This window comes from Microbacterium sp., assembly GCF_017305435.1.
In the GTDB taxonomy this organism is placed as follows: domain Bacteria; phylum Actinomycetota; class Actinomycetes; order Actinomycetales; family Microbacteriaceae; genus Microbacterium.
This window is the reverse complement of sequence record NZ_JAFKIP010000002.1, coordinates 56,502-501,446: the sequence shown is the minus strand read 5'-3', so window position 1 is coordinate 501,446 and position 444,945 is coordinate 56,502. Positions and strand designations below refer to the sequence as shown.

The window sequence follows — 444,945 nt, the reverse complement described above, 5'->3', positions numbered from 1 at the left end:
TGGCGGTCGGTGTGGGGCAAGTCGACATCGGTCTCAGTACCGGCCGCACCAGCTCAACGCTTCCACGGATCGACTTCTTCGCAACCACGAGAGGACGAATCCCGGCGCTAGACTCGGCCGTTGTCGTCACGAGTCTTCGAGTCCAGACGGTGTCTGAGTGCTACGTAGAAGCTACGCCTGGTGCAGAACAGGCGGTCGCGCTATACGCCACATCCATGCTCACTTCATCGGCGGCAACTCAGGCGATCCCGCTCCGCACCGGACCCACCTCTGGAATAGAAGCACAAGCTGAGATCGACGCGAGTCCACACCTGATCCTCGTAGTGATCGCCTCGGCACTGGTTGTACTCATTGGATGCGGATCAGCTTGGAGCAGACGGCACGAGCAGGCGGTCTATCAGCAACTTGGAATCACCACGCTCGAGGTAATGACGATGAGCATCGTGGACTGGGTGCTAGTTGTCATTACGCCCACCGCAATCGGCGCCACGACCGCGCTCGCACTCATCGGTTCCTCGACGTCTGCTCAAGCCTTCTGCTACTCCCTTCTTTGCCTCGGGATGTTCGTCGCTGGCACCCTATTGATGCCGATAGCCCAGACGGCGCTGAGCTTCTCACTCGGACGTGCGAACGCCGGGAAGCTATGAACTCGATCAGCCCCGATCTGCGTCCGACAGCGGACTTGGAATAGCGAGTCGGACGCGTGGAGAGTCAACACCGCCGCCGCCGCCGTCAGCACCCTCGCTCTCGCCGCCGCCATCTTTCCCGCCCTCGCCGCCAGCCGCCGAGAACCCATCCGCGAACTACGGGTGCCGAAAGCGGTTGTCCGCCGCCGTCGCGTCGACGGTGGACGCTGCGCACGTGCTCGCGAAAGAACTCGTCGAGGCTGGCCTCGCGTGCGATCACTTCTAATGCCGTCACTGCCGGAGAGTCTTCCCGCCGCACCGAACCGTGAGCCAGATCTCGATGACGACTTCAGCTCCGGGCTGGACCCGCAGCGATGGGTCGCGAGCTATCTGCCGCAGTGGACGACCCCGGAGCGGGCCGGCGCGCACGATAAGGTCTCTCCCGCCGGCATCGAGTTGCGGATCGATGCCAATCAGCCCGATTGGCGCCCCGAAGACGCTCCGCTGCGCGTCCCTAACCTGCAAACCGGCGTCTAGTCAGGACGTGTCGACTCCGCTCTCGGGACCCATCGCCATCGCGACGATCTCTACGTCCGCACCGAGACACCCCAGAAGCTCCTCTTCGCACCCTCACGCGGACGACTCGAGATCACGATCTCCGCGAGCTGAGACGCCAACTGCATGGTCGCCGCCTGGCTCGTCGGAACCGAACACAGATCCCCCACGGAGTCCGGAGAGATCTGCATCTTCGAAATCGACGCGGACGCCATCGGGGAGACCAGCGTGGCCCGCACCGGAATCGAAGCACACCACGATCCGTACCTCACCACCGACATGACGGAGGTGACGACCGCCGTGAACGCATCCACTCCGCACACCTGGACCGTAATCTGGAATGACGGTGAGACCGTGATCGGATGCGAGAGCCGCGTGCTCCGGCGTATTGCACAGGCTCCCGACTATCCCCTATTCCTCATGATCGACCTCTTCGAGATCGGACCGCGCGGAGGCGCCTACCCGAAGTCAGCCACCATCCACCACGTCCGCGGATGGCAATTCAGAAGAGCAGGCTGGAAAGACGCCCGCGCGCGCGGATGACGCGTGCGTCGGCATCGCCGACGAGTCCGAACAGCTCGAGCAGGCGCTCTCGCACGGGCGCGCGGTCGGCGTCGGGCAGCGCGGCGAACAGGTCGAGCAGGCGCCCGAAGGCGTCGTCCACGTGTCCCCCGGCGAGATCGAGGTCGGCGACGGCGAACTGCGCATCCGCGTCGAGCGGTGCTGCGGCCGCGGCATCCCGCGCCGCCTGCAGATCGAGACCCTGCACCCGGTCGAGGAGGCGCACCTGTCCGAGGCCGGCGCGGGCCTCGTCGTCGCGGGGGTTCTCCGCCAGGGCGGCTTCGTACGCGGTGACCGCGCGGGCGTAGTCACCCGCCTCGATCGCGTCGTAGGCCTCCTGGTGATGCGGTGGCAGCGGGGGCTCGGCCTCTTCGACGGCCTCGGCATCCACGCCGTCCACGGGGACGACGCCCGTCACGCCCTGCTGCGCCGCGAGCTGCAGGAGCTGAGCGAAGACCTCGCGCACCTGCTGCTCGGGGACGGCACCGGTGAACAACGGCACCGGCTGACCGGCGACGAGAGCCACGACCATCGGGATCGACTGCGCGCGGAAGGCCTGCGTGAGCTGGGGGTTCGCGTCGACGTCGACCTTCGCGAGGACGAGGCGCCCGCCGGCCTCCAGCACGACTTTCTCGAGGATCGGGCTCAGCTGGGTGCACGGCCCGCACCACTCGGCCCACAGGTCGATGACGACCGGAACGGTGCGCGAGAGCTCGAGCACCTGGGGGAACGTCGCATCGGTGACGTCGAAGACGAGGGACGGTGCCGAGCCGGGCGTCGGCGCATCGGGCGCCGCAGGCGCCGCGGAGCGTGCACGCAGGGACGACAGATCGACGGCGCCGCGCAGGACGGCACCGCTGTTGCTCAGACGGGGGTCGCTCATCAGCCGGCCACCTTCGCGCTCAGGATGTTGGAGGAGTATCCCAGCAGCTGGATGCGCTCCTTGGAGCTCTGGCTGGGGACGAAGAAGAAGAGCTGATTCCCGTAGGTCGTGACGAACCCGGTCGAGGACTGGTCGACGCCGGCGAGAGTCTTGAGCATCGGACTCTGGTCGACCTTGATGACGGCGTCCGCGTTGGTCGGGGCGACGGTATCCAGGTCGTCGACCGTCACGGCGACGATCGCGCCCGAGTCGAGCGTCGCGAGTGCCACCGGCGCCGTCGTACCCGCCTGCGCCGAGAACGTCATGGTCCCCGTCTGCGCCCCCGTCGCATTGAACGCGGCCAGTCGGTCGGCGCGGCTCTTGTCGACCTGAGTGCGGAAGGCGTCGTCGGCGCTGTCGAAGAGGGCGGAGAACTCGCTGCCGTCTCCCTTCGTGAGAACGTCCGCGTAGGCGCTCGCAAGATTCTCCGGCGCGATCGCGAGGAACGGCGAGTCCTCGGGGATGGCGATGGCGCCGACGTACGCCGGGGCGAGATTCAGGTCGGCGTCGGAAGTGAGTCCTGCGAGATACGTGAGCTTGTAGGGCGACCAGGCATCCTGCTGGGTGATGCTCATGACGGTCGAGGCGCCGTCGCTCCCGGTCGGCGCGGCGACCGCGAAGAAGGTGCGGGGCCACTCGTCGTTGGCCTCGGGCAAGATCACCTGCAGCGTCCCGCTGGGGATGGCGGGGAGCGCCTGCTGCTCGGGAATGGCCGCGCGCAGCGTGTAGTTCGTCTCCCGAGCGGCCAGGGCCGTCCCGTCCAGGCGCTGCGCCGCCGCCGTGGCATCGCGCGCCTCATCGGCCTTGGCGACCTCGTCGGCGATGCGGCCGATGATGCGCTCCGCCTGCGCCTCGGTGACGACCGGGCTCTCCTGATCCTTCGGTGCGACGACGGTCGCGGAAGGGCTCGGCGTCGCGCTCGGAGCGAGCTGCGGCCAGGCATCCGCCGTGCAGCCGGTGAACAGCAGCGCGGAGACGGCGACGGCCGGCACGGCGACGAAGGCGCGCTTGCCGCCCGTCAGCCGGCGCCGCGTCGGCGTCGTACTGATGACGCCCTTCTCCGCGCTCGCGACGTCGATGGGCTCGGTGACGGGCAGGGGCAGGCCTTTGCGGCGCGGCCCGCGTGAGCGGCGGACGTGGCGCACGGCGAGGAGGTACAGCACGAGGCCCGCGACCAGCAGCACGCAGCCGAGCAGGATCAGCGGACCGGCCCACGGTGTGGAGTTCTGGATCGGCCACGTCACGGTGACGGTCGACGGCGCGGCGGCGACGCCATCCGACGCGACGAGCAGGCTCATGCCGGCCGGCAGCTGGAGCGTCTCGTCGAGGGTGCCGCTGCCGTCGAACTCGTCGAGCCAGAGATCCGAGCCCTGCGGGGTGAGCGCCGCCGCGGTGGCCGGGGACCCCGACGAGGGTGCGTCCGCGGACGCGGCGACGACGCTCGACGTCACGGCACCGTCCGCGATCGAGACGTCCACGTATTCGCTGCGTGCGAGCCAGGCGACGACGTCGGAGGTGCGGCCGTAGGCGGCGAACACCGGACCGGTGCCCTCGATGTGCACGGTCTGGGCGCCGGGGTGGATGCCGAGGACGTCGCCCTCGACCAGGAGGTACGGCGCATCGCCTTCGACATCGATCGCCTGACTCACCGTCGTCGGACCCTCGAAGACGGTGCGCTGGGCGATGCCGGCGCCGATCAGGAGGGCGGCCAGCACGAAAGCGGCCACAGCCCAGACGAAACGCACGAAACAACCTCCTCCGCCCGGAGTTCTCCCCCGGTGCGCATACGACGTTCCAGCGTAGCGAAAACGACCTGGGTGTCGCCCGGGAGGCGTGTCAACCCCCGGCGCTCAGAACATTCTCGCAGTAGCCTGCATCTCGTGAAGCTTCACCACCCGTTCCGCACCGCCCTCATCGCCACGCTCGGCGTCGGCGTCGGCATCCTTCTGATCTCCAGCGTCCAGTCGCTCTCCACGGTGCTGCTCTACGTCGGCACGGCCCTCTTCCTCGCGCTCGGCCTCGACCCGGCCGTCTCGTGGCTGGAGCGCAAGGGACTCCCCCGCTGGGCGGCGCTGCTCATCACCTTCGCAGTCGTCCTCGCCGTCTTCGCCGGGATCATCCTCATCGTGATCCCGGTCCTGGTCGGTCAGATCGCCCAGCTGGTCGCGCAGGTGCAGACGCTCATCTCCCGGATCGTCGACGGGTCGTGGGACCCGGCCGCCGAGCTGGGCGCGTGGCTGCAGTCGACCTTCCCGACGCTGAAGGTGGATGAGGTCTTCTCGGCCATCAGCTCCTGGCTCAGCTCTCTCAACTACGGACAGATCGGCGGCGCCGCGACCGGCGTGATCCTCGGCATCGGCGCCGGCGTCATCAGCGGGTTCACGGGCGCGATCATCGTGCTGATCCTGACGATCTACTTCACGGCATCCACGCCGAACCTCAAGGCGGCGGTGTACCAGCTCGTGCCGGCGTCCAAGCGCGGGCGGTTCATCGACCTGTCCGAGCAGATCACCGCCTCCGTCGGCTTCTACGTGATGGGACAGGTCACGCTCGGCGTCATCAACGGCGTGCTCAGCGCGATCTTCCTCACGATCATCGGCGCCCCGTTCCCCGCCGTCCTCGCGGTGATCGCGTTCTTCTTCTCGCTGATCCCGCTCGTCGGAACACTCACGGGTTCGGCGATCATCGTGCTCACGTGCCTCATCCCGGGGCTCGGATCACCGCTGACGGCCCTCGTCGCGCTCATCTGGTACGCGATCTACATGCAGGTGGAGGCGTACGTGCTGTCGCCGCGCATCATGAACCGCGCCGTCTCCGTGCCCGGCGCCGTGGTCGTCATCGCCGCACTCGCGGGCGGCTCGCTGCTGGGCCTTCTCGGGGCGCTCATCGCGATCCCCGTCGCCGCGAGCATACTCATCATCTACCGGCAGGTCATCATTCCGCGGCAGAACGAGAAATGACACCCTCCGCTACGCGGTCTCGCCGTCCCATTCGGTCGGCAGCGGCAGCGCGTCGGGGTTGACGGCGGCCACGATCTCGGTGAGCACGCGTCGCGTCTGCGACTCGCCCACCCAGAGGTGCTTGCCTCCCTCGACGGCGATGAGCGACGCCTCCGGCACGCCGGCGAACCGCTCGCGCGCCTCCGCCGGACGCAGGTAATCGTCCAGCTCGGGAACGAGGACGACCATCCGTCGACCGGTCCCCGCCCACGCGGCGACCTCGGCGTCGGTCGCGCGGTGCAGAGGCGGCGAGAGCAGGATGACGCCCTCGATGTCGTGATCCCGCCCGTATTTCAGCGCGAGCTCCGTCCCGAAGGACCACCCGACGAGCCACGGCCGCGGGAGCTGACGTTCGCGGACGAACTCCATCGCGGCGGCGAGGTCGAACGCCTCGGCTCGGCCGCCGTCGAAGGCGCCCTGGCTCGTACCGCGCGGGGAGGTGGTGCCACGCGTGTTGAACCGCAGCACGGCGAGGTCGGCGAGAGCCGGCAGGCGCGCCGCCGCCTTTCGCAGGATGTGCGAGTCCATGAAGCCCCCGGCGGTGGGCAGCGGGTGCAGTGTCACGAGCGTCGCGACGGCCTCCCGCTCGGCGGGCTCGGCGAGCTCGCCGACGAGGGTCAGCTCGTCGAGCGTCCGCAGTTCGATGTCGGTGCGCCGCGCCGGCAGCAGCACCGGTCCCCGGATCTCCATGTCAGCCGATCCTCCAGCAGTTCGTGTGCCAATGCCTCCGTGCGGCGAGGTCCGCGGCATCCCCCAGCACGCCGTCCGCCCGCCAGGCGACGACGTGTGCCGTGCCCGGCGTCACTTCCCGCCCGCACCCGGGGCACGTGTAGGACTTCTGCGCGGATGCCGCGCTCACCGGCTGGACCGTCCACGTGATGCCGCGGCGCACCTCGGTGCGCTTCCACCCGCTCAGCAGGCGATCGAGGGAGTCGTCGCCCGGATCGGGCCGGCGACGATTGGCGCGCGGCATGGCGTCAATACCAACCGGTGGACTGCGAGTGGTCCCATGCGCCGCACGGTGAACTGTAGCGCCCGCCGATGTATCCGAGCCCCCACGCGATCTGCGTCGCCGGGTTGGTCTCCCAATCGGAACCGGCCGAGGCCATCTTGCTGCCGGGGAGCGACTGCGGGATGCCGTACGCACCGCTGCCCGCGTTGTACGCGTTCACGCGCCAGCCCGACTCCTTGTTCCACAGCGCGACGAGGCAGGCGAACTCACCGTCGCCCCAGCCGCGCTCCTGCACCATCGCGTACGCGATCGCCTGAGCCGTTCCGGGGTCGGGGGACACGAACGGCGGCGTCCACCCGCTCGATCCGGACTCCGTCGCCCCGCCCGACGCGGACGGCGTCGGGGTCGGCGTGGGCTTCGGCGTCACATAGACCGAGTACGTGATGGCGTCGCGCCCGAGTCCGTCGCCGGAACGCGAGGCCGCCAGCAGGGACTGCGCGTCCGAGATCGTGGTGGCGTAGAGAGAGACCGGGTCGAGCTCCGTCGCGTCAGCTCGCGTGACCGTCGCGCTCAGCGGCCCGATGTAGGCCGCCGCGAGACCCGCCGCGGCCAGTGCGGCGAAGACCCCCACGACACCCCGACGGCGGGACCACCGCGGTGTCGGAGCCGAGACCGTGGAGCGCAACGCCGTACGAGTCGCCGCGGGGGCACCGCCGACCGCGCGCGGCGAGAGCTCGCGCGCCGAGGTGGGGGTCGATTCGGCGTCGGACGTCACAGTTCTCCGAGTCTACCGGGCTGCACGGGGACGGTCCACGGTCGTGTCGCGACGGATGCCGTGTCTCAGACGACGGCGAGCATCACCTCGACGACGGCGTCGAGGACGGCGTCGACCTGCGCCTCGCTATAGCCCCGCCGCTGCATGCGGAACGCGACCGTACGCACCTGATCGACGGTCACGGGCTCACCCGACTCGAGGAAGGCCGCGATCTTGTCCGCCACGATGTCGACCTCGTCGATGCGATACCCGTATCGGAGCAGGCCCGCGCGACGGAACCGCCGCTTCCGCGGACGGCTCAACCGGTCGAGGATCTCCTGCGCGAGGCGACGCGACTGCCCGACCCAGGCGCGCGCGCCCGCGCGGCCGAGCGCATTCTCGCGCTCGCGCGCGGCGAACGCATCCTCGATGCGCCCGAGCGCGGCATCCACGGCGCCGACCTGATAGCCCCGCTTGACGAGCGGGAAGGCGACCGTGCGCACGACGCCCGCGTCGACGTCCGCGGCGGACGGGTCCTCGAAGGCCGCGCGCGCACGCGCGAGGAAGTCGTCGACATCCTGCGGCCGGTAGCCCTTCGTGCGGCCCGACACGTGCGGGAACAGGGCGGATTCGGTCGTCATCTGATCGGTCATACGCTCACCAGGGGGAAGAACAGGAAGTACATCGCGAGTGCCGCCGCGGCCGACGGCAGGATGGAGTCGAGACGGTCGAGGACGCCCCCGTGACCGGGAAGCCACGAGCTCATGTCCTTGATGCCGAGGTCGCGTTTGATCATCGACTCGCCGAGGTCCCCCACCGTCGCGCAGCCGAGCATCACGATGCCGAACACGGCGCCGGCCCACCACGGGACGTGCAGGACGAAGATGCCGTAGACGATCGCGACCGCGACGGTCGTGAGGGCCCCGCCGGCGAAGCCCTCCCAGGTCTTCTTGGGACTGATGCGCGGCGCCATCGGGTGCGACCCGAACGCGAGACCGCTCGCATAGGCACCCGTATCGGCGGCGACGACGGCGATGACCATCCCGAGAAGCCAGTACTCCCCCTGATCCTGACGGAGCAGGACGAGCGTGAGCGACGCGAGGAAGGCCACGTAGATCGGAACGAACCCGGCGACGAGCACGTCGTCGAGGACGTCGCTGTAGCGGCGACCGTCGCGCGCGACCATCTGCGCCATCAGACGCCAGATGATCAGCGCTGCGACGCAGGCGAACGTCAGCACGATGTGCGTCCAGTGCCCGAAGAAGAAGCCCGCGAGCATGATGACGCCACCCGCGACCACCTGCGGCACGACGTCGACCCGCCGCCCCGCGGTCTGCAGGGCGCGGGAGAACTCGAACACGCCGAGCAGGCACACGGGGATGGCGAACAGCAGGAACAGCCACTTGATGAACAGGAGCGACGCGAGGACGGCCCCGCCGACGACGACCCCGATGAGGATCGCCATGAGCAGGTTGCGGCCCGTGCGCTCGTTGATGCGGTCCTGCACGTGCTCGAAGTCGGCGCGCGCCTTGTCGAAGTCCGCGCGGGCGCGATCGATCTGATGCTCGAACTCGCTGCGAGCCGCGCGCACGTGGTCCTGGAAGGCCGTCTGGTTGTCCGCGCCGCCCCGGCGGGCATCGGCGCGCGTGAGCGGCGTCAGCGGGGCATCCGAGCCTTCGGCGGGCTCACCGGAAGGATCGGTCATCGCGTCAGACCTCGAGGAGCTCGGCCTCTTTGCGCTTGAGCGCCTCGTCGATCTCGTCGACGTGCGCACGGGTCACGGCGTCGAGCTCCTTCTCCGCGCGCACGAGGTCGTCTTCACCGACCTCGCTCTTGAGCGCGTCCAGCTCGTCCTTGGCCTTGCGGCGGATGCCGCGCAGATGCACCTTGGCATCCTCGCCCTTCGTACGGACGAGCTTGACGTACTCCTTGCGACGTTCCGCCGTCAGCTCGGGCATCGTGACGCGGACGAGGTTGCCGTCGTTGGTCGGGTTCACACCGAGGTTCGGAACGTCCCGGATCGCCTGCTCGATGGCCTTGAGCGCCGACTTGTCGTACGGGGTGACGACGAGCGTGCGCGCCTCCGGAGCGTTCAGCGACGCGAGCTGGGCGAGGGGTGTGGGCGAGCCGTAGTAGTCGACCATCACCTTCTGGAACAGCGCGGGGTTCGCGCGCCCCGTGCGGACGGTCGAGAAGTCGTCCTTCGCGGCGTCGACAGCGCGGTCCATGCGCCCGGACGTGTCAGCCAGGATGTCGGCGATCACGGTCACTCCATTCGTTGTTGCGTCAGGTGACGAGTCTAGCGGGGGCGTCCGGTCACGCCGTGACGAGCGTGCCGATCCGTTCACCCAGGAGAGCCCGGGTCACGTTGCCGGCCGGCTCCATGCCGAAGACGCGCATGTCCATGCTGTTGTCCATGCAGAGGCTGAACGCGGTCGAGTCGACGACCTTGAGACCCCGCTGCAGGGCATCCTGGTAGGTGATCTCGTCGATCTTCGTGGCCGTGGCATCCTTCTTCGGGTCTGCCGTGTAGACGCCGTCGACGCCGTTCTTCGCGACGAGCACTTCGTGCGCGCCGATCTCGAGCGCGCGCTGCGCCGCGACGGTGTCGGTCGAGAAGTAGGGCAGGCCGGCGCCGGCACCGAAGATCACGACGCGGCCCTTCTCCATGTGCCGCTCCGCACGACGCGGGATGTACGGCTCGGCGACCTGCGTCATCGAGATCGCGGACTGCACGCGCGTCGCGGCGCCCGCCTGCTCGAGGAAGTCCTGCAGCGCGAGGGCGTTCATGACCGTGCCGAGCATGCCCATGTAGTCGGCACGCCCGCGGTCCATGCCGCGCTGGCTGAGTTCGGCGCCGCGGAAGAAGTTGCCGCCGCCGACGACGATGGCGATCTCGACCTGCTCCACCGCGGCCGCGATCTCCTGGGCGATCTGGCTGACGACATCCGGATTGACTCCCAGCTGCCCTCCCCCGAACGCCTCGCCGGACAGCTTCAACAGGACGCGCCGGCGTCCGGTGTTCTCATCGATCACAGGGGGGTTCCTCTCGTCACGTTGCAGAGTATCGCAGCGCCGTCCGTACGCGTGCGGGCATGGAAAAGGGGCCCGCATCCGTGAAGAATGCGGACCCCCGTCCAGACGTTACGCGCCGACCTTGAAGCGGGCGAAGTCGGTGATGGTCAGGCCGGCGTCGCCGGCGACCTTCGCGACGGACAGCTTGTTGTCCTTCGCGTAGTCCTGGTCGAGCAGGGCGACCTGCTTGAAGAACGCACCGACGCGACCCTCGACGATCTTCGGCAGCGCAGCCTCGGGCTTGCCCTCGTTGCGGGAGATCTCCGTGACGATCTGGCGCTCCTTCTCGACCTCGTCCTCGGGGACGTCCTCACGGGAGAGGTAGGTCGGGTTCGCGAAGGAGATGTGCTGCGCGATCGAGCGCGCCGTCTCGGCGTCTTCGCCCGTGTAGGCCAGCACCACGCCGACCTGCGGGGGCAGGTCCTTGCTGGTCTTGTGCAGGTAGATCTCGAACTTGTCGCCCGAGAGCGTACGCACGCGACGCAGCTCCACCTTCTCGCCGATGATCGCGGCCTCGTCCGAGATGAGCTCGGCGACCGTCTGCGATCCGGCGGGCGCGGCGAGAGCCGCCTCGACGGAGTCGGCGTCGACCGCGGCGGCCGCCTCGAGCACCTTGTCGGCGAGGGCGATGAAGCGCTCGTTCTTCGCGACGAAGTCGGTCTCGGTGTTGAGCTCGAGGATCGTCACCTTGTCGCCGTGCTGCGCGGCGGCGACGAGGCCTTCGCTCGTCGAGCGGTCGGCGCGCTTGGCGTTGCCCTTCGCGCCCTTCAGGCGCAGGATCTCGACGGCCTTCTCGAGGTCGCCGTCGGCCTCCTCGAGCGCCTTCTTGGTGTCGACCATGCCGGTGCCGAGCTGCTCACGCAGCGTCTTGATGTCGGCGATCGTGAAGTTTGCCATGGGTGGTGGCTCCTAAATCGGTGAAACTGGGGTGAGTTCGATGGATGCCGCAGCGGGACCGCCGCCGGGTCGGCGACGGCCCCGCGCAGCGGGTGTTGTCTTACTCGGCAGTCGCCGCGGCGTCGCCTTCGGCCTTGGCCTCGGCGCCGGCCTCATCGGCGGCGGACTCGGTCGCGATGGTCTCGACCTCGGCCACGTCGGTGACGATCTCGGCGGCGGGAGCCTCGAGGAGCTCACGCTCCCAGTCGGCGAGCGGCTCGGCCTCGGCGGCCTCGTCGGTCGGGTTGTGGCGCTGGATGAGACCCTCGGCGGCGGCGTCGGCGATGATGCGGGTGAGCAGGCCCACCGAGCGGATCGCGTCGTCGTTGCCCGGGATCGGGAACTGGAACTCGTCGGGGTCGGCGTTCGTGTCGAGGATGCCGATCACGGGGATGCCGAGCTTCTTGGCCTCGTCGATCGCGAGGTGCTCGCGCTTCGCGTCCACGACCCAGATCGCCGACGGCGTCTTCTGGAGGTTGCGGATGCCGCCGAGCGACTTGTGCAGCTTGTCCAGCTCGCGCTTCTTGAGCAGGAGCTCCTTCTTGGTGAAGCCCGAGTCGGCGGGGTTGTCGAAGTCGAGCTCCTCGAGCTCCTTCATGCGCGCGAGGCGCTTGGAGACCGTCTGGAAGTTGGTCAGGAGACCGCCGAGCCAGCGCTGGTTGACGTAGGGCTGGCCGACGCGCGTCGCCTGCTCGGCGATGACTTCCTGCGCCTGCTTCTTGGTGCCGACGAACAGGACCGTGCCGCCGTGGGCGACCGTCTCGCGGACGTACTCGTACGCCTTGTCGATGTACCCGAGCGACTGCTGCAGGTCGATGATGTGGATGCCGCTGCGCTCCGTGAGGATGAAGCGCTTGACCTTCGGGTTCCACCGGCGGGTCTGGTGTCCGAAGTGGACGCCGCTGTCGAGCAGCTGGCGAATGGTGACGACGGCCATGGCCGTTCTCCTTTGTTCTGGGTTTCTCGCTCGGCCGGTCGGCCGATGCACCTGGTGCCCGGCGCACGCCCGCTCGCCGCTGTCGCGGTGAGACCTCTGGGTGTGGATGCCGCGCCACCGGACGAATCCGATCGGCGCTCTGGGCACGCGTAGTCACCCCGACATGCGGGGTGCTCGTCCAGTGTATCAGCCAGGCCGGACGTCCGCCGTCATCCCCTCCTCCCCAACCGCGGATTCCGCCGCTCCGTCCACAGATTCCCCCTCGCCGTCCCGCACCGCTCGGAGCAACGCCACAGTGGGGGGCATGTCGGCACACTTCGCTCGCCTCGCGCGCCTCGGCATCCTGCTCGCCGTCGTCGTCTCCACCGGGGTCGCACCGCCCGGGCCGGGAGCAGCGGCCGGTGCCGCCGCCGCCTCGGCGATCGCATCCGGCGCGGAAGACGCGCTGGCGGGCTGGCTGTGGCCCGTGACGCCGCCGCGTATCGCGGCCCCCTTCGTCGCCCCCGCTCACGAGTACGGACCGGGACACCGGGGGATCGATCTCATCGCCCCGGTCGACACGCCCGTCCGCAGCCCCGCCGCCGGCGTCATCGCGTTCGCCGGTTCGGTCGCGGGCAGAGGGGTCGTCACGATCGACCACGGTGCGGGACTCGTCACGACCCTCGAGCCCGTCACCGCACAGGTCGCGATCGGAAACGCCGTCGCCGCGGGCGAGGCCGTGGGCATCGCCGATGCGGGCGGTCACGCGGCGCAGGGAACCATCCACTTCGGTGTCCGTCGCGACGGACGGTACATCAACCCGATGCTGCTGCTCGGCGCCGTTCCCCGAGCCGTGCTGCTGCCGTGCTGCGACGGATGAGTCAGGGCGCCGTGTTGCCCTCGCCGCTGACGGACTTCGAGCCGACGCCGGGGGCTGCGACCGCATTGCTCGCCCCCGTGATCTCGAGCGCGCCGATCGTGCTCGCGACGTCGACCGTGTTGCTGTTGCCGCGCACCGTCACTGTGCCGGATGCCTTGGTCTGAACGGCGTTTCCCTGGCCCTCCACCGTGAGAGCCGAGACCTCCCCCGCGACGACGACGTTGTTCTGCCCCTGCACGGCAAGGTCGCCGACCGCGGCCGCCGTCACGCGAAGCGTCACGCCGTTTCCCCCGAGGATGACGCGTGTGCAATCGTCCGACACGAGGAAGGACCCTCCGTCCGCGTTGACCGCCGCGACGCCGCCGGCGCAGCCGATGACGACCTCATCTGCGCCGGGCGCGCCGCCCTCGGGCGCACTCGTCGGCGTCCTCGTCGGCGTCGGCGTCATGGAAGGCGCGGCAGAGGTCTGCGCGGGGGACGCGGTGGCCGGCGCCGTCGGCACGACCGTGAGGCGCGCGCCGGGCTCGGCCGCGCAGGCCCCGAGCGCGAGGATGGCTGCCGCGACGACGGGCAGAAACGCGAGCGAGCGTCTTCTCATGCTGACAGGCTAAGCGAGGCGCGCTTCTCGCGCCCGAGAAACGGCCGTGCACGGGATCGCGAGGCGAGGGTCACGCGCGCGGATGAGCGAGTCGGTAGGCCGCCGTGAGCTTCTCCGCCGACACATGGGTGTAGATCTGCGTGGTCCCGAGGCTCGCATGACCGAGCATTTCCTGCACGGTGCGCAGATCCGCCCCGCCGTCGAGCAGATGAGTCGCGGCGGAGTGTCGCAGGGCATGCGGCCCCACCGTCTCGAGGCCGATCGCAGGCGCGAGAGCCCGCGCGACGATGTCGTACGCGGAACGCGGGCCGAGACGCCCCCCACGCGCGCCGACGAAGAGCGCGCGTGTCCCCGTCCCCCGCTCGACGAGCGCGCGACGACCACGCACGAGGTACGCCTCGAGGGCCGAGGCCGCCGGCCCCCCGTAGGGGACAACGCGCTCCTTCGCCCCCTTCCCGACCACACGGATGGTGTGACGCTCGTGATCGAGATCATCGACCTCCGCCGCGCACGCCTCCGCGACGCGGAGGGCGGAGGCATAGAGGAGTTCGAGGAGCGCGGCGTCCCGCAGTGCCTCGGCATCCCCACCGGCAGCACGCTGATGGGCACGCGCGAGGACATCGTCGAGCGCGTCGACGGTCGCGACTTTCGGCAACGACCGGCCCCGCTTGGGAGCGACGAGCCGCAGACTCGGGTCCGCGCGCGCGATGCCCTCCTCACACGCCCACGCGAAGAATCCGCGCACCGACGCGGTGCGCCGAGCAAGGGTTGCGCGCGACGCCCCGCCCTCAGTCAGGCGCCAGAGCCAGTCCCGCAGCGCCTCCAGGTCGATGTCGGCGACGTCGCTGTCACCCGCGGCGCCCTCGAGCGAACGCAGATCGGCGCGGTACGCGCGCACGGTCGCCGGAGACAGCCGACGCACCCGCGCGAGGTGCGCGCCGTAGCTTTCGGATGCCTCGGAGAGCCTCATCCCCTCAGCATGTCGCGTCGATCCCCCGATCGCGTCCAGCTGAGCAGAGTGTCACCAGAGTGTCGACGGCTGCGCGCCCGTCGCCTGGATCCATCCGTCGCCCCGTCGACGAGCCGCGCCGTCGAGTTCGAGCATGCCGAGGAGCGCGGCGGCCTCATCGAATCCGAAGCCCGCACGCCGCGCGACGTCGGCGACGGCACGGGGCGAGCGGGCACTCAGGGCGTCGAGGATGCGCGTGCGCTCACCCGTGTACCCCTCGTCAACCGGCGTTGCGCCGTCCGACCCGACCTCGCCCGCAACCCCGGCCTCCCCGATGAGGTCGCGGATGTCGGCGAAGGACGTGACGCACGTCACTTCGCTCTCCCGCAGCAGGCGATGGCATCCCATCGATGCCGCGCTCGTGATGGCGCCGGGAACGACGCCGACCGGTCGCCCGATCGTGAGCGCATGATGCACCGTGTTCTGGGCGCCGCTGCGCCAGCCTGCTTCCACGACGACGGTCGCATCGCTGAAGGCCGCGATGAGTCGATTGCGCGCCAGGAAGCGGTGCTTCGTCGGGGTCGTCCCGCACGGCACCTCCGCGACCACGAGGCCGTCGCGGGCGATGCGGTCGATGAGATCGCGGTGACCCGCCGGGTAGGCCCGGCCCACTCCCCCGGCCATGATCGCGACGGTCGCCCCGCCCGCGGACAGGGCAGCGCGGTGCGCGGCGCCGTCGATTCCGTACGCGGCGCCCGAGACGACGGTCACCCCGGCGCCCGCGCTCTCGGCGGCGAACTCGGCCGCGACGAACTCCCCGTACGACGTGGACGCGCGGGCACCCACCAGAGCCAGGGCGGGAGCGGAGCCCCGCAGGAGCCGTGTGTCGCCGCGCGTCCACAGGCACAGCGGTGCATGCGGTCCGAGGTCGGCGCAGCGGCCGGGCCAATCGGGGTCGTTCGGTGTGAGAAGGCCGACGCCCGACCGCCGCGCGCGCTCGAGAGCTTCCGCGACCTCGCCGCGCCGTGGCCGCCATCGGGCACGCCCGTCGGCGACCTGTCGCGCCGTGAGCTCCGCCGCCACCGGCGGCGTCCGGTCGGAGAACGCGACCTCGAGCGCCGCCTCGGCGCCGAGCGCGGCGACGAGCGCGCCCGCGACGCCGTCGCCCGGTTCGATGAGGGTCGACCAGGTCGCGCGAGCGTACGCATCGCGCGCCTCGTCGCCGGTGGACGCCGCGCACACCCCGGAGAGCTCGCGGGCGATCGCATCCAGGTCGGGCAGGAACTCGCTCATCCCTGCGCTCCCTTCTTGAGGTACAGGGCCCGACCGATGTCGGCGACGGCCAGCCGATCGCGTCCGGCGAGATCGGCGCTCGTCCACGCGACCCGGAGGACCCGGTCGTAACCGCGCAGCGTGAGGGCCCCGCGCTGCAATGCGGCATCCAGAGGCCTGCGGATCACCGGCTCGGGAGCGAGCGGCCCGTCACGCAGCCATGTGCCGGGCACCTCCGCGTTGGAGCGCCAGGGCGTTCCGGCGAGCCGCTGCGCAGCCCGCGCCCGCGCCTCCGCCACCTGAGCGCGGGCCTGCGCGGTCGAAATCCGCGTGTCGTCGCCCGCGCGCAACCGTGCCACGGCGACCCGCTGCATCGACAACTCGATGTCGATGCGGTCCAGGAGCGGCCCGGAGAGCTTCGACAGATATCTCCGGATCGCCAGTGACGGGCACCGGCACTCCGCTCGCGGCACGCCGTAGTTCCCGCACGGGCAGGGGTTCGTGGCGAGTACGAGTTGGAAGTGCGCGGGGAAGATCGCACGGAAACCCGCGCGATGGATCTCGATGCTGCCGGTCTCGAGCGGCTGACGCAGGGCATCGAGAGCATGCGCGCCGAACTCGCCCGCCTCATCCAGGAACAGCACACCGCCGCTCGCGCGCGCGATCGCTCCGGGACGCGCCGTCCGCGAGCCGCCGCCGACCAGCGCGCCCACGCTCGCCGAGTGGTGCGGTGCCTCGAACGGCGGCGTGCGGCTGAGGTCTACGACCGGGAGCCCGGCGAGCGAACGCAGACTCGCCGCCTGGATCGCCGCGTCGTCGTCGAGGGCGGGGAGGATGCCGGGGAGCCGACGAGCGAGCATCGTCTTGCCCGCTCCGGGCGGACCGCTCATCAGCAGGTGATGGCCTCCTGCCGCCGCGACGATGAGCGCCTCCACCGCGCCCTGCTGCCCGATCACCTCGTCGAGATCGGGGACGTCGGTGGCGCTCTCGTCGACGGATGCCGACAAGGCGACGGGTGCTGCGTCGAGATCGACCGCGTCGAGCTCGAGTCCGTGCCGACGCGCGACGTCGCGCAGCGAGACGGCCCCGAACACCTCGACTCCCGCGACGAGTTCGGCTTCCGCCCGGTTGGCGTGCGGGACGACGACGCGACGGATGCCGACGCGCGCCGCCGCAGCGACGGCGGGCAGCACCCCGGGAACGGGCCGCAAGCGACCGTCGAGACCGAGCTCGCCGATGTGTGCGGTCGTGCGCAGCGACGCGGCATCCATGTCCGCCTCCGTCGCCAGCGCGGCGATGGCGATCGCGACGTCGAGACCCGTCCCGTGCTTGGGGAGATTCGCCGGAGACAGGTTGACGGTCAGCTTCCGCCGCGGCAGCGGCAGCCCCGCGTTCGCGCACGCGTTGTGCACGCGCTGATGCGCCTCGCCGATCGCCTTGTCGACGAGACCGATGATCGTGAAGTTCGGCGTCTGGTTGGACAGGTCGGCCTCGACCTCGACGAGATCACCCTGCAGCCCCGTCAGGACGACGCCCCACGTCCGCCCGACGGTCATCGCAGGTCCACGAGATGCTCGACGAGGCCGGTGGCAGGGTCCTCGCCCGTGATGCCGATGACATCGACGCGCACACGGCGTCGGCGCGCATCGGCGGGGTGCGCCGCCGCCCAGGCGCAGGAGAGTCGCCAGAGCCGGTCGCGCTTCGCCGCGTCGATGGCGTCGAACGGGTGCCCGTATCCCTCGGTGCGCCGCGTCTTCACCTCGACGATGACGAGGTCGGCCCCGTGTGCCGCGACGATGTCGAGCTCACCCGCCGCGCAGCGCCAGTTGCGATCGAGGATCTCGTAGCCCTGAGCGCTCAGATGCCGCGCCGCACGGTCCTCGCCCTGTCGTCCGCGGATGTCTTTCGATGCCATACCCGGCATCGTGACGCGCAGGCACACGTCGTGGGCCGTGGCCAGAGCAATCTGTGGACGGATCCGGGAACCGGCCGTCTGTGGAGGAGTCGATGACCCTCGTCAGTTGTCGAGCGACAGTTCCTCGGGCAGCTGGAAGTCGCGGCGCTGCAGCTCCTCGACGTTGACGTCCTTGAACGTCAGGACGCGCACCGACTTCACGAACCGGTCCGCGCGATAGATGTCCCAGACCCACACATCGGTCATCGAGATCTCGAAGTAGAAATCGTGCTCGGTGTCGCGACGGACGACGTTCACGTCGTTGGCGAGGTAGAAGCGCCGCTCGGTCTCGATGACGTACTGGAACTGCGACACGACATCGCGATACTCCTTGTACAGAGCAAGTTCGAGCTCGCGGTCGTAATCCTCGAAGACTTCGTCATCCATGGTGCCTCCAGTCTAGGCGGGCGTCAGAACAGCGTCGGCGCGTCGGCGATCGCCCATGACGCGCGGTGGAGCGGGCTGAGGCCGTGCGAACGGATCGCGGCGCGGTGCTCGGCGCTCGCGTAGCCCTTGTTGCGCACCCACTGATAGGCCGGATGCTCGTCATGGAGCCGCACCATGAGGTCGTCCCGCGCCACTTTCGCGACGACGGATGCCGCCGCCGCCGACGCGCAGTCCCGGTCAGCCTTCACGATCGGGCGGACCGTCAGGCCCTCGCCGCCGGCGGGGGTGATGTAGTCGTGATTGCCGTCCAGGATGACGATCGCGTCCTCGGGGACGAGCCCCGGCGCGCGGAGGTCGGCGATCGCGCGCAGCGCCGCCAGACCGAGGGCTCGGATGATGCCTACTTCGTCGATCTCGGCGGGAGAGGACCAGCCGACCGCCGACGCGCACACCCACGCCGCCGCGCGCGCGGCGACCTCCGGGCGGCGGTGCTCGGCGACGAGCTTGGAGTCGCGCAGGCCCTCGGGGATGCGGCGACGGGCGCGCGCGGCATCCACCACGACCGCCCCGACGGCGACCGGACCCGCGAGCGCGCCGCGGCCGACCTCGTCGCACGCGATGACGAGCGCGTGGTCGCGTAGGAGCGCCCGCTCTACGGCGAGTCGCGGCGTCGCGACCGTCATCCGCCCGCGCTCGCAGGGACCCCCGCGAACACGCCGTGGTGGAAGTCGATCGTGCCGAAGCGCGAGAACGGCCACGTGATGAGGAAGGCACGGCCGACAACGTTGTCGAGCGGCACGAAGCCGTGCGAGGGCTGGTCGACGTTGTAGCGCGAGTCCTTCGAATGATCGCGGTTGTCGCCGAGCACCCACAGCGAGCCCTCGGGCACCGTGACGTCGTACGGGACGACCTGCGGCGCGCTCTGTCCGTCGGCGAGGTCGAGGTAGGGCGTCTCGTCGATCGGGGTGCCGTTGACCGTGACCTGCCCGAGGGCATTGCAGCAGACGACGTGATCGCCGCCGACGCCGATGATGCGCTTGATGAGGTGGTCCTCGCTGTCGGGGGCGGAGATGCCCACGATCGACAGGAGCCAGTCGAACGCCGCCACGAGCGGCGGCTGCTCCGGGGCGACCGTGACCGGCAGCCAGCCGCCCGGATCGCGGAACACCACGACGTCCCCACGCTGATACCCGCCGAAGCGGGGCGTGAACTCGTCGACGAGGATGCGGTCCTTCACGAGGAGCGTCTGCTCCATCGACCCGGACGGAATGTAGAACGAGCGCACGAAGAACGTCTTGATCACGAAGGAGACGAGCACGGCGACGACCACGATGACGAGGATGTCCCGCAAGAGCACCCAAAAGCCCCGCCGACGACGTGGCCGCAGCAGGCCGGTCTCAGAGGCGCCGGGCGCGGCCACGTTGTCGCTGGTCATGCACGTCCTTCTCGCCGGCGCACCGCGAGTCGGCGCGTGCCTCCACAAGCGTCGCACATCCCGACGCCCTCCTGTGCCGCGCCACGGCGGAATGCGACGAGCCCCGGGCGGCAGGATGCCGGCCCGGGGCTCGTCGGAGGACGGAGCGCGTCAGTTGTCGCGCTTCTCCTTGATCTTCGCCTTCTTGCCGCGCAGCTCGCGGAGGTAGTACAGCTTCGCGCGACGCACGTCACCGCGCGTGACGACCTCGATGTGGTCGATCACCGGGGAGTGCACCGGGAAGGTGCGCTCGACGCCCACCTGGAAGCTGATCTTGCGGACGGTGAAGGTCTCGCGCACACCGTCGCCGGAGCGACCGATGACGACGCCCTGGAACACCTGCACGCGCGAGCGCGAGCCTTCGGTGATGTTCACGTGCACCTTGACGGTGTCACCGGGCGAGAAGACGGGGATGTCGCTGCGGAGGGATGCCGCATCGACGGAGTCGAGGATCTGCATGATCGTCACTTCCTGCGACCGCCACAGGTCGACCGCGAGATGAATGGGAAAGGTGGTGTGCGCCCGCAGTGACGCTTCGCGTCACCGTGCTCCCCTGAGGCAGAGCCTTCGCCGGGCACAAACAACCATTCTGCCATGCCGCGCGGCGCCCGCCAAAACGCGACGGGTCAGGATGCCGGACCGGCGCCGTTCTCACGGATGACGATGACCTCGGCATCCGTTCGCGAAGCGCGCGGTTCCGCGGGGGCCGGCACGTAGCCGACTCCGTCGGGCGTCCGCAGGATCGCTCCGACCGGGCGCGCTTCCCGCCACAGCTGCGCCAAGACGCCCCAGAGCGCCGCCACGCCGACGACGACGGTGAGCGCGAACAGCGCCCACCACCACGGGTTCGAGAACACGCCGAGGGCGATGATGAGGACGTTCCATCCGCCGATCAGCGCGACATCGGTCCAGGAGACGGCGCGCTCTGCACGCGCGGTGCCCCTCGCCCGGATCAGAAGCGTCAAGATCAGTTGCCCGACCAGGACGATCGGCGCCGACAGCAGGACCCACAGGAGCGACAGCGGATTGGCACCGAAGACGATCCATCCGACGAACAGCCACGCGGGCAGCACGAACGCGGCCGGGATCAGCCATCGGTAGAAACCCCGACGCAGCCAGAACATCTCGCGCAGTGCCATGTGCTCGATGCTACGCCGGTCCAGCAGAATGGAAGCTGAGGAAAGGATCACGATGATCGAGCTGCGGACCCCATCTGAGATCGAGGCGATGCGACCGGCGGGCCGCTTCGTCGCGGAAGTCCTCGCGACGCTGCGCGACGACACGAAGGTCGGCACCAACCTGCTGGCCATCGACGCACGCGCCCACGAGATGATCCGGAAGGCCGGCGCCGAGTCCTGCTACATCGACTACCACCCGTCCTTCGGCGCGAGCCCGTTCGGCAAGGTCATCTGCACATCGATCAACGACGCCGTGCTCCACGGGCTGCCGCACGATTACGCGCTGCGCGACGGCGACCTCGTCTCGCTGGACTTCGCCGTGTCCGTCGACGGCTGGGTCGCCGACTCGGCGGTCTCTTTCGTCGTGGGCACGCCGCGCGACGAGGACCTCGCGCTCATCGACACGACGGAGCGCGCGCTGGATGCCGCGATCGGCGCGGCCACGGCCGGCGCACGCATCGGCGACATCTCGTACGCGATCGCCCAGGTCGCCCACGCCGACGGGTACTCGATCAACACCGATTTCGGCGGTCACGGCGTGGGTCGCGTCATGCACGGCGACCCGCACGTCCCGAACGACGGCAAGCCGAACCGCGGCTACCCGCTGCGCCCCGGGCTCGTGGTCGCCCTCGAGCCGTGGTTCCTGCAGACGACCGATGAGCTCGTGACCGACCCCGACGGGTGGACGCTCCGGAGCGTGGACGGGTCGCGCGGGGCACACGCCGAGCACACCGTCGCGATTACCGCGGACGGGCCGATCGTCCTCACCGACCGGTCGTTCCTCGGCGTCGACTGACCTCGGCGACCTCAGGGCGTGCTGCCCGCGCGGCGCCCACCACGGTCAATCGGGCAGGAGGTCGGGCCGTCGCTCGCGCGTGCGCTCCACCTGCTGATCGTGCCGCCACTGATCGATGCGTCCGTGGTTGCCGCTGAGGAGCACCTCCGGGACGTCGTAGCCCCGCCACGAGGCGGGCTTCGTGTAGGAGGGATACTCGAGCAGGCCGTCCTCGTGGGACTCCTCCACGAGGCTCTCCGGGTTGCCGACGACACCGGGAACGAGGCGTCCGATCGCCTCGATCATCGCCATCGCGGCGACCTCTCCCCCGTTCAGGACGTAGTCGCCGAGACTCACGAGGCGCACGCGGCCACGCGTCGCCGCGTAGCCGAAGACACGGTCGTCGATGCCCTCGTACCGTCCGCAGCCGAAGACGAGGTGTTCCTCCAGCGCCAGCTCGCGGGCGGTCGCCTGAGTGAACCGCTCGCCCGCAGGCGACGGGAAGATGAAGACGGGCGCAGTGTCCGCGGCATCCGCGATGCCGTCGAGCGCCTGCCCCCACGGCTCCGGCTTCATGACCATGCCCGCGCCGCCGCCGTACGGCGTGTCGTCGACGGTCCGGTGCCGATCGGTCGTCGCGTCGCGCAGGTCGTGGACGCGCACGTCGAGGAGGCCCTTCTCGCGGGCCTTTCCGAGCAGAGAGACTTCGAGCACGTCGAAGAACGTCGGGAAGATCGTGACGACGTCGATGCGCACGTCAGTCCTCGTCGGTGTCGGACCCGGATGCCGTCCCGTCGGCCGGAAGCCCGTCGGCCGGGACCTCATCGGGCTCGTCGTCCGGCAGAGCTTCGAAGAGTCCCGCCGGCGGCGTGACCTCCACGCGCCCGGCGGCGATGTCGACGACCGGGACGATCGCGGAGACGAAGGGAACGAGGATCTCGTCCTCGCCCTGCAGCGGACGCACGACGAGCAGATCCTGCGCGGGGAAGTGATCCACCCGCACGACGCGGCCGACGATCTCACCGTCGCGCACGACGTCGAGTCCCGTGAGCTGGTGGTCGTACCAGGCGTCGTCTTCTACGACGGCGCTCTGGTCCTGATCGATCCACAGGATCGCACGCACGAGCGACTCGGCGGCGGAGCGGTCATCGACGCCGTCGAAGAACACGACGGGGTGGGAGTTCATCCAGCGGAACTCGCGCACGGTGAGCGATGCGCCGTGCCAGGGCGAGGCCTCGGGCACCTGGAGCGTGAAGACCGCTCCGGGCACGAAGCGCCCGTCCGGGTCGTCCGTGTACAGCTCCAGTTTGAGGGCGCCCTTCAGCCCGTGGGCTTTGACGAGGCGCCCGACGCGCAGCTGCGTGCGCGCGGGTTCGGCGGCGGTCATCTCAGTCGTCCGCGACGTCGACGCGCACACGGGCGCCGTCGGCGAGGGCGGAGACGAGCGTGCGCAACGCCCTCGCGGTGCGGCCGCCGCGCCCGATCACCCGACCTCGATCGTCGGGGTGCACGCGCACCTCGAGGACGTCGCCGCGGGGCGACGTGGAGGAACGGATGACGACATCGTCCGGGTGATCGACGATCCCCTTGACGATGTGCTCGAGCGCGGCGGACAGCAACGCGATTACTCGGCGTCGTCGGCCGCGGGGGCCTCGGCGTCAGCGTCGGGAGCCTCGGCGACGGGCTCCTCGACCTTCTTCTCGACCTTGGGCTTGATGACGGACTTCTTCGCCGTGTCGGCGACGAACTCCTCCTTCTCGCCGGCGACCTTCACGGTCGAGACCGCGTTCTTGTCGCCCTTGAACTTGCCCCAGTCACCGGTCAGCTTCAGCAGCGCGGTGACCTGCTCGGTCGGCTGGGCGCCGACCGACAGCCAGTACTGCGCACGCTCGGAGTCGACCTTGATGATCGAAGGCTCCTCGGTGGGGTGGTACTGACCGATCTCCTCGATGACGCGGCCGTCGCGCTTGGTGCGCGAGTCGGCGACGACGATGCGGTAGTAGGGCGCGCGGATCTTGCCGAGGCGCTTGAGACGGATCTTGACAGCCACAATTCTCCTGAATGGTGTTGGAAGTGATGAACGTCGCCTGGAGCGTGGGGTGCACACCCGGCGGAAGCTCTGCGGTGGACCTCCCCGCTGGATAGAGGGTCGAGCAGGCGGTCCAACCGTCCATTTTGCCAGATTGTGACGCGTCCCGCGAACCACGACGCCCGCGCGCCGCGCGGCGTGCCAGACTGACGCCATGACGGTGCCCTTCGCGACATCCGCCCGCTCCTCCGTGGGCGTGGAGTGGGAGCTCATGCTGGCGGACGGCCGCACGGGTGATCTCGTCCCGCGGGCACCCGACGTCCTCGCCGCGATCGGCGCCGGAGCGGACCACGAGCGGCACACGATCACGGGCGAGCTGCTGACGAACACGATCGAAGTCACGAGCGGGATCGGCGACACCGTCGCCGCCGTCATCGACGACATCGCCGACGCGATCGCGCAGATCCGCACCGTCACCGACCCGCTCGGCATCGAACTCCTCTGCGCCGGCAGCCACCCCTTCGCACAGTGGTACGACCAGGAGGTCACCGACAAGACGCGGTACCACAAGCTCATCGAGCGCACCCAATGGTGGGGGCGCAACATGATGATCTGGGGCATCCACGTGCACATCGGCGTCGAGGACGTGACGAAGGTGTTCCCCATCATCGGCGCGCTCGCGACATACCTTCCGCACTTGCAGGCGCTCTCGGCATCCAGTCCCTTCTGGGCGGGCGAGCGGACCGGCTACGCATCGAATCGCGCCCTCGTCTTCCAGCAGCTGCCGACCGCCGGCCTCCCCTGGCCCCTCACGGAGTGGTCGGAGTTCGAGGCGTACCTCGACGACATGGCGCGCACGGGCGTCATGGAGGATGCCACGGAGGTGCGCTGGGACATCCGGCCGGCGCCTCGCTGGGGCACGATCGAGGTCCGCGCGTGCGATGGCATGTCGACCCTGCCGGAGCTCGCCGCGGTCGCGGCTCTCGTCCAGGTGCTCGTCGAGCACTTCTCCCGCGAGCTGGACGCCGGACGCGAGCTGCCCGTCCTGCAGCCGTGGTTCGTCCGCGAGAACAAGTGGCGCGCCGCACGGTACGGGACCGATGCCCGCGTCATCGTCGACGCGCAGGGCACGCAGCGCCCCGTCGATGAGCACTTGCGGGAGACGCTCACGCGCCTCGCCCCCATCGCAGAAGAACTGCACTGCGCGCGCGAGTTCGCCTTCGTCGAGCGCATCCTCGACCAGGGCGGCAGCTCAGCTCGGCAACTGCTCGTCGCGGATGCCGCAGACGGCGACCTGCGCGAGGTCGTGGCGCACCTGATCCGCGAGTTCCGCGCGGGACCGCGGCGTCACGACGAGCTCGCCGGACTCTGACGGCGAGCAGATCGCCCTCAAAGAAATCGCACGGGCGCACCCCGTAGGGTGACACCGTGTCGACGCGAGCCGTTCCCGTCGCGACCGCGATCCTCGCCGTCGCCGCCGTTCTGCTCACCGCATGCGGCTCGGCCGGCTCTCCGCGTGAGGTTCCGGCCGCGCAGCCGGCGCCGCCCGCGCCCGCCTCGGGCGTGACCGCCGGGGCGAGCACGGCGACCGGCACCGAGCGCCCGGGGCTCGTCGTCACGATCGGCGACTCGATCATGGCCGGGCTCGGACTCGACCAGGATGACGCCTGGCCGGCGCTCCTGGCATCCTCGACCGGCGCCGACATCGTGAACCTCGGGTGCAGCGGCGCCGGATTCCTCGCCGTCGGAGACTGCGGCACCGACTTCGACGGTCTCGTCGACGACGCCATCGCACTGTCGCCCGACCTCGTCATCGTGCAGTCCTCGGACAACGACCTGGATGCCGACGAAGGCGAGATCACCGACGCCACGGCATCCGCGATCGACCGGCTGCACGCGGCGCTGCCGAGCGCGCAGATCGTCGGCATCGGCACCCTGTGGCATCTCGACGAGGTCGAGCCGGAGGAGGTCGGCTGGTCCTCCGTCGCCCTTCAGGACGCGGTCGAGGCCGACGGCGGGGTCTTCGTCTCGATCGGACAGCCCCTTCGCGACCGCCCCGAACTGCTCCAGTGGGACGGGGAGCACCCCAATGCCGAGGGCCAGCAGGTCCTCAGCGAGGCCGTCGCGGCGGCCCTCGGGAGCGCCGGCGTCATTCTCTGACGCGCGCCGCACTCGCGACGCTCAGCCCTTGCCGAAGAGCTTCTGGATCTCGGCGAGGTCGGCCTCGCTCGGCTGCGCGCCGCTACCGCCGAGGCCGAATCCCGATCCGGTCGGCGCCGCGGGCGCTGCGGCGATGCCCGCGTTCTCTGCGGCGCGCTTGGCGGGGTTGCCCGACCGGGAACCCGACTTGGCCTTCTGCTTGTTGCCGCGCTTGGCGGACGCGCCGGGCTTGCCGCCGAGCGAACCCATGCCCGGGATCGAGGGCACACCGCCGCGGGCGACGGTCTTCATCATCTTCGCCGCCTGCTCGAAGCGCTGCACGAGCTGGTTGACGTCGGTGACCGTCATCCCCGATCCGCGGGCGATACGGAGGCGGCGCGAGCCGTTGAGGACCTTGGGGTTCCGGCGCTCCCCCGGCGTCATCGAGCGGATGATGGCTTCGGTGCGGTCGATCTCGCGGTCGTCGAACTGATCGAGCTGCTGCTTCATCTGGCCCATGCCCGGGAGCATCCCGAGCATCTTCTTCATCGAGCCCATCTTCTTCATCTGCTGCAGCTGGTCGAGGAAGTCCTCGAGCGTGAAGGACTCGGTCGCGAGCTTCTCCGCGACCTTGCGGGCCTCCTCCTCGTCGAAGGCCTGCTGGGCCTGCTCGATGAGGGTGAGGATGTCGCCGAGGTCGAGGATGCGGCTCGCCATGCGGTCGGGATGGAACGCTTCGAGGTCGTCGAGACCTTCACCCGTCGACGCGAAGATGATGGGGCGGCCCGTGACGGATGCCACGGACAGCGCCGCACCGCCGCGGGCGTCGCCGTCGAGTTTGGAGAGCACGACGCCGGTGAAGTCGACGCCGTCCTGGAATGCCTTCGCGGTGTTGACGGCATCCTGACCGATCATCGCGTCGATGACGAAGAGCACCTCGTCGGGGTCCGTGGCCTTGCGGATGTCGGCGGCCTGCTTCATGAGTTCGGCGTCGACGCCGAGGCGGCCGGCGGTGTCAATGATGACGACGTCGTGCTGCTGGCGGCGTGCGGTCTCGACGCCGTCCTTCGCGACTTTCACGGGGTCGCCGACGCCGTTTCCGGGCTCGGGCGCGTAGACGGCGGCGCCCGCCTGCTGCGCGACGACCTGGAGCTGGTTCACGGCATTGGGGCGCTGGAGGTCGGCGGCGACGAGCAGCGGCGTGTGGCCGTCCTTCTCGAGCTGCTTGGCGAGCTTGCCGGCGAACGTGGTCTTTCCGGATCCCTGGAGGCCCGCGAGCATGATCACCGTCGGCGCGGTCTTGGCGAACTGCAGCCGGCGCTGCTCGCCGCCGAGGATCGCGACGAGCTCCTCGTTGACGATCTGGACGACCTGCTGGGCGGGATTGAGGGCGCGATTGACCTCGTCGCCGAGGGCGCGCTCGCGCACCTTGGCGGTGAACTCCTTGACGACGACGAGCGCGACGTCGGCATCCAGGAGCGCCCGACGGATCTCGCGGACCGTGCCGTCGACGTCCGCGGGCGTCAGCTTGCCCTTCGTCCGGAGGTTGCGGAAGGTCTCAGTGAGCCGGTCGGAGAGAGTGCCGAAAGTCGCCATGATGGCTCGATTCTACCGGCGCACCTTCCCTGCCCGGCACACCGCGAAGCGCTGCAGGAAGGTGGCGCCGTCGCTCGGCCTGGCCACGTCAGGCGACGGATGCCGCGGCGAGGGCCTCGTCGAGGACCTCGCAAAGGTCGCGGCGGCCAGGTCCGGACGCCCAGGACCACACCGCGGCGAGCACGGCGGAGGCCGCGGCGCCGGCGCGGACATCGGCCTCCAGACGCAGAGCCCCCTCAGCGAGGAGCCGATCCGAGGCGGCCCGGGCGAGCCGGCCGGTGCGGAGCGCGCGCTCGTCGTCGAGATCGCCCGCGATCCCCATCGCCTCGGCGTTCGTAATCGCGAGTGCGAGGCTGTCCGGCGCGAAACCCGCCACGAGGCCCTGCAGGGCGGTTCGCACCGGCGCAGCCGCGCCGAGTGCAGCGACCGCGGCATCCAGCCGCTCGTCGAACCCGCCCCACAGCACGTCGGCCTTGGAGCCGAAGTAGTTGAAGAAGCTGGAGCGACTCACTCCCGCGCGCCGGGTGATCTCCGCGACCGTCGTGTCGACGTAGCCGCGTTCGAGGAACAGCTCGCACGCGGCCTCGGCGATCGTCTCGCGAGACGTCGCGCGTGGGCGGCCGGTGCTCATCCCGTCAGCGTAGCCCGGTGTGTGAAAAGCAGGCCCGCTCGGACGCGACGTGGGCGTATCTCCCCGCGATTGACGTTTCGCCCTGCTTTTCGAGCGACTCGAGCCGCGGAGACGACGCGCCCGAGGGAAGCTATTGTTGGACGCGGTACACAAACCGATGAGAAGGAGCGTCATGCTCGACGTCCAGACCGTGGGACTCGCCCCCGCCTTCATCCCTTACCCCGATGCGTGGGCACGACAGCGTGAGATCCACGCGGACGTCGTCGCGGGCACCCGGCCCGACACGCTGCTGCTGCTCGAGCACGAGCCCGTGTTCACCGCCGGCGCACGCACGGCTCGGCACGAGCGGCCGACCGACGGCACTCCGGTGATCGACGTCGACCGCGGCGGGAAGATCACCTGGCACGGCCCCGGTCAGCTCGTCGGCTACCCGATCGTGCGCCTGCACGAGCCGGTCGACGTCGTGGCGCACGTGCGCCGGCTCGAGGGCATCCTCATCGACGTGCTCAGAGGATTCGGCATCGAGGGATACCGCGTCGACGGCAGGAGCGGCGTCTGGGTGCGCCGCCCGCTGTCGGAGGACAAGATCGCCGCGATCGGGGTGCGCGTCCAGCGCGGCGTCACGATGCACGGCTTCGCGCTCAACTGCGACAACTCGCTCCTGCCGTTCTCGCAGATCATCCCGTGCGGGATCTCCGACGCGGGCGTCACGACGATGAGCGAGGTCCTCGGCCGCGACGTGCGCCCCGCAGACATCATGGATGCCGTGGTCGCCGCCTTCCAGATGTCGTTCTCCTCCACGGAGGTGGCCGCATGAGCGCGTGCGGCACGGGCGCGGCATCCGCACCCTCGGTCGAGACCGGTGGACGCAAGCTCCTGCGTCTGGAGGTCCGCAACGCGCAGACGCCGATCGAGCGCAAGCCCGAATGGATCCGGACGAAGGCGAAGATGGGGCCGGAGTACCAAGCCCTGCAGGCGCTCGTGAAGGGCGAGCAGCTGCACACGGTCTGCCAGGAAGCGGGCTGCCCCAACATCTACGAATGCTGGGAGGACCGGGAGGCGACCTTCCTCATCGGCGGATCGCAGTGCACGCGGCGCTGCGACTTCTGCCAGATCGACACCGGAAAGCCCGCCGACTACGACACCGACGAGCCCCGCCGCGTCGCCGACAGCGTCCGGCGCATGCAGCTGCGCTACGCGACCGTGACATGCGTCGCGCGCGACGATCTCCCCGACGGCGGCGCGTGGCTCAACGCTGAGACGATCCGCCAGATCCACACCGTCAACCCCGGCACGGGCGTCGAGCTCCTCGCGACGGACTTCAACGGCGAGCCGCACCTGCTGAACGAGGTGTTCGACGCGCGCCCCGAGGTCTTCGCACACAACGTCGAGACGGTCCCGCGGATCTTCAAGCGCATCCGCCCGGCCTTCCGATACGAGCGGTCGCTCGACGTCCTCACCCAGGCGCGCGCGGCGGGACTCATCACGAAGTCGAACCTCATCCTCGGAATGGGCGAGGAGCCGGAGGAGGTCGTCCAGGCCCTGCGCGACCTGCACGACGCCGGCACCGACATCATCACGATCACGCAGTATCTGCGCCCCTCCCCACGGCATCTGCCCGTCGCGCGCTGGGTCAAGCCGCAGGAGTTCGTGGAGTTCAAGGACGAGGCCGAGCGCATCGGATTCCTCGGTGTGCTCGCCGGTCCGCTCGTCCGCTCGTCGTACCGGGCCGGGCGACTCTGGGCGCAGTCGATGGTGTCGAAGGGGCGCCCGATCCCCGCGCACCTGTCGCACCTCGCCCGCGACGCCGAGTTCGCGCAGGCCGTGTGATCTCGATGCACCGCGCCTCCGGCGCGGCACTCGATCACCGGAAAGGGAGCGTCAGTCGGCGCTGGTGACGGACTGCACCGTACCGTCGCTCGTCAGATGCACGAGGAGGACGTCGTCGGTCGCATCGGCGTCGAGCGCGTACTCCAGCACGGCGAAGGGATCCGTCCCCCCGTGCTCGTCGGCGAGGATCGTCATGCTGACCAGCTGCAGGGAGCGGATGATGTCGATCTGCACGTCCCCGGAGATGTCGACGAGGACATCCTCGAGGTTCTCACCGAACGCCTCCTGCTGCTGCAGCAGGTACTCGGTGACCTCACTCGTGCGATCGTCCAGTTCGGAGATCATGGCGTTCCGCGCGGCGATGTCGATGTCCTCGAGCGAGGAGATCATCGCGGCGGCGACATCGAGCGCGTCCTGCGAGACGTCGTCCTGATCCGGTGCGGTCAGATCCACCGTGACGCGCTGATCCGCGAAGTCGACGGTCTCGGACCAGAAGATCGACCCGTCGGGACCGGACTCCAACAGTCCGAAGTAGTCGTGCTCGATCGCCATGTCCCTATGCAACCACCGTCAGGGCGCTCAGTCCACCTGCGCCGCGTGTATCAGTCCACCAGCGCAGCGGCGAAGACGTGCGGCGTGAACCCGGTGAGGTCACCGATGCCTTCCCCCTGGCCGAGGAGCTTCACCGGGATGCCGGTGCGTTCCTGCACCGCGAGGACGAAGCCGCCCTTCGCGGATCCGTCGAGCTTCGTGAGGACGAGTCCCGTGACGCCGGCGTGCTCGAGGAACGCCTCGGCCTGCATGACGCCGTTCTGGCCGGTCGTGGCATCCAGCACCAGCAGCACCTCGCTGATGGGCGCCTGCTTCTCGATGACGCGGCGGATCTTGGTGAGCTCGTCCATGAGGCCGCCCTTGGTGTGCAGGCGCCCCGCCGTGTCGACGAGAACGATCTCGGTGCCGTTGGCCTTCGCGTAGTCGATCGTCTGATACGCGACGGATGCCGGGTCCTGACCCTCGTGCTGCGGGCGCACGATCGTCGCTCCACCGCGCTCGGCCCACGTCGCGAGCTGGTCGACGGCGGCCGCGCGGAACGTGTCAGCGGCCCCGACGACCACGGAGCGGCCGTAGCGCTGCAGGAACTTCGCGAACTTGCCGATGGTCGTCGTCTTGCCGACCCCGTTGACGCCGACCACCAGGACGACGGCGGGGCGCTCGGTCAGACGCAGCGTCGTGTCGAACTTCGCGAAGTGCTCCTCCAGCGTCTCCTTGAGCATGCGCTGCAGGTCGCGCGGATCGGTCGTGCGGTAGCGGTCGACCTTCTCGCGCAGCTCGTCGACGATGCGCTCGGTGATGTCGGGGCCGAAGTCCGCCGTCAGCAGGGCCGTCTCGAGATCGTCCCACGTCGTCTCGTCGATCGTGGGTTTGACGAACATGCCGCGCAGCGCGCGACCGAGCGACCAGGAGTTCTCCGCCATGCCTCTAGCCTAGGGTCCCTGCGGACGGGGCTCGGCGTCAGCCGGCCGCGGGCGTGATGTAGACGGAGAAGTCGTTCCGGACCTCGTCGAAGACGTCGACGGCATCCTGCCCGGTCGGGCAGTCGAGACTGAAGTAGAGTGCGGCGCTGAGCGTCGAGAAGCCGCGCGCGAGGACGACGTAGGTCGTCCCCTGTTCGTTCTGACCCGTCACGGCACGCATCTGGACGACCGACCCACTCGTGATCGCGATGTCGACATCGCCCGCGGCGGCGGAGATCTTGGCCGTCTCCTCCTGGAAATCGTGCGCGAGGACCTGGTCGGAGAGGCTCTGATCACCGCCGGTCAGGTCGTAGTCGGCGAGTGTGCCCTGCCAGAAGCTCGCGACGCACCCCGTCGCGATGTGCGTGTGGGACCAGTGCCCGTTCCCGTCGTCGGGGCTGTCGACCTCGTACGCATCGGACATCGCCATACCGTCGGCCCATTCGATGTACGTCGCGGGGTCGAGATCCGAGCCCGCGGCGTAAGTGAGGTCTCCCCCGACCCAGCCGGGCCCTTCGCTCGGCACGGGCACGGGCGACGACGTGGCGGTGGGCGGCGGCGCGCTCGTCGGGATCTGCGCGGCGAGGCATCCCGTCGTAGCCATCGCGCACAGCAGAATCAACCCCGCGCCCATCGCCCGCACCATCGCTTGCGTCATGCTCGCCACGGTACCGCGTCGCGTCAGCTCGCGGCGGCTTCCCGCACGCGCTGGCCGACGACCGCCGACACGCCGTCCTGACGCATCGAGACGCCGTAGAGCGCGTCGGCGATCTCCATCGTCCGCTTCTGGTGCGTGATGACGATGAGCTGACTCGACGCGCGCAGCTGCTCGAACACCCCCAGCAGGCGGCCGAGATTCGCGTCGTCGAGTGCCGCCTCGACCTCGTCGAGGATGTAGAACGGGCTGGGCCTCGCCTTGAAGATCGCGGTCAGCAGCGCGACCGCCGCGAGCGAGCGCTCGCCGCCGGACAGCAGCGAGAGCCGCTCGATCTTCTTGCCGACCGGCCTCACCGCGACCTCGATACCGGTCGTGAGCGGGTTGTCGGGGTCGGTGAGCGAGATGCTTCCCGACCCGCCCGGGAAGAGGATGGGGAACACCTCGCCGAACGCGATCCGCGTGTCTTCGAAAGCGGCGAGGAAGATCGTCTGCATCCGCTCATCGAGTTCGCCGATGATCGTCTCCAGGTCCTTGCGCGTCTGGACGAGGTCGGCGAGCTGCTCCGTGAGGAACGCGTGCCGCTGTTCCAGCGCCGCGTACTCCTCGAGCGCGAGCGGGTTGACGCGCCCGAGCTGACCGAGCTTGCGCTCCGCCTCCTGGAGACGGCGACGCTGCGTGGCCGCTTCGAACGGCAGCGGCTCGTCCTCCTCGCGCCCGCCGGGAACGAGCTGGTCGGGACCGTATTCCGAAATGAGAATATTCTCGTCGAGCGCGAGCTCGGATGCCACGCGCTCGAGCAGGCTCGTGACGTGAAGGCGCTTCTCGTGCATCTGGAGTTCGAGACCGTGCACGCTCTCGGTGAGGCGTGCGAGCCGTTCTCGCACCTCGGCATCCTGCGCGCGCAACGCCGTCAACTCCGTCGTGAGCTCCGTCCGCTCCCGCTCGGCGAGCTGCAGCTCGACGCGCGCCTGCGTCACCGATCGATCGACCGAGTCGAGGAGCGGCGGGAGAGTGTCCGTCACCTCGGCGGCGATCTCGCGCTGCGCACGGCGGATCACGGCGCGCCGGGCGGCTTCCTCCGCGGCGGCGCGCTCTCGCTCGCGTTGGCGAGACAGCTGGTCGACGCGGGCCTCGCCCGCACGGACGCGCTCCTTGAGCGTCTCGACATCGAGTCGTGCCCGCATCTCTGCGTCGCGTGTGGCGTCGAGCGCGGCGAGAAGTCCTTCGCGCGCCGACGCATCGAGGATCGGCCGCGGCGCCTCTTGCGCCACTGTCAGCGCCTCACTCGCCGCGCGAGCCGCCTTCTCGGCATCAGCCACCGTCGCCTGCACCTGCGCGAGCCCGGTCGCGAGGCGTTCGCACTCGGCGACCGCCGCCTCGTGGCGGACGGTCGCCCGGTTCAGCTGCTCGGTGTGCGCCGCGAGGGCGGCGTCGTGATCGCGCAGGCGCTGCAGCGACTCCCGCGTATGGCGTCGGGAATCCTCCCAGGCCTGCTGCGCCTCGGCCAGGGCTTCGCGCAACGAATCGGCGACGACGCGGATCTCGGTGAGCCGCGCCATCGCGGCGTCGCGCTCGGCGCTGAGTTCGAGGCGCGACCGGCCGCCTCCCGAGCCGGCTCGGATCGTGTACTCGGTCACGATCTCGCCCGCGCGCGTCACGATCGTCACGGCGCCGCCGCCGTCGCCTCCGGCGAGGCGCGCCGCCGCGGCGTGAGCGGCATCGAGGTCGTCCACGATCAGGGTTCTCGCGAGGATGCCGCGCACACCCTCCGGTGCGGTGATCACATCCTGCGCGGGAGTGACGCCCTCGAGTGCCGGGACGATCGCGATCGAGGAATGTGCGTCGGCGATCGCGATGTCCACCCGCCCGAGGTCGTCCTCCGTCGCGATGCGCGCCAAGGCGAGGGCGGCCTCGACATCGTCGACCAGCACGCCCTCTGCGAGCACGCCGAGAGCGGCGGAGATCGCGGCCTCGTATCCCGGGGTCACCTTGACGGCGTCGCCGACGAGACCGCGCACCCCGCGCCCGCCCCGTTCGATGAGGGCGGCGGCGGCGTTGCGCACGTCGAGCGCGCGCCCGAGCGCGGCCGATTGCGCGGTCAGCGACTCGAGCTCACGTTCCGCGGCGTGCAGGCGGTCGCGCAGCCCGGTGACCTCCGCCTCGGCGGCGGCCGCGGTGCGCTGGGCGCGCTCGTACTCGGCTGCGTGCTCGCCGGCGGATCCCTCGGGAGCCAGGTCCGGATCGACGCCGGCGAGAGCCTCCTCCGTCTCGGCACGACGAGCGAGTGCGGCATCCAGCGCCTTCTCGGCACGGTCGACCGCCGCGCGCACCGCGTCCAGGCGTGACCCGGCAGCGTCCGCTGCGCCGCGCAGCTTCGTGATGCGCATGTCGTGCTCGGAGACGAGCGCGCTCTGCGCGGCGATGTCGGCGTCGAGCGCATCGAGTTCGGCGCGTGCGCGGATGACATCGCGACCGGCTGCGGCGGCGGCATCCTGCGCGTCTCCGAGTCCCGCCGCGATCTCGTCGATCTCGGCCCGCGCCTCGTCGATCGTCGCCTGACTCACCGTCGCGACCTCGAGCGCGAGCGTGCCGTCGTCCTCGAGGAGCGCCAAGCGCTGCCCCGCGAGCGAGTAGAGACTCCGAAGTCGCTCCTGCACTCTCTCGAGCGCGAACGCGACGCCCCGCGCGGCATCGACGGCTTCGGAGCGCTGCTGCGCCTCGACGGCGTCGATCCGCAGCTTCACCTGATCCGCCTGGTCCTGCAGGACGAGACGCTCGGCGTGACGCTCCTGCTCACCGCGCGCGTGATCGGCGAGTTGCGTCCGCAGACTCACGAGGTCGGCCGCGTAGAGCCGCGCCTTCGCATCGCGGACGACTGCCGCGATCGTCGCCGCTTCGCGTGCGATCTCCGCCTGCTTGCCGAGCGGCTTCAGCTGACGGCGCAGCTCGCCGGCGAGGTCGCTCAACCGGGTGAGGTTCGCCTGCATCGCGTCGAGCTTGCGGAGCGTCTTCTCCTTGCGGCGACGATGCTTGAGGATGCCGGCAGCCTCCTCGATGAATCCGCGTCGGTCTTCCGGCGAGGCCTGCAGAACGCTGTCGAGCCGTCCCTGACCCACGATGACGTGCATCTCACGGCCGAGGCCGGAGTCGCTGAGGAGCTCCTGGACGTCCAGGAGCCGGCAGCTCGCCCCGTTGATCGCGTACTCGCTCGTGCCGTTGCGGAAGAGGGTCCGGCTGATCGTGACCTCGCTGTACGCGATCGGCAACGCGCCGTCGCCGTTGTCGATCGTCAGCTGCACCTCCGCGCGGCCGAGGGGGCCCCGGGTGGAGGTCCCGGCGAAGATGACGTCCTCCATCTTGCCGCCGCGGAGGGTCTTCGCGCCCTGCTCGCCCATGACCCAGGCGAGCGCGTCGACCACGTTGGACTTGCCCGATCCATTCGGCCCGACGATGCAGGTGACGCCCGGCTCGAGGGCGAACGTCGTCGGCTGCGCGAACGACTTGAACCCTTTGAGCGTCAGGCTCTTCAGGTGCATCTGGGTTCCTCCGCGGCTCGTGTGCGCACCACGCTATCGGACGGCGCGCGCATCCCCCGCTTGACGCGGCGGGCGAATCGGGTCTAGCGTGGCAGACCGCGTCAGAAGTCGAGAAAGGAGGTCCCGGACATGAAGATGCAGATCGACACCACCGGAGCGTTCGCTCCCACGGTCGCGTACGCCGGGGCCCGCTCCTTCGGCGCCGCGATCATCCTCGCGACTCCCACGGCCGTCTGACCGGTTCTCGGGAGGGCTCCGTCCGCTCTCGGACGTGAGATCCACGCGCCTGTCCCCGGCGACACGTCGCCCATGCGCCTCCGTGCGCCGAAGCCGCAGCCCGGCACCTCTCCTCGCGCGCTCCCTCGACAGGGAGGTCCGCGCCACCACCACCATTCAAAGGCATCCACTCATGCATACGTTCTCCGCGTCCCACTTCGACGCTTCCGCACACGACCAGCGCCGCATCCGCATCGCCCAGCGCGAGCGACTGCAGCGCGAACAGGACTGGCAGCGGCTGCTGCAGCTGCGCCCCTTCCTGTGATCCCCGCGCGGGCCTCGAGGTGTGGTCGGCGTGCACACGCCCGACCACACCTCGACTCCCCCGCATCCCGCACACGACCGACCGACCGACCGAGGACCCTCTCATGACAGACATCGCCGGAGCGCAGCTCCCGCAGTTCCGCCCCCTCACCGTTCCGGCGTCGATGGATGCCGCAGACGCCGCCGAGTTCGCCGAATACACCCGCGTCCGCAACGAGATCGCCCGCGAACTCACCGGTCGCGATGACGACACTCTGGCCGCGGCGGAGCTGCTGCCGCACTATCAGCCGAACTCCGAGCAGATCCGCCACGCGTGGGCGGTCTATCGAGACGATCGCCAGATCGGTCGCATCACGGTGGACATCCCCCTCGAAGACGGCTCCCGCGGTGCCTTCTGGCTCATCGAGCTGCTGCGGCAGCACTGGGGTCAGGGCATCGGGTCGGCAGCGTACGCCCTCGTCGAGCAGACCGCGCGCGAACACGGCCGCACCGTGCTGCAGTCCTGGGGCGCGCATCCCGATGAGACGGACGGCGGCGCACGGGTCTCCGCGCCGACGGGCTACGGCTCGATCCCGGAGGATCACATCGCCCGCTTCTACCTGCGACACGGCTACACGCTCGAACAGGTCGAGCGCGAGAGCGCGCTCGACCTCGCCGCATCCGTCGACACCGTCGCGCGCCTGCGCGCCGAGGCGGAGCGCGCCGCCGCCGGATATCGCATCGTGCAGTGGACAGCGCCCACCCCGCCGGAGTACGTCGCCGGCTACGCCTGGATGAAGTCCCGCATGTCGACCGACACGCCGATGGGCGCGCTCGAGTTCGATGAGGAGGCGTGGGATGCCGAGCGCGTGGCCCTGCACGACGCGCGCGTCGTCGACGGCGCGCGCACGATGCTCGTGACGGCCGCGCAGCACGTCGCGACCGGCGACCTCGTCGCGTTCAACGAGCTCGTCATCGGGCCCGATCCGCATCGCGCGAGTCAGCAGGAGGACACTCTCGTGCTGAAGGAGCACCGCGGGCATCGCCTCGGCCAGCTCGTCAAATGCGCGGGCCTCGAGACGTGGCGTACCCGGGTCGCTCCCGACTCGCCGCGCGTCATCACCTACAACGCGGAGGAGAACCGTCCCATGCTCGACATCAACGAGAGGATCGGATTCGTCCCGGTCGCCTACAACGGCGCGTGGCAGAAGACGCTGGAATCCTGAGCCGGGGCTTCAGCGCACACGCTGACATCGCGCGCAGAAGTGGCTCGAGCGATTCATGAACGACATCCGGAGGAGGGGGCGGCCGCACCGCGGACACGGCTGTCCCTCGCGGCCGTAGGCGTTGAGCGAGTGCGCGAAGTACCCGGCCTGCCCGTTCACGTTGACGTACTGCGCGTCGAAGCTCGTCCCACCTTCGGCGAGGGCCTTCTCGAGGACCACGCGGATCTCGGCGAGGAGCGTCGTCACCGCGCGGGCGGAGAGCGCGGTGCCCGCCGTCTCCGGGTGGATGCGGGCGGCCCAGAGAGCCTCGTCGGCGTAGATGTTCCCGACGCCGCTGATGACGGTCTGATCCAACAGGATTCGCTTGACACCGGAACGCTTGGCGCGCACCGTCGCCGCGAAGCGGCTGTCCGAAAACGCGGGATCGAGCGGATCGCGGGCGATGTGGGCGACCTGGGTGGGCACGGTGGCGGCATCCGTGCCCCGGCCGCCCGCGGCACCGTCGGGCGTCGGGACGAGATCGTCTATAGCCAACGATCCGAAGGTGCGCTGATCGCAGAAGACCACGGCGAGCTCTCCGTGCTCCGGGTGGCTGATGTCGAGACGGATCCGCTCGTGCCGCTCGGGCGCTGCGCCGGGCGCGCGCAGCAGCAGTTGTCCGCTCATGCCCAGATGGCCGACGATGGCCTGGGAGCGCTCCGATCCGGCATCCTCGAGCGGCAGCCAGAGGAACTTGCCGCGGCGGGCGGCAGCGGAGACCGTTCGCCCCGTCAGCACGCGTTCGAACGCCGCTCCGTCGCCGGCGTGCCGAGTGAGGGCCCGTTCATCGAGCACCGTCACCGCGTCGATGCGTGCGCCGACGATCGCCGGCGCGAGACCCGCACGCACGACTTCGACTTCGGGGAGCTCAGGCACGCGCGTTCAGTCGCGGTCGCTCAGCGCGTGCCACACGGCGAGGGCGCCGGCCATCTCGGCGTGCTTCTTGCTCGTGCCCGTGCCGGTCCGGGCGGCGTCACCGACGGTGACCGTGGCGGTGAAGACGCGGTTGTGGTCGGGTCCGTCCGCCTCGACGACGTAGCGCGGCGGCTCGAGGCCGAGCCGTGCGGCGAGCTCCTGCAGGCTCGTCTTGGGATCCATCGCGGCGCCGTAGCGCTCGGGGTCCGCCATGAGCGGAGCGACGAGACGCAGGACGAGAGCCGTGGATGCCTCGGGGCCCGCCGACAGGAAGGTGGCGCCGATGACGGCCTCCATCGTGTCGGCGAGGATCGAATCCTTGTCGCGACCGCCGGTCTGGGCCTCGCCCCGTCCCAAGCGGACGTGCGCGCCGAGCCCGATCGACCGAGCGACCTCGGCGAGGGCGACCGTCGAGACGACACTCGCGCGCCGCTTCGCGAGCGCGCCCTCTTCCAGGTCGGGGTGCGTCGTGTACAGGTGCACCGTCACCGCCTGGCCGAGGATCGAGTCGCCGAGGAACTCGAGGCGCTCGTTGTGGGGCACTCCGCCGTTCTCGTAGGCGAACGAGCGATGCGTCAGGGCAAGCGACAGAAGCTCGGGGTCGATATCGACCCCGAGCTTGTCGGTGAGCAGAGTCTGCTCGATCTGCGCGTCCATCAGGGCGCGACGATCAGACGTCGGCGACCTTGCGGCCCTTGTACTCGAGGAACAGCTCCGTGCCCTGCGAGTCGGTGACGACCTTCGCCTGGTGCGGACGGCTGTAGACGACCTTGCCGTTCTCGACCGTCTTGACGAGAGTGGGCGCCTCGGCCTTCCACTGCGCACGACGCGAACGCGTGTTGGAGCGGGAGACCTTCCGCTTCGGGGGGTTACCTGCCATGGCTAGCTCTTCTCTGTGTGGGAGACGTCGTCGCGCGCTGCGTCGCCGTCGTGGTCTGTGGTGTCGGCCTTCAGCGCGGCCAGCGCGATCCATCGATCGTCGATCGGGGTTTCCGGCACGGTGCCTTCCGCCAGCTTCTCGCCCGTAGCCGGATCAAGACCGGGGCAATCCGGCTGGCACACCGGTTGGAACGGAAGCGACAGGACGATCGAATCCCGGACCGGAGTTTCAAGATCCACGTGGTCGTCTTGAACCTCGAAGTCGTTCGCTTCATCTCCAGAATACCCGAAGAGCTCCTGAAACTCGACTTCGACGGGCTCGGCCACGTCGGTGAGGCACCGTCCGCAGACACCGGTGTACCGGGAGCGGATGTCCGCAGTGACGAGGATCCCCTCGTGCACCGCCTCCAGGCGGACGTCGACCGTGACCGGTTCGCCCTGCGCGACCCACACGAGTCCCTCGCCCCACTTCTCGGGGGCGGGCACTTCGATCTCGAACTCGCGCATCTCTCCCGAGCGATGCAGGATGTCGCGCACCGGGAAGACGAACCGGCCGTTCACATGCTTTCTGACCACCTGTCAATGCTACCGGCGCAGCAGCCGGACGCGGTCGTTCAGCGCTCGCGCGCGCCGGTGTCGAGGAAGCGGGCGACGGGACCCGGGACGAACGGCGACACGTCACCGCCGAGCGCCGCCACCTGACGCACGAGCGAGCTCGACACGAGCGCGTGGGCCGGGTCGGGCAGGAGGAACACCGTCTCGATCTCGGCGAGGTGACGATTCACGATCGCCATGGGCGTCTCGTAGGCGACATCGACCTGGGAGCGGATGCCCTTGACGAGGACCCCGGCATCCACGTCCTGCGCGTAGTCGACGAGAAGACCCATGCTCCACGCGGCGACGACGATGTTCCCGGGGATCTCCTGCTCGCTGATCGACTGGTCGAGGAGCGTCAGACGCTGCGCGATCGGCAGCATCGCCTCTTTGCCGGGGTTGTGCACGACGAGCACGTGCACTTCGTCGTAGAGCCCGGCGGCACGGCGGATGACGTCGAGGTGACCGAGAGTCGGCGGGTCGAACGAACCCGGGACGACCGCGATGCGGTTGTTCATGGTTCTCAGCCTATCCGTCAGTTCTTGGCGAGCGCCGCGCGCTCCTCACGCCCGAGGCGCCGGCGCAGGGCGTCGGCGAGACCCGGATGGGCGAGGAGCGCGGGGTCGTCCGCGAGCACGCGCTCCGCCGCCTCTCGGGCGATCGCGATCACGTCCGCGTCGGCCACGACGCGCAGGAGACGGAGCGAGGAACGAGCCCCCGACTGCGCGTCGCCGAGGACGTCGCCTTCGCCGCGCAGTTCGAGGTCGACCTCGGCCAGCGCGAAACCGTCGGTCGTCGCGGCGACCGCCTCGACGCGCGAGCGGGCGGGCGTGCCGTCGGGCGCCTCCGTCACGAGGAGGCAGAGGCCGGGGAGCTCGCCGCGGCCGACGCGTCCGCGCAGCTGGTGGAGCTGTGAGACGCCGAAGCGGTCGGCTTCCAGGATGATCATGGTGGAGGCGTTCGGCACGTCGACGCCGACCTCGACGACGGTCGTGGCGACGAGGACGTCGATCTCGCCGCGCGCGAAGGCCTGCATCACGGCATCCTTCTGCTCCCCCGGCATCCTGCCGTGCAGGATCTCGACGCGGATCGTGTCGTAGAGCGGGTGGGATGCCAGCAGCTCACGCACCTGCGCGACGCCCCAGCGGGTGCGCGGCTGCTCCCCCTCCAGGACGGGAGCGGGCTCCGGCTCCTCCTGCCCCTTGCCGCCTGCCTCGGCGTCGATCGCCGCGCACACCACGAACACCTGACGCCCCTGAGCCACCTCTTCGGCCGCACGCTCCCACACCCGGCCGAACCAGCCGGGCTTCTCCGCGAGGGGCGCGACGTGCGTCGAGATGCCCGCGCGCCCGGCGGGAAGCGTGCGGATCGTCGACACGTCGAGGTCACCGAACACGGTCATCGCCACCGTGCGCGGGATCGGCGTCGCAGTGAGGACGAGCACGTGCGGCGCCGTCCCCTTCGCCCGGAGGGTCTCGCGCTGCTCGACGCCGAAGCGGTGCTGCTCGTCGACGACCACGAGCCCGAGGTCGGCGAACGTCGTCGAGGCGCTCAGCAGCGCGTGCGTGCCGACGACGATCCGGGCCTGACCGGATGCCGCGCGGAGCGCCGCCTTCCGCCGCTCGGCGGCGGGCAGCTGACCGGTGAGGAGTGTCGGCATGAGCTCAGGCGCGAGCTCCGGCCCCAGCATGCGGGCGATCGAGCGGACGTGCTGCGCGGCGAGCACCTCGGTCGGCGCGATGAGCGCGGACTGCCCACCCGACTGCGCGACCTGCAGCATCGCGCGGAGGGCCACGAGGGTCTTTCCCGATCCGACCTCGCCCTGGACGAGGCGGTTCATCGGCCACTCCCCCTCGAGGTCGTGGGCGATGACGTCGCCGACGGCGACCTGATCGACGGTCCGTGCGAACGGCAGCCGTTCGTCGAAGCTCTCCAACAGTGCACCCGCCGGTCGCGCCGTCGCAGACAGCGCGCGGACGAACTGTCGCTGCTGGAGGAGCGCCGTCTGCAGGACGAACGCCTCGTGCATCCGCATCGTGGCCCGCGCAGGCTCGACGTCGTCGAAATCGATCGGGGCATGGAGTCGGCGGAGCGCCGTGTCGGCGTCCCACAGTCCCTGCGCCAGTCGGAACGGCTCCGGAAGCGGATCGGGCACCGGCGCGAGCCGGTCGAGGATGTCACCGACGGCCTTCTGCACCTGCCAACTCGCGATCGTGCTCGTCGCGGGATAGATCGGGATGGGAGTGTGCTGTTGGACCTCGGCGTTCAGTCGCGCGGCATCCTCATCGTCGAAGAGCTCGTAGTCGGGATGCGCGAGCTGCTGCTGCCCCTTGAACTGGCCGACCTTGCCGGAGAAGATGCCCTGCCGCCCGACGCGCAGCTGATCGGCGCGCCACTTCTGGTTGAAGAACGTCAGCGTCAGCGCACCGACGCCGTCGCTGATGACGACCTCGACGATCGAGCCCGAGCGCTGCTTCATGGATCGCGACGACACCGAGCGCACCTCTGCGACGATCGTCACCTGCTCACCGAGCGGCAGCGAGGCGATCGGCGTCAGCTCGCCGCGGCGGGCGTAGCGGCGCGGATAGTGGTTCAGGAGGTCGCCGACCGTGGCGTGACCGAAGGCGCGCTCGAAGACGCCCGCCGTCTTCGCACCCAGCGCGTCGACGAGCGACGAGTCGAGCGTGAGCGAGGTCATGCGAGAAGTCTAGGCAGGGGGACGGACGGCATACGCCCGGAGCGGAATATGCCACCACGTACAGTTCTCGGGTGATCCGCCGTCTTCTCGCGCGCGTGTACTGGCTCTGCAGCCGCTGGACGCTGCGCACCGAGCCCGCACCGACCAGGCCCACCGTCCTCATCGGCGCACCGCACACCTCGAACTGGGACTTCGTCCTCATGCTCGCGATCGCGTGGCGCCTCGGCATCCCGGTTCGGTGGCTGGGCAAGGCGAGCCTTTTCGCGGGATGGCGCGGCCCGATCATGCGCGCACTCGGCGGAATCCCGGTGCAGCGCGACGACGCCAGCAGGGTGGTCGACGAGGTCGTCCAGCGCGTCCATGCAGGCGAGGTCTTCGGGCTCGTCGTGACGCCCGACGGCACACGCGGCGGGAACACGCACTGGAAGAGCGGCTTCTACCGGATCGCCCGCGCGACCGGGATGCCGGTGACCCTCGGCTACGTCGACCGCACCACGATGACGACGGGTCTCGGACCCACGATCGAGCTCACCGGCGACGTCGCCCGCGACATGGACCTCATCCGCGCCTTCTACGCCGACAAGGCGGGCGTCCGGCCCGAGCGCCGCACCGAGCCGCGCCTGAAGGACGAGGCCGCCGGAACGGCGTGAGACGCCCTCGCTAGGCTGAGGGCGTGACGCGCATCATCGCCGGGGCGGCCGGCTCGCTGACTCTCACAGTGCCCGAGGCGGGCACCCGTCCGACCAGCGACCGCGTACGCGAATCGCTGTTCGGCGCGCTCGAATCGGCGGACCTCGTCCACGGCGCGGCCGTCCTCGACCTCTTCGCCGGCTCCGGTGCGCTCGGGCTCGAGGCGCTCAGCCGCGGCGCCGCATCCGCCGACCTCGTGGAAAAGGCGCCGCGCGCGGCATCCGTCGCCGAACGCAACGCCCGTGCCGTCGCGAAGGCGCTGTCGGCGCCGCCGGCACGTGTCCACCGTGCGGCGGCCGACGCGTTCCTGCGGAGCACGACCGCGGCGTTCGACCTCGTCTTCGTCGATCCGCCGTACGACCTCTGTGCCGACGACCTCGCGGACACCCTCGCTCTCCTCGCGCCGCGCCTGGGCACGGATGCCATCGTCATCGTCGAACGCGCGACACGATCCGGCGAGCCGGGGCTCCCCCCGGAGCTCACCGTGGACCGTTCGAAGCGCTACGGCGACACCACGGTGTGGTGGCTGCGCCGGGCGCAGGGATAAGGCGCCGTCAGCCGCGGCCCGCATCCCAGTCCTGGTGCGGATCCCAGCCGAGGTGCCCGGTCACCGGCGACCCCGCGATCGTCACCGGCGCTCCGGCACGCTCCTCCGCCCTGCCGATCGGGACGAAACCGGTCGGCAGCGCCGCGCCCCGCGGGAAGCAGGCGAGGAGAGCGTGATCCTCTCCGCCGCGGAGCGCCGCATCGTCGAGGTCCGGCCCGAGGTCGAGGTCGAGGTCGAGCGTCACCCCCGATGCCTCCGCGAGACGGGTGGCATCCAGCAGCAGTCCGTCGGAGACGTCCATCATCGCGGTCGCACCCGCGCGGGCAGCGACGATCCCGAGACCGATCGGCGGCGAGGGCCGCAGCTGTGCGGAGAGATCCGCACGCTCCGGCGCGGTGAGCGCCTCGACGTCAACGGCGATCGGCACGCCCGCGGCATCGCGGAACCGCTCGAAGAGCAGAGCGAGCCCGCGCGCCGCCGGGCCCAGCTCGCCCGCGACGGCGAGGACATCGCCGGGGCGCGCGCCCGACCGCAGCACCGCCGGGGTGCCCTGCGGCACGCCGATCGCCGTCACGGCGATCGTGAGGACATCGGATGCCGTGAGGTCGCCGCCCTCGACGGCGCACCCCGGCGCCAGGGCATCACAGGCATCCCTCAGCCCCCGGGCGAGATCCTCGACGAACGACACCGAGGTCGCGTCGGGGAGCGCGAGCGCGACGAACAGCGCCACGGGCGCCGCCCCCATCGCCGCGATGTCGGCGAGGTTCACCGCGGCGGCCTTCCAGCCGAGGTCGTAGCCGCTCGACCACGCGAGGCGGAAGTCCGGCCCGTGCACGAGCGTGTCGGTCGAGACCACGACGCGTCCGCCGGGCGCGGCGAGGACGGCCGCATCGTCGCCGGGGCCGACGACGGCCCGTGAGGAACCGCGCAGCGCGTCGAGAACGCGCGCCAGCACGGCCTTCTCCCCGAGGCGCCCCACGGTGTCGTCGAGCCCTGCCGCGTCCGCCATGTCCATGCCTCCACGGTAGCCTGGTGGAGTGTTCCGACTGCGCGTACCCGGTCTCGTTCTCGCGGGCGCAGCTGTCGCCTCGCTGCTCGCGGGGTGCTCGTCGACCGTCTCGATGACGCCCGCGAAGGCGGCGAACGACCCGTCATGCGCCGCCGTCACGGTGCGCCTGCCCGACAGCGTCGACGGCCAACAGCGACGCTGGACGGACGCGCAGGCGACCGGTGCGTGGGGGGATCCCACCACCGTCCTCGTGACCTGCGGCGTCGCGGAGCCCGGCCCCTCGACGCTGCCGTGCGACACACGTGCGGGCGTCGACTGGCTGATCGACGACTCCGACGCTCCGCACTATCGATTCACGACGTTCGGGCGCACCCCTGCCGTCGAGGTCTACCTGGACTACGACGAGGTGTCCGGCTCTCAGGTGCTGACCGATCTCGGGCCGGCGGTCGGGCAACTGCCCACGACCGGTGCGACGTGCACCGACCGCCCGGCATCCTGATCGAGCTCCAAGGCATTCTGATCGAGCTCAACGCCAAGGCATCCTGATCGAGCTCAACGCCAAGGCATCCTGATCGAGCTCAACGCCAGGGCATCCTGATCGAGCTCAACGCTCGAGGGCGAGCTCGACCAGCTCCGTGATGAGATCGGGGTAGCTGAGGCCCGACGCGATCCAGCAGGTCGGGAACATCGAGATCGGCGTGAACCCGGGCATCGTGTTGACCTCGTTGACGAAGAACTCGGTCCCCGTGAAGAAGAAGTCGACGCGCGAGAGGCCCTCCCCGCCGACCGCCTCGAAGGCGCGGGCGGCGATGCGCTGCATCTCGGCGAGCTCACCGGACGCGAGCTCAGCCGGGCAGACGAGATCGATGCCCGGCGCGCCGAGGTACTTCGCGTCGAAGTCGTAGAAGTCGCGACCCGTGATGACGATCTCACCGGCCACGCTCACCCGAGGCTGAGCGCCCCCGCGCCCTTGCAGCACGCCGCACTCGACCTCGCGGCCGGTCACGGCCTGCTCGACGAGCACGGCGCGGTCCTCCGCGAACGCGGTCTCCAACGCGGCATCCAGCTCTTCCCACGAGGACACCTTGGAGACGCCGACGCTCGAGCCGGCGCGAGCGGGCTTGACGAAGACGGGGAGGCCCAGCGCACGGATGCGACGCTCCGCGTACGCACGGTCCCGGGCGAGGTCGCCACGGGTGAGGGTGACCCACGGCACGACCGGGACGCCCGCGGCGCGCAGCACCTGCTTCGTCGTGTGCTTGTCCATCCCGATCGCCGACATCAGCAGACCTGCACCGACGTAGGGCAGGTCGAGGAGCTCGAGGAAACCCTGGATCGTGCCGTCCTCGCCGAATCGGCCGTGCAGGATCGGGAAGACCACGTCCACCTCGCCGAGCGAACGGATGCCGTCGGCATCCGACACCCGCAGCTCGCGCGACCGCGCGGAGTCGGGCCACAGGATGCGCGTGCCGTTGTCGACCACCTCGGGGAGGTGCCCCGGATCGAGCGCGAACTTGCCCGGATCGTCGTCCTCGAGGACGTAGGCGCCGTCCCGCGTGATGCCGATCGGGATGACATCGAACCGTTCGCGGTCAATCGCCCGCAGAACGCCCCCGGCTGTTGCGGAACTGATCGAGTGCTCGCTGGAGCGACCGCCGAAGAGCACCGCCACCACCGCTTTGTCCATTCTCGGTCCTCTCGCCCGTGGGCTTGTCGTCGTCGGTCGTCAGATGCGGAGCGATGTCGCGCGGGTTCATCGTGCCGTCGAGCACCATCTTGACCTGCTCGACGATGGGCATCTGCACCCCGGCGTCGCGCGCGAGCTGCAGGACGGGCGCGACGGATGCGAGCCCCTCCGCCGTCTGGTTCATCTGCTTCACGACGTCCTGGAAGCTGTACCCCTGGCCGAGCAGGCGCCCCGCCGTGTTGTTGCGGCTGAGGGGCGACTGGCAGGTCGCGATCAGGTCGCCGAGCCCTGCCAGGCCCTGGAGGGTCTCCGGCTCCGCGCCGTAGGCGACGGCGAAGTCGGTCATCTCCACGAGCCCGCGCGTGATGATGGACGCTTTCGTGTTCTCGCCGTAGCCGACCCCGTCGACGATCCCGATGGCGACGGCGATGAGGTTCTTCAGCACACCGCCGAACTCGGTGCCGATCACGTCGGTGTTCACGAACGTGCGGAAGTACCCGTTCCGCGCCCGCAAAGCCACCGCTTCGGCGGTCTCACGGCTCGTCGAGGAGATGACCGCCGCGGTCGGCTGCTCGCGTGCGATCTCGAGGGCGAGATTGGGGCCGGATGCCACGGCGATGCGCGCCGGGTCGCAGTGCAGCTCCTGCTCGATGACCTGGCTCATCCGGAGCCCTGACCGCTTCTCGACGCCCTTCATGAGCGAGACGACCGGTGCGTCTCCGTCTGCGATGAGCGGGCGGACCGCCTTGAGGTTCTGTCGCAGAGCCTGACTCGAGATCGCGAGGTAGACCTGCGAGGCGCCGTCGAGAGCCTCCGAGAGATGCGTCGTCGCCGACATGGCGCGCGGCAGGTTGATCCCGGGCAGGTACTCGCTGTTGCGGTGCCCCTCCTGGATCTCGTGGGCGAGTTCGGCGCGGCGTGCCCACATGACGACGTGGGCGCCGCCGTCGGCGAGGACCTTGCCGAAGGTGGTCCCCCAGCTCCCCGAACCGATGACCGCGACCCGCGGCATCCCGGAGTCGATCCGGCGCCCGTCAGCTCTCGGACTCAAGGCGCCCCGTCTCCTTCTGCCCGTGGACGGCTGGGTCCCACCGCTCGGCGGGGGCCGGCTCGTTCCGCAAGCCCGCCAGCAGATCGCCGATGTCCGCCATGACGGCATCCGTCGCGGCGACGAGATTGGTGTTCGTGCGCGGGCCGGTGCGGAACGCGTCGAGGTCGACGGCGGGACCGAGCACGACGCGCACGCGCTTGCGCGGCGGCCAGAGGCTCAGCTTGCCGTAGCGCGGGAGGATCCGCTGAACGCCCCACGTCGCCATCGGGATGACGGGAAGGTCGCCCGCAAGGGCGAGGCGCACGGCGCCGGTCTTGCCGCGCATGGGCCACAGCCCGGGATCGCGCGTCAGCGATCCTTCGGGGTACACGATGACACCGCGCCCGTCCTCGGCGAGCTGCTCGGCCTGCACGATCGTCTGCTTCGCCGCGGAGGCGGTCGCCGCGCGTGCGACCGGGATCATGCCCGTCGCGCGCAGGAGCGCGCCGAGGACCGGCACACGGAACAGGCTCTCCTTCGCCATGAACCGCGGCGCGCGCCCGAGTCGCCACGTGGCGACCGCGACGATGACCGGGTCGAACTCGCTGTAATGGTTCGGCGCGAGGACGTAGGCGCCGTACTCGGGCAGGTGCTCCGCCCCCGTGATCTCGATCTTGGCGATGAGGCCCGTGAGGGGGACGACGATGCACGCGGCCGCCCAGAACACGCTGGGGCGGCGCTTCTCGGGGGAGGCGCGACGACGCGGCGGCACCGGTGCGCCTCAGTCCACGACGTCGAAGTCGGCGCCGAGGGCGGTGAGCTTGTCGAAGAACTTCTCGTACCCGCGGCGGATGATCTCCACGCCGCGGACGTGCGAGGTGCCCTCGGCGGCGAGAGCCGCGATGACGTAGCTGTATCCGCCGCGCAGGTCCGGTACGACGACATCCGCGCCGTGGAGCGGAGTGGGACCCGTGATGACGGCGGCCTGCTCGAGCGCACGGCGGGCGACGCGACGCTCGGGGCTCGCGAAGCCCTCGGGATGCACGACGATGTCGGCGCCCATCTTGTTGAGGGCCTGAGTGAAGCCGAGGCGGTTCTCGTACACCGTCTCGTGGACCGTCGAGACGCCTTCGGCCTGCGTCAGAGCGACGATGAGCGGCTGCTGCCAGTCGGTCATGAAGCCGGGGTGCACATCGGTCTCGACGACGACGGGCTTGAGAGCGCCTCCGCGGCGGAAGCGGATGCCGTCCTCGGCGATGTCGAAGTCGCCGCCGGCCTTGCGGAAGACATTGAGGAACGTGAGCATCTCGGGCTGCTTCGCTCCCCCGACGAAGATGTCGCCGTCGGTCGCGAGCGCCGCGCACGCCCACGACGCGGCTTCGTTCCGGTCGAAGATCGCCCGGTGGTCGTAACCGCGCAGGCTGTCGACGCCCTCGATGAAGATCACGCGGTTGGGCTCGTAGGAGATGATCGCACCCATCTTCTGCAGCACCGCGATGAGATCCATGATCTCGGGCTCGATCGCCGCCCCGCGCAGCTCCGTCGTGCCCTTCGCACGCACCGCCGTCAGCAGCACCTGCTCGGTCGCCCCGACGCTCGGGTACGGGAGCGTGATGTCGGCGCCGTGGAGACCCTCCGCCGGGGCGGAGAGCCGGATGCCGCTGGGGAGCTTCTCGACCGTCGCTCCGAAGGCGCGGAGGGCATCGAGGTGGAAGTCGATCGGACGATCGCCGATGCGGCATCCACCGAGGTCCGGGATGAAGGCCTGACCGAGCAGATGCAGCAGCGGTCCGCAGAAGAGGATCGGGATGCGCGAGGCGCCGGCGTGCGCATCGATCTCCTCGAAGTGCGCCGACACCGCACCGGACGGGTCGAGGCGCAGCACGTCGTCGCCCTCGTCGGTCACCGTGACACCGTGCACCTCGAGCAGCGAGCGGACCACGTGGACGTCGCTGATGTCCGGTACATCGCGCAGCACGCTCTCGGTCTCGCCGAGGAGAGCCGCCACCATCGCCTTGGTCGCGAGGTTCTTCGCGCCCTTCACCTCGACACGCCCGGTGAGGGGCCGCCCACCGCGGATCACGAGCATCCGGCCCATCGGGTCGCTGTCGCCGCTGCTGTCGCTGGGCTGTGCCGCCGAGGCATCGCTGACGAGGGTGTTCATTCGATGGGACCTCACTTGTGGATCGAGGGCGGGCCGGCTGCTCTCCCGGGTGCGGGAGGACCGGGCTCGGCTAGCGGACGGGGAGCGTCCGCGGCCGCCACGCCTCTCGGCGGGCCTCGAACTGCGCGATCTTGTCTTCATTGCGCAGGGTGAGCCCGATGTCGTCGAGCCCTTCGAGAAGCCGCCACCTAGTGTAATCGTCGATGTCGAAGGAGACCCGGAGGTCACCCAGCTGCGCCGTCCGCGCGGTGAGGTCGACCGTCATCTGCACGCCCGGATCCGCGGCGATCGCCGCCCACAGCGCCTCGATGTCGGCCTCCGAGACGACGCCCGTGACGAGACCCTGCTTGCCCGCGTTCCCGCGGAAGATATCGGCGAACTTGGGGCTCAGCACCACCTGGAAGCCGTAGTCGCGCAGCGCCCAGACCGCGTGCTCGCGGCTCGAACCCGTGCCGAAGTCCGGGCCCGCGACGAGGATCGACGCGCTGGCGTAGGCGGGCTGGTTGAGGACGAACTCCGGGTCCTGCCGCCAGTTGGCGAACAGTGCGTCGTCGAAGCCCGTCTTGGTGACGCGCTTGAGGTAGACGGCGGGAATGATCTGGTCGGTGTCGACCGCGGAACGGGTGAGCGGGGCGGCGACACCGGTGTGCGTCGTGAACTTCTCCATGTCAGGCCTCCACTCGCGTCGGCAGATCCGCCGGGCTCGCGAGCCGCCCGAGGACGGCCGTCGCGGCGGCCACGAGCGGGGAGACGAGATGCGTGCGCCCGCCCTTGCCCTGCCGGCCTTCGAAGTTGCGGTTGCTCGTCGAGGCGCAGCGCTCCCCCGGTGCGAGCTGGTCGGGGTTCATCCCGAGGCACATCGAGCATCCGGCGAAGCGCCACTCGGCACCGAACTCCGTGAACACCTTGTCGAGGCCCTCGGCCTCCGCCTCTAGTCGCACCCGTGCGGACCCCGGGACGACCATCACACGGACGTTCTCCGCCTTCGTGCGTCCCTCGATGACCGACGCGAACGCGCGCAGGTCCTCGATGCGGCTGTTCGTGCAGGAGCCCATGAACACGGCATCCACCGTCACGTCCTTCATCGGCGTGCCGGCCTGCAGGTCCATGTAGTCGAGCGCACGCTCGGCGGCGGCCCGCTCGTTGGGATCGGCGAAGGATGCCGGGTCGGGCACCGCGTCGGAGAGCGAGACACCCTGGCCGGGGTTGGTCCCCCACGTGACGAACGGCTCGAGCTCCGCGGCGTCAAGGAACACTTCGGCGTCGTAGACGGCGCCCTCGTCGGAGGGGAGCGTCCGCCAGTAGGCGACGGCGTCCTCCCAGTCCTGACCCGTCGGGGCATGGGGGCGGCCCTTGACGTACGCGAACGTCGTCTCGTCCGGCGCGACCATTCCCGCGCGGGCGCCGGCTTCGATCGACATGTTGCACATCGTCATCCGACCCTCCATCGAGAGCGAGCGGATCGCGCTGCCGCGGAACTCCAGCACGTAGCCCTGGCCGCCGTTCGCCCCGATCTTGGCGATGATCGCGAGGATGATGTCCTTCGCCGTGACTCCCGGACGGAGGTCTCCCTCGACCGTGATGGCCATGGTCTTGAAGGGCTTGAGCGGCAGCGTCTGCGTCGCGAGCACGTGCTCGACCTCGCTCGTCCCGATCCCGAACGCCATCGATCCGAAGGCACCGTGCGTCGAGGTGTGCGAGTCGCCGCAGACGACCGTGATGCCGGGCATCGTGAGGCCGAGCTGCGGCCCGACGACGTGCACGATGCCCTGCTCCTTGTCGCCCAGCGAATGCAGGCGCACGCCGAACTCCTCGGCATTGCGGCGCAGCGTCTCGATCTGCGTGCGGCTCGTGAGATCCGCGATCGGCTTGTCGATCTGCAGCGTCGGCGTGTTGTGGTCCTCGGTGGCGATCGTGAGGTCGAGGCGTCGGACGGGACGGTCCTCGGCGCGCAGGCCGTCGAAGGCCTGCGGGCTCGTCACCTCGTGCACGAGGTGCAGATCGATGTAGATGAGGTCGGGTTCGCCGTTCTCGCCCTTGACGACGAGGTGGTCGTCCCAGACCTTCTCGGCCAGAGTGCGGGGGCGCTCGACGATGTCGGTGATCTCGGTGGTCATGTCAGTCTCGTTCTCCTGCTAGCGGATGAGGCCCAGCACGGACTCCGCGACGAGAGAGGGCTCAGAACGAGATCTCGTCGCGGCCGCTAAGGAGGAGGCGAGCGATCCGCACGGGGTCAGACTACCACCGCACGCGGCTCGCCTCGCCCGCCGCCTCCCATCCTCGATACGCGAAGGGGTCAGGGGCCGTCGACGGTCGGCGGGGTGCCCTTCTCCTCCGCGACGGCATCCGCGGCCTCCCGCGGCGTCTCCGGCGCGGTGCCGGCGGGCGCGGCGCGGCGCTCGCGCGCAGAGGCCGCGAGGCTCGCGACCGTCGCGACCACCATCGACAGGATGATGACGCCCAGCGACATCCACGTCGAGATCTCCGGGGCCCAGTCGATGTGATCGCCGCCGTTGATGAACGGCAACTCGTTGACGTGCATCGCGTGGAAGAAGAGCTTCACGCCGATGAAGGCGAGGATGAACGCGATGCCGTAGTGCAGGTACTTGAGCCGGTCGAGAAGGTCGCCGAGGAGGAAGTAGAGCTGGCGCAGGCCCATCAGAGCGAACAGGTTCGCGGTGAACACGATGAACGGATTCTGCGTGATGCCGAAGATCGCCGGGATGGAGTCGATCGCGAAGAGGAGGTCGGTCATGCCGATCGCGGCGAAGACGATGATCATCGGCGTGAAGATCTTCTTGCCGTTCACGACCGTCCGCACCTTGGCGCCGTCGTAGTCGTCGCTGATGTCGACCATGCGACGGAGGGTCCGCACGATGAACGACTCCTGCTTGACATCCTCGTCGTGGTCCCCGCCGGGGAAGGCCTGCCGCCACGCCGTCCAGATGAGGAAGGCGCCGAAGATGTAGAACACCCAGCTGAACTGCTCGATGATGGCGGCGCCCGCGAGGATGAACAGCCCGCGCAGGATGAGCGCGATGATGATGCCCACCATCAGCACTTCCTGCTGGTAGCGGCGCGGTACGGCGAACTGGCCCATGATCAGGACGAAGACGAAGAGGTTGTCGATCGAGAGGCTGTACTCGGTCAGCCATCCGGCGATGAACTGTCCCGCGAACTCGTGCCCGGCGAACAGCCAGAGCATTCCGGCGAAGATGAGGGCGAGCGTCACATAGAAGACGACCCAGAGCGTCGATTCGCGGGTCGACGGGATGTGCGGCCGCTTGAGGATCAGCAGCAGATCGGCGACGAGGATGAGGACGAGGACGACGAGAGAGCCGACTTCGAACCAGACGGGAAGCTCCATGCGGACCTTTCGGAGGGGACGATTGACGTCGAAAGTCTCTCCCCCGCTCCGGCCGATGTGCTCGACCCGGGGCGGCGCGCGCCCGGGGCTCCGACGACGGGGCCCGTATTGACGGGACGCGCGAGGCGGGATACTCCCTCTCGCTCGCACAAGGATACAGGGACCGCGCCGTGAGAAAGTCCCCCGACTCGATGCCGATCCGAGACGTGTGCGCCGCCGCCGACACTGCCAGGGTGGGAACAGACGAGGAGAACATGACCGAGCGAGAATCCCCGAGCGACGCGGAGTTGGTCGCTGCCGCAGCCCGCGGCAGCGACGAGGCCTTCCGGGCGCTGTATCGCGCCTATGCGCGGCCGGTGTATTGGCTCGCGCATTCCCTGGTGAGAACGACGGCGGATGCCGAGGACGTGCTGCAGGAGACGTTCCTCGCCGCATGGCGGAAGCTGCCCGGCCTGGATCTGGCCGGCGAATCTCTCCTTCCGTGGCTCGTGACGATCTGCCGCTTCCAGGCGGCCAACCGCATCCGACGCCTGCAGCGCGACCGCCTCCACACCTCGGCCGCACTCGACGAGGCCCTCCCCGCGACGGTCGATGTCGAGCAGCAGGTGGTGGATGCCGCCCTGGCGGAGCGGATCATCGCGGAGGTCGGGACGCTGTCGCCACTCGATCAGCAGATCTTCCGCCTGTGCGCCGAGGAGGGCTACGCCTACGGCGCCGCCGCCGAAGCGCTCGGGGTCTCGCACGGTGTCGTCCGAAATCGCCTCTCCCGCATCCGCACACGACTGCGCGGCACGATCGCCGCGGAGGGGACATGACGAGGGATATGAACGCCGCAGACATCACGCTGCCCGAACTCACCGACGCGCGACGCGACGAGATCGAGGCGACGCTGTTCGCCCGAATCTCCGACGAGCGGAGCACCGCGGCGATCACCGCCGCGCAGGAGGCGGAGCACGCCCGCGCGCGCGCCGTCCGACGCGGACGCGTCTGGATGGGTACGGCGGCAGCCGCCGCGTTCGTCGCGGTCGCCGCCGTCATCGCGCCGAGCCTCGCCGCGAGCTCCGGCTCCGGCTCCGTCGTCACGGCGGAGCAGCCCGCCACGATGGAGGGTTCCGGCGCGACCTCGTTCGACAGCAAGGCGCTGTCCGGCGGTGCGCCGGCGGGCGCCGCAGCGGACACCGCGCGCGAGGTGATCTCGACGGCGTCCGCGAGCGTGACGGCCGTGGACACCCGCGCCGCGATCGACGAGATCACCGCGGCGGCCAGCGCGGCGGGCGGATACGTCGAGTCGCTCAGCCTCGGCGGCAACCCCGTCGTCTACGACACGACCGGCGGGGTGGCTCCCGCCCTCCCGACCGACCCGATCCCGCAGGGCGCGTGGATCACCGTCCGCGTCCCCGCGGATGCCCTGAGCGACACGATCGCCGATCTCGCCCAGGTGGGCGAGGTCACCGCCACCCAGGTCGACCGTCGCGACGTGACGACCGAGACGGTGGATCTGCGTGCCCGAGTGACATCGCTCGAGGCATCCGTCACTCGACTGACGGAGCTGATGGGTCAGGCGACATCGACCTCCGACCTCATCGCCGCCGAGTCCGCGCTCGCCGAGCGGCAGGGCGAGCTCGATTCGCTCCGTCAGCAGCTGACATGGCTCGACGGTCAAGTCGCGATGTCGTCGCTGACGGTGACGGTCACGGGGCCTGCGCCCGCGACGTCGGCGAACCCCGCCGGATTCGGGGACGGCGTGAACGCGGGGTGGAACGGCCTCGTCGCGACGCTGAACGGCCTCGTCGTGGCGATCGGGTTCCTGCTGCCCTGGGTCGGCGTTGCGGCCGTGGTCGTTCTCGTCGTCTGGGTGGTGCGTCGGATCGTCCGTCGGCGCGCGCACGCGCGCGCCGACTCCCCTGACCCGGAGGCGTGAGCGAACGAAAGAAGCCCGGTCCGATCGGACCGGGCTTCTTTCACTGTGGTGACCCCAGCGGGATTCGAACCCGCGTTACCGCCGTGAGAGGGCGGCGTACTAGGCCGCTATACGATGGGGCCTCACCGGCGTTTCCCTCTCCTTCGCGGATCAGGCAACCGTTCGATTATGCCATGGTCGTGACGACCACGCCAAATCGAGCCCGACCTCGCACGGCCCCCGAGCGGGTTGCCTCCGCACCGTCACGGGCGTTGACTGTGGACATGCGCATCACGAAGCACGAGCATGCCTGCCTCCGTCTCGAGTCGGACGGGAAGCAGCTGATCATCGACCCGGGATCGTTCACATTGCCGCTCAGCGCCCTCCACGGGCTCGCGGCCGTGGTCATCACCCACGAGCACCCAGACCACTGGACGCCGGAGCATCTCGAACGGCTGCGACGCGACGCGCCGGGGGTTCCCGTCTACGGGACGGCCGGTGTCGCCGCCGCCGCGGCCGATGTGACCGTCGTCTCCCCCGGCGACACCGTGACGGCGGGCCCCTTCACGATGACGTTCCATGGCGGGCGGCACAGCGTCATCCACTCGTCGATCCCCGTCATCGACAACGTCGGCGTCCTCGTCAACGACGCGTTCTACTATCCGGGCGACTCGTACGCGGTGCCGAAGCACACCGAGATCGACATGCTCGCCGCCCCCATCGGCGCCCCGTGGCTGAAGATCGGCGACGCGATGGACTTCGTCCTCGCCGCGGGGCCGCGCCACGCGTTCGGCACGCACGACATGACGCTCTCGCGCTCGGGGCTGGAGATGCATCGCGCACGCCTCGCCTGGGCGACCGCACAGCACGGCGGCGAGTTCCTGACGCTCGAACCCGGCGATTCGTACGAGATGTGAAACGACGGATGCCGCGGCCTCCGCTCTCGATGAGCGGGCGGTCGCGGCATCCGTCGTCGTCGCGGAGGCTCAGCCCTCGGCGTCGTGATCCGTCTCGAGGAAGGTCACGAGGCTGTCGAGCGCTGCATCGGCGCCCTCACCCTCAGCCTTCAGCGTGACGACCGTGCCCTGAGTCGCGCCCAGGCCCATGAGGGTCAGGATGCTGCCGGCGTTGAGGTCAGGTCCGCCCTCGGTGGCGATCGTGACGGGGATGCCGGTCTGCTGCACGGCCTGCACGAAGAGCTTCGCGGGGCGGGCGTGCAGGCCTGAGCTGCTGGCGACGGTGGCCTGGCGTTCTGCCATGGGGTCCTCCTGGATGGTGGGTGGATCGTCTCTTCGAGACTAGGCGGTCACGGTCGCCGTGGGAACACTCTGCGCGCCGGACGAAACCGCCTCGACGGGCCGACGACGGGCGAACCGCTTGAGGGCGACCACGGCGAACGCGGCCACGACCGTGCCGACGGCGATCGACAGCAGCCACAGCCAGAAGTTGTCGATCGCGAAGAAGACGAACACGCCTCCGTGGGGCGCCTTGCTCGTCACGCCGAGCGCCATCGACAGGGCGCCGGTGACGGCGCCGCCGAGCATCATCGCGGGAATGACACGGAAGACATCGGCGGCGGCGAACGGGATCGCACCCTCGGAGATGAACGCCGCACCGAGCAGCCACGCCGCCTTGCCGTTCTCACGCTCGGGCTCGGTGAACAGCTTCCGGTCGAGGACGGTCGACGCGAGCGCCATCGCGAGGGGCGGCACCATGCCCGCGGCCATGACGGCCGCCATGATCTCGAGGTAACGGGTGTCGCCGGCGATGCCCGCCGCGAGGTTCGCGGTGGCGAAGCCGTACGCGACCTTATTGACCGGGCCGCCCAGGTCGAAGCACATCATGAGGCCGAGGATGATCCCGAGGACGATGACGCCCGCACCCGTGAGACCGGACAGCCAGTCGTTGAGGACCGTCGTCAGCCAGGCGATCGGCCCGCCGAGGACGAGGAGCATAAGTCCCGACGCGAAGATGGATGCCAGCAGCGGAATGATCACGACGGGCATGAGGCCGCGCAGCCAGCGGGGCACGTCGAGGCTGTTGAGCCACCACGCCGCGAGTCCGGCGAGCAGACCGCCGACGATGCCGCCGAGGAACCCGGCGCCCATGAAGGACGCGACGGCACCGGCGACGAAGCCGGGCGCGATACCCGGACGATCGGCGAGGCCGTAGGCGATGTACCCCGCGAGGGCGGGGACGAGGAAGCCGAACGACAGGGCACCGATCTTGAACAGCACCGCGCCGAGGTAGACGATCAGCGAGGTGTCGCCGAGGTTCCAGAGCGTCGATGCGCCGAGGATCTTGTCGGCGTCGAACGCGATCTCGTAGCCGCCGAGGAGGAATCCGAGGGCGATGAGGAGACCACCGCCCGCGACGAAGGGGATCATGTAGCTCACGCCCGTGAGGAGGGCCCGCTTGACGGACCCGCCGAGCGAGGTCGATCCCCCGGCCGCTCGTGCGGCCGCCGCCGTGTCGGCGTTCCCCGACACGCGCGGAGCGATCGGGTTGCCGACCGCGGAGACGGCTTCGTCGATGAGGACCTTCGGGTGCTCGATGCCCTTCTTGACCGGCACGCGCACGACCGGCTTGCCCGCGAAGCGCTGCTCGTCGCGCACATCCACGTCGACGGCGAAGATCACGGCATCCGCCTGATCGATCACCTGTTGCGGGAGGGCCTTGTAGCCCGAGGACCCCTGAGGCTCGACCACGAGGTCGATGCCGAGCTCCTTGCCCGCGGCGGTCAGCGCGTCGGCGGCCATGAACGTGTGGGCGATGCCCGTCGCGCAGGCCGTTACGGCCACGATCCGGGCGGGGCGACCATCCACGACGAGTTCCGTCGTCGTCGCCGTCGGCGCTGCGGCCGCCGCGGCCGGCGCCGGCGTGTCGGAGACCGCGTCCTGCACGAGGGCGACCACGTCGGAGGGCGTCGCCGCGGCGCGCAGGCCGGCCGTGAAGTCGGGGCGCATGAAGGCCCGCGCGAGCCGGGACAGCACCGCCAGGTGCTCCTCGGCGGCGGTGTCGGGCGCGGCGATGAGGAACACGAGGTCGGCGGGTCCGTCCTCGGCGCCGAAGTCGACGCCCGGCTTCAGCCGCGCGAAGGCGAGCGTCGCCTCGCGCACGGCAGGGCTCTTGGCGTGCGGGATGGCGATGCCGCCCGGCAGGCCGGTCTCGTCCGTCTGCTCGCGCTTCCACGCGTCCGCGGCGAGGGCGGCGGCATCGCTCGCGCGACCGGTCGCGGCCACACGCGCCGCGAGCGCGTCGATGACCGCCCGCTTGTCGGTGCCCAACGGCTCGTCGAGGCTGACGAGCGCCGGGGTGATGATCTCGGACACGATGACCTCCAGTGGTCTCTCGATGGGGTGTTTCAGGGGATGGGCCTCACCGGCACGTCGCCGGGGAGGAGGTCTGCGGGGGTGGGCGCCTGAGTGCCCGGAAGCGCCGCGGCTGCGGATCCGTAGCGGATGCCGCTGCGCAGACACTCCTGGGGGTCCGCTCCGCGCGACTCGGCGAGGAGGAACCCGGCGAGCGAGCTGTCGCCTGCGCCCACCGTGCTGCGCACGCGCGTCGGCGGGGGCGAGCCGTGCCAGACGCCGCCGGCCGTCACGAGGACGGCGCCCTCGCCGCCGAGCGTCACGAAGGCCGCCCGGACCCGGGTCGGGACGAGGGATGCCGCGACGGCGGCGACCGCGTCGGCGAGCGGCGCGGCCGGATCCAATGCGACTCCGGCGAGTTCGGCGAGCTCTTCGTCGTTCGGCTTGATGAGGTCGGCGACGCCGGCATCGACGACGGCGCGAAGCGCGGGACCGGAGGTGTCGACGGCGATGCGGGGAGGCGTCTCCGATGCGGCGCGAACGGCTCCGATCACCTCGACGTAGAAGGAGTCGGGCAGCCCTGGCGGGAGCGACCCGGCGAGCACGAGCCCGCGCGCGTCTCGCGACGCCGCCACCACGGCGTCGATCAGGGCCGCGCCATCGGCTGCGCTGCGCGCGACGCCGGGGAGGTTGATCTTGGTCGTCACGCCTGCGGGGTCCGCGATCGTGAGGTTCGCACGCGCGACGCCGTGCATGGCGACGGGGCTCGTCGGCACGCCGTCCGCGCGCAGGACGAGCGCGAAGGGATCCTCGGCATCCAGCGGCAGCACAGCGACGCTGTCGACGCCGGACCCGCAGAGAACACGGGTCACGTTGATGCCCTTTCCGCCCGCGTCTTCCCGCACGGACGCCGCCGTCTGCACCTCTCCGGCGCGCAGCGCCTCCCGGAGGGCCACGGTGCGGTCGAGCGACGGGTTCGCGGTCAGGGTCACGATCACGGCGTCCACACCTCCGCGTCGACGGCCTCGAGAGCGGCGGCCAGCTCTCCTTCGGGCGCCGCTTCGGAGACGAGGACGTCGACATCGCCGAGCGATGCGAAGGAGACGAGGAGCTCCGCGTCGAACTTCTCCGCGTCGGCGAGCACCACGCGGCGCCGCGCCGACGCGATGATCGCGCGCTTGACCGCGGCCTCGTCGGGGTCGGGCGTGCTGAGCCCGAAATCGGCCGAGATCCCGTTGGTGCCGACGAAGGCGATGTCGGGTCGCAATCGTGAGATCGCGTCGACGGTCTGCGCGCCCACCGCGGCGGCGGTGAGACCACGGACGCGGCCTCCGATCGCCGTGAGGCTGAGGCCCGGCACGCCCGCGAGCACGTGCGCGATCGTCATCGAATGGGTCACGACCTCGATGGGCGCGAGCCCTGCGGGCCGCTGAGCGAGGAGGGCCGCGACGGCGGCCGTCGTCGTCCCGGCGTCGAGATAGACGGACCCCTCGAAGTCGGCGGGAATGGCATCGAGGGCTCGCATCGCGATCGCCGCCTTCGCGTCGCTCGACCGCGTGGTGCGCTCCGCGAGCGACGGCTCTGCCGTGCTGCGCCGGGATCGCGAGACCGCTCCGCCGTGCACTCGGCGGACGAGCCCCGTCGTCTCGAGGTGATCGAGGTCACGGCGAACGGTCTCCGTGGTCACGCCGAATCGGCGTGCGAGATCGACGACCACGACGCGTCCCTCCGACGCGACGAGCGACTCGATGAGCTGTTGACGCTCCGCTGCGTACACGTGCCCTCCTTCAGACAGCCACAGATTACAACACAAACACAGATATACACAAGAGATCTCACATGCATGCTGATCGCACATCCCGGACCATGATCTTTGTAGACAACACACAAGGTACTGAGGGTCAACGTTGCTGGCACTTGGTCCCAAACGGCGAACCTCGCCGGGTTCGATGACGACCGGCATGCGCGCTGTTACCGTCGTGACGCTCTCCCGACGCACCGTATGGAGACACCCACCCACGCCCGCAACGAAGCGGGCGCGAGAAACCGGAGCCTCAATGTCGAGAACCGTCCTGCACACCCATCGCTGGGGCATGCGCATCACCGTCATCGTCCTCAGCCTTCTGCTGGCGACGATGACCGTCCTCTATCTCCTGACGGCCGCGAAGCTGGATGCCGGAGCGTCCCAGCTCTCCGACGGCGCGACTCTCGCCGCCGACGGCTCGCAGGAACTGGCCAGTGGAGCGACGACGCTCGCCTCCGGCGCCGGCGACCTCGTCGCCGGCGCAAAGAAGCTGGATGCCGGGGCCAGCTCCGCCGCTCAGGGAGCGACATCGCTGACGTCGGGCGCGCAGAACGCGGCCACCGGCGCACAGAGTCTCGCCGCCGGCGCGGTCAGCCTCGCCGACGGAGCGGCCTCCGCCGACGCCGGCGCCGCGAAGCTGCGCGACGGAGCCGCTTCGGCCGCGGCCGGAGCGCAGAGCCTCGCGGGTGGGGCGCATGACGCCGCCGTCGGCGCGGCGGCCCTCGCTGCGGGCGCGGGCACGCTCTCCCGGGGTGCCGTCGGCGCCGACACCTACGCCCGCGGTGTCCTCACGAAGGCGGAGGGATTCTCGTCGCTGCTCGCATCGAAGCTCACGCCCGAGGCACTGACCCTCGCCGGCAGCGGCACCGCCCTCACCGCCACGGTCGACGCCGCCACCACGAACGCGGCCGACCTCGCGGCGAAGACCGCCCTCCTCCTCGACGAGAACCCCGCGAACGATCCCACTCCGGCGCAGCTGGCGACGCTCGCGGGCACTCTGAACGCACAGGTCGGCGGTATCGCGACCCCCGCCAAGAAGGCGAGCGAGCTCGCTCAGGGCTTGCAGGCCGCGGCCGGCGGCGCCGCTCAGGTCGCGGGCGGAATCTCGAACATCATCAACGGCGATGCCGCGTACGAATGGCCCGGGACCGTGGCGCTCGCGCAGCCCGAGCGTGGTGCGCCGTATCTCGCGGAGAAGGCGGCCGAGCTCGCCGCGGGGCTCGCGAAGCTCGACGCGGGCGCGGGCTCCCTGGCGTCCGGCGCCCAGTCGCTCTCCGACGGGGCGCTCGCCCTGAACTCCGGAACGCAGAACCTCGCGACGGGTGCCGGGAACCTCTCGACCGGCGCGACATCGCTCGCCGAGGGCACCCAGAAGCTCTCGGCGGGAGCGGCGGGCCTCTCGACCGGCCTCGGCACTCTCTCGACCGGCGCGACGAAGCTCGCGGACGGAACGACGGCGCTGTCCGGCGGGTCGGCGAAGCTCGCCGCGGGCGCTGCGGCGCTCGCCGACGGCACCGGGCGCATCGCCGATGGCACGACAGAGCTCAAGGCAGGGACGTCCAGCCTGTCGCCGAACCTGCTCCCGTGGCTGTTCGGCGTGCTGATCGCGGGACTCGTCGCGGGCGCCGCGTGGGCCGCGCACCGCGTCAGCCATCGGAATCGGCAACGCGAGCTCAGCATCGCCTGACATCCGCACCGCGGAACGACCAGGTGCACAGACAGAAGTGGTCCCGGCCGATCGGCCGGGACCACTTCTCCACGTGAGTGAGGCTCAGGCCTCGCTCATCACGTTGACCTCCTGCTGGCCACGCGCGGCGAGAGCCGCGGCACGCGCCGCGATGCGGCGGGCCTGCTCGGCCTGCCCGGCATCCAACTCTTCCTGGTCGACGGGGAACGACTCCACCTTGTTCACGCCGTTGTACTTGGCGATGTAGGCGTCGAGCTCGGGGCCCGACTCCCACGACGTGATCAGACAGTAGCGCGGTTCGTCGCCGTGGTGCGTGGCGGCGTGCCACAGGCGCTGCGTGTCGATGACGAGCTGGGCGCCGGCGGGGAGGGCGATACGCGTCTCCTCGCTGGGGTCGGTGCGGTTCTCACGCAGGACGAAGTAGCTGTCCTTGTCGTCGGTGAGGTTGAAGAACGAGCGGACGACCCACCCGGTGCCGTCCGGGTTCAGGCGGTTGTTGTCGTCCTGGTGCAGGTTGTAGAGGCAGTCGGCGTAGGTGTTCGGCTGCAACTCGATGATGCGGCACCGGCCGACGTTCGACCCGGGCTCGAGCGCACGCTCGGTGAGGGTCGGCGCGATCGCCGTCTGGGAGTCGATCCAGACGCCGTCCTTGTCGGTGCGCGGCGGCTTGTGGTTCCAGAAGCCGTTGCACTCGATCTCTCCCTTCGCCGAGGCCAGGGGGGCGAAACGGGTGTCGCCGGAGCTCTTCCAGTCGACGTATTCGAGGTCCATCCACTCCTTGGGATCGATCTCCTTGCCGTACGGGTCGAGGACGACGTAGCCGGTCTCCTCGAGAGCGGCGCTCTTGATGTATGCCATGACGGATCATGCCCTTTCTGTCGGTCCAGCGAAGTTTTTACAGGCCCGACTTAGGCAAGCCTACAGAGCGGTCCTGTGGACGCGAATAGACTCGACGGAGGTTTCCGAGGAGCGTTTTCGAAGAGCATGAGCACTGTCACCCCCGTCATCGCCGCGAACGTCGAGGCCACTGCCGTGAGTACGATCGCGTGGCTCGCGGCATCCGACACGACGATCGTCGTCCCGGTGTACCAGCGCCAGTACCGGTGGGACATCGGCGGCTGCGAGCAGCTGCTGAACGACGTCCGCGCCGTCGCCGGGGCGCGGCCCGAGGACACGCACTTCATCGGATCGATCCTGTCGACGGCGGCCTCCTCGGCGGAGGACGGAGCGCACCTCGTGCTCATCGACGGCCAGCAGCGCCTCACGACGCTCATGCTGCTCGTCGCGGCTCTCCACCACACGCTGCAGGAGGACGATCCCACCCTCGCCGCGGACCTCCTGCGGGTGCTGGTGCGCGACGACGACCCGACGCGGACGAAGCTGCGCCCCCACCGCGCGTGGGCGGAGGTGTTCGAGAGCATCGTGCTGGGGCGCCCCTCGCTGGACGATGCCGGGCGGCAGTCCCGCTTCGACGACAACTACGCGTTCTTCCGCAGCCAGATCCGTCCGGGCGAGGCCGCCGACATCTGGCGGGGTCTCACGAAGCTCGAGCACGTGTCGATCAGCCTGGGACCGGCGGCGAACGCGCAGCAGACCTTCGAGAGCCTGAACTCGACCGGAGAGCCGCTGCGCGACCACGAACTCATCCACAACTACGTGCTGATGGGCCTCACCCATGCTCAGCAGAGCGAGATCGAGCACGAGTACTGGATGCCGATCGAGCACGCCACGGGCGAGCAGATCGGTACGTTCTGGCGGCATTACCTCGTGATGCTCACGGGGCGGGAGGTCACCGTCGCGGGCGAGCGCGGGGTGTACGACGCGTTCCGGCAGGAGTTCCCGCGCCTCGATCTCGCGACCCTCCGCACCCGTGCGGCGAATTGGCGCCGGTTCGCCGAGATCTACGGATTGCTCCTCGAGCCGCGCGGCATTCCGGATGCAGAGGTCTCACGCCAGGTCGCCTACCTCAACACGTTCGGGCGCGGCGTGTACCCGCTCGTGATGCGGCTGTACCGCGACTACGACGACGGGGTCCTCGGCGTCGACGAGCTGATCGTCTCGCTCGAGCATCTGCAGTCGCTGCTCCTGCGACGCAAGATCGCCGGTTTGTCGACCGACCGCCTCGTCGCGCGCCTGTGTCGCGCCGCGAGCGTCGGCCGGACCGAACTCCTGCACGCGATCGCGCGCATCACCCCCTCAGACGAACGAACCCGGGTCGGGTTGAAGTACGGAGACCTCCCCCACGCGCATTACGTATTGGGGCGGCTCGCCGGCACGGACGACACCAGTCTCGATCTGGAGCACGTCGCACCGCTCGCGGCATCCGACGACTGGTCGCCCGACGGCGAACGGCGCTGGGCCGACCTCACCGACGACGAGCAGAACAGTTTCCGTGCGCTGACGCAGACACTCGGGAACCTCACCCTCCTGGAGCAGCCCCTCGCCGAGCGCGCCTTCGACGCCTCCTTCCCGGCGAAGCGCGCCTTCTACGGCGCGAGCGACGTCGTCCTCAGCCGTGAGCTGGCGGATGCCGGTGCGTGGAGCACCGCCGCGATCGCGGCACGCACCGCGCACCTGACCGACATCTTCCTCGAGGTCTGGCGCCGCCCGGCGGTCGTCGGCATCGACGACGACAACCTCACCCCCATCCTGGATGCGCGCAAGCGTCGCGGCTGGCCGCGCGGCTGGCAGCGCGAGTTCGACTACGTCGAGTTCCGCGGCGAGCACTGGGAGGTGCCGGATGTGCGATATCTCTTCAACCGCATCTTCAAGCGCCTGTGGACCGAGTCGGACGCCTCCCGTCAGAGCGTGATCGACTTCAGCGCCCGCCGCGGCGGACCCGTCTACCCGGCGATGGCATGGAACGGCCAATGGGACGAGATCGCACCCGGGCAGTACCTCTACATGGGGTGGGATTCGAAATACATGCTCTCCGCCGTGCAAGGTGTGCTCGACGAGGCCGGCTGGGCGAGCGAGGTCTTCGTGAAGTACAGCTACATCGGCGACGCGATGGCGTGACCGGAATGACAGAAGCCCGGGCCGCTGAAATCTCAGCGTCTCCGGGCCTCTTCTTCGTGCTGGGGTACCTGGACTCGAACCAAGAACAACTGAACCAGAATCAGCCGTGTTGCCAATTACACCATACCCCAAGGGGTTCCGACCGAAGTCGTACCGAGGGTCTAGCTTAGCCCACGATCGGAGGCTCGCCAAAACCGGCCATTCCCCGCCTTGTCGCTGCATCCGCTCCTCCTCCACACTGTGCTCATGACCACGACGCGTCCTCTCTCGCTCACCCTGCTGGCTCTCGGTGCGCTCCTGTGCGCCGGCTGCGCCGGTGGCGGCACCGCACCGGCGGACACCGCGGCATCCGATCCGTCCACTGCCGTCGTGACACCATCTTCGGGCGACGACGGGGCCGCGGCGGGCGGTGCGTTCGGATGCACGGACGCGATGATCTCCTTCATGGACGCCAATGGTTACAGCGATCCCACCCCGCACGACCCGTCGGATTTCACGCTTCCCGAGGCATCCACGCCGTCGGTCCGCCCCGACTGCTACGTCGACGACGAGTTCGGCAGCGCACATCGGAAGGGCGCGATGTTCACGGGCGACACGGCGGCCGCCCTCGCCGCCGTGGGCGATGCGCTGACGGCAGCGGGCTACCAGCAGACCAGCGGCTACGGCACCTCGATCTGGTGGCTCGACGGCGAGGACCCGAGTTCGGCGCGCTACGCGGTCGGGGCGGGCGAGCAGACCGTCGACGGTCAGACCGTCGTGTGGATGACCTGGGCGGAGTGATCTCCCCCGTACGTTCTCTCAGCCGGCGCATACCCCGCGTGCGGCGCGCGCATCGCCGTCGACCCTAGCGTCGCGGCGTGACGACCGCTTTCGCCTCCCCCACCCACCCCGCATCGGGCACCGTCGCGCGCAGCACTGCCTTGCTGCCACGTCGTGTCTGGACCATCGGCGCCATCGTGCTGACGCTCGGTGCGCTCGCGCTGACGGCGTGGGGCGTCGGCGGGTCGATGTCCGACTACTACGCGTCCATCGCGCTCTCGATGAGCGAGAGCTGGTCGAACTTCTTCTTCGGCGCCCTCGACCCCGCCGGCACGGTGACGCTCGACAAGATCCCGGGATCGTTCTGGATCCCCGCACTCTTCGTGAAGGCGTTCGGCTTCTCGCCGTGGGCGGTGATCGTGCCGAACGCGCTGGCGGCCACGGCATCCGTCGTCATCACGGCGTTCACGGCGCGACGCTGGGCGGGACCGGTCGCCGGCCTCACCGCCGGCGGCATCGTCGCGACGACGCCGATCCTCGTGGCGGTCGCGCGCTCGAACCAGCCCGAGACCTTCTTCGTGCTGTGTCTCGCCCTCACGGCGTGGGCGGCGACGAAGGCTCTCGAGCGTCGGAGTCTCGGCTGGCTCGTGCTCGCCGGCGTGTTCATCGCGGCGGGGTTCCAGACGTACATGCTCGAAGCATGGGCGGTGTGGCCGGCGCTGGCCGCCGCATACCTCTGCACACGGCAGAGCTGGCGGAGGCGCCTCGGCCATCTCGCCGTCGCGGGCACCGTGAGCCTCGCGCTCTCGCTCACCTGGATCGTCGCGGTCTCGCTGATCCCGGCATCGGACCGCCCTTACGTCGGGAGCACACTCACCGACAGCCCCTGGGAGATGGTGTTCGGCTACAACGGCCTGGGGCGTTTCGGCACGTCGACGGCGGATGCCTCGGCGTACCGCTCGTTCACTCCCCCGTTCTCCGGCGAGCCGTCCGCCCTGCGACTTCTCAACGAGAACCTCGCCGCCCAGATCGGCTGGATGCTGCCGGTCGCCGTCGCCGCCGTCGTCATCCTGTTCGTACTCCGATTCCGCCGTGCCCTCACCGTCTTCGCCGCGGTCTGGTTCGCGACGTTCGCAGCGATGTTCTCGGTCGTCGCGGGGATGCATCAGTTCTACACCGCGGCCCTCGCCGTCCCGACGGCACTCCTGATCGGCACGGCCTTCGCCCAGGCACGCCGTCGACGGGCGCTGTGGGCGCAACTCGTCCTCGTCGGAACGGCGGCCGCGACCGCCGTCGGCATCGGACTCTTCGCGAACGGCGGCGCCGCCTTCGCCGTACCGACCGCGCTCGCGCAGCTCGTCCTCGCGCTCGTGGCCGGAGTGCTGCTCGCGTGGGAGTGGCGGCGCGCCGCGCGGATGCCGCTGGCGGCGGCGGTCGCCGCGGTGGCGCTCGTCCTCAGCCCGGCCGTCTGGTCAGCGGTGACCGTCACGACGCCCAACTCGACCAATCCGGTGGCGGCGGGAGTAGCGGCGATGAGTGGCGGAGGAGGCGGAGGCGGCTTCGCGGGAGCAGCGCCCGCGACGGGACGACGCGGCACGGGATCACCGGGGCACGGAGCCCAGACCGGCGTCGGCCCCGCCCCGGCAGGCGGAACCACGACTCCGGGACGCGGCGCGCCGAACGGCGTCGGACTCGCGCCGACGGGCGGAACGACGACGGCCGACACACAGACGGTCGCGTGGCTCGCGGCGCACGCCGACGGACGCACGTACCGCGCCGCTGTCTTCGGCGCTCAGGCGGCGGCACGTCTCATCATCGCGTCGGACGGCGGGTCCTTCCTGCCGATCGGCGGGTTCAACGGCGGCGACCCCGTCCCGACCCTCGACGCGTTCCAGCGGCTCGTCGCGAACGGCGACGTCGTGTACGTCATCGCCGCCGGAGGTGACGGGCGCGGCGTCGGCACGGCGTTCGGCGCCGGGAACGGCAACGGTGCGCGGACATCGACCGCGGCGGCCGCGGCGACGACCAGCGGCGAGATCCGATCGTGGGTGCTCGCGAACTGCAGCGCTGTGACGGATGCCCCGATCAGCGACCTGTACGACTGCGCCGGCTGAGTCAGCCGACCTTCTCGACGAGGGCCCCGAGTCGGCGGATCGACTCGACCTTACCGAGCAGCTCCATCGACTCGAAGAGGGGCGGCGACACGCGCCGACCGCTCACCGCGACGCGCAGCGGCCCGTACGCGACACGCGGCTTGAGCCCCAGCCCGTCGATGAGCGCGCCCGCGAGCGCCTCCTGCACGGCGGCGGCGGTGAAGCCCTGCTCGGGCACGAGTTCGAGGGCGCCGACGGACGCCACGAGCACCTCGCCCGCGTTGGCGGGCAGCCCCGCGAGCGCATCGTCGTCGTAGACGACATCGTCGCGGAAGAGGAAGCCGAGGAGGCCCGGCGCGTCACCGAGCAGCTGCATGCGCTCCTGCACGAGGGGCGCCGCGGCATCCAGCGTCGCCTGCTGCGCCGCGGTCGGCGGGTTCTCCACGAGCCCGGCCGTGTGCAGATACGGCACGAGTCGCGCAGCGAAGTCGTCCGGATCCAGTGCGCGGATGTGGTCGCCGTTGATGGACTCCGCCTTCTTCTGGTCGAAGCGCGCAGGGTTCGGGTTGACGTCGGCGATGTCGAAGGCGGCGACGAGCTCATCGCGGCTGAACACGTCGCGGTCGGCGGCGATCGACCAGCCGAGGAGCGACAGGTAGTTGAGGAGCCCCTCGTGGATGAAGCCCATCTCACGCAGAAGGAAGAGGTCCGCCTGCGGGTCGCGCTTGGACAGCTTCTTGGTACCGGTCTCCCCCAGCACGAGCGGCATGTGGCCGAAACGCGGGACGAAGTCGGTCACGCCCGCGTCATTCAGCGCCGCATAGAGCGCGAGCTGACGTGCGGTCGAGGGCATGAGGTCTTCGCCGCGGATGACGTGGGTGATGCCCATCAGCGCGTCGTCGACCGGGTTCGTGAAGGTGTACAGCGCCTGACCGCCGGCACGGACGATGACGAAGTCGGGAAACGACCCGACGGGGAAGGTCACTTCACCGCGGATGAGGTCGACGTAGGTGAGATCGTGGTCGGGCACGCGCAGCCGGTAGGCGGGCTCACGACCCTCGGCGCGGAAGGCGGCCTTCTGCTCCTCGGTGAGGTCGCGGTCGAAATTGTCGTAGCCGAGCTGCTTGGCGCGGCCGACAGCCTCGTTGCGAGCGTCGATCTCCTCGGCCGTCGAGTACGACTCGTACACGGCGCCGGAGTCGATGAGCGTATCGAGCACCTCGGCGTAGATCTCACCGCGCTGCGACTGGCGGTACGGTGCGTGCGGGCCGCCCTTCTCGACACCCTCGTCCCAGTCGATCTCGAGCCACGTGAGCGCGTCGACGAGCTGACGGTAGCTCTCCTCGCTGTCGCGTGCGGCGTCGGTGTCCTCGACGCGGAAGATCAGCTTGCCGCCCGTGTGGCGCGCGTACGCCCAGTTGTAGAGCGCGGTGCGGATCATGCCGACGTGCGGGAGACCGGTCGGCGAGGGGCAGAAACGGACGCGGACGTCGGTTCCGGTGGCGGTGGTGGTGCGGGGATCGATCGCGGCAGACATCCCGACCAGTCTAGGTGCCGCCGACGCGCGCTCCCACAGCGGGAAGGACGCCCGAGAGCGCCTCCAGCGCGGCGGCGAGCGAGGGGACCCGCTCTGCGCCCTGCGCGGTGACGACGTGGAGACGCCGCGCCTCGGCGATCGGCAGCGGAGCCGTCGTGATGCCCGGCAGCAGCGGGAAGGAGTCGAGTGCCATCCGCGGCAGCGTCGCGACGCCGATGCCCTGCGCGACGAGCCCCTCGACGGCGACGTAGTTGTCCGTCTCGAAGCCGATCCGCGGAGCAAAGCCCGCGCGCTCGCAGAGTTCGAGCAGATGACCGCGGCAGCGCGGGCACCCGGCGATCCAGGTCGCCTCGGCCAGATCCGCGACGCCACGGACGCGCGCGTGCCCCGCGGGCAGGACGAGCATGAGGTCGTCGCGACCGGCACTGCGCACCGAGAGCCCGCGCGCACTGTGCCGATGCGGGTCGTCGCGATCGCCCGGGTAGCTGAACGTGAGGGCGATGTCGGCTCGATCCTCCCGGATCGCCTCGACGGCCTCGGGGGGTTCGGCTTCGAGGTAGGTGACGGTGATGCCCGGGTGGGCGACCGCGAGCGAGGCGATGAGACGCGGGACGAGCACGGGCGACGCGGACGGGAACGCGACGAGCCGCACGACACCCGTGCGCAGCCCGCGCAGCTGTGCGAGTTCCTCCGCAGCCGCCTCGACCGCGAGAGCGACCGCGGGCGCGTGGCGCGCGAGCACGCGCCCGGCTTCGGTGAGCCGCACGCCGCGCCCCACCCGTTCCACGACGGCGATCTCCAGTCGCGATTCGAGCCGACGCACGTGCTGGCTGATCGCGGGCTGGCTGTACCCCAGCGCGGCGGCGGCGCCCGTGATCGACCCCGTATCGGCGATGGCGCGCACGATCCGGAGACTCTGGACGTCGAGGTCCGCCGTGGCATCCGTCATAAACACATCATCTCACGGCATGCATGTGATCCGAATGATGCCGTAGATGTATGTGATAGAACTCGCGAGGCTGTTCCCATGATCACCACGCGGACGACGCTCGACGACCTACGCGCGCAGTTCTCCGACGCGCACGGCTACCTGGCCGCGTGCACCGCGGGGCTCGCCGCGGCGGGCACCCGGGCGGCGATGACGGCGGAGTACGCACGGCGGCCGGATGTCGCCGAGTACTGCCGCGCCGTCGAGGCATCCCGCCGGCACTTCGCGTCGCTCGTGGGTGTCTCGGCCGACCGCGTCGCGATCGGATCGCAGACCTCCGTGCAGGTGTCGCTCCTCGCCGCCGCCGTTCCCGCAGGGGCCGAGGTACTGGTCCCGGAGGACGAATTCTCGTCGCTGGTCCTCCCGTTCGTGCACGCAGGACGTGGCATCCGCGTACGCACGGCGCCCCTCGCGCACCTGGCCGAAGCGATCTCGCCCGAGACTACCGTCGTGGCGTTCTCGCTCGTGCAATCGGCGTCGGGCGAGGTCGCCGATCTCGGTGCGATCATCGCCGCCGCGGCGCGCGTCGGCGCCCGCACGGTGTGCGACGCGACCCAGGCGGTCGGCTGGATGCCGGTCGACGCGACGCGTGTGGACGCCCTGCTCTGTCACGCGTACAAGTGGCTGTGCTGCCCGCGCGGCGTCTCGTTCCTGGCGCTGTCCGAAGACTACGCCCGGTCGCTGACGCCCGTTCACGCGGGCTGGTACGCCGGGGCCGACCCGTGGTCCTCCTGCTACGGAGGGGCAGCAGAGCTCGCCGGGTGCGCGCGCCGCTTCGACGTGTCCCCGGCCTGGCAGGCGTTCGTCGGCGCGGAGCCCGCGCTCGCGGCTTTCGCCGCGGCATCCATCGCCGACGTGTATGCGCGGGTGACCTCTCTCGCGGCGGACTTCCGCGCGCGGCTCGGTCTCCCGCAGCCGACGCAGCCGAGCGCCATCGTGACCTGGCCGGATGCCGGGGGCGACGCACTCGCAGCGCTCACCGCCGCGGGCATCGTCGCATCGGGGCGGGCGGGCAACGCGCGGGTCGCGTTCCACGTGTTCAACGACGAGGACGACGTCGAGCGTGCGGCCGCCGCGCTCGCGTGCTGAGGGACGCGCTTTCGGAGGCCGCCGGCACCGCTCGATAGACTCGGAACACCCGAATCGACAGGACCGACCGTGAGCGCACCGCGTCTGATCGTGCGCGGCGGCGACCTGGTCGACGGCACGGGAGGTCCGCCGCAGCGCGCCGACCTCGCGATCGAGCACGGTGTCGTCACCGAGATCGGGCACGCGCCCGCGGCTCCCGGCGACGACGTTCTCGACGCATCCGGGCGCATCGTCCTCCCCGGTCTCATCGACGCCCACTCCCACACCGACGGCGCGATCTTCCGCCCCGAGGTGCAGCACGCTCTCCTCCGGCAGGGCGTCACGACGGTGATCGCAGGGCAGGACGGCGTCTCCTACGCGCCGGGCGGCGGCGCCTGGGCGGCCCGCTATTTCGCCGCGATCAACGGCCCGCACCCGTACTTCTCCGGTGGCTCGGTCGCAGACCTCCTCGACACGTACGACGGCGCGACCGCGCTCGGGGTCGGATATCTCGTCCCGGCTGGTACCGTGCGGCATGAGGTGATGGGGATGGATGCCGGGGTGCCGACGCCCGCCCAGGTCACCCGGATGGTCGCCCTCGTCGAGCACGGCATGCGCGACGGCGCGCTCGGCCTGTCGACCGGGCTCGACTACGTCCCGGGCATCTTCGCCGAGGCGACGGAGATCGCCGCCCTCTGCGCGCCGGTCGCACGCGCCGGCGGCCTCTACGTCACCCACATGCGCGGCGGGTACGAGACGAACGCCGCCGCGGGACTCGCCGAGATCGCCGACATCTGCCGCCTGAGCGGTGTCCGCGCCCACGTGTCGCATTTCCACGTCGCCGCGGCGGACGGCATCCGACTCATCGACGACCTGTCGGCAGCCGGCGTCGACGTCAGCTTCGACATGTACCCCTACACCCGCGGGTGCACCCTCCTCGCGATGGCCGTGCTGCCGCCGGAGTACAGCGCGGTGGATGCCACGAACGCGGTCGCGGCGCTCCGCGACCCCGCCGAACGGGAGCGTCTGCGACGCGAGTGGTTCCCGCTCGTCGCCGACAAACCCAGCCTCGGACCCGCGTGGCCGACGATGATCACGATCGCCCACGCTCCGCGGACACCCGATGCCCCGGGCAGCACGCTCGCCGATCTCGCCCGGTCGCAGGCGACGGATGTCGTCGACGCGACCCTCGACCTGCTGATCGAGAACCGTCTCGAGGTGAGCGCCGTCATGGCCGTGCGCGACGAACGCCCCGTCGACGATCTTGCCCGCCTGTTCACGCATCCGGCGCACACCGGCGGGTCCGACGGGATCTTCATCGGCGCCGTCCCGCACCCCCGCGCGTGGGGCACGTTCGCCCGCTTCCTCGGCACGTTTACGCGAGACATCGGCGCCTACTCCTGGCCCGAGGCCGCGCGCCACCTCGCGGGCCGACCCGCACGCCGCTTCGGCCTGCACGACCGCGGCATCCTCGCCCCCGGCCGCCGCGCCGACCTCGCCCTCGTCGACCCCGCGATCGTCTCCGATACCGCGACGTACGAGCGACCGACGGACCTCGCCGTCGGCATCGACGACGTCCTCGTCGCGGGCGTGCGCGTCCTCGTCGACGGCGAGCTCACCGGAGCCGCCCCCGGCGCAGCCGCGCGACCCGCACGCCCCTGACCCCGATATCACCCCACGGAAGGAACCCTCATGCCCCGTATCGCCGTCACCATTCCGAACGCACCCGTCCCGGCCGGGCCGTACAGTCACGGCGTCGTCGCCGGCGGTTTCCTCTTCACGGCGGGCTTCGGTCCGCAGGACCCGACGACCGGTCAGGTCGTCCCCGGCGGGGTCTACGAGCAGACCCAGCAGGTGCTCCGGAACATCCAGAACGTTCTCGCGACGAGCGGGGCGACGATGGATGACGTCGTCAAGGTCACCGCGCACCTCGAACATCTCGACGAGGACTTCGCCGAGTACAACCGTGCGTATGCCGAGTTCTTCACCGCCCCGTACCCGGTCCGGACGACCGTCGGATCGCATCTTGCGAACATCCTCGTCGAGATCGACGTCGTCGCGTCGCTCCCCGAATCCGGTGCTCGGGCGTGAGCATGGAGTGGCAGCGCGTCCCGCCCGGCCGCATCCTCACGCCCGACGACAAGTCCCTGCCCGCGTGGGCGGCGGGCATGACGGCCGCGGATTTCGTCGCGCGCGGACCACATCTCTCGGAGCTCTGGACGCCCGCCCTCGTCCTCGATGAACGGGCCCTCCTCGGCAACGCCGCCTTCCTCGCGGAATGGATCACGGGTCGCGGCCTCGAGCTCATGCCCCACGGCAAGACCACGATGGCCCCGCAGCTGTGGAGGCTGCAGCTGGATGCCGGGGCCACCGGCCTCACGCTCGCGACGCCGTGGCAGGTGCGCGTCGCCCGCAGCACGGGCATCCGCGAGATCATGCTCGCGAACCAGCTCGTCGACCCGCATGCCCTCGACTGGCTCGGCGCGGACCTCGCCGCGCACGGCGGCCGCGTGTGGACGTGGATCGACGATGAGGCGGGACTCGACGCTCTGGCCGCGGCACCCGCCGCGCAGCCCTGGGACGTCCTCATCGAACTCGGCCGCCCCGGTGGACGCACCGGGGTGCGCACCGTCGACGCGGCCCGCGCCCTCGCCGATCGCGCCCGCGCGACGCCCGGCGTCCGGCTCGCCGGCGTCGCCGGCTACGAAGGCGCCGTCGCGCACGGGCGTTCCGACGATGCGCTCGCAGGTGCAGGAGCGTTCGTCCGCGATCTCGTCACCCTGCACGAGTTGCTCCTCCCGGACTACGACGACCCGTCCGATGCGATCGTGACGGCGGGCGGCAGTGCCTTCCCCGACATCGTCGCGGACATCCTCACGGACGCCGCCGCGCGACTGCCGGGACGGTTCGTGATCCGCTCGGGGGCGTCTCTCATCCACGATGAGGGCTACTACCGGTCCGTGTCGCCGTTCGACGGCGCCGGCCTCCGCCCCGCCGCCCGCGCCATCGCCCGCGTCGTGTCGGCTCCCGAGCCCGGGCTCGTGCTCCTCGACGCGGGGAAGCGCGACGTCGCGTACGACCTCGACCTGCCGGTGCCGATCGGGATCGCAGGCGAGATCACCGGTGTCAACGACCAGCACGCCTTCCTGCGCACGAGCGAGCACATCGCGGTCGGCGATCGGGTGCAGCTCGGGCTGTCGCACCCGTGCACGATGTTGGACAAGTGGCGTCTCATCCCGGTCGTCGACGATCTCACCACCCACGACCCCGTGATCGTCGGACTCGTCGAGACGAGGTTCTAGGCCGGCGCGGCCGCGCCGCGGCGCGCGTACGGAGACAGCACCGCGACCCCGGCGACGACGATGAGCGCGAGGAGAGCCAGTCCGCCGTAGCCGATCCCGCCGAGCACGACACCCGCAAGGATCGCCCCGATGCCGCCGACGAGGCTCATCGTGAGGTCGCTGCGACCCTGGCGCGCCGTGCGGAGCTGTTCGGACGACGATTCGACGAGCAGCGTGGAACCCGCAACCGTAGATGCGCTCCACCCGAGCCCGAGGAGCACCAGCCCGATCGTCACCGCGAGGGACGATTCCTGGCCGAGCGCAGCGACGAGGAGCGCGGCCGCCAGCAGCGCCTGGCCGATCAGGATCGTGGGCACGCGCCCGGCTCGGTCGGCGAGGATGCCGAACACCGGCGACAGCGCGTACATCCCGGCGATGTGCAGGGAGATCGTGAGACCGACGACCTCGAGCGAGGCGCCGTGATGCGTGAGGTGCACCGGCGTCATGGCCATCACGGCCACCATCACCGCGTGCGCACCCGCGATCGCCACGATCGCATAGGTCGCGGCGGCCGGGCGGTCGACGCGGGCGATCCGCGCGAATGCCCCGCCGGCGGGCGCTGCGGCGATCCGCTGCGCGAGCAGGAGCGGGTCGGGGCGGAGCGCGACGAGATAGAGGCCGATCGCGAGGACCTGGGCGACGACCGTGAACACGTACGGGCCCGTCAGCGCCGGCATCCCCAGGGCGTCGCCGAGCGCCTGCCCCGGCCCGACGAGGTTCGGGCCGAGCACGGCGCCGACGGTCGTCGCCCACACCACGATGGACAGGTCACGCCCCCGCGAGGCGTCCGTGGCGAGATCGGCCGCGGCGAACCGCGACTGCAGATTGGCCGCCTGGCCGGCGCCGATCAGCGCGAATCCGAGCAGCAGCAGGGGGAAGGCACGCAGCGAGACCGCGCCGATCACGACGCCGACCCCGAGAAGGGCGACACTCATTCCGGTGGCGAGGGCCAGCCGGCGGCCGCGGCGGTGCGCGAGCCGCGCGAGGGGAACGGCGATCGCGGCGGTCCCGAGCGTGACGAGCGCGGTGGCGAGGCCCGAGAAGGCGTCGTCACCGGAGATGTCCGCCGCGAGAATCGCGCCGAGCGAGATCGTCGCGCCGAACGCCACGCCGCCGAGCACCTGACCGAGGGACAGGACGCCGACGGTGCGGCGGCGGATCCGACGCAGCTCGTCGGCGTCGACCGGCGCCGACGCGGTCACGCGTCGCGGACCGGGTTGCGGAGCGTCCCGAGTCCCGTGATCTCCACCTCGACGACGTCACCTGCGACGAACGGGCCGACGCCGGCGGGCGTTCCGGCGAGGATCACATCTCCCGGCAGCAGCGTGAAGGCGTGCGACGCGTAGGAGATGAACTCTGCGACAGAGTGGACCATGTCACCCAGGGTCCCGTCCTGACGCGTCTCTCCGTTCACGCGCGTCGTGATGCGCACGTCCGGCGCGGGCGTGAACTCGGTCTCGATCGCCGGCCCGAGCGGGCAGAACGTGTCGAATCCCTTCGCGCGCGCCCACTGGCCGTCCGTCTTCTGCAGGTCGCGTGCGGTCACGTCGTTGCCGATGGTGTAGCCGAAGACGTAGTCCAGGGCATCCTCGACGGAGACGTTCTTCGCGACGCGGCCGATGATGGCGGCGAGCTCGCCCTCGTAGTCGGTGCGCTGCGACTGCGGGGGCCGCACGATCGCGTCTCCCGGGCCGATGACCGACGTGTTCGGCTTCAGGAACATCATCGGCTCTGCGGGTACCTCGTTGCCGAGCTCGGCGGCGTGATCGCGGTAGTTGCGCGCGATGCCGATGACCTTCGACCGCGGGATGACGGGCGCGAGGAGGGCGACGTCCGCAAGCGACACGCGCTCCCCCGTCGTGTCGAACCCCGCGAACAGGGGGTCACTGGAGAGCACCACGAGGTCGGTCCCGTCGACGATGCCGAAGCGGATGGCATCGTCATGACGGAAGCGGGCGATGCGCACGTCAGGCGTCCAGGCGCAGCAGCCAGCCGTGCGTGTCTTCGCGGCGACCGTACTGGATGTCGGTGAGCTCCTCGCGCAGTGACAGCGCGAGTTCCCCGAGAGGCTGCTCGTCGACGAAGTCCTTGCCCTTGAGCACACCGATCGGTGCGACGACGGCGGCGGTGCCGCACGCGAAGACCTCGACGATGTCGCCGGACGCGACGCCCTGGCGCCACTCGTCGATCGACACCGCCCGTCCCTCGACCTTGTGCCCCCGGTCGGCGGCGAGCTGCAGGATCGAGTCGCGCGTGATCCCCTCGAGGATCGAGTCGGACTGGGGAGTGACGATCGTGCCGTCCTTGTAGACGAACACGACGTTCATGCCGCCGAGCTCCTCGACGTTGCGGTCCTGATCGAGGAAGACGACCTGATCGCAGCCCTCCTCGTACGCCTCCGCCTGCGGCAGGAGGCTCGCGGCGTAGTTGCCGCCGGTCTTCGCGGCGCCCGTGCCACCCTTCCCGGCGCGCGCGTAGTCCTCGCTGAGCCAGATCGACACGGGCTTCGCGCCGCCCTTGAAGTAGGCGCCGACGGGTGAGGCGATCACGTAATAGCCGACCTTGTTCGCGGGGCGGACGCCCAGGAACGCCTCCTTGGCGATCATGAAGGGGCGCAGGTACAGGCTCTGGTCCGCGCCCGTCGGCACCCATGCGCCGTCGACCGCGATCAGCTCGCGCAGTGACTGGATGAAGTACGCGACCGGAAGCTCCGGCAGCGCGAGGCGACGCGCGCTGCGCTGCAGGCGCTTGCCGTTCTGGTCGGGTCGGAACGTGTGGATCGAGCCGTCCGCGTGGCGGTAGGCCTTGATGCCCTCGAAGATCTCCTGGCCGTAGTGCAGGACGGATGCCGCGGGGTCGAGCGACAGCGGTCCGTAGGGCTGCACGCGGGGGCGGTGCCACCCGCCGCGGACCGACCAGCACACGTCGATCATGTGATCGGTGAACGCGGTGCCGAACTGCGGATCGGCCAGCATCGCGGCGCGCTCGGCGTCGCTCTTGGCGTTGAGGTTCCTCGAGACGGAGAACTCGAGCGGGGCGAGTCCGGCGTCGGGGTCGTAGGTGAGGGTCATGATCATCCCTGTTTCGTGCGGTGGCGGGTCCAGGCTACGCCTGCAGAGCCGCGACGATGGCGTCGCCGACCTGAGCGGTCGAGCGGGGTGCGGCGCCCCGGTGAGCGATGTCGTCCGAAGCTGCGCGGGTGACGCGCTGCGCTTCACTCTCGAGCCCGAGGTGGTCGAGCAGGAGGGCGACGGACAGGATCGCGGCCGTGGGGTCGGCCTGCTGGGTCCCTGCGATGTCCGGCGCCGAGCCGTGCACGGGCTCGAACATCGAGGGGAACGCGCCGTCGGGGTTGATGTTCCCCGATGCGGCGAGGCCGATGCCTCCGGTGACGGCGCCGGCCAGGTCGGTGAGGATGTCTCCGAAGAGGTTGTCGGTGACGATCACGTCGAATCGGCCCGGGTTCGTGACCAGGAAGATGGTGGCCGCGTCGACGTGCAGATAGTCTACGGCGACGTCGGGATGCTCGGATGCCACGGCATCCACGATTCGCTTCCACATCCCGCCCGCGTGCACGAGGACGTTGGTCTTGTGCACGAGCGTCAGCTTCCGTCGGCGCTTCTCGGCCGCTGCGAACGCGTACCGCACGACCCGCTCGATGCCGTACGCCGTGTTGACGCTCGTCTCGTTGGCGACCTCGTGCGGCGTGCCGGTGCGGATCGACCCGCCATTGCCGACGTACGGGCCCTCCGTGCCCTCGCGCACGACGACGAAGTCGATCTCTCCGGGAGCGGCGAGCGGTCCCGGCGCTCCCGGGTACAGCTTCGACGGGCGCAGGTTGACGTAGTGGTCGAGGGCGAAGCGCAGCTTCAGCAGGAGGCCGCGCTCGATGTTCGCGTCCTTCAAGCGCTCATCGCCCGGCACGCCGCCGACGGCACCGAGGAGAATGGCGTCGTGGCTCGCGATCGCCGCGAGGTCCTCGTCGGTCAGCGTGTCGCCGGTCTCGAGGTAGCGCGCGGCGCCGAGGGAGAACCGCGTCTTCTCGAACGTGACGTCCGAGCCCGCGGTCACCGCATCGAGGACCTTCTCGGCCTCCGCGACGACTTCGGGCCCGATGCCGTCACCGGGGATCAGTGCCAATCTGACGACGCGCGACATCGCTCTCCTCGCTGGTGTGGGGTTCCGTACTCAGCGTAGTGGCCGCGATGACGGCCGCCGCCACGACGAGGCCCGCGCCCACCAGAGACGTCACGACGACACCCGAGTCGAACGCGTGCGCGGCGGCGAGGCGCAGCTGATCGCCGAGCGATCCCCCCACCCGGTCGGCCACGGCCATGGCGCCCGCGAGGGTCTCCCGCGCGGCATCCGCGGCTGCGCCGTCGATGCCCGCCGGCAGCGTCATCCCGTTCCGGAAGAGCGAGGTCAGGATGCCGCCGAGCACCGCCGTCCCGAGGACGGCACCGAGCTCGTAGGCGGTCTCGGAGACGGCGCTGGCAGCGCCCGCTTTCTGCGGCGGCGCGCTCGAGAGGATGAGGTCGTTCGAGACGGTCTCGGCCGCTCCGATGCCGAGACCGAGGAGGACGAAGGCGGCGACGAGGATGCCGAGGTCGGCATCGGTCGCCGAGAGCGCGACGAGGACGTAGCCCGTCACCGAGAACACGAGCGCCGCCGGCACGACGATGCGCGCATTCACACGCGACGCGATCGGCACGACGACGAGGCCGGAGATGATCATCGCCACCATGCCGGGGACCAGCGCGAACCCGGCCTGCATCGGTGACAGCCCCACGATCAGCTGCAGGTGCTGCGCGACGAAGAACAGGAAGCCGACGAGCGCGACGACGCTCAAGAGGTTCACGAGGAGTGCTCCCGTGAAGGTGCCCCGCGCGAAGAGGCGCATATCGAGCATCGGGACGTCCATCCGCAGCTGGCGGCGGACGAACAGCACGCCGAACCCGAGACCGACGACGACGAGCACCGGGATCATGAGGTCGAAGCCGTGCACCGCGGCCTCCTTGATCGCGAAGACGATCGGCACCAGCGTCGCCATCGAGAGCACGATCGAGATCGGGTCGATGCGCCCCGGGTGCGGGTCGCGGCTCTCCGGAACGAGAAGGGGCGCGAACACGAGCAGCGGCACGAGGACGGGCACCGCCATGAGGAAGACAGCGCCCCACTCGAAGTGCTCGAGCAGGATGCCTCCGACGATCGGACCCGCGGCAGAACCCGCCGAGAACATCGCCGCCCAGACGGCGATGGCGAATCGACGCTGCTCGCGGTCGGTGAAGATCGAGCGCAGGAGCGACAGCGTTGACGGCATGAGCATGGCGCCGAAGACACCCATGCCAGCCCGTGCGGCGATCAGCCAGCCGGCGGTGGGGGCGAAGGCGGCGAGGGCCGAGATCGCGGCGAATCCGATCGCACCGATGAGGAGCATGCGGCGGCGTCCGAAGCGGTCGCCGAGCGTGCCCATCGTCACGAGCAGGCCCGCCAGCACGAGGGGGTAGGCGTCGATGATCCACAGCTGCTGCGCGCTCGTCGGCCCGAGGTCTCGCGCGATGTCGGGCAGCGCGAAGCTCAGCACCGTGTTGTCGACCGAGACGAGCAGCACGGGCAGCATGAGCACCACGAGGGCCGCCCAGCCGCGCCAGCCCACCCTGCGACCCTGCGCGTCGGCGATCCGGAGTTCTTCTGTCAATGTCATTTCTACACCGTCCAGCCGGTATAGTAACAGACGACCGTGTTCCGACGCGAGAAGATGGAGCCCATGTCCCGCCCGCCACGTGCTCGTGAGAGCGTCCTCGATGCGTTCGAGGGGCTGCTGATCGCTGACGGGCCGAGGGCTGCGACGATGGATGCCGCAGCGCAGGCGGCGGGCGTCTCCAAAGGGGGGCTGCTCTACCACTTCGCGTCGAAGGACGCCCTGGAGACGGCGCTGCTCGAACGCATGGAGCAGCTCGCCCACGACGACCTCGTGGAGATGGAGTCCGAGCCGGAGGGCCTCGTGTCCGCCTTCCTGCGCTCGTCGGTGATGGACGACTCCCCCATCGATCGCGCCCTCATCGCGGGCTCTCGCCTCGCGCAGGGCGGAAGCGTCGCCGCCGTGGACGCGCTCCGGCGCGTCCGGGAGCTGTGGGAGGGCGCTCTGCGTCCACACACCCGAGACGAGACCGCACTGCAGCTCGTGCTTCTGGTCAGCGACGGCCTCTACTTCAACAACGCCCTCGCCGCCGGAGCGGTTCCGGGCCCGGTGCCCGAGGGTGCGGCCATGGACGCTCTGATCGCGCTCGTCGAGCGCTCAGCCCGCTGAGCGGCGCTGCTCCCCCGCCCGCGCAGACGCAGGCGCAACCTCGCAGAATGACACGAACTCCGCAGGAATCGGGCGACATCCTGCGGAGTTCGCGACGATCTGCGACGTTCGTGCGGGGCGTCAGGCCTCGGTGATCTCGATCTGACGGAAGAGGTCCGCGCCGACCGCCGCGCGCATGTTCTCGAGGATCTCGTCGGGCACCGGCTGGTCGACCGTCAGCACCGAGAGAGCGCGGCCGGAGGCATCCGGGTGTGCGACGAACAGCCCCGCGATGTTGATGCCCGCAGCGCCCAGCTCCTGACCGTAGATCGCGACGATGCCGGGGCGGTCGGCGTACCGCATCACGACGTGGTGCTGCTCGATCGGGACCTCGATCTCGTAGCCGTTGATGCCGACGATCTTCGGCACCATGCGGGTGCCGGCGAGCGTGCCCGCCACGGTCAGCACGGTGCCGTCGGAGAGCGTGCCCCGGAGGATCGTGATGTTGCGGTACAGCGGGCTGTCGGCCTCGATGATCATGCGCGTCTCGATGCCGCGCTGCTCGGCGAACAGCGGCGCGTTGACGTAGGAGACGTTCTCGCTGACGATCTTCGACAGGATGCCCTTGAGTGCGGCCAGGCGGTAGACGCTGACGTCGTACGCGGCGAGCTCACCCCGCACTTCGATGTCGAGGCTCGTCAGCGCGCTCGCGGCGAGGCCGGAGAACACCTGGCCGAGCTGCTCGACGAGGGCGATGCCGGGGCGCACGAACGGGTCGATGACGCCGCCCGCGACGTTGACGGCATCGGGCACGAGGTCACCTTCGAGCGCGAGCTTGACGGAGCGGGCGACCGAGATGCCCGCCTTCTCCTGCGCCTCGTCGGTCGAGGCGCCGAGGTGCGGCGTCACGATGACGTTGGGCAGCGACAGCAGCGGGAAGGCCGTGCCGTCCTCCTTCGGCGGCTCGGACGTGAACACGTCGAGGCCCGCGCCGGCGATCTCACCGGTCGTGAGCGCCGTGAAGAGCGCCTCCTCGTCGATGAGGCCGCCACGGGCGACGTTGACCACGTACGCGGTCGGCTTCATGAGGGCGAACTGCTCCGCACCGATCATGCCGGTCGTCTCGGGCGTCTTCGGCATGTGGATCGTGACGAAGTCGCTCTGCGCGAGCAGGTCGTCGAGAGGCAGCAGCGTCACGCCGAGCTGCTGGGCGCGGGCCGGCGTCACATACGGGTCGTAGGCGACGACCGTCACGCCGAAGCCCTGCAGGCGCGCCGCGATGAGCGCACCGATGCGGCCGAGTCCGATGATGCCGACGGTCTTCTCGAAGAGCTCCGTCCCGGTGAACGAGCTGCGCTTCCAGGCGCCGGCGGACAGCGACGCGTGCGCGGCCGGGATGTGCCGGGCAAGCGAGAGGATGTGGCCGACGGTGAGCTCGGCGGCGGAGATGATGTTCGAGGTCGGCGCGTTGACGACCATGACGCCCGCCGCGGTCGCGGCCTTGATGTCGACGTTGTCGAGACCGACGCCCGCGCGGGCGACGACCTTCAGACGGGATGCCGCGGCGATCGCCTCGGCGTCGACCTTGGTCGCCGAGCGGATGAGGATCGCGTCGGCTTCGGCGATCGCGGCGAGGAGCGCGGGGCGGTCGGTGCCGTCGACGCTGCGGACGTCGAAGCCCTCCCCGAGGGCGTCGATCGTGGCGGGAGAGAGTTCTTCGGCGATGAGGACGACGGGCTGGGACACGGCGGCAGACCTTTGCGAAGGAGGCAGAGCGCGGCTGAGGATTCAGCGCACGGGTGGAAGAGCTCCAGCCTACCGGCGGCGGCGAGGGGTCGATGACCGTGTGACGGCGCGGTTCATCCGAGCAGAGATGCCCCGAACATCACGCTGTAGGCGACGACGTTCAGCCAGAAGACGGCGACGAGCCCGAGCCCGACGAGGAGGGTCAGCGAGAACTCCCACCACACGCGCCGCCACCCGATCGCGAACGCCACGCCGAAGGCGATGAGCGGAAAGGCGACCGCGGCCAAGAGGAGGCTCCAGCCCGCCCCGTTGAGGCCGAGCGGCCCGGTCGCCTGTGACACCAGGAAGCCCACGGCGCTCCAGACGACATAGGCATAGAACAACCCGAAGAAGACCGAGACCGCCACGACCACCCAGGTCGGTCGTACGGGTCGCGACGAAGAGGCGGAGACGGTGTCTGCAGTCACGATGCCACCATCCCCACTGCGGCGACCATGAGGAACGGCCACGGGGCGAGGAGCGCGAGTCCGGCGAAGAGCCACGTGACGCGCACCCATGTCTTCGACGCACGCGTCAGCACGTAGACACCGACGAACCACAGCAGCGGCGCCGCGACGGCGGTCCACAGTGCCGCCTGGTAGCCGACGGGGCCGATGAGGACCTGCGAGGCGCCCTGCAGCCGGAGCCCACCGATGATCCAGCCGACCGTGAAGAGCACATAGGCACCGGCGAGGACGCCGAGGGTCAGCAGGACCGCGCTCGAGAGCTGTGCACGCTCCCCCGGCATCACGACGGCGCCGTCCGCTTCGATGTGGCCGACCTTCTCGCTGTCCTTGCCGACGGCGGTGAAGCCGTCCGGAAGCGCCAGCGGCTCGGACGGCGTGGACGGTGTCGCCGCGGGAGATGTCGGCTCGGGTGCTTTCGATGCCACCAGCGTGGGGTCGTCGTCGCCGTCCCAGCGGAGGGCGTCGTCGTCGCGTCCTGTGCTCACGCGGCTCAGCGTATCGCGGTCAGGAGCGTGCCGTGCTGCCGGCGACCGCGCGCATGGCGGCGACCGCCTCCGCGACGACGGCTGCGTCCGTGACGTCGTGGCCGGGGGCGCCCCCGCCCGGGCCCGCGGGGGCGTCGAGGCCCGCCTGCCCGCGGGCGGAGAGGTGCACGGCGCCGACACCGGCGGCGAGGATCGCGGGGATGTCCACCGGACGGACGCCGCCGCCGCCCGCCATGATCTCGACATCCCCGGCGGCCTCGACGAGCCGCGCGAGAGTCGGCACGCCGTCGATCGAGCGCGCCGCACCGCCGGACGTCAGGACCCGGTCGACACCGACGGCATACAGTTCCGCGAGCACGGCGACCGGGTCTCCGGTCGCGTCGATCGCGCGGTGGAAGACGAGTGCGGCGCCGCCCGCGGCATCCCGCCAGCGGGCGACGGCATCGAGATCCGCCTGCCCATCGGCGGTGAGCGCGCCGATCACGACACCGCCCGCGCCCGCACGAACCGCTGCCACGATGTCGGCCGCGACGAGCGCGACCTCCTCGTCGTCGTAGACGAAGCCGCCGCCGCGCGGCCGGACGAGGACGTTCACCCTGTCCCCGCCGACAGCCGCCGCGACCGCCTCGACGAGACCGATCGACGGGGTCAGCCCGCCGACACCGAGCGCCTGGCAGAGCTCCAGCCGATCGGCGCCCGCCGCGATCGCCGCACGCGCTCCGGCAGGGTCCTGGACGGCGATCTCGAGCACGGCGGTCATGGTCATCACGCTAGCAAACGGCGGAAGCCCGGCCCCGGGTGCGGGGTCGGGCTTCCTGGCCTGTGACAGCCTGACTCGGCGGGTGTGCCGAGAGTCTGCGGGGATCAGCGCGCGGCCGAGCCCTCCGTGTAGTCGCTGTCCTGCTGCTTCCACGCGAAGAGCGAGCGCAGCTCCTTGCCCGTCTTCTCGATCGGGTGCTGCGCCTCCTTCTCGCGGAGGGCGAGGAACTCGGGGGCACCGGCATCCTGGTCGTCGATGAAGCGCTTCGCGAACGCACCCGACTGGATGTCGGCGAGGACGGCCTTCATGTTCTCCTTGACCGACGGGTCGATGACGCGGGGTCCGGAGACGTAGTCGCCGTACTCGGCGGTGTCGGAGATCGACCAGCGCTGCTTCGCGATGCCGCCCTCCCACATGAGGTCCACGATGAGCTTCAGCTCGTGCAGCACCTCGAAGTAGGCGATCTCGGGCTGGTAGCCGGCCTCGGTCAGCGTCTCGAAGCCGTACTCGACGAGGTGGCTCATGCCACCGCAGAGCACCGACTGCTCACCGAACAGGTCGGTCTCGGTCTCCTCGGTGAAGGTCGTCTTGATGACACCGGCGCGCGTGCCGCCGATCGCCTTCGCGTACGACAGGGCGGTCGCCCACGCCGCGCCCGAGGCATCCTTCTCGACGGCGATGATGTCGGGGATGCCGCGACCCGCGACGAACTCGCGACGCACCGTGTGGCCCGGAGCCTTCGGCGCGACCAGGATGACGTCGACGCCCTCGGGCGTGTCGATGTAGCCGAAGCGGATGTTGAAGCCGTGCGCGAAGGCGAGCGTCTTGCCCTCCGCGAGGTTCGGCGCGATCGACTCGCTGTAGATGCCGCGCTGGTGCTGGTCGGGCGCGAGGATCATGATGAGGTCCGCCCACGCGGTCGCATCGGCGACGCTCTTGACCTCGAATCCGTCCTCCTGCGCCTTCGCGGTGCTCTTGGAGCCGTCCTTGAGCGCGATGACGACCTCGACGCCCGAATCGCGCAGGTTCTGCGCGTGCGCGTGACCCTGCGAGCCGTAGCCGACGATCGCGACCTTCTTGCCCTGGATGATGGACAGGTCGGCGTCGGAGTCGTAGAAGATCTCAGCCATGGTTGTTGTTTCTCCTTGATTGTGGATTGATCTCGATGCGCCCGCCACGCGGGCACTCGATCAGCGACGGGGCGCCCGCTGCGCGGGCACTCGACGGGCGGCTAGTTGCGGAGGACCCGCTCGGTGATGGACTTGCCGCCGCGGCCGATGGCGACCATGCCGGACTGGGCGAGCTCCTTGATCCCGAAGGGCTCCAGAGCGCGCAGGATCGCATCGACCTTGCCGCGGTCGCCGGTCACCTCGATGACGAGCGCATCCGTGGCGTAGTCGACGACCGAGGCGCGGAACAGGTTGACGACCTCGATCACGTTCGATCGGGTCTGGTTGTCGGCGCGCACCTTGATGAGCATGTGCTCGCGCTGGACGGATGCCGTCTGCTCGAGCTCGACGATCTTGATGACGTTCACGAGCTTGTTCAGCTGCTTGGTCACCTGCTCGAGCGGCAGACCCTCGACGTCGACGACGACCGTGATGCGGGACAGCCCCGGCACCTCGGTGACGCCCACGGCGAGCGACTCGATGTTGAAGCCGCGGCGGGCGAACAGACCCGCGACGCGGGTGAGGAGGCCGGGCTTGTCCTCGACGAGGAGGCTCAGAACGTGCTTGCTCATGCTCAGTCCTCCTCATCGAAGCTCGGCGCGTGGTCGCGCGCGTACTGGATGTAGCTGTTGCTGACCCCCTGCGGGACCATCGGCCACACCATCGCGTCGGCGGACACGACGAAATCGATCACGACGGGGCGGTCGTTCGTCTCGAGGGCGGTCCGGATCGCGGCATCCACGTCCTCCTCCTTCTCGACGCGGATCGCGAGGCAGCCGTACGCCTCCGCGAGCTTCACGAAGTCGGGGATGCGGACGGTGTCGTGGCCGGTGTTCAGGTCGGTGTTGGAGTACCGGCCGTTGTAGAACAGCGTCTGCCACTGACGGACCATGCCGAGCGACGAGTTGTTGATGATCGCGACCTTGATCGGGATGTTGTTGATGACACAGGTCGCGAGCTCCTGATTGGTCATCTGGAAGCAGCCGTCGCCGTCGATCGCCCAGACCGGGCGCTCGGGCTCGGCGACCTTCGCGCCCATCGCCGCCGGGACGGAGTAGCCCATCGTGCCGGCGCCGCCCGAATTCAGCCACGCATTCGGGCGCTCGTACTTGATGAACTGCGCGGCCCACATCTGGTGCTGGCCGACGCCCGCGGCGTACACGCCCTCGGGACCCGTGAGCTCACCGATGCGGGAGATGACGTACTGCGGCGACATGAGGCCGTCACTGGGCTGCGTGTAGCCGAGGGGGAACTCGTCGAGCAGCCCCTCGAGGTACGACCACCACTCGGCGGTATCGGGCTTCTCGGGGCCCGCCGCGCCCCGGAAGGCGGCGTCGAGGTCGATGAGCACCTCCCGCACATCGCCCACGATCGGCACATCGGCGGTGCGGATCTTGGAGATCTCGGCGGGGTCGATGTCGACGTGCACGACCTGCGCGTTCGGTGCGAACAGCGCCGCCTTGCCCGTCACACGGTCGTCGAACCGCGCGCCGAGCGCGATGATGAGGTCGGCCTCCTGCAGGGCGAGGACGGCCGGGACCGTGCCGTGCATGCCCGGCATACCGAGGTGCTGCGGGTGCGAGTCGGGGAAAGCCCCGCGCGCCATGAGCGTCGTGACGACGGGAGCCCCGGTCGTCTCGGCCAGCGTGAGAAGCTCCGCCGACGCTCCGGCGCGCACGACGCCGCCGCCCACGTAGAGCACGGGCTTCTTGGCGGTCTGCAGCAGGTGGGCGGCGGCCTGGATCTGCTTGCCGTGCGCCTTGGTGACCGGCCGGTAGCCGGGCAGGTCGTAGCGCGGCGGCCAGACGAACGGCGCCTCGGCCTGCTGCGCGTCCTTCGTGATGTCCACGAGCACAGGGCCGGGGCGGCCCGTCGAGGCGATCTCGTAGGCGGCGGCGATCGCGCCGGGGATCTCCGCGGCATCCTTCACGAGGAAGGAGTGCTTCGTGATCGGCATCGTGATGCCGACGATGTCCGCCTCCTGGAAGGCGTCCGTGCCCATGAGCGTCGAGAAGACCTGACCGGTGATCGCGAGAAGCGGCACCGAGTCCATGTACGCATCGGCGATCGCCGTCACGAGGTTGGTGGCGCCGGGGCCGCTGGTCGCGATCGCGACGCCGACCTTGCCGGATGCCGAGGCGTAGCCCTCGGCGGCGTGACCGGCGCCCTGCTCGTGCCGCACGAGGATGTGGCGGAGCTCGGTCGAGTCCATGAGCGGGTCGTAAACGGGGAGGATGGCGCCGCCGGGGAGGCCGAAGACGTCGGTGACCCCCAGGAGTTCCAGGGAGCGGACGACGGCGGCCGCGCCGGTGAGCACCAGTGCGGAGGCGCCGCGGGCGGGCGGCCGGGGAACGGCCGCAGTGGTGTCGAGTGACATGCGTGAGACCTCGATGAAATGAGTCGTGATCGGACGTGAGTGCGGGGCCTAGCCCGTGATCGCGCCCTCCGCAGCGGAGTGCACGAGCTTCGAGTATTTGGCCAGAACGCCACGGGTATAGCGCGGAGGAAGGGGCTCCCAGCCGTCCCGGCGGGAGCTCAGCTCTGCCTCGTCGACGAGTAGGTCGAGCGTGCGAGCCGCGATATCGACCCGTATCAGATCACCATCGCGCACGAAGGCGATGGGACCAGCGTCCACCGCTTCGGGTGCTATGTGGCCGATGCACAGGCCGGTTGTGCCGCCTGAGAATCGTCCGTCCGTCAAGAGTAGTACATCTTTTCCGAGCCCCGCGCCCTTGATGGCCGCCGTGATGGCGAGCATCTCGCGCATGCCCGGGCCGCCCTTGGGGCCCTCGTAGCGGATCACGACGACGCTGCCCGCCTCGATGTCGCCGGCGGCGAGGGCGTCGATCGCGGAGCGCTCGCGCTCGAACACGCGCGCCGGCCCCTCGAAGACCGCCGCATCGAACCCCGCGGTCTTCACGACCGCGCCCTCCGGTGCGAGCGAGCCGTGCAGGATCGTGAGGCCGCCGGTCTTGTGGATCGGGTTGTCGAACGTGTGGATGACGGTGCCGTCCACGGGGTCGGGGTTCAGGTCCTCGAGGTTCTCGGCGAGCGTCTTGCCCGTCACGGTGAGCGCGTCTCCGTGGAGGAGTCCCTCGTCGAGCATCGCCTTCATGATGACGGGGATGCCGCCGTGCCGGTCGACGTCGTTCATGACGTACTTGCCGAACGGCTTCATGTCGGCGACGTGGGGCACCTTGTCGCCGATGCGGTTGAAGTCCTTCAGAGTCAGCTCGACCTCGGCCTCGCGGGCGATCGCGAGCAGGTGCAGCACGACATTGGTCGAACCGCCGAGGGCCATCGCGAGCGCGATCGCGTTCTCGAAGGCATCCGGCGTCAGGATGTCGCGCGTCGTGATGCCTTGGCGGAGCAGATTCACGACCGCCTCGCCGGAGCGGTGGGCGAAGTAGTCGCGACGACGGTCGGCCGACGGCGGGGCCGCGGATCCGGGCAGGCTGAGACCGAGCGCCTCGGCGACGGACGCCATCGTGTTGGCGGTGTACATGCCGCCGCAGGCGCCCTCGCCCGGCGCGATCGCGCACTCGATGCGCTTCAAGTCGGCCTCGCTCATCTTGCCCGCGAGGCACGCGCCGACCGCCTCGAACGAGTCGATGATCGTGACGTCCTTCTCGGTGCCGTCGGAGAGCTTGACCCAGCCGGGAGCGATCGATCCGGCATAGAGGAAGACGCTCGACAGGTCGAGCCGGGCCGAGGCCATGAGCATGCCCGGGATCGACTTGTCGCAGCCGGCGAGCAGCACCGTGCCGTCGAGGCGCTCAGCCATGACGACCGTCTCGACGGAGTCGGCGATGACCTCGCGGCTCACGAGCGAGAAGTGCATGCCCTCGTGGCCCATCGAGATGCCGTCGGAGACGGAGATCGTGCCGAACTGCAGGGGGTATCCGCCGCCGGCGTGCACGCCCTCCTTCGCCCCCTGGGCGAGGCGATCGAGGCTCAGGTTGCAGGGGGTGATCTCGTTCCAGCTGGACGCGATGCCGATCTGGGGCTTATCCCAGTCCTCATCGCCCATGCCGACCGCGCGGAGCATGCCGCGGGAGGTCGTCGCCTCGATGCCGTCGGTGACGGCGCGAGAGCGGGGCTTGATGTCGACGGTGGCGCTGGTGTCGTCGGAGGAAGGCATTCTCGCAGTCTATTCCCGCCTGCGGGACCGCTCGTGCGCGAGGTGCACAAGCATCTCCGCGAGTTGTGGGATGCCGTCCACACGCACGGATGCCGCGGTGTCGCCCGCGCCGACCCGGACGCCGACATCGCCGGGCTCGAGCGTCGCGAGCGCATCCTCGTCGGTGACGTCGTCGCCCGCGAAGAGCACGGCCGTTGCCCCGGTCTCCCGCCGCAGCCACTGCACGGCGGCATCCTTCCCCACGTCGCGGAAGGCGTACTCGACGATGTGGTGCCCCGTGCGACGGCGCCACGCCGGAGCTTCCTCGGACATGAGGGCATCGACGCGGTCGTGCATGCCCTGACGGTCGGGCGCGGCGACGGTGCGCGAATGCACCGCGAATCCGAAGGCCTTCGGCTCGACCCGTGCGCCCGGGACATCGGCGACGAGCTGTCGTGCCTGCGTGGAGAGGCGGTCGCGTTCGGCACCCTCCTGCGCGGTCGCACCGCCCGGGAAGGACCGGGTGCGCGTCGGCGGTCGTAGGAGCGTCGGACTCCGGCGTCCAGTACTCGGCGCCGTGGGAGCCGGCGAGGCGCACCGTCGAGTCGTCGGTGTGCTCGGCGATCACGCGGAGGTCGGCGAGGCTCCGGCCCGAGACGAGCGCGACGACGGTGGCCGGCGCGGCCGTCAGAGCCTCGAGCGCCGCGCGCGCCTCGGGAAGCATCCGCGCAGCCATCGGTTCGTCGACGAGCGGCGAGAGCGTGCCGTCGAAGTCGAGCGCGACGAGGAGGTGTTCGGTCCCGGCGAGCGTCGCGACCGCGGCATCGGGCGTCATCGGGTGACGCTGTCGAGATCGCCCAGGAATGAGCGGGACCAGTCGGCGACGTCGTGGTCGCGCACCCGCCGCCGCAGTGCCCGCATACGTCTCCGCTGCTCGTCCTCGGGCATCTCGATCGCGGTCATGATCGCGTCCTTCAGACCCTCGATGTCGTGCGGGTTCACGCGGATCGCCTGGGTCAGTTCGTCCGCCGCTCCCGTGAACTCGCTGAGCACGAGAACGCCCCGTCCGTCGACGCGACTCGCGACGTACTCCTTCGCCACGAGGTTCATCCCGTCGCGCAGCGCCGTCACGAGCATGACGTCGGCGGCGAGATACAGCGCCACCATCTCCTCGCGCGGGTAGGAATGGTGGAGGTACCTGATCGCGGTGTGCCCGACGGTGTCGTGGTCGCCGTTGATGCGGCCGACCGTCAGCTCGATCTCGTCGCGCAGCTGCATGTACGCGGCGACGCGTTCACGGCTCGGGCTCGCGACCTGGACGAGGGTGACGTCCTCGACGTCGAGCCGGTCGTCGGCGAGGAGCTCGCCGTAGGCCTTGAGGCGGTGGCCGATGCCCTTCGTGTAGTCCAGCCGATCGACGCCGAAGAGGACGGTCGCGGGGTCGCCGAGGCTCGCGCGGATCTCCCGTGCGCGCGCCTGCACGTCGGGACGGCGGGCGAGCTCGTCGTACGCGGCCGCGTCGATCGAGATGGGATACGCCTTCGCAACGGCTGTGCGCACTCCCCCGTCCTCCGTCGGGACGCGGATGGCCCCCGCCTTCGTCTCGTAGCCGAGCTGGCGGCGGACGGCACGGGCGAAGTTGCCGGCGTCCGCGACGCGCTGGAAACCGATGACGTCGGCGCCGAGCAGCCCCGAGAGCACCTGGCGGCGCCACGGCAGCTGCGCGTAGATGCCGTATGCGGGGAACGGAATGTGGTGGAAGTAGCCGATCACCACATCGGGGCGCAGCTCGCGCAGGAGCTGCGGGACGAGCTGCAGTTGATAGTCCTGCACCCAGACCGTCGCATCCGGCGCGGCGACGGACGCCGCGGCGCGCGCGAACCGCTCGTTGACGCGGACGTAGGCGTCCCACCACTCGCGGTGAAATGCCGGCGGGGAGATGACGTCGTGATAGAGCGGCCAGACGGTGTCGTTGGAGAAGCCCTCGTAGTAGAGCTCGATGTCCTCCGCGGAGAGTGCGACCGGCACGAGCTCCATCCCGTCGAAGCGGAAGGGCGCGACCTCGGCATCCGGCTGCCCGGGCCAGCCCACCCACGCGCCGCCGGTCGATTGCAGCACCGGCTCCAGGGCCGCGACGAGGCCCCCGGGCGAGCGCCTCCACTCGTCTTCCGGATCGGATCGATCGACGGGAAGCCGGTTGGAGACGACGACGACATCAGCCTTCGCCCCTGCGCGGTCGGTGTGGGCGCTCATGACGCTCCTCTCGGCGGGGTTCTTTCCAGGCTAACGTGGACCCATGCGCAAGTACCTGTTCGGAACCGGGATCATCTCCGCCGTGACGAGCGGGATGGCGCTCCTGCGCGGCGTGCGCGGCGACGTGCCGTTCACGTGGCGTCAGGCCCTCGCGTGGATCAGCTGGGGCATCACGCTGGCGCTGTCGATCGGCACGATCATCGACACGTATCGCGCGACACGTGGTCGCCTGATCGCGACGGACTCCCCCGTCCACGGCAGCGAAGAGAAGCTCCTCAAGAAGCGCCTCGAGCGCTGACGATCAGCGCGGGCAGCTGCAGCGGTCGGCGGCCGCGACGCCCTCGAGCGCGGCATCGACGTGCTCGCCGCAGCCGGCCCAGGTGGTCTTGCCGCAGGTCTGGCAGGTCACGGGGTAGCACATGTCACAGCTCCATCTCGTAGTGCACGAAACCGGTGTCGGTCGCGAGGGAATCATAGAGGCGCCGCGCCGCCGCGTTGCCCGACTGGGTCAGCCAGTAGACCTTGTCCGCCCCGGTCGCCTCGGCGGCGCCACGGACGTGGCCGATGAGCGCGGATCCGACGCCGCCGCCGCGGACGTCGGGGGCGACGAAGAGGTCTTCGAGGTAGCAGTAGCCGGTCGTGGACCACGTGGAGGGGTGGAACAGCCAGTGCACGAACCCCACGGCGCGTCCCTCGTCGTCGCGCGCGAGGGCGCCGTACAGGCCGTCCTCGGCGGCGAGACGCGCGAAGACGTCGTCGGTCACCGCGTCGTCGAGCGTGCTCTCGTAGAACGTCAGGTACTGGGCCCAGAGCGGCGCCCACTCGGCGCGGTCGTCCGCGCGCAGCGGCGAGATCGTGGTCACCCGTCGAGCCTAGCCGCCGCGCCCGGAGATCGGCTCGAGGATCAACGCGTCACTCAGCGCGTCACGATGAGCGCTTCACCCTGACCGCCGCCGCCGCAGAGGCCGACCGCCGCCGTGCCCGACCCGCGCCGTACGAGTTCGTGCACCGCGTGGACGACCAGTCGCGCCCCGGACGCGCCAATCGGATGCCCGAGCGCGATGCCGCCGCCGTGCACGTTGACGACGTCCTCGCCGACACCGAGCTCGGCCTGCGAGTGGGCGACGACGGCCCCGAAGGCCTCGTTGATCTCGATGAGATCGAGATCGGATGCCGCGATCCCCTGCCGCCCGAGCGCCTGCGCGATCGCGCGCGCGGGCTGCGCGTGCAGAGAGTTGTCGGGGCCGGCGACCTGGCCCGCAGCGCCGACGACGGCGAGCACCGGCCATCCCGCCTCCGCCGCGTGCGCACGCGTCGTGAGGACGACGGCTGCCGCGCCGTCGGAGATCTGCGATGCATTGCCCGCCGTGATGGAGCCGTCCTTCGCGAACGCCGGGCGGAGCCCCGCGAGGGTCTCGTCCGTGGTCTCCGCCCGGATGCCCTCGTCGGCCCTGACCTGCACGGGCTCACCCCGCCGCTGCGGCACCTCGACGGTGACGATCTCGGCATCGAAGAGGCCGCCGTCGCGGGCCGCCGCCGCCCGCTGGTGCGACAGCGCGGCCACGTGATCCTGCCCCTCTCGCGTGACGTGGAAGGTCGGGTTGAGCCGCTCGGTGGAGGCGCCCATGGATTCCTTGTCGTAGGCATCCGTCAGTCCGTCGTACGCCATGTGGTCGAGCACCTCGACGGACCCGTAGGACCATCCGTCGCGCGACCCCATGAGCAGGTGCGGGGAACGGGTCATCGACTCCATGCCGCCCGCGACGACGACGGTGGCGTCACCCGAGGCGATCATGCGCTTCGCGTCGATGATCGCCGTGAGCCCCGACAGGCAGACCTTGTTGACGGACGACGCGGGGACGTCCCAGCCGATCCCGCCCGCGAGAGCGGCCTGACGAGCCGGATTCTGCCCGGAGCCCGCGGGCAGGACCTGCCCCATGATGACCGCGTCCACGGCATCCGCCGGGATGTCGGCCTTCGCGAGCGCCCCGGCGATCGCGAAGCCGCCGAGTTGCGGCGCCGTGAACGACGCCAGCTGGCCTTTGAGACGCCCCTGCGGTGTGCGGGCCGCCGCGACGATGACGATGTCGTCGGTGTGCGTGGTCATGCGATCTCCTTCAGCGATTCCGAGATGATGAGCGCGGGCTCGGTCGCCGCGACGACCTCGTCGACCGTGACGCCCGGCGCGGTCTCGACGAGCACGAGGCCTTCCTCGGTCACGTCGATGACGGCGAGGTCGGTGATGATGCGGTCGACGACGCCGCGCCCCGTCAGCGGGAGCGAGCACTCTTCGACGATCTTCGCCGAGCCGTCCCGCGCGGTGTGTTCCATGAGGACGATGACCTGACCCGCGCCGTGGACGAGGTCCATCGCACCGCCGGGCCCCTTGACCATCTTGCCGGGGATCATCCAGTTCGCGAGGTCCCCCGACGCCGAGACCTGCATCGCTCCGAGGATGGCTGCGTCGATCTTGCCGCCGCGGATCATCCCGAAGCTCGTCGCCGAGTCGAAGAAGGCCGAGCCCGGGAGGACGGTGACGGTCTCCTTCCCGGCGTTGATGAGGTCGGGGTCGACGTGCTCCTCCGTCGGATACGGGCCGACGCCGAGGATGCCGTTCTCCGACTGCAGCACGACCGTGACGCCGTCCGGGACGTAGTTCGGGACGAGCGTGGGCAGGCCGATGCCGAGGTTGACGTAGGAGCCGTCGGACAGCTCCGCGGCCGCGCGGGCGGCCATCTCGTTGCGGGTGAGTGCCATGTCAGGCTCCTTCCGGGACGGGGCGGCTGAGGGCATCGGCGACGGAGACGGTGCGGCGCTCGATGCGCTTCTCGATGTCGGGGCCGACCTCGACGATGCGGTGCACGTAGATGCCCGGCAGGTGGATGCTGTCGGGGTCGAGCTCCCCCGCCGGGACGAGCTCCTCGACCTGCGCGATGCAGACGGTGCCGGCCATCGCGGCGAGCGGGTTGAAGTTCCGCGCCGCCTTATTGAAGACGAGGTTGCCGTGCACGTCGCCCTTCGCCGCGTGCACGAGGGCGTAGTCGGTGACGATCGCCTCTTCGAGGACGTAATCGCGTTCGGTGCCGTCCGGGGCGAACACGCGGACGTCCTTCTGCGGGGATGCCACGGCGATGCCGCCCCGTCCGTCGTACTTGCGCGGCAGACCGCCCTCGGCGACCTGCGTGCCGACGCCCGTCTGGGTGTAGAACGCCGCGATGCCGGCGCCGCCGGCTCGGAGCTTCTCGGCGAGGGTGCCCTGCGGGGTGAGTTCGAGCTCGAGCTCACCGGAGAGGAACTGCCGCTCGAACTCCTTGTTCTCGCCGACGTACGAGGAGGTCATCTTGCGGATTCGCTTCGCGTTCAGCAGCACCCCGAGACCCCAGTCGTCGACGCCGCAGTTGTTGCTGACGATGCTGAGGTCGCTCGTCCCCTGCGCGAGCAGCGCCTCGATGAGGGCGATCGGGTTGCCCGACAGCCCGAAGCCGCCGACGGCGAGTGAGGCGCCGTCGGGGATGTCTGCGACGGCCTCTGCCGCCGAGGCATACGTCTTGTCGATCACGTGAACTCCTTCGTCATCCGTGTGGTTCCATCGTGCGCTCTCGATCACCACGCCGGCGCATCGCTGTTTGCGATGTGGGCGCTCGATCCCCTAATGTCCACATCATGGACACTGCGTCCGCTTCGAGCGTCCCCGGCGCGCAGGCGATCGCGCGCGCCGCCGCGCTCCTGCGTCTGGTCACCGGCGCCGGTGACACCGGCTCGACCGTGGCGGACCTCGCGCGACGCGCGGGCCTCACCCGGCCGACGACCCACCGCCTTCTGACGGCGCTCCACCACGAAGGCCTCGTCGACCAGGACGAGCGCACAGGTCGGTGGATGCCGGGGCCCGAGCTGTACCTCATGGGGACCGTCGCGGCATCTCGCTACGACATCACCGCGATCGCCCGCGACATCGTGCGCTCGCTCGCCGTGCGCACGGAGGAGAGCGCGTTCCTGTCGGTGAGGCGCGGCGACGAGACGGTGTGCCTCATGCGCGAGGACGGCGCGTTCCCGATCCGCTCGTTCGTGCTCTCCGAGGGCACGAGGTTCCCGCTCGGCGTCGCATCGGCGGGGCTCGCGATCCTCTCGTTCCTGCCTCCCCACGATGTGGACGCCTACTTCGAACGCCACCCGGAACTCCCCGAGCGCTTCGGCGGCGCCCATGCGGAGCCGCGCCTGCGTGCGCGACTGCGCGAGACGCACGCCCGCGGCTTCGCCTTGAACCCGGGTCTGATCGTCTCGGGCAGCTTCGGGCTCGGCGCGGCGGTGTTCACGGCGTCGGGCCACCCGCAGTGGGCGCTGAGCCTCACGGGGGTCGAGTTCCGGTTCACGCCGGAGCGCATCCCCGAGCTCGGGCGCACGCTCCTCGCGCACGCGCACCAGCTCTCGACCCGCGTCGCCGCCTCGGCGCGCTGAGCGTCACACGCCGGCGAGAGCGAGCTCGTGCGTGACGACGCGGGCGAGACGCGCAGCGCCGGCCGCGCTCAGCACGACGGTGTAGTGGTTGAAGCCGTCCCAGCGGTCGTGAGCGATCCGCGGATTCGCCGCAAGCAGGCGCGCGAGATGCTCCTCGGGGTAGAGCCCCGGCTCCTCGTCCTGCAGTCCGCGCGGCACCGTGATGAGCGTCGCCGGGCGATCGAGCACCACGAGGGCGTCCGTCACCGTGCTCGTCGTGTTCATGTCGATCGTGTCCTCGACCGTCGTGAGGTAGGCCGTCGCCGGGCGCAGCCCCTCCTCCCCCGCCGGAACGAGGTCGTAGGCGAGGTAGCGCTCCAGCTCCGGAGTCCAGTCGCGGACGAACGCCGGGTGCGCGCGCCAGAAGTCCAGGTACTCCGTGTCGCTCGCGAAGCGCAGGTTCAAACGCGCCGCCGTGGGCCCGAGGATCGCGTCGACGAGCTGCTCGGGCGCAAGACCGGCGGGCGCCCCGAGAGGCAGTCCCCCGTCGACGAGCACGAGTCGCGAGACGAGATCCGGATGCCGCGCCGCGAACGCGACCGCGACGAACGCGCCCATCGAGTGCGCGACCACGACGACCGGCCCGAGGCCCAGCGCGGCCGAGACGGCAGCCAGGTCCGCCGCGTGAGCGGCCATGCCGGCCGGGCCCACGAGATCGTTGCTGCGTCCGCGCCCGCGGAGGTCGGGGGCGACGATCCGCACACCCGGCAGCGCCTCGGCGAGGAATTCCCATGCGAGGTGCGACGACGTGACGCCGTGGATCGCGAGGATCGTCGGCGCGGCGGAGTCCTCGGCATCCCAGACGCCGACGGCGAGATCGCCCCCGGAGACCGGGACGTTCACTCGGTGGACCGCGCGGGTCATCGGGCGGTCCAGCCGCCGTCGATCGTATAGCTCGCGCCCGTGACCATGCCTGCCTTGTGCGACGCGAGCCACCCCGCGAGCGAGGCGACCTCGTCGGCCTCGACGAGGCGTTTGACGACCCCTTCCGTGAGCATGATCTCCGTGACGACGTCGCTCTCCGGGATGCCGTGCACCTTCGCCTGATCCGCGATCTGCTTCTCCACGAGGGGGGTGCGCACGTAGGCCGGGTTGATGCAGTTGCTCGTGACGCCGTGCGGACCGCCCTCGAGCGCCGTCACCTTCGACAGCCCCTCGAGCGCGTGCTTCGCCGACACGTAGGCGGATTTGAACGCGCTCGCCCGCAGTCCGTGGGCGCTCGAGATGTTGATGATCCGCCCCCAGCCGCGCTCGTACATGCCGGGGAGAACGGCGCGGATGAGGAGGAACGGCGACTCGACCATGAGCCGGTGCATGAAGCGCCACCGCTCCGGGTCGAACTCCTCGATCGGCGCGACGGTCTGGATGCCGGCGTTGTTGACGAGGATGTCGACGTCGAGCGAGAGATCCTCCTGCGCAGCGGTGTCGGAGAGGTCGACCACCCACGCCTGGCCGCCGAGTTCCGTGGCCACCGCATGCGCGGCATCCCTGTTGAAATCGGCGACGATCACATGCGCGCCGCGCGCGGCGAACTCGTGCGCGCAGGCGAGGCCGATCCCGCTCGCGCCGCCCGTCACGAGAGCGCGATGGCCTGCCAGGTCCTGCTCAGTCATGGGAACCTCCCGGGGTGCGGCGCGGTTCGAGCGCATTGCGGATGAATCTCGTCATGTGGTCGATGACCGCGTCGGGCATGGCATTCGGCGGGTTGTCGTGCTCGTCGCGCTCCCAGAGGAGGTAGCGCATGCCGATGAGCTCACCCGCACCCATGAGGGCCCACGCGGTGACTTCGGGATCGAGCGCCTCGTCGACATCCCCGTCTCGCTGCGCCGCGCGCAGGCCCGCCTCGTACCCGTCCACGATGCGCGTGTAGTGCAGGCGCAGCATCTCGGGCGAGACGAACTCCGCCTCACGGACGACGCGGTACAGCGCGGGGTGCGCGGCCGTGAAGCGGAAGAAGCCCTCGAAACCGGCACGCTCGGCCTCGATGCGGCCCGACGCACCCGCCATCGCCTCACTCATCGAGTGGCGCACCCGTCGGTTGAGGTCGACCACGAGCTCTTCGAAGATCTGCTGCTTGCTGTCGAAGTACAGGTAGAACGTTCCGAGGCCGATCCCCGCGCGCTCCGTGATCTTCACGATGGATGCCTCGTGGTACCCGAGGCTCGCGAAGACCTCCTCGGCGGCTTCGAGGAGCTTGCGCCTCGTCGCCTCGCCGCGCTTGGTGAGCGGCTTGCCGGTCGCCGACAGGGCCGGGGTCGGCTCGGCCGTATCCAGGGTCATGCGGGACACCGCGTCATTCATGGGATGTCTCCTTCATCAGTTCTGCCGCCGTCAGTTCTGCTGCTGCGGCGCGCAGGCGCGAGCGGGCGAGCTTCTCGATCGTCGACCGCGGAAGCGCGTCGACGAACGCGACACGCACGGGAACCTTGTAGCCCGCGAGCTCTGCGCGCGCGTGCGCCAGAACTTCGTCCTCGCCGAGCGCCGCGCCACCCGTGCGGACGACGAAGGCGACTCCGCGCTCGCCCCACACCGTGTCCGGCACTCCGACGACCGCGACCTCGGCGATCGCCGGGTGCAGCGCGAGCGCGCGTTCGACTTCGGCGGGCGCGACGTTCTCGCCGCCGGAGATGAAGATGTCCTTGAGCCGGTCGACGATGCGGAAGACGCCGTCGCGATCGCGGTGCACGATGTCGCCCGTCCGCAGCCACTCTCCCGCGAACGCCCGCGCCGTGGCCGCATCGTCGTGCAGGTACCCGGCGAAGACGCTCGGCCCCCGCACCCACAGCTCGCCGGTCGCCTCGCCCCCGAGGACGAGGCCCGTCTCGGGGTCGGCGACGCAGACGTCCACGTGCGGATACGGCCGCCCGACCGCGCCGGGGTGACGACCGAGATCGGATGCCGGCAGGCACAGCACGTTCGGCGCGGCCTCGGTGAGCCCGTACCCCTGTGTGAGGGGGACGCCCGCCGCCGCCCACTGCGCGGCAAGGTCGGTCGGCACCGTCGCCCCGCCCACGAGCGCCTGACGCAACGGCCCCGCCGCGATCTGAGCGAATGCCGGGTCGTCGGCGAGGAGGCGATACTGCGTGGGCACGCCCATCATCGCCGTGACGCCGCGCTCGGCGAGCAGCTGCAGGATGCGCTGCGGCTGGAACGAGCGTTCGAGCACGACCGTCGCGCCCACCCACCACGCCAGGAGCGGCTGGCAGTTCCACGCCGCGACATGGAACTGCGGGAGCATCGCGAGAACGACGTCGTCCCCGGTCAGCTGCTGCGCGCCCGCGAGGGCGAGATTGTTCCAGAAGCAGTTCGCGTGCGTCAGCACGACGCCTTTGGGCGCCGCTTCGCTGCCCGACGTGTAGATCACCAGGAGGGCGTCGTCATCGCGGACACCCCGCGGCGCCCCCGACCGCGAGGGGCCGCTGCGCGCCGGGACGGCGGCCTCGACGCCCGTCGTCCCGAGGGCCGCCACCGGATGGCGGCCCGCCACCCGGCGCAGCGCGTCAGCGGCGAGACCCTCGTACTCGTCCTCGACGAGCACGAGGGCGGGGGCGGACTGGGTCAGCACCTCGGCCAGTTCGCGCGGCGCGAGCCGCCACGACAGCGGGACGAAGGCGACGCCGCTCTTCGCGCACGCGAAGAACGCCACGACGTGGTCGATCGAGTTCCCCGACACCGTCGCGATGCGGTCGTCGGGACCGTAGCCCGCTCGCCGCAGCGCTGCGGCGAGCTCGCTCGCGCGGGTCTCCAGGTCCGCATAGCCGATCCGGACACCGCGATCGTCGATCGCGGTGTGGTCGGGAGCACTGGCGGCGCGGTCGGTCAGCCACCGCCCGATCGTGTGCGCGCCGTCGACGTATGCGGCATCCATCCCGGCATCCGTCACGGCGGTCATACGCGGGCCTCCACCGCGTCGCCCTGGGCCTCGTTCCGGGCGTCGGCGCCGTCGTCGAGTTGGCGCAGCTGCGTGCGCGTGCGCTCACCGCGCCGGCGGCGCACCCACGTGTCGATCGTCCCCGCGATGCCGCCGGGGAGGAACATCACGACGAGGATGAACAGCACGCCGAGGAGGAACAGGGGCTCCGACAACGGGATCTGCAGCCACCCCGGGAGAGCGTCGATCCACTCCGAGCGGGCGAGCACTTTCAGCCGCTGATCGAGGATCGTGTAGAGCACGCCTCCCACGATGGCACCCCAGCGGAAGCCGACGCCACCGAGGACGACCATGACGAGCACCGTGATCGTGAGATCCGCCCCGACGCTCGAGGGCTGCGTGCCCGACTGCAGGAGCATGTAGGCGATGCCGGCGAGCGAGGCGCACAGCGCCGCGACGACGAAGACGATCAGCTTCGCCGCGTACGGACGAAGACCCAGCACCTGCACACGCAGCTCGTTCTCACGCGTCGCCTGCGCGAGGTGGCCGAGGCGCGAACGGTCGACCCACAGCACGACGAGGTAGACGACGACGAGAGCGGCGAGGCACACCCAGTAGAGATTGCGGGTGTTGACGACGCCCACGAGCCAGTCGGGGACGAGCTCGACCGGCAGGCGCAGGCCCTCCTCGCCGCCCGTGACCTGCTGATTGCGGCGGACCAGCACCGAGCCGGCCTGCGCGAACGCGAGGGTGACCATCGCGAACGGGATGCCGGAGACCCGCATCGCGACCGAACCGGTGAATGCGGCGATCACGAGGCCGCCGAGGAGCGAGAGCGGGATGCCGACGGCGAGCGGCACCTGGAGGAGCTTCAGCACGAGCCCGAGCCCGTAGGCACCGGCCCCGAAGTACAGGGCGTGGCCGAACGACAGCATGCCCGAGGTGCCGAGCAGGAGGTTGTACGACAGCGCGAGCGCCGCGTAGACGAGGCACAGCGACAGCAGCGCGAGCGAGCCCGGCGTGTACGTCGCCCCGGGCAGGATGCCGGGGATCGAGATGTTCAGCAGCGGCAGCAGCGCCATCAGGACGACGAGCGCGGCGCCGACGACGAACGGCAGGTAGGCGCCCTTACGGCCCGGTAGGAGGGTGGGGACCCCGGTGGTGACGGTCATGCTTTCCTCCCCAGGAGGCCGGTGGGGCGCACCAGCAGGACGACGGCGAGGAGGGCGACGACGATGAAGTCGCCCGTGCCGCTCAGGTAGACGTTCGCGAACTGCTGCAGCACCGCCACGAGCACCGACGCGATCGCCGCGCCCGTGAGCGAGCCGAGGCCGCCGATGACGGTCACGATGAACGCGAAGATGAGGAGCGTCTGGCCGAGGTGCGCCGAGACGAAGGTCGTGTAGTGCATCGCGAGCACGCCCCCGATCCCGGCGGCCGCCCCGCCGATCGCGAAGACGAGCGTGAAGCTCTTGCGCACGTCGATGCCGAGGGCGGTGACCATCGAACGGTTCTCGACGCCCGCGCGGATGATCATGCCGTAGCGGGTCTTCTTCAGGAAGAGGACGAGCGCGACGAGCACGATGGCGGCGGCGAGCATGAGGATCCAGTACGTGTTCGGGATGCGTGCCCCGAGGACCTCGGTCGTGCCCTTGAGCCAGGGCGGACCGGCGATGTTCACGGCATCCGTTCCCCAGATCCCTTCGAAGAGCGCCACCGCGGCGAACGACAGACCGACGGTGACGAGCACCTGCTCGATGTGACGTTCGTAGAGGGGGCGGATGAGGACCAGCTCGGTCAGCGTTGCGAAGATCGCGCCGACGACGGCCCCGACGAGGATCGACGCGAGGAACGATCCCCACGAGGCGGTCCCGAGCGCCTGCGCGACCTGCCAGCCGATGAAGGCGCTCAGCGTGAGGAACGCGCCGTGCGCGAAGTTCAGCACGTGCATGAGGCCGTAGATCAGGCTGAGGCCCGAGGCGACGAGGAAGTAGAGGGCGCCGAGGCCGACCCCCGTCAGGAGGATGAGGACGATGCTGCTCATGCGTGCGCCTCCGCGCTGACGCCCAGCAGGCGCGTGGTGAGGGACTCGTCGTCGAGGATGTCGCGTGCCTTCCCGGTGTGGACGACGCGGCCGCCCGCGATGACGATGGCATCGTCGGCGAGGCGCCGTACGACGTCGAGGTTCTGCTCGACGAGAAGGATCGGCACGGTCTTCGACGCCTCCTGCAGCGCGTCGGCGACCTCCGTGACGATCTTGGGCGCGAGGCCCTTCGTCGGCTCGTCGACGAGGAGGATCCGATTGTCGTTGAGCAGAGCCCGCGCCACCGAGACCATCTGCTGCTGGCCGCCCGAGAGCGTCCCCGCGGCCTGGTTGCGGCGTGCGACGAGATCGGGGAAGAGCTCGGCGACGAACTCGCGGCGCGGGTTCTTGTCGCGCTCGGCGAGGGCGAGGTTCTCGGCGACGCTGAGGCCCGCGAACACCTCGCGGTCCTCCGGCACGTACCCGACGCCGCGCTGGACGATCTGGTGGGTCTTCAGTCCGTCGATCCGCTCGCCCGCGAGGGTGATCTCGCCCTGGCGATGGATGAGGCCGAGGATGCCGCGGATCGACGACGTCTTGCCGACGCCGTTACGGCCGAGGACGGCGGTGATGCCGGACGCGGGGACATCGAAGGTGACGCTCTCGACGACCTGCTGGCCGGCGATCGACGCGGACAGGTTCCGCACGGTGAGGATCGGCGCGCTCATGCGGCGGATCCTTTTGTCTGGTCGGAGGAGGCCGTACGGCCGAGATACGCGCTCTGCACGAGGGGGTTCTCCATGATCTTCTGCGGGACGTCGAACGCGATGATGGACCCGGAGTACATCACGGCGACCTGGTCGACGAGCCCCATCAGGACGTCGATGTGGTGCTCGACCATCAGCACGGTGCACTGTGTGTCGCGCTGCATCTCGCGGATGTTGTCGACGAGCCCGGGCACGTCACCCGACGCGACGCCCGCCATCGGCTCGTCGAGCAGCACGATGCGCGACTCGGTCGCGAGCAGCACTGCGATCTCGAGCTTGCGCTTGTCACCGTGCGAGATGTCGCCCGCGGCGGTGTCGAGCTTGTGGGTGAGACCGACCTTCACGAGCTGCCCCAGGGCGATGCGGGTCGCGGCATCCGTGCGGCGCGGGAAGCGGAGCAGGGAGTAGTTGCCGCCGAGACCGACCTGAGCGGCGATCCGGACGTTCTCGAGGACGCTGAGCCTCGGGAACAGGCTCGATGTCTGGAAGGTGCGCCCCAGTCCCGCCCGCGCCCGCTGGGGCACGGACGAACGAGTGATGTCCTCACCGTGCATCAGGATGCGGCCCGACGTGGGCTTCGCGACACCGGAGATCACGTTGAACAACGTGGTCTTGCCGGCACCATTGGGCCCGATGACGCCCACGAGACTTCCGGGCGCGATGTCGAGGTCGACATCCTTCAGGATGGTCGCGCCGCCGATCTGCAGGCCGAGGCCTTCGATCTTCAGCGCGGACGGGACTGGAGTGCTCATGTGTGCGACTTCTCCTCGGAGGGCAGGGTCACTGCTTCTCGGCGGGGGCGACGTCCTTCGCCGGGACCGTCGCGACCAGCTCGGGCGTGAACGCACCGCCGTTCGCGACGAGCTTCACCTGGTACATGTCCTGGATGAGCGCGTGGTCGCTCGCGCGGACCTCGAGCTTCCCCTTCGGGCCGTCGAAGGTGAATCCCTCGAGGGCCTTGACCATGGCATCCACGTCGCCCTTGCCCTCCTTGACCGCCTGCACGAGCATGATCGCCGCGTTGAAGCCGTCGGGAGTGAAGAGGTCCGGCGTGCCACCGGCGGCCTCGACGGCCTTGACCATCTCGTCGTTGACCTCGTTGTCGGGGGCGCCCGGGAAGTAGTGGTTGAGGAAGCTGATCTTGTCGGATGCCTCACCGTACGCACCGAACGTCGCCGAGTCACCGAGACCCGTGACGACGGGGACCTTGTCGAACACGCCCTGCTGGCTCATCGCCTGCCACATGGCGCCCGAGGTGGCGCCCGCCCACGCGACGAACACGAGGTCGGGGTTGCCGGCGAGCACCTGCTGGGCGAACGGGGTGAATTCAGTCACATCCTCCGCCACGAGGACGGGGGTGATCGTCGCGCCCTTCGCCCCGAGGATCGCCTCGACGGCGGCCGCGTTGCCCTGGCCGAACGCATTGTTCTGCGCGAAGACCGTGACGTTCTTGCCCTCGAGATCGCCGAGGAACGTACCCGCGGTGGCGACGTCCTGCGCCGACTGACGACCGGTGCGGAACGTGTAGCCGTTGATGCCCGTGATCGCGTCCGCGGCCGCGGGGCCGGAGAGGAAGAGCACCTTGTTCTGGCCGGCCTGCTCGGCGAGCGCCGCCGCGACGCCCGAGGAGGCGCTGCCGGCGAGGATGTTGGTGCCCGAGCCGATGAGCTCCTTGGCGATCGCGACGGCGGTGTCGGGAACGCCCGCGTCGTCGCGGTAGTCGATGTCGAGCTTGGTGCCGTTGACCTCACCCGTGCCGTCGGTGGCCCAATCCAGACCCGCCTTGAAGCCGTCGAGGTACTGCTTGCCGTAGCTGGCGAGGGGGCCGGTCTCGCTCGTGATGATGCCGACGGAGATCTCCGCGGGGCCGGCCTCTCCGCTGTCGCTTGCGGAGGGCGCCGCGGTCTGCGGCGCACAGGCCGCCAGGGCGAGAGCGGCGGTGGCGACCACAGCCCCCACCAGCGCTGCCTTCGGGAGCAACTTCTTCGTAACCCGCATGTGCGTGCCTTTCACCATTGGAAGGAATACCTGAAACATGATTCAGATACTGAGAGTCTGTTCAGGTGTGCCGCTCGTGTCAAATGCGGCACGCGTCGCCGTCGATCACGATTCGATAACCCAACCGATAGATACCTCGGGTATATACTTTGGGTATGCAACACGATCGAGACATCCTCCGGCTCGTCACCGGCGCACACGCCCTCACGCGCGTCGCGTCGCTCGAGACCCGGAACGAAGCGCCCGCCGCGCAGTGGCGGACGATCACCCTGCTGCGCGAGTACGGTCCGCAGCGCATCGGCGACCTCGCGGCGCTGAGCCGCGTCACCCAGCCCGGCATGACACGCCTCGTCGCGCAGATGACCGAGGCAGGCCTGCTCGAACGCGGCGCCGACGCGCAGGACTCGCGCGCGACGGTCGTCACGGTGACGGATGCCGGGCTCGCGGCCCTCGACGAGTGGATGCGCGTGCTGGGCGAGGCCCTCGCACCCCGCTTCGCGGACCTCGACGACGACGAGTGGGCCGCCATCCGCCGCGCCGCCGACATCGTCGAAGAGCGCACGCGCCTCGAGGCGCCGGCGCTCGAGGCGACCCGATGAGCGGGGCCGTGCACGCGTCCGCGTCCACATCGCCGTCAGGCGGGAAGGTCAGCGTGTGGCGTCAGCCGGCGCAGGTCTGGGCCGTCGCCTTCGCGTGTGTCATCGCGTTCATGGGCATCGGCCTCGTCGACCCCATCCTCCCCGCCATCGCGGAATCGCTCGAGGCGGCCCCCGTCGAAACCGAGCTCCTCTTCACGAGCTACCTCGTCGTCACCGGGCTTGCGATGCTCTTCACGAGCTGGATCTCGTCCCGCATCGGCACGAAGGCGACCCTCCTCACGGGCCTCGGCCTCATCGTCGTGTTCGCCCTGCTGTGCGCCGTCTCCGGCAGCGTCGACGCCGTCATCGGCTTCCGCGCGGGGTGGGGGCTCGGGAACGCCCTGTTCATCTCGACGGCGCTCGCGACGATCGTCGGAGCCGCGTCGGGCGGCTCCGCCGCCGCGATCATCCTCTACGAGGCCGCGCTCGGCCTCGGCATCGCGATCGGTCCGCTCCTCGGCGGCTTCCTCGGCGAGATCAGCTGGCGCGGACCGTTCTTCGGCGTCGTGGCCCTGATGGCGATCGGGTTCGTCGCGGTGTCCGTCCTCGTGCGTTCGAAGGGAGAGAAGCGTGAGCCGATCCCCCTCTCGGCGCCGTTCAAGGCCCTCGGCCGCCCTGCGCTCGCCGTGCTCGCGATCGCCGCACTGTTCTACAACATCGGCTTCTTCGTCCTGCTCGCGTTCTCGCCCTTCCCGCTCGGATTCGGCGCGATGGGCATCGGTCTGACGTTCTTCGGCTGGGGTGTGGCCCTCGCCGTGACGAGCGTCTGGGTCGCGCCGCTGCTCCTGCGCGGTCTGAAGCGCAGCACGGCGATGCTCCTCGTCCTGCCGCTGCTGGCGCTCGACCTCGTCGTCGCGGGCTTCGTCGTCGCCACCCCCGCGGCCCTCGTGACGTGCATCATCGTGGGCGGCCTCCTCCTCGGGCTCATGAACACGATCCTCACCGAATCGGTCATGGAGGCCACCGACCTGCCACGTTCGGTCGCCTCCTCGGCGTACTCCGCGGTGCGGTTCCTCGGCGGCGCCGCCGCTCCCCCGATCGCGGCGGCGCTGTGGCACGCCTTCAACGCGTCGGTGCCGTTCTGGTTCGCCGCGGCATCCGTCGTGATCTCGGCCGCGGTGATCCTCTTCGGTCGTCCCGCGCTGAAGCGCATCGACGATCACGAGGCGGACGCCGCGGAGGAGGCGGAAGCCGTCCTCATCGGTGATGCGGCCTGAGCCGACGCGCGACCAAAGAGAACGGCCCCGGAGTGATCCGGGGCCGTTCTCGTCGCGGTGCACCCCCTGGGACTCGAACCCAGAACCCACTGGTAAGGAGTTCGCCTGATGGTGAGTTGGGAGCGGGCGTGAATGGACGGGTTTCGCGCGGAATCACGCGCCTTCAAGTCGTGATCGGTCGGGGTGATTGGGGGCGATCTGTGGCTCAAAACGTCGAGTAAATCGCGGATCCGCGGGAACCAGCGGAGTCGGTCACCCCGACACGCCTGAGAGCTGCCGGAGGACCCTGTGCGCGGTGATGGCGTCGTGTGACTGCCCCTCCAGAGACGCGGCCGCACGGTGCAGGAGCACGCAGTACCGCGCCGGTGTCACACCGAGCTCAGTCCGGATGCGTTCCTCCACCGTCCCGCGAATGTTCGGGTGACGGGAGGCGAAGTCGAGGAGTTGGGGGACGGTGGGCATGTGGATGATCCTGCCGCGGGGTTCCGACGTTCCCGTACCCTGACGTGATGATCAGCGATGACGGCCTCGGCGATGCGGTGCAGCCCGTGTGCCCGACGTGCGGCACCGTCCTCAGATCGTTGCGGCGTGGGTTCGAATGCCGGGCGTGCGGGCACGTATTCATCGAGTCAATGCCGTCCCACATGTCCGACCCTCAGCCGTAGACTCGCCTCGGCCGGAGGAAGGAACAGCCGGCCATGGGGACCAGCAGACGGTACGAGGAGTACTACGCGCAACGCTCCGCGGAGAAACTCGCAGCGTCACCCGACCCACCCTGCACCCTCCCGCAGCAGGCGTACGGCCCGAACCCCATCGAATGGGTGCCGCAGGGTCAGACGCGACCGTCAGTGTGGGCGTGGATCACGTGGCCGCACGACGCCGCGGAGCGCGTCCCCGCGGTCGCGACCGGATGGAACGACCGCGTCGTGATCGTCGAATGGAACACGGACCGCGGCACCCGCAGCGTCGTCGTCTGGCGCAACGCCGTCACCCACCGGACGGGGACGGCTCCTCGGTGAAGCCGAAATAGGCGGCAAGCGCAGCGGCTCGGTCTTTTGCTTCCTGCGTCTGCGCGATCCTCAAGTAGGCGTTGACGGCGAGCAGATACTCTTCGTGGTTGCCCTTGAACTTCGGCTCGCGCATGGGCGGGCCGTAGGCGATGAGTATCTCGAGCAGTTCGTTGGAGATCCGGTCGTAGTACTTCGTGTCGCCGAGCGCGGCGAGCGCCTCAGCAACTTCCCTCGAGCGCTCACGTTTCGCCATGTCGAGATGATCCCACGCGTACGACGAAACCGCCCCCAGCGGAGCCGCGAGGCTCGCCATGGGCGGTTTCATGTGTCGGACTACAGCCGAGTCTCTACCGGGTCAGGACGCCGCTTCAGATCACGCGGGATGTACATCGGCAGCAAGGGGGACACGCTGGGCAGCGCCTGCCCGCCGCTGACTGTGTGTCGGGGCGCATCGCCACTTCGTACCCACCACGTTCCGCCATACTCGAGCTCATCCGGCGGCGAGTCGAGATGCTCGATGGTCGCGAGGGTGTGCGCGTGCTGACCTGCGAGGAAGACCTGGATCATGGCTGGCACTCTATCGACGGCCGCCCTTCACCCGTCGCGGGACGCGAACAGCGAAAACCCCCGGCCGCCTCAGGGTGAGGCAGCCGGGGGCTGTGTCGTGATGTTGAACTATCGGTGGAGTAGTGGTCAGGTGGGGTGATCGTGCGGATGCGGTCGAATGCGGAACTTCGTCTAGCCCTCCGGCTGGCGCTCGATATGTGCGTCGTGCGCCCTCCAGTTGGTCACACGGCCCAACTCTGGATTCCACCCTGCTGCATCTTCCGGAGGGACCATCGCCCATCCTTCGCAACCGGGTTCGCCATTATCCCCAGGCCAACCACAGAGGCACTGCACGATAACGCGCCGCCCAGAATCCAGCAGATACGCCCGGGTCGGAACTCCACGCTGTAAAGCCTCGAACTGATCCTTCGTGATCATGCTGGGCCTCCTTGATTGATCATCATGCTCGTTCGGTGACCAGGTCGACAAGGTTCGCATCCGCTGCGGGCGCGAGGTGGAGCAGTGGGTGTTTCCGCGCTCGGTAGGATCGTGCGCATGCGGAAGACGAGGCACCGACGATCGAGTTCACAACCGGGCGGGTTCTGGCGTCAGGAGTACGGCGGAGCACCGATGTGGCTCATCGTCTCCGCCGTGGTCGCCATCGTCGCTATGGTTGGCTTCGGGATATCGCAGATGCCTCGCACGACGGTCGCCTCAACGCACACGCCGCGTCCGAGTGCATCGTTCGACTTCTCGACCCCAACCCCAACCCCGACGCCCACTGCGGCCCCGCTCGTACTGCCGCCACCCGGGTCTACGGCCATGTTTGTCGGCGACTCCTGGACGTTCGGACAAAGCGTCGACGACACCGAAGGTTATGTCCCCATCGTGGCGGACGCATTCGGGTGGGTCGCCGCCAACTATGGAGAGCAGGGCACTGGGTACACGCAGAATCGGGGCGATGGCGGGACGCTTTACCCGGACCGGATACCACTTCTTCCCATTGAGCCGCCGAGCATCATCATCCTTCAGGGTGGTTTGAACGACGAAGGCTCTGGCTCCGTGGAGGTCAGGGAAGCAGCCAAACGAACGATCGATGGACTCAATGAAAAGTATCCCGGCGTTCCGATCGTCGTCATCGGTCCTTCAACGGCGGTGATTCCGGTTACGCCCTCCAATGCGAACGTGAGCTCGGGAATCCGGGCCGCCGCCCAAGCCAAGACGGACGTCTACTTCATCTCACCGCAAGACGAGTCGTGGTTCAACGCTCAGAACATCTCGACTGTGATCGGGGCAGATAACCACCCCTCCGCTGATGGCTATCGAGTATTCGCGGAACGCCTCATAACCGATCTGAACACGCTCGCCGGCTAACGACCGGTCCGCACATCACGCGGCCTCATAGGGGTATCCGCCGATGGCGAGTGAGGCTCGGTCAAGGTACAGAGTAGCGTCGGTGTCGGTCCCGGCCTGGTCGAGCCAGATACGGCGGCGGATCATGTTGGTGCCGTTCGGGAGGCGGAGCATTGCGGTGCGCCAGAACCACTGATCGAACTGACCCCACGCGGGCGACGTGTAACTGATCGACGTGCCCGTGCCATCGTCGCCTTGAAGCTCCGCGACGCCGACCGTGTTCCCCTGCCCTGACGGCACGTGGATGCGGAATCCTGCGGTGATCGTCTTGCCGCGCAGTGCGGCGTAGTTCAGGTATTGCTCGATCCGCGCCGGTTGAGCGGGGTCAGTTTTCACGAGCTTCAGGCACCTGTGCCCCGTCTCGCCGATGATGTCGGTCGTCTCCGTGACGGTGACATTCGTCCCGACCCATCCAGCGGGCAGCTTGGTCGTGTTGTCTCTGCTTTGCAACAGGTTGTTCAGACCGCTACCAGCCGGTGTCGTGGAGGACGGTGGAACCCAGGCAATGCCGGACAATCCGGGCAGTGTGATCGTGGGCGTGGCGGATGCGATGATCTGCGAAGCCGCCGAGCTGGATGCCGCGAGGGCACCAACTACTACGGCCAGCCATAGCTGATGCCCGTCCGCGTTCGGGTGGAGTCCATCGCCCAGCAGCAGCGCAGCCACCCCGCGAGGGTCCGCATTGAACGCAGCGGCGACGTCAAGGAATCCGTAGCCCCGGTCGGCACAGATCCGCTGATAGATCGCCGCCCACTGCTCTGGCGCTCCTGCATTGGTGGTGATCGCGTTCTGTGACATCACGAGCATCGGCGCGTTCCCGGCATACGCCCGGTACAACTCCAGGTGGAGTGCGGCTTTCGAGAACGCTCGGAGAGCAGTGATACCAAACCCCGACTCGGATGCCATGCCGGGGTTGTTCTCGTTGTGACCGAGCGCGACCCACACGCCGTCCATGGCGACCGGAAACGCGACTGAGCGGCGCGCATCATCCGCGAAATAGTCGAACGTCATGGACGAGCGGACGTACCCATAGATCATGAGTTTCTGCGACGTAGTGCCGTTGATGGTCTGCACGGACGTGTACGAGCCGGGCGCGGTTGCGTCATCCCAGATTCGGAGTTCGATCGTCAGCCATGGGAACAGCGCCGCCAGCGCGGTCGGGAGCCGTCGAAGCCACGACGACGGGGTGCTGTACCAGGATGTCGAATCCCCGATCACCATGAGCCGGTAGCCACGCTTACGCGCTCGGATGATCCCGAGCATCTGCACCAACATCCCGACTGGCGGGGCAAAGGTGGCGCGCAATTCAGTTCCGAGCGGCGAGTCCGGATCAGCGGCCTCCGCCCCCATCGTGCGGGATAGTTCAATCGAGAACGCGGACTCCGGGTTCTCGGCGACGGCCTTCATGATGCCGTCGTTCGTCGCGACAACATCCGCGACCTCGGCGGCCGCCGCCTCGGCATCCGTCTTCGCCAGGACCGCGGCGGCGCGTGCGGTCTCCGCTGCGGTGCCGGCGGCGATCGCGGCCTGCACGGTCTCCGGGTCGAGGCCCGCTTCGAACACGACACCGTACTTGGAGGTCAGGCGGGTGACGAAGCTCCCCGACCGGACGAGGACCTCACGGCGGGCGCCGGCGACCTGAAAGTCGGGCAGCACACCGACCGCGGACGAGCGGAGAGGGTTGATCGTCACACCGGTGGCCGGGTCGAACACCGCCAGCGGGGTGGAGAACGAGGAGTCGGCGACGTCGAACACCTGGAACTCCGCCGATGGCACGAGCGCCCCAGCACCGTCAGTGCCGCCAGCAGGGTTGTAGGCGATGGGGCCTTCGAACTTGTCCTGGACCGGCATCTCAGCCCTTCCCGTGCGTGGTGTCGTCCGCGGAGATCTCGGCGGGCGGGACGATGGTGATGACGACAGGCTGACCGGTCGCCCTACCGGCGTCGATGACACGGGTCGGGTCGGCGGGGAGCGTTGCGAGGATCAGACGCAGCAGCGACGTCAGGGCGGAGATGGCTGCAGCCTGCAGCACGACCGGCCACGGGACGTCGGTGATCAGCGTCGCGCCGACGAACCCGGCAGCGAGCGCCTGGCAGAACGTCTTCACGACGCGTTCGAGCGCGGCGAGCCACCACGGCAGGTCGACACCGGATGCTTCCGGAAGGCCCGCGAGGGACGTCGCGAGCGACGCGACGAACCCGAGCGCCGAGGCGAGCGCGAGGGTCAGCCACGGGACGTCGGTCAGCAGCGCGGCTCCGAGGTACGGGACGGCGATCGCGATCGCGGTGTACAGGGCGCGGGCGGCGGCGTCACGCCACCAGGTGCGGCTGAGCAGCAGGGTCTTCATGATGTCTCCTTCGGGGGGATGGTTGAGATCGGGGCGGTGGTGCGGCGTCGGCGGAGCCAGCGCAGCGGGATGGTGTCCTCGAGGATCGCGATGTCGTCGGGGTCGATGTCGGGCCCGCCGTCGCCCGTCCACTGCGCGGCGATCGCGTGGAAGACGCGCGCGACGGCGGCCTTCCACTGCGAGAACTTCGCCGTGAGACCGGCCATCTCCCCGCGGAGGTCGTCGAGCTCGCCGTTCAGGCGTTCGACCTCGGCGGCGAGCCGCTGATCGATCTGCTGGTCGATCTGCTGCTTCGTGACCGCCTGCTGCGCCTCGAGGTTCGCTTCGGCGAGCTGCCGATCGGCGCGCGCCTTGAGCCAGCCCGCGAGGGCGGCGAGCATGCCGCCGCCGAGCACGCCGACCAGTGAGAGCGCGGCGACGATGATCGCGGTCCAGTGCTCCGGTCGAAGCTCACTCACGCGACCACCATCCACACGACGCCGACGACGACCACCGCGAGCAGCGCGACGAGGACCGTCATCGGGAGCAGCAGCCCCCGGTAGGGGCCGCGGGCGGCGTGCCGCGGCCCCTGCACGTACCGGTTCACTTCTGACCCCCGAAGAACGCGCGCACGGCCGTCACGATCGCCTCGAAGAGTTGCTTCAGCCAGCCGACCGTGACCGGCTCGTCATCGGGGTTCGTGGGCGGCTCCGGCTCGGCCGGGGCGACCGGAGCCTTGCCGGTCGCGGGGTCGAGTGCGCCCGTGCGGAACTGGTCCGCGATCGACCGGACCCGGGTGACGTCGATGCCCGAGCACGACGTGTTCTGGAAGTCCTTGTGGAGCCGGATCGCCTCGCCCTGCAGGTGCGGGTTCAGCTTCTCCACGAGGTAGTGGACGAACCCGAGCGTCAGGTAGCCGGCATCCGTCAGTGCCGGGTCGTTTTCCGTCTTCCACCCGTAGGGGTTGCGTCGGCCGGTGGTGAAGGCGAGCTTGTTCAGCGGGACCATCAGCGTCACCCGCCCCGCGGACACGACGAAGTTCACCGACAGGTCCGCCGACTCGATGAAATGGCGCACGTTGGAGTCGTGGGTGCCCGCGTTGCCCGGCTCACCCCACCAGTGCGTGTGCGACTCGACGGGCGCGTACTCGGCCCCGTAGTACGCGGCAGCGTCCGTGTTCGTGCGTGGGGTGACGTCCGGGTCGATACGCTGCTCGTACCGAATCCACGACGGCCAGTCCGCGGCCGCCGGGGTCACCAGCAGCGGCGTGTGTGTCGCCTCGACCTCCGCATCCGACGGGCCCGTGGGCGTGGGGTTCGTCGGCGGGACCGTGGGGGGTGTGAAGACCACTGCGGCAAGGCCTGCGGTCGACTGCGACGTGAAGCACGCCGCGGAGAACCACTTCTCGGCGTAGCGGCCCTGATACCAGACGTCGGTCGTGACGCCGTTGAGGGTGATCGCTTCGCCGTGCGTCCAGGCCTTGAAGTCGAGCACGTCGCCGGCAGGGAACTCGCGGTCATCGCCGGTGCGCGCGTACTGCGTGCCGGGGCCGGTGCGCTCGTACACGCCGTCACCCGTGACCTTGCGCTGGTAGTCGGCAAGCTGCTCCTCACCGGGAATCTCCTTGCTCCCGTCGAGCCAGGGACCGGGGTCCACCCGGTTGTCCGCCCCGGGTCCGCCAACGCGGACCTCGAAGTGAAGGTGCGTCTCGCCGTTCGTCTTGCCGGTGGCGCCCATCTGGCCGAGGTGGGTCCCGGCCTCGACGCGCTGCCCGACGTCGACCTGCATCGTCCCTGTCGCGAGGTGGTTGTAGGTCGTGAAGATCCCGTGACCGTGGTCGATGACGTACTGGTTTCCCCAGCCGTCGTTGTACCCGCCGCCGACGGACTCGGAGATCACCGTGCCCGCCGCAGCCGCAACGACACGGCGGCTGCCGTCGACGTCGGCGTTGTACCAGCCGAAGTCGGTGCCACGGTGATCGCCAGGGATCCACCCGCGCACGAACCAGCCATTCGGGGCCGGGTTGATCATCTTCGTCATGACGATGCGCCTCCTCAGGCGTGGAACGAGAAAGCCCCCACCGAGCGGTGAGGGCGGAACGATTTGCGGTGGTGGAGGGAGCCACGCGGCGGGCAGAGTAGGAGCACACCACTCGCAGCAAGGGAGCACGAGAACATGACCACCATCGCCTTCGGAGGGCACGTCACCGTCGACCACCTCGCGGACGTCATGCAGCCCAACGTCTACCGCCTCCCGGCGCCCATCACAGGGCCGGCGTATCTCAAGCTGGAGACCAGCGATCCGGCCGCGTTGGCGGGTGCGGAGGTGAAGATCCACGTCGGGCGCCCGAACGACGACGTCGGCCCCGGTAGTGGCGACGGCGGACGCGCAGGTGTTGGTGTCAGTCTCGGCGAGCCGCGTGGAACGAAGGGCGGATGGGACAGCCCTTCGCAGGGCGCAGAAGAGTACGTCTTCCCTGACACCTATTTGGGGTTCACCGTTTCCCCGACGAAAGAGATTTCGCTCTACTCGCTGCAGTATCGTGCGGCGTGGCACCCCGGCGGGTGGCTCGACGCACCCCTCACGTTCCCCATCAATGCGGAGATCTCCGTCGATGGCAGCGTCGTCGCCTCGACGTCCGGTGTGGTGACCTACCTGCCCGCCTGATCCCGCGTCAGGCCGGGTCGACGTAGATGCCGTTCTTCGGCACCTTCACCGCTGCGGCAGGCACGTATCCGCCGTTCTTCGGGACCATAACCTGCGCCGCGGGCACATACCCGCCGTTCTCCGGGACCCACACGCGCGCCGCCGTGCGGGTCGCGAGCAGCGGGGACCGCTGCGAATAGCCAACAGCGTTGTGCGCGTACACCGCCCACCAGTACTGAGTGGCCGGGGTGAGGTCGGTGACGGTCCGCGAAGTCGCGTTGCCGGCATTCGGGTAGTCGACGTACGGGCCAGTGCCATCGGGGTTGGAGAATCGGCGGAGGAGCATCTGGTCGATCCCAGCGCCGCCGTTCGATGGGATCGACCAGGACAGCTTCATGCCCGTCGCGGTGGTCTCCGACACCGTCGGTGCGGCAGGGGTCGCGGGCACGGTCGCGAGACTTGGCGCCGCCTCCCACACGGTCACCGAGCCGGAGCCGACGTAGAAGTTGTCGCTGCTGACCGACAGGGTGATGCTCTGGCTGGGCGCGTACCCGTTGCCATCGTGCTGCACCCAGAACGACCCGCCGCCGAGGTACATGGTCGACCCGGGGTTGATGTAGAACGCGCCGCCGCCACCGCGAGAGGTCGACCAGTTGTTGCCGTCACCGTAGACGCTGCCCGAGGTGTTGATGCACTCCGCGGACCAGTTGAACAGCGACCGCTTGTTGGCGTTGTCGACGGTCCCGGAGAAGACGAGGTTGACGCGGATTTGTACCGGGCTCGTCGCACCGTTCGAACGGACCAGGGAGGCTGTGTTGCTCGCCATTCAGCGCCCTCCGACCTTCAGGGAACCTGCGACCACGGCACGTCCGCAGGCGCCGGCTGGACAGGCGAGAAGATGAACGAGTCCGTCACCCACTCCGGCAGGCCCGTCGCCCCGATCCGCAAGAAGTATGTCCGGTCGGTGATGTAGACGCGGGTGCCGATGCGGGTGAGGAAGTCGCGGACCATCCGGTTCTTCGCGAAGCATCCGCCGTCGCCGTGCCACACGCGAAGGTCGATGATGTCCTGCGCGGCGGTGTTCCCGGCAGAGAACCGGACCAGCGCGATCGGGTGATCGTCCTGCACTCCCGGTTCCGCGGCGCGTCCGGCGGGGATCTCCTGTGCTGCGGTCCCCTGGATGAGGACGGGGGTGGTGGCTTTCGCGCCCCAGTCGCGTCGCAGCACCACGAGATCCCACCGGTTCCCCGATGCGACGGGCGCGGCGGTCAGGTGCTCCACGGCATCCGAGGTGTCGAGGATTCCCTGCCCCGCTGCGCGGCCCGCCTGCACGTCCAGGACACGATCGCCGGTGCCCGCGCTCACCGCGAACGCGTCAGGCCCGAACACGGAGTACTGGGCGCCGGCGTGCTGCAGCAGCACACCGAGCTCGGCGTATGTGACCGCCCGCTCGAATCCGACAGATGTGATCGCCATCAGCGCCTCTTCTCGTCTCGCGCGCCTCTCGCGAGGAGCGCAACCTGTCGCCCGAGCTGCACGTCCGGGTCGTCGTCGGCGGTGCCGAGCTTCGGAGTAACGACGACTCCATCTGGGTTGTCGTCGATTCGCACCTGGGTGATCGCCTCGAGCTGATCCAGCGGGCCAACCTTGACCCGCACTCGGTCGCCGACGAGGAAGTGCTGGGCGAATCGGAAAGCGTCCGTCTCGATCAGGTCCATAGAGACGCCTGCGGTCGGCCCGCCCGCGGCGAGCGCCTCATCGGCGTCGGGCTCGAGGCTCGACCCTTCCTCCGTGTTACGTGCGTCGACGAACGACTCGATGATGTCGCCCCACTCAGATTCGAGATCGCCGTTGACCTTCTCGAAGAACTCGCGGTCTACGCCTTCGCCCCTACCGCCGACGATCACCCTCGTGGCCGTGGGGGCGTCACGGGTCCACGAGTATGCCTCGAGCTTTCCGGTGAGATCGGAGAGGACCCCGGCGACGAGCACGGCCTCGCGGACATCTACGATCACTGCATCATCGACATACGCGAGCTCGAGGATCAGGTCCGCGGCGTCGAGCAGCGGGACGATCTTGTCGGCGAGTGGATGGAAGCGGAACTCCATCCGGGCAGACGCGCCGCGGCCAAGGTCCGGCGCGACCGACCATGCGACGCCGAGGCGGGCGAAGTTCGCCGTCATCGCAGCTTTCGCGATCGTCTCCGTCGGCCCTGAGTACCGCGCGTACTCTTCGTCCTGCGCGGTGACGGCCGCGCTGGGGACCGGACGTCCATGCCAGTCCCAAAGCTTGCGGACGTCGCCCTCGACCCGGATCGTCGTCTCGCCCACCGGCCCATGCCCTGGTGTGGCGGCGACACGGCCCCGAAACCACTCGCGCCCGCGGAACCGGAATCCGCACCGAGCACCGGGAGCGGTCGCCTCGGGTAGGGCCGGATGATCCGCGTCTAGAAGGAACTCCGTGAAGCTCACCTCGTTGCGTAGCAGCGTCGTCGACGAGGACTTCGCGACGACGAGCCGTCGGAACGCGTCAACCTTGTCGTAGATCACGAAGGAGACAGCGTCGTCCATGGGCACACCTCCGGATGGTCTGGGCTACAGCGCCACGTAGTGAAGTGGGATCAGGGATGCCTGAACCGTCGCGGCATCCGCCGGCCCGATGATCGAGAGCGGCATATCGACGCCCGGAGGGATCGGTGCCCACTCGACGAGTCCCATCAGCGATGTCACGTCGTCGTTGTTCCGGAGGGCGGCGACGTTGCGGGGGTCGGTGTCGATGATCAAGGTGTCGCCCGCGACGAGCGGCACCTGAACCGTCGCAGTCACCCCGCCCAATCCCAGCGTGATCGACCCTGGCTCGACGGCATCGAGCGCGCGGACCGTCCAAGTTGGCCACGCCTCGACGGCCCCGGGGTTTCGCAGCGAGGCCGACGAGAACGTTGCTGTTGGGGCCGGGTGATAGTCGAGGTCCTCGGGATCGGCGGGGATGAAGTCCTCCGGCTCCTCACCACCGAACACCGCTGTGCGGATCACGTCGCCTTGCCAGAATGGGTTCTCCGCCTCGAGCGAGATTGGGATGATCGCCCATCCGCGCCGGTAGGGATCGACGGTGAATGTGTATTCCTCGTCGAACACGCCCGTGAGCTGAATGCGCCGGGTAACTCCGCCCGCGGTGATCTCCCACGTGCCCGGACGGTCCGGGGTGATTGTTGCGAAGAATCGCTCATAGACGTCCTTCCACGCTTCGCCTCCCCCGCCCCACACGTAGAGCGGCCAGAACACGTCACGTGACTCAGCCCGGTGCCCGCGTAGACGGAAACCCGGGACCGCGCGCGACACCGACTTCGACTTGCTGATCTTTGGGAAATGGAGACCCTTCACGCCATCACGAAGGAGGTGCAGTCCTTCCCGCCAGTTGTTCAGGTCCCACCGGGAGCCGTCCGGCCCGACCCACACAGATGTGATGCCGACCCACGAACTGACCGCTTCGGGCGGAACAGGCGGGGCGGCGAGCGCCATAGGCATACGTCACCCCACCTTCCGTGTCGCACCCGTTCGGTAGTTCGCCGCGCGCTTCTTCTTCTCGATGCGGTCCACGAGCTCGTCTACGTCCTGTGTGTGCACGTCCCCGTAGAACGCCACCGCGGGTTGTCCGCCGGAGACCGAACTCGACGTCTGGACTCCAGTGGTTGCCGAGATCGTGGTGAACGAGCTCGATGTGAACAACGCTCGTTCACCGTTCGAGAAGCCAGATGACCACTGCTCGAGAAGCGCGGCTCCCGACTTCGGCAGATCTGTCCACCCGCTCCCGGAGAAGATGCCTCGCTTCGCTGGCGAGTGCGGGAAGAACCCTGCCGCCCATGAGAGGACCTCGTTGACGGCGTCGCCTACCGCTCCGATGCTCGCCCGAATCCCGTCTACGAAGCCGCCGATCAAAGCCCGCCCGGATGAGACCAGCCAGTCGCCGGCGCCCGCGAACACGCTGAGAATCCGCGATGGCACGGACGCCACGACGCCCACCGTCTCATCGATCTTCGACCGCACGACTGTTGCGAGCACGTCGGCCGACGTTGAGACGGTGTTCAGCGCGCCGCCGAACGCTTCGCCCATGCTGTATGCGCCACGGAAGACGTCTCCCAGGGGTCCGACGAGGCCCGTAAGCGACGTCGTCACGGAGGCGATGCTCTCGTCGCCGGAGAGCAGCCCGAAGAACGCCGACCACAGCGCCGGCTGGCTCGACATGTTCTGCGAGACCAGCACCAGGATCGGCACGAGAGCCTCAACCAGCTGGATGACGCCGGGAAGTGCCTGCGCCACCGCCTGGAACAGCCCAGGCATCTGAGGGAGCACCTCGCGAGCCATCTCAGCGAAGGCGGGGAGGGCTTCCTTGAACGCTTCCGCGAGAGCGGGTCCCTGCTCCTCGGCGAGCTTCGCGATCTCTGGCAACAGGTCGTCGCCGATGATCGTCGCGAGCGACTGCGCAACCGGCAAGAAACCCTCGCCGATCTTCGCCCGGATGTCATCCCACGTGGCCGCGTTGATCCGGTTCTTGTTCGCGAGTTGGTCCGACGTGTTCGCGAAGTCGCCCTGCACCTTGGCGGTCTGCTCGAGCAGCGCACCGTACCGCGCCTGGACCTTCTGCGCCTCCGAGAGTTCGGACCCCGCCGCAGCGATGCCGTGCGAATAGGCGTACGCCTCGACGGTCGCCGCGGAGAGGTCGATGCCGTACTTCCGCAGCGGCTCCGATTCACCCGCGAGTCCAGACTGGAACGTGGCGAGCGCGTCCGCGACCTCGATGTTGAAGACGGACGCGAAGTCGGAACCCCGCCCGACGAGCTCGCTGAAGGTGGCGGCGATGTCGCCGCCTGGACCTGCGATGGTCTGGACGAACGACGAGAACTGCGTCGCGTAGGAGTTCAGTTCACGCTTGCTCAGCCCGAAGGCCTTCGCGCTCCCTGCGCCAAGCTCGAGCACCGCGCGGGCCGCGTCGCCGTAGGAGACCTGGACGGCATTGATCGACTCAGAAAGATCGGACGCGACCTCGATCGAGCCGACGATCAGTTCCCGGGCATTGCGGACCGCGGACTCGATGATCTGCCCGAGCCCGACCGCCGCGATCACGCCGACGACGGCCGCCTTCAGGCCTGAGAGTCCGCCGAGGAAGCCGCGCTTGAAGCCCTCAGTGCCGTGACTGCCGGCCTGCTGCAGCTGGTCGCCGGCGTTGTCAGCCGCCGACGCGAGACGGTTCTGAGCCGACCGCAGCTCGTCGGTGGACCGCTCCGTGACGTCCTGAGCGGCCTTCAGCTGGCGGGTGGACGACTCAAGCCGTTCCTGCGCGCGAATGACCTGGGACGAGTCCGACGCGTACTTCGCGCGCGCCTCCGCGAGCTGCGCTTCCGCGACGCGAACCTTGCCCGCAAGGTCCTGCTCTTTCAGGCGCGCCGTCGAGAGCGTGCGCGTCGCTTTCGTGACGTTCGCTTCGAGATCTCGCGTCGCCTTGTCGGAGAACCCGCTCGACTGCTGATCGAACGCAGCCTTGAAGCCGGCGCCGACCTGCTTCCCCGAATCCTGACCCGTGCGAGCGAACGCCCGCTTGAAACCGTCGCCGCCGGACTTCGCCGCCGCGTCGGTCTCCTTCGAGACCGCGGCGCGGAATCCGACGAACGTCGGGACGACGGCAACCGTCCCCTGTCCGACCTGAGGGCCACCACGAGACATGCGGTCCTCCGCTCATTCAGGGAAAGCGGAGACGGCGTTCAGTCGCGCTTCGTAATCGGCGCGCATCTCCGGGGTGAGGTCCTCGTTGTTGTCGTGACGCCGCCACGGAAGGGGAAGCTCCACGGGCTCGGGGAACGCCTTGCTATCGCGGCGCGAGTTGAGGGTCGATTCGGCGTGCAGGATCGTTGCGATTTCCGCGTGAGACCCCGCCCGCACGAACCCGGCCATCTCGGCGAACAGGTGGGAGCCGGTCTCCTTCGCGAGCTCGCCGATCCACGCCCGGGCTTCCCCGTACGTGAAGTCGCGGCCCACCCGCGACAGCCGGACGCCGAGATACCGCTTGAAGTCCCATGTGAGCGCGGAGCGGTGCTCCTCTACGAAGCCGAGGAGCTCAGGGATTCCCCCAGGGGAAGCATCGCCGCCTTCGAGAACTCGGTGAAGAACGTGCGCATGAAGCGAGCCTTCTCGAGGCCACCGAGCTTCGCGTAGGTGGCCTGCAGATCCTCACCGAGCCACTCCGCGATGACGTCGAACTGCTCGCTCTCGGTCTTGTCTCCTCCGAGGGCGGCGTCCATCACCTCGGCGGGGAAGTCCAGATCGATGATGAAGTGAGCGCCGGCTTTCGACGTGTAGCGGAACACGTCGTCGACGACGTCATAGTGGCCCTTCGCGGGCATCTTGGAAGTGGGCATGCCGAGCTCTCTTTCGTGGGTGAAGGGTGTGGGTGAAGTGGGTGCGAAGGCGGGGCGGCAGCGTCACCCACGAGCACTGCCGCCCCGCGGTCGTTACGCGACGGAAGCCGCGCCGCCGACGAGCGACGTGCCGTCGACGGCCAGGTGTACGGCAGTCGGGAACGCGATCGCGACCGGCCCGGAACCCGACGAGGTGACGCCGCTGATCCCGGTCACGCCAGACAGCGCGTTGATCGCGGAGGTGATCGCCGCCGCGTTCGCGTTGTACGCGAGCGGCGCCGTCGCTACACCGTTCACGATGAGCGTGAACGAGCCGCCGGTCGGTGCGCCAGTGATCGACAGATCCCACGCCGACTTCGCGCCGGAGGCGGGCGACATGATCACCCACTCGCGGAAGTGCCCGCCGATCCCGAGGTCGCGGTTGATCTTGAACGAGAGCGCGTTGCCCATCACGCCGCCGCGTTCGTTGCGGTCCTCGGTGGAAGAGCCGAGTTGGACGATCGGGGCCTGACGACGTCGCACGGCGCCGTTCTTGAAGATCTCCTCCGAATAGACGACCCATCGGGTGTTGTGGCCTCCGCCGTCGATCACGGTCATGCCGTTGGCGTCGGGGGCCATGCCGGAGACGATCTCGCGCACCTTGGCGCGCAGCGCTTCGGCGGCGGTGATCGCGAGGGTGACGTCGGCGAGACCGGAGGGGATCGAGTAGCCATCCTGCCAGAACTCGATCGGGTCGCCGGAAGCCGCCCACGCGAATTGCGGGCCGCCGTCCGTCTTCAGCAGACCCATGGGGGTGAACGCCCCCATGAGCGACGCGATGTCACCCTGGTTGCCCTGCGCGGGAGTGAGGAGAGGGGTTCCGAACGGCGCGAACGCGATCCGGCCGGAGACCGGAACACCGACCGCCGCGATGTCGTTCCCAGAACTGTCGACAGTCATGGGGTGTCCTTTCATGACGAACGCCCCTTGCGGGGCGTGATTGTGGAGGTCGGGCGGTTCGCCCTGTGGGTGAAGTCAGACGGCTCGCGCGACAACCGCGAGCGTTGCGGTCATGTAGACGCGCGCCCGAGCGGGCGCCTCGTCGACCATGTACGGGCCGTTCACAGAAAGCACCGCCGCGATCGGGTTCGACGGGTCGGGCGACGGCAGGAGCGGAATAAGCGCTCGTACGATGAGCGCGAGATCCTTCGCTACCTTCGGGCTCCGCTTCGTGCCGGCGAGAACCGTGAGTCCGATCGACGCTTGACCGACATGTAGCTCGTCGTCAGTGGTGCCGTCGTCGCGAACGACCAGCAGCTTCGCTGGCCAATCCTCGTACGGGCGATCCGGCTCGACGCGGTCCACCTCGACCTCACTGCAGACTGGTTCCGGCCTTGAGGCGAGCAGGGACCGAAAGCGCGCGGTCAGGTAGAGCTCGAGATCATCGTGGATGAGGATCGGGTCAGGCACGTCCACGTCCCGTCGCGTTGGCCCGGAGAGCACGCGCGAGCACGCCCCGCTTCGACTCGATGATCATCGACTTCGGGTCGGTTGCGATCACGAGCCCGACATACCGCCGCTGGAACTTCCCGGCGGTCGCGATCCCTGCCTTGTAGTCGCCGGTTGCTTCTGGCGCCGACGCACGGGCAGTCTCCGCGATCGCCTCGGTTGCGGCGTCGACGAGGTCGATCACGCCCTGAGAGCGCGAGAGGTCGTCGAAGAACTGGTTGTTGAACGTAACGGGCATCGCGCGCCTCCAATCCGTCGCGGGCGCGCGAGGGCGCCGCTACGGTCGCATGTTTCGTTCTCGGGTCATCGACGGAATGAGGAAGAGGTCGACGATCCACCAGACGACCACCGCGCCGATCATGAGGAACCCGACCATGACCACGGAGAGCGCCCAGCCGATCCACCACAGCAGCAGCATGGTGATCGCACTGGCGGTGTATCCCAGGTAGAAGCGGTGCGCTGCGAAGCCTCCGAGCAGGATCAGAAGCAGGTACGCGATGCCGGTGTCTTTCATGGGGCGCGTGTGGATGACGATCGGGGCAGCGGTTGGGGCCAAGGGTCCCCATGCGTACCCGTCCCACCACTGCATCACGCCTCGCTGATTCGGGTACCAGCCGGGAGGTGTCGCGCTCGGGCGGTCGATCGTCATGCGGCAGATCGTAGCGGGTCTCAGCCGACCGAACGGGTCAGCGGGATCTCTCGCGGCGGGGTCCACCCGGTGAACGGGTTCGCGTCCGCCGCCGGCGGGATGCCATTGATGTCGTACACGGGCGCACCATCGCCGCCCGCGCGGATCCGGTCACCCTTGCGAACGTCGACCGCGCCATCGCAAAACAGGGACTTCGACTCGGCAGCCTGCTCGCGCGTCGCAGTCGCGAGCAGCGACGTCGACGTCTGCGCGACGAACGCGCCCAGGATCGGGAGGACGTCGGGATCCGACCAGTCCTCATCGACCTGCTTGCCCGAGTACTGGTTCAGGATCGGCTTCGCGCGCAGCCGGTAGACGGTCACGCCGTGCGGGAAGTCCATCAGCAGTCCTCCGGCCACATGCGCTCGAGCGAGCGTGACGGCTTCGGGAACGAGCCGACGGGCTCTCCAGGTGCGGGCGTCACAGCCGCGCACAGGCCGCGGAGCGCGCTGCGGTCGTCGTCGGTGAACGCCGAGCCGACGTCGCGGTACACGACCGCGGCGGGGCCGATGCGCTGCGACGCAACCTGCCGTGATCCGCGCGCGACGACTTCCGCGCCGACGGCGGTGAGGATCGCGATCGCGGTCTTCTTCTCCTCGGACTCGTCCGGGAGGGAGTCGAGGCAGGGGGCGATGGTCCGCGCCACCGCGAGGACGCGTCGTGCGACGTCCTCACCGACCGCGAATGGGAAGTCTGCGGGTGTGAGCATGACCATCGCCCCCTCTCCTGATTACTCGCCCGGCGCGCCGACGAGGCCGACGGACTTGGCGTGCTCGACGCCCTCCGCGGTGAAGTCGTCGGTGATCGGCGTGCCGCGGTACACGTACCGCTCGCCGCCGGCCTTCAGCGGCAGCACCGCGACCGGGCCGATCACCTGCAGCGCGGATGCCGCCTTCTCAGCTTCAGCGACCCGGGCGGCCTCCGCATCGGCGGCATCCTGCGCGGCCTTCTCAGCTGCCGCCTTCTCGGCTGCCGCGGCTTCCGCCGCAGCCTTCTCCGCGTCGGCCTTCGCCTGCGCTTCGGTCGCGGCCTTCTCAGCTGCCGCCTTCTGCTCGGCGGTCTGCTGTGCGGCGGCCATCAGAGGCCCGTGCCCGTCAGCTGAACGCCCGCGAGGGGCTCGGTCACGACCGGGACCGTGACGCGGCGCGCGCGGACCTTGTAGCCCTCCGCGTCCTCGTCACGGATCGACTTCACCTCGACGCCGAAGTCGCCGGCCGACGCGTAGTTCGGGCCGCCGAGCTTCTCGTCGGCCATGCCGCCGAGGTTGTCGCGGTCGAGGAGCAGCGGGTTCGCGCCCTGGAAGTTCGGCGTGGTCGCCCACGTCAGCCCCAGGGCGTCGACGGGCAGGTTGCCCTTGATCGCCGTCTCGCCGGACTCGCGCGGCAGCGCCTTGTCGTCGATCAGCATGCCGATGACCTTCGCGTACTGCGCGGGACGCAGAACGATGGTGTCGAGCTCGAGACCGATCCCGAGGTTGGCGCGCTCCGCCTGGATGGTGAGCAGCGCCTCGACCGCGGCGCCCGCGCTGTCCCACGTGCCCGACGTGAACGTCGACGACACGCGCGACGCGATGACGGCCATCGCGACCTGATCGATGAAGCGGATCACCGTGTTCGTGACGCGCAGGATGCCGCGGTCGACGTAGAAGCGACCCTGACGCGCGATCTTCTCATCGGAGATCATCGTGTCGAGGCCCCACTTGTCGGTCTTCGCCGCGACGACCGTGCCGTCGTCGAGCACCACGAGCGGGTACTCGCCGAGCGGGCTGATCGCTTCGGGGTTGTCCGCCGCGAACACAGGCTCGCCGGTCTCGTAGAAGATGCCGCCGCCGGTCGCATCGAAGCGGCCCTGCAGAAGCCAGTCCGCGATGAACTTCATCTTGGACAGCTCGGCGACGCGCTTCGCGATGACCTTGTTGTTCTGCAGCAACAGGTGCAGCTGCGCCGTGGTGAGCGTCCCCGTGGGGTGCTTCACCGGGTAGGTGTATCCCATGTCGTGGGGTCCTCTCTCAGATGAACAGGACGTCGATGACGTCGTTGTCGGCGGCGGCGGCCTCGAGCGCGAGACCGATGGGGTTGACGGTCGAGCCGACCGTCTGGATCTTTCCGGTGGCGGCCGCAGAGACCTTCACGCCGGCGGCGATCGCGCCCGACGCGACGAGCTGCTGCACACCGCCCGCGCGGGTGAACACGGTGACCCGCTCCCCCGCGAGCGCGTCGAAGCCGGCGACGCCGACGACCGCGGCGGAGTCCGCGCCGGCGGGGCCGACGGTGCGGTTCCCGGTGATCGCGACGAGGCGACCGCCGGTAACGTCCGCGGATGCCGAGAACGTCACGGCCTGGCCGGGCTTGAACTTGGGCAGGTAGTCAGCCATCTCAGACCTCCTCGGTGGTGTCGTTGCCCCACGCCATCGCGTAGAGCTGGTCGTCCGAGGACGCCTCGGGCGGCTGGAAGCCGAGCTCCGCGACCGGGATGGCCGTGTTCTTCGGCATGGAGTTGAGCAGGGCGGTCGTGCCCTCCTCGTTGGACTCGAGCAGCGCCGCGAAGTGCGCGCGCGAGGCCGGTGCGATGCGACCGTCCTTGAGCGCGGCGTCGAGGATGCCGTCGCGTCGCGTCTGGGCCTGCTCGGCGCGCGCTGCGGCGCCCTGCGCGGCCTGCGTCTGCAGGTTCGCGAGGACCGCGGCGTCGATCGCGACGACGCCCTCGGGCAGCGCGGCGGTGGGGGTGGGGTCGGCCTGCTCCGCGAGCGCCTGGTCGAGAGCGGTCAGGACCGTCTCTTCCGAGGCTTCGGCATCGGTCACGCCGAGCCGATCGCGAACGCCAGCCAGGAAAGCGTCGCTCATCGCGAGCTCCTTTCGGTTGGGGTTACCCGGCTCGGTCGAGCTCGGGGTCTGGAGGGCCGGCGCCACGGCGGCGGCGACCCGGTCGGGGAAGCGGGAGATCGGGATGACCATCGCGGCGTCCTCGATGTCGTCTTCGTCGATCGGCTGGTCACCGACCGTCGCGGTCTCGCCGGCGTCGGGGATCGTCGCGACGCGATCGGCGAGCCCGAGGCCCACGGTCTCCGTCGCGGTCAGCCAGGTCTCCGCGGCGAGCAGCGCGGCCCAGTCCTTCGTTCCGGCCTTCGCCTGGTAGATCTCGATGCAGGAGCGCTCGACGCCGTCGAGCATGTCGGCGTTCTTGCGGAGGTCGACCGCGTTGCCCCAGGTGATCATCCACGGGGAGTGGATCATCATCTGGGTGCCGGGCGACATCACCGTCTCGTCGCAGCCGGCGGCGATGATCGACGCGGCGGATGCCGCGAGCCCGTCGACGACGGCGGTGACCTTCGCCTTGTGCGCGCGCAGAAGGTTCAGGATCGCGATGCCCTCGAAGACCTCGCCGCCGGGCGAGTTGATCCGCAGGTTGATCTGCGACACCGAGTCGGGCAGCGAGTCCAGCACACCGGAGACGTCCTTCGTGGAGATGCCCCAGTAGCCGCCCCACGAGTCGATCGGCCCGTACATGCGAATCGTGGCGATCGACCCGTCACCAGACGGCGCCGGCGTCGTGACGGCGTTGAAGAACTCCCGCTTAGTCTCCGGCGGCGGCACGCTCCCCCAGTAGCGGGTGGTGCGGCGGTTGTCCTCGGTCATGCATCCTCCTCGGGTGCGGCCGGCGCGGCGGCCGGGATGGTGGTCGGTGCGACCCGAGCGGTTTTCTCGTCCTTCGCGGGCAGCCGGTAGCGGGAGCGGGTCGCTTCCTCGAGCACGGCATCCGGGATCACAACGCCGGCGTCGATCAGCTGGCCGAGACCTTCGGGGGTGATGGCCTGGTCCTCACCGATCACGGCGGGCACGATGCGCGGCGCGGGTTCCGCCTCGCCCCAGTTCCAGTCGACGAGGTCCTCGACGACGTGCTGCTGCATGACGTCCGCAACCTGCAGCGACAGGGCGTTGAGCGATCCGGTGAAGAAGTCCTCGAACGTCGCGCCGAGCGCGTAGGAGCCCTTCGAGCTGTCGCCGCCGAGGTTGAGGAAGTTCGCGAGCATGCTGCGCGCGATCTGCTCGTCGTAGTACCGGATCGGCTTGTCGGTGTCGGGCAGCCGGCCGTCGACGCCCTTCAGCGTCAGGCTCGCCGAGTGCGGGATCGACGCTCCCGCACCGTCACCGGCGCGGAACTCCTTCGCGACCCTCAGGCCGGCGTCACGTTCTGATGTCTGCCAGCGGTCCCGCTCAGTCGGGCTCTTCGCGACTGCCTCGGGCATCTCCGCGCCCTCGTACACAGGCACACCGAGGCCGTTGCGTTCGAGGGTCAGCGCCTGCGTGCGGAGGCCGCGGTCCTTCAGCAGCCACATCTTGTAGGCGGTGCGCAGCAGCGACTGGCCCAGCCAGTTCGCACCCTCCCGGTCGTTCACGTACGCGACGAGCCGCGCGACGGGAATCCGGATGTCGGACCCGGAGAGCCCCTCCTGCTCGATCGCTTCGAGCCCGCCGTCACGGGCGACGACGATGCGGGAGATCGACCGCGGCGGACGCCACCCGAGCTTCCGCAGGTAGACCAGGCCGTCCTGCACGAAGAACACCTGCTCGAAGAACGAGTGACCGTACACGAGCTCGAGGAGCGCGTGCCGGAGGTGCTCCTCGAACGAGAACCGTCCCCGCGTGCGGAGAAGTCTCAGCGGTCCGCGGCCCTTGATCGGCAGACCGAGGTTGTTGGCGACGTGCTCGACGACGACGCCGCGCGCGCCGGCTGGGTCGATCATCCAGGGTGTGCGTCGGATAGGGGTCGTCACCGCACGGAGCACGGACCCGACCTGCGGGTCCTCTCGCCGCATCCGGTGGTACACCTCGAGGGATGCCGGCCACACGAGCTCCGCGTTCGTCTCGTGCGACTCATCCGAGAACATGCCCCACCCGGGGAGCTGCGCCGACTGGTAGCCGCGCTCGACGGTAGCCGGGCGCGAACCCGGGGCCACGGCGACGGGCTGGAAGAGACCCTGCTCGTTGAGCTGCAGCATGGGCGGTCCTCCTGTCAGAACGCGACGCGCGCGATGTTCATCTCGTCCGGCACGACGTCGTCGCGACGCACGGTCTCCGCCACGGGCGGCGGGGCCGGCGGCGATTCGGGGTCGGGCGGCACGAGGACCTCGAGCGCGTAGAGCGCCTCGGTCATGGCCACCAGGCCCGCGATGTCCACCGGCTGGGATCGGGTGCGCGACCAAGCGAGGTTCTCGGCGTAGTGCGTGACCACGCCGCCCTCGACGGCGAGGTCCACGTCGGGCTGTTCGATCACGACGAGCTGCCCGTCGCGAACCCGGTCGCGCATGCGGCCTGTGGCGATCGCGAACTGGCCGCCGTCGAGCTTGTGCACGGTGAAGCCGCGCTTCTCCAGCTCGTCGATGAACTCGACCGCCGGGCATCCCTTCGCCTGGACGGCGACTTCCCAGCATCCCGAGTCGATCGCGAGCTGCTCGAGGTAGTCAGGCACCCACATCATGCCGGCGCGCCGGTGACGCACCGTCGCGAACGGGCGGCCGGAGTCAGTGCGGACCGCGGCACCGACCCACGACATCGAACGATCGGCTGCGGTGTCGACGGCCCACACCGTGCGCGCGCCGCGGCGGATGCTGACCTCCGGGATCGGCGTGTGCCTGAGCCGCCAGTCCTTCGGGCTGATGAACGAGTTGACGGCCGACGTCACCCACTGGCAGAGCACCTCGGTGCGGTACGACGCCTCGAGCATGTCGCGGGCGTCCTGTAGGCACTGCTCGATCGTGATCTCGCCGTGCCCGATGCTCGGGTTCGCTTGAAGGATCGCATCGACGTCGTCGAGCGCACACCCGTCGGGCGCTGACCATTCGAACAGCGCCGACGTCGGCGCCTGCAGCTCGCCGTTCGCGTATGCCTCGAGCTCGTCGATCCCTCGCGCGAGCCACGCCTCGATGTCGGCGATGAGGTTCTCACGCATCTTGCGGAGCACGACGGAACGCACGTCGCCGGCGTTCGAGATACCCCACAGCTGCGAGTTGAAGATCGCCTTCGTGGTCTGCGCGACCGAGTCCCACGCATCCCATGTCTGCTGCTCGCGCATCTCGTCCATCAGGACCCGCGCCGCGGTCTTCCCTCGGCCGCCCTTGCGGGATGCGGCGCGGACCTCGTAGTGCGCGCCGTTGCGGAGGTAGATGCCGGGCTGGCCGTTCTTCCGCTGGATCTTCGCGACGGCGCGTGCGAGCGCCGGCACGCAGCCTTCCTCGTTCTCCTTGTCGCACCACCGGCCGGTGAGGTTCCACACGTCCTGCGCGGTGTCGAGGTTCTGCGCGGTGCCGAGCACCTTGAACCGGAACGGCGGGAGCCGCTCCTCGAACCGGTCGGAGTCGACGAACAGCCACCACGCTGCGAGCACCGCCGCGAGCAGACTCTTCCCGTTCTGGCGCGCCACGAGCACGATCACGCGACGGAACCGGAACGTGCCGTCAGGGTTCAGCTCGAGCGCATGGATCAGCAGCCACTTCTGCCACGGGTACAGGTCGATCCCGAGGAACAGCAGAGCGAACTCGATGACCTCGAAGCCGAGCGACGTCTCCGGCGTGAGCTCGCGCAGCGGGCGCGTCCACAGCCGCGGAGTCTCCGATCCGAACAGTCCCTCGAAGTCAGCTCGCTCCCCCGCGTCGGCGGTGCTTGAAGTCGTCGAGATCAACCGGACCGCCCTCCTTCGGCGCCGAGGCCGCCGCCGGGTCGGGTGCCGGCATGGACGCCTGCAGCGCCGCGCGCGCCGCCGGCGTCGCGCCGAGCTCCCGCAGCCCGTTCCACAGATGCGGGAGCAGGTACATCGCCTTCGTCGCCTCGAGCGAGGTCCCGTTCGCGACGGCGTGATCGATCTGCCGCGCCACCTGCCGCAGCGAGGCGATCAGCGCACCGTCCGCGGCTTGGGTCTTCAGCTCCTTGAGCGTCGCTTCGAGCGCATCGGTGATCGCATCCTTGACGCGGGTCGGCTCGCCGAGCATCCGCTGACGTGCCTCCTGGATGCGGAGCACCCGGTCGACCGCCGCGACATCGCCGCGGAGCGCCTTCGCCCAGACCGCGCGGTGAAGAGCGTCGAGCCGTTCGAGTTCCAGGATCCGCGCGGGGCTCTGGTCCATCGCTACCGGGGATGCCGCGATCGCCGCCTGAACCGCCGTCGTCGCCTCGTCGACAGTGCAGTCGAGCTGCTCGGCGATGACCTCGTACGTCGCCGCCGCGAGGAACAGCTTCAGCGCGCGCCGCGGGTCGACCTCAGACACACGCGACCTCCAGGAAGTCGACCTCGACGCCGTCGCGGACAGGGACGATGCCGGTGTGCTCCTGCCAGCGCCGGCAGATCACATCCGCGTAGCGCGGGCTGAGCTCGACGAGCACAGCGCGACGCCCGAGCCGGTGCGCGGCGATCAGCGTGGAGCCGGATCCCGCGAACCCGTCGAGGACCCACCCGCCGGGAGCACACGAGTTCACGAGCATCCGCTCGACGAGCTCGACAGGCTTCATCGTCGGATGCACCGCCGAGCGTGTCGGCCGCTTCACGTCGAAGACGGTCGACGAACGGTTGTCGCCGTGCCAGTGCGCGCCGCCCCGACCGAGACGTCCCTCACCGCCGGGCAGGAACCCGTAGGCGAGCGGCTCGAAGTCGCGGTCGACCTCGCCCTCAGCGATCGGCTCAGACTGGTAGTGGTAGTCCGCACGGGACAGCACGAACCGGTCCTTCACCCACATCAGCGTCTGCCGGTACCGGATGCCGAGACGCTCCATCGCCGCCTGCAGCGGGACGCGGAGCACGTCCGAGTGCGCGACGTAGACCGGCGCGCCGGGCCGGCACAGTTCGGCGGCGACCTCGAGGAACGCGACCGCCACGGCGACCGCCTCGTCAGCACCATCGTTCGCGATTGTCAGGCCCGTGCCGCCGACGTACGACACCCCGTACGGCGGGTCGGTCCACACGCACGCGATCTCCGCACCCGCGGCCGCGGCGCGCACGGCGTCGAGCTCTCCCGACGAACCGACGAGCAGCCGATTCGGGCCGAGCTGCCACACGTCACCGGCGCGCGAGATCACGTCTCGCTCGTCGGGCAGGTCAGGCACGTCGTCCGGGTCTGTCAGCGACACCGGCGTCGACAGCTGCGCGAGCAGCTCGTCCAGGTCCGAACTCGTGAAGCCGGTCCCCTCGAGGTCACCCGCCGCGACCATCGCGGCCGCGAGGTCCTCGTCGTCGTACACGCCGAGATCCGCGAGCCGATTATCCGCGAGCACGATCCGGTGAGCGGTCTCGTCGTCGACGTCGACCGTCGTCGCCTGCACCGACGCCCAGCCGAGCGCACACGCCGCCAAGAACGTGTGATTCCCCGCAAGGATCTCGTTCCGACGCCCCGTCAGCGACCCGACATTCACGACCAGCGGCCGATACTGCCCGTGACGCTCCAGCGACGCAGCGATCGCGCGCACATCGCCGCGACGAGGGTTCCGGTGAAACAGCACCAGGTCGTCAACAGCGAAATCCGCCACCACGAGCCGCCCAGACGCCGAATCGACCACCGTCAGCCTCCAATCAGGTGCCAGACGCGCACGAGCGCGCGAAGGGGGGCCGCCGTCAGCCCGGGGAGAGAGGAACCCAGCGCGCGGGAGGTGGTCCGCCTCGGGCCCCTCCGTGGATTTTCTGGGGGTCAGGCTCGGATGAGTTCGCCGGTGGGGCTGGTGGCGAGGCATGCCATGAGGGATGCGGCTTGGTCGATGGTGAGTTCGGGGTCGACGCCTTCGTCGAGGTAGATGGTGTCGGCGGTGATGCCGCGGTGTCCGTGTCCTCGGCGGGAGCGGATGATCACTCGCCCTGCGCCGTCGTAGGTGATGCGTTCGAGGCCGTTGGCTCGGCGGATGTGGGCGCCGTGTGGTTCGGCGTGCATGGCGATCTGTTCGAGCGCGTCTCGTGCGTCGGTCTGGGTGCGGGTGATGACGAGGACGCGGCGGCCGGTGAGGGCGTCGTGGTGGATGCCGTGCGCGGCGTAGCGGTTCATGGGCTCTCCCTCTGCGTCGTGGTGTCCGTGTACCCTCGGCGTCACACCGAACCGATGGGAGTGCAGCGTGGCAACTCGACGGATCTACAAGCGGGCTGATGGCAAGTGGGCGTGGCAGCTGAAGGCTGACAACGGGAATGTGATCGCGACGGACGGCGGTCAGGGGTACAACAACGAGGACGACTGCCGGGCGATGGCGGATGCCGTCGTGGGTGGGAAGTACGCGAACGCCAAGAAGACGATCAGCCGCGACTGATCACCACCAGGGCGGCATCTCCTCGCCGAGCCCGGCGGTGGGTGCTGCGGTGCCACGCTCCTGGTTGCAGGCCTTGTGTGCGTGTTCGAAGTTGTCGGGGTCTTCCTGCAGCTCGGGGTGCGTGCTGACCGGGAGCCGGTGGTCCAGGTGGTGGGAGTCGGGTGTGGTGCCGGCGCCCGCGGTGTAGTCGATGCGGCCCTTGCAAATCCAGCAGACCGACAGCTGCCGGGTGGCGGGGTCATCGTCGTAGCGGCGGCCGTCGTCGAAGAACTCGTCGCGGAGCCGGTGCATCCGGCGGGTGTTGGTGCGGGCGCCGGCCATGGTCAGAGTTTCGCGATGCGATCTGCTGCGGCGTGCAGGGCGGTGGCGACGTCGCCCCAGATCTTCGCGTCGTCGAGGGCGACGGTACCGCGGACGCTGCCGGACAGGCCGTCGCGGCTGATGGTGACGGACACGGGCACGAGGACCTCGGCGACCTGCTGGGGTTCGGAGTCGCCGATCTGCACGAGGACTCGTGCCGTGAGGTTCCCGGTAGCTGCCATGGCCGTCCCTTCGGTGGTGGTCTGGCATCCCGGCCGGGCGGAGCGGCACGCGACCCCGACAGGTCTGCGGTGCATGGTGGGCTCAACGCCCGGCCGGGATGGTTTCAGCTCAGCGGGATCTCGTCGCCGAGGTGGGTGACTGCGAGGCAGTCGGTCACGATGAGCACGATTGCGGAGCGGAGTTCGCCGTGGATGTCGTACTCGAGGATGTCGCCGACGCGGATGCCCGGGTCCCCGGGGTGGAGGGTGCGGGGCGAGGTGGCGTCGATGCTCGCGATCGCGGCCGTCGCTTCGGTGATCAGGTCGGCGGCGTCGTGCGCACGCCACCCGGTCGCGTCTTGCAGCGTGTCGATCAGCTGTTGGAGGCCGGCGCGGTCACGGTCGGCATGCAGCTGGTCAATGTTGCGGCGGTTGGTGGCGTAGAACGCTGGGTGTCGGGGCTCGTGGGTATCGTCCACTGCAGCCCTCCAATCGAGTCCGATCGATGGTGGGTTAGGCCCCGGCGAGCGTTGGCGCGCTCGTTCGGGGCCGTCTTGCGGGGGTCGAGGGTTGGAGGGGTCGCTGCCGGTCGACGTTCCTCGGGATGAGGGTGAGGGTCTTGTCGACCGGCTGGGCGAGTGGTGCTCGCCTCTCCGCGACACCTTGCCGACTCTGACGTTAGGGGCGGAAACCACTCACCGGTCAAGCACGTTGACATTCGGGCGTGTCGCGCCGTGTGCGGTCTCCTGCGCGGCGAACAGGGCGCGGAGCCGGTACTGGTGTGCGGGGTCGTTTTGGAGGCGTTGACGCCACCAGGAGAGGAGCACCTGTTCGTCGACGACGCGGACTCGTTGCCCTTCGCGTGTCTCCCATGTCATCGGCATGCCGGCCTGCCGCCAATACCGGATCGCGCGGCGTGACCGGCCGACGCGTTTCGCGGCTTCCCGGTAGGTCAGCTGGGTCATGGGTGGTTCGTGCTTTCCGCTACGGTGACGGGCTATGGATGATGCTTCGGGCGGTCGCGTGGATGGCGGCGGCGACAGGATCGACGGGAAGGCATTCCGGGATTCGATCTATTGGCTTGTGATGTTCGCAACCGCGTTGCTGCTCGCGTTCGTTGTGCTTGCTACCGCGTTCGTGTGGAACCTCAGTGGTCTCGCAGACCTGTTGCCCGCGCAGATCGCGGCGTTCGTCGCCCTGATTGGGGCGTGCGCAGCGATGGCGATCTCCGCGGCACCTGACGAGCCGCCGACATCGAGGTGGAGGTTAGGCAAGCGCAGCTGGCGCACCTGGTTCGGTCTGGTGAGCTCTCTCGTCGCCGTGATCGGGGCGAGTGCCGTCGTCATAGCTCTGATGCCGGCTTGATGCATCGGCAGCGGGTCATCAGGCTGTTTCTCCTTCGGTGTAGATCTGGCCGCAGACCGTGCAGGCCTTGGTGAGTACCGCGCCGCCGCCGACACCGTCGACCCAGTCGACGAGCACAGCCTCCTGCCCGCATGTGCGGCAGCGTTCCGGTCGTGCACGGCGGACGGTGCCCGTGTGGAGGCGGGCCCGCGCACGGCGGATCAGGCGGAACAGGGCCGCCTCCAGCTCGTCGAGATCCGGCCACGCGAGGATGTGCGGTACGACCGAGGCGAGCCACCCGTTCGCGGCGTACGCCCACTCCCGCGCCAGCTCGACGTCGTCAGGGAGCGTGCCCGGAAGCTGAGGTCCTTCGATGCCGAGGTGGCTGCTCGCTCGGGTGATGTACGCGCGGGTCGCGTCCCATACGGCGCGTCCGTTGCGAGCCTCGGGACCGTCGACGATGGGCATGTTGTCGATGTAGCCACCGCCGGACAGTCGCTCTCGGAGAGGCGCGGCGCGTATGCCGCGGGCGGCGACGACGATCGTGCCGGTGACCTCGACCACAGCGGGGAGCTGGTCGACGTGCCAGAGGAACCGTTCGACCCACTGCTGGTAGGCGGCATCGGGGTCGATCGCGTCGAGAGGGATCGTCATCGGTTCACCGCCTCAAGCGCGCCGATCGTCGGGCACGGCCACGGCTGCCAATTGCCGTCGTCGGCGCCGCACCCCGCGCACACGCGCATCCGTCGACCAGACGGGAGGTGGAGGGCGTCGACGGGGTCATGGATGCCGCGGATGACGGCGTCGGCGTCCCTACGGGTGACGAGCTCGCTGAGCAGATCGAGGATGTCACCGTTGGTGAGCGCGTAGCCGGCGTCGGGCTTCCCGGCGATCATGCCGCGGAAGTCGTCGACGGTGGCGCGGAGATCTTCGATGGTCATGCGATCTCCTCCTCGATGCGCGCGATCGTCGCGTCGTCGAGGCGGCGGAGGCCGAGCGCGCCCGTGTGCGGGAGGGGCTCGACGAGCGGGCGCGGGTTCGCGAGCACCAGGTGCTGCATCCATCCGCCGCGCGGCGCCGGCCCCTCTGCCCACGGCGAGCAATGATCGCGACAAGTGCCGTGCTCGGGGCAGTCATGGCGGAGGTAGCCGCACCCGCGGATGACACTGGCGCTGTGCATGTCAACGAGGTCGACCAGCCCGAGGACCGCGCCGCGCACGTCGAGGCGATCCCGCACCCATGCGGTCTCGCGTGAGACCGCTGCGCGGTACAGCGGGTGCTCCCAGAACGGGTGGTCTTCATCGAGGATCTCGCGGCCGGCCACGATCGCGACTGGACCGCGGTACGGGCCGAGGCTGCGGGTGCGGTTCTCGACATCCTTCCCGGCATAGATGATCGCCCACGCTGCGGGCTGTCGAACGGTCAGGGCTCTCATGCTGCTCCTCGCTGTCGGAGTTCGGTCTGGTCGAAAGCGGCGAGGCCCAGCTCGTCGCGGATGCGGCCAACGGTCTTCACGTCGCAGTGGATGGTCTCCGCGATCCGACCGTCGGACCATCGGGCGGCGTGAAGGCGGGTCACGCACTCGCGGCGCTCCGCCGGTGTCAGCCGGACACGCTCGCCGGCGATCGCGAGCTCGACGGCCATGTCGTCGAGGCCGCCCTCCTCGTCGTCGGGGACGGGCGGATCGACGTCGTTGTCGATGTCGTCCCACGCAAGGGGCGGCAGCCATCGGCGCTGCTTCGCGTACGCCACCGTGCGGGTGTAGGCGATCTTGTCGCGCCACTCCTCGTTCGGTGGCAGCTGATCCCACAGCTCCTCGAAGAGGCGCTCAGCGCGCCGGTGGAGGTCTGCGGTGACGTGCTCGCGGGTCATCATGACGCCGAAGTTGCTGCGCTCGACGCCGAGACGGTCAGTGAGCTTCGACTGCGACCATCCGCGTGCGACGAGCGCCTGCATCCGGCGGTGTGTTCCGCGGGCCGGGATCCTGGCGCCCCCTGCGAGCAGGGAGATGTCGGGCTTGACGGAGAGGATCGCTTCGGCGGTCTCACGCTTGATGCGCTTCTGCATCTCGCCCTTCCGCGGGCCGGGATCCTGGCGCCCCCAGATCACGTTCCGCACGGGCGTGATGCCGAGGCCGGCGATCGAGGCGACGCGCTTATAGCCGAGGCCGAACTCGCCGAGCATGATCAGGTGCTCACGCACGGGATCGGCGTCGACGAGGCCGGTGTCGTAGCGGCCGTACGCCTTCAGCTGCAGCCGGCGGTAGTTCCGCTTCGTCTGGGATGTCACGCAGTCGTCGCAGCGGCACTGGTGGTGGACGTAGCAGGTGCCGACTTCGCCGTGGCGGTGATCTGGTGGGCAGATCTTCGGGTTCTTCACGCGCGGCGGGAGCTTCGCGTGCTGGTCGAGGGTGCCGGCCTTCATGGCCGCCTGGTAGTGCTTCCGGCAAAGGCGGCGCGCGACGGTCGTGTCGGTGCATCCGTCGACTGTGCAGGTGCGGGGCTTCCCGGCCATCAGCGTTCTCCTCTCGTGCAGGTCTTCTCGGGTCCGTGGGCTCGGCGCATCTCGTCGACGGCGGCCTTCACGACCTGGGGGCGACTGCAGACGTCCTGTCCGCAGGTGCGGCACGTGGCTTGCCACTTCGTGACGCCGTCGACGAGGACGTGTCGGAGGGGTGGGAAGGAGAGCGGCATCAGCGCACCGCCTCGTCAGCTGCGCGCGCGGCCCGACAGTCGGCGCACGTGACCGCAACCCACGACGTCGCGCGCTTCGCTGAGCTGCGGCCGCAGTACGACCGTCCCGCGGTGCCGCCGGCGGACGTGCCTTGCGCGCAGATCCGGTCCTTCGCGGTCGTCGACACGCGGGGCGTCGCGTGCGCCTGGCGTTCCTGCGCGATCGGGCCGGCGCTCACAGCGGCACCGTCCAGAAGTCGACGACCGTGGCGTGGCAGAGTCCGCAGCGCGGGCTCATCGTGGCGAGGTAGCCCAGCGACGTCGCCACGTGCACCGTGCATCCGCAGCGCGACCACCGGCGGCACGGGCACACGATCACCAGTCGGTGGGTCGCGGGCTTATCGCAGCCCTTCGGCGCCTCGCAACGGGGAACCTCATCGAAGTGCTCATCCAGCCCAGCGATGACGTCCTCGTCGAAGATCGGCGAGTCGAGCGGCGTCAGCAACGGGACGCTCACGACGCGACCCCTTGCCGGACGCGCCACGCCTCGACGATGCGGTCGATCTCTGAGGGCACAAACCCCGGCACGGCGATGTCGCCGTACTCGGTGATCGGTGCGGATCGGTAGCCGATGCCGGCGAAGTGGGCGAGGTCTTTCGTGTTCTCCGGTGCAGTGAGGTCACGCTCCTCGAACGGAACCCCAGCGACGTCGAGGCGGTACTTCACCATGCGGCACTGCTGGCACGACGGTTTCGTCCACACGATGATCGCGGCGCTCACAGCAGCCCCTCTTCGCGCAGCTTCGCCTCAGCGAGCGACACCCGCTGGAACGTCGCCGCGTCACCGCCGGCGTCTGGATGCGTTTCCCGCTGCGCCCGCCGGAGCGCGCGAGCCGGTGCACCGACGATCGACTTCATCTCAGCGAGCCCGAGACCCGTGAACTTCCCGAGGAACGCGAGAGCGTCGTCTGCGGTCGCGAATCCCGCCGGAGCCGAGGTCGCCTCGATCGCCAAGAACCCGCGGTACTGCTCGCCCCGCTTCGTGACGCCGTAACGGTCGACCTTCCGCAGCGCCTCGAGGGCGAGGGCGATTGCGCGCAGGTTGTCCTGCCAGCGGTCGAAGGTGTCGCACGGGTACGACAAGGGGCCGTGCTTCGAGTCGAGCGAGAAGATCACGCCCGGGTGCTCAGCGACGGCGTGCGCGCGCGGCTTGCCGTCGAGGCGCCACAGGTCGCCGGCAGGGATCGCGATCAGCAACTCGGCAGACTCGCGCTGCGTGCGCGTGTCGGTGAGCTGCCAGATCTCCCGGTCGAGCACGTCGAGCGTGTCGCTCAGCCCCGCACGGAACGGCGACGACTTCCGCGAGCGGGTGAGCTCGCCCGGCCACTCCCGGATCGGGGCAACGTTCATCGTGTCGGGCCAGGCGCTCATGCTGCCACCGGCCCGTGCGCGCACCCGCATTGGGTGAGCTTGTCGACCGCGCCATCCCATGCCGTCCCGTCGCAGTTGCGGCACTTCCCCGCCACGCATTCCGGGCAGCGAGGCACGCCCTGATCGAACGCATGGACCACGCCCGACTGCTGCGCCCGGTCTTCCCAGAACGCCGACACGGCATCCGCGTTCGTCTTCAGCAGCTCGTCGACGAGGTCCTGCGTCTGCGACCACGACAGCGATACCGTCGCCACCGTGCCGCTCAGCGAGTCCCGCACGGTGAGCTCCACCTGATAGGCATCGCTGACCTCCGTGCTCGCGAGGGTGATGGTCTGCTGCTCCTCAATTGCCACGGGACGCCTCCTCGATGCCAAGGCCCACGCGGGCCGCCTTCCGCAGCGTGTTCCGTGTCACCGCGCGTTCCGCCGTCGACACTGTGGGCGACTGCTCACCCTTCGTGTCGTGGTCGAGCGCCGCCGCGCCCAACGTGAGCGCTGCGAGCGCGTTCGCTGTCCGCAGCTCCCCCACGAGGTCGTCGACCGCATCGATCAGACGACGCCCCTTGCTTCCCTGTGCCATATCCCTCATCCCTTCCTTCTCAGTAGCCAGCGAGCGGTTCCCACGGCCACGTCTGCCCGCGCACGAACTTCGCCGGGAACGGGCGCGCGTCTCGGTCTCCTCGCCACCTGACGAGCGAGTACTTCTGGAACCCGCCGTACGACGAGGTCTCCTTGTCCTTCTGCAGACCCAGCCCGAACTCCGGCCATCCGAGGAGCGCGGACGACCCGCGGGGCCGCAGATTGCGGATACCGCTGCGAGACGTCTCGTGACCGGCGTGCGCTTCGATGAGCATCGCGACACCCCGCTCCCGGATGGAGTCGAGCGCCTCAAGCACGGGTGCGGCGTCTTCCTCGTCCTTCATCGCCGGCGCCAGCCGGTACAGGGGCCCGACGACGACGAGGTCGGGTTGCACTTCGTCGATGCGGCGGTGGATGCCTCCGAGGATCTGCGCCTGCGTGATGTCCGACTTCGGGAGGAACTCGACAGCGACGTGATCACGGGGGTCGCGGCGGCCGCGCATCGCGGCCTCGTCGGCCATGCGGCGGATCGCACGCCGCCACTGCCGTTCACTGTTCTCCACGTCGACGACGAGCGCACGGATCGGTTCCACGATGCCGAACGTGAACGGGTGGATGCCAGCGGCGGGGAGCACCGCGAGCTGCCGGAGCATCACCGACTTCCCGACACCCTCACCAGCCGTCAGCATGAGCCGGTCGCGGCGTTCCACGACGTCGGGGATCACCCAGTCGTACGTGTCCTCCTCCTCCGGCACGGCGAGGATCTCCCGCAGGGTGCGCGCCGGCGTCGAGGTGTGCGTGTCGCGGTCGCGGATCTCGGTCAGTCGGGTGATCGCGTCCTGGAGGACCACGCCGGGCTCGGTCGCGTCCGTCAACGATCGGCCGACGGTGGCGAGTGATCGGGCGAGCGCGCGTTCACGGACCTGGCGGGCGTAGAACCCGACGTTCGCTGTCGTCGGGACTTCCTGCACCCACCGGGCCAGGTCGGTGATGTCGTACCCGGCGCCGCGGACGTCCCAGTCGCGGAGATGGTCGTAGACGGAGAGGTAGTCGACGCCCTCCCCCGCCGCGACCATCCCAATGATGCCCCGGTAGATCGCGGCGAGACGGAGATCCTCGAAGTCCGACGGAACCACCTCGGCCTGCACGTCCCGCAGCACCCTCGGATCCGACATGACAGCGCCGAGTACGAACCGCTCGTGCAGCGCACCCGTCGACACGGGCGCCGGAGCCGCGTCCGCGTAAGCGTCGTCGTTCTCGCTCATGACGCTGCCCCGCACATGCACGCACCGGACACCGAGATCTCCGTGAAGCACACCGTGCACACAGGCCGCTGAAGGTCGAGCTTCGACGGCGGGCACACCACGTGCGCCCACGCGCCGCGATCCGTGCGGGCGATCTCCTCACCCGTTCGGATCTTCTCGTCGCAGTCACCGCAGACCGACTCGAACAGCGCCCTCACGACGCCACCTCCGGGATCGTGAGCACGCCGTGCTCGCAGGACTCAGCAGTGATCCGAGTAGTGGCCTGACTGCCGCCGGTCATGATGGAGACGTGCTCTCCGGGCACGACCTCGGAGACGTACCCGGAGACGCTGCCAAGCGGGCTCTCGAACGAGATCGGATCGAACGGCCTGAGCTGCGCGATGTCCGCGAACGCGACCACGACGCTCATGCCGTCACCTCCCGAGGCACGCGGCCGAGCCGTTCAAGTGCGGCCACGGCGACGCGGTCGGGTTCCAGCCGGTTCCCCCACTCGTCCTCGCGTGGCAGAGCAGCTGCATGGATCCGCTCGACGCCCTGACGAATGTGGAACGGCATCAGTCGTGCAGCCGACTCGGACCGGTGCATCGTGATCGCTTCCATCGCAGCCGCGAAGTCGTCGACGCCGACGAGATCCGCCTCCCACTCGAGGACAACGGCCCGGTCGACCGGACGCTGGTCGATGATCTGCATCCGCATCAGCAGCGCGGTGATCTGCTCAACGTTCATGACGCCGCCCGTTCAGCGGCCATCTGACGACCCAGGTCGAGGACATCCCGAGCACGATCCATCGGCGCCGAGGCCCTCGAGGGGAGCTCATCATTCCACCCCTCGCGGTTCAGCCACGTCGCGGGGTACGGGATGAACTGCCTCTCAGGGCGGCCGGGGTTGTCGCGGTACGCGACAGCCGCATCGACGATCTGCGTCGCAGGCGTCTGCTTCACCGCCTTGGCCCACGCGCGCTGCGCATCCGGCTTGGCAACCTTCTTCGGCCACACCGCCCAGAAGTCATCGAACGACGGCCCCGAGACCACGATCGATGGGGCTTCGAAGAGAGCGAGATCGGCCTTCGAATCGCTGTCTTCTACGTCTCGTTCTTGTCTCTCTATAGAAGAGGAGCCATCTGGCGAATCCGCCAGTTCCATCTGGCGATTTCGCCGCTTCGATCTGGCGATCTCGCCATTTGGCGAATCCGCCAGATGGGCGTAGATCGGGGCGTAACTCTTCCGACGATCAAACCCGTGATGAGCGTCCTCGCGGAGGAAACCACGGACGACCAACTTCTCGATCGCGCGTCGCACCTGCTCCGCCGACAGGCCCGTCTCATCCGCGATCTCCCCATGCGTCGCGGCCCACCAGTGCGTGCCATCCTGCGTCTGATGAGCGACCTTCGCAGAGTCTGCCCGCCAGTCGATCCGCGTCCAGACGAGCGCCTCGTTCGCGCCGCCCAGGCGCCGCACGAGCGCCGCTCGGACCTGCATGAAGTCCTTCGCCGTCGCCTCCTCGATCGGCACGCCTTGCTCGCTCACTGCGGTATTCCTTCCTCTACCTCGACGGCGCGGCCGCTCTCCGTGAGCAGCCACCACGTCTTGTCCAGTCGGCGCACCCGCACAGCTGCGGGCGCGAAAGTCTCTGTGGTCGCGTTCGTGGGGATCAGGAGCCCCACCCGCAGCGCGATCTCGCGGTTCCGTTCAATCCGGCCGTGGCATCCCGTGGTGCCCGACCCGCACACGATCAGGAGGTTCGCGATCGACCCGATGCGCGGGTCCGACGTCCCGCCGGCGCCGCGCGGCTTCCGGTGGTGCGCGGACCACTCGACGCCGCGGCCTTCCCAGCGGAGCCCGCGCCGGCAGACGAAGCACGCCTCGCGTTCCCGATCGAAGAACGCCTTCCGGACGATCGCCGGGGTGAAGTCACCGGCGCCCATCAGCTCACCACCAGGAGGTTGAATACGCGCCGCGCGTGGGCGATCTGCTCCGGCGACGCCGTGGTGAGCACGTGGAACGGGCTGCTGGGCTCGTCCCACTCGACGAACCCGCCGAACGCATCAAGCTGATCAAGCGCGACGATCCACTGATCGACCCAGTGCGGGTCAGCGAGCTCTTCACCCTCGATCCATTTGCGGAATCGCACGAGGATCGGGTTCGGCTCATTGTGCTGGACGTGATCGAACTCGCGGCGGGGCGAGAACTCGTTGCCGGTGCCGTTGTTGAACGAGAACCGACCGCCGAAGTCATCGCACCACTCGTAACCGCACGCCGTGTGCGCCCACGGGTGGGCGTCGTGGTTGAGGTCGCGGGGCGTCTTGCTGGCGAACATCACAGCCCCCTCGCGGCGTCGCGGTACAAGATCTCCACCTGTCGGCTCATCGTCTGCACCGTCGACTTCCGCTCCGCGACGAGGTCCGCGATATGCCGCGCGTACTCCTCCGCGATCGCGGCCTCGTCGTACTCCGCCTGCTCGTCGACGACGTCGAGGTCGACCGCCGCGGTCTGCGCTGTGCCCTTCAGCTCGGCGTGACGGCCGCGCGCCGCGGCGCGCGCCCGCTTCAACGCCCGTGACCGCACCCGCCGCAGCGCACCGGCGTTCTTCACCACGACGACCATCTGCCCCGCCATGTGGGAGATCAGGTCGAGCTCACGGATCACCCAATCGGGGCCGCGGAGCTGCCCGTCATCGGCGATCTGCGCCGGCGTCACCGACGTGCGCGCATGCTCCGACCAGGCGTCGATCGACGAGACGGTCACAAGCTCACCGTTCGGCCAGACGATGTCGGTCTCCTGCTGGACGTCGAGGTCGCTCACTGGTCCCTCCACACCGACACGGTTTCGTCAGGGTCACGTTCTACGACGACGGGAGCGCCGCCCTCGCTCACGGTCGCGATGTAGATCTGCCGGTTCGCGCCCGACGTCACGGACGTCACCGTGCGCGCCGCGCCGACGCTGTCGATCCGGTCACCGGGTGCCACACGATCGGCTCGCGTCGCGACGAGGACGGCGGTCACGGCTGCGCCTCCTCGTTCTGCGCGGCGATCTCCGCTTCGACCTCTTCCTCGCACGTCGGGCAGATCCCGCCGGGTTCGATCTCCTCGTCCTGCCCGCACCGTGCGCAGGTGTTGAGCGTCACCACGTCGGGTTCTGCCTCGTCCGACCGTGTGGGCTCGCTGGACGCGTCCGCAGCCTCCTCGGGCGCGGCTGCCTCAGCGGCTGCCGCAGTGCGCGCACGGGACGCCACAGTGGACAGCACACGAGGCTGACGCGCCGGCGCCTGGCGCTCCTCGCCGTCGAGCGGGACCGACGATCCCATCTCGTCATCCGTGTAGAGCCCGGAGAGGTCCTGGGGGCACGCCTTCCGCAGGGCGAGCGCCTCAGCGCACTTCGCGAGCTGCCCCGGTCCGCGCTGCTTCCACATCGCGGTCAGCTCCCCGTTGCTCTTCGTCTGGACGTACTCGTCCCAGGTCGCGATTCCGACCGCGGGACGCTGCCAGTCATGCCGGTACACCGCGACGCGGGCAGCGAGTGGGTGATCGCCGTGCAGCGCCTTCACGAACACGTCGACCCACTCGCCGCTCGCCGTGAGCCACTCCGCCGGGTCCTGACCCGCGTACTGGCCCGAGCGCTCGGCGATCAGCCGGAAGCCATCGATCCCTGTCTGGATCGCCCATTCGACGCCATCACGTCCAGCGCGGCCGATGCAGTAGATCTGCTTCGCAAGCGGATCGAGTCCCGTGCGCTCGACGGTGTGGAAGAACTTCGCCACCACTGCGCGAGACGCGAGGACCTTCTGCCCCGAGTTCTGCCCGTACGTGTGCGTGAAGACCAGCCCGGCCGCCTCGACCACGGCACGCTCGTCGTCGGTCCACTGTGTCTGATCCGTCGACGTCGGGAGGGTTGCGAGCGCCCCGGTCACGCGGCGACCTCCTCGACCTGAGCCCGGTACCAGCCAGGCGCCTGCAGATCCGCGACGGGGCCGCCGTCGTCGTCGTCACCGGGCCACTCGCCCCGCTCCTGGCACCACGCGAAAAGGTCGATCGCGGCGCGCATCTTCGCCTCACCGCCGACCTGCCAGGCCGGGTCGCCCATGCGCACGACGCGCACCTCGTGAGGGAAGGTCTTCTCGACGAAGATGAAGTGCATCGGCGCCGGCTCGATCCCGAACACCAGGCGCAGCAGCTCCTCGTACGTGAACGACTGGATGTCGTACCCGAAGTCGACGATCGCGTTGATCAGCTTCCTGAGCTGCACGTCCGTCGTCGACTTCACATCAACCGGGGTCCACACGTCGTCGACGAGCGAGAGCCGGTCCAGCCGGCCGCGCAGGCTCACGCCGGTGTGCGGGTCGTCGGCGAACAGCGATGCCTCCGTGAACCCCGGAGCCTCGAGCAGCGGGCGCGCCTTCACGTTCATCAGCACGGCATCCGCCATCGTCCGCACCGCAGCGAACACCTGCGGCTTCAACGGGGTCTTCCCCTCCGCCTGCGCGTTCGCGACGAACTCCTTCGCCACCGTCGTCCGGATCCCACCGTCGACCGACAGCATCCGCGCCGGGATCTCAACGACAGGGGCGCCGACACCGAGGATCATCGCGTGCGCGGCGTGCCCGACCTCGAACTCCGGCTTCGCACGGTTCGCGGACCGCATCGCTCGGTAGTGACGAGCCGACCGCAACAGGTACTTCATGCCCGTCTGCGACAACGCCGGGTGCGCGTGGTACTCGTCCTCGTTCATCTCCTGCACGAACCGGCCGGACACGACCGGAGGCGGCTCGATGATGGTGTCCATCAGACGTGCTCCCCGTTCTCGTTGATGACGTTGCGGAACGTCGGCGGCCCGTACACCGGGACCGTGGACTTGCGGATCACGCCCTTGTCGTCAGGCTTCGCACCGCGCGGGACGACCACCCGCTCCCCGATCACCGGGCGGGACGCCATGAGCCGCTCGACATTCGCCGGGAACAGCTCCCGCGCCGACGGACGCAGACGCCCCTCGATGCGGAGCCGCTCGGCAACCACCGGCCGCGGCGCGGCGTAGTGACGCGCGCGCATCACGCCTCACCTCGCGAGTCGTCGTCGAAGTCGCCCAGATCGAGCGCGTTCTCGCCCGTTCGCGCCTTGTACGCAGCGGCGCGGAGCTTGTCGGCCGCGGCGGACGGCTTCGCTTCGAACAGCGGCTCGATGTGATCGATCTGCGCGACCGGGTACGTCTCGTCGGCGATCTCGTCGTGCATCACACGGGGGAACGAGTACTGCACGACAGCAAGCAGCGGCTTCCCCTCCTTCGCGAGCTCGATGAGCCGCTCCTCCGTACCGAACAGGCCGTTGCGTTCGGCCTTCGGCACGCCGTTCTTGAACGACGTGGGCTTGATCTCAGTCATGGGTTCCTCATCCCTTCCGGGCCGCCGACGCGGCGGCCGTCTCCGCGGGCCACGCGACCACCGCGTGCGCCCTGTACTGCTTCGCCGTGTAGGGCATCGGAAGCCCCAGGCGATGCGCTCCCGCAGCCGCAAGAGCGACCGCGTCAGCGACGTTGTGGTCCGGGACGTGCGCGTCCGGGACGAGCGAGCGCACCGACTCGAGCACAAGCGCTTTACGACGCGCCGGCGTCGTCGCCCGCGGGATCGGCTCACTGTGAGCGAGGACCTGCCGCGACGACGGCGACACGATCACGACCGGTCCGCGCGCCGCGATCTGATCGATGAGCATCCACCGCAGGCCCGATCGTTCGTCAGCGAGCGGCGTGTACTTCGCCCCCATCGCCGGGCCCTCGACCACTGCGAGATCGAACGACGAAGGCATGATCGACAGCACCTCGCGGAGCATGACGCGGATGCGGCGCCGGTTCGTCATCGGCGTCTCGACGTCGGGGCGACCGGCGCGGCCACGCCACGTCTCCCACCGCACAGCCTCGGTCTGCCCGTCCGCGCCGACACCAAGGTCGACGCGCGCGCAACCTGTGATGGTCAGGCTCGGATCGATCCCCACCACCACAGTCACGACTGCTCACCGCCCGTGATCTCCCCGCCGAGGATCGCCTGATACCGCTCGGCCTCCTCCCGCGTCTCGACACGCACCGCCGGCTCACCACGCCGCGAATGCACGATCAGCTCAGCCACAGGACCACCGCCCCCACCACAGCCAGCACGACCGCCAGGACGCCCGCTCCCGTCGCTGCGATGAACGCGGCACGCTCACGTACATCTGCGACCACCACAAGCCGCACAGGGCCGCCCACGGCACGCCGCGCGGGCACCGGACGAGACTCGCCCAGGTGAGGGGCGCGGACCTTCAGCCGGGAGGTCACGACTGCGCACCCTTCATCCGGGCAAGGTCCGCCTTCAGCCGCTTGATGATCCGCTCGAGCTCGACCACACGGGCCACGTTCGAGTCGGACAGCGACGACCGCTGCGCGCGCACGATCGAGGGGTGCATCGAACCGCCAACCGCTGCACGGTCAGTCACCACAGACTGGGTGCGGCGCGCGTACTCAGCCTCCGCTCGCTCGAGCTGCACACGCCACCCCGGCACCTTCGCGGCGTTCCGCGCCCGCCATGACGCGTCAGCACGCGCAGCGCGCTCACGATCCGCCTGCAGCGCCTTCGTCACCCGAGCGATCTCAGCGGCCTGATGCTTCGCGCAGCGCTTGATGCCGTCGGCGACGGGCTGACCGCAGATGTGGCCCTTCGTGTCCGACCCGACCCAGTCCCGGCAGACGACGGTCACGCCGCTCACGACGTCGCCACCTTCACACCGAGCTCGCCAAGCGCGTCGACGGTCCCCTCGAAACCCGGAACGTCGACGGCGGCGAAGTCGAGACCTCGCTCACGCCCGTCGAGATCGGCCTTCACGATCGCTCGCAGGAACTCCACACCCAGGCGACGCGCCGACAACAGCGCGTGCACCTCCTGGGGGAACTCGTTCCGCAGCTTCTCTCGATTCACCGCATCCCCTGCGTCGATCAGGCGCATGAGCTGGTTGAAGAAGAACCCGCCGTCGAGGCCGTAGTTCGGGTCTCCTAGGAAGCCGAGCGTGTGTCGCGCGACCTCCAACGAGATCGTGGGGCGGGCGATGCTGTCGGTCATCGGTCCATTCCTTCCTGGTCGAACCCGTCGAGGTCCTGGCCCTTCGTCTGGGTGTTCAGGACCCGGACCTCGACGGGGGTCTTCGGACGCCGCATGAACACGGCGAGCAGCGCGAACGGCGCGAGAATGCAGATCAGATCCGCGGAGTTCACACCGGGCTCCACCGCGGCAGGCGCCGATACAGCGGCGATCGCGACGATGACGATCGCAACGACGACACGGCGGACGGTCACGACGACACCCCGACTCGACCAGCGAGAACGATCTCGTCAACCTCTGAGCGCTCGTACCGCACGAGGCGGCCGATCCGATGGAACGGCAGCACCTTCACGGCATCCGTCCGCCGCCAGTCCCGCAGCGTCTCGACCGAGATCTTGAGGTACTCCGACACCTCGTCCTCCGTCATCCACTCCGGCCGACGATCCGAGGAAACCGGACGGATCGGTGTGACATTCGCTGCACTCACGACGCCACCTCACGGAACGAAACGAAGCCCTTGCCGTAGCCCTTCTCGAACGCCCTCGCGATGAGCGCCGCATCGTCTTCGTCAGCCGCAAGGGCGAGGACCGTCACTCCCGTCCCAGCGACGTGCTTCAGGACGACCTCGAAGCGCATCGCCAGACGAACATCGAACGCGCTCACGACGCCACCGCCTCGGGCACCTTGACCGCGTCGGCGGCACTGAGCAGCTCAGGAACCGAGACGCCGAAGGCCTCCGCGATCTCATCGAGATCGTTGGAATCGAAGCTCACCTCGCCTGACATCCGGCGCCCGATCCAGAACACGGATCGGTGCAGCTTGGTGGCAAGCCACGTCTGGGTCGTGTTTCGTGCCGCGAGGTGCAGCCGAATCGCCACCGTCGCCGCTTCCTGAGTGCTTCGCATATCCGAAGCTTTGCATACCCGAAGCGGTGGATGCAAGGCGATCTTCGCAATTGCAAAGCGGATAGCGCATATGCCAAGCTGTGAACATGGCTGCTGAGTTTCCACGGATGACTGACTTCGCCCTCGCGTTCGCGGCTGAGTACAAGGGCTTCATGAAGGCGCACTCCGTCTCGGGAGCACAGATCGCGGCGGTCCTTGATCGAGGCGAGGGGTACGTGTCCGAGCGCGTGAACGGAAAGCGGGCCCTCGACACGAACGATGTCGACGCGCTCGCGTCGCTCGTTCCTGAGTGGGATGGCCTCACGCTGATGCTCGAGCTCTCCCGCAGAGCAGAGTCCCGTCGCACCCCGCGCGGCGAGCTGATCGAGGGCAACTTCGGATCGAATGTCGGCGCCCCGGTTGAGGATGAGCCGACGATGAAGCAGCCGCCGAAGAAGCAGCGCACGGCAGCCCGCAAGGGTGAGACGAAGGCCGCGCAGGCGCCGCACGCCGAGTGAAACAACGAGAGGGGGTCTCGATGAAGGAGCTACTGCGGTTCGCCGCCGGACTGGGGATCACCGTGCATGCCGCTCGTCTCGAGCCGGGCGTCATGGGCGAGTGGTACGAGGATGAGCGCGAGGTCTACTTCGACCTGCGCATGTCCCCCGACGAGCAGGTGTTCACCGTCGCGCACGAACTTGGGCACGCTCACCACGGGCACCGCTGCGAAGACAATCAGGATGCTGAGGATCAGGCAGACGCCTACGCGGCGCAGCTGCTGATCAATCCGGAGCGCTACGCGGAACTCGAGCAGCAGGGCCTTCACCAGCACGACATCGCCGAAGAGCTCGGCGTCAGCGTGGACGCGCTCAACCTGTGGATGCAGGCATGTCTCGTGCGTCTCCGTGGTGTCACGTATGCGCGACCTCGCCTTGGCGCCGGCCAGTGGCTTCATCGGCAGGAGATCGCCGTATGACCGCGCAGCAGACCGCACACGTTCTGCTGCCGGCCGTTCCTGCTGCGGATGGGTCGTCGTGCACCTGCAGGATCACAACGCGCGAGAGCGGCGCACAGCGTCGGGCGGTCAACGGTGCCTAGACCGCCGCTGCTCATCGGGACGTGGGGCAAGATCCGACGCGCGACGATCGCCGGGCAGCCGACGGCGTTCGCGAACTACCGCGACTCCTCAGGACGCACCCGCACGATGCAGCGCAACGGTCGCACCGAGCCCGAAGCGGAACGCAACCTCATCGCCGCGCTGAAGAAGAAGCTCGACGACGAGTCCACCGACCTCCTCGCCGCCTCGTCGACGATCGCAGAGCTCGCCGACCAGTGGCTCGAAGAGCTCCGACTGAAGAAGACGCCGCAGGGAACGATCGTCACCTACCGGTCCGCGATTCAGGCGAACATCAAGCCCGGCATCGGCGCGCTCCGCCTATCGGAGGCGACCGTGCCTCGCGTCGACCGCTTCCTCAAGAACATGCTCGACCGACCCAGCGCCGCGCGAACAGCGCGCATCGTCCTCGCCGGCATGTTCAAACTCGCCGTCCGCCACGGCGCCGTCAGCCGCAACCCCGTCCCCGACACCATGCCGATCGCGACGCCCAAGAAGCCGGTGAAAGCGAAGACCCTCGACCACATCCACGGCATGCGGAAACTGTTCGCCGAGTACGACGCATCGCACACCTCCGAACTGTGGGAGACATCCGGCATGCTCATGGGCACCGGCTGCCGCATCGGCGAATGCCTCGCGCTCCGATGGGACCACGACACGAGACTCGACAGCGGGGTCGTCGAAATCAACGGCACCCTCATCGTCGGCGAGGACGGCAAGCTGCACTGGCAGGAGCACCCGAAGTCCGAAGCCGGTGAGCGTGCGCTGACCCTTCCCGCGACGATGCGGGGTCTGCTCGTCGCGCGTCGCGTGAGCGCGATGTACGAGCAGGTGTTCCCCTCGTCGACGGGCACTTGGCGGTGGCCGGCGAACGTGCGTAGGCAGTGGCGGCAAGCGCTCGAAGGGTCGGTCTACGCAGGCGCGACGCCGAAGGACTTCCGCCGCGCCGTCGCGACGCACCTCGATCGTGAGGTCGGCGTGAAGGCTGCCGCGCAGCAGCTCGGCCACGGCAACGAGGACATCACCATCGACTACTACATCGAGCGACAAAGGCAGATCGCGGACTTCGCAGAAGTCATCGAATCCCTATTTGAAAACGCCGGATAAACACCGGATCCTGACCTATCGCCGACTCCCCCGAAACGCAAAAAGGCCCGAGATCGTTGAGATCTCGGGCCTAAGCGGTGCACCCCCTGGGACTCGAACCCAGAACCCACTGATTAAGAGTCAGTTGCTCTGCCGATTGAGCTAGAGGTGCGTTCCGTGCCCGCCGCATCCTGATCGAAAACCAGGGGGGCGAACCGAGGGTCAACGTTACCATCCCGACACGGCACATCGCGAATCGAGCATCCGCTGCCCCGTATCCTGGAGGAGTGACCTCCCCCGCACACGCCCCCTCCTGGAGTGCGCCTTTCGATGGCGACCTCACCGCGGACCTGGACCTCGCGCTGCGCCTGGCCGACGCGGCCGACGCGGTCGCGATGTCGCGCTTCGACGCCGCCGACCTCGCCGTGCAGACGAAGCCGGATGCCTCGCCGGTCACCGAGGCGGACCTCGCGACGGAGCGCGCGATCCGTGGCATCCTCGCGGCGGAGCGCCCCGCGGACGGCGTCCTCGGCGAAGAGTTCGGCACGAGTGGCGAGGCCGCCCGGCAGTGGATCATCGACCCGATCGACGGCACCGCGAACTACCTCAAGGGCATCCCCATGTGGACGACGCTGATCGCCCTCGCAATCGACGGCGTGCCGCGCGTGGGCGTGGCGAGCCAGCCCGCCCTCGGGCGCCGCTGGTGGGGCGCGACGGGCCTCGGCGCCTGGACCGACGTTCCAGGCGGGGCGCCGAAGCGCCTGAGCGTGTCCGGGGTCGCCGCGGTCGCCGAGGCGAGCGTCAGCTTCCAGTCGATCGCGCAGTGGGACGAGGTCGGTCGCTCCGGCGACCTGCTCCGCCTCAGCCGCGCGGTGTGGCGCGACCGGGGCTACGGCGACACCTGGCCGTACATGCTCCTCGCCGAGGGGCGGCTCGAGTTCGTCGCCGAGTTCGGGGTCAAGGAATACGACATCGCGGCGCTTGTTCCGATCATCACCGAGGCCGGTGGGCGATTCACCGACATCGACGGCGCCGACAGCATCGCCACCCGCTCTTCACTCGCGACGAACGGGCTGCTCCACGACGACTTTCTCGCCCTGCTGAACACCGACACGGAGACCGATCGATGACCCCCCGCAGCTTCGCCTCCCTCGCCGCCGTCGGCATCGCCGCGCTCCTGCTCACGGGGTGTGGCGCCGGTTCGGCGGACCCCGCACCCACGGCCACCGTCGGCACCGACGCGCCCACGACCGCCCCGACGGACGCGCAGCCCGACCCGACACCCGGCCCCGACGCCTCGGGCATCGACGCGACGTGCGACTCAATCGTCGTCGCCGATGTGCACGAACAGCTCGTCTCGAAGGGCTGGAGCTTCAAGGAGACGCCCTTCGCCGCCGCCGGTGTCACCCTCGACGACGGCCTGCAGTGCACGTGGGCCGACTTCACGAAGCCCTCCGGCAATCTGCTCCTCTTCGGCTGGGCACCCCTGACGAGCGACCAGGCCACGAAGATCCAGAACACTCTCGAACAGCAGGGCTGGAAGCGGGAGAGCGAGGGCGACTACGTCTACCTGACGCAGGATGCCTCGCAGGCGCCCACCGTCGACGAGAACGGCTACGGCATGACCTACGAGTTCGGCGACGGATGGGTGACGCTGTCCGACACGAAGCAGAACCTGCTTCTCATCCAGCGCCCCCAGAGCTGACGCCGCCGCGCCGACGACGAGTCACCACGCGTTCGCGAGATGCACGGGATCGCCATCGACGATGGTCGCCACGACCGGCGCATCGGCGAACACGTCGAGATCCGTCGTGCGAGGGTCGTGAGCGAACACGGTGAGGTCTGCGGTGGTTCCCACGGCGATGCGCCCCGCATCGACATCAGCGACGGATGCCGCAGCTCGCACGGTGTAGCCGTCGATCGCGCTCTGCACAGACAGCGCCTGCGATCGCGCAAGTGCAGGTGCTGACGGGCGACCCGCTTGTCGGCGCAGGTGCGCGGCCGCGATGACGGCGCGCGGGTCGTAGGGCGCGATCGGCCAGTCGGAGCCGAGCACCACGGCAACCCCGGCGGCGTCGAGGTCGCCGAGCGGCCAGGCGCGAAGGGCACGCTCGCGACCGAGTCTTATCGACCAGTTGTCACTCCCGAGGGGGTCGACGTAGTCCGTCCCGTGCGTGGGCTGCATCCCGGCATACGCCCGTGAGCGCGCGAAGCGCGCCGTATCGGCGACCGATAGGTACTCGATGTGCTCGATGCGGTGGGGGGCACGGCGCGTGCGGTCGATGACGTCGAGTGCCTGGAGCACGGCGGCGTTCCCGATCGCATGCGTCGCTGTCGCGATGCCGCGCGCATCGAACCACGCCACCGCAGCGGCGTACGCACGTGAATCCGCCCAGATCGAGGCCGCCGAAGCTCCCCGCGTGTCCGGCTCCGAAAGCCAGGCGGTGCCGTCGTCGATCGTCCCGTCGAGGAAGAGCTTCGCACCGCCGACCCGCCACCGTCGACCCGCACGCGACTGCATCGCGGCGATCTCCGCCCAGCGGTCGGGCGTCGCGTCGGCTTCGCACCAGGGCATCGCACGCACTCGCACCGGCAAGGAGCCCTCGCTCTCGAGCGCCTCGTACAACGCCGCCGCCCCTTCGGGGAATTCGAGCGAGTGGACGGCCGTGAGCCCGGCACGGGCCATCCCCGCGAGGGCGGCGCGGAGGGCGCGTGCCCGCTCGGCGAAGGGCACTGCAGGAGAGGCCATCTCGACGACCGCTACCGCCGCCGGCTCCCGCAGGTAACCGGTCGGCGCGCCCTGCTCATCACACACGATCTGGGCCTCGCCCTCGAGAGCGACCGACGAGACGACGCCTGCGGCGCGCAGTGCGGCGCCGTTGGCCAACGCGGAGTGGCCGTCGAACGTGCGGATCAGGCACGGCCGGCCGCCGACGACGACGTCGATGACACGCCGGTGCGGCTCGGCACCGCCCAACGCATCGGGGCGAAGACCCCAGCCGTGCAGCCACACATCAGGCGGAAGAGTGCCGTGCGCAGCGCCGAGCGCGGCCTGAAGCTCGGCGACCGTCGTCACCTCGCCCAGGGCGACACCTCGCGTCAGGTCGGCGCCGAGGACGGGATGCGAATGACCGTCGATGAATCCCGGGAGCACACAGGCGTCGCCGACATCGATCGTGCGGGTACGTGCCGTTCGCCAGGCGCGCGCCTCGCGGCGGTCGCCGACGGCGACGATACGTCCGTCGCGGATGCCGAGCGCCTGGGCTCCCGACGGCCCCGCATCGATCCGGTCCGCCGTGATGATCACGTCCATGTCCCTCTTCCCGACCGCCCCGGAGGTCTCCGCGAGCGATCACCCTTCGTTTATGGATAGCGTGGAGGTCGCCCTGCCCTGAAAGGCCGTGATGCCCCTTGGTACGACCGCTGAAGCCCAAGCTCTCCCGGCCCGCGATCGCGTCGGCCGCCATCGCGGCGGTCGATGCCGACGGGGATTTCACGATCGAGCAGCTGGCCTCGAAGCTGGGCGTCGCGGCGTCGTCGCTCTACAACCACGTCTCTGGCCGTGCCGACATCGTCGAGCTGATGCGCGACGAGCTGTTCGCGGATACGACCAACGTGCCCGACCTGGGGAGCTGGGAGCTCACGCTGACGGCCTTCGTGGGACGGTACCGCGCGGCTCTCGGACGCCACCCACGGGTGATCCCGCTTCTGATCGGCAACACTCTGGCCGGACCCACCACCACCGCGTTCTATCAGGCCCTCGCCACGATCCTGCGCCACGCCGGTTTCGACGACGCGCAACTGCTCGATGCCGTGACGACCGTCGACGTCTTCGCGCTCGGCGCGGGCCTCGATCTCTCGACGCCGGAGGACATGTGGCGCCCGGAGAGGTTCCCTCCCGGGCCGATGCAGGATGCCCTGATGGCGGGCACGGCATCGCCCGGCCGGTCCGATCGCGCGTTCGACTTCGGTCTCGCCGTCATGGTGGCCGGCCTGCGGGAGACCCTGGCGGGGCGAGGTCCGCAGGCCGGCCGATGGGACGAAGTCGGGACGCGTCACCAGTAGAGCTGTGGGCTCGTCGAGAGCATCTCGTTGCCATGCTCCCCGACGATGAAGACGTCCTCCCACGTGGCCGATCCGACGCCGGGGGTGTTGAAGAACACCTCGACGGTCATGACCATGCCGGGCTGCAGCGGTTCGTGCGTGAACGCAGCCGCAGGAGCCTCGCCACCAGCCGGCACGATCGGCGCCTGGAAGAACGTGCCGAGGCCGTGTCCGTACACGTCCCACTGCGAGGCGTCGGCCACCGCGAACTCGCTCTCGGCGACGAGCCGGTCGCCGTACGCGCCGATCTGGGCTGCCGTCTCGCCTGGACGGAAGGCGGCGATGATCGCGTTGTGGATGCGCAGACTCTCCTCGACGAGCGTGCGCTGTGCCGCCGTGGGCTTGTTGCCACACACCGCCGTGCGCCCCGGATCGAGCCAGTAGCCGTGCAGGAGCGGACCGTAGATCCAGCCGCGCAGCAGATCGCCTCGCTCGGGTGCGACCGGTCGGTGCCCGTACATCGGGCTGCTCCACATGTAATGCTCGCTGTGGGCTCCGTGGTTGACGGCGACACGCTGGATGCCTCCGCCCGCGCGGTACACCTCCGCCGCGGCGCGCGCCGCGGCCTCCGACTCTGTGTGGCCGGCGATGAGAGAGGTCATCAGAGTATCCATCGATCGCGAGGCCACGACCCCCGCCTCACGGAACCGCTCGAGCTCGACGGCGGACTTGACCATCTGCACGCGCACGAGCAGATCGTCGACCGATACCCAGTCGATTCCCGGCGTCCCTGCGACGAGATTTCGATGAATCTGGACCGGCAGGAAGTTGTCTCCGACATAGCCGACCCGGCCCTCGACTCCGAGTGCAGTGAGATGCTCGGCGAGTCCCTCGCCCAGGTCGTAGTGCCCGAAGACCGCGCCGGTCGCGACCTGCGCGAGGTCGGTCGAGGATACCGAGTCCACGGTGTGCACTTCGGGCTCATGCCCCGGGCGCAGGAGCACCGCTGCGTGGGCGCGCCCACCGCCCACCCCCGGCAAAGGCGGCTCCTGTCCAGAGGCGATCGACGCGTAGTTCGTGAGCCAGTACACATCTCCGGCGCGATCGAAAGCGCCGCCGCTCTTCTGCCACACGACGAGCGCGGGCAGATCGGCCTCGGCCATGGCAGCCAGCGTCTGCTCCCAGCGCCGGTGGTACTCCGCCATCGGGAAGGGCAGGTCGGTGCCCGTCCGACGGTCGGTCGCTATCGAGTTCGTCATCGGTGATTCTCTTCCTTCGAAGTGGATGTGGGGACGGTGGCGGCAAGGGGATCGTCAGCGGGACGGACTCCGACGAGCGCGAGCTTCGCGGGCCGACGTATCCACGTGAGCGCCGCCCATGCCGCCGAGAGTCCGATCACGCCGCCGAGGATCGCCAGCAGTACGGCATTGACACCGGGACCGGCGCCGGTGAGCAGGTCGAACTGCGTGACCAGCACCGCGAGCACCGCGACCAAGAGCACGGCGGCGAGGGTCGGGGCGACGATCCGTCGCATGCGCGCGCTGGTCGTGCGTCGGAAGTGGACGACCACCGCGATCGACGTGACGACCTGCAGCACGATCATGAACACGGCCGCCATGCTCGTCAGCCACAGAGCGACATCGAGGTAGGGGTCCAGGCCCAGCAGCGCGGCGACCACGATCGCGATCACCGACACCGCGGTCTGGAGCAGGCCCGCCATCCACGGTGCTCCCGTGCGCGACGACGTGGCGGCGATCGATCGGTGAAGGACGCGATCGAGGGACAGCGAGTGCGCGTACCGGTTGGCGCCGTTGTGGAAGGCGAGCTGTGCGGCCAGCAGGCTCGTCAGGATGAGGATCTGCATGAGCGTCGAAGCCCACGGCCCGAGGTAGACGTCGGCGAGGACGAAGAACAGGTCGGCGCCGTGCTCGGAGACGGCCGCGGCGATCCCCTCGGTGCCGAATCCCTGGATGACCACCCACGTGACGAGGGCGTAGAACACGGCGATGATCACGACGGTCGCGACGCCGGCACGGGGAATGGTGCGATCGGGATCGCGCGCCTCGGCACGGTATAGCGCGATCGCCTCGATGCCGAGGAAGCCGACGAACGCGAGGGCGAGCACCGCGCCCATCCCCGGGGCGAAGACGGCGCTCGGCGCAAACGACGCCAGGCTCAGGCCTTCGGCGCCGCCCCGCACGATCACCGCCCCCGCCAAGAGCGCGACGAGTGCGAGCTCAGCGGTCAGCAGCACGGCGAGCACCTTCGCGCCGACCCCGATGCCCGCCGCCGCGAGCAGGAAGATCAGAAGCCCGACGGCGACCGCCGCGACCGGCCAGGGCACATCCATGCCGGTCAGCATCTGCACATCCTGCGCGACGTACACCGAGATGAGCCCGAGGGCGCCGATGAGCGCGATGTTGTAGGCGACAAGGGCCACGACCGCGCTGGCTGCACCGGCGGCGCGACCGAGTCCGGTCGAGATGTAGGCGTAGAACGCGCCTTGACTGCGCACCGCCGGCGTCATCGCGGTGAACCCGGCGAGGAACAGAAGGAGCACGAGACCCGAGCCCACGAAAGCCGCGGGGGCGCCTGCCCCACCGACGCCGATCATGAGGGGTGTGAATCCGCCGAGGTAGCCCAGTGGACCCGCGGCGGAGATCACCAGAAAGGCGATACCGGCCGCCCCCAGCGCGTTCGATCTGAGGGCGACACCGGCGGTGAGTGGAGAAACGGGGGACGAGGGCGGAGCAAGATCTGCGGTCACGGGAGATCCTTCGGGTCCGGTTCATAAACGAATACTTTTCGTTTAACGAATGATGACACCCGCGCCCGTTCTCCGCAACCCGCTCTCTCATCCACCCGCCGCTGCTCGCACGCCCCGCGCCCAAGAAACGACAAAACCCCCGCGAGCCCAGTGAAATACTGGGCTCGCGGGGGTTGTCCACGATGACAGCGGCTGGTGGAGCTGGGGGGAATCGAACCCCCGTCCAACGCTGAGATACTGCGTCTTCTCCGGGCGCAGTCTGTAAGAACGTTCTGCTCGGCTCCGACCTTTATCACAGACACCTAAGTCGACGAGCCCAGTCTCAGAAGAGTCCCGTACGACGTCGAGACCCCGTCGCACAGCAAGATCCCTAGATGACGCCAGAATCCGTAGCGGGATCGCCTACGGTCTGACGGACTTCAGGCTCGCTTAGGCAGCGAGGGCGAAGTCGTTGCGCTTTGCATCGGCAACTATTGGTTCGCAGAGGTCGTTTACGAGATAACCCTGCATCCTCGGCCCGCTTCCCGCAGCTTCACAGGCGCTGTCGAAACCGATCAGCCCCGGAAGCCCCCGACCCTTCGGTCGTGCGGCAGGGTGAGCCACTGTCACGCTGTGGAATTGTGCGGCGGATGCCGAGGCATCCGAGCGTTACAGTCTATCCCATGAGCGATGTCATCATCACCGTCCGCGGCGAGAGCCAAACGCGCGTCTCCCCCGAGCACGCCGTCGCGCACGTCAGCGCAACCGCCGAGGGGCCCGAACGCGGCGCCGTCGTGGAGCGCATCGCCGCCCTCGCCGAACCCATCCGCACCGACCTGGGCGCACGGAAGGCAGCCGGCGGCATCGCCGACTGGTCGAGCCAGCGGGTGTCGGTGTGGGCGGACCGGCCGTGGAACAGCGACGGGCGGCAGCTCGATCCCGTGCACCACGCCTCGGTCGAGCTCACCGCGACGTTCACGGATGTCCTCGCCCTCTCCGACTGGCTGAACACGATCGCAGCGACCGAGGGGCTGCAGGTCGGGGTCGTCGAGTGGCAGCTCACACCGGAGACGCGCGCGCGCGTCGAGCGCGAGGTCGCCACCGACGCCGTCGCCGCCGCCGTCGAACGCGCGACCGCGTACGCGAGCGCGATCGGGCTGTCGCGCGTCACGCCCGTGCAGATCGCGGATCTCGGGCTGCTGAACGGGGGCGCGCCAGAAGCACCTGCGCCGCGCATGTTCGCGCGCGCAGCGATGGCGATGGATGCCGCGCCGCCGGCCGCCGTCGAGTTCCGCCCCGACGACATCGTGATCACCGCCGCCGTGGAGGCGCGCTTCAGCGCCGGCTGATCTCCGTCACCCGGATCGACTGCGATGTCAGTCGCCGAGCCGGTTGCGGCTGCGCATCGCGCGCTCCGCCTCCCGCTTGTCTTCGCGCTCGCGGATGGTCTGTCGCTTCTCGTACTCGCGCTTGCCCTTCGCGACCGCGATCTCGACCTTCGCGCGCCCGTCGGAGAAGTACAGCTTCAGCGGGATGAGCGTGTACCCGCCCGCGCTGATCGCGTGCGAGAGCTTGATGATCTCCTGCTTGTGCAGCAGCAGCTTGCGCGTCCGCTTGGAGGAGTGGTTCGTCCAGTGCCCCTGCGAGTACTCGGGAATGTGCACGGCGTCGAGGTAGGCCTCTCCCCCGTCGATGTACGCGTATCCGTCACTCAGATTCGCGCGCCCTTCCCGGAGCGACTTCACTTCGGTCCCGGTGAGCACGAGGCCCGCCTCGTAGGTCTTCTCGATGGCGTACTCGTGGCGCGCGCGACGGTTGGTCGCAACGACCTTCTCCCCGCGTTCCCTGGGCATGGTGACTCCTCGTTCCGGATGCCGTGGACACGGCAGCCCGTCAGTCTATCCCAGGAAGCGCCGGGCTCGAGCGCGGGCGGGTCAGGCCCGCAGCCAGCGTCGGATAGCGAAGCCGGCGGAGAGCGCCGCCAGGACGAGACCGATCACGATGATGATCGGAATGACGACCGCGGCATCCCCCAGCCCGACCCAATCGGTGATGAAGGTGACCCGATCGCGCAGGTATCCCCCGACGCCGAACTGCACGCCGGCGAGGATCGCGCCGCCGGCCAGGAGCGATCCGATGAACGCCGCGAAGACGCCCTCGAGGATGAACGGGGTCTGGATGAACCGGTTCGACGCACCGACGAGGCGCATGATCCCGACCTCGCGCCGCCGCGCGTAGGCGGACAGCCGGATCGTCGTCGCGATGAGGAGGACGGCCGCGATGAGCATGAGCCCGGCGATGCCGACCGCGATGTAGGTCGCGACGGTGAGCGCGGAGAAGAGCGGTTCGAGATACTGCATCTGGTTGCGCACCCCCTCGACGCCCTGCGTCCCGGAGAACGCCTCGGTGATGACATCGGACTTGCCGGGGTCGACGAGGCCGACCCAGTACGTGTCGCCGAGCTGGGCCGGCGTGACGTAGTCCTTGTACTCGTCGCCGTAGAGATCGAGGAGGTTCTGGTAGGCCTCGTCGCCGGATTCGAAACGCACATCGCGCACGAGCGTCGCGAGCGCCGGGCTCTGCAGACGATCGGCCACGGCGGCGATCTGGTCCTCCGTCGCCGCTCCGTCGGCGCACGTCGTCGCGGTCGAGTCGTCGCGGCACATCACGACGGACACCTGTGCGCGCTCCGCCCAGTAGGACTGCATCTTCGCGATCTGCATCTGCATGAGCATCGCGGCGCCCACGAACGTCAGCGAGACGAATGTCACGAGCACGACGGAGATGACCATCGAGGCGTTGCGCCGCAGGCCCGTCAGGGCCTCGGCGAGGATCAGTCGCACCCTCACGAGGTCGGCCCCACTTCGTCGTCGTCGGATGCCAGGCCGAGGCGTTCGGCGACGGTCAGGTCGTCGAGTTCGAGCCCGTCGAGCTGCACGATCGGCGCGTCGATCTTGATCGGCCGGGTCGTCGGCTTCGCGTCGCCCGCGGGCACGGGTTCCGGATCGGTCGCGAGTTCGGGGGTGACCGCCACGGCGGCGGCGACCGCCGTCGCCGAGACGGCTTCCGCCGCGGCATCCTTCACCGCCGACGGGACGGGCTCGACGGGAGCGGCGGCGATCTCGCGCTGCAGCTCCAGGACGGCGGTGAGAGCCGCTGTCGCCGCGGCGCCCTTCTCCTCCTGCGGCGCAAGCCGCGGGATCGCCGACGTGTCGCCGTAGCCGCCGTGGCGGTCGTCGCGAACCATGACGCCGTCCTGCAGCTCGATGACGCGACGCTTCATCTGATCGACGAAGCCGGCTTCGTGGGTCGCCATGACGACCGTCGTCCCGCCTTCGTTGATGCGCGCGAGCAACTGCATGATGTCGACCGAGGTCGCGGGGTCGAGGTTTCCCGTCGGCTCGTCGGCGAGGAGGATCTGCGGACGGTTGACGATCGCGCGGGCGATCGCGACGCGCTGCTGCTCACCGCCGGAGAGCTCGTGCGGCAGTCGCTTCTGCTTGCCGTCGAGGCCGACGAGGGTGAGCACCTCGGGGACGGCCTGCTGGATGAACGCGCGCGATGCGCCGATCACCTGGAGCGTGAACGCGACGTTCTGGAAGACGGTCTTGTTCGGCAGCAGCCGGAAGTCCTGGAACACGGCTCCGATGTGCCGACGGAAGTAGGGCACTTTACGCGTGGAGAGAGCGTGCAGGTCGCGCCCGAGCACGACGACGCGGCCGTCGCTCGGAGTGTCCTCCCGCAGGATCAACCGGAGACAGGACGACTTCCCCGAGCCCGACGCGCCGACGAGGAAGACGAACTCGCCGCGCTGCACCTCGAAGTCGACGTCGTTCAGCGCGGGCTTCTTGGTCCCACGGTACTTCTTGGTGACGTGCTCGAACCGGATCATGACCCGACGAGCCTAAGCGCGCAGCCGATGGATGCCGGGCGCCGCGCCCGCGCGTCGCGGTTCCCGCCGCGGTGCGATCAGTCGTCGTCCTTGCGCTTGCGCCAGCGGATGCCGGCCGCGATGAGGCCGTCGAGATCGCCGTCGAAGACCACGGCGGGGTTGCCGACCTCGTAGCCGGTGCGGAGGTCCTTGACGAGCTGCTGGCCGTAGAGGAAGTAGGAGCGCATCTGGTCGCCCCAGCTCGCCGTGATCGTGCCGGCGAGCTCCTTCTTCTTCGCCGCCTCCTCCTCGCGCTTCAGCAGGAGCAGACGCGTCTGCAGCACCCGCATCGCGGCGGCGCGGTTCTGGATCTGGCTCTTCTCGTTCTGCATCGACACGACGAGCCCCGTCGGAAGGTGGGTGATGCGCACGGCGGAGTCGGTCGTGTTGACCGACTGGCCGCCGGGTCCCGAGGAGCGGAACACGTCGACGCGGATGTCGCCTTCGGGGACTTCGACCTCGACGGCCTCCTCGAGCGCGGGGATCACCTCGACGGCCGCGAAGGAGGTCTGGCGCTTGTCGGCGCCGCCGAACGGGCTGATGCGCGCGAGGCGATGGGTGCCGGCCTCGACCGAGAGCGTGCCGTAGGCATACGGGGCATCCACCTCGAAGGTCGCCGACTTGATGCCCGCCCCCTCCGCGTAGGAGGTGTCCATGACCTTGACGGAATACTTGTGGCGCTCGGCCCACCGCAGGTACATGCGCAGCAGCATCTCGGCGAAATCGGTGGCGTCGTCGCCGCCCGCTCCGGAGCGGATCGTGACGACTGCGGGGCGATCGTCGTACTCGCCGTCGAGGAGCGTCTGCACCTCGAGCTGACCGATCACACCCTGCAGGTCGGTGATCTCACGCCGTGCCTCGGTGGCGGTGTCCTCGTCATCCATCTCGCGCGCGAGCTCGACGAGCACGTCGAGGTCGTCGAGGCGCTGCTCGACGTCGGTGACGCGCTTGAGATCGGCCTGGCGGTGGCTCAGGGCGCTGGTGACCTTCTGCGCCTTCTCGACGTCGTCCCACAGATCAGGGGCACCGGCCTCCTCGGAGAGACGATCGATCTCCGCGCGCAGCGCATCGACGTCGACCACCGCCTGGATGTCGGAGAACGTGGAACGCAGGGACTGGATGTCCGCGGAAGGATCGAAATCAAGCATGACACTCCAGACTAACGTGGATGTCGTGACGGATGCCGACGCCCCCGCCCCGATGCGGAGCATGCTCTGGCGTCTCGCGCCCGTGATCTACGGGCCGACGGTCCTCTTCGCACTCGGCGAAGGCGCCGTCATCCCGCTGCTGCCGATCTTCGCGTCGCGCCTCGGCGCGGACGTCCCGACCGCCGCACTCGTTGCGTCTGCCCTCGTCGTCGGTCAGCTGTGCGGCAATATCCCCGCCGGCTGGGCCGTCGCCCGCATCGGCGAACGCGTGACGATGGCGTTCGGCGGCGGCATCGCGATGGCGGGCGTCGCGGGGCTCGCGCTGGCACCGAACCTCGCCGTCCTCACGGCATCCGTCTTCGTCATCGGCTTCTGCGCCGCGGTCTTCGGGCTCGCCCGGCACTCGTTCATGACGACGCGTGTGCCGGTGGCCTTCCGGGCGCGCGCGCTGTCGCTCCTCGGTGGGACGTTCCGGCTCGGCATGTTCGTGGGCCCGTTCATCGCGGCCGCCCTTCTCGCCGTCTTCGGCGACGAGCACGCGACCGTGTGGTTCTTCGGCGTGTGCCTGATCGCGACCGTGCTGCTGGTGCTGCTCGGCCCGGACCCCGAGGCCGATGTCGCCGGCCCCGCCGCCACCGCCGCGTCGCCCGCGGCGCGCGGCGACTCTCGCGTCGCGGAGGACACCGGCGAGCCGGTCACGGGCGCGATCCCGACGCAGGAGCGCGTGGGCGTCTTCCGCACGATGTGGCGGTTCCGGGGCGTGCTGTCGCGACTCGGACTCGCCGCCGCGTCGCTCTCGGCGGTGCGCTCGGCCCGGCAGGTCGTGCTGCCCCTGTGGGGTGTGTCGATCGGCCTCGACGCACAGACGATCGCCCTCGTCGTCGGGATCTCCGGCGCGATCGACTTCGCGCTGTTCTACGCGAGCGGCCAGGTCATGGATCGCTTCGGCCGGCTGTGGGCGGCCCTTCCCGCGATGATCCTCATGGGTGCGGGATTCCTCGCGCTCTCCGTCACGCACGACCTGCCGCAGTCCGCGATGTGGTTCGCGATGTTCGCTGCCGTCCTCGGCGTCGGGAACGGGCTGTCGAGCGGCATCCTGCTCACTCTCGGCGCCGACGTCGCGCCGCAGGAGGATCCCGCGCCTTTCCTGGGCTCGTGGCGGACGCTGACGGATGCCGGGGGCGCCGTCGCGCCGCTTCTCGTCTCGGCGCTCGCCGCCGCGTTCTCGCTCGCGCTCGCGACCGGGGCGATGGGTGTCATCGGGCTCGTGGGGGCCGCGGCGTTCGTGCGTTGGGTTCCGCGGTTCGTGCCGCGGGCGCGCTGACGGTTCGGCGACGCGTCACCCGATTCAGCGCAGCGCCGTGCGGCTCGTCGCCGTCGCCTGGATCGTCCACCCGTCGGGGACGAACAGCGTCAGGACGGGCGGGCGCCAGTCCAGCTCGACGCTGACGCGGGCCGACACCCCGTCCGGCGTCGAGGCCGCGACGAGCCGAGCGGTGCCGAGCGCGTCGAGAAGCTCCGCGGCCTGCCCGTGGACGCCCTCGTCGGTGAGTCTCGCGGTCGGCACCCCGCCCTCGATCGTCAGGGTGAAGCCGTCCGCGCCGGCGAGGGCCGCGGCATCGGCAGCGGCATCCGCTCTCTTCTGCGTCAGGTAGAGGCTCGTGGCGTCTACGCACACGAGGACGAGAACGAGGGCGAGCAGGGCGTAGCCGAGGGTCAGCAGGAGCACCGAGCCGTCGTCGTCCGAATCGCGGCCGGTCGGGGGGTATTTCGTGGCGTCGGCGGGCGTCACGGGGAACCTCCCCAGAAGCGGGAGACCTTCTGCGCCGACGCGGCTTCGACCGGGACGCGGGCGAGATCGTCGAGACCGAGGATCGCGGGGACGAGCGGCAGCGGCACCTCGGTGCGCACCGTCACGGTGAGGATCGCGCCCGGCTCCGGGCACGCAGCCCGCGAACACGAGATGTCGACGGCGACGGCAGCGGCGTCGAGTCCGTACTCGCGGACGATCGCGTCGCGCACGCGCTCGGCGCGCGCTTCTGCGGTCGCCGCGTCGGGTGCCGCCGCGATCGTGCGCGCGAGCTGGCGCGCGCCGGTCTCGACGCCGAGCGCCTGCCCTTGGATCGTGCCGAGGGCGATGACGAGATAGACGATGGGGACGAGCAGGACGAGACCGACGAGGATGAACTCCAGCGCCGCTGAGCCGGCCTCGTCGTCGCCTGCGCACGGGTCGTCAGTCGAAGCTTTCGCGAGGAGCATGCGCCGTCACCTCCAGCCCCGCGGGGATGCCGATGAGTCCGACGAGCGGCAGCGTCGCCGTCACGGTGATCGCCACCTCCGGCCCGGACGCACCCTCCTCCGCGGTGGCGGTGACCGTGGCATCCAGACCGCCGCCCGTCGCCGTGTCGATGAGCGCGCGCGTGCGCAGCGCACCGTCGGCGGGGTGGGTGTCGGCGAGCGCCCCGTGATAGGCCCCCTCGACGGCGGCGTCATGAACGACGTTGCGGACGTAGACGGCGAGCGCGAGTTGCACGACGGCGAGCGTCAGGAGCGTGAGGAGGGTGCCGACGAGGACGAACTCGACGGGCGCCGAGCCGGTGTCGTCATCGTGCAGCGCACACGCGCGCTCCCGGAGCCGCATCGGTCGCTCAGAACCCCGAGACGCGGCTGAGCGCCTGCTCGAAGAGATCCGCGAGCGCGGGGCCGGCGAGCGTCCAGATCGCGACGACCAGCCCGGCGGTCATCAGTGTCACGAGCACCCACCCCGGCACGTCGCCGCGCTCGTCCATGTCGGTCTCGCCGAGCACCTCGTCGCGCCAGGCCTGAGCCCGATTCCACAGCGTGCGGATCATGTCCGCCTCCTTCCGACCGTCACCGGTCATCCGATTCCGAGCTTGAGCATGACGATGCCGGGGAACACGGCGAACAGCACCGAGAGCGGCAGGATGAGGAAGACGAGGGGCAGGAGCATGAGGATCTCCTTGCGGCCCGCGGACTCGATGAGCACGCGCTTCGCGTCTTCGCGCGCGTCGACGGCCTGATCCTGCAGGACCTGCGCGAGCGGCGCGCCGCGGTCGATCGCGGCGACGAGGTGCTCGACGGCGCGGGAGAGCGCAGGGACGTCGCACGCCTTCGCGACGCCGAGGAGCGCGTCGGCGAGACTCGAACCGGTCCCGCTCGCGAGGACCGCCGCGCGGAGCTCGGCCGTGAGGACCCCCGAGCCCACATCGCCCACCCGACGCAGCGCATCGCGCAGTCCTTCGCCGGCCGCGAGGCACAGGGCGAGGAACTCCAGAACCGTCGGGAGCTCCTCCTCGATCCGCGCGACGCGCCGCCGCGCGAGGAAGGAGAGGCGCTGATCGGCGGCGACGATCGCGATCGCCGCCGCGAGCGGAGGCAGCACCACGGCGATCGGGCCTCCGCGGCCCGCGAGAGTCGCCGCGATCGCGAGCGCGCCCCCGGCGGCGAGACCCGCGAGCCCCCATCCGAGCTGGGCGGCGCGGAACCGCGCCACGTCACGCCCGCTTCCCGCCTGCCGCAGCCGCTGCGCGAGCATGTCACCGCCGCCGAGCCCCGACGCGAGCACGGTCGCAAGTCGATCGCGCGCCGCGCGCCACCCGACCCCCGCAGCGACCGGCTGGAGCGGAGTCATCCCCGCAGGGTCCGCGATGTCCCGCAGGTACGGCGCGATCCGGCGCGACAGCGTCGGCGCCGCCCACCGCGGTACCCGCTGCAGCGCGAGCAGGGTGCCGGCGGCGAACGTCGCACCGAGGACGAGGGCGCACACGAAGAGGCCGACGGCAGTCATCCGAACCACCTCTGCGGCTCGGCGAGCCGGCCCAACCGGATCGTGAGGCGGTAGGCGCACACCGAGACGATCGCCCCGACGAGCACGACGACCACCCCCGCTCCCGTCGCGTATGCGGCGACCCCCTCGGGCCGTAGCACGAGCAGGCCCAACACGATCCACGGCGCGACGACGCCCACGACGGCGGCGCCATGCACCCAGGACTGACGCGCCTCCACCTCGGCGCGGAGGGTCGCGTCGGCGCGGACCGACGCCGACAGAGCGCGCAGAACGCCGGTCAACTCAGTCCCGCCGACGTGCCTCGCCATCCGGAGCGTCTCGATGATCCGGTCCGCGACCGGGTCGGCGAGCGCGGCCTTCAGGCGCAGCGCGCTCGAATCGAAATGACCGGATGCCGCCATGTCCTCCGCGAACCGGGCGAAGGCGGGCCGCAGGGGCGCCGGTCCCGTGCTCGCGAGCGCGGACGCCGCGTCGGGCAGCGACAGCCCTGCGCGCACCGCCGAGACGAGCAGATCGCAGACGTCCGACCACAGCGCGCGGCGCGACCGGCGCAGGCGGCGTGCCCGCGCCCGCAGCCAGGAGAACGGCGCGGCGCCGCCCGCAACGGCGGCGACGAGGGCGACGGCGGGGAGCCCGGTCGCAAGCCAGGCGAGCGCGGCGCACACGGATGCCAGGACGGCGGCGATCACGGCGGGCCTCCCGGCCGGCGCATGCGCGAAACCGGCCCCCTGCAGCAGGCGCACCACGCGGCCGTCACCGCGATCCCGTTCGACCGCGCCCGCGCGAGACCCCGCCGGCCACAGCCACGGCGAGAGGATCAAGAGGATGCCGGCGGCGAGGGCCGCTCCCCACACAACCGTCATGACGCGACCCTCGCGCGCACGTCATCCCTGTCGAACCGGTGGACGGAGCGCGTCTGGACCCCGTCGCCCCGGAGACTCCCCGTGACTTCGACGACCTCCTCCACGAAGCGGCGCCCGTCGGCGCCCCGCCGGCAGTGCACGACGAGGTCGACGCTCGACGCGATCGCCGGCAGCACGAACCCCGCGTCGATGTTGCGTCCCGCGAGCAGCGGCAGCGCGGCGAGTCGACGCAGCGCGTCGTCGGCCGAGTTGGCGTGGATCGTCGCGGCCCCCGGGACGCCCGTGTTGAGCGCGAGCAGGAGGTCCAGCGCCTCGGCATCCCGCACCTCGCCGACGACGAGCCGATCGGGACGCATGCGCAGCGCCTCTTTGACGAGGCGACGCAGACTCACCGCCCCCGTGCCTTCGAGGCTCGGCTGGCGCCCCTGCAGCGCGACGATGTCGGGGGCCGTCACGGCGAGCTCGAACGTCTCCTCGACCGTGACGATCCGCTGCTCGGGCGGGCAGGCGGCGATGAGTGCCGCGAGCAGAGTCGTCTTGCCCGCGTGCGTCGCTCCCGAGACGAGGACGTTGCGGCCGTCCGCCATCGCAGCCGACAGCATCGCCGCGACGCGCGCCGGCATCGATCCGGCGGCGACCAGGTCCTCCAGACGCCGGCGCGTCGTCAGGAACTTGCGGATGTTGACGGCGTAGTGAGCACGCGTCACATCGGGGATCACGACGTGCAGCCGCGAGCCGTCCGGGAGCGATGCGTCGACGAACGGCTGGCTGAGATCCACGCGGCGACCGGTGGCGTGCAGCATCCGCTCGACGAGATCGCGTACCGCCTCGTCGGTGAGACGGATCGGCACGCGCTCACTGCGCCCGCCCCGCGCGACGTAGACCGTCGCGGGATCGTTGATCCAGACCTCCTCGATCTCGGGGTCGTCAAGGAGAGCCTGCAGCGGCCCGTAGCCGGACACCCGCGCGAGCACTTCGTGCACGCAGGCCGCCTCGTCGTCCACAAGCTCCCACCCGCGGGCGAGGGCGAAGTCGTTGTGCCGCCGCACTTCGGCCAGGGCGACCGCGGCGGCTCGGTCGGGATGCCGCAGTGGGTCGGCCTGCTCCTCCCGCAGGCGATCCCGCACGCGCTCCGCGACGGACTGCACGGCGGATGCCGGGAGATCGGATGCGGTCAGGGTCACTCCGGCATCCTCACAAGGACGTGGTCTCGCGTGTGCGAGTTATCCACAGCGCCGTCGATTCTCTGGTCCGGCCACGTGTGTCCGGGGTGCACGGCGCCGCATAATGACCTCATGGCGTCGATCGAGCACTACTGGGCGATGGATGCGGACGAGCTCGCCGCCGCGCTCTCGTCGACGCCCGGCGGGCTCACCGCCGAAACCGCCGCCGAGCGGCTGCCGCAGACGCGAGCCCGGGCGCTGCCCACCGACCGTCGCGTGGGGTCATGGCGGTTGCTCGCGCGCCAGTTCACGAGTCCCATCATCCTGATCCTCATCGGCGCGACCGTCATCGCGGCAGCGCTCGGAGACACCGTCGACGCCGTCATCATCCTGACGATCGTGGCGTTGTCGGGGCTGCTCGACTTCGCGCAGGAGCGGGGCGCGGCGAACGCCATGACCGCGCTGCTGTCGACCGTGCGACCCGACGCGCGGGTGGTGCGCGACGGCGCAGCGCTCGACATCCCCGCGGACGAGGTCGTGGCGGGCGACCTCGTGCAGGTCGCCGCTGGCGACATCGTGCCCGCCGACGCCGTGGTGCTCACGGCCGACGACCTGCAGCTGGACCAGTCGAGCCTCACCGGCGAGACGTTCCCGGCGGAGAAACGACCGGGACGGGTCGACGACGCCGCCCCGCTGGCGGAACGCGGAGATGTCATCTACCTGGGAACGCACGTGGCCAGCGGTTCCGGCTCCGCGCTGGTGGTGCGCACCGGTCGCGACACCGAGTTCGGGCACGTCGCCGAGTCGATGCACGAGCGGGCGCGGCGCACCGGCTTCGAGCAGGGGATGACGCGTTTCGGCCTGCTGCTGGCGCGGGTGATGGCGGTCATCGTGGTGGTGATCTTCATCGCCAACCTCGTGCTGCAACGGCCCCTCGTCGACTCCGCACTGTTCTCGCTCTCGCTCGCGGTCGGACTGACGCCGCAGCTGTTGCCGGCGATCATCGGGATCAGCCTCGCACGCGGCGCGCGCGAGATCGCCCGGCACCGCGTCATCGTCAAGCGGCTGAACGCGATCGAAGACTTCGGCTCGATGACGGTGCTCTGCACCGACAAGACCGGCACCCTCACCCAGGGCAGCATCCACCTCGACGCCGCCGTGCACGTCGACGACTCCCCCGCCCCCGCACTGCTGGAGATCGCGAGCTGGAACGCCCGGCTCCAGTCGGGACTCGCCAATCCCCTCGATGCGGCGATCGTCGTCGCGGCGGATGCCGCCGGCATCCGCTCGGTCGCGACCAAGGTCGACGAGGCGCCGTACGACTTCGACCGCAAGCGTCTGAGCGTGCTCGTCGACACCCCGGCCGGCGGGCGGATGCTGGTGACCAAGGGCGCGGTCGACCCCGTGCTCGCGGTGTGCACCACGGCCGTCGACGCCGCCGGACGCGACCGGCCGATCGCCGAGCTGCGCACGGCGGCGCTCGACACGGTGACCCGGCTTTCGGGTCAGGGGATGCGGGTGCTCGCCGTCGCCACCCGGCCGGCCACGGAGGCCGCCTGCACCGCCGCCGACGAGCACGACCTGCGACTGGTGGGGTTCCTCGCGTTCGCCGATCCGGTCAAGGCGGATGCGGCGGACACCGTCGCACAGTTCGCCACGTCGGGGGTGCGGGTGCGCATGATCACGGGCGACAGCCGACTGGCGGCGATGCACATCGCCGCCGAACTGGGGCTCGACGATAGTCAGGTGGTCGCCGGCTCGGAGATCGACGGACTCGACGACCAGGCGCTCGCCGACCGGGTGCGCACCGCGCAGGTGTTCTGTGAGACGGCGCCGGCGCACAAGGCCCGCATCGTCGCCGCCTACGCGCGCGCCGGGGAGACGGTGGGATACCTCGGCGACGGCATCAACGATGCGCCGGCACTCCGCGCCGCGGATGTCGGCGTGTCGGTGAAGGGGGCCGCCGACGTCGCGACCGAGGCCGCGGCGATCGTCATGCTCGAGAACGATCTGAAGGCGCTGCTCGGCGGCATGCACGAGGGTCGGCGCACATTTGCGAACACGACGAAGTACCTCTTCATGACCACGAGCGCGGGCTTCGGCAACATGATCAGCATGGCGATCGCCTCACTGGCGCTGCCGTTCCTGCCCCTGACGGCCGCGCAGATCCTGCTGATCAACCTGCTGAGCGATCTGCCGGCCACCGGCATCGCCACCGACAACGTCGACCCCAACCGGATGCGAGCACCGCAGCGGTGGAACCTGCGCCTGCTGCTGCGGTTCATGCTCGTGTTCGGCCCGGTCTCATCGATCTTCGACATCCTCACCTTCATCGTGATGATCGCCGTGTTCGGCGCCGACGAGACGATCTTCCAGTCGGCGTGGTTCGTGGGCTCGGTGCTCACCGCGGTCGCCGTGATCTTCGTGCTCCGCACCCGCGGCCCGTTCTTCCGCAGCCGGCCGAGCACCACGCTGGCCCTCCTCGCCGCTCTCGCGGCGACGATCGCAGTGGCGCTCCCCTACCTGCCGTTCGCCGGGCTCCTGCACCTGCAACCACTGAGCCTGCCGATGCTCGGCTTCCTCGCCCTGATCGTCGTGGGCTACGTCGCCACGGCGGAGGCGACCAAGGCCGTGTTCTGGCGGCGGTCGCGGCAGGCGGACGGCGGCGCGACCCGCGGAAGCATCCCGCACACCCCGGGCGCTTCAACCTCGGCATCCTGACGAGAATGTGCTCTCGCGCGTGCGCGTCATCCACGACATCGTTGACCCATGTGGTCAGACCACAATAGAATCGACACGTGCTCACGATCCCCGAGACCCTCGACGCGCAGGCATCCGCAGCGGTCCACAAATCCGACGGGCTGCGCTCCCCCGGACGCTTCCTCGTGTCCGGGATGCTCGCGGGGGCGTACATCGGGATCGGCGTCGTCCTCATGGTCTCGACCGCAGGGCCGCTCATCGCCGCCGGAGACGGGTTCGCGAAGCTCGTGAGCGGCCTCGTCTTCGGCGTCGCGCTGACCCTCGTCGTCTTCGCGGGGGCAGACCTCGTGACCTCCGCAATGATGGTGCTCCCTCAGGGTGCCCTCATGCGGGCGGTCGGGCCCTGGCCTGCGCTCGGCACGATCGCTGCGACGTTCGGCGCCAACCTCCTCGGCGCTCTCGCGTTCGCGGGCCTCATCGCTGCCTCTGGCGTGCTGCATGCCAACGCCGCCGCGGGGCAGATGCTCACGGAGATGCTCGCCGCGAAAGCCGGTGAGGGGCCCGTCGAGCTCTTCGTCCGGGGCATCCTCTGCAACGTCCTCGTGTGCCTCGCGATCTGGATGTGCGCGCGGGTGCGCTCCGACGTCGCGAAGATCCTCCTGATCTTCGCCGCGATCCTCGCCTTCATCTCGTCCGGCTTCGAGCACGTCGTCGCGAACATGACGACATACGGGATCGGGCTGTTCACGGGCGACCCGAACGCATCGTTCGTCCTCTTCGCCAACAACATGCTGTGGGTGGGCCTCGGCAACCTCGTCGGGGGCGCCCTCGTCGTCGGCGTCGGCTATTGGGTCATCGGCGGATCGCCGCAAGTGAAGGTGGCCGCGGGGACGCAGGAGCGTGCACTCGCGCCGATAGACTGACACTCCCCGCGGGAGTGGTGAAATCGGCAGACACGCAGGATTTAGGTTCCTGTGCCTTCGGGCGTGTGGGTTCAAGTCCCACCTTCCGCACAGGGTGGGCCAGGATACGCTCTATCCATCCGGCTCCGCCGAACTCCTCCCCCGCCCACCGACCGACGGGAACCCGCGTGCACTCTCTGGCCCTCATCCCCTGGCTGGACCCCGCTTCGATCATCGGCAACGCAGGGCCGTGGGCCCTGCTGGTCGTCTGCTTCATCGTCTTCGCCGAGACCGGTCTGCTCATCGGGTTCCTTCTGCCGGGCGACACGCTGCTGGTCATCTCCGGACTGCTCTCGCACTCCACGACGGATTTCCCCCACGGCGTGTTCGGCGTCAACATCTGGATCGTCGCGCTCCTGATCGGCTTGGCGGCGTTCGTCGGCGGTGAAGTCGGCTACTTCATCGGCCACAAGGGCGGGCCCGCGGTCTTCGAGCGCAAGGAATCAGGCCTGTTCAGCCGAAAGAACGTGGATCGCACGAATGCGTTCTTCGAGAAGTACGGCGGGCTGACGGTCATCCTCGCGCGCTTCGTTCCGATCGTGCGGACCTTCGCTCCGGTTGCCGCCGGGGTCGGTCACATGCCCTGGCGGAAGTACTCGCTGTACAACCTGATCGGTGCGCTCCTGTGGGGCTTCGGGCTCACGATGTTCGGTTACCTCATCGGATTCATCCCTCCCGTGGCGCATTTCGTGGAGTCCTACATCGATCTCATCCTGTTGGCCGCCGTCGGCGGTACGGCTCTCGTCACGCTCTGGCACTACTTCTCCGAGCGCCGCAAGGTGCGCAAGGAGCAGGCGGCGGGCGTTCCCGCCGAGAGCGTCGAGCCCCTCACCGACGATTCGGCCGCCTGATCAGGACGCCTTGCCCGACCGCGCCGCGCGGGCCTTCTCGACGCTCGCCTTGAGCGCCGCCATGAGGTCGATGACCTCGCCTCCGGCATCCGCCTCCGTACGCTCGCCGAAGGTCTCGACGGTGTCGAGCGCGTCACCCTGCGCGAGCTTCGCGTCGATGAGCGTCCGGAGCTCCTGCTGGTACTCATCGACGAACTGGTCCGGCTCGAAGTCGCTGGAGAACGATTCGACGAGGGATGCCGACAGCTCGAGCTCCTTCGCAGAGATCTTGACCGGCTCATCGAGGGCCGGGAACGATGCCGCACGCACCTCGTCGGCCCAGAGGAGCGTCTGCAGGACCAGGACGTCGCCGCGCACGCGGAGCGCCGCGAGCCGCGTCTTCTGGCGCAACGAGAAGCGCACGATCGCGGTCCGGTCGGTCTGCTCGAGCGTCTGACGCAGCAGGACGTACGCCTTCGGCGACGACGAGTCCGGCTCGAGGTAGTACGCCCGATCGAGCGTCAGGAGGTCGATCTGGTCGCTGGGGACGAACTCGACCACCTCGATCTCACGAGACCTCTCGGCCGGCAGCGACGCGATGTCCGCCGCCGTGAGCACGACCGTGCGCTCACCGTCGTCGTAGGCCTTGTCGATCTCGGCGTAGGGCACGACCTCGCCGTCGAGCTCGCAGATGCGCTGGTAACGGATGCGCCCGCCGTCGGCGGCGTGCACCTGGTGCAGCGGCACGTCGTGGTCCTCCGTCGCGGAGTACACCTTCACCGGCACGTTCACGAGCCCGAAGGTCAGCGCGCCCTTCCAGATCGCTCTCATCCTCCCAGTGAACACCGGTCACACCCGTGACGCTAGCCTTGCGCCATGGCCGCGCCCGCAACCGGACCTCGGGGGGATCTCGTCGACGTCGATGGGAAGCGTCTGCGGCTGACGAACCTCGACAAGGTCATGTACCCCGCGACGGGCACGACCAAGGGCGAGGTCATCGACTATTACTCGCGCATCGCCCCCGCGATGCTGCCGCACCTGCGGGGCCGTCCCGTGACGCGCATCCGCTGGCCGGACGGCACCGGCGGCGAGCGCTTCTTCGCGAAGGATCTGGAGGCGGGAGCCCCCGATTGGCTCCCCCGCCACGCCATCGACCATTCGTCGGGATCGAAGGACTACCCTCTCGTCGATGATCGCGCCGGGCTCGTCTACCTGGCCCAAGTGGCGAGCCTCGAGCTGCACACGCCGCAGTGGCGGTTCGACGGCGCAGGGAGGGGGCGCCCGGACCGGCTCGTCCTCGACCTCGACCCCGGTCCCGGCACGGGCCTCGCCGAATGCGCCGAGGTCGCGCGGTGGGCGCGCGAGATCCTCCGGGGAGTGGGGATGACGCCGGCGCCCGTGACGAGCGGGTCGAAGGGCATCCACCTCTACGCACCCCTCGACGGCTCACGGACGAGCGAGGAGATCTCCGCGTTCGCCCGCGAGCTCGCCCGTGCGCTCGAAGCCGACCACCCGGATCTCGTCGTGAGCGCCATGGCGAAGGCCGCACGCCCCGGACGCGTATTCGTGGACTGGAGTCAGAACAACGCCGCGAAGACGACGATCGCCCCGTACTCCCTGCGCGGGCGGGGCGAGCCGACCGTCGCCGCTCCCCGCACGTGGGCGGAGCTCGACGACCCCGACCTCCGCCATCTCCTGTTCGGCGAGGTGCTCGCGCGCGTCGCCGCGCAGGGCGATCTGCTGGCATCCGCCGTGCCGGATGCCTCGGCCCCCCTCGCCGCGTATGTCGCCAAGCGCACCCCGGGCGCGACACCCGAGCCCTTTCCCGACGCGTCCGCCTCCGTGCTCGACGCATCCGGCGCTCCCGGTAGCGAGACGCGCTTCGTCGTTCAGGAGCACCACGCCAGCCGCCTGCACTACGACCTCCGCCTCGAACGCGACGGCGTCCTCGTCAGCTGGGCCGTACCGAAGGGGCTGCCGCGCAGCGGCGAGCGGAACCACCTCGCCGTCATGATGGAACCGCATCCGCTGACCTACCTCGACTTCACGGGGACGATTCCGGCGGGCCAGTACGGCGCCGGGACGATGACGATCTGGGATGCCGGGACGTACCGCGCCGAGAAGTGGCGACCGGACGAGGTCATCTTCACGGCGTCGGGCCGGCCCGACGGGCCGCTCGGTACGGCGCGCTTCGCGCTGATCCGCACCGCGGGCGAGGGTGAGAAGTCGCAATGGCTGCTGCACCGGATGGCTCTGGAGGAAACACGCGCGGCCCGGGCGCCCCTGACGCCGCCTCGCCGCAGCGCGCCCGACGCCCACGACGCGCCGATGCTCGCGACGCCGTCGACGCCCGCTCTTGCGGCCGCGACGGCCGCGCGGTGGGACCGAGGGCGGGGCACGGCATGGGTCGAGTTCAAGTGGGACGGGGTCCGCGCGATCGCCACGTGGGACGGGGTGGGTCTGACCCTGCGCGCGCGCAGCGGCACCGACATCACCGCGCGCTACCCGGAGCTGACCGGAGCTGCCGCAGGGCTGGGCCCGGTCCCCGTGGTCCTCGACGGGGAGATCGTCGCGATGGATGCCGCCGGACGCCCCAGCTTCACGCGCCTGCAGGCCCGCATGCACCTCACGAAGCCGCGCGAGATCGAACGCGAGGCCACACGGACGCCCGTGCAGCTGCTGCTGTTCGACGTGCTGCGCGCGGACGGACGCGATCTGACCGCCCTGCCGTTGCAAGAACGCCGCGGCATCCTCGAGCGGGTGACGGCGGACGTCGCCCCTCCCTTCGTCGTGCCGCCCGTCGCCGACGACGTCGACGAGGCGCTCGCGACCGCAGCTCACCTGCACCTCGAGGGCGTCGTCGTGAAGGATCCGCGCTCGCCCTACCGTCGGGGTACGCGCTCCGAGGAGTGGCTCAAAGTCAAGATCACCGCGACGCAGGACGTCGTCGTCGGGGGGATCCGGCCGGGCAACGGTGCCCGCAGTGGCGCGATCGGGTCGCTCCTCCTCGGCGTCCCCGGGAGCGAGGGTCTGCGCTACGTCGGGCGGGTGGGCACCGGATTCAGCGAGCGCGAGCTCGCGCGCCTCGGAGCGCTGCTCGCGCCCCTGCGCACCGAGACGAACCCCTTCGTCGGCGTGCCGGCGGCGGATGCCTCGGATGCCCTGTGGCTGCGCCCCGAGATCGTCGCAGAGGTCGAGTTCGCCGAGTTCACCCCGTCGGGCACGCTCCGCCACGCCCGCTGGCGGGGCGTCCGCGACGACGTCACGCCGGCAGAGGTGTCGGCGTCGCCGGAGCGGCCATGAAGACGCCCACGACGTCGCCGTCGAGCACGAAGCTCAACGCCGTTCCGTCGGGGTAGCGCGCGCGGAGTTCGTCGGGCGACTGATCGTCGACGACGAATTGCGCAGAGGCGGGGAACGGACCGGCCCCGCATCCCTGATACGTGCGCCCGTCGTAACTGTAGCCGTTGCTACTGCTTTCGAAGTTGGTGATGGCGGCGACCATGACGCACGGTCCACCGTCCTCCCCGTACAGGCCGAACGGAGGAACGATGACGACCAGACCGAGATAGCCGAAGGCGACGACGTTCTCGCCGCCGCCGAAGAACTTGTCGATCCACTCGACCGTGTCCGCCGCGATCGGCTCGTCGAGCGTGGCGACCTGTACGGCGCCCGTCGCGGGCGACACCGGCCGGATGGAGGCCAGCGCGAACACGATCCCGCCGACCGCGACGGCGACGACGAGAACGGATGCCGCCCACGCGATGAGCCAGCCGCGTGGGATGAGCCGCGGAGCGGGACGCTTCGCGACCCCGGGCTCGAAGGCCTCGGCCGGTTCGACGGGGGCGGGCGCATCCGCCGCCGGCCGCTCCGCGGCATCCGTCGCCGACCCGCCGATCTCGTGTGGCGCCTCGACGGGTCGCGCATCGGCTTCGAGGGCGTGCAGCCGTGCGAGCGCGGCGGGATCCTCGTGGATATCGGCGTCCGGGCCGTACGCGCGCGCCCGCAGCGTGCGGAGCTCGAACGCCCGGGCTTCGTCAGGGGGGACCGTCAATGCGCCTCGTGCTCTCTGTGACCGGCGGGCTCGAACTGGAACGTCGAGTGCTCGACGTCGAAGTGCTCCGCGAGACACGACTGCAGACTCGACAGCAGGGCACCCGATCGTCCGCTCGTCAGGACGTCGGGTTCGACGACGACGTGCGCCGTGAAGACGGGGGCACCGCGCGTGAGCTGCCAGACGTGCACATCGTGGACGTCGGCGACGCCGCCCGCAGAGAGGATGTGCTCGCGGATCGTCGCGACGTCCGTGCCGTCGGGGGCGCGCTCCCCCAGCACGGCGAACACCTCGCGCAGCAGCGTGATCGCACGCGGCACGATCATGATCGCGATGAGGAGGGATGCCAGAGCGTCGGCGGGCATCCATCCCGTCGTCCAGATGACGATCGCCGCGACGATCACGACGGCCGAGCCGATGAGGTCGCCGAGGACCTCGAGGTATGCGCCGCGGACGTTGATCGACGTCCGCTGTGCGGCCGAGAGCAGCCACATAGAGATCGCGTTGGCCACGAGACCCGTCACGGCGACGGCGAGCATGAGCCCGCCCGCCACCTCCTGCTCGGACGGGTGCAGAAGCCGACCGATCGCCTCGACGGCGATCCAGACGCAGAGGGCGATGAGCAGTACCGCGTTGATGAGCGCACCGAACACCTCCGCGCGCTGATAGCCGTACGTGTTGCGCTCGTTCGCCGGGCGGGCGGCTACGAGGCTCGCGATGAGGGCGATGACGAGCGCCGAGGCATCCGCGAACATGTGCGCCGCATCGGCGAGGAGCGCCAGTGAGCCGGTCAGCGCCGCACCGACGACCTGGACGATCATGACGAGAGACGTCAGGGTCAGCGAGATCGCGAGGAGGCGGTGGTTCGCCTGCCCTCGCACTCCGGAGACGCTCTGCGCGTGATCGTGCATGTCTCGAGGCTATGCCCGACCGGCCTCCGCGTGCGCGAAAGAACTCCAGTCGGGAATGAGTGTGATTCTCAGTCGCCGGTGAGCGCGGCGAGGAGCGGCGCCAACGCCACGAAGGCGCGAGCGCGGTGGGATGCCGCGTTCTTCTCGGCGGTGCTGAACTCCCCAGCCGTCCGCTCGGCTCCCGCATCCTGGCCGTCCGGGATGAAGATCGGGTCGTATCCGAACCCACCGGCGCCCGCTGGCGCGATCGCGAGGCGGCCCGGCCAGATGCCCTCGACGACGTGCTCGGCGCCGCCGGGCTCGACGAGCGCGATCGTCGAGGTGAAGTGGGCGGTCCGCCGCGGATCGGCGATGTCGGAGAGCTGATCGAGCAGCAGTTCGAGGTTCGCGCGGTCGTCCTTGCGGTGACCGGCCCAATACGCGGAGAACGCGCCGGGCGCCCCTCCGAGAGCGTCGACGCAGATGCCCGAGTCGTCCGCGAGGGCGGGCAGTCCCGTGTGCGCGGCGGCAGCACGCGCCTTGATGAGCGCGTTCTCGGCGAACGTGACCCCGTCCTCGACGGGCTCGGGGCCGTCGTAGCCGACGACCTCGAGGTCGGGCCGGACCCGGGCGACGATCGCGCCGAACTCCTCCACCTTGTGCGGATTGTGCGTCGCGAGGACGATTCTGGTGCTCATCTGACTCCGTCTGAGTGGTGCGATCGCTCAGCCGGCCAGCGCCGCCGCCTGCGCCTCGCGGAGGTCGGCGCAGCCCGCGACACCCAGCTCGAGCAGCGCATCGAGCTCGCGCTTGTCGAACGGGGCGCCTTCGGCCGTCCCCTGCACCTCGACGAACAGACCGCGCCCCGTGACCACGACGTTCATGTCGGTCTCGGCCCGCACATCCTCGACGTAGGCGAGGTCGAGCATCGGCTCGCCGTCGATGATCCCCACCGAGACGGCGGCGACGGAGTCGATCAGCGGCTTCGCGTTCTTTGCGACGAGGCCCTTCGCACGGCCCCACTCGATCGCATCGGCGAGCGCGACGTACGCACCCGTGATCGCCGCGGTGCGGGTGCCGCCGTCGGCCTGGAGCACATCGCAGTCGATGACGATCGTGTTCTCGCCGAGTGCCTTCGTGTCGACGACGGCGCGCAGTGCCCGCCCGATGAGGCGCGAGATCTCGTGCGTGCGTCCGCCGATCCGCCCCTTCACCGACTCGCGGTCGTTCCGGGAGTTCGTCGCCCGCGGCAGCATGGCGTACTCGGCGGTGACCCAGCCCTTGCCCTTGCCGGTCAGCCATCGCGGCACCCCGCCGGTGAACGAGGCGGTGCAGAGCACCTTGGTGCCGCCGAACGAGATGAGCGCCGAGCCCTCGGCCTGCGCACTCCACCCCCGCTCGATCGTCACGGGGCGGAGCTGGTCGGTCGTGCGCCCGTCGGCGCGCGTGAGGTCGGTCACAGGATTCCCTTCGGAAGGTCGATGGCGCCGGTCTGCACGAGGCGCACGGCGGACACGCCGCGGCCCATGAGCCGATCGGCGAGGCGGAGGAAGTCGTCGGCGGAGTCGCCCGTGGCCTCGTAGGTGTGGGATGCCACGGCATCCGGCCCGGCCAGCAGGTCGCGCGAGACGAGCTGGCGGTACACGTCCTTGGCGGTCTCCGTGTCGCTGGAGACGAGCGATACGCCCTCGCCCATGACGTAGCTGATCGCCCCCTCGAGGAACGGATAGTGCGTGCAGCCCAGGACGAGCGTGTCGACGCCCGCGTGCCGCAGCGGCGCGAGATACTGCTCGGCCACGTCGAGGACCTCGGGCGAGTCGGTCACGCCCGCCTCGACGAACTCCACGAAGCGGGGGCAGGCCCGCGCGGTGACCGTGAGCTCGGCGTTGACGCCGAGCATGTCCTGATACACACCCGATCCGATCGTGCCGGCCGTGCCGATGACCCCGATCCGGCCGTTGCGGGTCGTCGAGATCGCGGTGCGGACGGCGGGACCGATCACCTCGACGACGGGGACGTCGTAGCGTTCGCGCGCGTCGCGCAGCATCGCGGCGGATGCCGTGTTGCACGCGATCACGAGCATCTTGACGCCCTCGTCGACGAGCGCGTCAAGGACATCGAGGCTGTACCGACGGACATCCGCGATGGGCTTCGGGCCGTAGGGCGAGTGCGCGGTGTCCCCGATGTAGAGCACCGATTCGCGCGGCAGGAGCTGCGACACCGCCCGCGCGACGGTGAGCCCACCGACCCCGGAGTCGAAGATCCCGATCGGCGCGTCATCCACGATCGTCCAGCCTACCCGCCGGTCGATAGAGTGACGGCATGTCCACGGCGCTGCTGACCGACCGGTACGAACTGACGATGATCGACGCAGCGCTGCGCGACGGGACGGCCCGCCGCCCGTGCGTGTTCGAGCTGTTCGGCAGACGGCTGCCCGGTGCGCGCCGTTTCGGCGTCGTCGCGGGGACGGGCCGGCTGCTCCAGGCCCTGCGCACCTTCCGGTTCGGCGACGACGAGCTGCGGTACCTACGCGATCATGACGTCGTCAGCGGCGAGACGCTCGCATTCCTCGAGGGCTATCGCTTCACCGGCTCGATCCGCGGGTACCGCGAGGGCGAGCTGTACTTCCCGGGTTCGCCGATCCTGACGGTCGAGGGGACGTTCGCCGAGGCCGTCGTCCTCGAGACCCTCGCCCTGTCGATCCTCAATCACGACTCGGCGATCGCGAACGCCGCCGCCCGCATGAGCATCGCCGCGGGCGACCGTCCCCTCGCCGAGATGGGCTCCCGTCGCGCCGCAGAGCACTCCGCCGTCGCCGCGGCGCGCGCGGCCTACATCGCGGGCTTCGGCGCGACGAGCAACCTCGAGGCGGGGCGCGCGTGGGGCATCCCCACGATGGGCACGGCGGCACATGCCTGGACGCTCCTGCACGCGACCGAGGAAGAGGCCTTCCGCAGCCAGATCGACGCGCTCGGCACGTCGACGACCCTGCTCATCGACACGTACGACATCCGGACGGGCGTCGAGACGGCGATCCGGGTCGCAGGGACGGGCCTCGGCGGCGTCCGCATCGATTCGGGAGACCTCCCCACGGTCGCGGCGGACGTCCGCGCCCAGCTCGATGCGCTCGGCGCGACGGGCACGAGAATCACCGTCACGAGCGACCTCGACGAGTTCGCGATCGCCGCACTCGCGGCATCCCCCGTCGACTCCTACGGCGTGGGCACCTCGGTCGTGACGGGATCGGGTGCGCCGACGGCGGGCATGGTCTACAAGCTCGTGGCGCGGCAGGATGCCGCGGGCGGCTGGGTGGCCGTCGCGAAGGCGTCGACCGACAAAGCCTCCAAGGGCGGGCGCAAAGCCGCGTTCCGCACCCTCGATCGCGGCACCGCGACGAGCGAGCTGATCGCCGTCTCGGACGGATTCGAGCGCATCGACACCCCGAGCGAGCACCCCGATGCGCGCCCGCTGCAGGTGACGCTCGTCGACCACGGCGATCCGGATGCCGCGTACGAGGGTCCGGTCGGCGTCGCGCAGGCCCGTGCGCATCACGCGCTCGTGCGCGAGGAGCTGCCCGTCACCGCTCTCGCCCTGAGCCGCTCCGACCCCGCACTGCCGACGGTCTACATCGACGCCGCGGACTGAGCGCGACCGATCAGCTGATCAGCGACTCGTAGATCTCCTTGCACGTCGGGCAGATCGGGAACTTCTCCGGGTCGCGCCCCGGGGTCCACTTCTTGCCGCACAGAGCCCGCACGGGCTTTCCGGTGATCGCCGACTCGAGGATCTTGTCCTTCTTGACGTAATGCGAGAACCGCTCGTGGTCGCCGGGCTCGATGTTCTCCTCGCGCAGGAGCTCCTCGAGCTCACGGTCGAGGGTCAGCGTGCCGCCCTGTTCGGGGCCTTCCACGGGGGTGCTCATGGCATCCGAGTCTACCCAGGACCTTCCCCGCCGGGGCGGGCGTCGGAACCCCGACGACGGGGAGCGGATCACGTCGACTCGACGAACTCCATGAGGTGGCCGCCGCGACGGGAGAAGTACGCGCCGCCGCCGGCGACGCCGGCCGCGAGGACGACGAGACCCGTCGCGATCCCCGCCCAGAGGGCTCCCCACGCGGCATCCTCATCACCGATCAGCGCAGTCCAGCCGAGCCACAGCGCGGGGGCGCTCAGCACGATCGCGCCGATGAGGACGACGCCCTGCGCGAGCCCTCCTCCGGTGCGCTGCGGCTGCTGGAACGGGCTGTCGCCGGGCCGCGACACCGGGTAGGGCGCGACGACCGACGACAGCGACGACAGCCCCATCCCGCAGAGGAAGAGGCTCACGCACACGCCCGCCATCGCCGGGAGGATCGCCCATCGTCCGTGCAGGGACACCAGGAGCGGTATCGATACGGCGAGCGCGGCCGTGCCGACAAGGAGGACCGGGACGAGGCGCCCGACGCGATCGGATGAGCCGCGGACAGCGGATGCCACGTGCATCCACAGGGCCGTCGAGTCGTACGCGAGGTCGTTGTGCGCGAGCCAGCCGAAGAAGAGGGCCATGAGCGGGGCCGGGACGAGGGCGACGTACTCGACGGGGACGCCGACGAGCAGGAGCGGCGCGACCACGACCCCCGCGGCGACCGGCACGATGACGAGGTTGACGACGTAGCGCGGGTCCCGCAGCCAGTAGAGGAGGCTCCGCGCGGCGATCCCGCCACCCGGCGTGCTGGGCGTCAACGCGAACCAGCCGAGCCCCGCCCGCTCGCGGCCCGACCCGGGGCGCTCCGTCGTGGTGAGGAGGAGCCGCACGAGCGCGAACCAGACCGCGCCGAGAGCGAGCACGGTGAGGACCGCGACGACGATCTCGGCGGCTGCGGAACCGGACAGCGCAGCCCCCGGGATCGCCCACGCAGCGCCGAGCGGCGTGAGCGCGAGGATGCGCACCGCCTCCGCGAGCGCCGACGGGACGGCGCCCCGCCATTCGAGGGAGACGAAGAACACCGCGACCGGCATCGCGACGACCACGATCGCCACGATGAACAGCCCGCTGAGCTCGCGTGACCGACGCTCGCGCAGCACGAGCGCGCCGACCGCGAGAGCCGTCTTCGCGGCGAGCATGCACGTGAGGACGGTCAGCACCATCGCGCATACGACGATCGCCGCCGGGGCGCCCTGCGCGCGCCAGATGCCACCCACCGCGACAGCGACGGCCACGAGGGCGAGGACCGGAAGGCTGATGATGCTCGCGACGAAGGTCGCGCCCGCCACACGCACCGGCGATGCGCCGAACACGGCGAAGCGACGCGGATCCAGTTGGTCGTCGAATCCGCCGACGAGGGGGCCGATGAAGAAACCGAGAGTCAGCGCGGAGCCCGCGACGACCGTCACCGCCTGAGCGACATCGGCATCGACGGCGTGCAGGCGCGCCGCGCCCAGGAAGACCCCGACGAGCACGGCGACGAGGACGCCGAGCCCGATGATGCGTCGGATCGTGTGCGCGGCATCACCACGCAGCGCACCGAGGAGCAGATCGAGCCTCAGTCGGAGAACGTGTGCAACCACTCCAGGCCTTCCACGTCGGTGAGACCGCCCGCGAGCTCCAGGAAGCGCTGCTCGAGTGTACGCTCCCCGCGCACCTCGTCGACCGTGCCCGACGCCAGCACCCGCCCGGCGACGATCACCGCGACGCCGTTGCACACGCGCTCGACGAGATCCATGCCGTGGCTGGAGAGGACGACGGTTCCGCCGTGAGCGACGTACGCGGAGAGGATGTCGAGGATGACCGCCGAGGACACCGGGTCCACGGACTCGAACGGCTCGTCGAGCACGAGCAGCCTCGGTGAGTGGATCATCGCGCCGGCCAGCATGAGCTTCTTCGTCATGCCGGTCGAGTAGTCCGACACCTTGCGGCCGAGGGCGTCGGTGAGGTCGAACGCGCGGGCGAGGTCGGCCGTGCGCGATTCGACGAGCGACGACGACAAGCCGCGCAGCACCCCGTAGTAGTGCAGGAGCTGACGACCAGTGAGCCGGTCGAAGGTCCGGAGTCGATCGGGCAGGATGCCCATCTGCCGCTTCGCGCGCGCCGGGTCCGCCGCGAGGTCGATGCCGGCGATCTCGACCGTGCCGTCGTCGGCACGCAGGAGTCCCGCGATCATCGAGAGCGTCGTCGTCTTCCCCGCGCCGTTGGGGCCGACGATGCCGTAGAAGGTGCCGGGCGGGATCGTGAGGTCGACGGCATCCACGGCGCGCGTCTGACCGAACGACTTGCGCAGTCCTCGCACGCGCAGCGCGGGCACCGCGGCATCGATGTCGAGGTCGAGCGCGATGTCGATGTCGACGTCGAGTGCGGCGTCGGATTCCGGCGCGCTCTCCGGCTCCGGGATCACTTCGGGCTCGGGCTCGGGCTCGGGCTCCGGGATCACTTCAGGTTCCGGCTCGGGCTCCGGCTCCGATTCGGGATCCACCACGACCTCGGGCTCGGGCTCCGGGGCCACCTCGGGCTCGGAATCCGGAACGACCTCGGGCTCCGGCAGCGGCTCCGGGACCACCTCGGGTTCTGACACCGGGATGACTGCGGACTCCGCCTCGGCGTCCACCGGGGCATGCGTCGCGCGCTCGGCGGCAGCGACGGCGGCAGGCACCGTGGGCGGCGGGGGCGTGACGGGGGCGGGCGGCGCATCGACCGCGGCGATGCGCGTCGCGGTCGCAGGCCGCTTACGCGGTTTGCGCGGAGCGCGCGGCGGCCGGGCAGTGGGCGGTGCGGGCGGTGCCGCCGCGGCATCCTCCGCGCTCTGCGTCGGCAGCGGAGGGACCGCGACGGCAGGCTCGCCCGGGTCGTTCTCAGGGAGCGGCAGAGAGGCGGTCACGCGTCCAACCTAGCAAGCGCGGCCCTCAGGCGCGGTGCCTTTCACACCGCTGCCGTGACGTAGCGTAAAGATCACGAAAAGGCAACGGACCGGCCTCTTCCTGCGGTCTTTCAGGCGCCTCCGATACCATGGCGGGCGGCACACAGGAGTGTCCACACGTCGAACAGATCGTGAACAGAACCTCCAGGAGCACCCCTTGACCCTTCAGACCGTCATCCTCGCCGCCGGCATGGGATCGCGTCTCGGCCGTAGCCTGCCCAAGCCCCTGACCGAACTCAGCGACGGGCGCAGCATCATGCGCCAGCAGCACGACAACATCCGCGCCGCGTTCGGTTCGCAGGCGCGCATCACGACCGTCGTCGGCTACCGCGCAGAGACGATCATCGACGCGTTCCCGCACGTCGAGTACGTCCACAACGATCGCTACGACCAGACCAACACCTCCAAGAGCCTGCTGCGTGCTCTCAAGGCGACGGGCAGGGGCGGCGTGCTCTGGATGAACGGCGATGTCGTCTTCGACCCGCGTGTCCTCGGCCGCGCGAGCATGCTCATCGAACGGGACCAGTCCTTCGTGACCGTCAACACGGCGCGAGTGAGCGACGAAGAGGTCAAGTACACCGTCACGGCGGAGGGCTACATCAAGGAGCTCTCGAAGACCGTCGTGGGGGGCATCGGCGAGGCCGTCGGCATCAACTACATCTCCTCCGCCCACAAACGCGCCCTCATCGCGCAGCTCGGGCGCGTGGACGACCAGGACTACTTCGAGCGCGGTCTGGAACTGGCCATCGCGGAGAACGGTCTGCTGCTCGAGCCGCTCGACATCTCCGACCTGTACGCCGTCGAGGTCGACTTCGCGGAAGACCTCGAGCGCGCCAACCAGTTCGTCTGACCCTCCTCCCCTGCGCCGGCGACGGCGCTTACGATCGAGGGTGACATGGCCAAGGTCCACCGCATCCACTCGATGCCCGACGACGCCCCCTGGGATGGCGGGCTGCCACCGCCCGGTTCAGCGGAGCACCCGCGCACGATCCGGGCGCTCGACGGCGTCCTGCGCGTGCAGCGCCCCGCCGTCGTCGCGCATCTGCGCAGCATCCGCCTCCGGCATCCGGATGCCACGACGGCGGAGATCGTGCGGATGTTGGAGCGTCGCTACCTCGCGGCGGTGACGACGGGTGGCGCCGCCGTCGGTGCGACCGCCGTCGTACCGGGCATCGGCACGGGAGTGACGTTGGCGCTCTCGGGCGTCGAGACGCTCGGCTTCCTGGATGCCACGGCACTGTTCGCACAATCACTCGCCGAGCTGCACGGCATCCCGGTGGACAATCCCGATCGGGCGCGCGCGCTCGTCCTCACCCTCATGCTCGGCAAGGAGGGCGTCGATCTCGTCGGCCAGCTCGGACAGCAGCTCGCCGGGAAGGGCGTGCCGCGCTCGGCATATTGGGGGGAGCTCATCACGAAGTCGCTCCCCCGGGCCGCCGTCGGGCCGCTGGTGGACCGGCTGAAGTCCGCGTTCGTGCGACAGTTCGCGGCGCGGGGCAGCGCATCCGTCCTCGGCAAGGCGCTGCCGTTCGGAATCGGCGCGGCGGTCGGCGGCACGGGCAATCACCTGCTGGGCCGCCGGGTCGTCGTCGGATCACGACGCGCGTTCGGCGTCCCGCCCCAACAGTACCCGCCCGAGCTCGAACCGCGCCCCGGCGCCGCGACGATGGAGGCGACCGCGTTCGGCGTCGTCCGTCGCGCGGGCGCGTCGATCGGAACCTCGATCGGCGCAGGGACGCGACGCGTCGCCGGTGCCGTGACGCGCGCTCCGCGGCCGCGCCGCGACCGCCACCCCGACGACCCCCGCCCCGACGGCGCAGAATAGGGTGCATGGGAATCTTCCAGAGCCGCCCCGAAGAGCCGTCGGAGTGGGCGGGTCTGCCCGCCGAGCCGTGGGAGGAGCGCACCCCCGGTGAAGTCCTCCCGCCTGCGTCCGAAGTCACGATCGACCCCTTCGGGCTCACCGGGGTCGGCAGCATCGAGATCCCGCTGGCTCCGCAGTCGGACGCGTAGGCTCGAGGGGTGATCGCGCTCCTTTCCGCCCTGCTCCTGGTCAACGCCGCGTACAACGTCGTCGTCTGGCCGCGGTTCTACGCGCGCGTCTCGCGCGACGCCCGCGCCCGCGACGAGCAGGGCCGCCCCACGCGCTTCCTCGTCGTGCACGCCGTGCTGATCGGCGTCGCGCTGCTCCTGGCCGCCGTGTCGGCGATCGTCGCGATCATCGCGCTCACCACGGGGGCGTGAGCGCGCCGAGGGACTACTCTCGACGCATGTCATCGGCGCACGCTCTGCTCGAGCTCCTGGAGGAGTGGCTTCCGCAGCAGCGCTGGTACTCCGCGGGCCCGGTGCCGCCGCGGCTGCGCCTCCTCGCCGACATCCCGCTCGCCGGGCAAGACGACGCGCGCGACGTGGATGTCGCCGATGCCGCGGATGTCGGGGATATCGCGGTGCACGTCTACGCCGTCGCCGACGACGCGCCATCGCGGGCGCTGGTGTACCAGGTCCCCGTCGTCGTCCGCGGCGGGCCGTCGACCGCGGACGCCGTCGTCATCGGGACGCTGCCCGACGGCCGCATCGTCACCGACGGCCCCTTCGACTCCGCCTACACCGGCGTGCTCGGACGCGCCGTGGGCATCGATGCGGAGGGAGTCCGCGCGGAGGTCCTCCGCGGAGAGCAGTCGAACACCTCGGTGATCTACTCGCGCCCGTCGGCGGCGCCCGTCATCTGCAAGGTCTACCGTCGCCTCGACGAGGGGACGAATCCGGACATCGAACTGCAGTGCACGCTCGCGGCGGCCGGATCGCCGCATGTGCCGGCGGCGGTCGGCTCGTGGGACGGCACCTGGACGAGCCCGGACGACGACGGACGCACGGCGTCCGGCCCCCTCGCCTTCGCGCAGGAGTTCCTCCCGGGTGTGGAGGACGCGTGGCGCGTCGCGCTGCGCGCCGCGGCTGCAGGCGAGAGCTTCCAGGATGAGGCCGACGCCCTGGGCCGCGCCACCGCCGACGTCCACCTCGACCTCGCGCGTCTGTTTCCCGCCCCGGACGCCGACCCCGACGCGCGCGCCGCCATCGCGGGTGCGTGGCACCGGCGGCTCGCGATCGCTCTCGACGAGGTTCCGGCGCTCCGCCCGCATCGTGATCGGATCGCCGCACGCTACGACGCCGCGGCATCCGCCCCGTGGCCTCCGCTGCAGCGCATCCACGGCGACTACCACCTGGGGCAGGTCCTGCACGCGCCCGGGCGCGGCTGGGTGCTGCTCGACTTCGAGGGCGAGCCGATGCGGCCGATGAGCGAGCGGCGGGCGCCCGACCTCGCGCTCCGCGACATCGCCGGCATGCTCCGATCGTTCGACTACGTCGCCGGCGCCCTCGTCCAGGAGCGCGCGGCCGCGGGAGGGGGTGCGGATTCCCGGGCGGTGAACGCGTGGGCCGCGCACGCGCGCGCGGCGTTCCTCGCGGGGTACGGGGCCACTGCGGGATCGGAGCCACTCGGCGCTCTCCTCGATGCGCTCGAGCTCGACAAGGCCGTCTACGAGGCCATCTACGAGGCGCGATATCGCCCCGCGTGGCTCGCCATACCGCTCCGCGCGATCGAGCGCCTCGTCGGCGAGTGAGCCTCAGTCGTCGTCGGCCTCGTCGTCATCCGGCTCGTCCGCCACGTCCTCGGTTGACGCGCCATGCCACGCATCCCATCGAGCCATGAGGGTGCCGATCGCCGCTTCGAAGCGGGCGGTCGCCGCTCCCGGCGCCGTGTCCCCGAAGTAGTGGTGCACCCAGCGCGCGAGCGCGCGCGACGCGTCGGGGTCGGAGAGCACCCGATCGGCCTCGTCGAGGAAGTGCTCGGATGCCGCGGCGCTCAGCCACTCGGCATCCGACAGGTACCCGTGTGTGTCGACGAGCGCCTCCGGATCGACCGGGCGGGTCACGAGGAGCGGGCGGTCCGCCGCGAGGCGGTCGTAGACCATCGCGGAGATGTCGACGACGGCGAGATCGGCTGCGGCGAGCTGCCAGCCGAGGTCGGGCCCGTCGTCGTAGACGTGAGACGCCGCGCCGTCGGCGGCGTTGGCGGCGGCGATCGCGGCGATGATGCGCTGATTCGCGGCGCCGTACTCGGGGTCCACGACCCCCGAACGCGGGTGCGGACGATAGAGGAGGCGGTGCGTCGGCGAAGCGAGCACGGCGGCGGCGAGCGCCTCCCCATGCGTGCGCACGGACCCGTAGTGGGCCGAGGGACGATCGCCTTCCCACGTCGGAGCGTAGAGCACGACGGTGCGCTCGTCGGGGGTGTACGGGAGCGTGCCCGAGTAGTAGTCGGCCTGCGGCCGGCCGACCTCGATCGTGCGCGCGTCGAGGTCGTAGTCCCACAGCACGCGGCGGAGGCGCTCGCGGGCGGCGTCCCCCGCGATCAGGGCATAGTCATACGCCTTGAACTGGTTCGTCGTCATGTACATCTTGTCGGACTCGCCGTGATTGATGAACACGTGCCAGCGTCGCCCGTAGCGGAACATCTGGAAGTTCCGGGTGTTCTGGTTGACGTACAGCACGACCCGGATGTCGTGCTCGGCGACGGCCTCTTCGAGGTCGCGCACGGTGGGTACGTACACGACGGGCAGCTCACCGTCGCGCAGCAGCATGCGCGCTCCGGTGGCGTTGCGCGCGAGGACGACGACGGGCCACGTGCGCGCAAGATGCGCGAGCGGCTTGTACCACTGGCGCATCTGGTACATGTTGACCTCGCCGTCGGCGAAGTACACCGCGACCGGGAATCGCCCGGGGTCGACGGGCCCCTGCCGGAGGAGCGCAGCGCGCACGTCTCGGACGGCGGTGCGAGCACGGAGAGCCCGCCGGGCGAGGGCGAACCCCTTGCGCGCGTCGGAGAGGATTCCCATCCGCCCAGCCTAGACGGGCACTCAGCCCGGCTCCGCGGTCCGCGTCTGCGGCCCGGCTCCGCGGTCCGTGACGGCATGACATGATCGACGGATGCACGACGTCGCCCCCGGAGCGCACGCCCACGGCGGCCCGCGCACACCGCGCGACGCCCCCGTCCCGCCGCCCGGCGCCGGGGTGAGCTTCGTCATGCCCGTCCTCAACGAGGAACGCTACCTGCGCACCGCGGTGGCCAGCGTCCTGCAGCAGGAGGTCGACGGGCCGGCGGAGCTGATCCTCGCGCTCGGACCGTCGACGGATGCCACGGACGCGATCGCGCGCGAACTCGCTGCCGCGGATCCGCGCATCCGCCTCATCCCGAACCCGGCCGCCGACATCCCCGTCGCGCTGAACCTCGCCGTCGCGGCATCCCGCCACCCGACGATCGTCCGAGTCGACGCGCACTCGGCGCTCGAACCGGGCTACGTCCGCCAGGCGATGACGACCCTCGCGCGCGAGCGCGCCGCCAACGTCGGCGGAGTGATGCGCGCCGAAGGGCGCACGCCGTTCCAGCGCGCTGTCGCACGCGCGTACAACTCCCGCATCGGCCTCGGCGGCGGTGCCTACCATTCGGGCGGAGCCGCGGGCCCCGCCGAATCCGCGTATCTCGGCGTCCTCCGGCGGGCCGTGCTCGGCGACGTGGGCGGCTTCGACGAATCCATCCGCCGCGGCGAGGACTGGGAGCTGAACCTGCGCATCCGGCGCGCGGGATATCGCGTGTGGTTCGATCCGGCGCTCGCCGTGACGTATTGGCCGCGCGAGAGATGGACGAGCCTCGTGCGCCAATTCCGCTCGACCGGCACCTGGCGCGGCGAGCTCGTGCGCCGCTACGGGCGGCGCAACTCGGTGCGGTTCTTCGCGCCGCCCGCCCTCGTCGCCCTCACGGTGCTCGCCCTCGTCGTCGCCGTGCTGCAGCTCACCGGCATCCTGTCCGGCATCGCGGCCGCCCTGGCATCCGTCGTCTATCTCCCGCTCGTCGCCTACATCGTGCTCGTCGCGCTGTACGCCGCGAGCGCGCACGCGGGGCCGGGCTGGCGTGAACGGCTGTGGGCACTCGTCGTGATCCCGTCGATGCACTTGGCGTGGGGGGCCGGATTCCTCGTGGGCGCGGCGCGCGGCGCGCGGGAGAACATCGACACGTCCAGGCTCAGCCGCAACACGCCGCTGCCCTAGCGGCGCGCGTTCTCACGCGCGATCGATGTAGCCCTGATCCAGGATGCGCGCGACGACCCGCTCGGCGGCATGCCCGTCATCGCGCGCGTTGAAGCGCTCGCGCCACCGCCGGTAGCGATCGGCGTACCCCGCCGGAACCTCCGCGAGCCCGCCGGCGACGAGCGCGTCGGTCAACTGCGCCTGCGTCGTCGACAGGGGGCCGGGCGCGTGCGCAGCGAGGTCGAAGTAGAACCCGCGCAGATCCTCGCGATAGTGCTCGAGGTCGGGCGTGAAGAAGAAGATCGGCTTCCCGGTGGCGGTGAAATCGAACATCACCGACGAGTAGTCCGTGACGAGAGCGTCGGCAGCGAGCAGGAGGTCAGAGACATCGGGGTAGGCCGTGACATCCACGACGCGCGAACCGCGGATGTCACTGCCGGGCACGAGCGTGCGCGAATGACCGCGCACGAGGACGACTGCCCCCGTCTCCGCCGCGAGGCGCTCCAGATCGAGATGGTCGACGATCTCGTCGCGATCGTCTCGCCAGGTCGGCGCGTACAGGATGACGCGCTCGTCGCGCGCGATCCCGAGCCCCGCGCGCACGGCGCCCGACGACCCCGAGACGAGCGCGTCGTTGCGCGGGTATCCCTCGACCCAGACGGGGCGCCCCCGGAAGGCGTAGGCCTTCCGGAGGATCCGCTCGCCGTACGAGTTCTGCGCGAGCAGGACGTCCCAGCGCCGGCTCTCGCGGATGACGGCTGCCATCCGGCGGGGGTCGAATCCCGGGCGATGCAGCGCGAGGCGCTTGAGCGCCGTGCCGTGCCACGTCTGCAGGACGACCTGACCGCGGCGGCGGGCGTACCGGCGGCGCAGCCAGTCGTTGACCACCAGAAGGCGAGCGCTCCCCCGCGCACGCCACCACTGCGGGCTGCCCTCGACGACCGGGACCGCTCCGTCCGGCACCTCGACGGAGAGGTCGACGACGCTCCAGTACCGGGTCACCCCCGGCGCGACGCGCGCGATCTCGCGGTCGATCGCGCGCGGGTTGCAGCTCGCATTGCGGCCGTAGAAGCTCTCGAAGAACACCGCGTTCTCGAGCCCCTGCGGGCGCATCGCGTAGCGACGTTCGAGCGCGTCCTGACCTTCGCCGGACTCGTAGGCGGGGTCGATCGGCGGCCGCACCCGGAGCGTGCCGTCCGCCAGTGCGACGCGCATCGTCGCGGTCATCGTGTCGGCGATCATCGCATCGATCTCGACGCGATCGCCTCCGGCATCCACCACCTCCACCGCGTATGCACCGCTCGGCAGCGGCAGGGGCGCCCGCGACCAGCGCGCCGCCTCGAGCGGCAGCCGCGCCGTCCACGTCGTGCCGCGCCCCGTCAGCCGCGCGTCCACCTGCGCGCGGCGACCCACGAGCCGGGCGTGCGCCGGGCGCGGACCGGTCCCCGCGAGCACGAGCGTCGGGACGGCGGTGTCGTCGATGCGTGCCGTGATCGTCATGGTGCTCTCTCCGGTGCGGGTGCGGCGGGCAACAGGCCGCGGATGACACGGTAGACCCTCGCCGTGCTGCCGCCGTCGCGGAAGGCGTGCACGCGCGCGCTCAGCGCTCGCGCGTGGTGCACTCGGCTCGCGCGCTCCTCCGGATCGGTGAGGACGGCGCGCAGGGCGCGCGCGACGGCCACCCAGTCGCGGGCGGGATCGTCGCCGGCGACCTCCGCATAGGTGCCGTAGAAGCCGCGCGATGCCGTGTACGCGGCGAGATCGGGGGCGAAGAACACGGTCGGCAGCTCGGCGAGGCCCGCGTCGAAGGCGAGCGAGGAATAGTCCGTCACCAGGACGTCGAGTCCGGGCAGGAGCGGGGTGATGTCGGCGACGACGTCGCTGCCGAGCATCCGCACCCGGGGACCGCGGAGGGCCGCGTAGTCGCCCGCGCCGAGGTGGTGCGAACGGATCAGCAGAACGGTGTCCGTCTCGTCGAGGAGCTCCCGAAGGGCCTCCGCGTCGGCCGCGCCCGGCAGTGCGGGATCCGCGCCGCCGTCCCGCCACGTGGGTGCGTACAGCACGAGGCGCGTGTCGGAGGCGAAAGGACCGACGACGGCGTCGAGCGCGGCACGGGCGCTCCCCCGTCGATCCCGGTCGGAGCCTGCGCACAGCACGTCGGTGCGCGGCTCGCCCGTCACCGGAACGCGCACGGTGTCGAGGCCGAACGCCGACTCCAGGCGCCCCCGGACGAGCTCGGACGCAGCTGGAAGGACGCGGATGCGGCTCTGGGTCTGCCGGTACAGCGCGCGCAGCATCCGAGCCGTCGTCCGCCGCGCGAACGGCAGCGGGCTGGCGGTGGTGACCTCGGCATCCAGGCCGATGCGCTTCAACGGGATGCCGTGCCAGAGCTGCACGACGACGCCGCCGATCGCCGTGTACCGGTTGACGTCGCCGAAGCCGTGCGTCACGACGATGACGGCGGCGCGGGCGGTCAGCCGGAATCCGCGCCACGACGACTTGGAGACGGACGGGATGCCGCGCTCGCGCGCGAGGGCCGCCTCGGCGTCCGTTCCCGTGAGCCAGACCGCGCGCTCCCCGTGCGCCGCGGCCTCACGCCACAGCGCCCACGCGCCGTCCGCGAGACCGACGGCGGAGCCGAAGACCCAGAGGTCGGAGGAACGCGGCACGAGGAGGGTCGTGACGCGCCCGACGAGATACAGCGGGATGCGCAGGAGCTTCCCGGCGTTGCCGGCGCCGAACGAGAAGGACGCCATCCCGCGAGCCTATCGCGGGGTGGCGTCCTTCTTCCGGAGTGGGAACCGGGTTACTGCGTGAGAGTGCCGAGCGTGACCTTGGCGGTCGCCGTCTTTCCGTCGCGGATGTAGACGATGTCTGCGGTGCTGCCGGCGGCGAGCGCGCGCACCTGCGCGGTGAGGTCGGTCGCGTCCGTGATCGGGAAGCCGTTGAAGCTCGTCACGACGTCACCCTTCTTCAGTCCCGCGCTCGCGGCGGCGCCGCCCGCGGTGGCCTCGCTGATGTACGCGCCCGACGTGGTCGCGCCGTCCTGATCGGCAGCGTTGCCCACCATCGCGCCCAGCAGCCCATGCGTGGCCGTGCCGTCCGCGATGAGCTCGTCGCTGATGCGCTTGACGATCGTCGACGGGATGGAGAAGCCGACGCCGATCGAGCCCGACTGTCCGGACGAGCTGGAGCCGCCCGCCGAGGCGATCGCGACGTTGATGCCGACGAGCTCGCCCGCGCTGTTCACGAGCGCACCGCCCGAGTTGCCCGGGTTGATCGCCGCGTCGGTCTGGACGACCGCGATCGAGATCGATCCGGTGGCCGACTGCTGCTGACCCTGCCCGAAGTCGAACTGGAACGGCGAGTCGCCCTCGCCCTGACCGGGGCTCTGCTCCTGCTGGTCGCCACTGTCGGGTGCCGCCGACGAGGCGATCTGGATCGAGCGGTTGAGCGCGGACACGATGCCCGTCGTCACGGTGTTCGACAGGCCCAGCGGCGCACCGACGGCGACCGTCTGGTCGCCGACGTTGAGCTTGCTGGAGTCGCCGAACGTGATCGGGGTGAGGCCGGAGGCATCCTCGAGCTTGATGACCGCGAGGTCGTACGTCGGGTCGGTGCCCACGACCGTGGCCTGGTACACCTTGCCGTCGGAGGTCGTCACCGTGAGCTTCGCGTCGGCCGTCTCGCCGTCGAGGGTGACGACGTGCGTGTTGGTGACGACGTAGCCGTCCGCGGTGAGGATGACGCCGGAGCCCGTGCCGCCCGAGGAACCGGACGTCGCCGAGATCGTCACCACCGAGGGGACGACCTTCGCGGCGATCGCCGTGGTCTGGTTCACCGAGTCGGTGTTGTTGACCGTCACGTTCTGGGGCGTCGCGGTCACGACGGTCTGCGACTGCGGGAAGATCGAGGCGCCGGCCGCGGCGCCGCCGATACCGGCCGCGCCGCCGACGAGGGCGGCGGCGACCATGATGCCGACGATCTTGCCCGCGCCGACCTTGGCTCCGGGGGTCGGCGGTGCGCCCGTGGCCGCGCCGACGGGCTGCGGCTCGGTCGCCGTCGCCGTCGCCGCACCGTACGGGGTGGTGCCGTAGGCGTGGGCGCCGTACGCGGGAGCGGCGTACCCGGGGGCGCCGTAGGGCGTCGTGGGCTGCGTCGGGTTGGCCTGCGGCGGCGTGTACGGCTGCTGCCCGGCATACGCGCCGAACGCGTTCGGGGCGCCGTGCGCGGCGTGTGCCGCCTGTGCGCCGTGCCCGGTCTGCGCTGCCTGCGCGGTCTGGTGCGCCGCCTGCGGGGGCGTCGGCTGTGCCGGCGCGGCCTGCTGTGCGGGCGGCGTCGGCTGATCCGGGGCGGCCTGCGGCGCCGGGGCGGATGCCGCGTCGGCGGCGGGCTGTGCGGGCACCGGCGGGCGCTCGGCGTTCGCGGCATTCTGCGGCTGTGCGTCGTTCGAGGTGGGGGCGTTGTCGCTCATCAGTGGTTCCTTCTTCCCAAGACACCCTCAGCATGGCGCGGCATTCTGTGTGTTGGTTATGCCGTGACCCCCACGAGCCTATGCATGTAGCGTGTGCGGGATGCGAGAGATTCCCGGCGCGTGGCGCCGCACCGCGACGGGCGCGGGCCTGCTCGGTCCGGACGGCTCCCCGGCCCCGACGATCTTCGCCGAGATGACGGCGCTCGCGACCCGCACGGGCGCCATCAACCTCGGCCAGGGCTTCCCCGATGAAGACGGCCCGGCGGAGGTGCTGGATGCCGCGATCGCAGCCATCGCGGTCGGCGCGAACCAGTACGCGCCCGGCCGCGGCGTCCCGGCGCTCCTCGATGCCATCGCCGCGCACCAGCGGCGCTGGTACGGTCTCGAGCCCGATCCGGAGCGCGACGTCCTCGTGACGGCGGGTGCGACCGAGGCGCTCGCGGCGACGATCCTCGCACTCGTCGAAGGCTCCGACGACGAGATCGTCGTCTTCGAGCCCTACTACGACGCCTACGCCGCGTGCGCGGCGCTCGCCGGCGCGCGGCTCGTCCCGGTGCCGCTGCGCTTCCCGGACTTCCAGCCCGACCTCGGCGACCTCGCGCGCGCGGTCACCGACCACACCCGTCTCATCCTCGTCAACGACCCGCACAATCCGACGGGCGCCGTCTTCACGGCGGAGGTGCGCGCCGAGATCGTGCGGCTGGCGCACCGCCACGACGCGATCATCGTGACCGACGAGGTGTACGAGCACCTCGTCTTCGACGGCCCGCACGTGCCGATCGCGACGTTGCCCGGCGCCGCCGAACGCACCCTGTCGATCTCGTCGGCGGGGAAGACCTTCTCCACGACGGGGTGGAAGATCGGCTGGATCACGGGGCCGGGCGACCTCGTCGATGCCGTGCTCGCCGTCAAGCAGTTCCTCACCTACACGAACGGCACGCCCTTCCAGAGCGCGATCGCCACCGGGCTCGGGCTGCCGGACGCGTTCTTCACGAGCATCGCGCAGACGCTCCGCGGCAAGCGTGACCTGCTGGGTGCGGGGCTCCGCGCGGCCGGGCTGCCGGTCTCGACGCCCGCCGGCTCGTACTTCACCGTCGCCGACGCGACACCTTTCCTCGCCGCCGGCGAGGATGCCGCGGACTTCTGCCGCCGCCTTCCCGGGCGGGCCGGCGTCGTCGGCATCCCGCTCACGGCGTTCGTCTCGCGGGAGCATCGCGGCGCGTACGCGAGCCTCGTCCGGTTCGCGGCCTGCAAGCGGGTGGAGGTCATCGCCGAGGCATCCGAGCGCCTGCGCGCACTCGCGTGATGCGCGTGTCGTGACGCCTTCGGGGGTTCGATGACCCGCGCGGCTCAGTCCGGGAGCTGTTCCGTGGCGACGACGCGGAAGCGTCGGAGCGACAGCGCCGGGTTGACGCGCCGCACCCGCTCGACGCTGCTTCGGTCGACGAACGCGACGGCGACGTCGGTCGCCGTGCCGACGCCCGCGATCTCGACGCCCTGCGGGTCGACCACGATCGAAGACCCGACGCCCAAGGGCGGCGGGTGGTCGGCGCCCGCGACATAGAGCGTGTTCTCGATCGCGCGCGCGTGCAGGAGCGTCCGCCAGTGGTGCTCCTTGAGCGGCCCCCGCACCCACTCGGCCGCCGTGAGGACGACGTCCGCGCCGGCGTCGGCGAGCGTGCGCGCCACCTCGGGGAAGCGCAGGTCGTAGCAGGTCATGAGGGCGAACCGGATGCCGCGGTGCACGAAGGTCTCCGGGTCCCCGATCTCCCCCGGGGCGATCCAATCGGATTCGCGCTGGCCGAACGCGTCGTACAGGTGGAGCTTCCGCGACGTGGCGCGGACCCCGCTCGCATCCACCGCGATGACCGCGTTCCGCACGCGGCCCTCCGATGCGCTCTCCAGAAGACCCGCGACGATGAGGAGGTCGTGGGCGGCGGCGAGGGCACGCAGGGCCTCCGTGAACGGGCCGCCGACCGGCTCAGCGTGGGCCGCGAGAGTGTCGTCGAACGGGTCGACGAAGTAGCTCGCGTACTCGGGGAACAGGACGACCTCGGCCCCGCGTGCACGGGCCCGAGCGACGAGGTCCGCGATCACCACGAGGTTGGCGGCCGTGTCGGCGGTCGGAGCGAACTGGGCGACGGCGACGCCGACGGCGGCATCCACCGCATCCGCGCTCATCGAGGTGGTCATCGCGCAGCACCGTCCTTCCGGAGCACGAGCGGGATCGCGAGCCAGAGCACGAGGACCGCAACGCCCGCCCCGCCCGCCGCGATCCAGGCCGCGACGCCGCCGACGACGACCTCGAAGATGAACGCGACGACGCCGACGAGTAGGAACGACACCGTCACGAGGGCCGTGACGAGCGCGGCGTGACCGTAGGCCACCACGATGCGCTTCTCGCGACGGGCGAAGAGCATACGGTGCAGCGCGACCGGAGCGAGCGCGACGATCGCGCTCACGACGGCCATGACGACGAGGAACAGGTACAGCAGCCGCTCGCCCTCGTCGAGCGCCGCGAACGCGGGCTGGAACGCGACGGCGAGCAGGAAGCCGGTGAGGATCTGCGTGCCCGTCTGCAGCACGCGGAGCTCCTGGAGCAGTTCGCTCCAGTTCCGGTCGGCGCGCTCATTGGGAGTCTCGTCGCGCCCGTCGATCCGGTCGTCTCCGACGCGCTCGTCACGGCCGGACGGCGGATACGGGGTCGCGGAGGTCACGGCTTCATCCTCCCGCGCCGCTCCGGACCCCTGCAACGTGCCCTTGCGTCCACGAGCGCCCGAAACCCGTGTTAGGCTCTTATCTGTGCCGCGGGGTGGAGCAGCTCGGTAGCTCGCTGGGCTCATAACCCAGAGGTCGCAGGTTCAAATCCTGTCCCCGCAACGAATGAAAGCCCCTCGCAGAAATGCGGGGGGCTTTCGTGCGTCTCCCCGGGACGAGTCGGGACGTCTGCACCGACGACATCGCCGTCGGTATGCTGGATGCCTTCCGCTCGCCCGAGGAGGTCTCGCCGTGCCCCTTCGCTCTGCACCCCGCGCCGGCGCCTCGACTCGGGCCCGCATCGCGATCGCTTCCACCGCGCTCGCGACCATCGGCATCACCCTTGCGGCCGCGGCGCCCGCATCCGCCGCGCCGGCCGAGTGGCCCGATCCCGTGCTGCTGTTGCCCGTGACCAACGCCGCCACGGCCCCCGTGCTCACCTCGGCCCTCGGCGCGCTCGGCGCCAACGAGCCCGTGCGCGGGCAGACCGTCGTCGTCGACTACGCGCTGCAGAGCTCCGACCTGCTCGCCGGCACCGCGGCCTTCGACCTCGCGCTGCCGCCCGGCGTGAGCGTCGATCCGCATCTCACCGCGGTGACAGCGGACGGAGGCATCCAGGTGTCTTCCGACTGCGAGGTCGGCGCGCCCGTGCAGTCGATCGTCGCCCCACCGGCGGGCACGACCGAGATCGCAGTGGGCTGCATCATCCCGTTCGCCCAACCGACCGGCGGAACGGAGATGGGATTCCGGCTGGGTCTCGCCTTCGACGAGAGCGCGCCGACACTCGTCACCGTGTCGCTGTTCGGTGCGGACAGCGGCACGCCGCACTTCGAGGGCCTCGACATCCTGCTGCACACGCCCTCCATCGGGCAGGAGCCGACGGATGCGGCGACCCCGCCCGCGCTCGTCGACTCCGGATCGGCGAGCGAGGGCACTGCGTCACCCGCACCCACATTGGCGGCCACCGGATCGACGGGCGGGGACGCGACAGTGCCGATCGCGGTCGCGGCACTCTGCATCGGTGCGGCGCTCGTGATCGCGGGCAGCGCCCGCCGCAGGCTGGGGCGACCCGAGGGCCGCTGATCAGCTCTCGACGCCGGACTGCAACCGCGAGATCTCCGCGCGTGCCGCCGCGACCAGCTCGGCGTTGGTGTGAGCGTGGCCCCACAGACCCCATCCACCCTCTGGCGCCTCGGTCAGGAGCACCCAGGTGCGCTCCTTCAGCGCGTCGTCACCCGCGGCGGAGGCGACGATCCCGGTGAGTCTCTCGACCACCGCCACCTGCTTCTCTCGGTCGAGCGCGCCGGCGTTGGTCAGCACCTGGACGCGCACGTAGTCACTCTCGCCGTCCACGTTCGCCAGCGCACCGGCGGGAAGCTCGTGCACGAACGCGGCCGTGTTCTTCCGGAACATCGGGATGTTCGGCACCTGCTCGACCTCCATCACCGCAGCCGCCAGCTTCGTGGCCAGCCCCTGGGGATCCGCGAACGTTCCTGACACGGCGTACACATCGATCATCGGCATGGCTTCACGGGTCCTCTCGTCGAATAGGCGTGCGTCTGCACGACTATGACGCTCATCATATGACGTCCGTCATAGTAGACGACTTGAAACGGCGAAATCGCGCGCTACACCGAGAGCACAGCGCTGCGGATGACCCCGTCGACCGCGTCGAAGACGGCGAGAGAATGTTGGGCTCGACCGAGCAGCACGGCGCCTTCATAGGACGCCAACAGGAACCGGGCCTGCTCAGCGCAGCGCCCCTCCGGCATTCCTGCCGAACGCAGGATGTCGGCCAGCTCCTCCTCCCACTGCCGGAACGCCTCCGCGGCCAGCTCTCGCAGCTCCTGCTTGTCCGCACCGACGGACACGGCCATGATCGCGCACGCGCCAGTGCAGTCGGTGTACTCGAGGATGCCGCGCCAGCTCGCGGCGAACGCTGCGAGCACTCCCGGCAGATCGAGACCGCGCATCCCCTCGAGCGTCCGAATTGCGCCCTCCAACGTTCGACGGACCGCGGCCTCCACGAGCTCATCCTTGCCGCCCGGGAAGTGATGATAGATCGACCCACGCGGCGCTTCCGAGGCGGCGAGCACCTCCGACAACGAGGTCGCCGCGTACCCCCGAGTGGACAGCAGCGACACCATCCCCCGTGTCATCCGCTGCCGAACGGACGCTTCCGCTTCTCCCATGGGTCGAGCGTATCCGGAGCGGCGCGGAAGACTCGCGGGATTCACGGACGCACCACGAGATCAGCCGAGAGGGTTGTCGTATCCGGTGTATCCGTATCTCCCGAGAATCACGACCTGTCCGAAGAGCAGGACTCCCGCGTAGATCGCGAGGGGGATCGAGAACCACAGCGCCGGCATCGACAGAACGCACAGCGCGAGTGCGACGCCCGGAAGCAGGACCCAACGGATCCACGTCCACCCGCTCGACCGCCTCCGCCGCAACGTGACGGCGGAAACCGCGACGACGATCGCGTACAGCACGGTCGGCGCGATGTACGGAGCCGGATCGAGGTGGTCGAGCCGCGCGCCCGTCGGTCGAAGCACGGCGGGCAGAACGGCGAGGAAATTCGCCGCGAACAACACGATGAACAGAACGACGCTGATGTTGCTCAGCGGCTCACGAACCCGAACCCGGTTGCTCTTCGACACATCCCTCATTGTGCCGAGCTTTCTCCGCGGCGGCATTTCGGAAACAGGTCACTCCTCGAGGGCCGTGCCGACGCCGTCCAGGAAGCGGATGACGGCGCGCAGCTCGTCCTCGTCGAAATCCGCCATGGCGGTGCGCATCCGCCGCATGCGGTGTCCGAAGTGCGCGAAGAACTCTTGCCGTGCGAGGTCGGTGAGCACGACGATCCGCGACCGCCCGTCGTGCGGGTGCGGCCGGCGTTCGACATGCCCGCGCTCGGAGAGACGGTCGAGGAGCTTCGTCGTCGACGCCGTGGAGATCGAGAGGTGCCGGGCGATCTCATGGGGTGACACCCACTCGCCGCGGCGTTCGCGGACGATGAGCATGCGGAGCGCGGCGACATCCGTCGCGTTCATGTCCATGTCGTCCCGCACTCCCCCGTGCATGCGGTCCATGGACTCGGTGAAGGCGCGCACCGCCTCCATCGCCTCCAGCACGAGTTCATCCCGGGGTGTCTGGGGCATCCATCGTTCGCTCACGTGTGGACACCTCCCTCCCTCCCAGGTAGTATCGCTGAAAATCGCTAGATAAACTAGCAAGTAGGAGAGATCGTGTCCCCCATCGACGCCGCGAGCGACCTCGTCGTCCTGCTCGACGAGGAAGGGCGGCCGATCGGGACGGCTCCGAAAGCCACCGTCCACGGAGCCGATACGCCGCTTCATCTGGCTTTCTCGTGCCACGTCTTCGACGCGTACGGGCGCGTCCTCGTCACACGCCGTGCGCTCGCCAAGAAGACCTGGCCGGGCGTGTGGACCAACTCGTTCTGCGGGCATCCCCGGCCCGGAGAGAACGTCGTCGACGCCCTCCGCCGGCACGCGGCGCACGAGCTCGGCCTGACGCTGGACACCATCGAGACGGTCCTCCCGCATTTCCGGTACCGGGCGACGGATGCCGGGGGCACCGTCGAGAACGAGATCTGCCCCGTCTTCATCGCGCACACGGCCGACGACCCGCAGCCGAACCTCGCGGAGGTCGCCGAGTTCGCCTGGGTCGAGCCGCAGCGGCTCGGCACCGCACTGCAGGCGACGCCGTGGGCGTTCAGCCCCTGGCTGGTGCTGCAGGCCGAGCAGCTGCGCGCCTACGATCCCGCCCCGGCCGAGGCCGCCGCGGGAGGCTCGTCGTGATCGCGATCGACGAAGCGGACCGCGCCCGCGTGGACGCAGCGATCGGCGCCGCCCTCGAGCGCCTCACGCGGCGCAGCGCCCCTCTCGGCGACGGCCCGGGAGCCCTCGCCGACGCGGCCGCCGCGGCCGGCGCCGATGGCAAGCGGCTCCGACCGGCGCTCGTCGTCGCCGCCTTCCGCGCCTTCGGCGGCGATCCCGACCCGGCGCTCTGGGACGTCGCCGCGGCGTTCGAGCTGCTCCACACCGGCTTCGTCGTCCACGACGACCTCATCGACCGCGACCTCGAACGGCGGGGGGCGCCGAACGTCGCGGGGCGCTTCCGGACGCGGGCACGGGCGCTCGGTGCGACCGCGGACGACGCGGCGACCGTCGGCGACGCAGCCGCCGTCCTCGCGGGTGACCTGCTCCTGTTCGAAGCGACGCGCCTCATCGCCACGGCGGAGATCCCGGGGGATGTACGGGCGCGTCTGTTCGCCGTCCTCGACGACGCGATCCTCGTCTCCGCCGCCGGCGAGCTGGCGGACGTCGAGAACGCCGCGCGCGCCGACGTCCCGGACACCGACGAGCTGCTGGGAGCGGCGCACGACAAGACCGCGGTGTACTCGTTCGAGGCGCCGCTCGTGGCGGGGGCGATCCTCGCCGGCGCATCGCCCGCGGCGCAGCGCGACCTCGCGGCTGCCGCCGCGGATCTCGGGCTCGCGTTCCAGCTCGTCGACGACCTCATCGGCACGTTCGGGTCGCGCCGACAGGCCGGACGCGACCCGGGGGCCGACCTCCGCGAAGCGAAGCGCACACCGCTCATCGGCCTCGCCCGCCGCTCCGGTTCCTGGCCGGAGGTCAGCTCGGCCCTCGCGGTCGCGCACACCGGGCCCATCGCGGTACGCCGCGCGCAGCGCGAGCTCGAGCGCAGCGGTGCGCGCGAGGACCTCGTGGCCCTCATCCACGAGGGACTCCGCCGCGCCCGTATCCGCGCCGCGTCGCCGGACGTCCCGGACGACGCCGCCGCCCTCCTCGCCGACATCGCCGCCGCGATCGAACGGCGCATCCCGTGACGGGGCTCACGCCGTACGATCGCTGCGCGCAGGATGCCGCGGCATCCGTCATCGCGTCGTACTCGACGTCCTTCGCCCTCGCGACGCGCCTTCTCGGGCCGCGCGTGCGCACGCACGTGCGGAGCGTGTACGCGCTCGTGCGCGTCGCCGACGAGATCGTCGACGGGGCCGCCGCACGGAAGGGCGTCTCGCCGGAGGCCCAGCGGGCCCTCCTGGACGCGTTCGAAGCCGAGACGCACGCCGCCGTCGAGCGACGGTTCAGCACCGATCTCGTCATCCATGCGTTCGCCCTCGCCGCGGCCGAGTGCGGCATCGGGGCAGACCTCACGCGCCCGTTCTTCGCGTCGATGCGCACCGATCTCGAGCGCACCCGCCACGATGCGACCTCGCACGAGGAATACGTCTACGGTTCGGCGGAGGTTGTCGGACTCATGTGCCTCCAGGTCTTCGTGAACGCGGGACGCGCCTTCCCCGTCGACCCGGATCCCGGACTCGTCGAGGGCGCCCGTCGCCTCGGCGCAGCGTTCCAGGACGTCAACTTCCTCCGTGACCTCGCCGACGACCGCGGTCGCCTCGGTCGCGACTACCTCGGCATCGGCGAGGGCGGCACGGACGAGAGGGCGACTCGCGCTGCCGTGCTCGCCCGCATCGATGCCGACCTCGACGTCGCGGCGACCGCGATCAGCGGCCTCCCCGCCGACTGCCGTCGCGCCGTCACGACCGCGCACGGACTGTTCGCCGAACTCGCTCACCGTCTGCGGGAGGATGCCGGCGACGTCCGCGTGTCGGTCCCGACGCCCGTCAAGGCGACGATCGCCGCGAAGGCGTTCGCTGGTGTGCCCCCGCGCCGGAGTGGCACGTGAGCGGCGGCCGTGGCCGCCGCGGGATGCGCGCGCCCGGCACCGCGGCGATCGTCGGCGGCGGGATCGCGGGGCTCGCGACGGCGGCGCTCCTCGCCCGAGACGGCTGGGCCGTCACGCTCTTCGAGGCGCGCGATCAGCTCGGCGGGCGCGCCGGCAGCTGGGAGGCGGACGGCTTCCGGTTCGACACGGGCCCCAGCTGGTACCTCATGCCCGAGGTGTTCGAGCACTTCTTCCGCCTGCTCGGTACGAGCGCCGACGCCGAGCTCGACCTCGTGACCCTCGAGCCCGCCTACCGCGTCTACCCCGAGCCGGATGCCGATGATGCGCCTGCCGTCGCCGATGTCGGTGCACGCAGCACTCCCATCGACGTGCACAGCGGCCGAGCCCGCGCCCGCGCGCTCTTCGAAGAGCGCGAGCCCGGTGCCGGCACCCGCCTCGACGCGTACCTCGACTCCGCGCGGAGCGCCTACGATCTGGCCGTCGACCGCTTCCTCTACGACTCGTACGCGTCCTACGGGGGGCTCGCCGATCCGGCGGTCACGACGCAGCTGCCTCGGCTCGTTCCCCTGCTGACCCGCTCCCTCGAGGACCACGTCGCACGTTCGTTCTCCGATCCCGTGCTGCGGCAGATCCTCGGCTACCCCGCGGTGTTCCTGGGTGCCTCCCCCGACACCGCCCCGGCGCTCTACCACCTCATGAGCCACCTCGACCTCGACGACGGCGTGCGCTACCCGCGCGGCGGATTCACCGCCCTCATCGCGGCGATCGCGCGACTCGCCCGCGCCCAGGGGGCGACGCTCGAGACGAACGCACCGGTCGAACGGATCCTCGTCGCGGGGGGCCGCGCCCGCGGCGTCCGTCTCGCCGATGGAACCGAGCACCGCGCCGATCTCGTCGTCTCGACCGCCGACCTCCACCACACCGAGCATGCACTGCTGCCCGCCGCACAGCGCTCGTACTCCGACCGCTGGTGGGACAGGCGTAACCCGGGCCCGGGGGCGCTCCTCCTCCTCCTCGGCGTCGACGGCGCGCTCCCGCAGCTCGCACACCACACGCTCCTGTTCGCCCGGGACTGGGAGCGCAACTTCGCCGACGTCTTCGGGTCGCCGGGACGTATTCCCGATCCGGCATCCATCTACATCTGCCGACCGTCGGCCACCGATGACGCCGTCGCGCCGTCGGGCGCAGAGAACCTGTTCGTCCTCGTCCCGATGGCGGCCGCCCCCGAACTCGGGCACGGAGGCATCGACGGCGCGGGGGACGAGGCGATCGAGCGCGCCGCAGACCGCATCATCGCGCAGATCGCCCAGTGGTGCGGCATCGACGACCTCGCCGCGCGGGTCCGGGTGCGCCGCACGATCGCTCCGGCCGACTTCGAACGAGACCTCGGCGCCTGGCGAGGCGGGGCACTGGGGCTGGCGCACACGCTCCGCCAGAGCGCCGTGTTCCGGCCTCGAGGGGCCTCCGCAAAGGTCGACGACCTCCTCTATGCGGGCACGTCGGTCCTCCCCGGCATCGGACTCCCGATGTGCCTCATCTCCGCCGAGCTCGTCACCAAACGCCTGCGCGGCGAACACGGCCCCGCACGACGGGCCGAACCCGCGCAGATCGGATCCTGAGGTGCCGGGGCTCTATCTTCTCTGCCTGCTGGTCTCGATCGGCGGGATCGCCGTCCTCGACGCACGATTCCGCCTGGCGCTGTGGGCCGCGCCCGTCACGACCCTCCTCGCGACTGTGTGCGGCACGGTGTTCCTCCTGGCCTGGGATGCCGCGGGGATCGCCGCGGGCGTCTTCGTACGCGGCGAGAGCCCGCTCCTCATCGGCATCGACCTCGCCCCGCACCTTCCCCTCGAGGAGCCGGTGTTCCTCGCGTTCCTCAGCTACCTCGCACTCGTCGTCCACGCGGCCTCCCTGCGCCTGCGCACGCGAAGCGGCGGACCCGCCGCACCCGGTGAACCCTCTGGACCGGCCGCATCCACGGCGAGCAAGGGCGGCGATGCGTCGTGACGTACGCCCTCATCGTCCTGCCGTTCCTCGCCGTCGCCGCCATCGTGACGGCCGCGAGCGCCGTCCGCCCGCGGCTCGCATCACGCCTGCGCGCCTCGGCGCTCACGGCGCTCGTGCTCGTCGTGCTCACCGCGGTCTTCGACAACGTGATGATCGCCGCGGACCTCTTCACCTACCCCGAGCACCTCATCAGCGGCATCCGCATCGGGCTCGCCCCCATCGAGGACTTCGCCTACCCCGTCGCCGCCGCGTTCCTCGTGCCCGCGGCACGCGCCCTGCTCACCCCGCGCGCGGCACCGCTGGGGCGGCCGACACCCACTCCCGCACCGGCACCGGCACCGGAGGAGGGCGCCGCATGATCCGTCAGCTCCTCCTCGCATCGCGCCCGGTCAGCTGGATCAACACCGCCTACCCGTTCGCCGCCGCCTCCCTGCTGACGACGGGTCGCATCGATGCGACGCTCGTGGTCGGCACGCTCTTCTTCCTCGTCCCCTACAACCTCGCGATGTACGGCATCAACGACGTCTTCGACTACGAGTCCGACCTCCGAAATCCCCGCAAGGGCGGCGCGCACGGCGCCGTGCTCGACCGCCGCTTCCACCGCGTGACGCTGTGGGCCGCGGCGCTGTCCTGCCTGCCGTTCGTCGTGTTCCTCGCGATCGTCGGCTCCCCCGCGTCGTGGGTCGTTCTGGCCGTGAGCCTCTTCTTCGTCGTCTTCTACTCTGCGCCGCCGTTGCGGTTGAAGGAGCGGCCCGTCGCCGACTCCATGACGAGCAGCATCCACTTCTTCTCCCCCGCCGTCTACGGCCTCGTGCTCGCCGGCGCGACCTGGACGCCTCCGCTCGTGCTCCTCCTCGTCGGCTTCGGCCTCTGGGGCATCGCCTCGCACGCCTTCGGCGCCGTCCAGGACGTCGTCGCCGACCGCGAGGCGGGCATCGCGTCCATCGCCACCGCGTTCGGCGCGCGCGCTACGGTGTGGTTCGCTCTCGTCGCCTACGCCCTCGCGGGCTGCGCGATGCTCGCGGTGAGCTGGCCCGGACCGCTCGCGGCGCTCCTCGCGTTCCCCTACCTCGCGACCGTGTGGCCGTTCCGCGCGGTGACGGATGCCACGGCATCCGCCGCCACGCGGGGCTGGGACCGCTTCCTCTGGCTCAACCAGTTCACCGGATTCGCCGTCACTCTCCTGCTGATCTGGTACGCCCTGATCCGCTGAGACCGCCCCGCGCGCGACGCGTCAGTTGCCGCTCAGCGCCAGCAGCTTCTGCACCGCAGCGGTCAGCTGCGCGTCGGCCGCCGCGAACGCCGTGAGGTCGCCCGCCTTCAGAGCCGCATCGCGGGCGGTCATCGCCTGCTGCGCCTCCTTCAGGGCCGCCTGGAACTGGACGTCGGTGCCCGTGCCGCCGGTCTCACCCGAGCCGTCGCCGGACTCGGACGGATTCGGCGTCGGGGTGACGTTGTTGTCGCCCGTCGAGGCACCCGAGTCGCCGCCGAACAGCGCGTCCAAGGCGTCCTGCAGGGTGTCCTCGAAGGCCACCTTGTCACCGAACGCGACGAGGATCTTGCGCAGTGCGGGCAGCTGCGTGCCGCTGGATGCCTGGACGAACACCGGCTGCACGTACAGCAGACCGCCACCGACCGGAAGCGTCAGCAGGTTGCCGTTCAAGACCTCCGACTGGCCCTGCTTGAGCAGGTTGATCTGCGACGAGATCGCCTGGTCGGAGTTGAACGTGTTCTGCACCTGACCGGGGCCGGGGACGCTGACGTCGGCGGAGATCTCGAGCATTCGCAGCTTGCCGTAGTCGGCGGCCTTCTGCCCCGCGGTGCTGCCCGCGTCGGAATCCACCGCAAGGTAGCCCATCAGCACGTTGCGCGCACCATCGCCCTCCGCGGCGGGGATGAAGGAGGTGAACATCGAGAACGTCGGCGCGTCCTGGCCCGGCATCTTCATCGACAGGTAGTACGGGGGCTGCAGGACGTCCGCCTGGGAGACGGGGTCGTTCGGCGTCTTCCACGCGTTGTCGCGGGCGTAGAACGAAGCCGCATCGTCGACGTGGTACGTGCCGAGCATCGCGCGCTGGACCTTGAAGAGGTCCGTCGGGTAGCGCACGTGGCTCATGAGGTCGGCAGACATCTCCGACACGGGCTTGAGCGTCGAGGGGTAGATCTTCTGCCACGCCTGCAGCAGCGGGTCGGTGTCGTCCCACGCGTACAGGGTCACTTCGCCCGAGTACGCGTCGACGGTCGCCTTCACCGAGTTGCGGATGTAGTTGACGTCGTCGAGCGCGACGCGCGGCGTCGTGTTCGTCGTGTCGCTGATCGCGTCGCGCAGGCTCACGATTGACGAGTACGGGTAGTTCGCGCTCAGGGTGTACCCGTCGACGATCCAGACGATCTTGCCGTCGACGATCGACGGGTAGGGGTCGTTGTCGAGCTCGAGGTACGGCGCGACCTTCTGCACGCGCGTCACGGGGTCGCGATCGTAGAGGATCTGCGAGTCGGAGTTGATCGCGTCGGAGAGCAGGATGTCGGTCGACTGGAACTTCAGGGCGTAGATCAGGCGGTTGAAGAGGTTGCCGATCTTCGGGCCGCCGTCGCCCGTGAACGTCGTCTTGGTCTGCGCCGCGCCGTCCTCGCCGCGCGGGTAGTCGAGCTCGATGTCGGTGCCGCCCTCCGGGCCGCCGACGATCGAGTAGGTCGGCGACGACTCGCCGAAGTACACCCGCGGCTGGTAGTCGGTCTCGTCGGTCAGCGAGCCCGCCGTCGGGATGCCGCGCTCCATGAAGACCGGGTTGCCGTCCGCGGCGCGGTCGTTGCCCTTCGCGGCGACCATGCCGTAGCCGTGCGTGTAGACGAGCGTCGTGTTGTACCACGTGGCCGCGGCCCCGAGCTGGTCGAGGTTGAGCTCACGCACCGACACGACGGCATCCTGCGTCTGCCCGCCGATCTGGTAGCGGTCGACGTCCAGCGGATCGGAGAACTTGTAGTACGGGCGGTACTGCTCGAGTTGACGGACGGTCGGCGGGATGATCGCCGGATCCATGATGCGGATGGATGCCGTCGTGTCGGCGTCTTCGCGCAGCTGGCCCGGTTCGGCATCCGTCGCCGCCTTGAAGTCGCTCTTCTCGAGCCCGTCGATGCCGTACGCGGCCTTCGTCGCGTCGATGTTGCGCTGGTAGTACGGGCTCTCCAACGTCTCCTGGTTGGGGACGACCTGGAACTGGTTCACGAGGAACGGGTAGGCGACCGTGACGACGAGCGACGACACGATGAGCAGGGCCGTCCCGATGAGCGGAAAGCGCCAGCGCCCGATGACCGCCGTCACGAAGAACAGCACGGCGACGATCGCCGCGGCGATCGCGAGGATCGTGAGGCCGGGGATCACGGCGTGCACGTCGACGTAGCTCGCGCCCGTGATGCGGTCGCTCGAGGACGTGAGCGTCTTGTACCGGTCGAGCCACAGGCTCGCGCCCTGGACGAGGAGGTAGAGACCCGCGACGATCGCGAGCTGGATGCGCGCGGCCTTCGAGATGCGGAGCTCGCGCTGGCCGACCCGCACCGATCCGTAGAGGTAGCTGACGAGCGCCGTGACTCCGAGGCAGACGAGGAGCACCGCTGAGGCGAAGCCGAGCGCGGCCGAGAAGAACGGCACGGAGAACAGGTAGAACCCGATGTCCATCTGGAACTCGGGGTCGGTCGTTCCGGTGTCGACGCCGTTCGCCCACAGCCAGACCGTCTCCCACTGGGCGGATGCCGCGAAGCCGGCGAAGAAGCCGAAGAACACCGGGATGCCCCACATCGCGAGGCGGCGGAGCGGCTCGACGACCTCCTGGTAGTGATCGAGCTGCGACGAGAGGCGCGCGTAGACGGGGCGGAGCCGGTAGGCGAGCTGGATCGCCGCGAAGACCGGCAGGGCCATCGCAAGGAACCCGACGACGAACATCACGACGCGCGCGGTCCACTGGGTGACGAGCACCCCGCTGAAGCCCAGCTGGTCGAACCACAGCCAGTCGGCGAACAGGCTCGCGAAGACGAAGAAGCCCACCACGACGACGGCGATGACCGCGAGGGTGATGCCGATCGCGCGGCGGACGGGACTGGGCGTGGCCGGGTTCGGCGCTGAGGTCGTGGTCACTCCTCCATCCTACGAGCCGCAGGTGGGAAGAGCATCGACGTCGCCGTCGCCGCGGATCGCCTGCAGCGCGGAGAGGGCGTCGTCGAGGGTCGCCACCGAGAACACGCGCAGCCCGTCCGGGACGTGCCCGACGACCTCGTCGCAGTTGGCCGTGGGCGCGAGGAACCAGCGCGCCCCGGCATCCACGGCGCCGTACATCTTCTGCCGGATGCCGCCGATCGGCCCCACCGTGCCCGAGGCGTCGATCGTTCCGGTCCCGGCGACCTGCTCGCCACCGTTCAGCTCGCCCTCGCTCAGCGTGTCGATGATCCCGAGCGCGAACATCATGCCGGCGGAAGGGCCGCCGACGTTGTCGAGCTGGATCGTGACGTCGATCGGGAAGTCGTAATCGTGCAGCGTCGAGACGCCGATGAGCCACAGCGTCTTGCCGTCGGCGGTCGCCTGCGTGGGCGTCACCGTCTCGGTGAGGGTCTCCCCCGCACGCTCGACCGTGAGGGTGACGGGCGCGCCGCCCCCCGCGTTGATGATCGACCGCAGCTCGTCGGTGTCGGTGAGGGTCTGCCCGTTCGCGGCGCGGATGATGTCGTCCTTCTGCAGGATGCCGGTCGCCGGGGAATCGTCCGTGAGGGCGTAGACCCGCACCATCGGCTTGACGTCGTAGCCGAGGTGGGTGAGGGCCGCAGCCGTCGCCTCCTTCTGGGAGTCGACCATCATGACCGCGCTCTCCTGGTTGCGCTGCTCGGTCGACTGCCCCTGGGGGAAGACGTCGTCGATGGGGAGCACCGCGCGGGAGCGGTCGAACCACGCGAGGGCGAGCTCGAACCAGGACGGCGTGCGCTCGCGCGAGCCGACCACCTGCACCGTCAGGAGGTCCAGCGCGCCCGCGGTGGGATACGTCTGCGCGCCGTCCACCGAGATCAGCGGCACCTCCTCGCCGCTCGCGTTCTGCGTCGATCCGAGCGTGTTGAACACGGGACCGGGCTGCTGGATGACGAACGACGTCGGCAGGAGCGTCAACGCCAGGAGCGCGAAGATCGCGACGGTCAGCGACCAGATCCCGATGGACGTCGCCCGTGGACGCTGTCGGCGCGGGGCGGGGACGATCGTCACCCGGTCGTCGAAGAGTGCCACTCGAGCCCTTTCCGGCCGGTCGTTCGCGATCGGCGTACACGCGGCCCTCGTCCGGAGGCGCGGATCGCGCCGCGGCGGATGCCGTGCGACTAGCGTAGAACGGGACCCGACGAGCCTGCTGAAAGGCGCCTGACATGGCTGACGACGACACGCCCGACCGCTTCGAGCCGGAAGACTTCCAGGAGCTGCTGCGGAACCTCCTCGGCGGGGGCGCGGGCACGGGCGGCATCGACCCCGCCCAGCTCGAGGGCCTCTCCCGCATGGGCGTCGACCCCGCGATGCTGCAGCAGCTGATGGCCCAGATGCAGGCGGCATTCGCGCAGGGCTCGGATGCCGGCGGCATCGACTGGGGCGCCGCCAAGACGCAGGCGCTGCACCTGTCCAACAAGGACGGCCTCAGCATCTCGGCGACGGACCGCACCGAGTTCGACCAGGCCTTCGCCCTGGCGACGCTCTGGCTCAGCGAGGCGACGACGATCTCCGAGCTCGCGACCCCTCCCGTCGCGATGACGCGGGGGCAGTGGGTCGAGGCGACGCTGCCGGTGTGGCAGGAGCTCGCGGAGCCCGTCGCCGACTCGATCGCCAGCGCCCTCACCTCGGCCATCGACGAACAGACTCCCGAGGAGATGCGCCAGCTCGTGGCGGGCGCCGGAGCGTTCATGCGCCGCATCGGCGGCTCGCTGTTCGCCGCCCAGCTCGGCGGGGTGATCGGGCGGCTCTCGCTCGAGGTGGTCTCCGGCGGCGACGTCGGCATCCCCGTGATGCCGGACGGGGTCGCGGCGATCCTGCCGCAGAACTTCGCCGACTTCGGGCGCGACCTGGACGTCACCGACGATCAGCTCGCGCTCTACCTCGCCACGCGCGAACTCGCGCACGCGCGACTCTTCCGCCATGCGCGCTGGCTGCGGCTGCACGTGATCTCGCAGGTGACGGAGTTCGCCCGCGGCATCCACGTCGACACGTCGGCGCTCGAGGACCTCGCGACGCGATTCGACCCGTCGCAGCCCGAGGAGCTGCGCGGGCTCATCGAATCGGGAGCGCTCCTGCCGCAGCGCACGGAGACGCAGGATGCCGCGCTCGGACGTCTCGAGAACCTCCTCGCGACGATCGAGGGGTGGGTCGACGTCGTGACCGCCGACGCGACCGCGCGCCTTCCGGAAGCCGCGAAGATCGCCGAGGCGGTGCGCCGGCGACGCGCCGTCGGCGGCCCGGCCGAGCAGGCGATGGCCTCACTCGTCGGGCTCGAGCTGCGCCCGCGGCGCCTGCGCGAAGCGGCGGCGATGTGGCGGGCGGTGACGGATGCCGTCGGCGCCGCCGAGCGCGACAGTCTGTGGGACTACCCCGATCTCATGCCGACGCCGGAGGACATCGACGACCCGCAGGCGCTCGTGGCGCGGCTGCGGGCCCGTGCGGCCGGCGAGGCACCGCCGCGCGATGCGTTCGACGACGCCCTCGACGCACTGCTCGCGCAGGAGGCGGGCGAAGGCGACGACGACTCCGCGCCGGAGGATCCGCGGCCCGTCTGACCGGCGCCTGTGGACAGTCGGCGCGACGCGCCGGCGAGGCGAGCAGAATCGGCGCATGCTGCGACTCGCCCCCTCCCGTCCGCCGCTGTGGCGTACGGACACCTCCGTCCAGCTCGGGGCGGACGGCGCCGTCCGCGTCGACGAGATCACCCCCTGGCAGGAGGGACTGCTCGATGCTCTCGCCGACGGCATCCCCGACGCGATGCTGGGGCCGCTCGCGGCGACTCTCGGCGCGTCCCGGGTGGACGCCGAGGCGTTCGTCGCGCACATCGCCGGCGCGTTGACATCCGCTCCCGCGCAGCGGATCGACGCCGACGTGGAGATGCCGCCCGACATCGGCTTCGCGGAGGCCAAGGCGCTCACGAGCGCGTGGCAGGCAGCGGGCATCGAGGTGGCGCGCACGACCCGGTGGTCGCAGGACGACCCGGACCCGAAGCGCCCGCTCATCCTCGTCGCCGACAGGCTCGTCGATCCGCGCCGCGCCGCAGCGCTCATGGCCGCGGACATCACGCACGTGCCGATCGAACTCGCCGGCGACCGTGTCGCCGTGGGCCCGCTCGTCGTCCCCGGTCGCACCGCGTGCCTCACCTGCCGGCACACGCAGCGGACCGACGGCGATCCGCACTGGCCGCTCCTGGCCGCGCAGCTCCTCGGCCGCGAGCGCACCCCCACCGACCCCGCGCTCGTGATCGAGGCCGCCGTCCTCGCCGTGCGACTGCTGCGCGGCGCCGCGACGTCCTCGCCGTCCGCGACCGTGTCGGTGACGATCAGCGCCGCGAGCGCGCGGCGGACGTGGCACGTGCATCGGCCGCACGCACGGTGTCTGTGCCGATCTCCTGAAGGAATCGCGACCGCTCCCGAGGACGCGGCCGCTCCGGCGTCCCCCCGTTTCGCGCCCACGACAGCGACAGCGATCGCGCGGCCCGCGTGACGCCGACGTAGGCGAGGCGGCGTTCCTCGTCGATCGCGTCGAACCCGGACGCGTACGAGATCGGCAGGAGCCCCTCGCTCATCCCGATGAGGTGCACGTGATCCCACTCGAGCCCCTTAGCCGCGTGCAGGGTCGCGAGGGTGACGGTGCGCAGGGCCGGCTCGTGCTGATCGCGGCCGCGCGCCATGAGCTCGTCCGTGAACGCCCGGAGGGTCGTGCCGGCGGCCGCCTCCTCCGCCAGACGCAGCACGGCGGCGCGCGCCTCCCACGCGTCGCGCAGTGCGCCTCCCGCGGGCGGCGGATCGTCGCTGAGTCCGAGGCCGCGCAGGATGTCGCGCACGGTCGCGAGGAACGACGTCTCGATCGGCGCGACCGTCGCCGCGCGCAGCGCCATGACCGCCTGGCGCACCTCCGGCAGATCGAAGAACCGCTTGCCGCCGAGAACGGTCGCGGGGATCCCCCGCGCCGCGAGCGCGGCCAGCAGCGACGCCGACTGCGCGTTCGCACGATAGAGGATGGCGATGTCGTGCGGCGACGTGCCCGCGGCCATCTGCGCCGCGACCGCCGCCGCCACGCCGGCGGCCTCGGCCGCGTCGTCCTCGTAGGCGGCGACGACCGGCTGCGGCCCCGCCGCGCGCGTCGAGGTGAGGGCGAGCGCGCCCGGCCGCCCCCGCATGAGCGCGTTCGCGACATCGAGGATCGCCGGATCGGATCGGTAGTTGTGCTCCAGCCGGACGACGTGGGCGTCCTCGTGGCGCTGTGCGAAGTCGACCAGGTAGCGGGGGTCGGCGCCGGCGAACGAGTAGATCGTCTGGCTCGCATCGCCCACGACGCAGATGTCGTGGCGACCACCGAGCCACAGCTCGATCAGACGATGCTGCACGGGCGAGACGTCCTGGAACTCGTCCACCGTGAGGTGGCGATACTGCTCGTGGACGGCCGCCGCGACACGCGGCTCGGACTCGAGCATGCCCGCGCACGCGAGCAGCACGTCCTCGAAGTCGAGCTGGCGTCGCTCGTCCTTGACCTTCTCGTACGCGCGCATGAGGTCGGCGAGCTTTCCGGCATCCAGTGTGCCGAGACCCTGCGGGTGCGACGCGGCATCCTGCTCGATCGTCCGCATCGCGACCTTGCGCCACTCGATGCGGCTCGCGACATCGCGCAGCGTCGCGGCATCGAGGTGGAGGCGCAGCGCGTCGGCAGCCTGCCCGAGCACGCGCACCTTCTTGTCGATGATCGAGGGCGCCGTGTCTCCCGCCAGCTGCGGCCAGAAGAAGTTCAGCTGGGCGAGCGCCGTCGCGTGGAACGTGCGCGCAGCCACACCTTCCACGCCGAGCGCCCGCAGCCGCCCGCGCATCTCGCCGGCCGCCTTCGACGTGAAGGTGACGGCCATGACACGGCCGGGCGAGTACGCGCCGGTGTCCACCCCGTGCGCGATGCGGTGCGTGATGACGCGCGTCTTGCCGGTGCCGGCGCCGGCGAGCACGCAGACGGGCCCTCGCAGAAGGGATGCCGCGGCGCGCTGCTGCTCGTCGAGATCGGCCAGGGCGTCGCCGCTCACGCGGACATCGCCACCCAGTCCTCGATGAGGCGCCGCGCGATCGACGCCGTGCCGGGCAGCGCGAAGCCCGCCTCGGCGGGGCTCGCGAGCGCCGCGCAGAGCTCCGGTCGGGTGAACCAGCGCGCGTCGACGATCTCGACGCCGTCCGGGCGCGGCGTCGCGCCCCGCTGGGCGACGGAGTGGAAACCGAGCATGAGCGAGCGGGGGTAGGGCCACGCCTGCGAACCGCGGTATCGGCTCGCGATGATCTCGACGCCCGCCTCTTCCCGGATCTCGCGGACGATCGCGGCCTCGAGCGACTCGCCCGCCTCGACGAAGCCCGCGAAGGTCGAGTACATGTTGCGATCGGCCCACAGGGCGTTCTTCCCGAGGAGCAGCCGTTCGCCGGCCTCGTCGTGGACCGCGACGATGACAGCCGGGTCGGTCCGCGGGAAGTGCTCCCGGCCGCACGCGGGGCAGTGCCGCGCCCAGCCGGCCGTCCGCAGTTGCGTACGGGCGCCGCACGCCGGGCAGAACGGCGCGTCCGCGATCCAGCGCCCGAGCGCGACCGCTTCGACGAACAGTCCCGCATCGACCGCGTCGATCGCGCCGCCCACGTCCCGCAGGGACGCCCAGTGCGCGGCATCCGGCACCGATGCATCGATCTCTGCGGTGAGCACCGCCAAGAGCACGGGGGCGCCATCGGCATCCCGTCCGAGGAACGCCTGCAGGCTGTCCGCGGGGACGGCGGAGGGCGCGAGGCGCACGAGCGATGCGCCGGATGCCGCGACGAGGGCGCGATCGCCGTGTACCGCGATCACGCGGGTGGTGGGGTCGGCAGCCAGCGTCCGGACGAGGTCGGGGGCGTCGCGCTCCTCGGCGGCGCGGTCGATCCCGGCGCGCGCCAGCGGGGGCGGCGGGGCGTCGACACCGGGCATCCGGGACCTCTCTTCAGGGCGTGGCGCGCGGGCGGACGCGGCACGGCAGACCTACCCTGGGGGCATGGCACGCTCACCTCTCACTTTAGCCGCGTCGGTGACCTCCGCCCTCCCCCGCGTCGTGGTGACGGGCGTCGGGATTCTGAGCGAAGGCGTGTCGGGACGTTACGACAGTGCGATCGCGGAGCTCGAGGACGGCCGCCGCGTCGTCGTGCGCGTCCCCGTGGATGACGATGCCGACCGCGACCTGCGTGCCGAGGCACGCGCGCTCACGGCACTCACGGCGGGCGTCCGCGCGGTGCTGCCCTTCGGCGCGCCGGATGTGCTCGGACAGACGTCCGTCGACGGACGCCACACGCTCGTACAGACCCTGCTGCCCGGCTACCGCGTCGATGCCGGTCACGTGCCCGCGGGGCGCGGCATCGCGACCGCACTCGGCGAAGCCATCGCTCAAGTGCATGATCTGCCGGTCACGGTGGTCCGTGATGCGGGGCTGCCGATGCTCACCGCGACCCAGGTGCGCGACGACGCCGAGCGTCTGCTCGACCGCGCCGAGGCCACCGGCGAGCTCCCGTTCGGACTGCTGCGCCGCTGGAGCACGGCGCTCGCGAGCGACGCACTGTGGCGATTCGAGACGACGATCGTCCTCGGCGGCGTCGACCCGGCATCCTTCGTCTTCGAAGACGACGAGGACGGCGTCCCCGTCGTCACGGGCCTGCTCTCCTGGGGCGGCGTCGGCGTCGGCGACCCCGCGGTCGACCTCCGCTGGACGTCGTCCGCGCCCGAGGCCCAGGGTGACATCGTCGAGGCGTACGTCCGCGCCTCGCACCGCGCCCCCGACGCCCAGCTCGCCGAGCGCGCGCGCCTGCACGCCGAGCTGGAGTTCGCGAGATGGCTCGTGCACGCGCACGAGACCGGTTCGCGCGAGCTCGTCGCCGATGCCGTCGCGCTGCTTTCTTCGCTCGATGAGAGCGTGCGCGACCAGCCGGCCGTGATTCCCGGCTCCGTGAGCGCCGACGAGGCCATCGCCGCGAGTTCGCGCGTTCCGTCGACTCTCAGCGGCCCGGTCGACACCTCGATGCACACCGACACGTTCGATCCCGAGACGCTCGCGAGCTTCCTCGAGGACGAGGCGCGCGGCGCAGAGCAGCAGGGCGCCGATGCGACGGTTCCGATCGAGCTGTCCGGCTGGACGGGGCTCGCCGTCGAGGACACGGGACCGACGCTGAACCGTCTCGCCGACGACGGCGACACTCAGGCCGACGCCATCCCCGCGCGCACGGACGCCTCGGACGGACGGCGCGATGGGGCGGACGCCGACGACGACCCGGACGAGGCCGCTCGCAACGCGTTGCGCCGCTGGACCGGCACCGTCTGACGCACGCGACGGGCCACGAGCCTCCTCGCACTCAGTCGCGGATGATGAGGTCGTCGGCGACGTAGAACAGAGCGACGTCGATGTCGGACTCCGGGATGCCGCTGCGCGCATGATAGGCGCGCCGGTAGAGACGCAGCTGCAGGAGCCGCTCGTCGCGCTCGGCCGCTGTCCGCGGTGCGCGACCGGTCTTCCAGTCGACGATCTCGATGCGATCGCCGCGCCGGTACACGGCGTCGAGTTTGCAGATCGCGATGTGCGGCCGCCCGTCCGGCAGCAGGTCGTCGAGGACGACGTCGATCTCCACCTCGACCTCGATCGGCTGGAGCGGCGCCCACTCCGACGCGAGGAACCGCTCCTGGAGGGCAGCCAAGGCGGCGGCGTCCCCGGGGCCGACAGTGCCGGCGCCGGAGTCTCCGTCGTCTTCGTCCTGCTCCCAGAGCGCCGCATCGGGGGTGTCGCCCGCGCCCGGCAGCCCCGCACGCCGCTCGACCCACGCGTGGAAGAGCGTGCCGAGCCGGGTCTGCCGGTACGGCCGCTCCGGAAGAGGCAGCGCGAGCGCTGCGACCGCGCCGTCGTAGTCGGCGACGAAGTCCTTGTACCGGGATGCCGCGAGTCGCGTCGGCGCGCCATGGCGGGAGGCGGCGCCTCGCCGATCGCGCTCCGCGCGCTCGGCGAGCAGGAGCGTCACCTCGCGCGAGGCGGACGCGGGCGTCGCCGCCTGGGCGGCGCGGACGCGGGCGGCGGCGGCGGACACCGCCGCTCGGCGCGCGCCGAGCGGGTCGAGCGGCCACGACAGGAGGCGGCGTGCGTCGAGATACGGGTTGTCCCCGGCATCCACCGGGACGTCGAGCTCCGCTCCCACCGCCGCGGCGATCTCCGCGAGGAACGGGCTCGGGCGTCGCGGCGTCTTCGTCCCGGACCAGGCCGAACCCGTGACGAGCAGCCGGTCCCGCGCCCGGGTGACGGCGACGTAGGCGAGCCGCCGCTCCTCCTCGAGCTGCCGGTCCTTCAGAGCCGCGGAGAAGTCCTCCAGCGCGGAGCGCAGAGCCTGCTGGGTGGGCGCGTCCTCCGCTCCCCACGCGAGACGCGGCAGCCAGTCGCGGTCTCCGCGGAACGGGTAGGGCAGCACGCCGAACCGCAGCCAGCCGAGTCCGTCGCGCGGCTTCGCCGGCAGCTCCTCGTGGACCGCCCGCACGACGGCGACGGCATCCCACTCGAGGCCTTTGGAGCCGTGGATCGTGAGGAGCTGCACGACGTCATCCTCGGGAGGCTCGGTGCGCGGTGCGAACTCATCCGCGCGCTCGGCCCGATCGAGCCAGGCGAGAAGCGCCGGTAGCGAACCGCTGTCGTCGGTCGCGAGGAAGCCCTGCAGTTCGTCGACGAACGCGCGCAGCTGATCGCCCGCGACACGGGCGGGACCGCGCGCTTCGTTGGCGGCGAGCTCGACGTCGAGACGCAGTTCGGTATCGATGAGACGCACGAGCTCGGGGATCGGCAGCCCCGCCGCCCGGCGCAGCGCCGCGAAGGTCGCGGCGGCGTCGCGCAGGCGCGCGCGCCCAGACGGCGTGATGTCGGCGAGCCAGCCGTGGTCGTCGCTCTGACGCCCGATGAAATCGAGCGCGTCGATGAGCGACGCGCTCTCGTCGCCCGAGCGGCGCAGCCGCGCCACCACATCGGCATCCAGGGCCTGCAGCGACGTGTCGGAGCGCCCGAGCCGCCGCGCCAGAGCGGCGAGCGCGCGCAGATCGGGAAGACCCACGGCCCATCGCGGCCCCTCCAGCAGCCGGATGAGGGCGGAACCCGACCGCGGATCGCTGAGGACGCGGATCGTCGCGACGACGTCGACGACCTCGGGGGTGGACAGGAGCCCGCCCAGGCCGAGGATGCGGTGCGGGATGCCGCGTCGCCCGAGCGCCTCCGCGAAGCGGAGCATGTGCTTCTTGGCACGGAACAGGATCGCTCCCGTCATCGGCGGGCTCGGGGTCCGTGTGCTCTGGGTCGACGGGCTCGGGACCGCGCGCGCCGCCCGCAGGTCGGCGAACCACTGCGCGACCCGTTCCGCCTCGGCATCCACGTCGCCGTCGTAGGCGACCTCGACGAGTCCCTCCGGGGCGTGCGGCCGCGCACCGAGCGCGCCCACGGCGACGGGCGTACGGTTCGCGAGCGGAGCGAGCACGGCGTTCGCGGCGGCGAGCACCTGTTCGCTGTTGCGCCAACTCGTCAGGAGCGAGAAGCGCAGGGCGTCGGCGCCGTTGCCGTCGCGGCGGGCGAAGGCGCGCGCGAACGCGCCGAGATTGCCTGCGCTGGCTCCGCGCCATCCGTAGATCGACTGGTGCGGATCGCCGACCGCCATGACCGCCGTCCCCGCGAAGATCGTCGCGAGCAGGTCGCTCTGCACGACGGAGGTGTCCTGGTACTCGTCGAGGAGCACGACGCGGTACCGCACCCGCAGCTCCTCCGCGATGCTCGGATGCGAACGCACGACCTCGAGCGCCCCCGCGACCTGGTCCGAGAAGTCGATGAGGCCCCGGCGACGCTTCTCGGCGTCGTACGCCCGCGCGAGCGTCGCCAACTGCGGCAGCCACGAGACCGGAGCGACGGCGTCGCGGACGGGGGCGAGCGGGCCGGCGCCGCGCTCCGACGGGCGGTCCAGGACCTCGCGGAGACCCTCGGCGAAGGCGGCGACCGCGTCCGGGTCGGCGAGGTTGTCGACGGCGTCGCGCGCGAAGCGCAGCGCCGCGTCGATGATCGTCGAGGGACGGCGGTCGATCTCCTCGAGACCGGGGTCGTCGCTGTTCTGCACCACGCGGCGCATGAGCAGCCACGCAGCCGACTCGCTGAGGACGACCGACTCCGGGTCGCGACCGATCCGGACGGCGTTCTCACGCACGAGCTGGTCCGCGAAGCTGTTGTACGTCGCGACCGTCGGCCGCTCGAGCAGCGCATCCGCGCGGGCATCGTCTGCGCCGGCACCCGGCGGCGACGCGGAGACCCCCGCACCGGCATCCCGCGCCAGCTTGTCGACGGAGAGGCGATCGAGCGTCGCTCGACGCAGGGCGGCCGCGCGGCGCGGGTCACCGCTCTCGCGCTCGATGCGACCGAAGACCTCCAGCTCACCGCGTCGGTAGAGGTCCTCGAGATCCGGCAGGAGGCCCCGCGATTCGAACTCGGTCAGTCGGTCGAGTCGCCGCTGGATCCGCTCCGCGAGCTCGCCCGCCGCCTTGCGCGTGAACGTCAGCCCGAGGATCTCGTCGCGGCGGACGAGCCCGTTGGCGACGAGCCAGACGACCCGGCCCGACATCGTCTCGGTCTTCCCACTGCCCGCGCCGGCGACGACGAGGGCCGGCGCGAGCGGTGCCGCGATGACGGCGGCCTGCTCGGGCGTCGGCGGGAACTGCCCGAGCGCGGCCGCGATCGCCTCGGGAGAGAGCACCGGCGTGCGCGTCGGCATCGCGATCGTCATGAGCTGCTCACCGCCCCGACCGTGTGGATGCGGCAGAGGCCATGCGTGTGGTCGTCGCGGCAGTGCGCCTCGTACGGGGCGAGGAAGGCGCGCCCGCCCATGACCTGCACGGCGCTCGAGATCGTGTCGACGAACCCTGCGCGCGTCTCGTCGTCGAAGGGTGCCTGCGCCGGTGTGGCGTACGGTGCGGCGCGGGTCTGCTTGAGCACGAGCAGCTTCGCCCCGCCCGAAGAGTGACCGGATGCCGCAGGGATCGCCCCCTGCTCGAACGCGAGCTGGTAGGCGCTCAGCTGCGGGTTCGCCGCCGCCGCGGCGGCACCGGTCGGCTGCGTGCGCCCCGTCTTGAGGTCGACGATGACGACCGTGCCCTGCGCGGTGAGTTCGACGCGGTCGATCGTGCCGCTGATGACGGCCGGATGCGCGGCGCCGGGCACGGGAAGGCTCAGCTCGAAGTGCGGCTCGGCGCCGAGGAGCGTCGTCCCGGCCGCCTCCGTATCGCGGAGGTACCGCGCGAGCCGGCGGACGAGGTCGCGGGCACGCGTGCGCTCGGTGCGTTCGATCCACGCGGCGTCGAATTCGAGCTCACCCCAGCGCGCCTCGACGGCCGCCCACAGCGCATCCTCGTCGGCCCCTTCCGCGTGCTCGAGGGCGGCGTGAATGAGGGTGCCGAGGCCTGCGCCGACGCTCCCGCTGTCGCCGCCGAGATCTCCGATCACCCAGTTCAGCTGGCATTCGTCGATCGCTTCGAGCTTGGAGGGCGACACGCGCGCCGCCTCGGCATCCAGGTCGTACAGGGGGCCGGAGCTCGAGCGCTCGGCGAGACCGTACCAATCGTCCGGATCGGCGCCGGGCACGTGCGCCGCCGCGAGGAGGGCGAGCTGACCCGCGGCGTGTGCACGTGCGGGTTCGGGTGAGCGGGAATCGGTGAGGGTGCGGCGGTGCAGTGCGACGAGGCCCCGCAGCGACAGCGGATGCTCCGCCGCGCGCGGCGCGGACTCCCGCTCGGGCAGGAACTCGAACAGGGCGCTCGGGCCCGTGTCGTCGTCGTCCACCGCGGTGACGATGAGGCGCGCGCGGGCACGTGTGACGGCCCGAGCGAACAGCCGCAGTTCGTCGTGCAGCACGCCGCGACGCAGATCCAGAGCGTCCGCGGAGTCGGCACGATCGAGGAGGGCCAGCCGCCACGTGTCGAACAGGCCCCCACGCGTGCGGAGGTTCGGCCAGACGCCGTCCTGCACGCCGGCGACGACGACCGTGTCGAACTCGGCGCCGATCCCCCCGGCGGGGGTCAGCACGCGCACGACCCTCTGCGACGTCGTCGTCACGAGCCGATCCTCGGCGACGTCGGATTGGAGTACCCCGCGCACGAAGGCGAGCGCGGACGTGCCGTCGGCGCGCTCGCCGTGCCTCTTGGCCGACTGGAACAGCGCGACCACGGCGTCGAGGTCGCGTCGTGCGCGATCGGCGACCGGTCCGCTCCCCTGGGCCGCGTCGCGCCACGAACGCTCCCAGCCCGATCGCTCCCATGCGGTCCAGAGAAGCTCGTGCGCCGTCGCACCGTCCGCGAGCTGCGTGCGCAGCTCGGCGAGCGTCCGCGCGATACGGGCCGCGCGGCGCCCTTCGCGGGTGTCGATGAGCTCGAACTCGATGGGGTGCGCCAGGGCGGATGCCACGAGTTCGCGAGCGGTCGGGGCGGGCACGGAAGGCACGGAGAGCAGCCCGGGACCGGCATCGTTCACGGCATCCGGTCGTGCCGCCTCGTCTTGCAGCGCCTCGTGCCGGAGCGCCTCGTGCCGCAGCGCCGTCCGCAGCCGGCGCAGCTCGACGGGGTCGAGCCCCCCGCTGCGGAGCGCGTCGAACGCGTCGTCGTGCGACCAGCTCTCCTGCGCGGCGAGATCCACGAGCCGCAGGAGGTCGCGCACCGCGCGGGTCTCGCCGAGCGTGCGCCCCTGCCCGCTCGAGGTCGGCACGTCGCGCGCCGCGAGCTCCGCCTCAAGGGTCGACACCTGACGGCTGTCGTGCGCGATGACGGCGCAGTCGTCCCAGGGGATGCCGTCGAGCACGTGCCGCTCGCGCAGAAGCCGTGCGATCGTGTCGATCTCCTCGCCCGGCGAGCGCAGCGCGAAGGCCCGCACCGACCTCTCCGGGGCGTCCGAGTCCTCCGGCGGAGGCGGTTCAGGGGCGCGCCGATGCACCGCGACACCGCCCGCACCGATGCGCGAGATCACGTCGGCCGCGAGAGCGCGCTGCGCCGCCGTGCCGCGGTGGGACCCGTCGAGGACGTGCACGGGGACCCCCGATGCCAACCGGGCGAAGTTCTCCGGACGGGCGCCGCGGAACGCCCCCGACCCGATGTCGGGATCGCCGAACGCCAGTACGGCGACGCCGTTCGCACGGCAGGCCTCGAGCAGTTCGACGCCGCCGAGCGTGAGCTCCTGCGCGTCATCGACGAGCAGCGCGCGCACGTGCGCGGTGGTCCCGCGGGCGACGTCGCCCGGAGGAAGCACGCGCGCGAGATCGACCGCTTCGCGGACGAGGCCGGCGGCGTCGCGGTGCGCACCGCGCATCCGGGACCGGACGGCGTGATAGTCGTCCGCGAACGAGGCCAGCGCGATCCATACGTCGCGGTCCTGCGCACGCGCGTGCGCACGCAGCCGTTCCGGCCGGATGCCGAGGGTCGTGCACTCCGCGAGGAAGGCGCGGAGCTCGGCGCGGAACCCGCGCGTGGAGCGGACGTCGGGGCTGAGCCAGTCGGGCCAGCGGCGCCGGCCGTCGACCTCGTCCTCGGCATCCCCGTCGAGGAGGTCCTGCACGATGCCGTCCTCATCGGGACCCGTGAGCAGCTGCGGCGGCTCCGCACCGGTGTGCACGGCGTGCGCCCGGACGAGCTGGTACGCGAACGCGGCGAGCGAGCGAGCGAGCGGTCCGGGCGTCGCCACGCGCACCGCGAGGGCGAGCCGGTCGCGCAGCTCGGTGGCACTCTGCCGCGTCGGGGTGAGCACGAGCACCTCCTCGGGGCGCGCTCCCGCAGCCAGGAGCGCCGCGACCCGCTCGACGATGACCGTCGTCTTGCCCGATCCGGGTGCGCCGACGACGACCCCCGACGCCTCCAGCGGCAGCGACACGGCGGCGTGCTGGGCGGGATCGAGCGGCATGCCTCCACGCTATCCGGCGCCGCCGACACCCCCGATCGCACCGCGCGCCGCACACGGCGTTCGCGGAGAGCGAGCGCGACGGCCCCGCACGCTGCGGGTGTCGTAGAGTCGACTTGCGCCCGGAGTTCGGGCCGGGAAGGCAGTCACCGTGGAGATCCGCATCGGTATCGCGAACACCGCTCGCGAGCTCAGCTTCGAGTCCGCCCAGTCGGCGGATGCCGTCGCGAAGGCCGTCACGACGGCCCTCGAGTCGGGCCAGAGCGCCGTGAGCTTCGCCGATGTCAAGGGCAACACGTACATCGTCCCCACCGCGGGCATCGCGTTCGTCGAGGTCGGCACCGAAGAGTCCCGCCGCGTCGGCTTCGTCGCCTGAGGGCCGTCGTGGACATCCTCCTCGCCCTCATCTTCGGCGGCGCCGCGGGGGCTGTGCTGCACTATCTGATGCCCGGCCGCGTCTCGCGCGGCGCGGCGCTCGCACCGGTGCTCGGTGCCGTCGTGGGCGGCCTCGTGTGGCTCGTCTTCACGTGGGCGGGCGTCGCGACGACGAGTCCGTGGATCTGGATCGTCTCGATCGCCGCCCCGCTGGTCGTGGTCCCGTTCGTCCTCCTCGCGCTCACGCGGGCGCGTGCCACGCACGACGCGCGGGAACGGCTCCGACTCAGGATCTCCTGAACCGGCCGATCCGTCTTCTCGGCCTCGCGCGAGGTCTCCCGATCAGGCGTCGAGCCCGATCGCGGACATGCGCCGGGAGTGCGCGGCGAGGAGGTCGGTGAACACCGGCTCGACCTTCTTCTCCTCCGCGGCATCCAGCGTCTGCGGCCGCAGAGCGCCGCGCACGATGAGGAGCGTGTCGCCGACGAGGCGGCGCCCCCAGAGCGACAGCAGGTCGCGCCACTGCTCGTCGGCCTCGATCGCGTCGGTGAGGAGTCCCACGAGCGCCTGCCGGTCGTCGTCGCCCTGCAGGATCTGCGCGACGCGGTCGCCGGTGGTGCCGTATCCGCCTGACAGGGCGAGATAGAAGTCGTCCAGCATGCCGGCGGTGATGTGCACCGACAGCATCGTCTCGAGGTGCCGCGCCCCGTGCGTCGCCCGACGAAACGCATCAAGCGGCTCGCGGAACGGGAGCATGAGATCGAGCGGATCGTCGCCGCGCTCCCGGATGACCGCGACGATCTCCTGGTGCTTGAACAGGGCGGCGCCCGCCGCGCGGGAGATCGATTCCTTGGCGGAGAGCTCGGGCGTCGGCGCGATGAGTTCGGACAGCGTCTCGAAGTAGCCGAGCTGCAGGTACGCGGCCTGTCCGAGGAAGGTGTCGACCGCCGGAGCCAGCTCTTCGAAGTCGACGCGGCTGACGTCGCCGAAGTCGCCCCGCGATCGCACCTTCAGCGTGCGGGGGGCTGTGCGTTTGCGCTGCCAGGGCCAGGTCACCACGCTCACAGCCTACGTGCCCGGACCGCCGCTACGAGGGATCCGCCGGGCCTCGGGTAGGCTGACTCTGTCCCGGCGACGGATCGGGGCCACCGCGCCTGTGGCTGAGTGAAGGGCGTGGACTCCCTCACCCGGCGGCCTCTCACCGCCAGACAGGCACGTATCGTGACGACTTTCGCAGAGATGGGCGTCGACGCCGACATCGTCGAGGCACTGGCATCCAAGGGCATCGTGGATGCCTTCCCGATCCAGGAGCAGACCATCCCCCTGGGCCTTCCCGGCCAGGACATCATCGGTCAGGCCAAGACCGGCACGGGCAAGACCTTCGGCTTCGGCATCCCCGTCGTCCAGCGTCTGGGCCTCGACCCCGAGCCCGGCGTCAAGGCACTCATCGTCGTGCCGACCCGTGAGCTCGCCGTCCAGGTCTACGAGGACATGGACATGCTGACCTCGAACCGTTCGACGAGCGTCGTCGCGATCTACGGCGGCAAGGCGTACGAGGGCCAGATCGACCAGCTCAGGGCCGGCGCGCAGATCGTCGTGGGCACGCCGGGGCGCCTCATCGACCTCAACAACCAGCGCCTGCTCGACCTGTCGCACGCGACCGAGGTCGTGCTCGACGAAGCCGACAAGATGCTCGACCTCGGGTTCCTCCCGGACATCGAGAAGATCTTCTCGAAGGTCGCCCCCGTGCGCCACACGATGCTGTACTCGGCCACGATGCCCGGCCCCATCGTCGCGCTCGCGCGCCGGTTCATGTCGAACCCGATCCACATCCGCGCCACCGACCCCGATGAGGGCCTCACGCAGGCGAACATCAAGCACCTCGTCTACCGCGCGCACTCGCTCGACAAGGACGAGGTCATCGCCCGCATCCTGCAGGCCGAGGGGCGCGGCAAGACGGTCGTGTTCACGCGCACCAAGCGCGCCGCGCAGAAGCTCGTCGACGAGCTGAACGACCGCGGCTTCAACGCGGGCGCCGTGCACGGCGACATGAGCCAGGAGGCGCGCGAGCGCTCGATGGCAGCGTTCAAGGCGGGCAAGAAGGACGTCCTCATCGCGACGGACGTCGCCGCGCGCGGCATCGACGTCGACGACGTCACGCACGTCATCAACCACACGATCCCGGACGACGAGAAGACCTACCTGCACCGCGCCGGGCGCACCGGGCGCGCCGGCAAGACCGGCATCGCGGTGACCTTCGTCGACTGGGACGACCTGCACAAGTGGGCGCTCATCAACCGCGCACTCGAGTTCGGTCAGCCCGAGCCCGTCGAGACCTACTCCTCGAGCCCGCACCTGTACGAGGATCTCGACATCCCGGCCGGCACGAAGGGCCGCATCGGGAAGGCGCCCAAGACCGAGACGATCCGGACCCCTCGCGCCGCACGCCCGGAGCGCGCCGCGGACGCCGCCGCCGAGGGCACCGACGAGGGCGGCACCCGCCGTCGCCGTCGCCGCCGTTCGGGCAGCGCGTCCGTCGGGTCCACGTTCGCCGAAGGCCAGGCACCCGCCGACGGCGCGACGTCGGATGCCGCGTCGGGAGAGGCGTCGTCCGCCGAGGACCGCGAGGGCGCCGGGACGCATGACGGATCCGGCCGTGAGCACCACGACGGCAAGCCCGCCCCCGCGCGCCGTCGCCGACGCCGCCGTGGCGGCTCGGGCGGCACCGCCGCCGCCGCGCCGACGGCCTGAGCCCCGCTCACGCGGACGGGTCGGCGTCCGCGGTCACCCGTTCCGGTGACCGCGGCGGGTACACGAACGTCACGAGCACGACCGACACGATCATCAGCAGGAACCACGACACGAGCTTCGTGGCCGAGACGGGATGCCACCCGTCGAGCTGATCGGGGTAGAGCCACGCGCCCGCCCACGTCGCGATGTTCTCGGCGAGGTAGATGAACACCGCCACCCCGGCGTAGACGAGCAGGAGCGGCAGCTTCAGCGTGCGGCGCCACGCCCGCGCGTGCATGACGGTCGGCAGCCACAGCGCCACCACGAGTGCGAGGAGCACCCAGCGCGCGTCCCACACGACGTGATGCGTGAAGAAGTTGACGTAGATCGCGGCCGCGACGATGGCCGTCATCCACCGGCGCGGGTAGCGCGCGAACGTCAGGTCGAACAGGCGGTACACACGAACCATGTACGACCCGACGGCGGCGTACATGAACCCGCTGAACAGGGGCACTCCCCCGATCCGCAGCACGCCCTCCGCCGCGTACGACCAGGACCCCGCCTCGGTCTTGAACAGCTCCATGCCCGTCCCGGTGAGGTGGAACAGGACGATCACCCAGAGCTCGCGTCCCGTCTCCAGCCGGAACACGAGCATCGCCAGTTGGATGAGCACGGCCGCGATCGTCAGGGCGTCGTTGCGCGCGAGCGGCGCGTCATCCGGCCACCACAGCCGCGCCGCGACGATCACGACGAGCAGCGCCGCCCCGAAGACGCACGCCCAGGCCTGCTTCAGGAGGAAGACCGCCGCCTCGATGGCCCCCGCGCGCACGCCCCGATCGGACGCACCCCGCAGCATCCGATGCGCCGCGCCGTCGATGCGGCGCTCGAGCGGAGTGGGCTGCTGCACCCGTCCACGCTAACCTCCGGCCGTGTCGCGACCGTCATCTGGCGCGTCGCGCGCCGCGCGAGCCCTACTCTATAGACGACGGCACCCGCCGTCTCCATTCCTTCGAAAGGCAAGCCATGCGCTTCATCGAGGCCGCCGCGGTCGAATACCGCGGCTTCTGGGGCTCGTTCTGGGACCTCATCTGGTGGTTCCTCACCATCTTCATCTTCGTCGCCTACCTGATGGCCCTGTTCTCGATCATCAGCGACATCTTCCGCGACCGGAAGCTCGCCGGCGGCTGGAAGGCGCTGTGGATCTTCTTCCTGATCTTCTTCCCGATCGTCACGGCGCTCGTGTACCTGATCGCGCGTGGTCGCGGCATGGGCGAGCGTCAGGCCGCCGCCGTCCAGCAGTACAAGTCCGCGCAGGACGAGTACATCAAGGAGGTCGCAGGCAAGAGCCCCGCCGACCAGATCGCGCAGGCCAAGAGCCTGCTGGATGAGGGCACCATCACCGAGGCGGAGTTCGCGGCACTCAAGGCCAAGGCGCTCGCCTGACCGGCGCCCGTCGAAGCGCCCCCGTCGTCGCCGTTCAGGCGAAGACGGGGGCGCTCCCCGTTCCGCGGTCGATGATGCGTGCCACCATCTCGTCCGACGTCGTGTGCTCCCCCGGCAGATTCGGCTTGCCGAGCCCGTGGTAATCGCTCGAGCCCGTCACGATGAGATCCCGCCGGCGCACGAGCTCGCGCAGCTCCCCCAGTCCCGGTTCGCGGTTCTCGCGGTGACCGAGCTCGAAGCCCGCGAGGCCTGCCGCGAGCATGCCCTCCACGACGGGGCCGGGCAGCAGCCCCGCACGCCCCGCGGGGTGCGCGATGATCGGCACGCCGCCCGCTTCCGTCACCGCCGCCACCGCCGTGACCGGATCAGGGGCGTAGAGCGCGACGTAGTAGTCGCTGCCGGGGCTGAGGATGCCGGCGAACGCCTCGCCGCGGTCGCGCACGTGCCCCTTCGCGACGAGCGCGTCGGCGAGGTGCGGCCGGCCGACGGTCGCCCCGGTCGCCGTCTGCCCGAGCACGTCGTCCCACGTGAGGTCGAGATCGCGGCCGATACGCTCGGCCATCTCCCGCGCACGCGTCAGTCGTGAGGAGCGGATGCGGTCGATGAGCGCGCGCAGCTCCGTGGCATCCGGGTCGAAGAGGTACGCGAGCACGTGGACGCTGCGCCATTCGTGGCGGGCGGAGAGCTCCATCCCGGGCAGGAAGGTCATCCCGAGCGATCCCGTACTCTCGGCGGCCTCCGCCCACCCCGAGGTCGTGTCGTGATCCGTGAGCGCGATCGTACGGAGCCCGGCCGCATGGGCGGACGCCACGACGTCCGCCGGCGGCTCGGTGCCGTCGGAGTGGTCCGAGTGCAGGTGCAGATCGCTCGGTCCGGAGAATCGCCTCGCCATCCTTCGAGCGTATCGGGCCGCCCCCGACTCTCAGGGTTCGCCCGCCTCGCCCACGTAGAGTCGAGGCGTGCTGCGCCTGATCGGACTCCTCTTCACGGTGCTCGCGGCGATCGCCGCCGCGATCGTGACGTGGCCGCAGTTCTTCCGGCTCGAGCGCACGTTCCCGATCGCGCAGATCGTCTCGCTGCGTCCCGTCGTGGTCCTCGTCTGCGCCGCCGTCCTCGTGGTCGCGCTGCTGCTGTGTCTCGCCCGACCGCTGCGCGCCGTCGCGGCATCCCTCGCGATCATTGCGGTGCTCGCGGGCGTCGCGAACGCGGCGATCCTGATCTCTCGCGGCGTGGGTCGCGGGGCGCTCCCCGAGCCGACCGAGCAGTCCATCCGGGTGATGACCTGGAACACGGCCGGCAATGGTGCCGACGCCGATCTCATCGCGCAGACGGCCGTCGCCATGCGCGCCGACATCGTGGCCCTCCCCGAGACGACGATCGAGACGGGCGAGGCCGTCGCCATCGCGATGCGCGACCTCGGCTCGCCCATGTGGGCCCATCACGAGAACTTCGGCGAACGCGACGACTTCCCGGATTGGGCGTCGAACTCGACGACCCTCCTGATCTCACCCGAGCTCGGCGACTATTCGGTGATCTCGTCGACATCGGACGGCGAGAGCAACACGTCGCAGGTCCCGACCGTCGTCGCGATGCCCGTCGACGGCACCGGCCCCGTCGTCGTGGCCGTGCACGCGGTCGCTCCGCGGCAGAGCGAGATGGACGACTGGCAGAGCGATCTCCAGTGGCTCGCCGATCAGTGCGGCAGTGAGAACGTCATCATGGCGGGCGACGTCAATGCGACCGTCGACCACATGGCACGGCTCGGCACGGGCGGTGATCTCGGCAACTGCCGTGATGCGGCGGTCGCTACGGGCACGGGCGCCGTCGGCACGTGGTCCACGCAGTGGCCCGCGCTGCTCGGGACCCCCATCGATCACGTCCTGTCCACGGATGCCTGGGTCGCGACCGGATCCGTCGTCCTCACCTCGCTCGACGACAGCGGCAGCGATCATCGCCCGCTCGTCGTGCAGCTGGAGCCCGCGGCACGGTGACGACGGGCGCGGTGACGACGGGCACGGTGACGACAGGCGCGGTGCACGACGCGCGGTGACGAGACGCGCCCGCGGCGGGAGTGGGAGACTGGACGCATGAGCACGAACGACAGCGACACGATCGCACCGGAGACGCCTGCCGAGACCGTCGGCACGGCCGCGCCCGCGCAGAACCAGAACCGCAAGCAGCCGTTCCCGCGGGGCTTCCTCGACACGATCTCGACCGGATGGGCCGACCGCCCCGAGCAGACACCGCCGGCGCGCACGCAGGCGGCGTACGCCGCACCGCGCCGCGATGCCGTCTCCGCGGCGTTCCCCGGCCGGCGCCTGGTGATCCCGGCGGGTTCGTTCAAGCAGCGCTCGAACGACACCGACTACCCGTTCCGCGCCCACTCGGCCTTCTCGCACCTGACCGGCTGGGCGTCCGACGCCGTCCCCGACTCCGTGCTCGTGTTCGAGCCCGCCGGCGACAGCGGTCACGACGTGACCCTGTACCTGCGCGAGCGCGCCGACCGGACGACGACCGAGTTCTACGCCGACGCGACGATCGGCGAGTTCTGGATCGGGCCGCGCCCGGCGCTCGCGGGTGTGGCATCCGACCTCGGCATCCACACGTCGCACCTCGACGCCTTCGAGGCGCGCGACGGCGACCTCGTCCTCGACGAGGACGACGAGCTCACGCGGTTCGTCTCCGAGCTGCGCCTCGTGAAGGACGACTACGAGATCGCGCAGCTGCGCCTCGCCGTCGAGGTCACGGCACGCGGGTTCGACGACATCGTCGCGGACCTCCCGCGCATCATCGACACCCCGCGCGGTGAGCGCGCCGTCGAGGGCATCTTCCACCACCGGGCGCGCATCGAGGGCAACGGCGAGGGCTACGACACGATCGCCGCGTCCGGCCCGCACGCGTGCTACCTGCACTGGACACGCAACGACGGGGCCGTCGTGCCAGGCGACCTCATCCTCGTCGACGCGGGCGTCGAGGTGGACAGCCTCTACACCGCCGACATCACCCGCACCCTGCCGGTGTCGGGCACCTTCACCGACGTGCAGCGCAAGGTCTACGAGACCGTGCGCGAAGCGGCCGACGCCGCGTTCGCGGTCGCGAAGCCCGGCGTGCGCTTCCGTGCCGTCCACGAGGCCGCGATGGCCGTCATCGCCCGGCGCACGGCGGAGTGGGGGCTCCTCCCCGTGACGGCCGACGAGGCGCTGGATGCCGACCGGGGCGGCCAGCACCGGCGCTACATGGTGCACGGCACGTCGCACCACCTCGGTATCGACGTGCACGACTGCGCGCAGGCGCGCCGCGAGATGTACTACGACGGTCTCCTCGAGGAGGGGATGGTCTTCACGATCGAACCGGGCCTGTACTTCCAGATCGACGACCTCACCGTCCCGGAGGAGTATCGCGGCATCGGCGTGCGCATCGAGGACGACGTCCTCGTGACCGCCGACGGCATCGAGAACCTCTCGGCCGGGATCCCCCGCACCGCCGACGAGGTCGAGGCCTGGATCGCACGCGCCGCCCGCTGAGCCCGTTCAACAGCCTCGTTCAGAGGCGCGGGCGCAGCCACGCGGCCACTGTCGGCGCCAGTGCGGCGCCGACCTCGCCGGGCGCGGCGCGGCGCCCCTTCACCTCGAACGAGTGACCGCCGCCCGGGATCCAGACGATCTCGGCATCGGGGCTCGCGGCGACGGATGCCTCGAAATCGGCGATCGGCTGGATGAAGGGGTCGGCATCGCCCTCGACGAACAGCTGCGGCGCCGCGACGCGGGCGAGGTGTTCGCCGCGCGTCCTGTCGGGCTTGCCGGGCGCGTGGAACGGGTAGCCGAGGTACACGAGTGCGGCGGGTCCGATGACGCCGTCCGCCGCGGCCAGGGACGCCATCCGACCGCCGTAGGACTTCCCCGCCGCGACGAACGGCACCCCCGGCGCGCGACGCGCGACTTCAGCGGCGACGGCCGCCCAGGTCGCGATCGCGTGGGACGGCGGCCCCGGCATCCGTCGGCCTGCTTCGCGGTATGGGAAGGCGAACCGCAGCGTCGCGACGCCCTCGTCACGGAGCGCCGCCGCGAAGCCGACGAGGAAGGGATGGTCCATTCCCGCGCCCGCGCCGTGCGCGAGCGCGACGACCGCCGCGGGCGCGGGGACGGACGGCGGGTCCTCCCACGCTGTCGTGACGCGCACCGCCCCGGAGGGAAGCAGGACGTCGAGCTGCGTCACGGCCGAGTCGTGTCGCCGCCCGCGCGGGGAGCGGCGGCATCCGGCGCCTCCGGTCCCGGGGCCGGCGGCGCGGGCGGCGCAGGCGCCGGGTCGACGCGTTCGCCGTACTGCGGCGGGGTCGACAGGTCTATCGGCACGGGAGCGGGCGCGGCCGGGGCCGCGACGCGCCCCACCACCTCACGTGCGCGGTGGATGCTCGACGGCAGGACCGTCACCTCGTAACGGTCGGCGACGACCTGCGTGACCGACGTGTAGTCGCGGCGGCGCCGCAGCAGCGCGTAGGACACGAGGCTCAGCAGCATGCCGACGGCGATGCCGACGAACATGACGCCGATGAACAGCTGGATCGCGGCGTTGGGCGTCCCGAGCACGAAGATCGCCGAGAAGAGCAGTCCGAGAAGGATGCCGTTGATCGCCCCCGACCGTGCCGCCGCCGCATAGCCGAGCTTCCCGGTCACGGTCTCGATCGAGCGCAGTCCATGCCCGACGATCTGGATGTCCCGCGCTGGGATGTCCGCCTGGATCAGCTGCGACACCGCCTGCTGGGCGCCCTGATAGGTCGCGAAGTCGGCGATCTTCTCGCCGTGCTGCTGCGGGCTGCCGCCGATCATGCTCATCCGTCCATCTTGACACGGAGGCTGCAGACTACGCTGGACGGGTGAGTACGCAGAGGGTTTTCGTGGCACGCCTGGTCGGCTGCACCGTGTTCGACCCCGCGGGCGATCGGCTCGGCAAAGTCCGTGACGTCGTCGTCATCTACCGCAAAGACGATCCGCCGCGGGTCGTGGGCCTCGTCGTCGAGATCCCCGGCCGTCGGCACGTGTTCCTCTCGATCGGGCGCGTCACCTCGATTCAGACGGGCCAGGTCATCACGACGGGTCTCATCAACGTGCGCCGCTTCCAGCAGCGCGGCGGTGAGGTGCGCGTCATGACCGAGCTCCTCGGGCGCAAGGTCTACTTCGCGGACGGATCGGGAGAAGCCGTCATCGAAGACGTCGCGATCGAGCGCGACCGGCTGGGTCTGTGGGACATCGGACAGCTCTTCCTGCGCAAGCCCAAGACCTCGGCATCCCCGTTCGCGAAGGGGTCGACGACGTTCGCCGACTGGCAGGACGTACGCGAGCAGCAGGCGCCCGGCGAGGCGCAGTCGGCCGAGCAGCTCGTCGCGACGTACTCCGAGCTCAAGCCCGCCGACCTCGCCAACACCCTCCTCGATCTGCCCGACGAGCGCCTGCTCGAAGTCGCCGAGGAGCTCAGCGACGACCGCCTCGCGGATGCCCTCGAGGAGATGCCCGAGGACGATCAGGTGCACATCCTCGAGGCTCTCGGCGATGAGCGCGCCGCCGACATCCTCGACCAGATGGAGCCCGACGACGCTGCCGACGTCCTCGCGCAGCTGCCCGAGGACCAGCGCGAAGAGCTCCTCGAGCTCATGGAACCGGAAGAGGCCGAGGACGTCCGCGCTCTGCTGAAGTACGGCCCCGACACGGCGGGCGGCCTCATGACGCCCGAACCCATCGTCCTGTCGGCGGATGCCACGGTCGCCGAGGCTCTCGCGCTCATCCGACGGCATGAGCTGCACCCGGCCCTCGCGGCGGCCGTCTTCGTGACCCTCCCTCCCTACGAGACCCCGACGGGGCGCCTGCTCGGCACCGTGCACTTCCAGCGAATGCTCCGCTATCCCCCGCACGAGCGGCTCGGTGCCATCATCGACGACACCGCCGACGCGGTGCCCGCGACCGCCTCGGCCGCAGAGGTCGCGCGCATGCTCGCGAGCTACAACCTCGTCTCGCTCCCGGTCGTCGACCAGGCGCATCGCCTGGTCGGCGCGGTCAGCGTCGACGACGTGCTGGACTACCTCCTCCCCGAGGACTGGCGCTCGCACGACGGTGAGGACTCCGCACGCGCCGCGAGCAACGGGGTGCGCCGGTGATGGCTCGCTCACCCCGGGCAGCGAAGGCGAACCTCGAGGCCCCCCGCGGCCGCACCGGCGTCCTCGCCCGCACGCCCCGCGCACCGCAGCCGTCGCGCGACCGGTTCGGCCGCTTCACGGAGTGGATCGCCCGCGCGATGGGAACACCCGCGTTCCTCCTCATCCTGAGCCTCTTCTGCATCGCGTGGATCAGCTGGAACACCCTCGCCCCGGACCTCTGGCGCTTCGACTCGCAGACGTACGGGTTCACCGTGCTGACCCTCGTGCTGTCCCTGCAGGCCTCGTACGCCGCGCCCCTCATCCTCCTCGCGCAGAACCGGCAGGACGACCGCGACCGCGTGCAGATCGAGCAGGACCGCCAGCGCGCGGAGCGCAACCTCGCCGACACCGAGTACCTCGCCCGCGAGGTCGTCGCGCTGCGGATGGCCCTCACCGACATGTCCGAGCAGGTCGTGACCCGCGACGTCCTGCGGCAGGAGCTGAAGGCGCTGCTGGAGCATTTGGAGACGCGGGATGCCGCGGTGTCGGCGCCCCTGAGCACACCGGCCCCGAGCACACCGGCCCAAAGCGGTCCCGTCGAGACCGCACCCGCAGAGAGCGTCTGAACGCACCGTGACGATCCGCGACACCGTCCGGGCCGCCGTCGGGGCCGTGACCGATCCCGAGCTCCGCCGCCCGCTCGCCGAACTCGACATGATCCGCGGCGTCGAGGTCACCGGCGGCAGCGCCCGCGTCGAGATCGCGCTGACGATCGTCGGCTGCCCGGCCGCCGATCGGATCGAGCGGGACGTGCGCAACGCCGCGGCATCCGTCCCCGGAGTCACCGACGTCGAGGTCGCCGTCGGCGTCATGACACCGGTCGAGCGGGCGGCGCTCACCGAGCGGCTGCGCGGCGGACGCGCACGGACCATGCCGTTCGGCCCCGACGCGCTCACCCGCGTCATCGCCGTCACGAGCGGCAAGGGCGGCGTCGGCAAGTCCACCCTCACGGCGAACCTCGCCGTCGCGCTTGCCGCGCGCGGCCTCGCCGTGGGTCTCATCGACGCCGACGTGCACGGGTTCTCGATCCCGGCGCTCCTCGGCCTCGTCGAGGACGACGGCCTCCCCCCGCAGCCGACGCGTATCGACGACCTCATGCTGCCGCCCGTCGCCTACGGAGTGAAGACCATCTCGATCGGGATGTTCCTGCCGAAGGGCCAGCCCCCGGCGGCGGTCGCCTGGCGCGGGCCGATGCTCCACCGCACGGTGCAGCAATTCCTCACCGACGTCTTCTTCGGCGACCTCGACATCCTGCTCCTCGACATGCCGCCGGGGACGGGCGACGTCGCGATCTCGGTGGGGCAGCTGCTGCCGCACGCCGACGTGCTGGTCGTCACGACGCCGCAGACGGCGGCATCCGACGTCGCGGTGCGTTCCGGACTCGTCGCCGGCCAGACCGGCCAGCGCGTCGTCGGGGTCGTCGAGAACATGGCCGCGATGACGCTCCCCGACGGATCCGTGCTGGACCTCTTCGGGGCGGGCGGCGGAGCCGCGGTCGCCGCGGCGCTCTCGACGGATGCCGCACCGGTGCCCCTCCTCGGATCGGTGCCGCTCAGCGTCGCTCTGCGCGAGGGCGGCGACGCGGGCGTCCCCGTCGTCGTGAGCGACGCATCGGATGCCGCCGCGCGCGCGATCTCCGCTGTCGCGGACGCCCTCCTCCGGACCGGCGCGCGGCGGCTCGCCGGCCGCCCCCTGCCGTTCACCCCCCGCTGAGGCTCAGGTCGCCTCGGTGTCGAAGGGGACGACGGCATCCGGATCGAACGCCGTCGCCAGCGGCGTCCGCGCCGTCGCCGCGGCGGCCGTTCCCGCCGCGGCGGCCTTGACGGTCGGAACGGGAGCGTCGTCGAGCAGTGCGTCTCGGATGATGCGGCGCGGGTCGTACTGGCGCGGGTCCAGCCTGCTCCACTCGACGTCGTCGAAGTCGTCGCCCATCTCCTCCTTGACGCGGGTGCGCGCACCGGAGAGCCACTCGCGCGCGCGCTTCGTGAGCCGCGCGAGACCCTCCGCGTAGCGCGGCAGGCGCTCGGGTCCGAGGAGGAGTGCTGCCACGAGGAGGAGAAGGAGGAACTTCTCCATGTCGTAGCCGAAGAACATGGCTCAAGGTTACCCGTGCGCCTCACCGGCAGCGCTCCATCCGGGCCGTACGCTGGCCGAGTAAGGAGCATTCTCATGGCCGAAGCAGAGGCGATCCGCCGATACGCCCTCGAGGCGACCGTCGAACCCGAGTCGATCGAGCGCGCGCGGGCGCGCGCCGTCGAACTCGGCGCCGACCCGATCAGCGCGTCCGTGGGCGCCCAGATCGCAGTCATCACCGCCGCCACGGCGGCCCTCAATATCGTCGAGATCGGCACCGGCGCAGGGGTGTCAGGGCTGTGGCTGCTGCACGGCTCGCCCCGCGCGACGCTCACGACGATCGACAACGAGCCCGAGCACCTCGCCGCCGCACGCACCGCGTTCACCGAGGCGAAGATCCCGCCCGCCCGCGCGCGATTCATCACGGGGCGCGCGGCAGACGTCCTGCCGCGCATGAACGAGGCCTCCTACGACATCGTTCTCGTCGACGCGGATGCCGAGGGCGTCATCGAGTACGTCGAGCACGGCCTGCGGCTCGTCCGCGCCGGGGGCACCGTGCTCGTGCCACGCGTGCTCGCGGGCGGCGCGGTGGCCGACCCGGTGCGCCGCGACGCGCTCACGAGCGCGTACCGCTCTCTCATCCAGGAGACGCAGTCCTCGCCCGCCGTCCTCGGCGCGCTCTCGATCGTCGGAGAGGGACTCCTGCAGTTGACGACGGTCCCGACCGACCAGCGCTGACGCCGTTCGGCGTTCACCCGGAACGCCGAACGGCCAGTCACTCGCGAGGGACCGGCCGTTCGTAGAGCTGGTGGAGGTCAGGCGGCGCCGACGACCTCGCCGAGGACACCGTGCAGTTCCTTCGCCTCGTCGTCGTTGACCGAGACGACCAGACGGCCACCGCCTTCGAGCGGAACACGCACGATGATGAGGCGCCCCTCCTTCACGGCCTCCATAGGTCCGTCTCCCGTACGCGGCTTCATGGCTGCCATGTCTGGCTCCCTTTCCTCATCGGACAACACAACGAGTTTATCGGTTCCCTGGGACACTCGCGGTCATCCGCCGGCATCCGCCGTTCCCGCCGATCACGGGATCTGCGTGAACGTGGTGCCCTGCACGAGCATCTGATCGATCCACCACCACTGGCCGACGAGGCCCGCAGCGAGCACCGCGAGCCGCCACGCGATATGCCGGGGAAGGGCGAGAGCGCCCGCCAGCGGAGCGAGGGGCAGGAGCAGCCGGAAGATGCTCGACTGCGGGAAGAACACCAGCAGCAGATACAGCGCGTAGCTCGCCGACCACAGCCGGATCTCGATGCCCAGCCGCCGCACGTGCGGCTCGAACAGCAGCAGCGCGGCGGTCGCCGCGACGACGACGGCCAGCGCGACGTAGCCCCAGGCCTCCGGCAGCGCCCACACACGGAACCAGATGGCGGATGCCTGGACGAAGCCCGAGAACGGCACGAAGCCGCCCTCCTCGTTCGTCCAGCCCCGCCGCCACGACAACTCCGTCTCCATGTACGCGGAGGGATCGCCCGTGACGAGCCCCGCGATCACCTGCCACGCGAATCCGATCACCGCGGCGAGGAGCCCCGCGCACACGATGTGCACGATGTCGATCGCGGGTAGCGGATCCGTCCTCCTCCGCACCCACCGCACGATGCCGTAGCCGGCGAGCAGCAGGGCGAACGCGAGGATGCCGGGGCGCGTGAATCCGAGAAGCGGCAGCAGCAGGTACAACCAGGCGAACCGACGACGCACGACGACGAGGAGGGCGAGGAAGAGCCAGAGCAGGAACAGGCTCTCGGCGTAACCCATCTGGAAGAGCGCGGCGAGGGGCCCGGCCGCGACGAACGCCGTCGCCCACAGCGCCGCGGCATCGTCGATGCGCGCTCGGAGGAGGTGGAACAGGACGAGGCAGGCGAGATACCCCGCGACGATCGACACGACGATCGCGGCGAGCGGATACTGGCCGCCGAGGACGACGGACAGCGCGCGCGTCAGCGCCGGGTACAGCGGCATGAACGCCCACGCGTTCTGCGTCACGGCGCCCGCGGCATCCACCGGCAGCTCGGTCGGGTAGCCCGCCGTCCCGACGACCCAGTACCACTGGCCGTCCCATCGCATCGCGAGGGAGCCGATCGTCGCCTCGGTGCCGGTCGCGCGCGTCGCGATGCCCGCCCCGATCGCGAGGAATGCCGTCGTGACGAGGCGCGCCGCCAGGTAGATCGCAGCGATCGCGACCGCCGGGCGCAGCGTCATCCGGAGCGCGCCGAGACGGACGGCGACCCGCCCCGACGCCGCGCCGGCCGATGTCAGGGCTGGTCTGGTCACGAAGCGGTCAGCCACGCGCGCAGGCCCTGCTCGACGGCCTCGATCTGCGCGATCGCGACGCGCTCCTCATCGTGGTGCGCGAGGCTCGGGTCTCCGGGGCCGTAGTTCACCGCGGGCACGCCCATGGCCGCGAAGCGCGCGACGTCCGTCCATCCGTACTTGGGGCGCGGCTGCGCGCCGACCGCCGCGAGGAACTCCTGCGCGAGCGGCGCATCGAGCCCCGGCCGCGCGCCCGCGGCGCCGTCGACGACCTCGACCTCGAACCCGTCGAGCACGTCGCGCACGTGCGCCTCGGCCTCCGCGAGCGAGCGGCTCGGGGCGAAACGGAAGTTGACCTCGACCTCGCAGAGGTCGGGGATCACGTTGCCCGCGACGCCCCCCGTGATCCGCACGGCGTTCAAGCCCTCGCGGTAGACGAGCCCGTCGACGGCGATCTCGCGCGGGCGGTATTCCGCGAGGCGGCTCAGGATCGGGGCGGCACGGTGGATCGCGTTCTCCCCCATCCACGCGCGGGCCGAGTGCGCCCGCGCGCCGTGGGTGCGCGCGACGGCGCGGAGCGTGCCGTTGCACCCGCCCTCCACCTGACCGTTCGACGGTTCGCCGAGGATCGCGAAGTCGCCGGCGAAGAGGTCCGGCCGCGTGCGGGCGAGGATCGTCAGGCCGTTGCGCGCCGAGTCGACCTCCTCGTTGTCGTACCACATCCACGTGATGTCGACCCTCGGGTCGACGAGCTCGGCCGCGAGCTTCAGCTGCACGGCGGTGCCGGCCTTCATGTCGACGGTCCCCCGCCCCCAGAGGTACGGCTCGCCGTCCACGTCGATGTCACTGGTGGGGAGGTTCCGGTTGATCGGCACGGTGTCGATGTGCCCCGCGATGACGACGCGCTGCGGGCGGCCGAGGTGGGTGCGCGCGACGATCGTGTTGCCCTCACGGTGCACGTCGAGGTGGTCGAGAGCGTCGATCTCGGCGAAGATCGCGTCGGCGAGCGCTACCTCGTCGCCTGACACGCTCGGGATGTCGCAGATCGCGCGCGTGAGATCGACGGAGGAAGAGCGGAGGTCGAGGCGCGCCATGGCGTCGAGTCTAGCCAGCGCGCCGGTCGACACCGCCCGCACCGGGCGGGGCCGGCCGTGCGGCACCGGTAGCCTGGAGGGATGAGCGAACAGCGTTGGATCTGGGCCGCGGGCCTTGCCACCTCGGCCGCAGACGGCACGGTCCTCGACACCTGGTTCCCCTCGCCGGCCGCCGGCCGGGCACCCGAGCATCCCGACACGTCCGCGCTCGACGCGCAGGCCGGTGCCGACGAACGCCGCGAAGTCACGATCGACGTCGTCGTCGTGGAGATCGACCTGGATGCCCCGCCGCAGGCGACGAGCGACGCCTACCTGCGCCTGCACGCGCTGTCGCACCTGCTCGTCGCCCCGAACGACCTCAACCTCACCGGGATCTTCGCGCACCTGCCGAACGTCGCCTGGACGAACGCCGGCCCGGTCCACCCCGAGGCGTTCGCGCGGCTGCGCCCGCAGCTGCAGCGCGCCGGCATCCAGCTGCAGGGCCTCGACAAGTTCCCGCGCCTGACCGACTACGTCGTGCCCGCCGGGGTCCGTATCGCCGACGCGTCTCGCGTCCGCCTGGGCGCGCATCTCGCCCCCGGGACGACCGTCATGCACGAGGGGTTCGTGAACTTCAACGCCGGCACGCTCGGCGCGTCCATGGTGGAAGGGCGCATCTCGCAGGGCGTCACCGTCGGCGACGGGTCGGACATCGGTGGCGGCGCGTCCATCATGGGCACGCTCTCGGGAGGCGGCACACATCGCGTCTCGATCGGCGCGCGGACACTCCTCGGGGCGAACGCGGGCATCGGGATCTCGCTCGGCGACGACTGCATCGTCGAGGCGGGCCTGTACGTCACGGCGGGCTCGAAGATCGTGCTGCCGAACGAGACGCCGCTGCACGACGGGACGCGTCCGGTCGTCAAGGGCGCCCAGCTGTCGGGCCAGAACGGCATCCTCTTCCGCCGCAACTCGCTGACCGGAGCGGTCGAAGCCGTCCGCCGCGAGGGTGTCGGCGTGACCCTCAACGAGGCTCTGCACGCCTGAGCGCCCGGTAGGCTCGCGCACATGAGCGAGCGGATGCCGAAGAAGGTCTACGAGAAGGAGCTGAAGTCCCTCCAGGCTCAGCTCGTCGACATGCAGGCGTGGGTGCAGTCGAGCGGCGCCCGCGTCGTGGTCATCTTCGAAGGGCGGGATGCCGCGGGCAAGGGCTCGACCATCAGCCGTGTCTCGCAGTACCTCAATCCGCGGGTCGCGCGCGTCGTCGCCCTCCCGACGCCCACGGAGCGCGAGAAGAGCCAGTGGTACTTCCAGCGCTATGTCGCGCACCTGCCGGCCGCCGGCGAGATCGTCCTCATGGACCGCTCCTGGTACAACCGGGCCGGTGTCGAGCACGTCATGGGCTACTGCACGAACATGGAGTACCACCGGTTCCTGCACCAGGCACCGATCTTCGAGCGGATGCTCGTGGAAGACGGCATCCTGCTCCTGAAGTACTGGTTCAGCGTGTCCGACGTCGAGCAGGAGGCGCGATTCCGCTCGCGCAACGAGGACCCGATGCGACGGTGGAAGCTCTCCCCCAACGACGTCCTGTCGATCACCAAGTGGGAGGACTACTCGCGCGCGAAGGACACGATGTTCGTGCACACCGACATCCCCGAGGCGCGGTGGTTCGAAGTCGACAACGAGGACAAGCGCCGGGGGCGGATCAACATGATCCACCACCTGCTGGCGCAGATCCCCTACGAACAGGTCGAACGCGCCCCGATCGAGATCCCGCCGCGTCCGGCATCCGGAGGCTACGAGCGCCCGCCGCGCGAGCTGCAGAACTACGTGCCCGACTACGCCGCGACCCTGACCGCGCGGGGTGCCGGTTCCTGAGGAGATGTCGGATCCTGAGGAGCAGATCCCCGAATCGCGTCCTCAGAATCCGTCATCTCCTCGACATCCACCGCTGCGGGCCGTCGGCGTCGGGCGCGGGTGAGCTCCCGCGCCACGCTGATCATTCGGCGCGGCGCCACGGCCCTTCGGGCCGGTCCGCACGCCAGTGCACGCGCGGTCCTTCGATCTCGCGCACGAGACCCGTCAGCCAGTACGTCTCATCGGGTCCCCACCCGGCGATCATGCTCGAGTACTCGGCATCCACGACGATCTCACGCGTCGCCGCGGTGAGGTACCCCCACGCGCTCAGGTGCACGGCATCCCACTCTCCGGCGACCCGACCCCAGTCCGGCAGCAGCCACCGACCGTCGCGACCCGTCACCGAGTACCAGTCATGGCGCCGTGCTGCCGTGACCTCTCGCGGGTAGGTCCGGCAGAGGTGCGCCCAGTCGTCTGCGCCGCGAACCTCGTACGTCCTGCCGGCGCCCGCGACGGGAATCGCGAGGGCGCGCGTCCACCCGAAGCCGTCTTCGACGTACGGGATGCCGGCGGGGACACCCGCGGGAAGCACGCCCGTCGAGTGCGGCGCGCCCCACGGGTGCGACCACCACTGCCCGCCGAACGGCGCGGTGACGTCCGCGGGGTACTCGGCGCGGGCACGCTCCTCCTCGGCCGCGGTCGACGCGCTCCACCGTGCCGACGCCGTCGGGGCAGGGTCGAACGGTGCGCCGTCGCCCGACGGGTCGAACTCGATCGCCCACTGCTGCGCCGTACGGTCTCGGCGCCACCACGTGGCATCCGCGCCTGTCGGAAGCGCGACGGCGACCTCAGCCAGCGCCGCAGCGACGACGGGGTGCGCGGCGACGATGTCGGCGCCCTCCGGCGCCTGCCAGTAACGCGCCGAGTCGACGGCGCGGAGCATCGCGGCGTCGAACGCCGTCGAATCGACCGCAGCCGGTTCGAGCACCCCGATCGCCCGGATCGCGGCGGCGAGCTCCGCCGTCGTCGACGGCGGGTCCGGCTCCGCCGCGCCGTGACCGGAGAAGACCAGGCGCGTGATCGACGACCCGGCATCCACGTCGGCCTGGTACGCCAGCTCCCCCAGCCCACGGCGCGCTTCCTCGGGCAGGACGTCGCGTGCCAACTCGAGCACGAGCCGTCGCCCGCGCGGGCCGTCGCACAGGTTCTCGCTCATCCGGCCAGCCTGGCACAGGCCGGCGGACGGCGCCGCAGCCCGAGTTTCGGTCCCCTCAGACGCCCGAAACTCATTCACGCGGAGTTTCGGGCGCTTCACGCGTCCGAAACTCCCACGCCGAAGCGGTCAGAGCCCGGGGTAGTTCCGCTCACCCGAGCCGATGTAGAGCTGCTGCGGGCGGCCGATCTTAGTCTGCGGGTCGTTCTGCATCTCGGTCCAGTGCGCCAGCCATCCGGGCAGGCGACCGATCGCGAACAGCGGCGTGAACATCCGCGTCGGGAAGCCCATCGCCTTGTAGATAACGCCGGTGTAGAAGTCGACGTTCGGGTAGAGCCGGCGCTCCTTGAAGTAGTCGTCGCTGAGGGCGACCTCTTCGAGCTCTTTCGCGAGGTCGAGGAGCGGGTCGTGCACGCCGAGCTCGGCGAGGACCTCGTCGGCCGACTCCTTGACGAGCTTCGCTCGCGGGTCGAAGTTCTTGTAGACGCGGTGCCCGAAGCCCATGAGCTTCACGCCGTCTTCCTTGTTCTTCACGCGCTCGACGAAGCGCTGCACGCTCTCCCCCGAGTCGCGGATGCGCGCGAGCATATCGAGGACGGCCTCGTTGGCACCGCCGTGCAGCGGCCCGTAGAGGGCGTTGATGCCCGCCGAGATCGACGAGAACTGGTTGGCACCGGTCGAACCGACGAGACGGACGGTCGAGGTCGATGCGTTCTGCTCGTGGTCCTCGTGCAGGATCAGCAGGCGCTCGAGGGCGCGCGAGGTGACCGGGTTCACCTGGTACACCTCGGCGAGGTTGCCGAAGTTCAGCTTCAGGAAGTTGTCGACGAAGCTCAGCGAGTTGTCTGGGTAGAGGAAGGCGTGACCGATCGACTTCTTGTGCGCGTACGCCGCGATGACGGGCAGCTTCGCGAGCAGTCGGATCGTGTTCAGCTCGACGTGCTCGGGGTTGTTCGGATCCGACTGCCCTTCGTAGTAGGTCGAGAGTGCCGCGGTCGCCGCCGACAGCACCGACATCGGGTGCGCCGTGTGGGGCAGCGAGGAGAAGAAGCGCTTGAGGTCCTCGTGCAGCAGCGTGTGGTGACGGATCTTGTCGTCCCACTCCGCGAGCTGATCAGCCGTGGGCAGATCGCCGTAGAGCAGCAGCCACGCGACTTCGAGATAGGTGCTGTTCTGCGCGAGCTGCTCGATCGGGTATCCGCGGTAGCGCAGGATGCCCTGATCGCCGTCGATGTACGTGATCGCCGACTTGGTGGCTGCGGTGTTGACGAAGCCGTAGTCGAGTGCGGTGTGGCCGGTCTGCTTCGTGAACGTCGAGAAATCGACGCTCGGGACCCCTTCGGTGCCCGAGAGGATCGGCAGCTGCGCGGTGCGCTCTCCGACGGTCACGGTCGCGGTCTGGGGGGTGCCCGTGTCGCTCACGAAGCCTCCTTGCAGTCGTCTGGGGGTCGCTTACAGCCTACTGGCCGCGCAGGCCTACTCCGATCCACGCCAAAGGATCCGGGAATTCGCCGGAGGAACCCTACGAAACCTGCGCAGGCTCTCGCAACCGCGCGGCCGCGGCCGCGATGCGCTCGTCGGTCGCCGTGAGCGAGAAGCGCACGTGCTCGGGGAAGTGGTCGCCGTAGAAGTGTCCCGGACCGGCCAGGATGCCGCGCTCGGCGAGGCGCCCCATCGTGACCCAGGCATCCTGCCCTTCGGTCGCCCAGAGGTAGAGACCGCCCTCGGAATGGTCGATCCGGAACCCGGCGGCTTCGAGCGCGGGCTTCAGCATCTCGCGCCGTGCGCGGTAGCGCTCGCGCTGCGCGGCCACGTGCAGGTCATCGCCGAGCGCCGCCGTCATCGCCGCCTGGACGGGGGCGGGCAGCATGAGCCCGAGGTGTTTGCGCGCCGTGGTCAGCCGCGCGATGAGATCGCGGTCGCCCGCGAGGAACGCGGCGCGGTAGCCGGCGAGATTCGACTGCTTGCTGAGCGAGTACACCGAGAGGATGCCGCGGCGGTCGCCGCCCGTCACTCGTGGGTCCAGCACGCTCGGCACGCTCTCCTGCGCCCACGCGCCGTCCCAGCCGAGCTCGGCGTAGCACTCGTCCGACGCGATGACGGCGCCCAGCTCGCGCGCGCGCTCGACGGCGGCGCGCAGCTCTGACACGTCGAGGACGCGTCCGTCGGGATTGCCGGGCGAGTTGATCCAGACGAGCTTCGTACCCTCGGGCCATTCGGCGGGGTCATCGGATGCCACGGGCACCGCGCCCACGAGCTTCGCGCCGACGGCGTAGGTCGGGTAGGCCGCACGGGGGTGCACCACGGCATCCCCCGCCCTCACATCGAGCAGGAGCGGGAGGAGTGCGACGAGCTCCTTCGAGCCGACGGTGGGCAGCACATCGAGCGGGCTCAGTTCCGGCACCCCGCGCCGGCGGTCGTACCAGGCGGCGATCGCCTCGCGGAGAGCGGGCGTGCCGACCGTCTGGGGGTAGGCATGCGCGTCCGTCGCGGCGCGCAGGGCTTCCGCGACGACCTCCGGAGTCGCGTCGACGGGTGATCCGATCGACAGGTCGACAAGGCCGCCCGGGTGCTCGGCAGCGCGGCGCGCGTAGGGGGCGACGGCATCCCAGGGGTAGTCGTCGAGGTCGCGGACGGCCACCGCGGCTCAGTGCCCCTGCGGCGGGAGCTCGGCGATGACGGGGTGATCCTTCGCGATCACGCCGACCTTCGCGGCGCCGCCCGGCGAGCCGATGTCGTCGAAGAACTCGACGTTGGCGGTGTAGTAGTCCCGCCACTCGTCCGGCAGGTCGTCTTCGTAGTAGATCGCCTCGACGGGGCACACCGGCTCGCAGGCACCGCAGTCGACGCACTCGTCCGGGTGGATATAGAGGGAGCGCTCGCCTTCGTAGATGCAGTCGACGGGGCATTCGTCGATGCAGGCACGGTCCTTCACATCCACGCACGGCAGGGCGATCACATATGTCACCCCTCGAGTCTAGTTCGTGCCGCTCTCGTCGGTCGTCGCGTCCGCGGCGGAGGGGGCAGCCGGGCGCGCGAAGCTCGGCCACCCGATGATGACGGCGGTGAGGAGCGGCACCGCGATCGTCCAGATGATCCCCGTCGACAGCTGGCCGTCGGCGGGTGCCGGCACGACGATGGAGCCGCCGGGCCCCTTCCCCGAGAAGACGAGGGTTGCGATCATGACACCCATGCCGCACGCGAGCGCGTTCCACCGGTCCCCCGTGAGCAGCCGCACGGCCAGGAGGAGCCCACCGACGCCGATCACGGCGATGACGAGTCCGAGGGGCACGACGCCCCAGACGGCGGCCTGCCCGATCGTCCCGGCGACGCCGTAGACCCCTCCGATCACGAGGGCGATCGCCCAGGTGCCCACACGCGTCCACGAGAAGCCCACGCGCCCAGTCTACGACTCAGGCGGCGAGCCCCCACAGCCGCAGGAGGGCCGCGACGACCGCCGCCGCGACCACGACGACCAGGAACGGTGCACGCACGATGAGCAGGCCCGCCGCGACGACGAGTGCCGGAACACGGGCATCCACGACGATCTGCTGGCCGACACCCAGGGTCTGCACGGCGACGAGAGCGCCCAGGAGCGCCACCGTGAGCAGGTCGATGATGCGCGACGGCGCGGGCGCATCGAACCACCGCGCGGGAATGAGGTACCCGAGAGCCTTCAACGCGACGCAGAGCAGGGATGCCGCGAGCACCGCCGTCCACAGGGTCACGTCGCGCCCCCCTTCCCCCACCAGTTCGTCCAGCCGACGACGACGGCGACGAGCGCTGCGATGAGCACGGGGATCCCCGGCATGAGCACCGGGGTGAGCACGGTCGCGACGACGGCGGCGGCGACACCCACGGCGATCGCCTGTCGGCGCTTGAGCCGCGGCCACAGGAGCGCCAGGAACGCGGCCGCCGCCGCGGCATCCAACCCGTACTGCTTCGGGTCTCCCAGCACATCGCCCAGGAGCGCGCCGAGGAGGGTCGTGAGATTCCAGCCGAGATAGATGCCGATGCCGGTCACCCAGAAGCCGACGCGACGCGCCCGCGGCTCGGTGTGCGCGAGAGCGACGGCGGTCGATTCGTCGATCGTGAAGTGCGGTCCGAGGGCGCGGGTGGCCCGGGTCGTGCCGATGACCGGCGCCATCCGCAGACCGTAGGCGACGTTCCGGACCCCCAGCAGCCCTGCCGAGGCGATCGCGGCGGGCGCGGCGGCCAGTCCCCCGGCTCCGATCACGCCGATGAAGGCGAACTGCGACCCACCCGTGAACATCACGAGGCTGAGGACGCACGTCTGCCAGATGTCCAGCCCGGATGCGACCGAGAGAGCCCCGAACGAGATGCCGTAGGCGCTCGTCGCGACGGCGACGCCGACACCCTCACGCCACGCGCGGCGGGCGGCGTCGTCGGTTGTCACCTGCCCGAGCCTACTGGCGGAGAAGTACGCTGACGGGCATGGAGCATCGGATCTACGGCATGCCGTTCGCGTCGGTCTACCCGCTGTACATCGCGAAAGTCGAGCGCAAGAGCCGCGCGAAGGCCGACGTCGATGAGGTCACGCGGTGGCTGACCGGCTACACGCAGGCCGAGATCGACGCGCACGTGGCCTCCGGGACGACGTTCCGCGATTTCTTCGCGGGCGCGACGATCCACCCGAACGCCGGGATGATCACGGGAGTGATCTGCGGCGTGCGGGTGCAGGAGATCGAGGACCCGCTGATGCAGCGGATCCGCTATCTCGACAAACTCGTCGACGAGGTCGCGAAGGGCAAGGCGATGGAGAAGATCCTCCGTTCGCCCGCGCCCTGAGCGGCCCTTCCGGTCAGGCGTTCGCGTCCTGGCGCTTCGCGCGCGCGGTGGCGCGGCCGCGCTCCGTGGCATCCAGCACGACCTTGCGGATCCGCACCTTCTCGGGAGTGACCTCGACGCATTCGTCGTCGCGGGCGAACTCGAGGGACTCCTCGAGGGTGAGAACGCGCGGCGGGGTCATCGACTCGAAGGAGTCCGAGGTCGACGAACGCATGTTCGTGAGCTTCTTCTCCTTCGTGATGTTGACGTCCATGTCGTCGGCGCGCGAGTTCTCGCCGATGACCATGCCCTCGTAGACCTCTTCCGTAGGCTGCACGAAGAAGGACATGCGCTCCTGCAGCGCGATCATCGCGAACGGCGTGACCACTCCGGAACGGTCGGCGACGATCGAGCCGTTCTGACGCGTCGTGATCGCGCCCGCCCAGTCGTCGTAGCCGTGCGAGATCGCGTTGGCGATGCCGGTGCCGCGCGTGATCGTGAGGAACTCGCTGCGGAATCCGATGAGGCCGCGCGACGGGACGACGAACTCCATCCGCACCCAGCCGGTGCCGTGGTTGGTCATCGTGTCCATGCGGCCCTTGCGCGCCGCCATGAGCTGCGTGATGGCGCCGAGGTGCTCCTCGGGCGCATCAATCGTGAGGTGCTCGAACGGCTCCTTGACCTTGCCGTCCTCGCCCTTCCGCGTGACGACCTGCGGCTTGCCGACCGTGAGCTCGAAGCCCTCGCGACGCATGTTCTCGACGAGGATCGCGAGCGCGAGCTCGCCGCGGCCCTGGACCTCCCACGCGTCGGGGCGGCCGATGTCGACGACCTTGAGCGACACGTTGCCGATGAGCTCGCGGTCGAGACGGTCCTTGACCATGCGGGCCGTCAGCTTGTGACCCTTCACCTTGCCCATGAGCGGCGACGTGTTCGTGCCGATCGTCATCGAGATCGCCGGGTCGTCGACAGTGATCGCGGGGAGGGCGCGCACGTCCTCGGGATCGGCGATCGTCTCGCCGATCGTGATGTCCTCGATGCCGGCGATCGCGACGATGTCGCCGGGGCCGGCGGACTCGGCCGGGAAGCGCTCGAGCGCCTTCGTCTTCAGCAGCTCGGTGATGCGGGCGTTGGAGTGCGAGCCGTCGTGGCGCACCCAGGCGACCGTCTGCCCCTTCTTGAGCGTGCCGTTGAAGACACGCAGGAGCGCCAGTCGACCGAGGAAGGGCGACGAGTCGAGGTTCGTGACCCAGGCCTGCAGCGGCGCCTCGTCGTCGTACGCGGGCGCGGGGACGTGCTCGAGGATCGCCTCGAAGAGGGGCTCGAGGTCGTCGTTGTCGGGGAGGCTGCCGTTCTCGGGGCGGGTGCGGGATGCCGCGCCGGCGCGCCCGGAGGCGTAGACGACCGGCACGTCGAGGAGCGCGTCCACGTCGAGGTCGGGCACGTCGTCGACGAGGTCGCCGGCGAGGCCCAGCAGCAGGTCGTGCGCCTCCTCCTCGACCTCCGCGATGCGCGCGTCGGGACGGTCGGTCTTGTTGACGAGGAGGATGACGGGCAGCTTCGCCTCGAGCGCCTTGCGCAGCACGAAGCGGGTCTGAGGGAGGGGGCCCTCCGAGGCATCCACCAGCAGCACGACGCCGTCGACCATCGACAGGCCGCGCTCGACCTCACCGCCGAAGTCGGCGTGACCGGGGGTGTCGATGACGTTGATCGTGACGGGCTGGTCGGTGTGGATGCCGTTGTACGTGATCGCCGTGTTCTTGGCGAGGATCGTGATGCCCTTCTCACGCTCCAGGTCGTTGGAGTCCATCGCACGCTCTTCGACGTGCGCGTGCTCGCCGAACGAGCCGGTCTGGCGGAGCATGGCGTCGACGAGCGTCGTCTTGCCGTGGTCGACGTGCGCCACGATCGCGACGTTGCGGAGGTCCGGACGGAGGGCGTGCGCCATGGAGTGCCTAACAGAAGTGGGAGAAACAGAAAGAATGGGATGCGCCCCGAGCGGAGCGCATCCCATTCTACAAGGCGGGACCGTCAGCGGCGGTCAGGCCTCACTTGGCCCATCCGACGATGGTCCAGTCGACCGGAGAGTACCCGAACATCGCGGCACCGTAGTTGACGAGGCCCTGCTTGACCGCCCAGACGTTGGGCAGCGGCGCGATCGGGAACATCGGCACGTACGACCAGATGGTGTCGTTGATCTCCTTCGCGATGTCGATCCGCTTGGCCGGGTCGAGCTCCGCGTTGGCCTTCGTCCACAGGTCACCGAGCTTCTCGTCGGTGGTGCCGGTGAAGTTCTGGCCGGAGTCGAGCGGGTAGAACAGCGCCTCGGACGACGAGATCGGGAACGGCGTGCCCTGCCACGAGAAGGTGACCATCTCGAAGTTGCCGGGGATCACGTAGTCGCTGAAGTACTGCGCTGCGGGGACCGTGGTGAGCTCGACGGGGATGCCGAAGTCACCGAGGTCGGCCTGCACCTGCTCGGCGCGCTGGATGTTGGTCGCGGTGTCGGCGGGAACCGTGACGGTCAGCTTGAGGGCCTCGCCGTCCTTCGTCCAGCTGTCGCCGTCCTTCGTGTAGCCGGCATCCTTCAGGAAGCCCTCGGCGGCGGCGGGATCGTGCGCGAGCGCCTTGTCCTCGTAGCCGTCCTGGCCGTTCATGAAGATGTAGTCGCCCTGCGTGACGGCGGGAACGCCGACCGGGGTGTTGGCCGCAGCCGAGATCTGCTCGCGGTTGACGATCGACGCGACGGCCTTGCGGACGTTGAGGTCCGACAGGGGGCCTTCCTTCGCGTTCATCGTGACGTGCGTCCAGGTGAGACCGTTGGTCGCCTGGATCTCCGCGTCCTCACGTGACTTCGCGGTCGCGTAGAGGTCGGCGTTCGAGGAGATGTACAGCGCGTCGATCTCCTTGTTCGCGAACGAGGAGCCCTGCTGGGCCTGGCTCACGACCTTGAACAGGATCGTGTCGAGCTTCGGCTTCGCGCCCCACCAGACCGGGTTCGGCGTCAGGGTGATGACCTGACCCGTCTGGTCGATGTTCGAGATGACGTACGGCCCCGACGAGGGGACGGCCTTCTCGGTGTAGCCCGTGTTGAACACGACGGGGTCGCTCGCGATCGCCGCGGGGAGCACGCCGCCCAGGAGCGACTGCCAGTCGGCGAACACCGAGCTGAACGTGATCTTCACGTCGAACTCGTCGGTGCCCTGCTCGACGGACGCGATCTGGTCCCACCCGGTCGTCGAGACGACCTGGTAGTCCGCGTTGGTGCCGTTGAGCGCCTTCCAGGTGGCGGCGTAGTCGGCGACCGTGATCGGTGTGCCGTCCTCCCAGACCGCCTTCGGGTTGAGCTTGATCTCGACGACCTGCGGGTCCTCGCTCACGAGCTCGACCGACGACGCGTAGTCGGGGTTGACCTCCGACGCGCCCTCGGTGGTGATCCGCAGCGGTCCGCCGGAGGTGGGCGAGAGGATCGTGTTGGTGTCGACGTCGTTGCCGTCGATCTCCGAGTTGTTGTAGTTGACGGGCAGGGCTCCGACAGCGAGGGTCAGCGTTCCGCCGTCCTGCACGTCGCCGGCCGCGGCCGCATCCCAGTCGACCGTGGGCAGCGCCGCAGCAGGGCTGTCGCTCGCGTTCGGCGCGGTGTTACCCGCCGCACATCCCGCGAAAACCAGCGCTGCGGCACTGAGCACCGCGACGGCGCCCAGCGCCTTCGCACTCCGTGTCCTCATGTGATCTTTCCTCTCATTACCTTCTGGGGACCCGATCGGCGTGGTGCCGCCGTCCGGGGGTTCTTGTCACGACGCCGCCTGCAGCGCCGCGTCGTCCACGAGCGCGGAGCGATCCGCGTGGTGGCAGGCGACGCGGGTGCGCCCGTGCGCCGTGAGCGGAGGGTCCGAGGCCCGGCACAGCTCCTGCGCGCCCTCGTCGAGGAGGGCGTAGAGCGGGCACCGGGTGCGGAAGCGGCATCCGGTGATCTCCTGCGTGGGGCTCGGCAGGTCGCCGTTGAGGAGGATGCGCGTCCTGCCGCGCTCGATCCGCGGGTCGGGGATGGGGGCGGCGGAGATCAGCGCCTTCGTGTACGGATGCCGCGGGTTCTCGAACACGTCGGCGATCGGTCCCTGCTCGACGATCGCCCCGAGGTACATCACCGCGACGTCGTCGGCGATCTGCCGGACGACGGCGAGGTCGTGCGCGACGAAGAGGTAGGAGAGTCCGAGTCGCTCGCGGAGGTCTTCGAGCAGATTGATGACACCCGCCTGGATCGAGACATCGAGCGCCGAGACGGGCTCGTCGAGGATCAGGACGGCGGGGTTCGTCGACAGCGCGCGGGCGATGCCGATGCGCTGACGCTGGCCGCCGGAGAACTCGTGCGGATAGCGGTCGGCCATCGCCGGGTCGAGACCGACGAGCTCGAGCAGCTCGGTCACGCGCTGATCGCGCTCGGCCTTCGGCACGCCCTGCACCCAGAGGGGTTCGGTGATGACCTCGCCGACCGGCAGGCGCGGATCGATCGCGCCCATCGGGTCCTGGAAGACGATCTGCACGTCACGACGCAGCTTCTTGAGCTGCTTCTTCGAGGCGGTCGCGACATCCACGCCCTCGATCGTGATAGAGCCGTGCTGCGGCGCCGTCATCTCCATGACCTCGAGGATCGTGGTTGTCTTTCCGCAGCCCGACTCGCCGACGAGGCCGAGCGTCCGGCCCGGGCGCAGCGTGAAGGACACGCCGTCGACCGCGCGCACGGTGCCCACCCGCCGGGGGAAGACGGATCCACGCATGAGCGGGAAGTGCCGCTTGAGCCCGTCGACATCGAGCACGGGCTCGGCGCCGGTCTCCGCGCGCTCGTCCGCCGGCATCGCGTCCGGCCGGGGGAACACCTCGGCGCGGATGAGCTCACCGTCAACGATCTCGCCCGCGCGGATGCATGCCGAGACGTGCGCGGGCGCGGCCGGGTCGTGCGCCACGAGCGACGGCTCGACCTCTCGGCACGCGTCGATCGCGATCGGGCAGCGCGCCGCGAAGGGGCACCCCTGAGGCAGGTTCGCGAGAGACGGCGGCCGGCCCTCGAGCGGCACGAGCCGCTGCGTCCCCGCCGTGAGCATGTTCGGCACCGAGCGCAGCAGACCGATCGAGTACGGCATCTGCGGCGCCATGAAGACCTCTTCGGTCGTGCCCATCTCGACGAGCTTGCCCGCGTACATCACGCCGACACGATCGGCGTGACCGGCCACGACGCCGAGGTCGTGCGTGATGAGGACGATCGACGCGCCGGTGATCTCCTTCGCCTTCTCGAGCACCTCGAGGATCTGCGCCTGGATCGTGACGTCGAGCGCCGTCGTCGGCTCGTCGGCGAGGATGACCTTCGGGTCGTTGGCGATGGCCATCGCAATCATGGCGCGCTGGCGCATGCCGCCGGAGTACTCGTGCGGGAATGCCTTCGCGCGGCGCTCGGCATCCGGGATGCCGACGATCTTCAGCAGTTCGACGGCGCGCGCGGCTGCGGCGCCCGCGGACAGGCGCGAGTCGTGCAGACGCAATGCCTCGGAGATCTGGTCGCCGACCGTGTATACGGGTGTCAGGGCCGACAGCGGGTCCTGGAAGACCATCGCGAGCTCCTTGCCGCGGATCCTCGAGAGCCGGTTGTCGTCGAGGCTGAGGAGCGACCGACCCTCGAACTCGATCGTGCCGGTGATCTGCGCGGTCGAGGGCAGCAGTCCCATGACTGCGAGGGACGACACGGACTTCCCCGAGCCTGACTCCCCCACGATCCCGAGGAACTCCCCGGGGTAGACGTCGTACGAGATGCCGCGGACGGCCTGCACGGCGTTCCCCTCGCGCTGCGGGAACGTGACGCTGAGATCCCGCACCGACAGCAGGGGCGCGCCGGTGCGTCCGCGGGGCGTCTGAAGGAGGGTGTCAGTCACGGTTCATTCCAGAGGTCGGGTCGATCGCATCGCGCAGGGCGTCGCCGACGAGGCTGATCGCGAAGAGCAGGATGATGAGGACGAAGGCGGGGAACACGAACAGCCACGGCCTCGTCACCGCCGCCGCCGTGCCGTCGGACAGGAGCGTGCCCAGCGAGACGTCCGGCTTCTGGATGCCGAAGCCGAAGTAGCTCAGCGACGTCTCCGCCATGATCGCGGAGACGACGCCGAGCGTCGCGTCGATGATGAGGAGCGACGCCATGTTCGGGATGATGTGGCGGCTGAGGATCGTGCGCGTCGGCATCCCCATGTAGCGCGCCGCCCGCACGAAGTCGCGGTTACGCAGCGATCGCGTCTGCGACCTGACGACCTGGGCCATGATCATCCAGCTGAACAGCGCGATGTAGAACATCAGCACGACCCAGGACAGGCCCTTGATGAGGGGGCTCAGCAGGATGAACAGGAAGAAGGCGGGGATGACGAGCAGCAGCAGGATGATCCACTGCACGACGCGGTCGAACCACCCGCCGATGTAGCCCGACGCCGAACCGACGACAGCAGCGATGACGGTCGCCGTGGGCCCGGCCACCAGGCCGATGATGAGCGACTTCTGCAGGCCCGCGAGCGTCTGGGCGTAGATGTCCTGACCGATCGAGTTGGTGCCGAACCAATGGATCATGGTCGGGCCCATGCCCATGTTCAAGACATCGCGGTCGGTGATCGACCACGGGTAGACGACCGGCCCGATGAAGGCCCACACGATGATCAGTCCCACGATCGACGCGCCGATCCAGAACCGTGGCATCCGCTTCAGACGCTGCCAGACGAGACCCGAGCGCGACAGCGGTCGGCGCGTCTTGGTGACGTCGCTGACGGCGTCGAGCGTGCCCTCCATCGCCTTCTCCTGCATGACCGACATGTCAGTTCCTCACTCTCGGGTCGAGTGCGGCGTAGAGCACTTCGGACAGCGTCGACGCGATGAGGTAGAGGACGGCCACGAAGAGGGCGGAGCCGGCGACGGCGTTGATGTCGTTCTTCTGGATCGCCTCGATCTGGAACTGACCCATGCCTCGCCAGCTGAAGACGATCTCGAGCATCGCGGAGCCGGCGATGAGGGTGCCGAAGCTGTACGCGAAGAAGGTCGACATCGGGATGAGCGCAAGGCGCACGCCGTGACGGAACAGCGCCTTCGTGCGGGGCAGCCCCTTCGCACGCGCCGTGCGGATGTAGTCGGCCCCGAGCACATCGAGCATGACGTTGCGCTGATAGCGCGAGAACCCCGCCGCGCCGATCATCGCGAGGGCGATGGTCGGCAGCAGCAGGTGGACGGCGCGGTCGAGGGCCAGATCCCACCAGCTTCCGGTGATGCCGGCGGTGTACTCGCCCGTGAAGGTGATCACTTGGGACCCGACGAGGTTGTTGAACTGCGTCGCGAGGATCATGAGCAGCACGCCGATGACGAAGGTCGGCGTCGCGATGACGACGAACGACGCGTACGTCACGATCTGGTCGCTCGCGCGGTACTGGCGCACGGCGCCCCAGACCCCCAGGAGCACGCCGATGATGGCGCCGAGGAGGGAGCCGATGAGCAGGAGCCGCAGGCTCGCGCCCGATCGTGCCGCGATCTCGGCCGTCACCTGGGCGCCGCCGACGGTCGTGCCCATCGAGAACTGGGTGAACAGCCCCACGAGCCAGTTCCACAGGCGCACGATGATCGGCACGTCCGGGTTCACACCCATCGCGTTCAGCGACGCATCGATCGAGGACTGCGGCGGCCGGGGGTTGATGCCGTAGAAGCGCGCGGCCGGGTCGAGGGCGATGCTGGCCAGGACGTACGCCATGCACGTCGCGATCAGGCTCAGAATCGCGTAGTTCAGGAAGCGCCGGATGACGTAGAGCGTCATCGAAGCGGGCTCACGGCGACGGTCGGAGCGGAGTGATGGATCATCATTGTTCTTTCATCGAGGGCGACTCAGGCGACCTTCGGTTCATAGACCTTAACTCGCCGATCGCTCCGCGGCCGTCATTGGCCGGGACTCTTTGCATGACCGTAACATTCCGTCACACTCACGCAAAATGCCCACTCTCACCCGGTGGATAGTTGACAACCTGCGCGATTGTCAGGCGACACTCAGCGCGGATGCCGCAGCGGCGACCACGAGCACGCCGAAGGCGAGAAGGCCCGGAACGTCCCAGGAACGGGTCAGCGCACCGGTGCCGGACGCGGCGGAATCGGACGCCTGCCAGGCATCCCGGAGGTCGCCGACGTCACGCATCCACGCGGGCACGCGACCCGCATCGCGGGCAGCCCGCGCGGCTCTCCCGGGGCGACCCGCGACGGGGCCGCCGTAGGCGACGACCGTCGTGCCACCGGTGAGCGCGAACTGCAGCTGCCAGCGCATGTCGATGTCGGCGACGCGCGACCACGGGATCCATGTACGCCGCAGATAGTTCTGTACGAGCACGCCGTCCCGGTCGTAGGCGACGTGCGGCGAATACAGGGCGACGTAGACGCCCCAGACGGCCAGCAGTATCCACGGGGCGAGGCGCAGCATCTCCAGACCGCCTGCGCGCACCGCGGCATCCACCAGCAGCCACAGCGCGACCACGCCGGACACGATCAGGATGACCGTGCCCGACGTGGGCCGCAGGACCCGGCGAGCGGGCGCGCCCGGGCGGGGCTGAGCGAAGCGCACGCTCAGAAGCCGCCCGTTCCGCCTCCGCCGAGAGTGATGCTCGCTCCGGGGATGGCGTCTAGCAGGCGCCTCGTGTACTCCTGCGCGGGGTTCGCGAAGATCTCGTCGACGCTCCCCTGCTCGACGAGCTTGCCGCGCTCCATGACGCAGACGAGGTCGGCCACCACGCGGACGACGGCGAGGTCGTGCGTGATGAACAGGTACGTGAGACCGAGCTCCGACTGCAGGTCCGCGAGGAGCTTCAGGATCTGGTCCTGCACCAGCACGTCGAGCGCAGACACCGCCTCGTCGAGCACGACGATGTCGGGCTTGAGCGCGAGGGCCCGCGCGATCGCGACGCGCTGGCGCTGCCCGCCGGACAGCTCGTTCGCGTAGCGCGAGGCGAGGCCCTGCGGGAGCGACACCTGGTCGAGCAGCTCGCGCACGCGCTCACGACGCGAGGCCGCCGTGCCGACCTTGTGGATCTCGAGGGGCTCGGCGATCGTGTTCTCGATGTTCCGCAGCGGGTCGAGCGAGCCGTACGGGTCCTGGAAGACCGGCTGCATGCGGCGACGCAGCGCGAAGATCTCCTTGCGGGAGAGCTTCGCCGTGTCGACACCGTCGACCTCGATCGCGCCGGAGGTCGGGTCCTCGAGCTTGAGCACCATCTTCGCGACGGTCGACTTGCCCGATCCCGACTCGCCGACGAGGGCGAGCGTCTTGCCGCGCGGGATGTCGAACGACACGGCATCCACGGCACGGAACGGTTCGCTGCGGAAGCTGCCCTGACGGATCTTGTAGTCCTTCGTCAGGTCGCGCACGCGCAGCGTCGGGGCCGCGTCGGCGATCTCGGACGCCGTCTGCACGCCACGGTCCTCGACGACGGCCTGGATGCGCTGCGACGCGATCGACGGGGCCGCCGCGACGAGACGCTGCGTATACGGGTGCTGCGGGTTCTCGAGGATGAGCCGGCTCGGCCCCGCCTCGACGATCTCGCCGTCCTTCATGACGATGATCCGTTCCGCGCGCTCGGCCGCGAGACCGAGGTCGTGCGTGATGAGGAGCACCGAGGTGCCCTTCTCCCGCGTGAGGCTCGCCATGTGGTCGAGGATGACCCGCTGCACCGTCACGTCGAGAGCCGAGGTCGGCTCATCGGCGATCAGCAGCTTCGGGTCGGCCGCAAGACCGATGCCGATGAGGGCGCGCTGACGCATACCGCCGGAGAACTGGTGCGGGTACTGGTGCATGCGCTTGTCGGCATCCGCCAGACCCGCCTGCTTGAGCACCTCGATCGCCCGCGCCTCGATCTCCTTCTTGCCGGACGCGATGCCGTTGGCCCGCACGGCCTCCTTCACCTGGAAGCCGATCGACCACACGGGGTTGAGGTTCGACATCGGGTCCTGGGGCACGTAGCCGATCTCGCGCCCGCGGATGTCCTCCATCTGCGCCCGGTTGTAGAGGGTGAGATCCTCCGCGCCGAGCATGATGGTCCCCGAGGTGACATGGCCCGTCCCCGGCAGCAGCTGGATGAGGGCGGATGCCGTGGTGGACTTGCCCGACCCCGACTCCCCCACGATGGCGATGGTCTCGCCGGGGAAGATGTCGAAGCTGACGCCGTGCAGCACTTCGCGGCTGCCCGACTGCGATTCGAACGCGACGCGCAGGTCGCGCACGCTCAGCAGGGGTTCGCGTGAGGTCGCGTTCATCGGCGGGCCCTCGCTCTCGGGTCGAGGGCGTCGCGGATGAGCTCGCCCAGAAGGATGAAGGCCAGCACCGTGACCGTCAGGATGATCGACGGGTAGATGAGCGCCATCGGCGCCACCCGCAGCGACTGCTGCGCCTGGCTGATGTCATTGCCCCACGACATGACGTCGCTGCCGAGGCCGACGCCGAGGAACGCGAGCGTCGCTTCGGCCACGATCGCCGCCGCGAGCGAGATCGTCGTGATGACGAGCAGCGGCGCGATGGCGTTCGGGACGACGTGCGAGACCAGTGTCCCGAAGCGGGACTTGCCGAGCGCACGAGAGGCCGTGACGAAGTCCGCCTGCCGCACCCGCAGCACTTCGGCGCGGACGACACGGGCGGTGGATGCCCATGCGAAACCGCCGATCGCGAACGCGAGCGTGAACACGTTGCGGTTGGCCGAGAAGACGCTCATCACGACGATCGCCGCGAGGATGTAGGGGATCGAGAAGAAGATGTCGCCGATGCGGGACAGCAGCGAGTCGAGCCAGCCGCCGTAGAAGCCGGCGAACGCGCCCATCACGAGACCGATCACGGTGCCGATGATCGTCGCGAGGAGGCCGACCGTGAGGGACGTGCGAGCACCCCACACCATGCGGGCCCACACATCGCAGCCGAGGAACGTGAACCCGAGCGGATGACCGTCTGTGGGTCCGCCGTTGCTGTTGGCGAGCTGGCAGTCGTTGTTCGGCGCCACCTGCGTGAACAGCGTGGGCCAGATCGCCATCAGCAGGACGATCGCGACGACGACGAGGCTGATCCAGAAGACGGGACGGCGACGGAGGTCGCGCCACGCGTCGAGCCAGAGGTTGCTCGGCTTCTCGTCGACACGCACGGCGTCCACGACGAGGGTCGAGGTCGTCGCGGGAGCGACGTAGTGGTCCACCCCCAGTGGACCGCGGGGGTCGTTGAGATCACTTGACATAGCGGATCCTCGGGTCGAGCAGCCCGTAGAGCAGGTCCACGAGCAGATTGACGAGCACATAGATGATCACGAACACGGTGACGAAGGAGACGACCGTCGGGCCTTCGTGCTTCTGCACGGCGTGGAAGAGCGTGTTGCCGACGCCGGGCACATTGAAGATGCCCTCCGTGACGGTCGCACCGACCAGCAGGACGCCGAAGTTCGTGGCGGAGTTCGTGATGACGGGGATGAGGGAGTTGCGCAGCACGTGGACGGGGATGACGCGCGAGCGCGACATGCCCTTTCCGTACGCGGTGCGCACCCAGTCCTGGTTGAGCGTGTCGATGACCGACGAGCGCATGAGGCGCATGCTCGTCGCGTAGAGACTGAGTCCCAGGACGATCGCCGGCAGCCACAGGTCGCCCCAGTCGTTCTGCGCGCCGACCGTCGGCTTGAACCAGCCCAGCTGGATCGCGAGGAAGTACTGCGCGAGGAAGCTCAGGACGAAGATCGGCAATGCGACGAAGATCAGCGCGACCACGAGCGACGTGTTGTCGAAGAGCTTGCCCTTGCGCAGCGCCGAGATCGTTCCGATGATGATCGCCAGAGTGAACTCGATCGCGATCGCCATGACGGCCAGGCGCCCCGTGACCGGGAGGGTCCGGGCGAGCACGTCATTGACGGACTGGCCGGAGAAGGTCACGCCCAGGTTCCCCTGGAAGATGCCGGTGATGTAGTAGAAGTACTGCACGAAGAACGGCTCGTCGAGGTGGTACTGCGCACGCAGCTGCGCGACGACGGCGGGGTTCGGGGTCTTGTCGCCGAACAGGGCGATGATCGGGTCTCCGGGCAGTGCGAAGACCATGAAGTAGATGAGCAGAGTGGCCCCGAAGAACACGGGGATCACCTGCAACAGGCGTCTGAGGATGTAACCGAGCATCCCTCTCCTTCAGATGTGGGGTGCGGCGCGTCGGGCGCGGCCGAAAACCCGCTAGAAGCATCGTGCCGCGCAAACGGCGCGGACGCGAGAGCCAGATGGACATACCGTGGGGCGGTGACTGGTGTCACCGCCCCACGGTTGATCAAAGGATGATCGGATTACTTGGTGATGAGGTAGTACAGCGGCACCGAGTTCCAACCGAACTCGACGTTCTGCACGCCCTCGGCGAAACCACCGGTGACGTTCGAGTACCACAGCGGCGTCGCCGGGAGGTCCTTCAGCAGGATCGACTGAGCCTTCTGGAAGTCCTCGTTGGCGGTCGCCGAGTCGGTCGCCGAGATGCCGTCGGACAGCAGCTGGTCGAACTCGGGGTTCGAGTAGTCACCGTCGTTGGAGCCGGCGTTGGTCGCGTACAGCGGGCCGAGGAAGTTGTACAGACCCGGGTAGTCGGCCTGCCAACCGGTGCGGAAGGCGGTCTGGATCGTGCGACCCGTGACCTCCTTGCGCAGCGACGCGAAGTCGGCGTACGGAGCGCCCGACGCGTCGATGCCCAGCGTGTTCTTGATCGAGTTCGTCACCGCGTCGACCCACGTCTGGTGGCCGCCGTCGGAGTTGTACGCGATCTGGAACGTGCCCGACCACGGCGAGATGGCGTCGGCCTGGGCCCACAGCTTCTTGGCCTCGTCGGGGTTGTACGCGAGGACCTCGGAGCCGTCGAGCTTGTCCGACCAGCCGTCGATGACGGGCGACGTGAAGTCGCTCGCGGGGGTACGCGTGCCGTTGAAGACGACCTTCGTGATCTCCTCGCGGTTGATCGACATCGACAGCGCCTGGCGACGCAGCTGACCCTCTTCACCCGAGAAGTGCGCGAGGCGCGACGGGATCGTGAAGGACTGGAAGACGGCCGCGGGCTGGTTGACCGCGCGGTCGCCGAGCTCCGACTCGAAGGTCGCGAGCGCCGACGAGGGAACACCGTCGATGACGTCGACCTCACCCGAGAGCAGGTCGGCGTAGGCGGCATCCTGGGTCGCGTAGAAGACGATGTCCAGGCCCGCGTTGTGCGCTGCACGGCCGCCCTGGTAGTCGTCGTTCTTCACGAGCGAGATCTGCACGTTGTGCTGCCACGCGTCGTCGGAGGCGATCTTGTAGGGACCGTTGCCGATCGGGTTCTGACCGAAGGCGTCCATGTCCTCGAACGCCGCGTCGGGCAGCGGGTAGAACGCGGAGTAGCCGAGGCGCAGCGCGAAGTCGGATGCCGGCTTGTTCAGCGCGATCGTGAAGGTGTAGTCATCGACTTCCTTCAGACCGGTGAGCTCGGAGTCCTCGTCGTAGCTGAAGCCCTCGATGTCCTCGAAGAAGTAGCTGTTGAGCTGCGCGTTCGACAGCTTCGCGCCGTAGTTCCACGCCTCGATGAAGTTGTGGGCCTGCACCTCGGTGCCGTCCGTGAACTTCTGGCCCTTCTTGAGCTTGACCGTGAGGTTCTGCGCGTCGTCGACGGTGATCGATTCGGCCATGTCGTTCTGCGGCGCACCCTTGGCGTCGTAGTAGACGAGCCCGGCGAAGATCTCGTCCAGGATCTTGCCGCCGCCGACCTCGTTGGTGTTGGTCGGGATCAGCGGGTTCTCGGGCTCGGAGCCGTTCGTCTTGATGATGGCGGTGCTGTCGCCGCCCGATGCGCTCGGCGAGCCGCTGCCGCTGCTGGAGCAGCCCGCGAGGGCCAGTCCTCCAGCGACGAGCAGCGCGATGCCCGCGAGGGCGATCTTGTTGCGCTTCAACTTGTCCTCCTGTGCAAGGGTGAATCGCCCACGGCGTGCTGTGAGAACGCAGGGGCGGGAATAGGGAAACTGTAAGTAACGGATCACTCTTCGACAAATCAACCTGGGAAAACGTTACAGACCCTTAACTCAATCCCTCTCAGATGTGGCAATCTGACAAGATGATCGCCGATCGTGGCCCATTCGGCCCTGTTGCACCCTCGGCATCCCCACCTCGTCTGCGCATGTCGCTCTGGTGGGAGATCGCGATCGTGCTGGCACTGTCGGTGGGGCGCTCGGCGGTGTACTCGGTCCTCCAGCTCGTGCAGGCACTCACCCGCGAACAGGCGCTCGGCGACCAGTCCACCTCGCTCAACCCCGGCGCGAACGCGCAGGAGTTCTGGGATGTGCTCTACCAGTTCGTCGCGGCCTTCTTCGGCTTCGCACCGATCGCGCTGGCGATCTATCTGCTGTGGGAGCCCGGGCGGTCGGCGTTCCGACGCATCGGGCTCGACCTCCGGTTCTTCGGGCGGGATGTCGGCACCGGCATCCTTCTGGTCGTCGTCATCGGCGTGCCGGGACTGGGGCTGTATGCCGCCGGCCGCGCGCTCGGGATCACCGTGCAGGTGGATGCCTCGCCGCTCGACGCCTCGTGGTGGACGATCCCGCTGCTGCTCATCGCGGCGCTGCGCGCGGGGCTCACCGAGGAGGTCATCTTCATCGGATACCTCTTCGACCGGCTCCGCCGGCTCGGGTGGGGAACGTGGACGATCATCCTGTCGACGGCCGCGCTGCGCGGCGCCTATCACGCCTACCAGGGGTTCGGCTCGATCGTCGGCAACGTCGCGATGGGCGTCGTGTTCGGCTGGGTCTACCACCGCTGGGGGCGCGTCATGCCCCTCGTGATCGCCCACACCCTGATAGACGTGATCGCCTTCGTCGGCTACCCGCTCGCCGCCGCCTGGTGGCCCGCCCTGTTCTGACCCGCACCGCCCCCGCCCCCCGCTCCGGCCGCGAGAGAACAGTGCGTCGCCGAGGCGACAGGTTCCACCCGTACTCTCGGCGATGACCTGTTCTCTCGCGGAGACGCGCGCGCGGGGTATCGACTCCTCCACAGGAGCGGGGTTCGCGGATTTGTGCACAGATGTCGGATGCGGCGACCGCGGCGAGGGGGCGGCGAGCACAGTCGTCGCATGCTGACCTTCGCGCCGACCCTCACCCTGGGCATCCGTCCCGCACCGATCGAACTGCTGCGCGCGGCTCAGATCCCGCATCCCGAACGAGACGTCGCTCGCGGCGCACTGGTCCGCGTCCGCCGTGGCGTCTACGCCCCCGCCGAGAGATGGCGAGCGCTGCGGCCGTAGAACCGCTATCTCGCGCGGGTGCACGCCGTCGCGATCGTCGCGCCGGGCGTCGTGTTCAGCCACGAGTCGGCCGCCGTGCTCTGGGGGATGCCGGTGATCGGCGATCCCCTGATCGTCCACATCGCGGTGCCCGCCACGAGCGCCGCGCGCGAGGTCGCCGGCATCCGTGCGCACCGCGTCAGCAGCTATCCCGACGTGATCGAATCCGGCGGCCTGCTCGCCGTCTCTCCTGCCTCAGTGGCCGTCACGCTCGCTCGCCATCGACATGAGGCGGTCGGACTCGCTGCGGCCGACGCCGCGCTGCGCCTCGACCCGACCGCGACCCCGTCGATGCTCGTCGCCGACAACGAGTCGCGGGCCTCGACGCGCGGACGCCGGCACGCACGGTGGGCTCTCGGCCGGGCCGACGGCATCCGCGAGAGTGTGCTGGAATCGGTGAGCGCGGCCGCGATCGAGTGGTTCGGGTATCCGCCTCCGGTGTGCCAGGAAGAGTTCGCGGATGACACGGGCTCGGTGCTGCGGGGGGACTTCTGGTGGCCGGAAGCCCGACTCGTGGGCGAGCCGGATGGCGAGTTCAAGTACGACGGCAGCTTCGGCGACCCCGCACAGCTGCTGCGCGCTCGCCACGAGCGGGATCGGGTTCTGATGCGCGCCGGCGCCCGCGCGGTCGCCCATTGGGGGTGGGTCGACGTGGCACGGGTGTGGCCGTTACGACAGTCGCTGACCGGTCACGGTCTCTCGCAGATCACAGCCGAGGACAGTGGCCGCCTCGCTTCCCTCTCCCGAACGCTCACCACCTACGAGACCGCGCTTCGCCCGGTCGTGCGCCTACGCGAGAGAACACGCTATCGCCGAGAGAACGGGTGAACCCCGTTCTCTCGGCGGCGGACTGTTCTTTCGCGGAAGCGCGGGCGCGGAGCGCGGTCAGGCGAAGGCCTCCACGGGCGGGCAGGCGCAGACGAGGTTGCGGTCGCCGTAGGCGTTGTCGATGCGGCGAACGGGGGGCCAGTACTTCGTGCGTACGAGGGCGTGCACGGGGTACACGGCGAGCTCGCGGGGGTACGGGTGGTCCCACGAAGACACGACGACCGCGGCGGCCGTGTGCGGCGCGTTCACGAGCGGATTGTCGGAGGCCGGCCACTCCCCCGCCTGCACGCGCGACGCCTCCGCACGGATCGCGATCATCGCCTCGATGAACCGCTCGATCTCGCCGAGGTCCTCCGACTCGGTTGGCTCGACCATGAGCGTCCCCGCGACGGGGAACGACATCGTCGGGGCGTGGAAGCCGTAGTCGATCAGTCGCTTCGCGACGTCGTCGACGGTGATCCCGGTCTCCTCCTTCAGCGGCCGCAGGTCGAGGATGCACTCGTGCGCGACGAGCCCGCCCTCGCCCGAGTAGAGCACCGGGTAGTGCTCGCGCAGTCGCGCGGCGATGTAGTTGGCCGAGAGGACCGCCGCGCCCGTGGCATCCCGCAGCCCCCGCGCCCCCATCATGCGGATGTAGGCCCACGAGATCGGCAAGATGGATGCCGAGCCGTAGGGCGCCGCCGAGATCGGCCCGCCATCGAAGACATACCCGCCCGCGTGCTCCGCCCGCTGCGCGAGCGGATGCGAGGGCAGGAACGGCGCGAGGTGCGCCTTCGCCGCGACGGGGCCTACGCCCGGGCCGCCCCCGCCGTGCGGAATCGCGAACGTCTTGTGCAGGTTGAGGTGCGACACGTCGCCGCCGAGGTCGCCGAAGCGCGCGAAGCCGACGAGCGCGTTCATGTTCGCCCCGTCGACGTACACCTGACCACCGGCGTCGTGCACCGCGGCCGTGATGTCCACGACGTCCTGCTCGTACACGCCGTGGGTCGACGGGTAGGTGATCATGAGCGCCGCGAGGGCGTCCGCGTGCTGCGCGATCTTCGCCCGCAGGTCGCCCAGGTCGACGTTGCCGTCGTCGTCGCACGCGACGACGACGACGCGCATACCGGCGAGCACGGCGGATGCCGCGTTGGTGCCGTGCGCCGAGGACGGGATGAGGCAGATGTCGCGCTGCACGTCGCCGCGGGAGTGGTGGTATCCGCGGATCGCGAGCAGCCCCGCGAGCTCGCCCTGCGACCCCGCGTTCGGCTGCAGCGACACGGCGTCGTACCCGGTGATCTCCGCGAGCCACGACTCCAGCTGCTCGATGAGCACGAGGTAGCCCGCGACGTCCTCCGCCGGCGCGAACGGGTGCACGCGGGAGAACTCCGGCCACGACACCGCAGCCATCTCGGTGGCCGCGTTGAGCTTCATCGTGCACGAGCCGAGCGGGATCATGCCCCGATCGAGCGCGTAGTCGCGGTCGGCGAGCTGCTTGAGGTAGCGCATCATCGCCGTCTCGGAGTGGTGCACGTGGAAGACCGGGTGCGTCAGGAACTCGTCCTCGCGACGGAGCGCCTCGGGCAATGATGCAGCGGCATCGCGTGCGACGAAGGCGAACGCGCGCTGCTCGGGGCCGCCGAACACCTGGGCGAGGGCGTGCAGTTCGGCGATCGTGGTCGTCTCGTCGACCGACACGCCGACCGAGTCGCTGTCGCGGAACCACAATTGGAACCCGCGCTCGCGAGCGCGCTCGACGATCTCTCCCGCACGTCCGGGCACGAGCACGACGATCGTGTCGAAGAACTCGTCGAAGGCGACCTCTCCACCCGCGTCCACGATCCAGTCGCGCAGCCGATGCGCCTTCGCGGTGACGTCGGCGGCGATCCGCCGCAGGCCGTCCGGCCCGTGGTAGACGGCGTACATGGATGCCATGACGGCGAGCAGCACCTGGGCGGTGCAGATGTTCGACGTCGCCTTCTCACGCCGGATGTGCTGTTCCCGGGTCTGCAGCGAGAGGCGATAGGCGGGCGCCCCCGCGGCATCCTGCGAGACGCCGACGAGACGGCCGGGAAGCTGCCGCTCGAGTCCCGCGCGCACGGCCATGTAGCCGGCGTGTGGGCCTCCGAAACCCATCGGCACGCCGAAGCGCTGCGTCGTGCCGACCGCGATGTCGGCGCCGAGCGAACCCGGCGAGCGCAGGAGGGTCAGCGCGAGGAGGTCGGCCGCGACGACGACGAGACCGCCCTGCGACTGCACCTGTGCGATGACCTCGGACGGGTCCCAGACCCGACCGGTGGCGCCGGGGTACTGGATGAACGCCCCGAATGCACCCCCGGCGGGAACGAAGGCACCCCCGGCGGGAACGAATGCACCCTCGACGGGAACGAATGCACCCTCGACGATCTCGATGCCCACCGCGGCAGCCCGGTGGTGCAGCAGCGCCTTGGTCTGCGGCAGCGCATCGGCATCCACGAGGAACACGTTCGACGCCGACTTCGAGGCGCGCCGCGCGACGAGCATGCCCTCGACGACGGCGGTCGCCTCGTCGAGCATCGAGGCGTTCGCGGTGGCGAGCCCCGTGAGGTCGGTCACCATCGTCTGGAAGTTGATGAGGGCCTCGAGGCGCCCCTGGGAGATCTCGGGCTGGTAGGGGGTGTAGGCCGTGTACCAGGACGGGTTCTCGAACACGTTCCGTGCGATGACCGACGGGGTCAGCGTGTCGTAGTAGCCGAGCCCGATCATCGACCGGGCGGGGCGGTTCAGCGCCGCGAGCGCGCGCAGCTCGGCGAGCGCCTCGGCCTCGGTCGCCGCCGCGGGGATCACCGAGTCGTCGATCGGGGCCGCGTGGATGGAGGCCGGGACGGCGCGCCCGACGAGCGCGTCGACCGTGTCGTAGCCGAGAGCGCCGAGCATGATCGCCTGCGCGTCGGCGTCCGTGCCGATGTGCCGATCCCGGAATGCAGCGGAGGTCACTCCTCGCCGCCCGTGAGAGCGACGTAGGCGTCACGGTCCATGAGCGCCTCGACATCGGCCGGGTCGACCTGGATCTTGACGAGCCAGGCGCCGAACGCGTCGCCGTTCACGGCGGACGGGTCGGCGACGACGGCGTCGTTGACCTCGACGACCTCGCCGGTGAGCGGGGCGTAGAGCTCGCCGACCGACTTCGTCGACTCGATCTCGCCGCAGACCTCACCCGCGGTGACGCTCGAGCCCACGGCGGGGAGGTCCACATAGACGACGTCACCGAGCTTGTCGGCGGCGTAGTCGGTGATGCCGACGGTCGCGACATCGCCCGCGAGGGCGACCCACTCGTGCTCGGCGGTGTAGGTGAGTGCGTTCAGGTCGGTCATGCGGTCCTCCGGTAGAAAGGCAGAGCGGTCACGGTCGCGGGGATGCGGGTCCCCCGCACGTCGATGAAGAGTTCGGTGCCGATGTCGGCGAGCGCCGGGGGCACGAAGGCCATGGCGATGGGATGCCCCAGTGTCGGGCTCAGCGCCCCGCTTGTGATCTCGCCGACGGGATCGCCACCCTCGGCGCCCGCGTAGACGGCGTAGCCGGCGCGACCGGCGCGACGACCCTCTGCGGCGAGGCCGACGAGGACGGGAAGGTCGGCGGGCGCCTCGGCGAGGGCGGCCTTGCCGACGAAGTCACCCTTGTCGGATGCCACGACCCGGCCGAGCCCGGCCTGAGCCGGCAGGATCCGGTCGCTGAGCTCATGGCCGTGCAGCGGCATCCCGGCTTCGAGGCGCAGCGTGTCGCGGGAGGCGAGACCCGCGGGAACGAGGCCGAGCGGTTCGCCGGAAGCGAGCAGCGCGTCCCAGAGGGCGGGAGCGGCGGCGTTCGGCACGAGGAGCTCGAAGCCGTCTTCGCCCGTATAGCCGGTGCGCGCGATGAAGAGGTCCGCGCCCTGGAACGTCCCGCTCGACCACGCGTAGTATCCGAGGTCGACGACGGCGGGGGTAATCGCGTCGATGCCGGTCGTATTCTCGAGGATCGCACGCGCCCGCGGCCCCTGGACCGCGATGAGCGACACGCCATCGGAGATGTCCTCGATCGTGGCGCCATCGTTGGTCGACAGCTGCAGATCCAACGGAAGCGCATTGGAGGGCGTCAGACTGACGGCGGCCGTGATGCCCGCCGTGGCCACCCGCTGGCGGAATGCCTCGAACACCGCATCGCGATTGCCGGCATTGGAGATGACGAGATAACGCTCGTCGCCGAGCCGGTAGACGATGACGTCGTCGATCACCCCACCGGCATCCGACAGCAGCAGCGAGTATTTCGCCTTGCCGATCGACATCGCCGCGAACCGCCCGGCCAATACGCGTTCAAGGAACGCGGTGGACCCGGTTCCCGACACGGTGAACTCGGCCATGTGCGAGATGTCGAAGAGGCCCGCCGCCTGCCGTACGGCGTGATGCTCGGCGAGGTCCGAGGTGTAGCGGACGGGCATCGACCAGCCGCCGAAGTCGGTGAACGAGGCCCCGAGCGCGGCATGGCGGTCGTGGAGCGGTGTGGTGCGGAGGTCGGACACGAGTTCTCCCGAGATCGGGCGGCGGATGCCGGGACCCCGGCATCCGTGAACTCCCCCTCTGTCATGGGCCTGAGAGCTTCGCCCTTCATCACCCGCAGGGCGGATCGGGGCTTTCACCGTCGGCGGATCCCCGGGCACAGCCGTTCCCGTGGGCATCGCTTTTCAGAGCGGCCGGACGCGGGCGGTACGCGGACCTGAGAGATTGGCGGGGAGGCTTGCTCCTTCGGTGCTCGACATCCTCCGAGGATGCCGGGGCTCTCCCGCGCGCGTCATGCGGCCTGTGTTCTGTTGTGCGCCCAGCATAGCGTGCCGGGGGCGAGCGGTTTGTGTTCTGGTCGCGGTGACTATAAGATCGACGTCGGAGTTATGGTCATCATGACAAAAACAGCCCGAGAGATCCGTGTCGCTGTGTCGACCGTCATCTTCAGCCTGCGCCGCCGCCCGGGCGGAGACGGCGCGACGATCGTGCTGCCGCTCGTCAAGCGCACACGTGATCCGCACGAAGGCCAGTGGGCGCTGCCCGGTGGGTGGCTGGGCGGTGACGAACCGCTCGAGCGCGCGGCATCCCGCACCCTCGCCGAGACGACGACGCTGACACCCAGCTACCTCGAGCAGCTCTACGCCTTCGGCGACCCGGACCGCTCGTCCAGTCGAGTCGTGTCGATCGTCTACTGGGCGCTCGTGCGCGAGGACGTCTCCCTCGAATCCGAACAGCACAACGTCGCCTGGTTCGACGCGACCGCGCTCCCCGAGCTCGCGTTCGACCACAACCAGATCGTCGACTACGCCCTGTGGCGCCTGCGCAACAAGGTCGGCTACAGCCGCATCGCGCACGGCCTGCTCCCGGACCTGTTCACCCTCGCCGAGCTCCGCGAGGTGTACGAGGCGATCCTCGGCCGGCGCCTCGACCCGGCGAACTTCCGCCGCCAGGTGGAGAACTCGGCCACCCTCATCCCGACCGACCGCTTTCGTACGGGCAGCCACCGGCCCGCCCGTCTGTACCGCTACAACCAGGACGTCGAGCTCGCCGACCGCGGCCCGCTCCCGTCCGACTCGCCCCTGCCCGCCCGTTCCAGAGAGGCACGCTCATGACCCTCTTGCAGATCCACCCCCACGACCGGAATCGCCCCGACGCGAGCGTCGACCACGAGATCCAGGCGATCGTGCACGGCTCGTCGACCGCAGAGACGTGCAACACCGATCTCGCGGCCGGCCCCTGGGACTTCGACGCACGCCCCGGCTACGGGCCCGGTTCGTCGATGGGCGACGTCATCCCGACCGGAGCACCGCGGCAGGGCGAACTGCCGGCGGCGTACCGTGAGGCCCCCGAAGCGGAGCTCCACGATCGCATCCGCGCTGCCAAGGCGGCGCTCGGCGACCGTGTCGTGGTGCTCGGCCACTTCTATCAGCGCGAAGAGGTCGTGACGCACGCCGACTACGTGGGCGACTCGTTCCAGCTCGCGAACGCGGCCCTCACGCAGCCGCAGGCCGAGGCGATCGTGTTCTGCGGCGTGCACTTCATGGCCGAGACGGCCGACCTCCTCTCCCGCCCCGACCAGGCCGTCATCCTGCCGAATCTCGCCGCGGGCTGCTCGATGGCCGACATGGCCTCGATCGACGACGTCGAGGACTGCTGGGAGCAGCTCGCCGACGTCTACGGGCCGCTGGATGCCGCGGACGAGGACGGGCTCGTCCCCGTCATCCCCGTCACCTACATGAACTCGTCCGCCGCCATCAAGGGGTTCGTCGGACGCAACGGCGGGATCGTGTGCACGTCGTCGAACGCGCGGACGGTGCTCGAGTGGGCCTTCGCCCGGGGTCGCCGGGTGCTGTTCTTCCCCGATCAGCACCTCGGGCGCAACACGGCGAAGGCGATGGGCGTGCCGCTCGATCAGATGCCGATGTGGAATCCGCGCAGGCCCCTGGGCGGCGCGACCGAGGGCGAGCTCGCCGACGCCCGCGTCATCCTCTGGCATGGGTTCTGCTCCGTGCACCGCCGGTTCACCGTCGATCAGATCGACAAGGCGCGCGCCGACCACCCCGGCGTCCGCGTCATCGTGCACCCGGAATGCCCGATGGCCGTCGTGGATGCCGCGGACGAGGCCGGCTCCACCGACTACATCCGCAAGGCCATCGCCGCGGCCACCGAGCCGACGACCTTCGCCGTCGGCACCGAGATCAACCTGGTGCAGCGCCTCGCGGCGCAGTATCCGCAGCACGAGATCTTCTGCCTCGACCCCGTCGTCTGTCCGTGCTCGACGATGTACCGCATCCACCCCGGGTACCTCGCGTGGGTGCTGGAAGAACTCGTCGCCGGGCGCGTCGTCAATCGCATCGAGGTGCCCGGCGACGTCGCCGACCCCGCGCGGGTCGCGCTCGAACGCATGCTGGCGGCCAAACCGTGACCGGCGTCGACGTCGTCGTGGTGGGGTCCGGCATCGCAGGACTCACCGCGGCGCTGCACGCCGTCGACGCGGGATGCCGCGTCACGCTCGTCACGAAGGACGTGCTCGAACACGCCAACACACGGTACGCGCAGGGCGGGATCGCGGGCGTCATGTTCGACGACGACCGTGTCGAGGATCACATCCACGACACCCTCGTCGCGGGCGCGGGGCTCAGCGAGCCTGCCGCCGTGCGCGTCCTCGCGGAGGAAGGGCCGCGGCGCATCCGCGAGCTCATCGCCCTCGGCGTGGAGTTCGACCGCGCTCCGGGCGGCTCGTTCGTCAAGGGACTCGAGGCGGCGCACTCGTACCCTCGCATCCTGCATTCGGGCGGGGATGCCACCGGCACGGCGATCGAGCGGGCGCTCGTCGCGCGGCTGCGGGAGAGCGCCGTGCGGGTCATCGAGCACGCGTTCCTCGTCGACCTCGTCGTCGATGAGTCGACAGGTCACGTCACGGGCGCCGATCTTCTCATCCGGGACGAGCGCCGCGAGGTCCTCGCGGCGGACGCGGTCGTCCTCGCCACGGGCGGCGCGGGCCAGCTCTACGCGCACACCACCAACCCGCCCGTCGCGACCGGCGACGGCATCGCCGCCGCGATCCGCGCCGGCGCCGCCGTCGTCGATCTCGAGTTCGTCCAGTTCCACCCGACGGTCCTGCCCGCCACCGAGGATTCCGATCCCTTCCTCGTGTCCGAGGCCGTACGCGGCGAGGGCGCGGTGCTGCGCGACGAGCAGGGGCGCCGGTTCATGCTCGAAGTCCACTCCGACGCCGAGCTCGCGCCGCGTGACGTCGTCGCCCGCGCGATCGCGGAAGTCATGACCGCGCAGGGCGACCGCCCCGTGCTGCTGGATGCCACGGCCTTGGGACCCGCCGGCGTCGACGGCGGCGCCAGCGCGAAGCGCACGGCGCAGTTCCTGCGCACGAGGTTCCCGACGATCGACGAGGCGGTACGCAGTCGCGGATGGGACTGGGCGCGCGAGCCGATCCCGGTGACGCCGGCGGCGCACTATCTCATGGGCGGCGTCACGACCGACCTCTTCGGCCGCACGAGCCTGCCGGGTCTCTACGCGGTCGGCGAGGTCGCCCGCACGGGCGTGCACGGCGCGAACCGCTTGGCGTCGAACTCGCTGCTGGAAGGCGCGGTCTTCGGCGCGCGGGCGGGTGACGCGATCGCCTCGGATGCCACCTCCGGTGCCTGGCCGGAGGCTCGGTCCTTCGCCCGCGGCGCGGATCCGGCGGCGGTCGCTCCGGCCGGTCGCGGCGCTGTCCCCGCCTTCTCGCGCGCGGCGCTGCAGGATCTGCTGTGGGAGGACGCGGGACTCGTCCGCGATGAGGACGGGCTGGCCCACGCGGCATCCGTCATCGCCGCGTGGCGGACGGGCGCCGAGGAACCTACGAGCGAAGCCGGGTTCGAGGATGCGAACCTCCTGGAGGTCGGCGCCGCCCTGACGGCGTCCGCGCTCGCCCGCCGGGAATCGGTGGGCGCCCATTCGCGCCGCGATGAAACTCCTCCGCATCGGCTCGGAACTAAGCCGATAACGCCCACGACCGCCGTTCTCACGTCGGATCACCGGAGTTTTCCCGACACGGCGCTGACGGCGGCGGTGGCAGCATGCTGAGCCGGAGCCACATCGACACCGTCGTCCGCGCCGCGCTCGACGAGGACGCCCCCTGGGGCGACCTCACGAGTGAGACCCTCATCCCCGTCGACGCCGCCGCCACGGCCGAACTTCGTGCCCGAGAAGCCGGCGTGTTCAGCGGCGGGGAGGTCTTCGAGGCCGCCTTCGCGCTCACCGATCCGCGCATCGTCGTCGCTCTGCGCCTCGGCGACGGCGACCGGTTCGCGGCCGGCGACACCCTCGCGACCGTGACCGGGCCGGCGCGCGGGGTCCTCCAGGCGGAGCGCATCGGACTGAATTTCACGCAGCGGATGTCGGGGATCACGACACTCACCGCCGCGTACGTCGCCGCGGTCGCCGGCACCGGCGCCCGCATCGCCGACACCCGCAAGACGACCCCCGGGCTCCGCCGCTTCGAACGGCACGCCGTCCGCAGCGGCGGGGGCCACAATCACCGCTTCAGCCTGTCCGACGCCGTCATGGCGAAGGACAACCACCTCGCGGTGCTCGTCGCGCGGCACGGCTCGATCACGGCGGCGCTCGAGGCGGCCCGCGCCGCCCTGCCGCACACGACCCATCTCGAGGTCGAGATCGATCGCCTCGACCAGCTCGATGCGGTCCTCGCCGCGGGCACGGGGCCGCGCGGCGTCGGCACGATCATGCTGGACAACTTCTCACTCGACGACCTCCGTACGGGGGTCGCGGCGATCGCCGGGCGCACGATCGTCGAGGCATCCGGCGGCGTGAGCCTCGACACGGTCGCCGCGATCGCGGCGACCGGCGTGGACGTCATCTCGGTCGGCGCCCTCACGCACTCGGCGCGGGCGCTCGACCTCGGCCTCGACGTGCGCGTCGAGGCCTGAGCGGAGCGGGCCGGTGCTGTACCTCGACCACGCCGCGACGAGTCCCGTGCGTCCCGAGGTCCGGGCGGCGATGCTCCCGTACCTCACCGACCGCTTCGGCAATCCGTCGAGCCACCACACGGTCGGCGAGGCCGCGGCCGCGGCGCTCGCCGACGCCCGCGCGCGCGTCGCCGCCGTCCTGGGCGTCCGCGCGAACGAGATCGTGTTCACCTCGGGCGGCACGGAGGCCGACAATCTCGCGATCAAGGGGCTCGCCATCGGCGCGGCGTTGCGGCGCGGCGGCGACGGAGCCGGCCGCGTGCCCCGTGCGCACATCGTCACGACCCCGATCGAGCACGAGGCGGTCCTCGCGTCGTGCGAATACCTCGAGCGCGTGCACGGCTTCGAGATCACGCACGTTCCCGTCGACCCGACGGGGTCCGTCGACCCGGCGGATGTCGCTGCGGCGATCCGCCCCGACACCGCAGTCGTCTCGATCGGCTATGCGAACAACGAGATCGGTACGGTGCAGGATGTCGACGCGATCGCCGCGGTGACGGCGGCGGCCCGTGTGCCGCTGCACCTCGACGCCGTCCAAGCCGCCGGCTGGCTGCCGCTGCGGGGCACCGGGGCCGACGCGTTGAGCCTCGCCGGACACAAGATCGGCGCGCCGCAGGGCATCGGTGTGTTGGCCGTGCGGGCGCGGCTGCCGCTCGAACCCGTCCTACACGGTGGAGGGCAGGAGCGCGGACGCCGCAGCGGCACCGAGAACCTCGCCGGCGCGGTCGCGTTCGCGACCGCGCTCGAGCTCGCCGAGGCGGAACGGGAGAGCGTCGCGGAGCGCGTCGGCGCGCTCCGCGACGCGTTCGTGGCGCGGGTGCTGGCGCACGTGCCGACGGCACGGCTCACAGGCCATCCGACCCGGCGCCTCCCCGGAACGGCGAGCTTCACGTTCGCGGGCACGAGCGGAGAGACGGTGCTCCTCGAACTCGAACGGCGCGGACTCGTCACCTCGAGCGGATCGGCGTGCGCGGCGGGCAGTGACGAGCCGTCGCATGTGCTCGTCGCGTGCGGCATCGACCCGGCGGTCGCGCAGAGCGCGGTGCGCTTCACCTTCGGTCACGCACTGGCTGAGGACCTCTCCCCCGTCGCCGACGCGGTCGCCGCCGCCGTCGCGGCGGTACGATCGGGCTCGTGAGCACGCCGGTCGATCCCCGCCCGCTCGTCACGGTGATCGTGCCGGGCCGTGATGTCGCGGAGTTCGCCGCGGAGGCCCTCGCCTCCCTGCGCGCCCAGACGTTCCCCGCCTGGCACGCGATCCTCGTGGACGACGGATCCGTAGACGGCACCGGTGACGTCTTCGCGGATGCCGCGGCATCCGATGCGCGTTTCATGCTCGTGCGCCACGACGTGCCGCGCGGTCTCGGCGCGGCCAGGAACACCGGTCTCGACCTCGTGGAGACGCCGTTCGTCGGCTTCCTCGACGCCGACGACATCATGGCACCGCAGGCACTCGAACGGCTGATCGACGCGATCGGCACGAGCGGGAGCGACATCGTGGTCGGCGCCTACGTCCGCCTCCGGCCGGGACCGGATGGCAGGTACACGCCGGGCGCGGTTCAGCCGTGGGTGGCCGCCGCAACGGCGCCCGCCCGCCGGCGGACGACGCTCGCCGAACACCCGGAGGTGTCCGGCAACATCGTGGCGTGGTCGAAGCTCAGCCGCGTCGAGCTGTGGCGCGCACACGGGCTGCGCTTCCCCGAAGGCAGGCTGTACGAGGACCAGATCGTCGCGCAGCGTCTCTACGTCCACGCGCGCGGCATCGACGTCATCCCCGACGTCGTCGTGCAGTGGCGCGAGCGCGCCGACGGCTCATCGATCACACAGCGCAAGGACACGCTCCCGGTGCTCACCGACTACCTCGACGCGCTCCGGGGCGGCATCGCCGTCCTCGACGCGGCCGGCGAGCGCGCAGCCGCGCGCGCACGCGTGCGACTCATCCTCGACATGGACACACCGCCGCTCGTCCGGATCGCGCAGCAGCACGACGACGACGCCTACCGCCGCGCCATCGGCGCGCTCGTCCGCGAGCTGTCAGCCCGCGCCGAGCACGAGTCCCTGCTCCTGGATGCCGACGGCACCAACCTGCGCTCGGCCGCCGCCCTGTGGTGACGGAGCGACGGAGCGGTGACGGGTTAGGGTGGGGCCATGTCCGGCACTTCTTCGAACGTCCCCGACCTCCCCGAGTCTCCCGAGGGTCCTGACCTCGACGCGCTCCGCGACGAGATCGACGAGCTCAAGAAGGTTCCCACCGAGGAGCTCGTCAATCCGAAGCCCGTCTTCGTCGAGGAGAACGAACCGACGCCGAAGCCGACCGACGCGATCGGATCCGAGAAGTGGTCGACCGAGGCCTGAGTCCCTCTGCGGCTGCGCGCTGAGCCGTCGCTGCGGCGTTCACGCCGGCGGCAGCTCGCCCTCGGCATCCCAGGCCGGCGGGGCGCCCGGGGCTGAGGCAGGCGGATCGGCGACGAGTCGCGCGGCATCCGCCCCCGCGGCACCCTCGGGCGCGCGGTCGGCGCGTCGATCCGGCAGCGCGCGGGGCGCCGCCGCCGCATCGATGCCCTCGATCCGCGCGGCGGCCATCTGCTCTGCGGCGAGCTCGGCGTAGAGGCCGCCGCGGGCGAGGAGCTCGGCGTGGGTCCCCGACTCGACGATCCGGCCCGCATCGACGACATGGATCGTGTCCGCGCCGACGATCGTCGAGAGCCGGTGCGCGATCGACAGGGTCGTCCGCCCCGAGGCCGCCGTGTCGATCGCCTCCTGCACGATCCTCTCCGACACCGTGTCGAGCGCGCTCGTCGCCTCGTCCAGCAGCAGCACCGGCGGGTCTTTCAGCAGCACGCGCGCGATGGCGATGCGCTGCTTCTCCCCACCCGAGAGCCGGTAGCCGCGTTCGCCGACGACCGTGTCGTAGCCCATCTCGAACCCGCTGATGATGTGGTGGATGTTCGCGCTCGCGCATGCGGCCTCGATCTCGGCATCGGTCGCATCGGGTTTCGCGTAGCGGAGGTTCTCGCGGATGGTCGCATGGAAGAGATACGTCTCCTGCGACACGATGCCGATGTGATCGATGATCGACTCCTGCGTGAGGGTCCTCACGTCGGCTCCGGAGAAGAGGACGCTGCCGGCGGATGCCTCGTAGAACCGCGGTGCGAGGTACAGCACGGTCGTCTTCCCCGCGCCGGACGGCCCGACGAACGCGACGTGCTCGCCCGGCTCGGCGACGAAGGACACCCCGGCGAGAGTCGGCCGCGCGTCTTCCGTGGCATCCGGATAGCGGAAGACGACATCACGGAACTCGATCCGTCCGACCGGCCCGGGCGCCCCGGCGACGGTGATAGCGTCCGGGGCATCCTGAATCGCGGGCACGAGGTCGAGGTACTCGAAGATGCGGGCGAACAGCGCGCGCGACGTCTGCAGATCGAGGGCGACGCGCATGAGACCCATGAGCGGCTGCAGCAGCCGCGCCTGCACGGTCGTGAACGCGACGACCGTTCCCGCCGTGATCGTCGCGGCGCCAGCCGCTCCCCCGATGAGGTAGCCCGAGACGAGGTAGATGACGGCGGGGACGGATGCCATGAGCACCTGCACGACCGCGAAGAAGCCCTGCCCGCTCATGGCCCGCTGCACCTGCAGACGCACCTGGTTCGTGTTCTCCTCCCGGTAGCGCGCCGACTCCGTGCGCTGACGGTTGAACGCCTTGGACAGGAGGATCCCCGACACCGAGAGGGTCTCCTGGGTGATCGAGGTCAACTCGGAGAGGGACTCCTGCGTCTGCCCCGCGATGCGGGCGCGCACCTGACCGACGCGACGCTGCACGAACACGAGGATCGGCATGAGGACGACGGCGATGATCGTCAGCCGCCAGTCGATGAGCACCATCGCGACGAGCGCGGAGATCACCGTGACGACGTTGCCGAGGATGCTCGTGACGGTGTTCGTGAGGACGCCGGAGACCCCGCCCACGTCGTTCTGCAGGCGTGATTGGATGACGCCTGTCTTGGTCCGGGTGAAGAAGCCCAACTCCATCGCCTGCAGGTGGTCGAACAGGCGCACGCGCAGGTCGCCCGTGACGGCGTTGCCGACCGTCGAGGTGAGCCAGGTCTGCGCGACACCGAGGACCGCGGAGAGGAGGAAGAGGCCGATCATCGCGCCGACCAGCCGCCAGAGGAGCCCGAGGTCCACGCCGCTCGCGCCTCCCGCCCCGGCGGCCGGGAAGAGCGCTTCATCGAAGATCTGCTGGACGATGAGCGGCGGGATCACCCCGATCGCCGCCCCCGCGATGACGAGGAGTCCGGTGAGGACGATGCGACCGAGGTAGGGCCGGAACATCGCGACGACGCGCGCGCCGAGGTCCTCGACCTGCGGCGCCTCGGCATTCAGACGCTTCTGCGCAGCGACGTCCACGCCGCGGAATGCGGCGCCGCCGCGCATCCCCCCGCCCGGCCCGCCCATGCTCATGGCGTCACTCTAGCCGCGCCCACGGACACGCTCGCCGCACCGACGCACCCGCAGCGGAGGCACTGGGGATGCCGCCGATGGAACCCGCTCAGCCCAAGCCCGCGACGAGATTGACGACGCTCGCGAGGATCACGGCGCCGAAGAGATAGGCGACGAGGGTCTGCGCGACGACGAGCCGGCGGATCTCGTTCGCCCCGACGTTCGTGTCGGACACCTGATACGTCATCCCGAGCCCGACGGAGAAGTAGCCGAAGTCCGAATACATCGGATCGTCTTCCTGGTTGAAGTCGATGCCGCCGCCCTGCCCCATCTCCCGGCGCGAGTAGTAGCGATGCGCGTAGCGGAGCATGTAGTCCACCTGGATGAGTGCCCATGACGCGGCGACGGCGAGGATCGCGACGCCCGCCGTCAACGCCGCCGTGCGGGGATCGTCGCGGCTGTGGATGAGGACGGCGACGACGGCGCCGAGACTCACGATGCTGCCGGCGAGGGCGATCGTGCGGGCCACCGCGCGGCCGGGGTCCTCGGTGGTCGCGTGGGCGCGGGTCTGCGCGGCATCCATCGGCCAGAGCGCGATGAGCAGCCACGCGACGTTCACGATCGCGAGCGCCGCCCAGCCGGCGAGGAGGCCCGTGACGATCCCCAGCGCGGGCATGGCGGCGGCTGCCGTGCCGATGCCGACCGCGATCGAGAGCGGGCCGCGGACGGCCACGCGGGAACGCCGATGCGTGCTCATACCGCGATCGTCTCACTCGGGCCGGGAATAGCGTGTCAGACCCCGCCGTTACCCTTGAGGTTCGTCCCGTCCTGTCGACCGGGCACGGCTCCCCGTCCGCACGACCTCACAGGAGAACCGCATGTCCCGCGCCGCCACCGCACCCGTCACACTGCCGGGCGCCCCCGCGCACATCGGGCTCGCCGATCGCGTCGATCCGAAAGCGAGCCGCGTCATCTGGCTGCTGCTGTCGGCCGCCTTCGTCGCGATCCTCAATGAGACGACGATGGGCGTCGCGATCCCGCACCTCATCGGCGACCTCGGCATCACCGCGGTGCAGGCGCAGTGGCTCACCACCGCGTTCATGCTGACGATGGCGGTCGTGATCCCCACCACGGGCTTCCTCCTCCGCCGCTTCACGACGCGCACGATGTTCGCGGCGGCGATGGGCCTCTTCTCCGCCGGCACGCTCGTCGCCCTCCTCGCGCCCGGCTTCGAGATCCTCGTCGTCGCACGGGTCGTCCAGGCCTCGGGCACGGCGATCATGATGCCCCTGCTCATGACGACGCTCATGGACGTCGTGCCGCCGCACCTGCGGGGGCGCATGATGGGACGCGTCAGCATCGTGATGTCGCTCGCTCCCGCGATCGGGCCGACCCTCTCGGGCGTCATCCTCGACACCCTCAACTGGCGCTGGATCTTCGCGATCGTCCTGCCGATCGCCCTCATCGCCCTCGCCGTCGGCGTGCGCTGGATCCACAACCTCGGCGAGCAGACCCACGCGCCGATCGATCCGCTGTCGATCGTGTTGTCGGCCTTCGGCTTCGGTGGACTCGTCTTCGGTCTCAGCCAGATCGGCGGCGGCGGGCACGGTGGGACGGATGCCGCGGCACAGGCAGCCCAGGCGACCGCAGCCACGACCCTCATCGTCGCTCTCGCGGTCGGTGTCGTGGCGCTCGGCCTCTTCCTCTGGCGTCAGGTCGTGCTGCAGCGCCGCGACGACGCGCTGCTCGACCTCCGCATCTTCCGCTCCGGCAACTTCTCGCTGTCGGTCGCGCACTTCGCCGTGATGTCCCTCGCCTTCTTCGGCACGATCACGGCTCTCCCCCTGTACCTGCAGGGACCGCTCGGGCTCTCGACGACCGAGTCCGGCCTCGTCGTCCTCCCCGGCGCGGTCGCGATGGGTCTCCTGGGTCCGCTCATCGGGCGCATCTACGACCGGTGGGGAACGCGCGTGCTGCTCGTCCCCGGCACGGTCATCGTCGTCGCGATCCTGTGGTCGTTCACGACGCTCACCGAGTCGACGCCGGTGTGGTTCATCCTCGTGACGCAGACGGTGCTCTCGATCGGTCTCGCCATGTCGTTCACGCCGTTGTTCACGGCATCCCTCGGCTCGCTCACGCCGAAGTACTACTCGTACGGCAGCGCGACGGTCTCGACCGTTCAGCAGGTCGCGGGGGCCGCGGGCGTCGCGGTGCTGATCTCGGTGATGTCGTCCCGCAGCGCCTCCGCGCTCGCGGAGGGAGCCGGAGCCGCCGCGGCCGGCGCCGCAGGTGCGCGCAGCGCGTTCCTCGTGGCCGCGATCATGGCGATGCCGCTGCTGGTCAGCGCATTCCTCATCCGCAAGCCGGCCGACGACCCGTCCGCTCCCGCCGCGCACGGCCACTGATCGGGGCCGCGTAGCGCGTGCGGGGTCCGCCGTCCACCCCCGTGCGCAGTGCCAGGCGGCTCCGTAGCGTCGAAGCATGACTGACGAACTGAACGGCACGCGCATCGCTTTCCTCGCGACCGACGGCTACGAAGACTCCGAGCTCACGTCACCCTGGCGGGCTGTGACGGATGCCGGAGCGCAGGCTGTGCTCGTCTCACCGGCGAGCGGGGCGATCGAGGGTAAGAACGGACATACGCAGCAGGTCGATCTCACGAGTGCGGACGCGGATGCCTCCGCCTTCGACGCGCTCGTGCTCCCGGGCGGCGTCGTGAACGCCGATCACCTCCGGATGGACGCGGCATCCGTCGCATTCGCGCGCGACTTCTTCGCGCAGCACAAGCCTGTCGGTGCCATCTGCCACGCGGCGTGGACGCTCATCGAGGGAGACGTCGTGCGCGATCGGACCCTCACGAGCTACCCGAGTCTGAAGACCGACCTGCGCAACGCCGGAGCGACGTGGATCGACGACGAGGTCGTCGTCGACCAGGGCTTCGTCACGAGCCGCACACCCGACGATCTGCCGGCGTTCAACGCGAAGGTGATCGAAGAGATCGCGGAGGGACGGCACGCCGGTCAGACGGTGTGAACACCACCCCCGCGCGTGAGGAGCGCGTCAGTTCGTGCTGCAGCAGCCGCCACCGCAGCAGCTGGCACCCTCGTCGACGACGGGGAGGAGGTTCTGCTCGGCGCCCGGGAGCTCGCTGACGGGCTGCAGGGTCGGGGTGGGGAGGTTCGAGGTCGCCATGTCTCGATCATACGTCCGGCGCGGGTGGCAGGGCCGGGTCCGCGGCGCGGCGTCGCCGATGTGGACGCCTCGGCTAGACGCCGAGCTTCTTGGCGGCCTTCTTCGCGGCCTTGTCGACGATCTTTCGCGACTGATCGCGGGCCTTCCGCAGCGACGGATCGTCCCACAGGTGCTTGGCGGCCTTGCTGATCTCGCGGTAACGCGATCGACCGGCCCGCGCGCCGAGCACATAGGCTCCCGCGCCCACGAGGCCGACGACGAGCCAGAATTTGAATCCCGACATGGTGTTCCTTTCACGACGATTGACTCGAGGTTATGCCTCGAACGGGAGGCGACTTCAGGGGGTTGACAGGCGCGACTGCGCACTCACATGGGGCAAGGACGCTCCGGTCAGCGTCGGCGCTCGCGCCATCGCAGGGGCGCAGCCTCGCCGCCGAGTCGGCGGGCGACAGCCCCCGAGATGAGCCGCGCGTGCGCAAGTCGGGCGAGCACCTCGACGTGCACGCGGCGGACGCGATCGGCATCCCGTGTGAGCGCGGCGGGACCGGCGACCCGCCACCAGGCATCCATCTCGGCGAGCACCTCGGCGGCGTCGCTCTCGTTGATCAGTTCGCCCGTCAGGCGCCGCGGGCCCGATTGACGCCCCTCCTCGTCCGCCCGCCGCGCGCGCCACCACAGCACGGTCGCCCCCGCCGCCGCCACGACGAGGAGAGCGAGCCCGCTGGTCGGCGCGAGTGGGCGCTGAGCATCGGTCTCGCCCCACCGAGCGGTGACGGCGACCGACGCCGCGAGGAGCCACAGCCCGGCGACCAGCAGGATGAGCACCGCGGGCAGCCGCGAGCCCCAGAGCGATCCGTCGGCGCGGCGCGGTTCGAGCCAGCTGAGGAGCGCGAGGGATGCCTGCGCGCACAGCCCCGCCGGGAGCAGAGCCACCTGCAGAGCGAGGCCGCTGCGCGGCGAGAGGACGAGCGCCGCCGCCGCGGCGGCGAGCACGAACGCGAGGGCGAGGGCGGTGCGATGCCGCGTGGTCGTCAGTCGCAGAAGCCGCGCCGCAGGGTCGCGGCGGAGATTCGCGGCCTGCACGGCATCCAGGCGCGCGCGCTCGTGACCGGCGCGCAGATGCGGATCGGCGGCGAGCACGGCGACCCGCCATGCGTCCTCGACGGCGGCGGGCCCGTCGGCATAGTCCGCATCGAAAAGGAGCACGTCGACGCGACCGAGCGTGCGCTCATCGATCCCCGTCGCGGAGGAGTGCCCGTACCCGGCCATCGCCACCTCCCGTCCGCGCGTCGGACCGTCGGGATGCGCCTCAGCGTACGCTCGTCCGCGGTGAAAAGCTGTGCGATGCGATGCGATGCGATGTAGGACCGTGGCAGGTCACGCCCGCGGATACGCGCGCAGGTCCTGCGCGAGCATGAGGAGGATGCCGCTCGGGCCACGCAGGTACGTCAGCAGGTAGACGTCCTGGTAGTTCGCGACGCCGCGCAGCGGCGTGCATCCGTAACGTGCCGCGATCTCGAGCGCGGCATCCAGATCGTCCACCGCGAACGCCACGCGGTGCATGCCGATCTCGTGGGGAAGTGTCGGCGATGTCTCGATCGCATCGGGGTGCAGATACTCGAAAAGCTCCAGCTCGCCGCCGTCGGGCGTCTGCAGCACGGCGACCTTCGCGTGATTGCCGTCGAGCCCGACAGCGGTATCCGCCCAGGGCCCGCTCACTTCATCGCGACCGACCAGCCGGAGGCCAAGATCCGTGAAGAATGCGACGGTCGCGTCGAGATCGCGCACCGCGATCCCCACGTTCACGAACGAGATCACCATGGACGGATGCTACCCCGAGGCCCACCGCGCGGCAGCGCCACATCATGGATGGACATTTGCGGTCCAGGGCCTACGAGTCGGCCATCGGGACGCGTTCAAACGGCGCCGAAGGGTCCGAACCAAGCCGGCCGTAGGTATCGACATCGATCCGCTGCCCAGAGATGAGGAACTTCCCGCGTTCGGTGCCCTCCCGGACGAACCCGGCACGCCGGGCGATTGCACCGGACGCGGGATTGTTCACGCGATGGGCAAGTTCCAGTCGCTCCAACCCACGTGTGTTCAGCGCCCAATCCGCAACGGTGGCGGCCGCTTGACTCGTCCACCCGCGACCGCGCGCGGTGTCCGTCATCCAATACCAGAACCAGCCGCTCTTGTTCTCCTCGTCGACGGTGACGCAAACAAGCCCCGCGAGGACGTCGTTGTCCGCGACAGTCCAGGCCTCGTGAGGCGAGGAGGGAGCGATCAAGCGGTGAACGTAGTTCTCCGCATCCGCTAGGGTCACGACGCCGCCCTGCCTGGTCATATCGGGGTTGGACCTGAATGCTGTCAGTACTGCGGATGCGTCCGCGGCGCGAAGCCGACGAAGCGCCGGACCAGCTCCGTGCGTGGTCATCAAGGGTGTTCCGCGCCAGGAGCAATGACATCGAGCCCCGCAGCCAGCGCCGCCTCAGCGAGCCGGTGGTCATAGGTGAGGATGGCGTTGACGTCCAGCCGCATAGCCGCCTCCAAATGCAATGCGTCGAGAGTACGTAAATACGGCATCGGCAGAAGCCCCGCGGAGCGATAAGTAGCACGATCGAGAGCTGCGAGGGAAACGCCGTTAAGGATCGCGCTGACCTTGACCTGATCCCGCCCCTCGCGCACGGCCATTCGACGCAGCTCTGTTTCGAGCAGATCGCTCGACACCAGGGAGACATCCGCCTGGTCGAGCCAGGTCACCAGTGCCTCAGTCTCCACCTGCGCGACGAGAAGCGCGCCGAAAGCGGACGTATCCACGTAGACGAGGGGTGTGCGGTTCACCCCCGGTCCTCGCGAAGCTCGTCCATGATACGAGACATCGAGCGGTCGCCGTCTGCTGGCTCGGGCTTGAGCACAGCCCATCCTCCGACCCGTTTGGCAGGTCGAACGATCGGCAGTGTCGCGGCGGGCGCGTCGAGCGGAACGATGCGGCCGACCGGAATGCCGCGATTCGTCAACACGAACGACTCCCCCTCGCCCACAGCGCGAAGGACTCGGCCAGACTCATTGCGCAACTCGCGCTGTGAGAGGCTCTCCATCCCTGACTCAGACGCATCCATGGACAAACTGTAGCACGAGCGCTACACGTTGAAGCGGAACTCGACGACGTCGCCGTCCTGCATGACGTAGTCCTTGCCCTCGAGGCGCGCCTTACCTGCGGCGCGGGCGGCGGCGACCGATCCGAGCTCGACGAGGTCGGCGAACGAGATGACCTCGGCCTTGATGAAGCCCTTCTCGAAGTCGGTGTGGATGACGCCCGCCGCCTGAGGCGCCTTCCAGCCCTTGCCGATCGTCCAGGCGCGCGCCTCTTTGGGGCCCGCCGTGAGGTAGGTCTGCAGACCGAGGGTGTCGAAGCCGATGCGCGCGAGCTGATCGAGACCCGACTCGTCCTGACCGGTGGAGGCCAGGAGCTCCGCGGCATCCTCGGGGTCGAGGTCGATGAGCTCGGACTCGATCTTCGCGTCGAGGAAAACGGCCTTCGCGGGGGCGACCAGGGCTTCGAGCTCGGCCTTGCGGGCGGCATCCGTCAGCACCTGCTCGTCGACGTTGAAGACGAAGATGAAGGGCTTCGCGGTGAGCAGGCCCAGTTCCTTGATCGGATCGAGGTCGAGCGTCGACGCCGACAGCAGCTCCCCACGCTGGAGGGCGTCGCGCGCAGCCTCGGCAGCGGCGAGCACCGAGGGGTCGAGCTTGCGACCGCGCACCTCCTTCTCGTACCGCGCGATCGCCTTCTCGAGCGTCTCGAGATCGGCGAGCTGGAGCTCCGCGTTGATCGTCTCCATGTCGGATGCCGGGTCGACCTTGCCGTCCACGTGCACGACGTCGCCGTCGGCGAAGCCGCGGACGACCTGGGCGATGGCATCCGCCTCACGGATGTTCGCGAGGAACTTGTTGCCGAGCCCTTCGCCTTCGCTCGCGCCACGAACGATGCCGGCGATGTCGACGAACGATACGGCGGCGGGCAGAATGCGCTCCGAACCGAACACCTCGGCGAGCTTGTCGAGCCGCCCATCGGGCAGGTTCACGACGCCGACGTTCGGCTCGATCGTCGCGAACGGATAGTTCGCGGCCAGGACCTGGTTCTTGGTCAGCGCGTTGAAGAGGGTCGACTTTCCGACGTTGGGAAGGCCGACGATTCCGATGGTGAGTGCCACGGGATTCGATTCTACGCGGCCCGCTCCCCCCTCCCGCGTCGGGGCCGCCTCGATGACGATGCACGCAACAGGATGCAACGTGCCGCCGCCTAGCGTCGGGATCACCCTGCGGCGACGTCTGCCGCACCGATCGAACACGAGGAAGTGATGTCGATGACCACTGTCGCCCCCACCATCAACGCCGCCCGCGCGGGCGCTCCCACCACGACGATGCGCGCCGCCGTCGTCGTGACGTCGGGTCAGCCCCTCGTCGTCGAGGACGTGCCCGTCCCCACGCCCGGCCCCGGTCAGGCGCTCGTGCGCGTCATCGCGAGCGGCGTCTGCCACACCGATCTGCACGCCGCACGCGGAGACTGGCCGGTCGCACCGAAGGGCCACCTCATCCCCGGACACGAAGGCTACGGCGAGGTCGTCGCCCTCGGCGACGGCGTGACGACGCTCGAGGTCGGGCAGAAGGTCGGAAACGCCTGGCTCTGGTCGGCGTGCGGCGTCTGCCAGTACTGCCGCACGGGCTGGGAGACGCTCTGCGAACAGCAGCAGAACGGCGGCTACTCCGTCGATGGGAGCTTCGGGGAGTACATGCTGGTCGACGAGCGCTACGCCGCGCGCATCCCCGACGGGGCCGATCCCGTCGAGGTCGCGCCGATCCTCTGCGCCGGCGTCACCGTCTACAAGGGCCTCAAGATGACCGGCGTACGCCCCGGCGAGTGGGTGACGATCTCGGGCATCGGCGGACTCGGCCACATCGCCGTGCAGTATGCGCGCGCGATGGGCATGCGGGTCGCGGCGGTCGACGTGGACGACGCGAAACTCGACCTCGCCCGCCGGCACGGCGCCGAGGTCACGGTCAACGCCACGACCACCGACCCCGGCGAAGCCATCCAGGCGGCGACCGGCGGTACCCACGGCGTGCTCGTCACCGCCGTGCATCCCAAGGCCTTCGACCAGGCGCTGGCGGTCGTCCGCCGCGGCGCGACGATCGTGTTCAACGGCCTCCCGCCCGGGACGTTCGACGCCGACATCTTCGACATCGTGCTGCGCGCGATCACGATCCGCGGCTCGATCGTCGGCACCCGCCAGGACATGATCGAGGCGCTCGACTTCTATGCGCGCGGTGAGATCCATCCCACGGTCGCCGTCGAGTCCCTCGACGACATCAACGACATCTTCGAGCGGATGGAGCGCGGCAAGATCGACGGTCGCATCGTCATGACGTACTGACCGGCCCAGGGATCCGGGAGGGGTGGCCGCAGCAGGGCCGCCCCTCCCGGTACGTCTGCCAGGTACGTCTGCCGGGCACGTCTCCGGGGCGCGGCGCGCCTCCGCGTCGAGGCCGCTTCGGCGGGCGAGAGTGGACGCGTGGCCCTGGACTTCACCGCGATCGACTTCGAGACGGCGAACTCCTCCAGCGCCTCCGCCTGCGCCGTCGGCCTCGCCCGCGTCCGGGGCGGTCGGGTCGTCGAGACAACCGGATGGCTCATCAAGCCGCCGCCGGGGCACGACGCGTTCTTCGAGCTGAACATCGGCATCCACGGCATCCGCCCTGCCGACGTCGAGAACGCTCCGACCTGGACCTCTCAGCTCGACGACCTGTGCGCCTTCGTCGGCGACGACGTGCTCGTCGCGCATAACGCCGGCTTCGACATGGGGGTGCTGCGCCGCGCGTGCGAGGCGACGGATGCCGCGTGCCCGCCGTACCGCTACGCGTGCAGCCTGCAGATCGCCCGACGGACGTACGACCTCGCCTCCTATCGGCTGCCGCTCGTCGCGGCGGCCGCAGGCTTCCTCGACTTCCCGCACCATGACGCGACCGCCGACGCCCTCGCGTGCGCCCACATCGTGATCGACGCCGCACGTCGGGCTGGTGCCGACGACATCGTCGAACTCGCCATACTGCTCGGCGTCCGCGTGCCGCAGATCCCGGTTCCGGCTCCCGCCGCCGTCTGACCCGCTGCCGCACGCCACGACACGGGCCGCCGCGGAGCGGCGTGGCGGCGATGTCGGAGGCCTCCGGCATCCTGACGGTATGGATGCCATGATCATCATCGCTCTCGCGGTGGCCTGCCTGTTCGCAGGGATCCTCGCGGGCTGGTTCGCCGCGGCCGCACGCGCCGCGGAGCGCGCGGCGGGCGAGCGCGCGGAGCTCACGGCTCGCGCCGTCGCCGCCGAAGCCGCCCGGAACTCGCTCGGCGATCAGCTCGAGCAGCAGCGGGCGCTCACGCGCGAACTCGGTGCGCAGGTGCGCAGCGACCAGGCCGCGCAGCAGGAGCGCGAACGCCGCGAACAGGTCGTGCTGCGGGCACTCGCGCCCGTGCAGGAGACGCTGCTGTCGATGCAGAGTAAAGTCGACGAGCTCGAGCGCGAGCGCCAGGTGCAGTACGGAACGCTCGCCGAGCAGTTGCGGCGGGCTCATGCCTCCGACGAAGCCCTGCGCGCGACGACCGAATCGCTCGCCGGCGCGCTGCGTTCCAACGCGACCCGCGGGGTCTGGGGAGAGACGCAGCTGCGGCGCGTCGTCGAGTCGGCGGGGCTGACGCGCTATGTGGATTTCGACACCCAGGCATCCATCACCTCCGACGCCGGTGCGGGTCGACCCGATATGGTCGTGCGTCTTCCCGGCGGCAAGGGGCTCGCGGTGGATGCCAAAGTCCCACTCGATGCCTACCTCGAAGCGTCCGCGATCCCGCCGACCGCGCAGGGCGAGGAGGCCGCGCGGCGCGCGCAGCTGTTGCAGAAGCATGTGAAGGCCGTGCGCGGGCACATCGACGCGCTCGCGAAGAGGACGTACTGGGCGGGCCTCGAGTCGAGCCCCGAGTTCGTCGTGTGCTTCATCCCGAGCGAATCCCTCCTCGCCGCCGCGCTGGAAGAGGACCCGAGCCTGCTCGACTACGCCTTCGGCAAACGGGTCGCCCTCGCGTCCCCCGTGAACCTCTGGGCCGTGCTGAAGACGGTCGCCTACACGTGGACACAGCAGGACGTCTCCACCGAGGCACGGCGGCTCTTCGCGCTCGGGAACGAGCTCTACGAGCGGCTCGGCGCACTCGCCGGCCACGCCGACGACCTGCGCCGCTCGATCGAACGCACCGTCGAGAGCTTCAACCGCTTCACGGGCTCGCTCGAGTCACGGGTGCTCGTCAGCGCGCGCCGGTTCCCGGGCATCGACGAGACGAAGCTGGATGCCACGGTCGCGCCCGCCCCGATCGAGAAGCACCCGCGCACGCTGACGGCGCCCGAACTCACCGATCGGCTGAGCGCGGACGTCGGAGACCTGCGGGAGCGCTTGTGAGACGCGCTTCAGGCGCCGGGGAAGAAGTTGAGCAGCGCGACGACGGCGATCGACACGCCCGCGAAGGCTCCGATCATCCACCAGGCGTTGACCTGATGCCCCTCGGGCATCCGTCGCCGCAGGAGCACGTCGGGGCGGCGCGACGCGTCGACGGGGACATCGATCTGACCGGTCCTCGGACTGCTGGCTGCTGCGGACATATGAACCCCCGGGAAATGACGTAGACGACGTTCAGGTCGCCGGTGACCGTCACCCATTGTGCCAGAGGCCGCGCTCGCGCGCCGGAATGAGGGCCAGATCTTTCCCGGACGGTTATCGACGCACGGGTGCCCGTCGAGACCCCGAGGCCGCGCCGGTCACAGCCACTTGGATGCGAGGTGCTCCGAGGTGATGCGACGAAGGGTCCCCGAGGCGCCGCGCAGCACGATGCTCTCGGTGATGATGTAGTCCGGGCCGGAGCGACGCACGCCGCCGACGAGCTCGCCGTTGGTGACGCCGGTCGCGACGAAGATCGTGTTCGTGCCCGTCACCATCTCGTCGGCCTCGTAGACGTGGTCGCCGAACTTGAGACCGGCGTCGATGCCCTTCTGCTTCTCCTCGTCATCGCGCGGCCACAGGCGCCCCTGGATGTGGCCGCCGAGCGCCTTGATGGCGCACGTCGTCGCGACGCCTTCGGGCGATCCGCCGATGCCGATGCACATGTCGGTGCGCGCGTTGTACCGGGCCGCGTTGATGCCGCCGGCCACGTCGCCGTCACTCATGAGTCGCGTTCCTGCGCCGGCCTCGCGGATCTCCTCGATGAGGCGGGCGTGGCGCGGGCGGTTCAGCACCGACACGACGATCTCGTCGACGGGCTTGCCGAGCGCCTTCGCGAGACGGTGGATGTTCTCGGCCACGGGGAGGCGGATGTCGACGACCCCCACGCCGGCGGGGCCGGTCACGAGCTTGTCCATGTAGAAGACGCTCGAGGCGTCCAGCATCGTCCCCCGATCGGAGACCGCCAGGACCGACAGGGCGTTGTTGCGCCCCTCGGCGGTCAGCGACGTGCCGTCGATCGGGTCGACGGCGATATCGCACTGCGGCCCGCGGCCCGTGCCGACGTGCTCGCCGTTGTAGAGCATGGGCGCGTTGTCCTTCTCGCCCTCACCGATGACGATCACGCCGTCGAAGTTGACCGTCGAGAGGAAGGCGCGCATCGCGTCGACGGCGGCACCGTCGGCGAGCTCCTTCTGCCCGCGCCCGATGAACGGCACGGAGCGGATCGCCGCGGCTTCGGTCGCGCGGACGAGCTCCAGAGCGAGGTTGCGGTCGGGATGCAGGGGACTCATGTCCGCGGTCAGGCTCACCATGCTCCGAGACTACGACCATCCTCATCGCCGCGGCGGAAGATTCACCCCCGCGCCACGTGAAGGAATCGCGGTTCTTACGACCGTGACAGGAACCGCCGGGCCGGTCGCGCTGTCCCCGGCGCCGGCGAACACGCCGAGGTTTTGGCCGGTCGCCCCCTCCGCGGCGCGGACCGGCCTTCGATAGAGTGACCGGTGGAGACATCCGCAGACCTGAGGAGTGGAAATGCCCGTCGCAACACCCGAGCAGTACGCCGAGATGCTGGACAAGGCGAAGGCGGGCGGCTATGCCTTCCCCGCGATCAACGCCGCCAGCTCGCAGTCCATCAACGCCGTGCTGCAGGGTCTCACCGAGGCCGGTTCCGACGGCATCATCCAGGTGACCACGGGCGGTGCCGATTACTTCGCCGGCCACACGGTCAAGGGCCGCGCGACGGGCGCCCTCGCCTTCGCGAAGTTCGCGACCGAGGTCGCCAAGAACTACCCGATCACGGTCGCCCTGCACACCGACCACTGCCCCAAGCCCGCGCTCGAGGACTTCGTGCTGCCGCTGATCGCGGCATCCGAGGAAGAGGTCAAGGCGGGCCGCAACCCGATCTTCCAGTCGCACATGTGGGATGGATCGGCCGTGCCGCTGGACGAGAACATCGAGATCGCCAAGGAGCTCCTGCCCCGCATGAAGGCGATCAACGCGATCCTCGAGGTCGAGATCGGCGTCGTCGGCGGCGAAGAGGACGGCGTCAAGCACGAGGGCTCCAACGAGGCCCTGTACACGACCACGGCCGACGTCTCGAAGTTCGTCGACGCCCTGGGCCTCGGCGAGAACGGTCGCTACATCGCCGCGCTGACCTTCGGCAACGTGCACGGCGTCTACAAGCCGGGCAACGTCAAGCTGCGCCCCGAGCTGCTGGGCGAGATCCAGGCCGGCATCGCCGAGAAGTTCGGCACGGGCGAGAAGCCCCTCGACCTCGTCTTCCACGGCGGCAGCGGGTCGACTCCGGAAGAGATCGCTCTCGCCGTCAAGAACGGCGTCGTCAAGATGAACATCGACACGGACACCCAGTACGCGTTCACGCGGTCGGTCGCCGGCTTCATGTTCCAGAACTACGACGGCGTCCTCAAGGTCGACGGTGAGGTGGGCAACAAGAAGGCCTACGACCCGCGCGCATGGGGCAAGATCGCCGAGTCCGCGATGGCAGCGCGCGTCGTCGAGGCGACGCAGCAGCTCGGCTCGGCGGGTCACTCGATCAGCGCCTGACCCGAACTCGACGCGAGAAACCACATTCCGCGCGAGAAGCCACCTCAGCCGTGGTCTCTCGGGCAGAGTGTGGTTTCTCGCCGTTGACGGGGTAGGGATGCCGCGCGTCAGGGCGCGCGATAGACGTCGAGGATCGTCGGCGCCCCCTCGGGGCGATGCTCGACCACGATCTCGTCGCCCGCGGCGATGCGGCCGGAGCGCACGACCTTCAGGTACGGGCCGAGGCGGCGCGCGTCCGAGAAGCGTTTGACCCAGCCGCGGGCCTCCGCTCCCCCGATCCGGCGCGCGAAGGTCTGGCACGGCGTGCGAGGCATCGTGACTTCCACACGCAGCAGGTCGCCGATGCGCCAGACCTCGCCGACCCGCGCGGCGTTCACGTCGAGGCCCTCGGTCCGCAGGTTCTCGCCGAAGAGGCCCGGCGGCACCTCGCGACCGAGCTCGCCGGCCCACCACTCGGCATCCTCCTGGGCATAGGCGTAGAGCGCCTTGTCGAGCCCTCCGTGATGCTTGCGGTCGGCCTGCACGTCGGCGTACACCCCGTAGGGACCGACCTTCACCGCCCCGTCGACGGGTCTCTTGTCGATCGCCGTGATGCCGATCGTCCCCGCGTCGGGGAGCAGGGCGTGCACGGCACAGACGGCGACGAGGCGGGGCATGCCCGCCATCGTATCGACCCGATCGCCGGCAGCCGCGATCAGCGGACGAGATGCGCCGCGATGGCCGGGTCGCCGAACAACGGGACCATGAGACAGGCGGTGAGCGCTGTGTACGTGACGATCGCTCCGACGAGGGGGATCCACCACGAGATGCGCCCGCGCAGGAGCATGCGCCACGACACGAGGGCGGTGACGACCCATCCGAGCACGAGGAGGGCAGCTCCGATCCGCCCCCACAGATCCCCCTGCGCGGTGTTGGTGAACTCGCCGTCGATGCCCGCGATGCGCATCCACGTATCTGCGAACTCCGCGAAATGCCACAGCTGCGCCACGGCGCTGATGACCGTCACGAGACCGTAGGCGAGGAGGACGAGCGTGATCGCCCGGTCGGCGCGGCGCGTCGGCTGCGCCGCGCGCGTCGTCGCGTGCATCGGCCGACCGGGCGTGTACGCCGACGGCTCCGGGGCCGGCGCAGGCGGAACGTGATCGCGCGGCGGCGGGGATGCCGCGGGCTGCCGGATCGCGGCACGTTGCTGCTCCGGCGTTGCGTACTCGCCGTACTGCGGTGCGGGCCGCGTCGCGGGATCCGACGCGTCGTCGACGCCGGTCACGACCGGTTCCGTCCCCCCAGCGCACGGCCGTCGCGGCGGCCCTCGGCATCCTGACGCAGCTCCTTGGGCAGTGAGAACATGAGGTCCTCCTCGGCCGTGCGCACCTGCTCGACGTCGCGATAGCCCGCGCCGGAGAGCTCCTCCAGCACCTCCTGCACGAGCACCTCGGGAACGGACGCGCCGCTCGTGACGCCGACCGTCTCGACGCCGTCGAGCCACGCCTGCTCGATCTCGTGCGAGTAGTCGACGCGATAGGCGGCCTTCGCGCCGTACTCGAGGGCGACCTCGACGAGGCGCACCGAGTTGGAGGAGTTGGCCGACCCCACGACGATCACGAGATCGGCGTCCTTCGCGACCTTCTTGATCGCGACCTGTCGGTTCTGCGTCGCGTAGCAGATGTCGTCGGACGGCGGATCCTGCAGTTCGGGGAAGCGTTCGCGCAGCCGCCGCACGGTCTCCATCGTCTCGTCGACGGAGAGGGTGGTCTGCGACAGCCACACGACCTTCGACGGATCTTTCACGACGACGGTGTCGGCATCGGCGGGAGAGTTGACGACGGTGACGTGGTCGGGTGCCTCCCCGGCGGTGCCCTCGACCTCCTCATGCCCGTCGTGGCCGATGAGGAGGATCTCGTAGTCGCTCTTCGCGAACCGCACCGCCTCACGGTGCACCTTCGTCACGAGCGGACAGGTCGCGTCGATGGCCTGCAGGCCGCGGTCGGATGCCGCGTTCACGACCGCGGGCGAGACGCCGTGCGCGCTGAACACCACGTGCGCGCCCGTGGGCACTTCATCGACCTCGTCGACGAAGATGGCGCCCTGCGCCTCGAGCTCGGTGACGACGTGGATGTTGTGCACGATCTGCTTGCGCACGTACACCGGGGCGCCGAAGCGCTCGAGCGCCTTCTCGACGGCGATGACCGCGCGATCGACACCGGCGCAATAGCCGCGGGGCGAGGCGAGCAGCACCTTCTTGGAACCGGCCACCGGGTTATCCTGAAGCCGCCCACGCGGACCCGGGATGCGGGGCGACGGAAGACGGACGGCTGTGCTGCTCACGCTTCTGATTCTAGAGAGGACTCGCTGGGTGAAGGCCCGGCGTGACCTCCTTCGCCCGCGGGAGAGGCAGCGATGACGACATTCGAACCGGCGCCCGGCCACGCGCCGCCACCCGACTCGGTGCATCCGCGCGACTCCTCCCCCGAGACGCCGACGTCGATCTCGCGCCTGAACGAGACGATCCGCGGCTTCGTCTCGAACTGGGGATCGGTGTGGGTCGAGGGCGAGATCACGGCGTGGAGCCTGCGGGGCGGCCACGTGTTCGGCCGGCTCAAGGACGCCTCGGGCGACGCGCTCATCTCCTTCCGGCTGTGGTCCTCGACGCTGCAGCGCCTCCCCGATGATCTGAAGCTCGGCGACCGTGTGGTCGCGTGCGTGAAGAGCGACTACTTCGTCAAATCGGGCGACTTCACGTTCACGGTGTCGGCGATGCGGCACACCGGGCTCGGCGATCAGCTCGAACGCCTCGAACGCCTGCGCGCGCAGCTGCGCTCCGAGGGGCTCTTCGATCCGGCCCGCAAGAAGCGGCTGCCGTTCCTCCCCCACGTCATCGGCCTCATCACGGGTGAGCGCAGCGACGCCGAGCGGGATGTGCATCGCAACGCCGAGCTGCGCTGGCCGCACGTGCGGTTCCGCACGATCCACGCCGCCGTCCAGGGCGACCGATGCGTCCCGGAGACCATCGCGGCCCTCCGCACGCTCGACGCCGATCCGGATGTCGACGTCATCGTCATCGCCCGCGGCGGCGGCGACCCGCAGACCCTCCTGGGGTTCAGCGACGAGAAGCTGCTGCGCGCCGTGGCCGCGGCATCCACGCCCGTCGTCTCCGCGATCGGTCACGAGAACGACCATCCTCTCCTCGACGACGTCGCGGATCTGCGCGCCTCGACGCCGACGGATGCCGCGAAGCGCGTCGTGCCCGATGTCGCCGAGCAGCGGGCGATCGTGCAGCAGCTGCGCAGCCGCGCGCGCATGCGCCTCACGCAGCGCATCGCGCACGACATCGCCCAGCTGGATCAGCTGCGCAGCCGCCCCGTCCTGCGCGCTCCGGAGGGCATGCTCGTCGCGCGCTCGCACGAGCTCTTCACGCTGACCGCGCGCGGGCGCGACGTCGTGACGCGGCACGTGCACGACGGGGAGCGACGCGTCGCCCAGCTGCAGGCATCCCTTCGCGCCCTCTCGCCCGGCGCGACCCTCGCGCGCGGATACGCGATCGCGCACACCGACGGCGGGATCATCGTGCGGGATGCCGCACAGGCGCCCGCCGGAGCCTCCGTCGTCGTGACGGTCGCCGAGGGCTCGTTCGCCGCGCGCTCGGAAGGCCCCGTCGCCGAATCCGACACCTGACCGTGACGGCACCCGCCCGGTCGGGTGGTGTCGCAGCGCCGCTCTAAGATGGAGACCATGACTGCCGACGCCGCCGATGTGGCGAGCCTGTCGTTCGAGCAGGCCCGTGACGAGCTCGTCCGGGTCGTCGCGGAGCTCGAACAGGGCGCGCCGACCCTGGAACAGTCGTTGACGCTCTGGACGCGCGGCGAAGCGCTCGCGGCCCGCTGCGAGGAATGGCTCGTCGGCGCGAAGCGTCTGCTGGATGCCGCACGCCCCGCCGAGGCGGACGCGTGATCTCCGCGGCGCCCCTCCCCTCGATCACGAGGACGGCGTGATGGCCTCCGCACCCCGCATCGTCGCTGAGCTCGGCCGCCCTGAGACGCCGCAGGAGACCGCCGACCGCAAGGCCGCCTCGTCGGCGGCCTACCGCTCGAGCAAGACGTTCCGGAACCTCATCGCCGCGCTCATCGTCACGGTCGCCGTCGTCGCCGTGGTCTACCTCGGCGTCCCGCGTGGCTCCCTCGCCGAGCCCGAGCCGGTCGACGTGGCCGCAGCCGCCGCCCAGGTGTCGGCGTCGCTGGATCACACGATCCTCGTCCCCACGGTCCCCGCCGACTGGCGCGCGAACTCGGCCCGCGTCGAAGGCCAGATGTGGCGCGTCGTGTACGCCCCGGCATCCGGCTACGTCCGCGTCGCGCAGGCGATCGACGCCCCCGACGGTTGGGTGCAGACCGAGCTCGGCGGCTATGCGCCGACCGGATCCGTCACGATCTCCGGCATCGACTGGGACGAGTACCGCATTCCGTCGGCGGGGCGCACGGACTCCGTGTCCTACGCGCTGGCGACGGATGCCGGGACGGACGTCGTCCTGGTCTACGGCGACACCGACGCCGACACCGCGGCGATCGCAGCGGGAGGCGTCGCCGACCAGATCCGTGCCCTGCGTGAGGAGACCCCATGACCGAACAGGTCGCACCCGCTCGGGAGACGCCGGCCGCCGTCTGGGCGGACATGCGCGCCGGCAACGCCCGGTTCGTCGCCGGTGAACCGCACCACCCCAACCAGGACGTCGAGCGTCGCCACGTGCTGGCAGCCGCACAGACGCCGCGCGCGGCGCTCTTCGGCTGCGCCGACTCCCGCCTCGCGGCGGAGATCATCTTCGACCAGGGGCTCGGGGATCTCTTCGTCGTGCGCAATGCCGGCCAGGTGGCATCCGACTCGGCCGTCGCGAGCCTCGAGTACGCCGTCGCCGCCCTCGACGTGCCCCTCATCATCGTGCTGGCGCACGATGCGTGCGGCGCCGTGCGGGCCGCGATCGACTCGACGACGCTCGAGAGCCCCGAGCTCCCCTCGGGCATCTGGCAGCTCATCGCGAAGATCGTGCCCGCCGCCCGCACCGTGCTGCGTGAGAACGACGGCGTCGACCCGCGCGAACTGGATGCCGAGGACGTCGGCATCGCGCACCTGCGCAACACGATCGACGACATCCTCGCCTCGTCGCGTCTCATCGCCGACGCCGTGGCTGCCGGGCGCCTCGGCATCGTCGGCGCGAACTACCGCTTGAGCGAGGGCACCGCCGTGCCGCACGTGACCGTCGGCATCGCCGACTGAGACCTTCGACCCCAGTACACACACGAGGACGTGAGATGACCGACACCACCGAATACCGCATCGAGCACGACACGATGGGAGAAGTGCGCGTGCCCAAGGACGCGCTGTACGCCGCGCAGACCCAGCGCGCGGTCGAGAACTTCCCGATCTCCGGAACGGGCCTCGAGTCGACGCAGATCGCGGCGCTCGCCCGCATCAAGAAGGCCGCGGCCCTCGCCAACAAGGAGCTCGGCACCCTCGACGCGGGTGTCGCCGACGCGATCGCGGCCGCGGCCGACGACGTCATCACGGGCCGCTACGACAGCCAGTTCCCCGTCGACACCTACCAGACCGGGTCGGGCACGTCGTCGAACATGAACATGAACGAGGTCCTCGCGACCCTGGCGACGCAGAAGCTCGGCGCCGCCGTGCACCCGAACGACCACGTCAACGCGTCGCAGTCATCGAACGACGTCTTCCCCACGTCCGTGCACATCGCGGTCACGCAGGCGCTCATCGACGACCTGATCCCGGCCCTGGACCACCTCGCCGTCGCCCTCGAGGCGAAGGCGGAGCTGTGGAAGGATGCCGTGAAGTCGGGCCGGACGCACCTCATGGATGCCACTCCGGTCACCCTCGGGCAGGAGTTCGGCGGGTACGCCCGCCAGGTCCGCCTCGGCATCGAGCGCGTCCAGGCGGTCATCCCCCGCGTGGGTGAGGTGCCCCTCGGCGGCACGGCCGTCGGCACGGGCATCAACACTCCGCTCGGCTTCCCGCAGAAGGTGATCGCGCTCCTCGCCGCCGAGACGGAGCTGCCGATCACCGAGGCGAAGGACCATTTCGAGGCGCAGGCGAACCGCGACGGCCTCGTCGAGGCATCCGGCGCGCTCCGCACGATCGCCGTCTCGCTGACCAAGATCAACAACGACCTGCGCTGGATGGGCTCGGGCCCGAACACGGGCCTCGGCGAGCTGCACATCCCCGATCTGCAGCCGGGCTCGTCGATCATGCCGGGCAAGGTGAACCCGGTCGTTCCGGAAGCGACCCTCATGGTGTGCGCGCGCGTCATCGGCAACGACGCGACGGTCGCGTGGGCCGGAGCATCGGGATCCTTCGAGCTCAACGTCGCGATCCCCGTGATGGGCACGGCGCTCCTCGAGTCGATCCGCCTGCTGTCGAACGCGATGCGTGTGCTCGCCGACAAGACGATCGACGGCCTCGAGGCGAACCGCGAGCGCGCCGCCGCCTTCGCCGGCATGTCGCCGTCGATCGTCACCCCGCTGAACAAGCTGATCGGCTACGAGGCGGCTGCCAAGATCGCCAAGCACGCCGTCGCGAAGGGCATCACGGTGCGCGAGGCGGTCATCGATCTCGGCTACGTCGAGCGCGGCGAGCTCACCGAGGCGCAGCTCGACGAGAAGCTCGATCTCCTCTCGATGACGCACCCGGGCTGATCTCGGCGAGACCCGCACGGTTCCCTCTCGCGGCGGGTCCATAATGCGCGGCGGGTCCATAATGACAGGGTGACCCGCTCGATGGCCGCCCCGGGACGGCGCCTGCGCACGCTCGGCCTCGTGCTGGCGATCGTGGGGGCGGGCTTCGCGGTGACCGCACTGGCGATGCTGGGGATCCTGGCGATCACGGATGCCGACGTGTCCTGGGGCGCCGTCGCGGCCTACGTCGTCGGTGCGGTCGCGACGCTCGGGGTCACCGCTCTCGTCGGGTGGGTCGTTCTCGAACCGGCGACACCGGATGCCGTGGCCGACGGAGCAGAGGCCTCGTTCGAGACGCAGCGGCGGCTCCTCGACGACGTCCGTCATGAGCTCAAGACCCCGATCACGATCGTGCGCGGACATCTCGAGATCATGAACCCCGCCGACCCCGACGACGCCGCTGCGACCCGCGAGCTCGGTATGGCCGAGCTCGATCGCATGACGCGCCTCATCGGCGACATCGACCTGCTCGCGGCGGTCGAAGCCGACAGCTTCACGATGGGCGACGTCGACCTCGCCCTGCTGACGCAGCGCGTCGGCGAGCTCGTCGCGGTGATCCCCGGTCACGAGTGGAGGATCGAGCAGACCGCGGAGGGCGTCATCCGCGGCGACCGGGACCGACTGCTGCAGGCCTGGCTGCAGCTGGCCGACAACGCCGCGAAGTACACGCCCGCCGGCAGCGCGATCGAGATCGGCAGCGCCGTGCACCCGTCCGGTGCGCAGCTGTGGGTGCGCGATCACGGCCCCGGCATCCCGCCGGCGATGCGCCACCGCGTCTTCCGCCGGTTCGACCGCGGCGTCGGAAAACGCTCCGTCGGCGGCTCGGGTCTCGGGCTCGCGATCGTCGACACGATCGCAAAGGCGCACGGCGGCCGGTGCGCCGTCGCCGACACTCCCGGCGGCGGGGCGACCCTGACGGTCGAGATCCCGCTCGGTACCGGCGCGACCCTTCCGACGCCGGTACGCGCCGGCGACGTGGTGATCCAGCGAGAGGCATCCGGATGACACGCATCCTCGTCGTCGACGACGAACCACACATCGTCTCCCTCGTGACGCGGGCCCTCCGCGCCGAGGGCTTCGACACCGTCAGCGCCGACGACGGGCAGGCGGCTCTGGATGCCGCGCGAGACGACGACGTCGACCTCGTCATCCTCGACGTCGGTCTGCCGTCGATGGACGGGTTCGAGGTGCTGCGCGCCCTGCGCGCACAGGGCGAGCAGATGCCCGTGATCATGCTGACCGCTCGCTCCGGAACCTCGGACACGATCCAGGGGCTGGATGCCGGGGCGAGCGACTACGTGCCGAAGCCCTTCTCCGTCGCCGAGCTCCTCGCGCGCGTGCGTTCGCGACTGCGCGAGCGCACCGGCGCCATCACGATGACGCTGACGCACGGCGACGTCACCGTCGACCTGCTCGCCCGCCGGACGACCGTCGCGGGCCGCGAGATCGACCTGTCCGCGCGCGAGTTCGCGCTGGCCGAGCAGTTCCTGCGGCATCCGAACACGGTCCTCACCCGCGAGCAGCTCCTGAGCCGCATCTGGGGTATGGACTTCGACCCCGGCTCGAACGTCGTCGACGTGTACGTGCGATATCTGCGCGGCAAGATCGGCAGCGACCACATCGTGACCGTGCGCGGGGAGGGCTACCGCTGGGAGTAGCCCTCGCCGACCCCGCGCCGTTCGCCGAGTGTCCAAGACACGCGGACCCGGTGCCCCCTGCCTCCGCGTGTCCTGGACACTCGGCGGAGGGGGTGCCGGGGCCTGGCGCGCTCAGCTGAGTTCGCCCTGCTCCAGCAGGTCGGTGACGAGGGCGGCGATCGCCGAGCGCTCCGAGCGCATGAGCGTCACGTGTCCGAACAGGTCATGGCCCTTCAGCGTTTCGATGACGGAGGCGACGCCGTCGTGGCGGCCGACGCGCAGGTTGTCGCGCTGGCCGACGTCGTGGGTGAGCACGACACGCGAGTTCTGCCCCATGCGACTGAGGACCGTCAGCAGGACGTTCCGCTCGAGCGACTGCGCCTCATCGACGATCACGAACGCGTCGTGCAGCGAGCGCCCGCGGATGTGCGTGAGCGGCAGCACTTCGAGCATCCCCCGCGCGACGACCTCCTCGAGGACGTTGCCCGAGACGACCGAGCCGAGCGTGTCGAACACCGCCTGACCCCACGGGTTCATCTTCTCGCCCTGGTCCCCGGGCAGGTAGCCGAGCTCCTGCCCGCCGACGGCGAACAGCGGCCGGAAGACGATGATCTTCTTCTGCTGCTGCCGCTCGAGGATCGCCTCCAGTCCCGCGCACAGGGCGAGTGCCGATTTGCCCGTCCCGGCGCGTCCGCCGAGTGAGACGATCCCCACCTCTGGGTCGAGGAGCAGGTCGATCGCGATGCGCTGCTCGGCGGAACGCCCGTGCAGACCGAACACGTCGCGGTCGCCGCGCACGAGCTTGTAGCCGCCATCGCCCGTGACACGGCCGAGGGCCGAGCCGCGCTCGGAGTGGATGATGAGCCCCGTGTTGACGGGAAGCCCCCGCACCTCGTCGCTCGAGGCGACCTCCGACTCGTAGAGGTCGCTGATGTCATCGCCGGACAGGTGGATGTCGGCGATGCCGGTCCAGCCACTGTCGACGGCCTGCTCGGCGAGGTATTCCTCGGCGTTGATGCCGAGCGAGGCCGCCTTCACGCGCATGGGCAGGTCTTTCGAGACCACGGTGACCTCCTGCCCGTCCTGAGCGAGGTGCATCGCGACCGAGAGGATGCGGGTGTCGTTGTCGCTCAGACGCAGCCCCTGCGGCAGCACCGAGGCATCCGTGTTCGCGAGTTCGACGCGCAGCGTGCCGCCCTGCCCGACGGGAACGGGGAAATCGAGGCGACCGTGCTCGATGCGCAGCTCGTCCAGGTGGCGCAGGGCCTGGCGCGCAAAGTAGCCCAGCTCGGGGTCGTGACGCTTGCCCTCCAGCTCGGTGATGACGACCACCGGAACGACGACGGAGTGCTCGGCGAAGCGGAAGAAGGCCCGCGGATCGCTCAGCAGCACCGAGGTGTCGAGGACATAGGTGCGGAGGTCCTGTTCCACCTCCGCGGCCTGGTCGACGCTCTGCTGCTTCAGTGGAACTCGTGTGGTCACAACCCGCTCCCCGCTCCGGGTGGAACCACCCGGAATATCGAGTCGGCCGTGAGCCACGAGTCAGTGGAAGGCCGACTCGACCGGGCACCTTGCCCGATGTGATGACCGTACGACGCGGACCGATGCCGGGACGAAACCGACACGCCGCGACGACGTTGCGCGCGGGTTAATTCTCCTCGACGACCGCGATGACGATCTCGTCGGTGTCCCGCGGGACCGAGGTCGCGGCGTCCTCGGCGACATCGCCCTCCACGGATGCCGACGCGTCGGCGATCTCGATCGTGAACACCTCGGGCGCATCGGGTTCGGCGATGAGCCCTTCGCGGGCGTACTCCGCGGCGATCACGCGGCCTGACGCCGCCGCATCGGCGAACGCGTCGCCGAGCAGGCGCAGCGTGTCGGCGCCGGTGCCCACGTGCGCGGCGACGCGGATCGTCGCGCCGCGCGCGGTGACCGTGACGCCGTGGTTCGCGAGGGCCGCGGCAAGGGTGGGCGGGTCCTGCGGGGCGAGCGCGACGATCCCGGCGTGCGCGTCGCGCGGCGTGACGACGGGGACCTCGTAGCGATCCGCCAGCGCCATGACGTCGGCCGCACGGGCGTGCACCTCGGCCGCGACGGCGGGCACCCCGGCATCCAGCATCTCGCGGAGCGACGTCGCGAGGCGAGCGGCGGCGAGCGGGTCGGACGGAGCGACCGAGTACGCCGCGGCACCCTCGAGGGCGGGCGGCGTCCCGAGCACCGATGCGTCGCCGGCCATCCCGGAGATGCCGGACAGGACGGGGGCGATCCGGGAACGCGCCGCCGGGGAGAACCGGGCGAACCCCGTCCCGCGGCCCGCGCGCAGCCACTTGTAGCCGTTTCCGGCGACGACGTCGGCGAGACTCCAGTCGACGTCCACGACGCCGAAGGCCTGCACGGCGTCGACGATGAGCAGTCGCTCCCCGATGACGGCGCGGATGCCGGCGAGGTCGGCGAGTGCGCCGGTGCGGTAGTCGACGAGGCTCAGCGCGACGGCCGTGACGTCGTCGTCCAGCGCCTCGGCGACCGCCTCCGGCGTGACGATGCCGCCCGGAGGATCGATCTCGCGGACGGCCAGCACCCCGCGCGCAGCGGCAGCGCGGTGGGCGGCGATCCGTACCGCGGGGAAGTCCTGGGCGGGGACGACGACGACGCCCTCGAGCCCGAACATCGCGTGCAGGAGCCCTTGGGTCGTCGACGGCTGCAGAACGATCTCGTCGACGGGCGCGTCGAGCACCCGCGCGACGAGTCCCCGCGCCTCGCCGACCCGTGCGCCCACGAGGTCGGTGCCCGCGGCGCGCCCCGTGCCGAGCAGCTCGGCGTCGGCGTGGAGCTCGGCGCGCACGCCCGGGGAGAGCGGTCCGAAGCGCGCCCAGTCGAGATATCCCGCCGCGAGATCGAACGACGAGATCAGGGGCTCCAGTGCACTCACGCATGCCATTCTGACACGCAGAGTCACGAACGGCCGGGCGGGTGCCGTGCGGTCAGCTCCCGTAGCGGCGGTCGCGCGTCGCGTAATCGCGGATCGCGCGCAGGAAGTCGACTTCGCGCAGGTCGGGCCCGAGCGCTTCGACGAAATAGAACTCCGAGTGCGCCGACTGCCAGAGCAGGAAGTCGCTCAGCCGCTGCTCCCCCGACGTGCGGATGACGAGGTCCGGGTCCGGGAGTCCGCCCGTGTAGAGGTGCTCGCCGATCTGCTCGGGGGTGAGGCTCGCGGCGAGCGCTTCGAGCGAGCCGCCGCTCTCGTCGTGCTTCGCGATGATGCTGCGCACGGCATCCACGATCTCTCCGCGGCCTCCGTAGCCGACGGCCAGGTTGACGTGCAGCCCGGTGTTGCTCGCCGTGCGCTCCTGCGCCGTCTGCAGGACGCGTGCGAGAGCGGGTGGGAGGGCATCCGAGCGCCCGACGATCTGCACGCGCCAGCCCGGCTCGCGCGAGAGCTCGTCGGCGAGCTCGGCGATGATCTCGATGAGGTCGGCGAGCTCCTGCGAGTCGCGCTTGCGGAGATTGTCGTTCGACAGCAGGTACAGCGACACGACGCGGATGCCGAGATCGTCGCACCAGCGCAGGAACTCGTGCATCTTCGCCGCTCCCGCGCGGTGACCGTGCGCGACCGTGGGAAAGCCCGCCTGCCGGGCCCACCGGCGATTGCCGTCGATCATCATGGCGACGTGGTGCGGCACCGTCTCCGGCGTGAGCGACCGCCGCAGCCGGGAACTGTACAGCCGGTACAGGACTCCCCTGCCCTCCCCGGGTCTGCGCGCACTCACACCCCTACGCTACTCCGCGCGAAGCTCCGCGCCCCGTATGTTCGCCTGGGCATACGCACGCGCGTAGGCTCGGATCGTGCCCGAACACGTGCCCGATGAGGGTGTCGAGATGCCCCAGCTGCCTCTCCTGGAGGCGGCCGCCGTCAGCGCGCAGGTCGAGCTCAAGCCGACGTGGCGCGGCTGGATCCATGCGGGGACCTTCCCCGTGGCGATCGCCGCCGGGATCGTGCTCATCGTCGTCGCCGACGGCGCGGCCGCGAAGTGGGCCTCGGCGGTCTTCATGGCGACCTCGGTGCTGCTGTTCGGCAACTCGGCGCTCTATCACCGCTTCAACTGGAAGCCGACGACGAAGGCCGTCCTCAAGCGCATCGACCACGCGAACATCATGCTGCTGATCGCGGGGACCTACACGCCCCTCGCGGTGCTGGCACTGCCCCCCCAGAAGGGGCTGCTGCTGCTCGTCCTGGTCTGGTCGGGGGCGCTGCTCGGCATCCTCTTCCGGGTGTTCTGGATCAACGCACCGCGCTGGCTCTACGTCGCGCTGTACCTCCTCCTCGGTTGGGCCGCGGTCATGTACCTCGTCGACCTCCTGCAGGCGAGTGTCGCCATGATGGTGCTCGTGATCGTCGGCGGTCTGCTCTACACGGGAGGCGCGGTCTGCTACGCGCTGAAGAAGCCCAACCCGTGGCCCGGCCACTTCGGCTTCCACGAGATCTTCCACGTGTGCACCGTGCTGGCGTTCCTCTGCCACTGGACGGCGTGTCTGCTGATCGCTCTCGATCCCGTCGTCCCCTCGCTCGGCGCGTCCTGACACCGCGCGCCGTGCAGACGGCCCGGCGTTCCGCCTGAGCGGGTCAGCGGGCGGTGCCGTCTTCGACGGGATCGATGTCCTGGTCGTCGACGTCGGATGCACGGGTCGCAGCCTCCGCCTGGCCGGCCGCCTCGGCATCCAGCTGGGCCGCCGCCTCGGCATCCAGCTGCTCGTTGACGTCGGCGCGGTATCCGGCGCGGCGGATGCGCCGCAGCATGTCGATGATCAGGAAGACGACGACGACGGCGACGAGCGCGATCGCGACGAACCCGATGAAGCCGGGCGTGACGACGTCGGGGTCGACGGTCATCGAGGGCGAGGGGGTCGCGAGGCCCGCGGGGAGAATGTGCATCGTTCCTCGGTTCGTCGGTTCGGGTGCCGGGCCCGCAGCGCGTAGCCTGGAAGTCCAGCCTAAATCCCCTTTCCCCCCCGGAACGCGACATGACCACGACGACGCCCACGCCGCCCTCCCCCGAGGTCCAGGCCGAGCTCGACGACCGCTACGGACGCTCGCGCCGGAGTCGGCGCGGCACGTGGATCGCGTTCGGCGCGGTCGCGGCCGTCATCGTCGGATACTTCGGCTGGTCGACCGTCGCGCAATCGATGGATGCCGTGGACATCGACACCACGGGGTTCCAGATCGTCGACGCGCACTCGATCACGGTGCAGTTCCAGGTGACCCTCCGGCAGGGCGCGGCCGTCACGTGCGCGCTCGAGGCGCAGGACACCGAGCACGGCATCGTCGGCTGGCGGGTCATCGAGTACCCCGCCGATCCGGCGCACAGCCGCAGCTTCTCGGAGACGATCCCGACCGTCGCGGAGGCGACGACCGGTTTGGTGAGCTCCTGCTGGATCCCGTAGTCTGATCCGACACACGCGCCCCGGCAGCCTGCCGGGGCGTTCGGTTTACCCCCCTACAGACCGCACAGACCGCAGAGACCTAGGAGAAGACACGTGGCTGAGAACACGGACACCTTCCTCACCCAGGACGCCTATGACCGGCTCGCCGCCGAGCTGGAGCACCTGTCGACGACGGGTCGCACGGAGATCGCCGCTCGCATCGAGGCGGCCCGCGAAGAGGGCGACCTCAAGGAGAACGGCGGCTACCACGCCGCGAAGGACGAGCAGGGCAAGCAGGAGGCGCGCATCCGCACTCTGCAGGCCCTGCTGAAGGATGCCGTGGTCGGCGAAGCGCCCGAAGCCGACGGGATCGTCCGGGGCGGCACCGTCGTCACCGCGATCGTCGCGGGCGGCGAAGAGGTCTTCCTCCTTGGCAGCCGGGAGATCGCCGCGGGCTCCGAGCTCGACGTCTACAGCGAGGCATCCCCCCTGGGCGCGGCGATCCTCGGCCTCGCCGAGGGCGCCACGACGTCCTACACGGCCCCCACGGGCCGCGAGATCCCCGTCGAGATCGTCAAGGTCGCCACCTACACCGGCCAGTAGCCGCCGGCGCGTGCATCGGCGGGCGAGTTTCGGACGCTTCAGGAGTCCGAAACTCCGTGCGGGCGAGTTTCGGGCGCTTGAGGGGTCCGAAACTCCCGCCGCGACGCGTGCCACGCGTCAGTGCGTGTCGGTCGGGCGCCAGCCGCGGCGTTCCAGGTGCACCCGCACGCGTGCGATCAGAGCCGCCGGGTCGCGCAGGTCGCCGGCGTGAGCGCGTTCCACGACGTAGCCGAGGCGTTGCAGCTCACCGATCCGGGTGAGATCGCGCCGCCACTGGCGCAGATTCTCGGCGTGGTGCGCGCCCTCGTACTCGACCACGACACCCCACCGCGCGAACAGCATGTCGACGCGGGCCGAGAAGTGCCGACCGTCGCGGATCTCGGCGTTGACCTCGGGGCGCGGGAGCCCCGCCTGTTCGAACGCGACGCGCAGTTCAGACTCGGGGTAGGACTCGGCCCCGGGCACGATGAGCGCGAGCGCCTCGCGTGCCACCGCGACGCCGCGCGTCCGCGGTGAGCAGGCGAGCGCGACCTCGAGTTCGCGGAGCGTGCACTCGTCCGCCTCGGGGAGGCACAGGCGGTCGCCCACGGCGACGAGCTGCGCGAGCGTCAGCTTTCGGGCGAGATCGACCCACGTCCGCGCTCGCGTGGTGAGCGGGATGCCGCGCCACACGGTCACGCACACGGGATCCAGCCCGAGGCTGTACCCCACGATGCCCCGCCCGCGGGGCGCGCGACCGGGCCGCGGCACGGCGATGTGGAGCATGCCGTCGTCCTCGACGGGCGCGGGCAGTGCATGGCCCCACGCGCGGAGCGCGGACGGGCCGCACAGCACGGCATCCGACCCCACCGCCCGCGCGCGCGACGCCGCGGTGTCGCTCCACTGCGCCTCAGCCGTCGCACGCAGGCCGCGGAACGGACGATCCCACTCGCGCCGAGATCGCAGTCGTCCTTCGCCAACGCCGAGCGAACGCGCGTGGGCGACGGAGAAGACGCGGGGCATCTGGCTCATTCGCCGATCCTCCCGGGCCACAGCCCGGGTTGCCGAACTTATCCACACGCCCGCCGCGCCGCCATCCGACGATCGCGAGAGTTTCGGACTCCTCAAGCGCCCGAAACTCTTGAGAGGGAGATTCAGACGCCTCAAGCGCCCGAAACTCTGTCGGGGCAGGCAGCGGCGGCTCAGTCCTCCACGACGCGCGGGGTGAAGCCCGCCGACTCCAACACCTGGATCACGTGCGCCCGGTGCTCTTCGCCGCGCGTCTCGACGCTCAGCTGGAGGATCACCTCGCTGATCTGAAGCCCCTGCCCGTGGCGCGTGTGCAGCACCTCGATGACGTTGGCGCCCGCGATCGCGAGAAGCTCCGACACGCGTGCGAGCTGGCCGGGGCGATCGGGGAGCGGAATCTGCAGCGACATGTAGCGGCCGGATGCCGCGAGGCCGTGCGAGACGACGCGCTGGAGCAGGAGGGGGTCGATGTTCCCCCCGGAGAGGACGACGGCGGTGGGCCCCGTCGCCTGGATCTTCCCGGCGAGGATCGCCGCGACGCCCACGGCGCCGGCGGGCTCGACGACCTGCTTGGCCCGTTCGAGGAGGATCAGCAGTGCGCGCGCGATGTCGTCGTCGGTGACCGTCACGACCTCGTCGACGAGCCGGCTGATGACCTCGAAGGGCACATCTCCCGGCCGGGCCACGGCGATGCCGTCCGCGATCGTCGGGGTCGTCTCCACGGTGAGCGGCTCGCCCGCGGCGAGCGAGGACGGGTAGGCGGCGGAGTTCTCCGCCTGCACGCCGATGACCCGCACGGTGCGTCCCTCGGCGGCGGCGCGGGCCTTGACGGCCGCGGCGACGCCGGCGATGAGCCCTCCCCCGCCGATGCCGAGGATGACGGTGTCGAGGTCGTCCACGGCATCCCACAGCTCCAGGCCCAGCGTGCCCTGACCGATGATGACGTCGCGGTGGTCGAACGGGTGGATGAGCACCGCCCCCGTCCGCTCGGCGAACTCGGCCGCGAGCCGCAGCGGCGTCTCGACGGTCGCCCCCTCGAGGACCACCTCGGCGCCGTAGCCGCGCGTCGCGAGGAGCTTCGGCACGGGCACGCCGAGCGGCATGAAGATCGTCGCGGGGATGCCGAGCTTCTGCGCCGCGAGGGCGACGCCCTGGGCATGGTTGCCGGCGGATGCCGCGACGACACCGCGCGCGCGCTCCTCCGCCGTGAGGCGCGACAGGCGGTACGTCGCGCCGCGGATCTTGAACGATCCGGTGCGCTGCAGGTTCTCGAGCTTCAGGTGCACGGGCGCGCCCAGAACCTCGGAGAGGTGCTCGGACACGTCGAACGGCGTCCGGACGACCACATCGCGGAGGACCGCGGCGGCGTCCTCGAACTCCGCGAGCGTCGGGATGGCCGGCAGATCGCCGGCGGCGGCCGCGGTCGCCGGCTCGGTGGGGATGGTCACGCGGGGGTCCTCCTGCTGCGCGGAACGGTGCTCCAGATGAGATCTCGATCGGTGAAGTCGCCCGGCCCCGGTGGCGCGCCCCGCGTGTGGCGGGTGGAGAGGTAGACCGCGACGACGTTGACGAAGGCCGCGAGCGGCACGGCGAACAGGGCGCCGGGGATGCCGGCGATCATGGCACCGCCCGCGACGACGAGGACGACCGCGAGGGGGTGGACCTTGACCGCCGATCCCATGAGCAGCGGCTGGAGCACGTGCCCCTCGAGCTGCTGCACACCGAGCACGACGACGATCATCCACAGCGCGATCCACGGGCCGTTGTAGACGAGGGCGAGGAAGACCGCGAGCGTGCCCGTGACGATGGCGCCGACGAACGGCACGAACGCCCCGAGGAAGACGAGGACGCCGATCGGGATCGCGAGCGGCACGCCGAGCAGGAACGCACCGAGACCGATGCCGATCGCGTCGATCGTCGCGACGAGGAGCTGGGTGCGCGCGTAGGTGACGACCGTCGCCCACCCCGCACGACCGGCGCCGTCGACGTCGGCACGTGCGCGGCGCGGGAAGAGCCGCACGACCCAGCGCCAGATCCCGGCGCCGTCGGCGAGGGTGCACAGCAGGATGAAGAGGGCGAGGACCGCGCCGGTCGCGACATGGCCCACCGTGGAGCCGATCACGAGCGCACCGGACCACAGCAGATCGACCTGCTGTTGGATGAACGTCCAGGCCTGCGCGAGCATCCCGTCGATCTGGTCGGACGTCAGATGGAGCGGCCCGTCTATGAGGTACTGGCGGAACTGCTCGACCGATTCGAGCGTGCGGGTGCGGACACGCGGCCACTCCCGCGTGATCTGCCAGATCGCGAGCCAGAGAAGTCCGCCCACGACGGCGACCGTGCCGATCACCGAGATGACGATGGCCGCCCACCGCGGGACGCGGTGCCGGAGCATCCACGTGAACACGGGCCACAGGAGCGCCGTCACGAGGATCGCGACGAGGAGCGGGACGACGAGGAGCTTCAGCTGGATCACGAGCCAGATGAGGATGCCGGCGGCCACCGCGATCACGACGAACCGCCACGCGTAGGCGGTCGTCACACGCAGACCGTGCGGCAGCGACTCCTCGATCTCACCCCGCACCGTCTTGGTGCGGATCGCGTCGAGGAGAGAGGGTCGAGGCTTCTCGTCCGTCAAAACTGGATCCGCGGGGGCTCGGCGATGGCGGCTCCCCCGGTCACCTCGAAGAACTCCCGCTCGTGGAAGCCGAGGCTGCGCGCGAACATGTTGTTCGGGAACACCTTGATCTTCGTGTTCAGCTCGCGCACGCCCCCGTTGTAGAAGCGACGCGACGCCTGGATCTTGTCCTCCGTGTCGACCACGGACTGCTGGAGCTGGAGGAAGTTCTGGCTGGCCTGCAGCTGCGGGTACGCCTCGGCGACCGCGAACAGGCTCTTCAGCGCCTGCTGCATGTGTCCTTCCGCAACGCCGGCTTCACCGGGAGAACCGGCCGAGAGCGTCTCGGCGCGCGCGCGCGTGACGTTCTCGAACACCGCCTTCTCGTGCGCCGCGTAGCCCTTGACCGTCTCGATGAGGTTGGGCAGCAGGTCGGCTCGACGCTTCAGCTGCACCGTGATGTCGCTCCACGCTTCGTCGACGCGCACATTCAGCGCGACGAGCGAGTTGTACGTCGCCCACAGGTACACGCCGACGATCACGACCAGCGCGACCACGATGAGCACCGGGATCAGCCACGCCATGTCCATGGGACTCCCCTCGATTCTGTGCTCATCCTATCGGCGGCACCAGCTCTGCGATCATGCGCGGAGCCCGGTTCTCAGGCGTTACTCACCCAGGACGCGCGTGAGGTAGGGATTGCGGAAGAGGCGATCGGGATCGAGGCGGTCGCGCAGGGCGGTGAAGTCGTCGAAACGCGGATATCGGGTGCGCAGCGACGCGGCATCCTGCGTGTGCATCTTGCCCCAGTGCGGACGCCCCCCGAAGGCGAGCATGACCTCCTCGACGGCGGCGAAGTACGCGGTCGGGTCGGCCTTCCAGTAGCGGTGCACGGCGATGTAGCCGCTCGCGCGCCCCGACGCGGTCGACAGCCACAGGTCGTCGGCCGCCGCCGTGCGCACCTCGATCGGGAACTCGATGCGCCAGTCGTGCTCCGCGATGACACGCTGGATGCCGCGGAACGCCTCGGCGAGGCTCTCGATCGGCACGGCGTATTCCATCTCGCGGAACCGTACGCCGCGGCTCGTCGCGAAGACGCGGTGCGAAGCGTCGGAGAACGCACGATCGCCCCACACGCGGGCGGAGAGCCGGTTGATGCCGGGCACGAGGGGGGGAGCCGCCCGCCCGGCGCTGCAGACCGCCTGATGGACGACATTGCCGACGAGCACATCGTCGACGACCTTCGACACGCGCCCGAGCGGGTTCGTCGCGGCATCCGCCGTGCCGCGCGCATTCGTCTTGGTGAGGGCGACGTCGGTGTGCGGAAACCAGTAGAACTCGAAGTGGTCCACGGCGTCCGCCCGGGCCGCGACCCCGTCGACGACCTCGTCGAGCGGCTCGGGGCGCTCGACGGCGTGGAGCGTGAACGCCGGCACGCACTGCAGCGTGACGTCGACGAGGATGCCGAGTGCTCCGAGTCCGAGCGCGACCGCCGGCAGCAGGTCGGAGTTCTCGGTCTCGGACACGGTCAACAGCTCCCCGTCGGCGGTCACGAGGGTCGCCGCCACGACCTGCGTCGCGATGCCGCCGAAGCGCGATCCGGTGCCGTGCGTGCCGGTGGAGATGGCGCCCGAGATCGACTGCCGGTCGATGTCGCCGAGGTTCGTCATGGCAAGGCCATGAGGACCGAGGAGCGCGGGGATGCGGTGCAGGCGCGTGCCGGCGAGGAACCGAGCCCGCTGCCGGTCGCGGTCGACCGAGACGAGACCGGAGAGCTCGGTCAGCTCGAGCAGCGTGCCGGGTGCGACGGCGATGCCGCTGAAGCTGTGCCCCGTCCCGACGGCTTTGATGGGCCGACCGCGCTGCGCGGCGGAGCGGACCGCGCGCCGCACCGCCTCGATCGTGGAGGGATACTCGACCGTCAAGGGGCGGACGCGTTCCGTCCGTCCCCAGTTCTGCCACGTGCCGCCGGGGCGGGTGGAACCGGACATCACAGGAAGCTCTTCCCTTCGCCGCGGTAGGTCGCGGCCTCGCCGACGATCCGATCGCCGCTCGTGAGGTGGTACCGGTCGACGCGCTCGGCGAGCTCTCCGCTCTTCGCGTGGCGGAACCAGACGCGATCGCCGATGGAGAGGGTCCGCGCCGCCGCGCCCTCGAGCGGTGTCTGCACCTCGCCCGCCCCTTCGCGGCCGAGGGTCTTCAGGTCAGGGGGCCAGACCGGCAGCGGCTGCCGGGAGGCGACGGGCGGACCGGAGGCGATCCAGCCGCCGCCGAGCACCGTCACGATGTCGTCCGCGGGCCGGCGCACGACCTCGAGCGCGAACGCCGCCGCAGGCGCGAGCGAGAAGTGGCGGTAGAGGTCGAAGAGGTGACCGGCGAGCAGGCCGCTCCCGGCGGTCGTCTCGGTGACGGCGGGGTCGGATGCCGTGTACTCGAGCGACCCCGTCCCACCCCCGTTCACGAACTCGAGGTCGACGACGTTCCGCACGGCGGCGACGATCGCGCCGCGGCGCTCCCGCAGCTCGTCCGTCGACCGCCGCTGCATCCAGCGGACGACGGCGTCGCCGGAACCGGTGTCGTCGGGCTGACCGGCGATCTGCGCTTCGTACATCATGAGCCCGACGAGGCGGAACCCGGGCCGCGCCGCGACCGCACGGGCCAGGCGCGCGACCTCCACGAGATCATGGACGGGTGAACGGCGCACGCCGATGTGGCCGAGAACGGGCGCGCGCCACGAGGCATCCGCATCGATCGCGACGCGGATCTCGGGGCGCTGCCCGGGCGCGATCACGTTGTCGACGAGGTCGAGCTGCGCGAGGTCGTCGATCATGAGCGTGATGCGGGAGGCCTTGTCGGCGCTCGCGCCGAGCGCCGCGAGGGCGTCGCGGTCGACACTCGGATAGCCGAGCACGATGTCGTCGTAGGTCTCCGCGAGCCACAGCGCTTCGGGCAGCGTGAACGCGAGGATGCCGCGGTAGCCCGGCAGCGTCAGCGCGGCATCCAGCACCTCCCGCACGCGGATGGACTTCGACGCGACGCGGATCGGCACGCCGCTCGAGCGAACGACGAGGTCGAGCGCGTTGTGGCGGAGAGCGTCGAGATCGATCGTGGCGACGGGGCCGGAGAGGCTCGCAATCGCCGCCGTGCGGCCCCGCCAATACGCCTCGGGATGCGTCCAGGGTTCCGCCGGCACGGCGGACGGCGGGGCGAGCAGATCGACGCTCATGGGCAGCTCCTTCGCACGGGTGGCACCAGCCTAGAGCGAGACCGGGTCTCAGCCGTACGGGGACGCGGCGTCAGGCGCGACGCCGCCCGTATCCAGTTACTGCACCGTGACGAGGATTCGCTGCCAGCCCGTCGATCCGTCGGGCGCGATCGGGGCGCGCTCCTCGACCTGCGTCGTGCCGCGCTTGTCGACCGCCCGCACCGACAGGAAATGCGTTCCCGGCGCGGCATCCCACTCGACGAACCACTGCACCCACGTATCGTCGTTGATCGCGGTCGACAGGGTCGCGGGCCGCCAGCCGGCGTCGTCGATGTTCACCTCGACACGCTCGACTCCCACGGGCTGCGCCCACGCGACGCCGGCGACCGCGACCTTACCGGTCTTCACCGGGGCGCCCGACGTCGGGGTGTCGATGCGGGAGGAGAGCTTGATCGGCGCCTTGGCGCTGTAGCCGCGGGGCGTCCAATACGCCTCGTCGGCGTCGAACGTCGTCACTTTCAGCTCTGTGATCCACTTCGTCGCCGACACGTACCCGTAGAGCCCCGGCACGACCATCCGCACCGGGAACCCGTGCTCGAGCGGCAGCGGCTCGCCGTTCATCCCCACCGCGAGGATCGCGTCGAGACCGTCGTCCGTCAGCGCCTCGAGAGGAGTGGATGCCGTGAAGCCGTCGACGCTGCGCGAGAGCACCATGTCGGCGCCCGGCTGCGGTCCGGCGAGCGCCAGGACGTCGCGCACCGGGACGCCGAGCCAGATCGCGTTGCCGAGGAGGCTCCCGCCCACCTCGTTGGAGACGCACGTCATCGTCACGGCGTACTCATCGAGACCCATCGCGACGAGGTCGTCGAAGCCGATGTCGACGCGCTGATCGACCATGCCGTCGACCACGAGGCGCCAGGTGGACGGGTCGACCGCCGGGACCGTCAGCGCCGTGTCGACCCGGTAGAAGTCCGCGTTCGGCGTGATGAGCGGAGAGATGCCGGGGATGTCGAGCTCCGCCCCGCCGGGGATCGTGACCTTCGATCGCGGTGCCGGCAGCGACAGCGCCTGACGCACGGCGGCGATCGACGAGGTGGTGGCGCTGACGATGCGGGCTCCGATGCCGATGAGGACGGCGGAGGCCCCCGCGATCGCCGTCGTGCGGAAGAACGCCCGGCGGTTCATCGCGGCGGGGCTCCTCGGCGCCGCCGGGTTCTCCGGAACGGACGCGGGCGGCACGGCCGGGGCGGACGGTGCGTCTGCGGCGGGATCGGCGGGCGCTGACGCGGTATCCTGCCAACCGCGCACGTGCTGGCCGAGGGACGCCAGCAGGAGCGCCCCGGCGACGGTGCCGGCGACCGCCGGGACCGCGACGAGCACCGTCGCACCCGTGCGGGTGACGATCGCGGCGACCGAGAGGACCCCGGCGACAGCGAGCGCGATGACGCCGAGCGGCGGTCTCACTGCCTGCAGGATGCCGGCGATCGCCGACGCGATCACCACCGCGAGTGCGAGACCGGCGATCAACGCGAGCTTGTCGTATTCGCCGAACGTCGCGATCGCGAACTCTTTGAACGGCTGCGGCACGATGTCGATGACGAACCCGCCGACCGCGAGGATCGGGCTGCCGCCCGCGCCGAAGAGCAGCGCGAGCGCCTCGGCGACAGCGAGGAACACGGCCGCACTGACGATCCCCGACACGGCCGCCCACGCCCAGAGCCCGACGCGTCGTCGTCTCCGTGCCTCACCCATATCGCGACTCCGCCCCGGCCGGATCTGCCGGCGTCACAGATCGTTCGGTGCCGGGCGGGATTCGGATTGGCCGACCGGTACCAGCCGGCGCAGCGCCCGCCCGTCGAGCGCGGACGCGCCGAGCCCCACGGATGGTCACACGGTGCGCCGCGTGACCATCCGGTTGAGACGCTCCGACATCGCGAGGCCGAGCGCGACGAGGACGAGGAGGAACAGCGGCAGGATCCACAGCCCCGCCCACGCCGACAGTGCACCGAAGAGCGGCGGGGCGAGGGTCGATCCCGCGTACGCCGCAGCCATCTGGATGCCGATGATCGCCTGCGAGTTGCGCCTGCCGAAGTTGACCGGTGTGGAATGGATGATCGCCGGGTAGATCGGGGCCGAGCCGAGGCCCGCCATGACGAGGCCGGCGAGGGCGACGACGTTGGTCTCAAGCGGCAGCGCGAGCATGAGCGCGCCGACCCCGACCGCGACGAATCCGCCGCGGATGAGCTGCCGGTCTCCCACCCGGTCGGCGACGAAGCCGGCGAGGAAGCGTCCCGCGGTGATGCCGAGGAGGAAGAGCGAGCCGAACGCCGCGGCGGTGGCCGGGTCGACGGCGCGCTCTTCGGCGAGGTAGGTCGAGGCCCAGAGGATGGAGGTGCTCTCCAGCGCGCAGTAGGCGAAGAACGCCGCGAGGATGAGCCTCACACCGGGGATGCGGAGGGCCGTCGCGAGGGAGACGTGTGCGCTGCCCTTGCCGGCCGGCGCCTCCGCGGCATCCGGAACCGCGTCGGCATCCGGCGCCGCGGCCGGAGCGACGACGGTGTTGACCTTGCCCCACAGCGGCAGGCTCACGAGGAGGACGAAGGTGAGAATCGACTGGGTGACGCCCACGATGAGGTATGCGCCCGACCAGCCCAGGCCGGAGGTGATGGCGTAGCTCATGATGAACGGGCTGATCGAGGCGCCGACGCCCCAGAAGCTGTGCAACCAGTTCATGTGGCGGGCCGCGTAGTGCAGGGCGACGTAGTTGTTGAGGGCGGCATCCACCGCGCCCGCACCGAGTCCGTAGGGGATCGCCCAGAGGCAGAGCATCCAGAACTCCCCCGAGGTGGAGAAGCCGAACAGGGCGGCGGCGGTCATCGCGACGCTGACGGCGGTGACGAGGCCCGCGCCGAAGCGGCGGGTGAGGCGCTCGGACGCGAGGCTCGAGAGGACCGTGCCGCTCGCGATGATCATCGTGACGATGCCGGCGAAGCCGACGGGGACGTCCAGGCTCTCCTGCATGACGGGCCATCCGGCGCCGAGGAGCGAGTCGGGCAGACCGAGGCTGACGAAGGCGATGTAGATGATGGCGAGCAGCAGGGAGTACACGGCGTCCGGGACAGCCTTTCCGACGGCGGGACGGGGATGGGGTCGATTGTGTACCCCCGGTGGGACTCGAACCCACACCTGGAGCGATTTTAAGTCGCCTGCCTCTGCCATTGGGCTACGGGGGCCTGCGTGCCAGGCTACCGGGCGAGACGCGACGAACCCCCACCGTGCGGCGACGCGGCGGGGGTTCGATCGGTCTTCGCCGGTCAGGCGGAGGCGCTGTTCGCGGGCGCCTTCTTGACCGGAGCCTTCTTCGCGGGCGCCTTCTTCGCAGGAGTCTCCTCCGCGACGGGCTCGGCGGCGGGCGCGGCACCGGACTTCTCGGCCGCGACCGACTTCGGGTCGATCGCGGGAGCAGCCGGAGCGGTGGGGGCAGCCGGAGCAGCGGCCGCCGGGCGCGGACGCGCGGCGAACTCCTCGAAGACGTAGCGCGGGTTCTGCACCGTCTGCAGCGACACGTTGTCGCGATCGAGCCAGAAGTTGTGCCACCAGTCGCCGATCACGCGCCACTTGCGCTCCCACGACGGCATGGCCAGGCCGTGGTAGCCGCGGTGCGCGCACCACGCGACGAAGCCCTTCAGCGCGATGTTGCCCGACTGGAACACGCCGTTGTAGAGACCGAGACCTGCCACCGCACCCAGGTTGTGATGGATGTACTCGCGCGGAACCTCGCCGCGCAGCACGGCCACGAGGTTCTTCGCGAGCAGCTTGGCCTGTCGCACCGCGTGCTGAGCGTTCGGCACGCAGTAGCCGCCCACGCCCTTGCCGGTGAGATCCGGAACCGCCGCCACGTCGCCCGCTGCCCAGGCGCCGTCGACGATATCGTCGGCAGAGCCCACGCGGAGGTCGGCACGCGCACGGATGCGACCGCGCTCTTCGACGGGCAGGTCGCTGCCGCGCACGACGGTCGGGTTCGCCATGACACCCGCGGTCCACACGATGAGGTCGGTCGGGATGACCTCGCCCGTCGACAGCTCCACGTTGCCGTCCACGGCACCGGTGACCTGCGTGTCGAGGTGCACGTTCGCGCCGCGCTTGGCGAGGTCCTTCAGCACCCATTCGCTCGTCTTCAGCGACACCTCGGGCATGATGCGGCCCATCGCCTCGACGAGGTGGAAATGCGTGTCCTCGAAGCGCAGCTGCGGGTAGAGCTTCAGGAGCGAGGAGGCGAGGGCGCGCATCTCGGCGAACACCTCGATACCCGCGAAGCCGCCACCCACCACGACGACCGTCAGCAGGCGATCACGATCGGGCCCGGCCGGGAGATTGGCCGCGCGGTCGAAGTTCGTGAGGATGCGGTCGCGGACGGCGACGGCCTCCTCGATCGTCTTCAGGCCGATCGCGTTGTCGGCGATGCCCGGGATCGGGAACGTGCGCGACACGGCGCCGGCCGTCACGACGATCTGGTCGTAGCTCTCCTGCCACGGCTCGCCCTGATCGGGTGTGATCGTCGCCGTACGATTCGCGTGGTCGATGCCGGTCACCTTCGCCGTGATGACGCGCGTCTTCTTGAGGTGACGACGTAGGCCCACGACGGCGTGCCGCGCTTCGATCTCGCCGGCGGCGACCTCGGGCAGGAACGGCTGGTAGGTCATGTAGGGCAGCGGGTCGACGACCGTGACCTCGGCCTCGCCCTTGCGCAGGTGCTTCTCGAGCTTCCATGCGGTGTAGAAGCCGGCGTATCCGCCACCGACGACGAGGATCTTGGGCACGGCCGGACCGGCAGCGGGAACGGCAGTGCTGGACGCTGTGTGGCTCACAGGTGGAAGAACTCCTTGAATCAACGGCTCGGAGGACGTGCGCGCTCCGATCTGATGCGCCGGGCAGCAGCAGTGACGCCGAGCGCCACCAGTATAGCGGCCAGCGTGACCCCTCCGAGCGGCACCGTCCCGTACCGCAGCGTGTCCGCGTTCGGCGGCAGCGGCGACGTCACCGGCGCGGGATCCGCCGCCGGCAGATCCGGGAGGGTGACCGGAGATGCCGTGGGCTGCGGCGCCGGGCCGACGTCGGCTCGGCGGTAGAGGCGGATCCACTCGGCGAGATCGCCCATCGGGTTGGCATCGACCGAGGCGACGTCCGCGGTGACGGCGGCCGCGGCATCCACGAGTCCGTAGCCGTACTTCGGGTCGGGCACGGCGGTCGCCCCGGCGGCAGGGCGCGCGGTGCGGATGATGCGGTTGATGACGTTGTCGGCGTCGATGTCGGGATGGGCTGCCCGCACGAGAGCGGCGATGCCCGCGACGATCGGGGCCGCGCCGCTCGTGCCGTTCCACTGCACGAGCTGCCCGTCGGCCGAGACCCCGAGCAGCTCCTCGCTGGGCGCCGAGATGCCGATCGTGATGCCCTGCGTGGATGCCTCTTCGCTCGCCGCGCCGCTGCGCGAGACCCCGCCGACGGTGAGGACGCCCGGGATCGTCGCGGGAGCGCCGACCTCGTCGGTGCCACTCCCCTTGTTGCCCGCCGCGACGACGACGACGACGTCGTGCGAGAAGGCATAGAGGAACGCGTCGTCCCACGAGGGGTCCCACGTGAGGGTGTTCGTCGTGAACGACAGATTGATGACGTCGGCATCGTGGTCGACCGCCCAGCGGATCGCATCGGCGACCTGCTGCACGAACGGCACCGAGGAGGAGGCGCCGAAGCCGATCGAGATCGACAAGAGGCTCGCCTCGGGTGCCACCCCGATCATGCCCGTGTCGGCGCCGGTCCCCCGCGCGGCAGCGAGTGACGCGACCCAGCTGCCGTGGTTGCCGTCGACCGCGCCGACGGGCTTGCGCCCGTCCGACGCGCCGACGCCCGAGAAGTCCGCGCCGCCCGTCACCGCCCCCGCGAACTCGACCGGCCCACGCCCGATGCCGGTGTCGATGATCGCGATCGTCTGCCCCTTGCCGCGCGTCGTGGCCCAGGCGCTGCGCACTCCGTACTCGTCGAGCCAGTACTCGGCGGCCCGGGCGGGGTCTGCTCCGGGCGTGGGCGACGGCGTCGGATCGACCATCGGAGCCCCGACACCCGCCGCGGCGACGCTTCCCACGGCGCCCGCCGTCGCGGGGGTCGGCGCCGGCGCGGCGCCGACCCCCGCGACGAGCGCGCCGACGACGAGCGTCAGCGCGATGCGGCGGAGCCCTCGTCGGCGCTGTGTCATGCAGACCCCTGCGGCAGATCCGAGCCCGGGTCGGCGCAGGTGCACCGCTCGGGCGACCAGTCTCCGCGCGCGAGCGCGAGATCGCCGATGGGATTGACCCCGGGACCGGCCGCGAGCGCGTGCCCCGCGAGCGCGTGCAGGCACTTCACACGGGTCGGCATGCCACCCGCGGAGATACCGGCGATCTCCTCGACCTCGCCGTACACGGCGCGGTCGGAGAGGTACGCGTTGTGGGCGGCGGCATACGCCTCGGCGACGGCGGTGTCCTCCGCCAGCAGCGCCGCGAACTCGGGCATGACCTGCCCCGCCTCGAGCGCCGACATCGCCGCCGTCGCGCCCGGATGCGTCAGGTAGTAGAACGTCGGGAAGGGCGTGCCGTCCGGGAGCCGCGGCTCGGTCGCGACGACGGTCGGATTGCCGCACGCGCAGCGCGCCGCGATCCCGACGACGCCGCGCATCGGGCGGCCGAGCTGCTCGCGCATGACCTCGAGGTCGCGGTCGGTCGCGGGGCTGAGAGTCGGGTGCGGCACGTCATCCAGCGTACCGGGGCCGCCTGACGAGGGGCTGGGTCGACCGCGCGCGGAACGCGGATGCCGCGTCAGCCTGCCGGAGTGTCGCCCGTGGTCTCCCCCGGCCCGACAGTCGTCTGCGTGAGCCCCGCCCACGCCACCGACCGGACGAGCTGCGACATCCAGTTCGAGCGTGTCTCGGTGACGTCGTCGCTCACGGGCAGCTGGTCGGGCGGGAGCGATGAGGCCGGCAGGTCGTCGTCCACGAGGTACACCACCTCGCCGGGATAGCGGTAGTACAGCCGGGCACGCGCCTGCGACGTGACATAGGCGGGGTCGGCCCAGCGCTCCTTCTGCTGTTCCAGCTGCGCGACCTGGTCGGAGGTCAGCGTCACCGACTGCTCGAGCGCCGCGATCTGCTGGCGTTGCGACACGTACACCCCGACCGACGGCACGAGCACGAACACCGCCAGGACCACGAGTCCCAGCATGATCCCGGTGAACGCCGTGAACCGGATGCCGCCGGCCCACTCCCGCACGTCGACACGGCGCGCCGGTCCGGCCTCCCCCACCGGCGCCCCGGCACGAGAAGAGGGAGCCGGCGCATGGCGCCCGGCTCCCTCTCTCGTCATACCGTCCAGCCTACGCGGCGGACGCGCGGATCATCCCGCGAAACGCGCCTCAGCCCTTGAAACGGGCCTCAACCTTTGAAACGGGCCTCAACCTTTGAAACGGGGAAAGGCCGCGCGGCCGGCGAAGACCGCGGCATCGCCGAGCTCCTCCTCGATGCGCAGCAGCTGGTTGTACTTCGCGACGCGCTCGCTGCGGGCGGGCGCGCCGGTCTTGATCTGGCCGGCGTTGACGGCGACGGCGAGGTCGGCGATCGTCGTGTCCTCCGTCTCACCGGAACGGTGCGAGAGCATCGAACGGTAGCCGTTCTGCGTCGCGAGAGCGATCGCGTCGAGCGTCTCGGACAGCGTGCCGATCTGGTTCACCTTGACCAGGAGCGCGTTGGCGACCCCGAGGTCGATGCCCTTCTGCAGGCGGACGGGGTTCGTGACGAACAGGTCGTCGCCCACGAGCTGCACCTTGTCGCCGATGGCGTCGGTGAGGTGCTTCCAGGCATCCCAGTCGTCCTCGGCGAGCGCGTCCTCGATCGTCACGACGGGGTAGTTCGCGACGAGGTCGGCGAAGTAGTCGGTGAACTTCTCCGCCGACCACGCCTTGCCCTCGACGGTGTAGACGCCGTCCTTGTAGAACTCCGTCGCGGCGACGTCCAGGCCCACGCCGATGTCCTTGCCGGGCGTGAAGCCGGCCTTCTCGATCGCCTTGATCAGGAAGTCGAGGCCCTCGCGGTTGCTCGGCAGGTCGGGCGCGAAGCCGCCCTCGTCGCCGAGGCCCGTGTTGAAGCCCGCGGCCTTCAGCTCGCCCTTGAGGACGTGGTACACCTCGGTGCCCCAGCGCAGCGACTCGGCGTACGTCTCGGCGCCGATCGGGGCGAGGAAGTACTCCTGGAAGTCGATGCCGTTGTCGGCGTGCTCGCCGCCGTTGATCACGTTGAACAGGGGCACGGGCAGAACGTGCGCGTTCGGGCCGCCGAGGTAGCGGAACAGCGGCAGATCGGCGGCGTCGGCCGCGGCCTTGGCGACCGCGAGGCTCACGCCCAGGATCGCGTTCGCGCCGGTGCGCGACTTGTTCTCGGTGCCGTCCGTCGCGATGAGGATCTCGTCGATGATGCGCTGCTCGCTGGCATCCACCCCTTCGATCGCGGGGCCGAGCTCGTCGATGACGGCGTTCACGGCCTTGAGCACGCCCTTGCCGCCGTAGCGGCTCTTGTCGCCGTCGCGCAGCTCGTACGCCTCGAATGCGCCGGTGGATGCGCCGGAGGGGACGGCCGCGCGCTGGACGATGCCGTCGTCGAGGAGCACCTCCACTTCGACGGTCGGGTTGCCACGCGAATCCAGGATCTCGCGTGCGCCTACAGCCTCGATCAGTGCCACAGGGGACTCCTTGCTTGTGGAGGATGGATCTCGGAGCGTCGTCGGTCCAGGTTCGAGCATAGTGATGCGGATGCCGCGATCGCAGGCCCCGGGCCGGATCAACCCGCTTCGACGGGTGAGGCCCCGGTGACGAGGGCGACCGCGATGCCGTCCCAGCCCTTCGCGTCGAGGGTCTGGATCGCCGTCGCGTCGAACCGCGGATCCTCGCGCAGCATCGCGAGGCCGGCACGCACCCCCTCCACCTGGGCGCTGTCGTCGTCGGGATCGGCGACCCGGCCCGAGCGCACGACGTTGTCGACCACGACGAGCGCGCCGGGCCGGGAGAGCCGCGCGGCCCAGTCGAGATAGACGGTGTTCGATTCCTTGTCGGCATCGATGAAGACGAGGTCGAACGGCGGCGCGCCCACGAGGGTGGGAAGCACATCCGCACCGCGGCCGACACGGATCTCGACGCGCTCCCCGACGCCCGCCCGATCGATGCTCGCGCGCGCCACGGCCGCGTGCGCGGGCTCTGCCTCGATCGTGACGACGCGCGCCTCGGAGTCGGTGGAGGGCAGCGCGCGCGCCAGCCAGATCGTCGAGTACCCGCCGAGGGTGCCGACCTCCAGCACCCGGCGCGCCCCGGTCGCCCGCGCGAGCAGGTGCAGGAGCTTGCCGCCGGTCGGCGCCACCTCGATCGCCGGCATCCCCGCCACGCGCTGGGCCGCGACCGCGGCATCCAGGTCGTCGTCGTGCCCGACGAGCGTCTCGACGAGGTAGCGGTCGACGGCATCCGCGGCATCCGCGCTGAGCTGAGGCATGTCGCCAGCCAACCGGGCGCGCGCGGCCCCGTCAACCGGTCGGGCGCGCACCCGTCAGCGTCGAGAACGCCGATTCGCGCCGAGAACGCTGGTCATTCACCGTGGAGGTCCGGCGCACTCGTGAGCAGCCGATGCACTCGGCGGCTTGTGGATGCCCGACAAACGACTCGCGTGCCCGCGGGTCACTCGCCACACTGGCGCGATGCGTATGACCCCCCGGCGCCTCGCGATCGGCATGAGCCTGTGGGCTCCGAACCTCTTCAGCGGCATCCGCGTGCGCCGGTTCGCGGACGATTGGACGGAGGCGACGGTCGAGCTGCACGTCAATCTGCTGACGCGCAACTACGTCAAGACCGCGTTCGGCGGGTCGATGTCGGCGATGACCGACCCGTACTTCTTCATGCTCGTGATGCATCAACTCGGCCGCGACTATGTGGTGTGGGACACGCGGGGCGAGATCGAGTTCGTGACGCCGGGCCGCGGAGTGCTCACGGCCCGCTTCGCCGTGCCGCGTGAGACGGTCGCCGACATCCGCGAACGGGCCCGGGGCGGGGCGAAGGTGCTCGAGTGGTTCGAGACCGACATCACCGACGCGTCGGGTGCGGTCGTGGCGCGCGTGCGCCGCGAGGTCTACGTGCGTGAGAAGAAGCGCGTCACGGATGCCGGGGGCCTCACCCCAACGAGCTGACCGCCGCCGCGATGCGGCGCTCGCGGGTCGCGGCCTGCTTCGCCTCCGCGACTCCGCGGACGACCTCCTTGCGCCGAGACGGTGCGAGCGCGTCGAACGCCGCACGCACGCCGGCCGCGTCGAGAGCGGCGGCGAGGTCGTCCGGAACGGTGATCTCGCGCTCCGCGGCATCCACCTCGATGGATGCCTCGACGGTGTCGCCGATCTCGACGCCGAGCTCGGCCCGGGCGGCCTTCGACATGCCGATCAGGTTCTTTCCGCCCATGACGCCGAGCCGCAGCCGTGCCTCGCGAGCGCCGATGCGGACGACGACGGCGGCACGCTTGCCGCCGCCGAGCTCCTCCACCTGCGCGTCGGTCAGCTCGATCGCCGTCGCGGGGCCGTTCTTGGGGAGGGTCGTGCGCACGTGGAGGGTCATGGGTGCATTCTGCGCCTGCGGGGTCGCCCGCGCCACCGGCGACGCCGGGGAATGTCGATTCCTCCTGGATACGAGCGGTGTCGCCGGCGGAGTCGCGGGCGTCGTCGCGGGCGTCACCATCGCCCCCGCGAGCGCGGCGACGACCTCCGGCGCGAGCGCGTCGGCGGTGCGGCGGTAGCCGAGAGCGCTCGGGTGGAACCGATCGATGCTGAACATGTCGTCGGGGTTCGCCACGAACAGATGACCGACGGCGCGTCGCAGCGAGACGACGCGCGCGCCCGCGCGCAGCGCCGCTCCCGCCTGCGCACGGGCGAGCTGTCGAGACGCCTGCGCGCCGAGGCTCCGCAGCGGCTGGGGCACCGCGCGGAGGGCGCCGAGATCCGGACAGGTGCCGACCACGACCTCCGCGCCGCGGGCGCGCAGACGCGTGATCGCGTCCTCCAGCTGCGCCGCCGCGGCCCCGACAGGCACACGGTGCGTGACATCGTTCCCGCCGACGATGACGACGGCGACGTCGGGGCGATACGCCACGGGCAGCCGGTCGATCTGACGCGCGAGGTCCTGGGACTCCGCCCCGACGTGCGCCGCTGTCCGCAGATGGACCGGCCGCTGGAGGAATCCGCCGACGCTCTTCGCGATGCGCGCCCCGAGGACGTCCTTCGGGCGCTCGGCACCCAGACCTGCCGCGATCGAATCGCCGACCATCAGCAGCTGAATCGCCGATCCGCCGCGCTTCGGACGCCAGACGCGGTCCGCGTCGAGGGCGACCTCGCCGAGGGGCTTGCCGATCCGGCGGCGGGCGACGGCGGCCTGACGGACGAGGACGAATCGGGCCGCTCCCCCGATCGCGAGCGCGCCCGCGCCGACGACGGCGACGAGGGCCGGCGCGCGCGGGATCGTGTGACGAGCCACGAACCGAGTTCACCGCGCGAAGATGAACGACGGGTGACGGCACGCGGATGTCGGCATCCGCCGGCAACGGCTTGTCCGGCGACGCCGACGCGCGCAGCCCTCAGCCGAGCGGCTTGACCTCGAGATCCGCGGCGCTCTGCCCCGCGGCGACCGTCGCGAACGCCGTGTAGCCGTCGGCGGCAGCGCGCTCGAGCAGGGCCTTGAGGTTCTTCGTGCGCTGCTCGAGGCGCACGCGCGAACCCCCGGCGACGAGGGCGGCTTTGACCGCGGCGAGCTCGGCGACCGGCACGTCCCGATCGTGGACGAGGACGATCGCGGATGCCGCGGCATCCGCGCGCTCCTCGATGAGATCGACGATCCGCTCGAAGCCGATCGAGAACCCGACGGCGGGGACGTCCTGCCCGAGGAAGCGGCCGATCATGCCGTCGTAGCGGCCTCCGCCGCCGAGCGAGTAGTCGACGCTCGGGTGGGCGAGCTCGAAGATCGTGCCGGTGTAGTAGCCCATGCCGCGGACGAGGAACGGGTCGAAGGCGAGCGGCAGCGTGGCGGACGACGTGGGGACGCCGCGGGCCGCCCCGACCGCGTCGCCGAGGGCGACCAGGTCGTCGACGATCTCGTCGGGCGCGCCGTCGGGCAGAGCCGCGCGGATCGCGGCCGCGCCGAAAGCGCGCAGCTCGAGCGTCTGCGGGCGGCGGAGGAACGCCTCGAACGCATCGACGGCCTCCGTCGACGCCCCGCGCTCCCGGAGCTCGGCGACGACCCCGTCGGGACCGATCTTGTCGAGCTTGTCGATCGTGATGAGCACGCCCGGGCGCTCGTCGGAGCCGAAACCGAAGCGGCCGAGCATCCAGTCGAGCGCACGGCGGTCGTTGATGCGCACGGTCGCGCCCTCGAGCCCCAGCGCATCGACCGCGTCGAGCGTCGCGACGATGAGCTCTGCCTCGGCGCGCCCCGTCGCGTCGCCGATGATGTCGATGTCGCATTGCACGAACTGTCGGTAACGCCCCTTCTGCGGGCGCTCCGCGCGCCACACCGGCGCCATCTGGATGGAGCGGAACACCGTGGGCAGCTGAGCCCGGTGCGTCGCATAGAACCGCGCGAGCGGCACGGTCAGGTCGTAGCGAAGGCCCAGATCCGCGAGCCGCGCAGGGCCGTCGGACGCAGCGACGACGGCCTCGGCATCCAGCCCGCGCTTGAGGACGTTGAACGCCAGCTTCTCGTTGTCGCCGCCGATCCCGGCGTGGAGGCGGTCGTAATCCTCCATGACGGGGGTCTCGATCTCGTCGAAGCCGTGCGCACGATAGCGCTCACGGATCACGGCGAGCACACGCTCACGGCGGGCCTTGTCGGCGGGGAGGAAGTCGCGCATGCCGCGCGGCGGGTTCACGGAGGGCACCGGTCCAGTATTCCAGGTCGCCGTTTCAGGTACCCGTCGCGCCGGAGGCGACGGGTACTGTGCAGAACTCCTTCGATCCGACGCCGTCAGCGCCGTGGGGACGATCGCATGGGCCCCGGCGCGGCGAACCGAAGGAGTTAGGATCTCTCCGCCGCGCGCACGTCGGCCTCGAGGGTGCGGATTGCGCCGCGGAGCGCGCGGTCGGCATCCCACCCGCGCTCGCGCGCGAGCGCGGTGAGCCCGATCAGCGCCTCGCCGAGCTCCGCCTCGGACTCGGGCGTCGGCGCGGCACCGCCGGAGCGGGTGACTCCGAGCGGGGCGGCGCGCCCGAGCATCTTCTGCGCGAGCGCGAGCGATGGCATGTGCGGCGAGACGCCGTCGAGCACCGACCGCCGCAGGCGCTTCTCCGCGGCCTTCGCCGCGTTCCAGTGCACGAGCACCTCTTCCGGCGTCGTCGCGACGGCGTCGGCGAAGACGTGCGGATGTCGCCGCACCATCTTCTCGACGAGACCGGATGCCACGTCGTCGATCGTGAACGGATCCTCCGGATCCTCCGCGGCGACCGCGGCGTGGAACAGCACCTGCCAGAGGAGGTCACCGAGCTCCTCGCGGAGATCCGAGCGCGTGCCGGACTCGACCGCGTCGATGAGCTCCGCCGATTCCTCCACGAGGTAGGGCACGAGGTCGTCGTGGGTGATGCGCTGCGACCAGACACACCGCTCCCGCACCGCACGCATCGTGTCGGCGGCCTCTCGCAGTGGATCGACACTGCAGACCGGATCGGCCGCCGCCTCGCTCGCCTCCGTCATGCCTGCGCCTCCTTCTCGATCGGTCCCTGGAAGGCCGGCTCCCCCGACCGCGCGCGGCGCCGGTAGTGCGCCGCGCGCACCGACACGAGCACGCTCGCCATCACGAGGGCCACGACGGATCCGGCGAGGACGCCCAGGATCGCCTCGTCGCGCAGCAGCGCGTCGCCCGCGAACGCGAGCTCGCCGAGGAGGAGCGACACCGTGAAGCCGATGCCGCCGAGCGCGCCCGCGGCGAGGAGATCGGCGAACGGCAGCGGCGGGGCGGCGCCCTTCTCCCGGCCGAGACGCAGCGCGACCCAGCCGAACAGCGAGATGCCGACGAGCTTGCCGAGCGGCAGCGCGACGGCGATCCCCCAGAAGGCCGGCTGCAGCTGCGACGGCGATACCGCGGGGATCGCGACGAGCGCCGCCGAGAAGGCGAACAGCGGCAGCACGAGCCCGTTCACCCACGGCTCGAGCGCGTGCCGTGCCCGGAGCGCGGGCTGCTGGGCCATCGCGAGGCCGAGCGCGACCCCGGCGATCGTCGCATGCACGCCCGACGCGTAGACGAAGGCCCACGTGAGCACCGCGACGACGACGAGCGCGACCGCGATCGGGCGCCGCGCCCGCGTGTCCAGCTGGCGGCTCAGGATGCCGAAGACGACGACCCCGACCGCTGCGAGCGCGAGCATGCCGACATTCACGCCGGTCGTGAACAGCACCGCGATGAACACGATCCCGACGATGTCGTCGAGGATCGCGAGGGCGAGCAGGAAGATCCGCAGCGCCGGCGGCAGTCCGCGGCCGAAGACGGCGAGCACGCCGAGCGCGAACGCGATGTCGGTCGCGGTCGGCACGGGCCAGCCCGACACGCTGTCCGTGCCGGCGGCGAACAGCACGAACACGAGGATCGGCACGAGGATGCCGCCGGCCGCCGCGATTGCGGGCTGCGTGGCCTTGCGGGCCGAGTTCAGCTCCCCGCTCGTCAGCTCGAACTGCAGCTCGACGGCGACGACGAAGAAGAAGACGGCGAGCAACCCGTCCTTGATCCAGTGCTCGATCGACAGATCGAACAGGCCGGGGATGCCGAGGTGGACGTGCATCGCGACATCCACCGCGTCGTGCGCGCCGGTATTGGCGACGACGAGGCCGATCGCGGCGGCGGCGAGGAGGACGACGGCGGGGAAGCGGTCGGAACGGAGCAGGCTCATGCCTCTTCTTTCGGGGTCGGGAGCGAAGACGCCGACCAGGCTTCCCGGCACACCATGGACCATCGTAACGCGTGACAAAACCGAAACAGGCGGGCATTACCGTTGAGGGATGCCTGAACTGACCCGCACCGAAGCCATCGACCTCGTCGGGCGCTACGAGGCCGAGCAGGAGCTGCCCGAGCGCATGCGCGCCGATGTGCGCATGCTCGGCGCGCTCCTCGGGCGCGTCCTGCGGGAGAGCGGCTCCCCCGGCCTGTACGAGGACGTCGAGCGTCTGCGGCAGGCGACGATCGCGGCCTACACCGACGAGTCCGCGGAGGCGTTCGAGCGCGCCGCGGTGATCGCCGAGTCGTTCTCGATCGCGCGGGCCGACGAGGTCGCCCGGGCCTTCACGGTGTACTTCCACCTCGTGAACCTCGCCGAAGAACACCAGCGCGTGCGCGTGCTGCGCGAGCGCGACGGGCGGCCCGACAAGGAGGATGCCGCCGACTCGGTCGCCGCGGCCTTCGTGCACCTGGCCGCCGAGGTCGGCGACGACACGGCTCTGCGGCGCCTCCAGAACCTCCGGTTCCACCCCGTCTTCACGGCGCACCCGACGGAGGCGCGCCGGCGCGCAGTGTCGACGAGCATCCGCCGCCTCGTGAAGCTCCTGAGCGAGCACGACGCGTCGCTGCAGGGCGGCGCCGACGAGCGCCGCGCCGAGCGGCGCATGCTCGAAGAGATCGACACGCTGTGGCGCACGGCGCCGCTGCGCGCCGAGAAGCCGACCCCCGTCGACGAGGTCCGCGCCATCATGGCGGTCTTCGACGAGACGCTCTACACCGCCGTCCCGCACGTGTACCGCCGCGTCGACGACGCGCTGCAGGGGCCGGCGGCGGGCAGCCGCGCGCCGATCGTGCGCCCGTTCGTGCGCCTCGGCACGTGGGTCGGCGGCGACCGCGACGGGAACCCTTTCGTCACGGCATCCGTCACCAAGAAGGCCGCGGGAATCGCCGCGGAGCACGTGCTCCTGGGCCTCGCGAACTCTGCCGGGCGCATCGCGAAGACGCTGACCCTCGCGGAGGAGACGACGCCGCCGAGCGCCGCCCTGACCGCGCTCGTGCAGCGTCTCGCGGCCGCCGACGAGGACGGTGCGGCCGACGCAGCCAAGCGCGCGAAGGGCGAGCCGCACAAGCGCGCCCTCCTGCTCATCACGCGCCGCATCGTCGCCACGCGCCGCCGTGACGCCGATCTCGGCTACCGCGAGCCGAGCCGGTTGCTCGCGGACCTCGTCGTCGTCCAGGACTCGCTCGCCGCGGCGGGCGCTCCGCGTCAGGCGTATGGGCACCTGCAGCAGCTCATCTGGCAGGTGGAGACGTTCGGGTTCCACCTGGCAGAGCTCGAGGTGCGCCAGCACTCCGCCGTGCACGCGAAAGTGCTCGCCGAGTGTCGCGCGGGTGACGTGCTCAGTACGCAGGCGGAGGAGGTGCTCGAGGTGTTCCGCACGATCGGGCAGATCCAGCACCGCTACGGGCCGGGCGCGGCGGGCCGCTACATCGTGTCGTTCACGCAGTCGGCGTCCGATCTCGCCGCCGTGCACGAGCTCGCCCGCTTCGCCGTCGGCCCGGGTGGGACTCCTCCCGTCCTCGACGTGATCCCCCTCTTCGAGACGTTCGCAGACCTGCAGGCCGCGCCCGGGATCATGGCCGAGATCGTGACGCACCCCGATTTCGCGGCGCGGCTGGATGCCACGGGCCGCCGCCTCGAGGTCATGCTCGGCTACTCCGATTCGTCGAAGGACGTCGGGCCGGTCGCCGCCAACCTCGCGCTCTACGAGGCGCAGGCGAAGATCGCCGCGTGGGCGCAGGAGTCCGGCATCCACCTCACCCTCTTCCACGGCCGCGGCGGCGCGCTCGGGCGCGGCGGCGGACCTGCGAACTCGGCGATCCTCGCGCAACCGCCGCACTCGGTCGACGGACGATTCAAACTCACCGAGCAGGGCGAGGTCATCTTCGCCCGCTACGGCGACCCCAACATCGCGATGCGGCACATCGATCAGGTCGCGGCGGCGGTGCTCCTGGCATCCGCCCCGTCGATCGAGGAGCGCAACAGCGCCGCGGCCGCGCGCTTCGCCGACGTCGCGGCGACGATGGACGCGGCGTCCCGCGAGCGGTTCTTCTCCCTCGTGAAGGCGGACGGGTTCGCGTCGTGGTTCGCGACCGTCACCCCGATGGAGGAGATCGGCCTGCTCGCCCTCGGCTCGCGACCCGCCCGTCGCGGGCTGTCCGTCGAGTCGCTCGAAGACCTCCGCGCCATCCCGTGGGTCTTCGCGTGGTCGCAGGCGCGCATCAACCTCGCGGGATGGTTCGGCCTCGGCACGGCGCTCGACGCCGTGGGGGATGCCGAGGTGCTCCGCCGCGCGTACGACCAATGGCCCCTCTTCCGGACGGTCATCGACAACGTCGGCATGAGCCTCGCGAAGGCCGACGAGCGCATCGCGCGCCGCTATCTCGACCTCGGCGACCGCGACGACCTCGCCGCGCTCGTGGCGGAGGAGATGCGTCTCACGACCGACTGGGTGGTGCGGATCACGGGCGGCGACGGGCTGCTCGCGAACAAGCCCGTCCTGCAGCGGGCCGTGAAGATGCGCAGCCCCTACGTCGACGCGCTGTCGCTCCTGCAGCTGCGCGCCCTGCGCACGCTCCGCACCGGCGACGTGGCCGAGACCGACGTGGCGCCGTGGCAGCGGCTGCTGCTGCTCTCCGTGTCCGGAGTGTCGGCGGGGCTCCAGAACACCGGGTGACGCCGCGCCGTCGGAGCACGGGCGGCGGCGTCAGTCGAGGCGGCGGTCGGACGCATGCCGCGCGAGCGCGGCACCGTAGCGCTCGGTGAGCTGGATCATGAGGTCGGGTGTCTGCCGGTCGAGGCCGAACACGTAGCCCGGGAAGTCGAGGTCCTTCTGCAGCGCCCAGATCTCCTCGTGCCGGTCGGGCGAGAGCATCTGCGCGGGGTCGCCGACGGCGACCCACCCGATCGGAACGACCGACTCGGGCGGCAGGGCGGTGCGCAGGTGCACGATGGCGCCGATGCGCACCTCGCTCCGGTCGCCGATCCGCGCGCCGTTGAACACTCGGGTGCCGGTCGCGAGGAACACCTCGTCGCCGACCGTCGCGCCGGAGAGGCTCGCCGTGGGCCCGACGAGCACGTGCGACCCGATGTGCACGGGATGCACCGCGCTCGCGCGGATGAGCGCGTTCTCCATCACGATGACGTGCGAACCGAGCGTGATCGGACCGCCCTCGGCGGTGAGGACCGCGCCATGGAGCACCTGGCATCCCTCGCCGATCGTGACATCGCCGGAGATCACGGCGGTCGGCGCCACGACGGCGCCGGGATGGATACGCGGACTCGCTTCGAGGTGCTCGAACTGCATGATGACCCTCCTCCCCTCAGCGTAGGGGCGCGATGTCACACACGTCGAGGGTCCGCGGTGACGCCGCTAGGGTGAGACAGGCCGCGCGCACCCCTCCCCGTCCTCTGCCCCATCCGCCCGCGGCCGGAAAGCTCCACCGTGACCGACACCCTCGCCGCCCTGCCCGCCTCCGTCTCGAACGTCTTCGACACCGTCACCGGCCGGAACCCGCACGAGCCCGAGTTCCAGCAGGCCGTCCACGAGGTGCTGCACTCGATCGCGCCGGTGCTCGACCGGCATCCCCGGTTCGTCGACGCCGGCATCGCGGAGCGGATCGTCGAGCCCGAGCGACAGATCATGTTCCGCGTGCCGTGGATCGACGACGCCGGGCGCGTGCGGGTCAACCGCGGCTACCGCATCCAGTTCTCGTCCGTGCTCGGCCCGTACAAGGGCGGCCTGCGCTTCCACCCGAGCGTGAACCTCTCGATCATCAAGTTCCTCGGTTTCGAGCAGATCTTCAAGAACGCGCTCACCGGGCAAGGCATCGGCGGCGCGAAGGGCGGCAGCGACTTCGATCCGCACGGCAGGTCGGATGCCGAGGTCATGCGCTTCTGCCAGTCGTTCATGAACGAGCTGTACCGCCACCTCGGCGAGCACACGGACGTCCCCGCCGGCGACATCGGCGTGGGCGCGCGCGAGATCGGGTTCCTGTTCGGTCAATACCGCAAGATCACGAACCGCCACGAGTCGGGCATGTTCACCGGGAAGGGCGTGCAGTGGGGCGGCGCCGAGGTGCGCACCGAGGCGACGGGTTACGGCGCCGTGTTCTTCGCCGAGGAGATGCTCGCCGCGCGCGGCACCTCGCTCGAGGGCCTGCGGGTCGGTGTCTCGGGCTCGGGGAACGTCGCGATCTACGCCATCGCGAAGGCGCATGAACTGGGCGCGCTGCCGGTCACGGCATCCGACTCCTCCGGGTACGTCGTCGACGACGACGGCATCGACGTCGACCTGCTGCGCGAGATCAAGGAGGTCGAGCGCGCACGCATCTCCGAGTACGCCGCACGGCGTCCGTCGGCGCGCTTCGTGGAGGGCGCGCGGCCGTGGGAGGTCGCCGTGGACGTCGCGATCCCGTCGGCCACGCAGAACGAGCTCGACGAGGATGACGCCCGTGCGCTCATCGCGGGCGGTGTCCGCGCCGTCGCGGAGGGTGCGAACATGCCCTCGACGCCCGCGGCGGTCGCCGCGTTCCAGTCGTCCGGCGTGCTCTTCGGCCCGGGCAAGGCCGCGAACGCCGGTGGCGTGGCGACGTCGGCGCTGGAGATGAGTCAGAACGCGGCCCGCCAGCGCTGGAGCTTCGGCGACAGCGAGCGCAAGCTCCGCGCGATCATCGCCGACATCCACGGGGCGGCGCTGGATGCCTCGGAGCGCTACGGCCGCCCGGGCGACTACGTCGCCGGCGCCAACATCGCCGGGTTCGAGCGCGTCGCGCACGCCATGCTCGCGCAGGGCGTCATCTGACACTCCCGCGGGGCACCCCCTGGGCGCGCGATCAGGTCTCGACGCGATCAGGTGTCGCAAAAGTACCGCTCAGCCGCCGCGAGGCGCGCTCTTGCGCCACCGGCTCCCGCGGAAAGGGATGCGCGGGGCGTGCGGGTCAGGCGTCGGCGGGCTCGGGCAGGGGGTAGAGCTGGTCGAGCAGCTGCGCGACCCATGCGATGAGGTCGACGTCGGCGAGCGGTTCACCGCCCGCGTTCGGCAGCGGCACGACCATCGCCTCACCGCCGGCGAGCACCTTCGACTTCGGGTAGAGCCGCTGCAGCCGCACGCGCAGAGAGTCGGATGCCGGCGCCGGCACGACACGCAGGTTGGGGCCCATGGCGACGACGTCGCTCAGCTGCGCCTGCGCGGCGCGTCGGCGCAGGCGCGCGATGCGGAACAGCCCGTCGACGTCCGCTGGGGCCGCGCCGTAGCGGTCCTCGAGCTCTTCGCGCACGAGATCGATCGCGTCGTCCTGGGCGGTGAGGGATGCCGCGGCCGAGAGCTTCTGGTAGGCCTCGAGCCGCAGGCGCTCACTGTCGATGTAGGTCTCGGGGATCCGCGCCTCGACCGGCAGTTCGAGCCGGAGCTCGGCCGGACCTTCGACGTCGTCGCCGCGGAACGTCGCGACGGCCTCGCCGATCATGCGGAGATAGAGGTCGAATCCGACGCCGGCGATGTGCCCCGCCTGCTCGGCGCCGAGGAGGTTCCCCGCGCCGCGGATCTCGAGATCCTTGAGCGCGACCTGCATGCCCGACCCCAGATCGTTGTTGACCGCGATCGTCTCGAGCCGATCGGCGGCCGTCTCGCTGAGCGGCTTCATGTCGTCGTAGAGGAAGTACGCATACGCGCGCTCCCGCCCGCGCCCGACGCGCCCGCGCAGCTGATGAAGCTGCGAGAGGCCGTACTTGTCGGCACGGTCGATGATGATCGTGTTCGCGTTCGAGATGTCGAGCCCGGTCTCGATGATCGTCGTCGACACGAGGACGTCGTAGCGGCGCTCCCAGAAACCGTCCACGACCTCCTCCAGCGCGTGCTCCCCCATCTGCCCGTGCGCGACCGCGATGCGCGCCTCGGGCACGAGCTCGGCGAGCTGCGCCGCGACCCGCTGGATCGACTGCACGCGGTTGTGCACGTAGAACACCTGGCCCTCGCGCAGGAGCTCCCGCCGGATCGCCGCCGCGATCTGCTTGTCGCTGCGCGAGCCGACGTAGGAGAGGATCGGATGCCGGTCCTCCGGCGGGGTCGCAAGGGTCGACATCTCGCGGATGCCGGTGACCGCCATCTCGAGCGTGCGCGGGATCGGGGTCGCGCTCATCGCGAGGATGTCGACGTTCGTCTTGAGCTTCTTCAGGGCATCCTTGTGCTCCACGCCGAAACGCTGCTCCTCGTCGATGATCATGAGCCCGAGATCCTTGAAGATCACCTTCTCGGTGAGGATGCGGTGCGTGCCGATCACGAGGTCCACGGTGCCGTCGGTGATGCCGGCGAGCGTGTCGCGGGCCTCCTTGTCGCTCTGGAACCGCGAGAGCGGACGCACCTTGACGGGGAATCCGGCGAAGCGCTCCTGGAACGTCTCCAGGTGCTGTTTGACGAGGAGCGTCGTCGGCACGAGCATCGCGACCTGCTTGCCGTCCTGGATCGCCTTGAACGCCGCCCGCACCGCGACCTCGGTCTTGCCGAACCCGACATCGCCGGAGAGGAGCCTGTCCATCGGGATGGGCCGCTCCATGTCGGCCTTGATCTCGTCGATCGTCTGCAGCTGGTCGGGGGTCTCTGCGAAGGGGAACGCCTCTTCCAGCTCGCGCTGCCACGGCGTGTCCGGCCCGAAGGCGTAGCCCTTCGAGGCCATGCGCGCGGAGTACAGCTTGACGAGCTCGACTGCGATGTCGCGGACCGCCTTGCGCGCCTTGCCCTTGGCCGCAGCCCAGTCCGACCCGCCCATCTTCGACAGCGTCGGAGCCTCTCCGCCGACGTAGCGGCTCAACAGGTCGAGCTGGTCGGTCGGAACGAACAGCTTGTCGCCCGGATGCCCGCGCTTGGACGGCGCGTACTCGAGCACGAGGTACTCGCGCGTCGTCTTCACGGCATTGCGTCCCCCCGAGGACACCTCGCGCTGCACGAGCTCGACGAACTTGCCGATGCCGTGCGTCGAATGCACGACGATGTCGCCGGGCTTCAGCTGCAGGGGGTCGACGACGTTGCGCCGCCGCGATGCGAGCTTCTTGACGACCCGCCCGTCGGCGCCGATCGTGCGGCCGAAGAACTCGGCCTCGGTGAGCACCGCGAGCTTCGCCTCTGCGAACTCGAACCCGCTCTCGAGCCGCGCCACGACGGCGACGGCGACACCGGGCTCGGGCGCAGCGTCCAGTCGCTCGACGACGCGCGCCGCGATGCCGCGCTCGGCGAGCACGTCGCGCGTCCGGTCGACGAGCCCCGTCCCGGAGGCCGCGACGACGACGCTCCACCCCGCCGCGACGAGGTCGCCCACGTGCGCCGTCGCGCCGTCTACGTTGCCCTGGAACGACGGAACGGCAGCCGCGGGCACGCGGACGATGTCGGAGCCGGCGGATGCCTCGTCGAGCAGGCCCTCGGCCGCGGCATCCGCCTCACCGGAATCGAAACCGCTGAACGACCACCACACGCCGCCGCGCTCGGCGGTCGCGGCGCGCAGGGCGGGAAGCGTGAGGAAGTCGCCGGCGTCGAGATCGACGGGCACGTCCGCACCGGCCGTCGCGGCTGTCCAGGCCGCCTCGAGGAATTCGCGGTTGGTCTCGCCGAGCGTCATCGCGCGCGTGACGGCGCGCTCGGGGTCGACGAGCGCGACGGCCGTGCCGCGCGGCAGGTAGTCCACGAGCGGGACGATCGCATCGGCGACCGCCGGCAGGAGCGACTCCATCCCCTCGACGGCAATGCCCTCGCTCATCTTCTCGAGCATCGTGCGCAGGCCCGGGAAGCGGCTCTCCAGCCCCGCCGCGCGCTCGCGGACGGCGGGCGTCAGCAGCAGCTCGCGGCTCGGCAGGAGGGTCACCTCACGCACCTCGCCCGGCAGGGAGCGCTGGTCGGCGACCGAGAACGCACGGATCTGGTCGACCTCGTCCCCGAAGAACTCGATCCGGGACGGATGGTCGGCGACGGGCGGGAAGACGTCGAGGATGCCGCCGCGCACGGCGAACTCGCCGCGACGCGAGACCATGTCGACGCGCACGTAGGCCAGCTCGACGAGCCGCCGCGCCACGGCCTCGAGGTCGTGCCCGCGCCCGCCGGTCGCGAGCTCCAGCACACCGGCATCCGTGAGTCCCGCGGCGATCGGCTGCAGCGCCCCACGCACCGACGCCGTCACGATGAGCGGCGCGCGCTCCCCCGCGCTCTGCCACGCGGCGGCCTCGCGCAGCACCGACAGCCGGCGCCCGACGGTCTCGGTCGAGGGGCTGAGGCGTTCATGGGGCAAGGTCTCCCATGCCGGGAAGTGGCGCACGGCGGCATCCGGCACGATGCTCTCGAGCGCCGCCCCGATGCTCTCCGCCCGCCGCCCGGTGGGCGTGATGACGAGAAGGGATGCCGGGGCGCCGGCCGTCCGTCGCGCGTCCAGCAGCCCGGCGAGGGCGGGGGCATCGAGCCCCGCGACCATCGAGAAATCGGTGTCGACACGGGCGGCGTCGACCGCCGCACGGACGGACGGAGCCTGCATGAGGGCGCGCGCGATCCCGGGAACTGTCACCGCACGAGTCTATTGCGCGCCGCCGACACGAGCCGGGGCCGGTCCGTAGGATGAGGCCGTGAGCGATCAGCAGCCGAGCAGCCCCGACGTCCCCGAGCAGCCCGCGCCGCCAGCGGCCCCCGAGGCGCCAGCGGCACCGGCCGCGCCCGTACAGCCCGCGCCACCGGCGTCTGCCGCTCCGTCTCAGCCTTACGGGTGGCCCGCGCCGGCTCCGGGAGCACCCCCGGCATGGCCCGCGCCGCCGATGTCCGGGCCGTCGACGCCTGGACCCGAGCCCGTCGGAGGCTACGTGCAGACCACGCCCGGCGCGCCCCCCGTCTCATACGGGGTCCCGCAGATCGGCGCGGCCTACGGTCCGCCGCCCGCCGCACGCCCGGTCACGCCGGCCGGCAACCGGACACTCGGCATCCTCGCGCTCGTCCTCGCGGGCGTCGGCGTGCTCGGGGCGACGCTGCTGAGCGCGTCGACGGGGTTCGCGGCCGCCGCGGGCGCGGCGCGGCACGCGGTCGGGCTGTCGCCGGACCAGCTCGACACCCTCTCGCAGGGGCAATTGCTGAGCCTCCTGAGCCCCGTGCGCGGTCTCGTGCTTTGGGCGGAGATCGGATTCTGGGCGGGAACCATCCTCGGCGTCGCCGCGCTCGTGATGGGCATCATCGCCATCGTGACGCGACGCGGCCGCGGGCTCGGCGTCGCCGCCGTGATCGTGGCCGCCGTCGGCCCCGTCGTCTACGGCGTCATCGTGGGCGTCGCCGCACTCGCCGGGATGGGCGCCGGCGCCTCGTGACGCGCTGACGCGCCGGGCCCGGCGGGCCCCGCCGGATCGGCGCCCGCCGGATCGGGGGCGCGAACCCCGGCCTCGGCACCCCGGAGGCGCGCCTGCGCGCCACTCGGATGCCGCGTGAGCACGATCGGGCGCGCGCGGAGCGGGCTCGGGCGCTACGCGCGCGGCGCGTGGTGACGCTGCTGCGCGGCGAGGAGACCCTCCTCGACGAGCTGCTCCACGGCATCCGCCGCATCGCCGAGGACCAACGGCAACTGCGTCCGCTCCGCCGCCGAGAACGGGTCGAGGACCCAGTCGGCCGGGTCCTGACGGCCGGGCGGCCGCCCGATCCCGACGCGCACCCGCGGGAAGTCGGCCGTGCCGAGCGCCTTGGCGACGTCGCGGATCCCGTTGTGGCCGCCGTGTCCGCCGCCCACTTTGAGCTTGAGGGTGTCGAAGGGGATGTCGAGCTCGTCGTGCACGAGCACGATCCGCTCCGCCGGCACGTCGTAGAAGCGCGCGAGCTGCGACACCGGGCCGCCCGAGACGTTCATGAACGAGTTCGGCGTCGCGAGGACGAGCTTCGCACCCCCCGGCCGCAGCCACGTCTCACTCACGCGCGCGTTCGCCTTGTGCGCGCGCAGGCTCTCGCCGCGGCGCGCCGCGAGTTCGGCGACCACCATCTGCCCGACGTTGTGCCGCGTGGCCTCATACCGCGTCCCGGGGTTGCCGAGCCCCACGACCAACCACGTCTCTGCCATGATTCCTCTCCCCGACGACCCCGCGCCGTCTCTCGCAACGACACAGCCCGCCTCCCCCAGCATGGCGGAGACGGGCTGCGAACGAAGGACGTGCTTACTCGGCGGCTTCTTCGGACTGCTCCTCGGCGACGGCCTCGTCGGCGGCCTCGATCTCGTCGGCCTCCGCGATGGTCGCAGCGGGCACGGCGATCGCGACGACGAGGGTCTCGCCGTCGGTGACGAGCGCGGCGCCCTGCGGGAGCTTCAGGTCGGCCGCGGTGATGTGCGTGCCGTCCTCGAGGCCCTCGACGTCGACCTCGATGTTCTGCGGGATGTTCGTCGCCTCGACCTCGAGCGCGACGGTCGCGTTGTCGAGGTTCGCGATCGTGCCGGCGAAGGGCTCGCCCACGATGAGGACGGGGACGTCGACCTGGATCTTCTCGCCCTTCTTCACGACGAGGAGGTCGATGTGCTCGATGACCTGGTGCACCGGGTCCTTCTGCACGTCCTTGACGAGCGTGAGCTGCTGCTTGCCCGCGACAGTGAGCTCGAGCACCGCGTTGGCGCGGCGGATGAGCAGGGACACCTGGTGTCCGGGCAGCGACACGTGCACGGGGTCGGTGCCGTGGCCGTAGATGACGGCGGGGATCTGACCCGCGGCGCGGAGGCGGCGGGCGTAGCCCTTGCCGAAGTTCTCGCGGACCTCGGCGACGACCTGGGTGTCGGTCTCGGTGGACATGTTCTTCTCCTTGCGGGCAGTGCGCCCGATAGCTGGCTCTGGTCTCGACTCGAACGCACACGCGTGAGGAAACGCCCCGCAAGGGCCTCACCGCGTCGATCACGGAAGCGCGTCGCCGGATCTCGTGGAGCCCGGCACGCGGCATCCCTCGCCGAAGTACGACACGAGTCTACCAGCGACCCGGCTACGATGAAGACGTCGCCCGAAACGTGCCCCCGCACATGTACCAAGGAGCAGTCATGGACTACGGCTGGATGTCGCACGCGCTGATGTGGATCGTCGGTCTGATGTCGGTCTGCGCGGGCGTCGGCGCGATCGCCGCGATGGTCTCGCTCGGGCGCTCGGGCTACCGCAAGGACTGAGCGGGCGCGCCCGCCAGCGCGGCGTGGATGCGCTCGACGACCGATCCGAGATCGGCATCGTCGGCGATGCGCACGCCCGCCTCATCCGCCGTGAGCGGATCCACGGGACGCGGCGGCGTCGCCGGCTCCCGCCTCCAGCGCCGCTTCCGCGGCTCCGCCGTCGCGGCTCCCGCCACCAGCTCGACGAACACCACGTCGCGGACGCTCTCACGGATGCGGTCGCGATCGAGGCGCGTCAGCAGCCCGCTCGAGATGACCACCGTGGCATCCTTCGTGAACACGAGGGCGACGGCGCGCAGCCACGCCTCGCGGTCGACGCCGTCGGGGCGCGCATGCCGGCGTGAGAGCGGCGGGTGCAGCTCGTCGCCGTCGACCGACCGGGAACGCAGCCGGGCGGCGAGCGCTGCGGCGACGAGCGACACCCCCGATCCGGGCGGGCCGGTGACGACGATCCTGGTCATGCGTCGAGGGTAACCGTGGCCGTACCGGCACCCGCGGCGACACCCCGCGCGGTGCGGTCAGACGACGCTGGTCATCCCGCCGTCGACGACGAGGTTCTGCCCGGAAACGAACGAGGACGCGTCCGAGCACAGGAACAGCAGCGCGCCGTCCAGCTCGGAGAAGTCGCCCCAGCGCCCGGCCGGTGTGCGCGCCTCGAGCCACGACGTGAAGGCCGCGTCGTCGACCAGTGCGCGATTCATCTCGGTCGCGAAGTAGCCCGGTGACAGCGTGTTGACCTGGATGCCGTAGCGAGCGAGGTCCGCTGCCATGCCGCGGGTCAACTGCGCGATGCCGCCTTTGGATGCCGAGTAGGGCGCGATCGTCTGCCGCGCGAGTACGGATTGCACCGATCCCACGTTGACGACCTTGCCGGAGCCGCGCTCGACGAACGCGGGCGCGAGCGCACGGGCGACGTAGAACGGACCGGACAGGTTCGCGGCGATGAGCGCATCCCAGTCGGCGATGGGGAACTCGTGGAAGGGGGCGCGACGCTGCACGCCGGCGTTGTTGACGAGGATGTCGGGCACGCCGAGCTCGTCCACGAGATCACCGAGCGACGCCGCGACGGCGTCCGCGTCGGTCACGTCGAACGTCACGGCGTGCGCAGGCCGTCCGGACAGTGCGGTCATCTCCGCCCGCGCCTCGGCGACGGATGCCGCATCCCGCCCGTGCACGACGAGCCGCGCGCCTGCGCGCGCGAGTGCCCGAGCGAGCGAGCGTCCGAGCCCGCGCGATGAGCCAGTGACGAGGGCCAGGCGGCCGGTGACGCTGAAGAGATCGGTCATGCGCGGGCTCCTTCAGGGGGTACAGGGGGCGCGGGAGGGGTGATGGTTGTGGAGGGATCGATGGGCGCGTTGGGATGGTCGTGGCCCGCGAGCCGCTGAGCGATGCCGGCGGCGATCTCGAGGACGCGGCCGACGTTCGGGATCGCAAAGCCGGGTTCGTCCGCCTCCAGCGGCTCCAGGGCCGCGATCTGCGAGTCGAGAAGGGCCGGCGGCATGAAGTGCTCACGCGCACTCATGCGGCGCGTGAGCTCGGCGCGGTCGACCGTGAGCTCCACGAACACGGCGCCGGGGGCTTCCGCGAGGATGCGGTCACGATAACGGCGCTTCAGGGCTGAGCACGCGACGACACCGCCGCCCGGGAGGCCGGCGAGGACGCGTCCGACGGCGTCCAACCAGGGGGCACGATCGGCGTCGTCCAGCGGCTGACCCGCCGCCATCTTCGTGATGTTCGCTGCCGGGTGGAGGTCATCGGCATCCACGAACTCGACGGCGAGATCCACCGCGAGCGCCGCACCGACCGCGGTCTTACCCGATCCGGACGGGCCCATCACCACGACGCGGAGCGCGGTCATCGCCCGCCCTCCCCCGCCGCGCCGTCCGCTCCCCCCGCGCCTGCTGTGGCGCCCGCGAAGGCGAGCAGCACCTTGGCCGAGACCGACGGATCGCCCGCGACGGCGAACGCGTCGAGCGCGTCGGCGGCGTCGAACGTATGCGAGACGACGGCATTCACCACCAGGGAACCATCGCCGAGGGCCGCGACGACGTCGGCGAACTCCGCACCGAAGCGGAAGGAACCCGTGAGCGTCAGTTCCCGGGTGATGACGGACGCCATCGCCGCCGGCACCTCGCCCGCGCGCTGCAGTCCGACGAGAACCACCGTGCCGCCGCGGCGGCAGGCGCTGATGGCGGCATCCAGCCCCGGGACGGTCCCGCTCGATTCGATGACGACGTCGGCATGGAGCTGTGCGATGGCGGACCCGTCGCGCGCATCGAGCGTCCGTGCGCCGAGGCGACGGGCCACGTCACGCGGAGCCTCGTGCAGATCGGTTGCGGTCACCTCGGCGGCACCGTGGTGCAACGCGACGGCCGCGGCGAGAAGACCGATCGGGCCTGCGCCGATGACCGCGACGCGCGCGCGGCGCACGTCACCCGCGCGCTCGACGGCGTGCCACGCGACGGCGGCGGGTTCGGCGAGCGCCCCGAGCCGCAGATCCATGCCCTCCGGCAGCGGGACGAGCATCCGCGTGGGCAGCGCGACCCGATCGGCGAAGCCGCCCTGCGTGTGCGGCAGGTGCATGGCCGATCCGAGATACGTGGATGCCGGGGCGAGGTTCGGGCGGTCCTCCGGGTACGGCGTGACGCCGTCGCCCCGCGGCGTGAGGGGGTGCACCGCGACGCGCGCGCCGACAGCCGGGCCGGAGCCGTCGGCGGCGGCCGTGACGACGGTGCCGGAGAGCTCGTGGCCGAGCACCATCGGCTCGCGCAGGATCGACGCCCCGGCCGCGCCGTGGCGCCAGTAGTGCAGGTCCGAGCCGCAGACGCCCCCATAGGCGACCTCGACGACGGCCTCGTCCGTGGCGGGGGTCGGCTCCGAGAGGTCTTCGACGCGAAGGTCGTCGGCTCCGTGGGCCACGACGGCGATGTTGGACATGGAATCTCTCTTTCGTGGTCGCACGCTTGGACGTGCGGCGGGCCTACGCCGTCGGAGTGGAGAGCCGGACGACGCCGACCTCCACCTCGACGGTCTGACCGGGGCGGATCGGGGCGCTGCTGAACGGCGCGCCCGTCATGACGACGTCGCCGGGGCCGAGCGTCGTCCACGACGCGACGTAGGCGAGGCACGTCGCGATCGGCACGGGGAGCGCGGCGGCATCCGTGCGCGCGACGACCTCGCCGTCGATCCGCAGCCGCAGGTCCACGTCGTCGATCCGGGCGTCGGTGTCGATCCACGGCCCGAGCGGCGTGTAGCCGACGCCGGACTTGCTCTCGAAGTTCCGCGGATCGCGGACGGCGCGGTCGGGGCTCGAGAGGTCGTCGACGGCGGTGACGCCCAGCACGTAGTCGGCGGCCGTCGCGGCGGTGAGGCCCGTCGTGTCGCGCCCGATGACGATCGCGATCTCCCCCTCGGCGACCGTCTGGCCGGCGTCACGCCGCAGGCGCACCGTGGTGCCGCTCGCGACGACACCGCGGGGGCTCTTGAGCCACGCCTGCACGGGATCGGCGTGGGCCGGACCGTTCTGGGCGATACCGACGATCACGAGCGGCTCGCACGGAGCGAGGAGCTCGCCCGACACCGCGGGCGCACCCGGGAGGTCACCCGGCATCCGACCCGCGGAACGCGCCGCGTAGGGGTCCTCGATCGCGACCATCCGCTCGCCGTCTCGACGTACCCAGAGGGCCTCCCCCGTCGCCGCGCGCACCCGCCCGATCAGCACGGCCGGGTCACCACTCGATCGCGCGGACGGTGACGGTCGTCGCCGACACGCCCTCGCCCGACTCACCGCGCGACACCTTGACCGCGTCGTCGGTGCGGGTCAGATCGCGGCGCAGCGTCTCGGGGACGAGGAAGGTCGCCGCGGTCGTGATGAGCGCCAGGGTCGCCATGTAGATGGCGAGCAGCAGCCAGTTGGCTCCACTCACCGCGATGAGGTAGGCGCCGAGCACACCGGCGAGCCCGCCCGCGAGGACGGCCGAGATCTCGCGCGCCATCGCGACGCCGAGGTAGCGGTGGCGGTTGCCGAACATCTCGGGGAGCATGGCGCACTGCGGGCCGAGCATGACGTTGACACCGAAACCGATGCCCACCGCGATCACGGCGATCGCGACCCCGTGGTTGCCGAGGGTCAGCAGCCACCATGCCGGGAACGAGTAGACCAGGAGGAACACGGCGCCGATCCGGTACACGGTGCGCCGGCCCATCCGGTCCGACAGCGCGCCGGTGAGCGGCACGGAGAAGATGCCGATGAGGGAACCGAGCGTGACGCCCCACGTCAGCAGGCTCTTGTCGGCGCTCTGACCGGCGACCGCGACGAAGAACGAGAGCGCGAGTGTGTTGAACATGTACGAGCCGCCGTTCTCCGCCATGCGGAGGCCGATGCCGACGATGACGCCGGGCAGGCCGTGGCCGAAGATCTCGCGGATCGGCCGGTCGGCGATCTGCTCGCTCTTCTCGAGCTCGATGAAGGTCGGGGTCTCCCGCAGGCGCATGCGGATGAAGAGGGCGACGAGGATGAGCAGGAACGACGCGAGGAACGGCACCCGCCAGCCCCACGTGAGCAATTGATCCTGCGGAAGCAGCGTGATGAGGCTGAAGACCACCGCGGCAAGGAGCGTCCCCGCCTGGATGCCGATGAACGGCAGTGCGGAGAAGAAGCCGCGGCGTTTGATCGGCGCGTACTCCGCCATCAGCACGGTCGCACCGGCCTGCTCGGCGCCGGCGCCGAAGCCCTGCAGGAGGCGCATGAGCACGAGCAGGATCGGCGCCCAGATGCCGATCTGCGCGTAGGTCGGCAGGAGGCCGATCGCCGTGGAGGCGCCGCCCATGAGGAGGATCGTGATCACGAGGACCCACTTGCGACCAAGCCGGTCGCCGAGCGTGCCGAAGAACAGCCCGCCGAAGGGGCGGGCGAGGAACCCGACGCCGAAGGTGGCGAAGGCCGCGACGGTCGCCATCGCGGGATTCGACTGGTCGAAGAACAGGACGTTGAAGATCAGCGCCGTCGACAAGCCGTACAGCGCGAAGTCGAAGTACTCGAGCGCACTGCCGATGCTCGAGGCGAGCGTCGCGCGGCGCAGGTTCGCGGCATATTCCGGGTCGTCCAGCTTGACGTCCACTTCGGTGTGGGTGGTGGTCACGGCCATCTCCTTCGATCGGCCCAGGGGTCACGGGTGAGTCCTGGTGAGAGACACCATACCAACCTGCTGGCCTCTGTTCAATATCTTGAACAGAGATTCATCCCCCCGTTCCGTCAGCCGCGGCCCGCCGCCGCGCTGAACGGGTTCGTCAGCTGGTGAGCTGCCGCCTGGAGTGCGGCCGCGACCGTCGTCACCCGCTCATCGGATGCCTCGGCCGCGGGGATCCCGACACCGAGGGCGAGCTGCGGGTCTCCCGGCGCCCAGCCCTCGAGCGGCACCGCGACGCCGACGATGCCCGCGAACGACTCCTCGGCATCCAGCGCCCACCCGCGTTCGCGAGCGCGCGCGAGTCGCTCGCGCAGCTCGTCGAGCGTGCGGGGGCTGTTCTCGGTCAATGCCGGGAACTCGGCCCCCGGACCGAGGAGAGCCACCACCGCGTCGTCGTCGAGGGTCGACAGGAGCGCGCGCCCCGTCGCCGACAGCGCCGCCGGAAGCCGCGAGCCGAGCGGCGTGCCGATGCGCAGGGACTGCGCGCCTTCGTGGCGGGCGATGTACAGCGCGTCGACGCCGTCGAGGAGCGCGACCTGGACGAGCTCGCCGCGCAGCACCTCGGAGGCGTCGCAGACGGCGTAGAACTCGCGCACCTGATTGAACTGCGCCGCGAACGCCCCGCCGAGCTCGGCGGTGCGCAGGCCCAGACGATAGCCCTGCGGCGCCCGATCGACCATCCGGGCCGCTTCGAGCGCGAGGCAGAGATTCGCCGTCGAGGACTTGGCGAGCCCGAGTGCGGTCGCGAGCTCGGTGAGCGTCAGTGGGCGTCGCGCCTCGGCGAGCACCTCCAGGAGGCGGATGCTGCGGGTCACGGCCGGCGCGGGGTCGCGTCCCGCGCGGTCGGCGTCGTCGCCTGCCGTCATGGTTCCTCCTCGATCGCCCGCGGCGGGCGCGAGCGGATAGGTCAGTAGAACTCGACCGTATCGACAACCGCGCGCATCGGCACGCCGTCGAGCAGCCGCGTCGCGTCCTCGGCGAACCGGCGGGCGATGCGCTCCTCCTCGCGGCTCGACAGCGCGGCGGTGTGCGGGCTCACGAGCACCCGCGGGTGGTTCCACAGCGGCGAGTCCTCGGGCAGGGGCTCGACCTCGAAGACGTCGAGCGCCGCGAACGACACGGTGCCGTCATCGAGCGCCGCGAGCAGGGCGGTCTCGTCGATGACGGTGCCGCGTCCCACGCTCGCGAGGATCACTCCGGGGCGGGCGGCGCCGAGGACGTCGGCGTCGATGAGATGGTGCGTCTGGTCGGTGCCCGGCAGCGTCACGACGATCGCGTCGACGTGCGCCACGGCATCCGCGAGCTCATCGAGCGGGACGAGTCGGTCGACGCCGTCGACGGGCGCGCCCGATCGGGTCGTCCCCCAGACGCGTGCACCGAGGGCGTGGAAGCGACGCGCGCACTCGGCGCCGATGCCGCCGAGACCGACGACGAGCACGGTCATCTCGTCGACCTGACGCATCTCCCACCGGTCCGGCCACGTGCGATCCCGCTGATCCGCGACGAGGCGCGGCAGGTCCTTCGCCCCGGCGAGGACGCCGAACACGGCGAACTCCGCGAGCGGGCCGCCGTGGACGCCCGCGCTCGTCGTGAAGACGATGCGATCGAGATCGGCGCGCCCGAGGTCGGCGGCACGCACTTGCGCTCCCCCGCCCGCCGCCGTCGTCATGACCCAGCGGAGCCTCGGATTGGCCTGGACGGTGCGCGCGAGGGCGGCGGGGTCGACATCCGGGATGCCGAAGAGCGCGTCGGCGGAGTCGACCATCTCCTCGAACGCGCGCTGCTCGTCCGGCGTGCGGGTGAAGTCGGGGTCACCCGACCAGTCCGCGGGTCCCCGCATGGGAGCGGTGAGACGGTGGTCGCGGATCACCCGCACACGGGGCTCGAGCGTCTCGATCAGCTCGCACAGGTCTTCGCGCAGCGGAACGGCGGCGACGACGCGCAGTGTCGTGTCCTCAGGCATCCGGAGCCCTCCTTCGGGTGGGATGGTGAAACAGTGGAGAATATGGAGTGAAGCTTATCAACAGTCCAACCTGTTGAACAGTGTTCTGAATTTTGAACTTGCGCTACACTCGCGGCATGAGCTCCTCTCTCGACGGCGAGACACCCGCTTCCGCTGCCCTTCCCTCGCAGACGACGCGCCTCGGCGTCCTCGGCCTCGGCGCCATGGGCGAGCCCATGGCGCAGAACCTTCTCGCGGCACGCGGTGGCGACCTCGTCGTGCAGGCCCGCTCCCCGCGCCCCGCGCTCGTCGCCGCCGGAGCGACGTGGGCCGACACCCCGCGTGAGCTCGCCGCCCGGGCGGACGCCATCCTCGTCATGCTGCCCGACCTCCCCCAGCTCGAGGCCGCACTCGACGGCCCCGACGGGCTCATCGCAGGCACCGCCCGGGGCGACGACCTGCTCCTCATGATCGGCTCGACCTCGTCACCGACCGGCGTGCGCGAGCTCGCCGCGAGACTCGCCGCCGTGCCCGGGCGACGCATCGAGGTCGTCGACTGCCCCGTCTCCGGAGGCGTCGACGGTGCGACGGCCGGCACCCTCTCGATCATGATCGGCGGGAACGAGGATGCCGCGGCCCGCGCCGCCGCGCTGCTCTCCCCCTGCGGCACCCCGGTCCACCTCGGACCGCTCGGCGCGGGCGAGGTCGCCAAGGCGTGCAACCAGCTCGTCGTGGCCGCGACCATCACCGCGCTCGGCGAGGCGAGCGAACTCGCCGCTCGCTCGGGCATCGACCTCGACACGCTGTGGACGCTCCTCGGCGGCGGCTACGCCGGGTCCAACCTCCTGACGAGCCGCAAGGATCGCCTGGTCGCCGGCGACGACTCGCCCTCGGGGGCCGCGAAGTACATGGTGAAGGACCTGCGCTTCGCCGCCGACGTCGCTCGTGCCACCGGCATCCGACCGGCGCTCATCCCCGCCCTCCAGGGCATCTTCGACGAGATCGTCGACGCCGGCCTCGGCGACCACGACATCGCCGTGACGCGCCGGCTCACGGCAGGCCGTCACACGAACCCCGCCGCCGCCGGGGCGGACTACGCTGAATCATGAACCCACGACCCGCATCCAAGGAGTCTTCCGTGCCCGAAACCCAGGCCGACGCTCAGCCCACCGCCAACATCGGAGTCGTCGGACTCGCGGTGATGGGATCGAACCTCGCTCGCAACCTCGCTTCGCGTGAGGGCAACACGGTCGCGGTGTACAACCGGTCGCGGTCGAAGACCGATGAGCTCGTCGCCGAGCACCCGGAGGCGGAGTTCGTCCCCGCGTTCAGCTATGAGGAGTTCGCGGGGGCGCTGCAGAAGCCGCGCACCGCGATCATCATGGTCAAGGCCGGCGGCCCGACCGACGCCGTCATCGACGCGCTGATGGACGTCTTCGAGCCGGGCGACATCATCATCGACGGCGGCAACTCCCTGTTCACCGACACCATCCGCCGCGAGAAGGCCGTGCGCGAGCGCGGGTTCAACTTCGTCGGCATGGGCGTCTCCGGCGGCGAGGAGGGGGCGCTCCTCGGCCCCTCCCTCATGCCCGGCGGCCCCGACGAGGCGTGGGTCACCCTCGGCCCGATCCTGCGTTCCATCGCGGCGGTCGCCGAGGGCGAGCCCTGCGTCACGCACGTCGGCCACGACGGCGCCGGCCACTTCGTGAAGATGGTGCACAACGGCATCGAGTATGCCGACATGCAGCTCATCGCCGAGGCCTACGACCTCATCCGGCGCGGCACGGGCAAGACCCCCGCCGAGATCGCCGACATCTTCGCCGAGTGGAACCGCGGCGAGCTCGAGTCCTATCTCATCGAGATCACCGCCGAGGTGCTCCGTCAGGTGGATGCCGCCACCGGCACGCCGCTCGTCGATGTCATCCTCGACTCCGCCGGCGCCAAGGGCACCGGCGCCTGGACGGTGCAGACGGCCCTCGACCTCGGCGTGCCGGTCTCGGGGATCGCCGAGGCGACCTTCGCCCGCTCGCTGTCGAGCCACCGCGAGCAGCGGGCGGTCGCGGGCGGGCTCCCCGGCCCCGCCGAGGACGCGTTCACGGTCGCCGACGCCGACGCGTTCGTCGAGCAGGTGCGCCTCGCCCTCTACGCCTCGAAGATCGTGGCCTACTCGCAAGGCTTCGACGAGATCCGTGCCGGCGCCGCCCAGTACGGCTGGACGATCGACCTCGGCGCGATCTCGAAGATCTGGCGCGCGGGCTGCATCATCCGCGCCCAGTTCCTCAACCGCATCGCCGACGCCTACGCGGCCGAGCCGAACCTCCAGGTGCTGCTCACCGCCCCGTACTTCGTCGACGCCCTCGGCCGTGCACAGGACGCGTGGCGCCAGATCGTCGGCACGGCCGCGACCGCCGGCATCCCCGCCCCGGCCTTCTCCTCGTCGCTCGCGTACTACGACGGGCTGCGCGCGAAGCGCCTCCCCGCCGCGCTCATCCAGGGCCAGCGCGACTTCTTCGGCGCGCACACCTACAAGCGCATCGACAAGGACGGCACCTTCCACACGCTGTGGTCGGGCGACCGCACCGAGATCGAAGCCGAAGACACGCACTGACGCCCGGCTACAGCCAGTCGTTGCGCTTGAACACGACGTAGAGACCGGCGCTCACGGCGACCATCAGACCGAGCGCGAACGGGTAGCCCCACGGCCAGGCGAGTTCAGGCATGAACTGGAAGTTCATGCCGTAGATGCCGGCCACGAGGGTGGGTGCGAAACCGATCGCCGCCCAGGACGAGATCTTCTTCACCTGGTCGTTCTGCTGGATGCTCTGCTCTGTCATACGCTGCATCGCGTCGTTGCGGCGCTGGTCGACGATCGTCGCGTGCACCGTGAGGGCGTTGTCGAGGGTGTGCCGGAACGCGGCGACGCGCGCGTCGACATACCGCGCACGGTCGGCGATCTCGTGGAACGCGGGGGCTTCGTCGGTGTGCATACGCCTGCTGACGATGCGCTGGAGGCGCTCCAGCATGTCCTCGAGGGGCGCCGTCGCGTGATGCAGGTCGATCACTTCGCGCTGCAGGGCGAAGATGCGGTGCGAGACGCCGACGCCCTCCCCGAAGAGCTCCTCCTCGATCTGATCGATGTCGTGCTCGATGCCGTCCAGAACGTCGCGGTACCCGCGCGTGACGTACTCGAGCGTCGCCCAGAGCACGCCGTACGCGCCCTTCCGCAGTACCTCGGGGTGCTCCTCCAGGAGCGCGCGCATCCGCTCCAGGTCCACGGCCCCGTCCGGTGAGATCACGACGAACAGCTCGTCGCCGACGAACACGTCGACCTCATGGCACTCGACCGTCTCCGCCCGATCGTCGTACTGCGCCGGCTGCAGCGCGAGGTAGAGGTGGTCGCCGTAGTGGTCGAGCTTCGAGCGCTGGTTGTTGCGCAGCGTGGATGCCACGCCGAGCGTCGACAGGTCGAGGGCGGCGGCGAGGGCGCGCACGTCGTCGCGCGACGGCTCGACGAGAGTGACCCAGAGCATGCCGCCCTGCGCACGCGCCGCAGAGAGCGCAGCGGCGGGATCCTGGTCGACGGGAAGGGCTTCGGCGCCCTTGTAGAGGATGCAGTGCGGCACGGCCATGGGTCTCACCCTAGGGCCGTGCCACACCGTCCTGCGGCGCCCCGCTCGCGCGTCAGGTCGTGATGTCCTGCAGCGTGCCGCGGTCGAGGCGCAGCCGACGGCGGGCCCGCTTCGCGACGGCCGAGTCGTGCGTCACGACGACGAGTGTGAGCCCGTCGGCGTTGAGCTGCTCCAGGACGCTCAGGATCTCGTCGCGCATCTGCTCGTCCAGGTTGCCCGTCGGCTCGTCGGCGAGGAGCACGCGCGGCTCCTTGGCGATGGCCCGCGCGATCGCGACGCGCTGCTGCTGCCCACCGGAGAGCTCCCCCGGCCGGTGCTCGGCGCGCTCGGAGAGCCCGACGCGGGCGAGCGCCTCGGCGACGCGGACGTCGCGCTCGAGCCGATCGAGGCCGAGCGGCTCGAGACCCATCGCGACGTTCTCGGCGGCGGTGAGGGTCGGAATGAGGTTGAACGCCTGGAAGACGAACCCGATCTCCCGGGCCCGGAGGCGTTCGAGATCCTGCGCCGAAGCCGTGTCGAGGTCGGCGTCGCCGATCTGCACGTGCCCGCTCGTCGGAGCGTCGAGGGCGCCGAGCAGCTGCAGGAGCGTCGATTTGCCGCCGCCGGTCGGTCCCTGGATCGCGACGAACTCGCCCGTCTGGATCTCCACGTCGACGCCCGTGAGGGCCTGCACGACGCGCCCCTTCTGCTGGTAGGTCTTCGTGACGCCCACGAGCCGGTACGCGGGCCTCGCGGGGGCGGCCGCGGCATCCACCGCGGTCTCGTCGATGATGGTCATGTCGGTCTCCTCGAGTGTCGATGCGGAATCGGTTGGGGGCGCGGCCTCGTCGGAGAGGCCGGTGGATGCCGCGGTCACGAGACCGCTCGCAGGGCCTCGGCGGGGCTCAGCCGGGCCGCGCGCCAGGCGCCGAAGGCTCCCGCGACGAGCCCGCCCGCGACGGCCAGGAGCAGCGCGGAGACGATGATCCACACCGACAGCGGCGCGTGCAGGACGATGTCCGTCGCGGTCTGGGCCAGCTGCCCGAACCCGCCCGTCGGGGCGCCCATGCCCTCCGCGCCGGCACCGGCGCGCATGCCGCGCCCCATGCCGCTCGTCGCGGCCGGCGCGGCCGAGATCGTCGGCGAGACGAGGTTGATGATCAGCACGCCGATGACGCCCAGGACGACGCCCGCGATCCCACCGATGAGCGCCTGCACGACCGACTCCCCCGCGACCTGGCCGACGACGCGGCCGTTCGACCATCCGATCGCCTTGAGGGTGCCGAGCTCCCGCGTCCGGCGCGTGATGCCCGAGATCGTGAGGAGCACGGCCAGGGCGACCGCGACGACGAGCACGATGATGGACAGCCAGGTGCCGAGGTTCGAGATGAGCGACGAGGCGCTCGCGAGCGACCCCGAGACCGTCGAGGCGAGGTCGGATTGCGAGCTCACCGTGGCATCCGGCAGCGCCGCCTTCAGCGCGGTCTGCACGGCGCTGATCCGGTCGCTCGAGGTCGCCTGCACGTACACGGTCGAGACGACGTCGCCGGCGCCCGAGAGGGTCTGCGCGACATCGAGCGGGATGTAGACGTTCGCCGCGGTGTCGGCGTCGGAGGATGCCGAGGCCACGATCCCGACCACGTCGAACGTCGTGCCGCCGATGTCGGTCGTGTCGCCGACCGCGAGGCCCGCGCTCGACGCGTAGGTCGCGTCGAGGACGGCCACGTCCGTGCCCGCATCGCTCGCCTCGAGCGCACGTCCGTCGCTGACGGTGACCGCCGACATCGGGCCGACGGTCGACGAGCCCGGATCGATGCCGAGCACCGTGAACGAGTCGACGCCGAAGGATCCCCCGCCGAAGCCGCCGCCCTGGCCCGTGCCACCCTGGCCCGTGCCGCCCTCGCCCTGGCCGCCGTCGCTGGGCGCGGAGCCCTGGGTCGTGCCGCCGGTTCCGCCCGTCCCGGTCGAGCCCTCGGAGCCCGTCCCGGTCGTGCCGCTCGGGCGCTGCGGCAGCTCTCCCGAGAAGGTCATGTTGGTAAGGCTCAGCGCGCCCGATGCGCCGGCGACTCCGTCGATCGCAGTGACCTGGTCGAGCACTCCGGCATCCAGCGTTCCCCGGCGGAAGTCGGCGACCAGACGCGACTGCGAGAGCGTCGTCGTGCCGTCGGTGGAGGTCTGACCGCCGTCCTGACCGAAGTCGAACCGGCCACCGCCCTGGCCGCCCTGACCGGGCTCGGCCTGGGCGCCGGTGACCGTCAGATCGGTGCCGACGCCGTAGACCGAGGCGAGCGCCTCGCTCTGGGCGTCGCGCACTCCGGCGGACAGCGCGTTGACGACGATCACGAGTGCGATGGCGATCGCGAGTCCGATCGCCACGATCGCGGTCTGCTTGGGGCGCCCCGAGAGTTCGCGGCGCAGATACGTCCAGTACATGGTTCTCCTTCGGGGCGCATCCGGCGCCGACGACACGACGGTAGGAACCGCGCTGATGCGCGGGCCCAGCCGAGGTTGTGCGAGGCCTATGGATGCCGTGGCATCCCCCAGGCCGGGCGGCACCACCGTTCACTGGGACCGCTCGCGCGTCGGCCTTCACCGCGACCGCTCCCGCGTCGGGCGAACTCATAGCCTTCCCATAGCGCGTCGCATAGCCGGCCCACAGGACGCGCACGAGAATGGACGCATGACTTCCGCCGCACCGACCCTGCACCGCCCCGACGGCTCTCCCCTGCGCGTCCTCGTCGTCGACGACGAGCAGATGCTCACCGACCTCCTGTCGATGGCGCTGCGGATGGAGGGGTGGGAGGTGCGCACGGCCGGATCCGGCTTCGACGCGCTCGCCCAGGCGCGCGAGTTCGATCCGGACGCCCTCGTCCTGGACATCATGATGCCCGACCTCGACGGGATGGCGGTGCTGCAGCGCCTCCGCCACGCGGGCAACGATGTGCCCGTCCTCTTCCTCACGGCGAAGGACGCCGTCAGCGACCGCGTCGCGGGGCTGACGGCGGGCGGCGACGACTACGTCACGAAGCCGTTCAGCCTCGAAGAGGTCGTCGCGCGCCTCCGCGGCCTCATGCGCCGTGCGGGCAGCGCGACCGCCGGCGGCGCCGACCCGATCCTGCGCGTGGGCGAGCTCTCACTCAACGAGGACTCGCACGAGGTCGAACGCGCCGGCACAGAGATCGACCTGACCGCGACGGAGTTCGAGTTGCTGCGCTTCCTCATGCGCAACCAGCGCCGCGTCGTGTCCAAGGCGCAGATCCTCGATCGCGTCTGGAACTACGACTTCGGCGGACGCTCCTCGGTCGTGGAGCTCTACATCTCGTATCTGCGGAAGAAGATCGACGCGGGTCGTGACCCGCTCATCCACACGGTGCGCGGCGTCGGCTACATGATCAAAGCGTCGCAGTGAGCACCACGGCGGCGCCCGCTCCAGCGCCGGCGGCCCGCACCCGCCGACGCTGGAGCCTGCAGACCCGACTCATCGTCACCGTCGTCTCGTTCGTCGCACTCATCCTCGCGGCCGTCGGTCTCGCGACCGGCGCGTTCCTCGGGTCGATCCTCAGCACTCAGCTCGACAATGCGGTGAAGGATGCCGCGAACAAGGCCGGGCTGCAGCTGATCGGGAAGCCCGGGGGCTTCACCGGCACGGGCACCGCCGCCACGACACTGAGCGAAGGCCACAATCTGCCGTCCGGCCTGTTGCTCGTGGTGCAGTCGGCGAGCGGCACCGACGGGGCCTACTTCGGTGACAGCGGCGTCATGACGCTCTCGACCTCCGACGTCGATGAGATCGTGAACGCATTCGAGCGCGACCCCTTCGCGACCGTCGACGTCGACGGTGTCGGCACGTACCGCATGTACACCGGCCGGGTGGGCAACAGCTACGTGATCGCCGCGGGCCTGCCGGTCTCGAGCGTGAACGACACGATCGGGCAGATCCTACTGACGGTCGGGCTCGTCACCGTGGGCGGCCTCCTCGTCCTCGCGGCGATCGTCGCCCTCGTCATCCAGCGGTCGCTCAAGCCGCTGCGCTCGGTCGCCGAGACCGCCGGGCGCGTCGCCGCGCAGCCGCTCGATTCGGGGGACGTCAGCATCACCGAGCGTGTGCCCGAGGCGCAGGCGGACCCGTCGGACGAGATCGGTGCCGTCGGCGCGGCGCTGAACACCCTGCTCGATCACGTCGACTCGTCCCTCGCCGCGCGCCAGCGCAACGAGGAGCGCATGCGCGCGTTCGTCGCGGATGCCTCGCACGAGCTGCGCACGCCGCTCGCGGCGATCCGGGGTTACTCCGAGCTGTCGCTGCGCTCGCTCGCGCAGGCGCAGAGCGCGGGCACGCGCGTCACGAAGGCGCAGCTGGAGCTGAGCGCCGGGCAGTCGCAACAGGGGCTCGAGCGCATCCAGGCGGCATCCCTGCGCATGACGACGCTCGTCGAGGACTTGCTGCTGCTCGCCCGGCTCGACGAGGGCAAGGAGCTCGTCTACGGCGCGGTCGATGTGACGCGCGTCGTCGTGGACGCCGTCGCGGACGCGCAGGCGGCCGGCCCCGACCACGAGTGGATCATCGACGTGCCCGAGGAGCCGGTCATCGTCGCGGGCGACGCGACGCGACTGCACCAGGTCATCGCGAACCTGCTGACGAACGCCCGCGTCCACACGCCCGCCGGGGTGCACGTGACGGCGTCCGTGGCGATCGACGGCGCCGCGGCGATCGTGCGGATCGCCGACGACGGCCCCGGGATCGATCCCGCCGTCGCGAGCGACCTGTTCGAGCGCTTCGCGCGCGCGGACTCGTCGCGCGCCCGCCAGACCGGCGGCACGGGCCTCGGCCTCTCCATCGCGAAGGCGATCGTGACCGCACACGGCGGGACGATCTCGGTCGACAGCGCGCCCGGCTCCACGGTGTTCACCGTGCGCCTGCCGGCGCGCCCCGCGGCGCCCACTGCGCCCACTGCGCCCGCTGCGTGAGGGCGCGGCGGCCGACATCCATCCGGGTGGCGTGACGACGCGGGTCGGCGGCCTCGAGCCCGGCACACGCGCCACCTCTCCTCGGATGCCACCGAAGAGGTGGCGCGAACGTCGGCATCCCCGGCGCGGAGCACTGCCGACGCGTCACCCCTTTCCGCGCGCAACGCCTCCTCCACAACTGCCGTGATCAGAAAACTCTCCACAGATCGGCTGAGGAGCGCCCCACGCACGCTCGCGCCCGGCGAAGGTCGTCGCATGCCTGTCCCCCCTCGTCCGCTGTCGCCGACGCTCGGCGCCCAGTTCTCCGTCGCCGCGGCACGTGCCGCCGGCCACACGCGCGGCCGCCTCGCTGCGCGCGATCTCGAGCGCCCCTTCCGTGGCATGCGTCGACGGCGCCCGCCGGACGTGCCCGACGTGCCGAGCACGACGCGGGATGCCGAGGAGCCGCTCGCACGCGATCGCGCGCACCGCACGCGCGTGCTCCGCGACGCGCGTGCCTACGCGCAGGTCGCGCCCCCGCACGTCTTCCTGGCGGGGCGCTCGGCCGCGGTCGCGTGGGGCTTACCCTGCGAACCGGGTGAGCGCCTGTGCATCGGGGTCCTGGCTCCGCAACGCGCTCCCCGACGCCCCGGCATCCACGGCGTCAAGATCGCGCCGCACCTCGCCACCGTCCGAGCCGTCGACGGACTGCGCGTCGCCAGCCCCGCAACGACGTGGGCGATGCTCGCCGGCGAGCTCGACGTGCGCGAACTGGTCATCCTGGGTGACGCGATCGTGCGGATTCCGCGGGACGAGCGCGGTGCATCACGGCCCGAGGGGCAGCTGGCCACCATCGATCAGCTGCTCGCAGCCGCGGAGGCGAGGGCGCGCGATGCTCCTGCGCGCGCTGGAGTGCATCCGCGTCGGCAGCATGTCGCCGCTCGAGACCGACTTCCGCCTCGTGACCGCCGCCGCCGGCCTCCCCGAACCGGAGCTCGACGTCGAGATCAGGGACGAACGCGGCGTCCTGCTCGGGATCGCAGACGCGCGGTACGAGGCCTACCGGGTCATCGTCGAGGTCGAGGGCGACCACCATCGCACGAGCCGCGCGCAGTGGCGGCGTGACATCGCGAAGCACGCGGCCTACGTGCGCGCGGGATACGAGGTCGTGCGCCTCACCGCGCCCGACGTGCGCGGCGCGGGCGGGTCGGCGCCGACGGCCGACCTCATCGTCCGCGTGGCGCTCGAGCGCCACGGCTTTCGGCCCTGACCGCGTGCGCATCGCGGACAGGTGGCGCGAACGCGCGACTCGCGCCGGTCGAGGCACGCACATGCGCCGCCGAAACGGCCCGAACGCGCCGCGGTGCCACCCCGGGGTCAGTACCCCGAGAAGGCGTCGGTCGTGATCGAGCGGGCCTTCTCGAGCGCGGGAGCGAGGTCGGCGATGAGTCCGGGAGGGCCCGAGATGTACGCGTGCCGGGCACCGAGGTCGGGGACGACCTGCATGAGCCCGTCCGCGTCGAGCCGCACGCCCTGCGCCCAGCGCCAGTGGGCCGGCAAGCGGCCCGGCTCGTTGCGCGTGAAGACGATGACGGGGATGCCGGCGGCCTCCAGATCCTCGCGGAAGGCGAGCTCCTCGGCATCCGACGCGACATACACGAAGACGACGTCACGGTCCTCGCCGGAGCGGCGCAGATCGCGCAGCTGCGAGACGAACGGCGTCACGCCGATACCGGCCGCGACCATGAGGACGGGCGCCGACGCCCGCGCGGGGAGGACGAAATCGCCCCACACGCCCGTGACGGCGAGTTCCTGTCCAGGCTCGACGAGCGCGAGCGCCTTCTTGTAGGTCGACTGCGAGCCCTCGCGCAGCGCGATGCGCACCTCGGGCAGGTCGCCCGGGGCCGACACGATCGAGAACTCGCGCCGCGTGCCGCGGGCGTCGGGGTGCGCGTGCGGCACCTCGAGCTCGAGATACTGTCCCGCCGCGAAGCGGAATCGGCCCTCCGCGCGGAAGACGAGCTCGCGCACCGACGGGGTCAGAACGTCGCGCCGCACGAACCGCAGGCGCACCGCCGTCCGCACGGTGAAGGCGAACGCGAGCAGGTTGCCGACGAGGAGCGCCCGCTCCTGCCCGAGGCTGATGTCGCCGAGGTCGATCGGCCAGCCCGCGAGGATGCCGACGAGCGCCGCGACCGCGAACTGCTGCCAGCGCCGCGGCGGCAGGGTCAGCGGCTCCGACAGCATGAACGCACCGAGGAAGAGGAACGGGGCCGACCACAGCAGCTGCCAGAACACCGTCCCCGCATCGAACGCCAAACCGGCCTGCGCGAACTGCACGGACGCCCGCACGAACGCGACCGCGACCGCCACGACGAGGAACAGGGTGATGATCCGCACCTTCTCGGTCCGTAGCAGCACGACCAGGCCGAGCAGGATCACGGGTCCCGCGAGGTACGGCGTGCCGACCCACCACGACGACGCGCCCAGGTCGGGCAGCCAGATGCTGAGAACCGTCAGGAACGTCGCCCCGACGGCGGCCGGGTTGAAGACGTGCCGCCCCTGCCAGGCGAGGAGGTACTTGGATGCCGAGGCCACGACCCCCGCGATGAACAGCCCCACGAGGCCGAGCGGCTCGAGCGTCGGACGCAGCACGAACAGGAGGATCAGGACGGTGATGAGCGACGACTCCCACCGCCACCCCTTGGCGAGAAGACGATGCGCGATCGCGTCCGTCGCGGCACAGGATGCCGCGAGCACCGCGGAGGCCGCGACGAGCTCGAGCGGCGTCGGTGCGAGCACGCCGAAGAACGACAGGACGAAGGCGATCACCGCGAGCGCCGCGAGGGCGAGCACGACGAGTCGGTACATCGACACCCGGCCGAGGACGGCGAAGACACGGTTCCACAGAGCGGTCAGCGAAGACATCACGTGAACAACTCTGCCGTACAACCGCGGGACCACTCCACGCGCCCGGGCGTCGTCATGCGCACCCACTGCACGTCGTGCGCCGCTGCGAAGGCCTCGCCGCCCGCGAAGAAGAGCGCCGTCGCGGCGGCATCCGCCGTCATCGCGTCGGCCGCGAACGCCCACGTCGCCGCGATCTCACGGACGGGTTCGCCCGTGCGCGCATCGAGCACATGGTGCAGGCCCGCGCCGTCGTGACCCGTCCACGCACGGCGATTCGTCGCCGAGGCGCACAGCGCACCGCCCGCGACCTCCCACACGCCGATCGCGCGACGCGGATCGTAAGGGTGCTCGAGTCCGATCCGCTCGGGGCGTGCCCGCTCCGAACCCTCGCCGTCCCCGCCGTGCCCCATGAGGATGTCACCGCTCGCGTCGACGACGAACGGGGCGCCCGTGCGGGCGGCGAGCACCTCTCCGACGAGGTCGACGAGGCGGCCTTTGCCGAGAGCACCGACATCGATCGTCGCCGGATCCGCAAGCCTCAGCTCGCCGTTCGTCCAGGTGAGGAGGTCCTGCCAATCGCTTCGAGCCGACTGCGCCCCGCGGTCCTCGAGCGAGATCCGCGCGTCATAGCCGCGGCGGGCGAGAGCGTCGCCCACGAGCGGATTCACGGCCCCCGCGGTCGACGCGGCGAGCTCGGCGTACAGGTCGAGCATCGCGCGGGCGTCGGCGGGCGCGGGCACGGCGCCGCCCGATCGCGCGAGCGCGCTCACCACCGAATCGTCGCGGAAGCGCGACCACTCCCGATCGAAGCGATCGATGACATCGTCGATCTCGGCGGAGACCTCTGCCGACAGCGGCGTCGCGGTGTCGATCTGCCAGCGCGTCCCGATCGCGGTGAACGTGCGGGCGGATGCCACGGCGGCATCCATCACGAGGCCGCTTCGGCCTTGATGGTCTCGATCGCCTGGTTGAAGCCGCCGCTCGTGAGCGACGATCCGGCGACGCGCGACACCGAGATCTCGTCGATGTTCTTGCCGACGACCTCCGCGCTGATCCCGCCGATGAACTCGCCCTGGTACTGCTCCGACTCGCGCTTCTGCGGATTGCCGGTGACGTTCACGGACGTGATGACATCGTCCTGCAGCGTGACGGTGACGCTGATCGTCTCGACCGATTCGGGGGTCTGGTAGGAGCCGTCGGCCGAGTACGTGCCGTCGACGTAGACGCTGTCGGATGCCGCGGCGCTCGGCGACGCGGAGACGCTGGCGCTCGGGGTCGCCGACGTGGTCGGCGTCGCGGTGGGGGTGGGCGTGGGCGTCTCCGCGTCGGCGGCGCCCGCGCAGCCGGCGAGCGTCACGACGCCGAGGACGGATGCGGCGGCGACACCGACACGGATCGGACGGGCTACGGCGGTGGTGCGGATCATGATGGTCCTCCTTCTGTCGTGCCGTCCGCGGAGGTGCGGTGGCGTTCTCCACGGTAGCCGCGCCCGCATCGGCCGGGCCCCGGAATTACCTATGCGTCCGCATTGAATCCGACGCCCGCGCTCGCCGTGCGGGCCTCGACGCGCCGCCGCCGAATGCCCTTCAGCACCTCGACGAGGAGGAAGATCACGACCGAGAAGGCGACCGGCAGCAGCCAGCCCACCGCGCTCAGCGGCTCGGATCCGAACAGCGCGTTCATGAACGGCACGTAGGTGTACACGAGCTGCAGCACGACGAGGGCGAGCGCCGACCACCACACGACGGGGTTGCCGCGCAGCACGTCGACCGTGATGGACGATCGCGTGAGGAAGCGGCAGTTGAGCAGGTAGGCGAGCTGGCCGAGCGCGAGCATCGCGACGGCCTCGGTGCGCGCGATCGCGAGATCGGTGCCGGATGCCAGGGAGATGCCGAACACGGCGAGTGTCGCCCCACCGATGAGGAGCGAGACGATCAGGACGAACCCGAGCTCGCGGCCTGCGATGATCGATCCGCCCGACCCCCGCGGCGGCCGCGTCATGATGCCGCGCTCGGCCGGCTCGTAGGCGAGGGCGAGCGACAGCGTGACGGCGGTGACCATGTTGACCCACAGCACCTGGACGGGGGTGAGCGGCAGCGTGAGCCCGAAGACGACGGCGACGAGGATGACGAGCGATTGCGCGCCGTTGGTCGGCAGCAGGAACACGACCGACTTCCGGAGGTTGTCGTAGATGCGCCGTCCCTCGCGGATCGCGCTGCGGATCGTGGCGAAATTGTCGTCGGCGAGGACGATCTCCGCCGCCTCCTTCGTCGCCTCGGTGCCCTTGATGCCCATCGCGATCCCGACGTCGGCGCGCGTGAGCGCCGGGGCGTCGTTGACGCCGTCACCCGTCATCGCGACGACCTCGTGATGCGATTGCAGGGCGCGCACGATACGGATCTTGTGCTCGGGACTCGTCCGCGCGAAGACATCGACCTGCTGCACGACCTTGGCGAGCTCGTCCTGGCTCATCGCCTCGAGCTCGGCGCCGGTGAGGACGGGCGTGGCGGCGTTGTCGGAGTCGCGGGCGACGAGACCCATCTCACGGCTGATCGCGAGCGCCGTGCCGGCGTGGTCCCCCGTGATCATCTTCACGCGGATGCCGGCGGCATGGCAGTCGGCGATGGCCTCGACGGCTTCGGGACGGGGCGGGTCGAGGATGCCCCAGAGGCCGAGGAACTCGAGGTCGACGAGGTCGTCCACGCCGATCTCGCTCTGGCGGGTCGTCGTCCGCGCCGCGGCGAGGACGCGCAGGCCCTGCCCGCTGAGGTCGTCGATCGCCGCCTCCCAGAAGGGGATGTCGAGGGTCTCGGGGCCATCCGCACCGCGCTGCGTGAGTGCGCGCTCGAGGATGCGGTCGGGAGCCCCCTTGACGAGGATCGCGCGCCCGGCGCCGGTGCCTGCGCCCGCTCGAGGGCCCGCATCCGGGCCGGCCTCGACGAGCGTCGCCATGAACTTGTTGGCGGAGTCGAACGGGACGACGTCGATGCGGCGTGCGCCCGCGGCATCCGCCTTGCCCTTCATCGCGACGACCTTGAGTGCGCCTTCCGTCGGCTCCCCCACGAGAGTCCATCCGGCGCCGTCGTCGGCGCGCACGAGCTCGGCGTCGTTGCAGAGGTCCGCGACGGCCAGGAGCGTCGTGAGGTCGCGCCCGCCCTCCGGCGTGATCGCGCCGTCGGGGTCGTAGCCGAGGCCCGAGACGTCGTAGCGCGCGACCGGGGTGACCATCGTCCGCACGGTCATCTCGTTCTTCGTGAGCGTGCCGGTCTTGTCCGAGCAGACCGTCGTGACCGACCCGAGCGCCTCGACGGCGGGGAGTTTGCGCGTGATGGCGTTCCGCCGCGCCATCTGCTGCACGCCGATCGCGAGCGTGATCGTGACGAGCGCCGGCAGGCCCTCGGGGATCGCGGCGACCGCGAACCCGATCGTCGCGGAGATGAGCTCCGGGAACGGCATCTGGTGGAGGTACCGGCCGATGAGCATCATGACGGCGGCCATGCCGAGGATGACGAGGGTCAGCACCTTGCCGAACCGGTCGAGCTGCTTCGTGAGCGGCGTCGCGAGCGAGCCCGCATCGCTCACGAGCGCCTGGATGCGGCCGATCTCCGTGTGCGCGCCCGTCGCGGTCACGACGCCCGTGCCCTGCCCGGCCGAGACGATCGTGCCGGAGAAGGCCATGGATGCCCGGTCGCCGACCCCGGCGCCGTCGTCGACGGCATCCGTCTGCTTGGACGAGGGAACCGACTCACCGGTGAGCGCCGCCTCCTCGATGCGCAGCTGCGACGCCGACACGAGGCGGACATCGGCGGGAACCTTGTCGCCCGGCATGAGTCGGACGACATCGCCCGGCACGAGGTCTTCGGCAGGGATCGTCGACCAGGCGCCGCCGCGCCGTACCGTCGCATCCGCGGAGAGCATGCCGCGGATGCCGGCGAGCGCCTTCTCCGCCCGCCCCTCCTGCGCGTATCCGATGACCGCGTTGATGACGGCGACCGTCATGATGACCCAGAAATCCAGCCAGTCCCCCATGACCGCCTTGATCGCGGCGGCGCCGAGCAGGATGAAGATCAGCGTGTCGTTGAAGTGCCCGAGGAAGCGCAGCCACGCCGGCTGACGCTTCGGCTCGGGCAGCAGGTTCGGGCCGACCGCGGCGCGGCGCGCTGCCGCGTCCGCGGCATCCAGCCCGTCGTCACCGGTCGCCAGGGCGGACGCGACCTCATCGGCGGACAGGGCGAAGGGGCGTTCGAGCGAGAGAGCCGGTGCGTCGAGTGCGGGCATGACGCGATCCTATTCCCGCCGTGCGAGCGCGACCTCCGCACGCCCGCGCGTCATGGCCGGGAGAACCGGTCAGGCGTCGCCGTTGAACATGCTCGTGACCGAGCCGTCCTCGAAGACTTCCTTGATGGCGCGCGCGAGCAGGGGCGCGATCGGCAGGATCGTGAGGCCCGGGAAGCGCTTCTCGACCGGCAGCGGCAGCGTGTCGGTGACGACGACCTCGTCGATCGAGCTGTCCTGCAGACGTTCGACGGCGGGTGCGCTGAAGACGGCGTGGGTCGCCGCGACGATGACGCGCTCCGCTCCGTGCGCCTTGAGCGCCTGTGCCGCCTTCACGATCGTGCCGCCGGTGTCGATCATGTCGTCGACGAGGAGGCACACACGCCCATCGACGCGCCCGACGATCTCGTTGACAGTCACCTGGTTGGCGACATTCGGGTCGCGGCGCTTGTGGATGATCGCGAGGGGTGCGCCCAGCGAGTCCGACCACTGGTCGGCGACCCGCACGCGACCCGTGTCGGGCGAGACGACCGTGAGCTTCTCGCGGTCCTCCGCCGACAGGGTCTTCTCGAAATGGTCGAGGAGCACGGGCTTGGCGAACAGGTGGTCGACGGGGCCGTCGAAGAAGCCCTGGATCTGCGCGGCGTGCAGGTCGACGCTCATGACGCGGTCGGCACCGGCGGTCTTGAAGAGATCGGCGACCAGGCGGGCCGAGATCGGCTCCCGGCCGCGGCCCTTCTTGTCCTGCCGGGAGTACGGATAGTACGGCGCGACGACGGTGATGCGCTTCGCGGAGGCGCGCTTGGCGGCATCCAGCATGATGAGCAGCTCCATCATCCACTCGTTGACCGGCGGGCCGAACGACTGGATGAGGAAGATGTCGCACCCGCGGATCGAGACCTCGAACCGCGTGAGGATCTCCCCCGACGCGAATGTGCGGTGCTCGGTGGGGACGAGTTCCGTCTCCAGCTGCGCCGCGACCGCCTCAGCGAGGCCGGGGTGCGAGCTGCCCGACGCGACGACGAGTCGCTTCTTGGTCTTGACCACGAGGCCCGGCGCGATGTCGTCGCGCTCCTGCTCAGCCTTCTTCTTGCGCCCCATCGTCCGCTTCCTGTGCGGACCGGGCACGCGCCGCGGCGTCCGCCGCAGCCGTTCCCGGTCGGTGATTCTCGACCCACCCCTCGACGTTGCGTTGAGGGGCGACACTCAAGGCGAGCGCACCGGCCGGGACGTCCTTGCGGATCACCGCGCCGGCGCCGGTCTTGGCGCCGTCACCAATCCTAACCGGGGCGACGAACACGTTGTGCGAGCCGGAGTGCACCTCGTCGCCGATCTCGGTGCGGTGCTTGGCGATGTCGTCGTAATTGGCGGTGATGGCGCCGGCGCCGAGGTTGACGCCGCGCCCGATCGTCGTGTCGCCGATGTAGGAGAGGTGGGGCACCTTGCTGCCCTCGCCGATCGTCGCGTTCTTCGTCTCGACGAACGTGCCGATCTTGCCGCCCGCGGCGAGATTCGTGCCCGGGCGCAGGTAGGCGAACGGCCCGACGGAGGCGCCCGCGCCGATGACGGCGAGAGTCGCGTCGGCGCGGCGGACCACGGCGTTCTCGCCGACCTCGCAGTCCTCGAGCGTCGTGTCGGGGCCGATCGTGGCGCCCGTCGCGACGACGCTCGCGCGCAGGATGTGCGTGTTCGGCAGCACGGTGACGTCCGGCGCCAGCTCGGCGGTGACGTCGATCCACGTCGTCGCCGGGTCCTGGATGGTCGCGCCCGCGAGCTGCCACCGGCGGACGGTGCGGGCATTCAGCAGCCGCCCGGCTTCGGCGAGCTGGGCGCGGTCGTTCACGCCGAGGGTCAGCGTGACGTCGCGCACGAGGGAGGCCGTGACGGCGAGCGCCTCGGCACGGGCGAGCGCGATGACGTCGGTGAGGTACTTCTCGTGCTGTGCATTGTCGGTTCCGACGAGCGCGAGGTGGCGGCGCAGCACGGGCGCCTGGAAGACGTACACGCCCGCGTTGATCTCGGTGACGGCGGCTTCGGCGGCCGTGGCATCCTTCTGCTCGACGATCCGCTCGACCGTGCCGTCCGTTCCGCGGATGACCCGGCCGTACCCCGTCGCGTCGGGCAGGACCGCCGACAGGAGCGTCGTCACGGCGCGCGATGCACGGTGGTCGGCGACGAGGGATGCCAGGGTGCCGGCATCCAGCAGCGGCACGTCGCCGGAGAGCACGAGCACGTCGCCGGAGAAGTCGGGCACGGCGGCGAGGGCGACCTCGACGGCGCGCCCCGTGCCGGGGATCTCGTCCTGGTCGACGACGACGACCTCGGGCGAGATGCCCGTCACCGCGTCGGCGACCTGGTCGCGCTCGTGCCGCACGACGACGAGGACGTGCGCGGGCGCGAGGTCGCGCGCCGTGTCGAGCACGTGCCCGACGAGCGGGCGCCCGCCGATGCGGTGCAGGACCTTGGGGAGGGATGAGCGCATGCGCGTCCCCTGCCCCGCCGCGAGGATCACGATGGCCAGCGACTCGTCGAGCGTCGTGTTCGTCATGCTCCGCCGCCAGGATTCGAACCTGGGCCTCACAGCTCCAAAGGCTGTCGTGCTGCCGTTACACCACGGCGGAACGCCCGCACGCGGCGGGCGGGTTCCAGTCTGCCACGGGCGCGCACCGGCACCCGCGATAATGGTGCGATGGCCACCGAGCACGACGAAGTCGATCGCATCGTCGACGCGTGGGGCACGCAACGTCCCGACCTCGACTTCTCGCCGCTCGAAGTGCTCTCCCGCGTCGACCGGCTCTCGCGGCACCTCGACCGCGCCCGGCGCGAGGCGTTCCGCCGGAGCGACCTCGAACCGTGGGAGTGGGACGTGCTGTCGGCCCTCCGCCGTGCCGGCGAGCCGTATCAGCTGAGCCCGAAGCAGCTCCTGCAGCAGACGCTCGTCTCCAGCGGCACGATGACCAACCGCATCGACCGGCTCGTCGGTCGCCGCCTCGTGCGCCGCGAGGCCGACCCGGCCGACGGACGGAGCGTCCTGGTCACGATGACCGAGGACGGCAGGACGCGCGTGGATGCCGCGATCACCCGCCTCGTCGATGCCGAGGCCGAGCTCCTCGGCATCCTCTCCCGCGGCGATCGCGAGCGGCTGGCGGGCCTTCTGCGCAAGCTCTCGCTGAGCTTCGACGCCTGAGGGTCCTCTCCTCGCTCGGCGTCGGCGCATTTGCGATCGCATACCCCCGGGGGTAATGTACAAATACCCCCGGGGGTAAATTTCCGGTCAAAGGGAGAACCATGCGAATCATCATCGTCGGAGGCGTCGCCGCAGGCATGAGCGCCGCAGCGCGTGCGCGGCGCCTCAGTGAGGACGCCGAGATCATCGTCCTGGAGCGCGGTACGGAGGTGTCGTTCGCCAACTGCGGGCTTCCCTACCACGTGAGCGCGGAGATCGACGACGCGGAGGATCTGCGCCTGCATACCCCGCAGTCCCTGCGCGCGGCACTGAACCTCGACGTGCGCATCGACCACGAGGTCACCGCGATCGACACGGCGACGCGGACACTGACCGTCCTGTCCCCCGACGGCGCCCAGACGCTGGCCTATGACGCGCTCGTCCTCGCGCCGGGCGCGGCGGCCGTGCGTCCTCCTCTCCCCGGCATCGGGTCCCCGCAGGTGCGCACGCTGCGCACGGTGACCGACGCGATCGAGCTGCGGACGCTCGTCGACGACGGAGCCCGCCGCGCGGTGGTCCTCGGCGCAGGCTACATCGGCATCGAGGCCGCGGAGGCCATGCGCCACCGCGGGCTCGAGGTGGACGTCGTGGAGCTGGCGCCGAACGTCCTGCCTCGCATCGAGCGCGAACTCGCCCGCGTCGCGTCCGACGAACTCGAGCGGCTCGGCATCCGCGTCCACGCGGGAGTCGCCGCGACCGCGATCACGTCCCTCGCCGGCGTGGCCGGGGCGACGGTGACGCTGTCCGACGGTCGCGACATCACCGCCGACATCGTCATCCTCTCGGTCGGCGTCCGCCCCGACACGGCGTTCGCCATGGATGCCGGGATCGTCACCGAACGCGGTGCGATCGTCGTCGACGAGCGCGGCCGGACGTCGGCTGCCGGCGTCTGGGCGGCGGGCGACGCGACGCTCTCGGTGGACGCGACCCTCGGCATCCGTCGCCCCGTCGCCCTCGCGGGGCCCGCCAACCGCGCAGGCCGCCTCATCGCCGACGACATCTTCGGCGCCGCGGGAGCGCGCGCCGTCCCCGCGGCGCTCGGCACGGCGATCGTGCGCATCGGGACGATCACCGTCGCCTCGACGGGAGCGAACCGCGACGATCTGGCCGCGGCAGGCGTGCCCTTTCGCACCCTCCACCTGCATCCCAACCAGCACGCGGGCTACTTCCCCGGCGCGTCCGCGATGCACCTCGTCGTCCACATCGGCGACGACGGGGCACTCCTCGGGGCACAGGCGGCCGGACACGACGGTGTCGACAAGCGGATCGACGTGCTCGCCACCGCGATGCGTGCCGGGCTCGGCGCGGCGGATCTCATCGACCTCGACCTCGCCTACGCGCCACCGTACGGGCAGGCCAAGGACGGAGTGAATCTGATCGGCATGGTCGCCGAGAACCTGCTCGCCGGCCGGCTGCGCCTCTGGTACGCCGAAGACGCGACCGACGGCGCGGACGCGCTCGTGCTCGACGTGCGTCGCGCCGACGAGTTCGCATCGGGTCACCTGCCGGGGGCGCTGAACATTCCGCACACGGAGCTGCGCGGACGGCTCGACGAGGTGCGCATCGCCGCCGCCGGGCGACCGGTTCGCGTGATGTGCGCGGCGGGAGTCCGCTCGAACATCGCCTACCGCATCCTCGTGGGAGGCGGCATCGAGGCCACGTCGCTCTCGGGCGGCATCCAGACACTGCGCCAGTGGTTCGGCCGTGACGCCGATCAGGTGCTGACGAGCGAAGGAGTCCACGCATGATCATCACGGGAACCGACGACGAGCGCGCCGCGACGCAGAAGCGCATCCTGAATCGCCTGCGCCGTGCGCAGGGGCAGCTCGCCGGCGTCATCGCGGCCGTCGAACGCGGCGGATCATGTCGCGACGTCGTCACGCAGCTGTCCGCCGTGACGAGCGCGCTCGACCGAGCCGGGTTCGCCATCATCGCGACGGCGATGCGCGACTGCATGGTCGACCCGGAGGCCGCCGCCGACGCCGAAGGGCTCACCCCCGACGACGTGGAGAAGCTGTTCCTCTCGCTCGCCTGATCCGTCCCACGCGCCACGTCGCGCGCACACCGTCATCACCCTCATCCAAGGAGAACATCATGTGCCGGAAGACCACGTGCCGTACCTGCGGCAAGGCCACCTGGGCCGGATGCGGCCAACACGTCGAAGAGGCACTGGCGGGCGTCTCGCGCGCGGACCGCTGCGTCGGGCACGACAGCCCTGCTCCCCGCGGCTTCCTCGCCGGACTGCTCGGTCGCTGACCCCGGGCGCCGGCGGCGTCAGCGGATGCGGCGACCGTGCGCGAGGTCGATGAGACGCGGGAGCACGTCGCCGGCGCGCAGGCCGTTGTGCTCGTGCTCGCTCGTGACCCACGGCGTGACGCCGGGGAGGAGTCGCGCCGTCTCCACGGAGAACTCGACCGGCACGAACACGTCGTTCACGTAGACGGCGGCCGCTCCGCGGGCGCCGGACGCCGCGAGCGCGTCGGCATCGTACAGGCGGGTCCACTCCACGTCGGCGATCCGCAGCGCGGCTCCCCGCCAGGGGATCAGGCCCGGCACGGTGTCGAGCCAGTCTCGCCGCGCGTGCTCACCCGTGAGCAGCGTCGGGTCGTCGCGGAAGTCGCCCGGCTCGACACGGTCGGCGGCCCAGCGGGTCGCGAATCCGTCGGCGTAGCTCGACTCGTGGAAGAGGTAGTACAGCGGGTTCCGCGGCGAGAACGGCAGCGCCGCGGCGAGATCGTGATGGAAAGCGTTCGAGCGCGGATCGGTCTCGAGCAGCGCATGCAGGGTCTGCCACCCGTCGTTCGTGCCGAGGAGCATGCCGAGCGACCTGAGCCGCGACAGCGAGACGACCTCCCCGTCCGGGAGGACGAGGGACCCGGATGCCGCGAGGTCGAGTCGCGCCCGCATCGCGTCGCGGTGCTCGGGGAAGCGCCGGTAGTACGCCTCGGAGGCATCCCGCATCTTGTCGTAGGTGAGGGCGTACACCTCGTCGGGGCGCCGGCCGACGGCGCTCAGCCCGCCCGTGATATAGACCTCGTCGAGCGACGCGGCGTGCACGCTGAGGTAGCGCAGGATCGTGAACCCGCCGAACGACTGGCCGAGGACGCTCCAGGACGCCGCTCCCAGACTCTGCCGGATGGCCTCGGCATCCTCGACGATCGCGTCGGCGCGCAGGTGCGTGACGTACTCGGCGATCGCCTCGTCGCCGCGGTCGAGGTCGGCGTCGCCGAACGGGGTGGATGCCCCGGTGCCGCGCTGATCGAGCAGAACGACCCGGTAGTGCTCGAGCGCAGCACCCAGCCAGCTGGGCGCGGCGGGGGCGGTGAAGGGGCGCGGCGCCTCGAAGCCCGGCCCGCCCTGGAGGAACAGCAGGTAGGGCAGGTCCTCCCCGCCCTCGCGGGTCACGACCGCCGCATGCACATCGATCGTTCGTGCGTCGGCGTCGTCCCCCCAGACGAGCGGCAGGGTCAGGACGTGGTCGTCGATGCGGAGGTCGAGCAGGCGGCGGGTCGTGACGGTCACCGCTCCAGCCTAGGCATCCGGCCGGCGGTCGTCAGCCGAGGAGCTCGGACAGCTCGAACCAGCGCTCCTCCAACTCGCCGACCTCCGCTTCGAGGTCACCGATCTCGCGCATCTTCTCACCCAGCCCGACGTAGTCGGACTGGTCGTGGTCGGCGAGGGCGGTGCGTGCGGCATCCACTCGCGCGGTCAGCTTCTCGATGCGGCGCTCGGTCGCCTGCAGATCCTTCCGCACGGAGCGTGCCTCGGACCCGGAGAGCGCCGACGCGGATGCCGTGCCCGCGGCCCCGCCCGCCGCCGGACCCGCCAACGAGCCCGCCGCGCCGACCGTGGCACCGATCGCGGTGCGGGCGTGCTCGCGCAGTCGGAGGTACTCGTCAATGCCGCCGGGGAGGTGCCGCAGACGCCCCGCGCCGTCCGGGCTTGCCAGGACGGCGTACTGCTGATCGGTGACCCGCTCCAAGAAGTACCGGTCGTGGCTGACGACCAGGAGCGTGCCCGCCCACGAGTCGAGGAGGTCTTCGATCGCGGCGAGCATGTCGGTGTCGAGATCGTTCGTCGGCTCGTCGAGGATGAGCACGTTCGGCTGGTCGAGGAGGATGAGCAGCAGCTGGAGACGGCGCTGCTGCCCGCCGGAGAGGTCTTTGACCGGCGTCGACAGCTGCGCCGAGGTGAAGCCCACGCGCTCGAGGAGCTGACCGGGGGTCAGCTCCGTCGCCTTGGATCCCGTGCCGATCGTGTAGCTCGTGCGGAGGCGCGAGATCACGACACGGACCGGGTCGTCGAGGTGCTCGTCGAGCTCGTCCATCCGCTGAGTGAGGGTCGCGACCTTCACCGTCGACCCGCGCTTGACGCGGCCGCTCGTGGGCTCGACCGTCCCGGCGACGAGCCCGAGGAGCGTCGACTTGCCGGCGCCGTTGACACCGAGGATGCCGGTGCGCTCCCCCGGCGCGATCCGCCACTCGACCGCGCGGAGGACGTCGCGGGGTCCGTAGCTGACCCCGGCCTCCAGCAGGTCCACGACATCTTTGCCGAGCCGCGAGACGGCGAGGGACTGCAGCGACACCTTGTCGCGGATCTCGGGGATGTCCTCGATCAGGACGTTCGCCGCGTCGATGCGGAACTTCGGCTTCGACGTCCGGGCGGGCGCGCCGCGGCGCAGCCAGGCGAGTTCCTTCCGGGCGAGGTTCTGCCGGCGCTGCTCGATGACCGCCGCCTGGCGGTCGCGCTCGACGCGCTGCAGGATGTACGCCGCGTAGCCTCCTTCGAACGGCTCGACGATGCGGTCGTGGACCTCCCAGGTCGTCGTGCAGACCTCGTCGAGGAACCATCGGTCGTGCGTGACGACCAGGAGCGCGCCGCTGCTGCGCGACCAGCGCGTCTTCAGGTGCTGCGCGAGCCACGCGATCGCCTCGACGTCGAGGTGGTTGGTCGGCTCGTCGAGGGCGAGGACGTCCCAGTCCCCCGCCAGCAGTCGCGCGAGCGCGACGCGGCGGCGCTGACCGCCGGACAGGCCCGTGACGGGACCGTCCCAGTCGAGGTCGCCGACGAGGCCGTCGATGACGCCGCGAACCGTGGCATCCCCCGCCCACTCGTGCTCGGGCCGGTCACCGACGACGCTTCGCGCGACCGTCAGCGTGTCATCCAGCGTGTCACCCTGATCGAGCACACCCACGCGGACGCCGCCGCGAACCGTCACCCGACCGGAATCGGGTGCGAGCCGACCGGCGAGCATCGCGAGCAGCGACGACTTGCCGTCGCCGTTGCGGCCCACGATGCCGATGCGGTCGCCCTCATCGACACCGAGCGAGAGGGAGTCGAAGACGACCTTGGTGGGGAACTCGAGGTGCAGCGCTTCGCCGCCGAGGAGGTGTGCCATGTCGATCCCAGGCTACGCGAGCGCCGGGCGACGGGCGGCCGCGGGCGGGTGGCAGGTGGCGGTGGCGGGTGGCGCCGCGGGGCTCGTCGTCAGTACCAGTAGCTGAGCCGCGGCGCCCGCGTCGTCTGGAACACGCGCGCGACGCGATCGACGTCGTCCGCGCGCAGGCGACCGGCGCGCGCGAGCGTCACGGCGGACACGCCGCCGAGGACGAGTGCCGACAGCTCCGCCACACCGAGCTGCACGGCGGGCAGGCCGACCGGCGCGGCATCCACGACGTCGACCTCACCCACGCCCGTCGAATCCGTCGTGAGCACGAAGGTGCCGCCCGTGATCTCGAGCGGATCGGATACCTCGAGCACGATCGTGTCGGCGACGTCGTAGCTGCGCGCCTGGAGGACGGCGGGCGCGTCGAGGACGCGGAGGTAGTGATGATCGAGGAGGCGAATGGATGCCGCGCGGTGGTTCCCGATCATCCACCACAGCGGCTCGTCGACCGCGAGCTCGGACGCCTTGATCGTCGAGATGAGGTCCATCGACAGGAAGAAGTGCCACAGGGCCGCGTAGGCTTCGTCGGTCGCGGCGATGAGCAGCGAGATCTCCACGGTCGACTGGTCGAAGCTCGCCTCGTTCTCGACGGCGCGGTAGAGCGCGAGGCCGTCGACCTCACCGGCGTCGCCGCGGAACTGCACGACGCGCAGCTGATCGGCCTTCTCGGCGTCGGCGCGCGTGCCGAAGAAGCGGTCCCAGTGGCCACCGGGCATCTTCAGCTCACCGGGCGAGCCGGCCCGCACCCGCTGGTGCAGCGCGTCCGCCGCCGCGCGCCCCTGCTCCCGCGTGAGGAAGTCGAAGCGGCCCGTCGGCTCGGGCCCCGCCCACCGCACGTGCCGCGTGTCGATCTCCCAGTGCGCGGCCTGCGCGGCCGACGAGAACCCGAACCGGCCGTAGATCGTCGACTCGCTCACGGTGAGCGCCGCGATCGGCACGCCGAGCTCGGCGGCCGTGCGCAGCTCGCCCGACATGAGCGTGCGCAGGATGCCGCGGCGCCGGTGCGTCGGCGCCACCGTCACCGCCGAGATCGCGCAGGCCGGCACGACGGCGCCCGGCAGGGTGAGCTCGCCGATCCACGACGCGAAGGTCGCCACGGGGAGATCGGGCTGTGCCCCGGCGGCGTCGTACACGCCGAGCTTGCGGCGATACGCCCCGAGCTGCGCGAACACCTCATGCTGCGTGTCGTTCGGCTCGCCGTTCAGGAATCCGCGCGCGACGGCGTCCTGCCAGCGGTCGGTCTCGGCGCGCGCGGCGTCGTCGACACGGCGCGCGTGAAGGCCGTGGCCGGCGAGGCGACCCGCGATCTCGGCGTTCAGCGGCGCGTCGTGGAAGGTGTTCGCAAGGTCGGACATGGTGCTCCGTTCCGAAGGGTCAGGTGTCGAGGACGCGCGCGCCGGGCACGGGCCCGTGCGCCGCGAGTGCGGTGTGGCCGGCGCCCGTGAGCGTCGCGACGATCCGGTCGGATGCCGCGGCATCCGGGGTCAGGAACGCGATCGTCGGGCCCGACCCCGAGACGAGGCCGGCGAGGGCGCCGGCGTCGATGCCGCGCGCGAGCACGTCGGCGAGCGCCGGGCGCAGCGACAGCGCCGCCTCTTGGAGGTCGTTGCGGATCGCGGGGGCGAGCGCCGCGGCATCCCCCGACCGCAGTGCCTGCAGCACGGCCGGGTCGGCCTGCGGCAGGCCGCGAGACGGGGCGATGTCGGGAAGCGCCCGCAGGCGATCGAGCTCGCCGTAGACGGCCGGCGTCGAGAGCCCGTCCTCGCTCGTCACGAGCACCCAGTCGAACCGGCCGCGAGCGAGCGCAGGAGCGAGCTCGTCCCCACGACCGGTGCCGATCGCGGTGCCGCCCAGCACCGCGAAGGGGACGTCCGCGCCGAGTTCGGCGCCGAGCTCCTGGAGCTCGAGCGGTGTCAGGCCCCCGTCCAGCAGCTCGTTGACGGCGACGAGCGCTGCCGCGGCGTCCGCCGATCCACCGCCCATGCCGCCCGCCACCGGAACGCCCTTGTGGATGTCGAGGTGCACGCCGCCCTCCCACTCCAGATGCTGCGCGACGAGCCGCGCCGCGCGCACCGCGAGGTTCGACGCGTCGAGCGGGACGCCCGACACGTCGACATCGCCGGTGACGGCGATCGTGAAGTCGCTCGCGGGACGCGCCGTCACCTCTTCGTACAGCGAGAGCGCCTGGTAGACCGAGGCGACCGGGTGGTAGCCGTCGGGCGCGACGTCGCCGACCTCGAAGAAGACGTTGATCTTGCCCGGAGCGCGCACGCGTACGCTCTGCCGAGGCCCGCGCAGGCTCACGCCGTCGCCGATCCCGCCCACAGGTCGACGTCGATGGCGTCCGAGACGGCATCGATCTGCTCGAGCTCCTCCGTGTCGAACGCCGGGCCCTGCAGAGCGGCGAGATTCTCGTCGAGCTGCGCCGGCCGCGACGCGCCGATCAGGGCCGACGTCACGACGCCGTCGCGCAGCACCCACTGCAGCGCCATCTGCGCGAGGGTCTGGCCTCGCTCCTTCGCGATGACGTCGAGGCTGCGCAGCGCCGCGAGTGCCCCCTCGCTGAGCTGACGGCCCGGCAGCGACGAACGCTGCTGCGCGCGATCGGCCGTCCCGTCGCCGAGGTACTTGTCGGTGAGGAGCCCCTGGGCGAGCGGGGTGAACGCGATCGCCCCCATGCCCTCTTGGCGCAGCACCTCGGTGAGGCCGTCTTCGACCCAGCGGTTGAGGATCGAGTACGCGGGCTGGTGGATGACGAGCGGCGTGCCGAGCTCCCGAGCGACCGCCTTCGCCGCCGCCGTGCGCTCGGCGGAGTACGACGAGATCCCGACGTACAGCGCCTTGCCCTGGCGCACGAGGGTATCGAGGGCGCCCACGGTCTCTTCGATCGGCGTGACGGTGTCGACGCGGTGCGAGTAGAAGATGTCGACGTAGTCGATGCTCATGCGCTGAAGCGATTGCTCGGCGCTCGCGATGAGGTACTTGCGCGAGCCCTGCGTCCCGTAGGGACCGGGCCACATGTCCCACCCGGCCTTGGACGAGATGATCAGCTCATCGCGGTACGGACGGAAGTCCTCGCGCATCATGCGGCCGAAGTTCGTCTCGGCCGTGCCGTACGGCGGGCCGTAGTTGTTCGCGAGATCGAAGTGCGTGATGCCGCGGTCGAACGCGTGCCGCAGGAGCGCACGCTGGTTGTCGAACGGGATGTTGTCGCCGAAGTTCCACCACAGGCCGAGTGAGATCGGCGGCAGATAGAGGCCGCTCGAGCCCACCTGGCGGTACGCGACGCCGTCGTAGCGGTCGCCGGCGGCGGTGTAGGGGCGGTGGATGTCGCCGCCGCGGGTGGGCGGGAAGCGGTCTTCGATCTCGGTCACTCCTCCAGGCTAGCGAGGTGCGCCGACGCGCGGGCCGGTGCCGCGCGGTGGTCGGCGGCGAGGTGTGCGGCAGTGCGGATCAAGAAGGTGGCGGGGATGCCGGGGTCACGGCATCCCCGACCCGCTTTCGCGCCACCTCTTTCAGCGCGCGGCGCGATGGGGCGCGGGCCGGTCAGCCGGCGGCGCGGGCGATCGCGACGAAATCGTCGATCGTGAGCTGCTCGCCACGCGCGGTGGGCGCGACCCCCGCGCTCTCCAGGACGGCCGACGCGGATGCCGCTGATCCGCCTGATCCGCCCGAGCCGCCTGACCCGCCGAGCACCTCGGAGAGGGCCTGTCGCAGCATCTTGCGGCGCTGGCCGAAGGCGGCATCCACGATCCGGAAGGTGCGGCGGCGGAGGTCCTCGTCTCCGCGCGGCTCGGGGTCGCGGCGGAAGCCGACGAGCACGCTGTCGACGTTCGGAACGGGCCAGAACACCTGCCGCGACACGGTTCCGGCGAGCCGCCACGGCCCGTACCAGGCGGCCTTGACGCTCGGCGATCCGTACACTTTCGACCCGGGTGGGGCGGCGAGCCGCTCGCCGACCTCGGCCTGCACCATGACGACGCCGCGCTCGATCGCGGGGAAGGTCTCCATGAAGTGCAGCAGCACCGGCACGCTCACGTTGTACGGCAGGTTCGCGACGAGGACGTTGGGGTCACCGGGAAGCTCCGCGACGCGCAGCGCGTCGGCGTCCACGACCGTCAGCGCGCCGGCGGGAACGCCGTGCGCGGCGGCCGTCGCCGGCAGCCGCTCCGCGAGCCGATGGTCGATCTCGACCGCCGTCGTCGAGGCGCCGGTCTCCAGGATCGCGAGGGTCAGCGACCCGAGACCCGGGCCGATCTCGACGACGCGGTCGCCGGCCGTGACGGCCGCCACGTGCACGATCTTGCGGACCGTGTTCGCGTCGACGACGAAGTTCTGCCCGAGCTTCTTCGTCGGGGTGACGTCGAGCTCGGCGGCGAGGGCGCGGATCTCGGACGCGCCGAGCAGGGTGACGGGCATGGCGTCCAGCCTATCCGCGGCGCGCTGACGGGACGGGCGCCCGCGCACCGCGGCGCGACATGCCCCGCACGTACTCCGCAGAATCGCACGTTCTCCGCAGGCATCCGCGTTCGCCGATGCGGAGTACGCGACATCGTGCGGAGTACGTCCCGCCCCCACGCCTCTCAGCCGGCGGCGGCGCGCGCGGCTGCCGGGAGCGCGGCGGCGATGCGGTCGATCACCTCGTCGTCGTGCGCCGCGGTGACGAACCACGCCTCGAAGGCCGACGGAGGAAGCGAGACCCCGGCATCCAGCATCGCGTGGAAGAACCGGCCGTAGGCGGCCGAGTCCTGTCGCTGGGCGACCTCGTAATCGGGCACGCCGGCCGTCACATCGGCGCCGAAGAAGACGCTGAAGAGCGTTCCGGCGCGCTGGACGACGTGCGGCACGCCGGCCGCGTCGAGCGCGTCGCCGACGGCGACGGAGAGGGCAGCGGATGCCGCCGTCAGGCGCGCGTACACGGTGTCGTCGGCCAGGCCCAGTGTCGCGATCCCCGCCGCAACCGCGACCGGGTTTCCGCTGAGCGTGCCGGCCTGATAGACGGGGCCGGTCGGGGCGAGGAGGTCCATGACGTCCGCACGACCGCCGACCGCGGCGACGGGAAGACCGCCGCCGATCACCTTCCCGAACGTGACGAGGTCGGGAACGACGTCCTCCCCCGCCTCGGCGAGCACCTGCGCGTAACCGCCCGCTGCGGCGCGGAAGCCCGTGAGCACCTCGTCGCTGATGAGGAGCGCGCCCTCCCGCCGGCAGAGTTCCGCGAGGAACGTCGTGAATCCGGATGCCGGGGCCACGACGCCCATGTTGGCCGCGGCCGCCTCGGTGATGACGGCGGCGATGCGGCCCGCGTGCGCCGCGAACACCTGCTCGAGGGCGGCGCGATCGTTGTACGGCACGACGAGGGTCTGCGCCGCGATCGCCTCGGGGACGCCCGCCGATCCCGGCAGGGCGTAGGTCGCGAGCCCCGACCCGGCGGCGGCGAGCAGTCCGTCGGAGTGGCCGTGATAGTGCCCCGCGAACTTCACGAGGAGGTCGCGCCCGGTGGCCCCGCGGGCGAGCCGGATCGCGGTCATCGTGGCTTCCGTGCCGGTGGAGACGAGACGTGCCTTCTCGACCGCCGGAACGCGCCGCACGATCTCCTCGACGAGTTCGGCTTCGGCCGGAGTCGGAGCGCCGAACGACAGCCCGCGCCCGGCGGCGTCGACCACGGCCGCGACGACCTCGGGGTGGGCGTGACCGAGGAGGGCCGGGCCCCAGCTGGCGACGAGGTCGATGTAGCGGCGGCCCTCGGCATCCGTCACGTACGCGCCGGACGCGCTCGTCAGAAAACGCGGCGTGCCGCCGACCGAGCCGTACGCACGCACGGGCGAATCGACCCCGCCGGGGATGACGGCCTGCGCGCGCGCGAAGAGTTCGTCGTTGGTCGTCATGCGAGGTCCCTCCCGCCCCGAAGCCAGCCGGCGACCTCGAGGGCCCAGTACGTCAGGATCGCCTCGGCCCCCGCGCGGCGGATGCCGACGAGCGACTCGCCGATCGCGCGGTCGCGGTCGATGAGCCCGGCGGATGCCGCGTGCTCGATCATCGCGTACTCGCCGGAGACCTGGTACGCCCACACGGGCACCGACGACACCGCCGCGACCTCGGCGAGGACGTCGAGGTAGGGCCCCGCCGGCTTCACCATCACGATGTCGGCGCCCTCGTCGATGTCGATGAGTGCCTCCTGCACGCCCTCGCGCCCGTTCGCCGCGTCCAGCTGATACGTGCGGCGGTCGCCCTGCAGCGTCGACTCGACGGCGTCGCGGAACGGGCCGTAGAACGCCGAGGCGTACTTCGCGGAATAGGCGAGAAGGACGACATCGCCGCGCGTCGTGCCATACCCCGCGGCATCCAGCGCCGCGCGGCACGCCGCGACCTGGCCGTCCATCATGCCGGAGAGGCCGAGGATGTCGGCCCCCGCGTCGGCCTGCGCCAGGGCCATGCGCGCGTAGACCTCGAGCGTCGCGTCGTTGTCGACGCTTCCGTCCGCAGCGAGGACGCCGCAGTGGCCGTGATCGGTGAACTCGTCCAGGCACAGGTCGGCCTGCACCGTGATGCGCCCTGCGGCGGCCCCCGCGGCGGCGGCGATGGCGCGGTTCAGGATGCCGCCGGGGTCGGTCGCTCCGCTGCCGACGGCATCGCGGACGGCCGGGACGCCGAACAGCATGATGCCGCCGATGCCGGCGGCGACCGCCTGCTCGACGAGGTCGGCCACGGCCTCGACCGGGTGCTGGGCGACCCCCGGCATGCTCGCGATCGGCTGCGCGACGTCGATGCCCTCTTTGACGAAGACGGGCAGGACGAGCCGGCGCGGCGTGAGGTCGTGCTCGGCGACGAGGCGACGCAGCGCCGGGCTCTGCCGGAGCCGGCGTGGCCGGCGCGTGGGGAATGCGGTCACGGGGTGTCCTCCCGGGGATGATCTGGGCGGCTGTCGAGCTCGGCGACGAGAGCGTCGATCGACTGCGTGCGGGCGGTATGGGCGACGGTGAAGCCGAGGCGCTCGGCGTCGTGCGTCGTTCCGGGCCCGATCGAGGCTACTCGCACACGAGGGGGGAGCGTCCCGACCTGGCGGCGCAGCTCGCGCGCGACGCTCAGGGACGTGAGGAGGACGATATCCACGCGGGCCTCATCGGATGGTTCCGGTGCTTCGGCATCGCCGGGTTCGGGCGCTGGGGCACGGAACTCCTCGCTGCGCAGCGCCGCAGCGATCGCCGGATCGAGGTCGACGCCGACCGTGCGGTAGGCGATGCACACGTCGACGGCGAAGCCCCGCAGCTGGAGCTCGTCGCTGACGGTCGCCGTTGCGAGGTCGGATCGCACGACGAGCGCACGACCGGCCTCGCTCGGCGCGTGCGCGGCGCACCACTGCAGTGAGAGCGCGCTCGCCGACGAGTGCCCGTCGGGCACGAACGCGACCTCGTAGCCGGCGTGCCGGGCCGCGCGCGCGGTCGCGGGGCCCACCGCCGCGATGCGGGTGGCCGCCGGGATCGCCACGCCGTGGAGGGCGAGCTGCTCGACGCTCGCCGCACTCGTCACGAAGAGCCAGGAGTACTCCCCCGCCGCGAGCGCCGCGAACGCGCGGTCGCGGGCCGCCTCGTCGCGGGGCGGCGCCGAGGCGATGAGCGGCGCGACGATCGGGTCGCCCCCGCGCGCGTCGATCGCCGCCGCGACGTGGGCGCCCCACGCGCCGCCGCGTGGCACGAGCACACGCGCGCCGCGCAACCCCCCGGAGGGCGCGGACGCGGTCATCGTCCGCTCCCGGCGAGGTCGGCGAGGTCACCGGCCCCGGCGTCGAGGAGCTCGCGCACGACCGTCGCCGCGACATGCGCACGATCCGCCTCCGAAGCGACGGCCACGCGTGCGAAGGCACGCTCCACGCGCACGGCACGCGTCCCGTCCAGGGCATACACCTCGGCGACGAGCGCGATGCCCGGGCCGTCGACGCGCGCCGTGATGCCGACGGGAGCCGCGCATCCGGCCTCGAGCCGGCGCAGCACAGCGCGCTCGAGGAGGGCCGTCGCCTCGGCATCCGGGTCGGAGAGGAGGTCCACGAGCGGTGCGACGCCGTCGTCCGTGCGCACTTCGACGGCGAGCGCGCCCTGGCCCGCCGACGCGGGCCACCGCGCGGCGTCGAAGGCGTCGGTGATGCGGTCGGTGCGGCCGATACGCGACAGCCCGGCTTCGGCGAGCACGATCCCGTCGTACTCGCCGTCGTCGACTTTGCGCAGCCGCGTGTCGACGTTGCCGCGGATGCCGCGGACATCGAGGTCCGGCCGTGCGCGCAGCAGCTGCGCGACCCGCCGTGGCGAGCCCGAGCCGATGACCGCACCCCGCGGCAGGTCTGCGAGCGACATCCCGTCGCGGGCGCACAGCACATCGCGCACCGACGCGCGCGGCGGTACCGCACCGATGCGGAGCCCCGGGACGTCGCCGGTGGGCAGGTCCTTCATCGAGTGCACGACGAGATCGCACGCGCCCTGCAGCAGCGCGTCGCGCAGCGCCGCGACGAACACGCCCGTGCCACCGAGCTGGGCGAGCGGTCCCGTCAGCACGTCCCCGTCCGTCGTGATGCGGACGAGCTCGACCTGGCGGCCCGTCGCGGCGCGCAGCGCGTCGGCGACGAGGCCCGACTGCGTCGTCGCGAGCAGGCTCGCGCGCGTACCGAGCCGCAGCGGGGCAGCGGTCATCACGCCCCCGCCCCCGCGAGGGCCGGCTGGAACCCGAGCCGCTTATTCTCGCAGCAGCCCGGACGGCATACGTCGTACCAGGGGCCGAGCTCCGTCTCGTGGGGGCGATCGGCGGCATCCGTGCCCCGGAGGCGCTCGACGATGAGGTCGACGAGCCCCGCGACATACGCAGGGTGGATGCCGGGGGTCGGGGTGCGCACGGCCGTGATGCCGTGCTCGGCGGCGGTCTCCATGGCCTCGGTGTCGAGGTCCCAGAGCACCTCCATGTGGTCGCTGACGAACCCGAGGGGCACGATGACGACGGCGCGGCGACCCTCGGCGGGCAACTCCGCGATCACGTCGTTGATGTCGGGCTCGAGCCACGGCACCTGTGGCGGGCCGGAGCGGCTCTGGAAGACGAGCTGCCAGGGCGAGGTCGCGCCGAGCTTCTCGAGGATCGCCTCGGCGACCGCGACGTGCTGCGCGACGTACGCGCCGCCGGGGCCGAAGCCGGCGCCCGACGAATCCGGCGGCCCCGACCGGTCGGCGTCGGAGTACGGGATCGAGTGCGTCGAGAAGAGGATCTCGATCTCGTCGTCGGCGAACCCGTCAGCGCGGAGACCCGCGAGCGCGTCGCGCAGGCCCTCGGCGAAGGGGGCGACGAATCCGGGGTGGTCGAAGAACTGGCGCACCTTGTCGATCTCGACCCGGCCGCCGAGGGCCGTGGCCTCGACGGCGTCGGCGAGGTCCTCGCGGTACTGACGGCACGAGGAGTACGACGAGTACGCGCTCGTCGCGAGGGCGAGCAGGCGCGTGCGGCCGTCGGCGACGGCCGACTCCAGCGCGTCCGTGACGTACGGCATCCAGTTCCGGTTGCCCCAGTAGACGGGGAGGTCGAGGCCCCGCGCCCGCAGCTCGGCATCCAGCGCCGCCCTCAGCTCGCGATTGTGATCGTTGATCGGCGAGACGCCGCCGAAGTGGCGGTAGTGGTGGGCGACCTCTTCGAGGCGCTCGTCGGGGATGCCGCGGCCGGCCGTGACATTGCGCAGGAACGGGATGACGTCGTCCTGCCCCTCGGGGCCGCCGAAGCCGAGCAGCAGCACGCCGTCGTACGCCGTGGGCTCCGTGACGTGCGGCGCCCCGCTCGCGGCGGCGGCGGTCGCTCCCGGCACGACGCACGGCGATCCGTCCGGCGCGGAGGCGCACGGCGGCACGCCCGTCGCGCGCGGAGGCTTGGGCCGGAAGGCCGTGGCATCCACGGCGCCGATGTTCTGCGCGGCCATCAGTCGAGCACCTCCGCGAGCTCGGCGATCTCGATGCGGCGACCCGTGTAGAACGGCACCTCCTCGCGCACGTGGCGCCGAGCGCCCGTCGCGCGGAGGTCGCGCATCATGTCGACGAGATGGATGGGGTCGTCGCTCTCGAGCGGGAGCAGCCATTCGTAGTCGCTCAACCCGAACGTCGACACGGTGTTCGCGACGACCTCGGTGAACCGGGCTCCCCTGCGGCCGTGCTCGGCGAGGAGGCCGGAGCGCTCCTCATCGGGCAGCAGATACCACTCGTAGCTGCGCACGAAGGGATACAGGCAAAGCCAGCCGCGCGCGTGCTCGCCGCGCAGGTAGCCGGGGACGTGCCGTTTGTTGAACTCCGCCTCGCGGTGCACGCCCATGACGCTCCAGACGATCTGGAAGTCCGCGAGGGCGCGCGTGCGCCGCAGCGCCCGCAGCGCCTTCTGCAGGGATGCCGGGTCGTCGGCCGACCCCGGAGTCGTGTGGATCCACACCATCAGGTCGGCCTCCGCGCGCATGCCCGTCACGTCGTAGAGGCCGCGCAGCGTCACGCCGTCCGCCGCGAGCGCCGCGACCGCCACATCGAGCTCGGCGAGTGCGGCGGCATCGGGAGCCGCGACGCGCGGGCGGGGGCCGGCGAGCACGGCGAACAGGGTGTAGCCGAGAGGCGTGGATTCGGTCATGCGTGACTCCTCGTGGGATGGGCGGATGGGACGGCGAGCTCGCCCGCGAGGCGGGCGGCGAGCGCACGGGCGTGCGGGATGACGGAGGCGAGGCCGGTGCCGGCGACGGCCGCGCCCGTGTGATGGATGCCGCGAGCCGCGTCCGCTCGGACGGCGTTCGGAACGGGGGCTGCGGCCACGGCATCCGTCCACTCCTGAACGGCGATGTCGACGACGTCGCCCGGGGCGATCGGAACTCCGGTGAGGAGGGTCACCTCGCGCGCGATCGCCGTCGGTGTGTCGAGGCCTCCGTCGCCCGCATCGCGCGCGGAGAGCCGGACGAGATGGCGCCCCGCCGGCGTCGCGGCGCGCGTCCAGGCCCACTTCGCGGTGGTCTGCGTCAGCGCCTTCGCGCCGGAGCGCACAGCGGGATCGACGATGACGCCCGACCCCACGGGGAGCGCGGTGAGGTCCGGCCGGTCGATGGCGGCGGCGACGACGCGGACCGTGTCGGCCACACTGCCTGCCCCGCCGTCGGCGCGGAGGCCCGGGCGCAGCGCGGCGGCGCCGCGCGCGCCTGTCGCGACGACGACGCGGCGCGCTGGGAGAGGGCCGTCCGCCGTCTCCACGACGAGCGCGTCGTCATCGCCCGAGGTCGCGTGGGAATCGCCCGAGATTCGCTGCGCCGCGACACCCGTCCGGATGACGGCGCCGTGCTGCTGCGCGGCGCGCCCGAGCGTGATGGGCAGCTGCCACATACCGCCGGCGATCCCGCCGACCGCCGAACCGGCGGGAGCCTGCGCGGCGAGCTGCGCCGCGGCATCCGTCAGCCATCCGGTCGCGCAGAGCGCGCGCCACAGGCCGGGATGCAGGTCGGAGAGCCGTGCGTCGTGCGCCGAGCGCGAGTAGATGCTCCGGCACAGGGTGTCGACGAGTCTGTCGGCGATGACCGGGCCGAGCCGCGCGGCGACGAGGTCGTACAGGGGCGGTTCGAATGCGGATGCCGCGTCGAAGGCGGGCAGCTCCCGCTCCCGGGCGGCCCGTGTCGCGGCATCCGCGCCGATGAGCGCGACGACGTCGCTCGCCAGAGGGTCGGCCGGGATGCCGAGGACGGTGCGGCGCGGCAACGGGCCGCGGGCGACGCCGTCCGGCGCGGACGCGTCCTCGACGACGAGCGCGGCGCCGCCCGGTTCCGGCGTGACGAGATCGAGCGGCAGCGCGGCGTCCGCGATCAGCCGCGGCACGGCGTCGGTGCGCGTCGCGAACGACTCCGCCCCGAGGTCGATGTCGACGCCCGCGACGGTGCCGCGGCGCAGGAGACCGCCGAGACGGTCCGAGGCCTCCAGCAGCACGACGCGCACCCCGGAGCGGGCGAGGTCGTGCGTGACCGTGAGGCCCGCGACGCCGCCGCCGATGACGACGACGGTCACGAAGCCCGCCACGCGTGGACGGTGCGGACGAGGTCGGTGAGGACGTCCGGGTCAGTGTCCTTCGGCACGCCGTGGCCGAGGTTGAAGACGTGCGCGCGTGCCGCGAGACCCGCCGCGAGCGTCTCGTGCACGGCCGCGCGACGGACCTCTGTGGGCGCGAACAGGAGCGCCGGGTCGAGGTTGCCCTGCAGCGTCAGGTGCGATCCGACGCGGGCGGCCGCGGCATCCAGCGGCACCCGGTAGTCCACGCCGAGCGCGTCGACGCCGATCGAAGCCATGTCGGCGAGGATCTCGCCCGTCCCGACGCCGAAGTGGATGAGAGGCACGGCCCGATCCCCACCGACCGTCAGCGCACGCACGGGCTCCAGGGCCGCGGCGGATGCCGGGAGCACCGCGCGACGGTAGTCGGCGGGGGCCAGCGCGCCCGCCCACGAGTCGAACAGCTGCGCCGCACTCGCGCCCGCCCGCACCTGCAGCGCGAGGAAGCGCCCCGTGACCTCGGCGAGCCAGTGCGTGAGGTCGTGCCACGCCGACGGGTCGGAGTGGATGAGGCTGCGCGCTCCGAGATGATCCTTCGACGGGCCGCCCTCGACGAGGTACGCCGCGAGCGTGAACGGCGCCCCCGCGAAGCCGATGAGCGGGAGGGCCTCACCGCGGCGTTCGCCCTCCTCCGCGAGCATCGCGGTCGTCCGCTGCACGGCGTCGACGATGCTCTCGCCGCGTTCCTCGACGAGGGACGGATCGATCCGCACGAGGCGGGCGACGTCCGCCGCCGTCTGCACAGGCTCGGGGAAGACGGGGCCGCGGCCGGCGGCGATCTCGACCTCGACGCCGACGAGCCGCAACGGCACGACGATGTCGCTGAAGAAGACGGCGGCATCCACGCCGTGTCGGCGCACCGGCTGGAGGGTGATCTCGCTCGCGGTCGCCGGATCGAGGCACGCCTCGAGCATGGTTCCCCCAGCCTCCCGCAGCGCGCGGTACTCGGGCAGCGATCTGCCGGCCTGGCGCATGAACCACACGGGCGTCACGTCGGGCCGGTCACCGCGCAGCGCCCGGACCAGACGCGAAGTCGACGTGTCTCGGGAAGTGCCGTCGGCGGCAGCGAGCGGATGAGCGTGGGACAGCGCGAGACGCAACGGGACACCTTCGGATCGGCGGGAGTTAATCGTTATACTACCCACGATGCTCGTCTGTCTCGCCGCCCACCAGCGCACCACGTCCCTCGAGGACCTGGAGCGCCTCTCCGTCCTGGGCGACGCCGCGGCATCCGAGCTCACCGGGGCGCACGACGCCATCCGCGGCGCCGTCGTCCTGGCCACCTGCAACCGCTTCGAGGCCTACTTCGACGTCGACGACCATCGCGATCCGTCGCCGCTGCCGGCGATGGATGCCGCGATGGAGCGGATCGCGGATCTGTCCGAGCTGGGGTTCCGCCGCGTCCGCGACACGGTCGACTTCGCGCACGGGAACGGGGTCGCGCAGCACCTGTTCGCCGTGACGGCCGGGCTCGACTCCGTTGCCGTCGGGGAGGACGAGATCGCCGGTCAGGTCAAGCGCGCCCTCGAATCCGCGCGGCGCGCGGGGGTCACGACCGCCCCGCTCGAACACCTCTTCCAGCGCGCGACCGAGACCTCGCGCGCCGTGAAGAACTCCACGCGCCTGGGCGAATCCGGGCGGTCGCTCGTGCGCCTCGCGGTCGAGCTCGCCGGCTCTCGTGTCGGTGCGTGGGAGGACGCGCGCGTGCTCCTCGTCGGGACGGGGCGCTACGCCGCGGCATCCCTCGCCGCCCTCCGCACCGTCGGAGCGCAGGACATCCGCGTGCACTCCCGGTCGGGACGTTCGCGCTTCGCCCAGCGCGAGCACCTCGTCCCCGTCTCCGCCGCAGACTACGCGGCCGAGGCCGCCCTCGCCGACGTCGTCGTCACGTGCACGACGACGACCGACGCGTTCGCGCTCACCACCGAAGGGCACCGTGCGGCCCGGGGCAGGCGGACGACTGGCCAGCTCATCATCGACCTCGGCATGCCGCGGAACGTCGATCCGGGGCTGCGGTCGCTCCCGGGCATCGACGTGCTCGATCTCGACACGATCCGCGTGCACGCGCCGATCGACGAGTTCGCGACGATCGACGAGGCCCGCCTGATCGTGGCGACGGCGGCGCATCGGCACGCGATGGCGCGCCGCGTGCACGAAGTGTCCCCGGCGGTCGTCGCGATGCGCGGATACGTGCACGACGTGATGGATGCCGAGATCGCCCGCGCCCGTGCGCGCGGCGGCGACGCCGAGACCGAAGCGGCGCTGCGGCACTTCTCCGGAGCGCTCCTGCACGGTCTCATCGCCCGCGGGCACGGCCTCGCGGCCGCGGGCACGGGTCCGGACTGGGCGGATGCCGTGCGGACCGTCTTCCCCGCCGCGTCCGGCGCGGACGCGCCCGCACCCGAGGCCGCCTCCCCCGCCGCGGGCCCATCCGCGCAGGACGCCGAATGAGCCGCGTCACCCTGCGCGACGTCGCCGAGCGCGCCGGGGTGTCGACCGCCGCCACGAGCCAGGCCCTCAACGACCGCGGGAACCTCCGCCCCGAGACGCGCGACCGCATCAAGGCCATCGCGGCATCCCTCGGCTACACGCCGAACAAGAGCGCGGCGGCCCTCCGCAGCGGCCGGACCATGTCGATCGGGTTCGTCATGGCGACGAACTCCCTCCACGACGGGCGTCGCGCCCTCCAGCGCGCCCGCCAGCTCGACGCGCTCGTCCGCGCGGGCTCCGTGCGCGGGTTCACCGTGACGGTCCTGCCCGACTCCCGCCCCGACCTCCTCGCCGGCGCGCAGCTGGACGGGCTCTACTTCCCCGACCCCTCCGATGACCGCGCGATCCTGCGCGAGGCGCAAGCCCGTGGCATCCCCGTCGCCGCCGTCGACCTCACCGTGGCCTTGGGGGGCGTCACGATCCGGACGGGCTACGCCGCCGCCGTGCGCGCGGGCCTCGCCCACCTCGCAGCGGCGGGAGCCGAGCGCATCGGCTTCCTCGTCGACGAGAGCGAAGTGCCGCGCGACCAGCTCGGCGAGAGCGCCTACCTCGCGTGGAGCGCCGTGAACGGCCGCACCCCCGTCGTCTCGCGCGTGGATGCCGGGCGACGACGCCTCATCACTGCGGTGCACGCCCTGCTGGACGCCGGGGTCGATGCGATCTTCGCCTATTGCGAGGAAGGACCCGAGATCTACCTCCATCTGGAGGAGATCGGGGTCGTCCTCCCCCGCGACTTGCAGCTCCTGGCGCTGTGCACGATCGACTGCGCGCTCAACGACAGGCTCGGCGTCAGTCACGTGTGCCTGCATCCCGAACGCGCGCCCGACGAGATGTTCCGGGCGTTCGACCGCGGCCCCGTGATGGACCACGTCCGCGACGGGGTGCTCACCGCGCCGGTCGAGCTGCCGTGGGAGCTCGTGCGCGGGTCGACCACGCGCTGAGGAGGCGTCCGAAGCTGCCGGGTCATCGCATCTAGGATGACGGGATGCCCTCCCCCGGTGAGCTCATCGCTCCGCGCCGCCTCGGGGTCAACTTCCGCTGGCTGCTCGCGTCGTCGTGGACGAGCAACCTCGGTGACGGCATCGCACTCTCCGCCGCGCCGCTCCTGATCGCCTCGATGACGACGTCGCCGATCCTCGTGGCATCCGGTGCCATGATGCAGTTCCTGCCGTGGCTCCTCTTCGGGCTTCTCGCCGGCTCCGTCGCCGACCACCGCGATCGGCGGCGACTCGTCATGATCGCGAACGCCGCCCGCGCCGTCGTCGTGGCGGGCCTCGTCGTCTTCCTCGTGACAGGCGCGGCGACCGTCTGGATCGTGCTGGCGACGGCGTTCCTGTACGGCACCGCCGAAGTGTTCGCCGACTCGGCGGGGTCGACGCTCCTCCCGATGCTCGTGCGCCCCGCTGACCTCGGGATCGGCAACGCGCGACTGCAGGCGGGCTACCTCGTCGCGAACCAGCTCGCGGGTCCCCCGCTGGGCGCGTTCCTCTTCGCCGTCGGGTCGTTCTGGCCGTTCCTCACGCAGATCCTCTGCGTCTCGCTCGCCGTGATCCTCATCTCGCGGATCGCGCGCACGCCCGTGCCCGTGCCTGCCGACAGCGCCGACGGGGAGACCGAGCCGCGCCACCCCATCCGTGAGGGCCTGCGGTGGCTGCGGCAGAACCCGCCCGTGCGGACGCTCGTCGTCATCATCCTCGTGTTCAACGTCACGTGGGCGGCGCCGTGGAGCATCCTCGTCCTCTACGCGACCGAGCACCTCGGCATGGGGCCCGTCGGCTACGGTGCGCTGACCACGGCATCCGCCCTCGGCGGGCTCGTCGGCGTCGCGAGCTTCGGCTGGCTCGAGAAGCGGTTCTCGTTCGCGGCGATCATGCGCGTGTGCCTAACGCTCGAGGTGCTCATGCACGTGTCGTTCGCCCTGACGACCTCGCCCGTCGTCGCGTTCTTCATCATGTTCGGCTTCGGGGCGTACGCGTTCGTGTGGGGCACGATCTCGACCACCGTGCGACAGCGCCTCGTGCCGCTGCCGCTGCAGGGTCGGATCGCGTCGGTCAACATGGTGGGCGTGTTCGGCGGGCTCGTGATCGGCCAGGCGCTCGGCGGCGTCATCGCACAGACGTGGGGGCTCACGGCGCCGTGGTGGTTCGCCTTCGGCGGCTCCGCGCTGACGCTGCTGATCGTCTGGCGGTCACTGTCGGCGATCGCCGCCGCTCCACCCGTGCTCGATGACGTAGCGGGCCCCGCGCCCGACTGATCGGCCTGGATCGCCCTGGATCGGCCTGGGTCGCCCGGCATTCGGGAGGAGAACCGCACTCAGGAGGGCGCAACGCGCCCAGGGGTCCTCCCGAACGCAGAAGTCCTCCCGAGCCCGCCAGCCCGAGATCGCTGGCCCTTTGCTAGACCCGCACGGCCGCCCGCAGCGTGTCCCCGAGCCGGTCGAGGCGGGAGACCCACGGGCCGGCCATCTCATTCCGCGCGGCGCGCGCGAAGAGCTGTTCCAGGGGCACCCATGCGCTTTCGCACACTTCCTCGGGGTCGATCGTGATCGCAGGTGTGCCGTCGGCACGCGCGACATACAAATCGAACAGCGCCGACTCCTCCCGGACGCGCCCGACCGGGACCAGCGACGCAGGCAGGATTCGCACGCCGACCTCCTCGGCGAGCTCGCGGCTCGCGCCCTCCGCACTGGACTCGCCCGCCAGGATGCTGCCGGCAGGCAGCTCCCAGCTCAACGGCCAGTCCTTGATCGCGGCTCGCCGCGACATGAGCACGAGCCCGTCACCCCGCACGACGCAGACGGATGCCACGACGTGGAACAACCCCGCCGGCACCGGATCGGCGCGTCGATGCGTCCGCCCGATCGCGGCCCCAGACTCGTCGGTGAGGTCCCAGAGCTCGTCGCCCGCCACGATCAGTCCTCGAACGCCCCGTAGACCTCGAGCGTGTTCGCGGCGATCTGCGCGCACAGCTCGTCGAGCGGCATCCCGAGCTCTTCGGCCATGAAGCGCACCGTCACCGGCACGAGGTACGGCGCGTTGGGGCGGCCGCGGAACGGAGCGGGAGTGAGGAACGGGGCATCCGTCTCGACGAGGATCCGCTCGCGGGGGGTCACGGCGAGCGCGTCGCGCAGGTTCTGCGCGTTCTTGAACGTCACGTTGCCGGCGAAGCTCAACCAGTAGCCGCGGTCCGCCGCGATGCGGGCCATCGCCTCGTCGCCGGAGAAGCAGTGGAAGACGGTGCGCTCCGGGGCGCCGACGCGCTCGAGGGTCTCCAGGACGGCGTCGTGCGCGTCGCGGTCGTGGATCTGCATCGCGATGTCGTGCTTCTTCGCCAGTGCGATGTGGGCTTCGAAGCTCTCGAATTGCGCGGGCAGCCCCTCTCCCTCGGTGCGGAAGAAGTCGAGCCCCGTCTCCCCGATCGCTCGCACACGCGGCTCGGCGGCCAGCTCATCGATGACCGCAATGGCCTCGTCGAGCATTCCCTGCGCGGCATACGCCGGGGCCTCGTTCGGGTGGATCGCGACGGCGGCGAGAACGCGCGGATGGGACGCCGCGGCCCACGCCGACCACCTGCTCGACTCGATGTCGCCACCCGCCTGCACGACACCGGCGACCCCGACCTCGCCGGCGCGCAGCAGCTGCTCGTCGAGCGACATCCCACCGCCGTCCTCGATCTCGAGGTGCGCGTGGTTGTCGTAGACCGGCACGCTCAGCGGCGGCGGCGAGACCGGGTACGAGAGGTCGCGCGCACCCTTCTCCCGCTGCCGCACATAGGTGGAGGGGTCGGCGGCGTCGCTCATGCGTGTCAGGCCTGCTCGATGCGCGGGAACAGCGGGGCGAGGCCGTTGACCGACGTTCCGGGGACCAGGACACCCCAGGCGCCCGCATCACGGATCGGCTGGTCCACGAGGCGTCCCGCGTGCCCGAGCGCGATCCAGAGCTTGGCGGTGGCCTGCGGCATGAACGGGCTCAGGAGCACCGCGAGGGCACGGAGCCCCTCCGCAGCCGTGTAGAGCACGGTGCCGAGGCGCGCCCGTTGCGCGTCGTCCTTCGCCAGTGCCCAGGGCTCGTTGTCGGTGATGTAGCCGTTGAGGGCGTCGACGATCGTCCAGATCGCCGCGATCGCCTCGTCGGGGCGGAAGCGCTCCATCGCCTGATCGGCCGCGGCGGCGGCATCCGCGACGGTCTGTTGAATGACGAGGTCACCGTCCGTGTAGGCGGATGCCGGGGGCACCACGCCTTCGAAGTACTTCTCGATCATCGCGGTGGTGCGTAAGGCGAGGTTGCCGAATCCGTTCGCGAGCTCCGCCTGGTACCGGGCCGAGAGGTCCTCCCAAGAGAACGAACCGTCCTGCCCGAAGGCGATCGCGGAGAGGAAGTAGAACCGGTAGGCATCCGACCCGAACGTGTCGGTGATCTCCGTCGGCGCGATGCCGGTGAGCTTCGACTTCGACATCTTCTCGCCGCCGACGAGCAGCCAGCCGTGCGCGAAGACCCCGCGGGGCACGTCGAGGCCTGCCGCCATGAGCATCGCGGGCCAGATGACGGCGTGGAACCGCAGGATGTCCTTGCCGACGATGTGGTACGCGGGCCACCGGCGCGCGAACTGCTCGGGATCGGTGCCGTAGCCGACGGCGGTCGCATAGTTCAGCAGCGCGTCGACCCACACGTAGATGACGTGCGACGGGTCCCACGGCACCGTGATGCCCCAGTCGAACGCCGACCGCGAGATCGACAGGTCCTTCAGGCCCGACCGGACGAACGAGACGACCTCGTTGCGCGCCGACTCGGGCCGCACGAAGTCGGGTTCGGTCTTGTAGAGCTCCAGGAGCCGTTCCTGGAACTCGCTCAGCTTGAAGAAGTAGTTCTTCTCCTGCAGCAGCTCAAGCGGCTTCGAGTGGATGGCGCAGACCTTGAGTCCCTCGAAGGCGCCCGTCCCGTCGACGATCTCGGCCTCGGGCTTGAATTCCTCACAGCCGACGCAGTACAGCGCCTCGTACTCGCCCGCGTAGATGTAGCCGCGGTCGTAGAGCGCCTTCACGAACTCCTGCACGCGCTCCTCGTGGCGGGGCTGCGTGGTGCGGATGAAATCGTCGTTGGCGACGTCGAGGGTCTCCAGAAGCGGGAACCAGGACTCGGTCACGAGCTTGTCGACCCACTCCTGCGGCGTCACGCCGTTGGCCGCGGCGGCACGGAGCATCTTCTGGCCGTGCTCGTCGGTGCCGGTGAGCATCCAGGTGTCATCGCCCGCTTGGCGGTGCCAGCGCGCGAGCGCGTCGACGGCGACCGTCGTGTATCCGTGGCCGATGTGCGGAAGATCGGACGGATAGTAGATCGGGGTCGTGATGTAGAAGGAGTCGCCGGTGCTCACCCATCGATTCTAGGTGGGGCGGTCACCGCGCGCCGTGCGTGTGTCGACGGCGGGCACCCGCGCATGCCGGGGCGCAGTGGCCGACCCGGCCTCTTGCGTCGCACCCCACCGACCCGGCGACCACGCCCGAGATGCGCGCGTCGTTACGCGGTGGCGCGGACGACGAGCGTCGTCGGCAGGATGACGGCGTCGCGAGGCCGCCCATCGACGACGTCGAGCACCATGTCGACCATCGTCGAGCTGATCTCCGACCAGGGCTGTCGCACGGTCGTGAGCGGCGGGGTGTGGGTCTCGGCGAGGCCGGAATCGTCGAAGCCCGCCACGGCGACGTCGTCGGGCACGCGTCGGCCGGCTCGGCGCAGCGCCTCGATCGCGCCGACCGCCATCACGTCGCTCGCGGCGAAGACCGCGTCGATGTCGGGCGCGCGTTCGAGCAGGCGCGTCATCGCGGCATCCCCGCTGGCGCGCTCGTAGCTCCCCTGCTCGACGAGGGTCTCGTCGAAGCGGTCGCCGAGCTCCTCACGGAATCCGACCAGCCGGAAGCGTCCGCCTGGGGTGTCGTTCGGCCCCGTGATGAGCGCGATGCGCTCGTGCCCGCGCTCGAGGAGGTAGCGGGTCATCATGCGCGCCGAGGCGACCTCGTCCACCGAGACGTTCGGTACGGATGCCCCGCGGCCGAGCGGGATGCCCGTGCAGACCACCGGGACGCCCGCGTCGACGAGCGATGCGAGCAGCGAGTCCGACTCGTGCGACGACACCAGCAGCACCCCGTCGACGTGCCCGGCACGCACGAATCGCTCGACGTTGGCCTGCTCCTGCTCGGTGTCGGCGATGAGCAGCACGAGAGTCATCGACCGCTCCGCGAGCGCCTCGGTCGCCCCGCGCAGCAGCAGCGCGAACGTCGGGTCGGAGAACAGCAGATGCTGCGGCTCGGTGAGGAGGAACGCGATCGACCCGGACTTCCCCGTCGCGAGGCTGCGCGCGGCGTGGTTCGTCGTGTAGCCCGTCGTGCGGATCGCATCCTCGACGGCCGACCGTGCATCGGGTGACACCCAGTGACCGCCGTTGAGGTACCGGGACACCGTGCCGTGCGACACCCCGGCGACCCGCGCGACATCGCGGATGGTCGGCTTGCGGGGAGTGTTCGCGGATGCCACGACGAGACTCTATACCCCCACCTGGGACCGGTCACAGTTCGATAACGAAGCCGTCGACGGCAGTATCGCCGTGCGTATCATCGTCGCAACGGCTGTGACAGGTCACAGCCTTGACACACGGACGATGAGGAACCGATCTCGATGCATGCGACCCCCCGCTGGCCCGACCTCCCCGGCATCGCGTTCGGCGGCGATTACACGCCGGAGCAGTGGCCGCGCGACGTCTGGGACGAGGATGTCGCACTCATGCGCGAGGCGGGCGTGAATCTCGTCAGCATCGGGATCTTCGCGTGGGGTCTGATCGAGGTCCGGGAGGGTGAGTTCGACTTCACCTGGCTCGACGAGGTCATCGCGCTCCTGCACGCCAACGGCATCCGCGTCGACCTCGGCACTCCGACCGCCTCCCCGCCCGCGTGGTTCTTCGCGAACCACCCGGACGCGCGCGCCGTCACCCGCGACGGTGTGCCCCTCGGATTCGGGGCGCGCGGGATGGCGTCGCATTCCGCCCCGGCGTACCGCGAGGCATCCGTGCGCATCGCGACCGCCCTCGCCGCGCGTTACGGCGATCACCCTGCCGTCGTCCTCTGGCACGTGCACAACGAGTACGGCGTCCCGGTCGGCGAGGACTTCTCCCCGCACGCCGTCCGCGAGTGGCGACGCTGGCTCGAGCGCCGCTACGGCACGCTCGATGCGCTCAACGCGGCCTGGGGCACCGCGTTCTGGGGCCAGCACTACGGCGAGTGGGACCACATCGGCGCGCCGGCCACCGCTCCCAGCACGATCAACCCCGCTCAACTCCTCGACTTCGCACGCTTCACCGACGACCAGCTGCGCGCGTGCTTCATCGCCGAGCGCGACGCGATTCGCGCGCACAGCGACCGCCCGATCACGACGAACTTCATGGCCAATCAGCATGGCGGCTGCGACCTGTGGAAGTGGGCCGCGGAGGTCGATGTCGTGTCGGACGACCACTATCTCTGGGCCGCCGACGAGGATGCCGAGATCGGACTCGCGATCGCAGCCGACCTCACCCGCTCGGTCGGGCGCGGGGCCCCCTGGATCCTCATGGAGCATTCGACGTCGGCGGTCAACTGGCAGCCGCGCAACATCGCCAAGCGTGCCGGCGAGATGGCCCGGAACTCCTTCTCCCATCTCGGCCGCGGCGCCGACGGCATCCTGTTCTTCCAGTGGCGCGCATCGCGCTCCGGTGCGGAGAAGTTCCACTCCGCGATGATCCCGCACGCGGGCACGTCGTCGCGCGTCTTCCGCGAGGTGACGGCCCTCGGCGGCGACCTCGGGCGTCTCGGCGAGGTGCGGGGTTCACGCGTCGTGGCCGACGTCGCGATTCTGTGGGACTTCGAGTCGTTCTGGGCGCAGGGCCTCGAGTGGCGCCCGAGCGAGGACCTCGACCACTCCGAGCGTGTCCGCGCCTACTACGAACGGCTGTGGCGCGACGGCATCACGGTCGACTTCGCCCTTCCCTCGCACGACCTGTCGCCGTACCGGCTCGTCATCGCGCCGGCGCAGTACCTCCTGAGCGCGGCGGATGCCGCGAACCTCACCGCCTACGTCGCCTCCGGCGGTGTGCTCGTCACGTCGTTCTTCTCGGCCGTCGTCGACGAGAACGACGCGGTCCACCCGGGTGGCTTCGGCGCGCCCCTCGAGCCGGCCCTCGGCGTACGTGTCGAGGAGCACCTGCCGTTGCGTCACTCCCAGGCCGGCGAGATCGTCCTCGACGGCGCAGCGCTCGCGGTGGACGTCTGGCAGGAAGACCTCGTCGTGACGTCCGCCGAGGTGCGCGCCGCGTACACCGCCGGCCCCGCCGCCGGCGGCGCCGCCGTGACGCGCAACGTGCACGGCGACGGCGTCGGCTGGTACGTCAGCACGCGGCCGGATGCCGCGGGACTCGCGGCGATCCTGGCATCCGTCTACCGCGACGCCGGCCTCCGTCCCGCCGGACTCCCGGCGGGAGTCGAGGCGATCACGCGCCGCGGAGCCGACGCCGACTATCGCGTCGTCATCAACCACTCCGGCGAGCGCGTCTCGCTCGAGATGTCGGGGACCGATCTGCTCGCGCAGGCGGACCTCGAGGGTGTGCTCACGGTGGAAGCCGGCGCCGTCGCCGTCGTCCGCACATCGCACCCGCAGCAGGAACAGCAGTAGAAACACCCCACCAAGGAAGAAGGAAGAACATGCGCAAGATGGGCATCGGCGTGGCCGCCCTGGCCGCGACCACCGTTCTGCTCGCCGGCTGCTCCGGCGGCACGACCACAGCGCCCTCCGGCGATGGCGACGCCATCGACGCGTCGGGCGTCACCCTGACGATCTGGACCGACGAGAACCGCAAGCCGGCCATCGAGGCGGCCGCCAAGGCGTTCGAGGACGAGACCGGCGGCAAGATCGAGCTCGTCCAGAAGAACTTCGAGGACATCCGCACGGACTTCACCAACCAGGTCCCGACCGGAGAGGGTCCCGACATCACGATCGGCGCCCACGACTGGCTCGGCAGCCTCGTGCAGGCCGGCGTCGTCTCGACGATCGACCTCGGCGACGTCGCGAGCAACTTCGAGAAGGTCTCCCTCGACGCGTTCACCTACGACGGCCAGCTGTACGCGCTGCCGTACTCGCTCGAGACGATCGCACTCGTGCAGAACACGGGCCTCGTCGGCGAAGACGCTCCGGCGACCTTCGACGACATGATCAAGAAGGCGCAGGATGCCGGGGCCGCCCGCCCGTTCGTCATCAACACGGCCGGCCAGACGGGCGACGCCTACACGATGTACGGCTTCCAGACGTCCTTCGGCGCCCCGGTGTTCGTCCAGGACGACTCGGGCAGCTACACGAGCGAGGTCGGCATGGGCGGAGCGGCGGGCGACGCGTTCGCGGCGTGGCTCGGCGCGAACGGCGAGACCGGCACCGGCTTCCTCTCCACGACGATCGACTACGACACCAACAACGAGCTGTTCGCGTCCGGCCAGGCCGCGTACACGATCCAGGGTCCGTGGGCGATCGAGACACTGACGGCGCAGGGCGTGAAGGTGAAGGTCAACCCGATCCCGTCCGCGGGTGGCGAGACCGCCGCGCCGTTCGTCGGCGTGCAGGGCTTCTACATCTCCTCGCAGTCGAAGAACGCGCTGGTGGCCCAGGAGTTCCTCACCAAGTACCTCGCGACCTACGACGCGCAGAAGGCGCTGTACGAGGCCGACCCGCGCATCCCGGCATGGACGGCGCTCGCCGACGAGGTCTCCTCCGACCCGATCATCGCCGGGTTCGTCGCATCGGCGAAGACCGGCGTCCCGATGCCGAACATCCCCGAGATGGGCTCGGTCTGGGACCTCTGGAACGCCGCCCAGGTGCAGATCATCAAGGGCGCCGACCCCGCGTCGACGTGGCAGAAGATGGTCAGCGACCTCCAGGCCGCGATCGGCTGATCCCCTCCGAGGGCGGGCGTCCGCTCGCCCGCCCTCGGACCCCTCCTCTGGACCTTCATCGAAGGAGATGACCATGACGGCCGTGCAGCCGAGGCCCGACACCCGCACCGAATCCCATGCCCGACGCTGGCAGGGGATCGGCTGGGGCTTCCTCGTGAAGCTCCTCCTCATGGCCGTGATCAACGCGTTCGGCCTCATGGGCATCTTCGCCGCCTTCCAGGCGCAGTCCTGGCTGATCCTCGCGGCGGCGGTGCTCCTGCTCGTCGCAGCGGACATCGTCTACTTCACCAAGCGTGCGCTGCCGCTCAAGTATCTGCTGCCCGGGCTCGCGTTCCTGCTCGTGTTCCAGGTGTTCATCTTCGGCTACACCGCGTACATCGCCTTCACGAACTACGGCGCGGGCCACGTCGGCTCGCAGGAGCAGGCCGTGCAGGCCGCTCTCGCGCAGGGCGAGCGCGTCGTCGAGGGCTCCCCCACCTACCCGCTGAGCGTCGTCGAACGCGGCGGCGAGCTCGGCTTCGCGATCGTCGACGACGGTGAGATCAAGGCGGGATCCGCGGATCAGCCCCTCGAGGCGGTCGGGGACGCCTCCGGCGCCGGCGCACCGAAGGAGGTGCCCGGCTGGACCATCGTCCCCCGCAACCAGCTCATCGGCGACCAGGCGATGCAGCAGCGGGTGATCGACCTGCGCGTCCCGCTCTCCGACGACCCGAACGACGGATCGCTGCGCACCCGGGACGCCACGAGCGCCTCCGTGTACCTCTCGACGTTGACCTGGGATGCCGGGGCGCAGACCATCACCGATACCGCGACCGGCACGGTCTACCGCGCCACGGCCGGCGGCAATTTCGTCGCGGACGACGGCACGGCACTCCCGACCGGGTGGACGGTCAACGTCGGCTTCGACAACTTCGCGCGCCTGTTCACCGACCCGGCGATGTTCCAGCCGCTCGCGATGGTGACGATCTGGACCTTCGTCTGGGCGTTCCTGTCGGTCGCGATCCCGTTCGCCCTGGGCCTGCTGTTCGCGATCATCTTCAACGACGAGCGCGTCAAGGGGCGGAAGCTCCTGCGGACGCTGTTCATCCTCCCCTACGCCTTCCCCGCGTTCATGTCCGCGCTGCTGTTCCGCGGCATGTTCAACAGCGAGTTCGGCGTCATCAACCAGGTGTTCTTCGGCGGCGCGACCATCGACTGGCTCGGAGATCCGTGGCTCGCCCGATTGGCGGTGCTCTTCGTCAACGTCTGGCTGACGTACCCGTACTACTTCCTCGTCTGCACGGGCGCCATCCAGGCGCTTCCGGCGGACGCGCTCGAAGCGGCGTCCATCGACGGTGCCGGCCGCACGCGCCAGCTCCGCTCCATCATCCTCCCCCTCGTGCTCGTCGCCACCGCGCCCCTGCTGATCTCGTCGTTCGCGTTCAGCTTCAACAACTTCACGATCATCTACATGTTCAACAACGGCGGACCCGCGATACCCGGGGCTCCGTACGCGCTGGGCGCGACAGACATCCTGATCTCCGCCATCTGGGACATCTCCGGTGTCTCGGGGGGCAAGGCCGACTACGGCCTCGCGAGCGCGCTGTCGATCCTGGTGTTCATCGTGGTCGGCGTCATCTCGGCGATCGCGTTCCGTCAGACCAAGAAGCTCGAGGAGTACCAGTGATGTCCGCTCCCACGCACACCCCCACGGCGCGCCAGGCGCGCTCGGCCGTCGTCTTGGATGCCAGTCGCCGCGGCGCCGTCCGTCGACGTTGGCTGCTCGACGTCGGCTGGAAGTACCTCGTCGCCCTCGTCATCCTCTTCTACGCGATGTTCCCGCTCGTCTACGTGCTGTCGGCCTCATTCAATCCCGGCGGGAGCCTCGCCGCGAGCAACAGCCTCTTCGCCGCGTTCGACCTGTCCAACTACGCGGCGCTCTCGAGCACCCGCTACTGGACGTGGTACGGCAACACCCTCGTCGTCGGGATCTCGGCGGCGGTCGGGGCGGTCCTCATGGGCGCGGCGGCGGCGTACGCCTTCTCGCGCTTCCGCTTCCGTGGCCGCCGCGTCGGGCTCACCGCACTCCTCATCATCCAGATGTTCCCGCAGGCGCTCGCCTTCGTCGCGATCTTCCTCATGCTGCTCGCGCTCGGCGAGGTGTTCCCGCTGCTCGGGCTGAACTCCAAGATCGCGCTCATCTGCGTGTACCTCGGCGGCGCGCTGGGGGTCAACACGTTCCTCATGTACGGGTTCTTCAACACGATCCCGAAGGAGCTCGACGAGTCGGCGAAGATCGACGGCGCCTCGCACGCGCAGATCTTCTGGCGCATCATCATGCCGCTCGTGACGCCGATCCTCGCGGTCGTGGCCCTGCTCGCCTTCATCGCATCGTTCGGCGACTACATCATCTCGAAGATCGTCCTCGTCTCGGAGGACAACTGGACGCTCGCCGTCGGGATGTTCCAGTGGGTCTCGAATCAGCTCGCGAGCAACTGGGGCCTGTTCGCCGCGGGCGCGATCCTCGCGTCCATCCCGGTGCTGGTGCTCTTCCTGTCGCTGCAGCGCTACATCATCGGCGGCCTGACGGCCGGCTCCGTGAAGGGCTGAGTCGCGCCACGGCAGGCGTTCAGCGCGCGGCGAGCGCGGCCTGGTAGAGGTCGCGCGAGCGCAGGCCGGTCTGTGCGGCGACCTCGGCCGCGGCATCCTTCAGGCGCACGCCGGATGCCACGAGCTGCTGCACCTGCGCGAGCGCGTCGCCCTCCGACACCGTACGCTCGGGGGCGCCTTCCACGACGATGACGATCTCGCCGCGGACGCCCTCCCCCGCCCACGCGGCGAGGGTGCCGAGTCCGCCTCGGACGACCTCTTCGTGCAGCTTCGTCAACTCGCGGCAGACAGCGGCGCGGCGCTCCGCGCCGAAGGCGTCCGCCATCGCCGCGAGGGTCTCCGCCAGCCGCGACGGCGCCTCGAAGAACACCATCGTGCGCGGCTCCCCGCCGAGCGCGTCGAGCGCGCGGCGGCGGTCGCCGTCCTTGCGCGGCAGGAAGCCCTCGAACGTGAAGCGGTCGGTCGGCAGCCCTGCGACGGCGAGCGCTGTGACGACGGCGCTCGGCCCGGGGATCGCGGTGACCGGGACGCCTTGGGCGATCGCCTCCGCGACGAGGGCGTAGCCCGGATCGCTGACCGTCGGCATCCCCGCGTCGGAGAGCACGAGGAGGTCTTCGTCGCGCGCACGCCCGGCGAGCTCGGCGGCGCGCTGGCGCTCGTTGTGGTCGTGCAGGGCGATCAGGCGCGGGCGGTTCGCGACGCCGAGCGCCTGCAGCAGCCGCTGGGTCGTGCGCGTGTCCTCCGCCGCGATGACCGTCGCGTCCTCGAGAGCCGCGACGAGGCGCGCCGACGCATCGCCGAGATTTCCGATCGGGGTCGCGGCCAGGATGATCACCGCCCCAGCATAGGCTGGTGCCCGTGACGACGACCGATGCGCTGCTGCCGCCCGCGCCCGGCGCTGAGCGACCATCCCGCTACGACCGCTGGCGTCTGCGCGTCGCGGCGGACCCGCGCCTCGCGCGCCTCTACGGATGGCTCGCTCCCCTCCTCGTCACTCTGCTCGCCGGCATCCTGCGGTTCTGGAACCTCGGGCATCCGCACAGCCTCGTCTTCGACGAGACGTACTACGTGAAGGATGCCTGGAGCCAGTGGAACCTCGGCTACGCCGCGACCTGGCCCGACGGCGCCGACGCCCGCTTCGCGGCCGGTGAGACCGACATCTTCACGACGGACCCGAGCTTCGTCGTACACCCGCCACTCGGCAAATACCTGATCGGCGCGGGCATGTGGCTGTTCGGCCCGGACGACTCGTTCGGCTGGCGGTTCGCGACCGCGCTGTTCGGCACCGCGCTCGTGCTCCTCCTCTTTCTCGTCGCGCGCTCGCTCACCCGCTCGACGGTGTTCGCCACGATCGCCTCGGGCCTGCTCGCGATCGACGGCCTCGGCATCGTCATGAGCCGGGTCGCGCTCCTCGACACGTTCCTCGCGTTCTTCGTCCTCCTCGCCTTCTGGTTCGTGATCCTCGACCGCGCGAAGGCGCTCGACCGGCTCGCGACGCTGACCGCCCTGCGTTCACGAGAGGGAGAACCACAGCCCTGGGGCCCGATCCTGTGGAATCGGCCGTGGCTCCTCGCCGCCGGCGCGGCAGCGGGGGCGGCCACCGCGGTCAAGTGGTCGGGAGTCTGGGTGCTCGCGGCGATCGGCCTCTACGTCGTCGTGACCGACGCGCTGGAGCGCCGGCGCCTGGGCATCACGTTCTGGCCCACCGACGCGGTGCGGCAGGGCGCGGCATCCTTCGTCCTGCTGGTTCCCATCGCATTCGTCGTGTACCTCGCCTCCTGGACGGGATGGCTCGTCACCGACGGCGGCTACGACCGCCACGCCGCCGACGCGAGCCCCGCGACGGGATTCTTCTCCTGGGTGCCGCTGTCGCTGCAGAGTCTCTGGAAGTACCACACGACCATCTACGGCTCGATGACGGGGATGACCTCGCCGCACAGCTACGCGAGCCCGGCGTGGCAGTGGGCCCTGCTGCTGCGGCCGACGTCGATGTACGCGCAGGCGACGGCGGACGGGCAGTCGGGGTGCGCCGGCGGCGACGCGGGATGCCTCGACATCCTCTACAGCATGCCGAACCCGCTCCTGTGGTACGCGAGCATCGTCGCGACGTTCTTCCTCGTATATCGGTTCGTGCTCGTGCGCGATTGGCGGTACGCGGTCGTCCTCGTCGGCATCGCCGCGACGTGGCTGCCCTGGCTGGCGTACCCCGAGCGGACGATCTTCCAGTTCTATACGATCGCGATCTGGCCGTTCCTGCTGCTCGCCCTGACCTTCGCGCTGCAGCACGTCGCGGGCGCCACGGCGACAGCCATCCCGCGTCGCATCGCGGGCCAGCGTGTCGTCCTCGTCTTCCTCGCGGTCGCCGCCCTTCTCTCGATCTTCTGGTACCCGCTCTGGTCGGCGATGCAGGTGCCGTACGAGTTCTATCGCCTGCACAACTGGATGCAGGGCTGGGTCTAGCGTCGACGCCGCCGATGTCGGCGAGCGCATACGATGGAGGGCTATGCCTTCCCCCGTTCCCGTGATCTCCTATCCGCCGGAGCTGCCCGTCAGTGCCGCGCGCGACGAGATCGCGCGCGCGATCGAGGGCCACCAGGTCGTCATCGTCGCGGGCGCCACGGGGTCGGGCAAGACGACGCAGCTGCCGAAGATCTGCCTCGAGCTGGGCCGCACCTCCATCGCGCACACGCAGCCCCGCCGCATCGCCGCGCGCACGATCGCCGAGCGCATCGCGCACGAGCTCCAGGTGCCCCTCGGCGGCGCCGTCGGATACAAGGTGCGCTTCACCGATCAGGTGTCGGCCGACACGAAGATCGCTCTCGTCACCGACGGCATCCTGCTGAACGAGATCCACCGCGATCGGCTCCTCCGACGCTACGACACGATCATCGTCGACGAGGCGCACGAGCGGTCGCTGAACATCGACTTCCTGCTCGGCTACCTCGCCCGGATCCTCCCGGAGCGCCCCGACCTCAAGGTCATCATCACGTCGGCCACGATCGACCCGGAGAGCTTCGCGAAGCACTTCGCGGATGCCGCGGACCGGCCCGCCCCGATCGTCGAGGTCTCCGGACGCACCTACCCCGTCGAGATCCGCTATCGGGGTCCCGTCGAGGGCGCGGCCGGCGATGGCGCCGCGAACGGCGGCGACGACGTCGACGCCCTCACCGCGGCGCTGCGCGAGCTCGACCGCGAACCCGACGGCGACGTGCTCGTCTTCCTCCCGGGCGAGGCGGAGATCCGCGATGCGATGGATGCCGTGCGCGGCATGTACGCGAAGGACGCCCGCCCCACCGAGGTGCTCCCCCTGTACGGGCGCCTGTCCGCCGCGGAGCAGCACCGTGTGTTCGAGTCGTCCGCCGTCGCGGGGCTGCGGCGCCGCGTCATCCTCGCGACGAACGTCGCCGAGACGAGCCTCACCGTCCCCGGCATCCGCTACGTGGTGGATGCCGGCACCGCCCGCATCTCGCGCTACAGCGTCCGCACGAAGATCCAGCAGCTCCCGATCGAGGCGATCTCGCAGGCATCGGCGCAGCAGCGGTCGGGACGGGCCGGCCGCACGTCCGCTGGCATCGCGATCCGGCTGTACGCGGAAGAGGACTTCCTCGCCCGCCCGGAGTACACCGAGCCGGAGATCCTGCGCACGTCCCTCGCCTCGGTGATCCTGCAGATGCTGGCGCTCGGCTTCGGCGACATCGAGGAGTTCCCGTTCCTCACGAAGCCCGACGGCCGCGGCGTGAAGGCGGCGTTCGAGCTGCTCCTCGAGCTGCGCGCGGTCGAGAGCGCGCGCAGCGGCGGACGCCGCCTCACGAAGCTCGGGCGGGAGATCGCGCGGCTGCCCATCGATCCCCGCTTCGCGCGCATGCTGCTCGAGGCGCGGCGCCTCGACGTCCTCGCGCCCGTCCTCGCGATCGTCGCGGGCCTGTCCATCCAGGACGTGCGCGAGCGGCCCTCGGCGGAAGAGGGCGCCGCACGCGAGCAGGCCGACCGCCTGCACGCGCGCTTCGCCGACCCGACGAGCGACTTCCTGACGCTGCTGAATCTGTGGAACCGCCTGCAGGAACAGCAGCGCGACCTCGGCTCGAGCGCGTTCCGTCGTGCGTGCCGCGCCGAGTTCCTGAACTACGTGCGGGTGCGGGAGTGGTTCGACGTGCATCGTCAGCTGCGCCAGCTCCTCGGTGTCAAGGGGCACCCCTGCCCGGCTGACGCGACCGCCGATCCGGCCGTCGTGCACCGCGCGATCCTCGCGGGTCTCCTGTCGCACATCGGCATCCTGGACACCCGCTCCCTCGCCAAGGCGAAGCCGGGCGACAAGCGCCGGCCGCAGGCGAGCTACCGCGGCGCACGCGGGGCGACGTTCGCGATCTTCCCCGGGTCGGCGCTGCGCAAGGCCTCGCCCGACGCGCTCATGGCCGCCGAGCTGGTCGAGACGTCGCGCCTCTACGCCCGGACCGTCGCCGTCATCGATCCCGCGTGGGCGGAGGAGCCCGCGGGCGAGCTCGCGCAGCGCTCGCTCAGCGATCCGCACTGGTCGAAGGATGCCGGGGCCGCCGTCGCGGCCGAGAAGGTGACCCTCTTCGGCGTCGAGATCATCCCGCGGCGGCGCGTGCAGCTCGCGCGCATCGATCGGCCGCTCGCCCGCGAGCTGTTCCTCCGTCACGCCCTCACCGACGGCGAGTGGAATTCGGCGCACCTCGACAAGAGGCTCACCGCGTTCGAGCGCCGGAACCTCGAACTGCGCCGTCGGCTGGAGAAGGTGGAGGAGCGCGAGCGGCGCCGCGACATCCTCGCGGGCGACGAGGCCGTGTTCGCGTTCTACGACGCGCGCGTCCCGCAGGACGTCGTCGACGTGCGATCGTTCGAGACCTGGTGGCGCGACGCCTCCGCCCGCACGCCGCGCCTTCTCGATCTCAGTGAGGACGACCTTCGCGAGGGGACGGGACGCTCCGATGAACGCGACTTCCCGGGCCGCTGGCAGCAGGGCGATCAGGTCCTCTCGCTCGCCTACCGGTTCGAACCCGGCGCGCCCGACGACGGCGTGAGCGTCGTCGTGCCGCTGCCCCTCCTCGCCTCGCTCCGCCCCGACGGGTTCGACTGGCAGGTACCGGGCCTGCGGGCCGAGCTCATCACGGCGCTCCTGCGCGCGCTGCCGAAATCGATCCGGCGCCACGTCGTTCCCGCGGCCGACTGGGCGGCGAAGCTCGGCGACGACCTGCGCGGTGCGGGCCCGGAGGACCACGACGGGCTCCCCGCGCAGTCGCTCGCGGCGGCGCTCGCGACCCGGATCCAGCGTGTCGCGAACCAGCCCGTCTCGGCCGCCGATTTCGAACTCGAGCGGGTGCCCGCCCATCTCACGGTGACATTCCGCGCCGTCGATCACCGCGGACGCACGGCCTCGTCGTCGCACGATCTCACCGAGCTCCAGCGCGCCCTGGCCGGACGCGCCCGCGAGCAGGTCGCGCGCACGCTCACGGCATCCCGCCCTCTGCCGGATTCCACGGGACCGCGTCCCACAAACGGTCGTTCCGGGGGCGCAGAAACAGCCACAAGTGGGACACACACCGCCCAGAGTGGGACAACATCCCGCCCACCCCGCGCGCCCCACGCACCCGGCGCGCCCGGCGCACCCGGCGCGCCCAGCGCTACCAGCGGCGGCGGGATCGCGGAGCGCTCGGGGATTACCTCGTGGGACGTCGGCACGCTGCCGGAGGTCGTCGACACGCGCGTCGCGGGCGGCGTCGTACGCGGCTATCCGGCACTCGTCGACGAGAAGGATGCCGTGGCCCTGCGCATCGAGGCGACGCCCGAGCGTGCGGCGCGCCTCACGCACGCGGGCGTGCGGCGACTGCTGCTCCTCGCTGTCCCGTCTCCGAGCGCGTACGTGCTCGAGCATCTCACCGCCGCGGAGAAGCTGTCGCTCGCGGCATCCCCGTACCCGTCCGCGAAAGCGCTCATCGAGGACGCACGCGTCGCCGTCGCCGACGCCGTCATGGCGCGCACGGCACCGGACGGCGTGCGCACCCCCGAGCAGTTCGCCGCCGTGCGCGACGCCCTCTCGGCTGCTGTCGTCGACGACCTCTTCGCCGCCGTCTCGCTCGCCGCGCGCATCCTGACGCTGCAGCGCGATGTCGAGCGGGCGGTCAAGGCGCAGAACTCCATGACGCTCCTCGCCGCCCTCGGCGATGTGAAGGTCCAGCTCGCCGGGCTCGTCTTCCCCGGATTCATCGCCCGGACGGGCCTCGCGCGCCTCGCGCACCTTCCGCGCTATCTCGAGGGCGCGCTGCAGCGCGCCCTCGCCCTCGGCGATGCGCCCGGGCGCGACCGGCAGCGCATGACCGAGTTCGAGCGGGCCGCCGCCGCGTTCGCGGAGGCCGGCGGGACGATCCCCGCGCCGGCGGATGCACCCGCCGCCCTCGTGCGTGCCCGCTGGCTCCTCGAGGAGTACCGCGTGAGCCTCTACGCCCAGCAGCTCGGCACGGCCGAGCCCGTATCGCCGCAGCGGATCACGAAGGTTCTCGCCGAGCGGGACTGAATGCACGCGTCCTCGTGTTGGGACCGATATGAGCACCGCGATCGCGTACACCCGCTTCGGAGGGCCGGAGGTCCTCACCCTGATCGACATCGACGTGCCCGCCCCCGGGCCGGGCGAGGTCGCCGTCCGGGTCGAAGCCGTCGGCGTGAACCCGCTGGATCTGAAGCTCCGTGCGAGGCTGCGCCCCTTCCCGCCGATCACCGAACCGCGTCGCGTCGGGTCGGATGCCGCGGGCATCGTCACGGCGGTCGGACCGGGCGTTGAGGGATACCGGCCCGGAGACCCCGTGATCGTCACGGGCGCGCAGGGCGCGTATGCCACGGACCTCGTCGTCCCGGCGACCCACGTCGTCCGCCGCCCCGAGAAGGTGAGCGCGGCGCAGGGCGCAGCCCTCGGCATCCCGATCGGAACGGCCTACCAGACCGTGCATTCGCTCGCGATCTCGGCCGAGGACACCGTTCTCGTTCACGCCGCGTCGGGCTCCGTCGGTCAGGCCGTCGTCCAGTTCGCGCGCCTCTTCGGCGCCACCGTGCTCGGCACGACGAGCGATCGCCGCGCCGATCGCGTCCGCGCGCTCGGCGCGGTGCCGCTCTCCTACGGCCCCGGCGTCGTCGACCGCGTGCGCGCACTCGCGCCGCAGGGCGTGACGGTGGCGATCGATCTCGTCGGCACCGACGAGGCACTCGAGCAGTCGATCGCGCTCGTGTCCGACAAGAATCGCATCGCAACGCTCGTGCGCGGCGCGGATGCCGCGGGCCTCGGCATCCGTGCGTTCAGCGGCGGCAGTCCCGAGCCGCTCACCGCACAGGAGAAGGCGTGGCGTCGCGAGGCGATCCCCGTCGCGGCGGCGCTCATCGCCGCGGGCGCGTTCACGGTCGAGATCGGCCCCGAGCTGCCGCTCGCCGAGGCCGCCGAAGCCCACCGCCTCGTCGAGAAGGGTGCCGACGGCAAGGTCGTGCTCCTGCCCTGACCCACCCGCCGCGCCGCGCCTCAACCACCGAACCGGCCGAACGCGTCAGCTGGCGGCGACGAGCGCGCGGTAGAAGCCGATGCCGCGCAGCCACACGCCGACGCGGATGCGCTCATTGTGCGAGTGCAGCGCGTCGCGCTCGGCGCGGGTGAGGTGGAACGGCGTGAACCGGTAGACGTTCTCCGAGATCGCCGTGAACCACCGGCTGTCGCTCGCGCCGAGCTGGATGTACGGCGTCGTGACGATCTCGTCGCCGAGCGCGTCGCGCACGGCGGTCGCGATCCGCTGCCACGGCTCGCCGCGCCACGGCGAGACGGGCGAGGGATCCGAGCCGTGACGCACCTCGACCTCGATCTGCGGGTCGCCGACGACCCGTCGCACGCGTGCCGCCGCGCTCTCGACGGTGTCGCCCGTGAGCAGCCGGATGTTGATCGAGGCGCGCGCCGTCGTGGCGAGGACGTTCTCGCCCGGTGCGCCGGACAGCTCGGTGGCGACCGCCGTCGTCCGGACGAGCGCGTTCATCTCGGGGCCGAGGTGCGGGAACACCTTCGCGAGGAGCGGCCCCGTCACCGCGAGGTTCTGGAACACCCAGCGCAGCGGCTGCGGCGTGTGCGGCGCGATCGTGGCGAACAGCGCACGCACGGGCGGTGCGATGCGCGTCGGGAACGGGTGCCGGTGCAGCCGGTCGATGGCGCGCGCGAGGCGGACGGTCGCCGGCATCGCGGGCGGCGTCGAGGCGTGCCCTCCGTTCTCGCGCGCCGTGAGCAGCACCGTCATCACACCGCGCTCCGCGACGCCGACCATCGCCGTCGGCACGCTCACCCCGGGAACGACCCCGTCGACGACCGCTCCCCCTTCGTCGATGACGAGCGCGAGCCGGATGCCGCGACCGCGCAGCACGTCGACGATCGCCCGTGCACCGCCGCCCGCGGTCTCCTCGTTGTGCCCGAAGGAGAGGTACACGTCGCGCGCGGGGGTGAACCCGCTCGCGACGAGCTGCTCGACGGCCTCCAGGATCGCGACGAGCGAGCCCTTGTCGTCGATCGCGCCGCGCGCGTGGAGCTCGGCATCCTCCCCTTCGCCGATGATCTCGGCGGCGAACGGCGGGTGCGCCCACTCCTCCTCCACGACCGGGACGACGTCGAGATGCGCCATGAGGACGAGCGGATCGGACTCCGCCGCCGGCGCCGACCCCGGCCACCGGTACAGCAGCGCGTGCCCGTCGATCACCTCGCGGTCGAGCGTGTCGTGCAGGCGCGGGTAGAGCCGGACGACCTCGGCGAGGAAGTCGTCGAAGTGACGCCACTCGATGAGATCCTCATCGGTGTGCGAGACGGTCGGGATCTGCAGGAGGGCGCGGAATCGCGCGAGCGCGGCGTCGTCGTCAGGAGTCACGCGTCGAGCCTACGACGCGCACCGCGCACCCACAGGCGTCACGGCTAGGCTCGGACCATGACCGACATCCGCTGGGGAATCCTCGCCACGGGCGGCATCGCCCACGCGTTCGCGCAGGACCTCCGCACGGCGGGCTTGGACCTCGCCGCGGTCGGCTCGCGCAGCCAGGCATCCGCCGACGCCTTCGCGTCCGAGTACGGCGTCACGCGCGCGCACGGCACGTACGAGAGCCTCGTCGCCGACCCCGACGTCGACATCGTCTACGTGGCGTCGCCGCACAGCCATCACCGCGATCACGTCCTCCTCGCGCTCGAGGCGGGCAAGCACGTGCTCATCGAGAAGGCGGTGACGCTGGATGCCGCGCAGGCGGCCGAGATCCGTGCCGCCGCGACCTCGCGGGGCCTCCTCGCGATGGAGGCGATGTGGACGCGGTACCTGCCGCACATGGTGCGCATCCGCGAGATCATCGCCGCCGGCGCCCTCGGCGACGTGCGCACGGTGATCGCCGACCACACGCAGGCGCTGCCCACCGACCCCGCCCACCGGCTGAACGCCCTGGAGCTCGGCGGCGGCGCGCTCCTCGACCTCGGGATCTACCCGGTCTCGTTCGCGTTCGACATCCTCGGCCCCGTCACTGCGGCGAAGGCGCTCGGCCGCCTCGGCGAGACCGGCGCCGACACGGAGGTGGCGATCGCGCTCGCGCACGCCGGCGGAGGGGTCTCGTCGCTCGCGACGAGCTCGCGCGGTGCGGGGCCGAACACCGCCCACATCGTCGGCACCGACGCCCGCATCGACATCGATCGGGTCTGGTACACCCCCACCTCTTTCCGCGTGACGGCGACCGACGGCAGCGTGCTGGAGGAGTACACGAGCCGGGTCGAGGGGCGCGGCATGCAGTTCCAGGCGCTCTATGCGGAAGAACTGCTCCGCACCGGCCGCACGGACAGCGCGCTGCTCGGCTTCGACGAATCGATCCGCATCATGCAGACGCTCGACGACATCCGCGCCCAGCTGGGCGTCACCTACCCGATCCGCACCGCCGAGGAGCGCTGACCGTGCCCGACCTCCAGAACCCCCGCGTCGCCGTCTACCTCGACTTCGACAACATCGTGATGAGCTGGTACGACCGCGTGCACGGGCGCAACGCCTACGCCGGCGACCGCCAGAAGATCATCGCGAACCCCGACGAGCCCGAGATCGCTCAGAAGCTCAAGGACGCGACGATCGATGTCGGCGCGATCATCGACTACGCGGCATCCTTCGGCACACTCGTCCTGACCCGCGCCTACGCCGACTGGTCCTCGCCCGTCAACGCGCTCTACCGCTCGCAGCTCGTGGCGCGCGCGGTCGATCTCGTGCAGCTCTTCCCGGCGGCGGCCTACGCGAAGAACGGCGCCGACATCCGCTTGGCGGTCGACGCCGTGGAGGACATGTTCCGGCTGCCGGACCTCACCCACGTCGTGATCGTCGCCGGCGACAGCGACTACGTCCCGCTCGCGCAGCGCTGCAAGCGGCTCGGACGCGTCGTGGTCGGCGTGGGCGTCGCGGGATCCACTGCGAAATCGCTCGCCGCCGCGTGCGACCAGTTCGACTCCTACGATTCGCTGCCGGGCGTGACGCCGGATCCGACGCCGCAGAAGAAGACGGATGCCGCGGCACCCGCGACCGCGTCGAGCGGCTCGCGCCGGCGCAAGAAGACCGAGGACCCGACCGCGGAGCTGCTGCGCCGTGCGCTCATCCTGGAACGCGAGCGCACCGACGACGAGTGGGTGCACCTGTCGGCGGTGAAGAACCTCCTGAAGCGCATGGACCCCTCGTTCAGCGAGAAGGCGCTCGGTCACCGATCGTTCTCCGACTTCGTCAAGGCCTATCCCGCCGTCGCCGACATCGACGAGTCGACGAACATCGTGCGGGTGCGTCTGCACAGCCTCGACAGCGCGGAGTCGTCCGACTGACGACGTGTGCATCACCGCACAGCGCGTGTGCGGACCACCTCCTTGAACCTGAATCATGTTTCAGGTAACGTCGCGGAACGTCACCTAGCGGCACCGATGACGGTGTCGTCCCGCGCTCGACGAGGAGGTATCAGCGCATGGCTTCAGCCCCTGCAACCGACGGCACATACCAGAAGTCCAGTCTCCGCCGCGTCGTCACGGCGTCGATGGCGGGCACAGTCGTGGAGTGGTACGAGTTCTTCCTGTACGCCACGGCCGCGACCCTCGTCTTCGGGCCGATCATGTTCCCGCCGTCCGACGATCCGTACGCCGGCATCATCGCGGCGTTCGTGACCTACGCGGTGGGCTTCGTCGCCCGCCCGCTCGGCGGCATCGTCTTCGGGCACTTCGGCGACAAGTACGGTCGCAAGAAGCTCCTCCAGGTCGCGATCGTCCTCGTCGGTGTCGCGACCTTCCTCATGGGCTGCCTGCCGACCTTCCAGCAGGTCGGGTACCTCGCGCCCGTGCTCCTGGTCCTCCTCCGCTTCGCGCAGGGCTTCGCGGTCGGCGGCGAGTGGGGCGGCGGCGTCCTGCTGGTCGCCGAGCACTCCCCCGACAAGAGCCGTGGCTTCTGGGCGTCCTTCCCGCAGGCGGCGGTGCCGATCGGAAACCTCATCGCGACGATCGTCCTCCTGATCCTCAGCCGCTCCCTCTCGCCGGAGGCCTTCCTCGGCTGGGGCTGGCGCGTCGCGTTCTGGCTCTCCGTCGTCATCGTCGCCGTCGGGTACTACATCCGCACCAAGATCTCCGACGCCCCGATCTTCCTCGAGGCCCAGAAGGAGGTGGCCGAGGAGGAGCACGTCCGCTACGGCGTCTTCGAGGTGCTGCGCCGCTACCCCCGCGGGGTCCTCACCGCCATGGGGCTCCGCTTCGCGGAGAACATCATGTACTACCTCGTGGTGACGTTCTCGATCACGTACCTGAAGATCGCCCTCGAGATGGACACCGCCGAGATCCTCGGCATGATCGCGATCGCGCACGTCGTCCACATGATCGTCATCCCGCTCGTCGGCGGGCTCGCCGACCGCCTCGGCCGCAAGCCCGTCTACGCGATCGGCGCGATCGCGGCCGCGGGCTGGGGCTTCGTCGCCTTCCCGATGTTCAACACGAAGGACCCGGTCGTCATCATCCTGGCGATCTGCCTCGGCCTTGTCATCCACTCCTTCATGTACGCGCCGCAGCCGGCGATCATGTCGGAGATGTTCCCGACGCGCATGCGCTACTCGGGCGTCTCCCTCGGCTACCAGGTGACGTCGATCTTCGCGGGCTCGCTGGCGCCGATCATCGCGACAGCGATCCTCTCGGGCACCGGGTCGTGGGAGGGCATCGCGATCTACCTCGCGGCTGCCGCCGCGGTGACCCTGGTCGCGGTGTTCTCGATGCGCGAGACGAAGGGCATCTCGCTGTACGAGATCGACCGCGTCGACCGTGAGCGCCTCGTCGCCGAGACCGGTGCGGTGAAGGTTGCCGCGCAGCGCTGACCGGGCGCGATACGAGGAGAAGGGCGGTGGATGCCTCGGCATCCACCGCCCTTCTCCTCGTATTCAGGCCGCCAGCGGGATCGCTCCGACGATGACGCCGACGGCCAGCATCGCGAGCGAGACGATGCACGCGCGCCACAGCACCTTCTTGTGGTGATCGCCGAGGTTGACGCTCGCGAGCGAGACGAGCAGCAGGATCGCCGGCACGAGGGGCGACTGCAGGTGCACGGGCTGGCCGGTGATCGAAGCGCGCGCCATCTCGACCGGATCGATCCCGAAGTGCGAGGCGCTCTCGGAAAGCACCGGCAGGATGCCGAAGTAGAAGGCGTCGTTCGACATGAAGAACGTGAACGGGATCGACAGGACGCCTGTGATGACGGCCAGGAACGGCCCCATCGCATCGGGGATGACGGTCGTGATCCACGACGCCATCGCCGAGACCATGCCGGTGCCGTTGAGGACGCCGACGAGGACGCCCGCCGCGAGCACCATCGAGACGACGCCGACGATCGAGGGCGCGTGCGCGACGATCTCATCGGCTTGCGACTTCAGCTTCGGGAAGTTGATCATGAGTGCGACCGCGGCACCCACCATGAAGACGTATGGCAGCGGGAAGACGTCGAGCACCAGCAGCACCATCACCGCGAGCGTCAAGGCGAGGTTGAACCAGATGAGCTTCGGCCGCAGCGTCGGGCGGTTCGGGTCGAGCATCGTGTCTGCCATCGCCGTGTCGCCGACGTCCACGAGGCCGGCGGCGGGGATGCCACGGCCGCCGCCCCGCACCGTCACCACGTTGCCCGTGCGGAGGGTCGCTGCCGCACCCGGCTTCGCTTCGGCGCCGCGGAACAGACGCGGGGCCGACAGGATCCCCTCGCCGCGCGTCGCGTCGAGTTTCGACGTGTCGATCACGCCGGCGAGGCGGCGACGCTCGCCGAGGCCCAGGAGCCACGCGAACACCAGCGTGATGAGGAGGCCGGTGGCCAACGACGGCAGCATCGGCACGAAGATGTCGGTGGGCTGAAGACCCAGCGCGGTCGCGGCGCGGACCGTCGGTCCGCCCCACGGCACGATGTTGAGTGTCCCGTTCATCAGACCCGCGACGCACGTCAGCACGACGGGGCTCATCCCCAGGCGCAGGTACAGCGGCAGCATGGCCGACGTCGTGATGATGAACGTCGTCGATCCATCGCCGTCGAGCGAGACGGCGCCGGCGAGGAGCGCCGTGCCGAGCACGATCTTGGCGGGATCGTCGCCCAGCAGGCGCGTGATGAACCGGATCAGCGGGTCGAACAGTCCGACGTCGATCATGATGCCGAAGTACATGATCGCGAACATGAGCAGCGCCGCCGTCGGCGCCATGGTGCCGATCGCGTCGATGATCATGTCGCCGAGGCCGAATCCCGCGCCCGCGAAGAGGCCGAACACCGTCGGCACGAGGATGAGCGCGACCATCGGGGTGAGACGTCGCGTCATGATGAGCGCCATGAAGGTCAGCACCATCGTGAAGCCCAGGACGACCAGTACGCCGTCGGACGGGGTGTAGGCCACGGCGTAGCCGTCCTCCGCGGCGGCGAGCGCGGCGAGCGTTGCGGTCATGTCGACTCCTTCGTCAGTCCGCCCGGGCCGTTTCGAAAGGGGCGGATTGAGCGAATCTAGGCGCAGCCGCGCCATGGCGCGCGCTATCTCGCATTCCGTCGCGTTCTGCGCGTAGCGTGTGTTCAGCGCATTGTGCTCACGAGAGGGGATGCCGTGCGTTTCGCAACCCGGGTCCTGCTGGTTCAGGTGGCGACGATCGTCGCCGTCGTGCTCGTCAGCTGCATCGTCTTCCTGCTGCTGGGGGTCCAGCAGCTGCGCGCCGAGGCCGAGACCTCGGCGCTCAACATCGCCCGCACGATCGCCGCCGATCCGGAGGTGCGCGCCCGCGTCGCGGAGATCTCGGCCGACCCGGGGACGCCGTCGGCGGCCGATCTGCGGCACGGTCCGCTCCAGTCGTACGCGGGCGAGGTCACGGCCCGCACCGGGACGCTGTTCGTCGTGATCGCCGACGATCACGGCATCCGGCTCGCCCACCCCGACCCGGCATTGCTCGGCCAGCAGGTGAGCACGGACTACTCCGAGGTGCTCGCGGGCAAGGAGGTCGTGACGTGGGAGCAGGGCACGCTGGGCGTGTCCGCCCGGGCCAAGGTGCCGATCCTGCCGCCGGGCGCCGAGAGCACCGCGCGAGGCAGTGACGGCAGCGGCGCGGCGCCCGTCGGCGAGGTCAGCGTCGGATTCGAGCCCGCGAGCGTCTTCGACGATCTGCCGGCCCTCGCGCTCGCCGTCGGCGCGCTCGCGATCGGCGCCGTCGCAATCGGCGTCACCGCCGCCGCCCTCCTGCGGCGACGCTGGGAGCGACTCACGCTGGGGCTCCAACCCGAAGACCTCGTCGCGCTGCTGCAGAACCAGTCGGCGGTCATCGACGGCGTCCGCGACGGAGTGGTCGCCGTCGACACGAGAGGCGTCGTCCGGGTGTGCAACAACACCGCGGCAGAGATGCTCGGGCTCCGAGACCCCGTCGGCCGGCCCTTGAGCGACCTCTATGTGCCACCGGTCGTCCTCGCCGCGGTCGCCGAGGGGACGGCGCGCGACGGCGTCGTGGTGGGTGATCGCGTGCTGTACGTCGACTCCCGGCCCGTGACCCGCGAGGGGCGCGGCATCGGCGACGTGCTGATCGTGCGTGATCGCACGGATCTCGTGGCGCTCACCGAGCGCCTCGAGTCCGTGCGGGCGATGACCGGCGCATTGCGCGTGCAGCGGCACGAGTTCGCCAACAGGCTGCATGTCGCGGCCGGCCTCATCGACGCCGACCGCGTCGCCGACGCGCGGGAGTTCCTCGGCGAGCAGCTGGCCCGCGGACCCGTCGACTTCCCCGTCGCGCACCTCGACCTCGTGTCGGATGCCGTGCTGCAGGCCCTGCTCGGCGCGTTGGCCATCGAGGCGGGCGAACGCGGAGTTGCCGTTTCGGTGGCCCCCGACACACTGCTCGGCGGTCAGGTCGCGGATGTCGAGGACGTCGCCGCCGTGCTCGGCAACCTCGTCGGCAATGCGGTCGCCGCGGCCGTCCGGGGTGAGGAGCCGCGCCGCGTCGAGATCGGCTGCTACGGCGACGGAACGGCGCTCGTCGTGACCGTCGCCGACTCGGGCACGGGCATCGCGGTCGAGGATCCCTTCCTCGGCGGGAACGAGCCCGCGAGTGACGCCGACGGCGTGCACGGGTGGGGCATCGGACTGCGTCTCTCGCGGGAGCTCGCGCAGCGACGCGGCGGCGATGTCTGGGTGATCGACCGCGGCGGGCACCGGAGCGACCACGCCGACGGCGATGAGGGCGCCCTCGGAGGAGCCGTCTTCGGCGCGCGCCTGAACGACGTGATCCGCACGCCCGACGAGATCCGCACGCCGGACGAGAAGGAGACCACGACCTCATGACCACTGCCTTGAGCACCCTGGTGATCGACGACGACTTCCGCGTCGCGGATCTGCATCGCGGAATCGTCGACCGGCATCCGGCCTTCGTGACGCTGCCGCCCGCGCGCACGCTCCGGGAGGCGGCTGAGACGGTGCGGACGGCGACGCCCGACCTCCTGCTCGTCGACGCCTACCTTCCCGACGGCGACGGCATCGGATTCATCGGCGCGACGGACGTGGATGCGATCGTCCTCTCCGCCGCGGCCGACGCCCCGACCATACGCCGGGCGCTCCGCGCGGGTGCGCTCGGCTACCTCGTCAAGCCGTTCGATGCCCGCGCCCTCACCACCCTGCTCGACCGCTACGTGCGCTTCCGCAATGTGCTGGCAGGAGATCGAGGCCTCGCGCAGGAAGAGATCGACCGAGCGCGCGGCATCCTCGCGGGTGATGCGACGCCGTCGGTCTCCCGCTCGGCGACCGAGCAGCTGATCCTCGAGTCGCTGGGCCGGGGTGAGGCGTCGTCGAGCGAGATCGCGGAGCGCTCGGGCATCTCACGCGCAACGGCGCAGCGCCACCTGTCGTCGCTCGCGACGCGTGGGCTCGTCGAGGTGCGGCTGCGCTACGGGACGACCGGCCGCCCCGAGCACCTGTACGCCGTCGGGCGGGGCTGAGGTCAGTCGCGCGTCGACCAGAGCGCCCACGCCACGAGCAGCGGCTGGAAGAAGAGCCGGATGATGCGGGCGCGGTCGCTGTCGAGCGTGAACGCGGATCTCTTGTCGACCGCCTGTGCGATGTTGCCCGGGAAGACCGCGACGAAGAACGCGGCCAGGAGCGCACCGATGCGCCGACGCTCGCGAGGGAGCACGACGAGCGCAGCGCCCAGCATGATCTCGACTGCTCCGGATGCCACGACCACCCCGTCCTTATCGATCGGCACGACCTCGGTGACGATGTCGGGTACCTGCGACTGGAACTCCTTGCGGGCCCAGAAGAGGTGGCTGAGACCTGCGAACACCATTCCGCCGGCGAGCAGCCAGCGCGCGATCGTCTTCATGGTGACATCCTGCTCCCGCGGCGCGCGATCCGCTCCCCCTTGCGCCGTGCGCGTCATGACCGTATGCGTCGGGGTGCCCGGGATCTCGACGGACCACGCCGAGATGACGCCGGTAGTCTGGACGGGTGAGCGGCGCTGCACCATCCCCGATCCGAAGACTCCCCGACGGTACGGTCAAGCAGATCGGGCCGCTCACCGGCACGCGAGTGTGGACGGTGCCGGGCCGAGCGAATCGGCCGCTCGCAGCACCGCGCGACGCACCCCACCCGGTCGCTCCGGGCGACGCCGACCGCCTGTGCGCCTTCTGCGCGACCCGCTATCTCGAGACGACGCCGGAGAAGTCCCGGCTGGTGGGCCCGGAGTTCACGGAACGACGCCATACGACCGCCGCGGACCTGTTCGACACGGTTGCGGAGTTCCGCCGCTTCGGCAACCTCTTCGAGATCGTGTCGGCCGAGTACTGGCGCGAGAACCACGGCTTCCGCCAGCCCGCCGCGATCGTCGAGTGGGCCCAGGAGTACCTCTCGAGCCCCGAGGGCCGAGCGCACATCACCGAGCTCGCCGCCCTCCGCGCGGCAGCGAGCGGGGAGGAGGTCTCGCTCGAAGAGGCGGCGCTCGACCTCCTGGGCGGGTCACACGATGTCATCGTCGCGCGCCGCCACCTCATCGACGGCGCGACGGCCGACGACCAGCTTGCGTCGTCGGGCACCCTCACCCCCGATGAGCACGCCGCCTACATCGCGTTCACCGTCCGCGCGCTCGCGGAAATCCAGGCGGCACAGCCGCACGCCGCTTACGTCGCGGTGTTCCAGAACTGGCTCCGCCCCGCCGGCGCCTCGTTCGAGCACCTGCACAAGCAGCTCGTCGCGATCGACGAGCACGGCCCGCAGGTCGACCACGAACTGCGCCTCTTGGCCCACGACCGCGCGCTGTACCAGCGCGAGATCGCCGACCTCGCCCTATCCGAACGCTTCCTCGTCGCCGCGACCGACGGTGCCGTCGCCTTCGCGGGCGTCGGGCACCGCTACCCCGCGTTCGAGGTGTTCTCGACCTCCGACGCGAACCTCCCCCAAGAGCACTCGGATGCCGGGATCCGCGCCGTCTCCGATCTCCTGCACGCGCTGCACGCGGCCACCGGCCCTCTCGTACCGACCAACGAGGAGTGGCATTACCGCCCGCCGGGCGCCCCGTGGCCGATGCCCTGGCGCGTCGTACTGAAGTGGCGCATCTCCAACCCGGCCGGGTTCGAGGGCGGGACGAAGATCCACGTCAACACGATCGATCCGTGGGAGCTGCGCCGACGCGCGGTCGCCGCTCTGCAGGAGCTGCGGGCGGCGGGCGCCCTTGCCCCCGGCATCCGCATCGGTGACGAATGCGTCGCCTCCGACGCCCACCTCCGTTACGCCGACGGCGATGCCTCCGGTTGGTGAGGTGCCCGCGGCGTTCCCCTTCGAGGCACTGCGGCGCGCGCCGGATGTCGAGGCGCCCGGGCTCGTCGCGGCGGATGCCGCGGACCGGCTGATACTCGATGAGTCCGCCTTGGCTCGGGCAGCGGCCGCGCCTGGCGAGATCGTCGTCATCGGCGACGGGTACGGCGCCCTCGCTCTCGGTGCCGCTTGGGGTCTCGCGGCGGGCGCCGACCTGCGCGGCGCGGACCGCATCCGCGTGCACCAGGACGCCGTGATGGGCGAGCGCGCAGCCGCGGCGAACGCGGCCCGCCTGGATCTCGCCGGAACGACGGCGCCCCACGCCACCCTCGACGCCGCTCTCGTGGCCGACGCTCGGGTCGTGCTCCTGCGGCTGCCGCGCTCGCTCGATGCCCTGCGTGACATGGGCGGGCTCATCGCCGCGCACGCCGCTCCTGACGTCGCGGTGTTCGCGGGCGGACGCATCAAGCACATGACGGTCGCGATGAACGAGGTGCTCGGCGCCTTCTTCACCCGTGTCGACGTGACGCACGCACGCCAGAAGTCGCGCGTGCTGATCGCGCGCGGCCCGCACGACGGTGTCGACCCGACGCCGGCGGCAGCGCGTATCGACGGCCTCGAGCTGCGGGCCTACGGCGGCACCTTCGGCGGCGCGACGCTCGACGCGGGCACCCGGCTGCTCCTCACCCACCTGCCGAGCGAACTGCCCGGCGGCTCCCCGGAGGATCCCTGGCTCGACCTCGCGTGCGGCAACGGCGTCATCGGCGCCTGGCTCGCGACCCGGCATCCCTCGGCGCATGTCGTGTCGAGCGATCCGTCGGCGTCGGCCGTCGCGTCGGCGCGCGCGACGATGCGCGCGAATGGCGTCGAGCACCGCGTGCGCGTCGAACGCACGGATGGGCTCGAAGGGCGGCCGGATGCCTCGGCATCCCTCATCACGCTCAATCCGCCGTTCCACTCCGGCGCCGCCGTCACCGACCAGATCGCGCCGCGGCTGTTCGCCGACGCCGCTCGTGTCCTCCGCCCGGGCGGCGAGCTGTGGTGCGTGTGGAACTCGCCCCTGCGCTACCGCACGGCGCTCGAGCGCCTCGTCGGGCCGACCCGGCAGGTCGCGCGCGATCCCCGCTTCACCGTGACCGTGACGACGCGGCGCTGAGCGCGGCGCTCAGGCCGGGCGGTAGCGGAGCGCGACGGCACCCGATGAAAAGTCGCGGCGGTCGATCAGCTGGAGGGTCATCCGTTCACGCAGACCGGCGAGCAGGGTCGGCCCGAGCCCGGCGACGACCGGCTGCACGACGAAGACGTACTCGTCGATGAGTCCGGCGTCGGCGAGCGCCGCCGGCAGCGTCACCCCGCCGACGAGGATCATCCCATCGGTCTCATCCCGCAGGCGACGGACGGATGCCGCGAGGTCGCCCTCGACGCGCTCCGCGTTCCATCCGAGGTCGGTCGATGACGAGGTGACGACGTGCTTGCGCGCCGCGTCGATGACGTGGGCGAACGCCTGCTCCTCGGCATCCATCCACTCCGGCCACGGCCCCGACGCGGGCCGGCGCCACGCGTCGCGCATCATCTCGTACGTCACGCGCCCGTACAGGAGCGCTCGGGCGCCCTCGATCATGTCGGTCCAGTACCGCATCGATTCGGCGTCGGGAAGGAGGCCCGCCTCGTGATGGCAGCAGCCATCGAGCGTGACGTTGATCGCGTATCGGAGAATCCCCATCGTCTTCCTCCCGCGTCGTGACCGCGTCGCCGTCAGACGATGCCCGCCCGGATGCCGTCGAGCGAAGCGGCGACATCCGGAAGACGCTGGGCGAGGGCCTCGTCGAGTTCGAACAGGCGGTTCCGTGCGTCGCGGAGGATCTTCGCGCCCTTCGGCGTCACGTGCAGATCGCTCGCGGCACCGGCATGGGCCGTCGCGTCTTCGACGAGTCCGTCGTCGACGAGAGTCCGGACCGCGGTGTGCGCGGATTGGACCGTGATGTGCGAGCGTCGGGCGAGCTCGGAGAACGAGATGCCCGGTTCGGCATAGATGTGACCGAGCAGCCCGAACTTGCGTGTCGTGATGCCGAGGTCGCGCAGGATCGCGGAGAGCTGCCCCTCCCACATCGCCGACACCGCGAGGAGCGCGATGACGGGGCTGAAGCGGGGCGCGTCCTGACTCATAGGCACATGCTAGCGAGGGGTCGGTGATGTCGGAGGTGCGGCGTACCGTGCAAGCTGACAGAAGGAGATGCCATGGACTGGAAGATCGAGCTCATCTTCGTGCCGGTGACCGACGTCGACCGCGCGAAGGACTTCTACACCCGCATCGGCTTCCACGCCGATCACGACAGCACCCCCGAGCCGGGCCTGCGGTTCGTCCAGCTCACCCCGCCGGGGTCTGCGTGCTCGATCGCGATCGGCGAGGGGCTCGGGATCGCACTCGAACCGGGTCAGCAGAACACGATCCAGGTGGTCGTTCCCGATGCGGATGCCGCGCTGGCGCAACTGCGCGACGCGGGCGTCGCGGCCGATGGCGTCGAGGACCTCAGCTGGGGACGGTTCGTCACGTTCGACGACCCCGACGGCAACACCTGGACGCTGCAGCAGCTGCCCGCGCGGTGACGGCGCGCCCCGTCAGTGGCTGCCGCCGGGAGGGCCGACGAGGAGCAGCACGGCGAAGATCGCAGCGACGAGCACGAGGAGGGCGAGGAACAGTACCCACGGGCGACGCAGGAACCACGCGAGCGGCCGGTCGTACCAGCGCGCATCGGATGCCGAGGCATCCGATGACGTGCGCCACTCCCCCGCGAGCATTCCGCGGCGATGCGCCCAGCGCTCGGCGGGGATCGTCGCGTAGGGGACGATCGCGCTGAGGAGCGCGAGGAGGGTCGGTGCCACCCGCCAGCGGTTGTTGAGTGCGACGAGCACGACCGTCGCACCGTAGGAGAGGAAGACGAAGCCGTGGATCCCGCCGCCGATCGTGACAGCCGGCGCCCACCCCGTCGTGGCACGGACGATGAGCCCGGCGATGAGGAGCGTCCAGGAGACGACTTCAGCGATGGCGAGAGCGCGGAAAAGGGTGAAGGGAGAGCGGAACATACCTTCAGCCTAACTGAAACATGCAGTGCGGTCACACGACCGATAGAGTGACGCCGCCGGACACCATCGAGGAGACGCCATGGGCTACTTCATCATCGTCATCGCCCAGACCGTCGTGCTGCCGCTCGTGAGCGGCACGTGGCAGCTGCTCGCCGCGGGCGGCGACCCGATCCTGGTGTTCGGCGCCTGGTGGGTGTTCTGGGGCGTCGGGACGCGCCTCCTGCTCGCCGGCGTCGTGCAGACGGCGGGCAAAGGACAGACCTCGCACATCCTCGGGTCGGCAGAGAGCTCGGTCGCGGAGACGCAGCTGACGCGTGAGCTCGGAACGGCCAACATCGGCATGGGCCTGGCAGGCCTTCTCGCCCTCGTGCCCGGCTGGGCGCTCCCCGCCGGCCTCGCCGGCGGTGTCTTCCTGCTGCTCGCCGGACTCATGCACGTCGCGAAGAAGGGCAAGAACGCCCAGGAGACGCTGGCGACCTGGACCGACCTCGTCGTCGGAGTGGTCGTCGTGATCCTCGCCATTCGCGTCGCCGTCGGGGCTTTCGCGTAAGTCGCTGAGACGACGGATGCCGCGGAGGGATCGCTCCCCCGCGGCATCCGTGGTCTAGACGCGTCGCGTCAGAAGTCCCAGTCGTCGTCTTCGGTCGCGACGGCCTTGCCGATGACGTACGACGAACCCGACCCGCTGAAGAAGTCGTGGTTCTCGTCCGCGTTGGGCGAGAGCGCCGACAGGATCGCCGGGTTCACGTTGGTCACCGTCGACGGGAACATGGCCTCGTAGCCGAGGTTCATGAGCGCCTTGTTGGCGTTGTAGTGCAGGAACTTCTTCACGTCCTCGGTCAGGCCGATGCCGTCGTAGAGGTCCTGCGTGTACTGCACCTCGTTGTCGTACAGCTCGTACAGCAGCGAGAAGGTGTAGTCCTTCAGCTCGTCGCGCTCCTGCTGCGACAGCTGCTCGAGACCCTTCTGGAACTTGTACCCGATGTAGTACCCGTGCACGGCCTCGTCGCGGATGATGAGGCGGATGATGTCGGCCGTGTTCGTCAGCTTCGCCTTCGACGACCAGTGCAGCGGCAGGTAGAACCCCGAGTAGAAGAGGAAGGACTCGAGGAGGGTCGACGCGACCTTGCGCTTGAGGGGTTCGTCGCCACGGTAGTAGTCCATGACGATGTGCGCCTTCTTCTGCAGGTTCGGGTTCTCCACCGACCAGCGGAACGCGTCGTCGATCTCCGGCGTCGAGGCGAGCGTCGAGAAGATCGACGAGTAGCTCTTCGCGTGCACCGACTCCATGAACGCGATGTTCGTGTAGACGGCCTCCTCGTGCGGCGTGATCGCGTCCGGGATCAGCGAGACGGCTCCGACGGTCCCCTGAATCGTGTCGAGGAGCGTCAGGCCGGTGAACACGCGCATCGTGGTGGTTTGCTCCTCCGGCGTCAGCGTCGCCCACGACTGCACGTCGTTGGACAGCGGCACCTTCTCGGGCAGCCAGAAGTTGTTCACCAGACGGTTCCAGACCTCGAGGTCCTTCTCGTCCTGAATGCGGTTCCAGTTGATCGCCTGCACGTGGTCGACGAGTTTGAGCGGTTCGGGAGTCATCTCTTCATCAGTCCTTGAGTCGAAACGCGGATCACAGCATGCAGCTGACGCACTGGTCGAGCTGAGTGCCCTCGAGTGCCATCTGCCGCAGGCGGATGTAGTAGATCGTCTTGATGCCCTTGCGCCACGCGTAGATCTGCGCCTTGTTGATGTCGCGCGTGGTGGCGGTGTCCTTGAAGAACAGCGTCAGCGACAGGCCCTGGTCGACGTGCTGGGTGGCGGCGGCGTACGTGTCGATGACCTTCTCGTAGCCGATCTCGTACGCGTCTTCGTAGTACTCCAGGTTGTCGTTCGTCATGAACGGCGCCGGATAGTAGACGCGGCCGATCTTGCCTTCCTTGCGGATCTCGATCTTCGACGCGATCGGGTGGATCGACGACGTCGAGTTGTTGATGTACGAGATCGAGCCGGTCGGCGGCACCGCCTGCAGGTTCTGGTTGTAGATGCCGTGCTTCTGGACGGATGCCTTGAGCTCCTGCCAGTCCTCCTGCGTCGGGATGTGGATGCCGGCGAAGAGCTCCTTCACCTTCTCGGTCTGGGGCTGCCACGCGGCATCCGTGTACTTGTCGAAGAACGCACCCGACGCGTAGGTCGATTCCTCGAAACCGTCGAAGGTCGTGCCGCGCTCGATGGCGATCTGGTTCGAGGCGCGCAGCGCGTGGAAGAGCACCGTGTAGAAGTAGATGTTCGTGAAGTCGAGGCCCTCTTCCGAGCCGTAGTGCACGTGCTCGCGGGCGAGATAGCCGTGCAGGTTCATCTGCCCGAGGCCGATCGCGTGCGAGCGGTCGTTGCCGTCTTCGATCGAGCGCACCGAGGCGATGTGGCTCTGGTCGCTCACCGCGGTCAGCGCGCGGATCGACGTCTCCACCGTGCCGGCGAGGTTCTTGCCGTCCATCGCGAGCGCGATGTTCATCGAGCCCAGGTTGCACGAGATGTCCTTGCCGATCTCGGCGTAGGAGAGGTCCTCGTTGTAGGTGGTCGGGGTGTTGACCTGCAGGATCTCGCTGCACAGGTTCGACATGTTGATCCGGCCCTTGATCGGGTTGGCCTTGTTCACCGTGTCCTCGAACATGATGTACGGGTAGCCCGACTCGAACTGGATCTCGGCGAGGGTCTGGAAGAACTCACGCGCGTTGATCTTCGTCTTCTTGATGCGCGCGTCGTCGACCATCTCGCGGTACTTCTCGGTGACCGAGATGTCGCCGAACGGCACGCCGTAGACCTTCTCCACGTCGTACGGCGAGAAGAGGTACATGTCCTCGCCGTTCTTGGCGAGCTCGAAGGTGATGTCGGGGATGACGACACCGAGCGACAGCGTCTTGATACGGATCTTCTCGTCGGCGTTCTCGCGCTTCGTGTCGAGGAAGCGCAGGATGTCGGGGTGGTGGGCCGAGAGATACACCGCACCCGCGCCCTGACGCGCGCCGAGCTGGTTCGCGTAGCTGAAGCTGTCTTCGAGCAGCTTCATGACGGGGATGATCCCCGAGGACTGGTTCTCGATCTGCTTGATCGGCGCACCCGCCTCGCGGATGTTCGACAGCAGGAGCGCCACGCCGCCGCCGCGCTTGGAGAGCTGCAACGCAGAGTTGATGCCGCGCGCGATCGACTCCATGTTGTCCTCGATGCGCAGGAGGAAGCAGCTGACGAGCTCGCCGCGCTGCGCCTTGCCCGTGTTGAGGAACGTCGGAGTGGCCGGCTGGAAGCGGCCCGAGATGATCTCGTCGACGAGCTGCTCGGCGAGGCGCTGGTCGCCGTCGGCGAGGCCGAGCGCCGTCATGACGACGCGATCCTCGAAGCGCTCGAGGTAGCGCTTGCCGTCGAACGTCTTGAGGGTGTAGCTCGTGTAGTACTTGAACGCGCCGAGGAACGTCTCGAAGCGGAACTTCGCGCCGTATGCCCGGTCGTTCAGGCCCTGGATGAACTCGAGCGGGTACTTCTCGAGCACCGCGCCTTCGTAGTACTCCTTCTCGACGAGGTAGTCGAGACGCTCCTTGAGCGAGTGGAAGAAGACCGTGTTCTGGTTCACGTGCTGCAGGAAGTACTCCCGCGCGGCGCGCTTGTCGGCGTCGAACTGGATCTGCCCGTCGTCGCCGTAGAGGTTGAGCATCGCGTTGAGGGCGGTGTAGTCCAGCCCGTCGAATCTCGCGTCGGTCTTGAAGGTCGCCTCGGTCACTGCTGTGTCCACCATCGTTCCAATCCGTCGCTCACACGGGCGACGTCCTCAGGCGTGCCGAAAAGTTCGAGCCGATACAAGTGCGGCACGGTGCACTTGCGGCTGATGATGTCGCCGGCGAGGCAGAAGTGCTCGCCGAAATTGGTGTTGCCCGCGGAGATCACCCCGCGGATGAGGTGACGGTGCTTCTCCTCGTTGAGAAAGCGGATCACCTGCTTGGGGACGGCCCCCTTCTCCACGCCGCGCCCCTGCCCGCCCCCGTAGGTCGGGGTGACGAGCACGAACGGCTCGTCGACCTCGATCCGGGGGTCGGTGGGCAAGAGCGGGATGCGTCGGGCGGGAAGCCCCAGCTTCTCGATGAAGCGCGCCGTGTTCCCGGACGTGCTCGAGAAGTAGACCAGGAGGGGTGAATCGGTAGCGGTGAGCACGTCAACCCCCTTCGGGTCGAGTGCCGGCGCTCAGCGCCGGCGTATCGAGATCAAAGACGAGACGCGAGCTCGTCGATCTTGTCGGGGCGGAAGCCCGACCAGTGGTCCTCGTCGGTAACGACGACGGGTGCCTGCAGATAGCCGAGCGACTTCACGCGCTCGAGCGCGGCCGCGTCCTCGGACAGGTCGAGGACCTCGTATTCGATGCCCTTCGAGTCCAGTGCCCGGTACGTCGCGTTGCACTGCACGCACGACGGCTTCGTGTAAACCGTGATCGCCATATCGATCCGTTCTCCCCTCACTTCTCGCCCACTTGCCCAGCTGTCCTTCGCCGGGAGTCCAATACTACATATGGGTACCGACACTCGGAAGCACCACAAGGGCTAGTAGTTACATCCGTGTAGTTTTTCACCGCTCTCCCCAGGTACAACACAACTTCTCCACCGTTTCATCCACAGTCTCGAAGGCGATCGCGAACCTGGAAAACACCTGATTCACGCCGAACTCGCGCGCTCCGCCGGCATCCATCCACAGTTCGGACGCTACGCGGGGGCTCCGACATCGAATCCGCCTGTGGAGAGGGCCTTCGGCGTGTCGCGGCGTGTCGCAGAGGCCGCGGCGGGGCGAGTAGCGTTGTGGGGTGGCGGGATACCGGGAGCTCCTGCGCACCCCCGGGGTCGCGCGCATCATCGCGGCACAGCTGACGGCACGTTTCCCCAACGGGATGACGAGTCTCGCGATCCTCCTCCACGTCGAGCAGCAGACCGGCTCGTACGGTGCCGCCGGGCTCGTTCTCGCGGCGGCATCCATCGGGCAGGCGACCGCCGGGCCCGTCACGAGCAGGTGGATGGGGATCTGGGGCATCCGCCGCGTCCTGACCCTCACGACGGCCGTGTGCGCGGCGGCGGTCCTCGTCCTCGCGCTCATCCCGATGGGCGTGGTCGGCTACATGATCTTCGGGCTCCTGGCCGGCCTCTCCACCCCGCCCGTGCAGTCGGCGGTGCGCACGATCTACCCGAAGCTCGTCAACGCGCGGCAGCTGACCGCCCTCTTCTCCCTCGACGCGAGCCTGCAGGAGATCATCTGGATCCTCGCGCCCGTCGTCATCACGCTCGTCGCGACGCAGGTCGGCACCGTGCCGGCACTCCTTCTCATCGTCGTCATCCTCGTGGGGGGCGGCGCGTGGTTCATCCTCTCCCCCGAAGTCGGCCGCGTGCGCATCCCGCGCAGCCGGCGCGCGTTCGGAAAGGTCCTCGGCAAGCCCATGGTGCTCCTCGGCACCGTCATCGGCTTCCTCCTGATCGGCGCGTGCGCCGCCGTCGAGGCGGCCGTCGTCGCGACGTTCGGTCACGGCGGCATCGAGGCGGGGCTCGTCCTCGCGGTCTTCTCGATCGGGTCCCTCGCGGGCGGTCTCGCCTTCGGCCACATCCCGATGGGTCCCTGGGCGATGGCGCGACGCCTCGCGATCGTCACGGTCGGTCTCGCGGCGGCCGTCCTGTTCGTCGACGGCATCAGTCCGGCGACCCCCTGGTGGGTCAGCCTCTGCCTGCTCATCGCGGGCGTCGGCGTCGCCCCCGCCCTCGCCGTCATGTTCGCGATGACCTCGGCATCCGTCAAGTTCAGCGAAACCGCCGAGGCCTACGGCTGGATCGGAACCGGCCAGCTGATCGGCGCGGCCCTCGGCTCCGCCGTCGCCGGCTTCCTCATCGACGGCGTCGGACCCATCGGCGCCTACGCCTCGGCGGCCGGATTCGCCCTCGTCGGCGCCGTCGTGTCGGTCGTGTTCGTGCGCGGGTTCCTCGACCTCCGCGGTCGCGACGCGAGTCCGATCCCCGACACCGAGCCCGTGCAGACCATCACCTGACATCCCTTTAGGCTGGCCGCATGCCCGTTCCCGTCACGCTGCCGCGACTTTCCTGGGGCGCACCGCACGCCCCGCGCCACGCCCTGCTCGTCCACGGTCTCGGCTCCACCGGAGCACTCATGTGGCGCTACGGGACGTGGCTCGCGGATGCCGGGTGGCACGCCACCGCGGTCGACCTCCGCGGGCACGGCAGGGCCCCACGCGCGCTGGACTACACGATCGGCGCCTACGCCGCCGACATCCTGCACACCGCCGCCCCCGACGACGAGCCGTGGGACCTCGTCATCGGGCACTCGCTCGGCGGCGCGGCGGCGACGACCGCGAGCGCCGCCTCACCGGCGTGGGCGCGCCGCCTCGTCCTGATCGACCCGGCGATCCACCTGTCCGACCACGACCGCGCGGTCGTGGGGAACAGCCAGCAGCGCTCGTTCGCCGACACGTCCCGCGAGGCCGTGCGTGCCGAGCATCCGCACTGGCACGAGCAGGACATCGAGCTGAAAGCGCTCTCCGCCCAGCAGGCGAGTCGCTGGGCGGTCGAGCAGACGAGCGCCCAGAACACGCCGTGGGACGTGCGCGAGGCGGCGGCGCGCGTGACCGTGCCCACGCACATCATCGCGAGTGACCCGAAGGTGTACTCGATCTTCCAGGGAGAGCTCGCTGCCCAGGTGACTCAGAACCCGGTGGTCACGATGTCGGTCGTCACCGGCGCTGGCCACTCGCCCCACCGCGACAAGCCCGAGGACACGCTCGCGCACCTCGCGGCAGCCCTCGGCTGAGCATCGAGTATCGGGAGCCGGACGCCGCCTCGATCACGCGATACGACGGAGCAGGGCGAGGAGCGCGAGCGCGTAGGCGTCGGCCGGTTCGGGATGCTCGAACGAGATGGGCGCGCCCTGGATGACGGCATCCACCCGGAACGCGTCGCCAAGTCGTGTCAGGGAGCGGAACGTCCCCCGCAGGAGCTCACGCAGCTGGTCTTCGCGCGGCAGCCACAGCGCGTCCTCGAGAGCAACCGAGTCGAGGGCCCACTCCGTCGTCCCGTTGAACGCGAGGATCACCCCCGTTGGATAGCGTCGCGGCTCGATCGTCATCTCACTGACGGTGAAGACGTCGGCCTCGAACTCCGGCTCGTCGAGCTGGAACCGGTCGCCGGAGGCCGGATGCCACACGAGTCCCGCGTCGCGGAGCGCGAGCGCGAGGTCGGTCGAGATCATGCCTCCATCCTGCCCTCCGCGCGCCCGGCGTGAGGGGCGTGACGAAACTCCGGTGATCCGTGCGCAGATCGGGCCGTAGGCCGCCGAACGGCGCCGTTCCGTGCGAGATCACCGGAGTTCTGTGAGCGGGGGCAGGCCGCCCCACGGAGAAACGGGGCCAGGATGGACGGGTGAGTGCTTTCGATCCCGCCGCCTACCTGCCCGACGAGTTGCTGGAGCGCATCCGTTCCCGGGCAGCCGCCGTCGACGCCGAGAACCGCTTCCCGGAAGAGGACCTCGCCGAGCTGAAGGATGCCGGCTACCTCTCGATCCTCGTCCCGCGCGAGCATGGCGGGGCCGGGCTGGGGCTCGCTGAGGCATCCCTTCTGCAGCAGCGGCTCGCGACGGCGGCGCCGGCGACCGCGCTCGCCATCAACATGCACCTCGTCTGGACCGGCGTGGCCAAGGTATTCGGCGACCGCGGCATCCCGGGCCTCGAGTTCGTGCAGGAGGGGGCCGCCGCGGGCGAGGTCTTCGCGTTCGGAATCAGCGAGGCGGGCAACGACCTGGTGCTCTTCGGCAGCGACACCGTCGCCGAGCCTCGCCCGGACGGCTCGTACGCCTTCACGGGCACGAAGATCTTCACGTCGCTCGCGCCGGTGTGGACGCAGCTCGGGCTGCACGGGCTCGACACCACGTCGCCGGACGGCCCGCAGATGGTCTACGCGTTCGTCCCGCGGACGGATGCCGTCGTCACCCGCGACGACTGGGACACCGTGGGTATGCGCGGCACCCAGTCGCGCACGACCGAGCTGCACGGAGCGGTGGCTCCCGCAGGACGCGTCGTCCGACGCGTCGCACCGGGGCCGAACCCCGACCCCATCGTGTTCGGGATCTTCAGCGTGTTCGAGATCCTCCTGGCATCCGTCTACACCGGCGTAGCGCGGCGCGCGCTCGATCTCGCGATCGAGGTGGCGAGGAGCCGACGCTCGAAGAAGACCGGACTCTCGTACAGCGACGACCCCGACATCCGCTGGCGCATCGCCGAGATGGCCCTCGCGTACGACGCGTTGCTCCCCCAGATCTCCGCGCTCGCGAAGGATGTCGATGAGCGTGCCGACCACAGCGCACTGTGGTTCGCGAAGCTGTCGGGGCTCAAGCATCGCGCCGTCGTCTCGGCGAAGCAGATCGTCGATGAGGCCGTGCTCGTCGCCGGCGGCTCGTCCTATTTCACCCGCTCGGAGCTCAGCCGTCTCTACCGCGACGTCCTCGCCGGGATGTTCCATCCGTCAGACCCCGAGTCGGCGCATTCGACCGTCGCCGCAGCGTGGCTCGGGCCCGTCTCGAGCTGACCCGCGCGGCCCGCAATGCCCGTCTGAGCGGCATCCGTGAACTCGTCGCGCTCGATCGTGCAATACAGAACGTGAGCACTGACAACGAGGTGATCGAACGATCGTCGGGTGAGCCCGGTGCGTTCGCGCTGCTGTACGACCGACACGCGCCGGCGATCTATCGCTACGCGGCGCGGCGGATCGGCGGCGACGGGGCGGAGGACGTCATGTCCGAGACCTTCCTCGTCGCTTTCGAGCGGCGGTCGGCGTACGACCTCGCGGTCGTCGATGCTCGCCCCTGGCTGCTGGGGATCGCCACCCGCCTGATGCGCAAGCACGTGCGGGTGGAGGCGCGGGCGTGGAAGGGGATGGTCGCCGGCTTCGCGGCCAGCCTCGCGCCCGACCTCATCGAGCAGGCGGGAGCGCGGTTGGATGCCGCACAGGTGACCCGGCGCCTGGCTTCGGCGCTGCGGAGCCTGTCGGCATCCGACCGCGACACCCTGCTGCTCTACGCCTGGGGCGACCTCGACTATGCGGGAATCGCCGAGGCCCTCGAGGTGCCGATCGGCACCGTGCGCTCACGCCTCAATCGGGCACGCCGCCTGCTGCGGCAGGCGGCCGGAGCCCTCGAGACGGAAACGGAGAACGGTCATGGACGAACTGACACTGCTGCGCAGCGCGCGTGAGGACATCGAGGTGCCGCAGGCGGCGCTGAATCGAGGACGAGCGGCGCTCCTGGAACGGACGGCGGATGCCGCAGGGCCGGCGAGCGCGCAATCGCCTCGCCGCCGCGGGGCAGCCCGTCGCCTGCGGCGCGCGACATGGATAGCCACCGGAGCGGCCGCCGCGCTCGTCGGCGCGCTCATCGTCGGGAACATCAGTCTCGATGCATCCAGTGCGCATGCCTCGGACCTTCTGCGCAGCGCCGCGGCAGCGACCGTGCAGTACGTCGACCTCGCGCCCGGATCGGGGCAGTACCTGCGGGCCCACACACACGCACAATGGCAGGCCTGCGACGAGCAGGGATGCACACCGAACGTCCAGTCGATCGACGTGTACATGCCTGCAGACCCGGATGTCGCGTGGGTGCTCGTGCGCGACTGGGGCGCCATGAGCGGCGTCACCGGTTCGTCGGTCGAGACCATCCGAGAACCAGGCGGTCGCTTCTACGGGCAGGACAGCTCGTGGATAGGTGCCGGTCTCGACTACGCGGACATCCCGACGGACGGTGCAGCGGCGTATGCGTGGATCGACGCGCAGTACACGGGAGGATCGGCCTCGCGCGACGAGGACGATTTCGTCCGCATCACTGACATCCTGCGCACCGGCCTCGTGCCGGCGCCGCAGCGTGCCGCGCTTCTGGACGCACTCTCCCGCGTCCCCGGCGTGAGCGCCACCGAGGGCGTCGCGAACTTCGACGGCGTCATCGGCGTCGCGATCGGTCGAGCCGAACCGGTGCGCGCCGGTGAACGTCAGGAGATCATCATCGATCCTCTGACGGGACTCGTGATCGGGGAGCGCATGATCGGCGGTGGCGGAGTCTTCGGATGGAACTTCGGCGACGTCGTCAGCCTGACCGCCGTCGAATCGTCGATCGTCGACACCGCTCCCTGACACGGCATCCAACTTTCACATGGCGCTCGCGCCGGGAACCCACGCGGAGTTCCCGGCGCGAGCGCCAACGGAACGCCGTCGGGGCCGGCGGGTCAGCGCGTGTCGAAGTCGTAGGCCTTCAGCAGCTCGGCGACGGCCTGGTCGCGCTCGGCGCCGCCCTCGGCGAACATGTGCGCGACGTGGGTGCGCAGGTGGTTCTCGACGAGGAGCTTGTCGAGGGATGCCAGTGCCTTCTGGATCGCGCGGGACTGGGCGATGATGTCCATGCAGTAGTCCTCGTTCTCGATCATCTTTGCGAGCCCCCGCACCTGACCCTCGATGATGGCCGCGCGGTGGAGGGCGCGCTTCTTGATGTCGTCGATCACGCCGCCAGGATACGCCCCGTGCGGCCGAAGGGGTCCGGGCCCCGGCGGGCACCCCGTGCCAGACTGACCCCATGCCTCGCACGCCCACCGCGCTTCTCAGCCCCGCCGATCAGGAACGGCGCCGGTCGCTGCGGGTGATGAAGGGCGTCGCGCTCGGGGCGCTGGTGTTCATGGCGGTGCTGTTCGTCGTCGCTTTCATCACGCAGGAGCGCATCCCCGCGATGGCCTACGTGCGCGCGGCGGCGGAGGGCGGCATGGTGGGCGCCCTCGCCGACTGGTTCGCCGTGACCGCGCTGTTCCGCCACCCCCTGGGCATCCCGATCCCGCACACCGCGATCATCCCGAAGCGCAAGGACGAGATCGGCCGCAGCCTCGGCGAGTTCATCGAGACGAACTTCCTCGAGGGCTCTGTCGTGCGAGCGAAGCTCGAGTCCACGAAGATCGCCGCGACCGCGGGCGAGTGGCTGCGCGATCCCGAGCACGCAGAACTCCTCGCGCGTGAGGCGTCGGCGATCGCCACCGGCATCCTGGGCGCTCTCAGCGACGACGAGGTGCAGGATCTCATCACCGACCTCGCGCGCGAACACCTGCTGAGCCCCGAATGGGCACCGACGATCGGCGGGTGGCTGGAGAGAGTCGTGGATGCCGGGGCGCACCACGGCGCCGTCGACCTCGGCGTCGACAGCCTCGCGACGTGGCTGCACGCCAACCGCGAATCGTTCTCCGGGCTCGTCTCGCGCCGCCTGCCGTCGTGGGTCCCGTCGGTCGCGATGCGCCTCGTGGACGACACCGTCTACAACGAGGCCGTCAAGTTCATCGACGCCGTCCAGCGCGACGCCGAGCACCCCGCCCGGCACGCGATCGACAGGTACCTCACCCGGCTCGCGGGCAACCTGCAGCACGATCCGGCGACGATCGGCCGCCTCGAAGACGCCAAGAGCGCGATCTTCGACAGTCCGCGCGTGCGCGAGCTCGCCGCGGAAGCCTGGAACACCGCGAAGGCGGGCCTTCTGAAGGGCCTCGCCGACCCCGACAGCGCGTTGCGCCGACGCGTCACCGCCGCCCTCATCGAGGTCGGCGACCGACTCGTGGACGACCCGGCGCTGCAGGCGCGCGTCGACGCCCGCGTCGCGGATGCCGCCGTCTTCCTGGTCGATCGCTACCGTCACGACATCGCGTCGATCATCACCGACACGGTCGAGAAGTGGGACCCCGCCGAGACGACGGAGAAGATCGAGCTCATGGTGGGTCGCGATCTGCAGTACATCCGTCTCAACGGAACGATCGTCGGTGCGCTCGCGGGCCTCGTGATCTTCACGATCGCGCACGCCGTGCTGGTGTGAGCCTGGTTCGTCCGCAGACGCCGCGGTAGCGTGGAGACGTGAGCGTGGAACCCTCCGACCAGCTGCTGTTCACATACGGCACGCTGCAACACGCCGAGGTGCAGCTCGACACGTTCGGTCGCCTCGTCGCCGGTGAACGCGATGCGCTGCCCGGCTACACGATCGACTACGTCGAGATCGAGGATCCACGTGTCGTGGATGTCTCAGGACTGTCGGTGCACCCCGCGCTGCGGGCGACCGGCAACCCGCTCGACAAGGTCACCGGCGTCGTGCTGCACGTGAGCGCCGCCGAGCTCGACGCCGCCGACGCCTACGAGGTCTCGCTCTACCGCCGCATCTCGGTGACGCTCACGAGCGGTCGGGATGCCTGGGTGTACGTCGGCTGATGGCGCTCTCCCACGATCCCCTCTGGCCGCGCGCCGGCGGCTGGCCCGCGCCCGGCGGGGGCGACCGGTGGGATGCCGTGCTCCTCGGTGCCCCCGCGTGGCGCACATCCCTCTCACCGACCGGCGCACACGCGACGCCCGCCGCGATCCGCGATGCGCTGCGCCGCTACAGCCCGACGCTCATGGGACCTCCCCCGGTCGACCTCGCGGAGGTGCTGCGGATCGCCGACGCGGGCGACGTCGCCGAGCCCGACGGGCCGGACGGCGAGGCCGAGCTGCGCGCCCACGTCGGGGCGCTGAGCGCGGCATCCGACCTCGTCATCGCCCTCGGCGGCGACAACTCGATCACGTACGCCGTGGCGCAGGGCGCGGATGCCGCGGGGCTCATCACCCTCGACGCGCACTTCGATCTCCGCGACGGCGCCTCGAACGGCTCCCCCGTGCGGCGCCTCGTCGAGGACGGTTTCGACCCGCGCCGCTTCGTGCAGATCGGCATCGCCGACTTCGCCAACTCGGCCGCGTACGCGCGGCGCGCCGTTGACCTCGGCATCCGGGTCATCACGCTCGACGAGTTGCGACGCCGAGGCATCGACGACGTGGTCGCCGAGGCGCACAAGGTCTCCGGCGCGGGCGACCCCGGTGGCACGGCGTCGCGCGACGTGCGTCGCGGCATCCATCTCGACATCGACGTCGACGTGTGCGATCGCGCCGTGGCGCCCGGGTGCCCCGCGTCGGTGCCGGGCGGCCTCGCCGCGTGGGAGCTGCGCGCGCTCGTCCGCGCTCTCTCCGCGGATGGGCGCGTGCGATCAGCGGACATCGTCGAGGTCGATGCGACCGCCGATGCCCCCGACGGGCGTACGGTGCGGCTCGCCGCGCTGTGCGTCCTCGACCTGCTCGCCGGCGCGTACGCCCGGTACGCGCGGCAGACCGGGCAGACCCGACAGGAGTACGCATGACGACCCTCATCCTCATCCGTCATGCGAAGAGCGACTGGGGCAGCCCCGCCCTGGACGACCACGACCGGCCCCTGAACGCCCGCGGGCTCCGCGATGCGCCCGTGCTTGCGCGCCGCCTCGCGGTCTCCGGCGTGCGCCCGCAGGCGCTCCTGTCCTCCACGGCGCTCCGCGCGCGGACGACCGCCGCGTTCTTCGGAGAGGCCCTCGGCCTCGAACCCGAGCTCGATCCGGAGCTGTACGGCGCGCCCGCCGCGAAGATCCTCGGCGCCGCCGCCGCGCGCGGCCTCGAGCGCGTCGCCGTGGTCGCGCACGATCCGGGCATGACGGTCCTCGCCGAGCGCCTCTCCGGCGGCGGGATCGGCCACATGACGACGTGTGCCGTCGCGACGTTCGTGTGGGCGACCGCCGACTGGGACGTCGCGGAGGCGATCGACCCCGACAGCTGGACCTTTGACAGCCCGTAACGGCGCACCGGATGTCGGGCTGGTGACGCAGCGCGCGCTGCGCGGGGGCGCGCCGGACGGCGGTCAGCCGAGCGGCATCCCCTCGCAGTAGACCGCGTGCACGAGCGGCACTCCAGGTCGGTACGCGAGGTGGCTGCGGGACGGCGCATCGAGGACGACGACGTCGGCCCGTGCGCCCACGCCGAGCTGCCCGACGTCATCGCGGGCGAGCGCTCGCGCCCCGCCGGCCGTCGCGGCCCACACGGCCTCGGCGACGGTCATGCCCATCTCGCGCACCGCGAGGGCGATCACGAGCGGCATCGAGCTCGTGAAGCTCGAGCCGGGATTGCAGTCGCTCGCGAGCGCGACCGTCACGCCCGCGCCGATCAGACGGCGCGCGTCGGGGTAGGGATGCCGCGTGGAGAACTCGACCCCCGGCAGCAGCGTCGCGACGACGTCGCTCGCGGCGAGCGCCGCGACGTCCGCGTCGGTGAGGTAGGTGCAGTGGTCGATCGATCGGATGTCGAGGTCGACGGCGAGCTGCGCGCCCGCGCCGTAGCCGAGCTGGTTGCCGTGCAGCCGCGGACGAAGGCCCGCCTCGATGCCGGCGAGGAGGATGCGGCGCGTCTCCTCCGGCGTGAACGCCCCGGTCTCGCAGAACACGTCGATCCAGCGCGCGTGCGGCAGAGCGGCTGTGAGCATGGGGCCGCAGACGAGGTCGACGTACGCGTCGCGGTCGTGCGCGTACTCTGCAGGAACGACGTGCGCGCCGAGGAACGTGACCTCGTCCGTGACCTCCGCTGCGAGCCGCGCGAGACGTGCCTCTCCCGCCACGGTCAGGTCGTATCCCGTCTTCACCTCGAACGTCGTCGTGCCCTGCGCGTGCAGCTCGGCGACGAATCCGGCCAGCCGCGCGCGCAGCTCGTCGTCGGTCGCCGCACGCGTCGCGGCGACGGTGCGACGGATGCCGCCCGCGGCATACGACACCCCGGCCATCCGCGCCTCGAACTCGTCGGCGCGATCGCCGCCGAACACGAGGTGCGTATGGCTGTCGACGAACCCGGGGATCACCGCCCGTCCCCCGACATCGACGACATCCGCCCCCTCCCGCGAGAGAACAGTGGGTCGCCGAGAGTGCGGGTGATACCCGTCGCCTCGGCGGTGGCTTGTTCTCTCGCGGGGGTCGGCCGGCCCGACCCACGCGACGCGACCGCCCTCGATCCGGAGGGCGGCGCCCCGGATGAGGCCTGTCGGGTCGGCGGGGTCGTCGCCCGCGCCGACGACGTTCGTCGTCAGCTCACCGATGCCGGTGATCAGGAGGCTCGTCACGGCTGATCCAGCATCGGGATCGTCAGGCCGCGCTCACGCGCGACCTCGCGGGCGCGCGGGTAGCCGGCATCCACGTGCCGCATGACACCCGTGCCGGGGTCGTTCGTGAGGACGCGTTCGATCTTCTCTGCGGCGAGCGCGGTGCCATCGGCGACCGTGACCTGGCCCGCGTGGATCGAGCGGCCGATGCCGACGCCGCCGCCGTGGTGGATCGACACCCACGACGCCCCCGACGCCGTGTTCAGCAGCGCGTTGAGCAGCGGCCAGTCGGCGATCGCGTCGGAGCCGTCGGCCATCGCCTCGGTCTCGCGGTAGGGCGACGCGACCGATCCCGAGTCGAGGTGATCCCGACCGATGACGATCGGCCCGGCCAGCTCGCCCGACGCGACCATCTCGTTGAAGCGCAGGCCCGCGAGGTGACGTTCCTTGTAGCCGAGCCAGCAGATGCGCGCGGGCAGCCCCTCGAAGTGCACGGTCTCGCCCGCCCGCGTCAGCCAGCGGTGCAGCGCGGCATCCTGCGGGAACAGGTCCATCACGGCGCGGTCGGTCTTCGCGATGTCCGCGGGGTCTCCCGACAGCGCGACCCAGCGGAACGGTCCGCGTCCCTCCTCGAACTGCGGCCGGATGTACGCCGGCACGAAGCCCGGGAACGCGAAAGCCCGCTCGAAGCCGCCGAGCTCAGCCTCCCGCCGGATCGAGTTGCCGTAGTCGAACACCGCCGCACCCGCGTCCTGGAACCCGACCATCGCGGCGACGTGGGCCGCCATCGACGCCCGCGCCCGGTCGGTGAACGACGCCGGGTCGGATGCCGCGGCATCCTTCCATTCCGCGAGCGGAATGCCCATCGGGAGGTAGGCGAGCGGGTCGTGCGCGCTCGTCTGGTCGGTGACGACGTCGACGTCGATCTCGCCGGCTCGGTGGCGGCGCAGGAGCTCCGGGAAGACCTCGGCGGCGTTGCCGACGACCCCGACGCTCAGCGCCTCGCCCGCGACCTTCGCCCCACCGACGCGCCGGACGGCGGCGTCGAGATCCGTCGTGTACTCGTCGAGGTAGCCGTGGGCGACACGGCGCTGCAGGCGGGACTCGTCGACGTCGACGATGAGCACGACGCCGTCATTGAGGGTCACCGCGAGCGGCTGAGCGCCACCCATGCCGCCCGCGCCCGCCGTGAGGGTGAGCGTCCCGGCGAGGCTGTCCCGCCCGAGCGAGCGCGCGACGGCGGCGAAGGTCTCGTACGTCCCCTGCAGGATGCCCTGGGTGCCGATGTAGATCCATGATCCGGCGGTCATCTGGCCGTACATCGTGAGGCCCAGGTCCTCCAGCCGGCGGAACTCGGGCCACGTCGCCCAGTCGCCGACGAGGTTGGAGTTCGCGATGAGCACGCGCGGCGCCCATTCGTGCGTTCGGAAGACGCCGACGGGCTTGCCGGACTGCACGAGCAGCGTCTCGTCCGGTTCGAGATCGTCGAGCGTCCGCACGATCGCGTCGTACGCCTCCCACGAGCGCGCCGCGCGGCCCGTGCCGCCGTAGACGACGAGGTCTTCGGGATGCTCGGCGACCTCGGGGTCGAGGTTGTTCATGAGCATGCGCTTGGCGGCTTCGGCGCCCCAGCTCTTCGCGGTGCGCTCTGCGCCGCGGGGTGCGCGGACGGGCTCTCTCATGCGCGTCCTCCTTCGGTGGTGTCGGTGACGGATGCTGCGGCACGCGCGACCGCGCCCGCGATCTCGCCCGAAAGGACGAGCTCGGTCACGGTCTCGAGGTCCGGGCTGACGAAGCGGTCGGGGCCGGGGCCGGCGACACCCGCCCTCCGGACGAGATCGCGCACCGCACCGGTGGCCGGGGCGGGCTCGAGGGGGGCGCGCAGGTCGAGGGCGCGGCATCCCGTGACGATCTCGATCGCGAGGACGCGCGCGAGGCCGTCGATCCCGCGGCGGAGCTTGCGCGCGGCGGCCCACCCCATCGAGACGTGATCCTCCTGCATCGCCGACGAGGGGATCGAGTCGACCGACGCGGGCACCGCGAGCCGCTTCAGCTCGGAGACGATGCCCGCCGCGGCGTACTGCGCGATCATGAGCCCCGAATCCACCCCGACCTCGTCGGCGAGGAAGGGCGGCAGGCCGTTGCTGCGGGTGCGGTCGAGCGCACGGTCGGTGCGGCGCTCCGACAGGGATGCCACGTCGGCGACCGCGATCGCGAGGAAGTCGAGGACGTACGCGACCGGCGCACCGTGGAAGTTCCCGTTCGACTCGACGCGCCCGTCCGAGGTCACGACGGGGTTGTCGACCGCCGACGCGAGTTCGCGCGACGCCACGTGCGTCGCGTGATCGACGGTGTCGCGGGCAGCGCCGTGCACCTGTGGCGAGCAGCGCAGCGAGTAGGCGTCCTGCACGCGCGTGCACACGGCCGGGTCGCGGTGGCTCGCCATGATCTCCGAGCCGGCGAGGAGCCCGCGCAGCCGGGCGGCGGACGCGGCTTGACCGACCTGCGGACGCAGCGCCATGAGGTCGGCCGCGAACACGGCATCCGTGCCGAGCTGGCTTTCGACCGAGAGCGCCGCGGCGACGTCGGCGGTGTCGAGGAGGGCGCCGAGGTCGTCGAGGGCGAGGAGCAGCATCCCGAGCATGCCGTCGGTGCCGTTGATGAGGGCGAGCCCCTCCTTCTCCTCGAGCACGAGCGGCGCGATGCCGACAGCGGAAAGGGCGTCTCCGGCATCCGCCTCCGTGCCATCCGCGGTGCGCACACGCCCCTCGCCGAGCGCGGCGAGGGCGACGTGCGACAGCGGCGCGAGGTCACCCGAGCAGCCGAGCGACCCGTACTCGCGCACGATCGGCGTGATGCCCGCGTCGAGCATCGCCGCGTACGTGTCCACCACGACGGGGCGGACGCCGGTGTGCCCCGTCACGAGGGTCTGCAGCCGCAGCAGCATGAGGGCCCGTACGACCTCCCGCTCGACCTCGGCGCCGGTGCCCGCGGCGTGCGACCGGATGAGCGATGCCTGCAGCTGGCGGCGACGCTCGGGCGCGATGAAGGTCGTCGCGAGCGCGCCGAACCCGGTCGAGATGCCGTAGTGCGGCTCGGGGTCGTCGGCGAGGCGCTCGATGAGGGCGCGGGATGCCGCGACGCGCGCCCTCGCGTCGGCGGCGAGCTCGACGCGGGCGCCGCGACGGGCGACGGCGACGACCTCGGCGGGCGTCAGCGGGCGTGCGCCGACGACGATCGTGTCGGTCGCGGCGGCGGGTGCGGTGTGGAGCATGCACCGATTCCATCGCGTGGGCGATGACGCCGCGAGGGGATCGTGGCATCCTGTGTCTGTGATCCCAGACAGGCTCCTGCCCGCGCCGCAGGTCCCGGCGGCCGATCAGACGCTGCGCATCCTCTCGTTCCTCTCGCGCCAGCGGGGCCCGGTGGCCGCGCGCACGATCTCCGAGAACCTCGGCATCCCGCGCTCGAGCGTGTACCACCTGCTGAACGCGACGGTCGCGCACGGCTTCGTCGTGCACATGCAGGCGGAGGGCCGGTGGGGTCTCGGGACGGCCGCCTTCGAGCTGGCCGGAGGGTACGCGCGGCAGCAGCCGCTGGCACGACTCGGTCGCCCGCTCGTGGCGGCTCTGGCCGACCGCACGGGTGAGAGCGCGCATCTCGCCGTCATGACCGGGCGCGATGTGCTGTACATCGTCGAGGAGCGCGCCCCGCGCCGGCCCGCGCTCGTGACCGACGTCGGCGTGCGCCTGCCCGCGCACCTGACGGCGACGGGGCGCGCGATGCTCGCCGCGCTCCCCCGCGAGCAGGTGCGCGCGCTGTATCCGGATGCCGCGTCCTTCGCCGACCGCACCGGGCGCGGACCGCAGCGGCCCACCGAGCTGCGCGAAGTGCTGCGGGCCGTTCGCGCGGACGGGTTCGCCACCGAGGACGGCGAGGTGACCCTCGGCTTCCGCTCGGTCGGCGCGGCCATCCTCGATCACGCGGGCTGGCCGGTCGCGGCGATGGCCGTCACGTGGCAGGGGGACGCACCCGAGGTCTTCGCTCTCGCATCAGCGACCCACGCGGCCGCCGCCGAACTCGCCCGCCGCATCCGCTGAGGGCCACCGGGTGGCCGGGTGCTCGGGTGCTGGGCCCTTCCCTGCGGTCCTCTCAGCGGACCACGAGGCGCGGCTCCACCAGCACGTGCGCCTCACGCGGAACGATCTCGCGCGAGACGATGTCGCGTGCACCGCCCAGGAGCAGGTCGAGAGCTCCGGATGCCACGCGTTCGGGCAGCTGTTCGATGCTCGAGAAGCCGAGCGCCTCTGCGGCGGGCGTGTTGTCGAACCCGACGACGGGCAGGCGCGGACGGCCGGAGGTCACGGCAGCGAGATGCGCGCCGACGGCGAGCGAATCACTCGCGCAGACGATCGCATCGATCTCGTGGGTCTCCAGCGCGCCCTCGACGACCTCACGTGCCGCAGCGACGCTCTCGGGACTCGTGAGGCGCAGCGCCGGCCCGTCGGCGCCGATGGTCTCGCGCCAGCCGCGCTCACGGTCATCACCCGTGCCCGATCCCTCGGGCCAGCCGAGAAACGCGACGCGTCGTCCCGCCGTCGCGACCGCGTGCCGGGTCGCCTGGGCCGTGCCGGCGGCGCCGTCGACGTCGACCCAGAGGTGCGCCGGATCGCCCACGTCGTCTTCGCCCCAGGGCCGGCCGAACGCGACGAACGGCACGGAATGATCGGTCAGCCATTGCGACCGCGGGTCGCCGTGGAACGTGCCCGTGATGACGACGGCGTCGATGTCGCCGCCGTCGCGGAGATCGGCCATGCGCCGGATCTCCTCCTCGGGCGAGCGGGCCGCGTAGAGCATGACGCGCAGCCCGCGCTCGCCCGCGCGCTCGGTCAGCGCGTGCACGAACCGGTCGAGGACCACGCCCGAGATCCCGCCGGCGTACGGATCGAGGTGGATGCCGAGGGTAGAGCTGCGTCGCGTGCGCAGGCGCCGGGCCGACGCGTGCGGCGCATAGCCCAGTCGACGGATCGCGTCCTGCACGCGCTCGCGCGTCTCGTCGCGGACGATCGCAGGGGTGTTGAGCACATTGCTGACGGTCTGCCGCGAGACGCCCGCGGCCCGCGCCACGTCCTCGATCGTCGCGGATCTGTGCATCGGCTCCCCATCTTGACGTCAGCGACATCGTCGCCGTAAGGTGTCCAGCATCCCACAGTTTGAACGATCAAAGTACCGAGACTCGGTTCATTTGAACGATCAAGACGCGGAGTCCACCGCCGGACCCGCACCGTTTCGAAGGAGATGCGATGACGCGACACACAGCACGGGCGCTGCTCGCCACGGGAGGACTCGCGGTCGTGGCCGCGCTCACCCTCACGGGCTGCGGCTCAGGGTTCGATTCCGGAAGCCCCAGCGGATCGGGGGATGCCGGCGGGCTGACCTCGTCCGACGACGCCCTCACGATCATGATCGGCTCGAGCGGTGACGCCGAGACCAAGGCCGTCCAGGACGCCGTGGCGGCCTGGTCGAAGGACTCGGGCGTGAAGGCATCCGTCGTTCCCGCGACGGACCTGGCCCAGCAGCTCTCGCAGGGCTTCGCCGCGGGTTCGCCGCCGGACCTCTTCTACCTCGGCTCCGACCAGCTCGCGGGGTTCGCCGAGAACGGGTCGCTCAAGGCGTACGGCGACGACCTGACGAACAAGGACGACTTCTACCCGTCGCTCGTGCAGAACTTCACCTACGACGGCTCGTTCTACTGCGCACCGAAGGACTTCTCGACGCTGCAGCTGGTCATCAACGAGAACCTGTGGACGGCGGCAGGGCTCACCGACGCCGACGTGCCGACGACGTGGGATCAGCTCGCCTCCGTCGCGGCGAAGCTCACCTCGGGCAGCACGAAGGGCCTCGTGTTCGGCGGCGAGTACGCGCGCCTCGGGGCGTTCATGGCGCAGGCCGGCGGCCGTCTCGTGTCGGCGGACGGCAAGACCGCCGAGGCGAACAGCGACGCCAACGTCGAGGCGCTCACGTACGTGCAGAAGCACCTGCAGGACGGCACGTTCGCCTACGCGTCCGATGTGGGCGCGGGCTGGGGCGGCGAGGCGTTCGGCAAGCAGCTGGGCGCGATGACGATCGAGGGCAACTGGATCACCGGTGCCCTCGGCGACTACCCCGACGTGAAGGCCAAGGTCGTCGAGCTTCCGGCCGGCCCCGCCGGCAAGGGCACCCTGCAGTTCACGAACTGCTGGGGCATGGCCGCCGACAGCCCGAACCAGAAGGCGGCGCTGGATCTCGTCCAGTACCTGACGAGCGCCGACCAGCAGCTCGCGTTCTCGAAGGCGTTCGGTCCGATGCCCTCGGTCCAGTCCGCAGCCGACGAATGGAAGAGCGACAACCCCGATCTCGTGGCCTTCCTCACGGGCGCCGACTACGCCCAGGGCGTGCCGACGAACAAGGGGGCAGCCGATGTCATCACCGACTTCAACGCGCAGCTGGAGTCGCTGAAGACCGGCGACCCGAAGTCGATCCTCGATTCGGTGCAGACCAACCTCGAGGCCGTCGTCGGCTGACGCCATGGCATCCACCGTCGCTCAGGCCGCGACGCCGACCCGGCCGTCCTCTCCCCGGCGGGCCCGCTCCGGCGGGACCCGTCGGGGAGAGGCGGCCGCGGGCTGGCTGTTCGTGCTCCCGGTCATCCTCATCCTCGGCACGTTCCTGCTGGTCCCCGTGCTCATGGCGCTCTGGGTCAGCTTCTCGGATTGGTCCGGTCGCGGCAGTCCGCTCTCGCCCTCCGTGGGCTTCGTCGGGCTCGACAACTACGCCGCCATCACCACGAAAGGCGGCCTGCCCACCCGCGATTTCGGCATCGCCCTGCGCAACAACGCCTGGTACGTCCTCCTGGTCGTCCCGCTCCAGACGGCCCTGTCGCTGTTCCTGGCGGTGCTGGTCAGCCGCCGCATCCTGCGCAGCCGCGGCTTCTTCCGCACCGCCTTCTACTTCCCGTCGGTGACGAGCTCGGTGGCCATCACCGTGCTGTGGCTCTTCCTCTTCTCGTTCGCCGGACCGGTCAACGCGATCATCGCCGGACTCGGCGGCACCGGGCCGAACTGGTTCAGCGATCCCCGCGGCATCGTGCAGGTCGCGCTCGGCAAGCTCGGGCTGAGCACCGGGCCCGACGCGCTCACGGGCAACGGCTTCCTGGGCGTCTCGTGGTGGGAGTGGATCGCCGGCCCCTCGATCGCGATGTCGGCGCTGATCCTCATGGCCGTCTTCACGACGAGCGGCACGTTCATGCTGCTGTTCATCGCCGCGCTGCAGAATGTCGGCTATGAGCTGACCGAAGCCGCGATGATGGACGGCGCGAACGCCTGGCAGCGGTTCTGGCGGATCACCCTTCCCCAGCTGCGCCCCACGCTGTTCACGGTGATCACGCTCGGCCTGATCGGCTGCTGGCAGGTGTTCGACCAGATCTACACCGGTACGCAGGGCGGACCCGCCAAGACGACGGTCACGCCCGCCTACCTCTCCTACACGGCGGCCTTCCAGAACCAGAACTGGGGCATCGGGGCGGCGATCGCGTTCCTCCTGTTCCTCATCATCATCGCGTTCACGATCTTCCAGCGTTGGGTGCTGCGCGACCGGCCGGTGTCGCGGCGCCGCATCCGGGCGTATCAGCCACGACAGGCGCGCATCGGGAAGGAGGAGGTCCGATGAGCGCGACCGCTCTCACCGAGGTGGAGATCCAGGCGCAGACCCCGGCATCCCTCCCCCGCCGGCGCCGGCACCTCACACCGGGCCGTCGCGTCGGCCAGGTGGCCCTGTACGCCATGCTGATCGCGCTCGCGCTCGTCTACATCTACCCGTTCCTCGTCCAGGTGGCCACGTCGTTCAAGACGGAGCAGGAGGCTGCCGCCGATCCGATCTCGCTGCTGCCGCAGACCTTCACGGTGGCCGCCTACGAGCGCCTGTTCCTGCACAGCGATTTCCCACTGTGGTTCGCGAACTCCGCCATCGTGACCATCGTGGTCACACTGGGGCGCGTCTTCTTCGTGTCGCTCGCGGGCTACGCGCTCGCCCGCCTGCATTTCCGCGGGCGGGGGATCGTGTTCGCGGTCGTCGTGGGGGTCATGGCGGTGCCGACGGTGGTCCTGCTCATCCCGAAGTTCCTCGTGCTGAATCAGTTGGGCCTCTACGACTCGTACGCGGGCATGATCCTGCCGCTTCTCGTCGATGCCGCCGGCGTGTTCATCATGAAGAACTTCTTCGAGTCGATCCCCGCATCGGTCGAAGAGCAGGCGCGGATCGACGGCGCCGGCACCTTCCGGGTCTTCTGGTCGATCGTCCTGCCGATGGCGCGCCCCGCGCTCATCACGATCGTGATCCTCTCGTTCCAGGGATCGTGGAACGAGCTGAGCCACTTCATCGTCTCGACCCAGTCGCCGGACCTCACGACCCTGACGAAGGGCGTCGCCTCCCTGGCATCCGGTCAGCTCAGTCAGGGCACGCAGTATCCGCTCAAACTCGCCGCGGCGGCCATCATGACCATTCCGGTGGCCGTGCTGTTCTTCGTCTTCCAGCGGCGCATCATGAACACCAGTGAAGGAGCAGTGAAGGAATGAGGGCAGGACGCCAGCCGTTCCTCGACGACCGCACGATCGTGCTGACCGCGCCGACCCAGGCCTGGTCGGGCGGCGACGGCGACATGGGGTCCGCGCCCATCGACGGCGTGTACCACGGCGACACGCGGTTCATCCGCGCGCTCACGGTGACCTATGCCGGCGATGACGGCGAGTTCGAGCGTCCGGAATGGACCCGCACCACGGCTCCGACCGCCGCGCAGGCACGCTTCGACGGGCTGCTGCGCGGAGTCGACGACGGCTCCCCCGACCCGAAGGTGCGGATCGAGCGCGTCCGTGACGTCGGGATCGGGCGGATGTCCGAGACGCTCACGGTCCGCTCGCACCTCGCCGAGCCGGTCACCGTGCGCCTGCGTGCGAAGGTGGTGATCGGGTTCGCGCCGCTCCAGGACGTCAAGGCCGGAGCCGTATCGCACGATGACGCCCTCATCACGGCGACGGCGGACGGAGCCGTGGCATCCCGCGAGGGTGCGACGCTGTCGCTTCACGCGCCCGGCGCGCAGGTGCGAGTCGGTGATGCCGTCGTCCTCGACTGGACGCTGCCGATCGCTCCGTTCGGCGCCGCGGAGGCGTCATGGACCCTGGATCTCGACGACCAGCGGCTCGTCGTCCGCGGGGTCGAGGCGCCCGCGACCTGGGCTGCGCCCGCGCCGGTCGCCGGCGCCGACGCCCGCCTGGATCGCTGGCTGCACCGGGCGCTCGGAGACCTGGCGGGGTTGCGCCTGACCCTGCCGGACGCCCCGGACGACGTCTTCTTCGCCGCCGGGGCGCCGTGGTTCTTCACCCTGTTCGGCCGCGACTCGCTGTGGGCGGCCCGGCTGATGCTGCCGCTGGATGCCGATGTCGCGGCATCCACCCTGCGCGTCCTCGCGCGGCTGCAGGGCGCCGGGACCCACCCCGACACCGCGGAGCAGCCGGGCAAGATCATGCACGAGCTGCGCGCCGGCACTCTCGCGTTGCCGGGCGAGGGCATCGTCCTGCCGCCGCTGTACTACGGGACGGTCGATGCGACGCCGCTGTGGGTGTGTCTGCTGGCCGAGACGGCGCCCGACATGCCCGACGCGGACGTGCGCGCGCTCCTACCGCACCTCGAGGCCGCGCTCGGCTGGATCCTGGCCGCGGCGGGCGAGGACGGGTTCCTCGACTATGTCGACGAGACCGGCCACGGCCTGTCGAACCAGGGCTGGAAGGACTCCGGCGACTCGATCCAATGGCGCGACGGCGCGCTCGCCGAGGGCCCGATCGCGCTGTGCGAAGTGCAGGGCTACGCCTACGAGGCCGCCCTGGGAGGCGCCGCCCTGCTCGACCGATTCGGCCGCCCGGGCGGTGACGAGGTGCGGGCCTGGGCCGCGGGGCTCAAGCGGCGGTTCGACGAGCGCTTCTGGGTCACGACGCCCGAGGGGCGATATCCGGCCATCGCCCTCGACCGCGACGGTCGCGCCGTCGACACCCTGACCTCGAACATCGGACATCTGCTGGGCACCGGCATCCTCGACGAGGCCGACGAGGCCACTGTCGCCGCGCTGCTGGTGGAGGCGCCCATGGCATCCGGCTTCGGCGTGCGCACGCTGTCGACGGGCGCCGCCGGCTACTGGCCGCTGAGCTATCACGGCGGCAGCGTGTGGACCCACGACACCGCGATCATCGCGCGCGGCATGGCGCGGGCAGGTCGGCTCGACGACGCAACCGCGGTCGTGTCCGGCATGCTCGCCGCAGCCGAGGCGTTCGACTACCGCGTGCCCGAACTGCACGCAGGTGATGCGGCGACCGCGGTCTCGGCGCCGGCTCCCTACCCGGCCGCATGCCGCCCGCAGGCCTGGTCGGCGGCGGCCGCCGTCACCGCGTGGGAGGTGCTGAGCCGAGCCGCGCGCTGATGCGCAGGGTCAGTCGACCTTCGCGACCGTACCGCCGGTGAGCGCGACGAGCTCGTCGTAGGTCAGCGGGAAAACCGTGTGCGGGGTGCCCCCGGCTGCCCAGATCTCGGGGTACACGGCCAGCGCCTCGTCGACCACGGTGGTCAGCCGCGTCGGATGACCCGTCGGCGCGACGCCCCCGATCGCCTGACCGGTCGCCTCGCGCACCTGCTCGGGCGTCGCCCGCACGATGGGCGCGCGCCCGAGGCGCGCGGCGAGGGCCCCAGTATCGACGCGGTGCGCCCCGCTCGTCATCACCAGGAGCGGCTCGTCGTCCGACCAGAAGACGAGCGAGTTGGCGATCGCGCCGACCTCGACCCCGAGCGCCGCCGCCGCGAGAGCGGCCGTGGACGCGGCATCCGGCAGCACGACGATCTCCCCCGCGATGCCCGCGGCGCGCAGCGCATCCTGGACCAGCACGCTCCGGGGCGACAGATTCTCGACCATGGTGCAACCGTAGCGCCCGTCGCCGCGACAAAAGCAGGGCGGATCGCTGCACGGAGCGCGCGGCGGGGGCCGGTGCGTCGATGGGCCCTGCTTTTCGAACG

456 protein-coding genes, 7 tRNA genes, 1 other RNA gene, 2 pseudogenes and 1 riboswitch (1 of these 467 cut by a window edge) are annotated in these 444,945 nt (G+C 70.5%); of the genes and pseudogenes, 153 read left to right on the top strand and 313 right to left on the bottom strand.

Annotated elements, in window-relative coordinates:
* The 3 genes from J0I43_RS02625 to J0I43_RS02615 form a co-directional block, all read left to right on the top strand.
* Positions 1-647 carry the 3' portion of a hypothetical protein gene (locus J0I43_RS02625; protein WP_292858556.1) on the top strand. Its footprint begins 301 nt before the window's first position, so the window shows 647 of its 948 coding nt (coding positions 302-948); its start codon lies beyond the left edge, outside the window; its stop codon occupies positions 645-647.
* A 249-nt stretch (positions 648-896) separates the two neighbouring features.
* Positions 897-1,163, top strand: a complete 267-nt coding sequence (locus J0I43_RS02620) for a hypothetical protein (RefSeq protein WP_292858553.1) — start codon at positions 897-899, stop codon at positions 1,161-1,163.
* Positions 1,164-1,307: 144 nt separating this feature from the next.
* The gene (locus J0I43_RS02615) at positions 1,308-1,724 is read left to right on the top strand and encodes a hypothetical protein (RefSeq protein WP_292858550.1); all 417 of its coding nucleotides are present in this window, start codon (positions 1,308-1,310) and stop codon (positions 1,722-1,724) included.
* Here J0I43_RS02615 and J0I43_RS02610 read toward each other — a convergent pair.
* A complete protein-coding gene (locus tag J0I43_RS02610; protein WP_292858547.1) occupies positions 1,684-2,625 on the bottom strand; it encodes a tetratricopeptide repeat protein in 942 nt (313 codons plus the stop codon). The two genes, J0I43_RS02615 and J0I43_RS02610, sit on opposite strands and share 41 nt — an antisense overlap.
* Positions 2,625-4,409: a glycosyl transferase gene (locus J0I43_RS02605; RefSeq protein ID WP_292858544.1), complete on the bottom strand. Its 1,785-nt coding sequence runs from the start codon at positions 4,407-4,409 to the stop codon at positions 2,625-2,627. The genes J0I43_RS02610 and J0I43_RS02605 overlap by 1 nt, the downstream gene beginning before the upstream one ends.
* Positions 4,410-4,544: 135 nt before the next feature.
* On the opposite strand from J0I43_RS02605, the gene J0I43_RS02600 reads away from it, so the two are divergent.
* Positions 4,545-5,624 (top strand): AI-2E family transporter, encoded by a 1,080-nt coding sequence (locus J0I43_RS02600; protein ID WP_292858541.1) that lies wholly within the window; start codon positions 4,545-4,547, stop codon positions 5,622-5,624.
* 9 nt (positions 5,625-5,633) lie between these two features.
* Here the strand turns inward: J0I43_RS02600 and J0I43_RS02595 are convergent, their stop codons facing one another.
* From J0I43_RS02595 to rpsB, 9 genes are all read right to left on the bottom strand, one after another.
* Positions 5,634-6,353, bottom strand: coding sequence for an alpha/beta hydrolase (locus J0I43_RS02595; protein ID WP_292858538.1), 720 nt, complete (start codon positions 6,351-6,353; stop codon positions 5,634-5,636).
* A gap of 1 nt (position 6,354) precedes the next feature.
* Complete coding sequence (locus tag J0I43_RS02590) at positions 6,355-6,636, bottom strand: hypothetical protein (RefSeq protein ID WP_292858535.1); 282 nt, start codon at positions 6,634-6,636, stop codon at positions 6,355-6,357.
* Positions 6,637-6,640: 4 nt separating this feature from the next.
* Positions 6,641-7,390 (bottom strand): lytic transglycosylase domain-containing protein, encoded by a 750-nt coding sequence (locus J0I43_RS02585; RefSeq protein WP_292858532.1) that lies wholly within the window; start codon positions 7,388-7,390, stop codon positions 6,641-6,643.
* 65 nt (positions 7,391-7,455) lie between these two features.
* Positions 7,456-8,010, bottom strand: a complete 555-nt coding sequence (locus J0I43_RS02580) for a DivIVA domain-containing protein (RefSeq protein WP_292858529.1) — start codon at positions 8,008-8,010, stop codon at positions 7,456-7,458.
* Between the two features lie 8 nt (positions 8,011-8,018).
* A complete protein-coding gene (locus tag J0I43_RS02575) occupies positions 8,019-9,074 on the bottom strand; it encodes a phosphatidate cytidylyltransferase (protein ID WP_292858526.1) in 1,056 nt (351 codons plus the stop codon).
* Between the two features lie 4 nt (positions 9,075-9,078).
* Entirely contained in the window at positions 9,079-9,633 is a 555-nt protein-coding gene (frr, locus tag J0I43_RS02570) for a ribosome recycling factor (protein WP_292858522.1), read from the bottom strand.
* 52 nt (positions 9,634-9,685) lie between these two features.
* Complete coding sequence (pyrH, locus tag J0I43_RS02565; protein WP_292858519.1) at positions 9,686-10,405, bottom strand: UMP kinase; 720 nt, start codon at positions 10,403-10,405, stop codon at positions 9,686-9,688.
* A gap of 108 nt (positions 10,406-10,513) precedes the next feature.
* On the bottom strand, positions 10,514-11,341 hold the full coding sequence (gene tsf / locus J0I43_RS02560; protein WP_292858517.1) for a translation elongation factor Ts: 828 nt from the start codon (positions 11,339-11,341) through the stop codon (positions 10,514-10,516).
* A 100-nt stretch (positions 11,342-11,441) separates the two neighbouring features.
* Positions 11,442-12,317, bottom strand: a complete 876-nt coding sequence (rpsB, locus tag J0I43_RS02555; protein ID WP_292858514.1) for a 30S ribosomal protein S2 — start codon at positions 12,315-12,317, stop codon at positions 11,442-11,444.
* Between the two features lie 304 nt (positions 12,318-12,621).
* Between rpsB and J0I43_RS02550 the strand changes: the two genes are divergently transcribed.
* The gene (locus tag J0I43_RS02550; RefSeq protein WP_292858511.1) at positions 12,622-13,176 is read left to right on the top strand and encodes a murein hydrolase activator EnvC; all 555 of its coding nucleotides are present in this window, start codon (positions 12,622-12,624) and stop codon (positions 13,174-13,176) included.
* A 1-nt stretch (position 13,177) separates the two neighbouring features.
* On the opposite strand, the gene J0I43_RS02545 is transcribed toward J0I43_RS02550, so the two are convergent.
* The 10 genes from J0I43_RS02545 to J0I43_RS02500 form a co-directional block, all read right to left on the bottom strand.
* Complete coding sequence (locus J0I43_RS02545; RefSeq protein ID WP_292858508.1) at positions 13,178-13,774, bottom strand: DUF3060 domain-containing protein; 597 nt, start codon at positions 13,772-13,774, stop codon at positions 13,178-13,180.
* A 70-nt stretch (positions 13,775-13,844) separates the two neighbouring features.
* Entirely contained in the window at positions 13,845-14,744 is a 900-nt protein-coding gene (locus tag J0I43_RS02540) for a tyrosine recombinase XerC (RefSeq protein WP_292858505.1), read from the bottom strand.
* A 51-nt stretch (positions 14,745-14,795) separates the two neighbouring features.
* Positions 14,796-16,016 carry a DNA-processing protein DprA gene (gene dprA / locus J0I43_RS02535; RefSeq protein ID WP_292858502.1) on the bottom strand — a complete coding sequence of 407 codons (1,221 nt, stop codon included), beginning with the start codon at positions 16,014-16,016 and terminating at the stop codon, positions 14,796-14,798.
* Complete coding sequence (locus J0I43_RS02530) at positions 16,013-17,551, bottom strand: YifB family Mg chelatase-like AAA ATPase (RefSeq protein ID WP_292858499.1); 1,539 nt, start codon at positions 17,549-17,551, stop codon at positions 16,013-16,015. The genes dprA and J0I43_RS02530 overlap by 4 nt, the downstream gene beginning before the upstream one ends.
* Positions 17,548-17,910, bottom strand: a complete 363-nt coding sequence (locus J0I43_RS02525; RefSeq protein ID WP_292858496.1) for a YraN family protein — start codon at positions 17,908-17,910, stop codon at positions 17,548-17,550. The genes J0I43_RS02530 and J0I43_RS02525 overlap by 4 nt, the downstream gene beginning before the upstream one ends.
* Before the next feature lie 102 nt (positions 17,911-18,012).
* Positions 18,013-18,336, bottom strand: a complete 324-nt coding sequence (locus tag J0I43_RS02520) for a DUF2469 family protein (protein WP_141380700.1) — start codon at positions 18,334-18,336, stop codon at positions 18,013-18,015.
* Between the two features lie 23 nt (positions 18,337-18,359).
* The gene (locus tag J0I43_RS02515) at positions 18,360-19,019 is read right to left on the bottom strand and encodes a ribonuclease HII (protein ID WP_292858489.1); all 660 of its coding nucleotides are present in this window, start codon (positions 19,017-19,019) and stop codon (positions 18,360-18,362) included.
* Positions 19,016-19,771 (bottom strand): signal peptidase I, encoded by a 756-nt coding sequence (gene lepB / locus J0I43_RS02510; protein ID WP_292858486.1) that lies wholly within the window; start codon positions 19,769-19,771, stop codon positions 19,016-19,018. Before lepB ends, J0I43_RS02515 begins: the two co-directional genes overlap by 4 nt.
* Positions 19,772-19,921: 150 nt before the next feature.
* Positions 19,922-20,269 carry a 50S ribosomal protein L19 gene (gene rplS / locus J0I43_RS02505; RefSeq protein ID WP_292858483.1) on the bottom strand — a complete coding sequence of 116 codons (348 nt, stop codon included), beginning with the start codon at positions 20,267-20,269 and terminating at the stop codon, positions 19,922-19,924.
* 167 nt (positions 20,270-20,436) lie between these two features.
* Positions 20,437-20,949, bottom strand: a complete 513-nt coding sequence (locus J0I43_RS02500) for an MFS transporter permease (protein WP_292858480.1) — start codon at positions 20,947-20,949, stop codon at positions 20,437-20,439.
* 52 nt (positions 20,950-21,001) lie between these two features.
* Here J0I43_RS02500 and map point away from each other — a divergent pair, with 52 nt between their 5' ends.
* Positions 21,002-21,784: a type I methionyl aminopeptidase gene (map, locus tag J0I43_RS02495; RefSeq protein ID WP_292858477.1), complete on the top strand. Its 783-nt coding sequence runs from the start codon at positions 21,002-21,004 to the stop codon at positions 21,782-21,784.
* A 45-nt stretch (positions 21,785-21,829) separates the two neighbouring features.
* Here map and trmD read toward each other — a convergent pair whose 3' ends face one another.
* The 4 genes from trmD to rpsP are packed head-to-tail and all read right to left on the bottom strand — an operon-like array spanning position 21,830 to position 23,813.
* Positions 21,830-22,519, bottom strand: a complete 690-nt coding sequence (gene trmD / locus J0I43_RS02490; protein WP_292858474.1) for a tRNA (guanosine(37)-N1)-methyltransferase TrmD — start codon at positions 22,517-22,519, stop codon at positions 21,830-21,832.
* A 1-nt stretch (position 22,520) separates the two neighbouring features.
* Positions 22,521-23,150 carry a ribosome maturation factor RimM gene (gene rimM, locus J0I43_RS02485; RefSeq protein WP_292858471.1) on the bottom strand — a complete coding sequence of 210 codons (630 nt, stop codon included), beginning with the start codon at positions 23,148-23,150 and terminating at the stop codon, positions 22,521-22,523.
* Between the two features lies 1 nt (position 23,151).
* Complete coding sequence (locus J0I43_RS02480; protein WP_292858468.1) at positions 23,152-23,382, bottom strand: RNA-binding protein; 231 nt, start codon at positions 23,380-23,382, stop codon at positions 23,152-23,154.
* 5 nt (positions 23,383-23,387) lie between these two features.
* A complete protein-coding gene (rpsP, locus tag J0I43_RS02475) occupies positions 23,388-23,813 on the bottom strand; it encodes a 30S ribosomal protein S16 (RefSeq protein ID WP_292858465.1) in 426 nt (141 codons plus the stop codon).
* Between the two features lie 193 nt (positions 23,814-24,006).
* Between rpsP and J0I43_RS02470 the strand changes: the two genes are divergently transcribed.
* Positions 24,007-25,164 (top strand): glutamate--cysteine ligase, encoded by a 1,158-nt coding sequence (locus tag J0I43_RS02470; RefSeq protein ID WP_292858462.1) that lies wholly within the window; start codon positions 24,007-24,009, stop codon positions 25,162-25,164.
* 56 nt (positions 25,165-25,220) lie between these two features.
* Positions 25,221-25,952 (top strand): SGNH/GDSL hydrolase family protein, encoded by a 732-nt coding sequence (locus J0I43_RS02465; protein ID WP_292858459.1) that lies wholly within the window; start codon positions 25,221-25,223, stop codon positions 25,950-25,952.
* A 21-nt stretch (positions 25,953-25,973) separates the two neighbouring features.
* Here J0I43_RS02465 and ffh read toward each other — a convergent pair whose 3' ends face one another.
* Entirely contained in the window at positions 25,974-27,527 is a 1,554-nt protein-coding gene (gene ffh, locus J0I43_RS02460) for a signal recognition particle protein (RefSeq protein WP_292858457.1), read from the bottom strand.
* A gap of 88 nt (positions 27,528-27,615) precedes the next feature.
* Positions 27,616-28,158: a TetR/AcrR family transcriptional regulator gene (locus tag J0I43_RS02455; protein ID WP_292858454.1), complete on the bottom strand. Its 543-nt coding sequence runs from the start codon at positions 28,156-28,158 to the stop codon at positions 27,616-27,618.
* A gap of 172 nt (positions 28,159-28,330) precedes the next feature.
* Between J0I43_RS02455 and lipB the strand changes: the two genes are divergently transcribed.
* Complete coding sequence (gene lipB, locus J0I43_RS02450; RefSeq protein ID WP_292858451.1) at positions 28,331-28,975, top strand: lipoyl(octanoyl) transferase LipB; 645 nt, start codon at positions 28,331-28,333, stop codon at positions 28,973-28,975.
* A complete protein-coding gene (gene lipA / locus J0I43_RS02445) occupies positions 28,972-29,988 on the top strand; it encodes a lipoyl synthase (RefSeq protein ID WP_292858448.1) in 1,017 nt (338 codons plus the stop codon). The genes lipB and lipA overlap by 4 nt, the downstream gene beginning before the upstream one ends.
* Positions 29,989-30,039: 51 nt before the next feature.
* On the opposite strand, the gene J0I43_RS02440 is transcribed toward lipA, so the two are convergent.
* The 4 genes from J0I43_RS02440 to smc are packed head-to-tail and all read right to left on the bottom strand — an operon-like array spanning position 30,040 to position 35,696.
* Positions 30,040-30,540 (bottom strand): DUF2004 domain-containing protein, encoded by a 501-nt coding sequence (locus J0I43_RS02440; RefSeq protein WP_292858445.1) that lies wholly within the window; start codon positions 30,538-30,540, stop codon positions 30,040-30,042.
* A gap of 50 nt (positions 30,541-30,590) precedes the next feature.
* On the bottom strand, positions 30,591-31,463 hold the full coding sequence (ftsY, locus tag J0I43_RS02435) for a signal recognition particle-docking protein FtsY (protein WP_292858442.1): 873 nt from the start codon (positions 31,461-31,463) through the stop codon (positions 30,591-30,593).
* Positions 31,464-31,500: 37 nt separating this feature from the next.
* Positions 31,501-32,160 (bottom strand): hypothetical protein, encoded by a 660-nt coding sequence (locus J0I43_RS02430; protein ID WP_292858439.1) that lies wholly within the window; start codon positions 32,158-32,160, stop codon positions 31,501-31,503.
* A 23-nt stretch (positions 32,161-32,183) separates the two neighbouring features.
* On the bottom strand, positions 32,184-35,696 hold the full coding sequence (smc, locus tag J0I43_RS02425; RefSeq protein ID WP_292858436.1) for a chromosome segregation protein SMC: 3,513 nt from the start codon (positions 35,694-35,696) through the stop codon (positions 32,184-32,186).
* Positions 35,697-36,105: 409 nt separating this feature from the next.
* Here smc and J0I43_RS02420 point away from each other — a divergent pair, with 409 nt between their 5' ends.
* On the top strand, positions 36,106-36,237 hold the full coding sequence (locus J0I43_RS02420) for a hypothetical protein (RefSeq protein ID WP_292858433.1): 132 nt from the start codon (positions 36,106-36,108) through the stop codon (positions 36,235-36,237).
* A gap of 103 nt (positions 36,238-36,340) precedes the next feature.
* Positions 36,341-37,441 (top strand): GNAT family N-acetyltransferase, encoded by a 1,101-nt coding sequence (locus tag J0I43_RS02415; protein WP_292858430.1) that lies wholly within the window; start codon positions 36,341-36,343, stop codon positions 37,439-37,441.
* Between the two features lie 9 nt (positions 37,442-37,450).
* Here J0I43_RS02415 and mutM read toward each other — a convergent pair whose 3' ends face one another.
* The 6 genes from mutM to J0I43_RS02385 are packed head-to-tail and all read right to left on the bottom strand — an operon-like array spanning position 37,451 to position 42,566.
* A complete protein-coding gene (gene mutM, locus J0I43_RS02410; protein WP_292858427.1) occupies positions 37,451-38,356 on the bottom strand; it encodes a bifunctional DNA-formamidopyrimidine glycosylase/DNA-(apurinic or apyrimidinic site) lyase in 906 nt (301 codons plus the stop codon).
* Positions 38,357-38,362: 6 nt separating this feature from the next.
* Complete coding sequence (rnc, locus tag J0I43_RS02405) at positions 38,363-39,052, bottom strand: ribonuclease III (RefSeq protein ID WP_292858424.1); 690 nt, start codon at positions 39,050-39,052, stop codon at positions 38,363-38,365.
* 13 nt (positions 39,053-39,065) lie between these two features.
* Positions 39,066-39,275 (bottom strand): 50S ribosomal protein L32, encoded by a 210-nt coding sequence (rpmF, locus tag J0I43_RS02400; protein WP_127818873.1) that lies wholly within the window; start codon positions 39,273-39,275, stop codon positions 39,066-39,068.
* A 2-nt stretch (positions 39,276-39,277) separates the two neighbouring features.
* The gene (locus J0I43_RS02395) at positions 39,278-39,835 is read right to left on the bottom strand and encodes a DUF177 domain-containing protein (protein ID WP_292858412.1); all 558 of its coding nucleotides are present in this window, start codon (positions 39,833-39,835) and stop codon (positions 39,278-39,280) included.
* A 53-nt stretch (positions 39,836-39,888) separates the two neighbouring features.
* The gene (coaD, locus tag J0I43_RS02390) at positions 39,889-40,386 is read right to left on the bottom strand and encodes a pantetheine-phosphate adenylyltransferase (RefSeq protein ID WP_292858409.1); all 498 of its coding nucleotides are present in this window, start codon (positions 40,384-40,386) and stop codon (positions 39,889-39,891) included.
* 17 nt (positions 40,387-40,403) lie between these two features.
* Positions 40,404-42,566 carry an ATP-dependent DNA helicase RecG gene (locus J0I43_RS02385; RefSeq protein ID WP_292858406.1) on the bottom strand — a complete coding sequence of 721 codons (2,163 nt, stop codon included), beginning with the start codon at positions 42,564-42,566 and terminating at the stop codon, positions 40,404-40,406.
* Positions 42,567-42,637: 71 nt separating this feature from the next.
* Between J0I43_RS02385 and J0I43_RS02380 the strand changes: the two genes are divergently transcribed.
* Together J0I43_RS02380 and rsmD are read left to right on the top strand one after the other, a co-directional pair.
* Positions 42,638-43,216 (top strand): 1-acyl-sn-glycerol-3-phosphate acyltransferase, encoded by a 579-nt coding sequence (locus J0I43_RS02380; RefSeq protein WP_292858403.1) that lies wholly within the window; start codon positions 42,638-42,640, stop codon positions 43,214-43,216.
* A 23-nt stretch (positions 43,217-43,239) separates the two neighbouring features.
* Positions 43,240-43,803: a 16S rRNA (guanine(966)-N(2))-methyltransferase RsmD gene (gene rsmD / locus J0I43_RS02375; protein WP_292858400.1), complete on the top strand. Its 564-nt coding sequence runs from the start codon at positions 43,240-43,242 to the stop codon at positions 43,801-43,803.
* 7 nt (positions 43,804-43,810) lie between these two features.
* On the opposite strand, the gene thiL is transcribed toward rsmD, so the two are convergent.
* Entirely contained in the window at positions 43,811-44,812 is a 1,002-nt protein-coding gene (thiL, locus tag J0I43_RS02370; RefSeq protein ID WP_292859044.1) for a thiamine-phosphate kinase, read from the bottom strand.
* Between the two features lie 28 nt (positions 44,813-44,840).
* Between thiL and J0I43_RS02365 the strand changes: the two genes are divergently transcribed.
* On the top strand, positions 44,841-45,311 hold the full coding sequence (locus tag J0I43_RS02365) for a DUF3515 family protein (protein WP_292858397.1): 471 nt from the start codon (positions 44,841-44,843) through the stop codon (positions 45,309-45,311).
* A 105-nt stretch (positions 45,312-45,416) separates the two neighbouring features.
* Here J0I43_RS02365 and J0I43_RS02360 read toward each other — a convergent pair whose 3' ends face one another.
* The 7 genes from J0I43_RS02360 to J0I43_RS02330 form a co-directional block, all read right to left on the bottom strand.
* Positions 45,417-46,499 carry a D-alanine--D-alanine ligase family protein gene (locus J0I43_RS02360; protein ID WP_292858394.1) on the bottom strand — a complete coding sequence of 361 codons (1,083 nt, stop codon included), beginning with the start codon at positions 46,497-46,499 and terminating at the stop codon, positions 45,417-45,419.
* Positions 46,405-47,511: an NAD(P)H-dependent glycerol-3-phosphate dehydrogenase gene (locus J0I43_RS02355; protein ID WP_292859041.1), complete on the bottom strand. Its 1,107-nt coding sequence runs from the start codon at positions 47,509-47,511 to the stop codon at positions 46,405-46,407. The genes J0I43_RS02360 and J0I43_RS02355 overlap by 95 nt, the downstream gene beginning before the upstream one ends.
* A 22-nt stretch (positions 47,512-47,533) precedes the next feature.
* Positions 47,534-48,301: a 1-acyl-sn-glycerol-3-phosphate acyltransferase gene (locus J0I43_RS02350; RefSeq protein WP_292858391.1), complete on the bottom strand. Its 768-nt coding sequence runs from the start codon at positions 48,299-48,301 to the stop codon at positions 47,534-47,536.
* Between the two features lie 9 nt (positions 48,302-48,310).
* The gene (gene murA, locus J0I43_RS02345) at positions 48,311-49,693 is read right to left on the bottom strand and encodes a UDP-N-acetylglucosamine 1-carboxyvinyltransferase (protein WP_292858388.1); all 1,383 of its coding nucleotides are present in this window, start codon (positions 49,691-49,693) and stop codon (positions 48,311-48,313) included.
* A gap of 70 nt (positions 49,694-49,763) precedes the next feature.
* Positions 49,764-50,360, bottom strand: a complete 597-nt coding sequence (gene leuD, locus J0I43_RS02340; RefSeq protein ID WP_292858385.1) for a 3-isopropylmalate dehydratase small subunit — start codon at positions 50,358-50,360, stop codon at positions 49,764-49,766.
* 1 nt (position 50,361) lies between these two features.
* The gene (gene leuC, locus J0I43_RS02335) at positions 50,362-51,810 is read right to left on the bottom strand and encodes a 3-isopropylmalate dehydratase large subunit (protein WP_292858382.1); all 1,449 of its coding nucleotides are present in this window, start codon (positions 51,808-51,810) and stop codon (positions 50,362-50,364) included.
* A 179-nt stretch (positions 51,811-51,989) separates the two neighbouring features.
* The gene (locus tag J0I43_RS02330; protein WP_292858379.1) at positions 51,990-53,060 is read right to left on the bottom strand and encodes a TerC family protein; all 1,071 of its coding nucleotides are present in this window, start codon (positions 53,058-53,060) and stop codon (positions 51,990-51,992) included.
* A gap of 254 nt (positions 53,061-53,314) precedes the next feature.
* Here J0I43_RS02330 and J0I43_RS02325 point away from each other — a divergent pair, with 254 nt between their 5' ends.
* Both J0I43_RS02325 and J0I43_RS02320 read left to right on the top strand, forming a co-directional pair.
* The gene (locus J0I43_RS02325; protein ID WP_292858376.1) at positions 53,315-53,875 is read left to right on the top strand and encodes a sigma-70 family RNA polymerase sigma factor; all 561 of its coding nucleotides are present in this window, start codon (positions 53,315-53,317) and stop codon (positions 53,873-53,875) included.
* Complete coding sequence (locus J0I43_RS02320) at positions 53,872-54,981, top strand: DUF4349 domain-containing protein (RefSeq protein WP_292858373.1); 1,110 nt, start codon at positions 53,872-53,874, stop codon at positions 54,979-54,981. The genes J0I43_RS02325 and J0I43_RS02320 overlap by 4 nt, the downstream gene beginning before the upstream one ends.
* A gap of 46 nt (positions 54,982-55,027) precedes the next feature.
* Here the strand turns inward: J0I43_RS02320 and J0I43_RS02315 are convergent.
* Positions 55,028-55,103: transfer RNA gene (locus J0I43_RS02315), tRNA-Glu, on the bottom strand.
* Between the two features lie 141 nt (positions 55,104-55,244).
* On the opposite strand from J0I43_RS02315, the gene J0I43_RS02310 reads away from it, so the two are divergent.
* Positions 55,245-55,877: an MBL fold metallo-hydrolase gene (locus J0I43_RS02310; RefSeq protein ID WP_292858370.1), complete on the top strand. Its 633-nt coding sequence runs from the start codon at positions 55,245-55,247 to the stop codon at positions 55,875-55,877.
* A 69-nt stretch (positions 55,878-55,946) separates the two neighbouring features.
* Here the strand turns inward: J0I43_RS02310 and J0I43_RS02305 are convergent, their stop codons facing one another.
* The 4 genes from J0I43_RS02305 to J0I43_RS02290 are packed head-to-tail and all read right to left on the bottom strand — an operon-like array spanning position 55,947 to position 60,048.
* The gene (locus J0I43_RS02305; protein ID WP_292858367.1) at positions 55,947-56,219 is read right to left on the bottom strand and encodes an HPr family phosphocarrier protein; all 273 of its coding nucleotides are present in this window, start codon (positions 56,217-56,219) and stop codon (positions 55,947-55,949) included.
* A 39-nt stretch (positions 56,220-56,258) separates the two neighbouring features.
* Positions 56,259-58,292: a fructose-specific PTS transporter subunit EIIC gene (locus J0I43_RS02300; protein WP_292858365.1), complete on the bottom strand. Its 2,034-nt coding sequence runs from the start codon at positions 58,290-58,292 to the stop codon at positions 56,259-56,261.
* Between the two features lie 32 nt (positions 58,293-58,324).
* Positions 58,325-59,269, bottom strand: a complete 945-nt coding sequence (locus J0I43_RS02295) for a 1-phosphofructokinase family hexose kinase (protein WP_292858362.1) — start codon at positions 59,267-59,269, stop codon at positions 58,325-58,327.
* Positions 59,266-60,048 carry a DeoR/GlpR family DNA-binding transcription regulator gene (locus J0I43_RS02290; RefSeq protein ID WP_292858359.1) on the bottom strand — a complete coding sequence of 261 codons (783 nt, stop codon included), beginning with the start codon at positions 60,046-60,048 and terminating at the stop codon, positions 59,266-59,268. The genes J0I43_RS02295 and J0I43_RS02290 overlap by 4 nt, the downstream gene beginning before the upstream one ends.
* Positions 60,049-60,328: 280 nt before the next feature.
* Here J0I43_RS02290 and J0I43_RS02285 point away from each other — a divergent pair, with 280 nt between their 5' ends.
* Entirely contained in the window at positions 60,329-61,762 is a 1,434-nt protein-coding gene (locus J0I43_RS02285; protein ID WP_292858356.1) for a hypothetical protein, read from the top strand.
* Between the two features lie 84 nt (positions 61,763-61,846).
* On the opposite strand, the gene J0I43_RS02280 is transcribed toward J0I43_RS02285, so the two are convergent.
* The gene (locus tag J0I43_RS02280) at positions 61,847-62,620 is read right to left on the bottom strand and encodes a hypothetical protein (protein ID WP_292858353.1); all 774 of its coding nucleotides are present in this window, start codon (positions 62,618-62,620) and stop codon (positions 61,847-61,849) included.
* Positions 62,621-62,746: 126 nt separating this feature from the next.
* Between J0I43_RS02280 and J0I43_RS02275 the strand changes: the two genes are divergently transcribed.
* On the top strand, positions 62,747-64,780 hold the full coding sequence (locus J0I43_RS02275; RefSeq protein WP_292858350.1) for a DUF262 domain-containing protein: 2,034 nt from the start codon (positions 62,747-62,749) through the stop codon (positions 64,778-64,780).
* Between the two features lie 59 nt (positions 64,781-64,839).
* On the opposite strand, the gene J0I43_RS02270 is transcribed toward J0I43_RS02275, so the two are convergent.
* Positions 64,840-64,911: transfer RNA gene (locus J0I43_RS02270), tRNA-Gln, on the bottom strand.
* A gap of 115 nt (positions 64,912-65,026) precedes the next feature.
* Between J0I43_RS02270 and J0I43_RS02265 the strand changes: the two genes are divergently transcribed.
* Positions 65,027-65,560 carry a hypothetical protein gene (locus J0I43_RS02265; RefSeq protein ID WP_292858346.1) on the top strand — a complete coding sequence of 178 codons (534 nt, stop codon included), beginning with the start codon at positions 65,027-65,029 and terminating at the stop codon, positions 65,558-65,560.
* Between the two features lie 77 nt (positions 65,561-65,637).
* Complete coding sequence (locus J0I43_RS02260) at positions 65,638-67,653, top strand: glycosyltransferase family 39 protein (RefSeq protein WP_292858343.1); 2,016 nt, start codon at positions 65,638-65,640, stop codon at positions 67,651-67,653.
* Position 67,654: 1 nt separating this feature from the next.
* Here the strand turns inward: J0I43_RS02260 and gltX are convergent, their stop codons facing one another.
* A complete protein-coding gene (gene gltX / locus J0I43_RS02255) occupies positions 67,655-69,169 on the bottom strand; it encodes a glutamate--tRNA ligase (protein WP_292858340.1) in 1,515 nt (504 codons plus the stop codon).
* A gap of 10 nt (positions 69,170-69,179) precedes the next feature.
* Complete coding sequence (locus J0I43_RS02250; RefSeq protein WP_292858337.1) at positions 69,180-70,118, bottom strand: LysR family transcriptional regulator; 939 nt, start codon at positions 70,116-70,118, stop codon at positions 69,180-69,182.
* A gap of 78 nt (positions 70,119-70,196) precedes the next feature.
* On the opposite strand from J0I43_RS02250, the gene J0I43_RS02245 reads away from it, so the two are divergent.
* The 4 genes from J0I43_RS02245 (at position 70,197) to J0I43_RS02230 (ending at position 74,527) form a co-directional block, all read left to right on the top strand.
* Entirely contained in the window at positions 70,197-71,246 is a 1,050-nt protein-coding gene (locus tag J0I43_RS02245; RefSeq protein ID WP_292858334.1) for an aminotransferase class V-fold PLP-dependent enzyme, read from the top strand.
* Positions 71,247-71,315: 69 nt separating this feature from the next.
* On the top strand, positions 71,316-72,887 hold the full coding sequence (locus tag J0I43_RS02240) for an amidohydrolase family protein (RefSeq protein WP_292858331.1): 1,572 nt from the start codon (positions 71,316-71,318) through the stop codon (positions 72,885-72,887).
* A 30-nt stretch (positions 72,888-72,917) separates the two neighbouring features.
* Positions 72,918-73,316, top strand: a complete 399-nt coding sequence (locus J0I43_RS02235; RefSeq protein WP_292858328.1) for a Rid family hydrolase — start codon at positions 72,918-72,920, stop codon at positions 73,314-73,316.
* Positions 73,317-73,318: 2 nt separating this feature from the next.
* The gene (locus J0I43_RS02230) at positions 73,319-74,527 is read left to right on the top strand and encodes an alanine racemase (protein WP_292859038.1); all 1,209 of its coding nucleotides are present in this window, start codon (positions 73,319-73,321) and stop codon (positions 74,525-74,527) included.
* Here the strand turns inward: J0I43_RS02230 and J0I43_RS02225 are convergent.
* The 5 genes from J0I43_RS02225 to J0I43_RS02205 are packed head-to-tail and all read right to left on the bottom strand — an operon-like array spanning position 74,524 to position 80,270.
* Positions 74,524-75,768: an MFS transporter gene (locus J0I43_RS02225; protein ID WP_292858324.1), complete on the bottom strand. Its 1,245-nt coding sequence runs from the start codon at positions 75,766-75,768 to the stop codon at positions 74,524-74,526. The genes J0I43_RS02230 and J0I43_RS02225 overlap by 4 nt on opposite strands.
* Entirely contained in the window at positions 75,765-76,532 is a 768-nt protein-coding gene (locus J0I43_RS02220; protein WP_292858321.1) for a fumarylacetoacetate hydrolase family protein, read from the bottom strand. The genes J0I43_RS02225 and J0I43_RS02220 overlap by 4 nt, the downstream gene beginning before the upstream one ends.
* 1 nt (position 76,533) lies before the next feature.
* Complete coding sequence (locus tag J0I43_RS02215) at positions 76,534-77,637, bottom strand: branched-chain amino acid aminotransferase (protein ID WP_292858318.1); 1,104 nt, start codon at positions 77,635-77,637, stop codon at positions 76,534-76,536.
* Between the two features lie 34 nt (positions 77,638-77,671).
* Positions 77,672-78,724 carry a 3-isopropylmalate dehydrogenase gene (locus J0I43_RS02210; protein ID WP_292858315.1) on the bottom strand — a complete coding sequence of 351 codons (1,053 nt, stop codon included), beginning with the start codon at positions 78,722-78,724 and terminating at the stop codon, positions 77,672-77,674.
* The gene (locus J0I43_RS02205; protein WP_292858313.1) at positions 78,687-80,270 is read right to left on the bottom strand and encodes an MFS transporter; all 1,584 of its coding nucleotides are present in this window, start codon (positions 80,268-80,270) and stop codon (positions 78,687-78,689) included. The genes J0I43_RS02210 and J0I43_RS02205 overlap by 38 nt, the downstream gene beginning before the upstream one ends.
* Positions 80,271-80,333: 63 nt before the next feature.
* On the opposite strand from J0I43_RS02205, the gene J0I43_RS02200 reads away from it, so the two are divergent.
* The gene (locus J0I43_RS02200; RefSeq protein WP_292858310.1) at positions 80,334-80,876 is read left to right on the top strand and encodes a TetR/AcrR family transcriptional regulator; all 543 of its coding nucleotides are present in this window, start codon (positions 80,334-80,336) and stop codon (positions 80,874-80,876) included.
* A 120-nt stretch (positions 80,877-80,996) separates the two neighbouring features.
* Here the strand turns inward: J0I43_RS02200 and serA are convergent, their stop codons facing one another.
* The 11 genes and pseudogenes from serA to J0I43_RS02145 all read right to left on the bottom strand — a co-directional run bounded on the left by serA (position 80,997) and on the right by J0I43_RS02145 (position 91,894).
* A complete protein-coding gene (gene serA, locus J0I43_RS02195; RefSeq protein ID WP_292858307.1) occupies positions 80,997-82,601 on the bottom strand; it encodes a phosphoglycerate dehydrogenase in 1,605 nt (534 codons plus the stop codon).
* A gap of 113 nt (positions 82,602-82,714) precedes the next feature.
* Positions 82,715-83,068, bottom strand: coding sequence for a bacitracin resistance protein (locus tag J0I43_RS02190; RefSeq protein ID WP_292858304.1), 354 nt, complete (start codon positions 83,066-83,068; stop codon positions 82,715-82,717).
* The gene (locus J0I43_RS02185; RefSeq protein ID WP_292858301.1) at positions 83,065-83,592 is read right to left on the bottom strand and encodes a DNA polymerase III subunit gamma/tau; all 528 of its coding nucleotides are present in this window, start codon (positions 83,590-83,592) and stop codon (positions 83,065-83,067) included. The genes J0I43_RS02190 and J0I43_RS02185 overlap by 4 nt, the downstream gene beginning before the upstream one ends.
* A gap of 19 nt (positions 83,593-83,611) precedes the next feature.
* The gene (locus J0I43_RS02180; protein ID WP_292858298.1) at positions 83,612-84,352 is read right to left on the bottom strand and encodes a copper homeostasis protein CutC; all 741 of its coding nucleotides are present in this window, start codon (positions 84,350-84,352) and stop codon (positions 83,612-83,614) included.
* A 104-nt stretch (positions 84,353-84,456) separates the two neighbouring features.
* Positions 84,457-85,509 (bottom strand): ketol-acid reductoisomerase, encoded by a 1,053-nt coding sequence (gene ilvC / locus J0I43_RS02175; RefSeq protein ID WP_367267538.1) that lies wholly within the window; start codon positions 85,507-85,509, stop codon positions 84,457-84,459.
* 74 nt (positions 85,510-85,583) lie between these two features.
* Positions 85,584-86,093 (bottom strand): acetolactate synthase small subunit, encoded by a 510-nt coding sequence (gene ilvN / locus J0I43_RS02170; protein ID WP_292858292.1) that lies wholly within the window; start codon positions 86,091-86,093, stop codon positions 85,584-85,586.
* A gap of 2 nt (positions 86,094-86,095) precedes the next feature.
* Positions 86,096-87,898 carry an acetolactate synthase large subunit gene (locus J0I43_RS02165; RefSeq protein ID WP_292858289.1) on the bottom strand — a complete coding sequence of 601 codons (1,803 nt, stop codon included), beginning with the start codon at positions 87,896-87,898 and terminating at the stop codon, positions 86,096-86,098.
* 48 nt (positions 87,899-87,946) lie between these two features.
* A complete protein-coding gene (ilvD, locus tag J0I43_RS02160) occupies positions 87,947-89,662 on the bottom strand; it encodes a dihydroxy-acid dehydratase (protein ID WP_292858286.1) in 1,716 nt (571 codons plus the stop codon).
* A 9-nt stretch (positions 89,663-89,671) separates the two neighbouring features.
* Positions 89,672-90,058, bottom strand: a pseudogene (locus tag J0I43_RS02155) (trehalose-phosphatase); the annotation flags it as partial.
* Positions 90,059-90,236: 178 nt separating this feature from the next.
* Positions 90,237-90,365, bottom strand: a pseudogene (locus J0I43_RS02150) (trehalose-phosphatase); the annotation flags it as partial.
* A 107-nt stretch (positions 90,366-90,472) separates the two neighbouring features.
* Positions 90,473-91,894, bottom strand: coding sequence for a trehalose-6-phosphate synthase (locus tag J0I43_RS02145; protein WP_292858283.1), 1,422 nt, complete (start codon positions 91,892-91,894; stop codon positions 90,473-90,475).
* Between the two features lie 43 nt (positions 91,895-91,937).
* On the opposite strand from J0I43_RS02145, the gene J0I43_RS02140 reads away from it, so the two are divergent.
* Positions 91,938-92,192, top strand: coding sequence for a hypothetical protein (locus J0I43_RS02140; protein ID WP_292858280.1), 255 nt, complete (start codon positions 91,938-91,940; stop codon positions 92,190-92,192).
* A gap of 124 nt (positions 92,193-92,316) precedes the next feature.
* On the opposite strand, the gene J0I43_RS02135 is transcribed toward J0I43_RS02140, so the two are convergent.
* Genes J0I43_RS02135 through J0I43_RS02120 form a run of 4 tightly spaced genes read right to left on the bottom strand, consistent with a single transcriptional unit; the run spans position 92,317 to position 95,453 of the window.
* Complete coding sequence (locus J0I43_RS02135) at positions 92,317-92,757, bottom strand: GNAT family N-acetyltransferase (protein ID WP_292858277.1); 441 nt, start codon at positions 92,755-92,757, stop codon at positions 92,317-92,319.
* A gap of 53 nt (positions 92,758-92,810) precedes the next feature.
* Complete coding sequence (locus tag J0I43_RS02130; protein WP_292858274.1) at positions 92,811-94,001, bottom strand: acetyl-CoA C-acetyltransferase; 1,191 nt, start codon at positions 93,999-94,001, stop codon at positions 92,811-92,813.
* Positions 93,998-94,651, bottom strand: coding sequence for a CoA transferase subunit B (locus tag J0I43_RS02125; protein ID WP_292858271.1), 654 nt, complete (start codon positions 94,649-94,651; stop codon positions 93,998-94,000). The genes J0I43_RS02130 and J0I43_RS02125 overlap by 4 nt, the downstream gene beginning before the upstream one ends.
* Before the next feature lies 1 nt (position 94,652).
* Positions 94,653-95,453 carry a CoA transferase subunit A gene (locus J0I43_RS02120; protein WP_292858268.1) on the bottom strand — a complete coding sequence of 267 codons (801 nt, stop codon included), beginning with the start codon at positions 95,451-95,453 and terminating at the stop codon, positions 94,653-94,655.
* Positions 95,454-95,557: 104 nt separating this feature from the next.
* Here J0I43_RS02120 and J0I43_RS02115 point away from each other — a divergent pair, with 104 nt between their 5' ends.
* The gene (locus tag J0I43_RS02115; protein WP_292858265.1) at positions 95,558-96,349 is read left to right on the top strand and encodes an IclR family transcriptional regulator; all 792 of its coding nucleotides are present in this window, start codon (positions 95,558-95,560) and stop codon (positions 96,347-96,349) included.
* 3 nt (positions 96,350-96,352) lie between these two features.
* Here the strand turns inward: J0I43_RS02115 and J0I43_RS02110 are convergent, their stop codons facing one another.
* From J0I43_RS02110 to J0I43_RS02070, 9 genes are read right to left on the bottom strand one after another with little or no spacing between them, the layout of a single operon-like run.
* Complete coding sequence (locus J0I43_RS02110; protein WP_292858263.1) at positions 96,353-97,252, bottom strand: alpha/beta fold hydrolase; 900 nt, start codon at positions 97,250-97,252, stop codon at positions 96,353-96,355.
* A complete protein-coding gene (locus J0I43_RS02105) occupies positions 97,249-98,001 on the bottom strand; it encodes a 3-hydroxybutyrate dehydrogenase (protein ID WP_292858260.1) in 753 nt (250 codons plus the stop codon). Before J0I43_RS02105 ends, J0I43_RS02110 begins: the two co-directional genes overlap by 4 nt.
* Positions 97,994-98,668, bottom strand: a complete 675-nt coding sequence (locus J0I43_RS02100; RefSeq protein ID WP_292859036.1) for a TetR/AcrR family transcriptional regulator — start codon at positions 98,666-98,668, stop codon at positions 97,994-97,996. The genes J0I43_RS02105 and J0I43_RS02100 overlap by 8 nt, the downstream gene beginning before the upstream one ends.
* Positions 98,669-98,681: 13 nt before the next feature.
* Entirely contained in the window at positions 98,682-100,280 is a 1,599-nt protein-coding gene (locus tag J0I43_RS02095; RefSeq protein WP_292858257.1) for a class I adenylate-forming enzyme family protein, read from the bottom strand.
* Positions 100,277-101,431, bottom strand: coding sequence for a branched-chain amino acid ABC transporter permease (locus J0I43_RS02090; RefSeq protein WP_292858254.1), 1,155 nt, complete (start codon positions 101,429-101,431; stop codon positions 100,277-100,279). Before J0I43_RS02090 ends, J0I43_RS02095 begins: the two co-directional genes overlap by 4 nt.
* The gene (locus tag J0I43_RS02085) at positions 101,428-102,303 is read right to left on the bottom strand and encodes a branched-chain amino acid ABC transporter permease (RefSeq protein ID WP_292858252.1); all 876 of its coding nucleotides are present in this window, start codon (positions 102,301-102,303) and stop codon (positions 101,428-101,430) included. The genes J0I43_RS02090 and J0I43_RS02085 overlap by 4 nt, the downstream gene beginning before the upstream one ends.
* The gene (locus J0I43_RS02080) at positions 102,300-103,010 is read right to left on the bottom strand and encodes an ABC transporter ATP-binding protein (protein WP_292858249.1); all 711 of its coding nucleotides are present in this window, start codon (positions 103,008-103,010) and stop codon (positions 102,300-102,302) included. The genes J0I43_RS02085 and J0I43_RS02080 overlap by 4 nt, the downstream gene beginning before the upstream one ends.
* Complete coding sequence (locus tag J0I43_RS02075) at positions 103,007-103,801, bottom strand: ABC transporter ATP-binding protein (protein WP_292858246.1); 795 nt, start codon at positions 103,799-103,801, stop codon at positions 103,007-103,009. Before J0I43_RS02075 ends, J0I43_RS02080 begins: the two co-directional genes overlap by 4 nt.
* Before the next feature lie 28 nt (positions 103,802-103,829).
* Complete coding sequence (locus tag J0I43_RS02070) at positions 103,830-105,047, bottom strand: substrate-binding domain-containing protein (RefSeq protein ID WP_292858243.1); 1,218 nt, start codon at positions 105,045-105,047, stop codon at positions 103,830-103,832.
* 155 nt (positions 105,048-105,202) lie between these two features.
* Between J0I43_RS02070 and J0I43_RS02065 the strand changes: the two genes are divergently transcribed.
* Together J0I43_RS02065 and J0I43_RS02060 are read left to right on the top strand one after the other, a co-directional pair.
* A complete protein-coding gene (locus J0I43_RS02065) occupies positions 105,203-105,646 on the top strand; it encodes a MarR family transcriptional regulator (RefSeq protein WP_292858240.1) in 444 nt (147 codons plus the stop codon).
* Positions 105,643-106,902: an MFS transporter gene (locus tag J0I43_RS02060; protein WP_292858237.1), complete on the top strand. Its 1,260-nt coding sequence runs from the start codon at positions 105,643-105,645 to the stop codon at positions 106,900-106,902. The genes J0I43_RS02065 and J0I43_RS02060 overlap by 4 nt, the downstream gene beginning before the upstream one ends.
* Positions 106,903-107,154: 252 nt before the next feature.
* On the opposite strand, the gene J0I43_RS16435 is transcribed toward J0I43_RS02060, so the two are convergent.
* A complete protein-coding gene (locus J0I43_RS16435) occupies positions 107,155-107,364 on the bottom strand; it encodes a DUF3263 domain-containing protein (protein ID WP_367267535.1) in 210 nt (69 codons plus the stop codon).
* Between the two features lie 236 nt (positions 107,365-107,600).
* Between J0I43_RS16435 and J0I43_RS02055 the strand changes: the two genes are divergently transcribed.
* Complete coding sequence (locus J0I43_RS02055) at positions 107,601-107,921, top strand: hypothetical protein (RefSeq protein WP_292858234.1); 321 nt, start codon at positions 107,601-107,603, stop codon at positions 107,919-107,921.
* Here the strand turns inward: J0I43_RS02055 and J0I43_RS02050 are convergent.
* Both J0I43_RS02050 and J0I43_RS02045 read right to left on the bottom strand, forming a co-directional pair.
* On the bottom strand, positions 107,890-108,225 hold the full coding sequence (locus tag J0I43_RS02050) for a hypothetical protein (RefSeq protein WP_292858231.1): 336 nt from the start codon (positions 108,223-108,225) through the stop codon (positions 107,890-107,892). The two genes, J0I43_RS02055 and J0I43_RS02050, sit on opposite strands and share 32 nt — an antisense overlap.
* Before the next feature lie 20 nt (positions 108,226-108,245).
* Entirely contained in the window at positions 108,246-108,479 is a 234-nt protein-coding gene (locus J0I43_RS02045) for a hypothetical protein (RefSeq protein ID WP_292858228.1), read from the bottom strand.
* A gap of 609 nt (positions 108,480-109,088) precedes the next feature.
* Here J0I43_RS02045 and J0I43_RS02040 point away from each other — a divergent pair.
* A complete protein-coding gene (locus J0I43_RS02040; protein ID WP_292858200.1) occupies positions 109,089-109,832 on the top strand; it encodes an SGNH/GDSL hydrolase family protein in 744 nt (247 codons plus the stop codon).
* A gap of 15 nt (positions 109,833-109,847) precedes the next feature.
* Here J0I43_RS02040 and J0I43_RS02035 read toward each other — a convergent pair whose 3' ends face one another.
* From J0I43_RS02035 to J0I43_RS02015, 5 genes are all read right to left on the bottom strand, one after another.
* Positions 109,848-111,434 carry an SGNH/GDSL hydrolase family protein gene (locus J0I43_RS02035; RefSeq protein ID WP_292858198.1) on the bottom strand — a complete coding sequence of 529 codons (1,587 nt, stop codon included), beginning with the start codon at positions 111,432-111,434 and terminating at the stop codon, positions 109,848-109,850.
* Positions 111,435-111,723: 289 nt separating this feature from the next.
* Positions 111,724-112,218 carry a holin gene (locus J0I43_RS02030; RefSeq protein ID WP_292858195.1) on the bottom strand — a complete coding sequence of 165 codons (495 nt, stop codon included), beginning with the start codon at positions 112,216-112,218 and terminating at the stop codon, positions 111,724-111,726.
* Positions 112,215-112,676 carry a hypothetical protein gene (locus tag J0I43_RS02025; RefSeq protein WP_292858192.1) on the bottom strand — a complete coding sequence of 154 codons (462 nt, stop codon included), beginning with the start codon at positions 112,674-112,676 and terminating at the stop codon, positions 112,215-112,217. Before J0I43_RS02025 ends, J0I43_RS02030 begins: the two co-directional genes overlap by 4 nt.
* Complete coding sequence (locus J0I43_RS02020; RefSeq protein WP_292858189.1) at positions 112,673-112,804, bottom strand: hypothetical protein; 132 nt, start codon at positions 112,802-112,804, stop codon at positions 112,673-112,675. Before J0I43_RS02020 ends, J0I43_RS02025 begins: the two co-directional genes overlap by 4 nt.
* Positions 112,801-114,237: a M23 family metallopeptidase gene (locus J0I43_RS02015; RefSeq protein WP_292858186.1), complete on the bottom strand. Its 1,437-nt coding sequence runs from the start codon at positions 114,235-114,237 to the stop codon at positions 112,801-112,803. The genes J0I43_RS02020 and J0I43_RS02015 overlap by 4 nt, the downstream gene beginning before the upstream one ends.
* Positions 114,238-114,372: 135 nt before the next feature.
* Between J0I43_RS02015 and J0I43_RS02010 the strand changes: the two genes are divergently transcribed.
* On the top strand, positions 114,373-114,864 hold the full coding sequence (locus J0I43_RS02010; RefSeq protein ID WP_292858183.1) for a hypothetical protein: 492 nt from the start codon (positions 114,373-114,375) through the stop codon (positions 114,862-114,864).
* A 7-nt stretch (positions 114,865-114,871) separates the two neighbouring features.
* Here the strand turns inward: J0I43_RS02010 and J0I43_RS02005 are convergent, their stop codons facing one another.
* From J0I43_RS02005 to J0I43_RS01900, 22 genes are all read right to left on the bottom strand, one after another.
* Positions 114,872-115,669, bottom strand: coding sequence for a fibronectin type III domain-containing protein (locus J0I43_RS02005; protein ID WP_292858179.1), 798 nt, complete (start codon positions 115,667-115,669; stop codon positions 114,872-114,874).
* A 17-nt stretch (positions 115,670-115,686) separates the two neighbouring features.
* The gene (locus tag J0I43_RS02000) at positions 115,687-116,319 is read right to left on the bottom strand and encodes a hypothetical protein (RefSeq protein WP_292858176.1); all 633 of its coding nucleotides are present in this window, start codon (positions 116,317-116,319) and stop codon (positions 115,687-115,689) included.
* Entirely contained in the window at positions 116,319-117,413 is a 1,095-nt protein-coding gene (locus J0I43_RS01995; RefSeq protein WP_292858173.1) for a hypothetical protein, read from the bottom strand. Before J0I43_RS01995 ends, J0I43_RS02000 begins: the two co-directional genes overlap by 1 nt.
* 24 nt (positions 117,414-117,437) lie before the next feature.
* Complete coding sequence (locus J0I43_RS01990; protein ID WP_292858170.1) at positions 117,438-118,124, bottom strand: hypothetical protein; 687 nt, start codon at positions 118,122-118,124, stop codon at positions 117,438-117,440.
* 246 nt (positions 118,125-118,370) lie between these two features.
* Positions 118,371-120,560, bottom strand: coding sequence for a hypothetical protein (locus J0I43_RS01985; RefSeq protein ID WP_292858167.1), 2,190 nt, complete (start codon positions 120,558-120,560; stop codon positions 118,371-118,373).
* A 12-nt stretch (positions 120,561-120,572) separates the two neighbouring features.
* Entirely contained in the window at positions 120,573-120,872 is a 300-nt protein-coding gene (locus tag J0I43_RS01980) for a hypothetical protein (protein ID WP_292858164.1), read from the bottom strand.
* Positions 120,873-120,934: 62 nt separating this feature from the next.
* Complete coding sequence (locus J0I43_RS01975; RefSeq protein ID WP_292858161.1) at positions 120,935-121,252, bottom strand: hypothetical protein; 318 nt, start codon at positions 121,250-121,252, stop codon at positions 120,935-120,937.
* 93 nt (positions 121,253-121,345) lie between these two features.
* Positions 121,346-122,191 carry a hypothetical protein gene (locus J0I43_RS01970; RefSeq protein ID WP_292858158.1) on the bottom strand — a complete coding sequence of 282 codons (846 nt, stop codon included), beginning with the start codon at positions 122,189-122,191 and terminating at the stop codon, positions 121,346-121,348.
* Positions 122,192-122,266: 75 nt separating this feature from the next.
* On the bottom strand, positions 122,267-122,701 hold the full coding sequence (locus tag J0I43_RS01965; protein ID WP_292858155.1) for a hypothetical protein: 435 nt from the start codon (positions 122,699-122,701) through the stop codon (positions 122,267-122,269).
* Positions 122,694-122,978 carry a hypothetical protein gene (locus tag J0I43_RS01960; protein ID WP_292858152.1) on the bottom strand — a complete coding sequence of 95 codons (285 nt, stop codon included), beginning with the start codon at positions 122,976-122,978 and terminating at the stop codon, positions 122,694-122,696. The genes J0I43_RS01965 and J0I43_RS01960 overlap by 8 nt, the downstream gene beginning before the upstream one ends.
* A gap of 39 nt (positions 122,979-123,017) precedes the next feature.
* Positions 123,018-123,389, bottom strand: a complete 372-nt coding sequence (locus J0I43_RS01955) for a TM2 domain-containing protein (RefSeq protein ID WP_292858149.1) — start codon at positions 123,387-123,389, stop codon at positions 123,018-123,020.
* A gap of 20 nt (positions 123,390-123,409) precedes the next feature.
* Positions 123,410-123,769, bottom strand: coding sequence for a hypothetical protein (locus tag J0I43_RS01950; protein WP_292858146.1), 360 nt, complete (start codon positions 123,767-123,769; stop codon positions 123,410-123,412).
* Positions 123,769-124,137 carry a hypothetical protein gene (locus tag J0I43_RS01945; protein ID WP_292858143.1) on the bottom strand — a complete coding sequence of 123 codons (369 nt, stop codon included), beginning with the start codon at positions 124,135-124,137 and terminating at the stop codon, positions 123,769-123,771. Before J0I43_RS01945 ends, J0I43_RS01950 begins: the two co-directional genes overlap by 1 nt.
* Positions 124,138-124,158: 21 nt before the next feature.
* Positions 124,159-124,506 carry a hypothetical protein gene (locus J0I43_RS01940; protein ID WP_292858140.1) on the bottom strand — a complete coding sequence of 116 codons (348 nt, stop codon included), beginning with the start codon at positions 124,504-124,506 and terminating at the stop codon, positions 124,159-124,161.
* Complete coding sequence (locus tag J0I43_RS01935) at positions 124,506-125,420, bottom strand: hypothetical protein (RefSeq protein WP_292858137.1); 915 nt, start codon at positions 125,418-125,420, stop codon at positions 124,506-124,508. The genes J0I43_RS01940 and J0I43_RS01935 overlap by 1 nt, the downstream gene beginning before the upstream one ends.
* A gap of 16 nt (positions 125,421-125,436) precedes the next feature.
* Complete coding sequence (locus tag J0I43_RS01930) at positions 125,437-125,802, bottom strand: DUF2190 family protein (RefSeq protein ID WP_292858134.1); 366 nt, start codon at positions 125,800-125,802, stop codon at positions 125,437-125,439.
* 1 nt (position 125,803) lies between these two features.
* Positions 125,804-127,063 carry a head maturation protease, ClpP-related gene (locus J0I43_RS01925; protein ID WP_292858131.1) on the bottom strand — a complete coding sequence of 420 codons (1,260 nt, stop codon included), beginning with the start codon at positions 127,061-127,063 and terminating at the stop codon, positions 125,804-125,806.
* Positions 127,060-128,427, bottom strand: a complete 1,368-nt coding sequence (locus J0I43_RS01920; protein WP_292858128.1) for a hypothetical protein — start codon at positions 128,425-128,427, stop codon at positions 127,060-127,062. The genes J0I43_RS01925 and J0I43_RS01920 overlap by 4 nt, the downstream gene beginning before the upstream one ends.
* A gap of 14 nt (positions 128,428-128,441) precedes the next feature.
* Entirely contained in the window at positions 128,442-130,106 is a 1,665-nt protein-coding gene (locus tag J0I43_RS01915) for a hypothetical protein (protein WP_292858125.1), read from the bottom strand.
* A complete protein-coding gene (locus J0I43_RS01910; protein ID WP_292858122.1) occupies positions 130,060-130,689 on the bottom strand; it encodes a hypothetical protein in 630 nt (209 codons plus the stop codon). The genes J0I43_RS01915 and J0I43_RS01910 overlap by 47 nt, the downstream gene beginning before the upstream one ends.
* The gene (locus tag J0I43_RS01905) at positions 130,682-131,941 is read right to left on the bottom strand and encodes a DNA methyltransferase (protein ID WP_292858119.1); all 1,260 of its coding nucleotides are present in this window, start codon (positions 131,939-131,941) and stop codon (positions 130,682-130,684) included. The genes J0I43_RS01910 and J0I43_RS01905 overlap by 8 nt, the downstream gene beginning before the upstream one ends.
* A gap of 158 nt (positions 131,942-132,099) precedes the next feature.
* Positions 132,100-132,447: a hypothetical protein gene (locus tag J0I43_RS01900; protein ID WP_292858116.1), complete on the bottom strand. Its 348-nt coding sequence runs from the start codon at positions 132,445-132,447 to the stop codon at positions 132,100-132,102.
* A gap of 67 nt (positions 132,448-132,514) precedes the next feature.
* Between J0I43_RS01900 and J0I43_RS01895 the strand changes: the two genes are divergently transcribed.
* On the top strand, positions 132,515-132,703 hold the full coding sequence (locus J0I43_RS01895) for a YegP family protein (RefSeq protein WP_292858113.1): 189 nt from the start codon (positions 132,515-132,517) through the stop codon (positions 132,701-132,703).
* Here the strand turns inward: J0I43_RS01895 and J0I43_RS01890 are convergent, their stop codons facing one another.
* The 4 genes from J0I43_RS01890 to J0I43_RS01875 all read right to left on the bottom strand — a co-directional run bounded on the left by J0I43_RS01890 (position 132,704) and on the right by J0I43_RS01875 (position 134,189).
* The gene (locus J0I43_RS01890; protein WP_292858111.1) at positions 132,704-133,024 is read right to left on the bottom strand and encodes an HNH endonuclease; all 321 of its coding nucleotides are present in this window, start codon (positions 133,022-133,024) and stop codon (positions 132,704-132,706) included.
* 2 nt (positions 133,025-133,026) lie between these two features.
* The gene (locus tag J0I43_RS01885) at positions 133,027-133,245 is read right to left on the bottom strand and encodes a hypothetical protein (protein ID WP_292858108.1); all 219 of its coding nucleotides are present in this window, start codon (positions 133,243-133,245) and stop codon (positions 133,027-133,029) included.
* Between the two features lie 104 nt (positions 133,246-133,349).
* A complete protein-coding gene (locus tag J0I43_RS01880; RefSeq protein WP_292858105.1) occupies positions 133,350-133,703 on the bottom strand; it encodes a hypothetical protein in 354 nt (117 codons plus the stop codon).
* Positions 133,704-133,919: 216 nt separating this feature from the next.
* Positions 133,920-134,189, bottom strand: coding sequence for a hypothetical protein (locus J0I43_RS01875; RefSeq protein WP_292858102.1), 270 nt, complete (start codon positions 134,187-134,189; stop codon positions 133,920-133,922).
* Positions 134,190-134,223: 34 nt separating this feature from the next.
* Between J0I43_RS01875 and J0I43_RS01870 the strand changes: the two genes are divergently transcribed.
* Positions 134,224-134,589, top strand: a complete 366-nt coding sequence (locus tag J0I43_RS01870) for a hypothetical protein (RefSeq protein ID WP_292858099.1) — start codon at positions 134,224-134,226, stop codon at positions 134,587-134,589.
* A gap of 18 nt (positions 134,590-134,607) precedes the next feature.
* Here J0I43_RS01870 and J0I43_RS01865 read toward each other — a convergent pair whose 3' ends face one another.
* From J0I43_RS01865 to J0I43_RS01720, 30 genes are all read right to left on the bottom strand, one after another.
* A complete protein-coding gene (locus tag J0I43_RS01865; protein ID WP_292858096.1) occupies positions 134,608-135,222 on the bottom strand; it encodes a hypothetical protein in 615 nt (204 codons plus the stop codon).
* Entirely contained in the window at positions 135,219-135,509 is a 291-nt protein-coding gene (locus J0I43_RS01860; protein ID WP_292858093.1) for a hypothetical protein, read from the bottom strand. The genes J0I43_RS01865 and J0I43_RS01860 overlap by 4 nt, the downstream gene beginning before the upstream one ends.
* On the bottom strand, positions 135,506-136,003 hold the full coding sequence (locus J0I43_RS01855) for a hypothetical protein (protein WP_292858090.1): 498 nt from the start codon (positions 136,001-136,003) through the stop codon (positions 135,506-135,508). Before J0I43_RS01855 ends, J0I43_RS01860 begins: the two co-directional genes overlap by 4 nt.
* On the bottom strand, positions 136,000-137,082 hold the full coding sequence (locus J0I43_RS01850; protein ID WP_292858087.1) for a hypothetical protein: 1,083 nt from the start codon (positions 137,080-137,082) through the stop codon (positions 136,000-136,002). The genes J0I43_RS01855 and J0I43_RS01850 overlap by 4 nt, the downstream gene beginning before the upstream one ends.
* Before the next feature lie 178 nt (positions 137,083-137,260).
* On the bottom strand, positions 137,261-137,479 hold the full coding sequence (locus J0I43_RS01845) for a hypothetical protein (protein ID WP_292858084.1): 219 nt from the start codon (positions 137,477-137,479) through the stop codon (positions 137,261-137,263).
* Positions 137,476-137,757: a hypothetical protein gene (locus J0I43_RS01840; protein ID WP_292858081.1), complete on the bottom strand. Its 282-nt coding sequence runs from the start codon at positions 137,755-137,757 to the stop codon at positions 137,476-137,478. The genes J0I43_RS01845 and J0I43_RS01840 overlap by 4 nt, the downstream gene beginning before the upstream one ends.
* Positions 137,754-138,020: a glutaredoxin domain-containing protein gene (locus J0I43_RS01835; protein WP_292858078.1), complete on the bottom strand. Its 267-nt coding sequence runs from the start codon at positions 138,018-138,020 to the stop codon at positions 137,754-137,756. The genes J0I43_RS01840 and J0I43_RS01835 overlap by 4 nt, the downstream gene beginning before the upstream one ends.
* Positions 138,017-138,670, bottom strand: a complete 654-nt coding sequence (locus J0I43_RS01830; protein ID WP_292858076.1) for a hypothetical protein — start codon at positions 138,668-138,670, stop codon at positions 138,017-138,019. Before J0I43_RS01830 ends, J0I43_RS01835 begins: the two co-directional genes overlap by 4 nt.
* A complete protein-coding gene (locus J0I43_RS01825) occupies positions 138,667-139,023 on the bottom strand; it encodes a hypothetical protein (RefSeq protein WP_292858073.1) in 357 nt (118 codons plus the stop codon). Before J0I43_RS01825 ends, J0I43_RS01830 begins: the two co-directional genes overlap by 4 nt.
* The gene (locus J0I43_RS01820) at positions 139,013-139,249 is read right to left on the bottom strand and encodes a hypothetical protein (protein WP_292858070.1); all 237 of its coding nucleotides are present in this window, start codon (positions 139,247-139,249) and stop codon (positions 139,013-139,015) included. The genes J0I43_RS01825 and J0I43_RS01820 overlap by 11 nt, the downstream gene beginning before the upstream one ends.
* 19 nt (positions 139,250-139,268) lie before the next feature.
* A complete protein-coding gene (locus tag J0I43_RS01815) occupies positions 139,269-140,513 on the bottom strand; it encodes an AAA family ATPase (RefSeq protein WP_292858067.1) in 1,245 nt (414 codons plus the stop codon).
* A gap of 193 nt (positions 140,514-140,706) precedes the next feature.
* Positions 140,707-140,922 carry a hypothetical protein gene (locus J0I43_RS01810; protein WP_292858064.1) on the bottom strand — a complete coding sequence of 72 codons (216 nt, stop codon included), beginning with the start codon at positions 140,920-140,922 and terminating at the stop codon, positions 140,707-140,709.
* Positions 140,919-141,239, bottom strand: coding sequence for a hypothetical protein (locus J0I43_RS01805; protein ID WP_292858061.1), 321 nt, complete (start codon positions 141,237-141,239; stop codon positions 140,919-140,921). Before J0I43_RS01805 ends, J0I43_RS01810 begins: the two co-directional genes overlap by 4 nt.
* Complete coding sequence (locus J0I43_RS01800) at positions 141,236-142,024, bottom strand: hypothetical protein (RefSeq protein ID WP_292858058.1); 789 nt, start codon at positions 142,022-142,024, stop codon at positions 141,236-141,238. Before J0I43_RS01800 ends, J0I43_RS01805 begins: the two co-directional genes overlap by 4 nt.
* Positions 142,025-142,035: 11 nt before the next feature.
* Complete coding sequence (locus J0I43_RS01795; protein ID WP_292858055.1) at positions 142,036-142,437, bottom strand: hypothetical protein; 402 nt, start codon at positions 142,435-142,437, stop codon at positions 142,036-142,038.
* Positions 142,437-142,829: a hypothetical protein gene (locus J0I43_RS01790; RefSeq protein WP_292858052.1), complete on the bottom strand. Its 393-nt coding sequence runs from the start codon at positions 142,827-142,829 to the stop codon at positions 142,437-142,439. Before J0I43_RS01790 ends, J0I43_RS01795 begins: the two co-directional genes overlap by 1 nt.
* On the bottom strand, positions 142,829-143,314 hold the full coding sequence (locus J0I43_RS01785; protein ID WP_292858049.1) for a hypothetical protein: 486 nt from the start codon (positions 143,312-143,314) through the stop codon (positions 142,829-142,831). Before J0I43_RS01785 ends, J0I43_RS01790 begins: the two co-directional genes overlap by 1 nt.
* The gene (locus J0I43_RS01780) at positions 143,311-143,514 is read right to left on the bottom strand and encodes a hypothetical protein (protein WP_292858047.1); all 204 of its coding nucleotides are present in this window, start codon (positions 143,512-143,514) and stop codon (positions 143,311-143,313) included. The genes J0I43_RS01785 and J0I43_RS01780 overlap by 4 nt, the downstream gene beginning before the upstream one ends.
* Complete coding sequence (bet, locus tag J0I43_RS01775) at positions 143,511-144,419, bottom strand: phage recombination protein Bet (protein ID WP_292858044.1); 909 nt, start codon at positions 144,417-144,419, stop codon at positions 143,511-143,513. The genes J0I43_RS01780 and bet overlap by 4 nt, the downstream gene beginning before the upstream one ends.
* On the bottom strand, positions 144,416-145,291 hold the full coding sequence (locus J0I43_RS01770) for a PD-(D/E)XK nuclease-like domain-containing protein (protein ID WP_292858041.1): 876 nt from the start codon (positions 145,289-145,291) through the stop codon (positions 144,416-144,418). Before J0I43_RS01770 ends, bet begins: the two co-directional genes overlap by 4 nt.
* Complete coding sequence (locus J0I43_RS01765) at positions 145,291-145,554, bottom strand: hypothetical protein (protein ID WP_292858038.1); 264 nt, start codon at positions 145,552-145,554, stop codon at positions 145,291-145,293. Before J0I43_RS01765 ends, J0I43_RS01770 begins: the two co-directional genes overlap by 1 nt.
* Positions 145,554-145,883: a hypothetical protein gene (locus J0I43_RS01760; RefSeq protein ID WP_292858036.1), complete on the bottom strand. Its 330-nt coding sequence runs from the start codon at positions 145,881-145,883 to the stop codon at positions 145,554-145,556. The genes J0I43_RS01765 and J0I43_RS01760 overlap by 1 nt, the downstream gene beginning before the upstream one ends.
* Before the next feature lie 7 nt (positions 145,884-145,890).
* Positions 145,891-146,502 carry a hypothetical protein gene (locus J0I43_RS01755; protein WP_292858033.1) on the bottom strand — a complete coding sequence of 204 codons (612 nt, stop codon included), beginning with the start codon at positions 146,500-146,502 and terminating at the stop codon, positions 145,891-145,893.
* Positions 146,499-146,621 carry a hypothetical protein gene (locus tag J0I43_RS01750; protein ID WP_292858030.1) on the bottom strand — a complete coding sequence of 41 codons (123 nt, stop codon included), beginning with the start codon at positions 146,619-146,621 and terminating at the stop codon, positions 146,499-146,501. Before J0I43_RS01750 ends, J0I43_RS01755 begins: the two co-directional genes overlap by 4 nt.
* A 184-nt stretch (positions 146,622-146,805) precedes the next feature.
* Positions 146,806-147,237 (bottom strand): hypothetical protein, encoded by a 432-nt coding sequence (locus J0I43_RS01745; RefSeq protein WP_292858027.1) that lies wholly within the window; start codon positions 147,235-147,237, stop codon positions 146,806-146,808.
* Positions 147,234-147,587 carry a hypothetical protein gene (locus J0I43_RS01740; RefSeq protein WP_292858024.1) on the bottom strand — a complete coding sequence of 118 codons (354 nt, stop codon included), beginning with the start codon at positions 147,585-147,587 and terminating at the stop codon, positions 147,234-147,236. The genes J0I43_RS01745 and J0I43_RS01740 overlap by 4 nt, the downstream gene beginning before the upstream one ends.
* Positions 147,584-147,820, bottom strand: a complete 237-nt coding sequence (locus J0I43_RS01735) for a hypothetical protein (RefSeq protein WP_292858021.1) — start codon at positions 147,818-147,820, stop codon at positions 147,584-147,586. The genes J0I43_RS01740 and J0I43_RS01735 overlap by 4 nt, the downstream gene beginning before the upstream one ends.
* A complete protein-coding gene (locus tag J0I43_RS01730) occupies positions 147,817-147,993 on the bottom strand; it encodes a helix-turn-helix domain-containing protein (protein WP_292858018.1) in 177 nt (58 codons plus the stop codon). Before J0I43_RS01730 ends, J0I43_RS01735 begins: the two co-directional genes overlap by 4 nt.
* A 56-nt stretch (positions 147,994-148,049) precedes the next feature.
* Positions 148,050-148,229, bottom strand: a complete 180-nt coding sequence (locus J0I43_RS01725) for a hypothetical protein (protein ID WP_292858015.1) — start codon at positions 148,227-148,229, stop codon at positions 148,050-148,052.
* Complete coding sequence (locus tag J0I43_RS01720; protein ID WP_292858012.1) at positions 148,226-148,576, bottom strand: helix-turn-helix transcriptional regulator; 351 nt, start codon at positions 148,574-148,576, stop codon at positions 148,226-148,228. Before J0I43_RS01720 ends, J0I43_RS01725 begins: the two co-directional genes overlap by 4 nt.
* Before the next feature lie 2 nt (positions 148,577-148,578).
* On the opposite strand from J0I43_RS01720, the gene J0I43_RS01715 reads away from it, so the two are divergent.
* The 3 genes from J0I43_RS01715 (at position 148,579) to xerC (ending at position 150,671) form a co-directional block, all read left to right on the top strand.
* A complete protein-coding gene (locus tag J0I43_RS01715; RefSeq protein ID WP_292858009.1) occupies positions 148,579-148,968 on the top strand; it encodes a hypothetical protein in 390 nt (129 codons plus the stop codon).
* Between the two features lie 20 nt (positions 148,969-148,988).
* Positions 148,989-149,426 (top strand): ImmA/IrrE family metallo-endopeptidase, encoded by a 438-nt coding sequence (locus J0I43_RS01710; protein WP_292858006.1) that lies wholly within the window; start codon positions 148,989-148,991, stop codon positions 149,424-149,426.
* Between the two features lie 114 nt (positions 149,427-149,540).
* Complete coding sequence (xerC, locus tag J0I43_RS01705) at positions 149,541-150,671, top strand: tyrosine-type recombinase/integrase (RefSeq protein WP_292858003.1); 1,131 nt, start codon at positions 149,541-149,543, stop codon at positions 150,669-150,671.
* A 78-nt stretch (positions 150,672-150,749) separates the two neighbouring features.
* Here the strand turns inward: xerC and J0I43_RS01700 are convergent.
* Positions 150,750-150,822: transfer RNA gene (locus J0I43_RS01700), tRNA-Lys, on the bottom strand.
* A gap of 115 nt (positions 150,823-150,937) precedes the next feature.
* Between J0I43_RS01700 and J0I43_RS01695 the strand changes: the two genes are divergently transcribed.
* Complete coding sequence (locus tag J0I43_RS01695) at positions 150,938-151,780, top strand: inositol monophosphatase family protein (protein ID WP_292858000.1); 843 nt, start codon at positions 150,938-150,940, stop codon at positions 151,778-151,780.
* Entirely contained in the window at positions 151,777-152,355 is a 579-nt protein-coding gene (locus J0I43_RS01690; RefSeq protein WP_292857998.1) for a nitrate ABC transporter substrate-binding protein, read from the top strand. Before J0I43_RS01695 ends, J0I43_RS01690 begins: the two co-directional genes overlap by 4 nt.
* A gap of 21 nt (positions 152,356-152,376) precedes the next feature.
* On the opposite strand, the gene J0I43_RS01685 is transcribed toward J0I43_RS01690, so the two are convergent.
* Positions 152,377-153,963 (bottom strand): amidohydrolase, encoded by a 1,587-nt coding sequence (locus tag J0I43_RS01685; RefSeq protein ID WP_292857995.1) that lies wholly within the window; start codon positions 153,961-153,963, stop codon positions 152,377-152,379.
* A gap of 98 nt (positions 153,964-154,061) precedes the next feature.
* On the opposite strand from J0I43_RS01685, the gene J0I43_RS01680 reads away from it, so the two are divergent.
* Entirely contained in the window at positions 154,062-154,715 is a 654-nt protein-coding gene (locus J0I43_RS01680; protein WP_292857992.1) for a TetR/AcrR family transcriptional regulator C-terminal domain-containing protein, read from the top strand.
* Here J0I43_RS01680 and J0I43_RS01675 read toward each other — a convergent pair.
* The 3 genes from J0I43_RS01675 to ssrA all read right to left on the bottom strand — a co-directional run bounded on the left by J0I43_RS01675 (position 154,706) and on the right by ssrA (position 158,023).
* Positions 154,706-155,953 carry a M24 family metallopeptidase gene (locus J0I43_RS01675; protein WP_292857989.1) on the bottom strand — a complete coding sequence of 416 codons (1,248 nt, stop codon included), beginning with the start codon at positions 155,951-155,953 and terminating at the stop codon, positions 154,706-154,708. The genes J0I43_RS01680 and J0I43_RS01675 overlap by 10 nt on opposite strands.
* Positions 155,950-157,461: an APC family permease gene (locus J0I43_RS01670; protein ID WP_292857986.1), complete on the bottom strand. Its 1,512-nt coding sequence runs from the start codon at positions 157,459-157,461 to the stop codon at positions 155,950-155,952. Before J0I43_RS01670 ends, J0I43_RS01675 begins: the two co-directional genes overlap by 4 nt.
* 193 nt (positions 157,462-157,654) lie before the next feature.
* Positions 157,655-158,023, bottom strand: a transfer-messenger RNA (tmRNA) gene (gene ssrA, locus J0I43_RS01665).
* A 100-nt stretch (positions 158,024-158,123) separates the two neighbouring features.
* On the opposite strand from ssrA, the gene J0I43_RS01660 reads away from it, so the two are divergent.
* Positions 158,124-158,789 (top strand): SIMPL domain-containing protein, encoded by a 666-nt coding sequence (locus J0I43_RS01660; RefSeq protein WP_292857982.1) that lies wholly within the window; start codon positions 158,124-158,126, stop codon positions 158,787-158,789.
* A gap of 27 nt (positions 158,790-158,816) precedes the next feature.
* On the opposite strand, the gene smpB is transcribed toward J0I43_RS01660, so the two are convergent.
* From smpB to prfB, 4 genes are all read right to left on the bottom strand, one after another.
* A complete protein-coding gene (gene smpB / locus J0I43_RS01655; RefSeq protein ID WP_292857979.1) occupies positions 158,817-159,293 on the bottom strand; it encodes an SsrA-binding protein SmpB in 477 nt (158 codons plus the stop codon).
* Between the two features lie 81 nt (positions 159,294-159,374).
* Complete coding sequence (gene ftsX / locus J0I43_RS01650; RefSeq protein ID WP_292857976.1) at positions 159,375-160,289, bottom strand: permease-like cell division protein FtsX; 915 nt, start codon at positions 160,287-160,289, stop codon at positions 159,375-159,377.
* Positions 160,286-161,332 (bottom strand): cell division ATP-binding protein FtsE, encoded by a 1,047-nt coding sequence (gene ftsE, locus J0I43_RS01645; RefSeq protein ID WP_292857973.1) that lies wholly within the window; start codon positions 161,330-161,332, stop codon positions 160,286-160,288. The genes ftsX and ftsE overlap by 4 nt, the downstream gene beginning before the upstream one ends.
* A 77-nt stretch (positions 161,333-161,409) precedes the next feature.
* Positions 161,410-162,519: a peptide chain release factor 2 gene (gene prfB, locus J0I43_RS01640; protein ID WP_292857971.1), complete on the bottom strand. Its 1,110-nt coding sequence runs from the start codon at positions 162,517-162,519 to the stop codon at positions 161,410-161,412.
* A 61-nt stretch (positions 162,520-162,580) separates the two neighbouring features.
* Here prfB and J0I43_RS01635 point away from each other — a divergent pair, with 61 nt between their 5' ends.
* Entirely contained in the window at positions 162,581-163,843 is a 1,263-nt protein-coding gene (locus J0I43_RS01635; protein WP_292859033.1) for an MFS transporter, read from the top strand.
* A gap of 24 nt (positions 163,844-163,867) precedes the next feature.
* Here the strand turns inward: J0I43_RS01635 and J0I43_RS01630 are convergent, their stop codons facing one another.
* Genes J0I43_RS01630 through J0I43_RS01600 form a run of 7 tightly spaced genes read right to left on the bottom strand, consistent with a single transcriptional unit; the run spans position 163,868 to position 168,374 of the window.
* A complete protein-coding gene (locus J0I43_RS01630; RefSeq protein ID WP_292857968.1) occupies positions 163,868-164,311 on the bottom strand; it encodes a pilus assembly protein TadG-related protein in 444 nt (147 codons plus the stop codon).
* Positions 164,308-164,778 (bottom strand): TadE family protein, encoded by a 471-nt coding sequence (locus tag J0I43_RS01625; RefSeq protein WP_292857965.1) that lies wholly within the window; start codon positions 164,776-164,778, stop codon positions 164,308-164,310. The genes J0I43_RS01630 and J0I43_RS01625 overlap by 4 nt, the downstream gene beginning before the upstream one ends.
* A complete protein-coding gene (locus J0I43_RS01620) occupies positions 164,753-165,160 on the bottom strand; it encodes a TadE/TadG family type IV pilus assembly protein (protein ID WP_292857962.1) in 408 nt (135 codons plus the stop codon). Before J0I43_RS01620 ends, J0I43_RS01625 begins: the two co-directional genes overlap by 26 nt.
* Positions 165,161-165,167: 7 nt before the next feature.
* Entirely contained in the window at positions 165,168-165,371 is a 204-nt protein-coding gene (locus J0I43_RS01615; protein ID WP_292859075.1) for a hypothetical protein, read from the bottom strand.
* A gap of 26 nt (positions 165,372-165,397) precedes the next feature.
* Positions 165,398-166,327 carry a type II secretion system F family protein gene (locus J0I43_RS01610; protein WP_292857959.1) on the bottom strand — a complete coding sequence of 310 codons (930 nt, stop codon included), beginning with the start codon at positions 166,325-166,327 and terminating at the stop codon, positions 165,398-165,400.
* Positions 166,324-167,190 (bottom strand): type II secretion system F family protein, encoded by an 867-nt coding sequence (locus J0I43_RS01605; protein ID WP_292857956.1) that lies wholly within the window; start codon positions 167,188-167,190, stop codon positions 166,324-166,326. Before J0I43_RS01605 ends, J0I43_RS01610 begins: the two co-directional genes overlap by 4 nt.
* On the bottom strand, positions 167,187-168,374 hold the full coding sequence (locus J0I43_RS01600; protein WP_292857953.1) for a CpaF family protein: 1,188 nt from the start codon (positions 168,372-168,374) through the stop codon (positions 167,187-167,189). Before J0I43_RS01600 ends, J0I43_RS01605 begins: the two co-directional genes overlap by 4 nt.
* A gap of 111 nt (positions 168,375-168,485) precedes the next feature.
* Here J0I43_RS01600 and mgtA point away from each other — a divergent pair, with 111 nt between their 5' ends.
* From mgtA to J0I43_RS01580, 4 genes are all read left to right on the top strand, one after another.
* Positions 168,486-171,074 (top strand): magnesium-translocating P-type ATPase, encoded by a 2,589-nt coding sequence (gene mgtA / locus J0I43_RS01595; RefSeq protein WP_292857951.1) that lies wholly within the window; start codon positions 168,486-168,488, stop codon positions 171,072-171,074.
* 77 nt (positions 171,075-171,151) lie between these two features.
* Positions 171,152-171,976 (top strand): formate/nitrite transporter family protein, encoded by an 825-nt coding sequence (locus J0I43_RS01590; protein ID WP_292857948.1) that lies wholly within the window; start codon positions 171,152-171,154, stop codon positions 171,974-171,976.
* Between the two features lie 8 nt (positions 171,977-171,984).
* Positions 171,985-172,066 (top strand) — tRNA-Leu (locus J0I43_RS01585).
* A gap of 77 nt (positions 172,067-172,143) precedes the next feature.
* Positions 172,144-172,866 (top strand): VTT domain-containing protein, encoded by a 723-nt coding sequence (locus J0I43_RS01580; protein WP_292857945.1) that lies wholly within the window; start codon positions 172,144-172,146, stop codon positions 172,864-172,866.
* Here the strand turns inward: J0I43_RS01580 and J0I43_RS01575 are convergent, their stop codons facing one another.
* The gene (locus J0I43_RS01575) at positions 172,867-173,676 is read right to left on the bottom strand and encodes a Ku protein (RefSeq protein ID WP_292857942.1); all 810 of its coding nucleotides are present in this window, start codon (positions 173,674-173,676) and stop codon (positions 172,867-172,869) included. It lies immediately after the preceding gene.
* Positions 173,677-173,721: 45 nt separating this feature from the next.
* On the opposite strand from J0I43_RS01575, the gene J0I43_RS01570 reads away from it, so the two are divergent.
* Positions 173,722-176,148 (top strand): ATP-dependent DNA ligase, encoded by a 2,427-nt coding sequence (locus J0I43_RS01570; RefSeq protein ID WP_292857939.1) that lies wholly within the window; start codon positions 173,722-173,724, stop codon positions 176,146-176,148.
* On the opposite strand, the gene J0I43_RS01565 is transcribed toward J0I43_RS01570, so the two are convergent.
* The 5 genes from J0I43_RS01565 to murI form a co-directional block, all read right to left on the bottom strand.
* Complete coding sequence (locus J0I43_RS01565) at positions 176,108-176,899, bottom strand: spermidine/putrescine ABC transporter permease (RefSeq protein WP_292857936.1); 792 nt, start codon at positions 176,897-176,899, stop codon at positions 176,108-176,110. The genes J0I43_RS01570 and J0I43_RS01565 overlap by 41 nt on opposite strands.
* Entirely contained in the window at positions 176,896-177,810 is a 915-nt protein-coding gene (locus tag J0I43_RS01560) for a cation diffusion facilitator family transporter (RefSeq protein WP_292857933.1), read from the bottom strand. The genes J0I43_RS01565 and J0I43_RS01560 overlap by 4 nt, the downstream gene beginning before the upstream one ends.
* Before the next feature lie 68 nt (positions 177,811-177,878).
* Entirely contained in the window at positions 177,879-178,487 is a 609-nt protein-coding gene (gene rdgB, locus J0I43_RS01555; RefSeq protein WP_292857930.1) for an RdgB/HAM1 family non-canonical purine NTP pyrophosphatase, read from the bottom strand.
* Between the two features lie 27 nt (positions 178,488-178,514).
* A complete protein-coding gene (rph, locus tag J0I43_RS01550) occupies positions 178,515-179,249 on the bottom strand; it encodes a ribonuclease PH (RefSeq protein ID WP_292857928.1) in 735 nt (244 codons plus the stop codon).
* Entirely contained in the window at positions 179,246-180,073 is an 828-nt protein-coding gene (gene murI, locus J0I43_RS01545; protein WP_292857925.1) for a glutamate racemase, read from the bottom strand. Before murI ends, rph begins: the two co-directional genes overlap by 4 nt.
* A gap of 38 nt (positions 180,074-180,111) precedes the next feature.
* On the opposite strand from murI, the gene J0I43_RS01540 reads away from it, so the two are divergent.
* Positions 180,112-181,434, top strand: a complete 1,323-nt coding sequence (locus J0I43_RS01540) for a nicotinate phosphoribosyltransferase (RefSeq protein WP_292857922.1) — start codon at positions 180,112-180,114, stop codon at positions 181,432-181,434.
* Between the two features lie 10 nt (positions 181,435-181,444).
* Here J0I43_RS01540 and J0I43_RS01535 read toward each other — a convergent pair whose 3' ends face one another.
* The 3 genes from J0I43_RS01535 to J0I43_RS01525 all read right to left on the bottom strand — a co-directional run bounded on the left by J0I43_RS01535 (position 181,445) and on the right by J0I43_RS01525 (position 184,640).
* On the bottom strand, positions 181,445-181,711 hold the full coding sequence (locus J0I43_RS01535) for a DUF3039 domain-containing protein (protein WP_292857919.1): 267 nt from the start codon (positions 181,709-181,711) through the stop codon (positions 181,445-181,447).
* Between the two features lie 68 nt (positions 181,712-181,779).
* Positions 181,780-183,336: a hypothetical protein gene (locus J0I43_RS01530; RefSeq protein ID WP_292857916.1), complete on the bottom strand. Its 1,557-nt coding sequence runs from the start codon at positions 183,334-183,336 to the stop codon at positions 181,780-181,782.
* Positions 183,312-184,640, bottom strand: coding sequence for an ATP-binding cassette domain-containing protein (locus J0I43_RS01525; RefSeq protein WP_292857913.1), 1,329 nt, complete (start codon positions 184,638-184,640; stop codon positions 183,312-183,314). Before J0I43_RS01525 ends, J0I43_RS01530 begins: the two co-directional genes overlap by 25 nt.
* A 196-nt stretch (positions 184,641-184,836) precedes the next feature.
* Between J0I43_RS01525 and J0I43_RS01520 the strand changes: the two genes are divergently transcribed.
* The 5 genes from J0I43_RS01520 to J0I43_RS01500 are packed head-to-tail and all read left to right on the top strand — an operon-like array spanning position 184,837 to position 188,296.
* Entirely contained in the window at positions 184,837-185,529 is a 693-nt protein-coding gene (locus J0I43_RS01520; RefSeq protein ID WP_292857910.1) for a phosphocholine cytidylyltransferase family protein, read from the top strand.
* 45 nt (positions 185,530-185,574) lie between these two features.
* The gene (locus J0I43_RS01515) at positions 185,575-186,504 is read left to right on the top strand and encodes a hypothetical protein (protein ID WP_292857907.1); all 930 of its coding nucleotides are present in this window, start codon (positions 185,575-185,577) and stop codon (positions 186,502-186,504) included.
* Between the two features lie 5 nt (positions 186,505-186,509).
* The gene (locus J0I43_RS01510) at positions 186,510-186,692 is read left to right on the top strand and encodes a hypothetical protein (RefSeq protein ID WP_292857904.1); all 183 of its coding nucleotides are present in this window, start codon (positions 186,510-186,512) and stop codon (positions 186,690-186,692) included.
* Positions 186,693-186,701: 9 nt separating this feature from the next.
* The gene (locus tag J0I43_RS01505; RefSeq protein ID WP_292857901.1) at positions 186,702-186,923 is read left to right on the top strand and encodes an SCO4848 family membrane protein; all 222 of its coding nucleotides are present in this window, start codon (positions 186,702-186,704) and stop codon (positions 186,921-186,923) included.
* Between the two features lie 26 nt (positions 186,924-186,949).
* Entirely contained in the window at positions 186,950-188,296 is a 1,347-nt protein-coding gene (locus tag J0I43_RS01500) for a phosphotransferase (protein ID WP_292857898.1), read from the top strand.
* A gap of 3 nt (positions 188,297-188,299) precedes the next feature.
* On the opposite strand, the gene J0I43_RS01495 is transcribed toward J0I43_RS01500, so the two are convergent.
* Complete coding sequence (locus tag J0I43_RS01495) at positions 188,300-189,571, bottom strand: CDP-glycerol glycerophosphotransferase family protein (RefSeq protein WP_292857895.1); 1,272 nt, start codon at positions 189,569-189,571, stop codon at positions 188,300-188,302.
* Between the two features lie 91 nt (positions 189,572-189,662).
* On the opposite strand from J0I43_RS01495, the gene J0I43_RS01490 reads away from it, so the two are divergent.
* Positions 189,663-190,781, top strand: coding sequence for a glycosyltransferase family 2 protein (locus tag J0I43_RS01490; protein ID WP_292857892.1), 1,119 nt, complete (start codon positions 189,663-189,665; stop codon positions 190,779-190,781).
* A 12-nt stretch (positions 190,782-190,793) separates the two neighbouring features.
* Here the strand turns inward: J0I43_RS01490 and J0I43_RS01485 are convergent, their stop codons facing one another.
* From J0I43_RS01485 to J0I43_RS01475, 3 genes are read right to left on the bottom strand one after another with little or no spacing between them, the layout of a single operon-like run.
* Positions 190,794-192,260 (bottom strand): CDP-glycerol glycerophosphotransferase family protein, encoded by a 1,467-nt coding sequence (locus tag J0I43_RS01485; protein WP_292857889.1) that lies wholly within the window; start codon positions 192,258-192,260, stop codon positions 190,794-190,796.
* Positions 192,257-193,516 (bottom strand): CDP-glycerol glycerophosphotransferase family protein, encoded by a 1,260-nt coding sequence (locus tag J0I43_RS01480; protein ID WP_292857886.1) that lies wholly within the window; start codon positions 193,514-193,516, stop codon positions 192,257-192,259. Before J0I43_RS01480 ends, J0I43_RS01485 begins: the two co-directional genes overlap by 4 nt.
* Positions 193,517-193,566: 50 nt before the next feature.
* The gene (locus J0I43_RS01475) at positions 193,567-195,234 is read right to left on the bottom strand and encodes a trypsin-like peptidase domain-containing protein (RefSeq protein ID WP_292857883.1); all 1,668 of its coding nucleotides are present in this window, start codon (positions 195,232-195,234) and stop codon (positions 193,567-193,569) included.
* Positions 195,235-195,334: 100 nt separating this feature from the next.
* On the opposite strand from J0I43_RS01475, the gene J0I43_RS01470 reads away from it, so the two are divergent.
* A complete protein-coding gene (locus tag J0I43_RS01470) occupies positions 195,335-196,540 on the top strand; it encodes an aminotransferase class I/II-fold pyridoxal phosphate-dependent enzyme (RefSeq protein ID WP_292857880.1) in 1,206 nt (401 codons plus the stop codon).
* A 44-nt stretch (positions 196,541-196,584) separates the two neighbouring features.
* Here J0I43_RS01470 and J0I43_RS01465 read toward each other — a convergent pair whose 3' ends face one another.
* Positions 196,585-197,427, bottom strand: a complete 843-nt coding sequence (locus J0I43_RS01465) for a carbon-nitrogen hydrolase family protein (RefSeq protein WP_292857877.1) — start codon at positions 197,425-197,427, stop codon at positions 196,585-196,587.
* Positions 197,424-197,951: a DUF6328 family protein gene (locus tag J0I43_RS01460; protein ID WP_292857874.1), complete on the bottom strand. Its 528-nt coding sequence runs from the start codon at positions 197,949-197,951 to the stop codon at positions 197,424-197,426. The genes J0I43_RS01465 and J0I43_RS01460 overlap by 4 nt, the downstream gene beginning before the upstream one ends.
* Before the next feature lie 89 nt (positions 197,952-198,040).
* On the opposite strand from J0I43_RS01460, the gene J0I43_RS01455 reads away from it, so the two are divergent.
* Both J0I43_RS01455 and J0I43_RS01450 read left to right on the top strand, forming a co-directional pair.
* Positions 198,041-198,114: transfer RNA gene (locus J0I43_RS01455), tRNA-Met, on the top strand.
* Positions 198,115-198,243: 129 nt separating this feature from the next.
* Positions 198,244-199,074 (top strand): hypothetical protein, encoded by an 831-nt coding sequence (locus tag J0I43_RS01450; RefSeq protein WP_292857871.1) that lies wholly within the window; start codon positions 198,244-198,246, stop codon positions 199,072-199,074.
* On the opposite strand, the gene J0I43_RS01445 is transcribed toward J0I43_RS01450, so the two are convergent.
* The 4 genes from J0I43_RS01445 to J0I43_RS01430 form a co-directional block, all read right to left on the bottom strand.
* Entirely contained in the window at positions 199,075-199,515 is a 441-nt protein-coding gene (locus J0I43_RS01445; protein ID WP_292857868.1) for a hypothetical protein, read from the bottom strand.
* Between the two features lie 104 nt (positions 199,516-199,619).
* Entirely contained in the window at positions 199,620-200,183 is a 564-nt protein-coding gene (locus J0I43_RS01440; protein WP_292857865.1) for a TetR/AcrR family transcriptional regulator, read from the bottom strand.
* Positions 200,184-200,243: 60 nt separating this feature from the next.
* Entirely contained in the window at positions 200,244-200,651 is a 408-nt protein-coding gene (locus J0I43_RS01435; RefSeq protein WP_292857862.1) for a hypothetical protein, read from the bottom strand.
* Positions 200,652-200,699: 48 nt separating this feature from the next.
* Positions 200,700-201,152 carry a MarR family transcriptional regulator gene (locus tag J0I43_RS01430; protein ID WP_292857859.1) on the bottom strand — a complete coding sequence of 151 codons (453 nt, stop codon included), beginning with the start codon at positions 201,150-201,152 and terminating at the stop codon, positions 200,700-200,702.
* A 96-nt stretch (positions 201,153-201,248) separates the two neighbouring features.
* Between J0I43_RS01430 and idi the strand changes: the two genes are divergently transcribed.
* From idi to J0I43_RS01395, 7 genes are read left to right on the top strand one after another with little or no spacing between them, the layout of a single operon-like run.
* A complete protein-coding gene (idi, locus tag J0I43_RS01425) occupies positions 201,249-201,812 on the top strand; it encodes an isopentenyl-diphosphate Delta-isomerase (protein ID WP_292859030.1) in 564 nt (187 codons plus the stop codon).
* Positions 201,809-202,864, top strand: coding sequence for a polyprenyl synthetase family protein (locus J0I43_RS01420; RefSeq protein ID WP_292857856.1), 1,056 nt, complete (start codon positions 201,809-201,811; stop codon positions 202,862-202,864). The genes idi and J0I43_RS01420 overlap by 4 nt, the downstream gene beginning before the upstream one ends.
* The gene (locus tag J0I43_RS01415) at positions 202,861-203,727 is read left to right on the top strand and encodes a phytoene/squalene synthase family protein (RefSeq protein WP_292857853.1); all 867 of its coding nucleotides are present in this window, start codon (positions 202,861-202,863) and stop codon (positions 203,725-203,727) included. The genes J0I43_RS01420 and J0I43_RS01415 overlap by 4 nt, the downstream gene beginning before the upstream one ends.
* A 23-nt stretch (positions 203,728-203,750) precedes the next feature.
* Positions 203,751-205,346 (top strand): phytoene desaturase family protein, encoded by a 1,596-nt coding sequence (crtI, locus tag J0I43_RS01410; protein ID WP_292859027.1) that lies wholly within the window; start codon positions 203,751-203,753, stop codon positions 205,344-205,346.
* A gap of 1 nt (position 205,347) precedes the next feature.
* Positions 205,348-205,734: a lycopene cyclase domain-containing protein gene (locus tag J0I43_RS01405; protein WP_292857850.1), complete on the top strand. Its 387-nt coding sequence runs from the start codon at positions 205,348-205,350 to the stop codon at positions 205,732-205,734.
* On the top strand, positions 205,731-206,093 hold the full coding sequence (locus J0I43_RS01400) for a lycopene cyclase domain-containing protein (RefSeq protein ID WP_292857847.1): 363 nt from the start codon (positions 205,731-205,733) through the stop codon (positions 206,091-206,093). Before J0I43_RS01405 ends, J0I43_RS01400 begins: the two co-directional genes overlap by 4 nt.
* A complete protein-coding gene (locus J0I43_RS01395; protein ID WP_292857844.1) occupies positions 206,090-206,947 on the top strand; it encodes a prenyltransferase in 858 nt (285 codons plus the stop codon). The genes J0I43_RS01400 and J0I43_RS01395 overlap by 4 nt, the downstream gene beginning before the upstream one ends.
* A 21-nt stretch (positions 206,948-206,968) precedes the next feature.
* Here J0I43_RS01395 and J0I43_RS01390 read toward each other — a convergent pair whose 3' ends face one another.
* Positions 206,969-209,866: a UPF0182 family protein gene (locus J0I43_RS01390; RefSeq protein WP_292857842.1), complete on the bottom strand. Its 2,898-nt coding sequence runs from the start codon at positions 209,864-209,866 to the stop codon at positions 206,969-206,971.
* Between the two features lie 9 nt (positions 209,867-209,875).
* Complete coding sequence (locus J0I43_RS01385) at positions 209,876-210,997, bottom strand: S16 family serine protease (RefSeq protein WP_292857839.1); 1,122 nt, start codon at positions 210,995-210,997, stop codon at positions 209,876-209,878.
* A 134-nt stretch (positions 210,998-211,131) separates the two neighbouring features.
* On the opposite strand from J0I43_RS01385, the gene J0I43_RS01380 reads away from it, so the two are divergent.
* Entirely contained in the window at positions 211,132-212,523 is a 1,392-nt protein-coding gene (locus tag J0I43_RS01380) for a zinc-dependent metalloprotease (protein ID WP_292857836.1), read from the top strand.
* A 767-nt stretch (positions 212,524-213,290) separates the two neighbouring features.
* Here the strand turns inward: J0I43_RS01380 and J0I43_RS01375 are convergent.
* On the bottom strand, positions 213,291-215,015 hold the full coding sequence (locus J0I43_RS01375; RefSeq protein ID WP_292857833.1) for an ATP-dependent helicase: 1,725 nt from the start codon (positions 215,013-215,015) through the stop codon (positions 213,291-213,293).
* Complete coding sequence (gene nudC, locus J0I43_RS01370; RefSeq protein WP_292857830.1) at positions 215,012-215,932, bottom strand: NAD(+) diphosphatase; 921 nt, start codon at positions 215,930-215,932, stop codon at positions 215,012-215,014. Before nudC ends, J0I43_RS01375 begins: the two co-directional genes overlap by 4 nt.
* A gap of 64 nt (positions 215,933-215,996) precedes the next feature.
* Between nudC and J0I43_RS01365 the strand changes: the two genes are divergently transcribed.
* Entirely contained in the window at positions 215,997-217,310 is a 1,314-nt protein-coding gene (locus J0I43_RS01365) for a phosphotransferase (protein ID WP_292857827.1), read from the top strand.
* A 31-nt stretch (positions 217,311-217,341) separates the two neighbouring features.
* On the opposite strand, the gene J0I43_RS01360 is transcribed toward J0I43_RS01365, so the two are convergent.
* On the bottom strand, positions 217,342-220,773 hold the full coding sequence (locus tag J0I43_RS01360) for an ATP-dependent DNA helicase (protein WP_292857824.1): 3,432 nt from the start codon (positions 220,771-220,773) through the stop codon (positions 217,342-217,344).
* Positions 220,770-223,928 carry an ATP-dependent DNA helicase gene (locus J0I43_RS01355; protein ID WP_292857821.1) on the bottom strand — a complete coding sequence of 1,053 codons (3,159 nt, stop codon included), beginning with the start codon at positions 223,926-223,928 and terminating at the stop codon, positions 220,770-220,772. The genes J0I43_RS01360 and J0I43_RS01355 overlap by 4 nt, the downstream gene beginning before the upstream one ends.
* 148 nt (positions 223,929-224,076) lie before the next feature.
* Between J0I43_RS01355 and J0I43_RS01350 the strand changes: the two genes are divergently transcribed.
* Both J0I43_RS01350 and J0I43_RS01345 read left to right on the top strand, forming a co-directional pair.
* Positions 224,077-224,301: a DUF3107 domain-containing protein gene (locus tag J0I43_RS01350; protein WP_292857818.1), complete on the top strand. Its 225-nt coding sequence runs from the start codon at positions 224,077-224,079 to the stop codon at positions 224,299-224,301.
* 8 nt (positions 224,302-224,309) lie between these two features.
* Entirely contained in the window at positions 224,310-224,600 is a 291-nt protein-coding gene (locus J0I43_RS01345) for a hypothetical protein (RefSeq protein WP_292857815.1), read from the top strand.
* Between the two features lie 42 nt (positions 224,601-224,642).
* Here the strand turns inward: J0I43_RS01345 and J0I43_RS01340 are convergent, their stop codons facing one another.
* Positions 224,643-225,359, bottom strand: coding sequence for a ferritin-like fold-containing protein (locus tag J0I43_RS01340; RefSeq protein ID WP_292857812.1), 717 nt, complete (start codon positions 225,357-225,359; stop codon positions 224,643-224,645).
* 162 nt (positions 225,360-225,521) lie between these two features.
* Between J0I43_RS01340 and J0I43_RS01335 the strand changes: the two genes are divergently transcribed.
* Positions 225,522-227,051 carry a DEAD/DEAH box helicase gene (locus J0I43_RS01335; RefSeq protein ID WP_292857810.1) on the top strand — a complete coding sequence of 510 codons (1,530 nt, stop codon included), beginning with the start codon at positions 225,522-225,524 and terminating at the stop codon, positions 227,049-227,051.
* A gap of 7 nt (positions 227,052-227,058) precedes the next feature.
* Here the strand turns inward: J0I43_RS01335 and J0I43_RS01330 are convergent, their stop codons facing one another.
* Complete coding sequence (locus J0I43_RS01330; protein WP_292857807.1) at positions 227,059-227,937, bottom strand: DUF817 domain-containing protein; 879 nt, start codon at positions 227,935-227,937, stop codon at positions 227,059-227,061.
* A 116-nt stretch (positions 227,938-228,053) separates the two neighbouring features.
* Between J0I43_RS01330 and J0I43_RS01325 the strand changes: the two genes are divergently transcribed.
* A complete protein-coding gene (locus J0I43_RS01325; protein ID WP_292857804.1) occupies positions 228,054-228,473 on the top strand; it encodes an SHOCT domain-containing protein in 420 nt (139 codons plus the stop codon).
* Positions 228,474-228,507: 34 nt separating this feature from the next.
* Here J0I43_RS01325 and J0I43_RS01320 read toward each other — a convergent pair whose 3' ends face one another.
* Positions 228,508-229,365 (bottom strand): PHP domain-containing protein, encoded by an 858-nt coding sequence (locus J0I43_RS01320; protein ID WP_292857801.1) that lies wholly within the window; start codon positions 229,363-229,365, stop codon positions 228,508-228,510.
* Positions 229,366-229,432: 67 nt separating this feature from the next.
* On the opposite strand from J0I43_RS01320, the gene J0I43_RS01315 reads away from it, so the two are divergent.
* The gene (locus J0I43_RS01315; RefSeq protein ID WP_292857798.1) at positions 229,433-230,464 is read left to right on the top strand and encodes an endonuclease/exonuclease/phosphatase family protein; all 1,032 of its coding nucleotides are present in this window, start codon (positions 229,433-229,435) and stop codon (positions 230,462-230,464) included.
* Between the two features lie 96 nt (positions 230,465-230,560).
* A complete protein-coding gene (locus J0I43_RS01310) occupies positions 230,561-231,997 on the top strand; it encodes an aminopeptidase P family protein (RefSeq protein WP_292857795.1) in 1,437 nt (478 codons plus the stop codon).
* A gap of 19 nt (positions 231,998-232,016) precedes the next feature.
* Here J0I43_RS01310 and J0I43_RS01305 read toward each other — a convergent pair whose 3' ends face one another.
* Positions 232,017-232,688, bottom strand: a complete 672-nt coding sequence (locus J0I43_RS01305) for an alpha/beta family hydrolase (RefSeq protein WP_292857792.1) — start codon at positions 232,686-232,688, stop codon at positions 232,017-232,019.
* A complete protein-coding gene (locus J0I43_RS01300) occupies positions 232,685-233,305 on the bottom strand; it encodes a general stress protein (protein ID WP_292857789.1) in 621 nt (206 codons plus the stop codon). Before J0I43_RS01300 ends, J0I43_RS01305 begins: the two co-directional genes overlap by 4 nt.
* Positions 233,306-233,346: 41 nt before the next feature.
* Here J0I43_RS01300 and J0I43_RS01295 point away from each other — a divergent pair, with 41 nt between their 5' ends.
* Genes J0I43_RS01295 through J0I43_RS01285 form a run of 3 tightly spaced genes read left to right on the top strand, consistent with a single transcriptional unit; the run spans position 233,347 to position 236,373 of the window.
* The gene (locus J0I43_RS01295; protein WP_292857787.1) at positions 233,347-234,621 is read left to right on the top strand and encodes a CBS domain-containing protein; all 1,275 of its coding nucleotides are present in this window, start codon (positions 233,347-233,349) and stop codon (positions 234,619-234,621) included.
* A complete protein-coding gene (locus tag J0I43_RS01290) occupies positions 234,621-235,226 on the top strand; it encodes a DUF1003 domain-containing protein (protein WP_292857785.1) in 606 nt (201 codons plus the stop codon). The genes J0I43_RS01295 and J0I43_RS01290 overlap by 1 nt, the downstream gene beginning before the upstream one ends.
* 7 nt (positions 235,227-235,233) lie before the next feature.
* Entirely contained in the window at positions 235,234-236,373 is a 1,140-nt protein-coding gene (locus tag J0I43_RS01285; protein WP_292857783.1) for a P-loop NTPase, read from the top strand.
* A gap of 3 nt (positions 236,374-236,376) precedes the next feature.
* Here J0I43_RS01285 and J0I43_RS01280 read toward each other — a convergent pair whose 3' ends face one another.
* Positions 236,377-236,754 carry a Sec-independent protein translocase TatB gene (locus J0I43_RS01280; RefSeq protein ID WP_292857780.1) on the bottom strand — a complete coding sequence of 126 codons (378 nt, stop codon included), beginning with the start codon at positions 236,752-236,754 and terminating at the stop codon, positions 236,377-236,379.
* A gap of 75 nt (positions 236,755-236,829) precedes the next feature.
* Here J0I43_RS01280 and J0I43_RS01275 point away from each other — a divergent pair, with 75 nt between their 5' ends.
* Positions 236,830-237,471, top strand: coding sequence for an O-methyltransferase (locus J0I43_RS01275; RefSeq protein WP_292857777.1), 642 nt, complete (start codon positions 236,830-236,832; stop codon positions 237,469-237,471).
* A gap of 77 nt (positions 237,472-237,548) precedes the next feature.
* On the opposite strand, the gene J0I43_RS01270 is transcribed toward J0I43_RS01275, so the two are convergent.
* The 3 genes from J0I43_RS01270 to dapE all read right to left on the bottom strand — a co-directional run bounded on the left by J0I43_RS01270 (position 237,549) and on the right by dapE (position 240,136).
* Positions 237,549-237,722, bottom strand: a complete 174-nt coding sequence (locus tag J0I43_RS01270; protein ID WP_141379163.1) for a DUF3117 domain-containing protein — start codon at positions 237,720-237,722, stop codon at positions 237,549-237,551.
* Between the two features lie 93 nt (positions 237,723-237,815).
* Positions 237,816-239,063, bottom strand: a complete 1,248-nt coding sequence (locus J0I43_RS01265; protein ID WP_367267534.1) for a hypothetical protein — start codon at positions 239,061-239,063, stop codon at positions 237,816-237,818.
* Positions 239,060-240,136, bottom strand: coding sequence for a succinyl-diaminopimelate desuccinylase (gene dapE, locus J0I43_RS01260; RefSeq protein ID WP_292857774.1), 1,077 nt, complete (start codon positions 240,134-240,136; stop codon positions 239,060-239,062). Before dapE ends, J0I43_RS01265 begins: the two co-directional genes overlap by 4 nt.
* 81 nt (positions 240,137-240,217) lie before the next feature.
* Between dapE and dapD the strand changes: the two genes are divergently transcribed.
* Both dapD and ppk2 read left to right on the top strand, forming a co-directional pair.
* On the top strand, positions 240,218-241,162 hold the full coding sequence (dapD, locus tag J0I43_RS01255) for a 2,3,4,5-tetrahydropyridine-2,6-dicarboxylate N-succinyltransferase (protein ID WP_292857771.1): 945 nt from the start codon (positions 240,218-240,220) through the stop codon (positions 241,160-241,162).
* 33 nt (positions 241,163-241,195) lie between these two features.
* Positions 241,196-241,996, top strand: coding sequence for a polyphosphate kinase 2 (gene ppk2, locus J0I43_RS01250; RefSeq protein WP_292859021.1), 801 nt, complete (start codon positions 241,196-241,198; stop codon positions 241,994-241,996).
* 121 nt (positions 241,997-242,117) lie between these two features.
* On the opposite strand, the gene J0I43_RS01245 is transcribed toward ppk2, so the two are convergent.
* The 7 genes from J0I43_RS01245 to J0I43_RS01215 all read right to left on the bottom strand — a co-directional run bounded on the left by J0I43_RS01245 (position 242,118) and on the right by J0I43_RS01215 (position 247,605).
* Positions 242,118-243,191: a hypothetical protein gene (locus J0I43_RS01245; protein WP_292857768.1), complete on the bottom strand. Its 1,074-nt coding sequence runs from the start codon at positions 243,189-243,191 to the stop codon at positions 242,118-242,120.
* A gap of 126 nt (positions 243,192-243,317) precedes the next feature.
* The gene (locus J0I43_RS01240; protein WP_292857765.1) at positions 243,318-244,610 is read right to left on the bottom strand and encodes a citrate synthase; all 1,293 of its coding nucleotides are present in this window, start codon (positions 244,608-244,610) and stop codon (positions 243,318-243,320) included.
* A gap of 100 nt (positions 244,611-244,710) precedes the next feature.
* A complete protein-coding gene (dapC, locus tag J0I43_RS01235) occupies positions 244,711-245,829 on the bottom strand; it encodes a succinyldiaminopimelate transaminase (RefSeq protein WP_292857762.1) in 1,119 nt (372 codons plus the stop codon).
* Positions 245,830-245,835: 6 nt separating this feature from the next.
* Positions 245,836-246,156: a ferredoxin gene (fdxA, locus tag J0I43_RS01230; protein ID WP_292857759.1), complete on the bottom strand. Its 321-nt coding sequence runs from the start codon at positions 246,154-246,156 to the stop codon at positions 245,836-245,838.
* 9 nt (positions 246,157-246,165) lie between these two features.
* On the bottom strand, positions 246,166-246,585 hold the full coding sequence (locus J0I43_RS01225; RefSeq protein WP_292857756.1) for a histidinol dehydrogenase: 420 nt from the start codon (positions 246,583-246,585) through the stop codon (positions 246,166-246,168).
* A gap of 16 nt (positions 246,586-246,601) precedes the next feature.
* Positions 246,602-246,916, bottom strand: coding sequence for an AzlD domain-containing protein (locus J0I43_RS01220; RefSeq protein WP_292857753.1), 315 nt, complete (start codon positions 246,914-246,916; stop codon positions 246,602-246,604).
* Complete coding sequence (locus J0I43_RS01215) at positions 246,913-247,605, bottom strand: AzlC family ABC transporter permease (RefSeq protein WP_292857751.1); 693 nt, start codon at positions 247,603-247,605, stop codon at positions 246,913-246,915. Before J0I43_RS01215 ends, J0I43_RS01220 begins: the two co-directional genes overlap by 4 nt.
* 38 nt (positions 247,606-247,643) lie before the next feature.
* Here J0I43_RS01215 and J0I43_RS01210 point away from each other — a divergent pair, with 38 nt between their 5' ends.
* Complete coding sequence (locus J0I43_RS01210; protein WP_292857748.1) at positions 247,644-247,997, top strand: DUF2200 domain-containing protein; 354 nt, start codon at positions 247,644-247,646, stop codon at positions 247,995-247,997.
* 13 nt (positions 247,998-248,010) lie between these two features.
* Here the strand turns inward: J0I43_RS01210 and typA are convergent, their stop codons facing one another.
* The 10 genes from typA to J0I43_RS01160 form a co-directional block, all read right to left on the bottom strand.
* On the bottom strand, positions 248,011-249,924 hold the full coding sequence (gene typA, locus J0I43_RS01205; protein WP_292857745.1) for a translational GTPase TypA: 1,914 nt from the start codon (positions 249,922-249,924) through the stop codon (positions 248,011-248,013).
* 100 nt (positions 249,925-250,024) lie between these two features.
* Complete coding sequence (locus J0I43_RS01200) at positions 250,025-251,704, bottom strand: ABC transporter family substrate-binding protein (RefSeq protein WP_292857742.1); 1,680 nt, start codon at positions 251,702-251,704, stop codon at positions 250,025-250,027.
* Between the two features lie 66 nt (positions 251,705-251,770).
* Positions 251,771-253,900 (bottom strand): ABC transporter ATP-binding protein, encoded by a 2,130-nt coding sequence (locus J0I43_RS01195; RefSeq protein ID WP_292857739.1) that lies wholly within the window; start codon positions 253,898-253,900, stop codon positions 251,771-251,773.
* Positions 253,893-254,819, bottom strand: a complete 927-nt coding sequence (locus J0I43_RS01190) for an ABC transporter permease (RefSeq protein ID WP_292857736.1) — start codon at positions 254,817-254,819, stop codon at positions 253,893-253,895. The genes J0I43_RS01195 and J0I43_RS01190 overlap by 8 nt, the downstream gene beginning before the upstream one ends.
* A 1-nt stretch (position 254,820) precedes the next feature.
* Entirely contained in the window at positions 254,821-255,804 is a 984-nt protein-coding gene (locus J0I43_RS01185; protein ID WP_292857733.1) for an ABC transporter permease, read from the bottom strand.
* Positions 255,805-256,020: 216 nt separating this feature from the next.
* On the bottom strand, positions 256,021-256,596 hold the full coding sequence (locus J0I43_RS01180; protein ID WP_292857730.1) for a PH domain-containing protein: 576 nt from the start codon (positions 256,594-256,596) through the stop codon (positions 256,021-256,023).
* A gap of 2 nt (positions 256,597-256,598) precedes the next feature.
* Positions 256,599-258,281: an ABC transporter ATP-binding protein gene (locus tag J0I43_RS01175; protein ID WP_292857727.1), complete on the bottom strand. Its 1,683-nt coding sequence runs from the start codon at positions 258,279-258,281 to the stop codon at positions 256,599-256,601.
* Entirely contained in the window at positions 258,278-259,243 is a 966-nt protein-coding gene (locus tag J0I43_RS01170) for an ABC transporter permease (RefSeq protein ID WP_292857724.1), read from the bottom strand. The genes J0I43_RS01175 and J0I43_RS01170 overlap by 4 nt, the downstream gene beginning before the upstream one ends.
* Positions 259,233-260,162 (bottom strand): ABC transporter permease, encoded by a 930-nt coding sequence (locus tag J0I43_RS01165; RefSeq protein WP_292857722.1) that lies wholly within the window; start codon positions 260,160-260,162, stop codon positions 259,233-259,235. The genes J0I43_RS01170 and J0I43_RS01165 overlap by 11 nt, the downstream gene beginning before the upstream one ends.
* 158 nt (positions 260,163-260,320) lie before the next feature.
* Positions 260,321-261,937, bottom strand: a complete 1,617-nt coding sequence (locus J0I43_RS01160; RefSeq protein ID WP_292857719.1) for an ABC transporter substrate-binding protein — start codon at positions 261,935-261,937, stop codon at positions 260,321-260,323.
* A gap of 224 nt (positions 261,938-262,161) precedes the next feature.
* Between J0I43_RS01160 and J0I43_RS01155 the strand changes: the two genes are divergently transcribed.
* From J0I43_RS01155 to J0I43_RS01145, 3 genes are all read left to right on the top strand, one after another.
* Positions 262,162-262,899, top strand: coding sequence for a CPBP family intramembrane glutamic endopeptidase (locus J0I43_RS01155; RefSeq protein ID WP_292857716.1), 738 nt, complete (start codon positions 262,162-262,164; stop codon positions 262,897-262,899).
* Positions 262,900-263,109: 210 nt separating this feature from the next.
* Positions 263,110-263,280 (top strand): hypothetical protein, encoded by a 171-nt coding sequence (locus tag J0I43_RS01150; protein ID WP_292857713.1) that lies wholly within the window; start codon positions 263,110-263,112, stop codon positions 263,278-263,280.
* 18 nt (positions 263,281-263,298) lie between these two features.
* The gene (locus J0I43_RS01145) at positions 263,299-264,147 is read left to right on the top strand and encodes a hypothetical protein (protein ID WP_292857710.1); all 849 of its coding nucleotides are present in this window, start codon (positions 263,299-263,301) and stop codon (positions 264,145-264,147) included.
* 57 nt (positions 264,148-264,204) lie between these two features.
* On the opposite strand, the gene gcvP is transcribed toward J0I43_RS01145, so the two are convergent.
* The 3 genes from gcvP to J0I43_RS01130 are packed head-to-tail and all read right to left on the bottom strand — an operon-like array spanning position 264,205 to position 268,663.
* A complete protein-coding gene (gene gcvP / locus J0I43_RS01140) occupies positions 264,205-267,102 on the bottom strand; it encodes an aminomethyl-transferring glycine dehydrogenase (protein ID WP_292857707.1) in 2,898 nt (965 codons plus the stop codon).
* Positions 267,099-267,479: a glycine cleavage system protein GcvH gene (gene gcvH / locus J0I43_RS01135; RefSeq protein WP_292857704.1), complete on the bottom strand. Its 381-nt coding sequence runs from the start codon at positions 267,477-267,479 to the stop codon at positions 267,099-267,101. The genes gcvP and gcvH overlap by 4 nt, the downstream gene beginning before the upstream one ends.
* On the bottom strand, positions 267,476-268,663 hold the full coding sequence (locus J0I43_RS01130; protein WP_292857701.1) for a glycine cleavage system aminomethyltransferase GcvT: 1,188 nt from the start codon (positions 268,661-268,663) through the stop codon (positions 267,476-267,478). Before J0I43_RS01130 ends, gcvH begins: the two co-directional genes overlap by 4 nt.
* A gap of 172 nt (positions 268,664-268,835) precedes the next feature.
* Positions 268,836-268,936, bottom strand: a riboswitch (glycine riboswitch).
* A 102-nt stretch (positions 268,937-269,038) separates the two neighbouring features.
* Here J0I43_RS01130 and J0I43_RS01125 point away from each other — a divergent pair.
* Genes J0I43_RS01125 through J0I43_RS01095 form a run of 7 tightly spaced genes read left to right on the top strand, consistent with a single transcriptional unit; the run spans position 269,039 to position 275,986 of the window.
* A complete protein-coding gene (locus tag J0I43_RS01125) occupies positions 269,039-269,755 on the top strand; it encodes an NUDIX domain-containing protein (RefSeq protein WP_292857698.1) in 717 nt (238 codons plus the stop codon).
* Positions 269,752-271,068 carry a quinolinate synthase NadA gene (gene nadA / locus J0I43_RS01120; RefSeq protein ID WP_292857695.1) on the top strand — a complete coding sequence of 439 codons (1,317 nt, stop codon included), beginning with the start codon at positions 269,752-269,754 and terminating at the stop codon, positions 271,066-271,068. The genes J0I43_RS01125 and nadA overlap by 4 nt, the downstream gene beginning before the upstream one ends.
* Positions 271,065-272,729 carry an L-aspartate oxidase gene (nadB, locus tag J0I43_RS01115; RefSeq protein WP_292857692.1) on the top strand — a complete coding sequence of 555 codons (1,665 nt, stop codon included), beginning with the start codon at positions 271,065-271,067 and terminating at the stop codon, positions 272,727-272,729. Before nadA ends, nadB begins: the two co-directional genes overlap by 4 nt.
* Positions 272,723-273,592: a carboxylating nicotinate-nucleotide diphosphorylase gene (nadC, locus tag J0I43_RS01110; RefSeq protein ID WP_292857690.1), complete on the top strand. Its 870-nt coding sequence runs from the start codon at positions 272,723-272,725 to the stop codon at positions 273,590-273,592. Before nadB ends, nadC begins: the two co-directional genes overlap by 7 nt.
* Positions 273,593-273,605: 13 nt before the next feature.
* The gene (locus J0I43_RS01105; protein WP_292857687.1) at positions 273,606-274,769 is read left to right on the top strand and encodes a cysteine desulfurase family protein; all 1,164 of its coding nucleotides are present in this window, start codon (positions 273,606-273,608) and stop codon (positions 274,767-274,769) included.
* Entirely contained in the window at positions 274,766-275,743 is a 978-nt protein-coding gene (locus J0I43_RS01100; RefSeq protein WP_292857684.1) for a glycosyltransferase family 2 protein, read from the top strand. The genes J0I43_RS01105 and J0I43_RS01100 overlap by 4 nt, the downstream gene beginning before the upstream one ends.
* Before the next feature lie 36 nt (positions 275,744-275,779).
* Positions 275,780-275,986 carry a hypothetical protein gene (locus J0I43_RS01095; RefSeq protein ID WP_292857681.1) on the top strand — a complete coding sequence of 69 codons (207 nt, stop codon included), beginning with the start codon at positions 275,780-275,782 and terminating at the stop codon, positions 275,984-275,986.
* Between the two features lie 39 nt (positions 275,987-276,025).
* Here the strand turns inward: J0I43_RS01095 and J0I43_RS01090 are convergent, their stop codons facing one another.
* Positions 276,026-278,086 carry an ABC transporter ATP-binding protein gene (locus J0I43_RS01090; protein WP_292859018.1) on the bottom strand — a complete coding sequence of 687 codons (2,061 nt, stop codon included), beginning with the start codon at positions 278,084-278,086 and terminating at the stop codon, positions 276,026-276,028.
* A 94-nt stretch (positions 278,087-278,180) separates the two neighbouring features.
* Positions 278,181-278,828, bottom strand: coding sequence for a DUF1345 domain-containing protein (locus tag J0I43_RS01085; protein ID WP_292857678.1), 648 nt, complete (start codon positions 278,826-278,828; stop codon positions 278,181-278,183).
* A 121-nt stretch (positions 278,829-278,949) separates the two neighbouring features.
* Between J0I43_RS01085 and J0I43_RS01080 the strand changes: the two genes are divergently transcribed.
* Together J0I43_RS01080 and J0I43_RS01075 are read left to right on the top strand one after the other, a co-directional pair.
* Positions 278,950-280,476: a DHA2 family efflux MFS transporter permease subunit gene (locus tag J0I43_RS01080; protein ID WP_292857675.1), complete on the top strand. Its 1,527-nt coding sequence runs from the start codon at positions 278,950-278,952 to the stop codon at positions 280,474-280,476.
* 76 nt (positions 280,477-280,552) lie between these two features.
* The gene (locus J0I43_RS01075; RefSeq protein WP_292857672.1) at positions 280,553-281,104 is read left to right on the top strand and encodes a type 1 glutamine amidotransferase domain-containing protein; all 552 of its coding nucleotides are present in this window, start codon (positions 280,553-280,555) and stop codon (positions 281,102-281,104) included.
* A gap of 27 nt (positions 281,105-281,131) precedes the next feature.
* Here J0I43_RS01075 and J0I43_RS01070 read toward each other — a convergent pair whose 3' ends face one another.
* From J0I43_RS01070 to ychF, 8 genes are all read right to left on the bottom strand, one after another.
* Positions 281,132-281,263, bottom strand: a complete 132-nt coding sequence (locus tag J0I43_RS01070) for a hypothetical protein (protein ID WP_292857670.1) — start codon at positions 281,261-281,263, stop codon at positions 281,132-281,134.
* A 73-nt stretch (positions 281,264-281,336) separates the two neighbouring features.
* Positions 281,337-281,546: a hypothetical protein gene (locus J0I43_RS01065; protein WP_292857667.1), complete on the bottom strand. Its 210-nt coding sequence runs from the start codon at positions 281,544-281,546 to the stop codon at positions 281,337-281,339.
* 107 nt (positions 281,547-281,653) lie between these two features.
* Positions 281,654-282,532, bottom strand: coding sequence for a hypothetical protein (locus J0I43_RS01060; RefSeq protein ID WP_292857664.1), 879 nt, complete (start codon positions 282,530-282,532; stop codon positions 281,654-281,656).
* A 108-nt stretch (positions 282,533-282,640) separates the two neighbouring features.
* A complete protein-coding gene (locus tag J0I43_RS01055) occupies positions 282,641-283,084 on the bottom strand; it encodes a VOC family protein (protein ID WP_292857661.1) in 444 nt (147 codons plus the stop codon).
* Positions 283,085-283,154: 70 nt separating this feature from the next.
* Entirely contained in the window at positions 283,155-283,697 is a 543-nt protein-coding gene (locus J0I43_RS01050) for a GNAT family protein (protein WP_292857658.1), read from the bottom strand.
* Entirely contained in the window at positions 283,697-284,104 is a 408-nt protein-coding gene (locus J0I43_RS01045; protein ID WP_292857655.1) for a type II toxin-antitoxin system VapC family toxin, read from the bottom strand. Before J0I43_RS01045 ends, J0I43_RS01050 begins: the two co-directional genes overlap by 1 nt.
* The gene (locus J0I43_RS01040; protein ID WP_292857653.1) at positions 284,101-284,382 is read right to left on the bottom strand and encodes a type II toxin-antitoxin system Phd/YefM family antitoxin; all 282 of its coding nucleotides are present in this window, start codon (positions 284,380-284,382) and stop codon (positions 284,101-284,103) included. The genes J0I43_RS01045 and J0I43_RS01040 overlap by 4 nt, the downstream gene beginning before the upstream one ends.
* 21 nt (positions 284,383-284,403) lie before the next feature.
* Entirely contained in the window at positions 284,404-285,477 is a 1,074-nt protein-coding gene (gene ychF, locus J0I43_RS01035) for a redox-regulated ATPase YchF (protein WP_292857650.1), read from the bottom strand.
* Between the two features lie 153 nt (positions 285,478-285,630).
* Here ychF and adhP point away from each other — a divergent pair, with 153 nt between their 5' ends.
* The 3 genes from adhP (at position 285,631) to J0I43_RS01020 (ending at position 288,763) form a co-directional block, all read left to right on the top strand.
* A complete protein-coding gene (gene adhP, locus J0I43_RS01030; RefSeq protein ID WP_292857647.1) occupies positions 285,631-286,698 on the top strand; it encodes an alcohol dehydrogenase AdhP in 1,068 nt (355 codons plus the stop codon).
* A 138-nt stretch (positions 286,699-286,836) separates the two neighbouring features.
* Complete coding sequence (locus J0I43_RS01025; protein WP_292857644.1) at positions 286,837-287,424, top strand: exonuclease domain-containing protein; 588 nt, start codon at positions 286,837-286,839, stop codon at positions 287,422-287,424.
* A 79-nt stretch (positions 287,425-287,503) separates the two neighbouring features.
* Complete coding sequence (locus J0I43_RS01020) at positions 287,504-288,763, top strand: DNA recombination protein RmuC (protein ID WP_292857641.1); 1,260 nt, start codon at positions 287,504-287,506, stop codon at positions 288,761-288,763.
* A gap of 8 nt (positions 288,764-288,771) precedes the next feature.
* Here J0I43_RS01020 and J0I43_RS01015 read toward each other — a convergent pair whose 3' ends face one another.
* The gene (locus J0I43_RS01015; RefSeq protein ID WP_292857638.1) at positions 288,772-288,963 is read right to left on the bottom strand and encodes a UDP-N-acetylmuramyl pentapeptide phosphotransferase; all 192 of its coding nucleotides are present in this window, start codon (positions 288,961-288,963) and stop codon (positions 288,772-288,774) included.
* 156 nt (positions 288,964-289,119) lie between these two features.
* Positions 289,120-290,112: a class II fructose-bisphosphatase gene (gene glpX / locus J0I43_RS01010; RefSeq protein ID WP_292857635.1), complete on the bottom strand. Its 993-nt coding sequence runs from the start codon at positions 290,110-290,112 to the stop codon at positions 289,120-289,122.
* Positions 290,113-290,335: 223 nt separating this feature from the next.
* Here glpX and fbaA point away from each other — a divergent pair, with 223 nt between their 5' ends.
* A complete protein-coding gene (fbaA, locus tag J0I43_RS01005) occupies positions 290,336-291,367 on the top strand; it encodes a class II fructose-bisphosphate aldolase (RefSeq protein WP_292857632.1) in 1,032 nt (343 codons plus the stop codon).
* A gap of 107 nt (positions 291,368-291,474) precedes the next feature.
* Here the strand turns inward: fbaA and J0I43_RS01000 are convergent, their stop codons facing one another.
* Genes J0I43_RS01000 through J0I43_RS00990 form a run of 3 tightly spaced genes read right to left on the bottom strand, consistent with a single transcriptional unit; the run spans position 291,475 to position 293,620 of the window.
* Entirely contained in the window at positions 291,475-292,023 is a 549-nt protein-coding gene (locus J0I43_RS01000) for an MOSC domain-containing protein (RefSeq protein ID WP_292857629.1), read from the bottom strand.
* A gap of 38 nt (positions 292,024-292,061) precedes the next feature.
* Positions 292,062-292,634 (bottom strand): DUF6264 family protein, encoded by a 573-nt coding sequence (locus J0I43_RS00995; RefSeq protein WP_292857626.1) that lies wholly within the window; start codon positions 292,632-292,634, stop codon positions 292,062-292,064.
* A complete protein-coding gene (locus tag J0I43_RS00990) occupies positions 292,631-293,620 on the bottom strand; it encodes a 4-hydroxy-3-methylbut-2-enyl diphosphate reductase (RefSeq protein ID WP_292857623.1) in 990 nt (329 codons plus the stop codon). Before J0I43_RS00990 ends, J0I43_RS00995 begins: the two co-directional genes overlap by 4 nt.
* A 144-nt stretch (positions 293,621-293,764) precedes the next feature.
* On the opposite strand from J0I43_RS00990, the gene xseA reads away from it, so the two are divergent.
* The 7 genes from xseA (at position 293,765) to J0I43_RS00955 (ending at position 299,762) form a co-directional block, all read left to right on the top strand.
* Entirely contained in the window at positions 293,765-295,039 is a 1,275-nt protein-coding gene (xseA, locus tag J0I43_RS00985) for an exodeoxyribonuclease VII large subunit (protein WP_292857620.1), read from the top strand.
* Between the two features lie 57 nt (positions 295,040-295,096).
* Positions 295,097-295,315: an exodeoxyribonuclease VII small subunit gene (locus J0I43_RS00980; RefSeq protein WP_292857616.1), complete on the top strand. Its 219-nt coding sequence runs from the start codon at positions 295,097-295,099 to the stop codon at positions 295,313-295,315.
* A 40-nt stretch (positions 295,316-295,355) separates the two neighbouring features.
* Positions 295,356-295,982 carry a DUF4245 family protein gene (locus tag J0I43_RS00975; RefSeq protein WP_292857613.1) on the top strand — a complete coding sequence of 209 codons (627 nt, stop codon included), beginning with the start codon at positions 295,356-295,358 and terminating at the stop codon, positions 295,980-295,982.
* Positions 295,979-296,632, top strand: coding sequence for a carbonic anhydrase (locus J0I43_RS00970; RefSeq protein ID WP_292857576.1), 654 nt, complete (start codon positions 295,979-295,981; stop codon positions 296,630-296,632). The genes J0I43_RS00975 and J0I43_RS00970 overlap by 4 nt, the downstream gene beginning before the upstream one ends.
* 35 nt (positions 296,633-296,667) lie before the next feature.
* On the top strand, positions 296,668-298,065 hold the full coding sequence (locus tag J0I43_RS00965) for a class II fumarate hydratase (RefSeq protein ID WP_292857574.1): 1,398 nt from the start codon (positions 296,668-296,670) through the stop codon (positions 298,063-298,065).
* 69 nt (positions 298,066-298,134) lie between these two features.
* The gene (locus J0I43_RS00960) at positions 298,135-299,109 is read left to right on the top strand and encodes a cell wall metabolism sensor histidine kinase WalK (protein ID WP_292857572.1); all 975 of its coding nucleotides are present in this window, start codon (positions 298,135-298,137) and stop codon (positions 299,107-299,109) included.
* Entirely contained in the window at positions 299,106-299,762 is a 657-nt protein-coding gene (locus tag J0I43_RS00955) for a response regulator transcription factor (protein WP_292857569.1), read from the top strand. Before J0I43_RS00960 ends, J0I43_RS00955 begins: the two co-directional genes overlap by 4 nt.
* 111 nt (positions 299,763-299,873) lie before the next feature.
* On the opposite strand, the gene J0I43_RS00950 is transcribed toward J0I43_RS00955, so the two are convergent.
* From J0I43_RS00950 to J0I43_RS00940, 3 genes are all read right to left on the bottom strand, one after another.
* Positions 299,874-301,223, bottom strand: a complete 1,350-nt coding sequence (locus J0I43_RS00950) for a PhoH family protein (RefSeq protein ID WP_292857566.1) — start codon at positions 301,221-301,223, stop codon at positions 299,874-299,876.
* 166 nt (positions 301,224-301,389) lie between these two features.
* Positions 301,390-302,682, bottom strand: coding sequence for an aminotransferase class V-fold PLP-dependent enzyme (locus tag J0I43_RS00945; protein WP_292857563.1), 1,293 nt, complete (start codon positions 302,680-302,682; stop codon positions 301,390-301,392).
* Between the two features lie 43 nt (positions 302,683-302,725).
* Positions 302,726-303,511: an isoprenyl transferase gene (locus tag J0I43_RS00940; RefSeq protein ID WP_292857560.1), complete on the bottom strand. Its 786-nt coding sequence runs from the start codon at positions 303,509-303,511 to the stop codon at positions 302,726-302,728.
* Positions 303,512-303,620: 109 nt separating this feature from the next.
* On the opposite strand from J0I43_RS00940, the gene J0I43_RS00935 reads away from it, so the two are divergent.
* Positions 303,621-304,322 carry a hemolysin III family protein gene (locus J0I43_RS00935; protein ID WP_292859015.1) on the top strand — a complete coding sequence of 234 codons (702 nt, stop codon included), beginning with the start codon at positions 303,621-303,623 and terminating at the stop codon, positions 304,320-304,322.
* 43 nt (positions 304,323-304,365) lie between these two features.
* Here J0I43_RS00935 and J0I43_RS00930 read toward each other — a convergent pair whose 3' ends face one another.
* Positions 304,366-304,674, bottom strand: coding sequence for a hypothetical protein (locus J0I43_RS00930; protein ID WP_292857557.1), 309 nt, complete (start codon positions 304,672-304,674; stop codon positions 304,366-304,368).
* An 89-nt stretch (positions 304,675-304,763) separates the two neighbouring features.
* Between J0I43_RS00930 and J0I43_RS00925 the strand changes: the two genes are divergently transcribed.
* Together J0I43_RS00925 and greA are read left to right on the top strand one after the other, a co-directional pair.
* On the top strand, positions 304,764-305,183 hold the full coding sequence (locus J0I43_RS00925; RefSeq protein ID WP_292857553.1) for a DUF4307 domain-containing protein: 420 nt from the start codon (positions 304,764-304,766) through the stop codon (positions 305,181-305,183).
* Positions 305,184-305,276: 93 nt separating this feature from the next.
* Positions 305,277-305,765, top strand: a complete 489-nt coding sequence (gene greA / locus J0I43_RS00920; protein ID WP_292857551.1) for a transcription elongation factor GreA — start codon at positions 305,277-305,279, stop codon at positions 305,763-305,765.
* A 117-nt stretch (positions 305,766-305,882) separates the two neighbouring features.
* On the opposite strand, the gene J0I43_RS00915 is transcribed toward greA, so the two are convergent.
* The 15 genes from J0I43_RS00915 to J0I43_RS00845 form a co-directional block, all read right to left on the bottom strand.
* Entirely contained in the window at positions 305,883-306,776 is an 894-nt protein-coding gene (locus J0I43_RS00915) for a hypothetical protein (protein WP_292857548.1), read from the bottom strand.
* A 170-nt stretch (positions 306,777-306,946) separates the two neighbouring features.
* On the bottom strand, positions 306,947-308,176 hold the full coding sequence (ilvA, locus tag J0I43_RS00910) for a threonine ammonia-lyase (RefSeq protein ID WP_292859012.1): 1,230 nt from the start codon (positions 308,174-308,176) through the stop codon (positions 306,947-306,949).
* A 41-nt stretch (positions 308,177-308,217) separates the two neighbouring features.
* Positions 308,218-309,411: an AI-2E family transporter gene (locus tag J0I43_RS00905; RefSeq protein ID WP_292857545.1), complete on the bottom strand. Its 1,194-nt coding sequence runs from the start codon at positions 309,409-309,411 to the stop codon at positions 308,218-308,220.
* The gene (locus tag J0I43_RS00900; RefSeq protein ID WP_292859009.1) at positions 309,408-309,974 is read right to left on the bottom strand and encodes a LemA family protein; all 567 of its coding nucleotides are present in this window, start codon (positions 309,972-309,974) and stop codon (positions 309,408-309,410) included. Before J0I43_RS00900 ends, J0I43_RS00905 begins: the two co-directional genes overlap by 4 nt.
* Positions 309,975-310,058: 84 nt before the next feature.
* Positions 310,059-311,381, bottom strand: a complete 1,323-nt coding sequence (locus J0I43_RS00895; protein ID WP_292857543.1) for a D-arabinono-1,4-lactone oxidase — start codon at positions 311,379-311,381, stop codon at positions 310,059-310,061.
* Positions 311,381-312,616, bottom strand: coding sequence for an amino acid deaminase/aldolase (locus J0I43_RS00890; protein ID WP_292857540.1), 1,236 nt, complete (start codon positions 312,614-312,616; stop codon positions 311,381-311,383). Before J0I43_RS00890 ends, J0I43_RS00895 begins: the two co-directional genes overlap by 1 nt.
* A gap of 96 nt (positions 312,617-312,712) precedes the next feature.
* Complete coding sequence (locus J0I43_RS00885) at positions 312,713-314,347, bottom strand: molybdopterin-dependent oxidoreductase (protein ID WP_292857537.1); 1,635 nt, start codon at positions 314,345-314,347, stop codon at positions 312,713-312,715.
* A gap of 135 nt (positions 314,348-314,482) precedes the next feature.
* Positions 314,483-315,703 (bottom strand): sugar MFS transporter, encoded by a 1,221-nt coding sequence (locus tag J0I43_RS00880; protein ID WP_292857534.1) that lies wholly within the window; start codon positions 315,701-315,703, stop codon positions 314,483-314,485.
* Positions 315,704-315,754: 51 nt separating this feature from the next.
* A tRNA-Leu gene (locus J0I43_RS00875) sits at positions 315,755-315,828 on the bottom strand.
* A gap of 81 nt (positions 315,829-315,909) precedes the next feature.
* On the bottom strand, positions 315,910-317,415 hold the full coding sequence (locus J0I43_RS00870; RefSeq protein ID WP_292859006.1) for an FAD-dependent oxidoreductase: 1,506 nt from the start codon (positions 317,413-317,415) through the stop codon (positions 315,910-315,912).
* 68 nt (positions 317,416-317,483) lie between these two features.
* Positions 317,484-318,845 carry a S8 family serine peptidase gene (locus J0I43_RS00865; protein ID WP_292857531.1) on the bottom strand — a complete coding sequence of 454 codons (1,362 nt, stop codon included), beginning with the start codon at positions 318,843-318,845 and terminating at the stop codon, positions 317,484-317,486.
* Entirely contained in the window at positions 318,842-319,327 is a 486-nt protein-coding gene (locus J0I43_RS00860) for a DUF501 domain-containing protein (protein WP_292859004.1), read from the bottom strand. The genes J0I43_RS00865 and J0I43_RS00860 overlap by 4 nt, the downstream gene beginning before the upstream one ends.
* Before the next feature lie 116 nt (positions 319,328-319,443).
* A complete protein-coding gene (locus tag J0I43_RS00855; protein WP_292857528.1) occupies positions 319,444-319,986 on the bottom strand; it encodes a septum formation initiator family protein in 543 nt (180 codons plus the stop codon).
* A gap of 87 nt (positions 319,987-320,073) precedes the next feature.
* On the bottom strand, positions 320,074-321,354 hold the full coding sequence (gene eno / locus J0I43_RS00850) for a phosphopyruvate hydratase (RefSeq protein ID WP_292857524.1): 1,281 nt from the start codon (positions 321,352-321,354) through the stop codon (positions 320,074-320,076).
* A 98-nt stretch (positions 321,355-321,452) separates the two neighbouring features.
* On the bottom strand, positions 321,453-322,154 hold the full coding sequence (locus J0I43_RS00845) for an O-methyltransferase (RefSeq protein WP_292857521.1): 702 nt from the start codon (positions 322,152-322,154) through the stop codon (positions 321,453-321,455).
* Between the two features lie 202 nt (positions 322,155-322,356).
* On the opposite strand from J0I43_RS00845, the gene J0I43_RS00840 reads away from it, so the two are divergent.
* Positions 322,357-322,842, top strand: coding sequence for a DUF4442 domain-containing protein (locus J0I43_RS00840; RefSeq protein WP_292857518.1), 486 nt, complete (start codon positions 322,357-322,359; stop codon positions 322,840-322,842).
* Here J0I43_RS00840 and J0I43_RS00835 read toward each other — a convergent pair.
* The 4 genes from J0I43_RS00835 to J0I43_RS00820 form a co-directional block, all read right to left on the bottom strand.
* Entirely contained in the window at positions 322,826-324,172 is a 1,347-nt protein-coding gene (locus J0I43_RS00835) for a GDSL-type esterase/lipase family protein (RefSeq protein WP_292857515.1), read from the bottom strand. The two genes, J0I43_RS00840 and J0I43_RS00835, sit on opposite strands and share 17 nt — an antisense overlap.
* Positions 324,173-324,272: 100 nt before the next feature.
* The gene (gene hisS / locus J0I43_RS00830) at positions 324,273-325,541 is read right to left on the bottom strand and encodes a histidine--tRNA ligase (protein ID WP_292859001.1); all 1,269 of its coding nucleotides are present in this window, start codon (positions 325,539-325,541) and stop codon (positions 324,273-324,275) included.
* Positions 325,542-325,705: 164 nt separating this feature from the next.
* Entirely contained in the window at positions 325,706-326,377 is a 672-nt protein-coding gene (locus J0I43_RS00825; protein WP_292857513.1) for a MazG family protein, read from the bottom strand.
* Positions 326,374-327,567, bottom strand: a complete 1,194-nt coding sequence (locus J0I43_RS00820) for a Na+/H+ antiporter NhaA (RefSeq protein ID WP_292857511.1) — start codon at positions 327,565-327,567, stop codon at positions 326,374-326,376. The genes J0I43_RS00825 and J0I43_RS00820 overlap by 4 nt, the downstream gene beginning before the upstream one ends.
* A 109-nt stretch (positions 327,568-327,676) precedes the next feature.
* Here J0I43_RS00820 and J0I43_RS00815 point away from each other — a divergent pair, with 109 nt between their 5' ends.
* Positions 327,677-330,349, top strand: coding sequence for a phosphoenolpyruvate carboxylase (locus tag J0I43_RS00815; RefSeq protein ID WP_292857508.1), 2,673 nt, complete (start codon positions 327,677-327,679; stop codon positions 330,347-330,349).
* A gap of 30 nt (positions 330,350-330,379) precedes the next feature.
* On the opposite strand, the gene J0I43_RS00810 is transcribed toward J0I43_RS00815, so the two are convergent.
* Entirely contained in the window at positions 330,380-330,979 is a 600-nt protein-coding gene (locus J0I43_RS00810) for a gamma carbonic anhydrase family protein (RefSeq protein WP_292857505.1), read from the bottom strand.
* 138 nt (positions 330,980-331,117) lie between these two features.
* On the opposite strand from J0I43_RS00810, the gene gdhA reads away from it, so the two are divergent.
* Positions 331,118-332,476, top strand: coding sequence for an NADP-specific glutamate dehydrogenase (gdhA, locus tag J0I43_RS00805; protein WP_292857502.1), 1,359 nt, complete (start codon positions 331,118-331,120; stop codon positions 332,474-332,476).
* Positions 332,477-332,612: 136 nt separating this feature from the next.
* Here the strand turns inward: gdhA and mfd are convergent, their stop codons facing one another.
* Positions 332,613-336,185 carry a transcription-repair coupling factor gene (mfd, locus tag J0I43_RS00800; protein WP_292858998.1) on the bottom strand — a complete coding sequence of 1,191 codons (3,573 nt, stop codon included), beginning with the start codon at positions 336,183-336,185 and terminating at the stop codon, positions 332,613-332,615.
* A gap of 319 nt (positions 336,186-336,504) precedes the next feature.
* On the opposite strand from mfd, the gene J0I43_RS00795 reads away from it, so the two are divergent.
* Positions 336,505-336,999 carry a hypothetical protein gene (locus tag J0I43_RS00795; protein WP_292857499.1) on the top strand — a complete coding sequence of 165 codons (495 nt, stop codon included), beginning with the start codon at positions 336,505-336,507 and terminating at the stop codon, positions 336,997-336,999.
* Between the two features lie 152 nt (positions 337,000-337,151).
* On the opposite strand, the gene pth is transcribed toward J0I43_RS00795, so the two are convergent.
* Together pth and J0I43_RS00785 are read right to left on the bottom strand one after the other, a co-directional pair.
* Positions 337,152-337,736: an aminoacyl-tRNA hydrolase gene (pth, locus tag J0I43_RS00790; protein ID WP_292857496.1), complete on the bottom strand. Its 585-nt coding sequence runs from the start codon at positions 337,734-337,736 to the stop codon at positions 337,152-337,154.
* Between the two features lie 94 nt (positions 337,737-337,830).
* Entirely contained in the window at positions 337,831-338,454 is a 624-nt protein-coding gene (locus J0I43_RS00785; RefSeq protein WP_292857492.1) for a 50S ribosomal protein L25/general stress protein Ctc, read from the bottom strand.
* Positions 338,455-338,693: 239 nt separating this feature from the next.
* Here J0I43_RS00785 and J0I43_RS00780 point away from each other — a divergent pair, with 239 nt between their 5' ends.
* Positions 338,694-338,816 carry a hypothetical protein gene (locus J0I43_RS00780; protein ID WP_292857489.1) on the top strand — a complete coding sequence of 41 codons (123 nt, stop codon included), beginning with the start codon at positions 338,694-338,696 and terminating at the stop codon, positions 338,814-338,816.
* On the opposite strand, the gene J0I43_RS00775 is transcribed toward J0I43_RS00780, so the two are convergent.
* The 8 genes from J0I43_RS00775 to J0I43_RS00740 all read right to left on the bottom strand — a co-directional run bounded on the left by J0I43_RS00775 (position 338,801) and on the right by J0I43_RS00740 (position 345,968).
* Positions 338,801-339,277, bottom strand: coding sequence for a shikimate kinase (locus tag J0I43_RS00775; protein ID WP_292857486.1), 477 nt, complete (start codon positions 339,275-339,277; stop codon positions 338,801-338,803). The two genes, J0I43_RS00780 and J0I43_RS00775, sit on opposite strands and share 16 nt — an antisense overlap.
* A gap of 57 nt (positions 339,278-339,334) precedes the next feature.
* Entirely contained in the window at positions 339,335-340,102 is a 768-nt protein-coding gene (locus J0I43_RS00770; RefSeq protein ID WP_292857483.1) for an SDR family oxidoreductase, read from the bottom strand.
* Positions 340,099-340,674, bottom strand: a complete 576-nt coding sequence (locus tag J0I43_RS00765; RefSeq protein WP_292857481.1) for a gluconokinase — start codon at positions 340,672-340,674, stop codon at positions 340,099-340,101. Before J0I43_RS00765 ends, J0I43_RS00770 begins: the two co-directional genes overlap by 4 nt.
* The gene (locus J0I43_RS00760; protein WP_292857478.1) at positions 340,671-341,753 is read right to left on the bottom strand and encodes a zinc-binding dehydrogenase; all 1,083 of its coding nucleotides are present in this window, start codon (positions 341,751-341,753) and stop codon (positions 340,671-340,673) included. The genes J0I43_RS00765 and J0I43_RS00760 overlap by 4 nt, the downstream gene beginning before the upstream one ends.
* Positions 341,754-341,796: 43 nt before the next feature.
* Entirely contained in the window at positions 341,797-342,537 is a 741-nt protein-coding gene (locus J0I43_RS00755; RefSeq protein WP_292857475.1) for a fumarylacetoacetate hydrolase family protein, read from the bottom strand.
* Positions 342,538-342,544: 7 nt separating this feature from the next.
* Positions 342,545-343,957 carry an MFS transporter gene (locus J0I43_RS00750; RefSeq protein ID WP_292857473.1) on the bottom strand — a complete coding sequence of 471 codons (1,413 nt, stop codon included), beginning with the start codon at positions 343,955-343,957 and terminating at the stop codon, positions 342,545-342,547.
* Between the two features lie 113 nt (positions 343,958-344,070).
* Positions 344,071-344,871: an IclR family transcriptional regulator gene (locus tag J0I43_RS00745; RefSeq protein ID WP_292857471.1), complete on the bottom strand. Its 801-nt coding sequence runs from the start codon at positions 344,869-344,871 to the stop codon at positions 344,071-344,073.
* 41 nt (positions 344,872-344,912) lie between these two features.
* Complete coding sequence (locus tag J0I43_RS00740; RefSeq protein ID WP_292857468.1) at positions 344,913-345,968, bottom strand: D-2-hydroxyacid dehydrogenase; 1,056 nt, start codon at positions 345,966-345,968, stop codon at positions 344,913-344,915.
* Positions 345,969-346,084: 116 nt separating this feature from the next.
* On the opposite strand from J0I43_RS00740, the gene J0I43_RS00735 reads away from it, so the two are divergent.
* Both J0I43_RS00735 and gndA read left to right on the top strand, forming a co-directional pair.
* Positions 346,085-347,056 carry an NAD(P)-dependent oxidoreductase gene (locus J0I43_RS00735; protein ID WP_292857466.1) on the top strand — a complete coding sequence of 324 codons (972 nt, stop codon included), beginning with the start codon at positions 346,085-346,087 and terminating at the stop codon, positions 347,054-347,056.
* A 29-nt stretch (positions 347,057-347,085) separates the two neighbouring features.
* Positions 347,086-348,555, top strand: a complete 1,470-nt coding sequence (gene gndA / locus J0I43_RS00730; RefSeq protein ID WP_292857463.1) for an NADP-dependent phosphogluconate dehydrogenase — start codon at positions 347,086-347,088, stop codon at positions 348,553-348,555.
* Positions 348,556-348,562: 7 nt separating this feature from the next.
* On the opposite strand, the gene J0I43_RS00725 is transcribed toward gndA, so the two are convergent.
* From J0I43_RS00725 to J0I43_RS00715, 3 genes are all read right to left on the bottom strand, one after another.
* Positions 348,563-349,576, bottom strand: coding sequence for a magnesium and cobalt transport protein CorA (locus J0I43_RS00725; RefSeq protein WP_292857461.1), 1,014 nt, complete (start codon positions 349,574-349,576; stop codon positions 348,563-348,565).
* 52 nt (positions 349,577-349,628) lie between these two features.
* Positions 349,629-350,354, bottom strand: coding sequence for an ABC transporter ATP-binding protein (locus J0I43_RS00720; protein WP_292857459.1), 726 nt, complete (start codon positions 350,352-350,354; stop codon positions 349,629-349,631).
* Positions 350,355-350,428: 74 nt separating this feature from the next.
* Positions 350,429-351,988, bottom strand: coding sequence for an ABC transporter permease (locus tag J0I43_RS00715; RefSeq protein WP_292857456.1), 1,560 nt, complete (start codon positions 351,986-351,988; stop codon positions 350,429-350,431).
* Between the two features lie 247 nt (positions 351,989-352,235).
* On the opposite strand from J0I43_RS00715, the gene J0I43_RS00710 reads away from it, so the two are divergent.
* The 3 genes from J0I43_RS00710 (at position 352,236) to J0I43_RS00700 (ending at position 355,769) form a co-directional block, all read left to right on the top strand.
* Positions 352,236-352,964, top strand: coding sequence for a response regulator transcription factor (locus J0I43_RS00710; RefSeq protein ID WP_292857453.1), 729 nt, complete (start codon positions 352,236-352,238; stop codon positions 352,962-352,964).
* Entirely contained in the window at positions 352,961-354,520 is a 1,560-nt protein-coding gene (locus tag J0I43_RS00705; protein ID WP_292857450.1) for a cell wall metabolism sensor histidine kinase WalK, read from the top strand. The genes J0I43_RS00710 and J0I43_RS00705 overlap by 4 nt, the downstream gene beginning before the upstream one ends.
* An 871-nt stretch (positions 354,521-355,391) precedes the next feature.
* Positions 355,392-355,769, top strand: coding sequence for a hypothetical protein (locus J0I43_RS00700; protein WP_292857447.1), 378 nt, complete (start codon positions 355,392-355,394; stop codon positions 355,767-355,769).
* A gap of 107 nt (positions 355,770-355,876) precedes the next feature.
* Here the strand turns inward: J0I43_RS00700 and J0I43_RS00695 are convergent, their stop codons facing one another.
* The 7 genes from J0I43_RS00695 to J0I43_RS00665 all read right to left on the bottom strand — a co-directional run bounded on the left by J0I43_RS00695 (position 355,877) and on the right by J0I43_RS00665 (position 364,305).
* Positions 355,877-357,427, bottom strand: coding sequence for a flavodoxin reductase (locus tag J0I43_RS00695; RefSeq protein ID WP_292857443.1), 1,551 nt, complete (start codon positions 357,425-357,427; stop codon positions 355,877-355,879).
* Entirely contained in the window at positions 357,427-358,338 is a 912-nt protein-coding gene (locus J0I43_RS00690) for an FAD:protein FMN transferase (protein WP_292857440.1), read from the bottom strand. The genes J0I43_RS00695 and J0I43_RS00690 overlap by 1 nt, the downstream gene beginning before the upstream one ends.
* Complete coding sequence (locus J0I43_RS00685; RefSeq protein WP_292857437.1) at positions 358,338-358,835, bottom strand: FMN-binding protein; 498 nt, start codon at positions 358,833-358,835, stop codon at positions 358,338-358,340. Before J0I43_RS00685 ends, J0I43_RS00690 begins: the two co-directional genes overlap by 1 nt.
* A gap of 89 nt (positions 358,836-358,924) precedes the next feature.
* Entirely contained in the window at positions 358,925-361,687 is a 2,763-nt protein-coding gene (locus tag J0I43_RS00680) for an HAD-IC family P-type ATPase (RefSeq protein ID WP_292857434.1), read from the bottom strand.
* Between the two features lie 69 nt (positions 361,688-361,756).
* Positions 361,757-362,785, bottom strand: a complete 1,029-nt coding sequence (locus J0I43_RS00675) for a ribose-phosphate diphosphokinase (protein WP_292857431.1) — start codon at positions 362,783-362,785, stop codon at positions 361,757-361,759.
* Positions 362,763-364,232 (bottom strand): bifunctional UDP-N-acetylglucosamine diphosphorylase/glucosamine-1-phosphate N-acetyltransferase GlmU, encoded by a 1,470-nt coding sequence (gene glmU, locus J0I43_RS00670; protein ID WP_292857428.1) that lies wholly within the window; start codon positions 364,230-364,232, stop codon positions 362,763-362,765. Before glmU ends, J0I43_RS00675 begins: the two co-directional genes overlap by 23 nt.
* A gap of 1 nt (position 364,233) precedes the next feature.
* Positions 364,234-364,305, bottom strand: a tRNA-Gln gene (locus J0I43_RS00665).
* Positions 364,306-364,373: 68 nt separating this feature from the next.
* On the opposite strand from J0I43_RS00665, the gene J0I43_RS00660 reads away from it, so the two are divergent.
* From J0I43_RS00660 to J0I43_RS00650, 3 genes are all read left to right on the top strand, one after another.
* Complete coding sequence (locus tag J0I43_RS00660) at positions 364,374-364,871, top strand: MarR family winged helix-turn-helix transcriptional regulator (RefSeq protein ID WP_292857425.1); 498 nt, start codon at positions 364,374-364,376, stop codon at positions 364,869-364,871.
* Positions 364,872-364,972: 101 nt separating this feature from the next.
* A complete protein-coding gene (locus J0I43_RS00655) occupies positions 364,973-366,658 on the top strand; it encodes an FAD-dependent oxidoreductase (protein ID WP_292857422.1) in 1,686 nt (561 codons plus the stop codon).
* Positions 366,655-366,945 (top strand): metal-sensitive transcriptional regulator, encoded by a 291-nt coding sequence (locus tag J0I43_RS00650; protein WP_292857421.1) that lies wholly within the window; start codon positions 366,655-366,657, stop codon positions 366,943-366,945. Before J0I43_RS00655 ends, J0I43_RS00650 begins: the two co-directional genes overlap by 4 nt.
* 239 nt (positions 366,946-367,184) lie before the next feature.
* On the opposite strand, the gene J0I43_RS00645 is transcribed toward J0I43_RS00650, so the two are convergent.
* From J0I43_RS00645 to hemE, 14 genes are all read right to left on the bottom strand, one after another.
* Positions 367,185-368,432 carry an alpha/beta fold hydrolase gene (locus J0I43_RS00645; RefSeq protein WP_292857418.1) on the bottom strand — a complete coding sequence of 416 codons (1,248 nt, stop codon included), beginning with the start codon at positions 368,430-368,432 and terminating at the stop codon, positions 367,185-367,187.
* A 31-nt stretch (positions 368,433-368,463) separates the two neighbouring features.
* Positions 368,464-370,308, bottom strand: a complete 1,845-nt coding sequence (locus J0I43_RS00640) for an ABC-F family ATP-binding cassette domain-containing protein (RefSeq protein ID WP_292857415.1) — start codon at positions 370,306-370,308, stop codon at positions 368,464-368,466.
* Positions 370,309-370,397: 89 nt separating this feature from the next.
* The gene (locus J0I43_RS00635) at positions 370,398-371,711 is read right to left on the bottom strand and encodes a GNAT family N-acetyltransferase (RefSeq protein ID WP_292857412.1); all 1,314 of its coding nucleotides are present in this window, start codon (positions 371,709-371,711) and stop codon (positions 370,398-370,400) included.
* A 19-nt stretch (positions 371,712-371,730) separates the two neighbouring features.
* Positions 371,731-372,654, bottom strand: a complete 924-nt coding sequence (locus tag J0I43_RS00630) for a 4-(cytidine 5'-diphospho)-2-C-methyl-D-erythritol kinase (RefSeq protein ID WP_292858995.1) — start codon at positions 372,652-372,654, stop codon at positions 371,731-371,733.
* 2 nt (positions 372,655-372,656) lie between these two features.
* Positions 372,657-373,730, bottom strand: coding sequence for an L-glyceraldehyde 3-phosphate reductase (gene mgrA / locus J0I43_RS00625; protein WP_292857409.1), 1,074 nt, complete (start codon positions 373,728-373,730; stop codon positions 372,657-372,659).
* A gap of 172 nt (positions 373,731-373,902) precedes the next feature.
* On the bottom strand, positions 373,903-374,775 hold the full coding sequence (gene rsmA / locus J0I43_RS00620; RefSeq protein ID WP_292857406.1) for a 16S rRNA (adenine(1518)-N(6)/adenine(1519)-N(6))-dimethyltransferase RsmA: 873 nt from the start codon (positions 374,773-374,775) through the stop codon (positions 373,903-373,905).
* Positions 374,776-374,939: 164 nt separating this feature from the next.
* On the bottom strand, positions 374,940-376,244 hold the full coding sequence (hemL, locus tag J0I43_RS00615) for a glutamate-1-semialdehyde 2,1-aminomutase (RefSeq protein ID WP_292857403.1): 1,305 nt from the start codon (positions 376,242-376,244) through the stop codon (positions 374,940-374,942).
* On the bottom strand, positions 376,241-377,248 hold the full coding sequence (gene hemB / locus J0I43_RS00610) for a porphobilinogen synthase (protein WP_292857400.1): 1,008 nt from the start codon (positions 377,246-377,248) through the stop codon (positions 376,241-376,243). Before hemB ends, hemL begins: the two co-directional genes overlap by 4 nt.
* Positions 377,245-378,099 carry a uroporphyrinogen-III synthase gene (locus J0I43_RS00605; protein WP_292857397.1) on the bottom strand — a complete coding sequence of 285 codons (855 nt, stop codon included), beginning with the start codon at positions 378,097-378,099 and terminating at the stop codon, positions 377,245-377,247. The genes hemB and J0I43_RS00605 overlap by 4 nt, the downstream gene beginning before the upstream one ends.
* The gene (gene hemC, locus J0I43_RS00600; protein WP_292857394.1) at positions 378,096-379,037 is read right to left on the bottom strand and encodes a hydroxymethylbilane synthase; all 942 of its coding nucleotides are present in this window, start codon (positions 379,035-379,037) and stop codon (positions 378,096-378,098) included. The genes J0I43_RS00605 and hemC overlap by 4 nt, the downstream gene beginning before the upstream one ends.
* Positions 379,037-380,299 (bottom strand): ferrochelatase, encoded by a 1,263-nt coding sequence (locus J0I43_RS00595; protein ID WP_292857391.1) that lies wholly within the window; start codon positions 380,297-380,299, stop codon positions 379,037-379,039. The genes hemC and J0I43_RS00595 overlap by 1 nt, the downstream gene beginning before the upstream one ends.
* Entirely contained in the window at positions 380,299-380,988 is a 690-nt protein-coding gene (gene hemQ / locus J0I43_RS00590) for a hydrogen peroxide-dependent heme synthase (protein WP_292857388.1), read from the bottom strand. Before hemQ ends, J0I43_RS00595 begins: the two co-directional genes overlap by 1 nt.
* Positions 380,985-382,409 carry an NAD(P)/FAD-dependent oxidoreductase gene (locus J0I43_RS00585; RefSeq protein ID WP_292857386.1) on the bottom strand — a complete coding sequence of 475 codons (1,425 nt, stop codon included), beginning with the start codon at positions 382,407-382,409 and terminating at the stop codon, positions 380,985-380,987. The genes hemQ and J0I43_RS00585 overlap by 4 nt, the downstream gene beginning before the upstream one ends.
* The gene (gene hemE / locus J0I43_RS00580) at positions 382,394-383,461 is read right to left on the bottom strand and encodes a uroporphyrinogen decarboxylase (RefSeq protein WP_367267537.1); all 1,068 of its coding nucleotides are present in this window, start codon (positions 383,459-383,461) and stop codon (positions 382,394-382,396) included. Before hemE ends, J0I43_RS00585 begins: the two co-directional genes overlap by 16 nt.
* 121 nt (positions 383,462-383,582) lie before the next feature.
* On the opposite strand from hemE, the gene J0I43_RS00575 reads away from it, so the two are divergent.
* From J0I43_RS00575 to J0I43_RS00565, 3 genes are read left to right on the top strand one after another with little or no spacing between them, the layout of a single operon-like run.
* Positions 383,583-384,887 carry a glutamyl-tRNA reductase gene (locus J0I43_RS00575; protein WP_292857380.1) on the top strand — a complete coding sequence of 435 codons (1,305 nt, stop codon included), beginning with the start codon at positions 383,583-383,585 and terminating at the stop codon, positions 384,885-384,887.
* Positions 384,884-385,867 carry a LacI family DNA-binding transcriptional regulator gene (locus tag J0I43_RS00570; RefSeq protein WP_292857377.1) on the top strand — a complete coding sequence of 328 codons (984 nt, stop codon included), beginning with the start codon at positions 384,884-384,886 and terminating at the stop codon, positions 385,865-385,867. Before J0I43_RS00575 ends, J0I43_RS00570 begins: the two co-directional genes overlap by 4 nt.
* A 44-nt stretch (positions 385,868-385,911) precedes the next feature.
* Positions 385,912-387,180, top strand: coding sequence for an MFS transporter (locus J0I43_RS00565; RefSeq protein ID WP_292857374.1), 1,269 nt, complete (start codon positions 385,912-385,914; stop codon positions 387,178-387,180).
* A gap of 142 nt (positions 387,181-387,322) precedes the next feature.
* On the opposite strand, the gene J0I43_RS00560 is transcribed toward J0I43_RS00565, so the two are convergent.
* The 4 genes from J0I43_RS00560 to J0I43_RS00545 all read right to left on the bottom strand — a co-directional run bounded on the left by J0I43_RS00560 (position 387,323) and on the right by J0I43_RS00545 (position 391,453).
* A complete protein-coding gene (locus tag J0I43_RS00560; protein WP_292857371.1) occupies positions 387,323-387,835 on the bottom strand; it encodes an NUDIX domain-containing protein in 513 nt (170 codons plus the stop codon).
* 2 nt (positions 387,836-387,837) lie between these two features.
* Entirely contained in the window at positions 387,838-388,725 is an 888-nt protein-coding gene (locus tag J0I43_RS00555) for a TatD family hydrolase (protein ID WP_292857368.1), read from the bottom strand.
* Positions 388,726-388,730: 5 nt separating this feature from the next.
* Entirely contained in the window at positions 388,731-390,296 is a 1,566-nt protein-coding gene (metG, locus tag J0I43_RS00550; protein ID WP_292857365.1) for a methionine--tRNA ligase, read from the bottom strand.
* Between the two features lie 143 nt (positions 390,297-390,439).
* Entirely contained in the window at positions 390,440-391,453 is a 1,014-nt protein-coding gene (locus tag J0I43_RS00545) for a LacI family DNA-binding transcriptional regulator (RefSeq protein ID WP_292857362.1), read from the bottom strand.
* Between the two features lie 141 nt (positions 391,454-391,594).
* On the opposite strand from J0I43_RS00545, the gene J0I43_RS00540 reads away from it, so the two are divergent.
* From J0I43_RS00540 to J0I43_RS00525, 4 genes are all read left to right on the top strand, one after another.
* Entirely contained in the window at positions 391,595-393,616 is a 2,022-nt protein-coding gene (locus J0I43_RS00540; protein WP_292857359.1) for a beta-galactosidase, read from the top strand.
* Between the two features lie 29 nt (positions 393,617-393,645).
* Entirely contained in the window at positions 393,646-394,884 is a 1,239-nt protein-coding gene (locus tag J0I43_RS00535) for an extracellular solute-binding protein (protein WP_292857356.1), read from the top strand.
* Between the two features lie 73 nt (positions 394,885-394,957).
* Positions 394,958-396,550, top strand: a complete 1,593-nt coding sequence (locus J0I43_RS00530; protein WP_292857353.1) for an ABC transporter permease subunit — start codon at positions 394,958-394,960, stop codon at positions 396,548-396,550.
* Positions 396,550-397,473 (top strand): sugar ABC transporter permease, encoded by a 924-nt coding sequence (locus J0I43_RS00525; protein ID WP_292857351.1) that lies wholly within the window; start codon positions 396,550-396,552, stop codon positions 397,471-397,473. Before J0I43_RS00530 ends, J0I43_RS00525 begins: the two co-directional genes overlap by 1 nt.
* A gap of 19 nt (positions 397,474-397,492) precedes the next feature.
* Here the strand turns inward: J0I43_RS00525 and rsmI are convergent, their stop codons facing one another.
* Positions 397,493-398,308, bottom strand: coding sequence for a 16S rRNA (cytidine(1402)-2'-O)-methyltransferase (rsmI, locus tag J0I43_RS00520; RefSeq protein WP_292857348.1), 816 nt, complete (start codon positions 398,306-398,308; stop codon positions 397,493-397,495).
* 23 nt (positions 398,309-398,331) lie between these two features.
* On the opposite strand from rsmI, the gene J0I43_RS00515 reads away from it, so the two are divergent.
* From J0I43_RS00515 to J0I43_RS00505, 3 genes are read left to right on the top strand one after another with little or no spacing between them, the layout of a single operon-like run.
* Positions 398,332-399,933 (top strand): phospholipid carrier-dependent glycosyltransferase, encoded by a 1,602-nt coding sequence (locus tag J0I43_RS00515; RefSeq protein ID WP_292857345.1) that lies wholly within the window; start codon positions 398,332-398,334, stop codon positions 399,931-399,933.
* Positions 399,934-399,976: 43 nt separating this feature from the next.
* A complete protein-coding gene (gene hrpA / locus J0I43_RS00510) occupies positions 399,977-404,005 on the top strand; it encodes an ATP-dependent RNA helicase HrpA (protein WP_292857341.1) in 4,029 nt (1,342 codons plus the stop codon).
* A gap of 28 nt (positions 404,006-404,033) precedes the next feature.
* Positions 404,034-404,975, top strand: a complete 942-nt coding sequence (locus J0I43_RS00505; protein WP_292857338.1) for an NADP-dependent oxidoreductase — start codon at positions 404,034-404,036, stop codon at positions 404,973-404,975.
* A 45-nt stretch (positions 404,976-405,020) separates the two neighbouring features.
* Here the strand turns inward: J0I43_RS00505 and J0I43_RS00500 are convergent, their stop codons facing one another.
* Positions 405,021-406,370, bottom strand: a complete 1,350-nt coding sequence (locus J0I43_RS00500) for a M20/M25/M40 family metallo-hydrolase (RefSeq protein WP_292857335.1) — start codon at positions 406,368-406,370, stop codon at positions 405,021-405,023.
* Between the two features lie 57 nt (positions 406,371-406,427).
* On the opposite strand from J0I43_RS00500, the gene J0I43_RS00495 reads away from it, so the two are divergent.
* The 3 genes from J0I43_RS00495 to J0I43_RS00485 all read left to right on the top strand — a co-directional run bounded on the left by J0I43_RS00495 (position 406,428) and on the right by J0I43_RS00485 (position 409,845).
* Positions 406,428-407,423: a Gfo/Idh/MocA family oxidoreductase gene (locus J0I43_RS00495; RefSeq protein ID WP_292857333.1), complete on the top strand. Its 996-nt coding sequence runs from the start codon at positions 406,428-406,430 to the stop codon at positions 407,421-407,423.
* A 2-nt stretch (positions 407,424-407,425) separates the two neighbouring features.
* Entirely contained in the window at positions 407,426-408,325 is a 900-nt protein-coding gene (locus J0I43_RS00490; RefSeq protein ID WP_292857331.1) for an NYN domain-containing protein, read from the top strand.
* A 137-nt stretch (positions 408,326-408,462) separates the two neighbouring features.
* Positions 408,463-409,845, top strand: a complete 1,383-nt coding sequence (locus J0I43_RS00485; RefSeq protein WP_292857329.1) for an MFS transporter — start codon at positions 408,463-408,465, stop codon at positions 409,843-409,845.
* A 63-nt stretch (positions 409,846-409,908) separates the two neighbouring features.
* Here the strand turns inward: J0I43_RS00485 and J0I43_RS00480 are convergent, their stop codons facing one another.
* Positions 409,909-411,441, bottom strand: coding sequence for a CitMHS family transporter (locus tag J0I43_RS00480; RefSeq protein ID WP_292857326.1), 1,533 nt, complete (start codon positions 411,439-411,441; stop codon positions 409,909-409,911).
* A 153-nt stretch (positions 411,442-411,594) separates the two neighbouring features.
* Here J0I43_RS00480 and J0I43_RS00475 point away from each other — a divergent pair, with 153 nt between their 5' ends.
* The gene (locus J0I43_RS00475; protein WP_292857323.1) at positions 411,595-413,310 is read left to right on the top strand and encodes a sensor histidine kinase; all 1,716 of its coding nucleotides are present in this window, start codon (positions 411,595-411,597) and stop codon (positions 413,308-413,310) included.
* Positions 413,307-413,960, top strand: coding sequence for a response regulator (locus J0I43_RS00470; protein WP_292857320.1), 654 nt, complete (start codon positions 413,307-413,309; stop codon positions 413,958-413,960). Before J0I43_RS00475 ends, J0I43_RS00470 begins: the two co-directional genes overlap by 4 nt.
* Positions 413,961-413,962: 2 nt before the next feature.
* Here J0I43_RS00470 and J0I43_RS00465 read toward each other — a convergent pair whose 3' ends face one another.
* Complete coding sequence (locus J0I43_RS00465) at positions 413,963-414,343, bottom strand: hypothetical protein (protein WP_292857317.1); 381 nt, start codon at positions 414,341-414,343, stop codon at positions 413,963-413,965.
* A gap of 125 nt (positions 414,344-414,468) precedes the next feature.
* Between J0I43_RS00465 and J0I43_RS00460 the strand changes: the two genes are divergently transcribed.
* Together J0I43_RS00460 and J0I43_RS00455 are read left to right on the top strand one after the other, a co-directional pair.
* A complete protein-coding gene (locus J0I43_RS00460) occupies positions 414,469-415,773 on the top strand; it encodes a DUF4921 family protein (RefSeq protein ID WP_292857314.1) in 1,305 nt (434 codons plus the stop codon).
* Positions 415,757-416,926 (top strand): methyltransferase, encoded by a 1,170-nt coding sequence (locus J0I43_RS00455; RefSeq protein WP_292857311.1) that lies wholly within the window; start codon positions 415,757-415,759, stop codon positions 416,924-416,926. The genes J0I43_RS00460 and J0I43_RS00455 overlap by 17 nt, the downstream gene beginning before the upstream one ends.
* A gap of 9 nt (positions 416,927-416,935) precedes the next feature.
* On the opposite strand, the gene J0I43_RS00450 is transcribed toward J0I43_RS00455, so the two are convergent.
* Positions 416,936-417,493 (bottom strand): dihydrofolate reductase family protein, encoded by a 558-nt coding sequence (locus J0I43_RS00450; RefSeq protein WP_292857308.1) that lies wholly within the window; start codon positions 417,491-417,493, stop codon positions 416,936-416,938.
* A gap of 32 nt (positions 417,494-417,525) precedes the next feature.
* The gene (locus J0I43_RS00445; protein ID WP_292857303.1) at positions 417,526-417,936 is read right to left on the bottom strand and encodes a MarR family transcriptional regulator; all 411 of its coding nucleotides are present in this window, start codon (positions 417,934-417,936) and stop codon (positions 417,526-417,528) included.
* A 72-nt stretch (positions 417,937-418,008) separates the two neighbouring features.
* Here J0I43_RS00445 and J0I43_RS00440 point away from each other — a divergent pair, with 72 nt between their 5' ends.
* Positions 418,009-418,377, top strand: coding sequence for a VOC family protein (locus J0I43_RS00440; protein ID WP_292857300.1), 369 nt, complete (start codon positions 418,009-418,011; stop codon positions 418,375-418,377).
* Between the two features lie 12 nt (positions 418,378-418,389).
* Here the strand turns inward: J0I43_RS00440 and J0I43_RS00435 are convergent, their stop codons facing one another.
* Positions 418,390-418,854, bottom strand: a complete 465-nt coding sequence (locus J0I43_RS00435; RefSeq protein ID WP_292857297.1) for a DUF3817 domain-containing protein — start codon at positions 418,852-418,854, stop codon at positions 418,390-418,392.
* A gap of 79 nt (positions 418,855-418,933) precedes the next feature.
* Here J0I43_RS00435 and J0I43_RS00430 point away from each other — a divergent pair, with 79 nt between their 5' ends.
* Positions 418,934-419,404 (top strand): DUF6790 family protein, encoded by a 471-nt coding sequence (locus J0I43_RS00430; protein WP_292857294.1) that lies wholly within the window; start codon positions 418,934-418,936, stop codon positions 419,402-419,404.
* A gap of 68 nt (positions 419,405-419,472) precedes the next feature.
* Here the strand turns inward: J0I43_RS00430 and nrdF are convergent, their stop codons facing one another.
* From nrdF to nrdH, 4 genes are read right to left on the bottom strand one after another with little or no spacing between them, the layout of a single operon-like run.
* Positions 419,473-420,450, bottom strand: coding sequence for a class 1b ribonucleoside-diphosphate reductase subunit beta (nrdF, locus tag J0I43_RS00425; protein ID WP_292857292.1), 978 nt, complete (start codon positions 420,448-420,450; stop codon positions 419,473-419,475).
* Between the two features lie 31 nt (positions 420,451-420,481).
* Positions 420,482-422,638: a class 1b ribonucleoside-diphosphate reductase subunit alpha gene (gene nrdE / locus J0I43_RS00420; protein ID WP_292857290.1), complete on the bottom strand. Its 2,157-nt coding sequence runs from the start codon at positions 422,636-422,638 to the stop codon at positions 420,482-420,484.
* Complete coding sequence (nrdI, locus tag J0I43_RS00415; RefSeq protein WP_292857287.1) at positions 422,620-423,051, bottom strand: class Ib ribonucleoside-diphosphate reductase assembly flavoprotein NrdI; 432 nt, start codon at positions 423,049-423,051, stop codon at positions 422,620-422,622. The genes nrdE and nrdI overlap by 19 nt, the downstream gene beginning before the upstream one ends.
* Positions 423,052-423,101: 50 nt before the next feature.
* Positions 423,102-423,332 carry a glutaredoxin-like protein NrdH gene (gene nrdH, locus J0I43_RS00410; RefSeq protein ID WP_292857284.1) on the bottom strand — a complete coding sequence of 77 codons (231 nt, stop codon included), beginning with the start codon at positions 423,330-423,332 and terminating at the stop codon, positions 423,102-423,104.
* Positions 423,333-423,691: 359 nt separating this feature from the next.
* On the opposite strand from nrdH, the gene J0I43_RS00405 reads away from it, so the two are divergent.
* On the top strand, positions 423,692-424,915 hold the full coding sequence (locus tag J0I43_RS00405; RefSeq protein WP_292857281.1) for an MFS transporter: 1,224 nt from the start codon (positions 423,692-423,694) through the stop codon (positions 424,913-424,915).
* A gap of 20 nt (positions 424,916-424,935) precedes the next feature.
* Positions 424,936-425,691 carry an alpha/beta hydrolase gene (locus J0I43_RS00400; protein WP_292857278.1) on the top strand — a complete coding sequence of 252 codons (756 nt, stop codon included), beginning with the start codon at positions 424,936-424,938 and terminating at the stop codon, positions 425,689-425,691.
* A gap of 33 nt (positions 425,692-425,724) precedes the next feature.
* On the opposite strand, the gene J0I43_RS00395 is transcribed toward J0I43_RS00400, so the two are convergent.
* Positions 425,725-426,129, bottom strand: a complete 405-nt coding sequence (locus J0I43_RS00395) for a pilus assembly protein CpaE (RefSeq protein ID WP_292857275.1) — start codon at positions 426,127-426,129, stop codon at positions 425,725-425,727.
* A gap of 170 nt (positions 426,130-426,299) precedes the next feature.
* Here J0I43_RS00395 and J0I43_RS00390 point away from each other — a divergent pair, with 170 nt between their 5' ends.
* The 3 genes from J0I43_RS00390 (at position 426,300) to J0I43_RS00380 (ending at position 429,053) form a co-directional block, all read left to right on the top strand.
* Entirely contained in the window at positions 426,300-427,460 is a 1,161-nt protein-coding gene (locus J0I43_RS00390) for an acyl-CoA dehydrogenase family protein (RefSeq protein ID WP_292857272.1), read from the top strand.
* Between the two features lie 71 nt (positions 427,461-427,531).
* On the top strand, positions 427,532-428,125 hold the full coding sequence (locus J0I43_RS00385; RefSeq protein ID WP_292857270.1) for a sigma-70 family RNA polymerase sigma factor: 594 nt from the start codon (positions 427,532-427,534) through the stop codon (positions 428,123-428,125).
* Positions 428,091-429,053 carry a hypothetical protein gene (locus J0I43_RS00380; protein WP_292857268.1) on the top strand — a complete coding sequence of 321 codons (963 nt, stop codon included), beginning with the start codon at positions 428,091-428,093 and terminating at the stop codon, positions 429,051-429,053. Before J0I43_RS00385 ends, J0I43_RS00380 begins: the two co-directional genes overlap by 35 nt.
* Before the next feature lie 92 nt (positions 429,054-429,145).
* Here the strand turns inward: J0I43_RS00380 and J0I43_RS00375 are convergent, their stop codons facing one another.
* Positions 429,146-429,418 (bottom strand): metal-sensitive transcriptional regulator, encoded by a 273-nt coding sequence (locus tag J0I43_RS00375; RefSeq protein ID WP_292857265.1) that lies wholly within the window; start codon positions 429,416-429,418, stop codon positions 429,146-429,148.
* 71 nt (positions 429,419-429,489) lie between these two features.
* On the opposite strand from J0I43_RS00375, the gene J0I43_RS00370 reads away from it, so the two are divergent.
* From J0I43_RS00370 to J0I43_RS00355, 4 genes are read left to right on the top strand one after another with little or no spacing between them, the layout of a single operon-like run.
* Positions 429,490-430,761 carry a DUF445 domain-containing protein gene (locus J0I43_RS00370; protein ID WP_292857262.1) on the top strand — a complete coding sequence of 424 codons (1,272 nt, stop codon included), beginning with the start codon at positions 429,490-429,492 and terminating at the stop codon, positions 430,759-430,761.
* Between the two features lie 38 nt (positions 430,762-430,799).
* The gene (locus tag J0I43_RS00365) at positions 430,800-431,147 is read left to right on the top strand and encodes a gamma-glutamylcyclotransferase family protein (RefSeq protein WP_292857260.1); all 348 of its coding nucleotides are present in this window, start codon (positions 430,800-430,802) and stop codon (positions 431,145-431,147) included.
* The gene (locus tag J0I43_RS00360) at positions 431,147-432,103 is read left to right on the top strand and encodes an arginase family protein (protein ID WP_292857257.1); all 957 of its coding nucleotides are present in this window, start codon (positions 431,147-431,149) and stop codon (positions 432,101-432,103) included. Before J0I43_RS00365 ends, J0I43_RS00360 begins: the two co-directional genes overlap by 1 nt.
* Positions 432,100-432,567: a histidine phosphatase family protein gene (locus J0I43_RS00355; RefSeq protein WP_292857254.1), complete on the top strand. Its 468-nt coding sequence runs from the start codon at positions 432,100-432,102 to the stop codon at positions 432,565-432,567. The genes J0I43_RS00360 and J0I43_RS00355 overlap by 4 nt, the downstream gene beginning before the upstream one ends.
* 63 nt (positions 432,568-432,630) lie before the next feature.
* Here the strand turns inward: J0I43_RS00355 and hutI are convergent, their stop codons facing one another.
* Genes hutI through hutH form a run of 3 tightly spaced genes read right to left on the bottom strand, consistent with a single transcriptional unit; the run spans position 432,631 to position 437,128 of the window.
* Positions 432,631-433,875 carry an imidazolonepropionase gene (gene hutI, locus J0I43_RS00350; RefSeq protein ID WP_292857251.1) on the bottom strand — a complete coding sequence of 415 codons (1,245 nt, stop codon included), beginning with the start codon at positions 433,873-433,875 and terminating at the stop codon, positions 432,631-432,633.
* On the bottom strand, positions 433,872-435,536 hold the full coding sequence (hutU, locus tag J0I43_RS00345) for a urocanate hydratase (protein ID WP_292857248.1): 1,665 nt from the start codon (positions 435,534-435,536) through the stop codon (positions 433,872-433,874). The genes hutI and hutU overlap by 4 nt, the downstream gene beginning before the upstream one ends.
* Positions 435,533-437,128: a histidine ammonia-lyase gene (hutH, locus tag J0I43_RS00340; protein ID WP_292857246.1), complete on the bottom strand. Its 1,596-nt coding sequence runs from the start codon at positions 437,126-437,128 to the stop codon at positions 435,533-435,535. The genes hutU and hutH overlap by 4 nt, the downstream gene beginning before the upstream one ends.
* A 52-nt stretch (positions 437,129-437,180) precedes the next feature.
* Here hutH and J0I43_RS00335 point away from each other — a divergent pair, with 52 nt between their 5' ends.
* Complete coding sequence (locus tag J0I43_RS00335; RefSeq protein ID WP_292857244.1) at positions 437,181-437,954, top strand: IclR family transcriptional regulator; 774 nt, start codon at positions 437,181-437,183, stop codon at positions 437,952-437,954.
* A gap of 52 nt (positions 437,955-438,006) precedes the next feature.
* On the opposite strand, the gene J0I43_RS00330 is transcribed toward J0I43_RS00335, so the two are convergent.
* A complete protein-coding gene (locus tag J0I43_RS00330) occupies positions 438,007-439,008 on the bottom strand; it encodes a LacI family DNA-binding transcriptional regulator (protein WP_292857241.1) in 1,002 nt (333 codons plus the stop codon).
* A 149-nt stretch (positions 439,009-439,157) separates the two neighbouring features.
* Between J0I43_RS00330 and J0I43_RS00325 the strand changes: the two genes are divergently transcribed.
* Genes J0I43_RS00325 through J0I43_RS00310 form a run of 4 tightly spaced genes read left to right on the top strand, consistent with a single transcriptional unit; the run spans position 439,158 to position 444,358 of the window.
* Positions 439,158-440,417, top strand: coding sequence for an extracellular solute-binding protein (locus tag J0I43_RS00325; RefSeq protein ID WP_292857238.1), 1,260 nt, complete (start codon positions 439,158-439,160; stop codon positions 440,415-440,417).
* Between the two features lie 4 nt (positions 440,418-440,421).
* Complete coding sequence (locus J0I43_RS00320; protein ID WP_292857235.1) at positions 440,422-441,561, top strand: carbohydrate ABC transporter permease; 1,140 nt, start codon at positions 440,422-440,424, stop codon at positions 441,559-441,561.
* Positions 441,558-442,466: a carbohydrate ABC transporter permease gene (locus J0I43_RS00315; RefSeq protein WP_292857232.1), complete on the top strand. Its 909-nt coding sequence runs from the start codon at positions 441,558-441,560 to the stop codon at positions 442,464-442,466. The genes J0I43_RS00320 and J0I43_RS00315 overlap by 4 nt, the downstream gene beginning before the upstream one ends.
* Positions 442,463-444,358, top strand: coding sequence for a glycogen debranching N-terminal domain-containing protein (locus J0I43_RS00310; protein WP_292857229.1), 1,896 nt, complete (start codon positions 442,463-442,465; stop codon positions 444,356-444,358). Before J0I43_RS00315 ends, J0I43_RS00310 begins: the two co-directional genes overlap by 4 nt.
* A gap of 9 nt (positions 444,359-444,367) precedes the next feature.
* Here the strand turns inward: J0I43_RS00310 and J0I43_RS00305 are convergent, their stop codons facing one another.
* Positions 444,368-444,844 (bottom strand): YbaK/EbsC family protein, encoded by a 477-nt coding sequence (locus J0I43_RS00305; protein ID WP_292857227.1) that lies wholly within the window; start codon positions 444,842-444,844, stop codon positions 444,368-444,370.
* Positions 444,845-444,945 lie beyond the last annotated feature (101 nt).

What these genes read in the sequence shown, in the direction of transcription:
- J0I43_RS02615 (WP_292858550.1), top strand. Translation starts at nt 1,308, where the DNA reads ATGGTCGCCGCCTGGCTCGTCGGAACCGAACACAGATCCCCCACGGAG.
- J0I43_RS02610 (WP_292858547.1), bottom strand. Translation starts at nt 2,625, where the DNA reads ATGAGCGACCCCCGTCTGAGCAACAGCGGTGCCGTCCTGCGCGGCGCC.
- J0I43_RS02595 (WP_292858538.1), bottom strand. Translation starts at nt 6,353, where the DNA reads ATGGAGATCCGGGGACCGGTGCTGCTGCCGGCGCGGCGCACCGACATC.
- J0I43_RS02590 (WP_292858535.1), bottom strand. Translation starts at nt 6,636, where the DNA reads ATGCCGCGCGCCAATCGTCGCCGGCCCGATCCGGGCGACGACTCCCTC.
- J0I43_RS02580 (WP_292858529.1), bottom strand. Translation starts at nt 8,010, where the DNA reads ATGACGACCGAATCCGCCCTGTTCCCGCACGTGTCGGGCCGCACGAAG.
- J0I43_RS02575 (WP_292858526.1), bottom strand. Translation starts at nt 9,074, where the DNA reads ATGACCGATCCTTCCGGTGAGCCCGCCGAAGGCTCGGATGCCCCGCTG.
- tsf (WP_292858517.1), bottom strand. Translation starts at nt 11,341, where the DNA reads ATGGCAAACTTCACGATCGCCGACATCAAGACGCTGCGTGAGCAGCTC.
- rpsB (WP_292858514.1), bottom strand. Translation starts at nt 12,317, where the DNA reads ATGGCCGTCGTCACCATTCGCCAGCTGCTCGACAGCGGCGTCCACTTC.
- J0I43_RS02550 (WP_292858511.1), top strand. Translation starts at nt 12,622, where the DNA reads ATGTCGGCACACTTCGCTCGCCTCGCGCGCCTCGGCATCCTGCTCGCC.
- J0I43_RS02545 (WP_292858508.1), bottom strand. Translation starts at nt 13,774, where the DNA reads ATGAGAAGACGCTCGCTCGCGTTTCTGCCCGTCGTCGCGGCAGCCATC.
- J0I43_RS02540 (WP_292858505.1), bottom strand. Translation starts at nt 14,744, where the DNA reads ATGAGGCTCTCCGAGGCATCCGAAAGCTACGGCGCGCACCTCGCGCGG.
- dprA (WP_292858502.1), bottom strand. Translation starts at nt 16,016, where the DNA reads ATGAGCGAGTTCCTGCCCGACCTGGATGCGATCGCCCGCGAGCTCTCC.
- J0I43_RS02530 (WP_292858499.1), bottom strand. Translation starts at nt 17,551, where the DNA reads ATGACCGTCGGGCGGACGTGGGGCGTCGTCCTGACGGGGCTGCAGGGT.
- J0I43_RS02525 (WP_292858496.1), bottom strand. Translation starts at nt 17,910, where the DNA reads ATGGCATCGAAAGACATCCGCGGACGACAGGGCGAGGACCGTGCGGCG.
- J0I43_RS02520 (WP_141380700.1), bottom strand. Translation starts at nt 18,336, where the DNA reads ATGGATGACGAAGTCTTCGAGGATTACGACCGCGAGCTCGAACTTGCT.
- J0I43_RS02515 (WP_292858489.1), bottom strand. Translation starts at nt 19,019, where the DNA reads ATGACGGTCGCGACGCCGCGACTCGCCGTAGAGCGGGCGCTCCTACGC.
- lepB (WP_292858486.1), bottom strand. Translation starts at nt 19,771, where the DNA reads ATGACCAGCGACAACGTGGCCGCGCCCGGCGCCTCTGAGACCGGCCTG.
- rplS (WP_292858483.1), bottom strand. Translation starts at nt 20,269, where the DNA reads ATGCAGATCCTCGACTCCGTCGATGCGGCATCCCTCCGCAGCGACATC.
- J0I43_RS02500 (WP_292858480.1), bottom strand. Translation starts at nt 20,949, where the DNA reads ATGGCACTGCGCGAGATGTTCTGGCTGCGTCGGGGTTTCTACCGATGG.
- map (WP_292858477.1), top strand. Translation starts at nt 21,002, where the DNA reads ATGATCGAGCTGCGGACCCCATCTGAGATCGAGGCGATGCGACCGGCG.
- rimM (WP_292858471.1), bottom strand. Translation starts at nt 23,150, where the DNA reads ATGACCGCCGCCGAACCCGCGCGCACGCAGCTGCGCGTCGGGCGCCTC.
- J0I43_RS02470 (WP_292858462.1), top strand. Translation starts at nt 24,007, where the DNA reads ATGACGGTGCCCTTCGCGACATCCGCCCGCTCCTCCGTGGGCGTGGAG.
- ffh (WP_292858457.1), bottom strand. Translation starts at nt 27,527, where the DNA reads ATGGCGACTTTCGGCACTCTCTCCGACCGGCTCACTGAGACCTTCCGC.
- J0I43_RS02455 (WP_292858454.1), bottom strand. Translation starts at nt 28,158, where the DNA reads ATGAGCACCGGCCGCCCACGCGCGACGTCTCGCGAGACGATCGCCGAG.
- lipB (WP_292858451.1), top strand. Translation starts at nt 28,331, where the DNA reads ATGCTCGACGTCCAGACCGTGGGACTCGCCCCCGCCTTCATCCCTTAC.
- lipA (WP_292858448.1), top strand. Translation starts at nt 28,972, where the DNA reads ATGAGCGCGTGCGGCACGGGCGCGGCATCCGCACCCTCGGTCGAGACC.
- J0I43_RS02440 (WP_292858445.1), bottom strand. Translation starts at nt 30,540, where the DNA reads ATGGCGATCGAGCACGACTACTTCGGACTGTTGGAGTCCGGTCCCGAC.
- ftsY (WP_292858442.1), bottom strand. Translation starts at nt 31,463, where the DNA reads ATGGCGGAGAACTCCTGGTCGCTCGGTCGCGCGCTGCGCGGCATGTTC.
- J0I43_RS02430 (WP_292858439.1), bottom strand. Translation starts at nt 32,160, where the DNA reads ATGACGCAAGCGATGGTGCGGGCGATGGGCGCGGGGTTGATTCTGCTG.
- smc (WP_292858436.1), bottom strand. Translation starts at nt 35,696, where the DNA reads ATGCACCTGAAGAGCCTGACGCTCAAAGGGTTCAAGTCGTTCGCGCAG.
- J0I43_RS02420 (WP_292858433.1), top strand. Translation starts at nt 36,106, where the DNA reads ATGCATACGTTCTCCGCGTCCCACTTCGACGCTTCCGCACACGACCAG.
- J0I43_RS02415 (WP_292858430.1), top strand. Translation starts at nt 36,341, where the DNA reads ATGACAGACATCGCCGGAGCGCAGCTCCCGCAGTTCCGCCCCCTCACC.
- rnc (WP_292858424.1), bottom strand. Translation starts at nt 39,052, where the DNA reads ATGGACGCGCAGATCGAGCAGACTCTGCTCACCGACAAGCTCGGGGTC.
- rpmF (WP_127818873.1), bottom strand. Translation starts at nt 39,275, where the DNA reads ATGGCAGGTAACCCCCCGAAGCGGAAGGTCTCCCGCTCCAACACGCGT.
- coaD (WP_292858409.1), bottom strand. Translation starts at nt 40,386, where the DNA reads ATGAACAACCGCATCGCGGTCGTCCCGGGTTCGTTCGACCCGCCGACT.
- J0I43_RS02385 (WP_292858406.1), bottom strand. Translation starts at nt 42,566, where the DNA reads ATGACCTCGCTCACGCTCGACTCGTCGCTCGTCGACGCGCTGGGTGCG.
- thiL (WP_292859044.1), bottom strand. Translation starts at nt 44,812, where the DNA reads ATGGCGGACGCGGCAGGGCTCGACGACACCGTGGGGCGCCTCGGGGAG.
- J0I43_RS02360 (WP_292858394.1), bottom strand. Translation starts at nt 46,499, where the DNA reads ATGGACAAAGCGGTGGTGGCGGTGCTCTTCGGCGGTCGCTCCAGCGAG.
- J0I43_RS02355 (WP_292859041.1), bottom strand. Translation starts at nt 47,511, where the DNA reads ATGCCGCGGGTCGCGGTCATCGGTTCGGGGAGCTGGGGGACCACCTTC.
- murA (WP_292858388.1), bottom strand. Translation starts at nt 49,693, where the DNA reads ATGAACACCCTCGTCAGCGATGCCTCGGCGGCACAGCCCAGCGACAGC.
- leuD (WP_292858385.1), bottom strand. Translation starts at nt 50,360, where the DNA reads ATGGAGAAGTTCACGACGCACACCGGTGTCGCCGCCCCGCTCACCCGT.
- leuC (WP_292858382.1), bottom strand. Translation starts at nt 51,810, where the DNA reads ATGACCACCGAGATCACCGACATCGTCGAGCGCCCCCGCACTCTGGCC.
- J0I43_RS02330 (WP_292858379.1), bottom strand. Translation starts at nt 53,060, where the DNA reads ATGGAGCTTCCCGTCTGGTTCGAAGTCGGCTCTCTCGTCGTCCTCGTC.
- J0I43_RS02325 (WP_292858376.1), top strand. Translation starts at nt 53,315, where the DNA reads ATGACCGAGCGAGAATCCCCGAGCGACGCGGAGTTGGTCGCTGCCGCA.
- J0I43_RS02320 (WP_292858373.1), top strand. Translation starts at nt 53,872, where the DNA reads ATGACGAGGGATATGAACGCCGCAGACATCACGCTGCCCGAACTCACC.
- J0I43_RS02310 (WP_292858370.1), top strand. Translation starts at nt 55,245, where the DNA reads ATGCGCATCACGAAGCACGAGCATGCCTGCCTCCGTCTCGAGTCGGAC.
- J0I43_RS02305 (WP_292858367.1), bottom strand. Translation starts at nt 56,219, where the DNA reads ATGGCAGAACGCCAGGCCACCGTCGCCAGCAGCTCAGGCCTGCACGCC.
- J0I43_RS02285 (WP_292858356.1), top strand. Translation starts at nt 60,329, where the DNA reads ATGTCGAGAACCGTCCTGCACACCCATCGCTGGGGCATGCGCATCACC.
- J0I43_RS02280 (WP_292858353.1), bottom strand. Translation starts at nt 62,620, where the DNA reads ATGGCATACATCAAGAGCGCCGCTCTCGAGGAGACCGGCTACGTCGTC.
- J0I43_RS02275 (WP_292858350.1), top strand. Translation starts at nt 62,747, where the DNA reads ATGAGCACTGTCACCCCCGTCATCGCCGCGAACGTCGAGGCCACTGCC.
- J0I43_RS02265 (WP_292858346.1), top strand. Translation starts at nt 65,027, where the DNA reads ATGACCACGACGCGTCCTCTCTCGCTCACCCTGCTGGCTCTCGGTGCG.
- gltX (WP_292858340.1), bottom strand. Translation starts at nt 69,169, where the DNA reads ATGTCTGCCGCGATCGATCCCCGCACCACCACCGCCACCGGAACCGAC.
- J0I43_RS02250 (WP_292858337.1), bottom strand. Translation starts at nt 70,118, where the DNA reads ATGACGGATGCCACGGCGGACCTCGACGTCCAGAGTCTCCGGATCGTG.
- J0I43_RS02245 (WP_292858334.1), top strand. Translation starts at nt 70,197, where the DNA reads ATGATCACCACGCGGACGACGCTCGACGACCTACGCGCGCAGTTCTCC.
- J0I43_RS02235 (WP_292858328.1), top strand. Translation starts at nt 72,918, where the DNA reads ATGCCCCGTATCGCCGTCACCATTCCGAACGCACCCGTCCCGGCCGGG.
- J0I43_RS02230 (WP_292859038.1), top strand. Translation starts at nt 73,319, where the DNA reads ATGGAGTGGCAGCGCGTCCCGCCCGGCCGCATCCTCACGCCCGACGAC.
- J0I43_RS02215 (WP_292858318.1), bottom strand. Translation starts at nt 77,637, where the DNA reads ATGACCCTCACCTACGACCCCGACGCCGGACTCGCCCCGCTCGAGTTC.
- J0I43_RS02210 (WP_292858315.1), bottom strand. Translation starts at nt 78,724, where the DNA reads ATGTCGCGCGTCGTCAGATTGGCACTGATCCCCGGTGACGGCATCGGG.
- J0I43_RS02205 (WP_292858313.1), bottom strand. Translation starts at nt 80,270, where the DNA reads ATGACATTGACAGAAGAACTCCGGATCGCCGACGCGCAGGGTCGCAGG.
- J0I43_RS02200 (WP_292858310.1), top strand. Translation starts at nt 80,334, where the DNA reads ATGTCCCGCCCGCCACGTGCTCGTGAGAGCGTCCTCGATGCGTTCGAG.
- J0I43_RS02180 (WP_292858298.1), bottom strand. Translation starts at nt 84,352, where the DNA reads ATGACCGCCGTGCTCGAGATCGCCGTCCAGGACCCTGCCGGAGCGCGT.
- ilvN (WP_292858292.1), bottom strand. Translation starts at nt 86,093, where the DNA reads ATGAGCAAGCACGTTCTGAGCCTCCTCGTCGAGGACAAGCCCGGCCTC.
- J0I43_RS02165 (WP_292858289.1), bottom strand. Translation starts at nt 87,898, where the DNA reads ATGTCACTCGACACCACTGCGGCCGTTCCCCGGCCGCCCGCCCGCGGC.
- ilvD (WP_292858286.1), bottom strand. Translation starts at nt 89,662, where the DNA reads ATGCCTTCCTCCGACGACACCAGCGCCACCGTCGACATCAAGCCCCGC.
- J0I43_RS02145 (WP_292858283.1), bottom strand. Translation starts at nt 91,894, where the DNA reads ATGAGCGCCCACACCGACCGCGCAGGGGCGAAGGCTGATGTCGTCGTC.
- J0I43_RS02140 (WP_292858280.1), top strand. Translation starts at nt 91,938, where the DNA reads ATGCGCAAGTACCTGTTCGGAACCGGGATCATCTCCGCCGTGACGAGC.
- J0I43_RS02130 (WP_292858274.1), bottom strand. Translation starts at nt 94,001, where the DNA reads ATGACCACGCACACCGACGACATCGTCATCGTCGCGGCGGCCCGCACA.
- J0I43_RS02125 (WP_292858271.1), bottom strand. Translation starts at nt 94,651, where the DNA reads ATGGCACTCACCCGCAACGAGATGGCCGCCCGCGCGGCCGCGGAGCTG.
- J0I43_RS02115 (WP_292858265.1), top strand. Translation starts at nt 95,558, where the DNA reads ATGGACACTGCGTCCGCTTCGAGCGTCCCCGGCGCGCAGGCGATCGCG.
- J0I43_RS02110 (WP_292858263.1), bottom strand. Translation starts at nt 97,252, where the DNA reads ATGACCCGCGCGGTCCACCGAGTGAACGTCCCGGTCTCCGGGGGCGAT.
- J0I43_RS02105 (WP_292858260.1), bottom strand. Translation starts at nt 98,001, where the DNA reads ATGACTGAGCAGGACCTGGCAGGCCATCGCGCTCTCGTGACGGGCGGC.
- J0I43_RS02100 (WP_292859036.1), bottom strand. Translation starts at nt 98,668, where the DNA reads ATGACCCTGGATACGGCCGAGCCGACCCCGGCCCTGTCGGCGACCGGC.
- J0I43_RS02095 (WP_292858257.1), bottom strand. Translation starts at nt 100,280, where the DNA reads ATGACCGCCGTGACGGATGCCGGGATGGATGCCGCATACGTCGACGGC.
- J0I43_RS02090 (WP_292858254.1), bottom strand. Translation starts at nt 101,431, where the DNA reads ATGACCGTCACCACCGGGGTCCCCACCCTCCTACCGGGCCGTAAGGGC.
- J0I43_RS02085 (WP_292858252.1), bottom strand. Translation starts at nt 102,303, where the DNA reads ATGAGCAGCATCGTCCTCATCCTCCTGACGGGGGTCGGCCTCGGCGCC.
- J0I43_RS02080 (WP_292858249.1), bottom strand. Translation starts at nt 103,010, where the DNA reads ATGAGCGCGCCGATCCTCACCGTGCGGAACCTGTCCGCGTCGATCGCC.
- J0I43_RS02075 (WP_292858246.1), bottom strand. Translation starts at nt 103,801, where the DNA reads ATGAGCACTCCAGTCCCGTCCGCGCTGAAGATCGAAGGCCTCGGCCTG.
- J0I43_RS02070 (WP_292858243.1), bottom strand. Translation starts at nt 105,047, where the DNA reads ATGCGGGTTACGAAGAAGTTGCTCCCGAAGGCAGCGCTGGTGGGGGCT.
- J0I43_RS02065 (WP_292858240.1), top strand. Translation starts at nt 105,203, where the DNA reads ATGCAACACGATCGAGACATCCTCCGGCTCGTCACCGGCGCACACGCC.
- J0I43_RS02060 (WP_292858237.1), top strand. Translation starts at nt 105,643, where the DNA reads ATGAGCGGGGCCGTGCACGCGTCCGCGTCCACATCGCCGTCAGGCGGG.
- J0I43_RS16435 (WP_367267535.1), bottom strand. Translation starts at nt 107,364, where the DNA reads ATGCCCACCGTCCCCCAACTCCTCGACTTCGCCTCCCGTCACCCGAAC.
- J0I43_RS02055 (WP_292858234.1), top strand. Translation starts at nt 107,601, where the DNA reads ATGGGGACCAGCAGACGGTACGAGGAGTACTACGCGCAACGCTCCGCG.
- J0I43_RS02050 (WP_292858231.1), bottom strand. Translation starts at nt 108,225, where the DNA reads ATGGCGAGCCTCGCGGCTCCGCTGGGGGCGGTTTCGTCGTACGCGTGG.
- J0I43_RS02045 (WP_292858228.1), bottom strand. Translation starts at nt 108,479, where the DNA reads ATGATCCAGGTCTTCCTCGCAGGTCAGCACGCGCACACCCTCGCGACC.
- J0I43_RS02040 (WP_292858200.1), top strand. Translation starts at nt 109,089, where the DNA reads ATGTGGCTCATCGTCTCCGCCGTGGTCGCCATCGTCGCTATGGTTGGC.
- J0I43_RS02030 (WP_292858195.1), bottom strand. Translation starts at nt 112,218, where the DNA reads ATGAAGACCCTGCTGCTCAGCCGCACCTGGTGGCGTGACGCCGCCGCC.
- J0I43_RS02015 (WP_292858186.1), bottom strand. Translation starts at nt 114,237, where the DNA reads ATGACGAAGATGATCAACCCGGCCCCGAATGGCTGGTTCGTGCGCGGG.
- J0I43_RS02010 (WP_292858183.1), top strand. Translation starts at nt 114,373, where the DNA reads ATGACCACCATCGCCTTCGGAGGGCACGTCACCGTCGACCACCTCGCG.
- J0I43_RS02005 (WP_292858179.1), bottom strand. Translation starts at nt 115,669, where the DNA reads ATGGCGAGCAACACAGCCTCCCTGGTCCGTTCGAACGGTGCGACGAGC.
- J0I43_RS02000 (WP_292858176.1), bottom strand. Translation starts at nt 116,319, where the DNA reads ATGGCGATCACATCTGTCGGATTCGAGCGGGCGGTCACATACGCCGAG.
- J0I43_RS01995 (WP_292858173.1), bottom strand. Translation starts at nt 117,413, where the DNA reads ATGGACGACGCTGTCTCCTTCGTGATCTACGACAAGGTTGACGCGTTC.
- J0I43_RS01985 (WP_292858167.1), bottom strand. Translation starts at nt 120,560, where the DNA reads ATGTCTCGTGGTGGCCCTCAGGTCGGACAGGGGACGGTTGCCGTCGTC.
- J0I43_RS01975 (WP_292858161.1), bottom strand. Translation starts at nt 121,252, where the DNA reads ATGCCCACTTCCAAGATGCCCGCGAAGGGCCACTATGACGTCGTCGAC.
- J0I43_RS01970 (WP_292858158.1), bottom strand. Translation starts at nt 122,191, where the DNA reads ATGACTGTCGACAGTTCTGGGAACGACATCGCGGCGGTCGGTGTTCCG.
- J0I43_RS01960 (WP_292858152.1), bottom strand. Translation starts at nt 122,978, where the DNA reads ATGCCCGTTACGTTCAACAACCAGTTCTTCGACGACCTCTCGCGCTCT.
- J0I43_RS01955 (WP_292858149.1), bottom strand. Translation starts at nt 123,389, where the DNA reads ATGACGATCGACCGCCCGAGCGCGACACCTCCCGGCTGGTACCCGAAT.
- J0I43_RS01950 (WP_292858146.1), bottom strand. Translation starts at nt 123,769, where the DNA reads ATGGACTTCCCGCACGGCGTGACCGTCTACCGGCTGCGCGCGAAGCCG.
- J0I43_RS01945 (WP_292858143.1), bottom strand. Translation starts at nt 124,137, where the DNA reads ATGCTCACACCCGCAGACTTCCCATTCGCGGTCGGTGAGGACGTCGCA.
- J0I43_RS01940 (WP_292858140.1), bottom strand. Translation starts at nt 124,506, where the DNA reads ATGGCCGCCGCACAGCAGACCGCCGAGCAGAAGGCGGCAGCTGAGAAG.
- J0I43_RS01935 (WP_292858137.1), bottom strand. Translation starts at nt 125,420, where the DNA reads ATGGGATACACCTACCCGGTGAAGCACCCCACGGGGACGCTCACCACG.
- J0I43_RS01930 (WP_292858134.1), bottom strand. Translation starts at nt 125,802, where the DNA reads ATGGCTGACTACCTGCCCAAGTTCAAGCCCGGCCAGGCCGTGACGTTC.
- J0I43_RS01925 (WP_292858131.1), bottom strand. Translation starts at nt 127,063, where the DNA reads ATGACCGAGGACAACCGCCGCACCACCCGCTACTGGGGGAGCGTGCCG.
- J0I43_RS01920 (WP_292858128.1), bottom strand. Translation starts at nt 128,427, where the DNA reads ATGCTGCAGCTCAACGAGCAGGGTCTCTTCCAGCCCGTCGCCGTGGCC.
- J0I43_RS01900 (WP_292858116.1), bottom strand. Translation starts at nt 132,447, where the DNA reads ATGAACCGCTACGCCGCGCACGGCATCCACCACGACGCCCTCACCGGC.
- J0I43_RS01890 (WP_292858111.1), bottom strand. Translation starts at nt 133,024, where the DNA reads ATGGCCGGCGCCCGCACCAACACCCGCCGGATGCACCGGCTCCGCGAC.
- J0I43_RS01885 (WP_292858108.1), bottom strand. Translation starts at nt 133,245, where the DNA reads ATGGCAGCTACCGGGAACCTCACGGCACGAGTCCTCGTGCAGATCGGC.
- J0I43_RS01875 (WP_292858102.1), bottom strand. Translation starts at nt 134,189, where the DNA reads ATGACCCAGCTGACCTACCGGGAAGCCGCGAAACGCGTCGGCCGGTCA.
- J0I43_RS01870 (WP_292858099.1), top strand. Translation starts at nt 134,224, where the DNA reads ATGGATGATGCTTCGGGCGGTCGCGTGGATGGCGGCGGCGACAGGATC.
- J0I43_RS01865 (WP_292858096.1), bottom strand. Translation starts at nt 135,222, where the DNA reads ATGACGATCCCTCTCGACGCGATCGACCCCGATGCCGCCTACCAGCAG.
- J0I43_RS01860 (WP_292858093.1), bottom strand. Translation starts at nt 135,509, where the DNA reads ATGACCATCGAAGATCTCCGCGCCACCGTCGACGACTTCCGCGGCATG.
- J0I43_RS01855 (WP_292858090.1), bottom strand. Translation starts at nt 136,003, where the DNA reads ATGAGAGCCCTGACCGTTCGACAGCCCGCAGCGTGGGCGATCATCTAT.
- J0I43_RS01850 (WP_292858087.1), bottom strand. Translation starts at nt 137,082, where the DNA reads ATGGCCGGGAAGCCCCGCACCTGCACAGTCGACGGATGCACCGACACG.
- J0I43_RS01830 (WP_292858076.1), bottom strand. Translation starts at nt 138,670, where the DNA reads ATGAGCGCCTGGCCCGACACGATGAACGTTGCCCCGATCCGGGAGTGG.
- J0I43_RS01820 (WP_292858070.1), bottom strand. Translation starts at nt 139,249, where the DNA reads ATGGCACAGGGAAGCAAGGGGCGTCGTCTGATCGATGCGGTCGACGAC.
- J0I43_RS01815 (WP_292858067.1), bottom strand. Translation starts at nt 140,513, where the DNA reads ATGAGCGAGAACGACGACGCTTACGCGGACGCGGCTCCGGCGCCCGTG.
- J0I43_RS01810 (WP_292858064.1), bottom strand. Translation starts at nt 140,922, where the DNA reads ATGAGCGTCGTGGTCGCGTTCGCGGACATCGCGCAGCTCAGGCCGTTC.
- J0I43_RS01805 (WP_292858061.1), bottom strand. Translation starts at nt 141,239, where the DNA reads ATGAACGTTGAGCAGATCACCGCGCTGCTGATGCGGATGCAGATCATC.
- J0I43_RS01795 (WP_292858055.1), bottom strand. Translation starts at nt 142,437, where the DNA reads ATGGGCGCCGGTGACTTCACCCCGGCGATCGTCCGGAAGGCGTTCTTC.
- J0I43_RS01790 (WP_292858052.1), bottom strand. Translation starts at nt 142,829, where the DNA reads ATGTTCGCCAGCAAGACGCCCCGCGACCTCAACCACGACGCCCACCCG.
- J0I43_RS01770 (WP_292858041.1), bottom strand. Translation starts at nt 145,291, where the DNA reads ATGGACACCATCATCGAGCCGCCTCCGGTCGTGTCCGGCCGGTTCGTG.
- J0I43_RS01765 (WP_292858038.1), bottom strand. Translation starts at nt 145,554, where the DNA reads ATGCGCGCGCGTCACTACGCCGCGCCGCGGCCGGTGGTTGCCGAGCGG.
- J0I43_RS01760 (WP_292858036.1), bottom strand. Translation starts at nt 145,883, where the DNA reads ATGACTGAGATCAAGCCCACGTCGTTCAAGAACGGCGTGCCGAAGGCC.
- J0I43_RS01740 (WP_292858024.1), bottom strand. Translation starts at nt 147,587, where the DNA reads ATGACCGACAGCATCGCCCGCCCCACGATCTCGTTGGAGGTCGCGCGA.
- J0I43_RS01730 (WP_292858018.1), bottom strand. Translation starts at nt 147,993, where the DNA reads ATGACGGAGGACGAGGTGTCGGAGTACCTCAAGATCTCGGTCGAGACG.
- J0I43_RS01715 (WP_292858009.1), top strand. Translation starts at nt 148,579, where the DNA reads ATGACTGACTTCGCCCTCGCGTTCGCGGCTGAGTACAAGGGCTTCATG.
- J0I43_RS01710 (WP_292858006.1), top strand. Translation starts at nt 148,989, where the DNA reads ATGAAGGAGCTACTGCGGTTCGCCGCCGGACTGGGGATCACCGTGCAT.
- J0I43_RS01690 (WP_292857998.1), top strand. Translation starts at nt 151,777, where the DNA reads ATGACCCCCCGCAGCTTCGCCTCCCTCGCCGCCGTCGGCATCGCCGCG.
- J0I43_RS01685 (WP_292857995.1), bottom strand. Translation starts at nt 153,963, where the DNA reads ATGGACGTGATCATCACGGCGGACCGGATCGATGCGGGGCCGTCGGGA.
- J0I43_RS01675 (WP_292857989.1), bottom strand. Translation starts at nt 155,953, where the DNA reads ATGACGAACTCGATAGCGACCGACCGTCGGACGGGCACCGACCTGCCC.
- J0I43_RS01660 (WP_292857982.1), top strand. Translation starts at nt 158,124, where the DNA reads ATGAGCGATGTCATCATCACCGTCCGCGGCGAGAGCCAAACGCGCGTC.
- smpB (WP_292857979.1), bottom strand. Translation starts at nt 159,293, where the DNA reads ATGCCCAGGGAACGCGGGGAGAAGGTCGTTGCGACCAACCGTCGCGCG.
- ftsE (WP_292857973.1), bottom strand. Translation starts at nt 161,332, where the DNA reads ATGATCCGGTTCGAGCACGTCACCAAGAAGTACCGTGGGACCAAGAAG.
- prfB (WP_292857971.1), bottom strand. Translation starts at nt 162,519, where the DNA reads ATGCTTGATTTCGATCCTTCCGCGGACATCCAGTCCCTGCGTTCCACG.
- J0I43_RS01635 (WP_292859033.1), top strand. Translation starts at nt 162,581, where the DNA reads ATGCTCTGGCGTCTCGCGCCCGTGATCTACGGGCCGACGGTCCTCTTC.
- J0I43_RS01625 (WP_292857965.1), bottom strand. Translation starts at nt 164,778, where the DNA reads ATGCTCCTCGCGAAAGCTTCGACTGACGACCCGTGCGCAGGCGACGAC.
- J0I43_RS01620 (WP_292857962.1), bottom strand. Translation starts at nt 165,160, where the DNA reads ATGCGGCTCCGGGAGCGCGCGTGTGCGCTGCACGATGACGACACCGGC.
- J0I43_RS01615 (WP_292859075.1), bottom strand. Translation starts at nt 165,371, where the DNA reads ATGATCCGCACGCTGTGGAATCGGGCTCAGGCCTGGCGCGACGAGGTG.
- J0I43_RS01610 (WP_292857959.1), bottom strand. Translation starts at nt 166,327, where the DNA reads ATGACTGCCGTCGGCCTCTTCGTGTGCGCCCTCGTCCTCGGTGCGACG.
- J0I43_RS01605 (WP_292857956.1), bottom strand. Translation starts at nt 167,190, where the DNA reads ATGACGGTTGTGTGGGGAGCGGCCCTCGCCGCCGGCATCCTCTTGATC.
- mgtA (WP_292857951.1), top strand. Translation starts at nt 168,486, where the DNA reads ATGGCGTCGATCGAGCACTACTGGGCGATGGATGCGGACGAGCTCGCC.
- J0I43_RS01575 (WP_292857942.1), bottom strand. Translation starts at nt 173,676, where the DNA reads ATGAGAGCGATCTGGAAGGGCGCGCTGACCTTCGGGCTCGTGAACGTG.
- J0I43_RS01570 (WP_292857939.1), top strand. Translation starts at nt 173,722, where the DNA reads ATGGCCGCGCCCGCAACCGGACCTCGGGGGGATCTCGTCGACGTCGAT.
- J0I43_RS01560 (WP_292857933.1), bottom strand. Translation starts at nt 177,810, where the DNA reads ATGCACGATCACGCGCAGAGCGTCTCCGGAGTGCGAGGGCAGGCGAAC.
- rdgB (WP_292857930.1), bottom strand. Translation starts at nt 178,487, where the DNA reads ATGAGCACCAGAATCGTCCTCGCGACGCACAATCCGCACAAGGTGGAG.
- J0I43_RS01540 (WP_292857922.1), top strand. Translation starts at nt 180,112, where the DNA reads ATGTCCACGGCGCTGCTGACCGACCGGTACGAACTGACGATGATCGAC.
- J0I43_RS01535 (WP_292857919.1), bottom strand. Translation starts at nt 181,711, where the DNA reads ATGAGCACCCCCGTGGAAGGCCCCGAACAGGGCGGCACGCTGACCCTC.
- J0I43_RS01515 (WP_292857907.1), top strand. Translation starts at nt 185,575, where the DNA reads ATGGCCAAGGTCCACCGCATCCACTCGATGCCCGACGACGCCCCCTGG.
- J0I43_RS01510 (WP_292857904.1), top strand. Translation starts at nt 186,510, where the DNA reads ATGGGAATCTTCCAGAGCCGCCCCGAAGAGCCGTCGGAGTGGGCGGGT.
- J0I43_RS01500 (WP_292857898.1), top strand. Translation starts at nt 186,950, where the DNA reads ATGTCATCGGCGCACGCTCTGCTCGAGCTCCTGGAGGAGTGGCTTCCG.
- J0I43_RS01495 (WP_292857895.1), bottom strand. Translation starts at nt 189,571, where the DNA reads ATGGGAATCCTCTCCGACGCGCGCAAGGGGTTCGCCCTCGCCCGGCGG.
- J0I43_RS01490 (WP_292857892.1), top strand. Translation starts at nt 189,663, where the DNA reads ATGCACGACGTCGCCCCCGGAGCGCACGCCCACGGCGGCCCGCGCACA.
- J0I43_RS01485 (WP_292857889.1), bottom strand. Translation starts at nt 192,260, where the DNA reads ATGACGATCACGGCACGCATCGACGACACCGCCGTCCCGACGCTCGTG.
- J0I43_RS01480 (WP_292857886.1), bottom strand. Translation starts at nt 193,516, where the DNA reads ATGGCGTCCTTCTCGTTCGGCGCCGGCAACGCCGGGAAGCTCCTGCGC.
- J0I43_RS01475 (WP_292857883.1), bottom strand. Translation starts at nt 195,234, where the DNA reads ATGAGCGACAACGCCCCCACCTCGAACGACGCACAGCCGCAGAATGCC.
- J0I43_RS01470 (WP_292857880.1), top strand. Translation starts at nt 195,335, where the DNA reads ATGCGAGAGATTCCCGGCGCGTGGCGCCGCACCGCGACGGGCGCGGGC.
- J0I43_RS01465 (WP_292857877.1), bottom strand. Translation starts at nt 197,427, where the DNA reads ATGACCACCTCGATGAGCGCGGATGCGGTGGATGCCGCCGTCGGCGTC.
- J0I43_RS01445 (WP_292857868.1), bottom strand. Translation starts at nt 199,515, where the DNA reads ATGCCGATGATCGATGTGTACGCCGTGTCAGGAACGTTCGCGGATCCC.
- J0I43_RS01440 (WP_292857865.1), bottom strand. Translation starts at nt 200,183, where the DNA reads ATGGGAGAAGCGGAAGCGTCCGTTCGGCAGCGGATGACACGGGGGATG.
- J0I43_RS01430 (WP_292857859.1), bottom strand. Translation starts at nt 201,152, where the DNA reads ATGCCCCAGACACCCCGGGATGAACTCGTGCTGGAGGCGATGGAGGCG.
- crtI (WP_292859027.1), top strand. Translation starts at nt 203,751, where the DNA reads ATGCGCGCGCCCGGCACCGCGGCGATCGTCGGCGGCGGGATCGCGGGG.
- J0I43_RS01395 (WP_292857844.1), top strand. Translation starts at nt 206,090, where the DNA reads ATGATCCGTCAGCTCCTCCTCGCATCGCGCCCGGTCAGCTGGATCAAC.
- J0I43_RS01380 (WP_292857836.1), top strand. Translation starts at nt 211,132, where the DNA reads ATGGCTGACGACGACACGCCCGACCGCTTCGAGCCGGAAGACTTCCAG.
- nudC (WP_292857830.1), bottom strand. Translation starts at nt 215,932, where the DNA reads ATGCCCGGTGTCGACGCCCCGCCGCCCCCGCTGGCGCGCGCCGGGATC.
- J0I43_RS01365 (WP_292857827.1), top strand. Translation starts at nt 215,997, where the DNA reads ATGGCACGCTCACCTCTCACTTTAGCCGCGTCGGTGACCTCCGCCCTC.
- J0I43_RS01360 (WP_292857824.1), bottom strand. Translation starts at nt 220,773, where the DNA reads ATGACGATCGCGATGCCGACGCGCACGCCGGTGCTCTCTCCCGAGGCG.
- J0I43_RS01355 (WP_292857821.1), bottom strand. Translation starts at nt 223,928, where the DNA reads ATGCCGCTCGATCCCGCCCAGCACGCCGCCGTGTCGCTGCCGCTGGAG.
- J0I43_RS01325 (WP_292857804.1), top strand. Translation starts at nt 228,054, where the DNA reads ATGCGCTTCATCGAGGCCGCCGCGGTCGAATACCGCGGCTTCTGGGGC.
- J0I43_RS01320 (WP_292857801.1), bottom strand. Translation starts at nt 229,365, where the DNA reads ATGGCGAGGCGATTCTCCGGACCGAGCGATCTGCACCTGCACTCGGAC.
- J0I43_RS01310 (WP_292857795.1), top strand. Translation starts at nt 230,561, where the DNA reads ATGAGCACGAACGACAGCGACACGATCGCACCGGAGACGCCTGCCGAG.
- J0I43_RS01300 (WP_292857789.1), bottom strand. Translation starts at nt 233,305, where the DNA reads ATGAGCATGATCGGCGGCAGCCCGCAGCAGCACGGCGAGAAGATCGCC.
- J0I43_RS01290 (WP_292857785.1), top strand. Translation starts at nt 234,621, where the DNA reads ATGGCTCGCTCACCCCGGGCAGCGAAGGCGAACCTCGAGGCCCCCCGC.
- J0I43_RS01280 (WP_292857780.1), bottom strand. Translation starts at nt 236,754, where the DNA reads ATGTTCTTCGGCTACGACATGGAGAAGTTCCTCCTTCTCCTCCTCGTG.
- J0I43_RS01275 (WP_292857777.1), top strand. Translation starts at nt 236,830, where the DNA reads ATGGCCGAAGCAGAGGCGATCCGCCGATACGCCCTCGAGGCGACCGTC.
- J0I43_RS01270 (WP_141379163.1), bottom strand. Translation starts at nt 237,722, where the DNA reads ATGGCAGCCATGAAGCCGCGTACGGGAGACGGACCTATGGAGGCCGTG.
- dapE (WP_292857774.1), bottom strand. Translation starts at nt 240,136, where the DNA reads ATGGCGCGCCTCGACCTCCGCTCTTCCTCCGTCGATCTCACGCGCGCG.
- dapD (WP_292857771.1), top strand. Translation starts at nt 240,218, where the DNA reads ATGAGCGAACAGCGTTGGATCTGGGCCGCGGGCCTTGCCACCTCGGCC.
- ppk2 (WP_292859021.1), top strand. Translation starts at nt 241,196, where the DNA reads ATGCCGAAGAAGGTCTACGAGAAGGAGCTGAAGTCCCTCCAGGCTCAG.
- J0I43_RS01245 (WP_292857768.1), bottom strand. Translation starts at nt 243,191, where the DNA reads ATGAGCGAGAACCTGTGCGACGGCCCGCGCGGGCGACGGCTCGTGCTC.
- J0I43_RS01210 (WP_292857748.1), top strand. Translation starts at nt 247,644, where the DNA reads ATGGAGCATCGGATCTACGGCATGCCGTTCGCGTCGGTCTACCCGCTG.
- typA (WP_292857745.1), bottom strand. Translation starts at nt 249,924, where the DNA reads ATGGCGCACGCCCTCCGTCCGGACCTCCGCAACGTCGCGATCGTGGCG.
- J0I43_RS01200 (WP_292857742.1), bottom strand. Translation starts at nt 251,704, where the DNA reads ATGAGGACACGGAGTGCGAAGGCGCTGGGCGCCGTCGCGGTGCTCAGT.
- J0I43_RS01190 (WP_292857736.1), bottom strand. Translation starts at nt 254,819, where the DNA reads ATGTCGGTCATGCAGGAGAAGGCGATGGAGGGCACGCTCGACGCCGTC.
- J0I43_RS01185 (WP_292857733.1), bottom strand. Translation starts at nt 255,804, where the DNA reads ATGACGCTCTACGTCATCCGGCGCTTCCTGAACTACGCGATTCTGAGC.
- J0I43_RS01175 (WP_292857727.1), bottom strand. Translation starts at nt 258,281, where the DNA reads ATGAACGCGACCTCACGCGAACCCCTGCTGAGCGTGCGCGACCTGCGC.
- J0I43_RS01170 (WP_292857724.1), bottom strand. Translation starts at nt 259,243, where the DNA reads ATGTCAAGTGATCTCAACGACCCCCGCGGTCCACTGGGGGTGGACCAC.
- J0I43_RS01165 (WP_292857722.1), bottom strand. Translation starts at nt 260,162, where the DNA reads ATGCTCGGTTACATCCTCAGACGCCTGTTGCAGGTGATCCCCGTGTTC.
- J0I43_RS01155 (WP_292857716.1), top strand. Translation starts at nt 262,162, where the DNA reads ATGTCGCTCTGGTGGGAGATCGCGATCGTGCTGGCACTGTCGGTGGGG.
- J0I43_RS01150 (WP_292857713.1), top strand. Translation starts at nt 263,110, where the DNA reads ATGCTGACCTTCGCGCCGACCCTCACCCTGGGCATCCGTCCCGCACCG.
- gcvH (WP_292857704.1), bottom strand. Translation starts at nt 267,479, where the DNA reads ATGACCGACCTGAACGCACTCACCTACACCGCCGAGCACGAGTGGGTC.
- J0I43_RS01125 (WP_292857698.1), top strand. Translation starts at nt 269,039, where the DNA reads ATGACAAAAACAGCCCGAGAGATCCGTGTCGCTGTGTCGACCGTCATC.
- nadA (WP_292857695.1), top strand. Translation starts at nt 269,752, where the DNA reads ATGACCCTCTTGCAGATCCACCCCCACGACCGGAATCGCCCCGACGCG.
- nadC (WP_292857690.1), top strand. Translation starts at nt 272,723, where the DNA reads ATGCTGAGCCGGAGCCACATCGACACCGTCGTCCGCGCCGCGCTCGAC.
- J0I43_RS01095 (WP_292857681.1), top strand. Translation starts at nt 275,780, where the DNA reads ATGTCCGGCACTTCTTCGAACGTCCCCGACCTCCCCGAGTCTCCCGAG.
- J0I43_RS01090 (WP_292859018.1), bottom strand. Translation starts at nt 278,086, where the DNA reads ATGGGCGGGCCGGGCGGGGGGATGCGCGGCGGCGCCGCATTCCGCGGC.
- J0I43_RS01085 (WP_292857678.1), bottom strand. Translation starts at nt 278,828, where the DNA reads ATGAGCACGCATCGGCGTTCCCGCGTGGCCGTCCGCGGCCCGCTCTCG.
- J0I43_RS01080 (WP_292857675.1), top strand. Translation starts at nt 278,950, where the DNA reads ATGTCCCGCGCCGCCACCGCACCCGTCACACTGCCGGGCGCCCCCGCG.
- J0I43_RS01075 (WP_292857672.1), top strand. Translation starts at nt 280,553, where the DNA reads ATGACTGACGAACTGAACGGCACGCGCATCGCTTTCCTCGCGACCGAC.
- J0I43_RS01070 (WP_292857670.1), bottom strand. Translation starts at nt 281,263, where the DNA reads ATGGCGACCTCGAACCTCCCCACCCCGACCCTGCAGCCCGTCAGCGAG.
- J0I43_RS01065 (WP_292857667.1), bottom strand. Translation starts at nt 281,546, where the DNA reads ATGTCGGGATTCAAATTCTGGCTCGTCGTCGGCCTCGTGGGCGCGGGA.
- J0I43_RS01060 (WP_292857664.1), bottom strand. Translation starts at nt 282,532, where the DNA reads ATGGCCGGGTACGGGCACTCCTCCGCGACGGGGATCGATGAGCGCACG.
- J0I43_RS01055 (WP_292857661.1), bottom strand. Translation starts at nt 283,084, where the DNA reads ATGGTGATCTCGTTCGTGAACGTGGGGATCGCGGTGCGCGATCTCGAC.
- J0I43_RS01050 (WP_292857658.1), bottom strand. Translation starts at nt 283,697, where the DNA reads ATGACCACGCACGGAGCTGGTCCGGCGCTTCGTCGGCTTCGCGCCGCG.
- J0I43_RS01040 (WP_292857653.1), bottom strand. Translation starts at nt 284,382, where the DNA reads ATGGATGCGTCTGAGTCAGGGATGGAGAGCCTCTCACAGCGCGAGTTG.
- adhP (WP_292857647.1), top strand. Translation starts at nt 285,631, where the DNA reads ATGACCACTGTCGCCCCCACCATCAACGCCGCCCGCGCGGGCGCTCCC.
- J0I43_RS01020 (WP_292857641.1), top strand. Translation starts at nt 287,504, where the DNA reads ATGGATGCCATGATCATCATCGCTCTCGCGGTGGCCTGCCTGTTCGCA.
- J0I43_RS01015 (WP_292857638.1), bottom strand. Translation starts at nt 288,963, where the DNA reads ATGTCCGCAGCAGCCAGCAGTCCGAGGACCGGTCAGATCGATGTCCCC.
- glpX (WP_292857635.1), bottom strand. Translation starts at nt 290,112, where the DNA reads ATGGTGAGCCTGACCGCGGACATGAGTCCCCTGCATCCCGACCGCAAC.
- fbaA (WP_292857632.1), top strand. Translation starts at nt 290,336, where the DNA reads ATGCCCGTCGCAACACCCGAGCAGTACGCCGAGATGCTGGACAAGGCG.
- J0I43_RS01000 (WP_292857629.1), bottom strand. Translation starts at nt 292,023, where the DNA reads ATGCCCCGCCTCGTCGCCGTCTGTGCCGTGCACGCCCTGCTCCCCGAC.
- xseA (WP_292857620.1), top strand. Translation starts at nt 293,765, where the DNA reads ATGACGACATTCGAACCGGCGCCCGGCCACGCGCCGCCACCCGACTCG.
- J0I43_RS00980 (WP_292857616.1), top strand. Translation starts at nt 295,097, where the DNA reads ATGACTGCCGACGCCGCCGATGTGGCGAGCCTGTCGTTCGAGCAGGCC.
- J0I43_RS00975 (WP_292857613.1), top strand. Translation starts at nt 295,356, where the DNA reads ATGGCCTCCGCACCCCGCATCGTCGCTGAGCTCGGCCGCCCTGAGACG.
- J0I43_RS00970 (WP_292857576.1), top strand. Translation starts at nt 295,979, where the DNA reads ATGACCGAACAGGTCGCACCCGCTCGGGAGACGCCGGCCGCCGTCTGG.
- J0I43_RS00965 (WP_292857574.1), top strand. Translation starts at nt 296,668, where the DNA reads ATGACCGACACCACCGAATACCGCATCGAGCACGACACGATGGGAGAA.
- J0I43_RS00955 (WP_292857569.1), top strand. Translation starts at nt 299,106, where the DNA reads ATGACACGCATCCTCGTCGTCGACGACGAACCACACATCGTCTCCCTC.
- J0I43_RS00945 (WP_292857563.1), bottom strand. Translation starts at nt 302,682, where the DNA reads ATGGCATGCGTGAGTGCACTGGAGCCCCTGATCTCGTCGTTCGATCTC.
- J0I43_RS00935 (WP_292859015.1), top strand. Translation starts at nt 303,621, where the DNA reads ATGCCCCAGCTGCCTCTCCTGGAGGCGGCCGCCGTCAGCGCGCAGGTC.
- J0I43_RS00930 (WP_292857557.1), bottom strand. Translation starts at nt 304,674, where the DNA reads ATGCACATTCTCCCCGCGGGCCTCGCGACCCCCTCGCCCTCGATGACC.
- J0I43_RS00925 (WP_292857553.1), top strand. Translation starts at nt 304,764, where the DNA reads ATGACCACGACGACGCCCACGCCGCCCTCCCCCGAGGTCCAGGCCGAG.
- J0I43_RS00915 (WP_292857548.1), bottom strand. Translation starts at nt 306,776, where the DNA reads ATGAGCCAGATGCCCCGCGTCTTCTCCGTCGCCCACGCGCGTTCGCTC.
- J0I43_RS00900 (WP_292859009.1), bottom strand. Translation starts at nt 309,974, where the DNA reads ATGGCGTGGCTGATCCCGGTGCTCATCGTGGTCGCGCTGGTCGTGATC.
- J0I43_RS00895 (WP_292857543.1), bottom strand. Translation starts at nt 311,381, where the DNA reads ATGTCCGGTTCCACCCGCCCCGGCGGCACGTGGCAGAACTGGGGACGG.
- J0I43_RS00890 (WP_292857540.1), bottom strand. Translation starts at nt 312,616, where the DNA reads ATGAGCGTCGATCTGCTCGCCCCGCCGTCCGCCGTGCCGGCGGAACCC.
- J0I43_RS00885 (WP_292857537.1), bottom strand. Translation starts at nt 314,347, where the DNA reads ATGGGTGAGGCACGGAGACGACGACGCGTCGGGCTCTGGGCGTGGGCG.
- J0I43_RS00865 (WP_292857531.1), bottom strand. Translation starts at nt 318,845, where the DNA reads ATGACACAGCGCCGACGAGGGCTCCGCCGCATCGCGCTGACGCTCGTC.
- J0I43_RS00860 (WP_292859004.1), bottom strand. Translation starts at nt 319,327, where the DNA reads ATGCGCGAGCAGCTCGGCCGCCCGATGCGCGGCGTCGTCGGGATCGCG.
- J0I43_RS00855 (WP_292857528.1), bottom strand. Translation starts at nt 319,986, where the DNA reads ATGACGAGAGAGGGAGCCGGGCGCCATGCGCCGGCTCCCTCTTCTCGT.
- J0I43_RS00845 (WP_292857521.1), bottom strand. Translation starts at nt 322,154, where the DNA reads ATGCCTCAGCTCAGCGCGGATGCCGCGGATGCCGTCGACCGCTACCTC.
- J0I43_RS00840 (WP_292857518.1), top strand. Translation starts at nt 322,357, where the DNA reads ATGCGTATGACCCCCCGGCGCCTCGCGATCGGCATGAGCCTGTGGGCT.
- hisS (WP_292859001.1), bottom strand. Translation starts at nt 325,541, where the DNA reads ATGCGCGACTTCCTCCCCGCCGACAAGGCCCGCCGTGAGCGTGTGCTC.
- J0I43_RS00825 (WP_292857513.1), bottom strand. Translation starts at nt 326,377, where the DNA reads ATGACGGAGGCGAGCGAGGCGGCGGCCGATCCGGTCTGCAGTGTCGAT.
- J0I43_RS00820 (WP_292857511.1), bottom strand. Translation starts at nt 327,567, where the DNA reads ATGAGCCTGCTCCGTTCCGACCGCTTCCCCGCCGTCGTCCTCCTCGCC.
- J0I43_RS00815 (WP_292857508.1), top strand. Translation starts at nt 327,677, where the DNA reads ATGCCTGAACTGACCCGCACCGAAGCCATCGACCTCGTCGGGCGCTAC.
- J0I43_RS00810 (WP_292857505.1), bottom strand. Translation starts at nt 330,979, where the DNA reads ATGCAGTTCGAGCACCTCGAAGCGAGTCCGCGTATCCATCCCGGCGCC.
- mfd (WP_292858998.1), bottom strand. Translation starts at nt 336,185, where the DNA reads ATGCAGGCTCCGTCCGTCCGTGCGGCGGTCGACGCCGCCCGTGTCGAC.
- pth (WP_292857496.1), bottom strand. Translation starts at nt 337,736, where the DNA reads ATGGCAGAGACGTGGTTGGTCGTGGGGCTCGGCAACCCCGGGACGCGG.
- J0I43_RS00785 (WP_292857492.1), bottom strand. Translation starts at nt 338,454, where the DNA reads ATGTCCACCGAGACCGACACCCAGGTCGTCGCCGAGGTCCGCGAGAAC.
- J0I43_RS00780 (WP_292857489.1), top strand. Translation starts at nt 338,694, where the DNA reads ATGGACTACGGCTGGATGTCGCACGCGCTGATGTGGATCGTCGGTCTG.
- J0I43_RS00775 (WP_292857486.1), bottom strand. Translation starts at nt 339,277, where the DNA reads ATGACCAGGATCGTCGTCACCGGCCCGCCCGGATCGGGGGTGTCGCTC.
- J0I43_RS00770 (WP_292857483.1), bottom strand. Translation starts at nt 340,102, where the DNA reads ATGACCGATCTCTTCAGCGTCACCGGCCGCCTGGCCCTCGTCACTGGC.
- J0I43_RS00765 (WP_292857481.1), bottom strand. Translation starts at nt 340,674, where the DNA reads ATGACCGCGCTCCGCGTCGTGGTGATGGGCCCGTCCGGATCGGGTAAG.
- J0I43_RS00760 (WP_292857478.1), bottom strand. Translation starts at nt 341,753, where the DNA reads ATGTCCAACATCGCCGTCGTGGCCCACGGAGCCGACGACCTTCGCGTC.
- J0I43_RS00745 (WP_292857471.1), bottom strand. Translation starts at nt 344,871, where the DNA reads ATGACGGCAGGCGACGACGCCGACCGCGCGGGACGCGACCCCGCGCCG.
- J0I43_RS00740 (WP_292857468.1), bottom strand. Translation starts at nt 345,968, where the DNA reads ATGCCTGAGGACACGACACTGCGCGTCGTCGCCGCCGTTCCGCTGCGC.
- J0I43_RS00735 (WP_292857466.1), top strand. Translation starts at nt 346,085, where the DNA reads ATGAGCTCCTCTCTCGACGGCGAGACACCCGCTTCCGCTGCCCTTCCC.
- J0I43_RS00725 (WP_292857461.1), bottom strand. Translation starts at nt 349,576, where the DNA reads ATGGCCGTGCCGCACTGCATCCTCTACAAGGGCGCCGAAGCCCTTCCC.
- J0I43_RS00720 (WP_292857459.1), bottom strand. Translation starts at nt 350,354, where the DNA reads ATGACCATCATCGACGAGACCGCGGTGGATGCCGCGGCCGCCCCCGCG.
- J0I43_RS00715 (WP_292857456.1), bottom strand. Translation starts at nt 351,988, where the DNA reads ATGTACTGGACGTATCTGCGCCGCGAACTCTCGGGGCGCCCCAAGCAG.
- J0I43_RS00710 (WP_292857453.1), top strand. Translation starts at nt 352,236, where the DNA reads ATGACTTCCGCCGCACCGACCCTGCACCGCCCCGACGGCTCTCCCCTG.
- J0I43_RS00700 (WP_292857447.1), top strand. Translation starts at nt 355,392, where the DNA reads ATGCTCCTGCGCGCGCTGGAGTGCATCCGCGTCGGCAGCATGTCGCCG.
- J0I43_RS00695 (WP_292857443.1), bottom strand. Translation starts at nt 357,427, where the DNA reads ATGTCTTCGCTGACCGCTCTGTGGAACCGTGTCTTCGCCGTCCTCGGC.
- J0I43_RS00690 (WP_292857440.1), bottom strand. Translation starts at nt 358,338, where the DNA reads ATGGATGCCGCCGTGGCATCCGCCCGCACGTTCACCGCGATCGGGACG.
- J0I43_RS00685 (WP_292857437.1), bottom strand. Translation starts at nt 358,835, where the DNA reads ATGATCCGCACCACCGCCGTAGCCCGTCCGATCCGTGTCGGTGTCGCC.
- J0I43_RS00680 (WP_292857434.1), bottom strand. Translation starts at nt 361,687, where the DNA reads ATGCCCGCACTCGACGCACCGGCTCTCTCGCTCGAACGCCCCTTCGCC.
- J0I43_RS00675 (WP_292857431.1), bottom strand. Translation starts at nt 362,785, where the DNA reads ATGGGGCGCAAGAAGAAGGCTGAGCAGGAGCGCGACGACATCGCGCCG.
- glmU (WP_292857428.1), bottom strand. Translation starts at nt 364,232, where the DNA reads ATGACGAACACGACGCTCGACGAGTCGCTGGCCATCGTGATCCTCGCG.
- J0I43_RS00660 (WP_292857425.1), top strand. Translation starts at nt 364,374, where the DNA reads ATGGCCACCGAGCACGACGAAGTCGATCGCATCGTCGACGCGTGGGGC.
- J0I43_RS00655 (WP_292857422.1), top strand. Translation starts at nt 364,973, where the DNA reads ATGCGAATCATCATCGTCGGAGGCGTCGCCGCAGGCATGAGCGCCGCA.
- J0I43_RS00650 (WP_292857421.1), top strand. Translation starts at nt 366,655, where the DNA reads ATGATCATCACGGGAACCGACGACGAGCGCGCCGCGACGCAGAAGCGC.
- J0I43_RS00640 (WP_292857415.1), bottom strand. Translation starts at nt 370,308, where the DNA reads ATGGCACACCTCCTCGGCGGCGAAGCGCTGCACCTCGAGTTCCCCACC.
- J0I43_RS00635 (WP_292857412.1), bottom strand. Translation starts at nt 371,711, where the DNA reads ATGTCCGACCTTGCGAACACCTTCCACGACGCGCCGCTGAACGCCGAG.
- rsmA (WP_292857406.1), bottom strand. Translation starts at nt 374,775, where the DNA reads ATGCCCGTCACCCTGCTCGGCGCGTCCGAGATCCGCGCCCTCGCCGCC.
- hemL (WP_292857403.1), bottom strand. Translation starts at nt 376,244, where the DNA reads ATGACGACCAACGACGAACTCTTCGCGCGCGCGCAGGCCGTCATCCCC.
- J0I43_RS00605 (WP_292857397.1), bottom strand. Translation starts at nt 378,099, where the DNA reads ATGACCGCGTCCGCGCCCTCCGGGGGGTTGCGCGGCGCGCGTGTGCTC.
- hemC (WP_292857394.1), bottom strand. Translation starts at nt 379,037, where the DNA reads ATGACCGCTGCCCCGCTGCGGCTCGGTACGCGCGCGAGCCTGCTCGCG.
- J0I43_RS00595 (WP_292857391.1), bottom strand. Translation starts at nt 380,299, where the DNA reads ATGGCCGCGCAGAACATCGGCGCCGTGGATGCCACGGCCTTCCGGCCC.
- hemQ (WP_292857388.1), bottom strand. Translation starts at nt 380,988, where the DNA reads ATGACCGAATCCACGCCTCTCGGCTACACCCTGTTCGCCGTGCTCGCC.
- J0I43_RS00575 (WP_292857380.1), top strand. Translation starts at nt 383,583, where the DNA reads ATGCTCGTCTGTCTCGCCGCCCACCAGCGCACCACGTCCCTCGAGGAC.
- J0I43_RS00570 (WP_292857377.1), top strand. Translation starts at nt 384,884, where the DNA reads ATGAGCCGCGTCACCCTGCGCGACGTCGCCGAGCGCGCCGGGGTGTCG.
- J0I43_RS00565 (WP_292857374.1), top strand. Translation starts at nt 385,912, where the DNA reads ATGCCCTCCCCCGGTGAGCTCATCGCTCCGCGCCGCCTCGGGGTCAAC.
- J0I43_RS00555 (WP_292857368.1), bottom strand. Translation starts at nt 388,725, where the DNA reads ATGAGCGACGCCGCCGACCCCTCCACCTATGTGCGGCAGCGGGAGAAG.
- J0I43_RS00540 (WP_292857359.1), top strand. Translation starts at nt 391,595, where the DNA reads ATGCATGCGACCCCCCGCTGGCCCGACCTCCCCGGCATCGCGTTCGGC.
- J0I43_RS00535 (WP_292857356.1), top strand. Translation starts at nt 393,646, where the DNA reads ATGCGCAAGATGGGCATCGGCGTGGCCGCCCTGGCCGCGACCACCGTT.
- J0I43_RS00530 (WP_292857353.1), top strand. Translation starts at nt 394,958, where the DNA reads ATGACGGCCGTGCAGCCGAGGCCCGACACCCGCACCGAATCCCATGCC.
- J0I43_RS00525 (WP_292857351.1), top strand. Translation starts at nt 396,550, where the DNA reads ATGTCCGCTCCCACGCACACCCCCACGGCGCGCCAGGCGCGCTCGGCC.
- hrpA (WP_292857341.1), top strand. Translation starts at nt 399,977, where the DNA reads ATGCCTTCCCCCGTTCCCGTGATCTCCTATCCGCCGGAGCTGCCCGTC.
- J0I43_RS00505 (WP_292857338.1), top strand. Translation starts at nt 404,034, where the DNA reads ATGAGCACCGCGATCGCGTACACCCGCTTCGGAGGGCCGGAGGTCCTC.
- J0I43_RS00495 (WP_292857333.1), top strand. Translation starts at nt 406,428, where the DNA reads ATGACCGACATCCGCTGGGGAATCCTCGCCACGGGCGGCATCGCCCAC.
- J0I43_RS00485 (WP_292857329.1), top strand. Translation starts at nt 408,463, where the DNA reads ATGGCTTCAGCCCCTGCAACCGACGGCACATACCAGAAGTCCAGTCTC.
- J0I43_RS00480 (WP_292857326.1), bottom strand. Translation starts at nt 411,441, where the DNA reads ATGACCGCAACGCTCGCCGCGCTCGCCGCCGCGGAGGACGGCTACGCC.
- J0I43_RS00470 (WP_292857320.1), top strand. Translation starts at nt 413,307, where the DNA reads ATGACCACTGCCTTGAGCACCCTGGTGATCGACGACGACTTCCGCGTC.
- J0I43_RS00465 (WP_292857317.1), bottom strand. Translation starts at nt 414,343, where the DNA reads ATGAAGACGATCGCGCGCTGGCTGCTCGCCGGCGGAATGGTGTTCGCA.
- J0I43_RS00455 (WP_292857311.1), top strand. Translation starts at nt 415,757, where the DNA reads ATGCCTCCGGTTGGTGAGGTGCCCGCGGCGTTCCCCTTCGAGGCACTG.
- J0I43_RS00450 (WP_292857308.1), bottom strand. Translation starts at nt 417,493, where the DNA reads ATGGGGATTCTCCGATACGCGATCAACGTCACGCTCGATGGCTGCTGC.
- J0I43_RS00445 (WP_292857303.1), bottom strand. Translation starts at nt 417,936, where the DNA reads ATGAGTCAGGACGCGCCCCGCTTCAGCCCCGTCATCGCGCTCCTCGCG.
- J0I43_RS00440 (WP_292857300.1), top strand. Translation starts at nt 418,009, where the DNA reads ATGGACTGGAAGATCGAGCTCATCTTCGTGCCGGTGACCGACGTCGAC.
- J0I43_RS00435 (WP_292857297.1), bottom strand. Translation starts at nt 418,854, where the DNA reads ATGTTCCGCTCTCCCTTCACCCTTTTCCGCGCTCTCGCCATCGCTGAA.
- J0I43_RS00430 (WP_292857294.1), top strand. Translation starts at nt 418,934, where the DNA reads ATGGGCTACTTCATCATCGTCATCGCCCAGACCGTCGTGCTGCCGCTC.
- nrdF (WP_292857292.1), bottom strand. Translation starts at nt 420,450, where the DNA reads ATGACTCCCGAACCGCTCAAACTCGTCGACCACGTGCAGGCGATCAAC.
- nrdE (WP_292857290.1), bottom strand. Translation starts at nt 422,638, where the DNA reads ATGGTGGACACAGCAGTGACCGAGGCGACCTTCAAGACCGACGCGAGA.
- nrdH (WP_292857284.1), bottom strand. Translation starts at nt 423,332, where the DNA reads ATGGCGATCACGGTTTACACGAAGCCGTCGTGCGTGCAGTGCAACGCG.
- J0I43_RS00400 (WP_292857278.1), top strand. Translation starts at nt 424,936, where the DNA reads ATGCCCGTTCCCGTCACGCTGCCGCGACTTTCCTGGGGCGCACCGCAC.
- J0I43_RS00395 (WP_292857275.1), bottom strand. Translation starts at nt 426,129, where the DNA reads ATGATCTCGACCGACCTCGCGCTCGCGCTCCGCGACGCGGGACTCGTG.
- J0I43_RS00380 (WP_292857268.1), top strand. Translation starts at nt 428,091, where the DNA reads ATGGACGAACTGACACTGCTGCGCAGCGCGCGTGAGGACATCGAGGTG.
- J0I43_RS00370 (WP_292857262.1), top strand. Translation starts at nt 429,490, where the DNA reads ATGCCTCGCACGCCCACCGCGCTTCTCAGCCCCGCCGATCAGGAACGG.
- J0I43_RS00360 (WP_292857257.1), top strand. Translation starts at nt 431,147, where the DNA reads ATGGCGCTCTCCCACGATCCCCTCTGGCCGCGCGCCGGCGGCTGGCCC.
- J0I43_RS00355 (WP_292857254.1), top strand. Translation starts at nt 432,100, where the DNA reads ATGACGACCCTCATCCTCATCCGTCATGCGAAGAGCGACTGGGGCAGC.
- hutU (WP_292857248.1), bottom strand. Translation starts at nt 435,536, where the DNA reads ATGAGAGAGCCCGTCCGCGCACCCCGCGGCGCAGAGCGCACCGCGAAG.
- hutH (WP_292857246.1), bottom strand. Translation starts at nt 437,128, where the DNA reads ATGCTCCACACCGCACCCGCCGCCGCGACCGACACGATCGTCGTCGGC.
- J0I43_RS00330 (WP_292857241.1), bottom strand. Translation starts at nt 439,008, where the DNA reads ATGCACAGATCCGCGACGATCGAGGACGTGGCGCGGGCCGCGGGCGTC.
- J0I43_RS00325 (WP_292857238.1), top strand. Translation starts at nt 439,158, where the DNA reads ATGACGCGACACACAGCACGGGCGCTGCTCGCCACGGGAGGACTCGCG.
- J0I43_RS00320 (WP_292857235.1), top strand. Translation starts at nt 440,422, where the DNA reads ATGGCATCCACCGTCGCTCAGGCCGCGACGCCGACCCGGCCGTCCTCT.
- J0I43_RS00315 (WP_292857232.1), top strand. Translation starts at nt 441,558, where the DNA reads ATGAGCGCGACCGCTCTCACCGAGGTGGAGATCCAGGCGCAGACCCCG.
- J0I43_RS00310 (WP_292857229.1), top strand. Translation starts at nt 442,463, where the DNA reads ATGAGGGCAGGACGCCAGCCGTTCCTCGACGACCGCACGATCGTGCTG.
- J0I43_RS00305 (WP_292857227.1), bottom strand. Translation starts at nt 444,844, where the DNA reads ATGGTCGAGAATCTGTCGCCCCGGAGCGTGCTGGTCCAGGATGCGCTG.